This window comes from Enterocloster sp. 210928-DFI.2.20 (assembly GCF_020554465.1).
GTDB classification, from domain to species: Bacteria; Bacillota; Clostridia; order Lachnospirales; family Lachnospiraceae; genus Enterocloster; species Enterocloster bolteae.
In genome coordinates this window covers 57672-519044 of the sequence record NZ_JAJCHK010000001.1, presented here as the reverse complement: position 1 = coordinate 519044, position 461373 = coordinate 57672, and the positions used below count along the sequence as shown (strand labels likewise).

411 protein-coding genes, 6 tRNA genes, 1 pseudogene and 1 riboswitch (2 of these 419 running past the window's edge) are annotated in these 461373 nt (G+C 50.3%); of the genes and pseudogenes, 86 read left to right on the top strand and 332 right to left on the bottom strand.

All coding sequences use genetic code 11. The annotated features are described in order from the left end of the window. Window positions 1-677: the 5' portion of a LacI family DNA-binding transcriptional regulator gene (locus LI015_RS02365; RefSeq protein WP_002565425.1), read on the bottom strand. The gene continues 361 nt to the left of window position 1, outside the view; 677 of the gene's 1038 nt are visible here — the first part of the coding sequence; its start codon is at window positions 675-677; the stop codon falls past the left edge of the window. Between the two features lie 361 nt (window positions 678-1038). On the opposite strand from LI015_RS02365, the gene LI015_RS02360 reads away from it, so the two are divergent. The 3 genes from LI015_RS02360 to malQ all read left to right on the top strand — a co-directional run bounded on the left by LI015_RS02360 (window position 1039) and on the right by malQ (window position 5752). Continuing rightward, the gene (locus tag LI015_RS02360) at window positions 1039-3279 is read left to right on the top strand and encodes a PTS transporter subunit IIBC (RefSeq protein ID WP_227123970.1); all 2241 of its coding nucleotides are present in this window, start codon (window positions 1039-1041) and stop codon (window positions 3277-3279) included. A gap of 66 nt (window positions 3280-3345) precedes the next feature. Beyond that, window positions 3346-4218 carry an endonuclease/exonuclease/phosphatase family protein gene (locus tag LI015_RS02355; RefSeq protein ID WP_227123968.1) on the top strand — a complete coding sequence of 291 codons (873 nt, stop codon included), beginning with the start codon at window positions 3346-3348 and terminating at the stop codon, window positions 4216-4218. Further along, window positions 4106-5752 (top strand): 4-alpha-glucanotransferase, encoded by a 1647-nt coding sequence (malQ, locus tag LI015_RS02350; protein WP_302325042.1) that lies wholly within the window; start codon window positions 4106-4108, stop codon window positions 5750-5752. The genes LI015_RS02355 and malQ overlap by 113 nt, the downstream gene beginning before the upstream one ends. Before the next feature lie 90 nt (window positions 5753-5842). Here malQ and LI015_RS02345 read toward each other — a convergent pair whose 3' ends face one another. From LI015_RS02345 to dapF (LI015_RS02315), 7 genes are all read right to left on the bottom strand, one after another. Next, a complete protein-coding gene (locus tag LI015_RS02345; protein WP_227123964.1) occupies window positions 5843-6625 on the bottom strand; it encodes an N-acetylmuramoyl-L-alanine amidase in 783 nt (260 codons plus the stop codon). A 75-nt stretch (window positions 6626-6700) separates the two neighbouring features. Continuing rightward, window positions 6701-7141: an Lrp/AsnC family transcriptional regulator gene (locus tag LI015_RS02340; RefSeq protein WP_002565430.1), complete on the bottom strand. Its 441-nt coding sequence runs from the start codon at window positions 7139-7141 to the stop codon at window positions 6701-6703. A gap of 33 nt (window positions 7142-7174) precedes the next feature. Then, window positions 7175-8395 (bottom strand): LL-diaminopimelate aminotransferase, encoded by a 1221-nt coding sequence (locus LI015_RS02335; RefSeq protein WP_002565431.1) that lies wholly within the window; start codon window positions 8393-8395, stop codon window positions 7175-7177. Window positions 8396-8610: 215 nt separating this feature from the next. Next, on the bottom strand, window positions 8611-9441 hold the full coding sequence (gene dapF / locus LI015_RS02330; protein ID WP_002565432.1) for a diaminopimelate epimerase: 831 nt from the start codon (window positions 9439-9441) through the stop codon (window positions 8611-8613). A gap of 61 nt (window positions 9442-9502) precedes the next feature. After that, entirely contained in the window at window positions 9503-10051 is a 549-nt protein-coding gene (locus tag LI015_RS02325; RefSeq protein WP_002565433.1) for an ANTAR domain-containing response regulator, read from the bottom strand. A gap of 45 nt (window positions 10052-10096) precedes the next feature. Next, on the bottom strand, window positions 10097-11434 hold the full coding sequence (gene glnA / locus LI015_RS02320) for a type I glutamate--ammonia ligase (protein ID WP_002565434.1): 1338 nt from the start codon (window positions 11432-11434) through the stop codon (window positions 10097-10099). 210 nt (window positions 11435-11644) lie between these two features. Then, a complete protein-coding gene (gene dapF / locus LI015_RS02315) occupies window positions 11645-12505 on the bottom strand; it encodes a diaminopimelate epimerase (RefSeq protein ID WP_227123963.1) in 861 nt (286 codons plus the stop codon). Between the two features lie 235 nt (window positions 12506-12740). Here dapF (LI015_RS02315) and LI015_RS02310 point away from each other — a divergent pair, with 235 nt between their 5' ends. The 6 genes from LI015_RS02310 to LI015_RS02285 all read left to right on the top strand — a co-directional run bounded on the left by LI015_RS02310 (window position 12741) and on the right by LI015_RS02285 (window position 18641). Beyond that, the gene (locus LI015_RS02310; protein ID WP_227124057.1) at window positions 12741-13610 is read left to right on the top strand and encodes a helix-turn-helix domain-containing protein; all 870 of its coding nucleotides are present in this window, start codon (window positions 12741-12743) and stop codon (window positions 13608-13610) included. A 145-nt stretch (window positions 13611-13755) separates the two neighbouring features. Continuing rightward, window positions 13756-14919: an ABC transporter substrate-binding protein gene (locus LI015_RS02305; RefSeq protein WP_002565437.1), complete on the top strand. Its 1164-nt coding sequence runs from the start codon at window positions 13756-13758 to the stop codon at window positions 14917-14919. Window positions 14920-15073: 154 nt separating this feature from the next. Further along, a complete protein-coding gene (locus tag LI015_RS02300) occupies window positions 15074-15955 on the top strand; it encodes a branched-chain amino acid ABC transporter permease (RefSeq protein ID WP_002565438.1) in 882 nt (293 codons plus the stop codon). A gap of 10 nt (window positions 15956-15965) precedes the next feature. Continuing rightward, window positions 15966-17081: a branched-chain amino acid ABC transporter permease gene (locus LI015_RS02295; protein ID WP_002565439.1), complete on the top strand. Its 1116-nt coding sequence runs from the start codon at window positions 15966-15968 to the stop codon at window positions 17079-17081. Beyond that, on the top strand, window positions 17081-17947 hold the full coding sequence (locus tag LI015_RS02290; protein ID WP_227123962.1) for an ABC transporter ATP-binding protein: 867 nt from the start codon (window positions 17081-17083) through the stop codon (window positions 17945-17947). Before LI015_RS02295 ends, LI015_RS02290 begins: the two co-directional genes overlap by 1 nt. Continuing rightward, window positions 17934-18641 carry an ABC transporter ATP-binding protein gene (locus tag LI015_RS02285; RefSeq protein ID WP_002565441.1) on the top strand — a complete coding sequence of 236 codons (708 nt, stop codon included), beginning with the start codon at window positions 17934-17936 and terminating at the stop codon, window positions 18639-18641. The genes LI015_RS02290 and LI015_RS02285 overlap by 14 nt, the downstream gene beginning before the upstream one ends. 74 nt (window positions 18642-18715) lie before the next feature. Here the strand turns inward: LI015_RS02285 and LI015_RS02280 are convergent, their stop codons facing one another. Both LI015_RS02280 and ftsH read right to left on the bottom strand, forming a co-directional pair. Beyond that, window positions 18716-19354, bottom strand: a complete 639-nt coding sequence (locus tag LI015_RS02280) for a phosphoribosyltransferase (protein WP_002565450.1) — start codon at window positions 19352-19354, stop codon at window positions 18716-18718. A gap of 218 nt (window positions 19355-19572) precedes the next feature. Continuing rightward, a complete protein-coding gene (gene ftsH / locus LI015_RS02275) occupies window positions 19573-21726 on the bottom strand; it encodes an ATP-dependent zinc metalloprotease FtsH (RefSeq protein ID WP_002565451.1) in 2154 nt (717 codons plus the stop codon). Window positions 21727-21964: 238 nt separating this feature from the next. Between ftsH and LI015_RS02270 the strand changes: the two genes are divergently transcribed. Together LI015_RS02270 and LI015_RS02265 are read left to right on the top strand one after the other, a co-directional pair. Further along, a complete protein-coding gene (locus tag LI015_RS02270) occupies window positions 21965-23581 on the top strand; it encodes a CTP synthase (RefSeq protein ID WP_227123961.1) in 1617 nt (538 codons plus the stop codon). 106 nt (window positions 23582-23687) lie between these two features. Continuing rightward, on the top strand, window positions 23688-23852 hold the full coding sequence (locus tag LI015_RS02265) for a hypothetical protein (RefSeq protein WP_002571858.1): 165 nt from the start codon (window positions 23688-23690) through the stop codon (window positions 23850-23852). 199 nt (window positions 23853-24051) lie between these two features. On the opposite strand, the gene LI015_RS02260 is transcribed toward LI015_RS02265, so the two are convergent. The 5 genes from LI015_RS02260 to LI015_RS02240 all read right to left on the bottom strand — a co-directional run bounded on the left by LI015_RS02260 (window position 24052) and on the right by LI015_RS02240 (window position 28693). Then, window positions 24052-24795, bottom strand: coding sequence for an amino acid ABC transporter ATP-binding protein (locus LI015_RS02260; RefSeq protein WP_002565454.1), 744 nt, complete (start codon window positions 24793-24795; stop codon window positions 24052-24054). Continuing rightward, window positions 24792-25595 carry an amino acid ABC transporter permease gene (locus tag LI015_RS02255; protein ID WP_002565455.1) on the bottom strand — a complete coding sequence of 268 codons (804 nt, stop codon included), beginning with the start codon at window positions 25593-25595 and terminating at the stop codon, window positions 24792-24794. Before LI015_RS02255 ends, LI015_RS02260 begins: the two co-directional genes overlap by 4 nt. Before the next feature lie 44 nt (window positions 25596-25639). Next, a complete protein-coding gene (locus LI015_RS02250; RefSeq protein WP_002565456.1) occupies window positions 25640-26584 on the bottom strand; it encodes a transporter substrate-binding domain-containing protein in 945 nt (314 codons plus the stop codon). 313 nt (window positions 26585-26897) lie between these two features. Further along, window positions 26898-27806: a class B sortase gene (gene srtB, locus LI015_RS02245; protein ID WP_002571856.1), complete on the bottom strand. Its 909-nt coding sequence runs from the start codon at window positions 27804-27806 to the stop codon at window positions 26898-26900. Window positions 27807-27832: 26 nt separating this feature from the next. After that, entirely contained in the window at window positions 27833-28693 is an 861-nt protein-coding gene (locus LI015_RS02240) for a hypothetical protein (RefSeq protein WP_227123960.1), read from the bottom strand. A 194-nt stretch (window positions 28694-28887) separates the two neighbouring features. Between LI015_RS02240 and LI015_RS02235 the strand changes: the two genes are divergently transcribed. Further along, window positions 28888-30123, top strand: a complete 1236-nt coding sequence (locus LI015_RS02235) for a BTAD domain-containing putative transcriptional regulator (protein WP_002565460.1) — start codon at window positions 28888-28890, stop codon at window positions 30121-30123. A gap of 107 nt (window positions 30124-30230) precedes the next feature. Here LI015_RS02235 and LI015_RS02230 read toward each other — a convergent pair whose 3' ends face one another. The 3 genes from LI015_RS02230 to LI015_RS02220 form a co-directional block, all read right to left on the bottom strand. Next, the gene (locus LI015_RS02230; RefSeq protein ID WP_227124056.1) at window positions 30231-31616 is read right to left on the bottom strand and encodes an MATE family efflux transporter; all 1386 of its coding nucleotides are present in this window, start codon (window positions 31614-31616) and stop codon (window positions 30231-30233) included. Between the two features lie 151 nt (window positions 31617-31767). Beyond that, window positions 31768-33204: a L,D-transpeptidase family protein gene (locus LI015_RS02225; protein WP_227123959.1), complete on the bottom strand. Its 1437-nt coding sequence runs from the start codon at window positions 33202-33204 to the stop codon at window positions 31768-31770. A gap of 205 nt (window positions 33205-33409) precedes the next feature. Then, on the bottom strand, window positions 33410-34123 hold the full coding sequence (locus LI015_RS02220; protein WP_227123958.1) for a peptidylprolyl isomerase: 714 nt from the start codon (window positions 34121-34123) through the stop codon (window positions 33410-33412). Between the two features lie 271 nt (window positions 34124-34394). On the opposite strand from LI015_RS02220, the gene LI015_RS02215 reads away from it, so the two are divergent. Beyond that, complete coding sequence (locus tag LI015_RS02215; RefSeq protein ID WP_227123956.1) at window positions 34395-34643, top strand: DUF6061 family protein; 249 nt, start codon at window positions 34395-34397, stop codon at window positions 34641-34643. A 79-nt stretch (window positions 34644-34722) separates the two neighbouring features. Here the strand turns inward: LI015_RS02215 and LI015_RS02210 are convergent, their stop codons facing one another. The 10 genes from LI015_RS02210 to LI015_RS02165 form a co-directional block, all read right to left on the bottom strand. Next, the gene (locus LI015_RS02210; RefSeq protein ID WP_227123954.1) at window positions 34723-35601 is read right to left on the bottom strand and encodes a DUF6591 domain-containing protein; all 879 of its coding nucleotides are present in this window, start codon (window positions 35599-35601) and stop codon (window positions 34723-34725) included. A gap of 26 nt (window positions 35602-35627) precedes the next feature. Beyond that, window positions 35628-35837 carry a hypothetical protein gene (locus LI015_RS02205; protein ID WP_227123952.1) on the bottom strand — a complete coding sequence of 70 codons (210 nt, stop codon included), beginning with the start codon at window positions 35835-35837 and terminating at the stop codon, window positions 35628-35630. Window positions 35838-35854: 17 nt separating this feature from the next. Continuing rightward, window positions 35855-36073 (bottom strand): HNH endonuclease, encoded by a 219-nt coding sequence (locus tag LI015_RS02200; RefSeq protein WP_227123950.1) that lies wholly within the window; start codon window positions 36071-36073, stop codon window positions 35855-35857. 4 nt (window positions 36074-36077) lie between these two features. Further along, window positions 36078-36275 (bottom strand): hypothetical protein, encoded by a 198-nt coding sequence (locus LI015_RS02195; RefSeq protein ID WP_227123948.1) that lies wholly within the window; start codon window positions 36273-36275, stop codon window positions 36078-36080. Between the two features lie 14 nt (window positions 36276-36289). After that, window positions 36290-36505: a hypothetical protein gene (locus LI015_RS02190; RefSeq protein WP_227123946.1), complete on the bottom strand. Its 216-nt coding sequence runs from the start codon at window positions 36503-36505 to the stop codon at window positions 36290-36292. Between the two features lie 176 nt (window positions 36506-36681). After that, the gene (locus tag LI015_RS02185; RefSeq protein WP_227123944.1) at window positions 36682-37662 is read right to left on the bottom strand and encodes a nuclease-related domain-containing protein; all 981 of its coding nucleotides are present in this window, start codon (window positions 37660-37662) and stop codon (window positions 36682-36684) included. A 161-nt stretch (window positions 37663-37823) separates the two neighbouring features. Then, window positions 37824-40979, bottom strand: a complete 3156-nt coding sequence (locus tag LI015_RS02180) for a P-loop NTPase (RefSeq protein WP_227123942.1) — start codon at window positions 40977-40979, stop codon at window positions 37824-37826. Window positions 40980-41229: 250 nt separating this feature from the next. After that, on the bottom strand, window positions 41230-41895 hold the full coding sequence (locus LI015_RS02175) for a sigma-70 family RNA polymerase sigma factor (protein WP_227123940.1): 666 nt from the start codon (window positions 41893-41895) through the stop codon (window positions 41230-41232). Further along, window positions 41873-42721, bottom strand: coding sequence for a helix-turn-helix domain-containing protein (locus LI015_RS02170; protein ID WP_227123938.1), 849 nt, complete (start codon window positions 42719-42721; stop codon window positions 41873-41875). The genes LI015_RS02175 and LI015_RS02170 overlap by 23 nt, the downstream gene beginning before the upstream one ends. Before the next feature lie 7 nt (window positions 42722-42728). Beyond that, entirely contained in the window at window positions 42729-42920 is a 192-nt protein-coding gene (locus LI015_RS02165) for a helix-turn-helix domain-containing protein (protein WP_227123936.1), read from the bottom strand. A 227-nt stretch (window positions 42921-43147) separates the two neighbouring features. Between LI015_RS02165 and LI015_RS02160 the strand changes: the two genes are divergently transcribed. From LI015_RS02160 to LI015_RS02135, 6 genes are all read left to right on the top strand, one after another. Further along, window positions 43148-43762 (top strand): CHC2 zinc finger domain-containing protein, encoded by a 615-nt coding sequence (locus tag LI015_RS02160; protein ID WP_227123933.1) that lies wholly within the window; start codon window positions 43148-43150, stop codon window positions 43760-43762. After that, complete coding sequence (locus LI015_RS02155; RefSeq protein WP_227123931.1) at window positions 43737-45032, top strand: DNA primase family protein; 1296 nt, start codon at window positions 43737-43739, stop codon at window positions 45030-45032. The genes LI015_RS02160 and LI015_RS02155 overlap by 26 nt, the downstream gene beginning before the upstream one ends. A 422-nt stretch (window positions 45033-45454) precedes the next feature. Beyond that, window positions 45455-45676, top strand: a complete 222-nt coding sequence (locus tag LI015_RS02150) for an LLM class flavin-dependent oxidoreductase (RefSeq protein ID WP_227123928.1) — start codon at window positions 45455-45457, stop codon at window positions 45674-45676. A gap of 327 nt (window positions 45677-46003) precedes the next feature. Next, window positions 46004-47266: a plasmid recombination protein gene (locus LI015_RS02145; protein ID WP_227123926.1), complete on the top strand. Its 1263-nt coding sequence runs from the start codon at window positions 46004-46006 to the stop codon at window positions 47264-47266. Between the two features lie 19 nt (window positions 47267-47285). Further along, window positions 47286-47591 carry a hypothetical protein gene (locus LI015_RS02140; RefSeq protein ID WP_013379447.1) on the top strand — a complete coding sequence of 102 codons (306 nt, stop codon included), beginning with the start codon at window positions 47286-47288 and terminating at the stop codon, window positions 47589-47591. A gap of 77 nt (window positions 47592-47668) precedes the next feature. Beyond that, window positions 47669-49339, top strand: a complete 1671-nt coding sequence (locus LI015_RS02135; protein WP_330628578.1) for a recombinase family protein — start codon at window positions 47669-47671, stop codon at window positions 49337-49339. Window positions 49340-49429: 90 nt separating this feature from the next. Here the strand turns inward: LI015_RS02135 and cytX are convergent, their stop codons facing one another. The 4 genes from cytX to LI015_RS02115 form a co-directional block, all read right to left on the bottom strand. Further along, window positions 49430-50653, bottom strand: coding sequence for a putative hydroxymethylpyrimidine transporter CytX (cytX, locus tag LI015_RS02130; protein ID WP_002571853.1), 1224 nt, complete (start codon window positions 50651-50653; stop codon window positions 49430-49432). Between the two features lie 12 nt (window positions 50654-50665). Beyond that, entirely contained in the window at window positions 50666-51457 is a 792-nt protein-coding gene (thiD, locus tag LI015_RS02125) for a bifunctional hydroxymethylpyrimidine kinase/phosphomethylpyrimidine kinase (RefSeq protein ID WP_002565466.1), read from the bottom strand. A 149-nt stretch (window positions 51458-51606) separates the two neighbouring features. After that, a riboswitch (TPP riboswitch) is annotated at window positions 51607-51716 on the bottom strand. Between the two features lie 79 nt (window positions 51717-51795). Next, on the bottom strand, window positions 51796-53100 hold the full coding sequence (locus tag LI015_RS02120) for a sensor histidine kinase (RefSeq protein WP_227123923.1): 1305 nt from the start codon (window positions 53098-53100) through the stop codon (window positions 51796-51798). A gap of 7 nt (window positions 53101-53107) precedes the next feature. After that, complete coding sequence (locus LI015_RS02115) at window positions 53108-53815, bottom strand: LytR/AlgR family response regulator transcription factor (protein ID WP_002565468.1); 708 nt, start codon at window positions 53813-53815, stop codon at window positions 53108-53110. Between the two features lie 195 nt (window positions 53816-54010). On the opposite strand from LI015_RS02115, the gene LI015_RS02110 reads away from it, so the two are divergent. Then, the gene (locus LI015_RS02110) at window positions 54011-55468 is read left to right on the top strand and encodes a sodium:solute symporter family protein (protein ID WP_002565469.1); all 1458 of its coding nucleotides are present in this window, start codon (window positions 54011-54013) and stop codon (window positions 55466-55468) included. A gap of 92 nt (window positions 55469-55560) precedes the next feature. Here the strand turns inward: LI015_RS02110 and LI015_RS02105 are convergent, their stop codons facing one another. The 9 genes from LI015_RS02105 to udp form a co-directional block, all read right to left on the bottom strand. Beyond that, on the bottom strand, window positions 55561-56886 hold the full coding sequence (locus LI015_RS02105) for a hypothetical protein (protein ID WP_227123921.1): 1326 nt from the start codon (window positions 56884-56886) through the stop codon (window positions 55561-55563). A gap of 201 nt (window positions 56887-57087) precedes the next feature. Continuing rightward, complete coding sequence (locus LI015_RS02100; protein WP_054354017.1) at window positions 57088-57351, bottom strand: CD3324 family protein; 264 nt, start codon at window positions 57349-57351, stop codon at window positions 57088-57090. Window positions 57352-57561: 210 nt separating this feature from the next. Then, window positions 57562-58140, bottom strand: coding sequence for a L,D-transpeptidase family protein (locus LI015_RS02095; protein WP_002567756.1), 579 nt, complete (start codon window positions 58138-58140; stop codon window positions 57562-57564). Between the two features lie 96 nt (window positions 58141-58236). After that, window positions 58237-58989: an SIR2 family NAD-dependent protein deacylase gene (locus tag LI015_RS02090; protein WP_002567757.1), complete on the bottom strand. Its 753-nt coding sequence runs from the start codon at window positions 58987-58989 to the stop codon at window positions 58237-58239. 122 nt (window positions 58990-59111) lie between these two features. After that, the gene (locus LI015_RS02085; RefSeq protein ID WP_117626695.1) at window positions 59112-60014 is read right to left on the bottom strand and encodes a DMT family transporter; all 903 of its coding nucleotides are present in this window, start codon (window positions 60012-60014) and stop codon (window positions 59112-59114) included. 117 nt (window positions 60015-60131) lie between these two features. Next, window positions 60132-60767: a deoxyribose-phosphate aldolase gene (gene deoC, locus LI015_RS02080; RefSeq protein WP_002571845.1), complete on the bottom strand. Its 636-nt coding sequence runs from the start codon at window positions 60765-60767 to the stop codon at window positions 60132-60134. A gap of 68 nt (window positions 60768-60835) precedes the next feature. Beyond that, complete coding sequence (locus LI015_RS02075) at window positions 60836-62023, bottom strand: phosphopentomutase (RefSeq protein ID WP_002589746.1); 1188 nt, start codon at window positions 62021-62023, stop codon at window positions 60836-60838. Window positions 62024-62035: 12 nt separating this feature from the next. Further along, window positions 62036-63238, bottom strand: coding sequence for a NupC/NupG family nucleoside CNT transporter (locus LI015_RS02070; RefSeq protein ID WP_227123919.1), 1203 nt, complete (start codon window positions 63236-63238; stop codon window positions 62036-62038). A 25-nt stretch (window positions 63239-63263) separates the two neighbouring features. Next, window positions 63264-64043, bottom strand: coding sequence for a uridine phosphorylase (gene udp / locus LI015_RS02065; RefSeq protein WP_002567762.1), 780 nt, complete (start codon window positions 64041-64043; stop codon window positions 63264-63266). A gap of 402 nt (window positions 64044-64445) precedes the next feature. Here udp and LI015_RS02060 point away from each other — a divergent pair, with 402 nt between their 5' ends. Then, window positions 64446-65192 (top strand): GntR family transcriptional regulator, encoded by a 747-nt coding sequence (locus tag LI015_RS02060; protein WP_227123917.1) that lies wholly within the window; start codon window positions 64446-64448, stop codon window positions 65190-65192. Between the two features lie 10 nt (window positions 65193-65202). Here the strand turns inward: LI015_RS02060 and LI015_RS02055 are convergent, their stop codons facing one another. The 5 genes from LI015_RS02055 to LI015_RS02035 all read right to left on the bottom strand — a co-directional run bounded on the left by LI015_RS02055 (window position 65203) and on the right by LI015_RS02035 (window position 73012). After that, window positions 65203-65838, bottom strand: coding sequence for a response regulator (locus LI015_RS02055; RefSeq protein ID WP_227123914.1), 636 nt, complete (start codon window positions 65836-65838; stop codon window positions 65203-65205). A gap of 58 nt (window positions 65839-65896) precedes the next feature. Then, the gene (locus tag LI015_RS02050) at window positions 65897-67531 is read right to left on the bottom strand and encodes a histidine kinase N-terminal 7TM domain-containing protein (protein WP_227123912.1); all 1635 of its coding nucleotides are present in this window, start codon (window positions 67529-67531) and stop codon (window positions 65897-65899) included. A 210-nt stretch (window positions 67532-67741) separates the two neighbouring features. Beyond that, window positions 67742-70711, bottom strand: a complete 2970-nt coding sequence (locus tag LI015_RS02045) for a hypothetical protein (protein WP_227123910.1) — start codon at window positions 70709-70711, stop codon at window positions 67742-67744. Between the two features lie 239 nt (window positions 70712-70950). Further along, window positions 70951-71859, bottom strand: a complete 909-nt coding sequence (locus tag LI015_RS02040) for a PHP domain-containing protein (protein ID WP_227123908.1) — start codon at window positions 71857-71859, stop codon at window positions 70951-70953. Next, on the bottom strand, window positions 71816-73012 hold the full coding sequence (locus tag LI015_RS02035; protein WP_117626691.1) for an MFS transporter: 1197 nt from the start codon (window positions 73010-73012) through the stop codon (window positions 71816-71818). Before LI015_RS02035 ends, LI015_RS02040 begins: the two co-directional genes overlap by 44 nt. Before the next feature lie 167 nt (window positions 73013-73179). Between LI015_RS02035 and LI015_RS02030 the strand changes: the two genes are divergently transcribed. Beyond that, window positions 73180-74103 carry an AraC family transcriptional regulator gene (locus LI015_RS02030; protein WP_195633545.1) on the top strand — a complete coding sequence of 308 codons (924 nt, stop codon included), beginning with the start codon at window positions 73180-73182 and terminating at the stop codon, window positions 74101-74103. Here LI015_RS02030 and LI015_RS02025 read toward each other — a convergent pair. The 8 genes from LI015_RS02025 to LI015_RS01990 all read right to left on the bottom strand — a co-directional run bounded on the left by LI015_RS02025 (window position 74090) and on the right by LI015_RS01990 (window position 84775). Continuing rightward, entirely contained in the window at window positions 74090-74863 is a 774-nt protein-coding gene (locus LI015_RS02025) for an SDR family oxidoreductase (protein ID WP_227123906.1), read from the bottom strand. The genes LI015_RS02030 and LI015_RS02025 overlap by 14 nt on opposite strands. A 39-nt stretch (window positions 74864-74902) precedes the next feature. Then, on the bottom strand, window positions 74903-75661 hold the full coding sequence (locus tag LI015_RS02020; protein ID WP_002567771.1) for an IclR family transcriptional regulator: 759 nt from the start codon (window positions 75659-75661) through the stop codon (window positions 74903-74905). A gap of 12 nt (window positions 75662-75673) precedes the next feature. Beyond that, window positions 75674-76303, bottom strand: coding sequence for an RpiB/LacA/LacB family sugar-phosphate isomerase (locus LI015_RS02015; RefSeq protein WP_002571835.1), 630 nt, complete (start codon window positions 76301-76303; stop codon window positions 75674-75676). A gap of 44 nt (window positions 76304-76347) precedes the next feature. Beyond that, window positions 76348-77832 carry an SLC13 family permease gene (locus LI015_RS02010; protein WP_002567773.1) on the bottom strand — a complete coding sequence of 495 codons (1485 nt, stop codon included), beginning with the start codon at window positions 77830-77832 and terminating at the stop codon, window positions 76348-76350. Window positions 77833-77889: 57 nt separating this feature from the next. Next, window positions 77890-80748, bottom strand: coding sequence for a molybdopterin-dependent oxidoreductase (locus LI015_RS02005; RefSeq protein ID WP_227123904.1), 2859 nt, complete (start codon window positions 80746-80748; stop codon window positions 77890-77892). 46 nt (window positions 80749-80794) lie between these two features. Then, window positions 80795-81676 carry an FAD binding domain-containing protein gene (locus LI015_RS02000; protein ID WP_195634149.1) on the bottom strand — a complete coding sequence of 294 codons (882 nt, stop codon included), beginning with the start codon at window positions 81674-81676 and terminating at the stop codon, window positions 80795-80797. A gap of 12 nt (window positions 81677-81688) precedes the next feature. Further along, on the bottom strand, window positions 81689-82795 hold the full coding sequence (locus LI015_RS01995; RefSeq protein ID WP_002567776.1) for a zinc-dependent alcohol dehydrogenase: 1107 nt from the start codon (window positions 82793-82795) through the stop codon (window positions 81689-81691). A gap of 99 nt (window positions 82796-82894) precedes the next feature. Next, on the bottom strand, window positions 82895-84775 hold the full coding sequence (locus tag LI015_RS01990) for a thiamine pyrophosphate-dependent enzyme (protein ID WP_002571831.1): 1881 nt from the start codon (window positions 84773-84775) through the stop codon (window positions 82895-82897). A 408-nt stretch (window positions 84776-85183) separates the two neighbouring features. Between LI015_RS01990 and LI015_RS01985 the strand changes: the two genes are divergently transcribed. Continuing rightward, window positions 85184-85993, top strand: coding sequence for an IclR family transcriptional regulator (locus tag LI015_RS01985; protein WP_002567778.1), 810 nt, complete (start codon window positions 85184-85186; stop codon window positions 85991-85993). A gap of 296 nt (window positions 85994-86289) precedes the next feature. Here the strand turns inward: LI015_RS01985 and ppdK are convergent, their stop codons facing one another. The 3 genes from ppdK to LI015_RS01970 all read right to left on the bottom strand — a co-directional run bounded on the left by ppdK (window position 86290) and on the right by LI015_RS01970 (window position 92084). Next, entirely contained in the window at window positions 86290-88920 is a 2631-nt protein-coding gene (gene ppdK / locus LI015_RS01980; protein WP_002567779.1) for a pyruvate, phosphate dikinase, read from the bottom strand. A 982-nt stretch (window positions 88921-89902) separates the two neighbouring features. Further along, complete coding sequence (locus tag LI015_RS01975) at window positions 89903-90592, bottom strand: response regulator transcription factor (RefSeq protein ID WP_002567780.1); 690 nt, start codon at window positions 90590-90592, stop codon at window positions 89903-89905. Further along, a complete protein-coding gene (locus LI015_RS01970) occupies window positions 90564-92084 on the bottom strand; it encodes a sensor histidine kinase (protein WP_002567781.1) in 1521 nt (506 codons plus the stop codon). The genes LI015_RS01975 and LI015_RS01970 overlap by 29 nt, the downstream gene beginning before the upstream one ends. 266 nt (window positions 92085-92350) lie before the next feature. On the opposite strand from LI015_RS01970, the gene LI015_RS01965 reads away from it, so the two are divergent. Further along, window positions 92351-92980, top strand: a complete 630-nt coding sequence (locus LI015_RS01965) for a CDP-alcohol phosphatidyltransferase family protein (RefSeq protein WP_002567782.1) — start codon at window positions 92351-92353, stop codon at window positions 92978-92980. Between the two features lie 22 nt (window positions 92981-93002). Next, window positions 93003-93956 (top strand): phosphatidylserine decarboxylase, encoded by a 954-nt coding sequence (locus LI015_RS01960; RefSeq protein ID WP_227123901.1) that lies wholly within the window; start codon window positions 93003-93005, stop codon window positions 93954-93956. Window positions 93957-94067: 111 nt separating this feature from the next. Here LI015_RS01960 and LI015_RS01955 read toward each other — a convergent pair whose 3' ends face one another. The 14 genes from LI015_RS01955 to mtaB all read right to left on the bottom strand — a co-directional run bounded on the left by LI015_RS01955 (window position 94068) and on the right by mtaB (window position 109676). After that, complete coding sequence (locus tag LI015_RS01955) at window positions 94068-95456, bottom strand: glycine--tRNA ligase (RefSeq protein ID WP_002571828.1); 1389 nt, start codon at window positions 95454-95456, stop codon at window positions 94068-94070. Window positions 95457-95512: 56 nt separating this feature from the next. Further along, entirely contained in the window at window positions 95513-96166 is a 654-nt protein-coding gene (locus LI015_RS01950; RefSeq protein WP_227123900.1) for a hypothetical protein, read from the bottom strand. Between the two features lie 94 nt (window positions 96167-96260). Beyond that, window positions 96261-96911 carry a DNA repair protein RecO gene (gene recO, locus LI015_RS01945; RefSeq protein WP_227123899.1) on the bottom strand — a complete coding sequence of 217 codons (651 nt, stop codon included), beginning with the start codon at window positions 96909-96911 and terminating at the stop codon, window positions 96261-96263. A gap of 117 nt (window positions 96912-97028) precedes the next feature. After that, window positions 97029-97940, bottom strand: coding sequence for a GTPase Era (gene era / locus LI015_RS01940; protein ID WP_002567787.1), 912 nt, complete (start codon window positions 97938-97940; stop codon window positions 97029-97031). A 21-nt stretch (window positions 97941-97961) separates the two neighbouring features. After that, on the bottom strand, window positions 97962-100931 hold the full coding sequence (locus LI015_RS01935) for an insulinase family protein (protein WP_227123898.1): 2970 nt from the start codon (window positions 100929-100931) through the stop codon (window positions 97962-97964). 111 nt (window positions 100932-101042) lie between these two features. Continuing rightward, complete coding sequence (locus LI015_RS01930) at window positions 101043-101870, bottom strand: YdcF family protein (protein WP_002567789.1); 828 nt, start codon at window positions 101868-101870, stop codon at window positions 101043-101045. Window positions 101871-101976: 106 nt separating this feature from the next. Then, complete coding sequence (locus LI015_RS01925) at window positions 101977-103212, bottom strand: peptidase U32 family protein (protein WP_227123897.1); 1236 nt, start codon at window positions 103210-103212, stop codon at window positions 101977-101979. Next, window positions 103209-103868 (bottom strand): O-methyltransferase, encoded by a 660-nt coding sequence (locus LI015_RS01920; protein WP_227123896.1) that lies wholly within the window; start codon window positions 103866-103868, stop codon window positions 103209-103211. Before LI015_RS01920 ends, LI015_RS01925 begins: the two co-directional genes overlap by 4 nt. Then, the gene (locus LI015_RS01915; RefSeq protein WP_002571824.1) at window positions 103865-104575 is read right to left on the bottom strand and encodes an endolytic transglycosylase MltG; all 711 of its coding nucleotides are present in this window, start codon (window positions 104573-104575) and stop codon (window positions 103865-103867) included. Before LI015_RS01915 ends, LI015_RS01920 begins: the two co-directional genes overlap by 4 nt. A 93-nt stretch (window positions 104576-104668) precedes the next feature. After that, window positions 104669-106876, bottom strand: a complete 2208-nt coding sequence (locus tag LI015_RS01910) for a ribonuclease J (protein WP_002571823.1) — start codon at window positions 106874-106876, stop codon at window positions 104669-104671. A gap of 27 nt (window positions 106877-106903) precedes the next feature. Further along, window positions 106904-107188, bottom strand: a complete 285-nt coding sequence (locus LI015_RS01905; RefSeq protein WP_002567794.1) for a DUF1292 domain-containing protein — start codon at window positions 107186-107188, stop codon at window positions 106904-106906. A gap of 70 nt (window positions 107189-107258) precedes the next feature. After that, window positions 107259-107684 carry a Holliday junction resolvase RuvX gene (gene ruvX / locus LI015_RS01900; protein ID WP_002567795.1) on the bottom strand — a complete coding sequence of 142 codons (426 nt, stop codon included), beginning with the start codon at window positions 107682-107684 and terminating at the stop codon, window positions 107259-107261. Window positions 107685-107904: 220 nt separating this feature from the next. After that, on the bottom strand, window positions 107905-108165 hold the full coding sequence (locus tag LI015_RS01895) for an IreB family regulatory phosphoprotein (RefSeq protein WP_002567796.1): 261 nt from the start codon (window positions 108163-108165) through the stop codon (window positions 107905-107907). A 149-nt stretch (window positions 108166-108314) separates the two neighbouring features. Beyond that, entirely contained in the window at window positions 108315-109676 is a 1362-nt protein-coding gene (mtaB, locus tag LI015_RS01890) for a tRNA (N(6)-L-threonylcarbamoyladenosine(37)-C(2))-methylthiotransferase MtaB (protein ID WP_002567797.1), read from the bottom strand. Window positions 109677-109881: 205 nt separating this feature from the next. Between mtaB and LI015_RS01885 the strand changes: the two genes are divergently transcribed. Then, complete coding sequence (locus LI015_RS01885; protein WP_002567798.1) at window positions 109882-110115, top strand: HPr family phosphocarrier protein; 234 nt, start codon at window positions 109882-109884, stop codon at window positions 110113-110115. 172 nt (window positions 110116-110287) lie between these two features. Here the strand turns inward: LI015_RS01885 and thiI are convergent, their stop codons facing one another. The 9 genes from thiI to LI015_RS01840 all read right to left on the bottom strand — a co-directional run bounded on the left by thiI (window position 110288) and on the right by LI015_RS01840 (window position 119003). Then, window positions 110288-111472 carry a tRNA uracil 4-sulfurtransferase ThiI gene (gene thiI / locus LI015_RS01880; protein ID WP_227123894.1) on the bottom strand — a complete coding sequence of 395 codons (1185 nt, stop codon included), beginning with the start codon at window positions 111470-111472 and terminating at the stop codon, window positions 110288-110290. 67 nt (window positions 111473-111539) lie between these two features. Next, entirely contained in the window at window positions 111540-112694 is a 1155-nt protein-coding gene (locus LI015_RS01875) for a cysteine desulfurase family protein (protein ID WP_227123892.1), read from the bottom strand. Between the two features lie 13 nt (window positions 112695-112707). After that, window positions 112708-113457, bottom strand: coding sequence for a 16S rRNA (uracil(1498)-N(3))-methyltransferase (locus tag LI015_RS01870; protein WP_227123890.1), 750 nt, complete (start codon window positions 113455-113457; stop codon window positions 112708-112710). Window positions 113458-113487: 30 nt separating this feature from the next. Further along, the gene (gene prmA, locus LI015_RS01865) at window positions 113488-114444 is read right to left on the bottom strand and encodes a 50S ribosomal protein L11 methyltransferase (protein WP_227123888.1); all 957 of its coding nucleotides are present in this window, start codon (window positions 114442-114444) and stop codon (window positions 113488-113490) included. 40 nt (window positions 114445-114484) lie between these two features. Continuing rightward, a complete protein-coding gene (locus LI015_RS01860; protein ID WP_227123886.1) occupies window positions 114485-115240 on the bottom strand; it encodes a sulfite exporter TauE/SafE family protein in 756 nt (251 codons plus the stop codon). A gap of 451 nt (window positions 115241-115691) precedes the next feature. Further along, window positions 115692-116117, bottom strand: coding sequence for an HIT family protein (locus tag LI015_RS01855; protein WP_002571818.1), 426 nt, complete (start codon window positions 116115-116117; stop codon window positions 115692-115694). 59 nt (window positions 116118-116176) lie between these two features. Next, on the bottom strand, window positions 116177-117484 hold the full coding sequence (locus LI015_RS01850) for a TRAP transporter large permease (RefSeq protein WP_227123885.1): 1308 nt from the start codon (window positions 117482-117484) through the stop codon (window positions 116177-116179). Further along, window positions 117484-117981, bottom strand: a complete 498-nt coding sequence (locus tag LI015_RS01845) for a TRAP transporter small permease (RefSeq protein WP_002571816.1) — start codon at window positions 117979-117981, stop codon at window positions 117484-117486. The genes LI015_RS01850 and LI015_RS01845 overlap by 1 nt, the downstream gene beginning before the upstream one ends. Window positions 117982-118007: 26 nt before the next feature. Beyond that, window positions 118008-119003 (bottom strand): TRAP transporter substrate-binding protein, encoded by a 996-nt coding sequence (locus tag LI015_RS01840; protein ID WP_021895306.1) that lies wholly within the window; start codon window positions 119001-119003, stop codon window positions 118008-118010. 357 nt (window positions 119004-119360) lie between these two features. Between LI015_RS01840 and LI015_RS01835 the strand changes: the two genes are divergently transcribed. Together LI015_RS01835 and LI015_RS01830 are read left to right on the top strand one after the other, a co-directional pair. Then, window positions 119361-120509, top strand: a complete 1149-nt coding sequence (locus LI015_RS01835; protein ID WP_002571814.1) for an iron-containing alcohol dehydrogenase — start codon at window positions 119361-119363, stop codon at window positions 120507-120509. 128 nt (window positions 120510-120637) lie between these two features. Continuing rightward, window positions 120638-121762 carry a GntR family transcriptional regulator gene (locus LI015_RS01830; RefSeq protein WP_227123883.1) on the top strand — a complete coding sequence of 375 codons (1125 nt, stop codon included), beginning with the start codon at window positions 120638-120640 and terminating at the stop codon, window positions 121760-121762. Here the strand turns inward: LI015_RS01830 and LI015_RS01825 are convergent, their stop codons facing one another. After that, window positions 121763-122494, bottom strand: a complete 732-nt coding sequence (locus tag LI015_RS01825) for a hypothetical protein (RefSeq protein WP_002571812.1) — start codon at window positions 122492-122494, stop codon at window positions 121763-121765. It lies immediately after the preceding gene. A 214-nt stretch (window positions 122495-122708) separates the two neighbouring features. Between LI015_RS01825 and LI015_RS01820 the strand changes: the two genes are divergently transcribed. From LI015_RS01820 to LI015_RS01810, 3 genes are read left to right on the top strand one after another with little or no spacing between them, the layout of a single operon-like run. Continuing rightward, window positions 122709-124433: an ABC transporter ATP-binding protein gene (locus LI015_RS01820; RefSeq protein ID WP_002577921.1), complete on the top strand. Its 1725-nt coding sequence runs from the start codon at window positions 122709-122711 to the stop codon at window positions 124431-124433. Beyond that, window positions 124433-126328 carry an ABC transporter ATP-binding protein gene (locus tag LI015_RS01815; protein ID WP_118017704.1) on the top strand — a complete coding sequence of 632 codons (1896 nt, stop codon included), beginning with the start codon at window positions 124433-124435 and terminating at the stop codon, window positions 126326-126328. Before LI015_RS01820 ends, LI015_RS01815 begins: the two co-directional genes overlap by 1 nt. An 18-nt stretch (window positions 126329-126346) precedes the next feature. Continuing rightward, the gene (locus LI015_RS01810; RefSeq protein ID WP_002567807.1) at window positions 126347-126805 is read left to right on the top strand and encodes a MarR family winged helix-turn-helix transcriptional regulator; all 459 of its coding nucleotides are present in this window, start codon (window positions 126347-126349) and stop codon (window positions 126803-126805) included. Window positions 126806-126905: 100 nt separating this feature from the next. Here the strand turns inward: LI015_RS01810 and LI015_RS01805 are convergent, their stop codons facing one another. The 9 genes from LI015_RS01805 to LI015_RS01765 all read right to left on the bottom strand — a co-directional run bounded on the left by LI015_RS01805 (window position 126906) and on the right by LI015_RS01765 (window position 136287). Beyond that, window positions 126906-127805, bottom strand: a complete 900-nt coding sequence (locus LI015_RS01805) for a D-isomer specific 2-hydroxyacid dehydrogenase family protein (protein WP_002567808.1) — start codon at window positions 127803-127805, stop codon at window positions 126906-126908. A gap of 12 nt (window positions 127806-127817) precedes the next feature. Then, complete coding sequence (locus LI015_RS01800) at window positions 127818-128603, bottom strand: aspartate dehydrogenase domain-containing protein (protein ID WP_002567809.1); 786 nt, start codon at window positions 128601-128603, stop codon at window positions 127818-127820. Window positions 128604-128674: 71 nt separating this feature from the next. Next, window positions 128675-129865 carry a coenzyme F420-0:L-glutamate ligase gene (locus tag LI015_RS01795; protein WP_002567810.1) on the bottom strand — a complete coding sequence of 397 codons (1191 nt, stop codon included), beginning with the start codon at window positions 129863-129865 and terminating at the stop codon, window positions 128675-128677. Between the two features lie 219 nt (window positions 129866-130084). Beyond that, complete coding sequence (locus LI015_RS01790) at window positions 130085-130447, bottom strand: TfoX/Sxy family protein (RefSeq protein WP_227123880.1); 363 nt, start codon at window positions 130445-130447, stop codon at window positions 130085-130087. 31 nt (window positions 130448-130478) lie between these two features. Next, entirely contained in the window at window positions 130479-130769 is a 291-nt protein-coding gene (locus tag LI015_RS01785; protein ID WP_117626680.1) for a DUF3795 domain-containing protein, read from the bottom strand. 136 nt (window positions 130770-130905) lie between these two features. Continuing rightward, a complete protein-coding gene (locus LI015_RS01780; protein WP_002571808.1) occupies window positions 130906-131811 on the bottom strand; it encodes a helix-turn-helix transcriptional regulator in 906 nt (301 codons plus the stop codon). A gap of 47 nt (window positions 131812-131858) precedes the next feature. Further along, window positions 131859-132272 (bottom strand): YjdF family protein, encoded by a 414-nt coding sequence (locus LI015_RS01775; protein ID WP_117626679.1) that lies wholly within the window; start codon window positions 132270-132272, stop codon window positions 131859-131861. 247 nt (window positions 132273-132519) lie between these two features. Then, window positions 132520-134490: a methyl-accepting chemotaxis protein gene (locus LI015_RS01770; protein WP_118017698.1), complete on the bottom strand. Its 1971-nt coding sequence runs from the start codon at window positions 134488-134490 to the stop codon at window positions 132520-132522. 117 nt (window positions 134491-134607) lie between these two features. Continuing rightward, entirely contained in the window at window positions 134608-136287 is a 1680-nt protein-coding gene (locus LI015_RS01765) for a methyl-accepting chemotaxis protein (protein ID WP_117626677.1), read from the bottom strand. A 258-nt stretch (window positions 136288-136545) separates the two neighbouring features. On the opposite strand from LI015_RS01765, the gene LI015_RS01760 reads away from it, so the two are divergent. Further along, window positions 136546-137367 carry a chemotaxis protein CheW gene (locus LI015_RS01760; protein ID WP_117626676.1) on the top strand — a complete coding sequence of 274 codons (822 nt, stop codon included), beginning with the start codon at window positions 136546-136548 and terminating at the stop codon, window positions 137365-137367. 118 nt (window positions 137368-137485) lie between these two features. Here the strand turns inward: LI015_RS01760 and LI015_RS01755 are convergent, their stop codons facing one another. From LI015_RS01755 to LI015_RS01740, 4 genes are all read right to left on the bottom strand, one after another. Then, window positions 137486-139264, bottom strand: a complete 1779-nt coding sequence (locus tag LI015_RS01755) for a methyl-accepting chemotaxis protein (protein WP_117626675.1) — start codon at window positions 139262-139264, stop codon at window positions 137486-137488. A 268-nt stretch (window positions 139265-139532) separates the two neighbouring features. After that, complete coding sequence (locus LI015_RS01750) at window positions 139533-141314, bottom strand: methyl-accepting chemotaxis protein (protein WP_118017696.1); 1782 nt, start codon at window positions 141312-141314, stop codon at window positions 139533-139535. Window positions 141315-141447: 133 nt separating this feature from the next. Further along, the gene (locus LI015_RS01745; protein ID WP_227123878.1) at window positions 141448-141639 is read right to left on the bottom strand and encodes a YjfB family protein; all 192 of its coding nucleotides are present in this window, start codon (window positions 141637-141639) and stop codon (window positions 141448-141450) included. 70 nt (window positions 141640-141709) lie between these two features. Then, a complete protein-coding gene (locus LI015_RS01740) occupies window positions 141710-142594 on the bottom strand; it encodes a hypothetical protein (RefSeq protein WP_227123876.1) in 885 nt (294 codons plus the stop codon). A gap of 182 nt (window positions 142595-142776) precedes the next feature. Here LI015_RS01740 and LI015_RS01735 point away from each other — a divergent pair, with 182 nt between their 5' ends. From LI015_RS01735 to LI015_RS01715, 5 genes are read left to right on the top strand one after another with little or no spacing between them, the layout of a single operon-like run. Beyond that, window positions 142777-144873, top strand: a complete 2097-nt coding sequence (locus tag LI015_RS01735) for a chemotaxis protein CheA (RefSeq protein WP_118017692.1) — start codon at window positions 142777-142779, stop codon at window positions 144871-144873. Window positions 144874-144891: 18 nt separating this feature from the next. Continuing rightward, window positions 144892-145371 (top strand): chemotaxis protein CheW, encoded by a 480-nt coding sequence (locus LI015_RS01730; protein ID WP_024725857.1) that lies wholly within the window; start codon window positions 144892-144894, stop codon window positions 145369-145371. Window positions 145372-145400: 29 nt separating this feature from the next. Next, window positions 145401-146216, top strand: coding sequence for a CheR family methyltransferase (locus LI015_RS01725; protein WP_021895291.1), 816 nt, complete (start codon window positions 145401-145403; stop codon window positions 146214-146216). 39 nt (window positions 146217-146255) lie between these two features. Then, on the top strand, window positions 146256-147311 hold the full coding sequence (locus tag LI015_RS01720; RefSeq protein ID WP_118017690.1) for a protein-glutamate methylesterase/protein-glutamine glutaminase: 1056 nt from the start codon (window positions 146256-146258) through the stop codon (window positions 147309-147311). A 19-nt stretch (window positions 147312-147330) separates the two neighbouring features. Further along, window positions 147331-148293: a C39 family peptidase gene (locus LI015_RS01715; protein ID WP_227123874.1), complete on the top strand. Its 963-nt coding sequence runs from the start codon at window positions 147331-147333 to the stop codon at window positions 148291-148293. 48 nt (window positions 148294-148341) lie between these two features. On the opposite strand, the gene LI015_RS01710 is transcribed toward LI015_RS01715, so the two are convergent. The 11 genes from LI015_RS01710 to LI015_RS01660 form a co-directional block, all read right to left on the bottom strand. After that, window positions 148342-149721, bottom strand: coding sequence for a glycosyltransferase family 2 protein (locus LI015_RS01710; RefSeq protein WP_227123872.1), 1380 nt, complete (start codon window positions 149719-149721; stop codon window positions 148342-148344). Window positions 149722-149738: 17 nt separating this feature from the next. Then, the gene (locus LI015_RS01705; RefSeq protein WP_227123870.1) at window positions 149739-151100 is read right to left on the bottom strand and encodes a tetratricopeptide repeat-containing glycosyltransferase family 2 protein; all 1362 of its coding nucleotides are present in this window, start codon (window positions 151098-151100) and stop codon (window positions 149739-149741) included. A 128-nt stretch (window positions 151101-151228) separates the two neighbouring features. Further along, window positions 151229-152161, bottom strand: a complete 933-nt coding sequence (locus tag LI015_RS01700) for a flagellin N-terminal helical domain-containing protein (protein ID WP_117626722.1) — start codon at window positions 152159-152161, stop codon at window positions 151229-151231. A 220-nt stretch (window positions 152162-152381) separates the two neighbouring features. Next, the gene (locus tag LI015_RS01695; RefSeq protein WP_117626668.1) at window positions 152382-153236 is read right to left on the bottom strand and encodes a flagellin N-terminal helical domain-containing protein; all 855 of its coding nucleotides are present in this window, start codon (window positions 153234-153236) and stop codon (window positions 152382-152384) included. Window positions 153237-153400: 164 nt separating this feature from the next. Next, window positions 153401-154504 (bottom strand): glycosyltransferase family 2 protein, encoded by a 1104-nt coding sequence (locus LI015_RS01690; protein WP_227123868.1) that lies wholly within the window; start codon window positions 154502-154504, stop codon window positions 153401-153403. Beyond that, window positions 154501-155115: a PilZ domain-containing protein gene (locus LI015_RS01685; protein ID WP_117626666.1), complete on the bottom strand. Its 615-nt coding sequence runs from the start codon at window positions 155113-155115 to the stop codon at window positions 154501-154503. The genes LI015_RS01690 and LI015_RS01685 overlap by 4 nt, the downstream gene beginning before the upstream one ends. A 22-nt stretch (window positions 155116-155137) precedes the next feature. Beyond that, window positions 155138-156010 (bottom strand): lytic transglycosylase domain-containing protein, encoded by an 873-nt coding sequence (locus LI015_RS01680; RefSeq protein ID WP_227123867.1) that lies wholly within the window; start codon window positions 156008-156010, stop codon window positions 155138-155140. A 61-nt stretch (window positions 156011-156071) separates the two neighbouring features. Then, window positions 156072-157217 carry an N-acetylmuramoyl-L-alanine amidase family protein gene (locus LI015_RS01675; protein ID WP_227123865.1) on the bottom strand — a complete coding sequence of 382 codons (1146 nt, stop codon included), beginning with the start codon at window positions 157215-157217 and terminating at the stop codon, window positions 156072-156074. A gap of 16 nt (window positions 157218-157233) precedes the next feature. Further along, window positions 157234-158616, bottom strand: coding sequence for an N-acetylmuramoyl-L-alanine amidase family protein (locus LI015_RS01670; RefSeq protein ID WP_227123863.1), 1383 nt, complete (start codon window positions 158614-158616; stop codon window positions 157234-157236). A gap of 13 nt (window positions 158617-158629) precedes the next feature. Continuing rightward, a complete protein-coding gene (locus LI015_RS01665) occupies window positions 158630-158965 on the bottom strand; it encodes an EscU/YscU/HrcU family type III secretion system export apparatus switch protein (RefSeq protein WP_227123861.1) in 336 nt (111 codons plus the stop codon). Then, entirely contained in the window at window positions 158952-160379 is a 1428-nt protein-coding gene (locus LI015_RS01660; protein ID WP_227123859.1) for a hypothetical protein, read from the bottom strand. The genes LI015_RS01665 and LI015_RS01660 overlap by 14 nt, the downstream gene beginning before the upstream one ends. A 203-nt stretch (window positions 160380-160582) precedes the next feature. On the opposite strand from LI015_RS01660, the gene LI015_RS01655 reads away from it, so the two are divergent. The 8 genes from LI015_RS01655 to LI015_RS01620 are packed head-to-tail and all read left to right on the top strand — an operon-like array spanning window position 160583 to window position 167900. Continuing rightward, the gene (locus LI015_RS01655) at window positions 160583-160888 is read left to right on the top strand and encodes a flagellar biosynthesis anti-sigma factor FlgM (protein WP_002577888.1); all 306 of its coding nucleotides are present in this window, start codon (window positions 160583-160585) and stop codon (window positions 160886-160888) included. 16 nt (window positions 160889-160904) lie between these two features. Then, window positions 160905-161387, top strand: coding sequence for a flagellar export chaperone FlgN (flgN, locus tag LI015_RS01650; RefSeq protein WP_117626660.1), 483 nt, complete (start codon window positions 160905-160907; stop codon window positions 161385-161387). Window positions 161388-161431: 44 nt separating this feature from the next. Beyond that, entirely contained in the window at window positions 161432-163114 is a 1683-nt protein-coding gene (locus LI015_RS01645; RefSeq protein ID WP_227123857.1) for a flagellar hook-associated protein FlgK, read from the top strand. A gap of 31 nt (window positions 163115-163145) precedes the next feature. After that, window positions 163146-164297, top strand: a complete 1152-nt coding sequence (locus LI015_RS01640; RefSeq protein WP_227123855.1) for a flagellar hook-basal body protein — start codon at window positions 163146-163148, stop codon at window positions 164295-164297. A 51-nt stretch (window positions 164298-164348) separates the two neighbouring features. Continuing rightward, entirely contained in the window at window positions 164349-164990 is a 642-nt protein-coding gene (locus LI015_RS01635; protein WP_227123853.1) for a hypothetical protein, read from the top strand. A gap of 14 nt (window positions 164991-165004) precedes the next feature. Beyond that, window positions 165005-165505, top strand: coding sequence for a flagellar assembly protein FliW (fliW, locus tag LI015_RS01630; protein ID WP_227123851.1), 501 nt, complete (start codon window positions 165005-165007; stop codon window positions 165503-165505). After that, complete coding sequence (locus LI015_RS01625) at window positions 165477-165722, top strand: carbon storage regulator (RefSeq protein WP_117626655.1); 246 nt, start codon at window positions 165477-165479, stop codon at window positions 165720-165722. Before fliW ends, LI015_RS01625 begins: the two co-directional genes overlap by 29 nt. A gap of 30 nt (window positions 165723-165752) precedes the next feature. After that, the gene (locus LI015_RS01620; RefSeq protein WP_227123849.1) at window positions 165753-167900 is read left to right on the top strand and encodes a GGDEF domain-containing phosphodiesterase; all 2148 of its coding nucleotides are present in this window, start codon (window positions 165753-165755) and stop codon (window positions 167898-167900) included. On the opposite strand, the gene LI015_RS01615 is transcribed toward LI015_RS01620, so the two are convergent. The 40 genes from LI015_RS01615 to flgB form a co-directional block, all read right to left on the bottom strand. After that, complete coding sequence (locus tag LI015_RS01615) at window positions 167891-169090, bottom strand: nucleotidyltransferase family protein (RefSeq protein ID WP_002577880.1); 1200 nt, start codon at window positions 169088-169090, stop codon at window positions 167891-167893. The genes LI015_RS01620 and LI015_RS01615 overlap by 10 nt on opposite strands. A gap of 75 nt (window positions 169091-169165) precedes the next feature. Beyond that, on the bottom strand, window positions 169166-170482 hold the full coding sequence (fliD, locus tag LI015_RS01610; RefSeq protein WP_227123847.1) for a flagellar filament capping protein FliD: 1317 nt from the start codon (window positions 170480-170482) through the stop codon (window positions 169166-169168). Between the two features lie 17 nt (window positions 170483-170499). Further along, window positions 170500-170904: a hypothetical protein gene (locus LI015_RS01605; protein ID WP_117626652.1), complete on the bottom strand. Its 405-nt coding sequence runs from the start codon at window positions 170902-170904 to the stop codon at window positions 170500-170502. An 8-nt stretch (window positions 170905-170912) separates the two neighbouring features. Then, window positions 170913-171317: a flagellar export chaperone FliS gene (locus LI015_RS01600; protein WP_002577877.1), complete on the bottom strand. Its 405-nt coding sequence runs from the start codon at window positions 171315-171317 to the stop codon at window positions 170913-170915. Between the two features lie 36 nt (window positions 171318-171353). After that, a complete protein-coding gene (gene fliD, locus LI015_RS01595; protein ID WP_227123845.1) occupies window positions 171354-173924 on the bottom strand; it encodes a flagellar filament capping protein FliD in 2571 nt (856 codons plus the stop codon). Between the two features lie 202 nt (window positions 173925-174126). Continuing rightward, window positions 174127-174825 (bottom strand): late competence development ComFB family protein, encoded by a 699-nt coding sequence (locus tag LI015_RS01590; RefSeq protein WP_227123843.1) that lies wholly within the window; start codon window positions 174823-174825, stop codon window positions 174127-174129. Then, complete coding sequence (locus tag LI015_RS01585; protein WP_021895269.1) at window positions 174806-175603, bottom strand: ParA family protein; 798 nt, start codon at window positions 175601-175603, stop codon at window positions 174806-174808. The genes LI015_RS01590 and LI015_RS01585 overlap by 20 nt, the downstream gene beginning before the upstream one ends. Before the next feature lie 45 nt (window positions 175604-175648). Continuing rightward, a complete protein-coding gene (locus LI015_RS01580) occupies window positions 175649-176584 on the bottom strand; it encodes a hypothetical protein (protein ID WP_227123841.1) in 936 nt (311 codons plus the stop codon). Then, window positions 176553-177335, bottom strand: coding sequence for a PocR ligand-binding domain-containing protein (locus tag LI015_RS01575; RefSeq protein WP_227123839.1), 783 nt, complete (start codon window positions 177333-177335; stop codon window positions 176553-176555). The genes LI015_RS01580 and LI015_RS01575 overlap by 32 nt, the downstream gene beginning before the upstream one ends. A 54-nt stretch (window positions 177336-177389) precedes the next feature. Then, a complete protein-coding gene (locus tag LI015_RS01570) occupies window positions 177390-177788 on the bottom strand; it encodes a bacteriohemerythrin (protein ID WP_117626647.1) in 399 nt (132 codons plus the stop codon). A 12-nt stretch (window positions 177789-177800) separates the two neighbouring features. Continuing rightward, window positions 177801-178754 (bottom strand): chemotaxis protein, encoded by a 954-nt coding sequence (locus LI015_RS01565; RefSeq protein ID WP_117626646.1) that lies wholly within the window; start codon window positions 178752-178754, stop codon window positions 177801-177803. 15 nt (window positions 178755-178769) lie between these two features. Then, entirely contained in the window at window positions 178770-179255 is a 486-nt protein-coding gene (locus tag LI015_RS01560; RefSeq protein ID WP_002577869.1) for a chemotaxis protein CheD, read from the bottom strand. A gap of 2 nt (window positions 179256-179257) precedes the next feature. After that, on the bottom strand, window positions 179258-179875 hold the full coding sequence (locus LI015_RS01555; protein WP_002577868.1) for a chemotaxis protein CheC: 618 nt from the start codon (window positions 179873-179875) through the stop codon (window positions 179258-179260). Between the two features lie 39 nt (window positions 179876-179914). Continuing rightward, entirely contained in the window at window positions 179915-180706 is a 792-nt protein-coding gene (locus tag LI015_RS01550) for a flagellar hook-basal body protein (protein ID WP_227123837.1), read from the bottom strand. A gap of 11 nt (window positions 180707-180717) precedes the next feature. Further along, the gene (locus tag LI015_RS01545) at window positions 180718-181518 is read right to left on the bottom strand and encodes a flagellar hook-basal body protein (RefSeq protein ID WP_227123835.1); all 801 of its coding nucleotides are present in this window, start codon (window positions 181516-181518) and stop codon (window positions 180718-180720) included. A 19-nt stretch (window positions 181519-181537) separates the two neighbouring features. Further along, complete coding sequence (locus tag LI015_RS01540) at window positions 181538-182314, bottom strand: sigma-70 family RNA polymerase sigma factor (RefSeq protein ID WP_002577865.1); 777 nt, start codon at window positions 182312-182314, stop codon at window positions 181538-181540. 19 nt (window positions 182315-182333) lie between these two features. Continuing rightward, window positions 182334-184460 carry a flagellar biosynthesis protein FlhA gene (gene flhA, locus LI015_RS01535; protein ID WP_117626642.1) on the bottom strand — a complete coding sequence of 709 codons (2127 nt, stop codon included), beginning with the start codon at window positions 184458-184460 and terminating at the stop codon, window positions 182334-182336. Between the two features lie 21 nt (window positions 184461-184481). After that, entirely contained in the window at window positions 184482-185555 is a 1074-nt protein-coding gene (gene flhB, locus LI015_RS01530) for a flagellar biosynthesis protein FlhB (protein ID WP_117626641.1), read from the bottom strand. A 135-nt stretch (window positions 185556-185690) separates the two neighbouring features. Next, complete coding sequence (locus tag LI015_RS01525) at window positions 185691-186443, bottom strand: flagellar biosynthetic protein FliR (protein ID WP_002577862.1); 753 nt, start codon at window positions 186441-186443, stop codon at window positions 185691-185693. Window positions 186444-186449: 6 nt separating this feature from the next. Next, on the bottom strand, window positions 186450-186713 hold the full coding sequence (locus tag LI015_RS01520; RefSeq protein ID WP_002577861.1) for a flagellar biosynthetic protein FliQ: 264 nt from the start codon (window positions 186711-186713) through the stop codon (window positions 186450-186452). A gap of 23 nt (window positions 186714-186736) precedes the next feature. Continuing rightward, a complete protein-coding gene (gene fliP, locus LI015_RS01515) occupies window positions 186737-187393 on the bottom strand; it encodes a flagellar type III secretion system pore protein FliP (protein WP_002577860.1) in 657 nt (218 codons plus the stop codon). Further along, on the bottom strand, window positions 187386-187679 hold the full coding sequence (locus LI015_RS01510) for a flagellar biosynthetic protein FliO (protein WP_002577859.1): 294 nt from the start codon (window positions 187677-187679) through the stop codon (window positions 187386-187388). The genes fliP and LI015_RS01510 overlap by 8 nt, the downstream gene beginning before the upstream one ends. Further along, entirely contained in the window at window positions 187676-189271 is a 1596-nt protein-coding gene (fliN, locus tag LI015_RS01505; protein WP_227123833.1) for a flagellar motor switch protein FliN, read from the bottom strand. Before fliN ends, LI015_RS01510 begins: the two co-directional genes overlap by 4 nt. 40 nt (window positions 189272-189311) lie before the next feature. After that, complete coding sequence (gene flgC, locus LI015_RS01500) at window positions 189312-189761, bottom strand: flagellar basal body rod protein FlgC (RefSeq protein ID WP_117626639.1); 450 nt, start codon at window positions 189759-189761, stop codon at window positions 189312-189314. A gap of 12 nt (window positions 189762-189773) precedes the next feature. After that, window positions 189774-190136 carry a response regulator gene (locus LI015_RS01495; protein WP_002577856.1) on the bottom strand — a complete coding sequence of 121 codons (363 nt, stop codon included), beginning with the start codon at window positions 190134-190136 and terminating at the stop codon, window positions 189774-189776. 30 nt (window positions 190137-190166) lie between these two features. Continuing rightward, the gene (locus LI015_RS01490) at window positions 190167-191213 is read right to left on the bottom strand and encodes a flagellar motor switch protein FliM (RefSeq protein ID WP_021895260.1); all 1047 of its coding nucleotides are present in this window, start codon (window positions 191211-191213) and stop codon (window positions 190167-190169) included. A 23-nt stretch (window positions 191214-191236) separates the two neighbouring features. Continuing rightward, the gene (locus LI015_RS01485) at window positions 191237-192211 is read right to left on the bottom strand and encodes an OmpA/MotB family protein (protein ID WP_227123831.1); all 975 of its coding nucleotides are present in this window, start codon (window positions 192209-192211) and stop codon (window positions 191237-191239) included. Then, complete coding sequence (locus LI015_RS01480) at window positions 192201-193025, bottom strand: motility protein A (protein WP_117626637.1); 825 nt, start codon at window positions 193023-193025, stop codon at window positions 192201-192203. Before LI015_RS01480 ends, LI015_RS01485 begins: the two co-directional genes overlap by 11 nt. Before the next feature lie 27 nt (window positions 193026-193052). After that, on the bottom strand, window positions 193053-193253 hold the full coding sequence (locus LI015_RS01475) for a flagellar FlbD family protein (protein WP_117626636.1): 201 nt from the start codon (window positions 193251-193253) through the stop codon (window positions 193053-193055). 61 nt (window positions 193254-193314) lie between these two features. After that, window positions 193315-194313 (bottom strand): flagellar hook-basal body complex protein, encoded by a 999-nt coding sequence (locus LI015_RS01470; protein ID WP_117626635.1) that lies wholly within the window; start codon window positions 194311-194313, stop codon window positions 193315-193317. Window positions 194314-194382: 69 nt separating this feature from the next. Continuing rightward, on the bottom strand, window positions 194383-194766 hold the full coding sequence (locus LI015_RS01465; protein ID WP_117626634.1) for a TIGR02530 family flagellar biosynthesis protein: 384 nt from the start codon (window positions 194764-194766) through the stop codon (window positions 194383-194385). A 27-nt stretch (window positions 194767-194793) separates the two neighbouring features. Beyond that, window positions 194794-195366: a flagellar hook capping FlgD N-terminal domain-containing protein gene (locus LI015_RS01460; protein WP_118017646.1), complete on the bottom strand. Its 573-nt coding sequence runs from the start codon at window positions 195364-195366 to the stop codon at window positions 194794-194796. 18 nt (window positions 195367-195384) lie between these two features. Beyond that, window positions 195385-196620: a flagellar hook-length control protein FliK gene (locus tag LI015_RS01455; RefSeq protein ID WP_227124055.1), complete on the bottom strand. Its 1236-nt coding sequence runs from the start codon at window positions 196618-196620 to the stop codon at window positions 195385-195387. Window positions 196621-196872: 252 nt separating this feature from the next. Further along, window positions 196873-197319: a flagellar export protein FliJ gene (locus LI015_RS01450; RefSeq protein ID WP_117626632.1), complete on the bottom strand. Its 447-nt coding sequence runs from the start codon at window positions 197317-197319 to the stop codon at window positions 196873-196875. A gap of 14 nt (window positions 197320-197333) precedes the next feature. Continuing rightward, window positions 197334-198635 carry a FliI/YscN family ATPase gene (locus LI015_RS01445; RefSeq protein WP_002577846.1) on the bottom strand — a complete coding sequence of 434 codons (1302 nt, stop codon included), beginning with the start codon at window positions 198633-198635 and terminating at the stop codon, window positions 197334-197336. 8 nt (window positions 198636-198643) lie between these two features. Beyond that, window positions 198644-199474, bottom strand: a complete 831-nt coding sequence (locus tag LI015_RS01440) for a FliH/SctL family protein (RefSeq protein WP_117626631.1) — start codon at window positions 199472-199474, stop codon at window positions 198644-198646. Further along, window positions 199452-200450 carry a flagellar motor switch protein FliG gene (gene fliG / locus LI015_RS01435; protein WP_227124054.1) on the bottom strand — a complete coding sequence of 333 codons (999 nt, stop codon included), beginning with the start codon at window positions 200448-200450 and terminating at the stop codon, window positions 199452-199454. Before fliG ends, LI015_RS01440 begins: the two co-directional genes overlap by 23 nt. Before the next feature lie 37 nt (window positions 200451-200487). After that, window positions 200488-202194 carry a flagellar M-ring protein FliF C-terminal domain-containing protein gene (locus tag LI015_RS01430; RefSeq protein WP_227123829.1) on the bottom strand — a complete coding sequence of 569 codons (1707 nt, stop codon included), beginning with the start codon at window positions 202192-202194 and terminating at the stop codon, window positions 200488-200490. 35 nt (window positions 202195-202229) lie between these two features. Next, window positions 202230-202547, bottom strand: a complete 318-nt coding sequence (gene fliE, locus LI015_RS01425; protein ID WP_117626720.1) for a flagellar hook-basal body complex protein FliE — start codon at window positions 202545-202547, stop codon at window positions 202230-202232. Window positions 202548-202601: 54 nt separating this feature from the next. Beyond that, window positions 202602-202991, bottom strand: coding sequence for a flagellar basal body rod protein FlgB (flgB, locus tag LI015_RS01420; protein ID WP_117626629.1), 390 nt, complete (start codon window positions 202989-202991; stop codon window positions 202602-202604). A gap of 697 nt (window positions 202992-203688) precedes the next feature. On the opposite strand from flgB, the gene LI015_RS01415 reads away from it, so the two are divergent. Beyond that, complete coding sequence (locus LI015_RS01415; RefSeq protein ID WP_117626628.1) at window positions 203689-204060, top strand: helix-turn-helix domain-containing protein; 372 nt, start codon at window positions 203689-203691, stop codon at window positions 204058-204060. A gap of 178 nt (window positions 204061-204238) precedes the next feature. Here the strand turns inward: LI015_RS01415 and LI015_RS01410 are convergent, their stop codons facing one another. The 30 genes from LI015_RS01410 to LI015_RS01265 form a co-directional block, all read right to left on the bottom strand. Beyond that, window positions 204239-206803 (bottom strand): hypothetical protein, encoded by a 2565-nt coding sequence (locus LI015_RS01410; protein WP_227123827.1) that lies wholly within the window; start codon window positions 206801-206803, stop codon window positions 204239-204241. Window positions 206804-206972: 169 nt separating this feature from the next. Further along, window positions 206973-209369 carry an adenylyltransferase/cytidyltransferase family protein gene (locus LI015_RS01405; RefSeq protein ID WP_227123825.1) on the bottom strand — a complete coding sequence of 799 codons (2397 nt, stop codon included), beginning with the start codon at window positions 209367-209369 and terminating at the stop codon, window positions 206973-206975. Then, on the bottom strand, window positions 209369-210442 hold the full coding sequence (locus LI015_RS01400; RefSeq protein ID WP_227123822.1) for an NAD-dependent epimerase/dehydratase family protein: 1074 nt from the start codon (window positions 210440-210442) through the stop codon (window positions 209369-209371). Before LI015_RS01400 ends, LI015_RS01405 begins: the two co-directional genes overlap by 1 nt. 17 nt (window positions 210443-210459) lie before the next feature. Next, a complete protein-coding gene (locus tag LI015_RS01395; protein WP_264468287.1) occupies window positions 210460-211263 on the bottom strand; it encodes an IspD/TarI family cytidylyltransferase in 804 nt (267 codons plus the stop codon). Window positions 211264-211298: 35 nt separating this feature from the next. Next, window positions 211299-212591, bottom strand: a complete 1293-nt coding sequence (locus tag LI015_RS01390) for a glycosyltransferase family 2 protein (RefSeq protein ID WP_227123820.1) — start codon at window positions 212589-212591, stop codon at window positions 211299-211301. Between the two features lie 5 nt (window positions 212592-212596). Continuing rightward, window positions 212597-214072: a CDP-glycerol glycerophosphotransferase family protein gene (locus LI015_RS01385; protein WP_227123818.1), complete on the bottom strand. Its 1476-nt coding sequence runs from the start codon at window positions 214070-214072 to the stop codon at window positions 212597-212599. Between the two features lie 51 nt (window positions 214073-214123). Continuing rightward, window positions 214124-215380, bottom strand: coding sequence for a glycosyltransferase (locus LI015_RS01380; protein WP_021895246.1), 1257 nt, complete (start codon window positions 215378-215380; stop codon window positions 214124-214126). Beyond that, entirely contained in the window at window positions 215377-216990 is a 1614-nt protein-coding gene (locus LI015_RS01375; protein WP_227123816.1) for a glycosyltransferase family 2 protein, read from the bottom strand. The genes LI015_RS01380 and LI015_RS01375 overlap by 4 nt, the downstream gene beginning before the upstream one ends. Continuing rightward, window positions 216947-218038: a hypothetical protein gene (locus LI015_RS01370; protein ID WP_227123814.1), complete on the bottom strand. Its 1092-nt coding sequence runs from the start codon at window positions 218036-218038 to the stop codon at window positions 216947-216949. The genes LI015_RS01375 and LI015_RS01370 overlap by 44 nt, the downstream gene beginning before the upstream one ends. 6 nt (window positions 218039-218044) lie before the next feature. Beyond that, entirely contained in the window at window positions 218045-218953 is a 909-nt protein-coding gene (locus LI015_RS01365) for a class I SAM-dependent methyltransferase (protein WP_227123812.1), read from the bottom strand. A 17-nt stretch (window positions 218954-218970) separates the two neighbouring features. After that, the gene (locus tag LI015_RS01360) at window positions 218971-219915 is read right to left on the bottom strand and encodes a glycosyltransferase family 2 protein (protein ID WP_021895242.1); all 945 of its coding nucleotides are present in this window, start codon (window positions 219913-219915) and stop codon (window positions 218971-218973) included. Between the two features lie 17 nt (window positions 219916-219932). Then, a complete protein-coding gene (locus LI015_RS01355) occupies window positions 219933-221051 on the bottom strand; it encodes a radical SAM protein (RefSeq protein ID WP_195635590.1) in 1119 nt (372 codons plus the stop codon). A gap of 6 nt (window positions 221052-221057) precedes the next feature. Continuing rightward, entirely contained in the window at window positions 221058-222077 is a 1020-nt protein-coding gene (locus tag LI015_RS01350; RefSeq protein ID WP_021895240.1) for an FkbM family methyltransferase, read from the bottom strand. Continuing rightward, the gene (locus LI015_RS01345; RefSeq protein ID WP_227123810.1) at window positions 222061-223656 is read right to left on the bottom strand and encodes a glycosyltransferase; all 1596 of its coding nucleotides are present in this window, start codon (window positions 223654-223656) and stop codon (window positions 222061-222063) included. Before LI015_RS01345 ends, LI015_RS01350 begins: the two co-directional genes overlap by 17 nt. A gap of 10 nt (window positions 223657-223666) precedes the next feature. Then, entirely contained in the window at window positions 223667-225967 is a 2301-nt protein-coding gene (locus tag LI015_RS01340) for an NTP transferase domain-containing protein (RefSeq protein ID WP_227123808.1), read from the bottom strand. A gap of 12 nt (window positions 225968-225979) precedes the next feature. Beyond that, complete coding sequence (locus LI015_RS01335) at window positions 225980-226813, bottom strand: LicD family protein (RefSeq protein WP_021895237.1); 834 nt, start codon at window positions 226811-226813, stop codon at window positions 225980-225982. Window positions 226814-226992: 179 nt separating this feature from the next. Further along, entirely contained in the window at window positions 226993-227262 is a 270-nt protein-coding gene (locus LI015_RS28970) for a CDP-glycerol glycerophosphotransferase family protein (protein WP_227124052.1), read from the bottom strand. A gap of 12 nt (window positions 227263-227274) precedes the next feature. Further along, entirely contained in the window at window positions 227275-227484 is a 210-nt protein-coding gene (locus LI015_RS28965; protein WP_195635586.1) for a GT-D fold domain-containing glycosyltransferase, read from the bottom strand. Window positions 227485-227516: 32 nt separating this feature from the next. Continuing rightward, window positions 227517-227813, bottom strand: coding sequence for a hypothetical protein (locus LI015_RS01320; RefSeq protein ID WP_021895236.1), 297 nt, complete (start codon window positions 227811-227813; stop codon window positions 227517-227519). 71 nt (window positions 227814-227884) lie between these two features. Then, window positions 227885-228613, bottom strand: a complete 729-nt coding sequence (locus LI015_RS01315) for a glycerophosphodiester phosphodiesterase family protein (RefSeq protein ID WP_227123807.1) — start codon at window positions 228611-228613, stop codon at window positions 227885-227887. Further along, window positions 228610-229584, bottom strand: a complete 975-nt coding sequence (locus LI015_RS01310) for a Gfo/Idh/MocA family protein (protein WP_227123804.1) — start codon at window positions 229582-229584, stop codon at window positions 228610-228612. The genes LI015_RS01315 and LI015_RS01310 overlap by 4 nt, the downstream gene beginning before the upstream one ends. A 27-nt stretch (window positions 229585-229611) precedes the next feature. Then, on the bottom strand, window positions 229612-230583 hold the full coding sequence (locus LI015_RS01305; protein WP_227123803.1) for a sugar phosphate isomerase/epimerase family protein: 972 nt from the start codon (window positions 230581-230583) through the stop codon (window positions 229612-229614). Then, window positions 230577-231725, bottom strand: a complete 1149-nt coding sequence (locus LI015_RS01300) for a sugar phosphate isomerase/epimerase family protein (RefSeq protein WP_227123800.1) — start codon at window positions 231723-231725, stop codon at window positions 230577-230579. The genes LI015_RS01305 and LI015_RS01300 overlap by 7 nt, the downstream gene beginning before the upstream one ends. Continuing rightward, window positions 231722-233176: a Gfo/Idh/MocA family oxidoreductase gene (locus LI015_RS01295; protein WP_227123799.1), complete on the bottom strand. Its 1455-nt coding sequence runs from the start codon at window positions 233174-233176 to the stop codon at window positions 231722-231724. Before LI015_RS01295 ends, LI015_RS01300 begins: the two co-directional genes overlap by 4 nt. Window positions 233177-233256: 80 nt before the next feature. Beyond that, the gene (gene cas7c, locus LI015_RS01290) at window positions 233257-234087 is read right to left on the bottom strand and encodes a type I-C CRISPR-associated protein Cas7/Csd2 (protein ID WP_117626103.1); all 831 of its coding nucleotides are present in this window, start codon (window positions 234085-234087) and stop codon (window positions 233257-233259) included. A 4-nt stretch (window positions 234088-234091) separates the two neighbouring features. Continuing rightward, entirely contained in the window at window positions 234092-235972 is a 1881-nt protein-coding gene (gene cas8c, locus LI015_RS01285) for a type I-C CRISPR-associated protein Cas8c/Csd1 (protein ID WP_117626102.1), read from the bottom strand. A 3-nt stretch (window positions 235973-235975) separates the two neighbouring features. Further along, entirely contained in the window at window positions 235976-236632 is a 657-nt protein-coding gene (gene cas5c, locus LI015_RS01280; RefSeq protein ID WP_227123797.1) for a type I-C CRISPR-associated protein Cas5c, read from the bottom strand. Between the two features lie 629 nt (window positions 236633-237261). Further along, on the bottom strand, window positions 237262-238125 hold the full coding sequence (locus LI015_RS01275; protein WP_002567815.1) for a type II restriction endonuclease: 864 nt from the start codon (window positions 238123-238125) through the stop codon (window positions 237262-237264). Further along, complete coding sequence (locus tag LI015_RS01270; protein ID WP_002571806.1) at window positions 238119-238916, bottom strand: DNA-methyltransferase; 798 nt, start codon at window positions 238914-238916, stop codon at window positions 238119-238121. Before LI015_RS01270 ends, LI015_RS01275 begins: the two co-directional genes overlap by 7 nt. A gap of 10 nt (window positions 238917-238926) precedes the next feature. After that, window positions 238927-239754: a DNA adenine methylase gene (locus tag LI015_RS01265; protein WP_002571805.1), complete on the bottom strand. Its 828-nt coding sequence runs from the start codon at window positions 239752-239754 to the stop codon at window positions 238927-238929. 205 nt (window positions 239755-239959) lie between these two features. Between LI015_RS01265 and LI015_RS01260 the strand changes: the two genes are divergently transcribed. After that, window positions 239960-240781, top strand: a complete 822-nt coding sequence (locus tag LI015_RS01260; protein WP_227123795.1) for a DUF305 domain-containing protein — start codon at window positions 239960-239962, stop codon at window positions 240779-240781. A gap of 276 nt (window positions 240782-241057) precedes the next feature. After that, window positions 241058-242389 (top strand): MATE family efflux transporter, encoded by a 1332-nt coding sequence (locus LI015_RS01255; protein WP_002567819.1) that lies wholly within the window; start codon window positions 241058-241060, stop codon window positions 242387-242389. Here the strand turns inward: LI015_RS01255 and LI015_RS01250 are convergent. From LI015_RS01250 to LI015_RS01195, 12 genes are all read right to left on the bottom strand, one after another. Next, window positions 242359-243909, bottom strand: a complete 1551-nt coding sequence (locus LI015_RS01250; protein WP_227123793.1) for a polyamine aminopropyltransferase — start codon at window positions 243907-243909, stop codon at window positions 242359-242361. The genes LI015_RS01255 and LI015_RS01250 overlap by 31 nt on opposite strands. After that, window positions 243909-244331: a DUF350 domain-containing protein gene (locus LI015_RS01245; RefSeq protein ID WP_002571803.1), complete on the bottom strand. Its 423-nt coding sequence runs from the start codon at window positions 244329-244331 to the stop codon at window positions 243909-243911. The genes LI015_RS01250 and LI015_RS01245 overlap by 1 nt, the downstream gene beginning before the upstream one ends. Window positions 244332-244408: 77 nt before the next feature. Next, entirely contained in the window at window positions 244409-245518 is a 1110-nt protein-coding gene (locus LI015_RS01240) for a DUF4178 domain-containing protein (protein WP_002567822.1), read from the bottom strand. Further along, on the bottom strand, window positions 245511-245897 hold the full coding sequence (gene speD, locus LI015_RS01235; RefSeq protein WP_002571802.1) for an adenosylmethionine decarboxylase: 387 nt from the start codon (window positions 245895-245897) through the stop codon (window positions 245511-245513). The genes LI015_RS01240 and speD overlap by 8 nt, the downstream gene beginning before the upstream one ends. 241 nt (window positions 245898-246138) lie before the next feature. After that, the gene (locus tag LI015_RS01230) at window positions 246139-247134 is read right to left on the bottom strand and encodes an SPL family radical SAM protein (RefSeq protein WP_227123791.1); all 996 of its coding nucleotides are present in this window, start codon (window positions 247132-247134) and stop codon (window positions 246139-246141) included. A gap of 197 nt (window positions 247135-247331) precedes the next feature. Continuing rightward, the gene (recQ, locus tag LI015_RS01225; protein ID WP_227124051.1) at window positions 247332-249782 is read right to left on the bottom strand and encodes a DNA helicase RecQ; all 2451 of its coding nucleotides are present in this window, start codon (window positions 249780-249782) and stop codon (window positions 247332-247334) included. A 464-nt stretch (window positions 249783-250246) separates the two neighbouring features. Beyond that, the gene (locus LI015_RS01220) at window positions 250247-250915 is read right to left on the bottom strand and encodes an HAD family hydrolase (protein WP_227123789.1); all 669 of its coding nucleotides are present in this window, start codon (window positions 250913-250915) and stop codon (window positions 250247-250249) included. Window positions 250916-250927: 12 nt separating this feature from the next. Further along, window positions 250928-251746, bottom strand: coding sequence for a PTS system mannose/fructose/sorbose family transporter subunit IID (locus tag LI015_RS01215; protein WP_002567827.1), 819 nt, complete (start codon window positions 251744-251746; stop codon window positions 250928-250930). Continuing rightward, the gene (locus LI015_RS01210; RefSeq protein ID WP_002567828.1) at window positions 251747-252493 is read right to left on the bottom strand and encodes a PTS mannose/fructose/sorbose/N-acetylgalactosamine transporter subunit IIC; all 747 of its coding nucleotides are present in this window, start codon (window positions 252491-252493) and stop codon (window positions 251747-251749) included. It lies immediately after the preceding gene. A gap of 40 nt (window positions 252494-252533) precedes the next feature. After that, a complete protein-coding gene (locus tag LI015_RS01205; RefSeq protein WP_227123787.1) occupies window positions 252534-253004 on the bottom strand; it encodes a PTS sugar transporter subunit IIB in 471 nt (156 codons plus the stop codon). Then, window positions 253001-253429 carry a PTS sugar transporter subunit IIA gene (locus LI015_RS01200; protein ID WP_002567830.1) on the bottom strand — a complete coding sequence of 143 codons (429 nt, stop codon included), beginning with the start codon at window positions 253427-253429 and terminating at the stop codon, window positions 253001-253003. The genes LI015_RS01205 and LI015_RS01200 overlap by 4 nt, the downstream gene beginning before the upstream one ends. A 23-nt stretch (window positions 253430-253452) precedes the next feature. Continuing rightward, window positions 253453-254466: an SIS domain-containing protein gene (locus tag LI015_RS01195; RefSeq protein ID WP_319638717.1), complete on the bottom strand. Its 1014-nt coding sequence runs from the start codon at window positions 254464-254466 to the stop codon at window positions 253453-253455. Window positions 254467-254767: 301 nt separating this feature from the next. Here LI015_RS01195 and LI015_RS01190 point away from each other — a divergent pair, with 301 nt between their 5' ends. From LI015_RS01190 to LI015_RS01175, 4 genes are all read left to right on the top strand, one after another. Beyond that, window positions 254768-255589 carry a GntR family transcriptional regulator gene (locus LI015_RS01190; RefSeq protein ID WP_002567832.1) on the top strand — a complete coding sequence of 274 codons (822 nt, stop codon included), beginning with the start codon at window positions 254768-254770 and terminating at the stop codon, window positions 255587-255589. Between the two features lie 74 nt (window positions 255590-255663). Next, window positions 255664-256344, top strand: coding sequence for a FadR/GntR family transcriptional regulator (locus tag LI015_RS01185; protein ID WP_002571798.1), 681 nt, complete (start codon window positions 255664-255666; stop codon window positions 256342-256344). A gap of 80 nt (window positions 256345-256424) precedes the next feature. Next, window positions 256425-256994, top strand: coding sequence for a GNAT family N-acetyltransferase (locus LI015_RS01180; RefSeq protein ID WP_227123784.1), 570 nt, complete (start codon window positions 256425-256427; stop codon window positions 256992-256994). Between the two features lie 27 nt (window positions 256995-257021). After that, entirely contained in the window at window positions 257022-257858 is an 837-nt protein-coding gene (locus tag LI015_RS01175) for a polysaccharide deacetylase family protein (RefSeq protein WP_002567835.1), read from the top strand. A 144-nt stretch (window positions 257859-258002) separates the two neighbouring features. On the opposite strand, the gene LI015_RS01170 is transcribed toward LI015_RS01175, so the two are convergent. Beyond that, window positions 258003-258359, bottom strand: a complete 357-nt coding sequence (locus LI015_RS01170) for an arsenate reductase family protein (protein WP_002567836.1) — start codon at window positions 258357-258359, stop codon at window positions 258003-258005. Window positions 258360-258386: 27 nt separating this feature from the next. Continuing rightward, window positions 258387-259376, bottom strand: coding sequence for a hypothetical protein (locus tag LI015_RS01165; RefSeq protein ID WP_227123782.1), 990 nt, complete (start codon window positions 259374-259376; stop codon window positions 258387-258389). Window positions 259377-259512: 136 nt separating this feature from the next. On the opposite strand from LI015_RS01165, the gene LI015_RS01160 reads away from it, so the two are divergent. After that, window positions 259513-260148, top strand: a complete 636-nt coding sequence (locus tag LI015_RS01160; RefSeq protein WP_002567838.1) for an SGNH/GDSL hydrolase family protein — start codon at window positions 259513-259515, stop codon at window positions 260146-260148. An 86-nt stretch (window positions 260149-260234) separates the two neighbouring features. Here LI015_RS01160 and LI015_RS01155 read toward each other — a convergent pair whose 3' ends face one another. The 7 genes from LI015_RS01155 to LI015_RS01125 form a co-directional block, all read right to left on the bottom strand. Then, window positions 260235-261170, bottom strand: coding sequence for a ketopantoate reductase family protein (locus LI015_RS01155; RefSeq protein WP_002571795.1), 936 nt, complete (start codon window positions 261168-261170; stop codon window positions 260235-260237). Window positions 261171-261188: 18 nt separating this feature from the next. Continuing rightward, a complete protein-coding gene (locus LI015_RS01150; protein WP_002577790.1) occupies window positions 261189-261728 on the bottom strand; it encodes a nitroreductase family protein in 540 nt (179 codons plus the stop codon). A 44-nt stretch (window positions 261729-261772) separates the two neighbouring features. After that, a complete protein-coding gene (locus LI015_RS01145) occupies window positions 261773-262459 on the bottom strand; it encodes a YkgJ family cysteine cluster protein (RefSeq protein ID WP_002571793.1) in 687 nt (228 codons plus the stop codon). 128 nt (window positions 262460-262587) lie between these two features. After that, on the bottom strand, window positions 262588-263430 hold the full coding sequence (locus LI015_RS01140) for a MerR family transcriptional regulator (protein ID WP_002567849.1): 843 nt from the start codon (window positions 263428-263430) through the stop codon (window positions 262588-262590). A 161-nt stretch (window positions 263431-263591) separates the two neighbouring features. Continuing rightward, window positions 263592-263900, bottom strand: coding sequence for a transcriptional repressor (locus LI015_RS01135; protein WP_002567850.1), 309 nt, complete (start codon window positions 263898-263900; stop codon window positions 263592-263594). Between the two features lie 239 nt (window positions 263901-264139). Next, window positions 264140-266341, bottom strand: coding sequence for a DNA topoisomerase III (locus LI015_RS01130; protein ID WP_227123780.1), 2202 nt, complete (start codon window positions 266339-266341; stop codon window positions 264140-264142). A gap of 49 nt (window positions 266342-266390) precedes the next feature. Beyond that, window positions 266391-267125 (bottom strand): class I SAM-dependent methyltransferase, encoded by a 735-nt coding sequence (locus LI015_RS01125; protein WP_002567852.1) that lies wholly within the window; start codon window positions 267123-267125, stop codon window positions 266391-266393. Window positions 267126-267253: 128 nt separating this feature from the next. Between LI015_RS01125 and LI015_RS01120 the strand changes: the two genes are divergently transcribed. Next, window positions 267254-268270, top strand: a complete 1017-nt coding sequence (locus LI015_RS01120; RefSeq protein WP_227123778.1) for a GH25 family lysozyme — start codon at window positions 267254-267256, stop codon at window positions 268268-268270. A 68-nt stretch (window positions 268271-268338) separates the two neighbouring features. Here LI015_RS01120 and LI015_RS01115 read toward each other — a convergent pair whose 3' ends face one another. Together LI015_RS01115 and LI015_RS01110 are read right to left on the bottom strand one after the other, a co-directional pair. Continuing rightward, a complete protein-coding gene (locus LI015_RS01115) occupies window positions 268339-270123 on the bottom strand; it encodes a cobaltochelatase CobT-related protein (RefSeq protein WP_002571789.1) in 1785 nt (594 codons plus the stop codon). Continuing rightward, on the bottom strand, window positions 270113-271033 hold the full coding sequence (locus tag LI015_RS01110) for an AAA family ATPase (RefSeq protein ID WP_002567855.1): 921 nt from the start codon (window positions 271031-271033) through the stop codon (window positions 270113-270115). Before LI015_RS01110 ends, LI015_RS01115 begins: the two co-directional genes overlap by 11 nt. A 400-nt stretch (window positions 271034-271433) precedes the next feature. Here LI015_RS01110 and LI015_RS28500 point away from each other — a divergent pair. Further along, window positions 271434-272053: pseudogene (locus LI015_RS28500) on the top strand (hypothetical protein); the annotation flags it as partial. Window positions 272054-272187: 134 nt separating this feature from the next. Here LI015_RS28500 and LI015_RS01100 read toward each other — a convergent pair. Continuing rightward, the gene (locus LI015_RS01100) at window positions 272188-272586 is read right to left on the bottom strand and encodes a hypothetical protein (RefSeq protein ID WP_002567858.1); all 399 of its coding nucleotides are present in this window, start codon (window positions 272584-272586) and stop codon (window positions 272188-272190) included. A 113-nt stretch (window positions 272587-272699) separates the two neighbouring features. Here LI015_RS01100 and LI015_RS01095 point away from each other — a divergent pair, with 113 nt between their 5' ends. From LI015_RS01095 to LI015_RS01080, 4 genes are all read left to right on the top strand, one after another. Further along, the gene (locus LI015_RS01095; protein WP_002567859.1) at window positions 272700-272921 is read left to right on the top strand and encodes a helix-turn-helix domain-containing protein; all 222 of its coding nucleotides are present in this window, start codon (window positions 272700-272702) and stop codon (window positions 272919-272921) included. Between the two features lie 163 nt (window positions 272922-273084). After that, complete coding sequence (locus LI015_RS01090; protein ID WP_002567860.1) at window positions 273085-273945, top strand: AraC family ligand binding domain-containing protein; 861 nt, start codon at window positions 273085-273087, stop codon at window positions 273943-273945. Further along, window positions 273935-274864, top strand: coding sequence for a DMT family transporter (locus tag LI015_RS01085; RefSeq protein ID WP_227123776.1), 930 nt, complete (start codon window positions 273935-273937; stop codon window positions 274862-274864). The genes LI015_RS01090 and LI015_RS01085 overlap by 11 nt, the downstream gene beginning before the upstream one ends. Next, window positions 274837-275259, top strand: coding sequence for a DUF2000 domain-containing protein (locus LI015_RS01080; protein ID WP_002571786.1), 423 nt, complete (start codon window positions 274837-274839; stop codon window positions 275257-275259). The genes LI015_RS01085 and LI015_RS01080 overlap by 28 nt, the downstream gene beginning before the upstream one ends. Before the next feature lie 289 nt (window positions 275260-275548). On the opposite strand, the gene LI015_RS01075 is transcribed toward LI015_RS01080, so the two are convergent. Further along, entirely contained in the window at window positions 275549-277792 is a 2244-nt protein-coding gene (locus LI015_RS01075) for a glycoside hydrolase family 3 protein (RefSeq protein ID WP_227123774.1), read from the bottom strand. A gap of 43 nt (window positions 277793-277835) precedes the next feature. Further along, a complete protein-coding gene (locus LI015_RS01070) occupies window positions 277836-279338 on the bottom strand; it encodes an MFS transporter (protein WP_227123772.1) in 1503 nt (500 codons plus the stop codon). A gap of 210 nt (window positions 279339-279548) precedes the next feature. On the opposite strand from LI015_RS01070, the gene LI015_RS01065 reads away from it, so the two are divergent. After that, the gene (locus LI015_RS01065; protein ID WP_227123770.1) at window positions 279549-280769 is read left to right on the top strand and encodes a helix-turn-helix domain-containing protein; all 1221 of its coding nucleotides are present in this window, start codon (window positions 279549-279551) and stop codon (window positions 280767-280769) included. 6 nt (window positions 280770-280775) lie between these two features. Here the strand turns inward: LI015_RS01065 and LI015_RS01060 are convergent, their stop codons facing one another. After that, complete coding sequence (locus LI015_RS01060) at window positions 280776-282779, bottom strand: endonuclease MutS2 (protein ID WP_002567866.1); 2004 nt, start codon at window positions 282777-282779, stop codon at window positions 280776-280778. A gap of 418 nt (window positions 282780-283197) precedes the next feature. Here LI015_RS01060 and LI015_RS28345 point away from each other — a divergent pair, with 418 nt between their 5' ends. The 3 genes from LI015_RS28345 (at window position 283198) to LI015_RS01040 (ending at window position 285399) form a co-directional block, all read left to right on the top strand. Further along, window positions 283198-284553, top strand: a complete 1356-nt coding sequence (locus tag LI015_RS28345) for a DNA-deoxyinosine glycosylase (protein ID WP_002567867.1) — start codon at window positions 283198-283200, stop codon at window positions 284551-284553. Between the two features lie 148 nt (window positions 284554-284701). Continuing rightward, complete coding sequence (locus LI015_RS01045; RefSeq protein WP_002567868.1) at window positions 284702-285214, top strand: ferritin; 513 nt, start codon at window positions 284702-284704, stop codon at window positions 285212-285214. Continuing rightward, window positions 285214-285399, top strand: coding sequence for a (2Fe-2S)-binding protein (locus LI015_RS01040; RefSeq protein ID WP_002567869.1), 186 nt, complete (start codon window positions 285214-285216; stop codon window positions 285397-285399). Before LI015_RS01045 ends, LI015_RS01040 begins: the two co-directional genes overlap by 1 nt. A gap of 73 nt (window positions 285400-285472) precedes the next feature. Here the strand turns inward: LI015_RS01040 and LI015_RS01035 are convergent, their stop codons facing one another. From LI015_RS01035 to LI015_RS01000, 8 genes are all read right to left on the bottom strand, one after another. After that, window positions 285473-285925, bottom strand: a complete 453-nt coding sequence (locus tag LI015_RS01035; protein WP_002567870.1) for a hypothetical protein — start codon at window positions 285923-285925, stop codon at window positions 285473-285475. Window positions 285926-285957: 32 nt separating this feature from the next. Beyond that, window positions 285958-286623, bottom strand: a complete 666-nt coding sequence (locus tag LI015_RS01030; RefSeq protein WP_002567871.1) for a sugar O-acetyltransferase — start codon at window positions 286621-286623, stop codon at window positions 285958-285960. A gap of 157 nt (window positions 286624-286780) precedes the next feature. Then, window positions 286781-288208 (bottom strand): MATE family efflux transporter, encoded by a 1428-nt coding sequence (locus tag LI015_RS01025; RefSeq protein ID WP_002567872.1) that lies wholly within the window; start codon window positions 288206-288208, stop codon window positions 286781-286783. Between the two features lie 218 nt (window positions 288209-288426). Further along, window positions 288427-288861 carry a GNAT family N-acetyltransferase gene (locus tag LI015_RS01020; RefSeq protein WP_227123768.1) on the bottom strand — a complete coding sequence of 145 codons (435 nt, stop codon included), beginning with the start codon at window positions 288859-288861 and terminating at the stop codon, window positions 288427-288429. A gap of 69 nt (window positions 288862-288930) precedes the next feature. Continuing rightward, window positions 288931-289003, bottom strand: a tRNA-Lys gene (locus LI015_RS01015). A gap of 23 nt (window positions 289004-289026) precedes the next feature. Then, entirely contained in the window at window positions 289027-289275 is a 249-nt protein-coding gene (locus LI015_RS01010; RefSeq protein ID WP_002567874.1) for a helix-turn-helix transcriptional regulator, read from the bottom strand. Window positions 289276-289297: 22 nt separating this feature from the next. Beyond that, window positions 289298-289372 (bottom strand) — tRNA-His (locus LI015_RS01005). 299 nt (window positions 289373-289671) lie between these two features. Continuing rightward, a complete protein-coding gene (locus LI015_RS01000) occupies window positions 289672-290130 on the bottom strand; it encodes a GNAT family N-acetyltransferase (RefSeq protein WP_227123766.1) in 459 nt (152 codons plus the stop codon). A 379-nt stretch (window positions 290131-290509) separates the two neighbouring features. On the opposite strand from LI015_RS01000, the gene LI015_RS00995 reads away from it, so the two are divergent. Together LI015_RS00995 and LI015_RS00990 are read left to right on the top strand one after the other, a co-directional pair. Further along, window positions 290510-291124 carry a helix-turn-helix domain-containing protein gene (locus tag LI015_RS00995; RefSeq protein ID WP_002567876.1) on the top strand — a complete coding sequence of 205 codons (615 nt, stop codon included), beginning with the start codon at window positions 290510-290512 and terminating at the stop codon, window positions 291122-291124. Window positions 291125-291277: 153 nt separating this feature from the next. Further along, the gene (locus tag LI015_RS00990) at window positions 291278-291943 is read left to right on the top strand and encodes a phosphatase PAP2 family protein (RefSeq protein WP_227123764.1); all 666 of its coding nucleotides are present in this window, start codon (window positions 291278-291280) and stop codon (window positions 291941-291943) included. 85 nt (window positions 291944-292028) lie between these two features. On the opposite strand, the gene LI015_RS00985 is transcribed toward LI015_RS00990, so the two are convergent. The 9 genes from LI015_RS00985 to LI015_RS00945 form a co-directional block, all read right to left on the bottom strand. Then, window positions 292029-292232, bottom strand: coding sequence for a hypothetical protein (locus LI015_RS00985; RefSeq protein ID WP_002567878.1), 204 nt, complete (start codon window positions 292230-292232; stop codon window positions 292029-292031). Window positions 292233-292260: 28 nt separating this feature from the next. After that, a complete protein-coding gene (locus LI015_RS00980) occupies window positions 292261-295914 on the bottom strand; it encodes a glycosyl hydrolase (RefSeq protein WP_227123762.1) in 3654 nt (1217 codons plus the stop codon). A gap of 10 nt (window positions 295915-295924) precedes the next feature. Further along, window positions 295925-296758 carry a carbohydrate ABC transporter permease gene (locus LI015_RS00975; protein WP_117626073.1) on the bottom strand — a complete coding sequence of 278 codons (834 nt, stop codon included), beginning with the start codon at window positions 296756-296758 and terminating at the stop codon, window positions 295925-295927. Beyond that, entirely contained in the window at window positions 296755-297654 is a 900-nt protein-coding gene (locus LI015_RS00970; RefSeq protein WP_002571771.1) for a carbohydrate ABC transporter permease, read from the bottom strand. The genes LI015_RS00975 and LI015_RS00970 overlap by 4 nt, the downstream gene beginning before the upstream one ends. A 224-nt stretch (window positions 297655-297878) precedes the next feature. Next, entirely contained in the window at window positions 297879-299228 is a 1350-nt protein-coding gene (locus LI015_RS00965) for an ABC transporter substrate-binding protein (protein ID WP_227123760.1), read from the bottom strand. Window positions 299229-299547: 319 nt separating this feature from the next. Beyond that, a complete protein-coding gene (locus tag LI015_RS00960) occupies window positions 299548-300303 on the bottom strand; it encodes a peptidoglycan DD-metalloendopeptidase family protein (protein ID WP_002567883.1) in 756 nt (251 codons plus the stop codon). Between the two features lie 40 nt (window positions 300304-300343). Then, window positions 300344-301297, bottom strand: a complete 954-nt coding sequence (locus tag LI015_RS00955; RefSeq protein WP_002567884.1) for a SpoIID/LytB domain-containing protein — start codon at window positions 301295-301297, stop codon at window positions 300344-300346. 257 nt (window positions 301298-301554) lie between these two features. Further along, window positions 301555-302769 (bottom strand): FMN-binding protein, encoded by a 1215-nt coding sequence (locus LI015_RS00950; protein ID WP_227123758.1) that lies wholly within the window; start codon window positions 302767-302769, stop codon window positions 301555-301557. A 442-nt stretch (window positions 302770-303211) separates the two neighbouring features. Further along, complete coding sequence (locus LI015_RS00945) at window positions 303212-304252, bottom strand: M42 family metallopeptidase (RefSeq protein WP_002577758.1); 1041 nt, start codon at window positions 304250-304252, stop codon at window positions 303212-303214. A gap of 204 nt (window positions 304253-304456) precedes the next feature. Between LI015_RS00945 and LI015_RS00940 the strand changes: the two genes are divergently transcribed. After that, window positions 304457-306328 carry a KAP family P-loop NTPase fold protein gene (locus tag LI015_RS00940; protein WP_227123757.1) on the top strand — a complete coding sequence of 624 codons (1872 nt, stop codon included), beginning with the start codon at window positions 304457-304459 and terminating at the stop codon, window positions 306326-306328. Between the two features lie 101 nt (window positions 306329-306429). On the opposite strand, the gene LI015_RS00935 is transcribed toward LI015_RS00940, so the two are convergent. The 10 genes from LI015_RS00935 to LI015_RS00890 form a co-directional block, all read right to left on the bottom strand. After that, window positions 306430-307935, bottom strand: a complete 1506-nt coding sequence (locus LI015_RS00935; protein ID WP_227123755.1) for a carboxypeptidase M32 — start codon at window positions 307933-307935, stop codon at window positions 306430-306432. A 205-nt stretch (window positions 307936-308140) separates the two neighbouring features. After that, window positions 308141-309388: an NRAMP family divalent metal transporter gene (locus LI015_RS00930; RefSeq protein WP_227123753.1), complete on the bottom strand. Its 1248-nt coding sequence runs from the start codon at window positions 309386-309388 to the stop codon at window positions 308141-308143. Window positions 309389-309411: 23 nt separating this feature from the next. Further along, window positions 309412-310479, bottom strand: coding sequence for a dihydrodipicolinate synthase family protein (locus tag LI015_RS00925; RefSeq protein WP_227123752.1), 1068 nt, complete (start codon window positions 310477-310479; stop codon window positions 309412-309414). 1 nt (window position 310480) lies between these two features. After that, window positions 310481-311497, bottom strand: a complete 1017-nt coding sequence (locus LI015_RS00920; RefSeq protein ID WP_227123750.1) for an NAD-dependent epimerase/dehydratase family protein — start codon at window positions 311495-311497, stop codon at window positions 310481-310483. Window positions 311498-311695: 198 nt separating this feature from the next. Then, a complete protein-coding gene (locus LI015_RS00915) occupies window positions 311696-312397 on the bottom strand; it encodes a TetR/AcrR family transcriptional regulator (RefSeq protein ID WP_227123748.1) in 702 nt (233 codons plus the stop codon). A gap of 100 nt (window positions 312398-312497) precedes the next feature. After that, a complete protein-coding gene (locus LI015_RS00910) occupies window positions 312498-313817 on the bottom strand; it encodes an MFS transporter (RefSeq protein WP_227123746.1) in 1320 nt (439 codons plus the stop codon). Between the two features lie 15 nt (window positions 313818-313832). Continuing rightward, the gene (locus LI015_RS00905; protein ID WP_227123744.1) at window positions 313833-314738 is read right to left on the bottom strand and encodes a phosphate acyltransferase; all 906 of its coding nucleotides are present in this window, start codon (window positions 314736-314738) and stop codon (window positions 313833-313835) included. Between the two features lie 49 nt (window positions 314739-314787). Continuing rightward, window positions 314788-316239 (bottom strand): Na+/H+ antiporter NhaC, encoded by a 1452-nt coding sequence (nhaC, locus tag LI015_RS00900; RefSeq protein ID WP_021895186.1) that lies wholly within the window; start codon window positions 316237-316239, stop codon window positions 314788-314790. Between the two features lie 23 nt (window positions 316240-316262). Further along, window positions 316263-317324 carry a butyrate kinase gene (gene buk / locus LI015_RS00895; RefSeq protein WP_002567897.1) on the bottom strand — a complete coding sequence of 354 codons (1062 nt, stop codon included), beginning with the start codon at window positions 317322-317324 and terminating at the stop codon, window positions 316263-316265. Window positions 317325-317565: 241 nt separating this feature from the next. Continuing rightward, window positions 317566-318330, bottom strand: a complete 765-nt coding sequence (locus LI015_RS00890; protein ID WP_002571764.1) for an IclR family transcriptional regulator — start codon at window positions 318328-318330, stop codon at window positions 317566-317568. A 259-nt stretch (window positions 318331-318589) separates the two neighbouring features. On the opposite strand from LI015_RS00890, the gene LI015_RS00885 reads away from it, so the two are divergent. Genes LI015_RS00885 through LI015_RS00870 form a run of 4 tightly spaced genes read left to right on the top strand, consistent with a single transcriptional unit; the run spans window position 318590 to window position 321193 of the window. Next, window positions 318590-318808, top strand: coding sequence for a 4Fe-4S binding protein (locus LI015_RS00885; protein WP_002571763.1), 219 nt, complete (start codon window positions 318590-318592; stop codon window positions 318806-318808). 3 nt (window positions 318809-318811) lie between these two features. Continuing rightward, entirely contained in the window at window positions 318812-319873 is a 1062-nt protein-coding gene (locus tag LI015_RS00880) for a 3-methyl-2-oxobutanoate dehydrogenase subunit VorB (protein ID WP_002567900.1), read from the top strand. Window position 319874: 1 nt separating this feature from the next. After that, window positions 319875-320627, top strand: a complete 753-nt coding sequence (locus tag LI015_RS00875) for a thiamine pyrophosphate-dependent enzyme (protein ID WP_002567901.1) — start codon at window positions 319875-319877, stop codon at window positions 320625-320627. 2 nt (window positions 320628-320629) lie between these two features. Next, window positions 320630-321193 carry a 2-oxoacid:acceptor oxidoreductase family protein gene (locus LI015_RS00870; RefSeq protein ID WP_002567902.1) on the top strand — a complete coding sequence of 188 codons (564 nt, stop codon included), beginning with the start codon at window positions 320630-320632 and terminating at the stop codon, window positions 321191-321193. A gap of 212 nt (window positions 321194-321405) precedes the next feature. On the opposite strand, the gene LI015_RS00865 is transcribed toward LI015_RS00870, so the two are convergent. The 6 genes from LI015_RS00865 to LI015_RS00840 all read right to left on the bottom strand — a co-directional run bounded on the left by LI015_RS00865 (window position 321406) and on the right by LI015_RS00840 (window position 328383). After that, a complete protein-coding gene (locus LI015_RS00865; protein ID WP_227123742.1) occupies window positions 321406-322266 on the bottom strand; it encodes a CAP domain-containing protein in 861 nt (286 codons plus the stop codon). A 134-nt stretch (window positions 322267-322400) separates the two neighbouring features. Further along, a complete protein-coding gene (locus tag LI015_RS00860) occupies window positions 322401-323243 on the bottom strand; it encodes a carbohydrate ABC transporter permease (protein ID WP_002567910.1) in 843 nt (280 codons plus the stop codon). A gap of 15 nt (window positions 323244-323258) precedes the next feature. Beyond that, on the bottom strand, window positions 323259-324146 hold the full coding sequence (locus LI015_RS00855; protein WP_002567911.1) for a carbohydrate ABC transporter permease: 888 nt from the start codon (window positions 324144-324146) through the stop codon (window positions 323259-323261). Window positions 324147-324199: 53 nt separating this feature from the next. Continuing rightward, window positions 324200-325501 (bottom strand): ABC transporter substrate-binding protein, encoded by a 1302-nt coding sequence (locus tag LI015_RS00850; RefSeq protein WP_002567912.1) that lies wholly within the window; start codon window positions 325499-325501, stop codon window positions 324200-324202. Between the two features lie 17 nt (window positions 325502-325518). Beyond that, the gene (locus LI015_RS00845; RefSeq protein ID WP_195633102.1) at window positions 325519-327177 is read right to left on the bottom strand and encodes a glycoside hydrolase family 32 protein; all 1659 of its coding nucleotides are present in this window, start codon (window positions 327175-327177) and stop codon (window positions 325519-325521) included. Window positions 327178-327408: 231 nt separating this feature from the next. Beyond that, entirely contained in the window at window positions 327409-328383 is a 975-nt protein-coding gene (locus LI015_RS00840) for a LacI family DNA-binding transcriptional regulator (RefSeq protein WP_002567914.1), read from the bottom strand. A gap of 488 nt (window positions 328384-328871) precedes the next feature. On the opposite strand from LI015_RS00840, the gene LI015_RS00835 reads away from it, so the two are divergent. Continuing rightward, on the top strand, window positions 328872-330227 hold the full coding sequence (locus LI015_RS00835) for a uracil-xanthine permease family protein (protein WP_227123741.1): 1356 nt from the start codon (window positions 328872-328874) through the stop codon (window positions 330225-330227). Window positions 330228-330337: 110 nt separating this feature from the next. On the opposite strand, the gene LI015_RS00830 is transcribed toward LI015_RS00835, so the two are convergent. The 7 genes from LI015_RS00830 to speB form a co-directional block, all read right to left on the bottom strand. Beyond that, the gene (locus LI015_RS00830) at window positions 330338-332875 is read right to left on the bottom strand and encodes an FAD-dependent oxidoreductase (protein WP_227123738.1); all 2538 of its coding nucleotides are present in this window, start codon (window positions 332873-332875) and stop codon (window positions 330338-330340) included. Window positions 332876-333153: 278 nt separating this feature from the next. Then, the gene (locus tag LI015_RS00825; RefSeq protein WP_002567924.1) at window positions 333154-333606 is read right to left on the bottom strand and encodes an NUDIX hydrolase; all 453 of its coding nucleotides are present in this window, start codon (window positions 333604-333606) and stop codon (window positions 333154-333156) included. Window positions 333607-333866: 260 nt separating this feature from the next. Further along, window positions 333867-336305 (bottom strand): xanthine dehydrogenase family protein molybdopterin-binding subunit, encoded by a 2439-nt coding sequence (locus LI015_RS00820; RefSeq protein WP_002571752.1) that lies wholly within the window; start codon window positions 336303-336305, stop codon window positions 333867-333869. 4 nt (window positions 336306-336309) lie between these two features. Then, window positions 336310-336768, bottom strand: coding sequence for a (2Fe-2S)-binding protein (locus tag LI015_RS00815; RefSeq protein WP_002567926.1), 459 nt, complete (start codon window positions 336766-336768; stop codon window positions 336310-336312). Next, window positions 336765-337559, bottom strand: a complete 795-nt coding sequence (locus LI015_RS00810; protein WP_002589651.1) for an FAD binding domain-containing protein — start codon at window positions 337557-337559, stop codon at window positions 336765-336767. Before LI015_RS00810 ends, LI015_RS00815 begins: the two co-directional genes overlap by 4 nt. A gap of 106 nt (window positions 337560-337665) precedes the next feature. After that, entirely contained in the window at window positions 337666-339102 is a 1437-nt protein-coding gene (locus LI015_RS00805; protein ID WP_002567928.1) for a YjiH family protein, read from the bottom strand. Window positions 339103-339127: 25 nt separating this feature from the next. After that, window positions 339128-340078 (bottom strand): agmatinase, encoded by a 951-nt coding sequence (gene speB, locus LI015_RS00800; RefSeq protein ID WP_002567929.1) that lies wholly within the window; start codon window positions 340076-340078, stop codon window positions 339128-339130. Window positions 340079-340288: 210 nt separating this feature from the next. Here speB and LI015_RS00795 point away from each other — a divergent pair, with 210 nt between their 5' ends. Continuing rightward, window positions 340289-341203: a LysR family transcriptional regulator gene (locus LI015_RS00795; protein WP_002567930.1), complete on the top strand. Its 915-nt coding sequence runs from the start codon at window positions 340289-340291 to the stop codon at window positions 341201-341203. 4 nt (window positions 341204-341207) lie between these two features. On the opposite strand, the gene LI015_RS00790 is transcribed toward LI015_RS00795, so the two are convergent. From LI015_RS00790 to ruvA, 6 genes are all read right to left on the bottom strand, one after another. Continuing rightward, a complete protein-coding gene (locus LI015_RS00790) occupies window positions 341208-342662 on the bottom strand; it encodes a peptidoglycan D,D-transpeptidase FtsI family protein (protein WP_002571749.1) in 1455 nt (484 codons plus the stop codon). Then, entirely contained in the window at window positions 342662-344017 is a 1356-nt protein-coding gene (locus LI015_RS00785; protein ID WP_002567932.1) for an FtsW/RodA/SpoVE family cell cycle protein, read from the bottom strand. The genes LI015_RS00790 and LI015_RS00785 overlap by 1 nt, the downstream gene beginning before the upstream one ends. A 5-nt stretch (window positions 344018-344022) precedes the next feature. Next, window positions 344023-346383, bottom strand: coding sequence for a U32 family peptidase (locus tag LI015_RS00780; RefSeq protein ID WP_227123736.1), 2361 nt, complete (start codon window positions 346381-346383; stop codon window positions 344023-344025). Window positions 346384-346465: 82 nt separating this feature from the next. After that, window positions 346466-347338, bottom strand: coding sequence for a cell division protein ZapA (locus tag LI015_RS00775; RefSeq protein ID WP_227123734.1), 873 nt, complete (start codon window positions 347336-347338; stop codon window positions 346466-346468). Between the two features lie 336 nt (window positions 347339-347674). Then, window positions 347675-348682 carry a Holliday junction branch migration DNA helicase RuvB gene (ruvB, locus tag LI015_RS00770; protein ID WP_002567935.1) on the bottom strand — a complete coding sequence of 336 codons (1008 nt, stop codon included), beginning with the start codon at window positions 348680-348682 and terminating at the stop codon, window positions 347675-347677. A gap of 41 nt (window positions 348683-348723) precedes the next feature. Next, a complete protein-coding gene (gene ruvA / locus LI015_RS00765; RefSeq protein ID WP_002567936.1) occupies window positions 348724-349353 on the bottom strand; it encodes a Holliday junction branch migration protein RuvA in 630 nt (209 codons plus the stop codon). A gap of 218 nt (window positions 349354-349571) precedes the next feature. Between ruvA and LI015_RS00760 the strand changes: the two genes are divergently transcribed. Then, window positions 349572-350678, top strand: coding sequence for a ribonuclease H-like domain-containing protein (locus LI015_RS00760; protein ID WP_227123732.1), 1107 nt, complete (start codon window positions 349572-349574; stop codon window positions 350676-350678). 69 nt (window positions 350679-350747) lie between these two features. On the opposite strand, the gene LI015_RS00755 is transcribed toward LI015_RS00760, so the two are convergent. The 10 genes from LI015_RS00755 to LI015_RS00710 form a co-directional block, all read right to left on the bottom strand. Next, window positions 350748-351632 carry a site-specific tyrosine recombinase gene (locus LI015_RS00755; RefSeq protein ID WP_002567938.1) on the bottom strand — a complete coding sequence of 295 codons (885 nt, stop codon included), beginning with the start codon at window positions 351630-351632 and terminating at the stop codon, window positions 350748-350750. A 229-nt stretch (window positions 351633-351861) separates the two neighbouring features. Continuing rightward, entirely contained in the window at window positions 351862-353259 is a 1398-nt protein-coding gene (locus LI015_RS00750; protein WP_002571744.1) for a lipase family alpha/beta hydrolase, read from the bottom strand. A 22-nt stretch (window positions 353260-353281) separates the two neighbouring features. Continuing rightward, a complete protein-coding gene (locus LI015_RS00745) occupies window positions 353282-354145 on the bottom strand; it encodes an EamA family transporter (protein WP_118017528.1) in 864 nt (287 codons plus the stop codon). A 38-nt stretch (window positions 354146-354183) separates the two neighbouring features. Next, window positions 354184-354726 (bottom strand): hypothetical protein, encoded by a 543-nt coding sequence (locus LI015_RS00740; RefSeq protein ID WP_002567941.1) that lies wholly within the window; start codon window positions 354724-354726, stop codon window positions 354184-354186. Between the two features lie 92 nt (window positions 354727-354818). Continuing rightward, window positions 354819-355415: an NUDIX hydrolase gene (locus tag LI015_RS00735; RefSeq protein ID WP_002571742.1), complete on the bottom strand. Its 597-nt coding sequence runs from the start codon at window positions 355413-355415 to the stop codon at window positions 354819-354821. 40 nt (window positions 355416-355455) lie between these two features. Then, window positions 355456-356253, bottom strand: coding sequence for a pyrroline-5-carboxylate reductase (gene proC, locus LI015_RS00730; RefSeq protein ID WP_002567943.1), 798 nt, complete (start codon window positions 356251-356253; stop codon window positions 355456-355458). 105 nt (window positions 356254-356358) lie between these two features. Then, window positions 356359-357627, bottom strand: a complete 1269-nt coding sequence (locus LI015_RS00725) for a diaminopimelate decarboxylase (protein ID WP_002571740.1) — start codon at window positions 357625-357627, stop codon at window positions 356359-356361. Window positions 357628-357736: 109 nt separating this feature from the next. Next, window positions 357737-359173, bottom strand: a complete 1437-nt coding sequence (gene pyk / locus LI015_RS00720) for a pyruvate kinase (protein WP_002567945.1) — start codon at window positions 359171-359173, stop codon at window positions 357737-357739. 77 nt (window positions 359174-359250) lie between these two features. Next, the gene (locus LI015_RS00715) at window positions 359251-360081 is read right to left on the bottom strand and encodes a rhomboid family intramembrane serine protease (protein ID WP_002567946.1); all 831 of its coding nucleotides are present in this window, start codon (window positions 360079-360081) and stop codon (window positions 359251-359253) included. 35 nt (window positions 360082-360116) lie between these two features. Then, on the bottom strand, window positions 360117-361058 hold the full coding sequence (locus tag LI015_RS00710) for a magnesium transporter CorA family protein (protein WP_002567947.1): 942 nt from the start codon (window positions 361056-361058) through the stop codon (window positions 360117-360119). Window positions 361059-361481: 423 nt separating this feature from the next. On the opposite strand from LI015_RS00710, the gene LI015_RS00705 reads away from it, so the two are divergent. After that, window positions 361482-365813, top strand: coding sequence for an acyl-CoA dehydratase activase-related protein (locus LI015_RS00705; RefSeq protein WP_227123731.1), 4332 nt, complete (start codon window positions 361482-361484; stop codon window positions 365811-365813). Between the two features lie 158 nt (window positions 365814-365971). Here the strand turns inward: LI015_RS00705 and ade are convergent, their stop codons facing one another. Genes ade through LI015_RS00690 form a run of 3 tightly spaced genes read right to left on the bottom strand, consistent with a single transcriptional unit; the run spans window position 365972 to window position 370380 of the window. Beyond that, complete coding sequence (ade, locus tag LI015_RS00700; RefSeq protein WP_002567949.1) at window positions 365972-367750, bottom strand: adenine deaminase; 1779 nt, start codon at window positions 367748-367750, stop codon at window positions 365972-365974. 45 nt (window positions 367751-367795) lie between these two features. Next, entirely contained in the window at window positions 367796-369127 is a 1332-nt protein-coding gene (locus LI015_RS00695) for an NCS2 family permease (RefSeq protein WP_117626052.1), read from the bottom strand. 14 nt (window positions 369128-369141) lie between these two features. Continuing rightward, a complete protein-coding gene (locus LI015_RS00690) occupies window positions 369142-370380 on the bottom strand; it encodes a Zn-dependent hydrolase (protein WP_118017521.1) in 1239 nt (412 codons plus the stop codon). 250 nt (window positions 370381-370630) lie between these two features. On the opposite strand from LI015_RS00690, the gene LI015_RS00685 reads away from it, so the two are divergent. Continuing rightward, window positions 370631-371974, top strand: coding sequence for a glycoside hydrolase family 3 protein (locus tag LI015_RS00685; RefSeq protein WP_227123729.1), 1344 nt, complete (start codon window positions 370631-370633; stop codon window positions 371972-371974). A 140-nt stretch (window positions 371975-372114) separates the two neighbouring features. On the opposite strand, the gene LI015_RS00680 is transcribed toward LI015_RS00685, so the two are convergent. From LI015_RS00680 to LI015_RS00615, 14 genes are all read right to left on the bottom strand, one after another. Continuing rightward, window positions 372115-372756 carry an RpiB/LacA/LacB family sugar-phosphate isomerase gene (locus tag LI015_RS00680; protein ID WP_002567953.1) on the bottom strand — a complete coding sequence of 214 codons (642 nt, stop codon included), beginning with the start codon at window positions 372754-372756 and terminating at the stop codon, window positions 372115-372117. 93 nt (window positions 372757-372849) lie between these two features. Continuing rightward, window positions 372850-374751, bottom strand: coding sequence for a sigma 54-interacting transcriptional regulator (locus LI015_RS00675; RefSeq protein ID WP_002567954.1), 1902 nt, complete (start codon window positions 374749-374751; stop codon window positions 372850-372852). Window positions 374752-374894: 143 nt separating this feature from the next. Continuing rightward, entirely contained in the window at window positions 374895-375854 is a 960-nt protein-coding gene (locus tag LI015_RS00670; protein ID WP_002567955.1) for a D-2-hydroxyacid dehydrogenase, read from the bottom strand. Window positions 375855-375948: 94 nt separating this feature from the next. Further along, window positions 375949-376851 carry a sugar phosphate isomerase/epimerase family protein gene (locus tag LI015_RS00665; RefSeq protein ID WP_227123728.1) on the bottom strand — a complete coding sequence of 301 codons (903 nt, stop codon included), beginning with the start codon at window positions 376849-376851 and terminating at the stop codon, window positions 375949-375951. Between the two features lie 93 nt (window positions 376852-376944). After that, entirely contained in the window at window positions 376945-377856 is a 912-nt protein-coding gene (locus LI015_RS00660; protein WP_195633192.1) for a sugar phosphate isomerase/epimerase family protein, read from the bottom strand. A gap of 77 nt (window positions 377857-377933) precedes the next feature. Then, complete coding sequence (locus tag LI015_RS00655; RefSeq protein WP_002571733.1) at window positions 377934-378884, bottom strand: transketolase family protein; 951 nt, start codon at window positions 378882-378884, stop codon at window positions 377934-377936. Next, window positions 378884-379711: a transketolase gene (locus LI015_RS00650; RefSeq protein WP_195633191.1), complete on the bottom strand. Its 828-nt coding sequence runs from the start codon at window positions 379709-379711 to the stop codon at window positions 378884-378886. Before LI015_RS00650 ends, LI015_RS00655 begins: the two co-directional genes overlap by 1 nt. A 2-nt stretch (window positions 379712-379713) precedes the next feature. Then, complete coding sequence (locus LI015_RS00645) at window positions 379714-380373, bottom strand: aspartate/glutamate racemase family protein (protein ID WP_227123726.1); 660 nt, start codon at window positions 380371-380373, stop codon at window positions 379714-379716. Window positions 380374-380421: 48 nt separating this feature from the next. Continuing rightward, complete coding sequence (locus LI015_RS00640; protein WP_002567961.1) at window positions 380422-381258, bottom strand: sugar phosphate isomerase/epimerase family protein; 837 nt, start codon at window positions 381256-381258, stop codon at window positions 380422-380424. Between the two features lie 332 nt (window positions 381259-381590). Then, window positions 381591-382583, bottom strand: coding sequence for a Bug family tripartite tricarboxylate transporter substrate binding protein (locus tag LI015_RS00635; RefSeq protein ID WP_117626044.1), 993 nt, complete (start codon window positions 382581-382583; stop codon window positions 381591-381593). A 117-nt stretch (window positions 382584-382700) separates the two neighbouring features. Then, window positions 382701-384206, bottom strand: a complete 1506-nt coding sequence (locus LI015_RS00630) for a tripartite tricarboxylate transporter permease (RefSeq protein ID WP_002567963.1) — start codon at window positions 384204-384206, stop codon at window positions 382701-382703. A 15-nt stretch (window positions 384207-384221) separates the two neighbouring features. Continuing rightward, window positions 384222-384671 (bottom strand): tripartite tricarboxylate transporter TctB family protein, encoded by a 450-nt coding sequence (locus LI015_RS00625; RefSeq protein WP_002567964.1) that lies wholly within the window; start codon window positions 384669-384671, stop codon window positions 384222-384224. Window positions 384672-384689: 18 nt separating this feature from the next. Then, window positions 384690-385694: a PdxA family dehydrogenase gene (locus LI015_RS00620; protein ID WP_002567965.1), complete on the bottom strand. Its 1005-nt coding sequence runs from the start codon at window positions 385692-385694 to the stop codon at window positions 384690-384692. Window positions 385695-386004: 310 nt separating this feature from the next. After that, window positions 386005-388002: a sigma 54-interacting transcriptional regulator gene (locus tag LI015_RS00615; RefSeq protein WP_227123724.1), complete on the bottom strand. Its 1998-nt coding sequence runs from the start codon at window positions 388000-388002 to the stop codon at window positions 386005-386007. 315 nt (window positions 388003-388317) lie between these two features. Between LI015_RS00615 and LI015_RS00610 the strand changes: the two genes are divergently transcribed. Together LI015_RS00610 and LI015_RS00605 are read left to right on the top strand one after the other, a co-directional pair. Continuing rightward, a complete protein-coding gene (locus LI015_RS00610) occupies window positions 388318-389340 on the top strand; it encodes a 2-keto-3-deoxygluconate permease (protein WP_002567967.1) in 1023 nt (340 codons plus the stop codon). Window positions 389341-389381: 41 nt separating this feature from the next. After that, window positions 389382-390557, top strand: coding sequence for an amidohydrolase family protein (locus tag LI015_RS00605; protein ID WP_002567968.1), 1176 nt, complete (start codon window positions 389382-389384; stop codon window positions 390555-390557). Between the two features lie 349 nt (window positions 390558-390906). On the opposite strand, the gene LI015_RS00600 is transcribed toward LI015_RS00605, so the two are convergent. The 5 genes from LI015_RS00600 to glyA form a co-directional block, all read right to left on the bottom strand. After that, window positions 390907-391140 carry a hypothetical protein gene (locus LI015_RS00600; RefSeq protein WP_227123723.1) on the bottom strand — a complete coding sequence of 78 codons (234 nt, stop codon included), beginning with the start codon at window positions 391138-391140 and terminating at the stop codon, window positions 390907-390909. Beyond that, complete coding sequence (locus LI015_RS28160) at window positions 391125-391253, bottom strand: hypothetical protein (protein WP_264468304.1); 129 nt, start codon at window positions 391251-391253, stop codon at window positions 391125-391127. The genes LI015_RS00600 and LI015_RS28160 overlap by 16 nt, the downstream gene beginning before the upstream one ends. Window positions 391254-391566: 313 nt before the next feature. Further along, complete coding sequence (locus tag LI015_RS00595; protein WP_002567971.1) at window positions 391567-392712, bottom strand: glycerate kinase family protein; 1146 nt, start codon at window positions 392710-392712, stop codon at window positions 391567-391569. Window positions 392713-392873: 161 nt separating this feature from the next. Next, window positions 392874-394034, bottom strand: a complete 1161-nt coding sequence (locus LI015_RS00590) for a CdaR family transcriptional regulator (protein ID WP_002567972.1) — start codon at window positions 394032-394034, stop codon at window positions 392874-392876. 162 nt (window positions 394035-394196) lie between these two features. Continuing rightward, window positions 394197-395444, bottom strand: a complete 1248-nt coding sequence (gene glyA, locus LI015_RS00585; protein WP_118017511.1) for a serine hydroxymethyltransferase — start codon at window positions 395442-395444, stop codon at window positions 394197-394199. Window positions 395445-395713: 269 nt separating this feature from the next. Between glyA and LI015_RS00580 the strand changes: the two genes are divergently transcribed. Beyond that, window positions 395714-396085, top strand: coding sequence for a hypothetical protein (locus tag LI015_RS00580; RefSeq protein WP_227123721.1), 372 nt, complete (start codon window positions 395714-395716; stop codon window positions 396083-396085). 108 nt (window positions 396086-396193) lie between these two features. Here LI015_RS00580 and recJ read toward each other — a convergent pair whose 3' ends face one another. Together recJ and brnQ are read right to left on the bottom strand one after the other, a co-directional pair. Then, complete coding sequence (gene recJ / locus LI015_RS00575; protein ID WP_227123720.1) at window positions 396194-397924, bottom strand: single-stranded-DNA-specific exonuclease RecJ; 1731 nt, start codon at window positions 397922-397924, stop codon at window positions 396194-396196. A gap of 35 nt (window positions 397925-397959) precedes the next feature. Further along, a complete protein-coding gene (brnQ, locus tag LI015_RS00570) occupies window positions 397960-399318 on the bottom strand; it encodes a branched-chain amino acid transport system II carrier protein (protein ID WP_227123718.1) in 1359 nt (452 codons plus the stop codon). Between the two features lie 294 nt (window positions 399319-399612). Here brnQ and LI015_RS00565 point away from each other — a divergent pair. Together LI015_RS00565 and LI015_RS00560 are read left to right on the top strand one after the other, a co-directional pair. Next, a tRNA-Arg gene (locus tag LI015_RS00565) sits at window positions 399613-399686 on the top strand. 254 nt (window positions 399687-399940) lie between these two features. Beyond that, window positions 399941-400522 carry a DUF4489 domain-containing protein gene (locus LI015_RS00560; protein ID WP_002567977.1) on the top strand — a complete coding sequence of 194 codons (582 nt, stop codon included), beginning with the start codon at window positions 399941-399943 and terminating at the stop codon, window positions 400520-400522. Between the two features lie 115 nt (window positions 400523-400637). Here LI015_RS00560 and LI015_RS00555 read toward each other — a convergent pair whose 3' ends face one another. From LI015_RS00555 to LI015_RS00495, 13 genes are all read right to left on the bottom strand, one after another. After that, window positions 400638-400949, bottom strand: coding sequence for a hypothetical protein (locus tag LI015_RS00555; RefSeq protein ID WP_002567978.1), 312 nt, complete (start codon window positions 400947-400949; stop codon window positions 400638-400640). A 182-nt stretch (window positions 400950-401131) separates the two neighbouring features. Next, on the bottom strand, window positions 401132-402412 hold the full coding sequence (locus tag LI015_RS00550; protein ID WP_002567979.1) for a dicarboxylate/amino acid:cation symporter: 1281 nt from the start codon (window positions 402410-402412) through the stop codon (window positions 401132-401134). Continuing rightward, window positions 402402-403295: a dTDP-4-dehydrorhamnose reductase gene (gene rfbD, locus LI015_RS00545; protein ID WP_227123716.1), complete on the bottom strand. Its 894-nt coding sequence runs from the start codon at window positions 403293-403295 to the stop codon at window positions 402402-402404. Before rfbD ends, LI015_RS00550 begins: the two co-directional genes overlap by 11 nt. Window positions 403296-403564: 269 nt before the next feature. Then, window positions 403565-404485: an acetamidase/formamidase family protein gene (locus LI015_RS00540; protein WP_002571718.1), complete on the bottom strand. Its 921-nt coding sequence runs from the start codon at window positions 404483-404485 to the stop codon at window positions 403565-403567. Further along, a complete protein-coding gene (locus tag LI015_RS00535; RefSeq protein WP_002567982.1) occupies window positions 404475-405086 on the bottom strand; it encodes a GTP pyrophosphokinase in 612 nt (203 codons plus the stop codon). Before LI015_RS00535 ends, LI015_RS00540 begins: the two co-directional genes overlap by 11 nt. 110 nt (window positions 405087-405196) lie before the next feature. Further along, on the bottom strand, window positions 405197-405940 hold the full coding sequence (locus tag LI015_RS00530; protein WP_002571717.1) for a gamma-glutamyl-gamma-aminobutyrate hydrolase family protein: 744 nt from the start codon (window positions 405938-405940) through the stop codon (window positions 405197-405199). A gap of 13 nt (window positions 405941-405953) precedes the next feature. Beyond that, window positions 405954-407042: a M42 family metallopeptidase gene (locus tag LI015_RS00525; protein ID WP_227123714.1), complete on the bottom strand. Its 1089-nt coding sequence runs from the start codon at window positions 407040-407042 to the stop codon at window positions 405954-405956. A gap of 28 nt (window positions 407043-407070) precedes the next feature. After that, window positions 407071-407871 (bottom strand): M55 family metallopeptidase, encoded by an 801-nt coding sequence (locus LI015_RS00520; protein ID WP_227123713.1) that lies wholly within the window; start codon window positions 407869-407871, stop codon window positions 407071-407073. Further along, window positions 407868-408860, bottom strand: a complete 993-nt coding sequence (locus tag LI015_RS00515; protein ID WP_002571714.1) for an ABC transporter ATP-binding protein — start codon at window positions 408858-408860, stop codon at window positions 407868-407870. Before LI015_RS00515 ends, LI015_RS00520 begins: the two co-directional genes overlap by 4 nt. Beyond that, window positions 408860-409855, bottom strand: coding sequence for an ABC transporter ATP-binding protein (locus tag LI015_RS00510; RefSeq protein WP_002567987.1), 996 nt, complete (start codon window positions 409853-409855; stop codon window positions 408860-408862). Before LI015_RS00510 ends, LI015_RS00515 begins: the two co-directional genes overlap by 1 nt. 11 nt (window positions 409856-409866) lie before the next feature. Then, window positions 409867-410745: an ABC transporter permease subunit gene (locus LI015_RS00505; protein ID WP_002567988.1), complete on the bottom strand. Its 879-nt coding sequence runs from the start codon at window positions 410743-410745 to the stop codon at window positions 409867-409869. A 16-nt stretch (window positions 410746-410761) separates the two neighbouring features. Next, the gene (locus LI015_RS00500; protein WP_002567989.1) at window positions 410762-411682 is read right to left on the bottom strand and encodes an ABC transporter permease subunit; all 921 of its coding nucleotides are present in this window, start codon (window positions 411680-411682) and stop codon (window positions 410762-410764) included. Window positions 411683-411781: 99 nt separating this feature from the next. Continuing rightward, complete coding sequence (locus LI015_RS00495; protein WP_227123709.1) at window positions 411782-413467, bottom strand: glutathione ABC transporter substrate-binding protein; 1686 nt, start codon at window positions 413465-413467, stop codon at window positions 411782-411784. Window positions 413468-413702: 235 nt separating this feature from the next. On the opposite strand from LI015_RS00495, the gene LI015_RS00490 reads away from it, so the two are divergent. Beyond that, window positions 413703-415814 (top strand): sigma 54-interacting transcriptional regulator, encoded by a 2112-nt coding sequence (locus LI015_RS00490; RefSeq protein WP_002571713.1) that lies wholly within the window; start codon window positions 413703-413705, stop codon window positions 415812-415814. Here LI015_RS00490 and LI015_RS00485 read toward each other — a convergent pair. From LI015_RS00485 to LI015_RS00330, 32 genes are all read right to left on the bottom strand, one after another. Beyond that, on the bottom strand, window positions 415811-416878 hold the full coding sequence (locus LI015_RS00485; RefSeq protein ID WP_002567992.1) for a P1 family peptidase: 1068 nt from the start codon (window positions 416876-416878) through the stop codon (window positions 415811-415813). The genes LI015_RS00490 and LI015_RS00485 overlap by 4 nt on opposite strands. Before the next feature lie 140 nt (window positions 416879-417018). Next, window positions 417019-417090: transfer RNA gene (locus LI015_RS00480), tRNA-Gln, on the bottom strand. A gap of 104 nt (window positions 417091-417194) precedes the next feature. Further along, on the bottom strand, window positions 417195-418568 hold the full coding sequence (locus LI015_RS00475; protein WP_117626034.1) for an MATE family efflux transporter: 1374 nt from the start codon (window positions 418566-418568) through the stop codon (window positions 417195-417197). Window positions 418569-418579: 11 nt separating this feature from the next. Further along, window positions 418580-419218 (bottom strand): PduL/EutD family phosphate acyltransferase, encoded by a 639-nt coding sequence (locus LI015_RS00470; protein ID WP_002567994.1) that lies wholly within the window; start codon window positions 419216-419218, stop codon window positions 418580-418582. A gap of 20 nt (window positions 419219-419238) precedes the next feature. After that, entirely contained in the window at window positions 419239-420000 is a 762-nt protein-coding gene (locus tag LI015_RS00465) for an MBL fold metallo-hydrolase (protein ID WP_227123708.1), read from the bottom strand. Continuing rightward, window positions 420000-420347, bottom strand: a complete 348-nt coding sequence (locus LI015_RS00460; protein WP_227123707.1) for an antibiotic biosynthesis monooxygenase — start codon at window positions 420345-420347, stop codon at window positions 420000-420002. Before LI015_RS00460 ends, LI015_RS00465 begins: the two co-directional genes overlap by 1 nt. A 21-nt stretch (window positions 420348-420368) precedes the next feature. Continuing rightward, window positions 420369-421787, bottom strand: coding sequence for a dihydrolipoyl dehydrogenase (gene lpdA, locus LI015_RS00455; RefSeq protein WP_054354112.1), 1419 nt, complete (start codon window positions 421785-421787; stop codon window positions 420369-420371). A 17-nt stretch (window positions 421788-421804) separates the two neighbouring features. Further along, window positions 421805-422812: a dihydrofolate reductase family protein gene (locus LI015_RS00450; protein ID WP_002577675.1), complete on the bottom strand. Its 1008-nt coding sequence runs from the start codon at window positions 422810-422812 to the stop codon at window positions 421805-421807. Between the two features lie 10 nt (window positions 422813-422822). Then, the gene (locus LI015_RS00445) at window positions 422823-424223 is read right to left on the bottom strand and encodes an amidohydrolase family protein (RefSeq protein ID WP_227123706.1); all 1401 of its coding nucleotides are present in this window, start codon (window positions 424221-424223) and stop codon (window positions 422823-422825) included. Window positions 424224-424277: 54 nt separating this feature from the next. After that, on the bottom strand, window positions 424278-425666 hold the full coding sequence (locus LI015_RS00440; protein ID WP_227123705.1) for a dihydrolipoamide acetyltransferase family protein: 1389 nt from the start codon (window positions 425664-425666) through the stop codon (window positions 424278-424280). A gap of 35 nt (window positions 425667-425701) precedes the next feature. Next, window positions 425702-426679, bottom strand: a complete 978-nt coding sequence (locus tag LI015_RS00435) for an alpha-ketoacid dehydrogenase subunit beta (RefSeq protein ID WP_002568001.1) — start codon at window positions 426677-426679, stop codon at window positions 425702-425704. Beyond that, window positions 426679-427662 carry a thiamine pyrophosphate-dependent dehydrogenase E1 component subunit alpha gene (locus LI015_RS00430; RefSeq protein ID WP_002568002.1) on the bottom strand — a complete coding sequence of 328 codons (984 nt, stop codon included), beginning with the start codon at window positions 427660-427662 and terminating at the stop codon, window positions 426679-426681. Before LI015_RS00430 ends, LI015_RS00435 begins: the two co-directional genes overlap by 1 nt. 43 nt (window positions 427663-427705) lie before the next feature. Next, entirely contained in the window at window positions 427706-428665 is a 960-nt protein-coding gene (gene mch, locus LI015_RS00425) for a methenyltetrahydromethanopterin cyclohydrolase (protein ID WP_002568003.1), read from the bottom strand. A gap of 63 nt (window positions 428666-428728) precedes the next feature. Further along, window positions 428729-429457, bottom strand: coding sequence for an SDR family NAD(P)-dependent oxidoreductase (locus LI015_RS00420; RefSeq protein ID WP_002568004.1), 729 nt, complete (start codon window positions 429455-429457; stop codon window positions 428729-428731). Further along, the gene (locus LI015_RS00415; protein WP_227123704.1) at window positions 429454-431736 is read right to left on the bottom strand and encodes a xanthine dehydrogenase family protein molybdopterin-binding subunit; all 2283 of its coding nucleotides are present in this window, start codon (window positions 431734-431736) and stop codon (window positions 429454-429456) included. The genes LI015_RS00420 and LI015_RS00415 overlap by 4 nt, the downstream gene beginning before the upstream one ends. Then, window positions 431737-432237 (bottom strand): (2Fe-2S)-binding protein, encoded by a 501-nt coding sequence (locus LI015_RS00410; RefSeq protein ID WP_054354111.1) that lies wholly within the window; start codon window positions 432235-432237, stop codon window positions 431737-431739. 18 nt (window positions 432238-432255) lie between these two features. Continuing rightward, window positions 432256-433254, bottom strand: a complete 999-nt coding sequence (locus LI015_RS00405; protein ID WP_227123703.1) for a lipoate--protein ligase — start codon at window positions 433252-433254, stop codon at window positions 432256-432258. A gap of 99 nt (window positions 433255-433353) precedes the next feature. Beyond that, window positions 433354-434688, bottom strand: a complete 1335-nt coding sequence (locus tag LI015_RS00400) for a uracil-xanthine permease family protein (RefSeq protein ID WP_118017489.1) — start codon at window positions 434686-434688, stop codon at window positions 433354-433356. A 228-nt stretch (window positions 434689-434916) separates the two neighbouring features. Next, the gene (locus LI015_RS00395; RefSeq protein WP_002568009.1) at window positions 434917-435531 is read right to left on the bottom strand and encodes a flavodoxin family protein; all 615 of its coding nucleotides are present in this window, start codon (window positions 435529-435531) and stop codon (window positions 434917-434919) included. A gap of 232 nt (window positions 435532-435763) precedes the next feature. After that, a complete protein-coding gene (locus LI015_RS00390; RefSeq protein ID WP_002568010.1) occupies window positions 435764-436774 on the bottom strand; it encodes a LacI family DNA-binding transcriptional regulator in 1011 nt (336 codons plus the stop codon). A 128-nt stretch (window positions 436775-436902) separates the two neighbouring features. Then, window positions 436903-438195, bottom strand: coding sequence for a phosphopyruvate hydratase (gene eno, locus LI015_RS00385; RefSeq protein ID WP_002568011.1), 1293 nt, complete (start codon window positions 438193-438195; stop codon window positions 436903-436905). A gap of 14 nt (window positions 438196-438209) precedes the next feature. Then, a complete protein-coding gene (locus LI015_RS00380) occupies window positions 438210-439604 on the bottom strand; it encodes a glycerate kinase type-2 family protein (RefSeq protein ID WP_021892948.1) in 1395 nt (464 codons plus the stop codon). Then, a complete protein-coding gene (locus tag LI015_RS00375) occupies window positions 439591-440985 on the bottom strand; it encodes a Na+/H+ antiporter NhaC family protein (protein WP_002568013.1) in 1395 nt (464 codons plus the stop codon). Before LI015_RS00375 ends, LI015_RS00380 begins: the two co-directional genes overlap by 14 nt. 56 nt (window positions 440986-441041) lie before the next feature. Further along, on the bottom strand, window positions 441042-441893 hold the full coding sequence (locus tag LI015_RS00370) for a MurR/RpiR family transcriptional regulator (protein WP_002568014.1): 852 nt from the start codon (window positions 441891-441893) through the stop codon (window positions 441042-441044). Between the two features lie 289 nt (window positions 441894-442182). Next, a tRNA-His gene (locus LI015_RS00365) sits at window positions 442183-442256 on the bottom strand. 36 nt (window positions 442257-442292) lie between these two features. Further along, window positions 442293-442366, bottom strand: a tRNA-Arg gene (locus tag LI015_RS00360). Window positions 442367-442616: 250 nt separating this feature from the next. Then, a complete protein-coding gene (locus LI015_RS00355; RefSeq protein WP_002568015.1) occupies window positions 442617-443552 on the bottom strand; it encodes a S66 peptidase family protein in 936 nt (311 codons plus the stop codon). Window positions 443553-443729: 177 nt separating this feature from the next. After that, window positions 443730-445412, bottom strand: coding sequence for a peptide ABC transporter substrate-binding protein (locus tag LI015_RS00350; protein WP_002568016.1), 1683 nt, complete (start codon window positions 445410-445412; stop codon window positions 443730-443732). Between the two features lie 211 nt (window positions 445413-445623). Then, window positions 445624-446610, bottom strand: coding sequence for an ABC transporter ATP-binding protein (locus LI015_RS00345; RefSeq protein ID WP_002568017.1), 987 nt, complete (start codon window positions 446608-446610; stop codon window positions 445624-445626). Continuing rightward, window positions 446610-447608, bottom strand: a complete 999-nt coding sequence (locus LI015_RS00340; RefSeq protein WP_118017837.1) for an ABC transporter ATP-binding protein — start codon at window positions 447606-447608, stop codon at window positions 446610-446612. Before LI015_RS00340 ends, LI015_RS00345 begins: the two co-directional genes overlap by 1 nt. Window positions 447609-447618: 10 nt before the next feature. Next, entirely contained in the window at window positions 447619-448563 is a 945-nt protein-coding gene (locus tag LI015_RS00335) for an ABC transporter permease (RefSeq protein WP_002568019.1), read from the bottom strand. A 9-nt stretch (window positions 448564-448572) separates the two neighbouring features. Next, complete coding sequence (locus LI015_RS00330) at window positions 448573-449499, bottom strand: ABC transporter permease (protein ID WP_002568020.1); 927 nt, start codon at window positions 449497-449499, stop codon at window positions 448573-448575. Window positions 449500-449782: 283 nt separating this feature from the next. On the opposite strand from LI015_RS00330, the gene alr reads away from it, so the two are divergent. From alr to LI015_RS00315, 3 genes are read left to right on the top strand one after another with little or no spacing between them, the layout of a single operon-like run. Then, window positions 449783-450958 (top strand): alanine racemase, encoded by a 1176-nt coding sequence (gene alr / locus LI015_RS00325; protein WP_319638718.1) that lies wholly within the window; start codon window positions 449783-449785, stop codon window positions 450956-450958. Then, window positions 450955-452145, top strand: a complete 1191-nt coding sequence (locus LI015_RS00320; protein ID WP_227123701.1) for a M20 metallopeptidase family protein — start codon at window positions 450955-450957, stop codon at window positions 452143-452145. Before alr ends, LI015_RS00320 begins: the two co-directional genes overlap by 4 nt. Window positions 452146-452174: 29 nt before the next feature. Beyond that, window positions 452175-452969, top strand: coding sequence for a M55 family metallopeptidase (locus LI015_RS00315; protein ID WP_002571699.1), 795 nt, complete (start codon window positions 452175-452177; stop codon window positions 452967-452969). Between the two features lie 80 nt (window positions 452970-453049). On the opposite strand, the gene pdxA is transcribed toward LI015_RS00315, so the two are convergent. Genes pdxA through LI015_RS00290 form a run of 5 tightly spaced genes read right to left on the bottom strand, consistent with a single transcriptional unit; the run spans window position 453050 to window position 458711 of the window. Then, window positions 453050-454066: a 4-hydroxythreonine-4-phosphate dehydrogenase PdxA gene (pdxA, locus tag LI015_RS00310; protein WP_227124048.1), complete on the bottom strand. Its 1017-nt coding sequence runs from the start codon at window positions 454064-454066 to the stop codon at window positions 453050-453052. A 19-nt stretch (window positions 454067-454085) separates the two neighbouring features. Beyond that, window positions 454086-455039 (bottom strand): 2-keto-3-deoxygluconate permease, encoded by a 954-nt coding sequence (locus LI015_RS00305; RefSeq protein WP_002568025.1) that lies wholly within the window; start codon window positions 455037-455039, stop codon window positions 454086-454088. A gap of 2 nt (window positions 455040-455041) precedes the next feature. Further along, on the bottom strand, window positions 455042-456184 hold the full coding sequence (locus LI015_RS00300; protein WP_002577658.1) for a glycerate kinase family protein: 1143 nt from the start codon (window positions 456182-456184) through the stop codon (window positions 455042-455044). A gap of 16 nt (window positions 456185-456200) precedes the next feature. Beyond that, entirely contained in the window at window positions 456201-457478 is a 1278-nt protein-coding gene (larA, locus tag LI015_RS00295) for a nickel-dependent lactate racemase (protein ID WP_054354109.1), read from the bottom strand. Window positions 457479-457481: 3 nt separating this feature from the next. Continuing rightward, window positions 457482-458711: a four-carbon acid sugar kinase family protein gene (locus tag LI015_RS00290; RefSeq protein ID WP_227123700.1), complete on the bottom strand. Its 1230-nt coding sequence runs from the start codon at window positions 458709-458711 to the stop codon at window positions 457482-457484. Between the two features lie 164 nt (window positions 458712-458875). Between LI015_RS00290 and LI015_RS00285 the strand changes: the two genes are divergently transcribed. Both LI015_RS00285 and LI015_RS28675 read left to right on the top strand, forming a co-directional pair. Then, window positions 458876-460738, top strand: coding sequence for a sigma-54-dependent transcriptional regulator (locus tag LI015_RS00285; RefSeq protein WP_227123699.1), 1863 nt, complete (start codon window positions 458876-458878; stop codon window positions 460736-460738). A gap of 79 nt (window positions 460739-460817) precedes the next feature. After that, on the top strand, window positions 460818-461373 hold the 5' portion of the coding sequence (locus LI015_RS28675) for a sugar O-acetyltransferase (protein WP_002568030.1). Its footprint extends 29 nt past the window's final position; only the first 556 of its 585 coding nucleotides appear in the window; its start codon is at window positions 460818-460820; the stop codon falls past the right edge of the window.

Sequence of the window (461373 nt, the reverse complement as noted above, 5' to 3'; positions counted from 1 at the left end):
GAAGGCACTTCCACGCACAGCTGGCCGTCAAAAGGAATACCCCGCTCTGCCAGGGCCAGCATATACCCCATTTTCCTGTCGTGGTTATAAAGAAGAGAATGGTCCCCGGACAGGCAGGCAATCCTTACATGGCCCAGATTTAACAGGTACTCCGCCGCCTCCCTGCCCGCAAGCACATTGTCGTTATCCACATAGATGGTCTGGTTCACATTCCGGCACGCTTTTCCAATGAGCACATACAGCAGTCCCTCTTCATAGAGATAATCCAGAACCGGGTCCTGCTCCCTGGAGTAGAGCACGATAAATCCCTCTGCCAGGCCGGTTCTCGCCATGGTCTTTATGGCCTGGAGGATCTCATCCTCATTCTGTCCCGTAATCACGGTATTGATGTACTGCTTCTGGTTGCAGTACTGGCTGATTCCCCGTATCATCTCCAGGTAGAATGGATTCTGGTAAGCCTCCCACTCCGACGGGGGCAGAATGATTCCCACGGTGCGGGAATTCTGGGTCGCCAGACTGCTGGCCTGAAAATTCGGTTCATAGCCCAGCTTCGCCATGGCCTGCCTGACCTTTTCCTTGGTCTGGCGGCTGATAGAGGGATGGTCCTTGCAAGTACGGCTTACGGTGGATGGCGACACCCCTGCAAGGGCAGCCACGTCTTTGATTGTAACAGGCATAAACAGCCTCCTTAATATGCGTCTCATTTTCATCGTCACAGGGATATATATGAACCTATGGTCCGGATCCGCTCTCAGGCTCCTTCCACCAGTTCCATCACCGCAGTTCATACACGCCCTTCCTATATTGTAAAGTTTAATGCAATTTTTGTCAACTTGTTTGCGCTCTGTTTGCGCAATCTTCCCCTGCCTTTTTGCATTCCGCTCCGAAAAAATTGCACAAATACCTGAGGATATTTTTGTCAAAAACGTAGAAAACACAGGATTTTGAAAATATCTATTGCATTCTTCATGCAGCCAGACTATATTTAATGCAAGCGGTTGCGCAAACAGTGCAACAATTAAACTCAGGAGGTTACATATGAACAAGAACACTGACGGCTGTATTGGAATCAGGATTCTCTCCCCTTTAACCGGAACAGCGGTCCCTTTGGAGGAAGTGCCGGACCCTGTATTCTCACAGAAAATCATAGGAGACGGCGTTGCTATCCTGCCCCGGGACGGCAATCTGGTCAGTCCCATTGACGGGGAGGTGGTTTCCATAGCAGAGACCCTCCATGCCTATGGCCTGCGTTCCGAGGACGGCATCGAGGTCATGGTCCACTTCGGTCTGGAGACCGTGGCCTTAAAGGGAGAATGCTTCCAGTGCTGTGTAAAGATCGGAGATAAGGTGAAGACCGGCAGCCTTCTGGCAAAGGCCGACTTAAAAGCCCTTGAAGAAAAACAGGTCAACACCATCACGCCTGTCCTTATCTGCGGCGGAATGGAAGGCCGTTCCATGAATGCCTTCACAGGTCCTGTAAAGGCAGGAGCAGATACTGTGATAACGGTTTTAGACCATTGCCCGCCGGACGCAGCCGAAGAAGCTGATGCAGCCTCCCCCCATAATCCGGACACTGCCCCAGCTGCAAATACGTCTTCCCCCGCAGACGCTGCGGACAGGAAAGCCGGAAAGCCCAAAAAATCCCTGATCAATTTTGACTTTCTCCAAAAGCTGGGCAAGGTCCTGATGACAGTCATTGCCGTCATGCCCGCAGCCGGACTGATGATCAGCGTAGGAAAGCTCATACAGATGGCCGGCGGGGATATGGGAGCTGTCCTTACAATCGGAAGCACCATGGAGACCATAGGCTGGGCCGTAATCAACAACCTGCACATTCTGTTTGCTGTTGCCATCGGCGGCTCCTGGGCAAAGGAACGGGCCGGCGGCGCTTTTGCGGCTGTCATTGCCTTTATCCTCATCAATGTTATTACCGGCGCTCTCTTTGGTGTCAGCAGCGCCGACTTAAACGACCCTGCCGCCGTGACCCGGACCCTGCTGGGCCAGGAAATCCTGGTAAACGGATACTTCACCTCGGTCCTGGGAGCTCCCGCGCTGAACATGGGCGTGTTCGTGGGCATTATATCAGGCTTTGCAGGAGGAGTTATTTACAATAAATATTACAATTACAGGAAGCTGCCGGACGCCCTGGCCTTCTTTAACGGAAAACGCTTTGTTCCCATGGTAGTCATCCTCTGGTCCGTCATCATCTCACTGGTGCTGGCCATTGTCTGGCCTGTGGTTCAGACCGGCATCAACTCCTTCGGCGTGTGGATTGCCAACTCCTCCTCCACCTCGCCTGTGCTGGCCCCCTTTATCTACGGAACCCTGGAAAGGCTTCTCCTTCCCTTCGGCCTGCACCATATGCTGACCATACCCATGAATTACACCTCCTTCGGAGGCACGTACACCATCCTCACGGGCGTCAACGCAGGTTCCCAGGTTTTTGGTCAGGATCCGCTGTGGCTGGCCTGGGCAACAGACCTTATCAACCTTAAGGACGCGGGAGACATGGCCGGGTACCAGAACCTGCTGGCCACCATCACCCCTGCCCGTTTCAAGGTGGGACAGATGATTGGCGCCACTGGCCTTCTTCTGGGCATTGCCCTGGCCATGTACCGCCGCGTGGACCCGGATAAGCGCCGCAATTACCGCTCCATGTTCATCTCCACTGTACTGGTCGTATTTCTCACAGGTGTCACAGAGCCTCTGGAATTCATGTTTATGTTCTGCGCCCTTCCGCTGTATCTGGTATACGCAGTGCTGCAGGGATGCGCTTTTGCCATGGCCGGCCTCATCCACCTCAGGCTTCATTCCTTTGGCAACCTGGAATTCCTGACGCGTGTTCCCATGTCCATCCGCGCAGGACTTGGCGGAGACCTGGTAAACTTCATCCTCTGTGTGGCTGTATTCTTTGCCGCAGGATACGCAATCGCCTATTTTATGATAGGAAGGTTCCATTTTGCCACCCCGGGCAGACTGGGCAACTACACCGACGACTCTGTCTCAGAGAACAGCCAGGGCCGGGCCGGTTTTGCATCATCCGGTGACAGCCAGGCCGGACGCATCATCTCCCTTCTGGGCGGCAGGGATAACATTGTCCTGGTGGACGCCTGCATGACCCGTCTGCGCGTCACGGTAAAGGACGTGGATAAGGTTGCCGGACTGCCCCAATGGAAGGCAGAGGGCGCCATGGGTCTGATTAAAAAGGACGGCGGCATCCAGGCCATCTACGGACCGAAAGCAGATGTGCTCAAATCCGATATCAATGATATACTGTAAACAGGCCGCTGCCATCCACCCACCGCAGCTGCCTTCTGTAACTGAAAACCACCGGAGGCAGGTAGTATGAAAATAATGACGCTTAACACACACAGTCTGGCGGAGCCGGAATATGAATCCAAGCTCGCCGCCTTTGCCGGATCCCTTGTCCAAATCAAACCGGATATCATAGCCCTCCAGGAGGTCAACCAGTCCAGGAGCGCTCCGCCCGCAGCCTCCGGCTGGCTGCGGGAATCCGGCTATGTTCCCTGCTGTGCCAAAGACTTAAACACAGTCTCCCCCTGCGCCTCCCGGGCAGTCATACGCGCAGACAACCACGCCCTTAACCTGGCGTTGCTCCTGGCCCGGGCCGGTGTTTCCTACCAGTGGACCTGGACCCCGGCCAAGGTAGGGTACGGGATATACGACGAGGGCCTGGCCGTCCTCAGCCGTTCCCCCATACTGGGGACCAGCCAGTTTTACATCACCGTCATCCGGGATTATGAAAACTGGAAAACCCGAAAAATACTTGGAATCAACACCCGGACAGAATACGGAAATGAATATTTTTACAGTGTCCACATGGGTTGGTGGGATGACAGCGAAGAACCCTTTGAGGGACAATGGAACCGCATAAGCAGCGGCCTGTCCCCCTTAGCAGAAGAACATCTGTGGCTCATGGGGGATTTCAACTCACCGGCCCACATAACCGGCCAGGGACGGGACCTGATTCTGGCCTCAGGCTGGTTTGACGCATATGACCTGGCTGCTTCCAGGGATTCAGGCGTCACCGTGGCAAATGCCATTGACGGATGGCGGGAACAGGGAGAGATACCGGGAATGCGTATTGATTACATCTGGACCAGCCGCAGGGTGCCGGTTATTTCCTCCCGAACCATATACGACGGCACATCCTTTCCCGTTGTATCAGACCATTTTGGAATCATCACAGAATATTAAACAGGACAATGCCTGCAAAAAGGAGCATATAGATATGAAACGAGAAAGCGGAATCTTACTATCCATCACCAGCCTTCCCTCCAGATACGGAATCGGCTGCTTTTCAAAGGAGGCCTACGAATTCGTGGACCGTTTAAAGGAGGCCGGCCAGTCCTACTGGCAGATTCTCCCCCTGGGGCCCACCAGTTACGGGGATTCCCCCTACCAGTCCTTTTCCACCTTTGCAGGCAATCCCTATTTCATTAGTCTGGAGGACCTTATACAGGAAGGCGTCCTTACAGAGGAAGAATGCAGCCAGGCCGACTTCGGCAGCCGGCCGGATTTTGTGGACTATGCAAAGGTCTACGAAGAGCGGTACCCCCTGCTGAGAAAAGCCTATGAGAGGAGCAGCATAAGCCTGGACCCGGAGTTTCGGAAATTCAGGGATGAAAACAGATGGTGGCTGGAGGATTACGCCCTTTTCATGGCAGTAAAGGCCCGGTTCAAAGGAACTGCCTGGACCCGGTGGGCACAGGACATCCGCCTGCGCTGGCAGAACGCCCTGGATTACTACCGGAGGGAGCTATACTACGACATAGAATTCCACCAATACCTTCAGTTCAAATTCAGCCAGCAGTGGAAAAAACTAAAATCCTATGCCAATGCCAACGGAATCCGCATCATAGGGGACATTCCCATCTATGTGGCCATGGACAGCGCCGACACATGGGCCCATCCTGAACTCTTTGAGCTGGACCGGGACAATATACCGACCGCAGTTGCAGGCTGCCCTCCTGACGGCTTTTCCGCCACAGGACAGCTCTGGGGAAATCCCCTGTACCGCTGGGAATACCACCGCAGCACAGGCTATGAATGGTGGCTGGCCAGGCTGGCCTACTGCTATAAACTGTATGATGTGGTAAGGATTGACCATTTCCGCGGATTTGACCAGTACTATTCCATTCCGGCCGGCTCCGACACTGCCGTCGGAGGCCATTGGGAGCAGGGACCGGGAATCGGCTTCTTCCACACCGTGCGCAGCGCCCTGGGAGAAAAGGAAATCATTGCCGAGGATCTGGGATATGTGACAGACTCCGTCAGACAGCTTGTAAAGGACAGCGGATTCCCGGGCATGAAGGTACTGGAATTTGCCTTTGATTCCAGGGATTCCGGCTGCGCCAGCGATTATCTTCCCCATAACTACCCTGAAAACTGTGTGGCCTACACCGGCACCCATGACAATGAAACCATCAAAGGATGGTATGCCTCCATCACAGCCCAGGAACGGAAGCTGGCCAGGGATTATCTCTGTGACAGCTGTACCCCCGCCAGCCGTCTGCACATGTCCTTTATCAGCCTGATTATGCGCAGCCAGGCCAGAATGTGCATCATCCCCCTTCAGGATTATATGGGCCTGGACAATGACTGCCGCATCAACACCCCCTCCACTGTGGGCACCAACTGGAGATGGCGCCTTCTTCCCGGCCAGATGTCGGATCCGTTAGTGAAAACCATTTCCTCCGTCACACTGCGCTACGGGCGCTGGAACTGGTGATATGTAAAGCTGCCGCAGGCCAAATCCATGAGAATTTGGCCTGCGGCATTAACCTGTCTATATTTAGAAATTATTTACAATGTAAATACATCAGTATATGGCCCGTTCCCTCACCAGCACAGTGGGATATCCCATGTTTCTTAAGTTCCTCTCCATCTGTACCGCATAGTCCATATTGAGGAAAGCGCCAACCCTTACCTTGTACAGTCCGTCGTCGTAAACCAGGAAGGCCGGAAGGCCGCTGGCCTGGAGTTCATTCACCAGCCTGTCTGCCGGCATCCTGGTGCGGAAGGCTCCTACCTGGACCTGATAATATTCCGGTCTCTGCGCCTCCTGCTGCCGGATGGTTTCCAGCACACCGTCTGCTATGGCCTGGGCAATGGTATCGAAATTCTCATCAAAAAACCGGTTGTCATCCGGATTATCAATAAATCCCGCTTCCACCAGCACAGCAGGCATCTGTGTCTTTCGCAGCACGATAAGACCGGGGCGCTCCTGTACTCCCAGGTCCCTGAACCCTGTTTCCACCAGATTGCGCTGGATATTATCCGCCAGCATGGCCGGCACACCTGCATCCTCATACACCAGCGTCATGGCGCCGCTTGCAGTTCCCGGTACCGGGAATGCATTCCGGTGAATGGACACAAAATAATCGGCCCCTGACTGGTTTGCTATCCGGGCTTTCTCAAGAGGCGTGTCGTATACATCCGTGGTCCTTGTATATACCACATCCACCCCATTATTTTCCAATATCCGTCCTATGGCAAGAGCCAGCCGCAGGGTATCGTCTTTTTCCCGGCGCCCGTCGTACATGGCGCCCGGCTCTTCGCCGCCGTGGCCGGCATCAATTATGACTCTCTTAACATCTGTCATACCAGATTCTCCTTCATATATGACTCTACATTATACCATATGTGAAAGTAAGACAAATGTTGACTGAACCTGGAACTAAATTTCGTCCACATCCACTCCTCTGGGACCAACATGGGTGGAAAATACGATTTGTGTGCTTGTCCTGCCGAATTTCTGCAGCTGTCCTATGAACATATCCAGCTCCATGGTACTCTTAAAGGCTACCTTTAACAGCATGGAAAATCCTCCGGTAACACAGCTGCACTCCAGTATATGGGGCACCTCCCGGGCATAGGCATAGAACTGCTCCTTGTCCTCGGGTATCACCTCCAGGTTAATGTATGCCAGTATGTGATACCCCAGCTTCACCGGGTCCACAGAGGCATGGTAGCCTGTTATGATACCCTCCTTTTCCAGGCGTTCAATCCTGGCTGATACCGCCGGAGAGGATAGAAACGTATTCTCTGCGATGGTCTTTAGGGAAACCCTTGCATTGTCCTGTAAAAGCTTTAGTATCTTGCGGTCAATCTCATCCATATTACCCTTTTCCTCCCTGTTCTCCTGCCCCTGTTACCGCCTGAGGGCCTTTATCCGTTTTACAGCCTCCACCGTATTCTCGTAGGTTCCAAAGGCCGTCAGGCGGAAATAACCCTCGCCGCTGGGCCCGAAGCCGCTTCCCGGTGTTCCCACCACATTGGCCTGTTCCAGAAGATAGTCAAAAAACTCCCAGCTGTCCATCCCGTCCTCCACCTTAAGCCAGATGTAGGGCGAATTGATTCCCCCAAATACAGTGTAGCCCGCCTCCTTAAGCCCTTCATAGATAACCATGGCATTCCTCTTATAATACGCCACCTGCTCCATGACCTGCCGGCTGCCCTCTTCGGAATATACGGCCTCACCGGCTCTCTGCTCAATATAGGGGGCTCCGTTGAACTTGGTGCCGTGGCGTCTGGCCCACAGCGAATGCAGCATTACATCCCCGCACTTTAAATCCTTCGGAACCACGGTAAATCCCAGACGAACGCCTGTGAACCCGGCTTTTTTTGAGAAGGAACGGAACTCAATGGCACAGGTTCTGGCTCCCTCTATCTCAAATATGCTGTGAGGCACATCCTCCTCGGATATATAAGCCTCGTAAGCAGCATCATAGAGAATCACGGCCCCTGCCCTGTTTGCATAGTCCACCCACACCTTTAACTGGTCCCTGGTCAGCGTGGTGCCTGTGGGGTTATTGGGCACACACAGGTAAATAAGATCCGGCGTCTCCTGCGGAAGCTCCGGCACAAAATGATTCTGCGCCGTACAGGGCATGTAGATCACATTGCTCCACATGCCCGTGTCAGGGTCATAGCTGCCTGTACGGCCCGCCATGACATTGGAATCCACATACACGGGATACACAGGGTCGCACACCGCAATGCGGCTGTCCTCGCTGAATATCTCCTGGATATTGCCGCAGTCGCTTTTGGCTCCGTCCGATACAAATATCTCGTCTGCCTCCACATGGCAGCCCCATAACCTGTAATCCTTTTCCACAATGGTCTCCCGTAAAAAGGCATAACCCAAATCCGGCGCATAGCCGTGAAATGTCTTGGCCTGTCCCATCTCGTCCGCCGCCTTGTGAATGGCTTCCACAATGGCCGGGGCAATGGGAAGTGTCACATCCCCGATTCCCAGCCGTATAACCTGCCTGTCCGGGTTAGCCTCTTCATATGCAGCCACTTTTTTCGCAATGGCGGAAAAGAGATAGCTTCCCGGCAGCTTCAAATAATTCTCGTTGATCTTAAACATGTGTGCTTCCTCCTGGCCTCTGCCTGTCTGAAATATGAAAACACCCCCAAAAACCGGATACGCCCTTTGCCGCAGGATACAGCGCCATGTCTTTTCCATGTCCGCCGCCGTGCCGCAAAAGGTGTACCAGGACGCGCGCCGTCGCGCGTCTGGTTCCTGAGAGTGTATATTGAACATTTTTCGCTTTAAAGTATTAACTGATAAAATTCGCCTTATCAATCATAATATATTTCTTCGGGTATGTCAATAGAGCCCCGGAACACCTCCACGGCCGGCCCTGTCATAAACAGATGGCCCGACTCCCTTTCATACCGTATCACCAGTTTTCCTCCGCGCAGAGCCACCTCCGCCTCATCCTCCGTATATCCCATGAGGATGGAGGCCATGACGCTGGCCGTGGCGCCTGTGCCGCACGCCCAGGTTTCGCCGCTTCCCCGCTCCCACACCCGCATCTCAAGGTGCTTACGGTCCGCCACATGGATAAACTCCGTATTCACACGGTCAGGCGCGAACCGCTCATGGTTCTCAAAGGCCGGTCCAATCCGCTCCAAATCCAGACAGTCCACCTGGTCCACATAATAGATTGCATGGGGATTTCCCACGTTGATTCCTACAAACCGGTATTCCTTCCCGTCTACCGTGATATCCTCCGGCAGCCTGGATGTGAGGGCTGCTTCCCCCATGTCCACGGTAACGGACACTGCCTTTCCATCCTCAATTTCCAGCTCCAGCGTCTTGATCCCTGCCAGTGTCTCCACTGTGATGGTCCTTTTATCCCTATCCACCAGACCATGGTCGTAAACGTATTTACCCACGCAGCGCACACCGTTGCCGCACATGATTCCCTGGGACCCGTCCGCGTTGTACATCTCCATTCTGCAGTCCGCTGTCCGGGAGGGGCATATGAGAATCAATCCGTCGGACCCGATGCCGAAATGGCGGTCGCTCACATAGATGGCTGTCTTTGCCGGATCCCTCACCGTCTCCTTAAAACAGTCCACATACACATAATCATTACCTGTTCCCTGCATTTTTGTAAATTCCATATCCGTCTCCATCCTGCCGTATTACCGGCATTCTAATCATTCTTTCCCTTATCCGTCCCCGTCACACATGGATGAGGCTGATTACCATCTGTGCTGTCTCCACCAGATTGGTGCCGCTGTCCATGCTGCATTTCTGTATATATCTGTGGGCTTCCGACTCCGTCATATTGTTCCGTTCCATCAGCAGCGTCTTTGCCTCTGTTATGATATCCTGCTCCTCCCTGCTGCGCTCCTTTGGCCTGCTTCTTCTCCTTCTGCGGATCCTCTCCTGGGCCTGCACCATCATCTCCAGGGTATTTAAGAGGTCGTGGACCTTAAGGGGCATGGGCAGGCAGATAACCCTGTCCGGGCACTGTCCGCCCCACCTGGCAGGCGATGAAATCAGAAGCATGTCAAAATCTCCCGGCAGGCACTGGCGCAGCTCGTCGTACATCATATCCTCAAACCGGTAACCGCTCACCACGATTCCCCCGTTCAGACAGTCCGCAGCCGACAGGGCCTGACCGCCTGAGGTGCAGACTGCCACTACCTGGAAACCGTTTCGGACCAATATGCTCTTTATATTCTTCCCGTCCTCCGGCTTGGAAAACGCTACGATGATGTTAGTCACATGTCCCACCTCCAGGTAAAACCTTATTCACAACTGCCGGCGCCATCAGTATTTATACAGATACTGGCTCACTTCCCAATCCGTTACCTGAGCCCGGAAATCCCTCCATTCCTGCTCCTTGGCCTCCAGATATTTGGTGTAAATGTGCTCTCCCAGCACCTCCTTCATAAAAACATCCCCGCTGTATGCCTCGATGGCGTCCCCAAGGGTTTCGGGAATCCGCTCCACGTTGCGTTCCCTCAGTTCCTCCGGCTCCATGGTGAACATATTTCCCTCCACACATGCAGGAAGTCCGGTTTTCTTTTCAATTCCGTCCAGTCCCGCCGACAGGCAGGCCGCCAGGGCCAGATACGGATTCATGGCAGAATCCGGGCACCGCAGTTCAATGCGCGTACTCTCCCCTCTGGGGGATGGTATACGAATCAGGGAACTGCGGTTGGAGGTAGGTGACCAGGCAATATAAATGGGCGCATCGAATCCCGGAATCAGCCGTTTATAGGAATTCACAAGCGGATTTGTCAGGATGGTCATGGCCTTCATGTGCTTAAGAATGCCGGCCATGAAATAATAGGCGTCCCTGCTCAGCCTCAAAGCATCCTGGTCATCCGCAAACAGGTTCCTGCCCTCCTTGTCTGACAGCGACATATTGATATGCATGCCGGATCCGTTCATACCCTCTCTGGGCTTCGGCATAAAGGTGGCATGGAGTCCGTGGCGCTTTGCTATGGTCTTTGCCGCCATCTTAAAGGTCATGATATTGTCCGCAGCCCGAAGCGCGTCCGTGTACTGGAAATCAATCTCATGCTGGGCCGGCGCAATCTCATGATGGCTGGCCTCCACCTGAAATCCCATCTCCTCCAGGTTCAGCACAATATCCCTGCGGACATTTTCCGCCAGGTCAATGGGAGACACGTCAAAATATCCCGCCATCTCATGTGTGCTGGTAGTGGGCCTTCCCTCCTCGTCCGTGTGAAAGAGAAAGAATTCACATTCCGGGCCCACATTGAGCACATATCCCATGTCCTGCGCCCGCTTGACAGCCCGTTTGAGCACATACCTCGGATCGCCGGAAAACGGGGTCCCGTCCGGGTTATACACGTCGCAGATAAACCTGGCCACCTTGCCCTGCTGGGGCCTCCACGGAAAGACCTCAAAGGTATCCAAATCCGGATACAGGTACATATCCGACTCGTCAATCCTCACAAACCCTTCAATGGCAGATCCGTCGAACATGCAGCGGTTATCCAACGCCTTTTCAAGCTGGCTGGCGGTGATGGCCACATTCTTAAGCATTCCGAAGATATCCGTAAACTGGAGGCGGATAAACTCCACATCCTCCTCTTCCACCATACGCATGATGTCCTCTTTACTGTATTTGCTCATAATAATCTCCCTCTCTTGCAAACTGTGATACCCACAAACACGCAGAGGCGGGAACCTATTACCATGCTCCCGCCTCCTTAAAATCCACCGGGCAGGGACAGAGCCCCCTTAAGACGCCCTCGTCATCCTTCCCTTACCCCTGCTTTTTGTTATAAAAAATATATCAGCAGATATTTCATTTGTCAATGAATTTCCTCTATTTTTTTGATATCACTTTAACGCGCGAAGCTGTTCTGTGAAATGGCTTCCCAGTTTGACGGCACCCACATATCCCACATCTCCGGTCATGTGGACCACACCTTCCCCGTCAATCTCCAGCTCCAGGGTGCCTCCCGGCATCTGCACAAACATCTTGGGATCCGTAAGCCCCAGACGGTAGGCCGCAGCCGCAGCCGCACAGCAGCCGCTGCCGGAAGCCAGTGTGTAGCCCGCTCCCCGTTCGTACACTTCGGTCTGGATATGGGTCCGGTCCAGTACCTTCATGATTTGTGTGTTGATTTTCTCCGGGAACTGCCTGGCGCTCTCAGAATACCTTCCAATCCTGCACACCAAATCCTTTGAAATCTCATCCATAAGGATAACGCAGTGGGGATTGCCGATGGACAGGCAGGTAACAGGATAGGGAATCCGGCCAAACACCATGGTCTCGTTGATGATTTCCCTGCGGGGTCCCTCCACCGGCACATCGTCGCTCCAGAAGGATACCTTTCCCATGGATGCCTTTAACCGGGTGCCCTCCTCGTTCAGATAATGGATGGACGCCTCGCCGCCCTGGGAGGAAATGGTAAAATCTTTTTTCTGTACATACCCTGCGTCCTTTAAATATTTGGCAAAAATCCGGACCCCGTTTCCGCTCTTTTGCGCCACACTGCCGTCCGGATTCCATACCACCATGGAAATCCGCTCACCGTCCAGAACAGGTCCCTCCAGAATCCCGTCGGCACCCACCCCGAAATTGCGGTTGCACATAAGCTGTACATTGGAAGGGGTCAGCTTCAGTTTGTTTTTATTGGGGTCGTATACCAGATAATCATTTCCCAGTCCATGATATTTTTCCACTACAATCCTCATATAGATATCCTCCCTGTCTGCGGTCTGTTTTAGCGGTACTCATTGCCGGCTCCTGACTCACTCCGCCGGCTGTTAACTTTACCATTATTTTATCAAGCATTTTTTGATAATAATATAGATATATTGCTATTTTATATTGCAAATAATGCTGTATTTATTTTATACTTAAAATATCCCCACAAACAATGTTTCCATCACACGGAGACACGGCATGCAAAAAGGAGGTAACGGTTCCATGCCCATCACAGATGACGCCCCTGCGTTTGAGCGCCAGGGATTCCTGAAAGAGGACTTCCGGCTGTTCCATTTAAAAGATAAGGTAAGTCCCTGCTATGAATTCCACTATCACGATTTCCTGAAAATCATGGTGCTGCTGGAGGGAAAGGTCAACTATGTCATAGAAGGACGCTCCTATTCCCTTCACCCCTTTGATATTGTGCTGGTGGGGCGGGGGCAGATCCACCGGCCCGAGGTGGACCCGGGGCAGCCCTATGAGCGGCAGATCCTTTACCTGTCCCAGGATTTTCTGGACCGGCACAGAGAAAACGAAGATTCCCTGGACCGGTGTTTTGCCACGGCAGCCTACCGTCATTCTAATGTTCTCAGGCTGAAGGAGGAGGTCCGGGCGAACATGCTCTCCCTTTTAAAGCAGCTGGAACGCTCCCAGAACTGGCAGCAGGAAGAGTTTGCCGGTCCCCTCATGAGCCGCCTTTTATGCCTGGAATTTCTGGTGGAGCTGAACAGGGCCTCCATGGATGACAAGGCCCAGTACCTTCCCACGGGTGTCTTAAACTACCGGGTCTCCGGCCTTATATCCTATATAAATGAACATCTGGACGAGGACCTGAGCATCGGGACACTGTCCTCCTTAAGCTGCATCAGCCCGTACCATATGATGCGTATTTTCAAAGAAGAAACAGGATGTACCATAGGAAATTACATCACCGAAAAACGCCTGATTTACGCCAGGGACCTGCTGGGCGAGGGGGTAAATGCCACGGACGCCTGCTTCCGTTCCGGCTTCAGCCATTACTCCACCTTTCTAAGGGCCTACAAAAATCACTTCCACCATCTGCCAAAACGGAATCCTGGCACTAAAATATAAAGTATTTCCTGAATTTTCTTGAATTTTTTCTGATTTCTGTTATAATATACTCATTGTTTTCCTATTGAGGACAGTTGTCTTTGTGAGGTGAACACGCAAAACAAACTGGTCCGGGATAAATTCAATGAAACAGGAGGAATGTATTATGAGAATCAGAAAAGTAGCAGCAGTGACCATGGCGGCATGCCTGGCAGCCAGTGCCCTGGCAGGGTGCGGCAGCAAGAAATCAGACGAAAAAGTCATCAAAATCGGCGTGTTCGAGCCGACCACCGGTGAGAACGGAGGCGGAGGCTATCAGGAAGTACTGGGTATCCGCTATGCCAACGAGATGCACCCCACCGTCAACATAGGCGGCGAAGAATATGCTGTCAGGCTGGTGGAGGTAGATAACAAATCCGATAAGACCGAGGCTGTGAACGCGGCCCAGAAGCTGGTAAGCGAAAAGGTCAGCGTGGTGCTGGGAAGCTACGGCTCCGGCGTGTCCATTGCAGCCGGACAGATCTTCGCAGACGCCAAGATTCCGGCCATCGGCTGTTCCTGTACCAACCCACAGGTAACCGAGGGAAATGATTATTATTTCCGTGTATGCTTCATCGACCCCTTCCAGGGCACGGTCATGGCGAATTACGCATTCCAGAACGGTGCAAAGAGCGCTGCCGTGATTACCCAGCTGGGCGATGACTATTCCTCTGGTCTTGGATCCTATTTTAAGGAAGCCTTTGCAAAATTGGGCGGCAACATTGTCAGCGAGGAACAGTTCCAGACAAACCAGACTGATTTCAAGGCCATCCTGACCAACATAAAGGCGGCTGACCCCGACATCATCTTTGCTCCGTCCTCCATCACCACTGCCCCGTTAATCATCAAGCAGGCCAGGGAGCTGGGAATCACGGCTACCATTGCTGCCGGCGATACATGGGAGAACTCCACCATCATCGAGAACGCGGGCGCCGACTCTGAAGGAGTCGTAATCTCCACCTTCTTTGACGAGGCGGAACCGGCTAACGACGAGGCTGCGGCCTTCATCAAGGGCTTCAAGGAATATCTGGTAAAGGAAAAGCAGGAAGACATTATCCCGGCTGTCTCCGCCCTGGGTTACGATTCCTACCTGGCTGCCATCAAGGCCATAGAGGACGCAGGATCCACCGATACCACCGCCATCCGCGACGCCCTTAAGAATGTAGAGATTGACGGCGTAACAGGAAACATCACATTTAATGAGACCGGCGATGCCAACAAAGATATCGCGTTCATCAAGACCATCAAGGACGGCAGGTTCCAGTTCCTGACCACCACTACTGTGGAATAGGGCATCTGGCGAATTACATATGGATACAGGGCTGCAGGCGGCAAACGCTGCTGCCTTTAGTCTTAACCAGCCTTGGACGTTCCAGGGCTGGTTGCATGTTTTAACGGATTTCTGGATACGGACCTTACTATAAAAACACAGGAGGCAGACTCATATGAGTTTAACAACATTTCTTCAGCAATGCCTGACCGGCATCTCCCTTGGCGGGGCCTATGCGCTCATTGCCATAGGCTATACCCTGGTCTACGGCATCCTCCGCCTCATCAATTTCGCTCACGGCGATATCTTCATGATGGCCGGATACTTTATGATTTTTGCAATGGCAAGCCTGCCATGGTTCATTGCCATTCCCGTCACCCTGATTGTGACCATTCTTCTGGGCGTCACCATAGAGCGGGTGGCCTACCGCCCCTTGCGATCCGCACCCAGAATGTCTGTTATGATTTCAGCCATCGGCGTTTCCTACCTTTTGCAGAATCTGGCCACCTACCTCTTTACCGCCCTGCCCAAAGGGTATCCGGAGATTCCTTTCTTAAAGAAAATCTTCCGGATAGGCGGACTGTCCGCCTCCTTTGTCACCTTCCTGACCCCTGTCCTGACCCTGGTGCTGGTCTATCTTCTCATTCTGCTGATTAACCACACCAAAATAGGCATGGCCATGAGGGCGGTTTCCAAGGATTATGAGACAGCCTCCCTTATGGGCATTAAAATCAATAAGACCATCACCTTTACCTTCGCAGTGGGGTCCCTGCTGGCCGGTATCGGCTCCATTTTGTATTTTACGGACCGTATGACCGTATTCCCCTTCTCCGGCGCCCTTCCGGGCTTAAAATGCTTTGTGGCTGCCGTGTTCGGAGGAATCGGCAGCATTCCCGGAGCTGTCATCGGAGGCTTTATCCTGGGGCTTGGAGAGACAGCCCTGGTGGCCATGGGACAGTCTACCTTCAGCGATGCATTTACGTTTATCCTGTTGATTGTCATGCTTCTCATCCGTCCCACAGGACTCTTTGGTGAGAAGACGACCGATAAAGTGTGAGGTGGCGGACATGAAGAATATGACAAAGAACAAGAACAAACTATATACCCTCATTGCCCTGGTAATAATCATCGGTTTCCTGGCATTCCTGCAGTCTGACACTGCCGAATACAGCTACCAGATATCCATTCTGGAGAGAAGCGCCATCTATGCGGTGGTGGCTGTTTCCATGAACCTGCTGACCGGCTTTACGGGCCTGTTCTCCCTGGGCCAGGCAGGATTTATGGCCATCGGCGCCTACGTGGTTGCCATCTTTACCATCCCGGTGGGATCCAGGGCCAGCGTATACTATGTAAGCGGCATATCACCGGTCATTGCCAATATCCAGCTGCCCATCCCCGTGGCCCTGCTCCTTGGCGGACTGGCAGCAGCAGCCATGGCTGCCCTTATCGGAATCCCGGTACTGCGCTTAAAGAGCGATTATCTTGCCATCGCAACCCTTGGCTTTTCGGAAATTATCCGGGCGTTCATTGCAGCCCCCATGTTTGACACCATTACCAACGGTTCCTACGGTCTTAAGAGTATACCGGGCTTTCCCAATATCTTTGCGGTATTCGGCCTGGCCGCCCTGTGTATTGCCCTGATGGTTCTTCTCATTAACTCCTCCTACGGCAGGGCATTTAAATCCATCCGGGAGGACGAGGTAGCTGCCCAGTCCATGGGAATCAACCTCTTTCATTACAAGGAGCTTTCCTTTGTGATTTCCTCCTTCTTCACAGGAGTGGGAGGCGGAATGCTGGCCATGTTTATGCGATCCATTGACTCCAAAACCTTCCAGGTAGCCCTTACATATGATATCCTGCTGATTGTGGTCTTAGGCGGCATCGGCAGCGTTACAGGCAGCGTGGCAGGCGCATTCCTGGTCACCGCAGGCAGGGAGCTGCTGCGCTTCTTCGACGATCCACTGACCATTGCCGGGGTAAGTGTTCCCCTGTTCCGCTCGGGATTCCGTATGGTCATTTTCTCCATCCTTTTGATGGCGGTTGTGCTCTTCTACAGCCGCGGTATCATGGGAAACCACGAATTCTCCTGGGACGGACTGTTCCGGCTCATACGGGGCATTCCCGGCAAGTTTAAGAGAGGCAGGAAAAAGCCCTCTTCCGCCAAGAAGGGAGGCATCCACTGATGAACAACATGGAAAACAGCGTAAAAAATGTACTGCATATGGAGAGCATCACCATGCAGTTCGGCGGCGTCGTGGCAGTGAACGGACTGACCCTGGATGTAAATGAACACGAAATCGTGGCCCTCATCGGGCCCAACGGGGCAGGCAAAACCACTGCTTTCAACTGTGTCACAGGTATTTACCAGCCCACCTTTGGTTCCGTATCCTTTAACGGTGAGGTCATACTGGCCGATACGCCCCAGGGCAAAATGCGGCGCCTCTATGAGGGCGATATAACCCCCACGGACCTGACTCCCGTGCGCAAGACACCGGACCAGGTTACCAAGCTGGGCATTGCCAGGACCTTCCAGAACATCCGTCTCTTCGGCGCCCTGACTGTCTTTGAAAACGTCCTGATTGCCAAACATATGCGGGCAAAGCAGAATGTGTTTTCAGCCACACTGCGCCTCAACCATGCTGAGGAAAAACTCATGCGCGAAGAGTCCATGGAGCTTCTGGAAATGCAGGGACTGGCCCATTTAAAGAACGAAATCGCCTCCTCCCTGCCCTACGGACTCCAGCGCCGTCTGGAGATTGCCAGAGCCCTGGCCACCAGTCCCAGCCTGCTCCTTCTGGATGAACCGGCGGCCGGCATGAATCCACAGGAAACCCAGGACCTGACTGATTTTATCCACAAAATCAGGGACGATTACCACCTGACCATCTTCATGATAGAGCACCACATGGATTTGGTCATGCAGATATCAGACCGCATTTACGTGCTGGATTTTGGCAAGCTCATAGCCCACGGCACGCCCGACCAGGTCCAGAACAATCCAAAAGTAATAGAAGCATATCTGGGGGTGAGTGAAGATGCTGAAGATTAATGATTTAAGAGTAAATTACGGCGGTATCGAGGCTGTAAAGGGAATCAGCTTTGAGGTACCGGAGAAATCCATTGTCACCCTCATAGGCGCCAATGGAGCAGGCAAAAGCACCACCCTGCGGGCCATCGCAGGACTTGTAAAAGCCTCGGCAGGCTCCATCCAGTTTGACGGTACAGAGCTGTTAGGCATGGATACCCCTGATATTGTGTCAAAGGGCATCACCCTTGTCCCTGAGGGCAGGCGGGTGTTCCCGGACATGACCGTTATCGAGAACATAAAAATCGGAGCCTATTTGAGAACCGATTCCCTGGACCAGGATATAGAATGGGTCTACAGCCTGTTCCCCAGGTTAAAGGAGCGCAGCTGGCAGTTAGCCGGCACTCTGTCAGGAGGGGAGCAGCAGATGCTGGCCGTGGCCAGGGCCCTTATGAGCCATCCAAAGCTGATGATGATGGATGAGCCGTCCCTTGGCCTGGCCCCTCTCATTGTCCAGGATATATTCAACATCATAAAGGAAATCAACAAACAGGGCGTGACCATTCTTCTGATTGAGCAGAACGCCAACATGGCCCTGCGTATTGCTGACCAGGGTTATGTGCTGGAAACAGGCCGGATTTCCCTGTCAGGCACCGGCAGGGAGCTGCTGGCAGATGAGTCTGTGAAGGCGGCTTATCTGGGGAAAAAAAAGAAATAAGACGTGTAAAGGCCGGGAAGCGATGCTCCCCGGCCTTTGATCTATAGTTCTATCACTTATATCACAGAGTTTCACTACAAACTGGTATACCCATAAGCATTCACCAACGCATCCAGCTTCCGTCCCTGCTTACACAGAGGGCAGTCCCTGTAGTCATAATACGTATAATCCGGCAAATCCTTCCTTCCGAAAATAGATGTAATCCTGAATCCGTTGAGCTCCTCCAATGCGCTGAAAATAGCGGTAATGGCTCTCAGATTACCGCCGTAATACCGGATGGACTCGATTCCCTTGTTCAGTGCCAGGCCTGTGGTCACGGACGCGGTCAGGATGATGACATTCTTATCCCGAATCATGGGAAGTATGTTCTCCTTGAATATCATCTGGCTGTTGCTGTTGAACTCCGGAGTCACGATGTAGATAGTCTTATGGGCATTCATGGAGAGAACACCGGCGCTGGTCAGTTCCTCAGCCAGGAAACTGCCCACGACCTGGGTTCCCTCAAGACACACAATGGTATCTACCACCGTGTCATAGAGGAACAGCCCCGACAAGCTCCTTGCTATCTCCTGGGCCTCGCTGAGCCTGGTCTTTAAGGTGGTCATATCCAGATAATAATTGATATGGGCATGGTTGGTGGCAAAGTGTCCCGGTGTAACCTTAAGCGGTGCATTACAGCCGGTGGTATGTATCTTAACATACTTATTATCCATAAAAACGCCCCCTTTTACAATGGTACGGACATCGGTTTCTATATGTATTATTATACTAAATAATCCTCCCCGGTACAAGGGCTATCCGGCTGTCTTACCATTTTCTGCTAAAAATTACGAACATCCTGCGATGTTCCCGTCCTTCCCTCCATCCTATAAAACAGGCGCCGGGGCTGCTTCCCCGCAGCCCCGGCGCCTGTTGCTTTTATGATTCAATGCTACAGATTTCTGTCATTTCCAGGATGACTCCACACTGTATCCTCGGTTTTCTTCTCCGGCTCATTGCCTCTGTCTGAAACCTCCGGTCCTGACTGGTTTCCCGGATTTGACTGTGTCTGCGGATTGGCCTGTTCCTCTGGATTCACCTGCTCCTGCGGATTGGCCTGTTCCTCTGGGTTTACCTGCTCCTGCGGATTGGCCTGTTCTGCCTGATTCTCCCGCTCTCCCCGGTCAGCCTGGGTTTCCGGGTTTGCATGAAGCTCCTGCGAAGCCGTGCCTTTGTCATCATCCTCTTTTGGTTCCTCCGGCTCAGGAATACCCTTAACCCTGCGGAATATCTTCATGAATTCCTTGCCGGTAATTGTCTCCTTGTCAATGAGGAATGCGGCAATCTGGTCCATGGCATCCTTGTTATCGCTCAGGAGGCGAATGGCCTCATCGTAGGAATCCTTCAGTATCTTCATGACCTCCTGGTCAATCTCGGCTGCCGTTGCATCACCGCAGTTTAATACGGCCCGGCCTGTCAGGTACTGGTTCTCCTGGGATTCAAGTCCCATAAGGCCGAATTTATCAGACATACCGTACTGGGTAACCATGGCCCTGGCCAGGTTGGTGGCCTGCTGGATATCGTTGGCCGCTCCCGTGGTAACTGTCTCAAATACGATTTCCTCGGCGGCACGGCCGGCCATCAGCTCTACCAGCCTGGCCTCCAGCTCCTTCTTCGTGTTGAGGTACTTCTCCTCCTCAGGCACATTCATAACATATCCGAGAGCGCCCATGGTCCTCGGCACAATGGTAATCTTCTGCACCGGCTCCGAATGCTTCTGGAGCGCGCTTACAAGAGCGTGGCCCACCTCATGATAGGATACAATGCGGCGCTCTTCCTTGCTCATGATACGGTCCTTCTTTTCTTTACCCACAAGAACCACTTCCACCGCCTCAAACAAATCCTTCTGGGACACTGCGTTGCGCCCGTGCTTAACCGCATTGATGGCTGCCTCGTTCATCATGTTGGCAAGGTCGGCGCCCACTGCGCCTGATGTGGCCAGGGCTATCTCCTTAAAGTCTACGGATTCGTCCAAAAGCACATCCTTGGAATGTACCTTCAGTATATTGATACGGCCGTTCAGGTCCGGCTTATCCACCACCACGCGGCGGTCAAAGCGTCCAGGACGAAGAAGGGCCGGATCCAGGACCTCAGGACGGTTGGTGGCGCCCAGCACCAGAAGTCCCTTGGTGGAATCAAATCCGTCCATCTCGGAAAGAAGCTGGTTCAGGGTCTGTTCACGCTCGTCGTTGCCGCCCATACGGCTGTCACGGCTGCGTCCAATGGCGTCAATCTCATCAATAAAGATAATACATGGGGCATTCTCAGTGGCGTTCTTAAACAAATCACGGACACGGGACGCGCCCACGCCCACGAACATTTCCACAAAGTCAGAACCGGAAAGGGAATAAAAAGGCACATGGGCTTCGCCTGCCACTGCCTTGGCAAGCAGGGTCTTACCAGTTCCGGGAGGGCCCACTAGGAGGGCGCCCTTGGGCAGCTTGGCACCAATCTTTGTGTATTTGCCCGGATTGTGGAGGAAATCCACGATTTCTGTCAGCGACTCCTTGGCCTCGTCCTCACCGGCCACATCCTTGAAGGTGATGCCGGTTTCCTTCTGGACGTACATCTTGGCATTGGACTTGCCCACGCCCATGATTCCGCCGCCGCCCATGCGCTTCATGGTGAAGTTCATAAGGAACAGCAGGAACAGGAATGGGACAGCGTAATTCAGCAGGACCAGAAGAAGGGTGCTGCTGTCGCTCTTCTCACGGTTGGTAACCACGTTATTATCCAGTATCCTGTTGACGAAATCATAATCCCCTTCCAGTCTCACCACATAATAATCCAGATTCTGGGAATACTTAGTATTACCCTTCTTAGGGATGACCGTGATTTCCGTGCTGCCCACCTTGATGGAGTCCACCTCGCCGGCTTCCACCATCTGGACGAACTCATTATAGGACAACTCCTGACGTTTCTTGGAATTCAGATAGTTGTTCATACTGCTGACCACGATAAATGTAAGTATGGCAGCAACCACCAGCATGGTTATGGTCTGCCAGTTACTTTTCATATTCGGGTCCTGTTTGTTATTATTATCCATATTGTACAAATTCTCCCTCTGAATGGGTCATCTATCAATTTCCAGCAAAAACCCATTCTCTACCATTATAGTGTCAGTCTCCCCATAAATCAAGAAAAGAACAATTAATTTTCTTAAATTTTTACAAAAAGTCCTAGATTTATTCTCAATGAGGATGTATAATGTTTCAGTTATTTTTTTGATACTATATCAAACAAGTCACACACTATCCACAACAAGAAAAGGAGGTATCCCCATCATGCCAGTCAAATACGTATTCGTAACCGGCGGCGTAGTCTCCGGCCTGGGAAAAGGCATCACTGCAGCATCGCTCGGCCGCCTGTTAAAGGCCAGAGGCTACAAAGTGACCATGCAGAAGTTCGACCCCTACATCAACATCGACCCCGGCACCATGAACCCGGTCCAGCACGGAGAAGTCTTCGTGACGGATGACGGCGCCGAGACAGACCTGGACTTAGGCCACTATGAGCGTTTTATCGACGAAAGCCTTACCAGGAATTCCAACGTCACCACGGGCAAGGTCTACTGGACGGTCCTGCAGAAGGAACGCCGCGGAGACTTTGGCGGCGGAACCGTACAGGTAATCCCCCATATTACCAACGAAATCAAAAGCCGTTTCCACCGCAACTACACGGAAAACGAGACGGAAATCGCCATCATCGAGGTCGGCGGCACGGTCGGCGACATCGAAAGCCAGCCATTCTTAGAGGCCATCCGCCAGTTCCAGCATGAGGCAGGCCCAGGCAACACCTGCATCATCCATGTCACTCTCATACCTTACCTGAAAGCCTCAGAAGAGCTTAAGACCAAGCCGACTCAGGCCAGTGTAAAAGACCTTCAGGGAATGGGCATTCAGCCCGATATCCTAGTCTGCCGCAGCGAACTCCCCCTGGACGACGGCATCAAGACGAAAATCGCCCAATTCTGCAATGTTCCCAAACATCACGTACTCCAGAACCTGGATGTGGACGTGCTCTATGAAGTACCCCTTGTAATGGAGGAAGAGCATCTGGCCCAGTCCGCCTGTGAATGCCTGGATCTGCCCTGTCCGGAGCCTGAGCTGGCAGACTGGAGGGCCATGATAGAGGCCTGGAAGCATCCAAAGCAGGATGTGACCGTGGCCCTGGTAGGCAAATACATCCAGCTTCACGACGCCTACATTTCCGTGGTGGAAGCCCTGAAGCACGCCGGGGTGGCCAACCGTGCCGCGGTCCACATCAAATGGGTGGATTCCGAGACAGTCACGCCGGAAAATGCCCCCGAAATCTTCAAAGATGTGAGCGGTATCCTGGTTCCCGGCGGCTTTGGCGACCGCGGCATTGACGGAAAGATTCACGCCATCCAGTATGCCCGGGAACACCGCATACCATTCCTTGGACTTTGTCTGGGAATGCAGCTGTCCATTGTGGAGTTTGCCAGAAATGCGGCCGGATACGCGGATGCCCACAGCGTGGAGCTGAATCCTGCCACCACCCATCCTGTCATCCATCTGATGCCGGAACAAAACGGAGTGGAGGACATCGGCGGCACCTTAAGGCTGGGTTCCTACCCCTGCGTCCTGGACAAGACCTCCAAAGCTTATGGCCTGTACGGCGAAGCCACTATTTATGAGCGCCACAGGCACCGGTACGAGGTCAACAACGACTACCGCGCCGCGCTTGTAAAATGCGGCATGATGCTCTCCGGCCTGTCCCCCGACGGGCGGATTGTGGAAATGATAGAGCTCCCCGGTCATCCCTGGTTCATTGCCACCCAGGCCCACCCGGAGCTTAAATCCAGGCCCAATCGGCCCCATCCGCTGTTTAAAGGTTTCGTAGAAGCCGCTTTAAAAGAAAAAACAAAAAATAACGTATGACAAAAATGGCTGCCCTGCTTTTGATCTGCCAGTATGAATCATCCGCCTTTGCGCAAACTATGGTTAAGATTCAATCATAAGCGCATCACAAGGAGGTGAATCCCAAATGGATCACAAGGAAAAAGACGATTTTGACGTTGACATACAAGCCTGCTCCACCATGGACTGTACCGGCCTGATTCCTTCCCTGCCCCAGGACGAGGCAGAGAAGGAGGCCTATGAGGATCTCTACCCATATGTCACCAAGGCTGTTTCATCGGACAGGGAATAATGGCAGGGCAGCCCAAATGAAAAAAACGGAGCCGAGACCCCTAAGCCTTTGCTCCGTTTTATTTTATGCATCGTTTTATACATCGTTTTTTGCATCGTTCTATGCATCGTTCTATGCATCATCTTACACATTATCTTACTTTCCTGGTTCTGCGGTCCATATGGACTCCCTGCTGCCGGCCGCGGCCAGCCAGCCTCCGTCACCCATGCATAAATCTGCTTAAAAACTCCTGGGTCTGAAGCTGTTTCGGCGCACCAAATATCTGTGAGGGCTCTCCCTCCTCCACAATCACGCCGCCTGCCATAAATGCCACATGGCTGGACACATCCCTGGCAAAGGCCATTTCATGTGTGACGATAATCATGGTAAGGCCCTCTCCGGCCAGCTTGCGCATAACCTCCAGCACCTCTCCCACCATCTGCGGGTCCAGTGCCGATGTGGGCTCATCGAACAGCAGCACCTCAGGCTCCATGGCCAATGCCCTGGCAATGGCCACCCTCTGTTTTTGTCCGCCGGAAAGCTGTCTGGGCTTGGCGTTGATATAGGGAGCCATTCCCACCTTTTCCAGGTAATACATGGCATTCTTGTGGGCATCTGTCTTGTTCTTCTTAAGCACCTTGACCTGTCCGATCATACAGTTCTCCAAAACAGTCATGTTGTTAAACAGATTAAAGCTCTGGAACACCATTCCCACCTTGGAGCGGTACTGGGGCGCATTGACCTTCTTATCGGCAATATTGGTTCCATGGTACATAATTTCGCCTGTGGTAGGCGTTTCCAAAAGATTCAGACATCTGAGCAGTGTGGATTTTCCGGAACCCGACGCGCCGATGATGCAGGTCACATCCCCGCTGCTGACTGAAAAGTCAATATCCTTAAGCACAGGATTGGTACCGAAGGTTTTGCTCAAATGACGGATTTCTAATATCCTGTCTCCTTTCATCGCGCATCCTCCTTCTTCTTATCCTTTTCATCCGGGAACCGGTACATACCGCTGGTATGGGCCAGGGTGTCGGTGGTGGCCAGGTCGTAGCTGTCCGCGCCGTCCATCCTGTTTTCCCACCATCGAAGGATTCTGGAGCAGGTGAATGTCATGATGAAATATATAATCATGGTGATGGTATATGCCTCGAAATTCATGTACAGGGCTCCCGCAGCAGCCTTTGTCTTATACAGCAGCTCCGTAACGCCGATAACAGAGAGCACGCAGCTGTCCTTGATATTGATAATCAGGTTATTGCCAATCTGAGGCATGATATTCCTCAGAGCCTGGGGCAGAATCACATAGAGCATGGTCTGTACATGGGTCATGCCGATGGCCTTTGCTCCCTCTGTCTGGCCCGGGTCAATGGAAAGGATTCCGCCGCGGACTGTCTCAGCCATGTAAGCGCCTGTATTGATGGAAAGAATGAAATAGGCGGCGCCCCACATAGACATATTAATTCCTAACATGGGCAGAAGCCCGTAATAAATGAACATGGCCTGGGCCATCATGGGCGTTCCGCGGAAAAACTCCACATAGGCGTTCAGAATCAGTTTCACAGCCCAGAGCACGGCCCTTTTAACCGGGTTGTCCCCCCGCTCACTTGGTATGGTCTGGACAATACCCACGGCAAAGCCTATGATACAGCCCACCAGGGTACCTACCAGGGCAATCTTAAGGCTTACGCCTGCGCCCTGGAGCATCGACATACCGTATCGGTTGAATACGACCATAACACGGCCGAAAAAATCTGTTGGCATATCCCTTCTCCTTACTCTTTCACGTACTTTCGCCTGACGGCAGCTTAGTTTGCCAGAGGCTGAACAGAGATAGCTTCATCCATCATCTTGGAGAAGTCATCCTTTGTCATCTTTGTGAGAACGCTGTTAATGGCATCCTTTAACTCTGTATTCCCCTTCTTTAAGGAAATACCGATATTGATATCTTCATCCGTCACCTGGAAATCAGCATCGCCGCCGCCAAACTCAATCATCTTGAAATTAGGATAAGCGATGAGAGCGCCCTTGCCTGTAGGCTGGTCTGTAACAACCAGGTCGCACTTGTCAGCGTTTAAGGACATCAGCATATCGGGAGCGCTGGCAGTGGCCGCCAGGACATTGGCATCCTGAATCTGAGGCAGACAGGTGTTGTACCAGATGGTGCTCTGCTGGGAAGTACAGGTGGCTCCTGCAAGATCCGCCACGCTCTTGGCATCCGCGTACTTGCTGCCTTCCTTTACAAGGGTAACGATGGTTGCATAGTAATATGGCTCAGTGAAATCCACTGCCTGAAGACGCTCAGAAGTAATGGACTGTCCTGCGATAACACAGTCAACCTGACCTGTGGTAACAGCCGGAATCAGGGAATCCCAGTCCAGACGTACGATTTCCAGGTCATAGCCCAGTTCCTCGCAAATCTTCTTTGCCATCATGACATCATATCCGTAAGCAAATTCATTGCTGTCCGCAATGGCAACCGCGCCGTTGGAATCATCGGGCTGGGTCCAGTTGTAAGGCGCATATGCACACTCCATGGCCACGCGCAGCGTCTTTTTCTCTCCGCTGTCTGCTGCTGTGGTGTCTGCAGCGGCATCACTCTCTGCCTTGGCATCGCCGGCTGCGGTTGTTGCCTCTGCCTTTGTGTCTGCTGTTGTTGCCGCTGTGCCGCCTCCGCCGCATGCTGTCAAAGAACCGGCAGCAAGGACGCCGGCCAGAACCAGGCCTAAAACTTTCTTTGCACTCATTTTCATAATAATCTCTCCTCTTAAAAATATTCCAGGCTTTACTGTCTAAGAAAAAAGCCACACCCATCCTCACAGGTATGACTCCACTGTCATCTGATGACCGGCAATCCCAAACAGCTAAAACCTTGCCCTATTAAACATGGCGCACTTTACTTTCTTAAGCATATATGCGCCTAACGTGCTAAGTATAACATAACTCGTTCTGTTTTCCAATACCCAAATACGTTTTTTTATGCAGGAAAAAGGTATAAATAATTGTAAAAACAGCCATAAATCCTTTAACTGGGAATTCATGGCTGTCATATATAATCATTTCCTGCTATTGGCTTTCCTTTGCCCTGTCCGCTGTTTCCTGAACGGTTTCCCCGGCTGTCTCCTGTGCCTTGTCACCCATCAGATCATCCATGCGCTGTAAGAATACATCATCAGGCTGGATTTGGTTTCCGTCCTCATCCACCTCCACGGCAAACAGGAAGGTTCTGGCATCATTGATTTCGTAGCTGCATGTAACCAGGGTGTACAGGGTCCTGGCCGGATATGTAATCTCGACGCCGTAGCTGCACGGCTTCACCATCTCATGCACAAAGGCGTCAAAGGATTCCTGGGATTTGAACCTGGTCTTCCGCACAATAGGCTGGGCCTCCCCGTAGTAGGCGGCCACTGCCTTTAACCTGATTTCCCGGTCAGGGGTGTAGATGCTGAAAAACTGGTGCTCCTTAAAATACGCCTCGTCCTTGTACCGGTTCACGTCCTTGAACATGCTTCCGTTCTTCATATTATGGCCGTACAGCACATTATTGCGTCCCACAAAATCTCCCTGGCTCTCAAAATCCAGGTAAATGGCCCCCGCAATATTCTCCTTGCCGTAAAAATCATGATTCAGATAGAAATCGTTGTCCTCTCCCTGAACAATGGGGTAATCAATGTTGGTATCCGGCACCCGGATCCATCCGATGGTATCCGGATTCTCCTTCATCAGCTCTTCAAAATTGATGGGAGATACATAGGGCTCTGTCTCCGGTTCCTCTGTCCCGGGCTCTGTCACTGCTTCCGTGGACGGCTGCGCAGTAGTCTCCCTGGCCAGTTCGGCCAGCCGCTCATATTCCTCCCTGGTCCTCTTGTCCTCTATCCAGCTGTGGATGCTCATGGCACCGCTTACCAGCATCACGGCCAGTAAAACCAGGATGATGACGCCCCGTATCCTGCTTTTTCCTTTTTTCTGATCCATAAATGATTATGTGTCCTTTCCTGCTGTCATCCCATATGGCCGGAGGCCGCTTTGAGCTCTTCGTTCCATCCTTCGCTGTCAGCCACTGCCTCCTGCATCAGAAGCAGCATCTCCAGGAAGCTGCGGAAACTAATCTGTCTGCGCTTTTCCTTCCAGCAGATGGTTCCCTGCCAGGTAGCGTTCCTTCTGAACATGACCCTTATAACAAAGGTCATGGGGCCAAAGCCCCCTGCATTGACCAAAACGCTTCTGGGACTGATAATGGTTCCTTCCTCCCCGCCATCCGCAAGAGGTAGAAGAAAACGCTCCACTTCATCCCTGAGTTCAAACTCACTGGCAAATTCCCGGCGGTCCGCCACGGCCGGATGGGATACGTCCCCGCCCAGGACGAAATGGCTGGAATTGCGCACAGACACCTCGCACATCCGCTTGCCCAGGCCGTGCATAATATCACTTCCGTGTCCGAGAGAACGTTCCAGATACTCCATCAGATCCAAAAAGCTTTCAAAAGAATAGGTGCCGCCGTTTCTCAGGTCCATTATATCACCCTGCCACGTGGAATGAAACCTGTATTTCACATGAAGGCAGAACTCGGCCAGTTTTCCCTGAAGCCGCTTCTTTCCTGCCTCCACTCCACACCTTAAGGATGAACTGCCATGTTTTATTCCCACAAAGGACCTATGGTCCACACTCTTCATGGGATAGCGGAGCTCATCGAACAGTTTTTCCAGACAAATAGCCATCTCCGATATACAGCCAAAGGGGATTTCCTCCTCCAGACTGTCATGGTAGAGCCTTCCCTGTAACAGGCGGCCATCAAAGCTGTCAATGGCTATATTTACATATTTGTACGAATCCGGTAGGGTCCCTGTTTTTGCAATCGACATATATTCACCTGCATTTCTCTAATAAATTGACATAGTAATCCCATTAAACCTGTTACCATTATAACAGCCTCCGGTTACAATCCGGTTACAAAAGAACACCTGGCCGCTTTTTTATGTATTTTTTTTCTGGACAATTATGGCTCTGGTTAGTATACTTATCTTAGAATGACCCCGTTTTGCAAAGGAGAGCAGACATGAATGCATCCGTTATGGAAGATAAACCTACTATTTATATAAAAACCCTGGGCGGTTTTTCCCTCAGGGTTGGCGATAAAGAGATAACCGACAACAGCAACCAGTCAAAAAAACCCTGGTGCCTTCTGGAATATCTGGTGGTATTCCAAAAGAAATCCATCAGCCCCGGTGAACTTATCAACATCGTATGGGCTGACGACCCCGGCGTCAACCCGGGCGGTGCCCTTAAAACCCTGATGTTCCGCAGCCGCAAGCTGTTAGAGCCCCTGGGAATTCCTCCCCAGAAGCTGTTAGTCCAGCAGAGAGGTTCCTATTGCTGGACCCAGGACTATTTATCCGTCCTGGACATCGACCAGTTCGAGTCCATCTGTACCAGAGTCCTGAACCATGACATGGATGAGGACGAGGCCCTTAACCTTTGCCTTGAGGGACTGGAACTGTACAAAGGTGATTTCCTTCCCAAATCCGAATATGAATCCTGGGTTATCCCCATCAGTACATACTACCATTCCCTGTACCAGAAACTGGTTTATAAGACGGTAGAGCTGCTTACTAAAAAGGAGGATTTTTCCAGAATAACATCCATCTGCCAGACAGCAGTAGGGATAGAGCCTTTTGATGAAGAATTCCACTACCACCTGGTATACTCCCTCTACAGGGACGGTCACACCAGTCAGGCGATTGAAGAATACAACCATACCCTGGACCTGTTTTATAACGAATTCTCCATTTCTCCGTCGGACCATTTTAAGGATTTATACAAATCCATCCGCAGCAAGGAACAGGGTATCAATACAAACCTGGATTCCATCCAGGAGACGCTTAAGGAGGAAGCCTCAGGAGGGGCTTTTTACTGTGAATATCCTGTATTCCACGACCTGTTCCAGTTGGAACGCAGGGCCATCGAGCGTACAGGGGACTCCATCTATCTGTGTCTGCTCACCATCGGTGACCTGGACGGACATGCCCCGAAGACAACGGTCCTCAACAAGGCCATGGAGCATCTGAACCATGCCATCCGTGACTCCCTGCGCTGCAGCGATGTGTACACCCGTTACAGCATCAGCCAGTACATCGTCCTTCTTCCCACCGTGACCATGGAAAAGGGTGAGATGGTCATGAAGCGGATACTGAACAACTTCCGCAGGCTCTACAGCCGCAAGGACCTGATTGTGGACTACAAGCTTCAGCCAGTGCTCCCCTGGGAACGCTCTCCTGCAGGCCTTGGTGAATAAAGAGAGTTTTGGAAAATAACAAATTTGTGGTATTCATGAATCAGAAAAGCTGCGGCATTATCCTTCATTGGATTTTCTCCCGCAGCTTCTTTATTTTGCTTTCCCAATCATTCAGCAGTGTCTGTAGCTGTGGCCCTGCTCCTTCCATAAAAAAGATGGTTCAGGTTCTTCATCACATGGCGGTAAGCCGGTATGAGAAACAGATCCGCGGCAATCCAGGCCACCGGGCTGGCGATGCACACCGCTATATATCCAAACACAGGCACCAGGCAAAAGCCCACAAAGGAGCGCGCTGCCATCTCGCATACCCCGGCAATAATGGCCAGCCTGGAATACCCAAGTCCCTGTATCATGAACCGCACCGCATTGACAAAGACAAGCGGAATATAGAACAGGCTGTTGCCGATGAGGAACAGACGCGTGTTCCTCAGGATTTCCCCTTCCCCCTTATCCACAAACATGAGGGCAATCCACTGCCCGAAGATACAGAGCACTGCAAAGGCTATGACGGCATAGACGCAGCCCATGACAGCCCCAGCTTTCAGGCCCTGGTCAATACGGTCCAGCTTCCTGGCCCCCACATTCTGTCCGCCGAAGGTGGCCATGGTGGATCCCAGGGCGTCAAAGGGACAGCAGAAGAACATGCTGATTTTGCTGCCTGCCGTCACCGCGGCCACTGCCATGGAGCCCAGGGAATTGACTGCGGTCTGCAGGATTACACTTCCTATGGCGGTGATGGAATACTGCAGCCCCATGGGAATTCCCATGTTGCACAGAATCTTCATATAATGGGCATCCGGCCTCCACTCGTCATCATTCATCTTAAGAATGGCAAATTTCTTTTTCATGTACAGCAGGCACAGGATTCCTGACACAGCCTGGGCCGTGATGGTGGCCCAGGCAGCTCCTGACACGCCCATCTTAAGGACCAGAATCGTAAAGAAATCCAGAGCCACATTTACCACAGATGAGAACACCAGAAAAATAAGAGGGGTGGTGCTGTCGCCCAGGGAACGTATGGTACAGGACAGAAGGTTATAGAGATAGGTGGCCGGGATACCCAGGAAGATTACTAAGATATAGCTGTAGGCCCCATCAATAATATCCTCCGGCGTCTGCATCAGCTCCAGGATATTGCGGCATAACAGGCACACGGTCACAGTCATAACCGCTGAAAACAGGATTGCCAGCCACGCGCTGTTGGCCACAAACCGTCTGAGGGCCTTCTCGTTCTTTTCCCCAAATTTCTGGGCCACCGGAATGGCAAAACCGCTGCACACCCCCAGGCAGAAACCGATAATCATAAAGTTGACGGAGCCGGTGGATCCCACCGCTGCCAGGGCCTTAACCCCCAGGCACTTGCCCACGATGATGGTATCCGCCATATTGTACAGCTGCTGGAACAGCAGCCCGCACAGCATAGGGATAAAAAATCCCAGTATCAGTTTTACCGGGGAGCCTTCCGTCATATCCTTTGTCACATTTGCGGCCATGTATGTATTCCTCTCTGTTTCCATGAATTTCATCCCAATAATGTACTCTCTTAACCTGCAATTTGCAAGTAGAAAATATCACTGGAATCCGGGACCGGGACATACATTTTACACAATGGGCCGGGAACAGATTCCCGGCCCATCATGCCTGTTATTGGTAGCAGAGTACAGGCATTCCCTTATAAATCAAGTCATAGAGCACGCTGGCTTTTTCCGGCGGAAGGTTGATGCAGCCATGGCTTCCGCTGGTCTGGAAGATGGTGCCGCCGAATTTGCTTCTCCATGTGGCGTCATGGAAACCAATGCCTCCGTTAAAGGGCATCCAGTAATCCACATGGCTCTCGTACTCATAGGTTCCGTCCGCCTTCTTGGCTCCCCTCAGTATCCTGTCCTTTTCCTTGTAGGTCAGGCTGTAGATGCCTGGGGGCGTGTCGTAATTCTTGGATATGTTTCCCGTGACGCAGGGTGCATCCCACACCAGGTTTCCTTCCTGGAACATGTATACATGCTGTCCTGTCAGGTCCACCTCCGCATATGTGGTGCCCCAATCAGGAGCCGTGCGGCTGGCTGCCGTCATGGCGTATACGGGTTCCCGGTCCACAGGACCGGCTGCGGGGCCGGCCTGAATCAGGGCTGCCAGGGCCTGGACCTCGCCCGCCACATCTATCTTCCAGCCGTAGGGGCCTGTCAGCTCCACATCTTTGCCTGTGGCTGTATGGAATACGCGGGCAGTTCCGGCCGTATCCCTTCTGGACGCCATCTCTGTCACAAAGGCCGTGATTTTCTCCAGATCAACCGTCGGCACCCCGTCCTGGCTTCCTGTTATCCAGGTGGCTATGGTCTCACCACCAAGGGTCTCCTTCTCACTGCCAAACACATAATTAACGCTCATGTCCCGGTACTGGTTCATGCGGCTGCACAGAGCGATAAGATTCTCATCTGTCTCCCATATATTAACCTGGTAATAACAGCCTGCGCTGTCCACATCCACTGAGTTCTGCCCTGCTTTTACGGCGGCGGTAATCACCTCCGTTGTTTTGGCCTCGTCCACATTATTGCCCTGGACAGCCGGTATAATGGAAAAAGGCTGTCCCTCCTCATAGGAGGATATGCGGGCATCGGAAGTGACAGTGATGCCGGAGCCGCTTATCAGGGTCAGAGCCTTAATCCTTGCCCCCAGGGCCTCCTGGCTGTAGGTCACTGTCATGGCCATGGTATGGGAGTTATCCGCATCCGGTCCTGAGACACGTCCGGCTGCGTTCTGCGCATCCAGTATGGCCTTAAGTCCCTCGGGAACCTCCACCTTGTAACCGATGTCCGTACCTGCTATGGTTTCCTGGCGTCCGCCTCTCTCCCTGATGGTGAGATTGTATTCACCGGCATAAAAACCCTCGATTCTGGCCTTGGCCTCATCCACGGTCAGTCCGCCCACTCCCACGCCGTTGACTTTTGTACCGGATACAAAACGGGTTGTATCCCCGCTCTCATCCGCCAGGGACACAAACGCCCCTGCCAGCACAAGCACAGCCGCTGCCATTACCACTGCAGCCAGCCTTCCCATCCATGTCCTCTTCCTTAACTTCTGCATAAACAATCCTGCCCTGCCTTTTATTGATATTTACTGCATTTTTTTCCTCTCCTGCCTGAAAACGGCAGGACGCCTTCTTAACATAACAGCCCTTCACCATATTTTCAATATGAAAATCAAAAATGTAAGAATTCTTCATAAAAATATAAAATCCGGGGTCCCAAAAACAGGGAAACCCGGATTCTTTCGTATACCAGTACCTTTATCAGTCCACTACCTCTATGCTCTCAATGACAGGCTGGTTGTCCTTTGCCACGGAACCGTTGTTGTCTTCCACCTTTGTATCCTTGCAGATGGCATCCACTACCTCCATGCCCTCTGTCACATATCCGAAACAGGCGTAATCCCCGTCCAGGAATGTGCTGTCCTCATGTACAATGAAGAACTGGGAACTGGCGCTGTCCTTTATCTGGGAACGCGCCATGGAAATCGCTCCCCTGGTGTGGGACAGTGGGTTCTCCACTCCGTTGTTGGAAAACTCGCCTTTGATTTCCTGGTCAGAACCGCCCATGCCCGTGCCCAGGGGATCGCCGCCCTGAATCATGAAACCGCTTATGATGCGGTGGAAGGTAAGTCCGTCATAGAAACCGTCCTTTGCCAGCTTCAGGAAGTTAGCCACTGTGATGGGGGCCTCGTCCCCGTAAAGCTCCACGGAAATGGTGCCGTAGTCTTTTACGTTAATCTTTACATGGTGTTTGCCTGCCGCTGCCGCAATTTCCTCTGAGGCTGTATCCTGGCCTTTCTCCGGAGCCTCTGCTGTCTTGGCTGTCTCCTTTTTTTCCGTCTCCGCCTTGGCTGCATCTGTCGTGGCCGCCTCGGTCTGCGCCGCCGTTGTTGCGGCCCCTGCGCTGGTGCTGCACCCGGTCAGGGCTGAAACTGCCAGTACTGCTGCCGCACATATACACATCCATTTTTTCATTTATTCCGCTCCTCTTCTTATGGGAAAACCAGTCCGCCGTCTTTCTGTCCGGCCATTTTCCCGTAATAGACATCTGGGCGTTATGTCACCCGGACTGCCAGAGCATATTGTAACACCTGCAATGCCTTGGCTTAACAGTGATAAGGAACTAAATCACTTATCAACTGTTAGCTGACGGTTTTCGGGTGCATACGAAACTCCCGTCTGATTCCTAACAGGAATTAGTCGGGAGTTTTTCTTGTTAACAGAGCCTATATTGGAGGATAGCATTATGAAAACATTACTTTCCTGTGAATTTAACATGGACACAGGCTGCGTTGAACTTCGTTTGGTAGACGGTACACTAATTTTCATTAATGCCATCGCCGTGGAAAATGAGGTTGTCGAAAATATGTATGAACAATCTGAACTGGACTATCTAATTTATAACGCCCCAGCTGAGTATGCAGACTTGATACTAAACGGTGATCCCGTAAAATATCTGAAAGCTGTTACCAGATATAATCCAGTTGATGATTAACTGCATTACCGCCCGCTGGAAAATCCTGCGGGCGGTTTTATCTTTGCAAAATTCGAAAAAGTTATGAATTTACTATAGACTATTCGCTTTTTGTTTCGGGAGCTTTGATAGTACCACTCATTGAATGGTCTTTTTCATCGTAATATAAATAGACATTATATCCTTCTGTGTTATCAGCTGAATAGAATCCTTCAAAACTACCCGGATCAACCGTATATCCAAGGCCTTTGCATTCCTCGACATAAGCATTAAACTGCTCTAATGATAAGCCGTATGCATCAAACATAAAGATAACTTCATCATCTCTGCCGCTTTCCACCACTTTCACATCCGGCTTCGGAATTTTGCTACCGAGGTCTGTTTGTGACCATTGATATGCTATCTCTGTTTCTGCTTCGGCAGAATACTTTTTTGAACTGTAATCATAATATACGGTAAAAATTTTATCCGTATCGATGTATTTAATGGTCGCAATATCAGGCTCAACTAAGTTATAGTGGTTTATATCTTTCAGATAAAAGGAACCGCCGTAGTAATAACAGTTTACATTTGAAACGGACTCGCCCGGATTAACAATCCTTTCTGTTTCGGCGTGCATAGAAATTGCTTGCTCTTTCAGGTCTTCCATATCTTCATCGCTTGCTTCAAACTTTTTCTGAATATCCGAATAGAATTTTGATTTTTCTTCTTCAGTAACGCCGCTTTTTTCTTTGAATGTGATTCCAAAGCTTGCTATCGTATACTTGGTATTGTTCGTGTAGTTAAGAAGAACATACCGATCACCGTCAACGATGCCCTCGTTAACACTCCAAGCAATGTCCTCAATGTTGAGCTTTTCTTGTACGGTATCACTGCCATCGGGTTTATTGATTTTCTCGTTGCTACCGCATCCAACAAGACACATTGCCAAGCTAAGTATAACGGCAACAATCCCAAATATCTTTATTCTCTTATTCATAACCTTGTCCTCCTAAAAATGTTTGGTTAATCTTCATCGATTTCTACGATCTCGTAGTCCGGATCTTCGGAATTATCCTCATCATAGTCATAATCGCCGGGGTTAGACATATGTAGAATTTCCGTACCTTCACGGGTGCATGAACACAAGTACAGAGCGTATTCCTCTGCATCTTCTTCCGTATCAAAGATTTCATCCTCGTACTCACCGTCAAATAACACCTTGAATTTTGCCATTTTTTCTTCCTCCATTATTAAAATTTACAGATATCCAATTTACCACTATGAACTTTCTTGTGACAGTCGTGGCAGAGCGAAATGATATTTTCTGCTGTTGCCGCTCCTAAAAACTGATGATCGAATATGTGATGTCCTTGGACTTTCTGTTTTGAGCCGCAAGCTTGACAGGTTTCATAATCTCTTGCTCGGCCTGCTTTTTGCGCCTTAATGTGTGCTGATGAACGCTTTGCCATAATATTAACCTCCAATCATTTTTCTAATACCGCCCTGAATAAGCGAACCGACATTGCTCTTTTGACCTGAAGCTATAGTACCCCTGCCAAGAGGAGCATATTTTGCTTTTGACTTCATAATATCTTTTGAGATTTGTGCCGCCTGATTTTGTGTCAAATCTGAAATAACCGCTACAACGGCTCTATCTTTCTTACCAGCCATATATTTTATCCTCCTTAAAAATTCGTGATTTTTACACCGTTTTCAGTTTCGACTTCTACAACATTATCACCATAACCAATAGTAGTGATATGTTCTGTATCAACCCAAATACCCGATTCATCTTTGCCGAGAGGGATGATATCCACCTCACCGCTGATTCTCTCCACAGCTACGAAGTCGCTTGTTACGCCAATTACTTTGTCGCCATCTTGTAAAATTTTGATTCTCATATTTGACCTCCTTAATCATCGTAGGTGGAACTTAATGCGCCTCCACCTATGGCGCATAATAACAGGATAATGTCATCAACCGGTCCGGGACATAAATCCAGCGGTGAGACTATGTAAATAATAAGCAATATCACCAACATTCCTTTGAAAACTCCATTCATCTTACTCCTCCGAATTTAGTGACCGTTGACCGAACCAAAAGCTGAAAGAACTGCAATTGCAAGTGCGGCAGCCGTATGTGCATACTTTACTGTCTTCTGATATAAGAAAGCAATGACGGTTTTGAACCAGTTGTTTTGCTTAGCTTCCTTTGCTTCTTCCAGAGCAACAAGAATATTAGCGAAGTTCATTTTAAATGCGTCTACATCGAACTCAAATGGATAAGATTTCTCGATGTTAGCTTCAGACACTGCTTGGACAGCAAAATTCATCTCCGTGAAAGAGATAGCTGTGTCACGGCATTTGTCAATGATATAAGGCAGTTGACTGAGGAAACAAGTCTTCAAAGTTCTGCACTTATTCTGCACCTCAATTCTGTTATTGGTAAAAACAACGATTTCATAAATCGGAATATCTGCCAGCCCCTTTGCATTAAGCACCTCACGGAGAAGGCTTTCTTTGACCTGCATTTTCTCTCTAATGTGGGAGTCCCATCTGAGAAATTCACCGGTTCTGTAGTAATTTCCGTCTTCATCAATAAAGATATTTCGGCTTGTGTTCTTTACCTCTACAATAAAAGCACCGTTGCGAGTGATGACTACAGCGTCAAGTTCGCTACACATCTCATTATTGGAAAGCTCGATGTTCTTTAAGATGATATGTTCGCCGTGAATACGGGAAAGGCTGTCAAACGCCTTCATTTCTCCACGATTACCGGAAATCTCAGCTTTGATGAGATTGCAGATATATTTGCAATCCTTTTTGAAAGCTTCAAGCTGTTTGGTTACAATGCCACCACATTCAGCGTTCATTTCGTCCAAGCGTCTCTCGACATCCCAAATTTTGAGTTCTGCCGTTTCCGTGCCTTCAGCGAATGTTTTCTCCACAAGTTCGGCTTGAAGTGCAAAGAGTTCCGGAAGAACCTCCGTCTTGTGGTAAGCATCCTTGGTAAAAGATGTAAAACTGGCTACGATTTCATTTATTCTGTTAGTGTTCATTTTAATTCCCCCTAAAATTTTGTTGTTCCTTTGACTGTTTATATTGTAAGAATCCATCTTGGGGGCAACAATACAAGAAACTTGGGGATTTTTAGGAGAAACATGGGGAATAAAAAATCATAGCCTCAGCAACTATTTTGTTGCTGGGGCTATGATCCGGGTTATGATTTTTGATATCCTATTTCTTCCTTGAAATTGGCTAAATCGATCCATAATTGGTTGCTGAATGCAGTACATGTTCTTTGAGCATATTCAAGCACATATTCAGCAGTGATCAGCACTCCATATTCGTTGCATAAAGGGTGTTTATGTGCAAATCTTGCCCACTTAAGCCAACAGGTAGAGTTTCCTGTTGGGTTCTGATTTACACAGCTTTCTTGATAAAGCCATGCGGCTGAATATGCTGTAGAATAATCACCAATATTTCCTTTTGTTTCTTCAACAACTGCCCACGCAATCCAAGGAGATACGTCTTTTGTTCCCGAACAGCATTTGTTTCTTAGAACCGCATCAGGAGGATAATCCGACAACAACTCCACATTTTCTTTGTTACGATCTATAAAGTACGCCCATGCTACCCAAACTTGTTCATCTTCATCGATATTTCGCATACAGGCTTCCTTATGTATCCATGCAGAGCTATACGGAATATTATAGCTACCAACATTACCAATGGTTTCTTCTATAGTTGCCCATTTCATCCACACTTGAGAGTTTGGTATATTGTGGTCTATGCAAGCACATTTCAGAATTTTGGACGGAGTGAATTCATCAACAATAGGACAATGCATAGTCATGTTATTATTTACAGCAAAATCTGTCCACTTTAACCATATTGCCGCATCAGTTATTATTCCGTTTTGTGTACAAGCAGTGCGATAAATCCAAGCTGCGCTGCCTGCTGTTTCATAATCTCCGATATTACCTACGCTTTCCTCTAATTCCGCCCATTTAATCCAAATATGAGAGGCTTTAGGATATTTGTTAACTCCAGTGTATAAGATCCAACGAGCAGAACCTTCGGAAGAAATATCCCCTATATTGTCTGACACTATTTCAATTTCTGCACGTTTTATCCAGATATGGGTACTGGAAGTTTGTTCACATCCTTTCTTTGCGATCCATCGTGCAGTATATGGTGAGCTAATATCTCCGTAGTTCCCGATTTGGCACTCCAAGTCAATCCACTCCAGCCATAGCTGAGGATTGTGAGCATCACGGCTACAGCCTTCCTTGAAAATCCACCTTGCAGTATATTTCTTTTCAATATCGCCGTAATTACCGAGGCTGCGTTCAAATCGAGCCCATTTAAGCCACAAATGGGGATCACACCCCTTTTGTTCACATCCTTGGTCAAATATCCATCTGGCGGTATACACGTCACCAACATCGCCGATATTTCCATTTTGTGCTTCAAAAGATGCCCAATGTCCCCACCAACTCGAATTATCTGGCAAATATTCAGTACCTAAAAGATAAATTTCTCGTACAGTGTCCACTTCGTTAGTAGTTGCACAACTCTTTTGAGCATTCACCCATGTTATCCATAGATTAACCGGCGCACGCATCTCGACGCACAGTGTTCTAAGAAGCTCAAAGGTTGAGATATCATGTTCTGATATATTAAGAAGGTATCTTGTCCAATGGTTGTAAATTTCCCATACAGGAAGTTTGTGTTCAAAGCATTTCATTGCCAATTCGGATTTAACATTATCATTGTTTGAGTGATGATAAACTCTATCGATAATCGCATGTCCGTGTTGTTGACAAGATTCAAAAAGACGTTGACTTATGAATAGTTCTGTTTCTTCATAGTCGATAACCTCAAATGCTTTTATAGACAGATTAGCTATTTCAACCACTCGAGGATCTGTTGGCCTATAGTCTCGTACAGATTTTTCCACATCTCTAAAATAAATATCAAGAACGGCAATGATTACATCTTCTCGTTCTTCCACATTTAAGTAACTCCACCAATCACCATCCCTGAACAGATATTTATAGAACAGCTGAGAAATGGATTCGTGTCTTGTTTGATACACGGTCCCGTTCAACACGACTTCTTTTCGCAAGTAGTATTTTACATCCCTGTCATCTACAGAAAAGTGTTTACACAAAGTTCTATATGTACGTGTCCCGATGGCGGTTCCTGCTTGCTCTGCAAAAACAATGGCCGCCAAAATCCTTAAGGTTGTCGCTCCGTTTTCGAATTTGGAGATTCTTTCAATAATTTCCTCTGCAATCTTCTCCAAGGAATCGGAGTTGTATACTGCCATAAGCATCGAAGCATACAGAAAGCCATATGAATCCTTGAAGAAAAGTTTCTCAAGTTCAACAACACTTCGTTTTATCCAGTAGATATGTGTCTTGAGATATTGTGCAAACGCTTTGGATTCAGAGACTGAAATTTGGGGAAGTTCAATTTCTCTAATACTTCTCTTCGTGTCATCGAAAAGTGTTTCTTTTAATGTTACCCATTCATTACTTCTTGAAGCAATAACAACAGTAAGCCCTTCCTTTGTTATCCTTGTTAAGAAACTTTTGAACTCTGGTGTGTTGGCGGGATTGTCCACAAGAAAGATTCCATCAATTACATTGTCTGGGATATCGTATTTATGTGTGGGCGCATGATAAAGGACGTTCTTTCCTGCCCTATACAGTTCCGCACATAATTGCATCAGAATGGTGGTCTTTCCTTCGCCACCTGCTCCGGTTAAAACAATAGCACCGATTTCATTTTCGATCGCACCTATCAGTTCCTCAACAACATCTCTTTGTACTGGAGCATATCGAGAAGAGGCAAACACCAATGGCCAGCTGCATTGCTCCCCCTGCAAATACAGTTTGGTCTTTTTAGAAAGCCAATCTTGGTCAAAAGCATGAGCTTTCTTTTGTTGGCTTTCCCAATATTTCTTGGAATGCCAAATGTCTCGATATTCATCCCATAAACTTGCACGGTCAGCAATTATATTGATGATATTTTCGTCAGGAACAGAAATTTTGTATCCGCCACCAATTTGACTTTTAGACTTTTCAAAGAGGGGTTCTATTTCAGGCACTCGTATCAAGAGACCTTTTTCGGACGCCTTATTTCTTGTGAATTTGTTACTTAATGAAGCTTTCCAGTCACCGTATGGATTTTCATCACCGGTCATAACAAAATATAAAGTCTCATGGGAAACAAAATGCCTATTGCTGTTCAAGAGACACTCAAGTAGCTTTTTTTGTGAACTTGGTAAACGCACAGGAATTTCATTGCGGATAACTTCCTTTAATTCACTATCCCAATAACAATTATCTGTAAAATAATATTTCATAAATTATATCCTCGGTTCATTCTGGCATTAGAGTGTATTATACCTTTGCTTCCGGCTGACGCTGGAAAGGGGTTGGCTTCGCCATTTGCTGTGCGGGCAGATAGCGGGTGACAATCACGTTTCGGCGGCAGTTGGACAGGCAAATTTTGTGCGGCCACGGACGAAATCATGATTTGCCCAAAAGCAAAATCCGCCTGTCCGGAAAAGGAAGCAGAGGTATATCATCCCCGCCCCAACCCAGCGAAACCCACTAATACCACCACGGAAGTTCCAGCCAAAGGTTGTCCAGCGCCAACGCCTCAGTTGACCTTGCCCGGCTCTCACTGAGATGGAAATGCAGAGCCGTTCCCACCAGAGGATGCTCCATATCGTCCTCAAAACCAAAACGATAGAGCAGATAAACCTGTTCCCGTTTTGAGAGGCGCCGCAGACCCTCATACAATTCTTTCCGATTTTCTTCTTCCATCATCATCTGTTCCGGCTCTGACGCATAAGGATCAGCAATCAGGTCAGAACGCTGCACGGAATCCTCGCCGGGAAGCAGATCATCCAGATTGATTCTCTCCATAGGGATACCGTTTTTGTCAGACTGCATCCGCTGTTCAAAGGTCGCAAACGCAGAGGAAATCAAATCCATCATGGCATTTCGGACAGCTGGTCCCGCATAGGTCAGGAACTTTATTTTTTTCGCAGGATCATACAGGGAGATTGCCCGCAGCAAACCGATGCTCCCTTCCTGAATTAGATCATCATGGTCAATGCCCAGTTCACTGTTTCCAAGGCCAACACTGATGTACAATTCATTTGCAGTTTTTCTGATATATCTCAGATTATTGTGTATCAGCTGTTCCTGTGCCCGAATATCTCCCTGCTGTGCTAAGGCGCAGAGCCGTTCATTTGTCATCTTTTTCATCATTCTGGTTTTTCTGCATACTTTCCATCATGTGGAGTAGCGCTTCCTGTAGTTCTGACAAAGCTCCTTCTTCTGCCAGCCCCGTCTGGGAAATAGGCTGTACAATCATGGCAGCAAGTTGCTCAGGAGAAACTGACGGATGCCGGAGGTCTTGACCCTTTGTCAATTCTGAAAACATCTGCTCGGTAAGCTCTTTTGTCATATTCTGAGAAATCCCTTTCTCAGAGGCCATATCTTTTTTGATCTCCCGAAGAACCGCCATAAATTGATTTTGAATATTGGTCAGATCCGCCTGATAGACCGGAACTTTATTCAGGGAAACCGTCTGTGCCGCTTGCTGCGATGCTTTCCTGATGTCCGACTGTTCCTTTCCTGCTGCTAAAAGCATGGAACTTAAAGACTGTAAAATTTGATTCTGTGCCGTAAAACCGGAAGCCATCGTTTCGTCAAAATACAGGGAAATCATGTTCGTTAGCTGAGCAAAGCGGCGGTTTTCCAATAAACGGCTTACCACCGCTGGATTTACTCGTCCAATATAGAGGTTCCGCGCCGCTTCGGCGGAAAGTCCAAGCTCAGAAATCTCATAATTCTTCTTGTCCGGCACATCGGTCAGGCAAAGCAGAAAATCGGAGGACACATGAAAAATGCGGGCAATGCTGATAATCTGCTCAGTAGTCAGCTTATTTTTCGTTCCTTTCAGGAACCGGCTGATGGAACTTTCAGCAACACCAATTTTGGAAGCAAGCTCTGCCTGCGTGATTTTATGTTCCTTCATCAAATCTTGAAGTCTCTGCTGCGGGGTTTCACTGGGAAGATATTCCTGTCCCATAGGCAGATCACCTCGTTTCTTTTCTGTATTTCCCACTTTTAATGCGGGCATCGGTTGGTTTTTCTGCATCCTCCGGGATGATCCAGCGGCTTCCCACTCTTTGTGCGCCAGGAATCCGGTCCTGGTTGCAGAGGATGCCGACCCGTCGGGGAGAAATCTCCCATTTCTCTGCAATTTCAAACGTAGAAAGATATTTCATAACCAGCCCTCATTGTTTGCAATTCTATCTCCTATTATATTCCATAACAGGAATAATCTCAATGCATATTTTGAGAATCCTACCGCCTTCTATCTTGCAATTCTGCAAGTTTTGGAAGCGGTATTTTATTTTCTTGCAGAATTGACGGATTTTTTGAACTATGCCCTTTTTCTCCGTACATTGAGGTGACAGGAGAAACCTGTACAAAGATGAAGGAGGAACATGAGATGGATATTTTTACGATGGTAAAGGCAGCGGTTACTGTAAGACAAGCTGCTGAACACTATGGGCTGCAAGTCAGGCGAAACGGTATGACCTGTTGCCCGTTCCACAATGATCGTCATCCGAGTCTGTATGTATCGGATGACCACTACCACTGTTTTGCCTGTGGGGAACATGGAGACGTGATTGACCTGACTGCCAAGCTCTTTGACATTCGGCTGTATGATGCGGCCCGAAAACTGGCGTCGGACTTTCACCTTGCGCCGGACAAGCCCTTGCCGGAATCCATTCGTCAAAAATGGAAGCAGAAAACCAAAGCACAGCAGCTTCGTGAAAACGAGCAGCTGTGCTTTTCTGTTTTGAACGAATACCGGCGGCTGCTTCTGGATTGGAAAAAACGGTATGCGCCGCAAGCGCCGGAAGATGCGCTGGATAAGCGATTTGTGGAAGCCTGTCACCGTCTGCCCTGGGTGGAGTTTCAGCGGGACATCCTGCTGCAAGGCGATTCCTATGAACGAGGTGAAATTGTGGGCGAACTAACGGAAAACGGATACATCCGCAAATTACAGGCCCGCCTGAGAGAGGAGCGATACCATGAACAACCCTGTATGGATCAATGATAAGAGGAAAATCGTCGAGCCGGAATACTGCCGGGATTTTCTGTCCCGGCATCCCATGCACTGCATCAACGATCGCTTTTATACCGTGGATGGACAGCTGCCGGATGAGAACAAATTGAAGCGGACGATTTATGAGGAAATCTCGCCCTGGCTTCATGCCAAGGTTGCACAGACGGTGGAACAGGTGATCAAAGCGTTGAAGTTGGCGGCATACGCAGATCCTTTGCCCCTGCAATGTGACCGTATCCATGTGGCTAACGGCACGTATTTCCTGGACGGTACTTTCACGGAGGAAAAAGAGTATTGCAGCAACCGCCTGCCGGTGTCCTATCGGGCTGATGCTCCCGCACCGAAACACTGGCTGCGTTTTCTTTCGGAACTGTTGGAGCTGGAGGATATTCCCGCCTTGCAGGAATATCTGGGCTACTGCCTGATTCCGTCCACTAAAGGACAGAAAATGCTTATGCTGATCGGCAAGGGCGGCGAGGGCAAAAGCCGGATTGGTGTGGTGATGAACGCCATTTTCGGGCTAAACATGAACACCACTTCTATCCAGAAGGTAGAAAACAACCGTTTTGCCAGAGCCGACCTGGAAGGCAAGCTGCTGATGGTGGACGATGATCTGGACATGAACGCCTTGACCAAAACCAACTATGTAAAATCCATTGTGACAGCAGAACTGCGGATGGATTTGGAACGGAAGAAAGAACAGAGCTATCAGGGACAGCTTTATGTTCGTTTCCTCTGTTTCGGCAACGGGGCATTGACTGCACTTCACGACCGCAGCGACGGTTTCTTTCGCCGCCAGATTATTCTGACCACCAAGGACAAGCCTGCGGAGCGGTTCGATGATCCGTTTCTTGCCGAGAAACTGATTGCCGAAAAAGAGGGGATCTTCCTCTGGATGCTGGAGGGGCTGCGGCGGCTGATCGCCAATCACTATCACTTTACCATCAGCCAGAGAGCCAAGGACAATATCTCTTCCTCTGTTCGGGATGCCAACAACATTCTGGACTTCCTCGATTCTGAGGGTTATGTGGCATTCAAGGCCGATTATGAAGCCAGCACCAAAAATCTGTATGCTGCCTATAAGCGGTGGTGTGAGGATAACGCAGAAAACCCACTGTCCCCAAAGAGTTTCGCAAACCAGCTCAGCCAAAACGCAGAACGCTATCATTTGGAGCCGGTCAGCAATCTGCACATCGGCGGCGGAAAGCGGTGCCGGGGGTATATGGGCATTTATGTTCTGCTCTCGCCTATGGAGTTGTAAGGGAACTCAAAACCTTCTGTTCATGCGTTCATGCGTTCCGGATTAGGTGCAGTTTTTGGAACAGAGGAACGCACGAACGCAAAAATTCAAAGTTCATTTTTATATTGTTCAGCTCAGAGATTTCCTAAAATAGCCGCTTTCCGGTCAATGGTTGTGCAAAAAGTGAAAAAGATTACCGTAAGCAGAACACAAATCATCATTCGGTGATTTGCGGAACAGTGACGCTGGTATGCGGAAAGGCAGCTTTATTCACCGTTTCGGCGGCAAGCCCACCTAATCGTAAAGTCGATGGGGTGCTGTTGCAGACAGTTCTTCATGGACGCAATCCTGAGCAATTTTTTGAATGTTATCCGTGTTTACCGAACCGTGCAGCGAATATGCTTCACGGAAAACTGAGTTTACGAAAGAATGAGGTGTTTTCTATGAAATCCAATTTGAGAAATGAAATCAAGTCGTACATCGTGCGTTCCGGCTGCACGATGCAGGAGGTTGTTGACCAGCTTTCCGAGAATTACGGCTGGAGCGACAGCGTTTCCAACCTGTCCAACAAGCTCCAGCGGGAGTCTCTGCGGTATGTGGAAGCGGTTGAGCTTGCTGATGCTCTCGGCTATGACCTTATCTGGCAGAAACGGGCCAAACCGTAACCCCTGTTCCCATTAAAAGCAGCGAACCGCTTTTGATGGACAGTCAGCGAAAAAGCGGATGTTTTCGCTGACAACGAAGGACTGCGATCCGGTGTCGGAGAGCAGGCATTCGGGCTGGATATGGAAAAGGAGCGCAGACGGATTTTCCGTATCCAGCAGCGGTCATCGCAATGACCGCAATTCCCCCTCGGAGAGCCCCTCGGGAGAGCCCACGGCACTTTGCAGCCCTCTGGGATGAAAGTGTCATAGTGGGTTATTACACTTCCCGCAGGAAGTGCATCCCCATCCCCCAGTCGTCTGCCACACAGCAGAAAGGAGCTGATTTTTATGGCCAGAAACGACGGAATCGACCGTATCAGCGCCAGAAATGTGGATGTCCCGGACAAGGACATCGGCAACACCCAAAAGCACAATGAACGGGAAAAAGACAGCTACCGCAACCCGGATATTATCCCGGAACGCCTCAGCTATAACGTCCACTTCAAAAAGCCATCCGCCAGCTATACGGAACTGTTTGCACAGATGGAATCTTCTGGCACGATCTCCACCCGTGGACTGAAACCGGACGCCATCCACTATGGAGAACTGATTTTTGATGTGAACTCCGCCTATTTCCACAATCACGGCGGCTATGAGTTTGCCAAACAGTTTTATGCCGAAGCCTATCAAGCCGCCGTGAAGATTGTGGGCGGCGAACAGTATATCCTCTCTGCCGTCATGCACGCTGATGAGATCAACCGGGCCATGTCGGAAGCTCTGGGACAGGATGTGTACCACTACCACCTTCATGTGGTGTATGTCCCAGTGGTGGAAAAGCAGATTCTCTGGTCGAAGCGGTGCAAGGATAAGGCTTTGGTGGGCACGGTCAAGGAGACCATTATGCAGGTCAGCCGCAGCAAAAAGTGGCTGTCCCAACCGGCGCTGGACGAAGCCGGGAATCCCGTTTTACAGAAAAATGGAAAGCCCGTCCTAAAGAAATCCTACTCGATTTTACAGGATGATTTTTACCAGCATATGAAAGCTGCCGGATATACCGATGTGGAGCGTGGAGAGCGTGGCAGCACCGAGGAACATTTGACGGTGACCCAGTTCAAGGTGGCACAGGAGCAGCAGCGGCTGGAAGATGTGACCGTCCAAATCGCTCAGACAGAGCAGGCGCTGGACACCGCACAGGCTGCTGTTGAGAAAAAGCAAAAAGAGCTGCAATCCCTGCAAAGACAGACCAAAGAGCAGCGTACCACCGCCTTGACTGTACAGGAAATCCGTTCTATGGGGAAAAAGACGATCACCGGCAATGTCACTTTCACTCCATCTGAGTGCGATACGCTCAAAGACTATGCGGTCAATGGGATTCTTGCCAAGGCGGAAAACAGCCGTTTGGAAGAAAAACTGCAAAGCGCACAAAAAAGTGCCGCTGTCTGGAAACAGCGATATGAATCGCTAAAAGAACAGGCACGGCCTTATCTGGAAGCTGTCAAGCTCGCACCCGAAAAGGTGCGGGCTTTTCTTGACGCCATTTTGACCCGGACCCGGCAAATAAAGCAGCACGATCAACTTTCTCGCCGCAAATCGCAAGATATGGAACTTTAACAGAAAGGAATTTTTGCTTATGACCAATCTGACAACAAAACTCAATAAGCTGGTGCTCGATGATTCTCCTTCGGAAAAGCTGATTAACGCTTGTGCCGAAATCGACATCGAATCCTGCTTTGACCCAATTTTTGAGCCGCCGATTGATTTTCTGGAAGAATGCCGGAAACGCTGGGAAAACCGAATGAATCCTTTTACAGGTACGGTAGAGCGAAAAATCGGAAATACCTGGTATCTGCTGGAGACTGTATGTGACGGAAATGAGCCGCTTACCCACAAGGTAAAACGGCTCATTTTCTCGGATAAGGAGGCGCTTTGTTCATGACACAGACTCAAATTCATGCTACAATATCACCATGCACACCGATTCTGTCAGCTGACCCAACCGTAAAGGAGGACGCTATGTTGGATCAGCAGAAAATCACCATCCTGTACTGCCGCCTAAGCAATGAGGATGCACTGGATGGAGAATCAAATTCGATACAGAATCAAAAAGAGTTTTTAACCCGGTACGCAGCCGAGCATGGCTACACCAACCTGAAAATTCTGGTGGATGACGGATATACGGGAACCAATTTTGACCGTCCCGGCGTACAGGAAGGCTTTGCGCTGGTTAAGCAGGGTCTTGTCGGTTGCTGGCTGGTCAAAGATCTCAGCAGGTTTGGCCGAGATTATCTGACCGTTGGGCAGTACACGGACATTATTTTCCCCAGCTACGATGTACGTTTCATTGCCGTCAATGACGGTGTGGACAGCGAACGTGGTGACAGCGATGGTTTTGCCGCTATTCGCAATTTGTTCAACGAATGGTATCCACGGGACACCAGTAAAAAAGTGCGTGTCGTATTCCGCCAAAAAGGCACCAGCGGAAAGCATCTGGGAAAACCGCCCTATGGCTATCGCACTGACCCAGCCGATAAAGACCATTGGATCATTGACGAGGATGCCGCCCCAGTAGTCAAGCGCATCTTTGACTTTGCCATTGACGGCAAGGGGCCGGAACAGATTGCCCGTATACTGGAGCAGGATAAGGTGCTGACTACCAAGGCGCTGTATGCCAAACAGTCGGAAAACCATCCTGACCCGAAAAAGCGCAAGAAGATGCCGGAGCGCCCTTACCATTGGATTGGTCAATCGGTTGCGGGTATTCTGGAGCGGATGGAGTACACCGGCTGTACCTGCAATTTCAAGACCTATTCCAAGTCCTATAAGCTGAAGAAGCGAATTCCCAATGCCATCGAAGATATGTGTATCTTCCCTGATACGCAGGAAGCAATCGTTTCTCAGGCTCAGTGGGACAGAGTGCAGGAGCTGCGAAAAAACAAACGCCGTCCCACAAAAGCGGAACGGCAAGGATTGTTCTCCGGGCTTCTGTTCTGTCCCGATTGTGGGAACAAGCTGCACTTTGCTACCTGCAAGAGCTTTGACGGCAAGCAAGACCATTATGTATGCTCCAGCTACAAAAGCGGCCGAGGCACCTGTTCTGCCCACTATATCCGGGAAGATGTACTGCGGGAACTGGTGTTGGAACGCATCCGTGCGGTCAATGCCTATATCCGGCAGGACGTGGAGGGCTTTCAGGAGGAGTGGCTGCAATGCCGCCGTTCCGATCAGGAACGCAACATCCGTGAAGATCGGAAGCGAGTGGAACAGGCCAAGAAGCGGCTGGCTGACTTGGATGTTCTTCTGTCCCGACTCTATGAGGATTTTGTCCTGGGCGATCTGAACAAGGAGCGGTACAAGAAAATGACCGCCGATTACGAGGCAGAACAGGAACGGTTAAAGCTCGAAATCGAAGTGACGGAAGAATGGCTGGAAACGCGGGAAACCATGAGTGCAGATGTAGACGCCTTTGTCGCTCTGACCCAGAAGTATGTGGATGTGCCGGAATTGACACCTACGATAGTCAATGAGTATATCAAAAAAATCGAGGTGTTTGCACCGGACAAATCCAGTGGCAAGCGGGTACAGAAGGTAAAAATCTATTTCAACTTCGTGGATGATGTAGAGATTCCTGTGATTTCCGAGCCTGTTGTTGCGAAATCTACCCCTGGACGCAGAAAAACGGCGTGACCATTGCGGTCACACCGTTCTCTGTCCCTTGCAAAGCTAAATAGTACCTTATCACTATTAAGCCTTCCCGTAAAGGACTTTATAGAAATATCATACTTTTGTCACATTTTCCCGTCCGGGCAGTGCGCAGCAGGCAGACATCACCCTGCGGCACACCACGCACAGAACCACGGTGACCGCCATGTCGGGAAGGGTGCTTCCCACAGGTGTATCCACCCGCATCAGTATGCGGTAGATTACAAAACCAGCCAGCCAGATCAGCAGGTTCGGCAGATTGGCCTCCTCCGCCTCATGGTCCTGCCTGATGATAAAATAATCCGCAATCTGAATAGCAATCATAGGGGCAAACACAGATCCAATCAGATAAAGGAAATCCGTAATATTATCCATGGGGTATACCATGGCTGCGGCGGTGCCGGCAATGGTCACTGCCACTGCCGCCCATTTTTCCTTAATCCGGTGTGTGATGGACACGCTGGATACACCGGCAGAATAAGCGTCCAGGAATGTGGTGGTCACGGTGGACAGCACAATAATGAGAAGCCCTGCTGCTCCCAGTCCTGCCTTGACCATGATAACAGATATATCATATTCGCCCGTGTAGATGGCTGCTCCCATTCCGATGACATACATAAAGCAGCTCACCAGGCCGTAGACCAGGGCGCTGGCAGCCGTTGCCCTGAAGGGTTTCTCGGCCTCCCTTGTATAATCGCTTATTAAGGGCAGCCAGGACAGCGGCATGGCCACCGATAATTCAACTGCGGCCCCAAAGCTCAGGGAACTGTCTGCCTCCATGGACGGCTCCCCGCTGCCGGCAAATATAACCCTGCACAGGATGAGAGTCAGCACAAACAGCGCTGCCATGGCTGCCGTATTGATTTTTCCCAGGTTCCTGATTCCAATTAAAAGCCACACCAGAATCAGACCGCCAATCACCAGGCACCAGACCCACAGGCCTGCGTTAAAAATGCCGTTGGCAGCCAGCCCGCCGTCATAAATCATGATGGAGGTCCAGCCCACCAGCTGCAGGACATTAAGCCCGCAAAACAGCAGGCTTCCTTTCTGCCCAAAGCTCATCTTCACTGTTTCCATGGAGCTGCGCCTGGTATATCCGCCGATGAGTCCTGCCATGAACAGCAGGGCGCAGCCAATCACATGGCCCAGCACAATGGCTGCCAGCCCCTTTCCAAATCCCAGCGGCGCCAGATATGTGCCTGTCAGTATCTCAGCTATGGATACCCCTGCCCCAAACCATATAAGGCTGTTGGCAGACACGGAGGTCCCTTTTTCCTTTATACTTATCTTTTCCTTCATGCTCATTCCCCCTTAATACTCGCCCCGGATGGCAAATCCATGATTCATTGGTCCGCTTCCCTTTCCCAGGTCCAGCTGGGCTTCCAGCGCGCCTGAGAGATATACCTTGGCCCGCTCCACGGCCAGGTCCATATCCATGCCCTTGGCCAGGTTGGAGGCAATGGCGCTGGACAGGGTACAGCCTGTCCCATGGGTATTGGGATTGTCAATCCGCCTGCCTTTAAACCATTTCAGCTTCTTGTCCCGGTACAGCAGATCGTTGGCATCATTGAGCTGGTGGCCGCCCTTAAGAAGCACGGCGCATCCGTAGCCCTCCCCGATGGCCCTGGCCGCCGTCTCCATGTCGCCGGGATTATGTATCTCCATTCCTGACAGCACCTCTGCCTCCGGGATATTGGGAGTCAGCAGGTTTGCCATGGGAAGAAGGACTTCCTTCAGCGCCTCTATGGCTTCACTGCTGATCAGACGGGAACCGCTGGTGGATACCATAACCGGATCCACCACCACATTGGCAGCCCTGTAAAATGCCAGCCTGTCCCCGATGGCCTCTATCAGGCCGCCGGAGGAAACCATCCCGATTTTTACTGCATCCGGGAAGATATCCGTAAATATGTCGTCTAACTGTTCCTTTAAAAAAGATGGAGTTACCTCCATGATTCCTGTTACGCCGGTTGTATTCTGGGCAGTTAGTGCCGTTATGGCGCTCATGGCATATACCCCGTGAGCGGTCATGGTCTTGATGTCTGCCTGGATACCGGCGCCTCCGCTGGAATCGCTTCCAGCGATTGTTAATGCTGTTTTCATTGTCATTCTCCTTTTCGCATTAATTTTATAAAGCGGCGGAAGGTGGTGCCCCCAATCCGCCGCCGGGAAGCTCCGGCGCCCATGCCTGATACCACACAGAATCGTTCCGCATATCAAAAAAAGCGGAACACCAAAACAGGTGCTCCGCCGGCAATCGTCCGTTATGGTCCCTACGTTGGCATTATCCAAATCAGGTAATGGGTCTAAGCATGAACAGCTTACTCTCAGCCCACTTAAGTGAGCTCCCCGTTTATTTACAACTACCATTATACATGGTTTCAGGAAGATTGCAATGCTTTTATCTTGTCCTGAGCCGGAAAAGAGCCGGAAAGTACATCCTATCCCAGGGCCCTGTCCACGATTTTCACCATGGCCGTAAAGGTGGTGTCATTGTAATCCACATCAAACTCATCCCCCGGCTGGTTCAGTATGCGCTTTATGCTCAGTATGCCCAGACCGCCGTCCCGTTTGCTGGACAGTATCCTGCTTCCGTTCTTCTTAATCTGCCCGTTGTAGGAATTTTCCACCAGCATCATAAGGTGGTCGTCCAGCCACCTGGCCTGGACCAGGATGAAGCGCGGTCCTGTCAGGCGGCGGCATGCTTCCAGGGCATTTTCCAGCAGGTTGCCGGTGACAATGCACAAGGTCAAATCGTCCACCGGTACATGGGCGGTTAAATCCACCCTGGCAGTGAACTCCACCCCATCCTGCCTTGCCCTGGAGGCATACTCCTGCAAAAGCCCGTTTACGGCCTGGTTCTGGCAGAACACCATCTCAGCCGTCATGTCCAGCTCCCTCTTCAGATTCATCAGGTAATTGGTCCGCTCTCCCCTGTCCATGTTCAGAAGGGCATGGATGTGATGGCGGAAATCATGCTTGATGATGCGCACCTGTTCAATGTAATCCAGGGTCTGGTTATAATGCTCCCTCTGCTGGCTGATAAGCTGCCTGGCAAACTGCAGCTCCTCCTCTGTCCTGCGGCGGCACATGATTTCCAGGGTGCTGCTCAGAATAAGCACATAGAGCACCAGTATCATGATGCACAGCGCCAGATAGAACAGCACGTCCTCCAGTCCCCGCTCAGCCAGGGAACGCGATGAGAATATGGTGTTGTTCCCGATAAAAAGGATGAACAGGGAGACAGAAGGGTATGTCAGCAGCAGGGAACAGGATCGCCTGGATAACTGGTCAAAAAGCCGGTTTACCTTATCCCTCAGCCAAAACCGCACAAACACATAAAACCCGCAGGCCCACAGCAGGGATACCGCCACACAGATTTGTCCGTATGTCAGGGACACATGCCCCTTTAATATCCAGGCAGCAAACTCGTTCAGCGATGCGGACAGGACCGCGAACAGCCACGCGGATATGTACAGGAATCCTTTCTTAAGCAGGGTTCCTTTAAAAAAGACAAGGAGCACCAGAAAGTAAAGACAGGAAAATATGCCCCGGAACACAAAAAAGACCTGGGGGCTGATATGGAATATGGATTCCATGGATATCATGATGACCCACAGGTAGGCGGAAATGGCTGCTATGTTCTCCCTGTAACTGTGTTTTGGATCCAGGCATACAAAAATGGGCATCATACGCACAGCCAGGTTAATCAGATTCATAAAGACAGTACATGCCGCGTCGTTCATAGGTACCTCATTTCAGACGGTAATGGTAATAGGCATTCTTGCTCAGTTTATAAAAGTTCCTGGATATGGGAATCATCTGTCCGTCCCGCATGTAAAAACAGGAATCTTCCAGCTTGTCCACATAGTCCAGATTCACAAGGTAACTCTGATGGCAGCGCAGGAACTGGGCATGGGGTTCCAGAACCAGCTGCAGCTCAGACAGCTTCTGGTTGACGGACAGTACTTCCCCATCCGTCAGCTTCACAAAAACACGGTGAAGCCGGTTCTCAAACCAGGCCAGGCGCTCCAGGGGAAGCTCCACATTCACCCGGTTATGGACCACGGACAAAACAGCCTTCTTCACTCCCAGCCTGCGCCTCACCACACGCTCCATGGTGGACCAAAAGTTCTCTTCCTCCACAGGCTTTAAAATAAATCCCGCTGCCTCCACGCGGTATCCCTCCACAGCTGATTCCAGGGACGATGTGATAAATACCACCACCGGATGATCCTTGTCTTCCGCCAGGGCCTGTGCGGTGTCAATGCCGCTCATTCCGGGCATCAGCACATCCAGAAGATACAAATCATACTCCCTGCCCGACTCCAGAAGCTCCCTTCCGGCGGCATATGTATCTATACGCACCTCAATGCCTTCCCGTTCAAAAAAACGGCCGGCATATTCTGCTGCCTGAAGGCGTTCCTCTTCTGTATCGTCACAGACAGCCACATTATACATACCCGGGACCCCCTCTCTCATAAAACTGCTGTACGGCGCACAGCCTATCCTATATTTTATTGGCATTTATGCCATAAGTCAAGTTCCCCTGCAAAGTATCATAATCGGTATATTTTCTGCAGAAATGGTCCTTATTCCACCCAGGCTCCTATGGTAGAATAAAGGTAAGAAAAACATTTTAACAGGAGGGGTTTTATGGGTTCAAATGTAATTGTAACAATCATCGTAATCGTCTACCTGCTTTTCATGCTGTGGATTGGCTGGTACTCATCCACCAAGATATCCACCAACACCGACTTCATGGTGGCCGGACGCCGTCTGGGACCGCTTCTCATGGCCGGTACCCTGGCAGCCACGGAAATCGGCGGCGGCAGCTCCCTGGGCGTGGTACAGAACGGTATGTCAGGCTTCGGACTCAGCGCGTCCTGGTACATAACCACCATGGGTATCGCCTTTATCATCCTCAGCTTCGTGGCTCCCAAATTCAGGGCAGCCACGGTCAAGACGGTTCCTGAATATTTCCGCAGGCGTTACGGAAAATCCTGCGGAATTATAACAGCCGTCATCATGCTTCTTCCCCTGGTGGGGCTTACCGCCGGACAGTTCATTGCTTCTGCCGTCATCCTGTCCACCATGCTGAATATTGACTACCAGGTGGCTGTTATCATTGTAGCTGTTGTTGTTACGGTCTACTCCATCATGGGCGGTCTCTGGAGCGTTACACTGACAGACTTTGTCCAGGTATTCCTGATTGTCATCGGCATGATTATCGCAGTTCCCTTTGCCATGAATTACGCGGGGGGCTGGGACAATGTTGCATCCAACATACCAGAGGGCACATTGAGCCTGTTCCAGGGCTATGATCTGTTTGGAATTATCTCCCTTGTAATCATGTATACAGCCACTTTCTCCGTAGGGCAGGAGGCTGTGTCGCGATTCTACGCTGCCAGGGACGAAAAGGCAGCCAAGGGCGGCGCCTGGCTGGCAGCCCTGGTAAACTTTATCTACGCCTTTATTCCCACCATCCTGGGCATCATCACGCTGGCCCTAATCAATATGGGCAAATTCAGCTCCGCGCAGTTTGAGTCAGTGGGCGCGCGTTACGCCCTGCCGGTCCTTGCCATCAACACCATGCCGGCCCTTATATGCGGACTTCTGTTCGCAGGCATCATCTCCGCCACCATGTCCAGCTCTGACTCCGATCTCCTTGGCGCAGGCTCCATCTTTGCCAATGACATCTATAAGGCAGTGCTGAAGCCGGATGCATCCAGCCAGTCCGTCATGAAGGTTACAAAAATCGTCATGTGTCTGGTGGGCCTGGCCTCCATGTTCATCGCTCTCTTTAACACACAGAGCATTGTATCCATCCTGATGTTCTGCTTCACATTAAGAGCAGCCGGTTCCTTCTTCCCATATGTCATGGGACATTACTGGAAAAAGGCGTCCACGGCAGGCACCATCGCCTCCCTGATCGCCGGCACCATCGTGGTGGTATATCTGGAACACATTTCAAAGGGGATGCTTTTCGGCATCAAGTTCAGCCAGCCCATCATTCCGGGTCTGGCGGCTGCCTTCATCTGCTTTATTATCTTCTCACTGGCCATGCCGCCTGAGAAGGAGACCACGGAGCTGGCTCCTGAGGAAGATGATTAATTATTAACCATTACAGGGACTGTCTGCCACCGGTGTATGGCCGGCGAAAACAGTCCCTGTCTGCTATTGATACTCCTGGTTCTTAGGATGCTTTATGATCTGCTCTTCCTCCAATCCTCCACCACCTGCGCGGCCATTTTCCCGGCCGTGTCCCTGTTTAAAGGCATGACCCGGCCATGATAGGGAAAATATACCAGGTTGGACCACAGCACCTCGTATCCTCCCTTATCATACTCTTCTGCGGTGGGCAGATAGCTGCTGCATCCGTTGGTATAGCCGTTGAAAAACAGAAGCGGTGCCTCTGCCTCCTTCCAAATATCAATGGCGATCCGGCACATGGCCTCATTGGGAACACCGCAGAGACAGCCCTGGTTGACAAAAAGATACTGAATCTCTATGTCAGCATACTGCTTTTGTATGCCTTCATTCAGAAGGCGCTTCACCTCCTTCAGCCACATCCTCCCGTCAATTTCGCCTTCCCTCTCCGCCTCCTCTGCAATTTCCTCTGCCCTTTCCATGTCCGGCACATCAGCCGCAAACCGGCAAAAGGAAGAGCGGATTTCCACGCGCTCTAAGGGCATCAGCACCAATGAGGCATACACAGCGTCCACGGACCGGAACATATCTTCCGCCATCTGTTCCAGGGCCCGGCGGCTCTGGGGCACATATTTTTGCCTGTATTCCTGTGAAAATCCTTTCCGGGCCATCTCCCAGCAGTGAATCTCCACATATTCCATGTTGTCCTGATGATATCTGGGACGGATATCCCCGGCAGCTCCCTGTACCATCATCACTGGGCAGCCGTATGCTTCCTCCAGCCGTTTCCTTGCGGCCCCCATATAATCTGCGGAGATAAAATAATTATCCCCGGACAGTACATTTGCATGGGCTGTCACGCGAATAAGAAGGACCTCCGGTTCCTTTCCGTCCCGGGCCGCCAGCTTTAAAATGCCTAACCGCCCGTCCATCTGCTCCGGTTCATTCCTCCGGTTCACCCCCACAGTGTTTTCCCCAATCCCCCAGGCCGCCTCCATGGATTTCATTTTTCCCGCGGCCTTCCGGACAGCCGTATCTGCCTGCCGGCATACCATTTCAAAGTAATCCGGTTCCTCCGCTGCATTGGGCGCACTGTGAGTATGGGAAAAGCATACCATAATCCGCTCCCTTCCCGTGTGAAGCGCAGCAGCCGCCCTGTCCCGCAGGACATTGGACAGCTCCACTGTAAAGCCCAGGCTGTCAATGACAATAAGGCCGCTCATGACGCCGTCAGCCTCCCATACCAATGCCTGGAGCCTTAAAGAATCCCTCACGCCCCTGGAACGGTTATCCGGACGGTAAAATCCCACCATCTCAGACGGATTATCCGGCGTGATGTCCGCCTCTCCATATCCGGCCTGCACCATATTACATGTCTGCATGATAAAACACCTCTTTTCTTAATTTCTGTTTTCTTATTTCTGTTTCCTTATTTCCGGTGACTCTATCCTATCTCCCGGGAAACGGATATGCAATCTACTGTTTTCTTCTGTAGAATTCTGTATTATGGTTTCCGCATCAGCCTGATATACGCCACTCAAACCTGCCGAAAAAGGGAGCCGCGCACTGCGGCTCCCCATGGTTTACTTCTGATATACAATTTTTCGTATGGCGTGGACAGAAAGACAGTACTTATCCCCCAGCTCCTCCAGGGATACCCCCTGCCGGTAAGCATCCACGATTCCGGCGTTCCGCTCCGCCAGCTCCCTGCGGCAGCCGCTTTGCTCACCCCAGGCCCTGTGCCGGTCTTCCCTGGCCGGGATATAGATATATCCGGCCTGTATGTATTCCTGCAGTTCCTCCACCAGGTGATAGGGGAGGACTGCCTTTGCATTGACATATTTCATGTCGGCTCACTCCTTATCTTCATCACTCTTAAGGAAGCAAAGCCAGCATTCATCTCAGCGGCACATATTACTCCATGCAGGCGCCGCTGAGCTTACAGGCTTTGCATGGAGCCAGACATTGTTGTTTTTCTTTTTATTCCTGCACATGATTCTCTCCTTCCAAACCATCCTCATCCCTTAACCAGGCCTGATAACGGTATCTCTGAATCACTACGGCCCAACTGTTACCGGAACTCCCAGAGGACAGTATTCCCACAGAATATCCATCACATCATTTGTAACCGCGATACAGCCGGAGGTTCCTCCTCCCTGGTCCCCGTGTATCTCAATGGCCCCGCCTAAAGGAGTATTCCAGGGCGGCTGTATGCCTGCCTTGTTTGCCTCCACAATGGCATTATACTGTTCCTCATTAATCAGGCCGTCTCTCAGGCCCCGCTCTGCATCCTCGGCATTGGGATAGGATAATCCCAGAGCCAGATAGCATATGCTCTGGTCATTTCTTGTGCACACATAGAACGATCCGGAGGGCGTGATTTCGTCTCCCTCCTGCACCTTGTCCCCTGTCTCGGACCGCCGTCCCAGCTTTACGGGCCAGGTTCCTATGGTCTGGGCATACTGTTTCAGCGTCAGCGTATTTCCCATCTTGCTGACATAGATGTTCACCCCATTGACAGAAGGCTGGTAAGCTGCCCCCGGTCCTGCATTCTGCCCGGCCAGGGCGCTCAGAGGACCGGCCGCCGCCAGGCACAGTGCCAGCACTCCGGCAGCAGCACATTTTCTGAATTTCATCCTGTTCCATCTCCTTACGCTTATTTCTATTTGGTTTAGTATACCATATAATCCCAAATTCTAAACCAATGTAAGAAAATCGAAAGGAAAATATATCTATTCTTCCGTTTTCTCCTCCCCATACCCCAGCTGGGGCAGCACATTCATGGGATGGTCCAATATCACCAGATTGGCGTCCTTATCCAGATAGTGCTCCTGCTTATGTATGATTACCATGCTCCTCCCGGCAAAATACTGTATGTACTGGCAGAACACCTCGGAAGCCAGGGTAGTCCCCAACAGCAGCAGGGTATCTGCCTTTGTTATCTCCTCCGTGGTCTTAGTCATGTTCTGGCTGTCCACCATCTCTCCAATCAGGGAAATCATGGGCCGTATGGGAACATTGCAGTCCCTGCAGATTGGCACCCGCTTTGCACCCGCCATATATCCGATGGGATACTTTTTCTTACATCTGGGGCACTGGTTCTGGTAAATACTTCCGTGAAGGTTTATGACATGACGGCAGCCGCCCCTGCGGGCCTTGTCATAGATGTTGCTGTCTATGATGCATTGGAGCTTTCCGGCCCTCTCCATGGCAGCCAGGGCCGGGCCGGAAGCAGTGTCCCCTGGCGCGTTGTGAAGCATCTCCTTTTTGTAGAACTCGAAAAACTGCTCCGGACGGGTATTATAAAATGCACTGGTATACATTTCCTCAACACCGTAGCCATACCGGTTCTCAATGTCATAAGCCTTATCCTGCTTCTTAATACCGATGAAACCGCCCTCTTCCATCATACCGGAACCACAGAGAGCCACAGTATAGGTACTATCATCCAGAATCTTTCTTAACTGAGCTATTTTTTCATTCATAGTGATACCCCCTTCCAGTCCAACCCAGCAAATGCCTCCCGGGAGGTTACAACTGTTACTTATTATCACTATTATATAATTTTTTCCAGATAATTTCCACCTTTTTTGGCAGTTTTATCTTACTATTTTCCTTTTAAAACGTCATTTTCTTTCTTTTCCACCTGAGAATAAAGGAGAACGCCCCCGATTGTCACCACACCCCCCGCTATCTGCAGGGGCGCGGGTACTTCCCTGAACAGAAAAAGCGCAAAGACAGCAGCAGCCACAGGCTCGCACAGCTTGGAGGCAGATACAAAGGAAGGGGAAAAGAATTTCAGGCACCAGCTGAAAATACTGTGCCCCAAAAGAGTGGAGCACACGCTGAGAAGCAGGCCCACAACCACGGACCTCACTCCGTATCCCGTAAAGGCCAGTCCGCTAAAAGCAGTTGCCAGCCCCAGGGCCAGGGCGCAGAACACATAGACAATGTAGGTATAAATCGTGGTGGACATATAACCCCTGGCCTGACGCCCAATGAGGGTGTATACGGCGCAGAATACAGCCGCGGCAAGGGCCAGCACATCCCCGTACAAATGGTTTCCCCCGGCGGAGTAGTCAGAAAAGGCAATCAGAAGGCTTCCGCCCACCGTCACAAGGATACTTACGCCGGCAGGCACAGATATCTTCCCCTTCATGAACAGACAGTATCCCAGCGCCACCCATATAACCTCCGTGCACACAATGGCAGTGGAACTGGCCACTGAAGTCTGGTTCAGCGACTCGAACCATGCCGTAAAATGCAGGGCCAGGAACACTCCGCTGGCCCCGCACAGCAGGACTGTCTTTCTGTCCGTTTCCCTCAGTTCCCGCCTGCAGTCCTTCCGTCCCAAAACCACAGGCGTCATCAGCGCCACGGTCCACATCAGGCGGTAAAGGGCTGTGACCACAGACGGAGCCTGGGAATATTTAACAAAAATAGCCGATAATGATATACCGGCTATTCCTATGATTATCATGACCAATGGATGTTTTTCCATCAATTTCATCTTATGTATCCTCGCTTATGTGATTGGTAGCCAAACTGCTGTAGAAATTCTATCACACCAATGCTCCTGCGTCCAGATACTTTCTTGAATAACTCCCGCTGATTGCCCGGCTGCCGCCTATGGAATCAGCCTGCTGGTTCCCAGCCGGTCTGCGCCCAGCTCTATGAAACGCTGTGCATCTTCAATGGATGCGATTCCGCCGGCTGCCTTGACCTTGACCTCGGGGCCTGAGTACTTCCTCATAAGGGCCACGTCCTCCGGCGTTGCGCCGGCTGTGGAAAATCCGGTGGAAGTCTTGATGAAATCCGCCCCTGACTCCGTGACCACACGGCACATTTCCTTCTTCTCTTCCTCTGTCAGAAGGCAGGTCTCGATAATGACCTTCAGGCATCTGCCGCCGCAGGCAGCCTTAATCTGTCTGATTTCATCCAGGACCTGGTCGTAATGTCCCGCCTTTACAAGGCCGATGTTGATGACCATATCAATTTCGTCCGCACCGTTCTTCACCGCGTCCTCTGTCTCGAACACCTTCACCGCGGTGGTCATGTTGCCGTTGGGAAATCCGATTACGGTGCAGACAGCCAGCTTATCCCCCACAAAATCCTTTGCCTGCTTCACATAACAGGGAGGAATGCACACAGAGGCGGCGGCGTATTCCAAGCCTTCCCTGCACAGCTTTTCTATCTGCTCCCAGGTAGCTGTCTGCTTTAACAGCGTGTGGTCTACCCTGCTTAAAATGTCCTTCTTATCCATTATTTTCTATCCTTTCTATCCGTCAGTCAGCTGCCCCCGGGGAAAAATCCAAGAGGCATTCTTCCAAATTACAATTCGTTCAGAACCGAAGTCCCTATGGTGCCTTCCGGCATCTTCACCCCAAAGTTGTCAGCAACCGTGGCTCCGATGACTGCAAATGTATCTGCGCTGCCCAGGTCCTTTCCGCCCTCCATGGAGGGAGAATAGGCGATGAACGGCACCTGTTCCCTGGTGTGGTCCGTGCCTGTATAGGTGGGGTCGTTTCCATGGTCCGCGGTGAGAATCAGAAGATCGTCCTCCCCCAGAAGCGGAAGCAGCTCTCCCAGCTTTTCATCAAAGCGCTCCAGCTCCCTGCCGTACCCTTCCGGATTGCGGCGGTGTCCCCACAGGGCGTCAAAATCCACCAGGTTCACAAAACAAAGCCCGTTGAAATCCGTTTTAGCATACTGGATGGTCTGCTCCATGCCGTGGACAGACGAGTTGGAATGGTTGGACTGAGTCAGACCCTCGCCGTCAAAAATATCGTATATCTTGCCAATGGACACCACATCATATCCCGCGTCCTTAAGGGCGTTGAGGGCAGTCCTTCCATATGGCTTCAGCGCGTAATCATGGCGGTTGGAGGTGCGCCTGAACTCGCCCTTCTTCATGCCGGTATAGGGCCTGGCAATGACACGTCCCACCTTCCACTCATCCCGCAGGGTCAGTTCCCTGGCAATCTCGCAGTAGTGATACAGGTTGTCAAGTCCCATGGTCTCCTCGTTGCCGCATATCTGAAGCACGGAATCAGCGGAAGTATACACGATCAGATGGCCTTCCCGAATCTCCTCCTCCGCCAGTTCATCCAGGATTTCCGTTCCGCTGGCGCTCTTGTTGCCGATGATTTTACGTCCGGTCCGCTTCTCCAGCTCGTCTATCAGTTCCTTCGGAAAACCGTGGCTGGTAAATGTCTGGAAGGGCGTGGTCACAAGAAGCCCCATCATCTCCCAGTGTCCCGTCATGGTGTCCTTGCCACGGCTTCTCTCCTTCAGACGCATGTAACGTCCCAAGGGGTGTTCTGCCGGCTCCATACCCTCTAAGGGGTGCAGGTTGACCATGCCCAGCTTTTTCAGATTCGGAATCTTAAGCCCCGGAACCTCCCGGGCAATATGTCCCAGGGTGTCCACCCCCACGTCTCCATATTCCGGTGAATCCTCCACTGCCCCGATTCCAAGTGAATCCAGGACCACAACAAAGATACGTTTATATTTTCCCATCTTACGACCTCCTTAAAATAATGTGACCAGGCCCACCACCATGGCGCTGATCAGGCTTACCGCCACACCGCCTAACATGGCCTTGAACACCAGGCGGGCAAGGGTGCTTTTCTTTTCAGGGCACAGGACCGCGATGCCTGAAACGCAGATTCCAAGGCTGGAGAAATTGGCAAACCCGCACAGGGAAATGGCGCATATCATCCCTGTCCTGTAATCCATGGAAGATATCATGGAGCCCAGCTGCTGGAACGCCACGAATTCATTGAGGACCAGCTTGCTTCCCAGGAGATTTCCTTCCAGAAGTATTTCCGAAGGGTCCAGGCCCATAAAGAAGCCGAAGGGGGCAAATACATAGGAAAATACCTGCTGAAGGCTGATACCGCAGACGCCTAACAGCTTATTCACCGCTGCCACCAGCGCCACCATGGCCACCAGGGACGCGCCGATGGACAGCGCCATCTGCATGCCGGTGACAGCTCCCTCTGCAACTGCCTCTATCACGTTGGTATTATTCCCCTTATTGTCCATCTTAACGCTTCCCACTTCCCGGACCTCCTCTGTCTGGGGCAGAAGCATCTTGGCCACCATAATGCTGCCCACCGGCACCAGTGTGCTGGCAATCAGAAGATACTCCATGGGAATACCCAGGGCCGTATAACCGCCCAGTATGGACACGGACATACTGCCCATGCCGGAAACCAGGACCACCATAACCTCGCTGTCCGTCATCTGGCCCAGGTACTTGCTCACCAGAATGGGGCTGTCGGTCTGTCCCAGGAACATGTTGGCAATCGCCACAAAGCTTTCCACCTCGGAGGTGCCCATAAGCTTACCCACTGCTTTACCAATCCATTTTACCACAAATCCCAGAATTCCGATATAGTAAAGAAGACTTACCAGGGCAGACAGGAATACAATGTTGCCCAGGACCTGTATGGCAAAAACGGATCCGGTGGCAGCCGTGCTGTCTGCCAGTGAACCAAACACAAAGCTTAAACCATCCTGACCGCAGTTGATGACGCTGGTCACTGCATCCGATACCCTGGACACCACGTAACGGCCGGCCGGAACCTTTACCAGTATCACTGCAATCAGGAACTGGGCAATCACTGCCTTGACCAGCATTTTGACGGATATGTTTTTCTTCTTCCAGGAAATCAGATACATGATGGCCAGTACCAAAAGGATACCTGTAAGGTTTAATAATATCTTCATTTGTCCCCACCCCTTACCTTTCTCCTTAAGCCTGCTTATCTGCCTGAATCAGTCTGCGGACGGCTTCCACCGCCACCTTGATGGCTGCCTCTGTATCGTGGACAATGGGATTATCCAGTCCGGCCTCCTGGCGCTCCTGGTTACCCACCACCAGGAAATCAGAACCGCAGCGCACCCTTAGGTGGCTGGCTGCAATGAACAGGGCTGCGGATTCCATCTCAGACGCCTTGCAGCCCATGCGCTTCCATGCCTCCCACTTGTTTAACAGCTCATAGCTTACCGGCATGCGTTTGGGCTCATGCTGCCCGTAAAACGCATCCTTGCACTGCACCACTCCCGCGTGATACGTATATCCCAGCGCCTTTGCCGAGGAAACCAGGGCATTGGTCACATCCAGGTCAGCCACGGCCGGAAACTCGATGGGTGCGTATTCCCTGCTGGTGCCCTCCATTCGGATGGCGCCTGTGGCGACCACGATATCCCCGCCCTTCACGTCCATGTCCATACCGCCGCAGGTTCCCACGCGGATAAATGTATCAGCCCCGCACAGCACCAATTCCTCCATGGCAATGGATGCAGACGGTCCGCCGATGCCCGTGGAGGTCACGCTTACCTTTTCCCCGTCCAGATAACCGGTGTATGTAACATACTCCCTGCTGTCCGCCACCAGTACCGCGTTGTCAAAATGCTTTGCAATCTTTTCACAGCGCTTCGGGTCTCCGGGCATGATGACATACCGTCCCACGTCTCCCTTCCTGATCTGTAAATGATACTGTAATCCTTCTTCTCCTGAATAGTTCTGCATAATAATTACCCTCTCTTTTAATTGATTTTTTGTTTGCGCCTTTACCTGAATCTGCTTGCATTCCTGCCGGCATCTGCGCTTTTGTTTTTGTTTGTTTGTTTATTTGTTTGTTTATTTGTCTGTTTATTGCTTACTTGTATAATATCATTTAACTTGTATAATTTCTAGATGGAATATTTTACAATTATCATAGTCAATTTTTGTGTATATTGACAATAAATATGCGGTTTTTCATGGTGTTTTACTGGTTTTAGTCTGTTGTACAACTAGACATGTCTATTTTATTGACAAATCAGCCTTTGGGAATTATGATGTTGAATAAGGACTTGTATATTTTTGTGATACAGCCAGATTTGTGATACAGCCAGAATTGTGACACAGCCACACAGGAAGGGTGAACCTATGGACGCAGATGTATTATCTGAGAAAGCAAAGAAATTAAAACATGTAAAAGTATATAACCGCCTGTATTCCATGATACAGGACGGCGTGTATCCTCCGGGCAGCCAGCTTCCCTCCGAACCGGAGCTGGCCCTGCAGATGGATGTAAGCCGCATGACCCTGCGCAGGGCTCTGGCTCTGCTGCAGGAGGACAATCTGGTCATCAACATACGCGGTAAGGGAAACTTCATCAGCGAACGCAATCCCGGCGCCAGTATGCCGGGCCTGGAGGTCACACAGCACCCGGTCCGCTGTACTCTGTCCGGATCCATTGACGAGACAGAGATGGAATTTCGCATAGAACCTCCCACAGAATCCATCAGTCAGAACCTGAAGCGGAAAACTGCCGTGGTGGTGATCGCAGACCGCTGGTATAAAAGCGCCGGAAAGGCGTGCGCCTACAGCCTCAGCTTCATTCCCATCGAGGTTATATCCGGGAAACAGATAGATTTAAGGGAGAAAGAAGATTTATTCCAATACCTGGAGCATGGTGTATATGAGGATGCCGTCAGCAGCACCTGCCAGCTCTCCTACACCACCACGGGCAATTTCACAGCCGTCAAGTACATGCTCTCCCAGCACGCCTCCTTTATTCTGGTCCAGGAGACACTATATGATGAAAACAGCCGGATACTGGTATCCAGCAAGCACTATATACCGGTGGAATCCTTCAAAACCCAGGTCAATGCTGTGGCCGGACGCGCCTGAAGGGCCATTTTTATTCATCCAGATTATGCTTGACTGCAAATACAGCCAGCTGGGTCCGGTCCTTTAGCTTAAGCTTTTCCAGCAGACGGGAGATGTTGTTGCGCACCGTCCCCTCTGCCAGGAATAGCGCCCCCGCAATCTCCCTGTTGTCCATTCCCCGGGCAACCAGCCGCATGATATCCCGTTCCCTGGGCGTCAAATCCCCGGCCATGTCTGCCTTTATTTTGCCGGGCGCCATCTGACGGCGCATCCCCTCAAATACGCTTCCTCCAAAAACCCGTATCCCGGCGCATACAGCCTTGACGGACTGGATGACCTTGTCATCCTCCATCTCCTTTAAGATATACCCGTCAGCACCGCTTCCCACGGCTGCATCCACGGTTTCCCTGTCATCAAAGGTAGTGAGCACCAGCACCTTTATATCCGGATAGTCCTCCTTGATTCTGGTAATCCCATAGCTGCCATCGTATTCCGGCATGCGCATATCCATAAGCACCACGTCCGGTCTGTGCTTCCTGCACAGCTGCCACGCTTCCCGGCCGTCAGCGGCCAGCCCCACCACCTGTATGTCTTTGTCCTGCTCCAGTATGGCCCTTAGCCCCTGTCTCAATATCTGGATATCATCGGCAATCACTGCTTTTATCATATGGTTCTGCTCCTTTTTCCTCTATCCCTTATCTGCCGGCACACGGCACACGACGCCCTCAGTTTCCGTACGGCAGGCATATATATATCTGAAATCCTTCCCCGGATTCGGATATGAACCGGACTGTTCCCCCTGCCTGCTCTGTTCTCTGGCGTATACCGCGGATTCCGTTTCCCTCCTCTATATGGAGGCATCCCTTTCCGTTATCAAACATATACAGGCTCAGGCTGTCTGCGCCGAATTTAAGTATCACATCCATGTGGGTTGCATGGGCATACTTATGGCAGTTGGTAATGGCCTCCCTGAGGCAGTCATAAACCACCGGAGACAAATGGGAATATTCCTGCCTGTCCTCTCCCTGTATCTCCACCTCCACCTCAAATTCCTTCACACTGCCGGTTAGCTGGTATACTCCCTGGGAGATAAGTCCATAGGAGGCGGACTGCCTGAGATTATTGATGGAACACCGCAGCTCCCGGATCCCGCTGCCGGCCAGCTCCTGGGCCTGGATCAGGTACTCCTCTATGCGCTTGTCCTGTTCCTGTCCTCTCTCCTCCTTATATCCAATCCGTATGAGCCTGAGCAGCGAATTTATCATGGTCAGCGTATGTCCGGCGGTGTCATGCACCTCCTGGGCAATGCGGTTGCGCTCTTTTTCAATGGCAAGACTCTGATTGGTCACAGCCAGTTCCCTGCCCTGCTCCAAAAGCTGGTAATATCTTCCCACATCTGTGAGCATAATGGTTCCCGCAACCATATCCCCCTTCTTATCCCTGTGGATATACTGCCTGACCTCCAGCCTTCTCCTTTCACCATTGTCTTCCAGCGTAAATACAGGTGTCTGAGAATCCGCACAATCTGCTTTTGCGCCCTTTTCCCCCAGGATTCGCCTGAGCGGTTCCATATCATCTCCGGTTTGCAGCCCCAGCCAATGTACGGCAGCCCCGTTGCAGTAGGTAATCTTATCACGCCTGTTATACACCACCACACCCTCTGCAATGGAATCAAATATTTTATCAAAGGCCATGGTATTGACATCCAGGAAATCATACCGGAACACAGCCAGCAGCATGAGAACGCTGGTCAGGGAAAAAGCAGGAGGCGTCAGGTCAAAGCCTGTTCTCACAAGCCCCGTCATATAGAGCAGGTTAAAAGCCAGAGGCACTGCTGCAGCCAGCAATATGACGGCAATATGCGCCAGCGCCACACGGTTCTTTTTAAAAGCCGCCAGCACCACAGCCATGCCGGCCAGGACGCAGATATAGGTATAGGCCATATGAATGTAAAATACAGGCCCGTACACCACCTGAGCCACCTCGAAACTGGTATAGAATAAATGGTGGTATTCATTTGTCAGGAGAACCGAATAGTTAACAGCCGAAATACCGAATAAAAACAGTTCCGCCCCATGCCCCAGTTTTCTCCTGCTGTAGAGAAACGCAAACTCCAGCCATGCCGGTCCGATGAAGCTGATTCCTATGTAGGAAATACCATATGCCAGATACTTCATCCCCTTTGTCATGGGCAAAGCCGAAAACAGCTGTGGCATACACCAAATAATGATAAGGAGCTGACAGGCTGCCAAAGCTCCTGTGGTCCTGGTTTTATCTGCCTTCATCAGCAGCCAGCCTGATGTGTAAAGAGACAGGCCAATGGCGGATAGATAGGCAATCCTAAGCATGATATCAAGCATATCCCAAACCTCCTCCGGGCAGTTTTCCCGTTACTTTCACCTATAAGGCAAAACAGGGCGCAGGCATGGCCTGTACCCTTGATTATAGCCGCTCTGCCGCTGTGTGTCAAAAGAATTGCAGACGGTCACTTTCCCTACCGCCGCTTACCCTACCGCCGCTTCCTCTACCGCAGCTTCCTCTATCACCGCTTCCTCTATCACCGCTTCCCGTCAACGCTTCTTCATTTCGTTCACCGCTGCAAAGACAATGAGTCCCAGTCCGGCTGCCAGCAGATAGACCCACCATGACAAGCTGAGCCAGAAATCTTTTGTCATGTAAAGCGCCACCAGTATCATGATGATGCCGGAAATCCGAATCCATCTCATACATTTTCTCATATGCGCCAGGAGGAACACAGCCAGATTGACAGCCTCCAGTATCAGCGCATCCCATACGGCTCCTGTAGATAAGGCATCCGATGCCATGGCCCCCAGGCACAGGCAGTAGAGAACCGTCTGCAAATTTGTTATCTCTTTTCTGTCCCCCCATATGCGGCCCAGACTCCAGATAAAACCAGCAGCCGGAATCAGCTGTATCTCCAGGCTTAGCATCTCCGGCCACCGGATAAACGGCTGGCGCCAGAATGCCGCTGCTGCCAGAGCTGCTGCCAGCGTAAACGCCGCCCTTTTCCAGTGTTCCAGCACTGCAAACTGAAGTACATACAGAGCTGTCAAAAGAATATACGCGCACTGCCATCCGCGTCCTGCCTCCCATGCCATGGGTATCAGGACAAAGATGACCAGGATGTGGAACCAGTCCACGTCCCATCCTACGCTCTCCCCTTCACGGCGTACCATAACAGGTCTGAACCGCCGGAACAGAATCCCCGAAAGGATGAGCAGCGCCGCCGTGGCGCCATATACCTGGTTTTCGTTCAAACCATACCTTGCCGTTGCTATCATGGGAAGGGGGAGTACAGCGGCTGCGGCTGCCAGATGCAGCCAGCTGCAGCCGCTCCGGTAAAGCATCACATAGATGACTGCAAATACCGCCATGCAGAGAATCATATTCCAGAGCGCCAGAGATGGATCGCTGTAAAATGCCCCCATCATCATCAGGAATACTGTCATACCTGTACAATTCCAGAACCTATCCCTGATTTTGCTGCGGTCATGCAGGATAACCGATGCATATTCCAGACCGTATACCGCCGCTGTCCACACCATCCGGAGCACGCCGTTTGCGGTCGCACCTTCTGCAAGAAGATACACGCCTGCCAGGGAATACAGACAACTGCCCCTGATGAACCGTTCCCGCGCCGTCCCCTCCCTGCCAAAGGATTTCACCAGCAGGTAAACAGACAGAAGAAGGAAAAAAGAAAGAGTCTCCTGATTCTCCAGCCGGGCAAGCGCCTGCGCAGCCGTGCCAATGGCCAGTATGGGAATACAGAATCTGTCTTTCTTCATCATATCCCATATGGACACAATCAGCACATACCCCCATACAACCACATCGTATCCCACATCCATGCCCAATGTTCTATTAAAAACCTCCCATCCGGTCAGGGTAAGGGCAAAGAGCACTGCCGCAACGCTGCCGCGAAGTACCGGGTACCGTCTGCCCCACTCCGCCATGACCGCCGCCAGAAGAATTACCACTGCGGATGCTGCCAGCTGATTTCCCAGACTGTCCCTGGAAAACAGCATATCCAGCAGCAGTACCGCCATGTCAATTGCCAGAACAGCGGAAAAAACACATCCGCCCGCCAGATTATTAAGAGGATTTTTAAACCTTCTCTCAGCCAGAAACCATACCGCGGTCATGGCTGCCCCAAAAAATACCTGATATGTAAAATCCACGGGGATACAGAAGCCTGCATACTGAAAGAAAATCATCATGGTCAGACTGTGAAGCATCTTCATTTCCGGGCTCCTGCGCCGCAACGCCACAAGGGCGGTCCCGGCTGCCATCAGCCCAAATGCCAGGGTATCCCAGAATGTAACTTCCCAAATTCCCAGAAACAGTATTCCTATTATGAATCCAATCCCGCCTGCCACAGCTTTATAAGCCATCATTCCGCTTATTATCCAGAACTGGAGCGCTGCAAAAAGGCCGAATTCACCCATAAATTCGTCTATAAACCGATCCGCCGGGGCGTTCATGCTGCCTTGCAAACCTGATTTTCTCCTGTAAACCTCATTTCCCCCAATCAAAAGAAAGGAGTAATACATCATACCATTCATGCAATCCGGCCATTCAAGCTTTAACGCTCCCATCAAAAAGCACATGCTGACCGTCATTCCCCACAGGCAGGCCTGGGTATAGACCTTGTTATGAAATCTCCTGATTTTGGAAAAAAGAGCTATCTCCGTGGCTATACTGCCTGCCAGCAGGACACGGTAACGGTTTTCTCCCTTTAAAATAAACTCCGGACCCAGCAGCCCGAAATATCCAGCCGCCAATATGGTAAGAAATAAAAACACGCTGCCCAGAATATAAAAGGCCTGTCCTGTCCGCTCAATCTTAAAATATTTTTCAGCTGCCCAGCTTGCCCCGAAAAACAAACCGGATCCCCCCAGGACCATAATCACCTTGCAGACACTGGGCAGCACATGCCATGCCGTGGTGGCGAAAATCAATCCGGCCAGTACCACAAATATCACTCCGATCACCAGTGCTGCCGTCCCCTGGAAGAACCCCCCATCTATTTTCGGCGCCCTGACCAGAGCTGTCTGCTTGTGAGGTATTTCCGGCACCCGACAGGCAGACTCAGCTTTCTCAAAGTCCTCTGGTACTACAATTGCTTGCCCAGGCCCATACCATGCCGCTGACTTTTCATGCTGTGTCACTGCATCCGCCGGCCTCTCATGCTGTATCTCTGTATCCGCCGGTCCTTCATGCTGTATCTTTATATCCGCCGGCTTCTCACGCTGTATCTCTATATCCGCCAGTCTCTCATACTGTATCTCTGTATCCGCCGGCCTCTCACGCTGTATCCCTATATCCGCCGGTCTTTCATGCTGTATCTCTATATCCGCCGGCCCTTTATCCTGCATTCCCGTATCCGCCTTGTCAGTTCCCCTTGTCAGTTCCCATATCCTTCTCTTATACCGGCTGTTGGCAACAGCCAAAACTATTATGGCAGCCAGTTCAGCAAAAGGAGCCACCAGCCATATTAACAAAATGATAAACCACTCCATACCCATTCCCCTTTCTATCCGTCTTTCCGATACCGTCTATACATATTTTCTTTTCATGTTTTCATTATAAAATATAATCCAGTCCGGTTATAGATGCTGTCCGTCATTACAGCAGTGACATTTGTCACTGATATTTGATTCTGTATAGGGGTTCTCCCATAAACAAAAACAGCAGCCACCGGCAATCGTCCTTTTTAAAGACGCCAACTGCCAATGACTGCCATATATAAATTTTTCAGTTAACCATTCTCACCAAGAATACGCTCCAGCTGCCGGACCATTTCCTCATATGGAACCGTACATCCATGGCCGCCTATGGAGATAGACGGCTTTGTCTTTCCGTGATAATCACTTCCGCAGGTAATCATCCTGAATCTGCCGCGCGCAGCCTTATGATAAAACCCCGCCTGTTCCTCCGAGTGGTAGCTGCTGAATGCCTCTATTCCATCCACTCCTGTCTCCAGTATGGGATCCAGCAATTCCCCGCAGTCTTTTAAATTAACCCCCGGATGTGCCAGCACCGCATATCCCCCGTTCCTGTGTATGATATCAACCGCCTGCTCCAGTTTTGGATATTCCATTTTAACATAACAGCATTTTCCTTGAGAATAAAAATCCCAGTAAAAATTCACATAAGGGTTATCGCCTCTTGCCCCGCCTTCCCTGTAAGGAAGAAGCAGGGGATGGTCCTTGTATTCCTCCCGGCCAAGGAGCACCTCTGCAAACATTTCCCCGGTCCACCGGTCCTTCCAGTAGTAATCTCCGGCCAGTTCCTCCATATCCTCCTCTGTTACGTCAAATCCCATTTTCCTGGTTACGCAAAGCATCTGCCTGGATGCCGTCGCTGCCTGACTGCTTATATTGTCTTCGATGTCGGCAAAATCATCACTGGTATCGTCAAATCCATACCCCAGTACATGAAGGTTCACACCTCTGAACGTGCAGTCTATCTCTATGCCGGAAACATACCTGATTCCGGCCCTCCTGGCCGCCTGTCTGCCCGCGTCGTTTGCCCGCACACTGTTGTGGTCCGCAATGGACATGACGCGGATGCCGCTCATGGCGCACTGTCTCACCAGCTCCTCAGGACTGAATTCGCCGTCATCACTGTAATAGCTGTGCATGTGTAAGTCCATTAACTTTTCCATTCTGAACCCTCCCCATCCTTTCTGTCATCCCAATCATCAATACAACAAATATGACCAGACACACGGGATACAGCGTTACGCTGATACGCTCTGCCGCCACCCCAAACAGCGGAGGCATAAATGTGGATCCCACATAAGCGCAGGCCATCTGCATGCCCATCATGGACTGGGAATACTGCACCCCAAAGTTATCCGGCGTTTCATGAAGCAGGCTGGGATAGATGGGAGCACAGCCCAGTCCCACCATGATAAGTCCTGTTAGTACCGCTCCGTCACCGGCCGGAAGGAGCAGTATCACAGTTCCGGCAAAGGCAGTCAGCTGCCCGCAGCGCACCATGTTCCTGTCTCCCAGCCGGTCCGTGACAAAACCGCTGGCCAGTCTGCCCAGGGTAATCCCCAGATAAAAAAACGAAGCCCACTTGGCCGCTGTCTGGGGAGCAATCCCCTTATGCAGCACCATATAACTGCTGGCCCACAGACCGGCTGTAGCCTCAAGGGCGCAGTAACAGAAAAATGCAGTCAGCACCGCCTTCGCCCCCGGAAGCCGCAGCCCCTCTCTCAGGGTAATCTGCCTGTGGGTGGTATCCTGTCCGCTGTTTCCATCTTTCTTTACCTTCCACAGAGGAAGCGACAGCACAAGACAGGCCACCAGCGCAATCTGAATCACACCCACCACCATATAACCGGAATTCCACTTAAAGCCGCGTGTCAGACACAGGCCCATGATATAGGGTCCTGCCGTTGCGCCGATACCCCAGAAGCAGTGAAGCCAGCTCATGTGGCGGGATTTATAGTGGAGCGCCACAAAGTTATTCAGTCCCGCATCCACGCTGCCTGCTCCCAGGCCATAGGGAACGGCCCAAACACACAGCTGCAGGAAGGAATGGGAAGAGGAAAAGCCAAACAGGGCTGCTGCCGTCATTGCAACACTTACAACCGTTACCTTTCCTGTCCCAAAATTCCTGATAAGCCTGTCACTGAAAAGGCTGGAAATTATGGTGCCGCCGGCAATAATCATGCTGATAATGCCTGCATAGGACACCGAAGCTCCCAGCTCCCGGTACATGGACGGCCATGCTGAACCCAGAAGCGCGTCCGGAAGTCCCAGACTGATAAACGCCAGATAAATAATCACAAGTAATAATTGAAACATCTCATCCTCCTGTTACTGAGCACTCGGAACCCCCGATACGGCCTCCTGCGCGCAAAGCATATAAAACATATAATAAATACACACCAAAAGAATATCGTCTTTTCCTTCTTGATTCAACCCAAATCCCGACTTATAATATAAGAAAAACGACCAATCGGAGGACTGACATGGCATTACAGGACTGTACCCTGAATTTAAACCGCACAGGAAGGGAACTGCAGCCCCATGGGACGCCGGACTTTCCCTGTGCAGGATATTCTTCTGTATATACAGACAGTGCCGGGGATGTGGTTCCCTGGCACTGGCATGAGGATTTGGAAATTATTTATGTTGAGTCCGGACATCTGAGACTGCAGGTTCCGGGTAAGACCCTTCATCTAAAACAGGGGGAAGGCGCTGTCGTCAATTCCAATATACTGCATTTTGCCGCGGCTGAGCCCCTTTGCGAACTCCACTCTCTGGTCTTTCACCCTCTTTTGGTAACCGGAGAAAAGGATTCCGTGTTTTCCAGGAGGTACGTGGCACCGCTTCTTCAGTGCAGAAGTTTTGACATCTGTCCATTTGACTATCTTGCCGGAGACTTAAGAGCCGGAAATCCTGCGGCCGTGTTCACCGCTGCCTTTGATGCATTTTGCGGCGGACCATTGGGATACGAGTTTGTGGTCCGTGAAAAACTGTCTTGTATATGCTGCTGCCTGTATATGTACTATTCCCATGCCATGGATTCCAGCAAACCAATGCCGGATACGGATAATATACGTATCCAAAAAATGATAAGTTTTATCCATGAACATTTTCAAGAAAACCTGGACCTGGCCCAGATTGCCAGGGCTGCGGATATCGGAGAGCGTGAGTGCCTGCGGTGTTTCAAACGCGCCATCCAGACCTCTCCCCTGCAGTATCTGCTGAAATACAGAGTAACCCAGGGGGCTTCCATGCTCCTTCGCAGCCCCCACAGCAGCATATCCTCCATAGCAGGCATGTGCGGATTCAACAGTCCCAGTAATTTTTCCCAGATGTTTGTGCGCTTCTTCAAGTGTACGCCCAGGGAATACAGGAAAGCCAGCTGCCCGCCTTCTATTTTCCCATAAAGCCTCCGTCAACCGGAATCACCGCGCCGGAAATATAGGATGATGCATCGGATGCCAGAAAGACCGCCAATCCCTGCAGATCCTCCATCCTGCCCCAGCGCCCCGCGGGAATCCGGCTGGTGATTTCTTCATATTGCTTTGGATTTACTTCCTTTATATTGGCAGTTAGTTCAGTGGCCATATACCCCGGTGCAATTGCGTTAACATTCACGCCCTGACCGGCCCATTCATTGGACAGTGCCTTTGTTATTTGTGCCACCCCGCCTTTACTGGCACTGTATGCCGGAATCAACACACTGGCAAAAAATGCGGTCATGGAAGCTATATTGATTATCTTACCATATTTTTGCGCCAGCATTGTTTTGCCGGCCAGCTGCGACATATAAAATACCGCATTCATATTAAGGGCAATAATTTTCTCCCAGCGGTCATGCGGAAAATCAACAGCCGGAGCCCTAAACTGTATGCCAGCTCCATTCAGCAATATGTCCACCCTGCCTCCCAGCTTCTCCAAACATTCATTATATATATTCTCCAGCTCTTCTGTTTTGGTCAGGTCGCCCCTTACCGCATGTACCATGGGACCTTTTTTTGCCATCTCCCCGGCGGAATCTCCAACCATATCCAAAATATCCAGCAGAACCACCTCGGCCCCTGCATCATGGAGCGCCTGTGCCATTCCATTACACAGCCCCTTTGCACCGCCGGTCACAATTGCCTTCTTACCCGCCAAGCTAAATTTATCTATAAAATTACTCATATTAAATATCCTTTTCTGTTTTTGTTTCCACAGCATATCTTAACTGCGATACAATCCGTAACCTAATTCTTTGCTTATCTGGCTGCCATATTTTTTCATGCATAATGTATATTTCTTAATGGTTGCCTCAGTAATCTGCTCCTTGGGAGCAGAAATACCGATGCAGCAGCTGACATTGCCGCTGTAATTGAAAACCGGTACTGCCAGGCATCTCACCCCCAACGTGCGTTCCTCGTCATCCAGGGCATAGCCCTGCTCCCTAATCTTCTTTAACTCTTTTTCTAAATTCTGATAGGTTGTAATCGTATTGGATGTATAATGTTCAAAATCATAGTCGCGGAAGATGTCTTCAATAAATGACGGAGGTTTGTAAGCCAGAACACATTTTCCCACAGCGGAACAATGCCACGCTTCAATCATTCCGATCTGGGCCGAAAGATTGTATTCCCTCTGGCTCCGTACCTGATCCACAATATACATTTTGCGATTTCCCATTGCCGCCAGATGGACACTTTCTTTGGTATCATCACAAATTTTGTATAGGTAGGGCCGCGCTACAATAGCCACATTGAAATTTTTTTTAACTCCTTCGCTGAGGTACAGATTCCGAAATCCCAGCCGGTATTTCTTACTGACCGGGTCAATACTTACCATATCATAGTGCATCAGCGTTGCCATCAGGCGGGAAACCGTACTTTTGTCCACCCCAAGAACGGATGCCACCTCCACAATTGTCGCACTTCCTCTTTCTTGAATGATTGATAAAATCTCAATTCCTCTCGCCAGTGACTGTACCATATAATACCTCTCTTACCTGTTTTCCCCCAGTAATTCAAGGACTGCCTTTGCCTTTTCACCGCCATCCGCCAAGACCTTCATAAAATCTTTACTTCCCGCAATTGCTTTTAATATTTCCGGATCCGAAGCTTTAAGAATATCTGTAAAATCTTTGTGGGAAAGCTTTGAGATACCTGCTAATGTCTGGCGGCTCATTGCCTGACTCTCCGCTCTTTCCTTAGGATAACCTGCCCCGGCCGGGTCTGCAAACAATTTTTCAAAAATATACTCCAGATTTATGCTGCCCGCCCAGCCATATCCTTTATTAAGCGGCAGGGACACGCAGTTGCCTCCGTTTATTTGTGAAAAGAGCCAGGCGTCTAACGGTTCCACGATCAAACCGCACACCACCCCCGGGAATTGCAGTACACCATTTAAAAAACCCTGTCCGGTGCCGCATCCCCCAATAACGAAGTCGCAGCTGCCGGTATTTAAAAGAACAGCCGCCATATAACTGGTGTGAATATACGTTAAAGACGGGGTTTGTTCCGGATTCTTCATCCCCACATTCAGTACCTCTGCATTGGTGGTCTTATGTAATGCGTTGACAATATCTTCATTTCTGATTGAAGCACTTACTTCATTGATAACCGCGATTTTCATGTTCCCTTTCCTCCTTTCGCCATAACCAGATTGCCTTCTGCTTCTTAGTACAATCCTGTTAACAGTCCAACGCCGTACATAACGACAGCCACGATTACACAGGACACAATCGACATCAGGACTCCTGCCTTTGCAAAATCTTTGATTGAAAAATACCCCGCTGAATATGCAATTACGTTTGTCGGAGTAGATGTAATTAAAATAAACGCCAGTGAAGATGCCAATGCCGCCGGAAATGCTATGGCCAACGTGGATATCCCAAGATTAATAGACAGCTCTATAATAATAGGAATAACAATACTTGCAGATACCGTGGCGCTGGAAAGCGTAATATTCATCAGCGATACACTTAATACCACCACAAAAATCATCAGAATGGGGCTTAATCCGCCCAGATTTCCTAACAGCCCCAGCGCGATCCAGTTTGCAACTCCTGTCTGGTAGAGCACCATTCCCAGGGATACGCCGGAAAGTACTAAAATGATACTGCTCCAGGACATTTCCTTCTCTATTTCTTTATATTTCGTTTTGCTGACACCCGGGAAGAAAAACAGCATTGTGGTTAAAATAACCGGCAAAGCAATTGGAATATCAACGCCCAACAGATCTGAAAGCTGTGAGGAAAACACCCATAGCGCAACCGTTGCAACAAAAAGAATTAAAGTAACCTTTTCATCCCGGGATAGCCTGGGCTGATTTTTGAATTCATTCCTAATCTCCTGATTTGTCCTTTTAAGATACTTCATTTCAGGCTTGAATGCCAATAAGAGCAGCCCCCATGCAATGGGAATATGAATCAGTGAAATCGGAACCCCGTATATCATCCAGTCCAGAAATGAAACATCAATTCCGGCCATATCCTTCATAAAGCCAATGGCCAATGGATTTGGGCCGTTTCCTGCAGGAGTTCCAAATCCGCCGATTAAGCTGCCCCAGGCCACAGAAATGAGCAATGCCTTACCGAAGTTGCTTTCCAGCGGCTTTAATCCCTCCTCATCCAGAAGAGACTTGGCCAGCGGCATAAGCATGGCAGCAACAGCCATGTTGGAAATCCACATTGACAACAGCACGCCCACCACCAGGAAGCCTAATATAACATATTTAGTGCTGTTTCCGGTGATTGAAAGGCATACATTAACAAGCCTTTTTCCAAGCCCTGATTTATTGATGAACGCACTTAAGATAAATACGCCGATAAAGAATATAACATTAATGTTGCCAAAACCGGTTTTAACAATGCCTCCAAAGGAATCGACACCGAACAGGGCCAACAGCGCCATTGCCAGCAGACCTGTAAAGTGGAACGGAATCGCTTCTGTTATCCAGAGCAGAAGGGCAAAAATCAAAACAGCCAGTGCATTCTGTCCTTCCGGTGTCAGCGTTGCATCTTTTATCGTAGCAATTGATGCCGGAAAGCTGACATTCTTAATAAATACCAACACAATAAGGCTAATACATATATAAATCCATCTTTTTGCATTTACTGATAAACCACCCGATGTACCCGATACATTATTTATATTACTCATAATCAATTTTCTCCATTTTATCTGATAATCTGACTGCGCGGTGAGAAACGAAGATGATTATTCAGACATTTCATTTAAGATCTTTTCCGGTGTAGCCGGAAGTGAAGTGACCCGTACCCCCACGGCATCATAAATGGCATTCACAATTGCCGGTATTGTGGGCAGAGGAGCCGGCTCTCCAATTCCCTTTGCGCCAAGGGGACTAAAAGGATCCCTGTTTTCAACCAGACTGGTGCAAAACATCGGCACATCCACGCTGGTAGGCAGAATATATTTTGCAAAGTTCCTGTTTACTGGCACACCTTCAGATAATACAAAATTTTCCATAATAGCCTGTCCTATGCTCTGAACAGCGCCACCTTCGATCTGCCCTTCAATCCCCTGAGGATTGATTGCTCTTCCAACATCATGGGAAGCCCAGATGCCAAGAACATGAACCTCTCCTGTAAACGTATCAACGGCAACCTCCGCAATCTGGCTTCCAAACACATACGCCTGCCAGGGATTGCCTTCTCCGCTCACCGGCTCCAAGGCTTCATGATGAGCTGTATATGTGCCTGAACCCAAAGGAACATAGCCCCTAACCTTTTTACAAATATCAACGGCCTCTTTAAGAGAAAGATCATAACGGGAGTGGCCCTGCACAAAAATTCTTCTGTTCCTCATACAGATTGAGGAAGAATCAACATTCCAGTAGGCTGCAATTTCCCTTATAAATTTCCCTTTTACATCCCTGCATGCATTTAATACCGCATTGCCAATCATATACGACTGTCTGCTGGCACCGGCATGGGCGGCTTCAGGAGATCTTGCTGTATCGTTATCCCCGATGGTAATATCTTCCGGATACATTCCAAGTTCATCCGCCGCAATCTGTGTTAAAACGGTCAGAATACCTTCGCCAATCTCAGTAACACCGGTTAATATCATAGCAGTGCCGCCGTCGTCAATTTCGACAAATGCTCCGGCCTTATCAACCGTTGCGCAGCGTCCTATTCCGTACCACCCGGTTCCGACACCGCGCCCGTATTTAAATCTTGCTTTACAAAGTTCAACAGCAGCAGGTGCCTTGAACTCACTGCCTGGTATGTAAGGCTGTACAGTCTGGCTGCCCTTTACATCTTTTCTCACCCGGCCTCTTACATTAGACGGCCCCGGTTCCCATGCGGCCATCCGTGCACATTGGTTCAGTGTTTCACAATAGCTCACACTCCCCAGTACCTGCCCGGTATGGGTAACAGCTCCGTCCCTTACTCCGTTTATTAAACGCAGTTCAATTGGATCAATTCCCAAACGTTCAGAGCAGATATCCATCGTTGATTCGATTGCAAAGGTCGGCTGTAAGATTCCGAACGTTCTCATTGCCCCGGAAGGCGTATTGTTTGTATAGTAACCTTTTGAGATAACCCTGACGTTCTCTATTTCGTAAGGTCCCGCTCCCAATATGGCTGATTTAGCCACTGTTCCTTTTGTGGAAAAACAATAGGCTCCCCCATCTGATTTTAAATCTATTTCAACTGCTTGTATTTTGCCGTCTTTCCTCAATCCGATTTTATGGTGAATTAAAACAGGATGACGTTTACAGCTTCCAATCATGGAATCATTTCTGGAAAAGACCAGCTTTACAGGCCGTTTTGTTTTAAGCGCGGCAATGGCTAAAATACCCTGATAAATCATATCCTCCTTGCCGCCAAAGCCGCCGCCCACAGGCGTCATGATAACCCTGATTTTATTGATGGGCATGTCAAGAATTTTCGCCAAAAGCATGCGGTGATGAGTGATATCCTGATCACATGATTTTACCACCAATACTCCGTCAGGATCGCAATACGCAAGACCTGCTTCCGTTTCAAGATAGGCATGATCCACACATTGTGTAGAATAATCCTGTTCAACAATAATATCGCTGTTTCTAAAACCGTTTTCAACATCGCCTTTTATAACAGATGTGAAAGAAACCACGTTGTCCGGGTAATCATCATGAACCACTGATTTACAGCCAATTGCATCGGCAATACCAGAGACAACAGGAAGCTTCCTGTATGTAATCTCAATTAATTTTTCAGCTTCTTCCGCCTCTTCTAACGTTTCAGCTACAATAGCTGCAACCGGTTCTCCATAAAAGCGGATTTTACCCTTTGCCAGAACGGGCTGATCATGATAGTAGACACCAAACCCATCTTCGCCCGGCACATCTTTACTGGTAATAACCGTTTCAACCCCCGGCATCGTAAGTGCCTTTTCATAATCAATCTTCAGTATCTCAGCATGAACCTCCCGGCTTCTGACAAGGTGGACATGAAGCATTCTGGGCATCGTCATGTCGGCCGCATATTCCAGTGCGCCCGCAGCCTTCCCCTTGGCGTCCACTCTCTCTATCCGTGAACCGATGATTTTGCCTGTATCCGGAACAATGGAATCCAGACAATCAGCGCTTTGGTCATGATTCAGGATATCCCGTGCCAATTCTATGGCTTCAACTATTTTGACGTAGCCTGTGCATCTGCATATATTTCCGCCGAGACGTCTTCTAATTTCGACTTTATCAGGATGCCTGTTTTCTTTTAATATGGTTGTCGCTGCCATAATCATACCCGGAGTACAATAACCGCATTGAACAGCCCCGGCTTTTATGAAACATCTTTGTATAATACTCAACCCGTCAGTTCCAATGCCTTCTATGGTCAGAATCTCACAGTGATTGGCTTTGATAACCGGTATCATACAGCTCTTTTTCAGTACGCCGTTAATCAAAACAGAACAAGTTCCGCACTCTCCTGCATTGCAGCCCTTTTTTGTTCCAATCAAATGAAGCTCTTCTCTCAAAAAATCCGCAAGTCTCATTGACGGAGCAACATATTTACAAACTTTTTTGCCATTTACTTTTAATTCTATCTTTACAAGTTCTGCATTCATAATTTTCCACTCTTTTAAGATGCATTTTTGCGTCTTCGGCATTTGGTCAACACGGTACAATATTAATTTCTGCAAGTGATTCATAAAGACCGGCCAGCAAAAAGTTTCTGATGACTGTCTTTCTATACTCTCTTCTGCTTCTGGACTTAACAATATCTCCGGGAATACATTCGGCCATCTTCAGAATCATATCCTTTGAAATACGGTTTCCCTTCAAATTGTCCTCGATTTCATTTAATCTTACAGGAGCCGGTCCGATTCCTCCAAACGCAATTCTGACATCCTTAAAATATTGATTCGTTTCATCGGCCTTTACTAAAAAGGCAGAGTTCACGGTTGAAATACACAAAGAACGTCTAAGCCCGACTTTTTTAAAGGCACACCCGTAATCTTTCAATATGGGGCATGTAACTGACTGGATAACCTCTCCTTCCGACAACGAAGTTTTGCCAACCCCTTTAATAAAATCAGATAGCGGTACATCACTCATGCAAATATCGTTATCGTTTTGCCTAATCGTATGAACCGTTGCATCCATGGCCAATAAAGGCGGTATCAAATCAGCGCAGGGAGATGCGTTTGCCAGGTTGCCTCCAACTGTTGCAATCTCCCGTATCTGCTGATCTGCAAAGTAACTGGCTGCATGCCTCAAAACAGGCACAGTGTCAATTAATTCCGGTTCTTCTAAAAACTGTTGTATTCTGGTATTTGCCCCAATTGTTATAAACCCGCATTTAGATTCAATTATGGAAAAATCTTCAATGCTGCTGATATCAATTGCAGAGTCCTGACCGTTAAAAGGAGTCCTTTCTTCTGCAAGCAGATCGGTTCCTCCGGAAATAATATCAAAGGAATGAGCATTATGTTCCATCAAACGGAAAAGTTCTTCCTTTGATTTCGGCATATAATATTTTTTGTATTGAAGCATACAATTACTCTCCTAGCCCGGAATCTTCACAACTACTTTGATTGCGTCGTCTATTCTTTCTTTTGAATATTTCAGGGCTGTAAGCAGATCCCCAAAGCCAAATGTATGAGTATGAATCAAGGAGGCGTCAAAGCGCTTTTCGCTAATCAGGGAAGCCGCTCTGTGAACAGCGCTTCTGCCTTCGCCTCTGATGCCAAAGAGAGAAATGTTATTGCGGACCAAAGCTGCCACATCAACCTCAACAGGCTTTGACGGAAAAGCGGCCAGACAGATTCTTCCGCCCCTTTTGACCATATTGGCTGCTTCATTGACAGCATTTGGGGCGCCGGAGCATTCCATTACATAGTGAACACCTTCACCATTTGTAATTTCTTTAACCGCCTTGACAACATCCTGGTTTCTGACATTTACAGTGTAATCTGCCCCCAGTTTTTTACCAAGCTCAAGTCTGTTATCTCTTGTACCGGTCAAAATTACCGGATTGGCGCCCAAAGCCTTAGCGACCGCAACCGCCATCAGACCAATGGGGCCTGGTCCGGTTACAACCACCGACTGACCTGCAATCAAACCGCCAAGGGTATCTAAACCATACATTGCAGTTCCGGCCGTCACAATCAGGGTTGCCTCTTCATCAGTAACATTGTCGCCCACATGGCACAACGTATTTACATTGTTGATAGCGTATTCCGCAAAGCCTCCGTCCGTTGTAAAACCATTGGCTCTGTGGCCTTTATCGTTGCCTTCGTAGTTTTTGCCATAATTCAGGCACGAAGTATACATGCCCTCGCGGCAGCGCTCACAGCTGGAACAGCCGGCATGGATTTCCACTGCCACTCTGTCGCCAACTTTATACTCATCAACACCATCTCCCAGCTTAACAACGGTTCCCATATACTCATGTCCGGGCGTAAAGCCCTTATTAAAAGGCAGACCGCCTTGAATCATAGCGGGTGGTCCGTTTTCAATGATTTCCAAATCAGTGGCGCAAATAGCCACCGCATCAATTTTTACAAGTACCTCTGACTTTTTAGGCCGCGGAACCGGTTTCTCTTCCAACGTAAGTACTCCAGGATCTCCCAAGACCCATGCTTTCATTGTTTCTGGAATTTCATAATTCATAGAATATTTCCTCCTTTTTTATTGTACATTTTTTTAAGTCATCCGTTTTCACAACAACACATGACCGTTTCCTCAGATAATGCAGTGCTCTTAAAAGGCCTAAAAGCCAATCGTGTGTTTCAGTTTCTGGACCCTTTCACACCAATTTCCAACATTCCAGTCCCCAAAAGAACCAAGGCCGGACAGCTCGTCTCTGCCGTAATATACGGGGACATGCACCAGGGACAGACCATCATACTCATATGCCTGGCTTAATGCTTTTTCAAGTTCCTCGGCCGTAGCTCCGCCATAGAATCCCTTCACCCCTTTGACTGCTTCTGCCATTTGAACGTAATCTACTATAACTGAATCATCGGTTTTATACTCTACGTCATATTGAGAGTGCTGCAGACTGGTAATAGCCCCCATACGCCGGTTATCAAACAAAACAATCATGCCTCTGAGTCCATGCTGAACCCCGTCAATTAATATCTGGGGATTCATCATAAAGCTTCCGTCACCGGTAAAGGCCACAGGGTAATCTTTTCCTCCTGCCAGTGCAAAAGCAAGCATGGAGGATACTGCAAATCCCATATAGGATGAGCCTGTGTCTGTTATTGTTTGTCCCGGTTTTTCATCTGTTACAATCTGGAACCCGTTTGCCTGAACATCCCCCGCGTCAAATATTTTTACGCAGCCATGCATATCCGCAAAGTCCACTGCCTTTTTGATGGCTGCTGGCTCTGTCAGAATGGACTCTCCCCTCTTTTCATCCACCAAGACAGGATTGTCATATCTTAGCTGCTTATAGGTCTCCCACTCCATTCTCTTATCCGTACATTCTTTCAGCCACTCAGGGTCAGATGTTTTATTTTCAGTTTTTTTCAGCAGCTCAATTATTTTTAAGAGTACTTCTTCTGCATCACCCTGTATGCGCACAGAATTATTATATTGGGCCAGGTCATCGTAATCGCAATTGATATTTATAATTTTCTTAGCCTTACGAAACGAGGTTCCTGAACTGTCCCATTGACAAACGCCTCTTGCTCCAATGGCAATCATTAAATCACATTCGTTCATAGCGTAATTTCCGCATATTGAACCCTTGGAACCGCCAACACTCATATTGCGCTTTTTTGAATATGGATATAAGCCCGGTACCTGCGGTCCGTGTACATATACAGCATCTGTCAGTTCTAAAAATTCCTCCAGTACTTCGGCCGTGACATCTGCTGCTCCGCCTCCAACTTTGACTGTAATCCTGGACGAATCGAGGATAGCCTCCAGTGCGGCGTTGAAAACGCTCATATCTGTGCTTATAACTTTTGACTCCTCTGATTTTTCAGTAAACTCAAGCAGATTGCAGCTTTCCATTAATTTGGGCTGGATATTCATGGGAAGAAGCATGTAAAATGGTGTACGTTTTGCTCTACCATGGACTGCCGCATCTCCTCTTTTCAACGCTGTAAACACTGCTTCCGGCGTATGCAGCGAATATGCAGGCCCAAATGTTGACAGGAGCCGCAGAAACAGTTCCTGCTCTCTTTTGGGGATTTGCTGCATGTTAGGCCCTTCACTGTGGCTGGTTTCATCACCCATCAAATAATAGACGCCAAGGCCATTGGCCAACGGAACCAGCGATCCGGCAGCGGCCTGTAAGGCACCCGGTCCAATGGAAGTAAAAACCGCCGGAACCTCATTATATTTCCATCTGAGCATTGCCGCCACATGGGAAGCTTCTACTTCGTTCCGGACATTAACCGTCTTAACAGCACTTTCTTCTTCATATATACGCAGCACTTCACCGACATCAGTCATTCCATGACCGAAAATACCCACAAAGGTCTTCACACCCTGATTTATTAACCCTAACACAACTGCCTCGCTGAGGCTGATGTCCTGAAATTGTTCCAGGCTGCCCGCTTCCACAGCTTTACGAATTGTGCCGTGTGTTTTAATCTCTTTCGCACGTTTTCTTCTCTGTTCCATCATTTCATTCATAATTATTCCTCTATATCCTTCTTAATTTCATGTGCTTCCATCTTCCCCGCCTCTTTCTAGACATTTGCTTCCATTTAAACTTACTTCCTCCTTCTGGTAATCAGTTCGGTTAAAATTACCGCTTTCTTGGATTTGATTATATCATAACGAGAATATGTTACAATACACAATCGGGAACTCGATTGCGCATTATGCAACCATGGGTAATTTTGTCTTTTTTCAACAAATAAATAAGGTATTTATAGTCATATTTGCCAAAGTAGTGTTAATGTAAGATATATGTTATAATGAGAGAAATCCATATGGGGTGGGGGATTCGATCCAAAACTGTTGGGGAAATCGGTAGATAACATAAAAAATATTGATGCCGGAATTGATACCGGCAAGGATTCTTATAGGAGCGATAAAATGATACAATCTCTTGATCGAGCAATGACAATTCTGTCAATTCTTGAACAGAAAAACACGGCAAGCGTTACAGAAATTGCGGAAGAATTAGGTGTAAATAAAAGCACTGTCTCCCGGTTAATGGAGACTCTGAAAAAACATGATATGGTGCAGGCAGATCCTGCAACAAAAAAGTATGGCCTGGGCTTTAAAATCTTATATTTGGGAGAAGGCGTAAAACGTAATATTAATATCATAACAATTGCCCGTCCCTTTTTGACAAAACTTTATGATGAACTGGATGAAAGTGTACATTTATGTGCCTTCAATAACGATGCAGCCTATGTAGTAGATCAAGTCCAGTCAAATAAGGTATATAACCTGTCCGCTACTGTCGGCATGGCGGAGCCGCTGCATAGTTCCTCTGTCGGAAAATGCATCCTTGCTTTCCGCGCCCCTTTCGCTGCTGTGCGTTTGTTAAAGGACTACCCCCTGACAGCTTATACTCCGAAAACAATTACAGACATGGACATTCTGATGGAACAGCTGGCAATCATACGCAGCCAGGGCTATGCAGTGGACGACGAAGAGATAGCTTTAGGCGTCAGATGTATCGCCGCCCCTATTTATGATTATCGCGGCGAAGTAAATTACAGTCTGGGCGTCTCAGGAACAACCAACAATATAAAACCAGCTGCCATGGACCGGTATCTCTCAGCACTGCTGTCTGCCAGCAGCCAAATCAGTTCTGCGCTGGGTTATAAATGCGGCAGACAACGCCCGGAAGTTCAACCACCCGTTCCGTATGGAGATAGCGGCCGGGAAGAATAAAACGGCTGAGAGTACAGAAAAGCGGGCTCCGAAGAGTCCGCCATCCATGGTATGCCGCATTTATCAACTGTTTTTATCCCCTTTATTGTTTCTGTCATGGTAAATGTAATTGCCCGTTACATATGCAGGGGTTAGACAGAAATAAGGACGACAACTAACTCAAATGAAACCCTCAGGAATTGCAGTCCTGAGGGTTTCCCTTTGTGCTTCAAATAAATATAATCTCTTTTGCCTGTTTATATTATATCAAGCACTGATTACAAAATCACTTAATAGTTTTAGCGTAAACCACGATGTTACTTATTGTTCAACGCCGCCTGTGCTGCTGCCAGACGTGCAATCGGAACACGGAATGGTGAGCAGGATACATAGTTCAGTCCAATCTTATGGCAGAACTCTACGGATGAAGGATCGCCGCCGTGCTCGCCGCAGATACCGCACTTAAGGTCTGCCTTTGTGGAGCGTCCCTTCTCAACAGCCATCTTAACCAGCTGTCCAACGCCTTCCTGATCCAGCCTTGCAAATGGGTCAGACTCGTAAATCTTAGCCTTGTAGTAGGAATCCAGGAACTTGCCGGCATCGTCACGTGAGAAGCCGAAGGTCATCTGTGTAAGGTCATTGGTTCCGAATGAGAAGAAGTCTGCCTCTTCTGCAACCTTGTCAGCAGTCAGGGCTGCCCTCGGAATCTCAATCATGGTACCGATGTGGTACTGGATATCGGAGTTCTTCTCCTTCTTAACCAGTTCAGCAATCTCAACCACTACGTCCTTAACGTACTTAAGCTCTTTCTTCTCGCCAACCAATGGAATCATAATCTCAGGAACAATGTCATATCCGCACTCTTCCTTAATCTCGATTGCAGCTTCCATGACAGCCCTTGTCTGCATCTTGGCAATCTCCGGATAGGTAACAGCCAGACGGCATCCGCGGTGGCCCATCATTGGGTTGAACTCATGAAGTTCTGCACACTTGGCTTTAACATCCTCAACCGTCATTCCCATATCATCAGCCAGTGCCTTGATGTCATCCGGATCGGTAGGAACAAACTCATGCAGAGGCGGATCCAGGTAACGAACGGTCATAGGTCTTCCCTCCAGAGCCTTGTACATGGCCTTGAAGTCGCCCTTCTGGAATGGAATCAGCTCGTTTAATGCTTCTTCTCTCTGCGCAACTGTCTCGGACAGAATCATCTTACGAATCTTCGGAATTCTCTCTGCGTCAAAGAACATATGCTCTGTACGGCAGAGACCGATGCCCTCAGCACCCAGCTTAACTGCGTTCAGGGTGTCGGCAGGGGTATCAGCGTTGGTGCGTACACGCAGGGTCCTGAACTGGTCAGCCCACTCCATGATGCGCTCAAAGTTACCGCTTACAGTAGCTTCCTGTGTAGCGATGTCACCCTTGTAGATCTTTCCTGTAGAACCATCCAGGGAAATGTAATCTCCCTCATGGAATGTATGTCCGCCAAGTTCAAATACCTTAGCTTCTTCGTCAATCTTAATCTCGCCGCAGCCGGATACACAGCAGGTACCCATGCCGCGTGCAACAACTGCTGCATGGCTGGTCATACCGCCGCGGACAGTCAGGATACCCTGCGCAGCGTGCATACCCTCAATATCCTCTGGGGATGTCTCCAGACGAACCAGGATAACTCTCTCGCCTCTGCCGCCCTTGCCGGCATCCTTAGCCTCGTCAGCTGTAAAGTATACCTTACCAGCTGCAGCGCCAGGAGATGCAGGAAGCGCGCTTCCGATTACTTCGCCGGCCTTCAGTGCTTCCGGTACAAAGGTTGGATGCAGCAGCTGGTCTAAAGACTTAGCCTCGATTCTGCATACAGCCTCTTCTGGTGTAATCATGCCCTCATCTACTAAATCGCAGGCAATCTGGATGGCTGCCGGAGCAGTCCTCTTGCCGTTACGTGTCTGTAAGAAGTACAGCTTGCCTTCCTCAATGGTAAACTCCATATCCTGCATATCCCGGAAATGGTTCTCCAGCTTCATAGCCAGATCCATAAATTCCTTATAGCACTCCGGAAGGTCCTCTGCCAGCTTGGAGATTGGCTGTGGTGTACGTACACCTGCAACCACGTCTTCACCCTGTGCATTAATCAGGTACTCGCCGTAAATTCCCTTTGCGCCGGTGGATGGGTTACGTGTAAACGCAACACCTGTACCGGAGGTCTCGCCCTTATTTCCGAATACCATGGTCTGAACATTAACAGCAGTACCCCAGTCGCCGGGGATATCGTTCATACGGCGGTATACGATGGCACGTGGGTTGTCCCAGGAACGGAACACAGCCTTAACAGCGCCCATCAGCTGCTCGGTAGGATCCTGCGGGAAATCCTCGCCGTTCATAGCTTCTTTGTAAACAGCCTTGAATTTTGCTGCCAGCTCTTTCAAATCATCAGCAGTCAGATCTGTATCAAAATGTACGCCCTTTGCTTCTTTCATCTCGTCGATGATTTTCTCGAAGTAGGACTTTGGAACTTCCATAACAACGTCAGAATACATCTGGATGAATCTGCGGTAGGAATCGTAAGCAAATCTTGGGTTGCCGGTTTTCTTTGCAAATCCCTCAACTGCAACGTCGTTTAATCCCAGGTTCAGGATTGTATCCATCATACCAGGCATGGACGCCCGTGCGCCGGAACGTACGGAAACCAGTAACGGATCCTCTGTATCGCCGAACTTCTTGCCATTGATACCTTCCAGCCAGGTAATTGCCTCAAAAATCTGGTCCTGAATTTCCTGTGAAATCTGCTTGCCACAGTTATAATATTCGGTACAAGCCTCTGTTGTAACAGTAAATCCCTGTGGAATGGGCATTCCCAGGTTTGTCATTTCTGCTAAGTTGCAGCCCTTGCCGCCAAGAAGGTTTCTCATTGCCGCACTGCCTTCGTGGAACTTATAAACCCATTTTGCCATAAGTTAATTCCTCCTCATGTTCTTGTAGACTGGCATTCTACGCTCTGTTTTATGCCTTTCATTTCTGAACGGAACAAATATATATGTCTTGTCCGTCCACCTCGTTCATTATATCACAAAGATTTCGCGAGTAAAGAGTTTTTCCGTGAAAATTTGTTAAATTTTAAGGTAAAATCGCTGTAAGCACTTTCATTTTCTGTCATTTTCACATATGCGTTGTTCAATCGTATATGCGAACTTTCGGTGTTGTATGTACATAACTTTGCGAATAACCCTGAATCCGTCAAAAGCCCAGCCCGGTTCATTTCCGTCTCAATTATGTAAGCTCTTCCAATATTCGGGAGCAAATGGATGGACCGAAACCATATAGCCAAAGCAAAATCCCGTGTACTGGCATACACGGGATTTTGCTTTGTGTCCAAATGGACATACTTAACTTCCTGGCTAAGATTATTTTACACCAAATCAAGTGTCATGTTAATGTTATACCTTAAACCGGTAGCACATAAGCTGTCCCTGGTTTAACCGTGCCTAAAGTTTTATACCTCTTTATCCCTTGTTATCTCTAGGAACTTTCCACATCTTACCTTTTCTTTCCCTCTCACTTTTTTCTAGCCGTGTTGCTTTCGGTAGTATTTGTGGTAGTACAGGAGTTTCATACTACCATGAGGAAAAGTAATGTTATCATCCTTCTTGTTCCATAGACATCTCCATCTGTATAAGATATAATGAATATGCTGTCGACTCTTTCCAGCAGGAAGGAGGTGTCTGCATGGAACTCTTAACTACTTTCATATTTTCTGTCATGGCAAGTGTAGCTGGCTACTACATATGCAAATGGTTAGACAGAAAACATAAAGACAGCTAACCTAAAATGAAATCCCGTGTACTGGCATACACGGGATTTCGCTTTGTGTCCACATGGTCTTAGCTACTTTCTTAGCTATCTTTATATTACACTAAATTTAGTGTTATGTCAATATCACACCTTAAACCGGTACCCAACCCCCCATATCGTCTCAATATACTGCGGTTTGGCCGTGTTAAACTCTATCTTCTCGCGAATCTTCTTAATATGCACCGTTACAGTGGCAATGTCCCCAATGGACTCCATATCCCATATCTTGCTGAACAGCTCCTCTTTGGTAAACACATGGTTCGGGTTCTGGGCAAGGAAGGTCAGAAGGTCAAATTCCTTTGTGGTAAAGGTTTTCTCCTCCCCGTTGACCCACACGCGCCGGGCTGTCTTATCTATTTTCAGGCCGCGGATTTCAATCAGCTCATTGGCCGGCTGCCCGCTGCCAATAAGGCGCTCATACCTGGCCATGTGCGCCTTCACCCTGGCCACCATCTCGCTTGGGCTGAATGGCTTGGTGATATAATCGTCTGCTCCCAGTCCCAGACCGCGGATTTTGTCAATATCCTCTTTTTTGGCCGAAACCATAATGATGGGCGTGTTCTTTACTTCCCGTACTCTCTTACATATCTCAAATCCATCTGTACCGGGCAGCATCAGATCCAGAATCAAAAGATCATAGTCTTCCTTCAGCGCCTTATCCAGACCGGAACTTCCATCATTTTCAATCTCTACCTCAAAGCCGGACAGCTCCAGATAATCCTTCTCTAACTCTGCTATGCTCTCCTCATCTTCCACGATTAGAATCTTGCTCATCCTGTAAAACCTCCTGATATTTTCTTAGAACAAAATGTATCTCTGTTCCGATTCCTTCCTTGCTGGTGGCCCATATACGTCCCCCGTGGTCCTCCACAATCTTGCGCACGATGGATAAACCTATACCGCTTCCTCCCTGGGCTGAATTGCGGGAGGAATCCGTGCGGTAGAACCGGTCAAAAATATTGGGCAGGTCCTTTGCTGCTATGCCTTTTCCATTATCTTCTATTTCAACCTGGATAAAATCGCCTACGTCCTTTATCCTAATATTGATAATGCCCTTTTTCTTATCCAGATATTTTACGGAATTACTGATGATATTATTGATGACACGCTTCATCTGCTCTGCATCGGCAATGATGACCACGTCTTCATCCACATAATTGAAATATCCCAGCTCAATCCCCCTGGCTTCCATATCCAGGCCAACCTCCTCCACGCAGTCCCGGAAATACTGGGCCACGTTGATCTTGCTGAAGGTATAGGGAATCTTATTTGTATCAATTTTGGAATAAAAGGTCAGCTCGTCAATCAGCCTGTCCATATCATTAGACTTATTGTATATGGTACGGATGTATTTGTCCAGCTTTTCCGGCGAAGACGCCACACCGTCCAGTATGCCTTCCACGTATCCCTTGATAGCCGTAATCGGTGTTTTCAAATCGTGGGAAATATTGCTGATCAGTTCCTTATTATCCTTGTCATACTGTATCTTGTCCTCCGCGTTCTCCTTAAGCCGGATACGCATTTCCTCAAAATCCTGGCACAGCTGGCCTATCTCATCATCCGCGTCCACATCCAGTGTGAATTCCAGGTTTCCGTCGCGAATCTTCTTCGTGGCCTCCTGAAGCTTGTTCAGCGGGCTGAGAATGGAACGGTATACCCAGTATGTCAGCACAATGCCCGCAAACACCAGAATAGTGACACCCAGTATCAGCATCTCCCTTATCATGGATTTTACTTCCGGTATCAGGTCATCCACATTGGAAATAATAAAAGCGCTTCCTTCCTGGCCGTCCGGAAAGGTGAAATCCATCTGCTTGATCAGGTGCTGGCTCTCGCCGTCCAGATAAATGCCGCCCTGTAAGTCTCCCTTCATCATATCAAACCTGGGCAGCTGGGCGCATATGGCCTCCCCTGCGGCTTTATTGCTGTCACCGCAGTACAGAATGGTATCGCCTTTTCGCACAATCAGATATGCATAATGGCTTTTCAGTTCAGCGTTGACCTTATCCAGATATGATAAATCGTTGTAGAGCCCCGGATCGTTGTCCAGTGTATTCCTGATGTCCTCCTGGGAGCGCTTGGTAATACGGTTAAATATCTGCATGGAATTGCCTGAGAACAGATCCACCTGCTCCGTAAGTCCGTACTCCTTGGTGAAGGACCTGGTCTGATAATTGCTGAGTGCAAGAACCAGCAGATAAAACAGCAGCATGGGAACAATGGTTATGGTTAAAAACGCCACCGCAAGACGGGTCCTCAGTTTCATAAGCCCCATCCTCCTTTGTCATGATACGGTCTGACATTATGAGTACTGCATCGTATAAGCTTCCTATACAATGCAGTACTCGCTTCCGTCCGAAAACAAAGACAGTCTGTCATCCGTTATTGCTAGTATATCACAATAACTAATTTTCGTTTATAAAAGGTTTCTAAATTTTATGAACAAAAGTCCTGTTTTTCCTTGTTTCCTCCCGGATTTCTGATATAATGATAATATTGTCCTTATAAAGCAAGGACCAAAAGGACGAATGATTGGGGTTGTATTTTATGATAGGATTTTACAGCTACACGGTTGTATTGACATATTTGGGACTGGCTTCCGCAGCCATGGGCATGATTCTCACCTTCCAGGGGTTTGCAAAATACGCTTTGTTCTGTCTTGCGTTCTCCGGTCTGTGCGACATGTTTGACGGCAAGGTGGCCCGTCTGAAAAAAGACCGCACGGAAGATGAAAAGCGCTTCGGAATCCAGATTGATTCTCTCTGTGATGTGGTCTGTTTCGGGGCTTTTCCCATGATACTGTGCTATTCCATCGGTATGCGGGGACCGGCAGGCATCTCCATACTGGTATTCTATCTGATTGCAGGTGTCATCCGCCTGGCATTTTTTAATGTCATGGAAGAAAAACGGCAGGATGAGACAGATGAAGCCCGCAAGTACTACCAGGGACTTCCCATCACCTCCATAGCCATTATTCTGCCTCTGTTCTGCACCCTGCGCCCTCTGCTGGGCCACAGATTCCTGTCAGAGCTTCACATCTGCATCCTCACCGTGGGTCTGCTGTTCATCATTAATTTCCCGCTGCGCAAACCCGGCTGGAAAATGCTGACCCTTCTGGTCGCCATTGTATCCTGTGCACTGATTAAGATATATTTCTTCTGATAATAAAGAAAGGTGTGATTCCATGCAATATGCAGACAGAACCGGCCGTTCCCTGGGCGGCAGCACCCTCCAGGACCGTTTCCTGGAGAATCTATATGCCAGCTTTCTGGGACGTATGCTCATAAAACCGCTGGTCCATCCGGCTTTTTCCAAAATCTGCGGCGTTTTTCTGGACTCGCCACTGTCAGCGCCCATCATTCCCGGCTTTATGAAGTCTGCCGGTATCTGCGCCGAGGACTGCGAAACACCGGCCGGCGGAAGGTACCGCTCATTTAATGCCTTCTTTACCCGCAGAATGCTGCCGGAGGCAAGGCCTTTCGACGCCAGGGACCATATATTGTGCAGCCCCTGCGACGGGTTTGCAAGCGTTTATCCCATCCACAATAACATGCGTATCACCATCAAGCACACCCAATATACGCTGGAGCAGCTTTTAAGGGACTCCGGCCTGGCTGCCCGCTACGCCGGCGGCACCGCCCTTCTCTTAAGGCTCACTGTATCAGATTACCACCGCTATGCCTATGTGGACCGCGGACGGCGCTCCTCTTACCGCAGGATTCCCGGCGTGCTCCACACAGTCAATCCGGCAGCCGCCAGCCGCCGTCCTGTCTACAAAGAAAACTCCAGGGAGTATTCCCTGCTGCGCACCGGTACCTTCGGCACAGTGCTGATGATGGAGATAGGGGCTCTTATGGTGGGGAAAATTGTAAATCACCACAAAGCTTATACCAGCATTGATGTGTTCCGCGGTCAGGAAAAGGGCTACTTTGCCTTTGGCGGCTCCTCCATCCTGCTGCTCTTCCAGCCCGGCACCGTTGCCATTGACAGAGATATCATGCGCAACACTGCCCTGGATGTGGAAACCAGGGTACGGATGGGTGAAGCCATCGGCCAGGCAATGACAGCAAATGAAATGAATCCAAATGAAATGAATCCAAACGAAATGAATCCAAACGAAATGAACTCAATTAAATGATCCCAATTAAATGATCCCAATTTAAATGTTCCCAGCACAAAACCTCCGCAGTTCCTTCCCGGAACCGCGGAGGTTTTTCTTCTGCATTTCCATGCAGTGTCCTTTTATCTTCTAAAACATAAACTTCTCAGCAAAGTAGTCCTTAAGCTCAGCAATCGGAACCCTTACCTGCTCCATGGTATCCCTGTCGCGGACTGTTACTGCATGGTCTTCTTCTGAGTCAAAGTCATAGGTAATACAGAATGGAGTTCCGATTTCATCCTGTCTCCTGTATCTCTTACCGATATTGCCCCTGTCGTCAAACTCGCAGTTGAAATATTTGGAAAGCTCGGTGTAAATCTTTTCAGCACCTTCATTCAGTTTCTTGGACAAAGGAAGCACACCCACCTTTACAGGAGCAATGGCCGGATGGAAGTGAAGGACAGTCCTTACATCGCCTTCCCCGATTTCCTCTTCATCATAAGCAGCGCACAGGAATGCCAGCGTCACGCGGTCAGCTCCCAGTGAGGGCTCGATAACATAAGGAATGTATCTCTCCTTTGTCTCATCGTCAAAGTAGGACATATCCTGTCCGGACACCTTCTGGTGCTGGCTTAAGTCATAGTCAGTCCTGTCTGCAATGCCCCAAAGCTCGCCCCAGCCAAACGGGAACAGATACTCCAGGTCTGTGGTAGCCTTGCTGTAGAAGCTCAGCTCCTCAGGAGAGTGGTCCCTGGCCCTCAGCTCATCATCCTTGATTCCTAATGACCTTAACCAGTTGATGCAGAATTCCTTCCAGTAAGCAAACCACTCCAGGTCTGTGTCAGGCTTACAGAAGAATTCCAGCTCCATCTGCTCAAACTCCCTGGTACGGAATGTAAAGTTTCCGGGCGTAATCTCGTTGCGGAAGGACTTGCCGATCTGGCCGATGCCGAATGGCACCTTCTTCCTGGAAGTTCTCTGTACATTCTTAAAGTTAACGAAAATACCCTGGGCAGTCTCAGGACGCAGGTAAACCGTGCTCTTGGCATCCTCTGTTACACCCTGGAATGTCTTGAACATCAGGTTAAACTGGCGGATATCCGTGAAGTCATGGGCGCCGCAGCTTGGACAGCAGATATTGTTGTCATCAATGTACTGCTTCATCTGCTCCTGTGACCAGCCGTCAACAGAGCCTTCCATCTGGATTCCATGGGCGTCGTTATAATCCTCAATCAGTTTGTCTGCGCGGAATCTCTCTTTACACTGCTTACAGTCCATCAGAGGGTCAGAGAATCCGCCCAGATGTCCGCTGGCAATCCATGTCTGGGAATTCATCAAAATAGCACAGTCAACGCCTACGTTGTAGGGGCTCTCCATGATGAACTTCTGCCACCAGGCTCTCTTTACATTATTTTTCAGTTCCACACCCAGGTTGCCATAATCCCAGGTATTGGCCAGGCCGCCGTAAATCTCAGAACCTGGATACACAAAGCCCCTGTTCTTGGCCAATGCCACGATTTTCTCCATTGTCTTTTCCATATCTGCATCCTCTCTTCTTAATAATTATAGATTTAATATAAATTAAATTATAAGAATTACTTTAATATGATGTAACTGGTTCCCTCTCCGGAAGTCTGCACCCGGTTGGAATCCTTCAGGACGCAGCCCTCGCTTACAAACTGGATTTTTTTCTCCGTCACAATGACGCCCTGACCCGCAGCCTTGACCACCATGCTCTGTCCGTCCTTAAGAGCTGTCTCCTGGTCCACCGCCTTCCCCTTCTCATCCTGAAAGGAAACCTCCGCAAGTTCACCGGACATGGCTGCCACCCTGCCTGTATCCAGTTGGGTGAACGGCACATTATAATCTCCAATCTCCTGGGCAAATTCAATGAGACGGCCCGGAGCGTCGTATTCCGTAACCAATGTGGCTGTTCCGTTCCCCATGCTGGCTGAAACAATGGCCACCGGAAGTTTCTCAGAGCCTTCCGCATTCTCATAGGAAGCAGCCTTACCCAGTCCGCTGTTAAAATCAATGATTTTCTGTCCGGCCGAGTTCTTTAGTTCGTCCTCCGTATAACTGCCCTGCTGGTAAGTCTCCACCGAAGCCCACCTGACACTGCCGTCGCCTGCCACGTAGACGCTGTTCTCAGTGGGGGCTTCGGCTCCCCCCATGCCTATCCTGGAGCATCCCGTAACCACCGCAGCAGCCGCTGCCAGCAGCAGAATCCCCTTCACAATCTTCTTCATAAATATTCCTTCCTCATACTTCTTTGCCGCCGTACCGGGCATATGGACATATTATATCCTCTGAATGCCATAATTTCAAGCCTTATGACGGATTTTATGCTGTCAGGGTTTCCAAAATTTCCAGGGAACGGAACTCATGGCGCACAAAATACCGTCTGCTTTTTTCCACAACAAACTCAAATTCCTTCAGCACTTCTTCCTTCAGCGCAAATTGATAAAGGGATTCCGACGGTGAGCAGATAACATACTCCCAGGCATAATGACAGGAATCAGAGACCGGAACCGGAGGGTCCTGGGTATATTCCCCGTTGATTACCATACTCTTAAGCTCGAAAACCCTGCGCACCAGCCGGTTGGGAAGGGCCGGACGCAAAAGAGCTCTGAGGGACTGGTACAGGAGCTTTAACAGTTCTGTGCCGTCCAGATTTTCCTGGGCGAAATAAGCTGCGGTTTCCAGAAAATAGGAGCCATAGCAGGCTGCCTCCATGTCCGTGGACAGCCCGTCAAAATAATTGGTAATCTGGGCTGACTGGAGATTGTAGGCATTCCTGCCTTCATAAAGGTTAAAATTGCCAAAACAAAAAGGCCTGCTGGCCGCCATCAGAGGATTGCCCGGTTTTCTGGCGCCATGGGAGAAGGCCGTAATCTTCCCCCTCTCCCTTGTGAGCAGCACCAGACGCCGGTCAAAATCCCCGGAGGGAGCCGAAAGGAGAACCATCCCAGTTAATGTTACTGTCTCTCTCATTTCCAGTTTCTTCCTCCTCTCAGCATTTCCATCAGACCCTTGTCAAATCCCTGTGGTTTTTCCACCGTCAGCGTTGTAAAACCAACAGTTATCAACATTAATGTGTGAGATTTTTTCTCAAATTTCTTTTTGATTGTAGCCGTAGTTCTTCATATACAGCTCGCTGTCCCGCCATTCCTTTCTTACCTTAACCCACAGCTGCAGGTTCACCTGTGTGTCCATCATGCTTTCAATCTCTTTCCTGGCCTCTATGCCGATGCGTTTCAGCATGCTGCCGCCCTTTCCGATAATGATGCCCTTGTGAGATTCTCTCTCACATACAATACTGGCCTCAATATCAATCAGGCCGCCCTTGCGCTCCTTCATCTTCTCAATGGTCACCGCAATGCCATGGGGAATCTCGTCGTCCAGAAGGCGCAGCGCTTTCTCGCGGATAAGCTCAGCAGCAATCTGGCGCATAGGCTGATCCGTCACCGTGTCCTCATCATAGAACTGCGGGCCGTAAGGCAGGTATTTGAAAATCAGCTCAGTCAGCAGATCCGTATTCTTATCCTTCAATGCAGAGAGAGGTACGATTTCCGCAAAATCGCAGACATCCTTGTAGGCCGCAATAAAGGTAAGGATTTCATCCTGGTTCTTTACCGTATCAATCTTGTTGATTACCAGAATGATTGGGGTTTTTACATTCTTAAGCTGCTCCGCTATATGGCGCTCGCCTGCGCCGATGAAGGTGGCAGGCTCCACCAGCCAGAGAATCACATCCACTTCCTTCAGAGTGTGCTCAGCCACGTTCACCATATATTGGCCCAGCTTATTCTTGGCCTTATGGATGCCAGGGGTATCTAAGAAGATAATCTGGCCCCTGTCATCTGTGTACACGGTCTGTATCCTGTTTCTGGTTGTCTGGGGCTTATCAGAGGTAATTGCAATTTTCTGTCCAATCAAGTGGTTCATCAGAGTGGACTTTCCCACATTGGGACGTCCAATCAACGTAACAAAGCCCGATTTCTTCTGTATATTCTCTTCCATTTAATTCTCTCTTCCTTAAAATTAGTGGTAAAGGTTCTTCACCTCACCAAACATGCTCTCCTGGGCGCGAATCTGCTGGTCATTGCCAATCACGCACAGCGCCCTGGTGTCCAGCACAGCCTGTACAATATCAGCCAGTGCCTTTATATCCTCCTGGGTCACATCCAGAATCTGTTCCCGCTCCTTCTGCACCATCTCATCCGTCACACCGGAAAGGTATGCCGACAGATTCCTGGCTCCCCTCAGAGAAGGCGTAAGAGGCGTATCAACGTCGCTCATGGTGCCGATGACATATTTTGTCATGTCCCTCTCGTCAATGGAGAAGCTTCTCAGATAATCCGGAATTCCTTCATACACCTGGTTGGTGGCTTCCAGGTTGGGGTCCCTGTAGGATACCAGGCATCCGTCGCCCGTGCGGCTGAAGCTGCTCATGCATCCGTAAGCACCTCCCTTTACCCTCAGGTTCATCCACAGATATTCATAGTTCATGATGACCTTTAAGACTCTCAGCGCTCCTGTGTATTCCAGTTTTCTTCCTCCGGCTTCCTTTCCCGCAAAGCTGCCGCATCTGGCCACATAGTTAACCTGGGACGCTGTCTTAAAGCCCTCATTGCGGTTGTCCGGCCGGAATACAAACTCATACGTTCTCCCGTCTCCCTTTCCAAGGACTGACCGGAAGGTCTTAAGTTCTGCAGGCAGCCTGCTGTAGCCTTCTGTATCAGCCGTGTATGCCACCAGCAGATTATCTGATGTAAACAGCCGGGCGCAGACATCCTTAAGCCTGGCAATCAATTGTCCTCTGCCGGAAACATCCTCCGCGAACCTGCGGCTGACATCCTCCAGAAATTGATAATATCCAACGCCTCCGGTCATATCGTTGAAGGCCGCTGACGCAGAGAAATATGACGAAGCCCTGCCAACCGCCGCTCCATGGGAAGCATCCTCCATCTTCATCCTGGCCCTGGACCTGGTCTCGTCCAGAATTTCACCCAGGCGCTTTTCATCATCCAGTCTGGATCGGGTTAGAATCTCCGCCAGAATAGAGAAGGCAAAGTCCAGTTTATGGTACAGCACCTTTGCGCTGGCAACAAAGGCCCCTGTAAACTGTCCTGGATGCGCTGCATCCGGATAAGACGACACCGCAAAGCTCACGCCGCCGCTGTTGAGGTAAATCTCGCTGGTCAGATCCCCGTAGCTGTAGTGCTCCGTATCCACATATCCCAGCACTGCCTTAAGAAGCCCCACATAAGGCAGGTCCTCCACTGGCACCCGGCTGGTGTCAAACAGCACCTTCAGATATCCGATTCCGGAGGTGAACAGGTTGCTGTGGATAACGTTCACTCCGTCCTCCATCTTGACCTCATAAGAAAAACGGCCGCCTTCCCGTTCAATGTCCTCCCGCTGCAGCATGGGAATTTTTTCCAGGTCCTCCTGCTGTGACGGCTCCTCCTGGTACTCCTTTAACTGTCTGGTCCGGGCAGCCAAGGCCTCAAGCTCCTCCCTGCCAAGGGATTCCTTATAGGTCTTCAGCCTTTCAGCCAGATTGCGGTCCTCCTCAGCTGTCTGGTTCACCCTGGGGCGCACCGTGATAACCGCCTCATGAGGATTATCCAGCAGATACCGGTGTATCAGCTGTTCAAAATAGCCTTCCTCCACCGCCTTTTTCAGATAGTCAAAGGTTTTCTGGTATTCCAGATGGAGGGTGGGCTTCCCGTCATACAGCCAGCTGTCCAGAGACCAGAGTCCGTACATGAGGCCCTTGGGAGCGGAACCGTAGTCCGCCTCGCGGTAACGGAACTCATAGAGGTTTAGTCCGGCCAACAGGCTCTTTCTGTCAATCCCCTGGTCAGCCAGCCTTCGCAGCGTTCCCTTTACAACTGCAAGGAATTCACCCTTTTGCTCCGGATTGGCATTCTTGGCAATGACGGAAAAATACGGCTGCAGAATCCCGCAGTCATAGCCTCCCAGTATATCCTGACCGATCCCCGCATCAATCAATGCCTGCTTCAAGGGCGCTCCCGGCGCGTTAATCAGCGTATATTCCAAAATCTGGAAGGCCACATAAAGTACCGGATCCAAATCCGTACCCACCACGGTATTGATGGAAAGATAGGTCCTGTCCTTTGTCCCTTCCTCCTCTGTGACAGAGTAGGTGATTTCTCTCTGGACCGGCTGTTCAAAGGGCTGCTGCACAGCTATGGCCGAGTCTGCATGGCAGTCCTCTCTGTCATATTGTCCCAGATATTCCTGGTCCAGCCATGTAAGCTTCTGGGCCATATCCATGTCCCCGTAGAGATAGATATAGCTGTTGGCCGGATGGTAGTAATTGCGGTGGAACGCAATGAATTTTTCATAGGTAAGCTCCGGTATCACGGCAGGATCTCCGCCCGACTCATTGGAGTAGGTCGTATCCGGAAAGAGCACATTTCTGGTAAAACGGTCCAGAACACTTTCCGGTGAAGAAAAAGCGCCTTTCATCTCATTATAGACAACGCCGTTAATAGCCAGCTCATCCTCCGGCGACTCCAGTTCATAGTGCCATCCCTCCTGAAGGAATATCTTTGGCTCCCTGTAAATAGCCGGGTGGAGAACGCCGTCCAGATATACGTCCATCAGATTCTGAAAATCCTTGTCATTGCAGCTGGCAACAGGGTATACGGTCTTATCCGGATACGTCATGGCATTCAGAAACGTGTTCAGCGAACCTTTTACCAGTTCCACAAAGGGGTCCTTGACCGGAAACTTATCCGAGCCTTCCAGTACACTGTGTTCCAGTATATGGGGAAGTCCCGTACTGTCATCGGGCGGTGTACGAAAACCGATATAGAACACCTTGTTCTCATCCTCATTGGACATCAGAAAAATCCTGGCGCCGCTTTTTATGTGTTCCAGCACCATGGCCCTGGAGTCCATTTCCTCCACGTACATCTCTTCTGACACGCGGTAAGCGGCCAGCTCTTTTACCTTTTCCAGATTCCTTCCATCTGCCATTGCTTCAATCTCTCCATTCTATCGTTCATTCAGTCATATGGTGATAATAGCTATTCTGCCATTTTTCCCGCGGCCCATACACCGGCCATCTCATATGTTCCGTCCATACCGTCACATATTCCCCATGAGCCTGTCCTTCAAAATAGAAGCACATTCCCTCACGCACAGATGGATAAACAGAACCGGGTCGGATTCCGCAGATATGCCGTATACGTTGTCAAATCCCCATTTTTCCGCTGTAAGCCTGGCACGGTAAATATGGAAATTACTGGTGAGAACTCCTATTTCCAGCGGCTTGTCCGGTGCAATGGCATAAGGAACCGAGCCTGTCTTTCCGGGCATGGGGATGATTTCCTTCTTGTCCTTCATCCGGTCCTGCTCTATGACAATCTTGCTGTAAGCAATGTTCTCCACCGTGCTGGTGGAATCGGACTCCATAAGCAGCTGCCTGGGACTGACCCCGTTGTACACCAGATAATCATACATGACCTGGGCCTCGCTGTCTGCTTCCCCCGGCCCCTTGCCGCCGGAAAGCACCAGAATGGTGTACGGATTCTCCTCCGCATAGACAATGGCCCTGTCCAGACGCTTTTTCAGGGAATTGCTGACCGTATGTTCCTTGACCCTGGCCCCCAGCACAATCACATAATCCAGGTTGGCCTTTCCCGGCGTGGCTGCTCCCAGAAATACCAGGATACAGAGGATTCCCAGCACAGCCACTCCCGCAATACAGGTGGTAACCACCGACACCGGCACCCAGCGGGGGATCCGTTCCATATTTCTGGCATAATACCATTTTCCATATACCAGAAATACAAGCAGGGCCGCAAAAAACAGCCATATGAAGGCAAATGAGGTGCTTATGCCTGCATACACAACTATGATTATAAAATAAACAACGCAAAGCACTGCCAGCCCAATGAGTACTCCATCTAACATCCCAAGGCACCTCCTGTCTGCCGGAGCCAATAAAGCCCAGGCGCAGTTTCTTCCTCCCGAATTCCGGACAATCAAATTTCCAGTCTCTTCCAGTTCTCAGCTTTGTCTAATCCACGGCCTCTTCTTTTCTCCGCAGGATATCAAAAACAGACACATCCCCGGACAGCTTAACCCACAGAATCTGCTTTGGATGGGGAGCGCTCTCCTGCTCTTTGCCCTCATGGTCTGTTATGGACTCCACTGTAACTTCCAGGTTCTGTCCGTCGGGCTTCATCACCTCAATGGTCTCCCCCGCAGAAAATTTATTTTTCTGTTCAATCCTGCACCGGCCCAGGCTGTCCGTTTCTTCCACGGTCCCCAGGTAGGTGTAGCTCTTTACATAGGTGCTGCTGTCATATATGTGGTCATCCGCAGTGGGCTTGCCGAAGTAAAAGCCAGTGGTAAACCTGCGGTTGGTGCATTTTCCAATTTCTTCCCTGTACCACGCCAGATTCTTCCTGTACACAGACGGATCCTTCAGATAATCATCAATTGCCCTGCGGTAGGCCCTGGTGACAGTGGCCACATAGAGAGCTGTTTTCATCCTTCCCTCTATCTTGAAACTGTCGATTCCGGCATCCATCATCTCCGGAATATACTCCACCATGCACAGGTCCTTGGAGTTGAATATATAGGTGCCACGCTCATTCTCATATACAGGCATATATTCTCCCGGTCTGGTCTCCTCCACAAGGGAATATTTCCAGCGGCAGGGATGGGTGCAGGCGCCCTGGTTGGCATCCCTTCCCACAAAATAATTGCTCAGAAGGCATCTGCCGGAATAGGATATGCACATGGCGCCGTGGATAAAGCTCTCTATCTGCATATCCTGGGGTATGTGGTCCCGGATTTCCCGGATCTCCGCCAGGGACAGCTCCCTTGCAGACACCACCCGCCTTGCCCCCAGTCCATGCCAGAACAGATAGGTCCCGTAATTGGTGTTGTTGGCCTGGGTGCTTATATGGATTTCCATGTCAGGAAGAACTCTTCTGGCAATGGCGAACACACCCGGATCTGATATGATGAGCGCGTCCGGCGCCACATCCCTCATCTCTTCAAAATAAGCCTCCACCCCCGGCAGGTCTCCGTTATGGGCCAATATATTGGCCGTCACGTAGACTTTGACCCCGCGCGCATGGGCAAAGGCAATTCCCTGTTTCATCTCTTCATTGGAAAAATTATGGGCCTTGGCCCGCAGGCCAAAGGCCTCACCTCCGATATATACGGCATCTGCCCCGTAAACAACGGCTGTTTTCAGCACGTCCAGGCTTCCGGCCGGTATCAGTAATTCTGTCTTTCTCATTCCACTCTCTCCGTATATTTGGTGCTGACGGCAATTCCGTCCCCTATGGGGATGATGGCTGTCTCCAGTCCCTTTCTGTGCTTAAGCTCGTAGAGATACCGGCGCATCCTGCTGTGGATGGTCCTGTTCCTGCGCTCCACTGCAAATCTGGATTCCACGATATCTCCGTCCTGAAGTACATTGTCCGATATGAGGACTCCCCCTTCAGGCATCAGCTCCAGAATCATGGGCAGCCAGTGCAGGTACTGGCCTTTGGCGGCATCCATGAACACCAGGTCAAAGGTCTGGCCCTTAAGTCCGGCCAGCAGGTCATCTGCATCCCCTTCCAGAAGGGTGATACGCCCTTCCTCACCTGCGATTTTAAAATGTTCCCGGGCCGCCGGAATCCGTTTCTCATACTTCTCGATGGTGGTGATGCGGCAGTTTTCCGGCATCACACGGCACATGAGAAGAGAAGAGTATCCCACAGCGGTTCCTATCTCCAATATACGGGCCGGTCTCAGGGCTGCCACCAGGGTCCTTAAAAGGGCTGCGGTTTCCCTGCGTATGATGGGCACCCGGTCCCTTTCCGCTTCCTGTTCTATGGAATCCAGCAGGCTGCCCTGGCTGGATTCCAGGGAACGTATATAGTCCGTAATCCTGTCATTTACAATCATTGGGTTCCATCCTCTGCTGCATCCTCAATCCATCCGCCTTCCATCTCCTGGTCCTCGCCTTCATAGGTCTGCTCATTGGCCTGGGCCTCCTGGGAGTCAAGGGCATCCTCCCCTGACCGGGACCCAGGAGCCGCGTCAGCCGGTATTTCCCCGTCTGTCTCTGCCGCTGCGGCTGCACCGTCCTGGGACGCAGCTGCCGCAGCCGGAGATGTCTCCTGGCCCGAAGCACCGCTGTCCCCGTTTTCCTTCTCAGATGTCCTGCCCTGGGACGTCTTGGCTTCAGCTGCCTTGGCGCCGCCGGACTGGGCCGGTTTTGCACTGTCTTCGGTTTCCGGCTTTTCATTGAGAAGCTGGAGTATTTCCTTGGATGTCATGGACGTATTAAGGGTATAGGTGCCCGGATAGATGGTGTCGTAGTCATAGAACTTGCTCTGGAAAATAAAGGCAAACTCACTTTTAATAAGCCCCTTATGCGCAAGAAACTGCGCAGCGTCAGACACGGATTCCTTTGAATCAATCTGGACTACCATATCCTGTCCGGGGGCCTCGTCCACTGCCTCGGCAAAAAATATCTCATGGCCAAAGGCATAGCCCCTGGCAACCGCCTCATACAGCAGCAGGATAATCAAGGCATATACCATGAGCTTCACGGATATGCCGATTATGGTGGTGGTGATTTTGTTGATTTCCCTAGTTCTATTGCTCATAATCCATTCCTCTTATCCTGCCCGGCGTCTTCATGACCGCGGTATCCCGGACCGGTGTGCTGCCGCCCAGGCAGCACACCGGTCCGTTATCTGTTATACCTCCATGATAATTGGCAGAATCATGGGATTGCGCTTCATGCGCTTCCACAAAAAGTCACTTAAACTGTCTTTAATGATGTTCTTTATCTTACCCCAGTCGCTGACATGGCGGTCCAGGCAGTCCTGCACTGCGTCGTACACAATAGTGTGGGCCTCCTCCAGCAAATCCTCGGATTCCCGCACATACACAAAGCCTCTGGACACAATATCCGGCCCCGCAAGCAGCTGGTTGCTGTGCTTCTCTAACGTCAATACTACTACAATAATACCATTTTGTGCAAGGTTTTGTCTATCCCGTAATACAATATTGCCCACATCGCCCACGCCGAGGCCGTCCACGAAGATGCCTCCGCAGGTAACGTGGTCTATCACCTCGCAGCTGTCCTCGTCCAGGGCCACCACGTCGCCGGAGTTGACCATGACAGCATTTTCCTTTTGTACACCCATAAACTGGGCCAGTTCCCTCTGGGCCATACGGTGGCGGTACTCGCCATGGATGGGGATGGAGAACTTTGGATGCACCAGGGAATAAATCAGCTTCAGATCCTCCTGGCAGGCATGTCCTGATACGTGGGTATCCTGGCAGATTACCTCAGCGCCCTTCATGGACAGCTCGTTCACCACATTGGCCACTGCCTTTTCATTTCCGGGAATCGGCGTGGAGCTCAGCACCACCACATCTCCCGGCACAATGGATACCTTCTTATGGATGCTGGCAGCCATCCTGGAAAGGGCGGCCATGGACTCGCCCTGGCTTCCCGTGGTAATGAGCACCGTGGACTCCGGCGGGTAGTTCCTCAGGTGTTCAATGTCGATGAGGGTTCCCTCCGGCACATTGATATACCCCAGCTTGCTGGCAATATCCATGATAGTCACCATGCTGCGGCCTTCCACCACCACCTTGCGCCCGTATTTGTATGCCGTGTTCACCACCTGCTGAACCCGGTCCACATTGGAGGCAAAGGTGGCCACGATGATGCGCCTGTTCTGGTGCTCCGCGAATATGGCGTCAAATGTCTTTCCCACCGTACGCTCGGACATGGTGAATCCGGGACGGATGGCATTGGTACTGTCTGCCATCAGGGCCAGCACGCCCTTCTTGCCCAGCTCCGCAAAGCGCTGCAGGTCAATGGGATCCCCAAACACCGGCGTGTAGTCAATCTTAAAGTCTCCTGTGTGCAGCACGGTTCCCACCGGTGTAAATATGGCCAGGGCGGATGCGTCCTGGATGCTGTGGTTTGTCTTCACGAATTCCACTCTGAAGCATCCCAGGTTCACGGACTGTCCGTGCTTCATCACCTTGCGCTTGGTGTTCTTTAAGAGGCGGTGCTCCTCCAGCTTATGCTCAATCAGGGCAATGGTCAGCTTTGTGCCGTATACAGGCACATTGACCTGCTGCAGGATATAAGGCAGGGCGCCGATATGGTCCTCATGGCCATGGGTGATGACGAAGCCCTTCACCTTGTCAATGTTCTGCTTTAAGTAGGTCACGTCCGGTATAACCAGGTCAATGCCCAGCATGTCGTCCCCCGGGAAGGCCAGTCCGCAGTCCACCACAATGATGCTGTCCTCATACTCAAAGGCGGTGATGTTCATTCCAATCTGCTCAAGACCGCCTAATGGAATGATTTTCAGCTTGCCCTTTCCGTCCTTTTTTCCATCCCGTGCCTTCTGTCTGGCCGGTGCGGGAAGCGCCTTTGATTCACCGGAATTTCTGGAGTTCTTGGACTCCCCGGAATTCCTGGATGCCTTGGACTCTCCGGAATTTCTGGACTCTCCAGAATTCCTGGACTCCCCTGAACCTCTGGCCGCCTTGGACTCTCCGGAATTCCTGGACGCCTTTGCGCTGCCGGTTCCCTTGGAGGACCTTGCGCCGGCGCTGTCCTTGGACTCCCTGGCAGCAGTTCCGGTCTGGTTCTCTCCCTTTTGTCCGCTCCTGCTCTTTGCCTGACCCTGTCTGGAACCCGTATTTTTCTTTTTCTGGGCTTCCCCATTTCCTCCCTGTTCCTTGGAAGCGGTCTTTTTCTGGGCCGGTCTTCTGTTCTGGGACTTCTTCACAGGCTGCTCCTGTGGGGCCGCAGCTCCCGCTGTCTCCTGGACACCGGCTTCCTGGGCATTGTTTTCCTGTACGGCCTGATTCGTTGCCTGTGCAGCTGCCTCTGGCGCCACCTCTGCCGTATTCTCTTTTTCTTCTAAATTCAAATTGATTCCTCCAATCTTTCTTTCTATCTATTTCTCAAGGTCCACATCTGCATCGCTTAACAGTTCTTCAAACACTTTCATCAGTGCGTCCAGTTCGCTGTCGTCTTCCACAAACTCATACACGGCCTCAGCGTCCTGCTGTCCTGACATATCCTTAAGGATATAGCACTCTCCGTCCTCGCCTTCCGGCGCGTCTGTCACAAGCAGATAACTCCTTGCATTTATCCTTGTTTCTTCCAACACATAAAAATCCACGGATTCTCCGGAATCCGTCACCATGGTAATCATATCTTCTCTCGTCTTTTCTTCCATTTCTTCTCTCCTGGCGCCTGTCTGTCACGCCTGACGCGACCGGCCGCATTGTCCATGTCCCAATTGCATCCTAACTATACTGCAGGCTGTCCAGATACCCCTGCAGAATCATGGCTGCCGCAATTTGGTCCACGCTTTTCTTTCTGTTTTCCCTGCGAACACCGCTTTCAATCAGAACCCGTTCTGCCGCCACTGTGGTGAGACGCTCGTCCCAGAGGATAACCTCAAGACCGGTACGCCTTTCCAGGGCCGCTTTGAACTCCTGGGTCTTTTCCCCGCGCTCGCCCACTGTATTGTTCATATTCTTAGGATAACCAAGAACAATACGTTCAATCTCGTATTCACCAATTAATTGCTCAATCCTCGCAAGGGTCTGACGCATCTTATTCTCGCTGGCCCTGGTGATTGTTTCCACTGTCTGGGCAGTGATACCTAAAGGATCGCAGACTGCCACCCCAACTGTTTTCGAGCCAAAATCCAGACCCATTATCCTCATATTCAATTCCTCCGGTAAACGCAAAAAATCGGAATGCACCATAAAAGCAGCTGGCCTATGGCCAACTGAATGCATCCCACTCATATCCATCCGTACATTACTGTAAAGGCCCGTTTCCGGGCCTTCTGTTATTCACGCCGCATATCCTGCCTGCCCGTGGCGGGCCGGATGCCCCTGGAGCGCCTCTGTAAATTGCCCCGGAACCAGTCTGAAACAGTTCTTATTTCAGACGGGCATCAATATACACAGCCATCAGTTCCTCCAGAATCTCATCCCGCTCAACCTTCATGATAAGACTTCTGGCGCCCTTATGGCTGGTAATATAAGTCGGGTCCCCAGACATGATATAACCCACGATCTGGTTCACGGGATTATACCCCTTTTCAGTCAAGGCAATATATACCTGCTCCAGTACGTCGCTTACTTCTATCTTTTTGTCCTGAACAGCTTGAAAATATTGAGTATCTTTTATATTGCCCATGTCATCACGTCCTTTAAGTATTCTTCTCTATTCTACATTATATTTTGCTATTCGGCAATAGATTATTTTCTTAATTTTTTCTAATTATTGTCATGTTTCTGTAAAATGTCGCACAATCTTTCCGTCTTTTCGGAAATATGTTCCTTTTTTCAAGAAAATTCCACCTTTAACATCTCATCGTTCAGCAGCCCGGAAGCAAAAAGCTCCATAATACGCCCGCCAAACTCTTCCCGGTTCATTCCGTCCTCCAGCGGCAGGGCTGCTCTGACATACTGAGGAGTATGGCCCATCATATACCATTTTCCCCCAATCTCAGCTGCCTCCTCAAACAGGACCGATACCCGGCTGCCTGCAAAGCGCTCCCTGTACTCACGCGACATGGTCTTTTCCAGCTCCAGCAGCACGTCGCTGCGCCGGGCCTTTACCTGCTCCGAAACCTGGTCCTCCATGACAGCCGCCCTGGTGCCCTGGCGTTTGGAATATTTAAAGACATGCATCTCATAAAAACGCACTGTCTCCAGAAATCTTCTGGTCTCCTCAAACTCTTCCTCTGTCTCTCCCGGAAACCCTGCAATCACATCCGTTGTAATGGCCGGGTGGTCAAAGATCTCCCTGAGTATGCCGCAGCGCCTGAGATAATCCTCCGTGGTATAATGGCGGTTCATGCGTTTTAATGTGGCATCGCAGCCGCTTTGGAGGGAGAGGTGGAAATGAGGGCAGAATTCCGGAAGTCCGGCCAGCTTTTCGGCAAATTCCCTGGTGATGATTCTCGGCTCCAGGGAACCCAGACGGATGCGCTCCAGTCCCTCAACCCGGTGAATCCGCTCTATCAAATCCCACAGGGGACCGCTGTCCCAGTCTCCGCCCTTTACCGGGCTTCCTTCCATGTGCTCTGTTCCGTAGGAGCTTAAATGGATTCCCGTAAGCACCACTTCCCTGTACCCCCGGGCCACCAGCCCTTTAACCTCAGCCTCCACATCCTCCGGCTTCCGGCTTCTGACCCTGCCTCTGGCATAGGGGATAATGCAGTAGCTGCAGAACTGGTTGCAGCCGTCCTGGACCTTGATAAATGCCCTGGTATGTTCTCCCAGACGGCTCACATGAAGCTCCTCATACTCCCGGGCCCGGGCAATATCCAGCACATAGCCGCCTTCATCCCCCTGCCTGTCCTTCATGTATTCTTCCAGAATATCCGCCAGACGCGCCTTATTGTTATTGCCCACAATGATATCCACGCTGTCATCTTCCTTCAGGGCGTCGGATGCCACCTGGACATAACAGCCCGCCGCCACCACCACAGCCTCAGGATTTAACTTCTTTGCGCGGTGGAGCATCTGGCGGGATTTGCGGTCCGCGATATTGGTCACGGAACATGTATTGATAATATAGACGTCCGCCTTCTGGTCAAAGGGTACGATTTCATAACCGCGCTCCTCTAACTGCTGCTGCATGGCTTCTGTCTCATAAGCATTCACTTTGCATCCCAGGTTATGCAGGGCTGCTTTTGGCATTGTAAAACCTCCTGTTTACGGTCTGTTGCGACCCTTTATACATGGCTTGCGCCCTATGGAACTCTAACCAAATTACCATATTGTTACTGCGTTTTTCATGCAATCTCACTATTGACTTTTAGTCCCCCTGTCTGTAGTATTAAAGCAAAGCAGGATTCACTGCAAACATAATCCATACACACTTACCACAAGGAGGGTTTTTCTCATGAAAACAGTTCGTATTTCGTTAAATTCCATTGACAAGGTTAAGTCATTTGTAAATGATTTATCTAAGTTTGATGTTGATTTTGATCTGGTTTCCGGCAGATATGTGATTGATGCAAAGTCTATCATGGGCATCTTCAGCCTGGATTTATCCAAGCCAATCGACCTGAACATCCATGCCGAGAGCTGCGTTGATGACATTCTGGCTATCTTATCACCATACATCATCGCTTAATCTGCTGATTCTTCATCCGCTGCCCAGGCAGCGTGACAAAGCACATAGGTCATCAGAAACCATCAGAGTCTGCCGAGGCAGACTCTTTTTTGCGTTTGTTTTGACGTTTGCTCCCTGAGCGGACTGGTCTGTTTTTGTGTTTGCTTCCATGTCAGACCGGTCTTTTTTTCCCTTACCCCTGGCAGAGAATCTGTTCCGTGGTCTCCAGAGCAGTCTCCACCAGCTGGTCGATTTTCTCCTCCAGACGGCGCTCCGAACTGTGAATTACATTGATGTTGGGCTTTGTCACCGGATGCTTGGCCACAAAAATGGTGCAGCAGTCCTCGTAAGGCTGTATGGATGTCTCGTAGGTGCCGATTTTCTCAGACACATCCACGATTTCCTGTTTGTCAAATCCAATGACAGGCCTGAACACAGGCATGGTGCACACCTCATTGGTGGCTGCCAGGGACTGTAAGGTCTGGGAGGCCACCTGTCCGATGCTCTCGCCTGTAATGAGGCCGATGGAGCCGGTGCGCTCCGCGATGGTCTGGGCAATCCGCATCATATAGCGGCGCATGATGATGGTCAGCTCCTCATGAGGGCACTTATCATAAATGTAGAGCTGGATGTCCGTGAAATTCACCACATGGAGATTGATGGGGCCCGCGTATCTGGCCACCAGGTTTGCCAGGTCCACCACCTTCTGCTTTGCCCGTTCGCTGGTATAAGGCGGGGCATGGAAATACACTGCGTCTATCTTCACGCCTCTCTTGGCAATCATGTAGCCTGCCACCGGACTGTCGATGCCGCCGGACAGCAGCAGCATGGCCCTGCCGTTGGTTCCCACAGGCATGCCTCCGGGTCCGGGTATCATCAGTGAAAACAGGTTGATCCTCTGGCGCACCTCCACATGGAGAATCACATCCGGGTGATGGACGTCCACACGCATCTGGGGAAACGCTTCCAGAATCACCTCCCCCATGTCGCGGTTAATCTGCTCCGAAGTCACGGAATACTGCTTGTCCCCCCTGCGGGCATTTACCTTGAAGGTGATGTTCTTATCCGGATAAACCTGGTCCATGTACTCCACCACATGTTGTTTCAGGTTCTCGTAATCCTTGTCCTCAATCTGCACCATGGGGCAGATATCCGCGATACCGAATACACGCTTCAGCGCCTCCACCGCATCGTCGTAATCATAGTCTGTTTCCGCCTTCACATAGATGCGTCCTGACTCCTTGGTGACGTCAAACTGCCCCTCCACGCTTTTCAGCGCATAGCGGATCTGCTTTATGAGGGCATCCTCAAACATATATCGGTTTTTGCCCTTGGTGCCAATCTCTGCGTATTTAATTAAAAATGACTGGTACTGCATCTTTTACCTCTTTCTGTCGCTTAATCGTCCCCTTCATTGTCCTGCGGGGCCGAATCATTTACACGGTTCAGCCTCTGTGGTACCTTCTCAGCACCGGCAGAAGCTCTTCCAGGACTTCCATGCAATAGTCTATCTCTTCTCTTGTGTTGAACACGCCGAAGCTGAATCTCAGCGTGGAATCCAGCAGTTCCTGCCTGACCCCGATGGCCTTTAAGGTTCCGCTGATTGCCGGGTGATTGGAAGAACAGGCGGATCCGGAAGAAACATAGATTCCCTTGTCCTCCAGGGCGTGAAGAAGGACCTCGCTTCTCACACCCTGAAAGCTTGCGCTGACAATCTGGGGCGCGCTCTCCATTCCCTTGCGGCTGTTGACAGTAACGCCCGGCAGGGACGCCATGCGGTCTGTCATATAGTCTTTCAGGCCGGTAATATACTCCACCTTCTGCTGATGGTCTGTGTAGATTTCCCTGGCCGCCCGGCCCATGCCCGCGATGCCAGGAACATTTTCCGTGCCTGAACGCATGTCCTTTTGCTGGCCTCCTCCGTAGAGAAGGGGACGGAGCTTCACCTTCTCGTCTATATAGAGAAAACCCACTCCCTTGGGGCCGTGAATCTTATGGGCACTGACAGATAACAGGTCGATTCCCTGCTTCTTAGGGCGTATGGTAAGCTTGCCGTAAGCCTGGATGGCGTCCACATGGAAAAGGATGGCCGGATTCTTCCCATGGATAAGGGATGCTATCTGCTCCACCGGTTCAATGGCGCCCACCTCGTTGTTCACATACATGATGGATACCAGGATGGTATTTGGACGGATGGCTGCTTCCAGTTCCTCCAGGGAAATGTGGCCCTGGCTGTCCACAGACAGATATGTGACCTCAAATCCCTGCTGCTCCAGATAGGCCAGAGGGTTGTAAACCGAGGCATGTTCGATTCTGGTGCTGATGATGTGCTTTCCGGCCCTCTGGTTGGCCATGGCTGTGCCGATGAGAGCCATGTTGTTGGATTCCGTGCCGCCGGAGGTGAACAGGATTTCCTTATCCCTGACCTTTAATGTTTTAGCAATGTCCGCCGCTGCCTGGCGCACATACTGCTCTGCCTCCATTCCCTTTCTGTGCTTGGCGGAGGGATTGCCGTAATCCTCCGTCATGGTCTTTACCACAATATCCCTCACGCTGTCAAACACGCGGGTGGTGGCTGAATTGTCAAAATATGCTTCCATTATACAAACTCCTTTACAGCGCCCCTTCCAGCCGCATCATAAGCACCGACAGCAGGGCCAGCCCCGCTGTCTCCGTCCTCAGTATCCTGCGTCCCAGACTGATAGGCCGCACGCCTTTTGAAAGGGCCAATTCTATCTCCCGTTCATCAAAACCGCCCTCCGGGCCGATAAACACAGCAATGTCCTGTCCCGGCCCCGCGGCATCCAGCTCCGTCTTTGTGCCGTCCATCCCCGCCTCATGTTCATAAGGAATGAGACGCACGGAAAATCCCTGGCTTTCCACATAGTCAAAGGCTTCTTTTAAGGTCATAATGCCGGATACCCTGGGAACCAGGCTCCGTTTGGACTGCTTGGCAGCGCTTTCCGCAATGGCCTGCCACCGCTTGACCTTGGCCTCTTCCTTTTTGGGGTCCAGTTTAACCACCGTGTTCCTGGTGGACACAGGCACAATGCCTGCCGCCCCCAGCTCCACAGCCTTCTGTATGATGAACTCCATCTTATCAGATTTGGGCAGTCCCTGAAAGAGCCAGATTCTGGAAGGAAGCTCTCTCCCCTCCTCCTCTGTCTCAAGAATCCGTACCGTGACTTCCTGTCCGGCGATTTCCTCCGCCTGACACAGGTAGTCCCTGCCGGTGCCGTCGCTGACCAGCATTTCCTCCCCCTGCTTTATGCGCAGGACATTCTTTATGTGGTTCACGTCAGATCCGGTTATCCTTATCAGGCCGTCCTCCACCTGCTCAGGGTTCACAAAAAAATGATGCATGGCTTTCCCTCAGGTCCTTCCTTATTCATCCTATTTCCTTCTGGCGGTCACGCTCACCCATTCTCCCTGGTATGCGATTTCCACCACTTCCAGCTCCGGACAGCGCCCAAAGGCCTCCTTCACCGCCTCTTCCTTCATATCAATAATGCCGGAGGTGATGAAGATACCGCCTTTTTTCAGATGGGCCGGTATCTCATCCACCAGCAGAATAATAACATCCGCCAGTATGTTGGCCACTGCCACATCGTACTTACCGTATCCCGCCCATTCCTTGACGGAAACATCGTCTATGATATTACCCTGGAGTACATGGAACCTGTCTTCAGGAATGCTGTTGGCTTCCAGGTTCTCCCTTACGGCGTTGATGGCATTTTCATCCAGGTCCGTGCCCCACACCTCTTTTGCCCCCAGTTTCAGGGCTGTGATTCCCAGGATACCGCTGCCTGTTCCCACATCCAGCACCAAGGTGTCCCGGTTCACGTACTTTTTCAGCTGGCGGATGCACAGCTGGGTGGTCTCATGCATGCCTGTTCCAAAGGCCGTTCCCGGGTCAATCTGCACCAGAAGCTTGTCCTTGTGCTCCTCCGGTATGGTTTCCCAGGTAGGCTTAATCAGAATATCGTCCACTGTAAAGGGCTTAAAGTATTGTTTCCAGTTGTTAATCCAGTCCTTGTCCTCTGTCTCCGACGCGGTGATGGTCCTGGCTCCCAGATCCGCAAATGGGGACAGCTCGTCCAGGCCCTCTTCCACCCGTCTGAGGTAATCCGCCACATCCGCGTCATCATCCAGGTAAAAACTTATCCTGGCAACGCCTTCGTCCGGAGGAAGCTCAGGAAGAATGTCAATAAACATCCCCTTTGTCTCCTTCTCTGTCAGGGGCACATTGTCTTCGATTTCGATTCCTTCTATACCAATGTCGTCAAACATGCTGCTAATCAGGTCTACAGCCTGTGTCGTGGTAGTTAATGTAAATTTTTTCCATTTCATGTGATTCTCTCCTATTTCCTATGTGCTGTTTACGGGCCGCTTATGTGCCGCTTACTATTTTAATGAACAATACCCCAAGCACCGCCAGTACCACGGGACGGACCACCTTCTGGCCGTCGTGGGCCACCATGCCTGCCCCGATGTAGTGTCCCGCAATGGAACACACGCCTGCTGTAAGCCCCAGCGGGTAGTAAACATTTCCGGTGGCAATAAAGGTCACCAGGGCCGCTATATTAGAGGAAAGATTGATTACCTTTGTCTGGGCGGAGGCGCTGCGGGCGTCCATCCCGGCAGCCCCTGTGAGAATCAGAATAAGGAAGGTTCCTGTTCCGGGTCCGTAAAAGCCATCATATCCCCCCACACAAAAGGCCGCCGCCATGGAGATGGCAAATACCTTATTTCTGGAAATGTCTTCCGTCCTGTCCCTGGCTCCCATATCCTTGTTCCTGAGCACGTAAAACGCCACAACGGGCAGCACCACAATCATCATGTGCTTGATGACGGATTCCGGCACCATGAGGGCCAGATGGGCGCCCAGAGCCGAACCCATAAGGGCGGCCGCCGAGGAGCACACCGCCATAAGCACCTTTCCTTTGAGAAAACCGTGCTTTGCCAGCCGGGCCGTGGAAACAGTGGTGCCCATGGCTGAGCTGAGTTTATTGGTACCCAGGGCCACATGGGCGGGCACCCCTGCAATGAGATATGCGGGCAGAGCAATAAGCCCGCCGCCGCCTGCAATGGAATCCACCAGTCCGGCCAGGAACACCAACGGGCACACAATTAGATATTGTAACATGATTGTATCCTCTTTTCTGTAAAACAACCTTTATATTATCACATATTATGAACACTGGCAATAAGCGGCAATTTTTTTTTGCAATAAAAAAGCCCCGCCCTGCATTAACATTATGAACGGATGAAAGAAAGATGCCGGGGCAGGAACGGTCAGCCGCGAAAGCCCCAGGGGACAGGGATTCCGGAACATACAATCATAAACCTAAAGGGCGGCAAAAAGCCGCACGAAATTCCAATATTGCATTACACTCCATCACACACACATACCGGATGGAACGGCTCCCAGGCATTGAACCAAAATACAAAAGAAACGGATTACCATACAGTTACCATATAAATAAGGATACAAAAGAAAAAATTGCTTCTGGTCTTAAAGTTACCATACGACAAAAACAGAAAACCCCGGCGCCTGCTTGCCACAGGCGCCGGGGTTTTCTGTTTTTCACAGGGGATTATGCAGGCTTACAGATCTCTTCCCGCAGCGCTTTTGCCATCTCCTGATATTCCTCCTCCGAGAGAAGCACTTTCTCCACATCATCATGGAACGCCTCTCCCCACTGAAGTCCGCCCTTGTATTTGGGAACCACGTGTACATGTACATGGGGCACGCCGTCCCCAAAAGTGGCATAATTGATTTTATCAGGATGATACAGGTTCCAGACAGCCTGGGCTGTCTTTGCCAGCTCTGCAAAATATCCCCTGTTTTCCTCTTCGGTCAGCTGGAAATACTCTGTCTTGTGGTCCTTAAACATCACAATGCATCTTCCCTTATGCTTCTGGTCACGGTTCAGGTACACCGTGGAATAGTCCAGTTTGCACACCTCAATCATCAGGCTGTTTAATTTCTCTCCATTTTCACAGTAAAAACAATCGTTCATTTTTATTTATCCTCCATTTTATTGTGTCAATCCCATACCTGTTTCATAACAAATATCCGCTACTTCACCAGTCCCAGCATGGACGGAATCCACATGGACATGGCCGGCACATAGGTTACCAGCAGAAGCACCACTGCAATGGCCGCAAAAAAGGGAAGCAGTGTCTTAATTACGCCCTCAATGGATATTCCCACCACCTTGCACCCCGTAAACAGAATCACCCCAACCGGCGGTGTAATGGTGCCGATACACAGGTTAAATACAATCATGATGCCGAACTGCACCGGGTCCATGCCAAAGCTCTGGCAGATGGGCAGGAAAATAGGCGTAAAAATCAGCACGGCCGGCGTCGGGTCCATAAAGGTTCCCACCACCAGGAGAATCACGTTCATCAGCAGCAGAATCACATACTTATTGCTGCTGAGGGACAGCATGGCGTTGGCAATGGCAGTGGGAATCATGGTATAGGCCATGACCCATGACATGATGGATGACACGCCAATCATAAAAATAACAATACAGGTGGTCTTGCAGGAACTCAATATAATGGACGGCAGGTCTTTTATTTTCAGGGAGCGGTAGCAAAGGCTTAAAATCAGGGCATAAACCACCGCGATGGCAGAACCTTCCGTGGCAGTAAACACGCCTTTCAGAATACCGCCGATTACAATGATAATTAAGAGCAGGCTGGGCAGGGCATCCCACAGCACCTTGAGCGCTTCTTTGGGAGTCACGGAAAAGGTTGACACGTACCCCCTCCTTTTTGCCATGTATCCCGCAATAAACATCAGGGAAATACCCCAGGCAATGCCCGGTATGTAACCTGCCATGAACAGGGCTGCCACGGATACGCTTCCCGCCACAGTGGCGTACACAATCAGCGTGTTGCTTGGCGGAATCAGCTGTCCGGTGGGGGCTGACGCAATATTGACCGCAGCCACATAATCCTTGTCATATCCTTCTTCCAGTTCAATAGGAGCCATGGTGCCGCCGATGGCTGCGGCTGCGGCTGTTCCGCTTCCGCTGATGGCGCCGAACAGCATATTGGCCACAATATTGGTCTGAGCCAGGGAACCGGGCAGGCGTCCGCTGATAAGCCTTGCACAGTTAACCAGCCGTATGGCAATGCCGCCGTTGTTCATAATGTTGCCGGCCAGGATAAAGAAGGGGATGGCCAGCAGTGAAAATGAGTTTACACCGGTAAACATCTTCTGGGCGCAGGTCACGATGCCCGGACCAAAGGGAAGTATGGTAATCATGGCCAGCGCCGACGACATACCGATACTGATGCCGATGGGCACGCCCATTACCAGCATGACAACCACCGAAATAATCATTATAATTCCTGCTATAACAGCAACATCCATTACGCTTCCTCCTTACTGCACGCCGTGTTTTTAAATTCCTTCATAAGTGCCGTGACATTGTAGAAAAAATAAAACACAATGCTGATTCCGCTGAGCGGGATGGCTCCGTAAATAATTCCCATGGATACCTGGAGGGCGGAATCCATCTGGCCCATCTGGCGCACTGCGCCCATATAGCCTCCGGCTGCCATCACTCCCAGTCCGAACAGGGCAATGATGATTTCTCCTGCAATGTCGCACACGATTCTTCCCCGGGGCGGAAGCTTGTCCTTTACAAAGGGAATGTTCATATGCTCCCTTAATCCAAACACATAGGCAGCGCACAAAAGCACCATCCACACAAACATATACCTTGCCAGCACCTCGCTGACAGCACTGGGCTTATTGAAAATATAGCGGGTAATCACCTGATAAGTGACCAGAATGGTCATCACCGACATAAGGGCGATACAGCTCACTTCCAGGACCCGGTCAAACAGTTTCTTCATCTTCTCCATGTCATATCCTCCTGTTATATCCTCATCTATCTGGCCAGCGCCCGAATCCCGTCGTACAGTTCCTTCCCAAAGACAGAACCGCTGGTGGCCTCCTCATGAAGCTTTTTGCAGTTTTCCTGGAACGGTTTGATATCCACATCCACAAAGGTGACTCCATGTTCCCTGGCAGATTCCTTGGCCGTCTCAATCTGTTCATTCCAGAGATTAAACTCATCCTCCACAGAGTCTTCCAGGATCTGCGTCAGAAGCTCCCGATCCTCCGGCTTCATGCGCTCCAGATATGCGCTTTCCGCAATCACCAGGTCGGGTATCATCACATGCTGGGTTTTGGAAAATACAGGAGCAACCTCATAATGCTTCAGGTCCACATATGTAATCTCATTGTTCTCGCCGCCGTCCAGAACCCCCTGCTGAATGGCTGTGTACACCTCGCCCTGACTCATGGGGGTTCCCACACCACCCATGTATTTCATCATTGCAACCATGGTAGGCGATTCCATAACACGTATCTTCATGCCGTCCAGGTCTTTCGGCGTCTCAATGGGTTTGCCGGTATACACATTCCTGGATCCAGCGGTGTAGGCCGCCATGACCTCAAAGCCCTCTTCCTTGGTGGACTCAAACAGCGGATCCAGGATGCCGGAGGTAAATACTTCCTTCTGGTGTTCCTGGGAATCAAATATATAAGGAAGTCCCAGGATTGAAAAATCCTTGTTATAATTCTCCACCATGGCGTTATTGACAATGGCCATCTGGATTGCCCCGTTTTGTATCAGCTCCAGGGTGGCTCTCTGGTCCCCCAGCACCTCATTGGGATAAATCAAAAACTCATATCTCCCACCGGTGGCCTCCTTAAACCTCTCCCCTGCGCGTTCCAGCGCCTGGTAATGAGGATGGGTGGGCGCCTGATTGTAAGCGATTCTTATGATTCCCCCGTCCAGCTGTCCGCTGCTCTTGGAGCATCCGCTACAGGCCAGTCCCATGGCCAGCAAACCCATGGCCAGCAGATATCTCTTTCTCATGAAATATTCCTCCTGTCAGTTGTTTTGATACAACTTGTTGTATGTTTTACTTTTATACTATCCCCTCTTGCCTCAAATAATAGCACATGTTGTATGTTTTTACAAGGGTTTTTTCAGATTTTTTATAGAAACTGTATTGTTTCCTTAATAATGTAAATTGCTTTCATACTACCAGTTGTAGTTTTATTTGCTTTTTTTCGCAATTTACTATTGACTTTTCTCATTTGCAGGTTTATTATTAAGGCATAATCAAATACAACATGTTGTATTATTATCCCATAACATTTTTACATTCATTACCTACATGTATCTTTTAACCATGTAAACAACAAAACATACAGCAGGAGGATTCATATTATGTTTGAAATCGTGAACAATCGTCAGGTCATTTTTGGAGAAAACAAAATCAGTGAAATTCCCGGACTTTTAAAATGGTACGGGTGCAGGAAGGTATTTTTTGCCGCCTACAGCAGCAGCGCGGACAGTTACATAAGGATAGCCCGGGCATTGACTGAAGCGGGCATTGAGCATGTATGCTATGACAAGGTAGCAGGAGAGCCGGACCTGCACATGATTAACGGAGGCAGGGACATTTTCCTGGACCAGCACTGTGACTGCACCCTGGCTCTTGGAGGCGGCAGCGTTATTGACACGGCCAAGGCCATCGGCATGCTGGCCGTGAACGGCGGCAATGTGGAGGATTACCAGATGAACGGAAAGCAGGTAACCGCTGTTCCTCCCCTGTTCATCGCTGTTCCCACCACCTCCGGCACAGGAGCCGAGGCAACTAAGACAAGCGTTGTGCTCAACAACTACAACGGTCTGAAAAAGAGCCTTTACCACACCACCATGATTGCGGACATTGTAATCCTGGATCCCTCCCTCACCACAGGTCTTCCGGCAAAGATAACGGCCGCAACCGGCATGGATGCCCTGAGCCACGCCATTGAATCCTACGTTTCCCTCAATGCCAGCCCCCTGACCGAGATGTACGGCCTGAAGGCAATCGAGCTTATCAACCAAAGCCTGAAAGATGCATGCCAGAATCCCGGGGACCTGGAAGCAAGGGGCAATATGATGCTGGGCAGCTATCTGGGAGGGCTTGCCATAACTGCCGGAATCGGCATTGCCCATATCATGGCGCAGCCCCTGGGCGCAATGTACAAAATCCCTCACGGCGATGCCTGCTCCATCTTCCTTCCCGGCTCCATGGAACTGAACCTGGATTACGCCGAGTCCAGATACGCCAATGTGGCAAAGGCCCTGGGCGTTTCCAAAGCAGGCTGTACGGACCGCGAAAACGCCCTGAACGCCATCCGCCGCGTCAGGGAAATACGCAGGGAAATCAACGCCCCTGTTTCCCTGGCTCCCTACATCACAGAAACTCCTGATATGGATTTCATCATTGAGACAGTGAAAAAGACCACAGGCCATATTACCTGCAACCCCTGCCCTCTGACGGAGCAGCTCATGAGAGATGCCTTTGAAAAGGCCATGGCTGAATAACCGGCAGACAGCAGGTTCCGGCTTACGGCAGGCTACGGCTTATGGCAGGTTCCGGCTTGTGATTTCATGGGTTCCGTGATAATATAAAAAATACAACATGAGGTATGTAAAAGAACGGAGGAACCATTGTGAGCCAGAAAACAAGCCAGAAAGAAAGCAAGACTTTTTTATATAAAAAGGTGTATCAGGATTTAAAAGACAGAATACAGAACGGTGAGTATTTAAGGGACGCCCTGCTTCCCTCGGAACGCGAGATTGGAGAGACATACCAGGTGGACCGGACAACGGTCCGCAAGGCGCTCCAGCTTTTGGTGGATGACGGGCTGGTTGAAAAGAGGGCCGGTAAGGGGACCGTGGTGGTGTGGAGGCCGGACCAGGAACAGACTCAGTCTCGTCCCGTGCTGCGCCCGGAGCGGAGGAACGGCCCCATTGCCTTCCTTCTTCCAAGAGGGGATAACAACAGTTCCCGCATTACCCAGCCCTTTTATTCCCAGCTGTTCTACCGTGCGGAAAAGGAATGCCAGAAGCTGGGGTATACCCTGGTTTACTCCACCCTGGACGAGACGGATCATTTCGACGAACTGGTGCAGGCCAATGGATTTTCCGGCATCTTCTTTGTAAGCAACGTGTCCCACCGCCATCTGGACCGGGCCCTGGAGTTAAGGATTCCTTCCATACTGATAAACAGTTACTATGAGCGCATGCCGTCCATTCTGTCCGACAACTTCAGCGGGACCTACACCGCATGCCGGTATCTCATTGAACGGGGACACAAATCCATCGGCATCATCAACGGCAACAGCCGCTACACCACCAACAACGAGCGCTGGCGGGGCTGCGTGACAGCCCTGCGGGAGGCCGGGCTATCCTTAAAAAATGAATTCTGCCTGGGCGGCACTTCCTGGGAATTTGAGGCAGGGCTGGCTGCCGTGGAGCAGATGCTGGCCAAAAACACCGTCTATCCCACTGCCCTGGTGGCCTTTAACGACCGTCTGGCCCTGGGGGCCATCCAGGCCATCCACCAGGCCGGCCTCAGGGTTCCGGATGACATCAGCGTCATCGGATACGACAACTCGGACCAGGCAAAATACTCCATGCCCAAGATTACCACCGTGGAAATCCATGCGCCCCTTATGGCCCAGACAGCGTCCAGACTGCTGTTTCAGCAGATTGACGACTATGAGGTGCTGACCGTCAAGGTACTGACCCCTGTGGAACTGATCGAGCAGGACAGTGTCCGGCCCCTGGAATAGCTACCGGACCAAAGCCCCGTCCGCTCCCACCACATAGCCGTCCGGGGTTGTGGTATTCACAAACAGCCGTCCCATGGTACCGTCGGACTGGGTATTGAAATAATAAAGCTGTCCGTCTATCATCTGCCAGCCCGTGCGCATCATGCCCAGAGTGCCGTCATCCAGAGGATTCAGATAATACCGGTTTCCGTCGCTGTCCGTGAACCATCCCGTCAGCATATATCCGTTCTGGTCAAAGCGGTACCAGCGGTTATGTATCAGCTGCCAGCCCCCGGACAGCCAGCTGCCGCCGCAGAGCTGGAACCACCAGCCCCCCGGACTGTATCTCCAGCCCTGGCCGTACTGGACCCCGGGCCCTCCATTGTAATACCACCAGTCGTCATCATCCCAGTCGTCCCAGTCATCCCAGTCATCATCATTGGGATCCCACCAGTATCCGGGATCAAACTGGGCCGTGGACGTATCCGGCACATTGGTATTAAAGCCGGGGTAAGCCCTGACCGTATTATCTGTGGTAACCTGGGCATTGCCCTGAGGCGCTGATGGGCCGCCGTAATCATAGGTCCCTGACGGCGCAGTCCCATAATCATACTCCACACCGGGGCCGCCCCTGCGGTAATGGTCATAATACCAGCTGTCTCCCGGCCCATAGGCCAGGCAGTCCTGTACCGGCAGGAAAGACAGAGCTGCGGCAGCCGCCAGTATAAGCGGCACAGAAATCATCCTTCTCATGTTTTTCTCCTCTTTTTCTTAGGTCTGTATTACATTTCCCATTACATTCTCAAATACATTCTCAACTACCTTCTTACGCATATCTAAAAGTATATCACAACACAATTGACATTTTCAACACATGAGCATACAATAGTTGTATGTGCAATTGTTGCGAATGCATTTATTTGACTTATGTAACTTATGTTACAGTTCAATGAAGGAGGATTCCGGAATGAAGGAATTTTTATCTTATCTGAAGCCTTACAAAAGGGACGCGGTCCTGGCTGTTTTCTGTATTGAAGCCGAGACCGTGTTTGAATTAATCATCCCGCTGGTCATGGCTTCCATTGTGGATGTGGGCGTAGCCACCGGGGACCGCCATTATATCCTGATGAAGGGGCTGCAGATGGTTCTCTTTGCCCTTATCTCCCTTGTGCTGGGCCAGGGCTCCGCCATGTTCTCGGCCCGTTGCGGCCAGGGACTGGGGGCCGAAATCCGCAAGGCGGAGTTTGCAAAGCTGCAGCAGTTTTCCTTTGCCAACACAGACCATTTCAGCAGTTCTTCCCTGGTGACCCGCCTTACCAGCGACGTTACCACCATACAAAACTCTGTTGCCACAGGCATGCGGCCCGCTTTCCGCTCACCGGTCATGATGCTCACCGCCATGGCCGCTTCCTTTTACATCAATCCGCAGCTGGCACTGGTGTTTCTGGTGGCTGCCCCTGTTCTGGGTGTGCTGCTGTTTTTCATCATCAGCCATGTGCGCCCCCTGTACAGTGTGATGCAGGGCGCCATCGACATGGTAAACCGCATCATTCAGGAAAACCTGACCGCCATCCGTGTGGTGAAATCCTATGTCCGGGGCGATTATGAAATTCAGAAATTCGAGGAGGTCAATTACAATCTGCAGTTCACAGCGGAAAAAGCCTTCCGCCTGGCAGTCCTCAATATGCCGGCCATGCAGTTAGTCATGTACTCCACCATCCTGTGCATCCTGTGGTTCGGAGGCAGGCTGGTCACCATAGGTGGCGTGAAGGTGGGCGAGCTCACCGGTTTCCTGAGCTATGTGATGCAGGTTTTAAATTCCCTGATGATGTTCTCCAATGTGTTCCTTATGACCACCAGGGCCCTGGCTTCCTGGAAGCGTATCTCGCAGGTCATGGATGAGGAAATCGACATCAGGGAGGATGCGTCCAGCACCCTGGAAGTAAAGCACGGTGATATCCGGTTTGAGAATGTGTACTTTAAATACAATCAGGAGGCTGCCGAATATGTGCTCTCAGACATTTCCTTCCATATAAAGCCGGGACAGACCGTGGGCATCATTGGCCAGACAGGCGCTGCCAAGAGTACGCTGGTGCAGCTGATTCCCAGGCTCTATGATGTCACCAAGGGCACTGTTTATATAGACGGCCGCCCGGTCCGGGAATACTCCCTTAAAGGACTGAGGGATTCCATCGCCATGGTGCTCCAGAAAAACACCCTGTTTTCCGGGACAGTAAAGGATAACCTGCGCTGGGGCAGGGAAACAGCCACGGACCAGGAAATCGAGGAGGCCTGCCGCATTGCCTGCGTGGATGAATTCATCGACCGCCTGGAGCGGGGATATGAAACAGAGCTGGGCCAGGGAGGCGTCAATGTGTCGGGCGGACAGAAGCAGAGACTCTGCATTGCCAGGGCCATCCTAAAGTCTCCCAGGGTGCTGATTCTGGATGATTCCACCAGCGCCGTGGATACGGCCACAGAGGCCAAAATCCGGGATGGACTGGCAAAGAGCATGCCGGATACAACTAAAATCATCATTGCCCAGCGCATATCCTCCGTTGCCCACGCAGACCAAATCATCATACTGGAGGACGGACGGGTGAACGCGGTCGGCAGCCACGAAACCTTGCTGGCTTCCAACCAGATTTATCAGGACATCTATCATTCTCAGCAGGAAGGGGCGAATCTGTAATGGCAAGAATAGCAAATTATAACCGTCCCAAGGATACCGGACGGACCTTAAAGCAGATGTTCGGCTACCTGGGCCGGCACAAGTGGTATATGCTGGTCATCGCCCTCCTGGTGGCAGTCAGCGCCCTGTCCAGCATTTCAGGAACATACATGTTAAAACCAGTCATCAACCGTTTCATTCTCCCGGGTGACATACCGGGGCTTGTAAACATGCTGCTGGTCATGGGAGGGCTGTACCTGTGCGGCGCACTCTCCTGTTATGCCTACAATCAGATGATGGTCCATATTTCCCAGAAGGTGGTGAGCGAAATCCGCTCCGACCTGTTCCGGCACACCCAGCGCCTTCCCCTGACCTACTTTGACGCCCATACCCACGGGGAGCTGATGAGCCGTTTTACCAACGATGTGGATACCATCAGCGAAGCCCTTAACAACAGCTTTGCCATGATGATACAGAGCTTCATAACCATAACAGGGACCATCACCATGCTGCTGGTGCTGGACTGGCGTCTTTCCCTCATTGTCATGGTTTTTCTGCTTCTCATGGTTTTGTTCATCCGTTATAATGGAAAAAGGAGCAGGAAGTATTTTATCCAGCAGCAGAAGTACCTGGGAAGCATCAACGGCTTTGTGGAGGAGATGGTGGCCGGACAGAAGGTGGAAAAGGTGTTTAACCATGAGGCGCAGGACTACGAGGAATTCTGCCGCCGCAACGAGGCGTTCCGGACAGCGGCCACCAGGGCCCTGACCTATTCCGGCATGACGGTTCCCACCATTGTGGCCCTGTCTTATGTAAACTATGCCCTGTCAGCCTGTGTGGGCGGCCTGTTCGTCCTGTCAGGGTTAACGGATTTGGGGACCCTGGCGTCCTATCTGGTGTATGTGCGCCAGAGCGCCATGCCCATGAACCAGTTTACCCAGCAGATTAACTTTCTTTTGGCTGCCCTGTCCGGAGCCGAACGTATTTTTGATATGATGAACGAGATCCAGGAACTGGACGAAGGCACTGTGACGCTGTGTAATGTGCGCAGGAACGACCAGGGCGGCTGGGAAGAATGCAGGGAATTCACCCACTGTTTCGCCTGGAAGGTGCCGCACGAAGGTCCGGCTGATATGGCAGAGCCCCATACCGGCTCCCAGTCCGGCTTCCGTCTCATTCCCCTTAAGGGGGATGTGCGTTTCGACCAGGTTGTGTTCGGATACACGCCGGAGAAAACCATTCTGAACGGCATCAGCCTTTATGCGAAACCGGGGCAGAAAATCGCGTTTGTGGGTTCCACCGGCGCCGGAAAGACCACCATCATCAATCTGGTAAACCGTTTCTACGAAATACAGCAGGGAACCATAACCTATGACGGCATTGACATAAGAACCATTAAAAAGGACGATTTGCGCCGTTCCCTTTCCATGGTAATCCAGGATACCCACCTGTTCACCGGAACCATAGCGGACAATATACGTTACGGACGGCTGGATGCCACAGACGAGGACGTGGTAAACGCGGCCAAGGTAGCCAATGCCCACTCCTTTATCCGGCGGCTGCCCCAGGGATATGACACGCCCCTTCACAGCGACGGCGCCAACCTGTCCCAGGGCCAGCGCCAGCTCCTGGCCATTGCAAGGGCAGCCATCTCCCGCCCGCCTGTGCTGATTCTGGATGAGGCCACCAGCTCCATTGACACCCGGACGGAAAAACTCATTGAAAAGGGTATGGATGCGCTGATGGACGGGCGCACTGTCTTCGTCATCGCCCACAGGCTGTCCACGGTCCGCAACTCCAAGGCCATTATGGTGCTGGAAAAGGGAGAAATCATAGAGCGCGGTAGCCACGAAGAACTGATTGACCAGAGAGGACGGTATTATAAACTGTACACAGGCCAGTTTGAACTGGAATAGAGAAAGGAAACATGAACCATGATGAAACAAGAGCAAGTGCGCCGCCTTCTGGTGAGGGCGGAAAGGGCAAGGAAACATCTGATGCAGCCCCATTTCACCCGGATCGGCCTTACCTTCGGCCAGGGCCACGCCCGCATCCTGGATGTACTGCTGGCCCGGGACCATATCACCCAGAAAGAACTGTCAGATCTCTGCCATATGGATGTAACCACCATGTCCCGCTCCCTGGACCGTCTGGAGGAATCCGGCTACCTGGTAAGGGAAAAGGATCCGGGATGCCGCAGATCCTATCTGATATGCCTCACCGGCGATGGTGCCGCAGAGGCCCGCAGGGTACGCAAGGTGCTGGAGATGGTGGATGAGGTTATATGGAACGGACTGGATCAGGATGAGATGGAAGCATTCTGCGGCACTATGGAAAAAATATGCAGAAACCTGGAGGAATGCGATTTTAAATTTGATGAGCAGGAAACGTAAGGGAAAACCGCCCGGTCAGAATAGAACTATTCCGGCAGGGCGGTTTTCCTGTTTATATGTTTATTTTATTCATACCATTTCATCCGTCTGCCGGTTCCATCTACTGCTGGTTCAGATATGTACGGATATTATCCAGCACCTTTTTGCTGAGCAAATCAAAGGCCTGCTTTGTTCTTCCGGCAGAGATATGGGCGCAGAATACGCCCGGATGGCGAATCAGTTCGCCGGTGCTGTCTCCCAGCGCGCCCTCTGTATCACAGATAAAATAATTATTTCCCTGATCCAGCCATGTTTTCAGGGCAGGAAGGTCGAATGCAGGTCCGATGGAGGTATTGAACAGGATTTTTCCCTGTCCCAGCTGTGTGAATTCTTCCTCATGAAGCAGAATCACATTCTTATTCAGACAGGCAAAGACCACCTCGCTGCGGGCCAGCAGTTCCTTTAAAGGCCTGTAAACCAGCCCCTGGTCTTCCCTGTCCTGCTTCCTGGAACGGCTGTAATAGGACACATCCGCTCCCATGAATTTCATGGCATCCGCTATCATTCCTCCCGACACGCCCATTCCGATGATACCCACCTTTAAATCCGTGATTTCAACCGGCATATCCCGAAACATGGGCCGGTCGAAGCCGTGAAGGAAACGCACCAGCTCGCAGAGCACGTATTCCACCACTCCCCTGTCTCCGTAATCCCTGATTCCAAGCACTGTAATGCCCCGTTCCCTGGCGCAGGCAATGTCCACATTGGCGCTTTCCTCCGAATAGAGGCTGCAGCACATGCCAATGTACCGGATAGAGGGACAGCTCTCAATTACATAGCGGCTGATTCTGGATGTGTAGCTTACCAGCACTGCGTCCGCATCCCCGATGCGCCGGATGATTTCCTCATCACCGGACGGAACATCTTCATACAATGTTATCTCCCCTGCATACCCGCGCAGCTCCTCCTCTGCCTGTGAAACCAGGTTCACAGGCTCTATTGCCACTAATTTTTTAAACATGTCCATTTCCTCCTAAAATACAATGGGTGATACAATATTCTGCAAAACCGCCACCACGCTCCAGCCGGCAATGGCGCTGGTACTGGAGTAAATATCCACAACAGCCTTCACGCCTTCTATCTCGGATGTAATCTTATGGTCATCCCCAACCATGCCCGGAACGCTGTATATATCCACACGGGTATCCTCCGGACCCACGGTCGCAAGGGATGAGGCCACAGCCACATTCACCTTGGTGGGAAGGAGTGAAATGGCTTCCTTTGCATTACCATGGAATACGTGGCTCTCCTGTGTGTCCTCCATCAGGCGCTCTTCAAAAAGCGGGGTTCCCTTCAAGGATGCTGGTCCCTTTTTGGTCCTGATGCCTGCCTCTGCCTGTCCCATAAGGGATATGGTCCGCAGCACATCAAAACCTCCCACTGCACCGGATGCAATGTACACCCTGGTTCCATGGACGGCAGCTGTTTCCTTTACCTGTCCATAAAATTCCTTATCTGCAAACGCTCCGATGGACAGCACAATCATACTGGCACCGGATGCCAGAATCTTCACTCCGCAGTCCTTGACCGACTGGACCGAAGCTGCCTCCGCAACATAGTCAGGGGCCAGCGCCAGAAGCTCGTCTATGGTGCTGCATGCCCGGCACCCGCCTTTTTTTGCCAGAAGCTCTGTCTTTTCCCTGGTTCTGCCCAAAACTCCCACCAGCTCATATTCATCCAGCATTCCCTTCAGGCCGGCTTCCACTATAATATCGGCCAGATAGCCATTGCCCAGGATTCCAAGTTTTAATTTTCCCATTGTAACCTCCTAAAACGAGGGCTGAACGCTCAATAAAAGCCTTCAGCCCTCCATGTCTCTTTTTTTATGGCTTAGTTTGTATAGTTGTCAAAATATCCCTGAACCAGGATAACCGGTGTTCCCTTATCGCCGGAACCGCTGGTAAGGTCGCACAGAGAGCCTATAAGGTCGGTAAGCCTTCTGGGCGTGGTTCCCTGGGATGCCATGTCGCCCACCAGATCGGATTTCTTTTCCTTGATTCTCTGGGAAACTGCATTCTTTAAGGCTTCTCCGGACAGATCCTTAAAATCATTGTCAGCCAGATATTTTAATTTTACTTCGTTTGGCGTGCCTTCCAGTCCCTCTGTATTGGCAACAGATACCACCGGGTCAGCCAACTCCCAGATTTTCCCAACCGGATCCTTGAACGCGCCGTCGCCGTATACCATAACTTCCACATGCTTTCCTGTGCGGTCCAGGACTTTTTTCTGGATATCGTTCACCAAATCCATACAATCCCGCGGGAACAGCTTAATGGTGTCCTCGGTTGACTTGTTGGAGCCCAGAAGGCCGTATTTTTCATTGCAGCCGCTTCCGTCCACCGGGGCATTCAGGATATCATCCATGCCGCATACCACCTCGGCTCCTGCCTCCTTTAAGATGCGCTTGGTGCGCATACGTGAATGGATGTCACAGGTCAGCACCTTCCTGGTATGATTTAAGATTTCTCTGGGATTATTTGCAAATACCACCTGGGCCTCTGCGCCCTGCTCTTCAATCAGCTGGCAGTAATAGGACACATAGTCCACTCCGGTAAACGGGTGCTTATTCTCCCCGAACAGTTCCCTGTAGCGCTTCAAATCCAGCACATCGCTGTAAGGGTTGATGCCGGCCTCGTCTACCTGGTCTAAGGATACCAGGGAATTCCCCACCTCGTCGCTGGGATAACTGAGCATCAGCACCACCTTCTTTGCTCCTCTGGCAATTCCCTTTAAGCAGATGGAAAAACGGTTTCTGGACAGAATCGGGAAAATGACCCCGATGGTCTCTCCGCCCAGCTTTGCCCTCACGTCCTCTGCAATGGCATCAATGGAAGCATAATTGCCCTGAGCCCTGGCAACCACGGACTCTGTCACGGAAATGACATCTTTGTCCCTGATCTCAAAGCCTTCGCTTTCCGCTGCGTCCAAAACGCTGTCCACCACGATTTCAGCAAGATTGTCCCCTTCACGGATAATCGGGCAGCGGATTCCTCTCGAGATTGTTCCTACTTTTCTTTCCATATGTATCTTCTCCTAATATATTATAATTTTCGTCATACTATTTTATTATAGTATAAAATACGGGATTGTGGAAGTATTTATTTTCGCGGAAACCATACGCGGGAACCATAAACCTGCAGGGACGCTGCGGGAACCATAAACAGCAGCCCGGTATCACTTTCCTTCGGTGACATGGGCTGCTGTTTTTTCCGGATATTTTTTACATTCCCGGCTCTGGTTTTAAGATTTTCGTTTCCCTGATTTTGGTTGGGATGGCTTTGACACAGATTGCTTTGGCTGGGGCGGTTCCGGAAGCTGACTGCAGGTATCCAGGACCAGGGCGGTCAGAAACTCTCTGTCATCCAGCTCCTCCACCAGATACATTCCCGGACGGCCGCCATGAGGTGCCACCGGTTCTGCTTCCGGGAGATGCTTATGTCCTGCTTCTGTCACCTTTATATAAAACTGGTTGTTCTCTACCGTTCCAAAGAACGTTCCCCCGCACCACAGGCCATACTCGCCAAATAATTTTTTATAGGAAATGGCACCTGCGCCGCTTAACTGCGCAGCTACATACTGAACATATTCCAGGCTGGAAGCCATATTGGGTCCTCCTTGTTTGATATGTAATCTGTCAATCCAGGGACCGGAGTACTTCCAGCATCTTTTTTAAGCCTGCCGCGTTTTCCTCCGGCGTCCTGGCGGGGTCCTGCTGGTCATACCGGCTGCACGGGAGTTCACTGCATCTGCCGCAGTGGGGCAGTTTCTTTTCCTCCACGCAGCACCGGTATATACTGCACCGCTCCTCCCCTGTGTATTCCAGCCAGAATGGTTTTCCCTGTATCTTTGGGCACCCCCCGCATTCCTTTTGGTAATAAGGACATTCATTGCAGATACATCCGCAGCATGCCACAATATTCTCCATCATCCTTCCTCCTTGCTATGAGCACTTAGATGCTGTGTTTCAGCACTTTACACACGGCGTACGTCATGTTTTATGAACTCATTTTACCGCAGGAAACAGGACATCTGTTTGTCATGTTTACAGACTGCTCTGGTATCTATCTGTAAATTTCATAGACACGGCGTCCCAGCTCTGCAAGCTCCCCGCGGAATTCGCAGGGCTCCAAAAGCTCAATCTGGTCTCCCAGGCTCAGTATCCAGCAGAACAGGTTTTCCTTGTCCGAGTATCCGGCTGTAAACATAAAATCACCGTCCGGCAGTTCCTCCAGAGTCTCCGGGCCAAATTCATCTACAATCCTCCATTTAATGGAAGGCTTGCACCGGGCTTTTACCAGAAAACGGATGGGGAAAGGACGGTCCGCCTCATTTTCATAAGGCGGCAGGATACGTTTATCAAAGACCTCCTGGCAGCATTCCAAATCCACCATACGGTTCAGCTTAAACAGCCGGTAATCCTGGCGCATCAGGCAGAATCCCCACACATACCAGGAGGACCACTGGAATACCAGCAGATACGGCTCTATTGTACGGCTGGTTTCCCCCATGGGCGAATAGTAAGTAAAACGTATGTGACGACGTGTTTCTGCGGCCTCCTGAATCAGGTGTATTTTAGGCGCCAGTGACTGCCGGTACCAGGACGAGAGATTAATGAGAATACTGCTGTCACTGCTTATCAAATCCTGCTTTCCAAGGGCCAGCTTGTCCATCAGCAGACGGTATCTGGCTGACCCTGATACGCTGTCAAGGCTTCTGAGGCCTGCCAGGATTGCATCCATTTCCCCGGACGTAATCAGGGTACGGTCCATGCTGTATCCCTCCATAATGGAAATCCCTCCACCGGGTCCCCGGCTGGTAACAAGAGGGATTCCGGCCTTGCAGATATCCTCTATATCCCGGTTGATGGTCCTCCGGGACACCTCGAATTTTTCCGCCAGATAGGGGGCGGTTACCTTTTCCCGCTGGAGCAGGATAGACAGGATACCGATGAGTCGGTCTATTTTCATGGATGGCAACCCTCACTTTCTTGGTTTTTAAAAACACAGAGGCAGTGTTACCTGCCCCTGTGCTTTTCTTTCTTTTTTTGCTGTTTCAGTTCAAACTGGCGTCTGGCCTCCGCTTCCTTTTTCTCTCTGCTGACCGCCTTCCTGCCTGTCTTTATCTGCTCATGCTGCAATTTCAGGGCCTGCTGGGATTTGGTACCGGTTCCCTTTGATTCAAGCTGTTTTTTGATCATGCGCTGCATTCGTTTTGGATTAATCTTACTCTCCGTCTTTTTCTCAATATCTACAGGCGGGCTAAACCGGAGTTTATTCCAGTTCTGCAACAGAAATTGACAGACCTCATAATCTTTGGGCTCCGCTCCAAATAAGATCTTACATGCCTCCAACCGGCCATCCGAAATACGTTCATACACTCCAATCCACAGGGTACCATTGAAATAAACTGTCAGTCTGCTTTTTTGCATAAAAAACACTCCTCGCTTTTTACAGCAAAGAACGGACAACCGAGGAGGCAGGTTACTGACAGATTATTACTGCGCCCGGACTACCGGCCGGGACTGTGTTTTTTTCTTTGCGTCATTTAGTTTTCTTTCTTATTTTAACTCACCCTCTTTTGTTTTGCAAGTATAACCGGAAAGCCAGCCGGAAGAACCGGCTGGCTTTCTGTAAGATGTCCTGTATTCCTGCTTATATCTGTCATGGCCCAGACAACTACCTGGTTTTAAACTGCCCCACCAGTTCCTTAAGTATCACTGCCTGCCCTGACAATTCCTCACTGGCAGCCGCGCTTTCTTCCGCTGTTGCAGAATTGGTCTGGACCACGCTGGATATCTGATCCACCCCCTGCGTCACCTGGGAGACGGCCTGGGACTGCTCTGCCGTGGCCTCTGTTATCTTATCCACCGCCTTTACCGTATTTTCAGTGGAAATCACTGCTTTTTGTAAGGATGCTGCTGTCTCGTCCGCGATTTTCATACCCTTTTCCACGGAACGGGCAGAACCTTCGATTAAAACAGATGTACTTTTGGATGCTTCCGCACTTTTGCTTGCCAGATTCCGCACCTCATCCGCCACCACCGCAAAGCCTTTGCCTGCAGTACCGGCCCGCGCAGCTTCAACCGCTGCGTTCAGGGCCAGGATATTGGTCTGGAACGCAATATCCTCAATGGTTTTTATAATCTTTCCGATCTGTGAAGAGCTCTCGCCTATGTCCCTGACCGCATTTACCAATTCAAGCATCTGTTCATTGCACTGCTCCACTTCCCTTCCGGTCTCGCTGCTCTGACTGTGGACATCCCCGGCTCTGTCGGCAGTTGCTATGATTTTCCCGGATATATCGTTAATCGTAGCAGCCAGTTCCTCAATGGCGCTGGCCTGTTCCGTCGCTCCCTGGGACAGGGCCTGGGCGCCGGCTGATACCTGCTCTGCCCCGGCTGACACCTGATCCGCTGACTGGTTAATCTGGCGCAGGGTGTCGCTCAGCTGTGCACTCAGTTTTCTGGCAGAATCCAGAAGTCCCCTGTAGCCCCCCACATATGCTTCTTCACATTTAGAATCCGCAGTCAGGTTGCCTCTTGACATCTCTGCCAGCATTTCATCCATATCCTGAATCATAAGCCGGAAACCCTGGACAAGGGTTCTGGCCGAATCAGCCAGTATCTGTGTCTCATCCCCGGTATGTATCTCATGAACAGGTGTATCCAAATCCCCCTCTGCCAACAGCCTTAACCGCTGGGCGCAGTCCTTTACCGGCTCTCCGATCTGTCTGGCCAGCCTGTAGGCCATATAGGAGGATATTGCCAGGAATACCACCATGAGTATGATTGTAATTATAATACCGTTAACCGTGGACTGGGTAAAATCTTTTGTGGGCGCATTGATTGCAAGGCTCCAGCCCTCCGTGCCTTCGATCGGTGAGAAGGCCAGGAACTTCCTGCTTCCCCCGTATTCATAACGCCCGAAACCAGATTCTCCCAATGTCATGCGGACTTCCAGGGCAGCCAGGTCCTTCAGTTTTTTATCTGTTTTTGCATCTTCCTGCGTGTTTTCCCTGTTTTTTACATTGTCCATATTCTTATGGGCAATTGTGTAGCCGGCATTATTAAGGATATAGGCGCTGCCGTTGGGACTAACCTGAAGAGAGGCCACTATATCATTTAAAAATGTCTCATTCGGTACAAAATACACCACCCCTGCAACCTTTTTTCCAGGAACTCCGCCCTCCCAGATTGGAGCTGATACCATGATGCTCAGCTGGCCCGTTATCTTACTGACTAACGGCTCCGACACCGCAGTCTCCCCCTTCATGGCAGATTTTACATAGGCCCGGTCAGAGTAGTCATTGCCGTCCAGGATACTGATTCCGTCCAAACCGATTATATTACCTCTTTGAAGTCCGTGGGAAAGGGCCTGGTTCTCAACAACAGCCCGCTTTTCCTCCACTGTGGCTGTCCGGTCAGAAAGCGTTGGGATACAGCCTGTGACATATGCAATGTTTTTATATGCATTCAGTTCCTCTTCAATACGTTCCGCAGCCGTGTCAGCCATCTCGGTCATGGTCTGCCCCAGTGTGTCAATTGTACTGGTGTAGTTGAGCCACGCGCTTATTCCGCCCACTATAACCAAAGAGGTCAGTATGGCAATAAGCATGCATGCAACGATTTTCATACGTATACTTTTCATAATCCCCACTCCTTTAAACTGTCATATTTTCACACCCAAAAAAGCTTATAGTAATTTTATCGGCATTTTTATGAAAATAATAAGGTTCATAAATACAACGGATACCGGAGAATTATGCTACTGCCGGAGTTTAAACTGATTAATGGCGCTTTCAAGGCTCCTGGCATGCTCCCGCAGTTCCTCGGAAGCGGTTGAGGTAGTTTCAGCAGTATTCATATTCGACTGTATTACTTCTGAAATCTGATGAATGCTTTCGGTGAACTGAGACAGGATTTCCTGCTGCCTTGCAGACGCGGCTGCAATTTCATCCACCATGTCCGTTGATTCCATCGCTCCCTTGCCTACCTGTTTCAGAGTGGCCATGGTATTACCTGTTAATGTGACACCCTTCTCAACCAATTTCAACGTATTTTCAATGAGCACAGTTGTATTTTGGGCGGCTTCCGAGCTCTTGGCGGCCAGGTTGCGCACTTCATCTGCAACGACTGCAAAGCCTTTTCCGGCAGCCCCGGCCCTGGCAGCCTCCACGGCAGCGTTAAGAGCCAGTATATTGGTCTGGAACGCGATATCTTCAATCGTCTTGATAATTCCGCTGATTTGATTGGAAGAGCCGGATATTACACCCATTGCTTCCGAAAGTTCTTCCATTTGCCGGGTTCCTATCATCAGCTGCCGGGCGGCCTCAGTGGAACAGGATTTTGCAGATTCAGCTTTATTTACAATGCGGTCTAAGTGAGAGGAAATTTCTTCTGCATTAGCGGACAGCTCTTCCACTGCCGCAGCCTGCTCGGAGGCGCCCTGTGATACGATGCTGGAACTGGCGGCCACATTGTCAGAGCCCAAGGACACTTCGTTTGCTGTCATATGTATCTTTTGAAGAGAATCGTTCAGGGAATCCAGGATTCTGATGAGTGATTTCTGAATAGGAAGGAACTCACCCAGGTATTGGATATCTATGGTCTGGTTCATATCTCCTTCAGCAATCAGCGACAGCTTGTTGGCAATATCCTCTATGTATTTTTTCAACTCAGTCTTGGTGCTGTGAATGGAGTTAACAAGCATACCAATTTCAGATGTATCCGGTTCCAGATTAAACGGGTGGGACAGGTTGCCGGATGCGATTTCATACATCTGGTCTTTAATCTCCACAACGGGCTTCAAAAGCCTGCTTTTTAATAACCGGAAGGTTATAATCTGAAGAACGACTATCATAAAAACCACAGCTACAAAACAACAGAATATGATATAACTGACACCGGTAAGCCGGTTCACCTCGTTTAAAGTTCTATCGTCCAGAGTTGCAAGGAAATCCGACTTTATCTGGTTAATCTTCGCCACGGAGGATTCATATTCTTTCCCATATACATAGTCTATGGCAGCAGCTTCATTGCCGGCCATTACATTCTTCATGGCGTTTTCTTCCAGAGGAACAAGGGTGTTGGAAAGATTGGACATCTCGTCAATCATGGACTGCTCGATTGCAGTAATACCAATTTCCTTCATCTTTTCTACGCCTATATCACGGTTTTTAAGGTGATTAATTTCATTCCAGTAGTTATCATAATGCTCCTGATTGCCGGTGGCAGCATAGGCCCTTACTTCATTGGTGAGATAAGATGAGCCGTTCATAAAACGATTGGCATTGTAGGTGAGTTCATAGCGGTATTTGTTTGCGGTGTTAAGTTTCGTGGTTATCCGGCTGTAACACACAAGGCAGAATACCATAAAGAACAAAGCCAGAATTGTTACGCCGTTTAACAACAGTATCAAGGTAGATTGTTTCATTTTTTTACACATAATGATCCTCCTCGGATTTATAATATTATCCCGGAATCTCTGAGCCAGTAAAATCCAGGCTTTCAGGCTCCCTTTTTATCAGCATGAACCATCAAGATTCTGAGAGATCATTTATAATGATTCCCGCTTATTTATATATCGGCAAAACATGGTGGTTACATTAGCACTTTTTGTAATTATATTTTTAATATAATTGTAGTTTGCAGCAAGAAGTGCTACAATAAAATAAAAGTGAATGGGGGGGCGACAAAAAACATTATGAGTAAAGAAATCAAGTATCCTTATATTGTATTTAAATTAGTGGACACGTACTATTGTGTAAGCAGCGAATGCATATCCACGATAGTTCAGCTTCCGCAATATGATAAGATACCTGAGAGTCCGGAAACTGTGACAGGGATGTTTCGTTATCGCAATCAGGTGATTCAGATGTTAGATTTACGCACTACATTTGGATTCAAGTCTTTGGCAGAAGAATGCAGGGACTTTGAGAAGATGATAGATGCCCGTAAGCAGGACCACATTAAATGGGTAAATGAACTGGAGACGGCTGTCACGGCAGGGACTCCCTTTTTACTTGGAAGAGACCCGCACCAGTGCGCCCTTGGAAGATGGTATGACAGTTTTACATCGGAGAACAATGTGGTCAATTTCCATTTGCGAAAGATTGACGATCCTCATAAGAGGCTGCACATGGCAGCGGATAATATAGAACATTGCGCAGAAACCAGTGAGAACACATGTGAGCTTGATAAGTGCCGGAACCATATCCTTGAGGATGTGAAGCAGAATTATATGCCTGCCATACTGAAGCTGCTGGATGAGACAAAGGATGTCTTCCGTTCTTCGGTGTATAAGGAAATGGTGCTGCTGCTGGACGGGACAAAGTGGGGAATTGTTGTGGACGAAATTATATCCGTGGAGAATCTGACTGTCATAGAGCAAAAGGAAAATCATGTGGTTGGACAGACTTCTTTTATACGCAACGTGCTGGAACGTGAGAAACAGGATGGTTTGATTTTTGAACTGAACATAGACGCACTGACCAATCATATGATGGGCTATAAGAAAGCATTATAGAGAAACCACATAATAAGCCCGCCTTTTGGCGGGCTTATTCCTATCCCCTATGCTGAACCGGTACAGATCAGCATGGGGTTTATTTTTTACTTTATTTTTTATGTTCCAATTTCATACTTTAATATTTATCCCCGCCTGCCGATACAGGAGAGGACGGCCTGCTGACTGATGCATGGGCCTCAGCCTGTGTCCCGAAGCTGCTTCCTCCAGTGGTCTTAAGGCGGAACTGGCTGACCAGGTTTTTAAGGATCTGGGCCTGGCCTGATAATTCCTCACTGGCAGCAGCGCTTTCCTCTGCCGTTGCGGAATTGGTCTGGATTACGCTGGATATCTGGTCAATGCCCTGGGTCACCTGGGAGATGGACCTGGCCTGTGCCTCTGACGCGCTTGATATCTCATTGATGGTTCCCGTCACATCCTGCACACCGGTCACCACCTCATTTAAGGACATGGCCGTCTCGTCCGCAATCTTCGTTCCATTCTCCACTGCCTTAAGGGAGCTTTCAATCAGTGCCGCCGTATTCTTGGATGCTTCCGCGCTTTTGCTGGCCAGGTTCCTGACCTCATCCGCCACAACCGCAAATCCCTTCCCTGCCTCGCCTGCCCTGGCAGCCTCCACCGCAGCGTTCAGCGCCAGGATGTTGGTCTGGAATGCAATGTCCTCAATGGTCTTAATGATTTTTCCAATCTCGCTGGAACGTTCGCTGATTTCCCCCATGGCAGACAGCATATCCTGCATCCTCCGGTTGCTCTCCGCTGCCTCATTTCCCACTTCATTGGCCCGGTCGCTGGCATTCTGTGCATTATCCGCATTCTGCTTTACCTGGGAAGATATCTCGTTGACAGTGGCTGCCAGCTCTTCAATGGAGGAAGCCTGTTCCGTGGCTCCCTGGGACAGGGCCTGGGCTCCGTCGGATACCTGCTCGCTGCCGCTTGCCACCTGGTCAGAAGACTGGCTGATCTGGGCCATGGTATTATTAAGGGAATCCGATATATTGGTTAAGGCTGTTTTTACCTTGGCAAATTCCCCTGCATAATCATAGGTCAGCTGGAACACCAGATTCCCCTCTGCCACCTGGTCCAGAACCTTGGAAATCTCATCAATATAATTCACATAATCCCGCAGCCTGCTCACCGTTGAATTAAAGTTGACTGCAAGGGTTCCCAGTTCGTCCCTGGAGCTGTAACGGATTTCCTCGTCCAGGTTCCCGGCCGCTATGTTCTTTGCCACCTGGTCAATCTCCTTAACCGGGGAAGTGATGCTCCTGACCACATAGACGGAACACAGAACTCCTGCCGCAACAAGCAGGATAATGACTGCTGTCATGATGAGCCGCGCCCCGGAATAAAGCTCGTCGCCATCCAGACTGGCCTGGGTCCCGCCCTCCGTATTAAAGTTCACCACCTTAAGCAGAGTTGCCGATGCCTGGTCAAAGAGGGTTTTGGCCTCTCCGTTTACCAATCTCATGGCTTCCTGGGTCTGATTCTCACGGCTGAGTGTAATCATCCTGTCATGGATGGAAAGATATTCCTGCCAGGCAGCCCTGGCATCCTCCATCATGCTCCTGTCTGTATCATCTGTCGCCAGATTGGACGTATAGTTATTGAATGTCGCATCAATTTCCCCCTTAATACGCTCCATCTCCGTCTCATAGGACGCCATGCTTTTCTGGTCCTGGGCCACGATATGGGCAAATTCATTGATACGGTAATCCGATGTCAGGGTATTTAACTCTTCCGCTGCTATGGTGGACGGCAGCCAGTTCTCCGCCAGTATGGTACTGCTGCCGTTAATCTTAGACATGAAGCTGAGGGAAGTCATTCCCAACGCTATCAGCCCCACTATCAGCATCCCCACAAGAATAAACAGTTTTGAACGAATCTTTAAATTTTTCATTTGTATTTACCTCCTTACATCATATATCGGCATTATTTTGACACAAATAATAAAATCTTAACAAAATCTTTACACCAACACGAAAAAAAGGCTGTAAAACCAACCTGTTGATGCTGGTTTTACAGCCTTTTATATACCAGTTCCATTTACCGGCGGCTATTTATATATGTAAATACCCCGATAACCACCGCCCCAATAAGAAAATATTTTACAAATAATATGTTCATACTAACCTTCCCATGAAAACCGGCTTAAGGGCAGCACCCTTTTAGTATTTTTCCCCGCTTTCATATCCGAAACCGGACATATCCGTATGTGCATGTACCGGTGCAGGCGCGGACTGCGGACCACGCGCTCCTGTTCCATCTGTCTTTAACTGGAACTGCCCCACCAGGTTCTTAAGGATCTGGGCCTGGCCTGAAAGCTCCTCACTGGCAGCAGCACTCTCCTCAGCTGTGGCTGAATTCGTCTGGACCACACTGGATATCTGGTCAATGCCCTGGGTAACCTGGCCAATGGAAACAGCCTGGTCATCACTGGCGCGGGAAATATTATCTATGGTTACGGTTACGCTCTGGACCCCGTCCACCACCTGGTTCAGGGCATCCGCTGTCTCGTTGGCAATCCTGGTGCCCCGGTCCACTGCGTGAAGGGAACCTTCAATCAAGGCAGATGTATTCTTGGAAGCGTCCGCAGACTTGCCGGCAAGATTGCGCACCTCATCAGCAACCACGGCAAAACCTTTTCCTGCCGCTCCTGCCCTGGCAGCTTCCACTGCTGCGTTTAACGCCAATATATTGGTCTGAAAGGCAATATCCTCAATGGTTTTGATGATTTTCCCGATTTCGCCCGAACTGCTGCTGATATCCGTCATTGCAGAAAGCATCTCCTGCATGCGCCGGCTGCTTTCCCCTGCCTGGTCCTTGACCTGAGCCGCTTTACGGCTGGCCTCCCTGGCATTTTCCGCATTGGCCTTTACATTGCCGGATATTTCATTAATGGTAGCCGCCAGCTCCTCCACAGAAGAAGCCTGTTCCGTGGCTCCCTGGGACAGGGCCTGGGCGCCGGATGAGACCTGGTCAGAACCGGCTGAGACCTGGTCCGCGGACTGGTTGATCTGCATGAGTGTGCTGTTGAGATTATCTCTCAGTTTAATAATGGAGGTAAGTATGGAGGTAAAATCGCCCACATATTTATCCGCATTACGGGTCTGGACGTCAAAATTCCCATTTCCCAGCTCTGCAAACAGGTAATCTTCATCATGGATAATGGCTTTCAGGGAATCCACCATGCCCCGGACACTGTCTGAAAGCTGTCCCAGCTCATCCCTGGATTCATATTTGAGCTGGACATCCAGGTTTCCGGCTTCTATCTCCTCCATTCCCTTTTGTATTTCCCGAATCGGCGGCACAATGGCACGAATCAGCATAAGAGCCAGGATTACCGCAATCACAATGGCTGCCACGGAAAGCAGGATAGCCACAATTAAAAGCATATTCCGTACACGGGTGGAGGTATCAAAATCCTTTTGTCCCAGGACATCAACGGAATCCGCAAAACTTCTGAGGTCTTCAATTGCGTCATTGACCTTCGGGTTATATTCGTCTGTTAAGAGCTGCTGGGCGGATGCATTTGACGCTGCCGTATTCTCCAGCGCCAGGGTTGATATCTTGTTCCTTAAATCCTTAACCGCATTCATTTTGGACTCAAACTGGTTAAGAAGGCTTAAATCCCCATCATAATTGTTCCGGAACCACTCCAGTTCTGTTGTTACCATGTTCATGGCCTCTTCTGTTTCTGACACATAAGAATTCGTATTGGATGAATCAGAATCCACTGTGGCCAGGGATACGCTCTTAATGGCTGTCTGAAGCTGAATCCGGATGTTGGAGGAACGTACGATGGCTTCATGACTATTTACATAAAAGCTTTCATAACTGTTTCCCACGTTATTCATTCCCAGAATTGTGGCAACCACGGCAATACAGAAACACGCGATAATGATTGCAAATACGGCTGTCAGTTTTTTAGCAATTTTAAGGTCTCTCATATTTATTCGTGTCCTTTCCTTTTTCTTCCTTATATCTTATATATCGACACCCTTTTTATTTTCTTAACTTCTTTTCCCGGGGAACATGTTAAAATCTTGTTAAGCCTGCTTCCTGCCCGTATGCTTCAACCGGCTAAGCATATACATCCAGCAGATGCGGGTTTCCCGCTGTGGGTACTGCTGACTCCATCATCTGCTGCAGCGCCTGCCCCTGTTCCCGTGCCGTATCCAGGGTCTTGCCCAGCATTGCCACATTCATATCTGTCATCAGACGCGTACTCTTAAGGTCCATACTGGCTGATGCGATTCCTGTCAATAAATCCATACTTTCATATCTCCTTTCTGATTCCCTGCACTTCTGTTTATTTATAAATCTGTTTACTTAGTTACCGCTTTTACCGCTTTTCCTTCCATACATCCGCCAGCGCCCCGTACCCGTCCGGACCATCTAATACATAAATCTTCTTTATCATGTCCCTTCCGTTATCCAGGCGGCTCATGGCGTTCACGTATATTTCATTGACCTTCCCGGACGGGACCAGGATGATATCGGAATATAGGGCCTGCGGTATACGGCAGTGGTCCTCCTCTGCCAGTTCCTCATCCTCATAAAAGGGCATGTAAAACACCATCCCCGCGTTCTCCCTGACTTCCATGAAATCATAATCCGGCCGGATTCCCCCCTGGCCCGGACAGGCATAAGGGCCGTCGGTAAAGACCATGTCCGGCTTCCTTTCCCGGATGTCATACTGTCCGAATCCAAACGGCTTTACCGACTCTGGTATGAGTGCTGATTCATCATGCATCACGGCTTCTTCCCCTGATGCATCTTCTTCCTTATAAGATGCGGTAAGCACATAACAGTCTGCCTTATCCTTCATGAGATGGTAGAAACGTTCCATCTGCTTCCAGGCCCGGCTTCTGCACACAAGGAAAACGATTTCCAGCCGCACTTCAAACTCAGCCTCCAGGCTGGAACCGATTTCCCCACGCTTGCCTGCCAGCTGCCTGCCCTTGCAGAAACGCTCCTTTAAATCCTCCTCCACCATATACTGCCAGAGCAGTTCGCAGTAATCCTCCAGAAGCTTTACCGTCTGCGTGCCGTCTCCCTCCACCTGTTCTATGGCTGTGCCGATTGCCATGGCCGATGCCTGCATATCCTCAAGGAGCCGGGCAATCTCCTCTGTTTCCCGCTTCTTTGTCCTGGAATCCAGGATTGCTTCCGCCCTTCCCAGGGTAGACAGCATATCCCTCATCTGCTGTTTCATGTTTTCCCGCATGTTTTTTCCCGCCTTTCTCATAATTCCACAATATGTATATCGGCATTTTGCGCCATAATATAACAAAATTTTAATATATTCCAAGCTGTCCTCACTTTTCCCTTATGCTTTTATTTTTTGTGCCGATAAAATAATTATGGTTTTACTATGATTAAAATTTTAAAGAAGGCGGTGTAAGCACAATGGATAATGGTATGGAAAGTATGCTTGATACGTATCTGTATGAAACCAATTCCCTTTTAGACCAGTTAGACGAGATGCTTGTTGCAGACGAAAAAAGCGGGGAGTTTTCATCTGATGATGTAAATGAAATTTTCCGGATTATGCATACCATCAAAGGGTCATCTGCCATGATGGAATTCGGTTCCCTTTCTATAATCGCACATCATATCGAGGATTTATTCTTCTATATCCGTGACAAAGGGATTGAATCCCTGAACCAGGAACATAAAAAAGAGCTGTTCAACCTTATGTTCCGGTCAGAGGACTTTCTGAGAAGTGAAGTGGAAAAGGTGGAGCAGGGCGCTCCCCTGTCAGATAATCTGGATTCCTTTGCCCTGGAAATTAACGGTTTCCTAAAAAAAATCAGCAGCCCGGAAGGCAGCGCCCCAGACCCCTGCGGCTCTAAAAACGGGGCGGACAAGGCAGATAACAGGTCCCTCCCTTCGGACCCTGAGGCAGTGTGCTGTCTCCACATTTTCCTTGAGGAGGGAGTGGGCATGGAAAACCTCCGCGCCTATATGATAGCCAATTCCTTAAAAGAATGTGAACTGGATTTCAACTATTATCCCGCGGACATGGAAAGCAACCCGGATTCCTGCCAGACCATTGTTGAAAACGGATTCTTCCTGACCTTCAGCAACCGGGAGACTGCTGCCCAGGCCGAGGATATCATCAAATCACAGAACCATATCCGGTCCTATGAACTGCTGGATATGTCTGTTTCCCCTGATACGGAACCAAAACAGGACGCGCCCGACCAGGGGCAGGATAATAAAAAGGCGGCGTCCCCGTCCGCTCCCGCCCAGACACCGGGTTCCTTTGCCCAGGGCAGCACACCGCAGCCAAACTACGCGCCTGTGAAGCAGAACCTGATCAGTGTGAACCTGATGAAGCTGGACAGCCTGATGGATATTGTGGGAGAGATTGTCATAACTGAATCCATGGTCACCTCCTCCCCTGAACTGAAGCTTCTTCCCAGGGACAGCTTTGACAACTTCATGAAATCCGGACGGCAGCTGCGCAAGCTTACGGACGATCTGCAGGATATTGCCATGTCCCTGCGCATGGTCCCCATATCAGGCGTGTTCCAGAAAATGAACCGGATTGTCCGGGACATGAACCAGAAACTGGGCAAGGATGTGCGCCTTAAAATCATCGGCGAGGACACGGAAGTGGATAAAACCATTGTGGACAGTATCCAGGACCCCATCATGCACATTGTCCGCAACAGTATGGACCACGGCATAGAAGAAACAAAAGAAGAGCGTATTGCCGCGGGCAAGGACCCCCAGGGTGAAATCATCCTGTCCGCCTCCCATACCAGCAGCGAGGTGGTCATCTCCGTGTCAGACGACGGATACGGCATGGACCCCCACAAGCTCTTAGCCAAGGCCAAGGAAAAGGGACTGCTGACCAAACCGGAAAGCGAATATACCCGGAAGGAAGCCTTAAGCCTTATTATGGTTCCCGGCTTTTCCACCAACCAGGCTGTGACGGAATACTCGGGCCGCGGCGTGGGCATGGACGTGGTTAAGAAAAATGTGGAATCCGTGGGCGGCACTGTCTCCATCGCAAGCGAGGACGGAGCCGGCACCACAATGACCATGAAGATTCCTCTTACCCTTGCCATTGTGGACGGGATGAAGGTAACGGTGGGAAATTCCATTTTCACCATTCCCATATCCAATATCCGCCAGTCCTTCAAGGTAAAAGACAATCAGATCATCCTTGATGAATACGGCAATGAGATGGTGGAGCGCATGGGAAGCTTTTACCCCATTATCCGGCTCCATAACTTCTACCGTCTGGATACAGAGGTCACTTCCGTGGACGACGGCATCCTTCTCTGGGTGGAGGCCAGCGACCGCTCCTACTGTCTGTTCGTGGATGACCTGATCGGCGAACAGCAGGTGGTTGTCAAACCGCTGCCCACTTACTTAAACAGCTTTGAACTTAAAAATTACGGCATAACCGGATGCACCATCCTGGGGGACGGTAATATCAGCATTATACTTGATATACTCAGCCTGCATGCTGCTGCCATTGAAAATATATAACACGCGGAGGGATGAATGATGTCAGAACAAATCGAAATCCAGAATGGACAGGAACCGGAAAACGAGGATATGAACAATTCAGTGGAGCGCTGCCTTACCTTTGAATCAGGAGGTCTTGTCCTGTTCCTCAGTACAAAATATGTAATTGAAATCATAAACGCCTATGCCATCACCCCCCTTCCGTTGGTCCCGTCCTTCATTAAGGGAATCATTAACCTCAGGGGACAGATCCTTCCGGTGGTGGACATCCGTCTGTGCATGGGCAAGCCGGAGGTGGAATACACCAACAAGACATGTATTGTTGTGCTCAACGTTGATTCCATTTCCCTGGGTATTGTAGTGGATTCGGTCCGCCAGGTCATGGACATCAATTTCCAGGACGTACGGCCCATTCCTGTTAAGCGTCAGCAGAAGTTGCTGGACGGCATGGTAAACATAGAAGACGGCGGTGTGCTGATGTCCTTTGACTGCCACGCCCTTGCCAACTACCAGTATTAATTGCCAGGATATTCCACAGGAGTCACGATATGCTAACTTTAACAGATGAAGATTTTCACAGGCTTTACACCTATATCAAAAAAAATTACGGCATTGACCTTGGAAAAAAGAGGCAGCTCATCGTGAGCCGCCTCTCAAACATGCTTACGGCCAATGGCTACACCAGCTTCAAACCTTATGTGGATGAGATTATTTCCGGTCAGAACCGGGATATGGTAACCAGCATGCTCAATAAGCTGACCACCAATTATACATACTTCATGCGGGAAGAGGCTCATTTTAATTATCTGAAGGATACGGTCCTTCCCAACCTGGCCAGGGCCCATGAGCGGGACCGTGTGCTCTCCATCTGGAGCGCGGGCTGCTCCTCCGGCGAGGAACCTTACACAATCTCCATGTATCTCAAGGAATTTTTCGGTTCCCAGGCCTCATGCTGGGATACCCGGGTCCTGGCCACCGACATATCCCAGCAGATACTGAACACGGCCCAGAATCCCACCTATCAGGAGGAAAGCCTGGGCCGTGTGCCGGAATCCTGGAAACAGAAGTATTTTGTCAAAACCGGCGGCGGCTCCTACTGCATCGCGCCTGCCATCAAACAGAACGTCATATTCAGGACCTTTAACCTGATGGAGCCCATCCGTTTCAGGAGGCCCTTTGACCTGATTTTCTGCCGGAATGTGATGATATATTTTGACCAGCCCACAAAGGTGGACCTGGTACGGCGTTTTTACAACGCAACCGTACCGGGCGGTTATCTTTTTATCGGGCACTCAGAAAGCCTTAACAAGACAGAATGCCCTTACCATTACCTAATGCCTGCCATTTACCGCAAGGTACGGTAATGGTTATTTACACTGATTTACCAGAAAGAAGGATATGATATGGAACGTAAAATCCGGCTGATGATCATTGATGATTCAGCAGTATACAGAAATTGGCTGATTACCCAGCTCTCAAAGGATGAACATCTTGAAATCATAGGATATGCAACAGACGCCTTTGATGCGAGAAAGAAAATACCCGCCCTTAAGCCTGACGTCCTGACCTTGGATATTGAAATGCCGGGGATGTCAGGTCTTGATTTTTTAAAAGAACTGCTGCCCAGGCATCCTCTCCCTGTCATATTGGTATCCTCCCTCAACATAAAAGTGTTTGACGCCCTGGCTGCCGGGGCGGTGGACTTTGTGAGAAAACCGGATATGAACAGCCATATGAGTAAGGATGCTTTCCTGTCCATGCTTATTTCCAAACTGATTGTGGCTTCCCAGTCCAAAATCCGCGTCCCCGCATCCCAGGCAGCGCCGGTCACCTCCGCCCGCCGTATATCCGGTAAGGTAATATCACAGTTTAAACCGGAATCAGATAATGGGACCGTCATAGCCATCGGCGCGTCAACAGGAGGCACCGAGGCAATCCTGGAGGTCTTAAAACAGTTTCCCGTCAACATGCCGGGCATTGTCATAACCCAGCACATGCCTGCCGGATTCACAGCCATGTACGCAGAGCGGCTGAACCGGCTGTGTAAACTTGAGGTCCGGGAAGCCAGGGGCGGGGACAGGCTGCGCCCCGGACTGGCCCTTCTGGCGCCGGGAGGCCAGCAGATGCGCCTGGTACGTATGGGGGCTGGTTATGCGGTCCAGTGCAGCCCCGGCGAAAAAGTGAACGGCCACTGTCCTTCCGTGGACGTGCTGTTTGATTCCGTGGCCCACACGGTCAGGGAAAAGGCCATCGGCATCCTTCTGACCGGCATGGGGGCAGACGGGGCGGCCGGGCTTCTGCGCATGCGCAAAAACGGGGCCTATACCATCGGCCAGGACCGGGAGACCTGTGTCGTATACGGTATGCCCATGGAAGCCTATAAAATCGGGGCTGTCTGTGTCCAGTCCCCCCTGCAGTCCATCCCGCAGGCAGTTGTAAACCGGCTCTCCAAGTCCTGATACGGACCGGAAAAAGGATATGAAGAAAAAGAAAGATGTGAAAAAAAGAAAGCAGCCCCCTTCTTATCCGGCTTTAATCAGAGGGGGCATCCTGATATCGGCCCTGATTATGACGGCCAGCCTTTCCTTTTACATGGGTCCCTCTGTCCTGGAAAAGGCGGACCGTTTATACCGCAGCATGTCCGGCCGGACATCTGAGCCTGCGCCTGATTCCTTTATTTCCGGCGCCGCAGGTCCCATCCAGGAAGCCGGTGCCGGCGGACCGGAACAAGAACCGCAGCAGGACCAGGGACAGCCTGGAGCAGACTCCCCGTCTGTCCCCTACCTGGAAGTGTCACAGGAACTTGGACGCCTGGATGACCTGACCCTTGATAAGGAACCGGAACAGGTTGGGGCCTCCTACGCCGTCATGCTCAACACTGCCATGGGACCCATGCTTTATTACAACCAGGCTGACCAAAGATGGGGCGACTATCTGTACGGAGGACAGGACCCCATGAAGAAATATGGCTGCGGTCCCACTGCCGTTGCCATGATAATCAACAGCTTTTCAACCACCTCCGCCACTCCTGTGTCCGCTGCGGACTGGGCTGCCGCCAATGGCTGCTACGCTCCCCAGGGAGGTTCCTACCATAACCTGATACAGGATTCCTTATCAGCCCACGGAATCCAGGTAGAGAGCGTAAACCAAAGGACGGCCGGGAATGCGGCATCACTGCTGGACAGCGGACATATCCTGATTGCCCTCATGGGAAAGGGCGCCCTTACGGATAACGGACATTTTATCCTGATTACAGAGTATCTGGACAACGGGAATGTCCATATCGCAGACCCCAACAGTTATGAGAACAGCACAAAAGAATGGGAACTGGGCCAGCTTATGGCGGAGCTGAAACAAAGCCATGACAACGGGGCGCCGCTGTGGGCGGTTGGGCCGGAGAAGGTAGGGGAGGCGGCGGAAGGGGCGGCGGATAATGGATGATTTCATGCATTTTTGTAATGATATGGAAAACAGATAACCGGCGCCTTTCTAAGGCTGCCGGCCTCTCTGTTCCATGGATTGGTCAAAGCACTGCAGTTCCTCCTGGGAACAAGTGCCCCTGACCACCTTCACCAGATTCCCGTAATCCGCCTTCATGGCAGCCCGCAGGATGAAGATACGGTCCTTTAAGCGGTTCATGTCATAGAGGGTTCCAAGGAACATGGCCACATCCGCGGCATCGGCGGCCTTAGCGGCTTTGGCTGCATTAGCTGCCTTGGCTGCATCCCTTTCTTCATCCCATTTAAAGGCGCAAAGCATCATGACCAGGGTTGACATAAGATAACGGTCCGCCTTCAATAGGGCGGTACAGCATTTCACGCATTGATCCAGGTCCCCGTTCTGATAATGGCACATGGCAAGAAGTTCCCAGGTTCCCTGGAGATTGCCGGTGAGAAGCTCCCCTCTGTTAACACTCCCATGCTTATCCAGGATCTGCAGTGCCCTGGCCAGGTGATATGCGCCTTTTTTGAAATCCTGCTTTGCCACATAGAATTTTCCTGCAACATAATCATAATCACATTCTTTCGGAATCAGACGGATTGCCTTGTCATAAATTTCCATCATGGCCTGCTCATCATTCTTTTTATATAAAATAGTCATGAGCTTCCAGAAGGTAACCGCGCTTCTCACGTCGTACTCATCAATATGTGCCGGCATCCGGTCAATGGATTTCCTGTACCACTCCTCTGCCCTCTCGTTATTATCCCTGATTGAATAATAGGCATCTCCCAAATACCCCATCATATCATAATCGTCCGGGTGTTCTTCTAATTCCATAAGAATCAGCCTGGCATTGCGTTCCCCCTTCTGCTTATCCTCGCTGGAACTAAGATCATACCCGCTGTGGAAGATGGCTAATTCATTGCTGGCATCCACGGTGCATTCAACAATACTGCCTCCGTTCAGTTCCAGTTCCTCATGAATCCTTTTTTTATACCGCAGGCCTTCCATCCGCTTAAAGATACGGGTCTGTACGCCGCCTGCAAAGATTTTCTCATCCCGGCTCACATGCATCCAGGATGTGAGCATGACATAATACCGTGTCCTTGCCAGTTTGTTTAGCAGCGGCATCAGCTTTTCTGCCTCTTCCGGAGGAAAATACTCATCTGCATCCAAAAAGGCAATCCATTCCCCGGACGCCTTGCTGATTGCATAATTCTTAGCAGCCGCAAAGTCGTCAATCCACTCAAAATCATACACCTTTGCCCCCATGGCCCGGGCAAGCTCAACGGTCCGGTCCGTGCTGCCCGTATCCACCACAATCTGCTCATACACAATGTCCTTTCCCCAGGACAATGCCCGCTCAATGTTTGTTTCCTCATTCTTGACAATCATGCATTGTGATAGCCGCACATCTGCGCATCCCATCTTACGTTCCTCCCTCTCTATGAGTTTATTTCTTCAGGACCGGCAGATATGACGCCGGGCCATGCTGAACGGATGTATGACAGCTCCTCCGCTGTAAACCGCCTTTTTATATATGCCTCAAGCTCCGGCCATCCCAGTTTAGAGCACGCTTTCAGGACAAACAGCCTGTCTTTCATCGAATGGAGACTATACAGCTGTTCCAGTATACCCATGGCTTTTTCAGGAGCCACGGACGGGCGGAAATCATTTCCCCTGAATGCCTCCAACAGAAGGTACAATGCCTCCATGGAATAGGGAGCAGACTTGAGTACGGCGATACACAGACTGACCGCCCGTTCATCCTTTCCGGTCTTCCGGCAGCAAAGAGCCAGGTTTTCATATGTTTCCCGTAAATGGCTGCCTATGAGCATGGCCCGGTTATTGCTTCCATATCTTTGAAGCTTGTCCAGCGCCCGTTCCAGGTACAATACTCCTTCCGCATAATCCCTGTCCGCTGCAAGATATGTCCCAATTAAATAATCAAAGTCAGCTTCCTTGGGAAGAAGTCCCGCAGCCTTCCCATAAATAAGCTTCATCTCATCTATGTCATTCCCATTCTCCTCCATAATCTGCAGAAGATATGTAAAAGTAGCCGCGCTTCTCTGGTCCCTTTCATCCAGCACGGAAGGCATGGATGCAATGGACTCCCTGTACCAGGACTCCGCCTTATCCAAATCCCCGGCCGCATAATATTCATCTCCCAGATACCCCATCATCTCATAGTCCCCGGGATGGTCCTCCAGCTCCTTAAGGATCAGGTTCAGGTTCCTTCCATTTACCTTTTTTTCCTCCCACGCAGCCCCTCTGTAACCGCTGTGCAGAATGGAAAGCTCCCCTGTGGCGTCAGCAATATGCATGGGGGTTCCGTCCATCCGTCCAAGCTGTTCATGAATCCTCCTCCGGTAGCCCAGATTAGCCCGGTTGCGGAAGATGCGGATCTGGGTTCCTGCGGCGCTGACCCTGCCCTCTTCATCCAGCTGCATCCATCCAGCCGCTATCCCCTCTGCCTTGGTAGATTCCAGCTGTCTTAAAATCCCCGGAAGCTTTTCCCCGTCTCCCGGAGCAAATGTCTCGTCCGCGTCCAGGAATGCAATCCACTCCCCCCGGGCCTTGCTGATTGCATAGTTCTTAGCCGCGGAAAAATCATCGCTCCAGGTGTAATGATAAACCTTGGCGCCCATGGATTCTGCAATCTGAACCGTACGGTCCCTGCTTCCTGTGTCCACCACAATCTGCTCCCAGACAATCCCTTTTCCCCATGAAAGGGCTTTCCTTATATTCTCTTCTTCATCTTTTACAATCATGCACTGGGAAATGCGCACCTCTCCCTGTCTCTCCAAAATAATGCCTCCATGCCTTCTGTCTGTAAAGGAAAAAGCCATTTCTCAGCTTCTTGCTTTTGAAATGGCTTTTTCTTAAGGCGGTCCCGCCTGAAAGGGCGGAACCAGTACCAATTGCTGTTAAAGAATTACTGTAACAGGCTCAATACGCCCTGAGGAGCTGCGTTTGCCTGGGAAAGCATGGACTGGGCAGCCTGCAGAAGGATATTGTTCTTGGTGTAGTTTGTAATCTCATCAGCCATGTCTGTATCGCGGATACGGCTCTCAGCTGCTGTGATATTCTCAGAAGTAACTTCCAGGTTGCTGATGGTGTGCTCCAGACGGTTCTGGGCAGCACCCAGCTTAGCACGGTAGGAAGATACGGTGTCGATAGCTGATTTGATGGCTGTGATGGCTCTGTTGGCGTAGGTTGTGGTGGTGGTACCAACATACAGGATGTGGCCCGTACCCATGGTACCACTGGCCATTCCGCTGTAGGAAGACCTGGTAGCATTAAATATACCAGAAACCGTCATGGACTGTCCGCTGACCAGAATTGTTTCACCGGCTGTCGGACCGATCTGGAAGGTCATCTTGTGGGTACTGCCAGGTCTGTCAGCGCTGATCGCGCCTCCAACTGCACTCGGATTTGCGCCATAACCATTCTTGCTCTCCAGCGGCTTAATACCGTTGAAGTCCGTGTTGTTTGCAACACGGTCAATCTCTGCAATCAGCTCGTTCATCTCGGACTGGATGTTGCCGCGGGCAACAGAGTTGTATGTACCGTTTGCTGCCTGGGTTGCCAGGGTTGTCATACGTTGAAGCATGGAGTGAACCTCTGTCAGGGCGCCTTCTGCTGTCTGAATCAGACCGATGGCATCGTTGGCATTGGCTGCTGCCTGGTTCAAGCCGTTAATCTGGGATCTCATGCTCTCAGAAATAGCAAGTCCTGCAGCGTTGTCGCCTGCACGGTTAATCTTGTAACCGGATGACAGTTTCTCCAGGTTCTTGTTCAATGCGCTCTGGTTGGTACCTAAGTTTCTGTAAGAATTGATTGCCGCTATATTATGCTGAATTACCATAAATATTTCCTCCTTGATTTTAAATATATCCGGCAGGAACCTCCCTGTCCCCGCCCATACGTCCATAAGGGCCCTTTATGTAACGTATCTGCAAAGCTCTGTTTATATTAAGCTGCCTTACATTCTGAATATCGTCAAATTCCAAATATATATAAGGGTTTCTATGATTTTTCTTTCAAAACTTCCTGCTGTAAATCCAGATTAATCCCTGCAGCCTGATTTATCCCTGGAGCAGCTGAATCACCAGGTCCGGCAGGCTGTTGGCATGAACCATCATGGAATTGGAGGACTGGAGTATGATATTCTCCGTGGTATAGGCTGTAATCTGCTCCGCCATGTCGGTGTCCCGGATACGGCTCTCAGCCACAGTCATATTTTCCTTTGTCACCCCAAGGTTGCTGCTGGTATGTTCCAGATGGTTTAAGGACGCGCCAAAGGATGCCCTCACATCTGCCACCGCCTCAATGGCGTCCTCAATGGTATCCACTGCCTGGTTGGCGTTGTCCACCGTGGTGAAATCCATATCCTTTAAAAGAAGCTCCCTGCTTCCCATATAATACCGTTCCACATCCAGGGTCTCGGCTTCGGAGTGCCCTATCTGGAGGGTTATTTCGCCTTCCTTTTCCGGGGGTACATATCCGGGGGGCAGGTTTCCGGGATACTCCTTAAACAAAGGAATACCGTCAAAATCCGTGGTCTGGCTGATCCGGTCAATCTCGTCCAGCAGCTGCAGCCGCTCCGACTCGATATTTTCCCTGGCCACGGAGCTATAGGTCCCGTTGGCGGACTGCACGGCCAGCGTCTTCATCCGCTGGAGCATGGAGTGGATTTCCGTCAGGGCGCCTTCCCCTGTATTGGTCATGCTTACGCCGTCATTTACATTGCGCATGGCCTGGTCAAGCCCCCTGATCTGGCTGCGCATCAGTTCAGAAATGGCCAATCCGGCCGCATCGTCCCCGGCCCGGTTAATCCGGAATCCGGAGGATAGTTTTTCTAAGGATTTATCCAGTTTGCCCTTAATGATTTTCTGATTTCTGGATGAATTCACGGATGCTATGTTGTTCTGTATCTGCACCTGTCCATTCCACCTTTCCGTATCTATTTCGGCATATATCTTAGTATCTATAGAGAATCACCGATATGCTTCATCATTTCATTTCCTTTACTTTGTTTATCGGCGTTTCTTCCCGGTTTATAAGAAGAAATTGATGGTTTGGACAAAAAACCATACCGGATGCATCACCGGCTCATTTTCACAGACATTTCCTTAAGCTGCCTTGCAGCCGGTTCAAATCCTGCAAGGGCTGACTGTCTGTAATACTCCGCTGCCTTTTCCCCGTTACCCGATACCTCATACCAGAGCCCCAGATTATAGGCCGCCTTAAAGGAACCCGCGCCAACCACGCCTCCCTGTTCCGGGTGTTCCCCTATCCTCAGGCACTCCAGATAGCTGTTTTCTATTTCAGGCAGCAGATGCCGGTATTGTCCCACATCCGACAGCACCAGCTTCATATAAAAAAGACCGCATAAAAAACAAAAATCAGCCCGTTTTCCCAGTACCGGCTTCTCCCGCCGGATAATGTCCCCTGCTTCATGAAGACAGGCCGGGCCGTCCAGGTCCAGCAGGGTATAAAGGTATAAAAGTATGCCCTCGGTCCGGTATCCTGCCTGTCCGGGCACCTTTTCATAAAAACAGCGGAACCAGTCAAGGCTGTCCTTCAGCCGTTTCATATTCCGCAGGGTGGCTGCCATCTGGAACCTGTAATACGGGTCCTGGGGGTACATACGGGCCGCTTTCTCAAGGTAAGGCAGGTTCCTCTCCCCTTTATCACCGCTGAGATACCCGTCGTGGTCCGCCTCCAGCAGAAGGGGATAACACTCAATCCCTGTGTCCGGCTGTTCATGTATAATTCCCCCATACCTTACGCCCCGGGGAAGAAGCCTTGGAATCAGGGATGTGCTGACACTGATTCCGTCACCGTCATGGTAGGAATCATATCTTGTAATGGCTCCCATCCACGCCTGTCCGTATGCAGCCCGCAGCCTGGATATGCGTTCCTCCAGACCTTTCCTGGTATAAGGACGCAGGGTTTCATCCGCGTCCAGGACCAGGTTCCAGTCCCCATCCGAATGGTCCAGGGCAAAGTTGCGGGCAGCGGAAAAATCATCGGTCCACTCATATTCCAGGACCAGGGCCCCTGCGTTTCGTGCAATTTCCTTTGTCCTGTCCGCGGAACCGGTGTCGGCTATGATTATATCATCCACAAGATGTTCTGCGCTTTTCAGGCAGCGCTCTAAGGACCGCTCCTCGTTCCTGACAATCATCACCAGATTTATCTTCATGTAATGCCCTTTCTCTTATCAAGAAGCCTTTTATATACAAAGGATCGTATGGCTGCCTCGGCCCCGTCCGTCAGCCTTAAAAATTTACAGCCATATCCGTATCTTCCGCCTTCCGCGCGTTTGGCCCACAGGATAAGCACATGGAACCTGCGCTCCAGGGTGCGGAAACAATAGGAGAAGGATATGGCATCCCCCCTCTTAAGGGGCTGGACCGTGGTCATATACAGCCCTCCCGCACTGAGGTTGCGGATGGTTCCGTAAAAATGTCTGCCATTGCCCAGCTCAAACTCCACCTCCAGATAAACCTTGGCCCGTATATCCCGCTGGCGCTGGACCACATTCTTCACATCCAGGATACGGCAGTCAGCCGTCCACGGTTCCCCTGTTTCCAGATACGCGGGATTCCTCCGTATGGTGACCTCGCACTTGGCCACGATCAGGCCGCACTGGTCGTCGTAAAAATCCACCCTGGCCTGAAACCGGGAATCCTGAAACTTATAATCAGAAAAGAACAGTGTGACACTGTCCTTTGCATGAACGACCCTTGCTTCCGACAGGCGCTGTCCCTTTGGGGTGTAAACCATACACCTGCTGCAATCTTTTAATACCATATTCCTGTTACTCCTCCTGCCCTTATACCAGCACTCCCACTTCCCGGTCCGCATTCATCATCATCTGAATCCGCATCATCTGCACCAGGCTGGAAAAACTTTCCTTGTCCATGACTATATTGTCCCCTTCCTGGCGGATGGACAGGTTATCCATCCATGCAGATGAGGCCAGGGGGCCGCTGCCGGTGATATTTCCTCCATACAGGGAACTGAGGGCCAGGTTTCCTCCCCCGTCAAGGGAACTGAGGGCCAGGCCTCCTCCCCCGCCAAAGGAACTGTTGCCGGACCCCGATGACAGGATACGGCTGCCTGTCCCCATATTCATGGCATAAAGCATGGCAGGGTACTGGCTGCTGTCACTTGAAGCCGTGACGGTCCTGCCCGCCTTCAAACCAGGCTCCCCCATATAAGCCATGACCTTTTTGACATAATTCTGGGTCTCCTTATAGGGAGGGATGCCTCCGTATTTCTGAACGCTTCCCGGTCCTGCGTTGTATGCGGCCAGGGCCAGACTTACATCCCCGAACCGGTCCAGGTTTTCCTTCAGATACCTGGCGCCGCCCATGATGTTCTGCCTGGCGTCATAGGGGTCCGACACCCCCAGGCTCCTGGCTGTTCCCGGCATTAACTGCATCACCCCCATGGCTCCTGCATGTGATACGGCTCTGGGGTTAAAATCAGATTCCGCCTTTGCCACTGCCCGTATCAGCTTGGACGGCAGGCTGTATCTGGCCGCCGCCTCCTCAAATATGGCATCCATGTCCTGGGCAGCGCCGGAAATCCCATTCTTCAGCACATTCCGGAAGGCATTGTCCCGGGAAGAAACCCGGCTGTCAGCTCCTTCCCCCTGCTGCCTGACGGCCTGAGCCTGGGCAGCCGATGTGATTAAACCCATTTTATCCTGCTCCTTTCATCCTGGGGCGTGTTTCAATATTTATTTCCGCCCCCTGTACACCTTATCTTGAGGCCTTTCCGTCCTGGCCTATGTTCCATCCGTCCACGGTACGGTTTAAAGCCATGCTTCCATCGCCGTCCAGATAGTACCAGCTTCCGTTGTCATTGAACCATCCGGTCTTCATACGCCCGTCCGGTTCCAGATAATACCACTTTCCAGGGCTTGGCTGTATCCAGCCCGTTAGCATGTCCCCATTTTCTCCCAGATAATACCAGAAGCCGTCCCCGGGGCTGAGCCAGCCCGTGCACATGGCGCCGCCCTGGTCCATGTAGTACCATCTGCCGCCTGTTTGGAGCCAGCCCTTTACCCGGCTGCCGCTGCCGTCAAAGTAGTACCATTTGCCGGAAACAAGCTTCCATGTGTCAGCTGCCTTTGAACCGTCCGGCATCACATAATTATCCCCTTTAAAGGAGCCGCCGTCCCCAGGTCCCTGGCTGCGCTTTTCTTCCTTCTCGTAATCCTCCCAGTCAAACTCCTGGTCTGTGGAGGTCACATACTGGCCTTCCTTCAGATACTTTTTCTCATCCGAGGTAACAGGCACTGCCTTCACTTCATAATAATAGGTTTTGTCCATGTCCGTCATATAGTCGGCCAGATTGACGCTGTTGCTTTCCACGGTTATCCTTTTAACCACCTTATTATCACCGTACAGGGTCAGGGTATAACCCGGCGCGTATTCCACGGACTTCCACACGGCCTTTTTCTTGGAGGTACTGCTCCAGCCTGCTTGCTGTGTATCGCCCAGCACCGTGACCGGCCGGTAATCCGCCTTCACCTGAAGGCTGGAATCATCCAGGGCCTTGGCTGACACAAAGTCAGCGCCCGTGACCTTGCATTTGGAGCGGTTCAGGGTGGCGGGAAAGTATTTTCCATCCTCTGCCACCACCGTAACCTCCACCCGGACCTTGCGCCCCGGTTTCCAGCTGTCATAATCCGTGCGGTACTGCACATCCCCAAGGGAGCAGCTTTTGCCGCTGACCGTAACCTCCGGTTCAGGTATCTCCTCCGGCTCCCCGTATACTGTCTTAAAGCTTACGTTCACGCTTTCTATCACACTGGACTGGGCGCCGTAGGCACTAAGCCCCAGCCAAAGCGACATGGCTGCCCCCAGTCCCAGGGCCGCCTTCAGCATTCTGTTTTTCTTCAATTAAAGCCACCTCCTGCTACTGTGTCCATATTCCATCCTGATTCACATAAAATCCGCTGATGCGGGTATCCCTTGCCATCTCGTATGAACCCGGATGAAAATAATACCAGTTCCCGTCTATCTGGCACCAGCCTTCCACCAACTCCCCGTTGGAATCCGCATAAAAGGTCTGGCCGTCCCTTATGATCCATCCGGTGAACATGGCGCCCTGTAGGCTGTTGTCCACCGTGTTCAGATAATACCGTTTTCCATTGAACGAAAGCCAGCCCGTATACAGGGAGCCGTCATCATTAAAATAGTAATAGTAAGGCCCAATCACCTTCCAGCCCGGCCCGGCCATGGAACCCACGGGTTCCCCGGCCTCTTCCTCCGGGCGGAAATAATACCATTGCTGACCGACCCTGGCCCATCCCACAGCCATCTGCCCGTCGGGCTGGAGATAATAATACCGCCCGTCCACATTCTGCCAGCCGGTAAGCATAAGGCCGTCCATGTTAAAATAGTACCACAGGCCATCAATCAGCTCCCAGCCGCCCCTGCCCAGGCTGCCGTCCGGATAACGGTAATTCCAGCCGTCTTCTTCCTTTACCCAGCCAACCGTATCCGCGGTTCCCCGGATTACGGAGCCGTCCTTTTTCTGCTGCCCCTTGCCATCCGATACATACCGGTCCGTAATCTGCAGCTCCCCGGATTCAATCCATTCGCTTTTTTTTCCGTATTTCACCTGTACATCCGTTGACGGTATGGTCCTTACCTTGAAGGTATAATCCCCTTCCTTTGTCATGTACGGGTAAAAATTGTACCTGTTTGACGAGGTTTTGGACACCTTGTGGACAGACTTCCCGTCCCGGAACAGCTGAAGCTCATAATACCCGGAGGTATTCTCCGGCTTGTCCCATCTGGCCTCGCCCAGGTTTTTTTCATTCCAGAAGGCATCCCCCGGAGGGTCGTACTCCCCCTTTACCCCGTTTACCCTGAGGGTCACCACCAGGTTGTCCCCGTCCCGCCTTGCGGACACAAAGGTACCCCCGCTGATTTTAACTTCCGATGACTTATAGCTTGCAAGGAAATAATCCTCCCCCACATCCTCTGGTTCCAATGTGACCTTCATCCTTGGCTCGTCTGCCGACTTAAGCTCCTCCCCGGCCTTGTCCACCCATTCCGCCCTGGATACGTGATACTTGCTGTTGCCTCCGGACACCATCACCTTGCCTTTTTCCGGGGTTCCTGTCCCGACGTCTATGCCGGGCAGGGTGCTTCCGGCCTCCAGCTTGGAATTCACCCGCACGCTCACTGATTTGATGGGCTTGGTGGCTGCCATGGATGTGATGCAGCCCCCCTGTGCCAGACAGCAGGCCAGTATGACGGCTGCTGTCCTCTTAATCCACCTGTTCGGCATCCGCTGTTCCTCCTTATATCCTTTCCTTGCTATCATCCTGTTTTGGGATACCGGACCTTTCCTGTGCCTCCGGAACCCCCTCCGGTACAAATCCCAGGAAATATATGTATATGTCTACCACAGCCTGATATAATTCCTGGGGGATGGCCGCCCCCAGCTTCATCTGGCTTAAGAGCGTGGCAAGGGAATCATCCTCGTATACAGGGACCCCTGCCTCCATGGCGGCTTCCGTGATTTTCTCCGCCATATACCCCATACCGGAAGCCACAATGACAGGCGCCCCGTTTTTCTGGGCGTCATATTTAAGGGCAACGGCTTTCTTTTTCATCAGTTCCTCAAATCCTGACATTGATGGTCCTCTCCTTTTCCCTTATTTCCGGAAATACATCCTCAATCCTCAGGCTGCCTGCTCTTTCCCTTACCAGCATGCGGCCTAGGCCTAGGCCGTTTTTCTTCATGATTCCGGCCACATGTTCCTCTATATCCCCGGACTGGCCTGCAAGGACAGGCGGCACCCCAAGCTGCATGTCCACCACCCTGTCCTTAAATATCATGAGCATTTCAAACCTGCCTAACCCCTGGACGTCAAAGTGGAACAGCATCTTTATCTTCCGGCCCTCATCCCCGGCTTCCCCGCCGGCGTCCGGGTCCGCCCAGATTTCAGACATCACATTCTTTCCCTGGTACTGGAAGGGGAACAGGATATGCAGAAGGGGAAGGTATACGCTTTCATTCAAAAGCATGCCGTTCATGATCTGATAAAACTGCTGGATATTCTCCAGTCCCGCCTCCCCGTTGGCTCCCTTTAACAAAAGGGAGGAGAATGCATCTGCAAAACCGCCCTCTTTCGGCTGTCCGTGGGCATCCAGTATGCTGTCCAGGGAAGGCATGGCATTGTCCTTAAAATAAGCTTCCACGCCGCGGCTTCCCGCTACACGGTCAAACAGCTGCTGAAGCCGGTCCATGCTTCCGTTCTCATAGCGCACCGCATGGAAGATGAGATGCATGACAGCGTCCCGCACAGCCCCGTAATCATGGGTCCTGGATACGTAATTGGACAGGAAGGGAATCAGCCTGCTGTTAAGGAAGCTTGTATTGGCTGCCGTATTCCCATTGGCCGCCCCCCAGTCCATCCCCCCTATAAGCTGCCGGAAATCATCCCTGAAGGGTCTCATCAGGAGATGGCTTATATCATCTGTCAGGGTATGCATCTGCTGAAGGAAATGGCCTCCGGATGAGTAATCGTTATATGTCTTTAAAAAGGCCAGGACCGCTTCCTTCATATTCCCGGAGGCATCCTGATACAGGATGTTCCTCAGGCCGTCAAAAAAAGGACCTGAAAATTTGGCCTGGGAAAGCTGCTGCCCCTTAAGGAAGGAAAGCAGTTCTTCCGGGGAATCCACCCTGACCGAGGAGAGCAGCCTCTCTACCAGCTCCCCTACCTCCGCCTGGTCCCCGAACAGCAGTCCGGCCGTTTCCCTGGAAAAGAGCTGTTCCAAAAGCCTGGGAAGTCCCATGCCCTCCCCCAGTTTTTTGATGAAAGCCCCGTAATTGCTTTCATAGTCAATTATGCTATAGCTTTTTTCCCCTGTGGCATCCCCGCTTTTTCCTTCCTCCTGCCCGTCCGCCCTGACAACACGGGACGGGTCCACCGGATTCTGGATTTTCTGGCTGTTCCCCTGCTCCGCAATCCTCTGGCTGTCTGATATGTTCCGGTTGTCCGGATTCAGGGAAGGACCGGTCACCTGTAAGATATTAGCCATAATACCTCCGTACTGAACTATACTTAGAAAATGAGTCTATATCTTTATATATATCGGCGCAGTCCTCCATAACCATTAGGGTTATTTCTAAAAATTTTATCTCTTTTTTTTCGAAACTGCCTTATCCCCGGTCAAAAAGCGCCGATAAATTACGTATAGCAGCAATGGGAATCCATCAGAGCACTGAATGAAAGGAGGGTGTCATGAACATCAAATTTTTTACCGGCAGCACGGATTTTCCGGATTACCGGTCCATTACCTCCGCCACCAACACACAAAAGACGTCTGCCGGCAGGGAAGCCGGTGATTACGATAAGATATCACTTAACAAGTCCCCTTATCCTGAGGATGATATGTCCTTTGCCCGTGTACTTGCCAGGGAGGCCGCGGCCAGACTGGAGGCCGGCGTAAGCAGCGAACGGGTGCTGAGTTTAAAGCAGCAGGTGGAGTCAGGAACCTATCGTCCCGACGCCAGGCGCATAGCCGAGAAATTACTGGGCTACCGTTAATGAAGGAGAATGAACCATGGATAATCAGAACGGCACAACGGATTTGCTGGAGGAATTTGCCGCCTCCATTGAACAGCTGGCCCATACCATTGAGGGCATTGCCAGGCTTGAGGAGGAAAAGGCAGAAACCGCTTCCCTGGGATATCATGACAGGATGGACGGAATCCTTAAGCGTGAGCAGGTATATATATTAAAGCTCAGGGGACTGGAGCAGAAGCGTCTGCGGCTGGCTGAAGCCATGGGCTGGAAAGGACTTACCTTCCGCCAGATTCTCAGTCAGTCCACCTCAGAACAGGCCGGCCGCCTCTCCCCCCTGTTCACCCGGCTGGACAGCCAGATTAAGCATCTTCGTGAGGTAAAGGATACCGCGGAGCGGATGATTCAGGTCAGGCTCAGGGAATTTAACATGATCCTCTCCAGCACAACAGGCGGGGGCTGCGATGAGAACGGCGTTCCTGTCAAAGGACCTTCTTCTTTTTTTCACGACCGATACGTATAAGCGGGCACATACCGCCACCACAACAATCCGGAGGATGATACCATATGATACGAGCCACATTTTCCGGCTTTTCCACTGCTTTCTCGGCCCTTCAGGCCAGCCAGAAGCGTCTGGACATAGTCGGACAGAATCTTTCCAATATGAACACGCAGGGATATACTCGGCAGCAGCTTGAAACCTCCAGCCTGAATTACAGCAATCCCATTTCCCGTTATATGAACGGTTCCCAGATTGCAGTGGGCTTTGGTGTGAGCATGGATAAAGTCAGCCAAATCCGGGACCCCTATCTGGATGCCCAGTACAGGGCCCAGATTAACAAGTCCGGTTATTCCGATACCCTTCAGTCAGCCCTGGACACATTGTCCAAGGCCCTGGACGAGAGCAGCATTGACGGAATCCGCACCGCCTTTGACGACGTCCAGTCCACCCTTACCAATTTACAGGATAAGGGCAATGACTCTGTGTATGAAAGCGAACTCCGTTCCCGCATGCAGTCCCTCACCAACCTGCTCAACGACGCGGCCCGCCAGATAGAGGCAGCCGAAAAGGCAGAGCTGAGCAAGCTGGACGGAACAGGCACCAGCGAACAGGGCGCCGTGGATAAAGTCAATGACATCTTGCGCCAGATCGGGAATCTGAACCACCAGATCAAACAGAATCAGGTCCTTGGACAGCAGAGCCTGGAACTGTTGGATGAGCGCAACAGCCTGTTGGATGAGCTGGCCAGCTACATCCCCATCGAGGTGACTTATTTTAAAGATGCGGAGCATGACGGCAAGATGACAGACCCGGTTTCGGGCAATATTGTCGATGCTCCTAAAGAATTATACAACTATGATTCCAAGGGCAATATCATCAGCAGGAAGGAATGGCCCGATGACCTTAAAGTAGAGCTTGTATACAGGGATACCACGGACCCGGAGGGCACCACCCACAGGCTAACCCTTATCAACGGCACCGAAGGCACCCTGGGCAGCAACTATGGCAAGCTTACCCCTGTGGACAGCAACCCGGCAGACCCCACGGCTGTTTCCATCCAGTTCACCCCTGCTTCTTCCAGCGGCGAGACTTCAAAAAAAGCCTCTGCCACCGGTATCCAGCTGGCCTCAGGCTCCATACAGGCCAGCCTGGATATGCTTGGCAAGAAAGGTACCGGGGACCCGGTTGCCACTGGTTCTTCGGTCCAGGATGACGTAAGGGGCTATCAGTACTATATGAAACGCCTGGATGAGCTGGCCTCCCATTTCGCCAAAATCATGAACGATGCAAATGCGGAAGGCGGTCAGGGAAAGCTGCTCACCAACAGGACCGACCCGGCTGCGGATATCACTGCCCTGACCATCGGCATCAGCAAAGAATGGGTCAATGGAACCGTGCAGCTGGGAAAAAAGGACGGCAGTTCCAAGGACACGGTCCTGTCCATGCTGAATAACATGAAAAAGACCCATGCCGAATTGGGGAATAAGTCCTTTGCTGATTATATGAATAATGTATCCACCATACTGGCCAATGACTCCAGCAGCAACATCAACGCCCTGAAAACCAATGTAACGGTTTTGAACAGCATACAGGATTCCAGGGACTCCATATCAGGAGTCAGCCTGGATGAGGAGGCGTCCAATATGATGACCTATCTTTCAGCTTATAATGCTGCTTCACGTCTCATGACGGCTTTGGACGAAGCACTTAACACCCTGATCAGCGGCACCGGCCTTGTGGGAAGATAAACAGAACCTGATGATGGAGGTATAAAACAATATGCGCGTCACTAACTCATCATACTACCGGAATTTCACCAATTCCATCAATGATGTACACGGCAGGCTGAATAAAAGCATGAATAAGGTATCCAGCGGGAAAGCTTACGAAAAAGCGTCCGACAATCCCCTGGCCTACTATGAGGGCAAGAAAATAGACAACCAGTACCAGGACACCCTGAGCAAGCTTGGGCTTATCACCAATGTGAAGAACCGGCTTTATCAGCAGGAGCTGGGGGCCCGTTCCATTCAGAACAGGCTGTCCGAGGCCAAGAAAAAGATTGAGTATGTCCGCTCCGACAGCAATAACAGCGATATGCAGATTGTGCAGACAGTCCGGGACGACCTGCTCCAGAAGCAGCAGTCCATGGTCAATGATTTAAACGCACAGTATCAGAACAATTACATTTTTGGCGGCAGCGACACCACCACTCCGCCCTTCACCCTGAGCGCGGATGGCCGGGAGTTAACATTTTCCCACACGTTTGCAGGGGATGATTACGTCACCACCATGAAGATGACACTTGAGGAATCTGGCGGAACCTATCAATATTCATTCAGCGGCTTTACAGATGATCCACGCAGGCCAATGGATGCAGATGAAACCCTGGACAATATCGTCAAAGCCATGCGCGAGACCGGTTACATGGATGTGGGTTACGGCAATATCTCGGAACCCGATACCCTTTTGGACACCAATACAGGCGGGCTTAACCTTATCACCGGACTTTCCGCCGGCGCCATGAATGCAATGTCGGACAGCCAGGCAAAGGATGAGGTCATAAAAAGGCTGAACAACAGTCCCGTTGCACTGGTGGGCAAGGCTGTCATTGCTTCCGATAACTATATTGGCGGAGGCAGCAGGGAGGATTTCTCCTCCGCCCTGGGGACGGTTATGGATACAATGACTGACACGGAGCATTCGGTCAGCACCGTATACAGCGACCTGGGCAATAAGTATTCCCTTCTGGAATCAACCGAGGAAAAACTGACCACCATCAAGCTTGCCCTGACTGAGCAGTATAAAGAGAAATTGGGGGCAGACCCCTATGAGGCCATAACCGAGATGTTTTCTTACCAGCAGTCCTATAACGCGGCGCTTCGGGTGGGTTCTAATATGATGTCTTCGTCCTTATTTGATTTTGTGAAATAATTTTCGTAACTGATTTCCTGATTATGTTCCATACCCGGGAAGGAGGTGTCCATGATGGAACAGCTTATAAAAGTCTCTTCCGTTCCCTTCCAGGCCATCCGGTTCACCCAGAACGCGCGCCTGGTTCCGGCGGACAATATGGCATTGGAGCGCCATAAAGCCCTGGTGCGCCATCATGCCTTCCTGTCGCGGTTCCGGGCCGCCTCTGGCTGTGTGGACTATGATTTCCTTAATCAGGTGAACGCTGCCTTTTCAAAAGAAACCAAGGCCAGCCAGCCCCCGGCATCCTTTTCAGGACTGCCCCCAACCGGTGTACCTGCTGCGGGCAGGGACGCGTCCGGTTTGGTGTCCCGGTCAGTCCCGGGAAACCAGTCAGCTCCGCTCCGCCCGCAGCCTGTTTCCGGGGCATCCCCTGCCTCCCCTGCTTCTTTTAACTCATCCGTATCCGGCAATACGGACCCGCCGGTCCATGCATCTTCTGTCCAGGTTCCGGCAGAAGCCGCTGCCGCTTACATAGTCCAGCGCGGTTCTTTTGAGCTGCGTGTGGCAAAAGGCGAGCTTTCCTATGTGCCGCCCCTTGTCATGACCATTGTCACACAATACCCTGATATACAGTTTGAGTATACCGGGGGTTTTCATTACATTCCTCCCCGCGAGGATTCTTCTGGAACCAATATGAACGTATCAATATAGGAGTCATGAAACTTATGAAAATACAGACTGATTATTTTGGAGAGGTGGAATATGACCAGGAAGACCTGGTTACCATAAGCGGAGGCTTTTTCGGCTTTTCCGATTTGACGTACTATCTTCCCATCTGTCTCAGTGAAGATGAGGGCTCCCTGCTTCTGATGCAGTCCACAGAGCAGCCGGATATTGCCTTTGTGGTCATCAACCCCGCCTTCCTGTCACCAGACTATTCCCCCATACTCTCCCAGGAAGAGCTCGCCTGTCTGGATGTGTCAGACAGTGGGGAGCTCTCTTACTATGCACTATGCGTTATCCGGAATAACTACCTTGAAAACACGGTCAATATGAAATGCCCCCTTGCCATTAACCCCGAAACCCGGAAGGGAAAACAGGTCATACTCGAGAACCCGGACTACGGGTACCGCCATAAGATAAGTTCCTTTCCGGGCATGCTGGAGCCGCCAAATACAGATGACAGGAGTGATGGATATGCTGATACTGCGGAGAAAAAAGAATGAGAGTATCCTCATTGGTGATAACATCCGGGTCACGATTACGGAATGCGCTTCCAACGGGGTGCGCCTTGCCATTGAGGCTCCAAAACAGATTTCCGTTATCCGTGAGGAACTGTTTGAAGCTGAGAAGATGAATAAGGCCTCACTTGCTCCTGAGAGCAGTTCGGTCCGGTCCCTTCAGGCCGCCCTGCGAAGGCATCTTTTCAATAATGAAGCATGATACCTGACATGCTGTACCGGAGGGGGATTTATGGACACAAATGATAAAACCATGAAAAATGAAATCCATCGCCTGCAGGAGCGCATCCTGCTTCTGGAACAGAATGACAAGCTCACAGGCCTGATGCATAATACGGTCTATCTAAAAAAAATAGATGAACTTCTAGCCGAACATCCTGATTGGGAATTCTCACTGATTTACTTCAGCATCAAGAACCTAAAGCTTATGAATATCCAGCAGGGAACCCACTATGGAGACCGTTTTCTCTGCCATATAGCCAGTTACCTGCGGCTTCCGCAGGAAAAGGACGTACCCATTCTGGTATCGCGCGTGTATGCCGACGCATTCTCCGTATTTCTTCCAAGTTCAGAAGAAAAATCCATGACAACGCAGATTTTCCTGGCATATTCTGATTTTTCCACGACCATGACGCCGCCCTCCATCGGTATACGTCATGTAAAGGGGACAGAAACAGCTGCCCATTCCCTGTTAAACCAGGCCTATATGGCCGCGTCCTCCATTTATGACATAGATGACAGGCATGTGGTGGTATATGGTGATTCTATGTACAAAAATTTCGTGCTGGAACAGATTATATTATCCGACTTTAAAACCGCCCTGGAACACCATGATTTCCAGCTTTATTTCCAACCGAAATATAACATTGCCTCCGGCAAGATAATCGGCGCCGAAGCCCTTGTCCGATGGGACCATCCAACAGCCGGATTCATCTCCCCCGGCCAGTTCATACCCATACTGGAACAGTATAACCTGATTCAGGAACTGGACTGCTACATCTGGGAATCCTTGTGCTTCCATCTTCATCAGTGGAACGAAAAAGGATATCCCCCCATTCCGGTCTCGGTAAATGCTTCCAGAATCAGTATCGGGAGCCTGGATGTGGCTGCAATCCTGGAAAGTCTGGTGAAAAAGTACCAACTCTCTCCATCCCAGCTGGAAGTGGAGATAACGGAAAGCGTTTATGCAGAACATCCGGACTCTATAAAAAATACCATTGACCGATTACATCAGGCCGGTTTTGTTGTCCTTATGGACGACTTTGGAAGCGGATACTCTTCCCTCAGCTTTCTGGCCGACACAAATGTGGACGTAATAAAGCTGGATATGCGTTTTCTGAATTGTGACACACCGAAAAGCAACTATATCCTTTCCTCTGTTATCCGCATCAGCTATTGGCTGAACCTGCGCATCATTGCCGAGGGCGTGGAAAACCAGAAGCAGGCAGACACCCTTCTTAAAATCGGCTGTTTCTACGCCCAGGGCTTCCTGTTCTGCAAGCCAATTCCCTCCTGTGAATATGAAAAGCTGCTGCCCGGCAATTATTTGGATGTTACGGACATGGGCGCACAGAAGGGGAATCTCAACGGACTTGTATCCACCCTTGACCTGTTCTCCCAGAATATGATTAACGAACAGGTAACGGAACTGCTGTTAGGCGCTGTTGTGGTATTCTGCCTGAAGGGCTCCAGTCTGAGCATATTAAATGTAAATAAAGCCTTCTGCGCCCTGTTCCAGAGCCAGGACGTGCCCTGCCCCGGCGATGACCTGCTATCCATCCTGAAGCTCAGGCATCCGGATGTTTTTCTTTCCGTATGCCGCCGCACGGCAAGGCTGAACCCGTCCGGCGGCCGGACCACATACATCCAGTCAGGAAAGAATCCACACCTCTATAAGACAGAGCTTTATTGTCTGTCCGTAAAACCAGACTCAGCCATCCTCTACGCAAAGATTTCCGATGCATCTGAACTGTACCACAGCCTGAATAACGCCCGCCTTTACAAACAGCGGCTGCAGGTTATCATGGATTCCCCCGGATTCCCGTTCTTTGAACTGGATATAAAATCCCACATTGCCGCGTGTTCATCCCTTGCCTGCAGGCTTCTGGGCTTAACAGCCAGGTCACTGCGCGCGCCGGAAGGATTTCTGGAGCAGGGAATCATTTGTGACGATTATAAAGCCGCATTCTGCCGGTTCTTCCTGACGGTTTACATCAAAAAACAGGACAGCTCCTGCAGGCTGGCCATCTGCCTTGCAGACGGCGCCCGTGTCAATGCCCGTCTTTCCGTTTTCACGCTTCGGGACTCAGGTGGGATTCAGACCGCAGTCGGGACATTGGAACTGGAGAAAGACAGGGCTGGGGACAGTTTTCATTCATAGGTATCCTTATCCTTCACACTCCCTGCCAGCAGGCCCGCCATAAGCCGTACGCCCCGCCGGACCCAGTAAACCGGCAGCAGCACCGGCAATTTTTCCAGGAAAGGATATATGGCGCACATATATCGGAATTCAGGGAAAAGCCAGCGAAGCTTCCTCATGAACGCCGCCCTGTAACCCTCCAGCCGCTCCATGAATATGGCCTGCCTGTCCCTGCGTCTCTCCTTCCCAATATCCTGCTTTATCAGAGAAGCCAGTCGCAGGGCCTGGTGGTCTGTCTCCCGGCTGATTGCGCCCCGGCTCAGGATCCGGTTCTCCAGCACATCATAGACCCCCATGTCCTCGGGACGGCTGTCCTCCAGGATATCCTCCTTTGAACCAAACCACATATAGGAAATATGCAGTATTTTTTCAGCCAGTCCGTCAATCTGGAATTCTTTCAGCCGGTTGGCAATATATTCCCGGTTCATTTCCTCCCGCCACGCCTTGTGATATAAATACAGGTCCAGGACTTCCCTGATTAAAAGTTCATCCTCCGTATAGTGGTAAGCTGCCTGGGCCGCCATGAAAATATAGCGGTTTTCAATGGAAATGGTCCTCACATAATTGGAGGAGTTTCTAATGAAGGCAGTTTCCATCATACGCTGCATGCCCTTACCGTAAGGACGTGTGCGGAAGGGCAGTTTATGGTACAGCTCCACGCAGAAGCCGGAAGCGCGAATCATGCGTTCCCCATATCCCTTGTAAATCCGTTCCGTCTCATATCCCAAATCCACCAGATACCCTTTGGCCAGGGAATAGCTTCCCTCGTCAAGCTTCAGCCTGAGGGGGTTATTGGCCGACATTTCCTGTATCTGGTACAGGAGACGTATCCTGCTTGTGCTCAGGATGATACATGGAACCTCCATCATATCTAAAAGCGTCAGTATCTCCCGCTCCCCATCCTCCGATGTATCGCTGTATGACAGCGACTCCTGATACCGCCCGAAAAACCGTTCCATCCAGCGCTCCGGTACCTTCTCTCCATTTCCAAGTATCCCCAAATATACCACATTGGCAATCTTGTGGTAATCAGCTGTCCGGTACATATGCTCCCAGTCAATCCTGCTGTGTATGGCCTTAAGGTCATCCTGACGCACGATACCGCCTACCAGATTCACAAGAAAACGTCCTTCAAATATTAACCGATCCATATATCTCTCCCATCGCAGTGACATAATCCAAAGAAAGCTGCACATAAAGTATGTACAGCTTTGCTAACACATCCCTTATGCCAGGGTGTTGAACAGCAGGCCAACCGTATAGAAGTTGGTCATGTTGTACGGTCCGCTTCTGGCAAAATTGGATAAATACCGGAAGTTGGCAGAAGATGTTTCCTGCTCCCTTTTGCTGACAACAGCGGCAAGGTCACTGTCCACAATTCTCTGGACCGGGTCGGACAGGGCTGACTCCGCCCGCCTGGCCGCCTTTTCCGCCATTCCAAACTGCCCGCCCAAAAGGGATTTCGTACCTTCCAAATCCGTTTCCAGGGCATTCTTTAAGGTATCTTTGTCTAATTCCAGTTTACCGTCCTTATTGTAGGTAATCCCCACCGCCTTCAGGGTCTTGGCGTCCGCCATCCCCCGTCCAAAGGACGCCAGGTGCGATGCTGCTCCGGTTCCCCTGTCTCCATTGTCTTTCAAAAGACCGGATACCTCATTGTAGCTTTTCACCAGGTCTTCCACCGCAAAAACCACGGTATCCTCATCAATGCCGGTGTAGACCCTGGCCTCTCCTGTTCCTTTCAGCTCCGCCTCAATCCTGCCGTAATCCAGACTGATTTTGTTGGAATCCGAACGCAGGGTCCGGGCACTCCCGTTCCCGGTCACCGTGTACACAGCATCCTGGGCCCGGACAGCAGCATCCTCAATACCGGATGCAGCCCCTGTGGCTCCGCTGACCGTAAAGCCGCCGGCTTCCCCTTCCCTGGCTGATGTAAGCACCAGGGACACCCTTCCGTCCACATTGGACACGGATGCCCTGACGCCTGCGCCGGACTGGGCGTTGATGGTTCCTGCCGCTTCCTGGTACATCTGGTGATAGGTCTTGGCTGTCCCGTTTTCATTGACACTGCTCACGGCCACAGATATGGTACCGCCTTCAGGGCCGGTAATCTCAAATTCCATATCCGCCCCCGGGTCCACCTGTTCCTGGGCATGGTGTGACGCGCTGGCATTCTGCTGCGTCTGGGCCAGGGACTGGACATTCAGGGTGATATCCGTATCCCCTTTCAGCCGGTAGGACGCAGAAGCCACGGCCACAGAGCTGTCCGTGGTGGTTACCTGATAGTCATTCCATACATTTTTACTGCTGCTCTCCGTAAGCTTTAAAGCCGCTGTCTCCAGTCCGGTCAGCTTTGACTGATAGTCCTTCAGGAAATTCTGGATATCCTCATAGGCCGCCTTGGATGATGACGTGGCTGAGGACACCCGCTTAACGGGACTTACGGCCTGATAACCGGAAGAACGTCCGGTACCTGAGAGCCGGATTAGATTGAGCATATTCTGATACTGATAGCTGCTCCCGGATATGCCGTTAACCGTCATGGCAACTCCTCCTTTCCTTATTTATTAGATGCATAGTAGGACCGCCTGCCGCCAATGTGTTGGTTCAGGCGCTGGTCCGCCTCCCGGACCTCTTTTAACAGTGAGGCGGTCTTACTGCGTATCTCAAGAATCTTTCTCTCCTCAAATCCCTTTGGCTCACCTGTCCTTAAGAACTCCTGTGACATCAGCCAGCGGACCTGCCCTGCTTCCTCCGGCCCCTGTTCGGCCATCAGCCATATCTGTTCCCCGGCAGCTTCAATCCTGGCCATCTCGTCGGCCCGCATCTGAAGAATCAGTCCAAGGGATACCTGGTCATTTCTTGAAGCTGACTCCAGCAGTTCGCCTGTAAGCCGTTTCATTTCCTGCATCCCGTTTAAACGTTTCTGCAACAGGAGCATGATTCGTTCCAAATCCAATGCCATATCCTCTCCTACCCCAGGATTCCCCTGTTCTGGACCACATGTGTATCCTTGACCTTCAAGCTGGCCTGGTCAAACGCATCCTTCAGTTCAGAAAGGATGCGTCGGACCCTTCCTATCTCCTCTTTCTCCCGCTCCCGTCCGGCCTTAATCCTGCTGATATCATAAATCAGATATTGATAAATACGCCTTAAGTCCCGGCTGATTGGCTGCTGCATGTCCAATATATCAATCAGATACCGGACAATACGTGAGGTACGCAAAAGGGAATCCTCAAACATCCCGTATTCCTTGTCTTCCAGCGCGTATTCTGCCTTTGACAGGCGCCGGATTGCCTCCTCGTACAGCAGCAGCAGTAATTCCGGACCGCTCATGGAGTATATGCTGTTTTCTTTATACTTCTGGTAACCGTTCATTCCATTCCCTTCCTGACAGATACAACATGCCTTCCATCACGCCTGGAACTGGGCCAGATAGCTGGCCTGGCTATTCATCTGGTTAATCAATGTCTCCATGGTGGTAAACTGGCTGATGTAACGGTCCTGTTCACTGGCAAGCCTTGCATTCAGCGTATCCAGGACACTCTGCATTTCTTTCAGATCCTTATAAATCTGGTTATTCATGATAGAAAGCGGTATCTTTTCAGAACCAGCCTCCTCAATCAGACGGCCGTAGGAGTTTCCGTTCCTGTTGGCATATTTGGTGGCATATGGCGTCAGGGTATCTTCTATGATGCTGGCAAGCCCTTTCTTTATGTCACCGCCTCCGGTAAATACATTCGACACCTTTTCAGGGTCGCTGGTCATGGCTGCCTTGAACTTTGCCTCGTCAAAGGTAATGGTGCCGCCGTCCAGGTAATCATCGGAAATGGTAATCCCCATCTCCTCCAGATCCTTATAGTTGGCGCCGTTAGCCATCAGGTTTGTGAGCACGCCCTGCATGTCCAGGCTCAGGGCCCGCATGGTGGCGTCATTGTAGAGCAGCCCCTGCTTGGCCTTTTTCTCCCAGTTCTCAATGGACTTATCCGACATCTCATCCTTCTGTTCTTCGGTAAGAGGCCCGTAGGCTTTATCCGGCCTGGTTGTAACCTGGGTATTGATTTCCTTAATCATTTCATTGTATTCTTCAATGAATTTTTTGACCGTCTCGGTCACTCCGTCCACATCGGCTTTGGCGCTGAAGGTGACGGCCTTGGACCGGTCGGAATTCCAAACCCCGCTGGCATCCTGGGTCACATTGCCGAATTCCTGGGACACCGTGACCCTCAGTCCCTCAAGGTCAAAGGTATTGGATGAACTCTCAATCATTGTGCTGATACCGTTGCCGTAGCTTACCAGGACCTGGGCATTTTTTCCCATTTCAAAGTTTCCGTCTGTGTAGTTGCCAGCTGCATCCTTTACGGCCCCGAATATATCCGCAGAGGCCCCTTCCAGCTGAATCTCCCTGCCGCTGCCTGTCTCAGATGATATCAGTACGAACTGGTTGGTGCTGCTAAGGTAGGAAGCCTTGACCCCCACGTCTTTGTTGGTGTTTATCTTATCAATCATACCCTGGATGCTGGTATCAGCCGTGACGCCTCTAATCGTCTCACCGTTAATCTTCAAACCACCTGTCTCCAGGGAGTTAAGGAACTGCGCCCGCTTCGCCTCTGCGTCAGGCCCATCTGGTATCAGCTTGTCTATATTATCCCTGATGCTGCCTTCCAGGTTCAGCTTATTGCTGGCTCCCTTCTGTATTCCCAGGACATTCCTGATTTCCGCGTTGTCAGAGGTAACTGTAAGTGTTTGATTCGACGAGGCATTGCTTCCCAGTTCAAAGGAAAGCGGGTCAATGACCGGATTACCGTCAGTCCCGATGACTGGATTACCATCCGCGCCATAGTGGGTGCCTCCGGCCACTTTAATATTATCCGTACCAAACGCCTGGTTCAGCCTGCCCTGTATGATGTCCTTTAAATCGTCCAGGTCCGCAAACGTATCGCCGCTTTTCACCAACTCTATCTCCTTGGTCTGGCCTCCGAAACTGATTGTAAGCTTTTTCCCGGTAAGATACTGTGTCATGGTCTGTCTGTTTACATACGTGTCGTTTAACTGCTTCTGGTTTTCGTTAAACTCACTGAGGCTGATTCCGTCTGAAACCGTCTTATCTGTTCCGTCCGCATTCTGGGGATTGTATCCCAGGGCGGTGAGGGCGCTTGAACTGGAGTTAATCACCAGGTTGGTGGTCTTTCCTGCCTTGGTCTGCAGGTTCATCTTGCCATCTGCGTATACGAATTCCATTACATCCGAAATAGAATCCTCCCCTGATTTGATGCCGGACTGGGACAATGCCTTGTTCAGCTGCATGGCCAGCTTTTCTCCGCCCGTCATGGTTACCCCGTCCACCTCCACGGCAGCATCCAGGTCTATGGTATAGTCAATCGGCACGGTTATATCCTTGCCGTCCCCATCCTTATCCTTATAGGAGGAAGGGAAGGTAAATATCCCCGCCGACTGGTACTGGTCCCCGCTGTATGTCCCGAACCTCAGCTGTCTTCCCTGCAGCAGGGAGCTTTTATACACGGGATTAGTAAGGCTGTCCTGGGTTATGCCTGTATGGATGGATGAGGTACCTTTGGAAGCAGACTGGAGCGTTGATGAGCTGGCCAGCTGCTTCACCCCTAAAATTGACAAATAGTCCAGCATATTGGAAGACCCTGTGGCCGACACGAACTTGGTGATATCCGAATCCCCCATTGCCGTAATCTGATTCTTGGCAAACATGCTGGGATACTTAAGATTAGTGCCTGATGCAAAGGAAAAATAGTTATCCTGCAAAGCCAGCATCTTATCGCTGACCGCCTGAAATGCCTCCTGCTTCCAGCCAAGGCTTGTCATCTTATTCTTTTGGTTTGTTATCTTAGACTGGGTTCCGGCCGTCATCTGCTCGATAATGGAATCCCGGTCAATTCCGGAACCAAAACCGCCATACCCTCTTAAACTGGTATTTCCAAGGCTGCTTGCTGCTCCTGATACACTTGCCATCTGTATTCTCCTCTCACATCCGCTGCTAAATGATTTTCAATCTCCTGCGTTTCCCCCGGTGCACAGGGAACATGCTGCCGGTAACGCATAGTCCTGCTATCTATAATTTATTTATCGGCGGGTTTTGAAGAAAAATAATAAAAAGTGCCCAAGTTTATCAACCTGTGCACTTTTTTATTTTAAACGCTTCATTCATCATTCTTTACTTGTCATAGGGACCGGAACGGTCGTGTCTTGGGTTTTCTTTTACATCCATGCATGCCTTGATGATTTCCGTGAGGATCCTTACCTTGAATTTGCTTTCATAGAATCCGATGATGGGAGCCGTGGAACTCTCGTCCACCACAACATACTTTGCAGGGAGCCTGGTGAGGATAAGGGCCATCACATCCGCCTGGCAGCGGCTGCACATACATACGTCATACTGTTTCAGGTATTGCTTCAGGTTCATCCGCTTAAGAATCTGCTCCATCACATTGACCATATGGTAATGATCCAGTTTTCCCTGAATCTCTTCCTCCAGCTGGTCTGTGAGCCGGTCCAGGATCTTATTGGAAATATTGTCATTCCGGCTGGTCTCATCTACCACAATCACAGTCTTATCGCCATTGGCCGTGATCCTTGATACGGGTTCTTTTGGATTGACCGCTTCCTGGGCTGTTTCTTTTGGCGCCCCGCCCTGGACCGTCTCTTTGGACGCCTCGCCCTGAGCCGTCTCTTTTGGCGCCCCACCCTGAGCCGCCTCTTTTGGCGCCCCACCCTGGGCTGCTTCGGTCACCGCATCCTTTTTCTCCTGTTGGGCCTCTTCCTTTTTTTCAGCAGCAGCAGCCTCTTGTTCCGGGGCGCTTCCATTGGTAATCAGGTTCAGTACATGGGATGTCTTATTGGTCTTCCTTGGCACGCTCCATCACCTCCTTTATGTGGATGGCCTCCCCAACTTCCTGGATTAAATCCTGGTAATCCTTTACGGCTGACGACCGCGGATTATAGTCAAATATGCTTTCGCCGTGGGCAGGCGCTTCCGCTATGGCCACCCCGGTACGGATTTTGGTCCTAAACACAACTGTATTAATCTGCAACGCCAGCTGCTGGGCCATTTCCATCACATCCCTGGAGAGAAGGGTCCGCTTATTAAAGCGGGTCAGCAGGATTCCCATGACCTTAAGGCCCGGGTTAAAGCTCTCCCTGACAGACTCTATGGTCTCCTTAAGCTGGGCCAGCCCCACAAGGCTTAAGATGTCGGATGCCAGTGGAATGATCAGGTAGTCGGAAACCGCATAGGCGTTCACTGTCAGAAGGTTAAGGGCCGGCGGTGTGTCGATGATGATGTAATCGTACTGCTCCATCACCGGCGCCAGCGTTTCCTTCAGTATGCATTCCCCTGGACCGGAGGACGTCCGCTCCACCCCGCTGCTGAGGGTGATGTCCGCGGTCAGTATATCGCAGTATTCTGTCCGGCAGATGGCTTCCTGTACCGGAAGCGTGCCCTTTAACGCGTCCAGCACCGTGGGCCCATTGGCCGTCTCCACGCCCAGACAGAAGCCCAGATTTCCCTGGGGGTCCAGGTCCACTCCCAATACCCTCAGTCCTTTTGCCGCAATCCCGGCAGCCAATGCAGCGGAAGTGGTGGTTTTCCCCACTCCGCCCTTCTGATTGGAAACAGTTATGATAGTAGCCAAAGCGTTACCTCCGAATTCAATCTTATTTTATATATGATATTGGTTTTACGGCTGCCACAGAGGCAGCTCTTCCCCGGGACTGCAGTCCACTGCCTGTTTCACCGTCTCCGGGTCCAGGGGAAGCAGCCCTTCCGTCACCGGAGAGCCTGCCTCCTGGCCAGCCTGGGCAAGGGCGAGAGTCCATTCCTCCAAATCACACTTAAGCCCATTCACATAATATAAAGGGTCTCCCCAATCATCATACTCCAGTTCAAAATGCCACAGGCTCTCAAACCGGAAGCCGTTGTCCTCCATCTGGAAGCAGTCCCTCTCACCGCTGTCCTTTGCAATGGTAAGCCACACAGACTGGCTGTCCTGGTTATAGGAAAGATAGGATTTCTCCGGGCCGTCCAGGTCTGCCTCCGAGGCAGGGACCAGTTCTTCCTCCGCAGGATCCCAGACAGCGGTCAGTACCACCCGTCCGGGTGACTGCACCTGGTCCGTCACCACCACATCCCGGTATCCGTCGCCGTTTATGTCCCACAGCATGAAACCAGGGCGCAGGGCGCCCTCCCTTTCTTTATATGCCTTATCCTTCATCTGCCTTTCCAGCTGCTTTTTAACAGCCTTCCGGTAGGTGTCAAAGGACTCCAGGATAAGACCGTCCGGTCCCACATAGTGGTCATCCGGTGTGAACATGTTAAAGCATTTGGCCCCGTCATCTCCCATATAATACTTGTTTTTATCGCGTTTGTCCGTCACCCATCCCGTCTTCATGCGGCCTTTGGAATCCACATAGTATTCCTTCCCCTGGTCCTCAATCCATTCATCCTCTGCCGGACTGCCGGGGGAATAAAAATACATCCAGTATTTTCCATCCTCCGACTGGTCCCAGGTGCCCTCCTGGGCCCCGTGTGCGCAAAGGGGAACCGCCAGGACAAGAGCCGCAGTAATGAGGACTGCACTGCCTCTAATCAAAATCAACCTTTCCCATCTTCTCAATGGAATCCTCCACACTGTCCACCAGCTCATGGATTGCTTCATACACAGCAGATGATTCATTGGCCATCCGGCCGATTTCCTCTGCCACCACGCTGAACCCCACTCCGGCCCGGCCCGCGCGGCCTGCTTCAATGGACGCGTTCAGGGACAGCATTTTCTCCATGGTGGCGGTCTGTTCCAGTTCCCTTGTCTTGGTCTTAATCTGTCCCACCGCGTCCTGGACCTTCTGGGATTCCTGGTTAAACACCTGCATTTTTGACTGGTTTATTTTCTGGTAATAGCTGAGGTTAATCCACTGGTTCATGACCGTGGAAAACAACTCTGCCGACGAACGTATCATTTTCTCAGACCGGACAGGCACCTTACCCAGGGCCTTCAGGTACTCCTCCTCGTCAATGCCCAGCTCCCTGGCAATCCTCCGGAATTTTTCAGGGTCCGGCTTCTGTGGAAGGACCTGTCCGCCAATCACAGCGCCCACCTTCTCCCCGTTAATCATGAGGTCCGCGGCAAAATCCATAAGCCCTGCATGGCAGAAATAGGAACCCTTTCCCTCCCTGTCGCATTTCTCACAGCGCTTAAGGCCTTCGGCATTTCCCCTTGTATATTTCATGCAGAAATCTGTAAAATTGCTTCCCCTGGAAATATACTCCCCCTGGGAATCCACGGCAATGGCGGCCAGCCCCGTTGCATCGGAAAACAGGTCCTGTATCCGCTGGAATTCATTCAAATCCACGATTTTCCTTATATCCATACTGTTTTCATCTTCTTTCCATCAATATGCGCTGTTTTTTGTCCGCCCCGCGGGTCAGGACTGCCTTACATGCTGGGCAACCTTCCTGTCATCCGTCCTGATATGCATTAACAGCTTTCCAACCATCTGGTTCAGACTGTTTAATGCGGTGATGGAAGCGCCCTGGTTCTTTATATCCCTGGCAGTCACGGCCAGTTCACCTTTATACCATTCATGGAACTGCCTGTGGGCAGCATAACCGGGATATGAGGCCTGCACCTGAAGCTTTTCCTCATCCCCAAAATGCTTGGCCACATAGGACACAAGGAAATCCAGGGTGGACTCCACCTGGCTTCGTCCTTTTCCCTGGGAACAGGCGTCCAGCAGGTCGTTCACCGCCTTGAAAAGCTGCCGGTGCTCACTGTCAATCAGGGCGTTGCCTGTTTCCAGGTCCTTTGTCATCTCATATCTCATGTCCTTTTCCTCCTATGCCTTTTTCTGTCCCTGGAATTTTCCCATATCCTGGCCGTACTTCTTAAGCAGTTCGTCCAGAATGGATACAAGATGGCCGATTTCCGGTTTGGCCAGCTGTTCGTCTGCTCCCAGTTCCCTGCCCTTCCTGCGCATCTGCTCGTCAATCAGGGATGAGAAGATGACCACGGGCAGCTTTTTAAGTCTTGGGTCATCCTTAATCAGCTTTGTCAGCCTGTGTCCGTCCATCTCCGGCATCTCAATGTCTGTGATGACCAGGTTCACCTTCTCGTACAGGTCATTGTCATCCCGGATGGATAAAAGGTAATCCCAGGCCTCCTGTCCGTTATTAAAATTCATGATGTTGGTAAATCCGGCCCGCTCCAGGGAATCGTCAATCATACGTCTAAGCAGGATGGAGTCCTCCGCAATCAGGATAGGGGATTCACACAGGGGCCTGTCGCCCATGGCCTCAATCTCCGAGACCTGGATACTGGTCTCCGGCGCTATCTCCGCAACAATTTTCTCAAAATCCAGGATGGTGACCAGCTGGCCCTCACACTGGGCAATGCCGGTAGCAACGCTTTCATCCCCATTGGCAATGGTCTTATCCGGCTTCTGTATGTCCTTCCAGGAAATGCGGCTGATTCCCTCGATTCCCTGTACCCGGAAGGCCACTGTCATTTTGTTGAAATTAGTCACGATGAATAAATCCCTGGCCCCGTTTTCCGGCCGTGTCCCGGACAGGTAGTACGCAAGGTTGATGACGGTGATCAGGGATTCCCTGGGCTTGAAGATTCCCTCCACAGCCGGGTGGGCGTGAGGCATGGGCTTTACCTTCTCACTCATGATGATTTCCCTTACCTTTGCCACGTTAATTCCATAGAACTCCCCCAGGACAGTGAATTTCATGATTTCAATTTCATTTGTCCCGGATTCCAGCAGGATGCCTTCCTTCTCTTTCTGCATAACAAAAACTCCTTTCTATAAATGCTTTTCAGGTTTCCCAAATGTCCGGATTATGACATCCCCGCTTTCCAGCTGCAGCAGCATGGTCCTGGCATATGTACCGCCTGTGTCCTCAGCCACAATCCTCATGTTTTCATCTGTCAGGATTTTCTTTACCATGGCGGCGTTCCTCTGGCCGATATTGCCGAAATCCGCGTTTCCGCTGATTTCAAACATCTTTGCGCCGCCTGCGATTTTAACCGTTGTCCTGGCTTTAACCATTCCAAAGGCCATAAGCTTCCTGATTGTCTCACGGATGCCGGAATCCGCGTATTTATAAATATTGGGGTCGGAAACCCCGTTATGGGCCGGCAGCATGATATGGAGCAGGGCGCCCAGCCGCAAAAACGGGTCATAGAATGATATGCCGATGCAGGAGCCCAGGGCATATGTGATGATCCTGCCCTCGTCCCTGGTGAACTTCATGTCCCCGATTCCCACCTTAAGTTCCTTTTCTGCCATCTCTAAACACCCAGCTTCCCTAATATATCATTCAGTGAACGGATATCAGGAAGCATCAGCAGCCAGTCTGAAAGCCGTTTTCCTTCCATGACAAAATCTGCATTGAAATACATCAGCTTATCGGTCTCATAACCGTATTCGGCAATGGGCACTGTCAGTATGCCGCCCAGCATGTTTACCGTGGAGCTGGGAACGGACAGATGGATGTTCATGTCCACCAGCTGTGAAAAAGCGTTGATATAAGAGCAGATAATGATGTTTCCCACTTCCTCCAGAGCCGAATAGGCCAATGCATCCATTTCCTCAAAGGATGTATAATTTTTGTCCAGCAGCTTTCCCAAAACCGTGTTGGCAAAATCCATGTTGAAAAGAAACAGCATTAACCCGTCCACATCCCCGTCCATCTTCACCAGTGTGGCCGCCACCACTTCCTCAATGTTGCCGATGCGGTCCACCGCATCCTCATATCCCAGGATACTGACCTGGGGAAGGGTGATGCGTATCTCCTTCTGGAGGAACTTGGAAAGGGCCGTGGCTGCATGGCTGGTGCCGATGCTGCTGATTTCCCTCATTGTATCCACTTCCTGAAGGTTCAGATCCTCAAAATTCCTGATTTTCATGTGTGCCTCGCTTTCTTCCGTTCAATTTCCCCGCTGTCATTAACCGCGCAGGGTATTAATGGTACCCTCTATCTCATCCGAGGTGGTCACCATGCGCAGGGCATAGGTAAATGCGCGCTGGCACTCAATCAGCCGGACCAGTTCTTTGGCCATGTCCGTGCCGGATACCTCCAGGGCCCCTGATGTGACGGAGGCCTTCTCCAGGAGGATGGGCTGCGCCCCCTGGTCTGTGGGCACGTATTCGTTATTCCCCACACTGGTCAGACGGCTTGGATTGGCAAAGGTGTAGAGGCTGACCCTGGGTTTATCTTCCTCGTCTTCCTCATCCTCCTCGTCCTCAATCTCCTCATCCTCCTCGTCCCCCATTTCTGCCTGGATTTTATCCACATCCGTGACCTCCGCCTTAAGAGGCTCCTGGTTCTGGTCCAGTACCAGCTTGCCTGAGTCTGTCATGAGATAGAATCCATCTTCCCGCTCCGCCCGGTGGAAATGTCCGTCCCGCGTATAACTGACAGCCCCTGTGGCCGGATCCTGCACCATGAAGAACGCATTGGGCTCCAGGATAGCATAATCCATGGGGCTTCCTGTCTGGGTCAGCCCTGACGTGTCAAAGCCGGTATAGGTCCTCTGGACCTTCATGCCCGCCCCTGCCTGCAGCTCTGTCACCGCGCCCTCACTGTCATTAAGGTTATAATTGATCAGCTGTGAAAACACGGTGGTCTTGGGCTTAAAGCCATTGGTGTTCACATTGGCCAGGTTATTGGAAATCACGCTGAGCTTTTCCGTGCAGTTCCCGGCCCCCAGCGCCCCTACGTAAAATGACTGGTTCATATGTATCCTCCTTACAATCTTCCTACATCTGTCACGGATTTGCTCATGATCTGGTCATACATCTTAAGTACCTGGGCCGCGCTTTGAAGGGCCCTCTGGGATGTCATCATGGCGGTCATCTCGTCCACCATATCCACGTTGGACTTCTCCACACTCTTCCAGATAAGCTGGGGCCGTTCCTCCTGGGCCGCCGCAGGCGCCTGGGCCGTGGAGTACAGTCCGTTGTCCTCCTTGTGCAGCTGCTCATAGTCCCCGAAGTCCACAATCCTTATGGTGCCTAACTGCCTGAGCTTGGGCTCCTCCTCTGAATCCGCTTCTGACTCTGTCTGTCTTTCATACACCGTAATGCTGCCCCTGGCATCCACGCTGAAGTTCTCATCATCAATCCGTATGGGCTGGCCGTCTTCCGAAAGCACCCGGCCCGCCTCCGGCAGGGTGAGGTACCCTTCCTCATCCACTGCAAAGGACCCGTTCCTTGTATAGCGCTCCCCGTCCGGTGTCTGTATGCAGAAAAAGCCGCTGCCCCCAATGGCGAAATCATAGATTCCGTCTGTCTGTTCAAAGCTTCCCTGGTCATAGTCCACATAGGTCCTGGACGCGGTCTTTATCTTGGATGTAACGGAAAGAGGCGTGGGGTTTGCCTTGTTATGCCGTCCGGTCCGGTACAGCATTTCTTCCTGGAATGTGCTGGTGACCATGGTATCCCGCTTATAGCCCGATGTCTGGACATTTACCATGTTATTACTGATGACATTCAGATTCCGGCTCTGGGTCAGCATTCCGGATGTAAGATTGTAAAATCCCTGGTACATATGGCGTTTCCTCCTGTTCCTATTCGTAAATATAGGTATTCATGTAAGTCTTGAGTTTCCGGATGGCGCTGCTGTGGATCTGGGAAATACGCGGTTCACTGACATTGAGCACCTGGGCTATCTGTGTCATGTTTAAATCCTCCACATAATAGAGTGAAATCACCATCCGCTCCTTTTCCTTCAGTTTGTTCACCGCCTCTGTCAGGGTCCTGACCGCTTCCTCCCTCATATACGCTGTTTCAGGCTGCAGGTCCGTGTCGTTGCTGGGTATCTGGACCGACTGCCCTTCCTCCTCCCTGTTTGTCACCATGTCCAGCGAAAGCACGTTTACCATGGTGCTCATCCGCTGTAGCCTCTGGCATTTCCGGATGTCCATTTTCAGATGGCCTGCGATTTCGTCATCCGTGGGCGGACGCCCCAACCGGTCCGAAAGCTCTGTCCTGGCGTCCTCAATGGACCTGTGTTGTTTATGGTAATTCCTTGGCATCCAGTCATTCTTGCGGATGATGTCGATGATCATCCCCCTGATGCGCCTGGAAATAAATGTCTCGAATTTGTTATCCCGTTCCGGGTCATACCGCTCGATTCCCTTCATGATGGCAATTGCGCCCTCGTTGATGATATCCTCCATCTGCATGAAATCCGCATACAGGTTATGCATCTGGATTGCAACTGCCTTGGCTATGTAGAGATACCGGAGCGTAAGCTCCTGCTTTACTTCCAGCTGCCTGTCCCTGTCATACATGGCCAGCAGCTCTTCATTTGTCTTTTCCTTCAATCCATCCAACTGCCGCATATCAAATCATCCTTCACTGTCAGCCATCCTGCAGCCCCGGTCCCTCCAACTTCAGGCTGCCGATTGACTGTATCTGGACATTATTTGCCACTTCATTAAATGAAAGCACCCGCACCTTTGGATAAAACTGCTCTATCAGGCGGTAGAAATGTACCCGCATGATCTGGGAAGTCAATATGACCGGATTCTGGGTAAAGCCGCTGAACTTCCTGAGCTGTTCTGCCATCTGCCGTATCAGGCTCTGAAGTATGTCCGGGTTCAGGGCCAGATAATACCCTCCCTCTCCTTTTGTAATGGAGCCCACCATGGTGCGTTCCAGTTCTGAATCAAGGGTAAGCACCTTCATGCTTCCGTCCTCGCAGTACATCCGTGTAATGGTGCGCTTAAGTGCCGTCCTTATGCGTTCCACTATGGTGTCAATGTCTTTTACAGGCAGGCCTGTCTCAGATACAACCTCTATCATTGTCTCAATGATGGTTTCCAGGTCCTTTACCGGAACCCCCTCTTTTAACAGGCTGGTGAGTATACGCTGGAACAGGCCGTAAGGGATAAGTCCGGGAAATGCCTCCTCCACCAGTTCCGGGGCGGTCTTCTTCACATTCTCCACCAGATGGATCACTTCCTGTCTGGTAATCAGTTCAAAGGCATGCTGACGTATGACCTCCGACAGGTGGGTGACCATGACCGACAGCGGGTCAATTACCGTGTACCCGTATACCTCGGCCCGTTCCCTGTCCTCCGGCCGGATCCACCGGCTGGGGATTCCATAGGCCGGCTCCACGGTCTCTATGCCGTCCACTTCCTTTTCAGGATGCTCCGGCTCCAGGGCCAGGTAATAGTCCATAAGGATTTCACCCCTGGCCACCTCCTCGCCTTTTATCCTGATGCAGTACTGGTTGGTGCTTAAGGCGGAACTGTCCCTTAAACGGATGGAGGGGATGACAAATCCCATGTCCTGGGCATACTGCCTGCGGAATATGACAATCCGGCTGATCAGCCTGCCTCCCACGGATTCGTCCGCCAGAGGAATCAGGCTGTATCCGAATTCCATTTCCACCGGCTCCACGCTTAAAAGGTTATATACGTTATTCACATCCTTGTAATACTCATCCTCTGTCACGGGCCTGGCTGCCGCCGCTTCCTCCAGGGCCGCCTGTTCCCCTTCCGCCTCCTGGTACACGGCCGCGCCTAAAAGGGCCGGCTCAGCCTGGATTTTCCTGGAAAGGTAGTATCCGCTGGCTAAAAGCCCCACGGAAACCATTCCCAGCTGGACCACAGGCATGCCCGGAATCATGGTCATGACAGCCATGGCCACGCCGCTTATCATGATGGAATAGGGCTGGGCCATGAACTGCTTGGATATATCCTCGTTCAGGCTTCCCTCGGACACGGCCCTGGTTACGATCATGCCCGTGGCCGTGGATATGAGCAGAGCCGGTATCTGGGACACCAGGCCGTCGCCCACGGTTGCGATGGAATAGGTGTTCAGCACATTGCCTATGGAATCCCCGGACTGGACGATTCCGATGATGCTTCCTCCTATCAGGTTCACAGCCGTTGTAATCAGGGACATGACGGCATCGCCTTTGACGATTTTGGTGGCGCCGTCCATTGCGCCGTAGAAATCCGCTTCCCGCTGGATCTTCTGCCTGCGCTCCTTGGCCTGCTGCTCGCTTATGAGTCCGGAGCTTAAGTCGGCGTCAATGGCCATCTGCTTGCCCGGCATGGCGTCCAGGTTGAACCTTGCGGCAACCTCAGCCACACGCTCGGCGCCCTTTGTGATTACAATGAACTGCATCAGTACAATGATGAGGAAGATGATGAAACCCACCACCACATTTCCCCTGAGCACAAAGTCCCCGAAGGCCCTGATGACCTGGCCCGATGACCCCATATTGGTCAGGATGTTCCTGGTTGTGGAAACATTGATTCCCAGCCTGAACAGGGTGGTCACCAGCAGCAGGGACGGGAAAATGGAAAACTCCAGGGGTTCCCGTATGGTCATGGTCGTTACCAGGATCATCATGGAAAGGGACATATTCAATATAATCGCCACATCCACCAGACCGGCCGGCAGCGGTATGATTAACAGCAGTATGATAATCAGTACAAAAAGTACCACCGAATAACTCAGTATCTTCTTCATCCGTAACTCCATCCGATTCGTTTATCTGAACATATCTTCCCTGCGCCCGGTCCGGTAGAGATAGAGAAGAATTTCTGCCACTGCCCCATAAAACTCGGCAGGTATCTCCCGGTCCAGCTCACAGGAGGCGTATAAGGCCCTTGCAAGAGGTTTGTTCTCCGTGATATAAACCCCGTTTTCCTCCCCAACCCTTACAATCCTGAGGGCCAGTTCATCCTGGCCCTTGGCCAGCACCACCGGCGCGCCGTGATGGCTGGGGTCGTATTTAAGGGCCACCGCGTAATGGGTGGGGTTTCTGACAATCACATCTGCCTGGGGAACCTTCTGCATCATCCTGCTGAGGGCCATCTGGCGCTGGATCCTCCGTATCCGTCCCTTAATCTCCGGATTGCCCTCTGTCTGCTTGAATTCATCCTTCACTTCCTGTTTGGTCATCTTAAGGTCCCGCTCATACTCCCAGCGCTGGTAAAGGAAATCAAAGAAGGCCACGATACCGAAAGCCATGCTGACCTTGACCACCAGGTCAAAGGCCATGTTTAACATATAGGCAGCCGAGACCTGGGGCTGCATGTCAATCATCCTGGCCACCGGCACAAGGTCACCCTTTATCAGGTTATAGAGCAGGATTAACAGCAGGGTGGTCTTAAACAGGTTCTTCACAAGCTCTATGACATTTTTCAGGGCAAACAGTTTTTTTATGCCTGTAAATGGATTCAGCTTGCCAAATTTTGGTTTTACCACCTGAAAGGACACGTTGAAACGGGTCTGCGCCCCATGGGCCAGGATGCCCAAAACCAGGGCGGCCAGAAGCAGGGGCAGCGCACATTTGAGGAAAGTGACCACGGTCACCGAAAACAGCTGGGAAGACAGAAGTTCCTGGGGATCTCTTCCCACGCCTTCCAGCATCCATTCCATGTACGACCTTATATTCCTGTAAATGTAGGGCATCATGAGCCGTATCATCCAGAATACGCCTAAGAGGAGGATGACCGTGGTTATATCCTTGCTCTGGAATACATTGCCTTCCTTCCTGGCATCATTGCGGCGCTTACTGGTTGGTTTTTCTGTCTTTTCCTGTCCGCTGCTCCCGGCCACTGTCCCTCACTCCCTTTCTGTGCCCTGTTCCGTTCTGCGCCTTGTTCCGCTCTATGCCCCGTTCCTTTCCTGGCCCCGTTACCTTCATCCGCCCCTTTGCGGGCCTTCTGGGAAACGGTGTTCCCTGGGCCTGTCTCAGGCCATCAGCCTGACCATATGGTCCAGCCACTGGAACATATAATCCAGGACACCATATAATTTGTCCGACATGGGCGAAAACAGGAACAGGAGCATCAGCATGCCCACGATGATTTTTACCTGGAAGTTGACCACAAACACATTTATCTGCGGTATGATCCGCATGAGGATGCCCACCGCGGTCTCCGCAACCAGTTCCATTCCCACCACAGGCAGGGCAAACTGAAGCCCCATGACAATGCTCTGCCTGAACATGTCCAGGACAGCCATTGCCAGCCCCGGGCTTATGCGCACCGCCCCAAAGGGAATGAGACGGGCCGAGCCGTAGAATATCTCAAGAAGCCTGAGATGGCCGTCCATTGCAAAAAACAGCAGCATCAGGAAGGCGTAATACATTCCCGACGTAATTGTCATCTGGGTATTGTACTGGGGGTCATATATCTGGGCCATGTTAAGGCCCATCACATAGTCCATTGCGGACGACGCGAAACGCACCACCATGACCGACAGCTCCATTGCAAACCCAAGGGTAAAGCCAACAAACAGCTCCAGCAGCAGCATGACGCCGTACTCCAGCATGGTGGCAGGTTCACGGTACAGACCCGCTCCTCCGGTGGTATAGAGTAACAGGGACAAAAGGAACACGAAGCCTGCCTTTGCAGCGGAGGGCAGGTTGGTCCTTCCGAACATGGGATTTAAGGCAATGGCCCCGCTCATGCGCATGACAATCAGGGAGAATAAGATGAGCATTCCCTGTTAACCTCCCGCTATCATGGCGCACACCTGCCGGGTAAAGTCCTGAAGCATCACAAGCATGGAACTGCCCAGGATCCCCATCATGGCCAGGATGGCCAGAAGCTTTGGGACAAAGGTCATGGTCTGCTCATTAATCTGGGTGGCGGCCTGGAATATGGCAATCAGGACGCCCACGGCCATGCTCACCAGCAGGAAAGGCATGGAAAGTCTCAGGGCCAGCTGGAATGCCTGGTACATGATGTCAAGCACCTGTAAATTACTCATAATTACCTCCTGACTCAGGATTCCTAACGGAAACTCCTGACAATGCTGGAAAACAGCAGTTCCCAGCCATTAACAGTCACAAACAGCAGCAGCTTGAAGGGAAGTGAAACCATGGTGGGTGGAAGCATTACCATACCCATGGACATCAGGGTGGTGGCTACCACGATATCAATCAGCAGGAAGGGGAGGTAGATAAGAAATCCCGCCACAAACCCCCGCTTCAGCTCGCTGGTCATGAAAGCAGGGGTCACCACGGTAAAGGGATAGTCCTCCACACGTTCCTCTGTCTGGGTTCCGGACATTTCCACAAAATGGTCCAGGGTCTCCTTTTCCGTGTTCCTTAGCATGAACTCCTTTATTGGAACCCCCATCCTCTGCACTGCTTCCATCTGGGTTATCTCGCCACGGGTATAGGGTTCATACGCCTCGGCATTGACCCTGCCGATGACCGGACTCATGATATAGAGGGTCAGGAACAGTGAAATCCCTACCAGGACCGTATTGGGAGGGGTCTGCTGGATTCCCATGGCGTTCCTTGTAAATGACAGTATGATGATGGTCCTGGTAAAGGAGGTCATCATCACCGCAATGGACGGCAGCAAAGCCACCAGGGTAATCATGAATATCAAATCAAGCGCCGGGACATTGCCTCCGTTCAGGCCGGCAAGAAGATCATTCATCTGTCTCCTCCCTTTCTTCTGGTTCCTTGTATTCCTCTTCCAGCTTTTCCAAAAGCTGGATTCCGGCCTGGCTGACGCCGATAAGGTACATGTGGGACTGCAGCTTCACAAGAAGGATTTGTTTATCAGCACTGATCCGGACCTGTTCCAGAATCTTAAGGTTCCGTCCGGATGTGGCTTTCATGTATGTCTTTCCCATGAGCCGGCTGCACCAGTATGCCAGAAACAGGATGCATCCCACGGTAAGCACTGCGCCTGCCAATGAAAAAAAGCTGTCGTTCATCATAAAATCTCCGGGTTCAGGTCCCTGGCCACAATCTCTGTGATACGGATGCCGAAATTATCTTCCACCACCACGATATCCCCCTTTGCGACACACTGACCGTTTACGAACAGGTCGGCCTGCTCGCCTGCCATCTTGTCCAATACCACCAGGGAACCCTGGGTCAGTTCCAATATGTCCTTAACCAGTTTCTTGGTCCTTCCCACTTCCACAGAAAGTTCCAGCGGGACCTTCATCAGCATTTCCTGGTTGGCCCGCTCCTCTGCCCCTTCTTCCACCCCGGTCTCCATCTGCGGGGAGTTAACCGGATGGATCAGGATGTTGTCCCTTGGGGGCTGCTGCTTTTCCTTTGCCTTCATGTCCTTCATGAATTCCATCATCTGGGCCTGGGACTGCTGCATCTGGTTCAGAAGCTGAAGCATGACAGGGTCCGGGGCGGACTGGTATATCACAGACTGGCCCATGGCCGGGGCATATTGAGGCTGGGCCTGTCCTGCCTGTGTAACATACTGAGGCTGCTCCGGAATCTGTCCGGAAGCCGTCTGCGCCCCGGTCCGGACAGCGCTGTCAGAGGACTGGGACTGGCTGGGCGTCTGTGGGGGCGCGGCCTGCATCTGCTGCTCTGGTGTTGCCTGCATCTGCTGTGGGGGCGCCGGCTGCATCTCCTGCGTGGGCGCTAGCTGTGCCTCCTGCATGGGTGGTGCCTGCATCTCCTGCATGGGCGCTGGCTGCATCTGCTGCTCTGGCGCGGCCTGCATCTGCTGTGGGGGCGCCGGCTGCATCCCCTGCATGGGCGCTGGCTGCATCTCCTGCTCTGGTGCCGGCTGCTCCTCCTGCATGGATGGTGTCTGCTCCTGCTGCGGTTCCTCCCGCACTTCCCCGTCCTGCTTTTCTGCTTCCGCCTGCTTTTCTGCTTCCGCCTGCTTTTCTGCCTCAGCCTGCTTTTCTGCCTCAGCCTGCTTTCTCGCATCCTCCTCCATCTGGTACTGTTCCGCTTGCTGGAAACTGATTTCAAAGGGCTCCAGCAGGTGTTTTGCCAGCTTGGACGACATGATATTCAGGAATTCGCTTTCCAGTTTTCCCTCTATCTCCAGGGAAAAACGGACCACCACCATCTTCACGCCGGAGGTGAAATATTTTTCTTTAAAACCATTCTCACTTTCAATCGGAAAAGAAACAGGCGTAGATATGTTTACGGGATTCCCAAGAAATTCCGAGAGCGCGGTGGCCGAAGACCCCATCATCTGGTTCATGACCTCGCAAATTGCGCTCACATTAATTTCATTCATTTCAAATTCTTCATCTGGTATATCGGCCCCCATGAGCATTCCCACGATAATCCGCACGTCGTTGCGGCGGAACATCATGATATTGCTGCCCTCAAGGCCCTCCGTATAAGCTATCTCCACGCCTACCGCCGGCTCCAGGCTCTTGAACTCAAATTCATCGCTTGTCAGTACCCGTACCACAGGTGTGGTAATGTTCACCTTTGTGCCCAGCATGGTGGAAACCGCTGTGGCGGACGCACCAAGGCTGATATTCATTATTTCGCCTATGGCGTCCAGTTCCATATCATTAAAGTCGCTAACGCCCATTTTTATCTCCTTCTTGTATCATCAGTCTTAACCTGTGCCTTTACTTTCCAATCTCCAGTGCTTTCTGTACCATCAGCTTCATCGCGTTCAGGGCTGTTACATTTGCTTCGTATGACCTGGTGGCCGACATGCTGTCAACTGTCTCTTTCAGTAAATCCACATTGGGCAGGCTGACATATCCATCCGCGTCCGCGTCCGGATGGCCGGGGTTGTATACCCTCTTCATCTCCCTGTCATCTTCAACAATGCCGGATACCCTTACTCCCGCGTTCCTGCTGGCAAAGCCCTTTCCCTGGGAGGCGCTTAACAGGGCTTCCTGAAAGGAGCCGGCGCCGTAGCTTTCAAACATCACGTCCTTCCTCCGGTACGGTCCTCCTGCCTCTGTCCTGGTCGTGTCAATATTGGCTATATTTTCAGCAGCGATATCCATCCTTACACGCTGCGCGCTCATGCCGGAGGCGCAGATATCAAATGAGCTTAAAAATGCCATCTTCCTTCCTCCTTATTTGCCTAAAATTGAATTAACGGTCTGGACAATCCTCTCGGCATTAAAGGGCTTTACAATGAAATCCTTAGCGCCTGATTTGATGGCGTCCACAACCATGCTCTCCTGGCCCATGGCCGTGCACATGACAATCTTGGCGGAGGTATCTGATTCCCTGATTTTCTTAAGGGCCTGAAGTCCGTCCATGTTGGGCATGGTAATATCCATGATGACCAGGTCCGGTTTTTCCTCATCATACTTTTTCACGGCTTCCGCCCCATCCTGGGCTTCCACAAAATTGCTGTAGCCCTTCTGTGTCAATGCATTCTTAATCATCATCCTCATAAATGCAGCGTCATCTACCAACATAATCTTTTCCATTGTGCTTTCCCTCACTTTATATTTGTATTTTTACTCATCCAGGATTTCCTTATCCCGCTCTTTCTCCGGCCCGGCATAGATTCTGTCTTCTATACGGATTGCCACATTTTTCTTGTAAACTCCCATCTTTCCGGTAAACCAGGGCTGTCTCCCCACAAATACCTTCAGATGGCTGTCCTTGGGTTTATTGAGGCTGATCACATCGCCCACCTGAAGCTGCGCCAGATCCCGAAGGCCCAGCTCCACGGTTCCCAGCTGCCCGGTTATGGGAAGCGGGGAGAAACGGATATGATCCAGGAGCGCTTCCTTGTTGTCCTCATAGGCAAAGCCCCTGGCTATGTGCTTGCGGCTGTCTATCAGATGGAAAATGAACTCAAGCAGGGTTCCCGGTATACAGAGCTTTATCTTTTCAACCGCCAATCCCGCCACATCCACATTCAGGTGCACAATGGCCACTGTTTCATCCAGGCCCACCTCCTGGACCATGCTGGGATTTTCCTCCACCCTCTGGATCTTAAAGCTGACATTGATGTAATTGGAAAATCCGTCCTTTAAGGCCAGGACAAAATATTCCACTATCCGCCGGTATAAGGCCACCTCCACATCCGAATAGCGGTACTTTTGCTCTACCCTGACAATCTCGTCACCGCCGCCCAGCATATGGTTGATAAGCGTAATCACAAGCCCAGGGGTGACGTGGAGCATAAGCGGGACACTATTCTTGATCTTGTCCTGGATTTCCGCATTTGCCATGGTGATGCTGTCATTCTCATGCAGCGAATTCACAAACTCATAATATCTGCGCTCCTGGACCTCCAGAACCGTAATATCGGTCAGCACCCTGAATATGCCGTTCACCTGGGAAGTCAGTATCCTGGCATAATTCTCAAAGACACTGTTGAGTATTTTCATCTTGTCCTTGGTGAACTTCCTTGGACTGTAAAAATCATATTTACTGTATTTTGTTTCTTCTGCTTCTGTCTTCTGTTCAACCGCCTGCACCTCTTCTTCAGGCCCGCTGCCCTGCATGGACTTAAGAAGCGCGTCTATCTGACTTTGGGATAATACATCTGCCATTGCTAAAGCCACCTTTACTAAATTTATTCAGCCGCTGTTCCTCCGGTCTCTTTTGCCGTATCCCCGGAAGGAAAACCAGGTTCAGCAGACGCGCTCTCCGGAATGTCCGCCGCAGGAGACATGGTAGTGGACACGCCGTCAGCGCTGGGAGCTGCAGGCGCAAACCCATGACCGGACCCATCGTCATCCTGGCCCTGGCCCGTGACCACGGTCCTGTCCGCATTCACACCGCTGTTGTATTCATCGTAATACCGGTTCATGGAATGAAGGTCCGCGCCCTCGTCAATCATCAGTATCTCCACACGGCGGTTCTTGGTCCGGCCCTCCCGTGTGCTGTTATCCGCGACCGGGCGGAACTGCCCATAGCTTATGTTCACCAGCTTTTCAGGCTTGATGACGCCCTTTTCCTGTATGAATATGCATACCTCCGCGGCGCGCATGGCAGACAGCATGCGGTCCGTCCTGGGATTATTTGGCCTGTCCGGGTCCCCCTGGGCCGTATGCGCCATAATGTTGATCTGCGACACCCCATCCTGAGCAGGGCCTATGACATCACAGAATACATCCAGTGTAGTCTTGCCCTGGTCTGTCAGGATGGAACTGTCACCGTCAAAAAAAGTCTTGTCCTCAAAAACAATGAAGGTATAATCCTCACCTCTGGATACGGTCACACCGTCAATCCCAATCTCATTCATCCGTTCAGCCAGGGTCAGATAGAGCTTGTCAATGTCGACCGGGGTTTCAGTCTCAGGAACATCCAGCGTCCCCTCCATCTCGCTCTCGGCATTACCAACAGGTGAATTAATGGACACCTGTTCCTGCACTTCCTGGGTGGACCGGGGATATATGCTCCGCACAAATACCTCCCACTTCTGCTCATTCAGATTGGACATGGCAAACAGCATGATAAAAAAAGTAAGGAGCAGGGTGACCATATCCCCATATGTATCCATCCAGTTCCCGCCGCCGTCGGTGGGCCGTTTTCTTTTATTCCTCACTGTCGCCACCTCCGCCCTTGGCGCTGCCGGCTTCTGCCTTTGACAAAAGCTTTCTCTGCTGGGACTGCTTGATGGAGGCCAGAAGATGCTCCCTTAAGTACTTGGGATTCTCTCCTGACTGGATTGCAATGATTCCTTCTATGATGGTGGAACAATATAGTTCCTCCTCGTCCTGGCGTATGCGCAGTTTCTTTGCAATGGGATGGAAAATCAGGTTGGAAAGCACGCTTCCGTAGAAGGTGGTAATCAGGGCCACTGACATATCCTGTCCCAAATTTGTGGCTCCTCCCCCGTCATCCAGATTCAGCCCCTTTAACATATTGATCAGTCCTACCAGGGTCCCTATCATGCCGAAGGCGGGGGCATAGGCCGACGCCTTTTCATACAATCCCGCCACTTCGTCATGGCGGGTCATCATGTTCTCCAGTTCCCGCTCCAGCACAAAACGGACTTTATCCGGGTCATTGGCATCCACAATCATAAGCACGCTCTGCCTGAAAAAAGGATCTTTGATTTCATCCGCCTTTTCTTCCAGGGCCAGAAGGCCGCTCTGACGCGCAATCATGGCCAGATCCACCAGCTGCTCAACAAGTTTCGGAATGTTATATTGTTTCCCCCTGAAAAGGACCATGATATGTTTGGGGATATCCATCAGGATGGACAGGGGATAGCTTGCAACCGTAGCTGCAAGGGTCCCTCCCACAACAATCAGGATACTGGACTTATCCACGAAATTCCCCAATTTGTCGGTTCCGATTCCGTTTACTATCAGGAAAGTGCCAACTACAATTCCAATCAGTGTTGTTATGTCCATGTTACGATGCCTCCTGTGCCCACAGCTTTACTTTGATTTGTCCTCAAAGCTGATACAGTTGTTCAGGAATCCCGCTTCCTGTTTTATGATTGAATCAACCGTATCTTTTACCAGGTAATAATTACCGTTCATCATTTTTATCTTTGTCTCCGGAATCGACTCCATATATTCAATCTGGAATAAATTGAGGTAGAGTATTTCTCCGTTCAGGCGGATGACTTTAATCATATAGCCCCTCTTTCCAAGGCTTTCCCCGGTCCTTTTAAGAACCAGGGAAAGCAGTTGTCTTTTAACGCTTCATATTAACCAGTTCCGATAATATCTCATCACTGACCGTGATGATTTTTGAATTGGCCTGGAACCCCCTCTGGGTTGTGATCATCTCCGAAAACTCCTTTGCCAGGTCTACGTTTGACGCCTCCAGATAACCGCTCATAAGGGAGGAGGTGGCCCCTCCCGGCACAGTGGCTGAGCAGGCGCCTGAGTTGTCGCCTGTGGAAGCCACATAGTAGCTGCCGCCTGCCTTCATAAGGCCTTCCTGGTTCTGGAACGTGGCCACCGCAACCTTGCCGATGGATACCTGACGGTCCTCGGTTACCGTGGCGCCGCCCTTGGTCACCTCCACCGGGATTGTCACCGTAACCTCACCCAGGCTGTTAATCTGTATACTGGAAGTCAGCAGTGATTCCGCGTCATCATCAAACTCCAGGTCCCATGTGGATGTACCGTCCGCCGCGATTGACAGTTTTGCGGCAGTGGGAACCCGCAGGGATACCAGGTTGTCGGTTTCCACATCGGTTGCATCGTCTTTTGTCCGGAAACCGTAGACAAAGTTTTTCCCATCCGTAAGGTGTCCCCGGCTGTCCAGCTGGAACTGACCCACACGGGTATATTCATAACCGGCTCCCTTGATATTGGCCGTGATTTCAGCTGTGTCAGTTCCCGTCATGGAGGTGGACTTGTCCGGAACCGATGCCGTGATGAAAAATCCCTGGGCATTAAGACATGCGTTCAGACCGCCTACCTGGGACGGTGTGCTGGCCGTCATGTCCGTGATGATGGAACCCATCAATGTTCCGTATCCGTACTGGGCGCCGTTGGTTCCTGCCGCCGTTCCCAGCACCCCTCCTGTGGAATTGACCGCGCTCTGGTACATGGCCTCCTTAAAGGTAAAGGTCTGGGCCTTGAATCCAAAAGTGTTTACATTTGCTATGTTATTACCTATAACGTCTAATTTGCTCTGATGCGCCCGCAAACCTGCGACCGCTGAGTCCATTGCTCTTAACATGATTGAATCCTTTCCGCTGTCCCTGCCGGTGCGCTTCGGGCATCCGGCCAGGCACTCTCTCAGTCCTGCCTACATCAGGACAGCACTATCAATATTTGTGAAAACTCTGTCTTTCATATCGTCCTGCGTCATGGTGGTGACCACCACGTTATTGGGTACATTGACAATGAATACGCCCTGGCTTCCAATCACCGCAACATCCCTGGCGCCTTTTCTGCGCGCCTCTTCCACGGCATGTTCAAGCCTGCCCAAAAGCTGGCTGTCCACCGCGATGCCTCTTTCCTCCAAACGTCTGGAAGCATGTTTGGAAAAATTCAGGCTTTCATCCATACGGGCCTTCAGTAGTTCGCCAAAGCTGGCGCTGCTTCCATTCCCGTCCCGGACAGACACGGATTTACTGCTTCCGTCCGTCTGGGCAAAACCCGGATTATATATTCCATTTATTCCCATCATCTTATTCCTTCCTGACATGCATGAAAATCAGACATACAGGTTCTCATCAAGGAGGGGGTTTTCCGTCTTGCCTTTTTCCGTTACCTTATCGCCTTCTCCTCCCTCATTTCCCCCTTCTTCATCCTCATCTTCCGCATAGGGGTTATCAATGCGGCCGATGCCAAGGACATAGGAAAGAGGATATTCCTCATCGTCGCCTTCCAGCTTAAGCATAGGCACTCCGCCGGTCAGGTTCACTGATTCCACTTTTCCATATTTAACATCCACCGGCACCGGCAGGCCGTTGGGCCCTTCCTTGGTCACCGCCACCGTAAGCTCCTGTCCCACAAGACCTGCCGCGTAAGTCTGGCTGGTAACTGCCGTTGACGTGGTGATGGAATCCGTCATGGCGCCCATGGACTGGACCATGGCCATCTGTGTCATCTGACCCATCATCTCACTGTTGGACATGGGATTGGTCATATCCTGATTGGCCAGCTGCGCTGCCAGAAGCTTGATGAAGCTGGTAACTGTCAGCGTATTCTTTTCCGTGGACCCTGCTGAATAATATTGCTGGGTATAAGGGTCTGTGGTCCCGCTTACCGAAACATTATCTGCCATCGTTTTAAATCCTCCTGTCTATATAAGGCCCAGCCGGAGCTGCTGGGCAAAAGAATCCCGCTGCCCCCTCCTTCTGTCGTCCTTTTGTTCACCGGGCTCCCTGCGGCCTTCCCTGCCGCCTTCCCTTGAATCCCCAAACTGCTGCTGGGACTGATAGGTGTAAATCACCGTCTCCCTGCCCGTCTTATCCTCCAGGATTCCTGCTATCTGACCTGCGTTCTGGCTGAGGATTTCCAGGGTCTTGGGGTTGTCCGACATCAGGGATACCGATGTGCGCCCGGCTTCATAGATGACCCTCAGTGTCACCTTCCCCAAAGAAGCAGGCTCAAACTCAATGGTCAGCGTACCGTCACGCTCCGGCAGCCTGTCTGCCAGGGTCTTGGCAAATGCCTCCGGCAGTTCCTCCATGTTTGTCCTTACCGGACTTTGGGTCCCTGCCTGTCCCGCAATTCCATAGTCCTTGGGCTGCACAGCCTGCTGGGAATCCGCTGCATGGGCCAAAGGCAGTTCCTCCTCTGGCTGACCATTGCCGGCCGCGCTGTCCCGGGTCTGTGCCTTAACAGGAATCTCGGGAACGGTCTGTTCCGGGCCGGCCGCCTGCTGCTCCGGTTTCGTAAATCCTTCTGCCGGCCGGACCATTGCAGGTTCCTCCTGATTACGGTCTTCTGCCATGAGCACAGGAAACGCCTCTTCTTTTCCTAATGCCTTGAATAAACCGTCCGTCTGTCCTGCGGGACTTACATCTGCATCCAAAACCGTCTGCACCATATCCCCAAGGATTCCCGGACCAAAATTCCCATCCTCCGGCAGCCCCTGGCCTGCCTCCTGTCCTAACGCATCTGCCGCGTCCTCCCGGACAGCCGACGCCTGTACCTGCACCCAAAGGCCCGAACCCTGTGCGTCTGAAACAGCGGCATCCCACTGCTCCGGCAGCTGACCCGGATCCATGCGGAATTGAAAGGTGAAATCCTTCAGGACACCGCCTGTGTCTGCCTTAACAGCCTCCAGCGGAATCCGCCCGGACACCGGTTCCCCGGCATCATTATCCTTTTTATCCGCCGGGCCTGGCTTGTCCCTGGTTTCCCCCTTCTTTGACAGCCGTTCTTCTGTTTCCCGGCGGTCCAGGGCCTGCTGCCTGCCTCTTAGCATCCGCAGGAAATCCGTCCCGCTCCTGTCATCCCCTTTATCCCGGTTAACAGATACATCCGGACCAGCGGTATCCACGGCCTGCCGCACCATCTGCGTCATATCCATCCTTATCAAACCTGTCCCTCCTTTCTATGTGATATTTATAATCAACAGCCTGACAGCTGTGACTACCTTAACAGCCCTATATACGGCCCCGGTGTGCTGACCTGTTGATTTCTGGTAAAACTCCGCAGGATATTTTTCTGAGAGTGCAGGTCAAAAAACGGAGGCGTAGCGGTGGCTACGCTGAGTATTTTTGACCCGTGCTATCAGGAAAATAGACAAGGAGGTTTGCCTGAATATCAACAGGTCGGCACACTAGTTCCGGCTCCTGGTAATGTCCCTGATGATGAATTCTTCCACAAACCCCTCTTCTTCCTTCATCTCAGCCCTCTGGTAAGCCTGCATCCTTTTATCCTTCAGTTTTTCAAACTTGGAAGTGTCCACCTTGGCGGAAATCACCTCTTTCTTCTTGCTCTCTTCCCGCTTTCTTAAAAAAGACAGCTCTTCCTTTTCCTGGCTGATGATTTCTTCCATCCTGCCAATACACATGTCGTAAAGACGGAAGTTCTCAATGGAAGCGCCCGTGGATTTTGTCTGGTCAAATCCCTCCTGGAATCCGTTTAATTTTTCCTTCAGCCGGACAATCTGCTCCTGTTTCGTCATAACATTCCTGGCAATGACCGCATGCTCTGACCTGAGCTCATCCAGCACCTGGGTCTTATAATCCAGTACGGTATCAAGGCTGTATTTAAACCGCTTCAACGGCCTTCCCTCCTTTAACCTGCAATGTTCTGTATCAGCCTCAGGGTTTCATCGTAAGTAAATGACTCGTCTATACCCTGCTGTAAAAATGAATTCATGCTGTTAATTTTGGCAACCGCCTCGTCCAGGGCCGTGTTGGTCCCCTTCTTATAGGCGCCGATGGAAATAAGGTCCGAATTCTTCTGGTACAGGCCCAGCATATTGCGGAAACGCGAGGCAGCCCTCCTGTGTTCCTCCCCCACCACCTCCACCATAAGCCTGGATATACTGGCCCCAATATCAATGGCAGGGAAATGGTTCTCATTGGCAAGCTGGCGGCTCAGTACAATATGCCCGTCCAGGATACCCCGGACCGTGTCCGCTATGGGTTCATTGGTGTCATCCCCTTCCACCAGTACGGTGTACACACCGGTTATGGAGCCCTTGTTAAAATTGCCGCTCCGCTCTAAAAGCCGGGGGAATTCAGCGTATATGGAAGGCGTGTAGCCTCTGGCTATGGGCGGTTCCCCGATGGCCAGGCCGATTTCCCTCTGGGCCATGGCATACCGGGTAAGGGAGTCCATCATGAGCAGTACATCATTGCCCTGGTCCCTGAAGTATTCCGCTATGGTGGTGGCAACCAGAGGACACTTCATCCTCAGCATGGCCGGCTGGTCCGAGGTGGCCACCACCAAAATGGAGCGGCGCATCCCCTCCTCCCCCAGATCCTTTTCCACAAACTCCAGCACTTCCCTTCCACGCTCCCCCACCAGAGCGATGACATTAATATCCGCCTTCACATTCTTTGCTATCATGCCCATCAGGGTACTCTTGCCCACGCCAGAGCCGGCAAATATCCCTATCCTCTGGCCCTTTCCAATGGTATTCAGCCCGTCAATGGCCTTGACCCCAAATTCCAGGCGCTCCCTGATGGGGGGACGGTTTAAGGGGTTGGTATAGGGACTGCTGACCGTGTAGAAGCGGTTTGCCTTAAACCCCTCCTTGCCGTCTATGGGCTCCCCCAGGGCGTCAATGATCCTGCCTATGAGGAAGTCCCCCACAGGCACCTTCAGGCGGCGTTTGGTATTGCGCACAAAGCTTCCTGAGGTGATTCCGCTTGTGGCCTCGTACGTCATGATCTGTATCTTTCCATCCTTAAAGCCCACCACCTCGGCCGGCATCTGGCAGTTCTGCTCCTCGTTATAGATCATCACGATATCGCCGATACTGGACCGGCCGCCGGAAGCCTCCATCAGCATACCCACCACATTTTCAATTTTCCCAATATGGCTGACTGTTTCTGACTTGGCAATCAGCTTGGGGATTTTCTCAAACATAAGCACTCCTAAAACCTGATATTTCCCAGTATCTCCCGGATGTTGTCCATTTGGGTGTCAACGCTGATATCCACAATCTCATCCGGCATCTCAATGATGCAGTTTCCGCTGGACTCCTTGTCCATGACCACGAATTTTATATTGTCCGACAGCTTGGCCAATTCGCTGACCACATCCGCGTCCGCCTCCGCCATCATGTCATAATCCGTCTTTTCCATGTATATCTTGACCCAGGCCGTCTTTCTCAGCTTTTCCGTCTCAGCTACAAGCATCCTCTTGATGACTTCCCCGCTGGACCTGAGGCTGATGTGTATGACCTTTTCAGCAATGGCAACCGAACAGTCCTTTAGTTCCTCCAGGTAGTTCCTAAGGCTTTTTTCCTTTGCCTGGCCAATGGATGCCATGGCCTGTTCCATATCACGCCTGAATTCTTCTTCCTGGCGCCTGAAAAATTCAGCCTGTTCCATGGCAGCCTGTTCGGTTCCTGACTTGTATCCTGCTTCAAACCCTTCCCTGCAGCCTTCTTCTATGGCGGTTTTCTTAAGCTGCTCCGCCTGTTTCCCTGCTTCCCTGAGGATATCCCCGGCCATCTGGTTGGCCTTTAACAGGATCTGCCGGGCCTGCTCCCTGGCATCCTCCACCATATCCGCGGTTCCCGCTCCCGCCGTCCCCCGGGCGGGTTCGGGACTATTTTTCCCAGCAGGGGTATGCTCCGCCCCCTTTCCCCCGCTTTTCTGCATTTGGGGCGGGATATCGGTCTGGGCAGGAGGGACAAACTGCACTATCTCTATTCCTGTTCCCGGTTTTATGATGCAGCTAGACGATGATGTTGTCATCATCTCCCCCCTTCTTGATAATCACTTCACCGGCATCCTCCAGATTCCGGATGATATTAACAATGCGCTGCTGCGCTTCCTCCACATCCTTCATCCTGACATTGGTGGTAATCTCCAGGTCGGCCTGTACGGTTTCAGCCATACGTTTTGACATGTTGGAGAAAAATACCTGCTTCATCTCATCCGATGCGCTCTTAAGCGCATACACAATATCCCTTGCATCACAGTCACGGACAAAACGCTGTACGGAACGGTCGTCCATATCCATGATATTTTCAAATACAAACATTTTGTCACGGATGCTCTGGGCCAGCTCAGGATTGGTCTTATCCATCTCATCAAAAATGCGTTTTTCATTGGTGCGGTCCACATGGTTCATGATATCCGCCACATAATCCACGCCGCCCAGGTTCATATTGTCCTCGCTGGTAATGATGGTGGCGAACTTGCGCTTCATCTCCTCCTCCACAATGGCAATGGCTTCCGGTGATACCCGGTCCATCTTGGCCATACCTTCCAGGGTCGGTATCCGCTTGGCCTCAGGCAGCTGTTCCAGCACCTGCGCCGCCTGCTCCGGGTCCATATAGGACATGATGAGCGCGATTACCTGAGGACGCTCATGCTGCAGAAGGGACAAAAGGGCTTTGGGATCCCCTTTCATAAAGAAGTTGAAGGGCTTGGACTGAAGGGTTTTGGACACCTTCTCCAAAAGGCTTCTGGCCGTTGTCTCCCCAAAGGCCTTTTCCAGGACATTCCTGGCATAATCAAGCCCGCCGTCCGTCATCATCTTATGGGTAAGGCAGAGCTTATAAAACTCGTCCAGCGCGCCTTCCACCTGGCTGTTGGTGGTCCTTCCCATCTTTGCCACCTCATACGTCAGGTCCTCAATGTCCTGCTCATTCAGATATTTATAAATCTGGGAAGCCCGGTCGGCTCCAAGGGAGACAACCACAATAGCTGCTTTCTGCTTTGTATCCATGTTTTTAATATCCACAGGCCCCTTGGCTGCTTCTGTCTTATCTTTCTTTTCTTCTGCGGTTTCCGGCAATATCCCCTACCTCCCCTCTGAGCCAGCTCTGTACCAGCTTGGCCGCTATCTGTGGATTCTGGTCCACGAATTCCCCTATGTTCTGTTTCAGCTTCAGGCTGTGCTGCATCCTGAGATTGAGGATTTCCTCATTGCGCTCCATCTCAGCGTTCTCCGCCTGCATCTGAAGCCCTGCCTCGGTATTAAGTACATTGACAGGCGGAGCTTCTGTCTCAGGCGCCCTGGCTTCTTCCTCCACAACGTACATATTGGGGGCGTCCACATACTCGTCCGCCTTCCTGCGTCTGCGCCTCTTCTCCATAAGCAGCAGTAAAAGGAGCAGGAGAATCAGGATTCCGCCCGCTATCATGGCTATCACGATAGGAAGAGGCAGACCGTCCTCCTTCGTCTGAGGCTGTTCAGGCGGGGTAATTACCGGTACTGTTTCCTGGGACGGCGCCCTCACAATGGTAATGCTCTGATTGGCCAGGTCCCGGGGGATGCCCGCAGAATCAGCCACCAGGTTAATCAGCTGGTTATTGGTCACCGTGGTGGTATCATCTGTGTTGATCACAATACCCACGGTTGCGTTTTCCAGCACGCCCGGGTCCACCTGGCGCTGTTCTTTTACCGAATTGTAAAGCCATTCCCTGGTGGCGCTGCTGTTGCTGTAGCTGTCCGCTATGGCCTGGGTGTTATCCTGGTTGGTATAGCGCGGGGTGTCCGCATTGGCGTCAGCTCCCGCCACGCCCCCGGCCCCCTGGTCCGATGCCGCCGAATTCTCATTGACGGTATCTTCCCTGTTAAGGAGTCCTGTCTTATCCTGCTCATTAATCTTTTCCGGCGTGCTGTACTGCGTGTTCTCCTGTATCAGCCGTTCCATGTTCAGGGTTCCCTTTACCGATACAGCCACATTGCCCGGTCCGTACAGCTTTTCCAGCACGCGGCGCACATTCACGCTGATATTGTTCTCAATCAGGCTGGTAAGGGCTGTCAGGTCCTTGGCGCTGCCAAAGGCGTCCTCGCCCGCAGCGCTGCCCCCTACCTCCATCATTGTGTCCGCGTCAAAAACAGCCACATTAGTGAAATTCAGTCCTCTCACCGACCTGGCTATCAGGTTCTTGATTGCCGCTGCCTTACTGTCATTCAGGCTCTGCCCCGCCTCCATGGTAACAACCACGGATGCAGACGCATCCGTATTGGTGTTATCCTGAAGGGCATACTTCTGCTCCGCCGCTTCTGCGATGGTCACCTTGGCGTCCTGTACGCCTTCAAACAGGCGTATCTGCGCTCCCAGCCTGTCCTGTAAGTCATACAGGGTATATTGTTTCTTATCTGACTCCGTTGTCATAAGCCCCGCGTTGTTGCGGTACATATCATAGGTAAAGCCGCTTTTGGGATACCCCTTGCTGAGAAGCTCGGCCCTGGTCTGATCCGCCTTTACCGCAGGAACGCGGATTGCCCCATCCTTGTCATTAAAGCGGTAGTCAACCCCTTCTTCCTGCAAAAGGGCCACCACCTCCTGGGCTTCCTCCTGGTTAAGGCCCGTAAACAGGGTACTATAATCCGTGTTCGTCCCCAGTTTCAGAACCAACACCGCAATAATGGCAATTGCAGCAGTCCCTCCTGCAATTGCCATAAGCATTTTTCTTGACTTGTCTGATAGATTCTGCCAGTGTTCTTTTAATCTTTGCATGTTAATCCAGCCTTTTGCTTTTGTTTATGTAAAAATCAGACATTCATCTTCATCAGCTCGCTGTATGATTCCATGGCCTTATTCCGCAGGGAAATCATCACCTCAAGGCTCAGCGCCGCCTTTGCCTCCGCTATGGGAAGCGAATGCGCGTCGTCCAGCTGGCCTGTAGCCAGCAGGTACTGTTTCTTTTCCACATCCTTTTGTGTGGTATAAACCTGACCGACCACATTCTTAAGCACATCCTTAAATACAGGTGCCTCTGATGAATCATTTGTATTTCCCTTTGAAGAGGACAACTCCCGAATGGGTTCCCACTCTTTCATTAACGTTATAAACGATGTTCCTGTTTCCATATTCATTTCCCTTCCCTGTCCCTGGGCCTGTTTGTAAATCCATTCCCCGTGCCGTTAAAATGCCTTCGCAGCACTGCGCAGGCGTGTGATATCATTACTGATGGAACTGACCATATACTGATACTCGTAAGCGGCGCGTACCAATTCCACCTGCTCCTGGTCCATGTCCACGTTGTTGCCGTCCAGACGGCTGGACTCCGTCCAGGTCGTCCGCAGCCTGGCCTGTACCCCGTCAATGGCCCTGGAAACCTCCAGCGGATTATCCATTTCCTTCCCCGCGCCCTGGAGTTTACGTATCAGTTCGTCTTCAAAGGTCACTTGCTGTGACTTGAATCCGGGCGTGTCATCATTAGCTATATTATTAAGCGTTATATTCTGTCTGCCCCACAGATAATCCAGCACCTTTTCCGTAAGCGCGATTCCATTTCCATAAAATCCTGACATCTTTTGTACTCCTTTTTTCATGACAAACAGGCAGGGAAACCTAAACCTCCCGATTCCCCTGCCCGGGTTCCATTTGAGTCCAGTTCTTTCTTCCGGCATTTTTTTCCGCAACATCTGCCACTTGAACCATCATTAGAAAGTATCGCTGATTAATAGGTGAAAGCTGCCTGAAAATCATAGCCATCTCTTCAGACCTTGACTTTTCCATACTTTTCATATCACTCCTTTATATGGTAAGAAACAGATGTATTTTTATTATCTTTGTGATATTACAATATCACTAAATTAATAAAAAATCAATTAAAATATGACTTAACTATCAAAAAAATCCTATTTTTCGTCAATCTACGCGAAATTTGTTACCGGAGAAGTACGGTAGGAAATTGTATATTTTTAGAATTATGAGGAATGATGAGAATTTATAAACCTTGTATTTTATTAATCCTGTGATATGATAAAATAAAAAAATCGTATAGATTCTATTACATTGCGGCAGAACAGGCTGTATAATCAGCCAATCGGGATTAAAATACTATAAATGTGTATTTTAAAATCATGTTTGGTATGTTCAAATCTGCTTTTTTGGTTTATCATAGGGATATACTCCCCCTACTTGACAAAAAAATTATCCGCACAAATGAGAATGGTAGGCGGCCAGGCAGAATCAGCTACATGTAAACAGAAATGAGGTAAACTCGTGCTTCAGCGTTTAAAGCAGGTAAGAAAGGCCCTTGGGTACACACAGACAGAATTCGCTAAATTTTTAGGAATAACACAGACCTCTTATTCCATGATTGAAAACGGCATACGCCCTTTATCCGACAAATATGTCCGCATCATCTGTATCACATTCAATGTATCAGAACAATATCTGGTAAGCGGACAAGGAGAAATGTTTGTATCGTCTCCTCATAAAAAAGAGCTTTTGGATTTGTTTTCCCAACTGCTGCCGGACACACAGGACTATCTCCTGATCATGGCAAAAGAGCTTCTGAAAATGCAGCAGAAAATATTTGAATGTACAAGTCCCCTTGAGGATAACACCGACGGAAAAAATCATAAGATTTAATTCAAATGATATTTGCGTATATTCAGGATAAATATGGTTTTAACATATTACAATATCGTTTCAAAACAATAACTTTCTATACCTTGTCAACATGCTGAGGAGAGCTGTTCCATTCATTCTACACACAGTAAAAGGCCGCAACTTCATAAGCTGCGGCCTGGATACTTCTCATCATTTCTTAAATTGTTTCCCCTTGTAAAATCCTCATCATATGCGCGTGTACCTTTTTTCCGCAGGTACCGTCCAGATTAGCGGCCATTGTCTCCAGTTCCTTCATCTGACGGGACCTTACCGCCTTAAGTTTTCCCTCTGCCAATGCATCCATGAAGCCCCCAAGGGAGAATATACGGCTTTCATAACAGAAAAATCCATACTTCTTTTCTATCTTTTCAAATCCATCCTCCCCTTTGGTCAGTTTTCCGTAATCTTCATCCGACAGGGTTGGGTAAAAGGCGGTGCAGGTATTATCCTCCACATTGATGGCGGCTGTTTTTCCATCACGGCTACGCTGCACCAGAATTGTGGTATCGTCCATTTTCTTGGCAAAGGAACAGGTAGCGTGATATTGCGGGCAGTAACCGTTGGCTTCCAGGTCAGCCTGCCCGAAGAATTCCGCCGTCAGGACCGTCATGCCGCCGGCCGCCTTGTCAAACCGAATGACTCCGTTGGAAAACGAGGGAATGATGACCAGGTATTGTCCCATATTGAGCAGGCCGGTGGCGTATGGCAATTCATCATACCGCCATTTTCTGGCGGACAGTCTGCCAGACACGCGGAATCTGCGCGTCTCTCCTGTCCGGATATCCCACCTGACAACGTCACGGGTTTTGACTTCGGCCAGCCATATACAATCCCGGTCAACCGCCATTCCTGAATATCCGGTGTCCTCCTCTCCTGCCGTGAAAAAGGCGTATGTGCTGTCTGCCATGGAAAAGCGGAGGAGCTGATTGGTATAGGGGGCTGAAATCCACAGATATTCGCCGGATTCACATGCGCCGGAAGTAATGCCCAACTCCCTGTTGGCTGCTTTCTGCGCCCACTCCTTAGCCCCGGCCCCTTTTAACAGCCCATCCATCCATGCTTCATGGAATTTCCATTGTTTTGTATCACAATCATACTCCATGATTGGATTCCTGTAAGAGGGGACGTAGAATATCCGGTTCCCGTAACAAAAAATCCTCTGGAAGCACAGATTCACGTCCTGCTGCTGTTCAAACAGCGGCATCTGCTCCCCTGTTTTCATATCATAAGCCATGGGCATACCCGATGCTGAAGGCGAGAGATACAGAACATTCCCCCTGGCTGCCATAAATAGATAGGCCGGTTTCCATTTAGGCTGTCCCTTCAGCCGGTCCGCCAGGTCGATTCTTCCGTCCTGTGGCTCCATACATACAAGGGCATTATATTCCGCGCCGGTCATCCAGAGCTTCCCTTCATGGCTGACCGCGTCCGCTATCTTAAACCGCTGCTTTTCCTCCTGCGTAAAACTGCCTGTAATGAAATTATTAAGAATAAAAACAGGCTTTCCCGCAGCCATGAACAGATTCACCACCGAGGTGGCGTCTTCCCCGATATATCCGTCAGCAAGGGCCACGGTATTCGTAATGTCCTGCGTATCATCCCATATGCCAATATGGCTGTCCATAAAATCCGCCGTCAGACTCCGGTACTCTTCTAAAAGGTCCGGGCGGATGGATCGTATGGTGGCCTCCAGCAGGGGATGGGGACGCCATATCAGGGCAACACGGTTCTGATACTTAAACGTGTCAAACACAAGCTTCAGCTTCTTAAGCATATGTTCCCCGTCACTGAGGAAGCGGTTAATACTGGTGTTAAGCATCAGGGACTTCCTGCCTTCCAGAACCTGCCTCCACGATTCGGGCATCTGCGCCCCTGACCTGCATGTCTGTATCACTTTATCCAGCTTGGGGGAGCCAAGGGGAAGCACCTTGTGGTAATAATGCATCTCCCTCATACTCTCCTTAACAAACTCTGACTGTATGATCATATAGTCCACATTGCGGTAGGCCGGAAGTTCCCATTGGGAGAAAAAGCCGGAGGTTACATAATATGGAACGTAGACCAGCTTCCCCACATATTTCTTAAGCTCTGAAGAATAATACGCCGGGTCAATGCTTGTAACATAATTACAGTCATCATATGGATTATGGATATAGGCCAGATCCGGGCAGGCGGATTCCAGGGAATACTGCCTGTAGTCTGTCACCGGTACCTCTTTCGGGAACCGCTCCCCGTCATAGCACTGCCTCCAGCCTCCCCGGGCCTTATCATACTCATAATACGGCAGGGGCATTACCCGGCATTCGCATGCAGGGTCCTCCCGGCAGGCCAGCCATATGCTCTCCATGCTGTCCCACATCTCCGCCTTGTAGGGCATGAATACCACAAGGAAGGTGTCGGGTAGTCCGGTGATAAGCGATGCCGCCTGGTCCAGTATATCATCCAGGCCGGACAGAACGGAGGCCCGGAGCATACCGGAGGCAGCGCAGGTGTGTAAGGACGACAGATTGCTGCGGTAGGCAGCCAGCAGGTTGGAGATAGCTTCATCCTCTGCTATTTTCTCCATATTGCTTATACTTTTCTTCACTGTCTCATCAATTGCCGCAGCGGCCTGACAGCAATCCTCCACATATCCTGACATGCATTGCATATCGGCGGCGGCTATTACCCTATGCATGGACTGCATGGTATCCAGGAGCCTTAAAAGCTTTCTTTTATTCATAACACGCATGTTTTTCTCCCCATCCTTTGTTTTGCCTGACGCTGATTTGATCCATCTGACCTGCCAGACGAATATAGTCTACACCCGAACATTTGCCATTTACCTAAACCGGTCAGAAGCTCATAGAGTTCAGCATCCGATGCACTGTTAAACATAACTCAAGGCTATATTACAACAACTTTCTATTAATCATCTCTTTTATCTTAGTGGAGCTTGTACTCTCCGTATAGGAAAGAAACACAAGTTCAGCTCCATGTTCCCGCAGAAACTCCCGCTTCTTCAGCCAGGCAGGATCCCGGGCATAATCGCTGCCGGAAAACTGGGCATCAAACTGGTATTTCAAATAGGCATCCTTTGTATCGCAAAATTCAAATGGTATTTCAACCGCCTCATCCACATATCTGCATGCCTGAACCATAGCAAGACGTTCCTCAAAAGGGATTACACTGTCCGTCTGTTTATTTCTGCGTACTCCCTCATCCGTCACCACCCCCACAATCAGATAATCGCACTGCTCTTTGGCACGCCGGAGTAAATTGAGATGTCCTACGTGAAACAGGTCAAATACCCCTGCCGCATACCCGATATGATACTTTTTCTTTACCTGTGTACCAGATAACGGCCCGTTAAAGACCTTTCCCTGTCTCCGCGGATATTCTGTATTAGGGTCATAAATGCCTATGTTTATGGCGCCCAGGTCTCTTACCTGTCTGAAAGCTCCCACATAATTCTTAATGCAGATAATGACCTTGTATGTACCGGCGTCAAGTCCTTCTAACACAGACGGTGCTGCAATTTCAATCCCCTCTATTGCAGTACCCCATTTTGTTTCATTATTATCAATCACTCCCGCTATCTCATACTCATCCCTATACAGCGCAAGAAATTTCCGGGCAAAGTTGCCGGATCCGAACAGATACAGCTTTTTATTATCCAGATTCTTAAATATATCTACAAACAGCCGCTGGTACTCTTGTGCTGAATAATTCATACGCTGGCGGTTGGAATGGACAATCTCATGATTTCTCCTGTGCGCCAGATGATAGGAATACAAAATGTCGTCATTCCGGAGTTTGTTTAAAAAGTGTCCGATATGTGCGTAATAAATCTCTATGCAGCTGTCAAGTTTATATCGTTCCAGCAATTCCTTCCTGGGCAGTATAACCTCCATTCTGGTGTCCCCATGATATAAAAGGTCTATATTACGCAGCATGATTGCTTTCGCCGGAAGATTCTCCACATATAATTCCTGATCAAAAAAAACATATTCCCCGTTGACCACAAATCCATTCAGCAATACCAGGTCAATGTATCCCCGCTCCAATACTGCCCCAAGGGCTTCCCTGTCCTCATCTGAACCAAAGGCAACCTTTTTCCATCTACTTCTGTCAATCTTCTTTTGTTTTAATTCATTCTTTTCCTCATCCCATCGCGGATTAAAATGATCCCAATCCACAGCATCATAGGCCACATGCTCCGAGGAATGAAGAATCAGGTTCCACAAGCAATCGAACTGGCGGAGAAATTCATTTTTATTCTCTGCCATCAGCTGACGGAAATGCTTTACCATGGACATCCCATCCACAAATGGCATAACAAAGGTTCCGTCCACCAGGCTGCCTTCTATCATCCTTACGCCATGCCGCTGCAGATAGCAGTTATTCTCCCAAAGCTTTCCCAGCTTCCTTCTGCCTTCTGCATACAACGGTTTTTTTATAACCATTCCGTCCCGCACAATGATAGTACACAGCGCATTCTCTTTTCCCCGTTCCGTTGAAACCGTAATCTGGGATGCATTGGAACATATCGCCTCCAAAGAGCATTCAATCAGAAAACCATTGGCCATCTTGTGAAACAGCCCGTTTTGTATCATGGATGTATATAGATTTTCTTCCTCTAAAAACACGGTATCCGGGCTATGGTACTGGGGAAATATACGGATATCCAACTCCTCATCCGGTGTATAATCCTCTGCAAACAGAATCTGCGGACTGGTGATATCCGGAAAAACAGAATAGAATCTGTGGTATGGGAAACCAGCCTGTTCCAGTATGCCTGTAAGTTCTGCTTTTGAGTACAGCCTTCCTGCAAGGCGTTTTTTGTCAAATGCACTTACCCGTTTATAGTTTTCTATCCCATCAAAATTGCGTCCGGTAAAGGGATCCTTGTCCCCGCAAAAATAACGGACAGCCATTCTGTTTTCCGTTACCAGGAACAGTTTCCCGTCCGCCTTAAGCAGTGTGCGTACTTTCTTCAACAGCTTGATGAGCCCTGCTTCCGGTTCAGCCTGTTCAACAGCCGACGACATCAGAATATATTCATAGCCGGACAAGGTCCTGTCATAAAACCCATCAACTGTACGGCCCTCCATCTCATCCGCAGCCCAGCCATCCACCTCATCCATGGCCGCGCATTCCACATATAATCCACATTCCATGAGAGACTCTTTCAGGGATTGCTCCAGATTCCCATGACCCATTATATACAGCGCCCTGGTACCTTTCTTAAATTCATACCATTTAATCAGCCCTTTGGGCAGCTCCTTTATGATTTCCTGTGCAGTCATCACTCTTTGCTCCTCATTATGTCAATGGTTCGTTCTATGCCTGTCCTGATGTCGTATTTCATGCTCCAGCCCAATCCCTTCAGCCTGCTTCCGTCCAGCCTTGCTTTAGTGGCGGTGCTGTACCCTGCTTTTTCAACAGCATCCGGAATCTCGAAAATCACTTCCGTATTGCATAAACCGGCTATAATATGGGATAAATCCCTTAATGTAATATCTGATTTACTGTCAGCTATATTATATGCCTCCCCGCATTTCCCGCAAAGCATTACCGCAAGAAGCCCAGCCGCAGCGTCTGCCGCGTAGGTATAGGAATAATACTGGTTTCCCTCACTTTTAAGCACGATATCCTGTCCCCTTATTCCATTGCGTATGAACTGGGAGACTGCCTTTGTATCAGACATGAGCATAGTCGGCCCATAAGAGCGGGTAAAACGCGGAATCACCACATCAATTCCAAGCTCCTTGTGGTAGGCCTGGCATAAAGCTTCCCCGCACCGCTTACTTTCCGGATATCCTGCGCGGAGGGTATTGGAATCAATATAGCCGCAGTATGTTTCATTAAAAAACTCAACATCCCCCCTGTTTTCCCCGTAGACCTCATTGGAGGATGCGAAAACAAACCGCTTGACATTATGGCTTACAGCATATCTCAGCAGATGGTCCGTTCCCAAAACATTGGTGGTTATGGTAGCAACCGGATTCGTGGCATAAGCCACCGGATGGGTATTGCTTGCCAGGTGCAGGATATAATCAAAGGCTTCATCCATTTTGCCTTCCAGCGAATCATTTATATCATGAGGCACAAAATGGAACCAGGGACTGTCCAGATACCTGAAAAACCGCTTCCTTGCAGCCTCCTCATTACGCCCCAGCGCCCATATACTGCAGCCCATGGAATGGGCCCGGTTCCGTTCCATCAACACGTCAACGAAAAAGCTGCCAATCAATCCGCTTGCCCCGGTAATCAGAACCCTCTTATCCTGAAGACTGTCCCAGGAAAGATCCAGGTCCGCCACATACCTTACATCCTCCAAATATAATGGATTATCCAATATATCCGTTTTATCTGCCATATTCATCATCTATACTCCTACTTCAGCCAGTTATCCTTTTCCATCTTAAGATACGCCTTAAACAGCTCAAAGTCATCCCTGGTGGTTATTTTTATATTCTTCTCAGACCCATTGGCAAAATACAGCCGCTCCCCCAGTTCAACCATCATGGTATTTGTGTAGGAAGATCCATATATGCCGATTCCCTTTTCAAACGCTTCATGGTAAGCCCTGTCAAGCATTCCATACCTGTATGCCTGGGGCGTTGAAACCCTCCGCAGAGCCTCCCTTGGGATGTACCTGACTGTAGACACCTCATCATCCGCCACAAAAATCTGCTCATTATACGGAAGGGCGGTTACCGCGTTTCCATACTGCCTGCACTTTAAGATTACATCTGACAAAACCGAATCCTCAACCAGCGGACGGATTCCATCATGTATAATAATGATGTCCTCCTCACCACATGTACCTTCCAGTTGAAAAACACCGTTCCGGATGGATTCCTGGGTAGTCCTGCCGCCGGATATAATCCATTGAAGCTTATCTATATTAAACTGCTTCGCATAAGCCCTTACCACATCATGCCAGCCGTCAATGCACACCAGCCCGATGGCGTCAATCTGGGGATGTTTCTGGAATCCCTCAAGGGTATAAATCAATATGGGCTTATCATACACATGGATAAACTGCTTGGGAATATCCTGGCCTGACCGCTGGCCGGAGCCACCGGCAATTACAATCGCTACATTCACTCCTAATCCCTCCACTATCGGCCGCCTGTCTGCTGCCTGTCTGCTGTTTGTTACCTGTCTGCCGTCTGTTGCCTGTCTGTTACTCAACCGTGTTTTCTATACCCTGCATCCATACCCCGAATCTACACTATGTAAAAATAATCCACGATTGTATCCGCAGCCATATAATTCTTTATTCCCTCTGCCAGCAGACGTTTCTCTATTTCAGTATAAAATGTTCCCTTTCTGTTCACTGCGATGATAAAAAGGGCATCGGCTCTGTTCCGGATTCTATCAAAGGGTAGTACTTCCCTCCCCCAGAGATATGGCTTGGACGGCACTCCTGAGACGCAGATGGCTTCCACTTTATCATAGTATCCGTTATTGTACAGTCTCAGGCAGACATTTTCAGCCCAGGCTCCTGCGCCGTATATGATAATCCGGCCGCACCTGTCTATTTCTTTTTTTACTGACAGGATTTCGGAGATTATCTGTCCTACCCGTCCCTCCTCCTTTAAATCACGAATCCAATGGAACAGTTCTTCCTTTGACCCGATATTTAAATCTTTGATTTGGTTATAATATAAATCCCAATCCCGGACGATTAGCTGTGCATATTCCTGTTTGTATTCCTCGCTTATTCTGATAAAAGTCCCTCTGTGGCGCATCATCCGGTAGTACCGGCAGATACCCAGCTCCTGGGTGAGGTGCTTTTGTTCCAAAAAGGTTTCCACATCGCAGTACTCACGGTACATAGCCAGTACCTTGTTCTTGCTCTTGACCGACGCTGCGGGATTATCCTGGCGGTACATATAGAACGCACTGTCAAGCCACATGGCCCTGTTACACAGGGACATGGTCTGAATCCAGAAACCATTGTCCTGGTAAGAAGCTCCCGGAGTTTCATTATGCCTGATTCCATTTTCCGCGAGAAAGCTTCGTCTATATATCCCGGACCAGGTATTCATATAAAACTGGAAAAAAAGAATCCGGTCCTCTTTCTGAAGAACCTTTCCAAAATACCCGTCCATGGCGCTTACATGGATTCTCTTTGAATAATGGAGCGTATCCCAGAACTGGATACACTCTGATTTGATTAAATCCAAATCATTGGAAACAGCATAATCGTACAGCGTCCCATACATGTCCGGAAGGATGTAATCATCGCTTTCAACAATTCCTATGTATTCGCCAGTGGCTGCCTCATACCCCACATTCATTGAATGCCCGTATCCCCGGTTGGGCTTATGTATAACTTTGACCCGGCTGTCTTTGCTTGCATAATCATCCAGGATGGCCGGACTGCTGTCTGTTGAACCGTCATCGACGCAGATGATTTCCAAATCTTTCAGGGATTGGGCGAGGACGCTGTCTATGCAGGTTCTGATATATGATTCGACATTGTAGACTGGGATTATAATGGAAACTTTTGGCATAGGTATCACCTGCTTTTCATGTACTTTTGGGGATTATGAATTACATCCATTATCCTTTCAACCGCCCGTGCTGATGCATGTCCATCATCAAACGAGGTCCATTTCTGAAAAAATCTCTCCAAATCACTAATATATTCCTCTTCCTCAAACTCTGCTATTTTCCTATAAAGATTTTCTAAATTATGAGCTCTTGGATACGGCCACTCACATAGAGGACTGTAAAACCCTCTGTCATCAAGATACTCCTGCTCATCATTCTGGTACAAAAACACCGGTTTCTTTTGAAGAGAAAAATCCCATAATATAGAGGAATAATCTGTTATAAGGACATCTGAAATAATCAATAATTCCTGTACATCAGCGTAATCCGTAACATGTATACAGTCCGAATATAAGGCAGCCAACTGTTCATTGCCACACAGATTAGAATGGAATCTGACCAGCATTACAAAGCTACCGCCAAACTTTTTTTCCAGTTCCTTTTTAACTCTTTTTGCCTCTAAATCATAGGCCCTCACTGAATTTTCTATCGTTCTTCGGAACGTGGGGGCATATAACACGATTCTGGCATTTCTATTTTCCACCCCCAAAGAATGCCTGATTTTGTCTTTATCAACACTTCTACTGTTAAACATCAAATCATTTCTTGGGCTTCCGCACTCCAGTATATCGCCATGACTGTAGAAGGAATTTCTATACATATTACTATTTGCAGATGAACTGGATAAAAAAAGGTCAATCATTTCTCCGTCATTCTTCGCACTGCGTATATACTCTAAGTTTAATGTATTCTCTATATCCTTCTCTACTTTTTTTAAAGGACCCGATCCGTGCCACGTCTGAATGTAATATTGGTTCTTCCTCTTATGGGTATAAATATCCTTCCTGCAATTATCTATCCAGATTTTTGAAGTTGCCATTTCATAATAATATTCCGGGGAGTCCACCTCAACCTTTCTTACCGGGGCAGGCACCTCCGCTCCCATATTCCTGACAGCCCACACGATATCAACATCCTGATTCTGCCTGATTAGTTCTTCTGTTATATATTTTCCATTACACATATAACCCTGTCCATAGTTACTCTGGAAGAACAATTTATTATTCTTTATGGGATAATCCCATAATTTTATAAACATATTATGACACAGAATGCATAGTTCCTCCTTTTGACAAAAGTACACTGCTCCCTTATGAATCCGTTTTACTCTTTCAAAAAGTTCCTCTGCGCCTTTAACGGCAACAAGTATTGCAGCCTCTGGATACTGTTGCTCTGCATTTTCGAACGTAATTACTGGTATGCCCATGGTATTGTCTACTCGAGTTGCTCCATCGCTTACTACAAAACACGCAACTTTATGTCCCAGTTTACAAATTGTCAGCAACTGGTATATCTTTCTGCCATATACACCAGCTCCGTAAATCAGGCTCACCTGACCGGCCTTTACTATTGACATAATATCCACTGTATTCTCTACCAAACCTGCTCCCTCTATGGTTCTTGACGTAGAAGAAATCTACATCTTATCTTATTAATCCATTCTTGTGTTATTATCAGGCAATATTAAAATGTTCTCAAACCCTTCATCAAGCAAGATATTTCTAACCTCATTAGCAATACGGTTACTAACCGTGATAATGACAAGCGCCGATTTTTTATATTGCCTCCACTCACCTATTTCCATAACAGGATGCCCCATTACAAAACCTGAATGATTCTTTATGTCAGATACCGCATATCCCAGAATACCAATATTATTAGAATCCAGTATTCTTAATACTTCCCGCCCAATCTTTCCTGCACCGAATAATATAATGTGATTAAACCGTTTAATCTTATCTAACTGCGATTCATTTATCTCCGTTATACTTCCTAAGAATCGTTCACCATCTATAATTAAGTTTAGCAATTGGTATTCCATGACAGTTCTTTGCTTACAAATTTCATACAAATTGAATTCACTCTCAGTCTTAATCATGCTTTTAATAGATGCTGCGATTTGAAACAAACGTCTGTTAATTCTTTTTAGAACCTCCGTATTCCAAACAAATTTGTCACAAAACTTCTGCATCTCCAGATAAGCTATGATTACCCCCTTAATTCGTTCCTTCGTGACCGGTGACGACATAATAGAGTTCTCTCTATGTCTGTATTCATAATATACATCATTTAAGCACATCGCTCTTTTTGCCAATAACATAGTTTGAAAAGTAAATAACACATCTTCATGTAAGATGCCTTCATAGCACTTCAAACTATTTCTTTTAAGAAACTCAAAGTTAATAAACTGTAATTGAACCGGGGAGACCCATTCATTATTATCTACAATTTTGATAAAAAGCTCCTTCCCATTCCATACCCCTGGATACCTTTCTTTATATGCTATTTTAGCATCATGTTGATATTTAAAATTTTTTTCACAAAATGACTCCGCACTAAAAAAAATACAATCCGTCTGTTCTCGTTCTGCTATTTCATAAAGGTTTTTTAATGCATACGGCTTCAGTTTATCATCTGAATCTAAAAAATAAATATATTTTCCTTGTGCATATTTTAATCCATAATTTCTCGTATAAGAAAGTCCTTTATTCAAGCTATTATGAAAAACCCTAATACGTCCATCTTTCTTTGCATACTCTTCTAATATAACCAATGAATTATCAGTTGAATTATCATCAATGCATAAAATCTCAATGTCACATAATCCCTGTTCACATACACTTGACAAGCATTCTTCTAAATAGGATTCAACATTATATACCGGAATAATTATTGATATATTTTTCACCTTATCTCTCCTTCATTTAGTATTTCGACTAACAATTCGGAAATCAGTATGACCTTCTTTGCTGAAACCCCGGCCTTTAATAATTCAGCTTTCATTTTCAACTGTATCTCCTCCTTCTCACTGGCGATCACACAGAAGTCGAACTCTATACGATTTATTGATTCTACCGGCTTAACCGGAACAAAATACTGTTCCCCAATATGTCTGTAATTTTTATCTATCCATGAAACAATCCTGCACTTGCGATACAATTGTAAAAAAATAATCTCCCCTAAATTACCTGCGCCATATAAAACAACCTTTTTTTCTGACAGAAATGAACAATCCTTTAGTTGTTTTTCATTTTCTATATAAATCCCACATCCTAAAAATAATGGAATATATAATTCTTTTATCCTATCATTATTCCATAATAATAACTCTTCAGAGGATGTAAAAACATCTTCCTCTTTTTTTATTTGATGATACTGTCCATGCCAGCCACGCTCCTGTCTTTCTTTTTCAAATCGTGATTTTCTATCTAAAAAAACCTTTTTAACCGCCTGCTCCTCACTCCTTAGTGGATAATGTCTGTTCAGTATTTTAAGGGGAAACGTCTTATGATATGGTACTTTTACCATATGCCCCCCCGAAGATTTGAGTTCAACCGTGTCACACTTTTTCCATGATTTGCGTTGCTTAAAATGTGAATTACGGTGTCCAAAGTCAAAATATACATCTTTTCCAAATATATTACTGTCTCTAAATTCCTGTGTGAGTTTAAAATCAATAACCGTATTTTCAATCGTGTTATATCCCAGACGGTCAATTTGATAGATTGCATTCTTCAATGTAACACCTTCCCACGGTGCTACTCGTATCTCATCAGCGTCATAGTGGATAAACCACTCATAATTCAGTGTTTTAGCAAGTTCTTCTGTCCAAGCCATTTGGTGATATAAATCAAAATAGTCTTTTTTTCCAGAAGCCGGAAATCGGTCTATCTTAACTTTGTCTGGGTACCTGCCCGCATAATCCTCTAAAAGTTCATACGTTCCATCATCAGACCAATTGTCCATAACATATACATCAATCTGTTGGCTAAAAAGATACTCAAGGGTTTGAGCAATAATATCCACCTCATTAAAACAGTGAATAATTGCTAATACCTTAAATTCATCCGGTGTTTTCCAATTGTGATATGAAAAAGTTCTTCCGGATAAACACACGCCTCCATATATGTCCCCAGAAAACGTCAGGGGACATATACGTTTTGAAAAGGACCAGGTCTCTTGAATATCCAATTCTTTACAATATATAACAAAATCCGAATGCACAGATGCGATATCCACTATCTCAAATATCTCATTCATTTCAGAGTAACAATTGAATTCTATAAAACATAAGCTCTCTTGCGGCAATTTTTCCAAACTGTCAATTGCTATCAATTGAATTCCGGGATATAATCCCGGTAAATGATTCATGACAGAGGGATAAACATATATTGTCTTTTGCTTCATACAAAGAGCTGCCCTATTTAAAATATCTTCAATTATAAATCCATCTTCTTTGAAAATCCCATCTCTATTAAAGCAATTCTGGTTTACACCAATACATTCGTTCCTGCTCAATTCCCGCCACCATTAATTCTTTTTCTATTTCTTTTGCAACGCTTTGATTCGCGACAGCAATAAGAATAACATCATATTTCAAATGCTGCAGCTCATCCGGCATTCCAATATCCATACCCTGATTCCGATACAAAGCTGCTCTCTTATCAACCCAGCCAGCTAAATGTAAATCTTCGGATTTCCCTATATAGGATGCAAAATCCTGTCCTACTTTACCCGCACCATAAACAACAATACTATTGTAATTTTCATTTATTTTTTCTGGAAATTTATATAGATTTTTCTTCTGGCCAACACTTGTCTCTATGATTGGATTTTTAAATGTCCTGCCAAATGTTCCGTACCTTATATTTCTTTCCATGTCATAATTAACAACTGTATAAAAGGCTTCTATACCTTTTTCATAAGCATCTATATACTTTTTATTGATTTTTGATAAGTCAAGCAATTCATTCCAAATGCATATATCGCTATTTTGTATATAAAATCCTTTCACTACCCTATACATATTAAAATCAACAGGAACAGGCATATCAAACACCCACTCCAAATCAATACACTTTATGGTTCCGTCATCCATTATAATAACATTATCATTAGTACAGTCAAAATTAGAAATTCTTGTTGACAATACTCCCTCCGGAATATTAAGCGCTCCAAAAACACTCGCAAATTCCTTTGTTTTCCGATATTTACATATGTTGCTCTTCTCTCCAATAAGCACACTTCTCCATTGTTCCAAAAGCTGGCATACAAGATTTTGATCCTGTTCTATAAAGGCTCTTCTTAATTTTTCTCCTAACGTGGTTCCCTTTATATATGGTGTAATCAAAACATCATCCCTTAACTCACTTTTTACTAAATATGATGGATGACTTAATTCATACAAGCATTCATTTTGATACGTCTGTCTGATATGCGGCACAGCTAAGCCGTCGGCAGGTTTCTTTAATATTACCATCTCATTGGTATCATTTACTAAAATCATGGTAATTACCTGATATTTTCTTTTTCTATCCAAAGAACCTTTACTATATACCACCTGCATGTACATCTACCTCTTCAATTCTACCAAAAATGAGTTAGCAAACATTCTGAATTCTTCTTTGCCTGACAAGCTGTTTAGAAACTTCAATTCATCAAAACACTCTATTCTTGGAGAAACATAATTGCTTCCCTTCATTACCAGGCTCCCCTTTGGAGGCAGATATTTATCAGAAAAAATCTGCAGCGGAAATTTATAATCCGGATAAGGATAGTAAAAACGAAGTTTTTTAAATCCGCTGTTGAAGCATAGATTTCTTAATTCATAATAAGAAAACGTTCTTGCCTTAATACTTTTTTGATATCCTTCAATTCCGCTGAAAGCCTCTCCATTGTGATCTTCCTTACATCCCGAAAAATATTTTGCGCCTAACCGGTTTTCAATGGCTATATAAATCCGGCCGTCATCCTTTAAATTTTTATTTAAACCGCTTAAAAAATCTATGTATGGACTGTTTGAATGTATATAATAATTTGCATATTCCAACACTCCAATGAGTGTAATGACATCATATTTTCGTTCCAGCTCAATATCTTCATAATTACCCACGTACAACGTCAGATTGTCACAATCTTTATGTCTATATGCATTAATAAGAGAACGTCTTCTTGACAGGTCAATACAATCAACCTTTTGCGCGTACCTGCAAAGAGCGCCAGTAACCGCGCCACATCCGGCGCCTATTTCAAGCACACTTTCTGACTTATCAATTAGCATTGGCTCTATAATGAGTTCCCTTTCTTTTGACAGATGATAGTAAACCGGAAAATCATCTGTTTTATAACATTCTATTTCTATGTCATGTGAATCCCGGACTATCCTCAGCATCTTCTCTTCAATATCCCCATCTGAATACTCATCCAATCCAGAATAAAACTGCATATCGAGTTTTATATTTCCAATATATATGTCTTCCAAAATAAAACGTTCCTCCGTTAATCAAATATCCTCATTCGTTCCAATTGCTGTCCAAGCTTTCGCTTACACAATAATTCCAAGGCTTCCAGATTATCTGCCTGCATGATTCTGGCTTGTCTTACAATCTCTTTAAAAGTCATAAACAGATTTTTCAATTCCTCTAAAGAGTCACAAGGTGAGGAGAGTCCTTCTGCCAAAACTTTATTAATGAGAGCCAGCTGCTCTTCCTGCAATACAAAGCCACTCATCTGAAGCGAGTCTCGTTGGAACCGGGCATATGTCCTGGCCCGCTCTTCTGCATACAGCATTTTACTTCGAACCGTTTCATTCTTCTTATGCAATCTGTGATACAGCAAAAGATTACCAATGGTTGTGATTTTAGCAACTTTAGAACTTTCAATGAAAAAGCGAAAATCCTGCATTCCATAACAATTTTCCTTATATCTCAAGTGATTTTTGTCAATAAAATTTTTTCTGATCATACTTGTTCCATTATAAAAGTCCAAACAATTAAACAGCAGTACCGCTTTTATATATTCAGGGTTATAACGGGGAATATCACAAAAGCGGATGATTTTTCCATTTTCATCAATTTCCGCTGTTGCCCCTCCGAGAATATCAACATCTTCGTTCCTTTCCATAAATTCCACCTGGAGTTGAAGACGTTCCGCTGTTGCCATATCATCATCATCTAAAAGTGCAATGTACTTTCCCGAAGCAGCTTCAATCCCTCGATTTGTTGAATACGCTATGCCTCTGTTACAAGTGTTTCTTTTCAATATAATTCTGGAATCTTTTATTCCGTTTACTATTTCTAGCGAACCGTCCACAGACGCATCATCTACAAGAATAAGCTCTAAATTAGAATATGTTTGTTGTAATATAGATTTAATGGCTTCAAATAAATACTTTTCCGCATTAAATATTGGCATAATCACACTGACCAATGGTTCTGTACTCATGTCATCCTCCGCATCAATTATTCCCATACCGCAAAGTCTTCTAATTTAACTTCCGTGCATGTTTGCCATTCCATTTCATTGCTCACACAATGTCCACATAAGGGTACCTCTTTCTTTAATAATGTAAGCAATTCCTGACCTGATGGGCAATCCTTCAGTTCTAATATCCCCTCTTCCGGCAGTTTGGTTCCGAATTTTTTATTAAATTCCTGAATATACATTAATGTGGGACATCTGGAAATTTTTCCATGCCAAATATTAACACAGCCATTAGAAATACACTCTCGTTCCAATCGGCTGTTAGCACTCATGGATAGTGGCCTATTAAACCTTTGTTTCTTATCATATGGGCGTAAATCGTAATTAACATTAAATTGTTCCAAACGTTCTACAATCTTACCTATCCTTTTATGTGTTGGCTGATACTCTGATATACTCACTACAATCCGATTCTCTGCCATTGTCATTAACGTATGATCTGGCAAATTTGGTATTAACAGTCCATTCGTTACAAGCCATATATTTGTCTTTGGCAATTCACCCCGAATCCCTGTCACATATCTTTCCAGCTCAGGATTTAAAAGCGGCTCCCCACCCAAAATATAAAATCTGATAATATGGGATACCTTTTCTTTCATAATCCGGATATCATTCATACATTCTTCATACACAGGCAATGACTGGTTAAAAATAGGGCTAAAGTGGGCACATCCTTTACACTTTAGGTTGCATGAATCGGCAATGTGCATCTCCAGATGAGGCAGTACACATTCGCCCTCCCACTCTGATGTATTATTACAGGAATTTTCTAAAAAAGACCTGTCACCTTTGCACCAGTTAAAAGAATATATATGATGAAAGCCTTTCTCTCTCAGGCTCCTGTTAATTTCATCGATTCCCCACGGACTTCTGGCTGTGATTACTATGTTGGAATCCAAATCAATAACCTCATTAGGGGAAAGAATTGGAAATCCATTCCAGACTCCCCTTTTACGTGTATCAATTATTCCCTGAAACGCTCCATGTTCCCCTGTTGCCTGTAAAAAAGAATACGCTATATCAGCTCCTAGCCCAGCTCCAAAAAAAAACATTTCATACGTCCTTCCTAACCTTTTAAGTTTTTCAAAATAAATCATGGAATACTATGCCTTTGCATAAAGAACTGTTTCAGAAGCAAGGACAGAGTAATGCCGAATATAAAATGTATATTTCGGGTATAGCTCTAATAGTAACTTTGGAATGGTCCAAATATCTTCTGCTTTATGATAAAGGCTGATTGCTAAATTAGGATGATATTTCATCAAATACCCCCTCCCCCCAAGTAACGCCTGATACTCCGCACCTTCAAGATCCATTTTAATAAATGTGCCCGGCACATTACCCAGCAAGTTATCCAATGAATCCACCTTAATCCGTTCCAATCCACTATTAGAGATCTGGGAGGAACCGGTAGACACTGCCTCAAACATCAGCTCCGTCTGCTTCTCCCACAACCCTGTCTGATACAGATGGACTCTATCCACAGAATGTTTTTGGAAGTTTTCCTTACATTTTATATAGTTATCCGGATCCGGCTCAAATGCAATTATAGAATCATATTTTTCATGACACCACTTTATAAAATTTAAGCTGGTTGTCCCATCAAAGCATCCACAATCCACAAAAATTTCATGTTCTGAATGCGGAAAAACTTCCAGATCAAAATATTGTCTCCGGCTCATATCGTCAATCATTTTCCCCATATTAATAATTTGACCTTCCGGAAATCCTTCCCCTAACAGCTGTTGAAATATCTCCTTGTAATATAGTCTGGTGGCAATCACGATGACTGCATTGCGGTGCTCCCGGCACAGGCTTTCAAAAGACAAAACAGGAATATTACAGCATACTTCCTGTTGTTTATGATTATCCGCAAAATAATCCCACTTAATCTGTAATGTATCTGCCAGCTCCTTTCCCCAGGCCCCTGTTCCAAATATGATTTTTTCTGAATCCTTATTCTCATACAGTCTGGTAAGAAATTCTCTTCCTTCGCTGGTTGTGTTAATGATTTTTTTAAGCCACATATCATCCTGTGTGGCATTATAAAAAACACGGTAACCATACAGCTCCTTTGATAGAGAATCTCCCATATGTTGATAGATTTTATTCATCTCTTTCATTAAACAGCACCTCCGCAAGCTGGTTTGCGATTTTTCGATTAACGATATCATTTAAATGCCATGGATGTACACCATATTCAAACCACTCATCTGTAAAATAATAGGGATTCTTCCATGCCTCAATACAAACAATTTTGTCAAATCCTGTCCTCAAAAAATCATAGCACCTTTTTAATATCAAATTGGTTTCTTTTATCTTACTTTTATTTTCATAATCAGTTAATTCTTTCACTGTACCATGGGTTTCCGCCAAATAGTTTTCAACCATTACCAGCTTAACAGTCTTTGATTCATTCGATATTTTGTTCATAAACAAAACTGCGCATTCTTTCCACTGCTTCCACCAATTATCTGTTCCAAATGACAAAATACAATTATCACACTCCAAATCATCAGCATCCGCATAGGCATCACTATATGTTATCACTCCATCATTGTCTATGATTAAATCATGTCTCTCTTCCAATAAATCAAAAATCAAAAATTGAGGTCTTTCTCTCTCCATAATTTCAAAAAAAGAGGATATTATATCTCTTTGAATCATTTTTTCCCGAAATGGATTAGAATGACATACATTCATTTTTTTTCTATATGGGTGAACAATACTAATCAGACTTGAAAATTGAAAACTTAGTTCTACATCTTGAATGACCGGCATATATCTTATCATCTGCATAAGATTATAACTGCCTAATTGGGCCACTTTCCTTAATTTATCACCCATAAAAAAATTTTCATAACAATCTGAATACGAGTTTCGGAGGATAATATAATCCTCCCTTCTCATCTTCGTCCACCCAGCCGTCAAGACTAATGAAAAATTTTTTAGCAAATACCGTCTTAGTGCTTCCTTGTTTTCCTCAAAAATCCCACATCTCTTAAATCCTGAAATCATATATTCAGTTCCGGGTACCAGTTCCTGCCTGTTCAAGCGTGCCATTGTGCTAACTGACCCTGTTCTGCCCTTCCGATAAAAGTAAAGGCACTCATCTAAACTAACTATCTTTTTAGCAACAGCTAAAATCCACATTGTGACAACAAAGTCTTCACCATATAAATTGGGCATCTTTATGTTATTATCCACCCATAGCGAGCGCAGAGAAAATTTTGTTACTACTCCCATACGGTCGTCCTCTAATTTTTCCTGCCTGGTAAGGGGAATTCCTATCACAGACGAGCAGCGCATATAACTTGTCTCTTTTGTCACCATATTGTATCTGGATATATTACATGTCACCATATCACCATCATACTGGTTTGCGGCATAAAGCATTTTTTCAACAAACTGCAAATCATACCAGTCATCCGCATCTAAAAACGCAATCCATTTGCCAGTTGCCTTTTCAATACCAAAATTTCTCGCTGGCCCCAGGCCTTCATTATCTTTTGAATAGAACCGGATCCTGTTATCCCTTTCCTGCCATTCCCTGCATTTGAGAGCAGAATTATCTGTTGAGCCATCATTCACCACTACGATTTCCAGCTTTTTATATGTCTGGCTGACCACCGATTCCAGACATTCATCTAGGTAATCTTCCACATTATAAACAGGTATTACCACGCTAACCAAATCACACATTTTATTTCCCCTATAAATACTTGCCAAAAGACCTGCGCACACCTTCGTCAAAAGTAAACTGAATTTTCTTTTGAGGCAGACCATTTAACATTGCCATCAGTTTACGCACATTTACCGTTTCCTCTGAAATCAATTGAATAATCTGTGCCACATCTTTCATAGATTCCACCGGCCAGTTATATCGTGCTATTTCCTGCGTGCCCAATCGGATTCCACTGCCAGAGAAAAGCTCTTTATTCTTTTTATTCAAAGTAATACCATATTTTAAACTGTTTTCAAATATCCGGTTCATCGTATTCTTATCTGTCCTGATAAAGACCTGATGCGTCTTTGAATATGTCCCTTCTTTCATGGCAATATCCATACCAAGCTCTTTTAAATTTTTACCTAATTCATTGGCCAATGTAACAATATGCTCTTGATATGCCTGTCCAAAATTTTCAAACTCTATTAATGTAAATAACAGACTCACCTTTTGATGCATCTGGGTATGCCTGATATAAATCGGATTGATGGTTGTTTCCAGTTTTGCATGAAGTTCGTCATTATTTGTCATAATCAGTCCGCATGCCGGACCTGGAAAGGTCTTATGTGTTCCGCCAAACATAACGATATTTTTGATGCCCGCCAATGGATTCTCAATAACTCCTGCGCCTATTAAGCCCAGCATCTGACTTACATCATATAAAAGCACCGTATTCCCCAATTCAATTCTATTGACTTCCAGCGGACTTATAATATCGGAAGGAGCCAGAAGTATATAATCAATCTGTCCTTCCTTTAACCTGTGATTCAGCTTTTCATAATCCAAATCAAAGTTTTGAAAATCATAAGGCACATCACTCACCTTAAGCCCCAGCCGTTCACATATTGGCTTAACAGAAGCATGCCCGCCGCTTTGACTGCTCAAAATCATAATGCTGTCACCAATTTTTGCAAGTGACATCAACACGACCATCAAACAGTTCATACCTGTCAATGTCCTTGCATCTGTATACTTTGCATTAAATATTTCTCGGCATTCTTCTGAAATCATCTCATAAAAAGGCAGTAAATAGTTGCTTCCAATAAAATTATTATCCTCCAGATAAGAATAGGTATTACCAACAATATATCTTTCTTGAAATCCCATTGACAACGGCATATTCCCAAAATCAGAAATGACATTCTCGGCTGCACACAACGGAAGGGTTCTATTATAATATGTTGTAAAACTCTCCGTAATATTAACTAATTCCTGCAACTTGTCATCATATCTTCTGACTTCTAAAATTTCCAATTCCGAATTAATTTTGCAAATATATTTTTTCTGTTGAAAAGTAAAGGTAAAGCCTTTACTTAAGTCCTCTTTTGTGATTGGTGCAAATTTTGATAATTCCCCTTCTGTTGTGTTCAATTCCGATGCTATCATTTTCATTAATTTAGAGCCGGAATCCACAAAATATGTATTATCAAATTCTCTTAATTCTTCCAGACAATCAAACTCATAAATAACGTTGCTGTCTACTCTCTTGGCATACATATAAAGCTCAGATAAATGTTCATCCTGAATATCTGCCCAAAACTTACAGATTGTCTGCGGCTTATCAAATTCCCATGAAAGAATTTCTATGAATTTTTCAGTGAAACGTCTATTAAAATAAGCATACCCCAATGTCACCCAGGTATCCGCCGCATCATAAAAAGTAGCTAAAATCTTATCATACCCATCCGTTTGTATGCCTCTCTCCTCAGTTGCTCCTTCTTTATAGACAGAGCAATAAAACGCATCATAAGCATAGCTTTGGAAAATATTTTCATTAAAGTAGAGATCGGAAGAGGTAATAATCGTATTGCCCAGCTTTTTCCTTGCCGCCCATATACTGGCATGATTATTCCTAATACGATAGTCCCCGGTCTCGATAATATTCACACCATATTTTTCTTGCAGATAGTAAAATTTATCTTTCATAAATCCTACAACAATCGTGATATCAGTAATACCCTTTTCATGCAGCTGCCGTATCTGTCTCTCAATCAATACTTCTCCGTTTACAGGAAGTAATCCCTTAGGCCTTTCAAAACACAGAGGCACAAACCTGGAAGATACACCCGCTGCCAGTATAATGGCATTGTCCACCTTATGCCTCTCCAAATACTGCACGCCTTTTTCGGTAATTATCCCTCCTTTTGCATACCCCTCCTCATTCAGCCGTTCGAACTCTGCATCAATTACAGAATAAGGCTTATACAGTTTTCGTGCAGCCGCCCGGCTGTCCCATCCGGTGTTGTCATTTAAATACATTAGAATATCAAACATTATCTTATTCATTCCACTCTCTCCTCATGAATCCGGAAACTCAATTTTAGAGACCGGATGGCATTTTCTCTTTTCAACAGGCGGTAACGCCATATAATTGCCATACAAAAAACGTAAGTACTCATCGGCATGTCTGCTTCCCTTTAATATCACATGTTCAAATTGAATATCAACCGTATCCTCGTACCATTCCCGCTTATATCCAAAACATCTGTTACATGCCGGGAATGTCAGGCACTTTACCCATTTTGAATATTTTTTATTGCGATGTTTAAAGTAGCTGCGATAACTTGTTTTCAGTATATTTTCTGGTATCATTGACAATCCACAGAACAAAAGCCCTTTTAACCCTTTTTCCGTTTTTTTCCCCACAACAGACCAAAATACTTTTCTATATAAAAAACTCACAAAATTGCATATGCTTCTAAAAAAATAGTTTTCAGGAACATTATCACATATGAATACATCTAAAAAAATACCTTGATCATATTGCATGTGCTCCTGATTCAAACGGATAAATTGGGAATCTTTGCGGCGCAGTTTCGCATATCCCCATCTGTATCCCTTAGTATTATCCATATCCTGAAGATAAAATCTCTCCTGATCCAGTTCCTCATTACATTTTTCTTTGAATTTCTCATATTCAGAACGTACCATAATGACATCCGCGTCATCATCCCACGGAATAAATCCCCCATGCCTGACAGCCCCCAGCAACGTTCCTCCATCAATACTATATTTAATCCCGGATGCCCGGCAAATTTTATCTAATTCCACCAATAACTCTAATTCTACTGACTGTAATTTTTTTAGTTCCTCCTCAGATAATACATGCCAGGCCGGCATTCTCTGCTTCAAGATATTTCACCTCTTTACCCGAAGGATGCTGTTGTAAACACATCCAGTCCATTGTATATTATCCCCTGCTATCTCCATGTTTTTTCACAACGCATTCCGATGCATGTCCATTATCGCAGGAGCCGTATTTTTTCAGAAAAATGTCAAGTTCTTTTATATAATTTTCTTTATCAAAGTTTTTAATAGCTTCCAGCAATTCCTAATTGTGTATGGGTCTGTAGATACAGCCACTCTGAAACAGAGACATAGAAACCTCCGTTGCTTTCATATTCTTTTTCACCACTTTGGTATAGAAATACCGGTTTTCTTTGCAGGGAACAATTCCGCATCCGAGAAGAATAGTCGGTTATGACAACATCGGATGCCGCCAGAAATTCCTGAACTACTTGTTTCTTGTTTTGTATTGACTGACAAACGGTGAAAGCGATACAAAAGTATATTTTCACCATCAAATTTATGGTTCAATGTATTGATGACCAACTCCATGTTATCCCAGATTCTTTTTTATATCCGCAATTCTTTGCCATGTACACCCCTGTCTCGAAAATGGGTAATAGGTTTAAAACATTTAAAATCTCTTTTAACGTTTTTGATAAGTCAAGATGATAGGCTTGATATACCAGCATCTCCTTTCCACCCATAATTTCAAATTCACCATCGCCATATCGCACAAAAGAACACTTTTCCTCAATTATTTTCCATGTTACCTCTTGTTTATTTCCAATTTTAGGATATTGGTATCTATCTTTATTTTATAAACTATCTCATAACCAATATTATGAAAGCGGACATTTACGATTGATTCCAGCTGATATATAATTGCATCATATTTAATTACAGAAATTACGATATAGTCATAGTCGCTGCATATTTCATCCGGAGAGAATATTGTCTTATTCTCAAAAACCTTACCCTTTTTATCCGGAGCATTATCAATGAAACCCAGGACAGTACATTCTTTCGGATTGATTGTATTCAATACCTTTTTACTTTTTTCCATTCCTCCATATGTATATCTTCACTTACTGTATACCTCCCCGACAAAATCAATTTCTTCTTTTCTGGTACCGTTCATCCTACATACGCTTCCGGTTCATTCAAAATAATGTCCGTTATCCCCAGTTTATTAAGCCGCTCCAGATCCAGTCTTGTCCCTGTAGGCTTTTCCGGAAACAGGTGTCCCCCCATCCAGGCCCGCACCGTATACCCCTGCAGCTGTTCTGCCGACAGATCCATCGCCTTCCAGAAGGGATGCAGTCCTGCCGCACCACACCCGCCCTTTAGCTTATACATGCAGTCCGAAACCTTTACATCCAATATCCCCAGTTCTGCCTCTGGGTCAAGATACTTTATTTTCTCCAATGACCGCGCATAAAAGGTTGAATATACGACCGAACCTTCCACCCCCCGGTTATGGACCATATCTATGATCTTTTCCTCCATCCCCTCATATGGAAGGATGCTGTTCTTCAATTCAATATTAAGCTTCATCCCTGCCTTTAGTCTTTTCTCCAGCCGTTCAAAAACTTCTTCCATGGTCGGAATCCCCTGACATGGATGATTTCCTGCATCTATTTTCAACCGTTTTAATTCAGCCAATGTATAATCCTGGACACATCCGGTTCCGTCTGTGGTACGGTCCACCCTCTCATCATGGATGACCACAATCTGTCCGTCTTTCGTCATCTGGATATCCAGCTCGATTCCCGCAAGTCCCTGTAACTGTGCCGCCTTTTCAAAAGCAGACATGGTATTCTCCGGATATCGCTGGCTGCAGCCTCTGTGCGCCCATATTTTCATTCTCTGCTCTCCATTTCCATGAATCTCCCCATGATATCTGCCAGAGTGATGGAATCCTCTGATGTCAGTTCCAATCCAGGGCAGCCCTTTTCATTTACCATATTTAAAAATGCCCGAATCTCATAACGCAGCCCGTCTCCCTGAAAGGATTCCGAAATCTTTTCCACTTCCAGCGGATTTTCATAATGCACTTCCATATTCGCGGTTTTCCACCATGGCGCTTCCGCTACCACATATCCCTTGGTACCAGCTATCATCAGCCGTCCCTCCGCCTTTACCCCCAGACCGCAGACCGCTGCTGCCAGTCCTCCGGGATACCGGAAGGATGCCTTTGTAAACACATCCAATCCGTTTTCGCCTTTTATGGATTCAAACCGTATGTCTTCAAAACCATTTCCCAATAGCTTGACAACCGGTAGCAGACAATAGCTGCCAAGTTCCGTAAAGCTTCCTCCGTAAAGCCTGTCATTCAGTTCCCTGCTGTCTGTGGATTCCAGCTTGGTAAAACACGCATCCACATAACGTATGTTCCCAATGGCGCCGCTGCGGGCTATCTCCAGAAGTTTCCCAAATCCAGGGCAATAAGCTGTCTTTATTCCTTCAAATAATACCAGTTTATGTGCCACGGCATAAGCAAACAGTTCTTCCGCCTGCTCCCGCTTAAGTACAAGAGGCTTTTCACACAACACATGTTTTCCCTGCTTGAGGGCTGCCTTGATATAGGAATAATGTGTTTCATGAGGGGACGCCACATATACAAGGTCAATCTCCCGGAAAAATTCTGTTAGATCTCCATATGCCTCAATCCCCCATCTGGCCGCAAACTGCTCCGCGCTTTCCTGGTGGGGATTATAAACTCCCTTCACACAGATACCGCTTACCAGACGTACTTCCGGCATAAACCGGTTAGCAATCCTTCCCGTACCGATCACTCCTGCCCTCTGCATCCCTTTACCTTGTCCCTCATGCATGGAGCATACCGCCTATCATCCCTTCTGTCATATCTTCCACTCATGTTTTCCATTTACACCTTTCCCGAAAAACTCAATTCTTCCGGCAAAATATCTCCCAATCCCCGCAATCGTCCGAAGCACTTCTTCTTTCACACTTTCCGGAAAACTGTTCATGGAGGGGAACGTCTCAAAGTTAAGCACCCCGTCATATCCTGTCTCCCGAAGCCCCGCAAGCATCCCCTCCCAGTCAAATCCGTCCCCTGCCTTTCTTCCGAATGTGTAGGGAATCTGATGCAGGTCCTCTATTCCGTCATTTTCGTGAAGATGCAGGATCTTAATCCTGCGCCCCAGCCGCAGGACCGTTTCATAGGGCGGCCGCTTCACCAGGTTTAAATGACCGGTGTCCAGGCAGAATCCAAACCGTTCCTCACCCGCTTCCTCGTTCAGGCTGTCAATATACCGCACAGCCTCCTCCGGCGCGGAGCATACCCCTTCCACCAGCCTGCCGCCCACGGATTCATACAGGTTCTCCAGGCATATGGTCACGTTATGTTCCCTGGCCGGTTGGATCAGATTCTTAAAAAACGTCAGGTTCTGCCTTCTCTCTTCCCGGCAGGTTTGTCTGTACTGCATTTTAAAGGGATGAATGACCACATAGGGAATCCCCAGAAATCCCGCGATTGCCAGGCATTTGGGAGTCACTGTTTCTATCATAATCCGGTTCTGCTCCTCCCTTCCCAGCACCCATACCGGGTACGGGGCATGCATCTGGGACCAGGAAAGGCTGTATTGTTCGGCTCCTTCCTGATAGGAGGTAAAATATTGCCGCAGCTCTTCCATACTCTGTTCAAAAAAGCGGTTCATCTCCCCCTGGTAAAGCTCTGAATTTTTCAGAAACACATCCAGATTCAGGTCAATGCAGTCAAATCCGGCTTTCTTAATCCGTTCAAATCCGGTTTCCAAATCCAATAACTCACTGTCCAGGATTCCTTTGGACTGCACTCCTATCTTCAACATACGCCTGCTCCCTTTTTTTCAACGAGATTCTGATATCTGAAAAAATATTTATCGTCATATCTTCGCCATCTTATGCCCATAGCATCCAGCTGCTTTTCAATGCTTGCATGATACATGTTGCAGATTAAGACAAATGGCGGATGTTCTTTGTCTTCCAAAAGCACAGACGGAGGCCGTATGCCCACGTTCTCCCGCATACCGCCCCACAGCATTTCATTGTTATCAACAATAAAGGACGGCGGATATGCATCTCCCCACACTTCCATATAGTTATGGAACATTCTCCCTGCGCCGAACAGCACCAGGCCACCCGCCTTCCCCTCTTCTTCTGAATCTGCTTCCGGCCGCTCCGCCTTTGGCGTTTTCTTTAAATATTCCTCCAGCTCCAGAATCCCTTCCCATTCCAGGGCCACAGCGGATAACAGACGGTACCAGCCCGGCCGCAGACAGGCGGGGGTTACTTCAAAAAGACCGGCAATATCATAAACAACCGGACCCTTAAACCCACACATGGCCAGGGCACCTATGATACCGTACCAGTCTGTTGACAGTTCTCCTCTTCCTCTTGTAAATGTATACGGCATCTGGCACTGTCTGGTTCTTCCGTCGTTATCGCCCGCGTGCAGCAGACCGATCCGATGCCCCAGGTGTTCAATCATGCCGCACAGATTCTTACCCAGCAGGTTCCCGCTGCCCGTGTTGAGACAGGCGCCGACGCATTCGGTTCCGGCTTCCCGGTTCAGCCGGTCAATTGTTTCTGCCAGGAAAGATACTTCGGAATACGCATTGTCAATATATATCTTTAGACCGGTGGATTTTATCTGTTCCAGGCATTTTCCCAATATGCCGTACAGGCCCACCCCGTCATTGGTTCCATCGGCTCCAACAGCTTCAACAACTTCAATTACCAGATACGAAGCGTTTAACTTAGATGCCAGGTCCATGGCCTCTGAAAGTTGACCGCATTCCACGGCATCCGATGATATGGACAGCCCTGTCATCTGACCGTCAGCCCACGGAGCTCCCGGCCGCGCGCCTTCTGTCTCCGTTTCCCGCCCAAACACATATTCCACCAGCCCAAACCCCATATCCCCAAGCTGGCAGGAATCCATTCCATCCTGATACCGTATTCCTCTTATCATCCCTCTGCTCCCTGCCTTACTGATGTCATTTCAGATACCGCCTTAGACGCAATCTCCGGCCCAGCCCCCGATGCCGCCTTTGGCGCAGTCTCCGCTCTTCCCCGCTTCTCCCGCTGTCCTCTCCTCTGCTCCATAAACTTCTCAGTCACCCTGGCCATGGCCGTGCACTCCTCCGGCGTCAGCTTAAAATGGCATAAATCCGGATTGTTAATCTTGGACACAAATTCACTGATTTCATAGCGCAGTCCATCTCCCTGGAAGTTTGGCTCAAACCGTTCTATCACACTGGGATCCTCATAGCGTATCTCAAACCTTCTGGTCAGCCACCACGGGGACTGGGCCAGGATGTATCCCTTTGTGCCGGCCACCACCAGCTGGCCCTCGGACTTGACGCCCACGCCGGCCTTGGCAAGCCCCAGGCCGTTTTTGTATCTGAACTGGATCTTGGTATAAAGGTCAATGCCGTTTTCCGCCGGTATACTGTCTATCCTTATATCCTCAAAATCCGTTCCCAGAAGCTTGATCACCGGAAGCAGGGCGTAACCGCCAAATTCCAGGAACGCGCCTCCGTATCTCTCATCCGTCATCTCCCTGGCAAATGTGTCCGCTATCCTGGAAAAGCAGGCTTCCACATCCCGTATCTCCCCAATCTTCCCGCTTTTAGCCACATTAACTAACTGCTGGAAGCCAGGGCAGTAGGCTGCCTTGATGCCTTCCATCAGAACGCAGTGCTTCTCCCTGGCCAGCTGGTATAGCTCCACGGTCTCCGCCTCGGTAAAGGTCATGGGTTTCTCACACAGCACATGGACCCCGTGCTCCAGGGCCCGCCTGGCGTAGTCGTAGTGAGTCTCATGGGGCGATGCGATATACACCGCGTCCACCTTGCCGAGAAATGTCTCATAGTCCTTTGTGTAGCATCTTATCCTGCATTTCCTTGAAAAAGCCTGGGCGCTCTCCTTCTCCGGGTTATATGCGCATATGATGTTGATTCCGCTGACGAACTTGGCTTCGCCCACAAACCTGGGTGCAATGCGCCCCGTGCCGATGATACCTGTCTTCACAATCCGGAAACGGTTCTTGCGCAGCTGGGTGGACGAAATATCCGGGGTCCGGTCCAGATATACCACATTGCAAAAGACCTTAAGATAATCAAAGGTCCCCACCCAGTCCGAACCCACCGTGAAGGTATCCACTCCGTAGCGCTGGATATCTTCAATTTTCTGTCCTTCATGGTCCTCTATGATGATTTCATCCGCAAATCCGGTCTGTCTCACATTGTCAATGCGCTCCAAGATGGGGTCAATCACATTGACCTTACCTCTTATCTCATCAAAATGCTCCGTGGTCACGCCTACAATCAGGTAATCCCCCAACGCCCTGGCGCGCTCCAATAATTTGTAATGCCCTTCATGGAACAGGTCGAACGTGCCATATGTAATCACCTTTTTCATACGTAATCAATCCCTTTCCGCTTACCTATGTACTCATATCGGCGCGTTTCGGCAAAATATAATATTTCATCTGCATAAACCTAAATTAACTCCGTCACCCGCACCCCATCAGGCAGTTCCTTTAAGCAGCAGACATACCCGCTGCCCTGGTTTTGTATGTCCAGCAAGTCAAAAATATTGTGAACCGGCACACAGGCATGGTTCTCCGGCTGTTCAAACCAGTACAGCCTGCATACCGCCATGGAACCGGCCGGCCTGGCGCAGGACTCATCATTTTCAAATATGGTGGCAAGGGCCTTCTTAAGTACCTCCACATCCTCATGGCTCACCCCATTCTTATCCGCATAAAACGGATTGACCGAGCCCTTTACCACATACAGGCCCTGCTCCACAATGCTCTTTGAGCCCATGGTATCGGAGGATTTGCCTTTGGCGCTGCCTTTGTCCTCACCGTTTGTGCTCTTGGTGATATGGATATCCTTAATCACCACCGGCTCCACGGATGTGCCATGGCATACGGTCACGGCCCCATGGACAGAAGCGCTGGCAGCGGCCTTGACCCCGGAAAAAGCGAATATCTGTCCGAACAGCCGCACATCCAGCCAGGTCCCGCAAGCCATGCGCAGACCTTCTTTCTGCGACCTTCCATCCTTAAGGGCATTAAAAATGTCCTTCCTGGCAGCCAGGCGTTCCGCCAGGGAACTGTACCCGTCCACACAAAGGCTGTCAGACTGGACAAATACAGGCAGACCCATGTGGATGAACCGGTTGCGTATTTTTCGGCGGATACATTCTCCTGTTACTTCCCCGTATCCGTTGTCGTTGGTCCTTGGGCGGTTTCCCTCCAGCGGATCCCCGTTTGGGTTTGCATTGTCCACCCTGAATACCATGATGAAATCCTGTCTGTTCATAAATCTATCCCATTTCCTTCCTGATCGCATAATCATACTGTATAAAATATAGCTGCTGGGAGCTGAACCCTGTCAGGTAAGCACTTCCCAACGGTTCATCGGCATCAGCCTGCCCTGCGGCCATGGCTTCCACTTGCTCCATAAGCCTGCACGCATGCTGTCCCCTCCTCATTCTGTTGGCTTTGTAAAGGTATGGAGTAAGCCGTCTCCGGATTATACCCCAATATCTTCCCGGAGACCGGGAAAACATCTGCATGTATCCGCACACGCCTGATATGCACCCTTCTCTGGCCTCCTGGAAATATAGCCTCTCGATGTAATCGGCAATGGCCAGCAGACGGCCCCAAAGATAACTGCGGTCCGTATTTAATTTATCCAGCATGATGCTTTCCCCTGCCGCGTCCCGGTTAAGAAGGGCGCACGTAACCTGTAAGACCATCATCCAATGGCTGCGTTCACGGAACATACAGGGATTTCCCGCCCTGCGGATAAGATTGGCCATAATGTCTGACGGCATGGGCTGAGCAGATAATATAACGGAAACCACACGGTTGACCTGACGGGCAAATACTGTTTTATCCACAACCGTAAGTACACCTCCATATTCGGTTCCATAAGCAGCAATCACCACGTCCGGCGCCGAGGGTGCGCCTGTAAATGCTCTTTTTCCCGTCGTAAACTGCCAGCAGGCAGTCCGGTGCCATTGTTTAAGCCGCCGGCAGATAACATCTGCGGGCATTTCCGCGTAATCGAGAATTGCCAGCCTGCCTTTATAGTTCTGCTTGTTGGGTGCGTCTAACACCAGCATATGGAACATTCTGTGATCCATAAGGACTTCTGAAAAACACACATCCAGATGTCTCTGGTATGCATCCCTTCCGGCAAAAAACCTGTATTCATGTTTCCCCTGAATATCAGGTGTATTTGCAAACAAATCAAAGGCCAGGGGATTGCCGTCCGCATCCCAGCACACGCGGATATTGCTCCCGAACACACGTCCCTGGCGTTTGATTATCCAGCTTAAAGCGCAGTGAGCCTTAAAGCTTGTGACTAGGCCGATGGACACCGCATCAATCCCTTCCCGGAACCAGTCTCTGGAATAGACAATGCTTCCATTTTCATTGGAGGAAATAAGCTTAGCCCAGTCTGAACTCCCCCGTATACCATTCGTATGTTTTCCGGTACAAACCGTATATTCTCCTGTTACATAGCAGATATCCTTCTTTCCCTGCTCCATCACAAAGGCAGTGTAGTACGAGATCCAGCTTTGAAACAGTTCCCTGTTTTTCCATGTCTCTGCCGCATACCCTTCCTCTGCCTCCTGATCCATCACCCTGAATCTGACCACGCAGGACAAAATATCCCTGCCTGCCACTTTCTTCTCCTCGTCAATGGTACCGTCCTCCTCTGGTATGATGACATTGGCCGCGATCAAGTCAGAGGCTGTCCGTTTCCGGTTCAGGTATTGCCTTACCGCTTTTAACTGGGGAACCGCGTAAGTGCTTAGGCTCCAGGCAGCAAGCAGCTGCTCATGTGCCCTGCACCGCTTCTGTATATCCAGAACCATCTGTTTGTCCTGTATATAGGAACCTGCATCGCTCATAAGATACACCAGTTTGTCATTTAGCGGATTAGGCGGCGGTTCCGGACCGGACCGGCTGGCAGATTCCACCGTGGAGGGAACAATTGTATATACCTCATCCTTCCTGATATCCAATACACATGCATCCAGAAAGTTCCCCTGCATATCAATTGTCACGGTTATATGCGCCGTCAGATATGTATGGAACAACGGCAGAAGCACTGCATCCGTATCCTCCCTCTTTGCACCAGCCCGGGAAGACTGGCTGTCATATACCCCGGCCAGGCTCTGCAATAAATTCATCTGCTAATCCCCTCCTGCCCTGCATGTTCTGGTAATGCACTCTTCCTGATCCGGAAAACAGATTACACCCTGATGCATCCTGTAAGGCGCCAGACGGATTACGCCCTTTTCAAAATCCCTGCTGTGGACCATAACTCCAAAGTCCATATCCACAGCGTCATAATATCCTTCCCCATCCCCGAAGAGACATGGCCTGACATATGCGAAGCATTCTGTGATTCCCAGGTGGACCGGCAGCTTCCCTCCCCGTCTGAGCCACCGCAGCATGGATTCATAGTGCTTTGCAACGTTGCGGTCCGAGGCATACCGTTCACTTCCCCAGGCCAGCTCAACCTCAATCTGGTAACATACATCCCTCAGGTAACTGTAATACCCCAAATCCTTCCCTCCTGTCTTATAAACAGGCAGAAGCTTGCTCCTTGACTGGTACCGGATGGGATTCAGGATCCTAATCCGCAGCGGTTTCCACTTTATGGACGGTTTCCAGTAAATGCTTTCCGTCAATCCCGTAACAGCTGAACAGGTAGGAACCGGATATGAATGCAAATCCCCGCCAGTTTTGGTCATTGGATTGGTAAACAGCGCATATTCTCCTCTTACCTCGTAGCATATTTTTGGCATGCCCCTTCCCTGGGAAGGGATTATTTTTTTATCGCTCAAAAAATCACCTCGTCAGCCATCGTGTGTTCATCACCATGGTTTTATCTATCATATATACTAGGATTCATCTGCAGGCAGGGTCCCGGTTATGGTGTGGTTATGGTTCTGGTATGATAAGGCACCGTTCCAGAAAGCAGGAACACAAAAAACCGGAACCCTATGCAATGCGGGACAGCTCATATATCTGGTGTAAGCTGGGTAGTCCTTCAATCCTCATATGCCGTCAAGGCTATGTAAAATTCATTATCCGTGTATTGGTATATCTCTCATATATGCTAACTTCAATCCTCACAGCCGTTAAAGGCTGTGTTTCCGTAATTGCTTACTGCTTTTATGGTTTACGATTTGTCATATATCAGCTTTATCTCTGCATTATATTCTTCTTCCTGCTTTCCATAGGTCTGCCTTTAAATAGAACCTATTTATTTTTATCGGCGGAAATGGTTAAAATATAATAGTTTAATTGTACAAGGTTTTTTTACTTCCAGCCGGTCCAAGAAGGTATGTTCCAAACAATCGGATTAAAAAAACTGACCCTCGGAATCTATGTTCCGCGAGTCAGTCATCGCAACTATATATACAACTAAAACCATCCCCCCTGCTGTCTCCGAAGGGTTTCATCCTGCGTGTCACACCAATAATGCAGTCATAACCGAATGTTCCATATCGTCAATATTATAAACATGCTCCATCACTTCAAAGGTTTCCCGCAGATTCCCTCTGGCACTTTTCCAGCCAATGCCATCTGTAAACCACACAAAGGAAAATCCTTCGATTGTGTCCGCCTCCTGGGAAAGCATTTTATAGCTTCTGGCGGTTTCATTCAGCTTCGAGCCCCCGCTGCTGTAAAAATTCGTTTCAACCGCATAAATCATGGACTCTGTTTTTACCACGAAGTCAAACCGCTTTGCGGCCTTGCCCTCGTTGGATAAAGCGGACAAATCAATATCCCATTTATTCTCAATATCTTTCAGGTACATCTCTTTAAAATAATTCTCATCCTTCGTAAATCCTGCGGCAATGATATATTGCTCCACCAGATCTTCCATCTGGTGCCCGCCCCGGTTCTTACGGCCATTGGAGTCAAGTCCTGTCTCAATCCCCAGCGCATAGTCAACCAGATTGTTTACCAGATGCTTCTGCAGCAGGTCAAACAATCCTGTTTTTCTCATGAATATCTTATATTGATCCATATCATAATTCATTGTTTTAAAATTATACTTAAACGCGCCGTTCTCATCCTGGGCATAGATTTCGTTGCTCCGCACAGCCAGAAGCAGGGGAATACAGGACAGGGTTTCCGGATATTTTGTTATTATTTTTTCAAAATCATCTTCTATATTCACAGAACCTATCAGTGAATTTAGTATGTTTAACTCGATTTTTATATCCTCCACATTACGGACTACCTTGTCAAAATCTATGTAATACCGGTACCCTGAAATACTTGCCCGGAATTTACTAAGCCATGCGTCAAAATCTCTTTTTACCACTCCAGTGCCTCCTGTATCTGATCCAAACGTCTCTTCGCTATATCCAGATATTCTTCGTTATTGTCAATTCCGATAAACTGCCTTCCGTACTTTCCGGACACCACCCCGGTTGTCCCGGAACCGCAAAACGGATCCAGTACCACGTCCCCCTTTTTTGTGGACGCCAAAATAATCCGTTCCAGTAAATACTCCGGTTTTTGCGTGGGATGCCTGCCGGCCCACTTTTCCGACGGCCTGGTGAGGCTTCCCTCCCACACATCCTTCATCTGTTTCCCGCCGTTCATTTGCTTCATCTGCTCATAGTTAAACAAGTGCCTGGCCTTCTTTTCATCCTTCCTGGCCCACAAAATCGTCTCTGTGGAATGAGTGAAGCAGCGGCAGGCCAAATTGGGCGGCGGGTTTGTTTTCTTCCAGGTAATATTATTGATTATCTTATACCGCTCCTGCTGAAGCGCCATTCCGATTGAATAAATATTGTGCAGGGTACCGGATATCCATATGGTTCCGCCGGGCTTCAGCACCCTTCTGCACATGCGGATCCACCTGCGGTTGAAAGCATGGTTTTCCTTAAAATCCCCGCCCTCATCCCAGGACGCCTTATTGACTGATACCATTCTTCCCCCTTGGCAGGTTATGCCGTTATTGCTCAGAAAATATGGCGGATCTGCAAATATCATATCAACACTTTCCGGCTTCATTTTCCGCAGCAGCTCAAGACAGTCTCCCAGATAAAGCTTTTTTGTATCAGTCCCATAATATGCCTGGATTTTTCCCCGCATCAGCTCTTCCATAGATATACCTCTAATAATTCGTAATGATGATCTCCTGACCCACCCGGTTCTTTGCGTCAGAATTTATCATACGCTTTACATCCACCACCACTTTGTTGAAATCTGCATATAACTGATTGATAAAATCTGTGTTGTGATTGGTCAGCATACAGTAGCATCCCCGTTCTGTAAGCTCTCTGAACACGTCAGCCAGACGTCTGTGGCTTTCAATGTCAAATCCCTCCTTTGTATAAGACTCAAAGGACGTTGGATTCAAGGGGGCGTAGGGACTGTCTATAAAAACAAAATCACCCTTCTCTGCCAAATCACAGGCATTCTGAAAATCGCCTTTCATAATCTTCACCTTCTGAAGGCTTTGTGATACAGCCATGATACTTTCTTTGCTGCAGGATTCCCTCACACTGTTATTATACGGTACATTAAACAGGCCTCTTCCGTTTACTCTGTAAAGACCGTTAAAGCAGTGTTTGTTGAGGAACACGAATAAAACAGCTAATTCCATATCGTATTCCGCCCGCATCATTTTATCATTATAGTTTTCCCGGACTTTATAATAATACTCTTTTCCTCCATCTGCTATTCTTTTATCATACTCTGAAATAGCATCGGCAAATTCTTCTGGTGAAATTTTTATCTGCAGGTAGGCATTGATCAATGATTCATTTATATCATTAATAATGGATTTTTCCGGCTGCAAATCAAAATATACTGCACCGCCGCCCACAAATGGTTCCATATATCCATTAAAATGTTTTGGCAGTCTCGCTTTTATCTGTTCAAGTAATTGTCTTTTGCCGCCCGCCCATTTCACAAATGGCTGTGCACTGATTTCCGTCATCGTGTTTCCTTTCACCCATAAAATCATAACATTTATGATTCATTATAAGTGAAAGTTAAATAAAACACAACCTGCAACTGCCTTCTTTCGGAAAACAAAAATACCCGGGCAAAAATGCACCGGAGAATATTTCCCTGAATTTAGCAAATACTATTTTATGTCAGATTAAATCCAACCGATTGAAGGATAAAAGGAGAAAGAGATTATGAACAAAAATATGCGTACATGGGTCATCGGAATCTGCGTGGCCCTGGTCATCATCGTGGCCGTGGCGGCTGCGTTTGCCAACAGCCGCAGCGGCTCTGATGACGGACAGACCTCTCAAAGCCAGACAGAAAGCACCTCTGCGTCCGCAGCGTCACAGACGGAAACAGAAACAGGTTCCAGGGAACAGGCATCCTCAAATTCCGGCAATGCTGCCGACCACAGCGGACATAACGGACATATGAACGCTTCCGGAGACGACCTGAGCCGTTACCTGACCGAACAGGATTCTATCATGATGAATATGATGGAGGATATGGTCATCCGCGAAAAATCAGGAAATGCTTCCCTGGACTTTCTAAGGGGCATGATTCCCCACCACGAGGCAGCTATCAAGATGTCTGAGAGCTATCTGAACTACCAGGGAAAAAGCGATGAGCTAAAAACCATTGCACAGGATATCATAACCGCCCAAAAGGATGAACTAAAACAGATGAACGAGCTGGTTAAAACGTATGAAACGGACGGAAAAAAGGATCAGACAAAGGAGGACGCTTATCTGGAGCAGTACAGCAAAATGTTTGCCGATGACTCCATGTCCCACCACATGGATACCTCAGATGTTGACAGTCTGGACCAGGCCTTTGCAGAGGGCATGATTATGCATCATCAGATGGCTGTGGATATGGCCAGGGATATCCTGGAGTATACAGACTATGAAGAGATACGCACCATGGCCCAGAATATTATAGATGTGCAGGAGAAGGAAATTGCCCAGATGGAAAAGATCCTGAACGATCAGCAGGAATCCCAGCCGGAATAAACAGGAATAAAACATCGTAAACAGGATTCTCCAATTGACACCCGCCCTCCCCCATGCTATAATCTCCCCATAAAAATCCCACCCATCCGCAGTCCGGACACAGGCTGGATTTTTGCCGCCGGGTAAAAATATCAGCGTCAGGCTTTCTATCGTCAGGCCCAGGAGCAATACGAATCAGGAATCCCATTCCTCATCCGCTCCAGAAGATAGAAGGTACTGGCGCTTTTTGTGTTTCGGAAGATGCCGGAAGGTATGGGAACCGTTCAGGAGGTCACCATGCAGAACAACTATGCAGAACAAACATCGTGCTTAAAAGAATTTGCCAGATACACCTCGTTAAACGTACTGGGAATGATTGGTCTTTCCTGCTATATACTGGCAGACACCTTCTTTGTCGCCAAAGGTCTGGGAACCAGCGGTCTTGCAGCCCTGAACCTGGCCATTCCCGTCTACAGCTTTATCCACGGAAGCGGACTCATGTTCGGAATCGGCGGCGCCACCAAATTCTCCATCAGCCGCAAATCAGGGCTTTCGGATCTGATTTTTACAAACACCCTGTTTTTCGCCGGAATTACGGCCCTTTTGTTCTTCCTGGCCGGACTGTTCCTGTCCCCGCAGATTACAGCGCTTTTGGGCGCTGACAGCCAGGTGGCCGCAATGACCCAGACCTACCTGAAAATGATACTGCTCTTTGCCCCGGCCTTTATTCTCAATGATATCCTGGTCTGTTTCGTGAGGAATGACGGAAATCCCAGGCTTTCCATGCTTGCCATGCTGGGAGGAAGCATGGCCAATATCCTGTTGGACTATGTCTTTATTTTTCCTCTGGGCATGGGCATATTCGGCGCCGTACTGGCTACCGGGCTGGCGCCCCTTATCAGCATAGCCATCATGTCCGGCCACTGGATGGGTAAGAACAAGGGATTCCATCTCGCCAAAACAGAAATCCAGGGACAGACCGCCCTCCTTATCCTGTCCCTGGGATTCCCCTCCCTGATCACAGAAGTATCCTCCGGCATTGTCATCATTGTGTTCAATGTGATTATCCTTGGACTAAAGGGAAATGTGGGCGTGGCTGCCTACGGCGTCATAGCCAACCTGTCCCTGGTGGTCATATCCATTTTCACCGGCATCGCCCAGGGAATGCAGCCGTTAATCAGCAGCGCTTACGGCCGGGGTGATTCCGCCAGAATCAGGGGGATACTGCGGTACGGGCTCGCCACCGCGGTTTTCATCTCCCTGACACTGTATGCCGGAATTTGTTGGGGAGCAGCTCCCATAACAGCCGTATTCAACAGCGAGAACAACCTTAAGCTGCAGGAAATAGCGGAGTATGGGCTAAGGCTGTATTTTACAGGCATACCGGCTGCGGGGCTCAATATCATCCTGTCCATCTTTTTCACCTCCACGGAGCAGGCTGTGCCGGCCCACATCATTTCCCTGTTAAGGGGCATGGTGCTCATCATTCCCATAGCGTTTTTCCTGTCCGGCCTTTGGGGAATGACCGGTGTCTGGCTGGCCTTTCCTGCGACAGAGCTAGTTTGTGCACTGACAGGCGCTGCCATCTGTAAGCGCTTCTACTCCCAATCCTTCTCTGCTTCCAGGTAATAATGCAGCAGCCTGGGCTCCGACAGTGTGTTGGCCGTCAGCCTGTCCCTGCGGGGCTTCTCATCCTCCGCAAATAAAAACAGTCCCCTAAGGCCGGACTGATTTAAGAATTTTCCCTCTGCCTGAAGCTCCAGGCCGTCCACAGACACCTTATCCTTGGAAGCCAGCTGGAATCCCCAGTCGCCGAAAGAGGGCACCTGTACATGGTAGGGATATACATATGGAAATTCCTGTCCCACAGTTTTATTGATGCACCAATAGGCATCTGCTGCATAGTAAGGACTGGTGGACTGGACCGACATAACCCCATGTTCCGTGAGATTATTGCTGCACAGCCGGTAGAACAGGTCCGTGTACAGCTTGTTCAGCGATTCGCTGTTGGGATCAGGGAGATCTGTGATGATTACATCGAATTCCCCATCATATCCCTCCCCGCCCTCATTGCGGTAATTGTTTTCCAGGTACCCGTAGGCGTCCTCACTGCGGATTTCAAGCTTGGGACTGTCAAGAGAGCCCTGGTTCAGGGCAGCTATGTCCTGATTGGTTCTGCACAAGTCCACCACCCTGGCATCCAGGTCCACCAGCACGATCTTCTCCACCTCCGGATATTTTAATATCTCCCTTACAGCCAGGCCGTCCCCTCCTCCCAGCACCAGGACATTCCTGCGGCTTTTAGCCGCTGACATGGGTATATGCACCAGGGCCTCATGGTATCTGTACTCGTCCTTGGAGGAAAACTGGATATTTCCATTGATAAACAGGCGGATATCGTCCTTATGTTTGGTGACCACCAGCTTCTGGTACGGTGTCTGTTCCCGCAGGATTACCTTGTCCCTGTAAAGCCCCTGTTCAATTCCTGATGCCACATTTTCCGAAAACAGCATTCCCAGCACCATGAATGCACACGCCAGTGCGCTCACCAGTCTCCACATGGAAAACATTCTGATATATCCGCGGTAGGATACAAGAATAAACAGGGATATGCCCAGGTTCAGACTGCCCACCAGAAAGGCAGTGGAAAAATATCCCAGCTGAGGCAGCAGGAGCAGCGGAAACGCAATGGATCCTGCCAGCCCTCCGATATAATCAAAGCTGAAAATACTGGAAAGGGTAATGCGCAGATTGCCCGCATTTTCCTCAATGATTCTTGTGAGAAGGGGGATCTCCAGGCCTACCAGCATTCCAATCAGTATGATTTCCAGGTACATCACAAGCTGGTAGGACTGCACATAGATGTTTGCCAAAAACAAAAGCAGGGAGCTGGTCCCTCCCAGTATACCCACGCCGATTTCCACAAAGACAAACCAGTCAAACAGCTCTGTCCTCACATATTTGGAAAGGTAGGACCCCATTCCCATGGCGCACATATAAAGGCCGATGGTGATGGAAAACTGGGCTATGCTGTCCCCCAGCAGATAGGAGCTGACGGAGCTGATTAAAAGTTCGTATATGATGGAGCAGCCGGATATGATGAAGGTGGTGAACATCAGCCGGCGGTAAGAAAATGTCCCTTCCTTCATCACATAATCACTCCGCTTATAATGATGGACAGCCCAATAAACATTCCTGCAACCATAATGCCGGCAGCCGGGTTCCCGCCGCTGATTTCCTTATTGAGATCATATTTCCGGTTGATCAGGTTCAGCGCCAGGTAGCCCAGAACGCAGAACACCAGCCCCACCACATAGTAATATATGGTTGAGGCAATACCGGTCAGCAGTGATTCGTGAACCGCTGTGCCGGCAGGGGACATAACAGCTGCCCGGATAATGATTCCGATTCCAACGGAGATACCCGCCATAACGCTTCCCACCGCCACATTCCCCTTCTTGATTTCCGCCGGGAACTCACAGGGAATCACCAAATCCACCACAAATGTACCAAAGAGCATGAGGGCTGTGCCCAAAACGCAATAAACCATAATTGTAATAAATTCTGCCATAATCTTCTCCTTTTTGATTTGGTTTTGTCCGAATACATACTGCCGGTTTACTTTCTCGCCTTTTTCTCCTTTTTCGCCTATTTGCCGGAGCTGATTCCGCCTCCGGATGACCGCCTGGAATTGATGCTGCTCTGGCGGACGCTGTCTGAATAGCTTTTGTAAGGATCCACGGGATTGGTGTCAACGGTTTCGCCGCTGTAGTTTTCGTATCCGCTGGTCCGCTGTCTGTATCTGTCCCTGTCGCCGAAAAACCCCCTGGAATAATAGAATCCGCGGTAATAAGAATGGGTATGGCCGGTCGCATGGTAAGGCGTGTTTGTGCTTTGATATACATAGGCGCGGGAACTGATCTGAACCATGGTGGTCTGGTCCGTGCTGGTGTATACCAGACAATACTCACTCTTTGTCAGGATAGCCACCGAATCATCTTCCCCATTCTTCTGCACATCCTCGGTCCCGCCGTCAATGGCCTGGATAATTGCCTTAGCCGCGTCATCCACGGACAGGTCAGTGGAGTACACATCCGCCCTCTCCTTCTCGTTCAAATCAGATGTAATTGACGTCTGATAGGAGAAATTAATATTACCTTCCAGATATTTATGTATGGTCTTCTTATTTGACTGTATGTACGTATAGGATAACACTCCAAGAACCGCCAGTATCACTGCCGCCACAGCCAGGTTCTTCATATTGACAAAACCAAGGGTCCTGTTGCTCTCCACCTGTCCGGAACAACCGCTGTCCAGGAGTACGATTTCATCCATATCCAGATAACAGCCTTTGGAATACTCTGTTTCATCCTCCCATTGCTCCACCGCAATGATGAGCTCTTCGGTACCGTCCTCGTACTCCGTATAACGGACCGTGTCTCCCGGCGATGTATCCACCTGGCCAAAGCAGGACGTGACAACTGCCTGCCCCGCATCCGCCTGGCGGTAACCATCCCGGAATATATTCATCTCATCAAACTCACTGCCATAGGGACACTGGGTATAAATGGCGTATTCTTCATAAATATTGTCAATGCTGAGCCATTTTATACCCCTGGTCCGGGTTTCCAACAGGCAGTATTCCCACCAGCGGGAACCGTCTGAACGGTTGTGGAACTCAATTCCCCCTGTGACCCGGTATTCCGCCCCTTCTATGGACAGGTTCTGGTCCTTATTAAACTGTAATGTCTTACCCATGGACGTCCTCCTTTGCCCTGTTTAACGCCCTCTTAATCAGCCTTGTTTCTGCCTGCTCTGCCTTTAAGGACTCTGTGAGAAGGCGGCATATCTCTCCCGGTATATCCTCCTGGCAGGAAAATATATCCACTGCCGCATACCCATACTCAGGCCAGGTGTGGATTGAAATGTGGGAGGTGGTTATGACTGCCACCGCGCTGATGCCCATGGGCGAGAATTTATGGTAGCATTCCTCCACAATTCCTGCGCCTATGCATTGGCAGACCATGTGAATCACATTTTTTATGGAATCCACATCATCAATACAGGACGTCCGGCATCCATAGAGGTCCACAATCAGCTGCCTGGCCTCTGCAATATCTGTTTCCTTTCCTGTCATGGCAATTTCCCTTCATCGTTTAAGTGATTCCGGGGCTCTGCTGCCATGGAAATACGGCAGCAGCAGCCTCTTTCTGATTATATCAGACTGACTATATGGATACAATTGCCAAATTCTTACGATAATACAAACCGATAATACAAACCCATAATACAAACCCATAATACAAAACGCGCATTCCGGTTCCCATCACAATGGATATCGGAACGGCACGGCACATTCAAACTGCGGCAAGGCCATGTCAGCTTATATAAAGTATGGGCACATTTCCCAGTACACGTCCTATCTCCTGCCGCAGATACAGCTGTGCCTCTTCCCTGGATTCGGCCCGGTAGCAGTACCTCCCCCGTCCCCTGCCCGTCATCTGCTCCCTGTCATACAGGTCCGGCGCATTGGGAAATGCTTCGCTGTTAATGGCCCGGTGGACATAGGAATAGGTCATCAAAATAATCTCCAAAAACATCTGGCTTTTCATTTTATCTGAAAGTCCGTCCCTCAGTTCTTCCAAGAGGCCGGTATACATTTCCTTCCAGCCCTCCACTAATATGACGGGAGCTATCAGGAGTCCGCAGGGATATCCCGCCTCACACATCTGATTTACAGCCTTGATTCTCTGTCTTAAGCCGGATGTGCCCAGCTCTATCTTCTGGATAATGGGCTGAGGATTGACGCTCATGCGGAAAATCACCTTGCCTCTGTGGTCCAGGTCCAGCAGAGGTTCCACCATATGAAATTTGGTGGGAAATGTAAGTTTTCCCTCCCCCTCCTCTGCAAAACGCGGAATTGTATAAAGAAGATTTCCCGTAATTGTGTTCTCCAGCACCAAATCGCTGTTGCTTCCAATCTCAAAGGTAAGGGGGGTGCCGCTGTTCTTTCCCTTTTTGATGATGCGGTCCAGCATCTGCTCCCGGTTCACAAACAGTCTGAGATAAGCGCATTTATTATAGTTGCAAACCAGATAGCAGTACAGGCACATGGCCGTACAGCCGGATGAGGTGTATGGGACCAGATAATCGGATACCTTGTGGTTTTCCACGTATTTGTGGGTCTTTCGTATGCCCGCAATCAGATTGCGTTTCATGTGTCCGAACTGGTCATTGGGTTTTTCCTGCATTTCCCGGATGGAATTATGGCTCTCAATGGGAATCCACGGCAGGTCCCTGTATTCCTCCCTGAGCTGCCGGCCCAGAGGGTAGTCAAAGATAGCCGGTTCATAGTAAACTGCGTCAAATTTCATGGATGCGCCTTCCTCCTGATAAATTCATGGACAATATGGGAATTGGGTTCAATTTCTTATTTTTACTATTTAACATTCCCCAAATCTGTGAAGTTATCAATGGAAAAGCCGCTGTCCCTTTAATGGGCGGCAGCGGCTTTGTTTGAACAGTATCACCGGACGCTTCTGTTTTTCTCCTTCTCCCAATCACATAACAATCATATTTTTTCCCATAACCACTCTACAATCCCCCGCTGCGCTCTCTCGCCATAAAAGAACACCTCATATTCATTCCCCTTCTCACTCAACCGTTTCTCTGCCTCAATTCCAAATTCCCGGCCCTTGTCCGTCAGTCGTTTGCGGGGTATTCCATTTACGTAATATTCCTCAAAATTCCCATCCTCCATCAATTTCTGTTCAACGGATTTTATGGTCAGCCGCTTCATTGAATCCTCATCCCGCAGGCTGTTAATCTGAGATACAAAATCACTGAGACTGGACTGTTGTGAGTATCGGACTCTGGCGGCCAGTTCCCCGGTCATGACAAAATCCGTTTTGCCTTTACCTGTTTTTTTCTTTCTGTCCGTGTTTAGCTCTGCCGGTGCTTCCCTGGTTCTTTCATCCTCCCGGCTGTCATTTCCTTGGCTGCCATTTTCCTGCCTGTCATTTTCCCGGCCTCCGTATTCCCAGGCGGTCAGGGCTGTCTCCAGGGACCAGTCGTCGAACGCATCGCTGTCGCTGGTAAAATACAAATCATCACCCTCAAAAGACATCTCAGCAGGACTGTCATTCATTTCCGCCTGCACGCAGGCCAGAAAACGCTCCCCGTATTTCTCATACTTAAACTCTCCCACCCCTGAAACATTCAGCATCTCCCCTTTCGTAACCGGCTTCACGATGCACATATGCGTCAGCGTCTTATCTGAAAAAACCATATAAGGCGGCACCTTTTCTTCCTTTGCAATCTCCGTCCTGACAGCGCGCAGCTTCTCAAACAGCGTTTCGTCTGCTTCCGTAAACTCTGCTCCGCCCGGTCCGGACAAACCTGCTGCCAGCCCCTTCCTGCCTTTTCTTCCCTTTCCGGCACTTGCGCCGGACGCTTTGGCAGGATGCTCCGCTTCCCTGGCCATCTTCATGGTCACCGGCTCTCCCTCTTCCAGGATTCCCTTTGACTTTCCTGTCAATTTTACAATGGCATATTCATCGTTTGTCACTGCCAGATATCCGTTCAGCATCAGATGGTTCATCACCTGCCGCAGCTTGTAGGCCGGTACCTTTGCCAGTTCCCCATAATGCGGGTTCTCATCCATCCTGTAATTGCGTATCTTCGCTGTATTGGCACCGTGGACCGTATCAATCATCACATTGGTTCCGTACCTCTGCCGGCTGCTCTCCACACATCCAATGAGTATCCGGGAAATATCCGTCACGTCCACTGTCTCAAACTGGCTCAGGCAGTTGGAGCAATTGCCGCAGTAATTGCTTCCGTACTCCCCAAAATATCTCAGTATGTAATCTCTCAGACATTCATTTGTAAAGCAGTAAAATGTCATCTTGCGCAGGCGTTCCCTGTCCCGCTCCATGACGATTTCCCGGGTTATGGGATCCAATGCCTCGTTGTCCTGGTTATGGTCAATAAAGAACTGGTTTGTCACCACATCCTGGCCGCCGTACAAAAGGATGCACTCTGAGGGTTCACCATCCCTTCCTGCCCTGCCGGCCTCCTGGTAATAGGATTCCATATTCTTCGGCATGTTATAATGCACCACAAACCTGACATTGGACTTGTCAATCCCCATGCCGAAGGCATTGGTGGCAACCATAATCTGGGCCCTGTCATATATAAAATCCTCCTGGTTATGCCTGCGCTCGCTGTCGCTTAAGCCAGCATGATACCGGGTGACGGAGAAACCTTCCCGGATCAGCTGGCCGCAAACTTCCTCCACCACTTTCCTGGTCAGGCAATAGATGATACCGCTTTCCCCCTTATGGCGTTCCAGGTAATTTACCATGGTGGCATATTTATCCTTGGGAGACTGTACGCCGAAGTAGAGATTCGGCCGGTTAAAACCAGTGGTCATGACCTGGGGATTTCTGAGCATAAGTATGTCGATGATATCATCCCGCACTTCTGCTGTGGCGGTGGCTGTAAAAGCACTTACAACGGGCCGTTCCGGAAGCTGGTTGATAAAATCCACTATTTTCAGATAACTGGGCCTGAAATCCTGGCCCCACTGTGATACACAATGGGCCTCGTCCACAGCTACCATGGATATCTTCACCTGGCTGCTCAGCGCAAACCGCAGAAAGTCCTCAGACATCAGGCGCTCCGGCGCAACATAGATAATCGGATATCTGCCGGCTCTGGCCAGGTCCAATACCTTATAATACTGGGCCGCTGTCAGGGAACTGTTAATGTAGGCAGCCAAAATACCCACCTGGTTTAAGTTGCTTACCTGGTCCTTCATCAGGGAAATAAGCGGGGAAATGACCAGGGTGATTCCGTCCATCATAAGGGCAGGGATTTGATAACACAGGGATTTCCCGGCCCCGGTGGGCATGACTCCCAGCACGTCCCTTCCTTCCAGAATGCTCTGGATCAGCACATCCTGCCCATCCCTGAATGTGTCATAACCAAAATAATGTTTTAATATTTCATATTGTGTCATCATCAAACTCCTCTGTATTGCTCCGGCATAAAAGAACCCAATCGTCCCTGTTCCCGGCGTTTAGCGCCAGACTTATCTTCAGCTGTGCTTCAAAACCATGGAAAAATGGCGAATACGCCCCGCAGCGGACCTGCTGCCTAAAGCAGACTAAACCGATTAAACATATAGATGTAATTCATTATAACAAATCCGAAATGATAAAACAATGGTGATTTATGTGCCCGATGGTGGTTTCTTTGGCCTATTCTTTGGCCCTTTCTCCGGCCTTTCTCCGGCCTTTCTCCGGTCTATTCTTTAGTCTATTCTCTGGCTTATGTTCTGTCAAAAAAACAGCCGGACATCTCTGTCCGGCCGCAGCGCATATTTCATCATCCTATCACAGGCAGTGTCCTCTCCTTTTTTAACAAATTTATGGAATCCCGGAATCTGCCGCAGTCTCCGGTAATCCCTGCCCCCTGGCCTCCCTATGGCCTCTGCCATGGTTTCAGCCAGGGTGTGGAGGAAACCAGCCGTTTCAGCAGCCCGGGTATCTCCACGCAGTCCTCTGCCAGCAAATCCCCGTCCCCAAACTCATCCGCACCTCCATATCCGTACCTGCATCCGATAAACGCTGTCTCATTGGCCTTTGCCGCCTCCCTGTCATAGAAACGATCCCCCACCATACAGCACCAGTCCGCACCGGCCCGCTCTATCAGCACACCCAGGCTGTCTGCCTTGTCCTGTCTGGAGGTCAGGCCCTGTATATAGTCAAAATACTCCCTTATGGACAGTACACCCAGCACATCCTCCAGTTCCTCTTCCTTTGCATTGGAACAGACCGCCAGGACGTACCCCTGTTCCTTTAGCTCCCCAAGCATTTCCGGGACCCCGGGATAGGTCTGCGCCTTCTCACGCATAAGAGGTGCCCAGTGCCTCTCCACCGCCCGGTAAAAGCGCCTAAAGGCTTCCTCGCTGTCATCACCCAGAAAGAACAGGCTGTCATCCCTAAAGGGAGCACCGAACCTGGTGCGTATCACGCTCTCTGCAACAGGCCCGGCCCCCAGCTCCTTAAGGGCTTCCTGATAGGCTGCCACTGCGTATGTATGAGTCATGTTCAGTGTCCCGTCCAAATCGAACGCCACCAGCTTTGTCATTTTCCATCCCTCCTAGAAAATTCCAATCCAACACCCCGCAATGCAGATTACAAAAATGCCCAGAATGATGGCAATGGTTTTTACATTCCGGTTAAACAGCCATACACAAAGAAATGTGGCTCCCAGAGGAAGCAGTCCCGGGAAAATCTGGTCAAAGATGGACTGCAAAGTGGTCTCTGTTCCTGAAAATTGAAAGGTCAGGGATGTCTTAAGCGTCACCATGGTTCCAATCATGGCTCCTATGACCGTAAGTCCCAGTATGGATGCCCCGTAGGACATTTTTTCGATAAGATGGTTCTCCGCAGAGTTCTCCAGGAACCTGGTTCCCATCTTGTAACCGGCATTTCCGGTAATATACTTGGTAAGAAAATGGATTGCCGTGTACAGGAAGAAATACAAAAGGGCTCCCAGTATGCTGCCCTGCTGGGCAAAGGCAATACCGATTCCCGCCGTGATGACGCGGAATGTACCCCAGAAGAAGGAATCGCCAATACCGGATAACGGGCCCATAAGCCCCACCTTCAGGTTATTGATGGATTCCTTATTAAAATTGTCTGCTTTGGCGCATTCCTGTTCCATTGCAACAGAAAGGTCAATGACAAAGGGAGAGACATGGGGCGTGATATTAAATGTCTCTGTATGCCGGTGCAGCGCTTCAAAATAATCATCGTCTTTTGGGTAAATCTTTCTCAGAGGCTTTTCAATGGAATACATAAATCCATAGGCCATCATTTTATCAAAGGACCAGGAGGACTGCATGGTAAAGCTTCTCCAGAACACACTGCGCAAATCCTTCTTTGTTATAAGGGAAGTTTCCTTTGTCTCCTGCATCTAAAAATCCTCCTCTTCTTCAAATTTCATATTTCCCACGGCAATAAGCGCCATGCACAGTCCGGCCACTGCGACTCCAATCACATCCATATTGATATACATGACTGCTATGAATCCCAGGAACAGGTAGGGCATCAGTTTTTTGTTGCCCATCATTTTAATCAGAAGCGCAAGTCCCACACAGGACAGCACGCCGGCCGCTACGTCAAATCCGTCCAGCACGACCTGGGGGATCAGCTTGATAACCGCATTGATGCTGCCTGCGCCAAAATACATGGCAAAGAACACCAGGAGCATGGATGGAACGCCCACCATCAGCGGCAGTGTGATGAGATGCCACATGTTTGCCCTTCTTAAATTTCTCTGGGCCAGGGCCTTCTCGATCTGTTTGCCTCCCCAGCTGGCGCCTATGGCGTAACAGCCGTTTCTCCACATCTGCAGGAATATGGACAGAGGCAGAGCCAATGCAACGGCTGTCCCCACTCCCTCCCCGCTTTGGATGGCAATGGCTGTTCCCAGCACGCTGGAGGCATACACCTCCGGCGGTGTAGCGCTCCCTACCATAATAGATCCCATAAACATCAGTTCCAGCGTGGCGCCTATCATGATTCCGGCCTGGAAATCCCCCAGAATCAGCCCCACAATGGGCGCGGTAAATAACGGCCTCCCCATCATGGACGCCCCAAATGTATATTCGTCAATGGCAGCCAGAAAGGCCACAATTGACACCAGTATTGCCTGAAGCATAATCCTTCTCCCTTCTCTATCCTCTGACTGATTCGTCTTATTATATCAATGTCATTGCATCCGTCTCTTTATCTGTAGGCACTGCCCGGCACTCAACCACTGCACCGGCCTGAGCCATGGCGCGGATATTCCGGACATCATGGTCGTCAACAGCCAGGGAATTGGTGATGATCCTGCGGCCCTCTGTCTTTTTCATATTGCCAAGATTGATGTGGTCCATACCCTTCACATGCTCTACCAGTTTCAGCGCGTCATCCGTATTGCCCACTATAACAAACACCTTGTACTTGTCCGTCTTTGTCCCGTTTAAAAGGACAATGGCATCCGCCACGGACTTTATGGAAAATTTGATTCCTGCCGGCGCGGCCAGCTTAAGGGTAGTGGCCCGTATCTTATCTGCCGCAGCCTCATCATTTACGACCAGTATGCAGTCAGCTCCCAATGAATTGGTCCAGGCAAAGGCCACCTGTCCATGTACCAGTCTCTCATCCACTCTTGTAATCTTAATCATACGAAATCCTCCTCACTCTCTTCAAAAGCCTGCTTCATCAGACCGTTGATAAACACACACCCTTCCCTGGCTGCCTGTATTCCCTGTGTAATCAGCTCCTGGGTATCCATGGCGCTCTCCAGCATCGGCACCATGGCCAGCAGCATGGGCGCATTGACGCCGGCCAGTACGTAAACCCCCGGATGGGAGATATGCCCTGAGAAAGCATTGGCCACGCTGCCGCCCAGCACATCTGTCATGACAATCAGCTCGTCCCCGTCCTCCAGCTCATCCACCACAGCGGCCGCTTCCCTGTCCATATCAAAATCCGGTGTGGTATACGCGCTCAGGACACCTACCTTTTCATTTCCTCCCAGGACAAAATCCATGGTCTGCTTCAGTCCTCCGGCAAATTCACCGTGGGTCGCAATCAATATCTTTCTCATGGGGCAATCTCCTTTTCTATTCCTTAATACTCCACCGTCCTGTAGTATCTGCGTATATCCAGGCTGTGGTCCTTCACATGTTCAAAATGAGCGCTGACACGCTCTAACTGGGTGGACATGACCATGGGGGAGACATACTTCCTCATATCGGCGTCAATCCCCTCCAGAGGATAATCCCTGGTATCCCATACCTGCACCACATCCGAATACTTCCTGACAAAGTTCTCCACCCTGTCAACCAGTGGGCGCGTCTCGTCCTCTCCTTTAAAAAGCATAAAGCTCATGTTCTTATCCGTCATCTCCACAGTGCCGTGGAAAAATTCTGCCGCATGAATGGATTTGGTAGGAATCCAGAGCATTTCCTCCAACACGCACATGGCAAAGCAATATGTCTCCCCCCAGGTATTACCGGCTCCCACACACATATGGAAGCCTGTATCCTTATGCTTTTCTGCAAAAGCAAGTGCTCGTTCGTCGTTCTGCTCCCGCACCTTTAACAGTACCTCCGGCATCTTCCGAAGTGTTTCCACAAACCGTTCGTACTGAGGAAACTCTCCGTTTTTCAGCATCAGTCTGGCTCCCAGGGCAAAAAACTGTATATGCAGCTCCTCCACCAGATTGTCATTGCAGGCAGCATTCTCAACCACATAATCCGAGACAGCAGCCAGAGGAGCTGTCCTGTCCCCCACAAAAGAAATCACTGTGGCTCCCATGCTTCTGGCATACTCTGCCGCCGCAATGGTTTCCTTGGTGGTTCCTGATAAGGAGGCCGTGATAAAGAGAGAATCTCTGGTCAGTGATCTGGGCTTTGCGGCCAGCAGCTCGGCGGCAATTTCATGATACCATACCAGAGCGGAGTTTGTCTTTAGCATGTATGCCAGCGGGCTGATGATGGCATAGGTGCCTCCCGTTCCAACCAAATAGATGTTTTTATATCCCAAATCACTCACCTTATCCGCAATCCTATTAATCTCACTGATCTGGGCCACTGCTCCATTTAAAGTTTTTAAGAAATCCTCATTCTGAAAACCGTACATCATAATCCTCCTCTTGATTAGACAAATTGAATTTTATGTATTTAACCGGATAGCGTTTGTACAAACCATCTTGTGTTTTTAATATACCAACACCATCCACCTTTGTCAATACCATTTTCGTACCAATTATATTTTATTTTATACAACATTACATTTTCCTGTTTCTTTTTTTCCAAAACATGATATAATGAGGCAAGGGAATTAAATCGTGCCTGTCCGGAATGCGGACGGTTTCTGCCATGGCAAAAGACGGTTTCAGACCCGATAAAGAATAAATGGATACCCGGCATGGAGGAAACGGATGCAGAGGAAACAGATACAGGGAGAACAGATACAGGATAAACAGATACAGGGAAAACAGAGGCAGAGTACGCAGACACAGAGACTGACAAAATCAGAGATATTTACCCAGACGCTGAAACGCAATATACAGGAGGGGACCTATCCCTATGGCACCGCCCTGCCCGCTGAGCGGGAGCTGGCCGAGAGCTTTGGACTTAACCGTTCAACCGTAAGGGCCGCCATCCAGACCCTGGTGGAGGAAGGATTGTTAAAAAAGGTCCAGGGCAAGGGAACGTTTGTGATGCGCCATGCCAGGGATAACGCATACACCCATTTCCGGGGCATGAGCGAGCTGCTTAAAAATCATGGATATGTTCCTTCCTCCAGGATTTTATATACCGGTCCCACACCAGCCGGTTACAAGCTCTCCCATCTGCTGCAGGTGGGCGAAGATACGGTGTTGTACCGTATCATGCGTCTGCGTCTTGGCAACGGACTGCCTGTATCCATTGAAAATACCTTTGTTCCCTATGAACTGATTCCTGATATAGAGGATATTGATTTCCAGATATACTCTCTGTATGATGCATTTGCCATGAATTCTCTTCGTATTGCCGGCATACAGCAGGTTTTCTCCACCACCCGTGTGCGCAACTCCGAAGCCAAATACCTGAACGCAGAAAACGGGAGCCCGGTGGTATCCATTGCCATCACCTCCGCCAGCGAGGAAAACGGAATCATTGAGTACACCAACGCCCTGGTGCTTCCGGAATTCTGTAAGTTCTACTCCGACGGCGTTATCCAGGACAGCAAACTCAATGTTTATGCGCAATCCATATAGACCACTGATAGGTTTTAAGATACCAGAATAACCTTTATTCCATCGTGACACCTATCACCAGAAAGGGTAACAGTATGCCAAAAGTTTTCAATCTTCTAAGTTACGACATTGCAGAATATATAGAAAAATACATCCACGAACATGGACTGCAGCCAGGAGACCGCCTGCCCACGGAACGGGAACTGGCGGCCCAGTTAGATATAACCCGTGTCAGCGTGCGCCAGGGATACAAACGTCTGTTAGACCAGGGCGTCATCCGGTCTGAAAACGGCTATTATGTGAATCCGCCCAGAACAGACCGTTCCCTGACCGCCTATTGTTTTCCCTATGCGGATACTTATTTGCATCCGGACACATTTTCCGTAAAATCAACCGAATATATGCCGGAGGCCATCCGCAATATATGCAATAACATGCTGAATGCCGACCACAGTTCCCATCTCAACATGAACCGTTTTATCGAATATCTGTCCGATATTCCCGTGGGAATCACTTATACGGCCCAGACCAGCTCGTCCATGCCGTCCTTCCCAGGACTATTCTATCTGCGCTCTCTGCCGGAGGGACTGAAACAGACCCAGTATATGCGGGTCCATCAGCCCAGCCGTGAAGAATATGAACTGCTGGAGCTGAGCGAACACGACAGTATGCTGATGCTGGTAAATGGTTTCCAGTACGAAGGCACCCCCATTGCTGTCAGCGTTTCTCTCTGTGTGGGGACCAGGATGAATTTAATTGCCCCCATAACCATATGATTCCCTATGGCCAAAAGGACTTCCCTCACCAGGTCCGTCCCCAGGCCGATCCGTATGATACCCATAAGGAGTTGACCGCTATGAACATCCAAACTGCATGCGCCGCCGACACAGCAAAAATATACCGCATCATGACCGAGGCCCGCTCCCTGGCGCCGGACCCCGGCTGGTACTGTACCGACTCAGAGGAATATATACGGTCCCACATCGTAAATCCTGATGCGGGAATCGTCTTTAAGGCAGTGGAACATGATTGTCTGGCTGCCTTTTTCATCATTCATTTTCCGGGTAACACCCCTGACAGCCTGGGGCACTACATGAACCTGGATCCCGAGGCCCTTGACAGGGTGGCCCACATGGACTCCCTGGCAGTCCGGCCCGGCTTCAGGGGGAGAGGACTTCAATATCAGCTCATGGCCAGCGCAGAGCAGTATCTGATGACTACCTCCTATTGCCACCTGATGGGGACGGTCCATCCTGACAACCGGTACAGCCTGGGCAATTTTCTCAAACTGGGATACCGGATTGTGACTACCACAAAAAAGTACGGCGGGCTTCCCCGCCATGTCCTGTATAAATCCATAAGCAATCCCCCTTCTTTTGCGGGTTCCGGGAATAATACTGCCTCTGTTTCTATATATTTAAAGTAATTACTTCTGAAACAGGACCTATCCTTTATGAAAAACAGACTCAGAAGACTTCCCATGAAGAAGCTGTTACAGACCACCCTGCTGTTCGCCCTGGCCTTTTGTGCCGGACGGCTGGCTGCCCAGGTAGTGGAATACAACCGTCCTCCCGAAGCAGTGACCACCTCAGCCGACGGCAACTGGGGACTTAGTTTCCCGGGCGAGGGCCAGATGCCTGTGGGAAATGCCACCGCAGATTATCTGAAGCAGTTCAATGCCTACTATGCCCAGAATACCCAGGATAAGGTCATCTACCTGACCTTTGACGCGGGTTATGAAAACGGAAACACAGCCGCCATCCTGGACGCCCTGAAAAAACACAATGTGCACGCCACCTTTTTCCTGGTTGGAAATTATTTACAGACCAGTCCGGACCTGGTAAAGCGAATGGTTGCCGAGGGCCACAATGTGGGAAACCATACCTTCCACCATCCGGATATGTCGAAAATCTCCACCAAGGAAGCCTTTGAGAAGGAACTGAATGACCTGGAAACCCTATACCAGCAGACCACGGGACAGCCAATGAAAAAGTATTACCGTCCCCCCCAGGGCAAATACAGTGAAAGCAACCTGAAAATGGCCAATGACATGGGCTATAAGACTTTTTTCTGGAGTCTGGCCTATGTGGACTGGTATGAAGATAAGCAGCCAACCAAAGAGGAAGCCTTTAAAAAGCTGCTGACCCGCATTCATCCCGGCGCCATTGTCCTGCTTCACAGCACCTCCAAAACAAATGGGCAGATTCTGGATGAACTTCTGACCAAGTGGGAGGAAATGGGATATCATTTTGGAACCCTGGATGATTTGGTGGCGGCAGACCAGACATAGAGAATGGCTGTTTCGTACTCCATGTTCCACAATTATTATGAAAAAACAATATCACTTAAAAATGCCGGAAGAACGCACTGTTTATAAGGTGCATCTTCCGGCATATCATATTTCATGTCAGGTTGATTATATGTGTGTTAAAATCTACAGCAGCTTTTCCTTCCACTCCGCCTCCTTAAATCCAGTGAGCACAAAGCCATCCCCCACCACCAGCGGTCTTTTCACCAGCATCCCGTCCGTGGCCAGAAGCGCCAGCTGCTCGTCCTCACTCATGGACGGCAGTTTATCTTTCAGAGACATTTCCTTGTAGATATTTCCGCTGGTATTAAAGAAACGCTTTAGAGAAAGCCCGCTCATCCCGTACCATTCCTTTAATTCCTCCAGGGTGGGATTCTCCTCCCTGACAGGCCTTTCCACATAGGAAATCCCATTGGCATCCAGCCACTTTAAAGCCTTCTGGCAGGTAGAGCATTTTTTGTAGCATAATACGGTAAGATTCATTTTCATTCCTCCATCTGTTCTATTTCCTTATTCTGCGGCAAACCTGAGGGTCCTGGCTGAACCGTCAAAACAGGATGTATCTTCATTATAAGTAACCATATCCTCCGTCGAATATGTAAGCAGGGCAGAATGAGTTCCCCCCATCCATCCCCCGATTTCTTCCTCATGGCCTGCCATGTGTTCTGGCCGGGCAGCGTCAAACTCCACAACCCGGACATCGCCAGGTCCTGCCGTCACTTTTCCATCTGACTTTATGGATGGCTTCATCTCCCCGCTGCCGCCTGCCAGCACCGCTGCACCGCTGCCCTCTGCCGTCATCTCCCCTTCTGATTCTTCCACTTTGATTCTGCATGAATAAATGCCGATTCCACCTTGGCCCAAAGCTGAAACCGTACCGGTTCCACCGGCAATATCCACCTCCGGACACGATATTCCCGCATACGTTCCCTTTATATCCAGCTGTCCGCCCTCCAGGCGCAGGGCTGCCTGGCCGTTTTCCGTCCGGTTCCCCAATATGCCTGCTGTTTTGGCTTCAATGTCCAGGCTTCCCTTTCCCCGGATGACCAGGGTACCTGAATGTATGCGTATACCTGCACCTTCTGACCGGATCCAGCTGCCGCTGCCCTCCTTTAACTCGATGGTTAAATCCCCTGTTATATCAATTGCCGGGCGGGAGGACTCCGCGTTTTCCATGACTGTGTTTTCCATGGATATATTTTTCATGACTGTGTTTTCTATAACCGCATTATCCAATGTCAGCGTATAGCTGTCCCTGGAATTTCTCAGTCTCCATCCGTTTCCCTCCGCCATCTTTCCCCTTCCCGGAAGTTCCACCTTTCCTTCATTTCCCAGGTAAAGAGCTGTCAGCGGCACCTGCTCCCTGGACTGGGTCAGCCCATATCTGGATGCCAGATATATGCCTGCGCTGGATATGGCAGTGCAGAATACGATGATAAGAATAATGAACAGAACAGCGCGTACTGTCCTGCCCACAAATCCCTTTGAAATCTTATCCATATAGATGTTTCCTCCTGTTACAGTTTCGTTTATTTTATCATAAAGTAATCCATTTTTCCATTACTTGTGATATCATAGGAGAAAAGTGTGGTTACTGATTGGAACAGCTCAACCATGCAATAAGGAGGTTCTGTCTATGATAAATATTCTCTGCTTCGGCGACTCCAACACATTCGGGACCAATCCCAAAGGAGGACGCCATTCCTGGAATACCCGCTGGCCCGGACGGCTTCAGGTTCTGCTGGGGCCTGAGTATTATGTGATTGAGGAAGGCATGGGCGGACGCACCACGGTATGGGATGACCCGCTGGAGCCCGGACGATGCGGCATCCAGGCCCTTCCAATGGCACTCCAGAGCCACAAACCGCTGGACCTGGTCATTCTGTTCCTGGGCACCAATGACTGCAAGGCCCACTTTCATGCCTCGCCCAGGGTTATAACAAAGGGAATGGAAAACCTGTGTCACACGGTACAGGGATTTGATTACGGGGAAGGCTATAAGAAGCCTAAGATTCTGGTGATATCCCCTATCCATATAGGAAATGACATGGAACACTGTCCCTATGTCAGTTTTGATGAAACCGCACCCGGTAAATCAATGGCCCTTGCGCCCCTCTATCAGGAGCTGGCAAAAGCTGAGGGCTGTCTTTTCCTGGATGCCGCATCCCTGGCCGGTCCCAGCAGCATTGACCAGCTCCACATGGACGCAAAGAACCATGGGGCATTGGCTGAGGGGATCGCTGAGGTGGTGAAGGGGTATTTTGAACCCTAGGGGTGAAAAAATGGCCGGAAAACGAATTTCGCTTTCCGGCTTTTCTTGTTTCCATGCACACATTTCCTCTGATGGAGCAGCGCAAATCACACTGGGTATCCGCTCTCCATCCCCTTAATCCTCCGGTACAGCTCCCTGTTCACCGGCACATCCAGGCCGGCCGCCTCTGCCCGGCGAATCACGGTGCCCGCAAAAAATTCCACTTCCGAGGGCCTGCGGGCCAATCCATCCTGCCGCATAGAGGGCATACCATCAGGGTTCAGACTGTCAATCAGGTCAACATAGGCGTCCAAATCCTCCATGGTCACCCGGATTCCCTCTCTTCCGGCCAGCTCCACTACTTCAGCCATGGCTGCCTTCATCATCTGTCTGGCCGGTCCCGGCCTTTGTACGGTTCCATAAGTCCCTTCCTCCACCATGACAGCCTGGTTCACCCCCACATTCAGCATCCATTTGCACCAGAGCCTGCGCAGGATATCCGGCTCCCTGGTATAGGGAAGTCCTGTCCGCTCAAACAGCTCTGTGACCGCCTCCAGCATTGCCTCTTTCTGCGGTTCATGTTGGGGAATCCCTATACATATCTGTCCCATATGGGAATAGGTCAGCTCATTTCCCATCTTCACTGCATCCATTCCCTGGGCCACGCAGTACAGCACGTGCTCCATTCCCAGTATGTTTCCTATGACGGCTTCACTGGTAATTCCATTGAGTACGGAAAGAATCACGGTATCCTTTCCCACCTGATTCCTGACCATGGGGACAGACGCCTCAAGCGCAGTGGCTTTCACGGCAAATATAAGAAGCTGGGCCGGTCCTCCGGGGTCCGCTTCATCTCCCGGACAGACCGCGAATTTCCATCCTCTTCCGTTACAGTATACCGTGGTATCCCGGTAACGTTCCACCCGGTCCCTGTCTGCCAGGAATGTCACCTGCTCCAGCCCCAGGGTCCTTGCAAAGAAATCCCCGTACAATACACCCAACGCACCCATTCCTACTATGGATACTCTCGTAATCCTGTCCATGCCTTACCTCCGCGCTGATTAATAGAATCTGGCAATCTCCCGGACCGTACAGCGCTTTGGCATCTGAGGGTCGGCCGCGCCATATCCAAGGGCAATGACCGCCGCCACATCCTGGTCCTCCCCAATGGAGAGCAGTTCCCTCAGCTTACCAGCATCCCTGATTCCCATGACCAGGGTGTCCAGGCCCAAATCCTTTGCCTTCAGCAGAAGGTTCTGGTTATGCATCCCCAAATCGTAGCAGCCCCATCCGTTTCCCAGCTCATTGGAAGGGGTTCCGTCATTTTCATATCCTGAGCGGTTCTTAACAAAGGCGGCCACAATCAGTACAGGCGCATCCTTGCTGTTTGTCTGGTTAAAGGCCGGAAGGCAGGTTTCCTTTACCTTTTTGAGCATGTCATCTGACATAACCACATAGTATCTGGCTGTCTGGGAATTCTTCCAGGACGGCGCAAGGGTGGCTGCCTTAAGGATCTCCTCCACCTGTTCACGGCTCACTTTCCTGTCCGGCTGGTACTTTCTCATGCTTCTTCTTTCCCTCAATACTGCATCTAATTCCATATGAATCTTCCTCCTGTCCATTGGTTGATATCCGAAAACTGCTTTTAAAGGCTGGTTTTGATTCCGGAACGTGCCGCAAACTCAGAAGCCTCTGTAATCCTCCTGTAAAACTGCGGATAGAACTCTTCCCCGCTGTTATAAGGAGTTATGTAAAACTGATTCAGCACATACATAACCACCGTTCTCCTGATGTCCAGGCTTCCATTTTCTTCCAGTCCATGTTCCAGATCCTTGAGAAAATAATGCCAGTCATTTACAAATTTCTCATACAGCTTTACATCCGGGGTATCAATCCACTTGCGGACCTTTACCTTGCTTCTGTTATCCTTAGGACACTCATGGACCTGAAGGAAGTAGCTGAAGGACCGGTTCTCATACAGTCTTCCCAGCGGGAAGAGACGGCAGAACCCAGGCCTGTAAGAATGGATACCGCACCTGCCCTCTCCGTTCAGGAAGGAACAGGCCTCATCCCGGCCTGTCATCCGGATATTGGGCAGGATAATGCCGTCCACCATATTCACCTCAAGTGGGCCAGACAGAAGCTGTTCTGGTGTCATCCCAAGGTTCCCCGAAAGGCGGAACATATCCAGAGGGTCCAGTATGATGGATGACCCCATACCGCGGCAGCAGGCAGAACAGCCTTCACATCCGCCGCTGTCAGCCCTCACCATATCATTGATACCATATAATTTCCCGTCGGATATATCCTCCAGACTGACTTCTCGTTCCATAGCTCCCAGTACTCCCTTTCCAGCAGTTTCCATAAATAGTTCTAACAGACAGTATACCACCCTTTTCCGGTTTCACGCAACCATGCTTTTATGGGGCAAAGCCATCTGAAAAGCCGTCCTGTTTCACCCTACCCTCTGTTTTTAAGCACCATAACAGCTATGGCCAGACCTGCTATCACAGCCATCCATCCACATGTCACCCACAAGGGCAGCTGAATACCCAGCGCCTTATTCAAGGGAATTAGTACCAGAGAGGTGAGCCCGATCTGGTTCAGAAAGCAGACTCTTTCATACAGCTTCCCCCTGTCCCTCTCCTTTTTCATAAACGGCTTTCCGCTGTCCGGCAGAATCCGGTTCAAATCAGGCACCTGCCAGCGCGCCTTTCCCGCTGCGGCAGCTCCCAGGAGCAGAGCCGGAAACGGTGAAATGGTTATGACAAGGCGCCAGATCTGAATGAATTTCTCCGGCAGTCTTATTCCCAAAACCTGGTTAATTGGAAACATAATCATGGATACAATGCACAGAAAACAAAATAAGTATGCCATATCCCTTGCCTTGCACAGCCTGTCAATCCTGTCCTTTTTCATGATATCCTTTCCTTTCTTTTCCCATTCCAATTTCATTTCCAGCAGTTGCGGGTCCAGTGTGTCAAACCTCCACCCTGAATCCCTGACCTCCAGACACACTTGTCTGACGCGCTCCAGCTCCTTAACTTCCTTTTGTATCTGTCCTGCCCGCGCTTCCATGAGAACCGCTGCCCTCTGAGGCTGGTCTGCCAGCTGGCGAATCTGGGCCACTGAAAATCCCATGATGCGGAAAATTCGTATCTTTCTCAGATGTTCCACATCATCCTCACTGTACTCCCTGTAATTATTGGAACTCCGGCCCGGAGCTAAAAGACCTTCCTTCTCGTAAAACCTGATATTGGCTTTTGTGATTCCAGTCAGGGTCTCTACCTCTTTGATTGTCATATACACACCTCCTTACAGGTTTATTGTAGGGGTTGAATAAGGTTGAATGTCAAGCCATTCCCGTCTTTTTATATATTTCTTCATTTATGTCGGACAAAAAAGACAGAGGAATCATGCGCCTGACCGTGCATGTCTCCTCTGCCATATGTATTGTTCTGTATCTAATCCATCCAATCCCCGGCCTGTTCCTCCACGCAGGGACGGTCCGGCAGGCTGTAGCGGTAGCATCTGCTGAATACGCCGATTTCTTCCAGAGTAGATACCATGCGGTACACGGTTGCCATACCAATGGCCGCATCGCGCTTAGCCGCCTCGTAATATATTTCTTTACAGCAGTTCCACTTTCCGCTCAGTATGACATCCAGAAGGATCATACGCTGTTTTGTCATACGTTTCCCCTGGCTCCTCAGTTCCTGGATGACCCGCTCCTTCTGCCACGTGCCGGACTCCTCTCTTTGTTTCCACGGCATATCACTCAGCTCCTTTACTTTGCTGTCAGGCATTGCTTCTGCCCTTTAGACGTTGCTTCAGCTCTATTTCTTAAGTAAGTTAAAGCTAACCCACATTTTCTAAAATATGCAGCCAGGCGCCTCTGTTTCCTGTTCCCCACAGGAATTAGATATCCCTAACTGCATATATAGATTAGCATCAGCTAACTTTCTTGTCAAGAATTTTTTTATTTTACAATCATTTTACCGTCGCTTTTCCATCAGCCCTTATCCTTCAGATTGAGCCCTGCCAGCGCCTTGGCAAATGCATTGTTGACAGGCTCCTCTGCTTCCTTTTTCTGCTGGTTCAGGTATCGGGCCACGTCCTTTTTGGTCACTCCGGCGCCTTCCTTTTTCCTGCGCTCCTCAAAGGCCTTCAGCTTCTCCTTATGACCGCACCTGCACACAAATATCTGGGCATCCCCCTTGCCCTTAAGCTCCATCTTTTTATGGCAGACAGGGCATCTGGCATTGGAGGTGCGTGAAATGACCTCCCGGTGGCCGCATTCCCGGTCCTGGCACACCAGCATCTCCGTATTCTTTCCCTTTACAGCCAGCATCCGCTTTCCGCACACCGGGCACTTTGTGTTGGTCAGGTTGTCATGGCGGAACGAACCCTCACCTGTCTTAATCTGGCGGATCAGTTCCTGGGAATATCCTCTGATGTCCTTCATGAACGCGCCTCTTTTCAGGCTTCCCTTTGCAATGCCCGACAGCTTCATCTCCCAGTCCGCTGTCAGCTCCGGCTTCTTCAGGTCCTCAGGCACCAGCTCCAGGAGCTGTCTGGCCTTGGACGTGAGGCAGATATCCTTGCCCCGCTTTTCAAGCAGAAAGCTGGAAAACAGTTTTTCTATTATATCCGCCCTGGTGGCAACGGTTCCCAGACCGCCGGTCTCCCCCAGGGTCTTTGCCATGGCCTTATCCTTTGTTTCCATGTACGCCACAGGATTTTCCATGGCGGAGAGCAGGGTTGCTTCATTAAACGGGGCAGGCGGTTTTGTCTTACCCTCTGTCATCTTAAGGGACAGGCCATGTAACACATCCCCCTTTTTCAGATCCGGCAGCTGCTGGTCCTTTACCTCCGGCTCATCCTCCTCTTCCCCGTCATCCACAGCCGTGTCATAAGCAGCCTTCCAGCCCTGGCCCTTTACTATCCTTCCCTTTGCAATGAACCGCTGGCCCCGGATATTTGCTTCCAGGCTGGTCTCGTCATATTCAAAGGGTGGATACAAAACAGCCAGGAACCTGCGCACCACCAAATCATAAATCCGGCGTTCATCAATGGTCATATGGTCCATCTGCACATATTGTTCCGTGGGAATGATGGCATGATGGTCGGAAACTTTGCTGTTGTCCACAAAGAATGGTTTCGCCGGCAGGGGCTGGTTCACCAGCCTTCCGGCCAGCATCTTATAGGGGCCGACGGAACACGCCTTCAGACGCTCCTTAAGGGTGGGGACAATATCCGCGCTCAGATACCTGGAATCGGTTCTGGGATAGGTCAGGACTTTATGGTTCTCATAGAGGCGCTGCATAATGTTCAGCGTATCCTTGGCAGAATAATTAAACCGCTTATTGGCATCCCGCTGCAGCTCCGTCAGGTCATAGAGAAGGGGCGGCTGCGTCTTTTTAGGCGTCCGCTTTACCTCAGCCACAACAGCTGTCTCCCCCTTAAGCTCCTGAGCCAGTCCCTCCATCCGGCCGCGGTCAAAGGAACGGTGGCTGCCTGTCCCTGCATCCTGCCATGTAAGGACCAGCCCCTCCTTTCTGGCCTGAAGCCCAAAGTATGACTGGAGCACAAACGCGCGTATCTGCGCCTCCCGTTTTGCTATCATGGCCAGAGTCGGGGTCTGGACACGGCCGCAGGAAAGCTGGGCATTGTATTTGCAGGTCAGGGCCCTGGTGGCGTTGATGCCCACCAGCCAGTCCGCCTCTGCCCTGCACATGGCTGCGTCATACAGGTTATTGTATTCCCTTCCGTCCTTCAGGTTGGCAAATCCCTCCCTGATAGCCTTATCAGTCACGGATGATATCCACAGACGCCGGATAGGTTTATTGCACCCTGTCTTTTTCAGAATCAGCCGGGCCACCAGCTCTCCTTCCCTTCCTGCATCCGTGGCAATGATAATGTCCCCCACATCCCCCCGGTAAATCTGGGTTTTCACAGCCTGGTACTGCTTTGAGGTCTGCTTGATGACCTCAAGTTTAAATACCTCAGGCATCATGGGAAGGTCCTCCATCTTCCATTCCTTATACTTCTTATCGTAATCCTCGGGGTCAGCCAGGGTCACCAGATGGCCCAGCCCCCAGGTTACCACGTAACGATCCCCTTCAATGGCGCCGTTTATATTTTTCCCGCACTTAAGAACCCGGGCAATGTCCCGGGCAACAGAAGGCTTTTCTGCTATTACAAGTGATTTCATTGATATACTCCTTATCTCAGTTTTAAACCGGAGGCCCCTGACGTCCCTGTCAGGAACGTTTCCTGGCCGACACAATCAGCATCATGGGTCTTCGCATTTCATCCAGCATACCGGGAATATGAAGCATACTATCCGGCGGCTGCGGCTCCACCACCTGGCTGAGTTCAAAGCCATGGGTCAGAAGGGTATTGAGGTAAGTGGTCAGGGTTCTGTGGTACTTAACCACTTCTTCTCCCAGGAACACAGCCTTGCGCTTCCCCTCATAGTAATAATTATCCACAGGAAAATGGAGGATGTTTCCATTTTCATCGTAGTACCAATCCTGGCTTCCGTAGGCAGTAAATACGGGATGCTCCACGGAAAACACGAAATATCCACCGGGAGCCAGCGAATCCCTCACTTTATCCACCACCTGGCTGAAGCTTTCCACATAGTGAAATGCCAGGGAGCTGAGCACCACGTCAAAGGATTCATCCGGGAAATCAATGTCCTCCATGGCACACTCCACATACCGTACCCTGGAATCCTCGGTCTTTTCCCTGGCCACCTCCAGCATCTTACCGGAAATATCCACACCCACGGCAGAAACCGCTCCGTGTTCCATGGCATAGATACAGTGCCAGCCATAACCGCAGCCCAGATCCAGAAGGCGCTGTCCCTGAAAATCAGGCAGCAGCGCCTTAAGCGTCTCCCACTCTCCTGCTCCGGACAGTCCTTTTTTAGAACGCTCCATCTGGCTGTACTTTTCAAAAAATATATCATTGTCATATTTATTTTCTTTCATTATTATCTTCCTTTCCACGTATTGCTGCCTTCATTCTAGCACATTCCCCCTGGCCTGTCACCGCTGTTTTCATTTCTTCATATAGTATATTGTACCGATTAACACTCTACCTTTAAGGAGGATTGACAATGAAACATTTACGGGGCGCAGCAGGTATCATCCTGTCCCTTATCTTTGCCGTGTGCTTCATGTGCTCTCCTGCATTTGCGGCTTCCCGCCTGTACCAGGGCATGGATGTCAGCAGCTGGCAGGGCGATATTGATTTCCAGGCAGTCCGGGCTGCCGGTATCCAGGTGGTCTATATACGGGCCGGTGTGGGATTGGAATATGTGGATCCCTATTTCCAGTCCAACTATGAGAAAGCCCTGGATGCAGGCCTGAACATCGGATACTATCACTATGTGACTGCCGCCGACACCTTCCAGGCCAGGCAGCAGGCAGAATTTTTCTATTCCCTGATACGGGACAAGCAGATTGACTGCTGCCCGGCCATGGATTTTGAATCGTTCCCAGGTCTGAGCACCCAGGAAATCAATGCCATCGGACTGTCTTTCATGGAAACCCTGGGCAGCCTCCTGGGATATGATCCAGCCCTATATACAGACTCCTACAACGCCGCCTACCTGTGGAGCAGTGACTTTTCCTCCTACCCCCTGTGGGTGGCTGACTACGATGTAAACCAGCCGGAGAGCACGGGCCCATGGGATTCCTGGGACGGTTTCCAGTACTCGGACAGGGGACGGGTACCGGGAGTAAACGGCGATGTGGACATGGATTTCTTTAAGGATTCCATGTTTATTATCTCCCGGACACCCCAGCCTGAACCAAATCCCGGCGATATAGGAGTCCTTCTCACCTATAAAGTGCAGGGCGGCGATACCCTATGGAGCATCTCCAAACGATTCGGCACCACCGTTGACCGGCTGGCTGCATTAAACCATATCTCCAATCCGAATATAATTTACAGGGGACAGATTCTGGAGATTCCGGATATTCCCGGCGCCATCATATACCGGGTGAAAAGCGGCGACACCCTCTGGGCCATTGCAGACCGTTTTGGCACCAGCGTATCAGATCTGGTATTTACCAACGCAATAGCAAACCCCAACCTGATTTACGTGGGGCAGGTTCTTGTCATACCATAATGGAGAAAAACAGGGATATCCTGAAAGCCTGTCCGGCTCCGGGATATCCCCTCCTTATGATTCTGCTGCTACCGGCCGGACCGCAGCTGGCTGGTCAGCAAATTTCCAACCGTATCCGCAAGCTGCCCCATCTCCTTGATCCTGACAAAACCGCTTCCGTAAATCTTCCTGGCGCCTTCCAGGTCGCTGTCCAGGCCGTAGAATACAGCCATGACCCTGATTCCCTGCTTTTTAAGCTGCCGCACCTCCATGGCCGCGTCCTCAATGCCTGCATCCCCCGAATACTCCTTCCCCCGCACAGCACCCGAAACAGGAGCCATCCTTTGTTCGTCATTGGGGCTGGCATCTGTCAGCACAATGAGCAGGCGTTTCTCGCAGGAGGACTGTCCTGCCAGATGGCCCGCTGCCCTGAGGGCCAGACCATCCCGGTTCCATCCGGCTGCCACATAGTCAAGAATTCCTCTGTTTTTCTCCTTCTCCTCATATCCGCGAAACAGGCGCATCACCGTGTAATTCTGAATGGTGGAAAAGGAATACACCTGGACCGGTATCCCGCAGCGGGTAAGGCTCTCGGCAATCACATATCCCTGCGCCGCTATAACGGCTTCATGCCCCATCCGTGACGCAGACGCGTCCAGCATCAAATCCACGGAAACATTCTGCCGTTCTTCCTCTGAATTTTTCAAAAACACACGGTCATCTTCCAGATACACAGCCCGCCAGACTGCCTCCCCCATCATTTTTCCCTGCCGGCTTTTTTCGGGTACAGGCTGCAAATCCACCAGAAGGGTATTCTGAATCCGTTCCATCAGGCGCCGTATGCTGTTCTCATACTCCGGCCTGTTGGCTTCAAACTGTTCCCTGTTCTTTTTTCTCTGCTGCCGCGCCTCCCACAGCTGTCTGGCCGATTCCCCGCGGTCCGGGACCTGCAGGAATTTCTCTCCCCTTGTAAAATGGAGGCTGCATGTGCTGTGGCATCCCGTGCAGAGCATATGGCAGATAGCCTGATTCTGCTGCTCTGCATACATGGAAATACCATAGCAGGCGTCTATATAGGAGCGGACCGCCTCCTCCCTCCGTTTCGAGGATGCCTCCAGCCAGAAGCAAAAGCCCTTGGCTGCATCAGAAGGCTTTTTATGGGCCTTTCCGGATTTTTCACATTGGTCATCACCGGATTCAGTGGAATCCTGTCCATGCTCATTCAGTGTATTCCTGACAATCACGCCGTGGGCAGGCCGGACAAAGCGGAAGGGCCTAATTATGCTTTTAATCCGTTTTCTGTTTTCTTTTCTCTTTTGTTCTGAACGGCAGTCAAACCGGAAATATTCCCACAGTATGCCGGAAACGCGCTCCATGATTTCATCGGTGTCGGCAGACCCGTCAAAGGACAGGCCGGACAAAATCCCCCGCTCCCAGGGCGTCACCCCGGGCTTCTCTCCCAGAACCATCCTGCCCCAGCCCGTCTGAAGGGACTGGACCAGCTTTTCCTGAGCCGACCATTTGGATTCCTCCAATACCTGGGCCCAGTATTCCCTGCGCAGCTCCTCCAACCCAGGCCGCCCTTCCCGCTCCTTCTCATAGGCGCCGCACTCCAGGCCAAGCCAGAATATGGTATCATAGATATCCTGGAGCGCCGTGCCCTGAAATGCCCCGAACATTTCCGACACTTTCCCGCCGTCATACCATCTGTGGACATAACCGATAATACTGTTGAGATAAAGGTCTGCCCTTCCGTACCGGTCAAAAGCCATGAATTCCGGCCGGAAGGAGTGGTCCTTTGCCGCAGTCCATATCATGTTGAGGGCCCGCCGCTCCTCCCCGTCATATTCCTGCATTTTAATATCAGTCTGCAAACAGCTTCTCCCTTTCCAGTTTTTTAGGAATCCTTGCCCTGATTAAATCCCGGACCAGGGTCTGTTCATAGGGGTCAAAGGACTTGTTGGTAAGTCCCATATCCAGGGCGGCTCCCGCATCCAGCCCCCGCTCCATGAGCCGGACAGCATCCAACAGTCCCCTGAGGTCCAGGGGGCGGGTGGAGAGCTGGGCGCTTTGGCATTTTCTCTCTATATCCAGGAACAGCTGGACAAACTGCCTGGCATATGTCCTCTTAAGGCCGGGATACTCCCGGTCTATGAGCTTTTCCAGGTTTTCCCCGGTTATAGCCGGCATCTGCAGACAGGAAAATCTGGAGGTCAGGGCCTCATTTAACTCCCTGGTGCCTGCATACCCGTAGTTCATGGTGGCGATGAACCGGGTTCCCTCGTCCATACGCACCACATCGTAGCCCGGCACATCTATGGTCCGCCTGAAATCCAGAATTCCATGGAGCACGGCCAGTGCCTCATTTCTGGCCATGTTGATTTCATCCAGTACGCCAAAACCCCCGCTGATTCCGCAGCGGTACACCGGTCCCGGACGGAACACAACGGCTCCGTTTTCAAATGTATCTGTTCCTATCAGGCCGGACGCATCCATGTTAACGTGAAGGGAGATGTCCCAAACCGGCCTGCCAAACGCTGCCGCCAGATTCTGGGCCAGTATGTTCTTTCCCGTTGCCTTCGGCCCTGTGAGAAGCAGATTCTGTCCGCACAAAAGAGCTGCAACGGCCTGCTCCCATACGTCCCTTCCATAATACAGGTACCTGGGCACGGGTATCCTGCCCCGGTCCTCCTCCCTGACAGGATGGGAAGCCCTGAATTCCATAATTCCTTCAATTAAGCTGCTGTTTATCTTTTCCTCTTTTAAGAATTCAATCACCGTCATGCCCTCTTCCTCTTTTTTACAGTCTGATTGTAGCACAGAATCCTTTGATGGTGCAGATTTTCTGCGGGTTTGAGAAAATATTTTTTTGCAGGGTTTGTAAAAATGTTTTTATACCTGCTTCTCCCGGTCACGGATGCTATATTAGAACTACCAGACAATAGCAGACTCACCAACCAGGTACATTAGGAATACATTCCGTTATACCCTTTGTCTGTTTCCCACCACTTCATTGGTGTTATCTTAACATCTGAACATCTTACCATTTATTTTTATATTCAAACGCTTATCCTAATTATTTCATTTTCATTATCCACACAACCTATACATGGCTATTGTCCGGCATATAAAAAGGGATTATAATAGGAATAGCTTCCTTAATGTTTACCGGAAAAGGAGGCTCATGCAGCAACACACGTTACCCCCTAACCATCAAATACAGGATACCCCCAATCAGCTGGAGGATAAAGTCCTAAAAACAGCTGCCATGTTTTTTGGTCAGGATCTTCTTCCATACCTGGGTGTCAGGGGTCGGATTACCGGCCTTGTTCCCACAGAACAGATTCACCTTGAACTTCGCAGGATGGAAGAAGATTTTAACTATATGATGGAAGACGGCTCCCTGCGGCATCTGGAGTTTGAAAGTGACAGCATTACTTCCAGGGATCTGCGGCGTTTCAGGGAATACGAAGCTTACTTAAGCCTGATATATAACTGCCCTGTTATTACCACAGTTCTATGTACTTCCCATGTCAGGCGAATTAAACAGGAACTCGTCACCGGCATCAATGTATACCGCATCCAGGTAATCCGTATCAAGGACCGGAACGCGGATAAAAATTAATTGATATTCTTCAATCAGACCATGTAGCTGTATCAAAGGAAAACCTTCGCCGCATGGAAGCCATGTTTTATGCCCTGGCCATCAAATTTCTCGACAAAACAGAATTAAGGAAAGTAAAGGAGAAGATTAATATGACCCTGCTCGGACAGATGCTTATGGAGGATGGAATTGAAAAGGGAGAAATGACCAAGCTCGTATCTCTGGTCATGAAGAAAATGAAAAAAGGACTTTCCCCGGAGGAGACAGCAGAGTTGCTGGAGGAAAGCCCGGGTATTTTATCTCTTATAATAATCCGGGCTTTTTATTTCTCCTTTCACTTCACCGTCATCACAAACCGTTCCCTGTCATCCTTCACATTATACCGGTACCGGTCCTCTTCCGCCTGGGCATACCGTACCTCACAGCATCTGAGTCCCAGCCGCCTGGCCGTATCATTGGTATAGATATCCATAGTGATTTCCACCGGATATCCCATGTCATAGCTGAACCGCACATCACGGAATTCATTGTTGATACACGTCTCAATCATATCCCCGGCAAATGCCTCCTTATCTCCTATGTACAGCTTATTCGCAACAATGGTTATGTGTTCTGTCCTCTTTCCATCCCGGGAGGAGGATATGGTATTCCTCACCGACACGCCCCTTCCCCACTGCAGATATATACAAAGAGCCATCAGAATCAGTGATGCATGCATCCGTCTTTTTCTCATTCCGCTTCGTCCCCTACCTGTATTATTATACATATTGTACTTTAATACAGCTTATATTTCAATACATCCGGAGATATACTTATCTGGAGCTTATACAGAAAGGCGGGGACGGAATGCATATTGAGATTGATTTGGAGCGTCTGCTAAAAGAAAAACATAAAAGTAAAAACTTTGTGTGTGAAGAATGCGGCCTGCAGCGGACTCAGTTCAATAATTACTGCAAGAACAAGGTTTCCCGCGTTGACCTTACCATTCTTGCCAAAATGTGCGCTTGTCTGGACTGCACGCCCAATGATATTTTGAAAATAGTAAAAGAGACGGCAAAAGATGAATAGAACACATGACGCCATGTGAAGCTGTTCATCTTTTTTTGCGCCTGTATTTCCAAAAAACAAAATGCAGCGGCTAAATTCAATCCATTCTGGTGTCATATCTTGCAAGATTTTCCCTTCTCATTGTGTTAAAATAGCAGAAAAGCAGTTTAAAAGGAGCAGCAAAATGATACAGGAGCAGGAACAGCGCCGGGTCTATTATGATAAAGACCTTAAAATAGAAGCCTACAATCTGAGCGGGGTTGTACAGAAATTCCCCAATCATTTCCATGAATATTACGTCATAGGCTTTGTGGAGGGCGGAAAAAGACATCTCTGGAGCCGTAACAAAGAGTATGATGTCAGCGCCGGGGATTTGATTCTCTTTAATCCCAGGGACAACCATTACTGCGCGCCCATAGACGGGGAACCGTTGGACTACCGTGCGGTCAACATCGATCCCTCTGTCATGGAGCAGGCGGTAAGGGAAATCACAGGCCGGGAATTTACGCCCCGCTTTACCCGGAATGTGGTGTACCGCAGCGACATAACCCAGTCCGTATCCGCCCTGTACGGAGCCATATTGCGGCGGGCCACAAGGCTTGAAAAAGAAGAAGCCCTGTTCTTTCTTCTGGAGCAGGTGCTCCAGGAATATGCCGCCCCATTTAAGGAAGAGGATATATCCAGGCCCGATGACCGGATCCAAAACCTGTGCACCTACATGGAGGACCATTTTTCAGAAAATATAAGCCTGGATGAGCTGCTGTCCATGACCACCTTTGGAAAATCCTATCTGCTGCGCTCTTTTACAAAGCAGGTGGGCGTTTCTCCCTACCGATACCTCCAGACGATCCGCCTGGACAAGGCCAAAAAATTCCTTGAACAGGGCATGCCTCCTGTGGAAGCAGCGGCCATGGCCGGATTTTCAGATCAGAGCCATTTCACCAACTTCTTTAAGGAGTTTATCGGGCTCACCCCCAGACAGTATCAGAAAATATTCCTATCAGAACCTGATGAAGAACAAAAGGAGCATTATCATGAATCATAACCGTACCGCCGCAGGCCATCTGGCCGCATTTGTCACCATCCTCATATGGGGAACCACCTTCATATCCACCAAAGTCCTGCTTCGGACATTCAGCCCTGTGGAAATCCTGTTCATCCGGTTTGTCATGGGATATCTGGCGCTGTGGCTGGCCTGCCCCCGTTCCCTGCGCCTTACATCCGCCCGGCAGGAGGGACTCTATGCAGCGGCGGGGTTCTGCGGTGTTACCATGTACTATCTCCTGGAAAACATCGCCCTCACCTATACCCTGGCATCCAACGTGGGCGTCATCATCTCCATTGCACCTTTCTTTACTGCCATCTTGGGCTGGATGTTCCTGGGAGGAGAGAGACCACGCTTCCGGTTCTTTGCCGGATTTCTGCTGGCCATGGCAGGCATCAGCCTGATTAGCTTTGGCAATGAGGCCGCTTTATCCCTTAACCCCACAGGAGATTTATTGGCCGTGGCTGCCGCAGTCATATGGGCCGTGTATTCCACCCTCACAAAAAAAATCAGCGCATTGGGCCACGGCACTGTCCAGAGTACCAGAAGGACCTTTTTTTACGGAATTCTATTTATGGTGCCGGCTCTGGCCTTCATGGACTTTTACGTGACACCGGCTCAGTTTACTGACATGAAAAATATCCTGAATCTTTTATTCCTGGGGCTGGGCGCATCTGCACTGTGCTTCGTGACCTGGAACACAGGCGTAAAGATACTGGGCCCCGTAAAGACCAGCGTATACATCTATATGGTGCCGGTCATCACCACCCTGACTTCGGCCCTTATATTAAAAGAACCGGTAACAATACCGGCTGCATTGGGAATTATCATGACACTGGCCGGATTGTTTTTATCCGAACAGAAAACCACGAAAAAAGGAGAACCAAAGATATGGACCACCAAAATGAAAAATGTGTAATGGTAATCGACGAGGAGCTGCCCACCGGCATCATAGCCAATACAGCCGGGATCATGGGAATCACCCTGGGAAAAAAACTCCCCGAAACAGTGGGGCCGGATGTATCCGACCGGAACGGAAGGTCCCATCTGGGCATTATCGCGATTCCGGTTCCCATTCTGAAGGCAAGTAAGGAAAAATTAAAAGAGCTGAGGCTTAAGCTTTATGAACCCAGCTTTTCAGAGCTGACAGTAGTGGATTTTTCCAATGTGGCGCAGAGCTGCAATGACTACGACGAATTCACATCAAAAGCCGCCCAGACAGACGGCGACAGCTTCCAGTACTTTGGGGTGGGCATCTGCGGCGCCAAAAAATTGGTTAATAAACTGACCGGAAACCTGCCGCTGTTGCGATAGGAAGGAAAGCACAATGGGCTGTAATACCGGTCAGCGCTGCGATGGGAAGCCGTGAAGCTGCGTCCCCCTCTCTGAAGAACACCAAAAATCCTGTCTTTCATGTTCCTTCTCTCTTGTCTTTTTCGTCCTACCGCACCCCCTGGCTGTCCAGACACAAATAAGGCACTAACTGTTAAGAACACTGTCTCCAATGTCCTCTCTCAGTTAATGCCTGCATCACCAGTGACACGCGCTTAATTGTGCACTAATTTTATTTTCCTTTTTGTGCAAATATGCCAATTCACCTTTTCTATTCCAGCGTCAGTCCAAAGTCCAGCTCATAGTAATTCCCCTCGCTGTCCCGGTAGGCATAAGCCTTTCCATTTTCATCCTTCATGGACTCCGGCATGTATTTGTCCTTGTGGTACCCAGGCACGTCGTTGCGGGATATGCATATGCCGTCCCGGTCCACCCGGATAACGCTGTCGTTCCTTGGAAGGGTAATGGGCATCCTGCCCGTGGGCACACACCTTCCCATGATGACGTCCAAAACCGCGTCCGTATAGGTGTCAAATCCTGCCAGAAGGGCGTCCGCACAGGGTTCCACGTTCCCCACTTCCCAGGCCAGGGTGAAATTAATATTGGAAATCACCTTTCCCCCCCTGCTGTGAAGGGACTCGTAAATTTCCCGGATTCTCCCTGCCCCCGGCAGAGTGGTCTCCTGGTGGAAGGAATCAGCCGGGCGGCCCTGGCTGTCCACATCCCGCACCTGCTTGTTCTCACAGATATCCAGTTCCAGATACCCCTTGGTGGAATGGAAGTATTCGCCTGAGCTTGGACGGATAAACAGAATAGCGAAATCAGCTTCCCTGTAATCCTCTGTCAGCTCCGCCTGAAACCTTCCTGCAAAGGACGTTCTGACCGCGTCCGTTTCCCTGGCTGCAGCCTCCGCTTCGCAGCCAAAGCATTCCACATATACCTTCCTGCCTGCTGTCTTCTCCCTATCCAGGGGAATCAGGCCCTCTTTGTTTTTTAAGAGCACCACGGACTGCTGATGCACCCGGTAAGCGTCCTCCCAGTGTTTCTTTGTGGCTACCACCTGCTTTGCTGTCTCAGGGTCACGGTATGGGTTGTCGAACATGCCCAGTTCAAACTTTTCCTTCAGGGTCCTGGTCACCGCCCTTGTCAGAGCCTCATCGGTCAGCACCAGATCACCGGCCCGGTACCCCTGGGGCACCGGATGGCCCTGGGCCGTGTAATATCCGTTCCTGCCGCGCTCATATGCTTCCCTGGCGGAAAATACATCCAAGGACCCGCTGATGATATCCACTCCGGTATTGACAGCCAGCGCGATTCTGGAAGGCACATCCAGCTCCTCCACCCCCCAGGCCATCTTGTTGGAGATGCCGGAGTCGCTGTTCACATATCCCTCAAATCCCATCTGTTCCCGCAGAAGCCCCTGTATGAAAGACCTGTTAAACGCAAATCCTACCGGCTCCATCTCCATGACCTCTCCGCCCGGACCATACTGGGGCCTGCTCTTGGCAGCTGACGGTTTAGCGTAATATGGCATAATGGAGGAAGCCTTTTTCTCTATAGCTGTGCGGAAAGCGGGCAGATGGTATGTGCGCAGGCTGTCCTCTGTCTGGTACACATTCCACTGTCCCTGGACATAGTGGGGGTCGAATCCGTTTTCCCTGGCTCCGCCTCCCGGGAAATGCTTGATGGTGACAGCGACTCCGTCTCTTGTCACGCCCCGGCTGCTCCCCTGTATGCCGGGAATCAGACGCTCCATGATGGTGCACACAAGCCCCGGATCCTCACCAAAGGTTCCATAGGACCTCTGCCATCTGGGGTCTGTCATGACATCGGCCATATACATATACCCCTTTTTCATTCCCACTGCATCCCATTCCCTCCGGATACACTCTGCAAAGCTGTCTATGAGTTCCGGTCCGCTGCCCCTGACAGCTGCCGCGATTCCCAAGGTCCCGGGCCAGGCGGCAAACACGCCTGCCGCATCGTTCATGCCGAACACAATTTCCCCGTGCTCATTCCTGGAATTGGAAAGGACCATCACAGGCAGGGCATGGCCGGTTCCCTCTGCCACCATGTTAAGCTGGTTAATCCAGTCCGCCAGCTCTCCCGGCCCCGGATTCTGACGCAGGATGAAATGACGTATACCCATTTCTTTTAATGTGTATGTGGTTCCGTAAGTCTTTTCCACATTAAAGATAGACTCGTCCTGCTCCACAATTTCCTCGTTGAGAAGACCGCTTTCATCTACCTTTGTCCTGTCCTCCTGGTAAATTCCCATTTTCCAGGAATTGACAAACAGCATGCCGATTTTTTCGTCAGCAGATAACTCTGCCGCCAGGGAAGCCGCCCTCACGGCGGGAGTGTTGCGCCAATCCTTATAGGGAGCCAGCCTCCCATCCCCTGTCAGGTCCCTGAAATACAGCCCGTCTTTTTCAATTACCGGCCTTACGGTAACTCCGATGACAGGACCGTTTTCATTTTTATAAAAACGAATGTTAGCTGATGCCTTGTTCATATCGTTCCGTTCCTTCCTGCGTTTACGCTCTTTCTCAGTTTTATTACACTGCTCCTGCAGCTGCTTCCTCAGCGCCGTCCGGGCGGGTTCCCTTTCCGGCCAGTGCTTCCTTCCTGTTTTCCAGCTCTTCCTGGATTTCAGCCATTTTCACCTTATCCAGATTGTACCAGCGCATGGCTATGATTGTGGCGATATGGCCCAGGATAGGCACGATGCAGAAACATACCATAATGGCCATGTTAAAGGTGGAGTTTACAGGTTCATTGGGCTTTATCACCACATTTCCCACCCCTGCCAACGTCAGGGCAAATCCCTGAATCATGGCGGAAAAGGAGGATATGATTTTATCAATAAAGGAGAACATAGTCCCCATCATTCCGGGTACAAAACGGCCGCTGCGGTACATTTCATAATCCGTACAATCGGCAATCATGGGAATGATACCTGAGTTTCCCATGCTGGCCAGACATTTCTGCACCAGGAACATTCCCAGGAATACGGCCGGCACTTTGGGGTCAGGTCCAACCACAAACATAATGGCCAGCATAATCATGGATCCCCATGTTCCCACAAGGAAGGTGCGCTTAAGGCCAAACCTCCTGGACACAAACACACCGCCGATGGAAATGGCTACTAACGGCGCGATGAGGATACTTGAAAATACACCCTGAAGACTGGAATTCAGCAGCATATTGGCAAACAGGTATGTCATGGTGCCGCTCATGAGCAGCTGCCCCAGTTTATCCGTTGCAGCAGAGATAATCAGCATCTGAATGGGACGGTTGTGCATGACGATATCCTTGTAATCCCTGAACTTTACCTTTGGCTGGGAACCTGCCTGGCCAAAGAATTCAGGCCGGTCCTTTGCGCTGATTCCGATGATGGCAAGAATGGTAAACACAAAGGATATCACCGCAAGAATGACAGCCGCTTCCTTCCACATGGCAGGATTTATCATACCCAGGCCCTTTCCGTTCTCACCCGCAAATTCCCCCACCGAATATTTTTCAGCCAGTATGGTGGTGATGAGCATGGGCACAAGAGCGCTGGCCATCTGGGTCAGTACACTGTCAAACCCGGCAAATATGGGACGCTGTTTGGGATTATTGGTAAGCACGGCCTGGCCTGCCTTGGTGACAACGGTCTGACAGGTATAGCCGATAATATAGATAACATAAAATACCGTGGTAAACATATATTTCCTGGAAATTCCCCAACCGGACGGCGTATTGAAAATCACAATCAGGCTGCACCAGATAATGATATTGCCCACAAGCATGTAAGGCCTGAACTTGCCGAAGCGGCCGTTGGTCCGGTCCACTAAAAATCCCACCAGCGGGTCCGTAACAGCGTCAAAAATACGGGTTCCCGTGGCAATCAGACCCACAATGGCAGCAGCCAGCCCAAGAACATTCTGGGTAAAGTACGAATACTGCATCATCAGGAACATGGCGATATTGGTGGCGCAGTTATTCAGTGAAAAGAACCCAATCTGCCATAATTTCGCGTTGTTATACTGTTTTACAACACTTTTATTCTTCTCCATTATATATAGTCTCCCTATGTTCACACATTTTCATTTTTTGTTTGCCGGCTTTATGTTTGTAACAATATTCTAACACACTTGATTTTAAAGAGTTAGGATTATATGATATTATTTAGTAATATCTTGTCATAGTTATTTAGCCGATTCGTACAATATTTTATTATTTTTTTGTGCAAATCCTATAGAATATATCATTCAGGGAGAAATATAATGGAAGAACATGAAAAAGCGCTCATATCCAGGCAATTTATAGAGGTCATGCTGAAGGTCCCTGTCATCCTGTGTCCCGGGCGAATAGAAGCCATCGAAACCAGCATCAAAGAATACTTTCCGGATTTCATCAAAAACAGCTTCCCCTTTTTCATAACCCGTTCCATGGCGGAGTCCTTACAGACGGGAACCCTGTATCACATAACGGATTTTATAAATCTTCATTTTAACCTGTTCCTGTATGGCGGGGGGACTCAGCTTCTCATCGCCGGTCCCTATCTCTCCCATCCGGCAGATACTGCCTTTTGCGAGCAAATTCTCCAGGATAACGGGAAAAATCTGTCCCTGCTTGTCCCCTTCAGCCAGTTCTGCCTTAGCCTGCCCGTAGTAGGCAGCTCTCAGATGCTGGAAGTGATGCGGACCGCCATGAGGGTCATTACCGGCACGGACCGGGAAATTCCCTATCTCCACTATGAACCGCAGAGACATTACACCCAGGAGATATCAAACCTGTCGGCCGAGGGTGTGGACGAGGCATCCATGGAACTTCTGGAACACCGGTACTATTATGAAAAGCTGCTCTTGCAGGAGGTCGCCCAGGGCAGCCAGGATCTGGCTCTTAAGTATTACAGGCAGTTCTCACAGGAGAGCCGGTCCATTGTCCGTACAGAGGACCCGCTGCGCACGGCAAAGAACCTGGGTTTTTCCCTGAATACCATGCTCCGCAAAAGCGCTGAGACCACCGGCATCCATCCTGTGTATCTGGACATCATCTCATCCAACTTTGCCATGCTCATTGAAAATGCCAACAGCATACGGGAAACAGAGGAATGTAAATCCCAGATGATAAGCGCCTACTGCCGCTTTGTCCGTAAAAACCGTCTGGACCAGTACTCTCCCCTGGTCCGCAAGGCCGTCACCTACATCCGCATCCACCTGGCTGACCAGCTCACCCTTGCAGGGATTGCAAAGGGCATCCGTGTAAGCCCCTCCTATCTCTCCCGCCTGTTTAACCGGGAGACGGGGGACTCTGTATCCAACTTTATCACTAAAGCCAGGGTGGAAAAGGCTGCCGGACTTCTCTCATTTTCCGGCATGTCTATCCAGAACATTGCGTTTTATGTGGGGTTTGGGGATTTGAATTACTTCAGCAGATGCTTTAAGAAATATAAAAAGATGACGCCCACTGAGTACAGGGCGTCATCCTCCATCGGGGTGTAGGGCCGGCTATTCTTCCGCCCGCACCTCCATGTTTCCCACATATTTTCGCTCCATCTGATGTCTGGCTTTGCGGTTTTCCACGCTGTCAAACACGATGGAAAAATCATAATCCTCAGGGTACAGCTCACTGGCTCTCACCTTTAGTTTCAGACGTTTCTGGTTTACCAGGCGTTTTTCGCGCTTTACCTGGACAAGGACATTTCCGGTCTGATCCGCCGGCCTCACAACAATGCCAATCTCCCCCTTTGGAAGGACCTCTACACTGTCGCCTCTGGTATACCCCTCCTCCGGGCCTGCGGCAGCCGGTTTTCTCTTTATGGGGACAATGCAGGGAACCAAAATCCGCTCCAGCCCTCCCGGCCATTGTCTTCCCGGTGATTTTTCCAGCGGTTTTTCCTGAGACCTTTCCTGCGGTTTTTCTCTGGTCTTATACAGTGTTTTCTCCCTGGTCTTTTCCAGCGGCTTCTCCAGCTCTCCCCCGTCTCCGTAAGCCTCAGAGGCGGCTGTCCGAATCATATCCTCCGGCATGCCCAGCCTCTTTGCAATATAGAGAGCGCAGCTGTCCCCGGTCTTTCCCATCTCCAGTCTGTATAGGGGACGCAGGTTTTCCCGGTCAAAGGCCATTCTGGCGCTGATGAGTTCTGCATGGCGGCCCGCATATGTCTTAACCTCCGGATAATGGGTGGTGACCAGGTAAAGGCATCCCCGAAGCCTCAGCTGCTCCAGTATGGCAATGGCAATCCCCATTCCCTCAGCCGGATCCGTGCCGGATCCCAGTTCATCCAGAATCACCAGACTCTCCCCGGTGGCCCGCTTTAATATCTCCAGCACATTGGTGATATGGGCTGAAAATGTAGAAAGGTTATCCAGAATATCCTGACCGTCCCCAATATCGCATAATACCAGGTTGCGCATGGCGATGTCCGCCTCCCGGCAGGGCAGGTGCAGGCCGGAACATGCCATGAGCACAAACAGTCCCACGGTTTTGATGGCAACGGTTTTCCCTCCTGTATTGGGGCCTGTGATTACCATTCCCCGTGTTTCTCCCCCCAGCTTAAAATCCAGGGGCACATTGGAATCCCCCGGCAGCAGGGGATGCCTGGCTTCCTTCAGGCATATGATGCCCTGGGTATTGACGGCCGGTTCCCTGGCGTCCATCTGCGCGCTGAGCTTTCCCTTGGCAAACACAAAATCCAGTTTTGCCAGCAGAGCCAGGTTCTCCTTAAATCCGTCCTCCTCCATGGCAATCCTGTCCATAAGCGTGTACAGGATACGCCTCTCCTCGCAGTCCTCCTCAATCCTGAGTCCCTCTATCTCATCCTGCATCCTGGCAATGGTTTCCGGCTCTATAAATACCGTAGAGCCGCTGGAGGACCGGTCTATGGTACTGCCCGGTATTTTAGATTTATACTCCTTTTTAACCGGCAGGCACAGCCGTCCGTTCCTGGTAACCAGAAAGGATTCCGCCATAAACTTTTTCTGTGATTTTAAAAGGGCTTCCGCCTTATCCTTGATTTTTTCTTCCAGAAGCTGCAGGTCCCGGCGGATATCCCGGAGTGTATTGGACGCGCGGTCGTCCACCCTGCCATGGCGGATAGCTCCCTCGATTTCCTCCTTCAGCTCCGTCATAAGCCTGAGGTTTTCCCCATAGCAGGACAGCGGAATGCCATAGGACATTCCCTTGTCCAGATATGACCTGACCCGCCTGACCGCAGCCAGGAACATGCCGATTTCCTCCATCTCCTCCGGCGTAAGCAGCTCGCCGCGGACAGACCGGGCCACAAACTCCGCCGTATGTTCCATGGCCGGCATAGGAGGCGTGCCCGCCAGCTCTAGCATCTGCCTGGCCTGGGTGGTGTCTCTCATGCTTCTTCGCAGTTCCCCCTCTTCCATGCAGGGCACAAGCCCCCTGGCCATCTCCCTGGCCTCTGCTGAATTGGCAAGGTCTGCCAGCTGTTCTCTTATGATATCAAATGCAACTGTCTTATATGCTTCAAATGTTCCGTTCATTGTTCTGTCTGTTTCCTCTCTGTTTCCTTGTTCATCCATGTTCCCTGTAGGGAATATCTCACAATATCGAATCGGTTTCAAACATAAAAATGGAAGACAAAAAAAACCTACGGACATCCACTACAGGCAATGTCGCATAGGTTCCAAACGATACCATATGATTCATCTGTCATGGATTCCGGAGTACACAAAACCAGGCCCGCCGGGCGGACAATCATTTCATGTACACAATCGGTTTATTTATCTTCCACAAACAGACACAATTAACAAAAAGACACCTCGCTTAAATATTACTGCATTTGATAATAGCAGATTTAAAGGCTCCAGTCAACATTTTTATTTCAAATTGTGCTATACTAAATTGTGGCTGAATTGTGCCATACGAAAAGGACAACAACAATCCGGAGGAATGACTGACATGCCTTTTGTTTCACTTATCATACCTGTCTACAATGCGGAAAAATATCTGCGGCGCTGTCTGAACAGCGCCATGGAACAGACCTTCCAGGACATGGAAATAATCGTAGTAAATGACGGAAGCCAGGATACCAGCCTGGAAATCTGCCGGGAATATGAAAAAATGGACCGCCGCTTCCGCGTCATCAACAAAGAAAATACCGGGGTATCGGACAGCCGCAACCAGGCCATAGAGACAGCCAGAGGCGAATACCTGCAGTTCATGGACAGTGACGACTGGCTGACCCCGGATGCCACGGAAAGCTTTGTCCATGCGGCCAGGAAATTCGACTGCGACCTGGTGGTTTCAGACTTTTACCGTGTAGACGGGGCTGTGTTTACGGAAAAGCAGCACATACGTGAACGGGGTCTTCTTACCAGGGCCCAGTATGCGGAATATATGATGCGGGAACCGGCTGACTTTTATTACGGCGTACTGTGGAATAAACTGTACCGCCGCAGCATTGTGCAGGAGCATCAGCTAAAGATGGATGAGGATCTGCGCTGGTGCGAGGATTTTTTATTTAACCTGAACTTCATCCGGTACGCCGGGCGGTTCACGGCCATCCAGACTCCTGTTTACTACTATATGAAACGGAAGGGCAGCCTGGTGAGCACGGACTGGAAAAAGGCCAATACGGTAAAGCTGAAGCTCCGTCTCCTTAAGGATTATAAAGAATTGTACCAGAGCATGGACCTTTATGAAGAAAACAAGCTGAAGATCAACGCCTTTGCCGTATCCATTGCTAAAGACGGTGGAATCGGAGCCCCCATGAGCCGGCTCAGGAAAAAGCTGAGCGAGGAGGATTACATTGAAGATGAGCTTCCGGCAGGCTACACCCGGGTATGCCACACGCTGGGTCCCATTTACGATGAGGCATCCCGCATACTGATACTTGGAAGCTTCCCCTCGGTAAAATCCAGGGAACAGAATTTTTACTACGGCCATCCCCAGAACCGCTTCTGGAAACTGATGGCCCGCCTGTTTGAAGAACCTGTGCCGGAGACCACGGAGGATAAAAAGGGACTGCTGATGCGCCATCATATCGCGCTCTGGGACGTGGTGGCTGCCTGTGACATCAAGGGCTCCAGCGACCGGAGCATCCGCAATGTGATACCCACGGACCTAAACCGGATTCTCCGCACAGCCCGCATCGAAACAATCCTTGCCAACGGCGACACGGCCTTTCAGCTCTACCGCAAATACTGCCGGGAAACAACAGGAAGGGAAGCCGTCAAATGTCCATCCACCAGCCCTGCCAATGCATTTTTCACCCTGGACCGCCTGGCCGAGGCGTGGGGCCGGGAGCTGTTCTGACAAAGCAGGTGCAAAACCCGGATCCAAATTCCCCCAAAACGTCCCAAATACTCAGATTTTTCTTGCCAAAGGCATATAAAACAAGTATGATGGAGATACACCTGAACATAATTATTCAATTATAATTATATATTGAAGGAGGCTGTACATGTTAGATAAAAAGGTAGCAGAACTGATCAACACACAGGTAAACAAAGAATTTTACTCCGCTTATCTGTATCTGGATTTTGCCAACTACTACAAGGACGCGGAGCTGAACGGCTTTTCCAACTGGTACCAGGTCCAGGCCCAGGAGGAACGTGACCACGCCATGCTGTTCATCCAGTACCTGCAGAACAACGGAGAGAAAATAACTCTGGAGGCCATCGCCAAGCCGGACAAGGTGTTTGAGGACTTCAGGGGACCTCTCACTGCCGGGCTGGAGCATGAAAACTATGTGACCGGGCTTATCCATGATATTTATGACGCCGCGTACTCTGTCAAGGATTTCCGCACCATGCAGTTTTTGGACTGGTTCGTAAAGGAGCAGGGCGAGGAGGAGAAGAACGCCAGCGAACTGGTAAAACGCTTTGACCTCTTCGGCCATGATCCCAAGGGACTCTATATGCTGGATTCCGAATTGGCGGCAAGGGTTTACGCCGCTCCCTCACTGGTGCTGTGATGGGGAAGGATAAGTACATATGTCCCTGCTTTAAGGTGACAAAGGACGATATCAAGAAAGCAATTGAAGAAGGTGCTGATTCCTTTAAGAAAGTAAAAAAAGCCACGCATCTGGCCGCGGGATGCGGCCACTGTAAATGCAGGGCTAAGAAGTATACGAAAAAGCGGCTGGGTAAGATCAAATAACATTCAGTTTAAAAGCGTGTCCTCACACCGGAATATCTCATGGGGGACACGCTTTTTTACGTATCAGACCCTCTCAGATGCAGGCCGAAATCATCCTGAAAAAGTGGACATTCCCAAAGCATTTCCCCATTTCGTGTAATTCAACAACGGACGGCATCTCCTGCGGGTTCCATATCTCAATCACAAATGTGGCGAATCCGCACGGTTTCACATAGATGAGTTCCTCAAGCGAGGACGGCTGGTGACAGCAGGGCATCCGGATTCCCAGGTATTTAAATGCACTGCCGTCATATGCGGTGTCCATGGCCTTCTGCCAAAACTCCCTATCCACTTCACGTCCGCACCAGGGACAAAATATGTGCTCCAATTCTCCTGCGCAGTCAATGAACTGCACGCTTTTATAGTTGGTAAATGTAATTCTGCCGTTGGATGTCAACTTAAGCATTCCGGCAGCACGTTTTATCTGATCATCCGTATATTTAGGATAATAGTATCTGGGAAATATTTTATATATGATATCTGACATCACGTTACCTCCTGCCAGGACCTGCCGCAATCTTACATATCAATCTTCCGGTCCTTATAATAATATATCCGGTCCCGTTCCCCTATCTCCCTGAGTACGCGGCATGGGTTTCCCACTGCCACCACATTGGCGGGGATATCCCTGGTGACCACGCTTCCCGCTCCTATGACAGAATTATCCCCAATGGTAACGCCCGGCACCACCACGGCTCCCGCCCCTATCCACACATTCTCGCCGATATGCACCGGCATGTTGAACTGGATTCCTTTCCTGCGAAGCCCCGGTTCCACCGGATGGCCTGCCGTGGCAATGGTCACATTGGGCCCAATCATACAATGGGAGCCAATGTAAATCTCCCCGTCATCCACCAGTGTCAGGTTAAAGTTGGCATAGACAAAATCCCCCATATATACGTGTCTGCCTCCCCAGTTGCTGTGAAGAGGCGGTTCAATATAGCAGTCCCGGCCAATGGAGCCAAACATCTGCTCCAGAAGGCTGGTGCGCCTGGCGCTTTCCCTTGGCCTGGTTGCGTTGTAATCATAGAGCAGCTCCATACATTCCATCTGTTCCTTCAGAATATCTTCGTCGCCCGGAAAATACAGGCGTCCCTCCTCCATGCGTTTTGCTGCGCTGTCACCGTCTCTTACCCCGTCTGTTCTCCCGTCCTGGTTCCTTTGTTGGTTTCTCTCCGTCTCCATCCAAACGCGCCTCCCTTTCCACCTATTTCCCAGCTATGGGAATCATTGTACTATATTACCGCTGGAATGAAAAGCAAAAAAGTGCACTGCTTCACGTCCGCCTCACTTTCCTTGCGGCAGCTGCGCGTGGGGCCCGCCGGGTGGCGGAAGGGGGATTTTAACATATCTTTCGTTCCACAGCCAGTCCCCCCTGGGATGCGCCGGACAGGGCCACTTCCCCGTCTTCCAGACGGTTTAATTTTCTGAATACCGCTGCCATGCACAGCACTGCCGCCCCAAAGGAGATTACATCCGCCGCCGGGCCGGAGTACAGGGCGCCTGTCACCCCAAAAAATCGCGGCAGCACCAGAGTCAGAGGCACGCTTAACACAAAGTCCCTGAGAAGGGACAGCAGCATGGAGAGGGCGGGCTTTCCCATGGACTGGAGGAAAATGCTGCATGATTTCTGGATGCAGCAGAGCACAATCCCCCCCAGGAAAACGCGGAAAGCCAGCACTGCGAATTCATTGTACAAACCGTCCTCGCTGCCGAATACGCTGATAATCTGCACCGGAAATACCTCAAAACATATCAGGGACACCAGGCCCACACTGAACTCAGCTGCCATCATGGTTCTGAAAATCAGCTTCACCCTGCGCCATAATCCTGCTCCGTAGTTATACCCCACAATGGGCTGGGCCCCGGCCGCAATCCCCACCACAACAGAAATCACGATCTGGAATACCTTCATAACAATCCCCACCACAGTCATTGGAATATCCGCCCCATATTTTGACCCGGCCCCGTAAATTACCAGCACATTGTTCATAACCGCCATGATGACCACAATAGACACCTGGGTCAGGAAACTGCTGATTCCCAAAGGCAGGACATGCTTCAGTATCTCTGCGTCCGGTTTAAAGCTTACGCGCTTCAGGCGGAAAGATTTGGGCCTAAACAGATAATAAACTGCCAGCAGGGCGGATACAATCTGACCGGTGATGGTAGCCAGGGCAGCTCCCTTCATTCCCCATCCCAGCACAAAGATGGCCACAGGGTCCAGAACCACGTTGAGCGCGCAGCCTATAAGGGTGGAAAACATGGCAAACTGCGGGCTGCCGTCTGCGCGGATAACGGAATTCATGGCATTGGCAAACATGAAAAAGGGGATTCCCGGAATGAGATATAAGAAATATTCCCTGGCATATCCTATGTTGTTCTCTGTTGCGCCGAACCCCCACAAGATACTGTCTCTGAAAAAGGCGTACAGCAGGGTAAGAACGATTCCGGAAGCAGTGATAAAGACCACTGCATTGCCCACGCTTCTGTGTGCATGTTCCCCGTCCCTGCGTCCCTGGCAGATACTCAGATAGGCAGCGCATCCGTCGCCCACCAAAAGAGACAGGGACAGGGCGATGACGGTCACAGGGAATACCACGTTGGTGGCGCCGTTTCCCAAAAAACCAATGCCCCGTCCAATAAATATCTGGTCTACAATATTATAGAGGGCGGACACCAGCAGCGACATGATGCAGGGTATGGAAAATCTCAGCATCAGCTTTCCGATGGATTCTTCCGCCATATATTGGTTTGTATTTTGATTCATATTAACCTCCGTTTTTTTATTTGCGCAAATAAAAAAGCCGCAACCTTCCGTGAATGGCCTTCACGGAAAAAGTTACAGCCATATTGCAGCTATTACTATACCATTTTTTTCAGAACACTGTAATACCCAAATATACACAAACTTTGGAGTCATATACATTGTGCAATTTTTATACAACGTGGGTTTTTTATACACGCTTCACTTCATTTAAATACAATTCACTTTTCTATCGGAAAATACCGGATGAACCGGTAATGACTCCGTTCCATTCCCTCTCTCTCATAAAAGCGGTGGGCGCCCAGCCTTGTCCGGTTGGTGCTGACCTCAAAACGGACGCAGCCGGCTTCCCGGGCAATGTGGTACGCCTCCTGAAAAAGCCCATGGCCAATCCCCTGGGAGCGCATGCTGTTTCTCACTGCCAGCTCTACGATTTCCCCAATTTTACCGCATCTGCACAGCATGGTGCTTATGCGCAGATTTAAGACTCCCGCCACCTCTTTATCCATCTCCGCCACCAGGCAGTGCATTTTGTCATCTTTCATATAATCCCTGTATGCCTCATGGAATCCCTCCTTGTCCAGGCTCATTCCCTCCAGCTCACAGAGCAGTTCATATATAGCATTCTCATCCTTTTGCGTTGCATAACGTATCACAGATATACCACATCCTTTCTGTGAACCATTGTATCACAAAATGAGTCATTCCGGTACCGGTTTACGCAGTGCGCCTGCTGGGGTTTGAACCCAGGACCTGCCGGTTAAAAGCCGGTTGCTCTTCCATCTGAGCTACAGACACATTCTTTCCTTTTTTCTCTTTTCTCAACCAGCCGTCCTTTCATCACCGCACTCAGCCACCAGTATGTCATTCACCGATTCTCCCAGAAGCAGACTCAGCGCAAACATATTGTCCAGGCTGGGCAGTGTGTCTCCCCGCAGCCACTTGTATATGGCGTTGGTGGTGGAAAATCCGAAATAGTCCCTGAGGTACGGGACGCTCAGTCCCTTTGACTTTCTCAATCTATTAATCCTCCGGCCTGTTTCCACCGGATTTATGACTGGATAATTCATCTTCGTCCTCCTTTTTTGCAGAGGGCGGCCGACGGGATTTGAACCCGCATCATCCGGAACCACAATCCGGTGCATTTCCATATCTGCCACAGCTGCCATTTTCCTTATATGGAACTAAAAAACCGCCTGCCCATACGGACAAGCGGCTAAAGGAATTCAGAAGATGATTCATCTAAATGAACGGTTCCTGAATATGCGCATACCATAAGGGCATCCAAACAAAACGCTGTTTGTGAGCGTCTTTCTGTACGTGATGTTTATGGCTTTTCTGCGCGTCTAAACGGAACATATCATTTCCTCCCTTTCTCATTTTATGCCTTGATTCTAGCATGGATTTTACCGGATGTCTATATACCTGTGGTATACAGACAGGCTTGCAGACGGGCTTACGGCAGGTTATTCCGGCAGATACATCTCGTCCTCCATCCGGCAGAAGCCGTACCGCTCATACAGCGGCCATCCCATGCTAGTGGCCTCCAGTGCAATGAAACGGATGCCGCGTCCCCAGGCTTCCTGTACCAGCAAATCCAGTGTTCTCATGGCAATGCCTTTTCTCCTGTACTCCGGGTCCGTATACATGTTCATGATATAGGCCTTCATTCCCGTTGGATTATGGTATGTGGGCATGACCTGATAGAAGCTGATTCCTCCGGTTCCGATAATCAGGTCCCCGTCGTATACAAGATAGGCCACATGGCTTCCATCCTCCAGACTTTTTTCATAATAAGTCCGGGATTCCTGTTCCGTCTGTCCCATATCCGCCGAACCATCCAGTTTGTTTGCCGCCCTCAGGACCTGGATTCTCGTCTTAACCAGGTCCTCCAGCTTTTCCATTCCCACTTTTTCAAAACGCATCCTACTCTGCCTTCCTTTGGTTTCTTCCTGTTTTTTTGATTTAAAGCCCCTGAATCGTCACAGAAGCATTTATAAGTGTCTATATGAAGTGCTTGCTTTTAACTAAGGGAATTATACTACAATCCGGCGAAGTCAACAAGAACAAGGTAAACCTTGCAGCCGGAGCAGCCACACTGCCTGTCTCTGATATAGCGGATATAGTAATACGTCCTTATTGTAATTGTGGTGGTCTGCAAAATTGATTGGATATGAGCATATGCGGCATAGTATTGATTGTAACAGAGCATATTATTTACAAAATTTTGTTGCTATTATTCGTATGTCCGTATATAACTAGAGATAATACGTATGAAAGTAAAAAACAGGCAGGAGGGCAGACATGGAGTTCAACGAAAAACTGCAACAGCTTAGAATCGGGAAAAATTTAACGCAGCAACAACTTGCAGAGCAATTATATGTATCACGAACAGCAATTTCAAAATGGGAAAGCGGCAAAGGCTATCCTAACATTGAGTCACTCAAATGTATTTCCAGATTTTTTTCTATAACCATAGATGAGCTGCTATCGAGTGAAGAACTAATTACCCTTGCAGAAGCCGAAAACCACTCTAATGTTAATAGGATTCATAACATTATCAGCGGAATAATAGATGTACTGGCAATTGCACTTATTGTATTACCAATCTATGGAGAACCCCAAGGCAGCCATTTTTATCATGTAAATCTTCTGTCAATCACTCATTTATCAAATATAGATATTGGAATATATTGGGCTATTTATTTACTCATAATTGGGTTTGGAATTGCCAGACTTGCTTTTATCTTTTTGGGTAAAGAACGCTTGTGTGGCATTATCTCAAAAGCTTCTGCTGCAACAGGGGCTGCGGCAATCTGTTTATTTGCTGCGGCAAGAGAACCATATGTAACCATACTGCTATTTTTGTTTTTTGCAGTAAAAATATTTTTATTGCTGCAGCAAAGCAGGACAAAATAGTCATACATCCTTTAAAAACAAGCTCTGACACGATTGGTGTCGGAGCTTTTTCTCTATTGTGACGGTAGGTTTCTTGTGCTCCGGGCTACATGGATAGATAATCAAGGGGAGCCGGCAAGTAATTTATCACAGCAAAAGAAAGGAATGTATACTATGCAAAAGAAATCAAAGAGATGTATTATCACAACAGGAATTCTGTTTCTGATTTTTATGCTTTTTACTGTTATAATCAAGACCATTGATGTACAGCCTGTCGGACCGGAGCAGTCTACGATAGGACTGGCTTCTCTGAATCAGTTTGTATTTAACCTTTTTGGAGTGAACCTGCTTTGGTATAACATTACTGACTGGTTAGGTATTGTTGCCATAGTAATTGCTCTGGTTTTTGCAATCCTGGGACTAATCCAGCTCATACAGCGTAAAAGCATTTGGAACGTTGATCCACGCATTCTATTGCTTGGTGCATTTTATTTTATCGTCATTATAATTTATGTTTTCTTTGAAATTGTAATCATCAATTATAGACCCATAATTCTCTCCCAAAGTTTAGAAGCATCATTTCCGTCCTCTCATACAATGATTGTAATTTGTATTATGTCCACAGCAATGCTGCAGTTTCATTATTATTTACGTGACAAAAAAGTTTGTCTGTGGACAATAGATATAGCTTCTGTTTTGATGATTGCAGTAACAGTAATAGGACGGCTTATATCGGGAGTTCATTGGTTTACAGACATCGTGGCAGGCATTTTACTCTCATCAGCGTTAGTTGCTCTCTATTATTCCACCCTAAAATATATAGAGGAAAAGAAAGGCTGAGAATAAATAAGCCCGTATACTGCCGCACGACGCAGAACCGATATACAGGCTCTGTCTGCCTCCCAGGGTGCCATTCTGTCCTGTCTCACTGACAGCAGGTAGTATCTTCACGGTATTCCTGAGCCTGGCCGGACTGGCGGCCCGTTCTCCCCTGCTCCGTCTGATACATCCACCGGACCAGGCGGCCGGACCTGCCCGTCCTTATCTTACCATTATCTTCCCGGGCTTTGCCAACTCCTTTGTAGGCCACGGCAGGATGCTCATACCGGTCATAGGAGCCACGGGCCATATCACCCTGCGTGGCGTTCTGGTGGATATTATGGTTTTGGGGATATCACATGAAGAAGCCTTACCGGTCCCAGAAGGCCTGACACATAATTCCGGCTGTCCCGGTCCATGTTGTCCTCGTTCCAGTACCGGTTCCATCCCAGGGCCATTCCCTCGTCCACCAGCATGTGGCGCCGTTCATTGGAGGCCAGGTTGGATACCAATATGGTAATCTCATTTTCCCCGGGCCTGAGCAGGGAGGTGATGTCCGCCCTATAGGGACGCCACAGCCTTGTATCTGCCAGCCTGCCGTTGATCCAGATTTGGGCACAGTGGTTTACCCCGCCAAGCTCCAGCATGTACGTGCCCTCCAGTTGCTCCACGGACCATGTGTTTGTATACCTGCACCTTCCGGAGAACCACGGAAGTCCGAGCATACGCCAGTCCGAAAGATTGACAGCAACTGCCTTCATGGTTACGCGGATTGGCTGTTTCAGACCGTCGCTGCATCCGCCTGCCGTTATCTGTATGGTGAGTATGTGAATGCGCTCATTGTCCGGGAGTATGTGTACGCCATTTTCCCAATGCACCTCTTTGCCGTCCAGCATACAGACCGCTGCTCCGGCTGTAACAGGCTCATATAGAACTGACGCTCCGGCAGGTATTGTGACTGTATACCAGAGCTTTCTGGGATAGGTCAGGGTCTGCCCAAATAACGGAAGGTCCCCCCACGGCTTCAAAGGCGGTTTTCCCCTCTCCCAGGCTTTCAGCCACACATGCTCCAGACCTGTATAATTGAAATTCAGGACCTTCCGGACATCAAAGCCGGCTGCCGTAAACCGCCCGTCCGAATCCGGCTGTTCCCACCCTTTAATCAGACTGTCATTTACAATCCAGGTGCTGTCACTTTTCACAACTTCCACGTTTGTTCCCTGAACGATGATTCCTTCCATAAGAAGGGAAATAAACCGGTCTGGGGGCAGCTCCTCTGCGGAGCAGACATATACATCATGAAGCGGGTTGCGGTTTGTTACATGGAATGCCAGAATATTCTCCCCCTGGGTCAGCTGGCCCTTATCACCAAATACCACCGGCTCTCCGTTGCTGATTCCTTTGTAAACCATTGTCCCGTTGATAAAGCACTCAAAGGAATCCACCGCTGCCACGCAGAACTCCGCCTTTTCAGGCGCATGTTCCAGGAATACCGTCTTTCTGAAATACAGATCCGATGCATCCAGCTGGTCATTCCAGCTTCGTCTGCGTGTAATCCACCGTCCATTCCAAAGGCTCATATGGCGGCCGCAGCTCCCATCCTCCCCGGATTGGTTGCAGATCCGGATGGTCTCTGTTCCGGAGGATACATCAGAGGTGAATTCTGCGATTGGGATTACCAGATCCGTACTCTCTTCATTGTGTGCGTTATCTCCATGATTCGGGCCGGACGGGGAAAGGGGAAGAAAATCCCATTTTCCTGTAATCCACTCTTCCTCCCACCGGATATCCCCCGTAAGGGCCGGTTTTGCCTGTCTGATTGTATCTTCCTCCAAACCAAACAGTACGTAGACAGCTTCTCCCGGTTCCAAATCCATGTATATCAGGACACCGCTGCCTGCCTGACGGCCTCCGCACATTTGGGCGGTGCCCGCCTGAGTGTATACAGCCTGCACCATATCCCCTTTTTCAATATCCAAAAGGACCGGTGTAGAAGCATGGCTGAAAGACAGCACCAGATTACGCCTCTCATCGCTGCTGTTGGCCACCAGATAATAGTCAACATTCCCTGCCGTTCTATGATTCAAAAAGATGTTTCCGGTATTTCCGTAAATCACGGATGCGGACGGCGCAGCCAGTCCGGCTGCTGCTTCCGGAATACGGCTGATGCTGTGTACATTTCCCCTGAGGACCGTGTCCCAGTATCCGTTTACGCTGCATCCGTTCGCCCTGTCCCCGCCAGCCCTGTTTTCGCCGGACCGTTTTTCGCCGGACCGGTTTTCGTGAGCCAGACCGGTCCTGTAAAACAGGACGCTGCCTCCGGCCTTTGTCCATGCTTCCAGCTTTGCCACGGTTTCTTCCATCAGGCTTCCCCCTTCCGGAAGGAGGAGCACTTTAAAACGCTGCTGCCCCAGGCACAGCTTTCCGTCACATATATGAGCATTTAAAATGGATTCCTCGTCCACCATATCCGTGTCCAGCTGGTGCTCAATCATACAGTTGAGGGCCTGGTGGAATCCGTTGTTTATGGCCTGACCTGCGGGATTTTCCTCTCCGTTCTCCATATTTTCATCCATGTCCCCTATGGGATACAGGATGGCGTAATCTACCACAGGATTTCCCTGGCTGTTCATGAAGGATAGACGCCTTATGTAGTCGGCAAATATTTTAAAATAGTCCCAGTAAGGATTCTGATAGAAAAAACTGGTGGGCCAGTCACTCTGGGAACCCTGGTGCTCACACTCGTAGTAGAATCCATGGAGGATGAACATTCCGGTTCCCATGGCGGCCAGAGTATTGATTCCCTTTTTGAATTCCTCCATGGTGCAGTTCCATCCCGCGCCTCCCAGGGCTTCCGACATAGCCCTCTCTTTTCCATATATTCTGGCCACGGACACAGAATACTTGGGCTCGCAGTATGTAATCCTTCTGGGATACCGGTACCGGTAATCGTGGCAGTCAGAGCCCGGCACCATGAGATGGCGCATGGTCTTAAAATAATCACCCTGCCTTCTGGGATGTTCCCACAAAAACTCCTCTGTGTGGCCTGTCAGCTTAAGACCGTATTTCCCGCACCAGTCTGATATCTGCCTGAAAAACGCTTCCTCATACATGGCGGTTACGAGGGAGAAATAATCCTTTCGCACCTGTTTGTCCCGCTCAGACACGCCGTCCACAAGAGAAGGAAGCTCGTCCAGTATGTCATAACCGTATGTCTCCCGGAACCGTCCAGGCAGCCGGTCCGTCCAGGGCAGGGGATTTCCCATCATGTAGATTTCGTCAAAAAAGATACCCGGTATCAGTTTCCCAAAATCCTCCCCCCACCGCTTTCTGTATTCCTCATGGGTCAGTTTTATGAAGGAGGCAATGGTTTCGGGATTCAGATAGTCCACGGCCTTTTCAAATACTTTTTCATAAAACTCATAGATAAAACCATCTCTTTTAACCACGCGGTACGGCATTGAGGACGGATTGGCGCCGCTTTGTCCCTTATCCTCCGGGTTGGCGGCATCCGGGTTGGCGCCGCCCTGATTTCCGCCGCCCTGATTTCCGCCGCCCTGACTTCCGCCGCCCTCATTTCCGGCGCCTTCATTCCCGCAGCCCCTATTCCCGGCATCTTTTTTCACCGCCCAGAGTCCCTTTGCCATGTTGTCCCTTCCCCGGGACAGTATCCTGGAAGGCTTTTGGAATCCATATTCAAAGGTACTACCTGCGGTGCCGCTGGGCCAGGCATACTCGTCGTAGAGCCAGGGAGCAAATCCCTGTTTCCTGGACTCCTCCACACAGACCCCGACAGCGTCCCACCACTCATCCTCCAGATAAGGAGTCTTAAGGTAGGCCCTGGGGTGCATAAAGCCCCCGTACACGCCTTTTTCCACCATCTGGCCAATCTGCCAGGCCAGGCGTTCCTTTTTCAGTTCCCCGTTTAAGAACCAGAAGGCCAGCACGCTGTATTCCCTTCCCGGGTCCTTAAAATCACGAATCAAATCCATACCCTTCCTCCTATCCCTTCACCGCACCGGCGGCAATGGACTTAACAAAATTCTTCTGCATACACAGGTATACCACCACAATCACAAGAGCGCTGATGGACAGGGCTGCAAACACAGGAGTATAACCCACTGTCTCCGTTTTCTTATTGAACAGGGCCACACCCACAGAAAGCGTATATTTGCTCTCGTCCGTAATGGAGGTCAGAGCCCACAGGTATTCATTCCACACCTGCATGGCCGAGAGAATGGCCATGGTGGCCAGGATGGGCTTTGCCAGGGGCAGCATGATTTTGCGGAACACCTGCATGTTGCTGCATCCGTCCAGCTTCCCCGCCTCCATTAACTCATCGGGCAGATCCTCAAAATAGTTCCGGCAGATAATCAGTCCCATGGGAGCAAACCCCTGGAAATAAGGAAATACCAGGGCCGGAAGGGTATTGACCAGATGCATCCGGTTCACCATGGTAAACATGGGGAGCAGAATAATAGCCGTGGGTATCAGCAGATTGAAGATGATCATGTAATAAAAGAAGGTCTTGCCCGGAAATGTAAGCTTTGCAAAGGCATATCCGGCGCAGGTGACAAACACCAGGTTCACGGCAGTGGTTACCAGGGTAACCACCACGCTGTTCATGAAATACCGGGACATGCCGGCATCGTTCCAGGCCGTGGCATAGTTTTGGAAATTGAGCCTGGCCGGCAGGGTCCAGATACTCTCCAAAAACTCAGTCTCTGTCTTAAGGGACTGGATGACCACCCACAAAAGAGGGTATACGGATATAAAAAATGCCAGCAGCATAAAAAGAAACAGAAATAATTTATATACATTTTTCTTATTCATCATGAAGTCCTCCCTGCCCTTTTCTTCTGGACAATGGTTTTAACCGCCATAATCGCCACCATAATAAGCATCAGTATGACGGAGGCAGCCGTACCAGCGCCGAAGTCCCTGTTTGTAAATGCTTTTGTGTAAATATAGGATGTCATGACGTCGGAGGCGCCTCCCGGTCCGCCCTGGGTCATGACCCATATCAGGTCAAAGAGCCTGAGTCCGTTGGTTACGGTCAGCATGGCCAGCACCGCGAAGGTGGGCTTTAAATAGGGGATGATAATGTAAAACAGCTTCTGCCGGAAATTAGCGCCGTCAATCTGGGCCGCCTCCAGGAAATCCTCAGGCATTTTTGTGATATTGGCATACATAATCAGCATATTAAATGGCTGGGATCGCCATATCCAGGTAACCGCAATGGCCCATAGGGCTGTCTCAGGACGGCTGAGCCAGGCCTTTGCATACTTTCCCAGTCCTGCCATCTTAAGGAACTGGTCCACCGGTCCGATGGTTGGGTCATAGATGATTCTCCATATACATCCCACCACCACCATGGATATCAGATAGGGGATAAACAGACCCGCATTGAAGATTTTCTTGCCCGGTACGCCCACATACAGGATATAGGCAAACACAAACCCGATGGGAATGGCAAGAAAGCTGACCATGATAAGGTAAAATGTGTTCCACAGGGAACGGACAAACTTGGGGTCCGCCAGTACCTTGGCATAATTCTTAAGCCCCACAAAATGTTCCAGGGCTCCCAGACCATTGTACTTGTAAAAACTGGTCTGCAGCGCGTTAACAAAGGGTATGTAAAGGAAAATGACCATGACAATGATGGTGGGGGCAATCAGGGCCAGCGCTGTCATCATTTCCTTTCTTTCTTTTAATGTTTGGGATGATTTCATTGTTATATCTCCTCCTATTGGGACGGGCATTGCCAGATACGGCGCAGGAACCTGTGCCTGTTCCTGCGCCGCCTTGCCTTACAGCCTGATTTCCGGGCTATGTCTGGTGAAACTGCCTGTGATGATGCTGCCTGCGGTTATACTTCCTGCGGTTATACGGCCTGCAGTTATATCGCCTGCAGTTATATCGCCTATGGTTATACTGCCTGCGGTTATGCCCTGTGTCAGTTCAGGTTGGACAGATAGGTCTCCTCATAGAGCTGGTTCAGCTGATCCGTCACATAATCTATGTCATAGGTGCCTAATAGGTAATTGGGCTCCAGATCCGTCAGGAACGTGTTCTGGATTTCCGTGGTTATGTTCACAGGCACATAGATGTCGGGGATGAAACCGTTTTTGCCTGCATCAATATATCCCTGCATGGCCTCGTTGTCGCTGGTCAGCTCAAAATTGGTAAGTCCGGGGTTGATGAACTTTGCGTAATCTTCCGAAAACGCAGTCTTGGATGTCATGAACTTCACGAACTCGATGGCCTCCTCCTGGTGCTTAGAGGAATTGGTCACTGCCCAGATACTGCTGGATCCGCCCAGACATCTGGCTGGCTTTCCCTCCACGCCCGGCAGGGCATAGGAAGCCAGCTCCACTCCCTCAGGCACATTTTCCGTCAGGTAGGAAAGGTAGTTCGGCTGCAGCATAACCTGCACCAGTTCCTTCTGCACAAAGAGCTGCTGCATGGTCTCCCTGTTGCCGGTAAGGCCTGACTCCGGGAACCATCCCTGGTCCCACATATATTTGAACTTTTCAAGGCCTTTTTTCACGCTCTCAGAAGAAAAGGTCATGGAACCGTCCTCAAAGGCGTTGGGATTGGCGTCCAGCTCCTCACGGCAGTACTGGTCCCAGAAGATTCTCGGCCACCAGTCCATGTTCTGCTGCTGCATGGATACAGGAATCTTGCCTGCTGCCTTTATGGCCTCGCAGTTTTTCTCAAACTCTTCCCATGTGGACGGCACATTCAGTCCCAATTCCTTATATACATTCTTATCGTAGATAACAGCCACCGTAGTCATGGTAAAGGGCACGCCGTACAGCTTGTCCGCATAGTCGGAACCAATTGCCTTAAGGGTAGCCTTACAGTTGCTTAACAGAGTGGGGTTGAGCGTCTCTCCCCAGTTTGCATCCTTCTCATAATTCTGTCCGTTTTCCACTGCGTCAGTCAGGTCCACCAGCAGGCCGCTCTGCACCTGGTCCCCGATGAACTGGGAGTTGGTCATGACCACATCCGGCAGTTCGTTTGCCACATTCAGCGCCGTAAATTTAGAATAGTAGGAGTCCGATGGAACATACTCATACTCAATGTTTACTTCCGGGTTGAGTTTTTCATATACGGAAATCATCTCCTCCACCATTCCTCCGTAATTGTCCAGTACCTTTATGGTAACCTTTCCGCTGCCGTCCCCTGCTGCCGCTGTATTTCCCTCACCGGATGCTCCTGCATTTGAAGAAGCGCATCCTGTCATGGCTGACGCGGACATGGCCGCACAGGTTAAAAGCGCAATCATTTTCTTATTCATCATAATCCTCCTATACACTATGTTTTCTCTCTGTTTATCCTGCTTTTCTACCATTTCACATATGCTGCAAGCTTGCATGTTCAATTTGTACAGCCCAATCATACAATACCGCAGTGTTTTTAGTCAATTTGCAATCAATGCCGGAGGAATACTTTCGTGTTTTTCTGAGTTGTACTTTCATTCCGGGATGGTACTTTCTTGTTATGAGGCGGTTTTTCCCTTATTTTACGTGCAAAAAGGAAGAACAGAAAACATCTGTCTGCTTTCTGCTCTTCCCGGATTACTTTCCGCTATTTACGTTTTCCCGATAATGTTCCGGACCCTATTCCATATAATCTAAGGGGTCCACCGTCTTATCCTGATGCTTCAGCTCAAAGAATACATTGACGCCTTCCACGGAATAATACTTTGTAGGCTCTGACACATAGCCCAGGGTCTGTCCCTTTTTCAGATACTCGCCCTCTGCCGCGCAGACTTCCTTTAACTGGCCGCAGGTGGCTGTGTACTCATTGCCAAGGTCCATGACAACGTAATTTCCGATTTCCTCATTGGAGCCCACTTCCAGTATCCTGGCATTGGCCGGGGCACCCACCGGAGTACTCACATCAGACTGGATTACAAGGCCGGGATTGCATTTGTACTGGTCCAGGGTAGGGAAATAAATGGTCTGGTCCATGCTGTAGTCCAGAAGCACATTTCCCTTAACGGGCCATTCCATTTTGCTGGTATCTGTAAAATTCAGCACCAGCGCATCAGCTGCATCCTTTCCCGCTCCAGCTTCCGCCGCCAGATCATTTCCCTGGTTGGCGTTCTGGGCCACGGCTGCCTTGGTAGGAGCCGGCTCGCTCTTTTGTGTCTCTTTTGCCGCGTCGGAGGCACCTGCCACCTGCGGCATTTCCGGTGCGGTCTCCTGGGCAATCATTTCTGGCTGGGGCACTTCAAGGTATGGATTCGTCTCATTACCTTTTCCTCTTTGTACGGTAATCACTCCTGCTGCGGCTACTATAGTCAGCAGGCCTAACACTAGCATGACAAGAAACAGCTTATCCTTGAACATCTGGTTTACTTTCTCTTTCACGTTTATCACCTCGGTACTATTCTTACCAAACCAAGGCTACTTATTCAGAAATGAAAGCAATATTTTTATAAAAATATCCAAGGATATCTTCGGCCTTCCATCCCTCCTTTGCTTTCTCGTTGGCAGTGGCCTGACTCAGCCCGTAGCCGTGCCCGATACCCTTCACCACTGCCCTGATTCCGTCCTCATAGGGCTCCAGCACAAAGCAGGAGGAAGCCAGGCCCAGGGCATACTGTACCTCCTCGCCTGTATAGCCCGCGCTGCCAATCTGCACGGTATCCACATACCCGGCATCGTCCCTGGACACAATCTGTATGGTGTCCGGTACCTGGGATGCCTCAATGGTCCTGGAGCCGGATTCCCCGGCCGGTATGCTGTTGATATCCGACACAAACGACTCCCTGGAAAAGGAAAGCATCTGCATGTATCCCTCTGCCTCCACGTCCCCGGGACAGTCCACGGTCTGGAGATAGGGATGAGTAAAATCCCCCTGCCTGGTCATGCCCGCTGTGGCCCTGCAATACATGGGGTCAATGCATTTTCCCTCGTAGGTCATGACAATGCCGGAGGTGGCCTTGACCGCGTCCTCCAGTTTTTTGTAATATTCCGGGAACCGGCTGGAACCCCACAGCTTTTTTAACTGGTCCGCCTCCAGATAATCCATATCCAGGGCGGATTCCGCTATCTCCTCCCCATCCCCGGTGCCCTCCATCTGCCTGCATATGTATGTCCTGGCAATAATGGCCTGGGCTTTCAGTGCTTCCGGCTCGTACTCCACCGGTATCTGCCTGGCAATAACTCCGGGCAGGTATTCCTCCATATCCATATAGTAGGAGCCGCTGGTCCGGTCCAAAAGAATCCGCCGTCTGCCGGATATTTCCTTCTGCTGCTCATAGCGCAGCTCCTCTCCCCGGATTGTGCCTGTCCATGCAAGGGTCCCTACATAAGGCACCATGAGCCCGGTAAGGGCCGCCCATATGATGCGTTTATTCACAAAATCCAATCCCCTCCTTCCTGTATGCTGACATGGGAAGCTTACCTGTGTCACGGCACTCCCCTATCATTAATATATGAACAGAAGGACGTACCTATGTGCCATGCCTTTTACAGCACAAAAAATATCGCCGCACCGTGCTCGCGCCGGCAGGCGATATTTAGGTTATTATATAATATTCAGGAGATTTTTATTGGACTCCTGCATGCAGGCGGATGCGCAAATGCAGCCGTTCAGCCGGTGCGGGTGCAAAACGGTTACAAGGCCTGCTCTCCTGCTTCTGTGTAATGATGTACATAGTACATGGCCCCATTGACTGCGTTTGTGACCGCATTGGACGTAATGGTTGCCCCGCTGATGGCGTCTATCTGCGAATCCCCGGGATTCCCGGAATCCGTCACAGTCAAAGCCTCTCCGCCCTTTCCTTCAAACTGTTCCTTAAAGACATCCTCACTGGCTCTCATGCCCAGTCCGGGCGTATCCTCCAGCACCAGGAACTCCAGGCCGCGGATGGTGCCGCCGCTCTCAAACGCCACGGAGACAGCCACATTTCCCATGTAACTGTCCTTTGAATGGGCATTCACCACCCAGCCCATCAATGCGCCGTCCCTGTCCTTTGCAGCTGCCGCCGCGTCCACACCCACATCGCCGAAGTCTGAGGAAGCCAGCTCCTTATTGCAGTCCTGTATAAGTTCAAAATCCATGACCTCGAAGCTGTCTGCCTCTGGAAATGACTTTCTGAATCCCTCCTGCAGCTCATTGGCCCGTTCCTCATCCGTGGTATTCAGCTCCTTTTCCACACGCTTTAGCTCATCAATGGTCACCACCCACCGCAAATCATTGTAGCCGTAAAAACCGCCCAGCAAATCAATGGCCGCCTCCCCCTTGAAGTTACCCCCCAAAAGGTTGTCGGATTCAAGATAGAGTCTGGCGGTCCACTGTCCGCCAGGCAGGTTGGTCCTCCCACTCTCATCCTTCAGATTCGTGCCGCCGGACAAGATATCCACTGTAAAATGAATACCCGTGGGATGATCCGGCTCCCCGGTCTCAAAGGTATTTGGACCGGTTTTGATGAAAGTCTCCGTGTATTCGTACACAGGATCATTTTCCAGCTTCCAGCGGTACTTGGTGAGATCCATTTCCTGGGTTACGTCCTCTGTGCGGCGCTCCACATTCCAGCTGCCCTCAGAGGGGTTATATTCACAGGTCTGGATCAGCTTTCCGGACACAGTGTAGGGAATCACCGCCCTGTCCATGGCCAGAACAAAATCATAGACCTCCTCATAGACATGGCCGTCCTCATCCTTCATGCCTCCCTCCAGCCACTCCGCTTCAAAGCTGCTGTGGGGAATCTCAAAAAATGCCTCTTCAGGTTCAAACACCCGCTCAGGAGCCTTCACACGGCTCCCGGAACATCCGGTGGACACCAGCACACCGGCAATCAGTACACATATCAAAATACCTTTTTTCATAACCCTCCTGCGCTCCATGCTTATTTGATGATTTCATTTTACCATAGTCTGTCCCCTTCCGGGTAACATGTTCCAAAATCTGTTCTGCCAAGCTTTCCCCATTCCCCGGTTTTCCGCTAATTCAGCGGCCGGATGCTGCTGATTTTCATTTATGGATAGATAAACCTCCAACTACTGCTGTTAAGTTGGAAATCTAAGTAAAGCATCCCCTGGCTGCCATGAAAATTTTGCATGTTTATTGATAAAAGGCATACGGCTCAGGAAGCATCCGCTTACATACAGGAGCCTAATAAGAATCTTGTTATAAGTTCTCCCCAGGAGAAAAAAGACTATCTATTAAAACGAAGCAACACCGCTGAGAAAGCCTTACAGAATGAGGCTTCCAGCGGTGTTTGCTTCCTTTTCACTGTCAAGGCTGGGATTCCATAATATTTTCCCAGACTTACCCGATATATGCCTGAATCAGCCTGAACGTATTCTCAGCACCATCCCTGTGGCTTCTCTCATATCCATGGGATGCGTAGACGCCCGGCCCAATCAAAGCATGGCGCACGTCATGGCCTGCTTTCAGGGTTGTTTCAACATCAGAGCCGTAATGTGGATACACGTCCACGGCATAGCCGATTCCATGCTCCTTGGCCAGCTCCACCAGGCGGCACAGGATATCGTAGTTATAGGGTCCGCCGCTGTCCTTTGCACAGATGGATACCTCACGCTCCGTACACTGAAGGCCCTCTCCCACACAGCCCATGTCCACGGACCAGGCTTCGGTTACGCCCTCCGGAACAGAGGCAGAACCGCCGTGCCCCACTTCCTCATAGATGGTAAAGTGAGCATACACCCGGCGCTCAGGTGTCACGGACTCATCCTTAAGATACTTGGCATACCCCATCAAAATAGCTGCAGACAGCTTATCATCCAGGAAACGGCTCTTGATGTATCCGGATGGGGTAATCCTTGTCCTGGGTTCAAAGCACACATAGTCGCCGGGCATGATGCCAAGTTTCACTGCATCCTCCCTGCACGTAACGTCCTCGTCCACCAGCACTTCCACCGTATCCCATGTGCGCTCGGTCTTTTCATAGCTGCCGTTTACATGTACGGAGGCATCCACCAGCTGGCAGGTTCCCTCATAGATTCCGTCCGCTTTGGTAATAATACGCACATTCTCAGCCTCGGCATTGGCCGGCTTCATGCCTCCTATGTTAGTCAGCTTCAGCCTGCCGTTTTCCTTAATCTGGGCAACCATGCCTCCCAGGGTGTCGCAGTGGGCCTCCAGCAGGATCCCGTCTTCCTTATTCCTGCCGCCAAAATCAGCGATGACGCCTCCCTTAACCGTGCGCCGGGCCTGCACCCCCAATGCCTCCAATTCCTTTAACAGGTACTCCGTCACTTCCCTGCCGTATCCGGAAGGACTGTCAATGGCTAACAGGTTCTTGGCCTGCTCCATTATATAATCCACATACTTCCTACAGTCAGACATATCCGTTCTCCTTTGTTGTTGGTATTTCTTACTCAGAGTCATTCTACCATACAGGGACGGTTTAATACAAGGGACAACCTGCTTCTATCTAAATTATTCCATACTTATAAGATGGTTCTATCCACACATGGCATGTTATGATATAATTTTACAAAACCCATAATTTCATATGGCATCAATTAATACATACTGGAGGACCTGCTGGTGAGAGCAAATGATACAAAGATAATTTCCGTTACGGATTTACCTGCATACGAAGATGAATTTGATATCAAGCATTATATAAACGGACTTGCCAACTTTATAAAAAGTTGTGAAACCCCATTGACAATTGCCATCCAGGGAGAATGGGGCAGCGGCAAAACGAGTATCATGAACATGGTACGGGAGCAGCTTGACCATACCAAAAATTTTAAATATAAATCCATATGGTTTAACACCTGGCAATACGCCCAGTTTGATTCCGCCTCACGCTTAAACATAATGTTCATTACAGATTTAATAGAACAGGTTTTTGAAGGAGAGGATGTATGCAGCAGTCAATCTCTCAATAAAGCGGACCCGGTAAAAGACATATATAAGTTATTAAAGGTAATATCTTCCAATTATATGGACAGAGTGTTCCAAGAAAAAACAGGAGTTAATAATATCACAAATATAATTGCAAATACACTCAGCAAAGACAATGAATGGGATTACCAAAAATATTTGAATACGGAATCTCAATCCATCCGAAAATTTAAGGATACGTTCGAATCATTTGTTGATTACAGCTGTTATCAAAATAAATATGACAGAATTGTCTTTTTCATTGATGATCTGGACCGGATCGATCCCTGCCGGGCAGTTGAACTAATGGAAATCATAAAAAATTATCTGGATTGTAAGAAATGTATCTTCGTTCTTGCCATTGATTACGACGTGGTAATCAGGGGGGTAAAGGCTAAATTTGGAGAGACCCGGGAAAGTAAGGCCCGAAGCTTTTTTGAAAAAATAATACAATTGCCTTTCATGGTGCCCACTAATTATTATAATGTGGAAAAATATGTAACAAACATGCTGGGGAGATTTGGCATCACTGTGAATGATTCTGAATTAAGTGATAATTTATTTAAACTAATGAAAACATGTACTACAAACAATCCGCGCGCAATAAAAAGGCTCCTTAATGTTTACGCTTTAAACAGCATGGTTAATTGTACGCAGGGCATCAACAGCACACCTGATTTTAAAAACATTTTACTTTTAGGTGTATTGGGAATTCAACTTTCATATCCAAAACTTTACCAATTTGTTTTGATAAATGCCAAATATCTTTCTATGACCGTTGAAGGTAAACAAGTCTGCCTTTTGGAATATATAACCAATCCAGAGTATCAGGATGAGCTGGCGAATACAGATGCAGATATTTACCTATATAAAGCCCCAAAAAATATACCTGAATTATATTCATTAAAAGAACAATTAGAGGAAGCCGGTATATCCGATGAGTGGGATGAATTATGGGGAGTACTGGAAACCTATACAAAACTTCTGAAAGACAGCAAAAATTCTATTCCCACAGGCACATTAGAGATATTTATAAATATATTGAATTTATCAGAGCTTTCTTCTTATGGCTCACAAAAAAAGGACGTTTTCAAGAGAAGCATTCCCTTGGACTATGAAATATACGGCGAAAAGAGACATGCTGATTCCGCTATTGAAATGTATCTGTATGTCATGGAAAAAATTCTGACGAAAAATGCCGCCCCTTTAGATAGACAGCAAATACGGGACTTATATACTACTGTAGACTGCTTTTACGATTGCAGCAAATTAATCGCCAATGGTAACTTTGACGGTAATACTGAGGAAATGGTTCAGTTCATCAAAAAAAAGGCAAAAGACGGCAGTCTTCCTCCCAGTTTGGAAGGACAAACCGTCTCAAAATTCCGCCAGGGAAAATTTGTAGAAATCGGAAATATAAGTGCCTTTATAGGTGCTTCACTGAGCCTGCCGCTTATGCGCAACTATATTAAATCACTTTTGGAATACTTTGGCGATAGCGATCTTTTTGAGTGTCGCTACTCATAGGACTCTAATACAAATAAATAGCGCTGATTTATTTAATACTAATTTTAAATAGACCAGCGCTTTCTTATATATTGATTATTCCCGGTTTATATTCTTTATATTTAGCCCTTGCTCTCCAGCCCGTATAACCTGGAGTACTTCTCCTTCAAATACCTGACATAATATTCCGGATTAAAATCCTCCCCGGTCACATCCTTCAGTATCTGACGGCTGTCTTTTAACTTACCATACTGATGAATGTGTTCCCTGAGGTAATCCCGTATCACATCCACCCTGCCATCCTTAAGCAGGCCGTCAAAATCCATGATTTCCTTCATATGATAATATAACTGGGCTCCAAAAGCGCTGCCCAGGGCATAGGACGGAAAATATCCAAAGGATCCCTGGGACCAGTGGATGTCCTGGAGCACTCCCTCCGCCGGATTCTCTGGACGCACGCCCAGATACTCCTCATATTTGTCAGCCCAGAGCTGGGGCAGCTTCTCCACGTCCAAATCTTCCTCTATCAGCATCTTCTCAATCTCATATCGAATCAGCACATGGAGACTGTAGCTCAGTTCATCGGCCTCTGTGCGGATTAGGCCCGGAGTCACTTTGTTGACCGCCTCCACGAACTGGTCCAGGTTCACCTTGCCCAACTGTTCCGGAAACATGGCCTGCACCCTGTCATATATGGGAACCCAGAAGGAACGGCTGCGCCCGATAATATTCTCAAAAAACCGTGACTGGGACTCATGCATCCCCATGCTGGCCCCCTGGCCCACAGGCGTGAGCGTCAGGTCATCCCCTATGCCCAGCTCATAGATGGCATGCCCGGCCTCATGGATCACAGAAAACAGGGAACTGTCCACACAGTCCGTGTAATGGGTGGTGATGCGCACATCCTTGTTGTGAAGGTTGGTGGTAAAAGGATGGGCGCTGACCGCCATAACGCCCCGGTCAAAGTCAAATCCCACATATTCCGCCAGGAACCGCCCCAGCTCCTCCTGCTTTTCCTCCGGGTAATCGCCCTTTAGGAAGGAATCCTCAATCATCTTTCCCTCTTCCATCACCTTTTTGAGAAACGGCACCAGCTCTTTTTTCAGCACACTGAAAAACCGGTCCAGGTTCTCCATGGAAAAACCCTTTTCATAGTCATCTAGCATCACATCGTACAGCTTCTTTCCATCCTTTGCCCTGTAACCCGCAAACTTTTTCTGGAATCCGATGACCTTTTCAAGGGTTGGGGCAAACGCTTCAAAATCCTGGTCCTTTTTGGCCCTGGCCCAAACGCTGGTAGCCCTGGCTGTGAGACGGGCGAATTCCTGGTATTCATCCTGGGGAATGGGGCAGATCTGTTCCCTCTCTTCCAGCAGCTCCCTTACATTGGCAGCCTCTGCCGTGGTCAGGCTTTTATCACCCCGGCATTTCTCCAGCAGTTTTTTCATCTCATCGCAGGTCACTGCCTGAAAATATTCCCCTGACAGAACCCCGATCACCTTGGAGGTAAGCTCTCCCGCTTCCCTGGGGGCCAGTGTCTCATTATCCCACTCAAACAGTGTCATGGCTGTCTTGATGGCCATGGCCTTATCCATATATGTCTGTAACTCATCGTACGCTTTGCTCATTGTTTCGCTCCTCTCGCATTTTGTATTCTCCGGATGATTCATTTGACTCGTTCGCCCAGTACAGGTGTAAAGCACTCTAAACAAGTTTCTCCTGTATTTTTATTATTACTCACAGCAGAAAAAAATTACCGTTGACCTGTCATGAATCTATTTAATTATAGTGCGGTTCCGGTTGGTATTCAATGGGAAAAGTCATGCGGGACTGCTACAAAGCGATTCCATTCCACAATAATATCTGGTTGACGGACAGGAATACCACCCATAAAACCGCTACCCATCCAATTACTGTGGTCACCTTACTATTTTTATGTTTTCCCAATACACTCTCTTTACTGCTCAAAAGCATCAACATCACGGTTACCAGAGGCGCTCCGATAATGGTAGCTCCCTGAGCCATGATTGTCAGCTGAATGGGATTGGAGCCAAATATCAGTCCCACGCATGCTCCCAGGGCAATGATGATGCTTGAGAACATCTTTACCCAGAAATCATTGATGGTTTTTCCTAATTTCAGTGAGTCTGCAAGGAACGTTCCCCCAATAACCGCATTTGCTATCACAGAAGAGAATACGGCCGCAAAAAATCCAAGCAGAAAGAGCCCGTTTGCAAATTCTCCCAGTAAAGGTTTCAGCAGTGCCGCGATGGATAGAACACTGGTAATCTCCGCTCCTTTTGGCAGGATGGTGGCTGCGGTTATCAGTATGATAGCTGTAATACATGACAAAATGATAATTCCGGCCGTGGAATCCCGTCCTGCCTTATCATAATTATCCATGGTCCACCCCTTCCCCTGAACCAGATAACTTTGGCAGGCAGCTCCCGCTATACTGAAGGTAGTTGCAGACATTGACACGATAATCTGCCATCCGCTTACCTTGCCCGGGATAAATCCCAAGGCCAATTCACCGTAATGAATCCGGCCAAAAAAGAATACAATATTACCGGCAAAGCAAACAAGCATGATGAGTACCATCACTGTCATTATTTTTTCCAGGAGCTGATAAAAACTGCTGGATCTCCAAATCAATACCATGATTATCAAAAAGCTGACAATAATCCACACTTTTATTCCCATAAACGGAAACAATGCGTTTAACGCAACCCCTGTGTTAATGTTATTCCCGGCTTGAAATCCTGTACAAATCAAGGAACAGCACAGTCCAAACAAAACTGCCATGCCTCTTGAATAATTGTCCTCAATATGTCCCAGCATACTCTTCTCGCTCACACAGCCGATTTTAGCCGCTATCTTTGTAAAAGTTATCATAAATACAGCCGCCAGCGCCAATACCCACAGATATGAATATCCAGCCGATGCCCCTGCCTTGGATGCTGTTATGATGCTTCCCGCGCCAAATACCGTTGCTGCTATGATGAGCCCTGGACCCAGGGATGATATCAGCTGCCTCAGCCAGCCCCCTTCTCGGTCCGTTTTCTTATCTCTGTTCCCCATACCATATTCTCCCTTCTGCCTGCTTATATATCAAGGCCCCATCTATCCAAATTGCCTGCAACAAATATATCATCATTCCATTGGGGGTACATCCTGTATATCCGGTTGATTTCCTCTATCTGTTCCTGAGATATGGTCTCCTTTGGATCCAGACACAATGTGTTTTTAAAGATCCCTTGTCTCCTAAGTATCTCATGGAGTCCGGGGATACATCCTCCAAACTCATGAGCCGCATCAAAAAATGCTCCGTTAATATCCGTTAGCTCCGCTGCCTGCGTTAATAAATCTGCGGGGATGCAGTCCTGTCCCTGTATATGCTTAACCTTTTCAAACAGCTCAACTGCTTTTTTCGTCCATACGCACCAGTGTCCCAGCAATCCTCCCCTAAAACCAATGTTCCGTTCAACTCCATCCACGGTAAAGCGGTAGGGCGTTAAGAGGTCCACAAGCAGATTATCGTCATTACCGGTGTAAAGCGCGATTTTCTCTTCCCGTCCTGAGAAAGCAACGGCGCGCATCACATCAACCGTAGAATACCGGTTAAAGGAAGCACACTTTATGGCTACTACATTGGGAATCCTGCAAATGTTTTCCCAATACCTGTATGTAAACCGCCTGCCCCCCACTGCTGTTTGAAGATAAAAACCAATGACGGGCATGATTTCAGCCACAGCCTTTGTGCGTTCCAGAAGTTCCTCCTCTGTCAAATGCCCTAAGCCGCCAGGGCTTAAGAGTACTGCATCGTAACCCATCCTTTTTGCCAGAACAGCCTCGCTCACAGCCTGGTCTGTCTCACCGCATACCCCGCTTATTTTTACAATGGTCTTTTTATGCTTCTCTTCAAAACGTCCTATTTCCTCTGAGACAAGCTGGAGTATACGCTCCAGGAACCGGTGCTCCGGATTTCTGATTGCAAACTGGGTGCTGTGCACTGCTGTTGCGATGCCGCCCACTCCTGCGTCCAGATAATAGTGAATCAGAATCTTCTGGGTTTTTTCATCCATGCTGCGGTCCTCCTTCAAGGCCAGAGGCGTGGCTGGTATGAATGTTCCTTTTGAAAGAATCTTTAATGCTTCTTCATGTCTGTTCAATTTAATAGCTCCCCCCTCTCTCCTCAAAATGCGTGGGCAGTCCAAGGTTTCTGCCTCCATCCGCCACCCATTCTGCCTGCCAGCGTATCAACGTGTCTGCCGGAACAGCAGGATATCCGAATTGTTCCATTGCCTGCGATGCGTTGTTCAGATAAGCGTCATTGCCTTCTTCCCCCTCAAATATTGGTTCCCTGCCCAAAAATCCACCTATTTTCTCAGCCGCTTTTCTTACAGAAATCACCTCTGGACCCGTGACATTCATTATCTTTGGGGGATTGGATGCATGAAGAAGGCCTCTCACCCCAATCTCAGCAGCACTACCCTGCCAGATGCAGTTAAAGCAAGGGGTAGTTACAGAAATGGGAGTTTGGTTCATAATCTTATCAGCAATATCAGCCAGTACCCCATATCTTAAATCCACCGCAAAATTTAATCTGTACATAAATACCTTGGTACCGTAACGGCTGGAGTAATATTCAAAAGTACGCTCTCTTGCAAGACAGCTCTGGGCATATTCCCCCACCGGAGCCACCTTATCCTTTTCCGTACATCCGCCGGATGCCAATGGCACCATAGGATAAATATTACCGGATGAAAATACCACAATCCTTGATTTTTTATATTTCTCCCCTACAAATGCAGGCAATACGGAATTAACTCCCCAGGTCATCCATTCCTGTCCGTCCGTACCGAATTTTCTCCCTGCCATGTAAATAACATTCGGGACTTCCGGAAGATTTTCTAATTGTTTCAAATCCTGTAAATCCGCCTGGATCATTTCCACATGATTTTCTTCCAGATATTTTCTTACCTCAGGATCATGGAAACGTGATACGGCGATCACCTTCTTATGAATGCCTGCCCTCTCCATGGCCTTGCTGGCCAAAACACAGATTGTGTGTCCCATTTTCCCGCCAGCTCCCAAAACCAAAATATCGCCATCAATCCGTTTCATATCCTCCACCATTGCCAGTGTTGGTTCTGTCAATACATCATTCAGCTTTTTCTCTGTCCACATATGCTTGCTCCTTTCCATCCGGATATTCCTATACCCGCTTCTGTCACAATGACAGCATCCTTTTGCCTGTATTTTGCTTATATTTAATACAGGTGCTATGCCATACCCCTTCAAACCTTAGTTTACATTTTTTCGCCCCCTCCTTTTATATATAACTAGTTAGTTAGTTTTTATATAAAAACATAAGCCGAAACCGGCTCAGTCTTTTTTTATATAAGAAACAACCATCTTGGTTACCTGCTTGATTCGTCTTTCAATCTCATCATTCTTATCCAAATCTTTTTTTAAAATCTGTTTTAAGGTCCAGCGGTTGGAAAAATAGTTAAAGCTGCATGCAATCAATGTCTGGAATATATCTTCTTCACATACCTGTTCCGAAATTTCCCCTGCTTTTTTCCCTTCCTCCATTATCTTTCCCAATTCCAATCGGATGGGGTTTTTTACATCCCCCAGCTCCTTTTCCTGGAAATAATATCCGTAATTCAGGTTTTCCCACATGACCATCCTGACATAGGAAGGATTATCGCGAAGGAAATAAAAATAAGTCCTCACCAGATCCGTTATCTCAGATATACAGTTCTTCTGATTACATATGACCAAATCTTCACTGTCTCCCAACCTGTCGTAAACATTTTTAAGAACTGTTTTATACAGTTCCTCTTTATTTCCAAAATACTGGTAAATCATACCTTTATTAATCTTTGCCTTGGCAGCAATCTCGTCTACCCGCGCTCCATATATTCCCTTTTCGGAAAATTCCTCTTCTGCTGCCTTTAATATGGCCTGCTTTGTCTGGGTGGATTTTATCTCTTGTTTCGTCATGAATTCCTCTTTCTCAAAAACTAACTGGTTGGTTATATTATATAAAAGAATGGCAGCAATGTCAATACATTGATTCAAACATATTACGCAACCTCCCCCGCTTCCCATCCCCCACATAAAAATGAGCCGCCCACAATCCCTCGGCAGCTCATCCTTTCTTTTCTTTCTAACAATTCCCTCACTGCGCCTGAGCAGCCTCAGTTCCGCCTTCCACCGGAACCAGGCCCGTAGCCACATATTTCTTCTTATATACAACAGTAGCCACGCCATTGATGACTCCGACCACCATAATCGCGATGATGTAAATAAAAATCCTTGTATATCCGGCGTTGCCGCAGGTGTCCAGCCAATGGCCGTACATGGCTGCCTGAAACAGATCCGGGCAGAATCCGATGGCGCAGACAACGCCGGCAGTGGACGCCGCATAGCGCCTGGGTATTTTCACCTCAGACGGCACCGCAAACATGGCGCCTCTTGCAATATGTACCATAAAACCAATCACCAATGTCATAACAGTCAGAAGGACTGACGGCACCCCTGCGGGCATGAACATGAAAATCAGGGTGATGACGGCGCCGCAGGCCAGAACAGTGGCTATGACCGATGACACGGAATGAATACGGTCCCCCATATATCCGCCCAGAGGCGCTCCCACAATACGGATTCCATACGTCCTGATGATGGCGATGGCCCCGGATCCCACCACGGTTGCCCCCAGCACATTTGTGAAATACGGGGTAAAGTATGACAGTGTCTGGTATGTGGAATATGTGGCAAATACCGCTATGCCCGCAAACCATGTTCGGGGATCCTTAAACACTCCCGCCCATTCCTTTATGGACAGCTTGGTCTCCTGACCGCTGTCCCCTCCGTCCTGGCCTTTCCCTGCCTTTTCAGGGTCAGGCAGCAGGAACACCAGGGCAATGGTTGCAATAAGCCCGACTGCCCCGTAGCTTATGATAACCGCCTTTAATCCTGCCACGCCTCCCATGGCTCCCACTGCCACCTTGGCATAGAGGCCCAGGGCAATAAAATTGATAATAACGCTTGCCAGGCCGCAGGCTGACTCCGTAAATCCGAATATGGTGCCCTGGCTTTCCTCATCTCCCACCAGACGCACCAGCTTTGTATGTGCCGGAAAATAAAGGATTAATCCCGCAACAGCCAGGCCCGCCCAGATAAAGATGGCAAAGGTGTAGCTCATATTCATGGCCAGGAGAAAATTCAAGGCGCAGGTGATGAACATTCCCAGAAGATAGACCTTTTTTGTGTTAAATTTATCGCTTAACGCGCCTCCAAAGGGCGCCAGCAGATTTCCGATTCCGAAAATGGCAATCAGGAAGCCCAGCTGCGTATTGGTGGCGTGAAGGGCGCCTGCAAGATCATCATAAAATACATACTGTACAAAGGGTGTGGCATACACAACCGCAAATGCCAGACCCATAAAAAATACGATTAAAAGCTGTTTACCGGTGATTGAGACCTTTGAATTAGACATAATAACCCCTCCTGTTTATTTACCTGATTGGGCTGCCAGGCAGGCCAATGCAATGGAATTCAGTTTGATTTCTGCTGTGTCGGAACGCGACCCCAGGATAACGGGGTTGGAAGCTCCCAGCACGATACCGCCCCATGGGCTGCGGCAGAGATGTATCCATGACTTGCCCATGATATTGCCCGCCTCTATGTTGGGGAATATGACCAGATCCACATCCCCTGTAATCCTGCTGTTGATTTTCTTGTGGGCCGCTGCCTTTGGGTCAAATGCAACGTCAAATGCAATGGGACCTTCTATGATGCATGGAAGAAATCCCTCTTCCTTTTTAACCGCCTCTACCAGACCGGCCGCATCCGTGGTGGAAACCACCTTGGGGTCCACCATCTCGTTGGCCGTGAGCACCGCCACCTTGGGATTCTGTATTCCCATATTTCGGACCGCGTACAGAAGGTTCTTAAGTATATCCTTCTTCTGCTCCAGGTTCGGGGCCACATTGATACCGCTGTCAGAACAGAACAGCAGCTTGTGATAGCCCGGCGCCTCGTAGACAGCCATCATGGACAGCAGCCGTCCGGTACGAAGCCCCCATTCCCTGTTGAGGATTCCCCTCATATAGACGCTGGTATTGACAAGCCCCTTCATCAGTACCTGGGCGCTGCCGTCGTGCACGGCCCTGACCGCCCGCTCCACTGCCTCCTCCTCCGTGCCGGCCTGAAGGATTTCCAGAGGCTTAAGCCCTATGCGGCCGCAGAGTTCCTCTATCCTTTCCCGGTCTCCTGTCAGCACGGGTTTTATAAATCCCTGGTCCGCTGCTGCTTTTACCGATAAAAGCACTTCCTGGTCAGCCGCCTGGGCCACGCTTACCACCAAAGGCTCTGATGACCTGACCCGCTCCTGTAATTCTGCAAAATTCTTTATCATGGTTTATTTCTCCTCAATATATATTATCTTAATTGGCCGGCCCTAATCATCAGCTTAATTTATGGCTGTGAATCAATCTATGGCACAGGCTCTTTTTCTCTTCCGCGCCAACCTTCAGCACATAGATGCCGAACATGGCCAGGACAATGGATAAAACAGGGTTTACATAATTCAATACTGCATATTTCCAGTACTGGGACACGCCCACCCCAAGGGTGGAGAGGATAAATACGCCGCTGGTGGACCAGGGAATAAATACCTGGGTCAATGTGCCACCTTCTTCCAGCAGCCGCGAGAGCATTTCCGGACGCAGTCCCCTTTCCCTGAATGCTTCCTTATATAAACTGCCGTTTACCACGATGGAGAGGAATACCTCCCCCATGGTAAGGGTGCCGAAGGTCGTGCTGGCTATGACCACCGGCACCATCATCCTGTCGCTCCTGACCCGTTTAATAATAACCTTCACGATTTGGGGAAGATACCCCACATGCTCCATAACACCCCCGAATGATATGGCGATACAGGACAGGGAAAATGTATACATCATACTCTGTATTCCGCCCCTCAGCAGCAGCTTATCCACCAGCTCCACACCGGTGGATTCCGCATAACCGTAATTGAGTCCGGCCACCACCTCCCTCATGGGACAGCCCTGATAGAACACTGCCACCAATACAGCCAGGACCGTGCCGATGGCCATACTGGGAACTGCGGGATATTTCATCAGGTTCAGAATCAGAAGCACCGCCATAGGCATCAGCACCAGGGGGCTTATGTGAAACCGGCCGCCGATGGTATCCAGAAACAGGTTTACAGTATCCATGCTGAAATTCCCTCCGTGATAGGATAATCCCAATACTGTAAATACTGCCAGAGTAATGATATAGGAAGGAAAGGTAGTCTTCCACATAGCCCCAATATGGGCATACAGCGTGGTTCCCGCTGCTGCGGGGGCCAGGTTGGTGCTGTCTGATATGGATGACATCTTATCCCCGAAAAATGCCCCTGATATAACCATGCCTGCGGTGAGAGGCGCAGGTATCCCCATACCTGCCCCAATTCCCATCATAGCCAGTCCCATGGTGCCCACGGTTCCCCAGGACGTGCCGATGGATATGGACGTAAGACTGCACAAAAGCAGGCCTATGGGAAGGAAATAATCAGGGATAATATATTGCAGTCCGTAGTAAATAAGGGCCGGCACGGTTCCTGAAAATATCAGCGAACTGATTATGATACCGATAAATATAAATATGATCATGGCTGCCAGGGCCTGGCCCAGGGATTTCTTCATACAGTCCACCAGGTCCATGAAGCTGTAGCCCAAAGGCACCGAAGCAATGCACACCACGGCCAGGGCGCAAAGCAGCACAATATGTATGTCATAATCAAGCAGCACAACCCCCAGCAGTAAAACCGCAATGGCTGCCCCAAACACCAGGAAGGACATGACGGCCCCCGGCTGTCTCTTTTCTTTGTGGTCCTCGCTCAATGAATCCACCCTCTTCCTCTCATATGGCCAAATCACTCATATTCCCTGGGTTCTTCTTCCCCCTTAAGCACCCTCAGCGCCCCAAGGGCCAGGGCTGTCATTTCGAATTCCCCTGCCACCACTTCCACCGGCGCAAGGAATCCCACCATACGCCTGATTTCATCTGTCACATACCGGGAATGGGCTATGCCTCCTGTCAGTACAATGCAGTCCACCTTTCCTTCAAAGACAGCCGCATACGAACATATCTCCTTTGCCACCATGTACACAAACGCTTCATAGACCAGCTTTGCCGTCTCGTCCCCAAGTCCCATCCGGCGTTCCACCTCACCGGCATCTTTTGTGCCCAGGTAGTCATACATGCCGCCGGTGCTGCTGATTTTGGCCACCATCTCTTCACGGGTGTATTTTCCGGAATAGCACAGCTCCACCAGGGGGTAGGTAGGAAGTCCGCCGCTCCGCTCCGGAGAAAAGGGACCGTTGGTCCTTCCTCCGCTTCCGTCTATCATCTGGCCGTTTTTGTGGGCCACCACGGAGTTTCCGGAACCCAGATGGGCTATGATCAGACTGCTCTCCTCATACTTCTTTCCGATACGCTCCGCTGCCCATCTGGCCACAGCTTTATGGTTCAGCGCATGAAACCAGCTGGGACGCTCCAGGTCGGAAATGCCTGATATCCTGGCCTTCGGCATCAGCTCATCCACCGAAACAGGGTCCACCACAAAAGACGGCACCCCAATCTGGTCTCCGATGCTTCTGGCCAGGGCCGCTCCCAGGTTAGAAGGATGCTCTCCGTGGACCGCATGTTCCAAATCCTCCAGCATCCTCTCATTCACCCGGTAGGTGCCGCCCGGTATGGGATTCATAAGCCCTCCCCGCCCAGCCACTCCGGACAGCTCATGTATATCCACGCCTTCTTCCTCAAGCGTTTTAAGGATCAGCCCCTTCCTGTAACCGAACTGGTCAAATACATGGCTGAACCCGCTTAACTCCTCCTGGGTGTGAATAATGTTCTTTTTGAGCACCTGTTCCTCATCCTCAAATACAGCGATTTTTGTGGATGTCCCTCCAGGATTGATGATTAATAGTTTCATTGAAAATTACCCCTCTTTCCGTCTGGTGGTTTAAATGTTGTTCTATTGTACGGAACACCGTTCTGTAAAAGAGGTAAAAAAGAAAGGAAACTCAATCCGTTCCTTTCCCCTTCCTGTATCAAATCACATACAGCAATGGTTATAGACAGCATAATAGCATAGCTTTCATGTGTTGTCAAATATTTTTTGTGCAATTTATCTTTTCCCCTCTGCCGCGCCTGGCAGGCAGACGTAAATATCCCTAAAAATTCCCAGATATATCCCTGGCGGTATTGCAGACAGCCTCAATCCTGTCCTCTAAATCCGAGGAGTTCATACGGCTGGTGGGGCCGGAAAGACTGATGGCCGCAACAGCCTTTTTATTGCGGTCAAGGATAGGGGCTCCTATGCAGGTAAGGCCCATCTCCTGCTCCTCATGGTCCATGGCGTAACCCCTGCGCCGCACCTTGTCGATTTCCTCCTTCAAATCCTCATAGGAAAGAATGGTGTTTACCGTATATCGGGTCAGCTCCCGTTCCTCATAGGGTGCCCAGTCTATATTATCGCTAAAGGCCAGAAGGCATTTTCCAACCGCAGAGCAATGGCACTCACTGAGGGAGCCTACCGGCGGGTTCACGGTCAAAAGCTGCTGGTCGCTCATCTCCTTCAGTATAATGACACTGTGGTATACATCGCCGGGATTATGCTCTAATATGGACACGTTCACCACCTCATGGTATTTCTGGTGCAGCCTGCGGGCATAAGGCCGTATAACCTCCTGGATTCCCATTTTATTCTCCACGCTCTTTCCCAGCACAAACAGCTGGCTTCCCAGCCAGTACTTCTCTGTCTCCGGGTTCCTGCTCACAAATCCTCTGGCTTCCAGAGTGGATAAGGTGCGGAACACCGTACTCTTGTAAACCCCCATATCAGAAGCAATCTGGGTTATACCCACTTCCCTGCCCTGCTTATTTAAATAAATTAACAGTTCCAATGCCCGGTCCAATGCCTGGATCGTATCAGCCATCCTTTGTTTCCTCCTATATTCCAGTTACATTCCGTATCCTGTATGTATCCAAACCATCTGATAATAATTAAAAACCATTTTTTTAACGATGTCAAGGATAAACGGTGTTTGTGCACTATTCATATATTTGGGCTTTTATTTTTGTCTAAATAGCAAATAGTCTCCTACTTGACAATTAAAATGCAGCAGATGTATAATTCCATTTAACGGAACAACGTTCTATACAGCAGAACACAAAATATTGACAGGAGGATTAATTATGAAGGTCACGGTAAATAAAGACCGCTGCAAGGAATGTGGATTATGCATCCACCACTGTCCGAGAAAGGCTATCAGCAAATGTGATGTCCTGAATGCCAACGGTTACTATCCGGTCCAGGTGGACGACGAGGCGTGTATTGCCTGCGGAATGTGCTACATCACATGTCCGGACGGCGTATTCCACGTATCAGCAAATATAGAAGGGGAGGTTAAATGATTCATGGCAGAGATGATGAAAGGCAATGAAGCCATTGCAGAGGCAGCCGTCAGGGCTGGAGTTAAATTCTATGCAGGTTATCCCATTACACCGTCCAGCGAGATTATGGAATATTTATCCTGGCGTCTCCCGGAAGTGGGCGGCAGTTTTGTGCAGGCGGAAAGCGAGCTGGCAGGCATCAACATGGTAATCGGCGCAGCCGCGTCCGGAGTCAGGGCCCTGACCGCTTCCTCCGGCCCAGGCATATCCCTGAAACAGGAAGGCGTATCCACCCTGTCCGACGAGGGCCTGTCCGCGGTGGTCATAACCCAGGTCAGATACGGCAACGGGCTGGGCACCCTGCTGTCCGCCCAGTGTGATTACAACCGTGAGACAAGAGGCGGCGGCCACGGCGATTACCGCTGTCTGGTATTTGCCCCTGCTTCGGTCCAGGAATTCGTGGACCTGATGCGCCCGGCTTATGAGCTGGCTGAAAAGTACCGCGTGGTATCCGTCATGATGGGCGAAGCCACCCTGGGCCAGATGATGGAGCCGGTAACCCTTCCCGATTTCGTGGAGGCAGAGCGCACCCCATGGGCGTTAAACGGCCATTATACATACAAAAAAATCGGTATCTTTGAGCGGGACTCCATGAAGGAAGCCGTGGAGCTGGTAGACAAATATAACACTATCAGGGAAAATGAGCAGCGGTGGGAAGATGAGGGACTGGAGGATGCGGACTATGTATTCGTGTCATACGGAGTTCCGGGCCGCAGCACCCTTGGCGCTGTCCGCGAGCTGAGGGCCCAGGGAGAAAAAGTGGGAATCATCCGCCCCATCACGGTCTGGCCTTTCCCGGAAAAAGCATTTTACAAAATCAATCCCAACGTAAAGGGAATCATCACCGTGGAGGCCAATGCTACGGGCCAGCTGGTGGATGACGCTGCCCTCTACACGAAAAAGGCGTTAAAGGAGCGCAATGTGCCGGCCTACGCCCTTACCTATGTGTTTGGCACGCCAACCATCCGCAATATCAAAAAAGACTATTTTGAAGTAAAATCAGGCAGCAAAAAGGAGGTATATTAAAATGTCAGCTTCCAATAAAGAAAGAAAAGTCCCTGTTCTGGTAGATAAGCCAATGGACTTCTGCCCGGGATGCGGCCACGGAATCATAAGCCGCCTCATCATGGAGTGTCTGGATGAACTGGAGCAGAGTGATAACATCATCTTCCCCATTGGAGTGGGATGTTCCTCCAATCTGGGTGCAGGCCTGGAATGCGACCGCCTCCACTGTTCCCATGGACGGGCAGGCGCAGTGGCCACCGGCATGAAGCGGGTCAATCCGGATGTCCTCATCGTATCCTACCAGGGCGACGGCGACGCCTACAACATAGGAATCGCGGAAACCTTCAACGCGGCATACCGCAATGAAAACATAACTGTTATCGTTGTGAACAACACCAACTTCGGCATGACCGGCGGTCAGATGAGCCTTACCACCATGGAAGGCCAGAAGACCTCCACCAGCGTGCATGGACGTGACTGCAGCGTCACCGGTTATCCCCTGCGTTTTCCTGAGATGGTGGCCAGGGAATTCCCCGGCGCTGCCTACGCGGCCAGGGGCACAGTGACCAGTCCTTCCAAAATCAACCAGCTGAAGGGTTATATCAAAAACGGCCTCCAGGCGCAGATGAATCATGAGGGATACTCTGTCATCGAAGTGCTCTCCCCCTGTCCGGTAAACTGGGGACTTACCCCGGTAAAGGCCATGGAGCGTATTGAAAGCGAACTGGTCCCCTACTATCCATTAGGTGAATTCAAGAAAAGAGAGGTGCGTTAATCATGAAGGAAATCGTATTTGCAGGTTCCGGCGGACAGGGTGTATTGACAGCCGGGCTAATCATCTCTGATATTGCGGCCACAGAGGGCATCAATGTGACCTGGGTCCCCTCCTACGGCTCCGCCATGCGCGGCGGCACTGCCAACTGCACGGTGAAATACTGTGAGAATACCATTTATAACCCATCCCAGGAACAGCCTGACCTGCTTCTGGCCATGAACAGCCCATCCTTTCACAAATTCCTCCCCCTGGTAGCGCCCGGCGGGGTGGTGGTAATCGGCGACCTGGTGGAGATACCGGAGGATGCCCGGAAGGACGTGACCTATGTGCGTGTGCCGGCCACCAGGATTTCCACTGAATTAAACAATCCCAAGGGCGCCAATATTGTCATGACAGGCGCCATCGTAAAGCTCATGGGCGACTTTACCAAGGAGGCAGCCATCGCAGCCATGATCCATATGTTTGAGAAAAAGGGAAAATCCCGTTTTAATGAAGCCAATGAAAAGGCATTCAACGCCGGGTATGACGCGGTGGAAACACTGGCTTTGGATTCCTGCGTAAGATAAATGATTTTGAGGCATCCGGGAGGAATACCAACGGTATCCCTCCCGAATGCCCCTCTATTCATACAAATAGTGATATGTAATACGGCCTTTGCAATCCCTGTTCCATCAGACCGCCATTTCTGATGGGGCAGGGTTTTGCAATTGGCAAAGCCTACAAAAAAACACCAGCCGGCCGGATCTGCTTCCGGCCTGGCTGGCTATCTTCTTCTATCTTACTTTATGAACAGCTGTGTCCAATAATCGGTTCCGCTGGCATCCTGATAATGTCCTACCCCAATAGAAGTAAAATCACGATTCAGGATATTGGCCCTGTGGCCTGAGCTGTTCATCCAGCTCTGCATCACTGCCTCAGGCGAGTTCTGTCCGTAAGCAATATTCTCACCCACACTCCGGTAGCTGATTCCCGCCTGTGTCAGGACTGTACTGAAATTGCTGCCATCAGGCCTGGTGTGTGAAAATGTGCCCTTGATTTCCTGCGCTCTCTTGTTGGCTGCCTCTGCCACGCCTTCGTGAACAGACAGCGGACTAAGACCCACCTTGGCCCTCTCTGCATTTACCAGTTCAACCACTGCGTCCGCAAATGCGTCCTGGCTGCCGCCGTTATCCGGGTCGCCGGGAACCGTATCCCCCGGAGCCTCGGGAGCCGTACCTGGGTTATCCGGCTCACCCGGCAGTGAATTGTCTGGCAGTGAGCTGTCCGGGCTGTCAGGCAGTGAGTTGTCCGGCAGTGAGCTGTCCGGCAGCTCAGGTCCCGGCAGTTCCGGTGTGGGGAAGATGAAGTCGGGCGGTGTAACCTGCGGCAGACTGTTGTCCGGCAGCACAGGTCCTGCTCCCCATCCGTTATTCTGGTTCCCGTTGTTATTCTGGCCCCAGCCGCCATTCTGGCCCCAGTTCCCATTCTGGCCTATATTACCAGGAAGACAATTCTGTCCTCCCACTCCAATCACGTATGCGCTTCCATTAGCAAAAGGAATCTGATATGTAGATACGGCTGCCAGTGATGTCACCGGTATGGCTGCGGATACAAGCATGGCTGCGGCTGCGGACAATGTGTACATGGATATCTTTCTCATGGTTACCTCCTTATGTGTTACATAATTATTACATTTCTGTTACAAAACTATAATAGCACATAATATTTGGAAAACCATTAGGGAAAGAATGGAAATAATGTATGCCGCAGCCCCTCTCCGGCGCCAGCTCTCTGCTATCCCTTTATGCCAGTGGATGCAATACCTTCCACGTAATATTTCTGAAGAAATACGAACATCAGCAGCATGGGGATTGCCGATATGGTCAGGGATGCCATGATAGCGCCATAGTGTATTGGCTTTGATCCAAAAAACGTCTGGATGGCCAGCTGGATTGTCCTCATATCCTCCCCTGTAACCACCAGCATGGGCCACATGAAATCATTCCAGTGGGCCACGAAGTCCAGGATGAAGATGGTGGCGTACACCGTGCCTGAGATGGGCATTACAATGGTAAAAAATGTCTTGATGGGGCCGCAGCCGTCTATGGCTGCCGCTTCCAGCAGATCATCGGGAATGTCTAAGAAGAACTGGCGGAACATGTAGATGGAGAAGCATTTCCCCACAAAGGGAACAATCAGCCCGGCCCAGGTATTCACCCACCCAAGGCTGGCAACCTCCTTGTAAAGGGGCAGCATGATAGCCTCCATGGGAAGCACCATAAGGCTGATGACCACTGTCAGCAGCAGCTCCTTTCCGGGGAAATTGAATTTTGCCAGGGCATATCCGCAGACGGAATTGACCGCCAGGTCCAGGATTACAATTACAAACACATAGAACAGGCTGTTGAGGATGAATTTCATCATATTTACCCTGGTAAACACCTCAACATAGTTCCCAAGGGTGGCCGCTGTGGGCCAGAACGTCCTGATATTGCTCATGTCGGAGAATATCTGCGCCTCCGGTTTCAGGGACGCGGCAATCATCCACAGGAGCGGCGATACAAAAATCAGGGCGACAATTGCATTTCCGCCATAGAACAAAACGCGTTTCAGGATATCTTTTTCCTTTAATCCCATGATTCTCCCTCCTCCTTAATCTGCCTTGATGACCCGCTTCAGCATCAGCGACATGGTGACCACTATGACAAAGAATACGGTTGCCACGCTGCAGGCGTACCCGAAATTTCTGCTCTGGAAGCCCTGTTCATAGATATAATACACAAGGGTCCTGGTGGAGTTCTGGGGACCGCCCTGGGTCATGACATAGGGCTGCGTGAACAGCTTCATGGCCTGGATCATTGTAATCATCACAACGTATTTAATCACATTCTTAAGTCCCGGCAGGGTCACATACAGAAACTTCTGAAAGGCTCCCGCACCGTCAATGGACGCCGCTTCATACTGGTCTCCCGGTATGGCCTGAAGTCCTGCCAGGAAAATCATCATCTGATACCCTGCCGCCTGCCAGGCCGACATAAAGATAATGGAATTCATGGACGTCTTGGGGTCTGTCAGGAAACCGCAGGGGGCAAAACCCAGCTTTGTGAGAAACGCGTTCAGAAGGCCTGTGCTGGGGTTGGGATTGTACAGCACGCTCCAGAGGATGGCAACCACCACCATGGATGTGATGTTGGGGCTGAAATAGGCTGCCCGGAATATGGATACTCCCTTTCTTCTGGATGAAATCAGCATGGCTAAAAGCAGGGCCAGAATGCACTGGAAGGGAACTACCACCACCGTAAAGTAAATGGTATTAACCAGGGATTTCTTAAAGTCCCTGTCCCCAAACAGCTCCACGAAATTATCCAGTCCGCAGAATTTAATCTTATCCGGCCTGAGGATATTGTAATCAGTAAATGCATAGCGGACCGTGGAAACAGCAGGCAGTATGAGGAACGCTGCCAGCAGCACCACTGCCGGAAGGATGAACAGGAACGCCGCCCGTCTTTCATGGACCTTATTCTTTGTACCATACTTCATGATATACCTCCTTTCCCTGTTAAAGGGAAGGGGGACCATTGTCCCCCTCACCATTACTCCGCGTAGTTCTTCTGGTAGTTGGAATCAAAATCAGCTGCCAGCTGGTCTAAGGACTCTTTTACATCCGCGCCTGTGAACATATTCATCATGGCCTCTGAAAATCCGGGCGACAGCACGGTATAGCCGGGTGTTCTTGGTCTTGGATGGCCTGTATTCAGTGACTGCTCCTTAAAGAGGGAGCGGGGATATTCATTGTACTCTGTCAGCGTGTCATAGCTGGATGCCCTGGTGGGAAGTTTTGCTATGGCCTGGGCGTAAGAGGTCACATTTTCCTTATTCATCAGGTAGGAGATAACAACGCCTGCTGCTTCCGCGTCCGCGTTCCTGGTGATGCAGGCAGCCCAGTCCCCTGTGGGAGATGTGTTGATGCCGCCATTGTCAGCCACCGGAAAGTATGTAACGCCCCAGTTCAGATCCGGGAAGGACTGCTCCAGAGTGGCCACTTCCCAGGAACCGCCCAGCATGGTGGCGCATTTTCCATTGTGGAACTCCTGCTTCATGGGGTCAATATTGGCATAACCATCCTGAATCAGACTGTTGAGGAAATTGGCTGCTTCAATGCCCTTTTCACTGTTCACATAGCCGTCGGCCTTGGAACCGTCTTCACTTACAAAGTCAGTGCCGTTGGAAATCCAGAACTGCTCCAGCACATAGGGAAGTCCCTCGCCCTTATCCATGATGATGTTGGTTCCGGCCACATCGCTGGTGGTCAGCTTCCCGGCAATGTCAGCAAACTCAGACCAGGTCAGGGCGTCCTCCATCTTATCCGGCATGGTGATGCCGGCCGCGTCAGTCATATCTTTATTGTAGTACAATGCAACGGAACTCTCTGTTGCTCCCAGGGCGTACAGCTTGCCGTCATAGGTTCCCTGCACTTTGATGGATTCCACGAAATCACTTAAATCCTCCTCTGTAAAATAGGAGTCAATGGGTACGATGATTCCGTCCGCCGCGTAATTGGATATGTTGGGACCGTCCACAAACAGAATGTCAGGCAGATCATTGCTTGTCACGGCCGCATTGATTTTATCCTCGTAAGCATAGGAATCCGCCCGCACGATAGCTTCCCTCTTAAGCTCGATTTCTCCCTTGTGTTCTTCATTGAAGGCATTGATTTTCTCAACCCACCACTCTTCAATAGCCGGTTCATCCGTGGGACTCCAGATAGTCACCAGTTTAGCCCCGTCGCTGCCTGTCTTTCCTCCCCCTGATTTGGAACTGCCGCCGCAGCCGCTCAGTGCACACGCCGCCAATACAGCTGCCAGTGTCATACATGCCAATCTCTTATTCTTCATAATCCTTCTCCCTCTCTTCATGATTTATGGTTCCAGATGGACTCCATGGTCCATACCTCCAAACGCTTCAGACTTCCGGCAGCAAAATCCGCCTCCAGATGCCCCCTGGTGCTTTCCTGGTAGAAAAGCTTGGTGCCTGCGGCCTCGCCGTGGTTTAAGTAAACCTCTGCCACCCTCCGGTCCATAAAAATCTCCACATAGCGGACCGCGCTGACATCAGACGGAAAACGGACCTCACTCACTTCCTTCCTGGTGGATACCAGGCTAGTCACACCATTTTTCCGTTCCAGATACAGGGCGTCATCTCCTTCCCTAGCAAGGGTCACAAGGAAATCCCGGTCGTCTCCAAGCTTGATTTTCACAAAAAATGAGTTGCCCGGAACAATCACAGGCGGGACATCCTGTCCTGACACTGCGAAAATACGCTCCTTCAGCAGTCCGTAACATTCCTTTACCGGCTCCGTGAACAGCCTTCCTTGTTCCATGTGCAGTTCCCTTGGAAGGGAAAAACTGCCGCAGGCGCCTGTGGGCTTAACCCGGTGTTCACCGTAAAAATCAGATATCCACCCTATGGCAATCCTTCTGCCGCCGTGTTCAAAGCTCTGCACCGCATAGAAGTTGCTTCCAAAATCATACCACTGCTGATGTTCTGTCTTAAACCTGCCCCCGTCAAAGGTCCCGGTATAACACCGTGTCATCTGATACCGGCCGGCCTCATCGCGGTGGCACATCCATGCACCTGCGGCCACATATTTCCCATCCAGTTCAAAAAAGTCCGGACACTCAAAGGTCCTGATTCCCGGTTCGTGCTCCTGCAGGAGAGGACCTTTAAAGCTCCACGCTCCATTCTCCCGGACATACAGCAGGATAGACGGCACACCGTCCAGGCTGGATCCCAATACCATATAGTCCATGCCTTCTATCCGCTGTACCTTGGGGTCCCTGAAATCAAAGGACGCTCCCTCCGGTCTTTCAGTAATGCACGGGCGCTCCTTCTCCACATGGATGCCGTCCCAGCAAACAGCCTCTGTCTGCCATTCCCTGGTTTCCTCACCGTCCTCCTGGGGACCGTGGTGACGGGTCAGATACAGATGCATCTGTTCTCCCTCCACCTGGGCGCTTCCCGAAAAGGCTCCTCCTTTGTGTTCTTTATCCCTCCACAAATCCGGCTGCGGTTCCAGAACATAGGGCATATGGGTCCAGTGAATTAAATCCCGGCTCACCGCATGGCCCCAGTACATATCATTCCATTCCTGCCCAAAGGGATTGGACTGGTAAAACAGATGGTAATATCCCTTAAACCAGCAGAGTCCATTCGGATCATTTACCCAGTTCATAAAGGGATTGAAATGATACTGTTCCCTTACAGAAGTATCATACCATTTTCCCAGTTCCATTTCATCACCGCTGTCCGGATCCAGGAATCTTATTCCCCTGTCCATCAAATCCGGTCCCCCGCTCAGATACATCTGGGTGAAAGAGACCCCTTTACGGCTGATGCGGTATATCCCCTTCTCAGGAAGGGCCAGCTGTACCAGACGGTACCAGTCGTCATTCATGTGAACCTGCTGTTCCTTTCCTCCGGGTCCTTCCAGACAAATCCAGCCATCCCTGTCATCTGTTTTTTCAGCAAATATACAGACGGACTCATATTCCCCGTTGTCAAATTCCAACATCCACATCACCTCCTTTTATCCTGTCTGTGTCTATTTTTCCTATATGGAACCCGTTCCATATCCACACTATAGTACTATTAGATTGATATGTCAATATGCTTTTGTAAAAAAGCGTAAAAATAGTGCACATTATACAGCTTTTCGCCTCGTATATTGTGCACTATTTTCATTCTATTTCCAGTTTTTGTATCTATCGTATTCAGCCCTTCTCCGTGTTCCACATGGAACACATTATATCGTTCCACCTTTTTGTATGGAAACAGGCAGAATTTGTTCCATCTTTACCTTCTTACCATCTAACAGGTCCATCATGGTATCCACACAGGCTGTTGCCAGTCCCGGTATATCCTGCGCTATGCTGGTAAGCTTGGGTGTAAACAGCCGGGTCATGTCAACTGCGTCATAGCCAACAATATGGAGTTCCTCCGGAACCTTCACACCTCTTTGGTTTGCTATGTTAAGGCAGTAAAGGGCTCCTATATCCGTAGTGAACACCCCGTCAATATCCCGGTAAATATCCATGTACTGTTCCATGATACGGCAATAGTAATCATATTCCATCATATTCCACGCCATTTCAATGGTTTTGACAGATGCCCCATTTTCCTCCATAACCCGATTAAATTCCTGATGCCTGTCATTGGAGGGCGTATGGACGCGGAAGGAACCGCCAAAGTTCAGCACATTCCTGCAGCCTGCATCCAATAGAAGCCGGGCCGCCATCCTGCCTCCTGCCTTGTGATCTGAATGTATTATGGGAATGTCCGGTCCCAGGTTCCGGTCCATGGCGACCACCGGCTTATTCAGGTTCAGGTACGCGTAATCCTGGAGGGAATGGGCACCGGTGATGATGCCGTCCATTACGTTCTGGCGCAGCATGTCAATAAAGTCCTGCTCACGGTTGCTTATCTCAATGGTATTGCAGATCATGGCCTTATAACCGTTCTTATAGAGCTGGATCTCCATGTGCTTCAGCAGCTTGCTGAAAAATGGATTTTCCATATCAGGCACCACAATTCCAATGATTCCTGTCCTGTTCCGGAACAGGTTCCTGGCCAGCTCATTTGGCTGATAGTCCAGTTCCGCAGCCATTGCAAGGATTTTTGCCTTTGTATCCTCCGCCACATAGCCAGTTCCGTTAAGCGCGCGGGAAACAGTCCCCACCCCTACACCTGCTTTTTTTGCCACATCCCTGATACTTGCCATTTGCCCAGACAACCTCCATCGCATAAAACTTCATTACATTGCACTAATTACATAGTACTAATATCTTAGCAGGAGGAAGGTAAAAACGCAAGCGGGTCCCGGAAAGGTTTCGGCAGGTTCTGGCGGGTTTTGGCGGGCATCTGTTTTAATATTTCGTCAATATTCACAATTTTTTCTGACTAATTCAGTCAAACACGATATTCTTTCAAAAGAATATTGATTTATATATTATATATGATAGACTAAATACCGTTATAAGACAAATATTTAACAGCTGATATTATCAGGTGATTTTGTTACAATTTTATATTTCACAGACTTGGAACGAGAGTTTGGCAGCCTTTTACAAAGAGCTGCGGCTCTCGTTTTTTTATTTGTGCAGACATCAGAGCATTAAATCTCCAGGAGTTTGGCAACCTTTCACAAAGTGTTGAAGCTTTCATGAAAGCGTTTTTAAATATCAAAGAAAATCAGGAGGGAAAACAACAATGTCACAAAAGAACACAGCAACCAGCACTTCAAAATTCCAGCTTGACGGCAGGCCCAGTATGAAGGAGGCAGTGCCTTTAGGCCTGCAGCATGTACTGGCCATGTTTGTAGGGAACATCGTTCCTATGATTTTAGTCGCGTCAGTAGCCAACCTGTCTGTTCAGGACGCCAACATGCTGCTCCAGTGCTGCATGCTGGGAGCTGCCATCTCAACCGCAATCCAGCTCTATCCCATACGAATCGGAAGCATACAGATTGGCTCCGGTCTTCCCTGCATGATGGGACTTACATACGTATTCCTGCCGGCCTGTCTTTCCATTGCCGGCAGCAAAGGAATTCCCTATATCTTCGGCGCCCAGATTGCGGCGGGTGTCATTGCCATCAGCTACGGAACACTCCTTAAAAAAATGTCATCCTTCTTCCCTCCTGTGGTAACGGGGACCATTGTCATGACTGTGGGCGTTTCCATCTTTAATCTTGCCATCGGCAATATTGCGGGCGGTACATCATCACCTGATTTCGGTGCCCCCATCAACTGGGCAGTCGGCGTATTCGTGGTGCTGGTCGTACTGGGATTCAATGTGTTCGGCAAAGGCCTTCCCAAGGTAGCAGCCATCCTTATCGGTATGACGGCAGGCTACATTTTATCGGTCATTCTGGGACTGGTAAGTTTCTCAGGCATTGGAGAGGCTGCCTGGTTTGCTGTTCCAAAGCCTTTTGCATTTGGCGTAAAATTTGATTTAGGATATATTCTGATGTTTGTACTGCTTTACTTCATTGTTGCCGTACAGATGATAGGCGATTTCAACGTATCATGCATGGGCGGACTGGACCGCGAGCCCACCCCGGATGAAATCGGAGGAGGAGCCACCGCAAACGGAATCACTTCCATTATATCAGCCGTACTTAACAGCTTCCCCACCGCCACCTACAGCCAGAACTCCGGTATCGTGGCTCTGACCAAAGTGTGCTCCCGTTTTGTAATTCTGGTTGGCTGCGGAATCCTTTTCCTGGCCGGTCTCTGTCCCAAGGTAGGAGCCGTGCTGTCCACCATCCCCAACTGTGTGATTGGCGGCGGTACCGTGGTTGTATTTGCAATGATTGCCACCTCAGGCATGAAGCTTCTTGCCAAGGCCGGATACTCCAACCGGAACTGCCTGATTATAGGCGTATCCCTGGCATTCGGCCTGGGCACCCAGTTCTGCAAAGGCGCCAGCGCCCAGTTCCCTGCCGGAATCGCTGCAATGCTGGAGGAGAACAGCGTTATTCTCACATCTTTGCTTGCGATTATTCTCAATCTGGTGTTTCCAAAGGATCCGGTTGCGGCGGCAGAGAAGGAGGGCAAGGCGCAATAATTGTTTTTATATAGAAAATAGCACTGGAAAACTCCCAGTGCTATTTTTATATAACTGTTATTCCCTTTTCTGGTGGTTCTCATATTGCTCTGTGTCCAACATACATCTGCCTAATTCTCCATCACCTCCTGATACGTGGCATGGTTCTCCAGCGCCTCAGTCATGGCCGCCATCCGGGATAAATCCCCCATTAGAATCACACCGCTCATCCGGTTATTCAGGAAATAGTATTTCCGGTACTGTTCCTTACCCATATCCCTGAATTCCACTGTCTTATAATAGAGGTTCGGGTTTCTTCCGTTGTCGCCCGCGGCAAACAGGGCGGTATTCATGCCGTGGAAGGTCAGGGCCGCAGGTACAGGCGTGTATTCCAGACTGTCCCCGGCCGCGTTGGCGCCCGCAGTCTTGCCCTGTTCCACCGCTTCGGGCCAGATGCCGTAATTCCCATCATGGTACTGTGCACAGTCGCCGCAGGCATAGATGCCGGAAACCGAGGTCTCCATGCGCTCGTTGACAACTACTCCCTTCTTTGTCTCCAATCCCATCTTCTTTGCCAGCTCTATGTTGGCGCGGATGCCTGCGGACACAATCACCATCCCGCCTTCCACCACTTCCCCTGTTTTCAGGCGGACACCGCTCACATAGCCGTCTCCCTCGATGGCTTCCACATTGACGCCGGTGCGGATCACCACCCCGGCTTTGGATGCTATTATCTTCAACTGCTCCCCGGAGCTCTCATCCATCTGACGTCCCATCAGGGATGGAGCCATTTCAAGCACCGTCACCTCAAGGCCTGCCTTCTTAAGCTCCCATGCTGCTTCCAGTCCCAGAACACCGCCTCCGATGACCACGGCCTTCTCCGTGCTCTTCATCAGAGCCTCCACCCTTCTGACATCAGAAAGCCGTCTGATTGCCGCCACCTCCGGTAACCCGCTTCCTTCCATCGGCGGAATAAAGCATTCACTTCCCAGCGCGTATATCAGCTTCGTGAAACGCAGCTTTGTTCCGTCGTCAAGAAGCGCTTGCCTGGCATCCGTATCCACGCTCTCCACCCGTTTTCCCAGCATCTGGCGCACCTGATTTTCCTCATACCATGGGGCATCCACCATAGCTATCTGCTCCGGCTCCAGGCCTGCGACCAGGGATTTGGTCAGCATGGGACGGTTGTAGGACGGATAGGGCTCCTCGGATACCATAGTAATCCGTCCTGTGGCATCCCTCTCCCGGATGGCCTTGGCGGCATTAAATCCGGCTGCGCCGTTACCGAGAATCAGATAGTCGTTTGCCGTGTTATTGGTAAAATCATTTGCCGCATCCTCCACCGGCACAAAGTTCTCCCGGCCCACGCCGCAGACAGGACAAATCTCGATGGAGGAATCAAAAATCTCCCCGCAAACCAGGCATTTAACCAGCCTCCTGCCGCCCTTTGCCGCCGCTGTCCCCGGCTTCTTGGACTGCACCAGACACCCGAACTGATATCCGAACTCATAGGCACCCACCAAATCTGCATCCGAGGGTTTAAACCTCACCTTAAATCCGTCTACCACCTTCATTTTCAACTGTTTCAGGCGCTCCGTGATATGGGGTACGCCCTCGCCGCTCCAGCCGTAGCTGCCGAACGCTCCCGCATATTTTCCGCCGTGGGTCACGCTGAACATGCCCAGCGTCAAATCCCATATAGGACGCAGCGCCTCGGCAATGATGGTGGGCGTGCCAAACAGCATTCCGTCTGCAAACTGCAACTCCTCCTGCACCTTCGCCGCGTCGGCCGTCACCATATCGTAGCTGCGCACGTCAATATCACCGCTGTCGGCAATTCCCTGTGCAATCTTCTCCGCCAGCATTCCCGTATACCCGTAGGCGCTTACGTAGGGGATGATAACGGTCTTCTTCCTGTTCGGATTCACCACTGTGGACCATTCCCGGTAAAGGGCCATCACCTGCTTAATTCTGTCCCCCACCAGCACCGGGCCGTGGCCCGTGCACACCATGCTGATATCCAGGGATTCCACCCGGTCCAGGGCCTTTAGCATAAAGGGTTTATACGGCCCTATAATACAGTCAAAATAGTAGCGCAGCGCCTTTAAATAATCGTCCTCATTCTGAATCTTATCCGACACCACTTCTTTCAGGCAGTAGTGGGAGCCGAAGGAATCACAGGTCACCAGAATCTGCTCCTCCTCGATAAATGTGTACATGGTATCCGGCCAGTGCAGATTGGGAACCAGCATAAAATGCAGTGTCCGCTTGCCAATGGTCATCCGCTGGTCGTCCTTCACCGCAATGCTGACAAAGTCCCGGTTCACGATTTCTTTTAAGAAACTAATGGCACAGGGAGTGGCCAGTATCTTCATCTGGGGACTATAATCCAGCAGCCGCTCCACACTCCCCGCATGGTCCGGCTCCGTGTGGCTGGTCACCAGATAATCAATCTTCGTGACATCTATGACCTCTTTTAATTTTTCCAGATAATCGTCAAAAAACCTGGCCTTTGCCGTCTCAAACAACACCACCTTATCCCCTGTTTTCATCACATAGGAATTATAGGTGGTGCCAAACTCCGTATACATCACAATATCAAACACACGCAGCTTGTCGTCAATAATACCCGTCCAGCAGAACCCGTCTCTCAATTTAATCGCTTCCATGGTCAGCACCTCTCCTTTACATACATTTATTATAGGGCATATGTTATTTTATGATTCCACTTTAACGCAAATCCCACCCTGTGTCTATTGCATTTGCCACATATTGGCAAACAATTGTCAATCTTTTTTCCGGAATCTGCCCAGCTATTTTTTGAGAGTTCTGCCTCTCACAATATCATGAAATCATTATAATTTCGTGTCATAAATGATGTTTCTGTTTTTGAACTCAAAAGGCGCCCCAGCCAAGCCGGAGCGCCCTTACATGCGTCACTATTCAATTAAAAATACTTCTTGCTTCCCCAAAGATTACTCTTCTTCAAATCCAGATACTCATTATAAGCCTTTTCCAGTATCTGCTTCTCATTGGAAAACTTCAGCAGATGGTATGCCTCGTAGAACTTATAATACCCGGAATCCAGAAAGTACTCTTCCCGCTGTGGTTTGCTGTAATAGCTGTCGGCCATCATCAGATACCAGTGTACGTCCTTTTCCACCACATCCTGGGGTGTGTTAAAGGAGTATTGGCTCTTGCCGATATACTTGATAATGGATGCACTGACACCGGTCTCCTCCTTCACTTCACGGAGGGCCGTTTCTTTATACTCTTCGCCAGCTTCTACTGTTCCCTTAGGCAAAACCCATCCCTCATACTTGTTCTTGTAATTCTTATAAAGGACGAGGATTTTCCCTCGAAATATAACCACACCGCCGCAGCTCGTTGCTTCAATCATTGCAATTCCTCCTGGTGTTGGTGTGAACCTGATCTGCGTCTGTACCGGACGAGTCCTTTACAGGGCCCGCGTGCGTCCCGCTAATTAATGTATGCAGCACTGCATCTGTTGTCCCGGTTACGCAATCATAACTGGTCTTAGTATACAACTTTTGGAAAGGATATGCAAGGCTTATCTGCTATTTCAGGGCTGGCAGGTATTGGGAGACAGGGTTGGGCAAACGCCGGACAGCCATGCTGATACCGGTATCCGGCCAGGCTTTAATCCAGGCCGTTCATCCCTTTAAATACTTTCTCCGCGGTTATGGGAAGCTCCCGTATTCTCACGCCCACTGCATTGTAAACCGCATTGGCAATGGCCGGGGACGGGGTGTTGATAACCACCTCGCCGATGGATTTAGCGCCGAATGGGCCGGTGGGCTCGAAGCTGCTCTCAAACTCCACCTGCACCCTGCCCACATCCAGACGGCTGGGCACCTTGTACTGCATAAAGGAATTCTCATGGACCTTTCCGTCCTTTGAGTAGCTTACATCCTCATACAGGGCCATGCCGATTCCCTGGACCAGACCGCCCTCTGTCTGAACCCTTGCCAGGTTTTCATTGAGAGGTGTTCCGCAGTCCACAGCGGCAGCAAATTTGATTAATTCCACCTGGCCTGTCTCCAGATCCACCTCCACCTCGGCGGCTCCTGCCATAAAGGGCGGCGGGGATATGGGCGAGGAATGGGACTGGGTCACCTGAAGGGCGTCCTCATTGGCGCACTGGACCCTGTTCGCCAGGTCCTTTATGGTGATTTCCTTCCTGGTGCCGTCCGCCTCGCAGGCCAGCTTATATACCCGCTTTCCGTCAAACTCCAGCTCATCCGCTCCGGTTTCCAGGTATTTGGCTGCCTTGTGGAGAATTTTTTCCTTCAGGGCTTCACATGTCTTTACCACTGCTGTTCCGGTCAGATAGGCAGTGCTGGAAGCATAGGAGCCGGAATCATAGGGTGAAATGTCCGTATCAGCCCCAAATACCACAATATCGTCCAGCTCGCAGCCCAGGCACTCGGCAGCCACCTGGGCCAGCGTGGTGTCGCAGCCTGTTCCCATGTCGGCGGCACCGATTATCAGGTTGTAAAAGCCGTCGTCGTTTATCTTAATGGTGGCGCCTGCCACATCCACCCCGGATATGGAGGAACCCTGCATGGCCATGGCAAGTCCCACACCGCGCACCTTTGAACCGCTTACCTGGCGTCTGGGGTATTTTCCGTCCCATCCTATCATGTCCTTAACCCTGGCCACACAGCGGTCCAGAGCGCAGCTGTCCGCTGTCTCACCGTAATAGGCCGGCATCACGTCCCCTTCTTTGACCATATTAAGTTCCCTGAATTTCACCGGGTCCATGCCCAGCTCTGCCGCCAGCTCGCTGACCGCTGATTCCACGGCAAAGATTCCCTGGGTTGCCCCGTATCCGCGGTATGCCCCGGCCGACATCCGGTTGGTGTAGACCACGTCATAACTGAACCGGAACGCCTCAGGCGTGTGGTACAGCGGAATGGATTTATGGCCGGACAGGCCCACTGTGGTGGGTCCATGTTCCCCGTATGCCCCTGTATTTGACAATGTATATACATCCATGGCTTTCAGTATACCGTTGTCATCGCATCCCAGCTTCACCCGTACCTCCATCTCATGGCGGGGTGAGGACGCAATCTGAGACTCATAACGGCTGTAAATGATTTTGGCTGGCTTTCCTGTTTTCCAGGTCACGATGGCAGGGTACACCTCTGCCACAACCGTCTGTTTTGCCCCGAATCCCCCTCCGATTCTGGGCTTGATGACGCGAATCCTGGATTTGGGTATATCCAGGGCATGGGCCAGGATTCTTCTGGTATGGAACGGAATCTGAGTGGATGCCACCACATTTAACCTTCCATACACATCCAGATGGGTGTAGGCCCGGAAGGTTTCCATCATGGCCTGCTGGTTGGCCTTGGTGTGGTACACCCGCTCTATCACATGGGTACAGCCTGCAAATGCCTGTTCCAGATCCCCATGACCCTCAATGCCTGAGGCGCAGAGATTGCGTCTGTTGTCAGCTCCCACATCGCAGAGACTCTTCCAGTCCTCCTCCGGGTGCACTAGTATCTTTGCGTCCTTGGCATCGTGCATGTCCAGCACAGGCTCCAGGACTTCATATTTTACACGTATGAGACGCATGGCATGGTCCACCACAGCCTCATCCCTGCCTGCCACGATTGCCACCGCGTCTCCGGCAAACCGCAGCCTGCGGTCCAGTATGAGCCGGTCATAGGGACTGGGCTCCGGATAGGTCTGCCCCGCCATGGTAAAACGGCTCTGGGGCACATCCTTCCATGTGAGAATGCACTCAATACCCGGTATCTTGGCGGCAACGCCGCAGTCTATCTCCTTAACCATGGCATGGGCGTAAGGGCTTCTGAGCACCTTTACCACCAGGCAGTCCTTTAATGCCAGGTCGTCCGTAAACACCGGCTTGCCTGTCACCAGGGCCCTGGCATCCTTCTTGATGAAGGGAGCGCCTACCACACGGTAATTTCTTCCGGCATATGCACCGCCTGCGCTGCCGCATGTGCCGCATGTGCTGCCGCATGTACCGCATATGCTACCGCATGTACCATCCGTACCGGCGCATGTGCCGCATGTCCTGTCAGATGTCTTATTGTCTGTATATCCCATCTGCTCACACCTCCTGTTTCGATTCCAGATATTTCTTAACTGCCCGCAGCTGGGACATATATCCGCTGCAGCGGCACAGGTTGCCGGCCAGATACTCCTTGATGGCCTCCTCATCCGGGTTTTTAAGCTCCCGCTCCATGGCCAGCACATTCATGATGAAACCGGGGCTGCAGAATCCGCACTGCTCCCCGCCTTCCGCTGCCAGAAACATGCCGAATTCCTCTGCTTCCTTCTGAAGTCCTTCCAGAGTGGTGACATGGCGCCCGTCTGCCCTGACAGCCAGGATGGAACATGACAGCACAGGCTTTCCGTCCAGCCATACGGTGCACAGGCCGCAGTTGGCTGTCTCGCAGCCGCGTTTCACGCTGTAGCAGCCCAGGCTTCTCACTAAATCCAGAAGAAGGTCATCCGGCTCAGCCTCTGCCTGCACATTTTTTCCATTTAACCGAAACTCTATATTCATCCTTTGCTTACGCTCCTTCCTGTCAGTCTCTCCATAAGGCGTCTTGTATACACAGCAGCCAGCTGGCGGCGGTACTGTCCGCTTGCCCTCGTATTGCTGCCATAGGTAAAGGAATCAGCCGCCTCCCCGGCAAGCTGCGCCAGACTGTCATACCCGTCGTCCTTGATTTTCACGACCTGGGCCCGTCCCGGCCTGGCTCCCACAGCCACATACCAGTCATTGCCCCACCGGGATACACAGCAGGCTATGACCGGGAAATCCGTTTCCGAATTCCTCTGGGTGGTATAGGCTGCTTTTCTTCCGTCTTTTTTTATAATGATGCGCACCAGAATATCCCTGTCATCCCGGCGCACAGGCCGTTTGGCAAATTCCTCCAGAGGCACTATGCCTCCGTGATAAAGCTCCACATATGTATCCAGGGCCATCAGGCAGGTCAGGATGTCGGAAAATCCAAAGCGGCTGTAAATACTGCCTCCCACTGTAGCCAGGTTGCGCATCTGAACGCCCACGATATGGCGTGTACATTCCTTAAAAACGCCTCCGAAATACTGGTCAAGCCCCTGGTCTGTCTCCAACTGGCGCAGGGTGCACATGGCGCCAATCCTGAATTCTTCCTTGGTTTCCTCGATTTTATCAAGTCCCAGGCCGGACAGGTCCACGATGGTACGTTTGGTCACACTGGTCATCTTAAGCCACACCATGCCTCCCACAACCAGGCTGCTGCGCTTCTGGCATAGTTCATACGCCTCGGACAGACTGTCCACTTTTACATAATCCTCTGCTCGGAACACGTAGATTCTCCTCTCTTGTCAAATGCGTGAATACACGCCCTAAAATAAAGCAAACAGGGAGATTATATCATGAAATCTCCCTGTTTTCTACATATACCGTTATTCTTTAAAATAATAAATGCATGAACAATGCGCTGATTGGTATGGCCACAATGGTCCGCTCAAAGAAGCAGACAATCAGTTCCTTCAGAGATACAGGTATCTTCGTTGACATCATGACCACGATGGTCTCAGAAAAGAAGATAATCTGCACCATGGACACGGTGACTACCATGTACCTGGCCCCCACGGCCAGGGTGCCGACCTTATCGGCAATCATCAGCACGGGTAAAAACATTTCCGCGATTCCAACCGGAAGGGAAGGCGCAATCTCAGCCGCATTGGGAACCTGTAACAGGACAAGCAAGGGTTCAAATAATTTGCCAATCCAGTTAAATACCGGGGTATAGGTGGCGATGAGCATTGCTATGATTCCCACGGCCGTCAGAAGTGATATTACCTTTGGCAGCACATAACAGCTGTCTAAAAGGCTGGACCGGATTTCTTTCAGAAGATTGGGCGCAGTGGCCGCTTTCTTGACCGCCCTGGAGGCTCCTGTCTTAAGCACTGCCCTGGCAGGTACACGCTCCGCCAAAATCTCTTCCTTTGTCTGCTGCCGTCCGTCTGCAAACACAGACGCCTTGCGGGACAGCGGGGGAATTCTGGCCATAAAGAAGCTGACTATAAGAGTCACCAGCAGCGCAATAAAATAAATAGGCAGAAAATATTCCGAAAGGTCTGCTGTCTCTATCACCTTATAGGCAAATCCCACGCTGACCGCGCTGAATCCCGTGGCGATGAGAGCCGCTTCCTTTTTCGTATAAATCCCCTTCTGATACAGCTTGCTGGTAATCAGAACCCCCACAGAGGCAGAACTGACAAAGGACGCAATGGCATTGACAGCACTTCTTCCGGGAATCTTAAACACAGGCCGCATAAGCGGCTCCATCAGGCTACCGATAAAATCCACGATTCCGTAATTCAGTAAAAACGGCATGAACACAGCACTGACCGGAATAATCCAGGCCACGTCCGTGGCAATGGAGTATACGGTTTCTCCTATGTCGGGACTGACGATGGCAGCCGGTCCCTCAAAGGAGGGAAAGGTGTAGTGCAGCATCAGAATCAGGGCGAATATACTGCCCAGCAGGTAAAACAGCGGATGCAGCACCGAATCCTCCTGATAATACCTGTAAACAGCTGAATCCTTGTTTTTGCAGAAATATTTTCCGTATACGCTGGCCAGGCCGTTTCCCATGATGATAATTCCTCCCATCCAGAGTCCCGCAAGTCCCAGGCCGGCTTTGATATTCTTATATATGATGCCGAAGGTGACATCCGTGCTTCCCCTTACAGTGACCGGGACAAAAAAGATGATGACTGCAATCAGGGTGAAAATGACTGCCTTTACTATCCCGCTTCTCCACTGTTCCCTGGTAAGCACCAGTGCATCTAATACCGAGTTGTCATTTAGGTTCCCGTTCACATTATTGTCATTTTCCATGCCTTATCCTCCATTGCAGCTGCCGCTATTTTGCCTTTTTCTTCACTGCCAGGATGGACAGATATTCAAATACAATGTTGGCTGCCAGATAAGCGGTTATCTCACCGTGGTCATATGCGGGCAATACCTCCACCAGGTCAAATCCCACAAAATTCAGGTCCTTTATTTTTCTTACCAGATCCAGGGCTTCCAGGGAAGTAAAGCCTCCCACCTCCGGGGTGCCTGTTCCGGGCGCATAAGCGGGATCTACGAAATCAATGTCAAAGGTCAGGAAGCAGGGCTTATCCCCCACGCGCTCCAAAATCGTCTTAATCAGGGTCTCTAAGCCCATCTCCCTTACCTTGTGGGCCGGAATCAGCTTCATTCCCAGCTCTGCCGCCATCTTATGCTCATCCGGGTCATACAGGGAGCCGCGCATTCCCACCTGAATGGAATGGGACGCATCTATCAGATTTTCTTCCAAAGCCCTGCGGAACGGCGTGCCATGGTTATATTTCTGGCCAAATACCTCATCACATAAATCGGAATGGGAATCAAAGTGCACCAGGGCAACCGGACCGTACTTTTTCGCAACCGCGCGAAGCTCTGCCAATGTGATGGAATGGTCGCCGCCCAGTACGATGGGACATGCATTTTCCTTAAGAATATTGGCAACCCCTTCTTCAATTGCCTGATAGGTGGGATGTATGTAGCCAGGAGTCACATTGAAATCGCCTATGTCCCCGCCCTTTAACCCGTCCATAATGTTTACCTGCATGATTACATTGTTAGGCTTCATCATGGCTGAGATATTCCTGATTGCATTAGGGCCAAAGCGTGAGCCGGAACGGAAGGAGCTGGCGGTGTCAAAGGGAGCCCCTGCAATAGCGAAATCCAGACCTTCTGCCGAGTCCACCTTCTGCATTCTCATAAATGTTCCCATATTACAAAATCTTGGTGATGATAAGGCACTTGCCGGTTGTTTAATATCTGTCATTATATAACCCTCCATATTATTTAACTGTATTTAATTTGATTCGTGCGCACTTTTAGTTTTATTGGACTTATTGTCGGCAATTTTCCGTTAACAACAGCATACCATCTGGAAGGCCTTCTGTGTTATATTAATACTTGATATGTTATATGGAAAATCATATAATTAGGTAGGGACTATATAAAAGCTGCATATATGACAGAGGGGTTATCTATGGATATCAAATATTTTGAATATGTAATTGAAATCGTGGAATGCGGTTCCATCAACAAGGCGGCCCAGAATCTGCAGATGCTGCAGCCGAACCTTAGCGTATGCATCAAGAATCTGGAGCAGGAACTGGGATTTCCCATCTTCCGCCGGCAGCACAGCGGTATACGCCTCACCAATGAAGGTGAACTGTTTCTTAAATCCGCCAGGAAGATTGCCACGGAACTGGAAACCATCCACAACATTCCGTCCATGTTCAGCCACAAGGACAACCTTTCCATTTCCTGCACCTATTCATTTGACTTCATGAACCATTTTCTTAAATTCAAGAAGAAAAAACCGCCCACAGCCTGCGAGGACTCATTTAAGGAAACCGGCCTGATCCAGACCATCCGCGATGTGGTGGAACAGCGGTACCGGATGTCCCTGTTTTACTGCTTTGACACGGTCAGCGATACCTATTACGCCCTTGCCAAAAAGCATAATCTGAAGCTGATTCCCATTGCCCGCAACCGTCCCCTGATCCTTCTGGCATCAAAAAAGAACCCCCTTTCACGTAAGAAGGAGATTCCTTTTGACAGTATAACCGATTATAAGTTCATCATGTATGAAAATTTTAAGTTTGACGAATGGCTGAAAATTCTGAACTTTAAAAATGACAATAATATCTTATATGTGTTCGACCGGGGCGGCCTCATCGACGCCATCCGCCAGAGCCGGTATGTCACTGTGATGATGAAACGCTTTACCGATACATACAGCGAGGACTGCGTGGAGATTTCCATTGTGGACGCTCCCTTTGGCATGGACGCCTACTGCCTGTATCACGCCTCCTACACCATGAATTCCAGGGAGAAGCAGTTTATCCGGGAATTAAAGGAGCTGTTTGCGGATCATCCTGCCGATCGGCCCATATAGATATTCAACGGCTCATATAGATATCAAAGAGCTGTCTGGCTATGGGGGCGGCCGCCTTCCCCCCGCTGCCGCCTTCCTCCACCAGAACCGTCACCACCAGCCGCGGGGACTCAGCCGGCGCAAAACCGGTGAACCAGGCGTGGGTTTCCTTTCCTGTCTCAAACTCCGCAGACCCTGTCTTGGCTGCCACCGTATAAGCATCCGTGCGCACAGCCGACCCTGTTCCCTCTGTGACAACCGCCCTCATAAGCTCCGTAAGTCCTGCCGCCTCCTTTGCGCTCATAAGGCTTCCGTACGCGGCGGGCATGAACTTTTTGATGGTTTCATCCCCTGCGCTGACAACAGAGTCCAGAAAATAGGGCTTCATCAGAGTGCCGCCGTTGGCTATGGCAGCCGTAATCATGGCATTGTGAAGGGGAGTAATCTGGGTCGTCCCCTGTCCGATGGAGGTCTGCAGAATTTCCCAGGTTCCGGCTCCGGGTTTCATGTTGTAGGCGCTCTCCTTATAGGGAATCCCGCTCAGGGGAAGCGGTCCGTTAAAGAGAAGGTCCCCGGCGGTGCTGTTCCACTTTCCCAGGTCCATTGTAAGGCCCAGGCTGGCAAATGCGCCGTTGCAGGAATTGGCAAAGGCCAGGGTGAAATCCTGATGGCCGTGAGCCGTACTGTGATAGCACTTAATCCGGTATTCCCCGTTCTCGTACACACCGCCGCAGTCAAACTGGTAATTCTTATAATCCGCGGGATGTTCCCGCATATATTCCAGCGCAGTCACTATCTTAAAAGTGGAGCCGGGTGGGTAAAGACCCTGGGTGGCCCTGTTTAAAAGCTGGCCCTCCTTATTATCCTGGGCGGTCAGGGCTTCCCAGTCCCCCAGCAGGCTGTTGGGGTCGTAACCGGGCTTGGATACCATGGCAAGTATCTTGCCGGTATCCGGCTCCATGGCAATGACCACGCCCTTCCTGGCTCCCAGCGCGGCATAGGCAGCCTGCTGGAGTTCCGTATCCAGGGTGGTGTATACATCATCCCCCGGATTCTTATTGCCGGTCAGTTCATTTCCCACCTGCTCCATCAGATTCACATGGGAGGTCAGCAGATAGAAATTGGCCAGGGCCTCGATTCCTGTCTTGCCTTTGGTGGAATAGCCCACCGCATGGTCAAAGATATCCCCGAAGGGATACACCCTTGTCTCGTTTCCCCCGCCGTCCATCTGGGTCTGGGCCAGCACCGTGCCGTCCGATGCCAGAATCCTGCCCCTCACGATGCGGTCCGAAAAGCTGTCCAGCCTTGCGTTGTAGGAGTTGTTGATTACATCCTCGCTCTTTACCTGGAGGAAATATCCCAGATAGGCTGCCAGCCCCAGGAACAGGGCCACCACCACATAGGTGATGCCCAGAATGCTGCGGTTGGATTTTGAGTTGGGCTTTGGATTGGGCTTTGGCCCGGCATCCGCCTTCTTCATCACGGCATCACCTCCTCTCCGGTTTCTTCCTCATCGTTGCGTTTCAGAATGTAAAGCCCCTGGATAATGCCAAACAGCAGGAAGGTTCCCAGGATGGAGCTTCCTCCGTAGCTGACAAAGGGCAGCGTCACTCCTGTGGACGGTATGAATTTGGTCACCCCGCCAACCGTCAGGAATACCTGCACAATATACTCCACCCCCAGGCCAAATGCAATCAGCTTGTAGAACACGGCCTGCATTCTGGCTGCAATCATCATGAACTGGATAAAACAGCCCAGGCAGATAAGAAGTACGCAGATGGCAAAAATGGCTCCCATCTCCTCTGACACCGCTGAAAAGATAAAATCCTTCTCCACCACCGGTATCTTTCCCGGCATTCCCTGGCAGAGTCCCATGCCAAACCATCCCCCTGTGCCAATGGCAAAAAGGGACTGGGTAATCTGGTATCCCTTGTTCTCTATATCGGCCCACGGATTGCTCCAGGCCGCCACCCTGCGGCGCACATGGTCAAACAGCTGGTAGGCTGCCAGGGCGGCTCCTGTTCCCAGGGCGCTTCCCGTTATCAGATACACCCAGCTTCCTGTGGCAACAAACAGCATCAGCAGGTAAGTGACAAAGAAAATCAGGGCGCTTCCCAGATCCTTTGACAGCACCAGAACCAGAACATGAGCGCCGGCCACGGCCGTTGTCAGGAAAATGGTTTTGAAATCCGTGGACTGATAGAACATGGACGCCACAAAAAACACAAAGGTCAGCTTCACAAATTCCGACGGCTGGATGGATACTCCTGCTATGGTAAGGGACAACTGGGCGCCGAAGCTCTCGTTTCCGGCAGCCCATACCACCAGAAGAATCAGGAGCCCTGCCCCCGCATATACCCACTGAAGCTTATAAAGCTGCCATACCCGCTCCATGATATAGGGCACCAGCCAGGCCAGGGCCGCGGATATGACCACAATGGCAAACTGGCGCAGGGCCTTGTCCAGGCCCTTTGCCATGGACAGCCGGGTAAGCATGATAAAGCCCACGCATAACAGCATACAGGCGTTGTTTACCAGCAGTCTGGACACATTCCGGTACAACAGGCGGTACAGGTAAATATAACACAGGAAAAAGACCACCTGCGCCCCGTAAAATGCCAGAAGCATGGCCTGCATTCCCTCGTCCTCTGTCTTCAGGAACATGACCAGGTATGCCAGAAAATGTATGGCGAACATGGCCCGGTTCTGTCTGGCACATACCCTGCGCTTGCGTTCCATATCCGGGAAGGAAAAGAAGCGGAAATTCGCATAGGTATAGACTGCCATCAGCAGTATCATCAGGTATTTGGATATTTCTACAATCAGATTGGTCATAAGCCTCACTCCACTCCGCGCTTAAAGTGTCCCCTGGTAAAGTCTCTGAAGGGGGCTTCCACATCCCTGCCATATACAAAGGAACCGATGAATGCATCCAGTACCTTTTCTGTCTGCTCTGTTCCTTCTACCGTAAACTGAAGGCGGAGGCGATCCGGCATGAGCCGGCCCACCAGCTTTTCGCTGCCCAGCAGGGACAGGGGCGCTGGATTGTAAATGGTATTATAGCAGAAGGAACAGTGATTCTTTACCGGAAGTAAGGCGCCTGTCCTGTCCTTCATCATAAGTGTTCCCCGTTTATGGGTACATCCTTTCACCGTATTGGTAATGCACTGGGCCGATACCATCATGGGCGCGTTTCCATAGATAATAAGCTCGCTGGCCATCCCCAGGCCGCGGCAGGCCCCAAGAACAGGCTCTATCTCACGGCTGTTCAGCTCCCAGGGCATGGTGAGCAGGGATGTCCCCATAGAGGCCAGCACCTCTGCGGACCGGCTGTTCCAGCCATATACCGAGGCGTCCATGCCAAAGGGAAGGGACGTCTTTTGATTTTCCTGTTCCATAAGATCCTTCAGCCATACGGCCTCCTCCAGCGCTCTGATCAACACGCCGTCAAAGCCTGCCTGGCACAGCAGGCGGCGGTTCGCTCCCAGGTACCTCTGGGCATGGGAACGGAATATCTGCGGAAGGGCCAGCCAGCACTGTTTTCCCCTGTCGTGGCAGCGGTCTGCAATATCCCTCCACTGGTCCGGATTAAAACCGTCCGCATCCAGATAGACCACCGATATCTCACCGCGGGCCAGCACAGGAGAAAGCTGGGCTGTTTCTTCCAGGAAGGCGGTGAGGACAGACTGGGATTGCGGGGCCGCGGTTTTGGTGGGAACAGGCCGGAATTGCGCTCCTATGCCCCCTTCACCTGTCAGCACCCTGGCGCCGGTGAGCTTTTTCTCCAGCTCCTGAAAGCCGGTGCGGCGCAGCTCATTGAGGGCCTGGACCGGAAGGAATAAATCTCCTTCTATTTGGGCTGTAAGTGTCTCGAAGCTAAAGGGGCTCCCGCCCGTCTTATTCAGCTGTTTTAATACCTTCTCCCGGGTCATGGGCTGATGTTCGGCAGCCTGGGGCGCCTGGCCCAGAACCTGAACCTTTTCCCCGCGGCTCTCCAGCGTCAGGCGGCTGGGTTCTCCCTCTGCCAGCTCCACATGCCCCCGCACCTTCTCCTTCAGTTCGGCCACCACATAGGTCTTATCCAGATATTCAAAGAGTTTCTGGTTTCCCTCCCTGAACTCCGGTTTTTCCTTCAGCGCAACCATGCCCCGTCCATTGTGCCGGGCATAGTAGCCGTCTGTGAACCCGCCTCTGTCAAAGAGATCCAGGAGCATTTTCCTGTCCTCGGGCTCCACGAAATATCCGTCCCTCCCCTGCTCCAAATACCGGTCCACGTACTTGCGGTAAATGCTCACCACACCCGCCGTATATCTGGGGCTTTTCATCCTGCCCTCTATCTTTAGGGAGTACACGCCTGCCTCTATGATATCCGGCAGGATGTCCAGGGTGCATAAATCCTTCAGGCTCAGCACGTATCTCTCGCTGCTTTTATTGAGAGGGGATGGGCCTGTCCGGCCGGAGGCGGCCGGCTTTTGGTTCCGGTTCTTTTTTCCGGTCTGTTCTATGATTCGGGACCTGGCTCCTGACTGGCCGGCCTGCTCAGGCGCGCAATGTTTGTCTTTCTGCCGGCTTAAATTTCCAGGCTCATACACTGTATAGGGAAGACGGCAGGGCTGGGCGCAGCGTCCCCTGTTTCCGCTTCTGCCGCCGATAAGGCTGCTCATAAGGCATTGCCCTGAATAGCAGTAGCAAAGGGCTCCGTGTACAAAGCTCTCTATCTCTATGTCTGTCTCATCATGGATCCGCCGTATTTCCTCCAGCGACATTTCCCTGGCGGTGACTACCCGGCTGCATCCCATTTCCTTCATCATCCTGGCCCCGTATACGCTGGTCACTGTCATCTGGGTGCTGGAATGAAGCTCCAGCCCCGGAAAATGCCGGCGCATGAAAGCCAGGGCTCCCAGATCCTGGACGATGACACCGTCCAATCCTCTGTCGCAGTAGGGACGCATGTAGTTTTCCAGCTCCTCCAGCTCATCTTCCTTGAACAAGGTATTGACTGTCATATACAGACGGCGTCCGTGCAGATGCACATAGTCGATTGCCTCCAAAAGCCCCTTTTCATCCGGGTTATCCGCGTAGGCCCTGGCTCCGAACCGGCTGCCCCCCATATAGACCGCGTCAGCTCCTGCTGCCACTGCTGCCTTCATACTGTCAAATGACCCTGCCGGTGCCAGTATCTCTACCTGTCTCTTCTCCATTTTGTCCAACCTTTCCTGAACTGTTTCCCTGAAATAAAAGATGCCTCACGTATCCCCATGAGACATCCCCCTCGTAATCTTCTTATCTTCTTCCACCTTTGTGGGAACCGGCTTTTCTGGCTGCCTGCAGTGCTTTTCTGGCAAGCTCCTCATCCGTCATTCCCCCTGCGGGCGCCGCCGCAATGGGTTCCGCAACAGGCGCAGCAGGCGGTGCCGCGGTTGCCGCTGCCTGAGCGGAAGCTGCCGTCATTCCCCTGCCTGCTTCTGACGCCGGGTTTAACACCCGCAGTGACGGAGCCGGCTGCTTCTGTGCAGTCTGGACTGCCGGCGTGTCCGGCTGCTGCGCGGATGCGTCTGCTTCCGGTGTCTGCGGCACGGCCTCCGGCTGGGATGATTCCCGGGCACCGGAACCGGAAACATATTCCGTCCGGGAGGCATTCAGTGTGATGCCCGCCTCCACTTCCACGGTTTCTTTTATCTCCTCCACTGCCTGAACTACGGCATTATTTTCCGTATCAGCGGATGGGTTATTTCTGAGATTCTGAAGGTTTTCCCTGGCTTCCTTTAATTCGCCTTCCAGCTGGGCGGTCCGGCGGTTCAGACGATCCATCTCCCTCTGGCGCTCCTCCAAGTCCTTAAGCACTGCCTCCAGCTTCATCTGTGTGCTGACCAGCTCATGCTTTAAGCTGTAGGTCTCCTTCTCCATATCGTTCTTCTGACGCTCCATTCCCTCGCCCCATTCCACGGCTTTGAAATAATCGTCTGCTATATTTAACTCCGTCATGACCATCTGGTAATCCGCGCTCTGTTTAGTGAATCCCGGTACCTTCCTCATGGCGCTGTTTTTCTCGTTTACGTAGCTGGCAGCTTTCTGGAGATAGCTCTCATCCTCGCTGCCGCCCAGTGTGTATACTTTTCCGTCTATTAAAACTTGGGTGTAATTTTTTGTATCCATTCTGCTCCCCTGCTTTCCTGCTTTGCTGGTTTGTGGCCTGATGATTTGTGTGGCTGGTTTCCGCGGGCCTGCTGATGCGCCGGCTGGTACGCGGTGCGTCTGCCGGTTTCTTAGTGCGCGGCTGATTCCAGAGGGCGTCTGCCTGGTCCGCTGATGCGTCTGCCTGGTCCGCTGTGCGCGTTCGATTCCGCTGCGCTCCATCTCACTCACGGGCTTCGCCCTATGAAAAAAGACATGGGCAGATTTCCTTATGTGCCGGCACAACGGCAATCTGCCCATGCCTTTTTTCGCACTGCTCATTGCCTACGTGGACATTATACCACACCCCCAGCCTTCTTAACAAGGCGGTTTCTGCATTTCTAGCCCCAGGTGGCGGCAGGCTGTCTCGGTGGCCATGCGGCCCCTTGGGGTGCGGTTGATTAGACCGTTCATAAGGAGGTATGGTTCGTATACCTCCTCCAGGGTTCCTGAGTCTTCTCCCAGGGCCGCTGCCAGAGTATCTAATCCCACGGGGCCGCCGGAGAATTTTTCTATAATCATCAGCAGGATATTCCTGTCGTTCTGGTCCAGTCCCAGCTTGTCTACATCCATGATGTCCAGGGCAAAATCAGTTACCTCCCGGGTAATAACGCCGTCATATTTGACCTGGGCAAAATCCCTGACCCGCTTTAACAGCCGGTTGGCCAGCCTTGGGGTTCCCCTGGAACGTCTGGCCAGCTCCATGGCTCCCCCTGCTTCGATTTCAACGCCCAGGACCCTGGCGGAGTGGAGGATAATGATTTTCAGTTCCTCCGGCGTATAGAATTCCAGGCGCTGGATCACACCAAACCGGTCCCTTAGGGGCGCGGTGAGAAGTCCTGCCCTGGTGGTGGCTCCCACCAATGTGAAATGGGGCAGGTCCAGACGTATGGACCTGGCAGTGGAATCCTTTCCCAGCATGATGTCAATGGCAAAATCCTCCATGGCCGGGTACAGCACCTCCTCCACCTGACGGTTCAGACGGTGTATCTCGTCCACAAAAAGCACATCCCCCTCCTGGAGGTTATTCAAAATGGCCGCCATCTCCCCGGGCTTTTCAATGGCCGGGCCGCTGGTGACCTTCATATTGGTTCCCATCTCATTGGCAATGATGCCGGCCAGCGTGGTTTTGCCCAGACCCGGCGGGCCGTAAAACAGCACATGGTCCAGGGGCTCCCCCCTGGTCTTGGCTGCTTCTATATAGATGTTCAGGGTGGATTTAATCTTCTCCTGCCCCACATAATCCCTGAGACATTGGGGTCGGAGCGTGGTCTCTATGCGCTCGTCTTCCGCCGTCACTTCTGTTGTTATAATCCTGCGTTCCATTTACACCTCTGCATATCCCAATTTGACGTTTGCCAGAATCCCTACAGGAAGGACAAATGCTTCAGGGACGCCTTCAGCACATCCTCCGAAGTCATTCCGTCCGTAACCTCCACCTGCTTCACTGCCCTGGATGCCTCTGTGTTGGTGTAGCCAAGAGCTACCAGTGCCTGGACCGCCTCCTTGGCCGCTTCCACCAGGCCTGCCACGGATGCGCCTGTATCCGCGGCACCCATGCCGGCCCCGCCGGCCATGTTCCCCAGCACGTCGTCCATGGATATCTTGTCCTTCAAATCCAGAATCAGGCGCTGCGCCGTCTTGTTGCCAATGCCCGGCGCTTTTGCCAGAGCCTTCACATCCTCGCTGACAATGGCAAGGCGCAGGTCGTCGGGACGGAGCACGGAGAGAATTCCCAATGCTCCCTTTGGTCCGATGCCGTTTACTCCCAGCAGCTGCCTGAACATGTCCCTGTCCTGGCTGTGCAGGAAGCCATAGAGCGTCATGGCATCCTCCCTTACCTGAAAATATGTATAAACCGTCACCTCTTTCCCCATTCCCGGAAGCTCCGGGAGCAGGGAGACAGGTACGTGGATGGCCAGGCCCACATGGCCTGCCTCCACCACGATAACGTCTTCCTCAATGGCCATGAGAGGCCCTTTTACGTAAGAAATCATGTATTCTTCCTGTTCTTTCTCTCTCTAATGTCCTGCCCTTCATCATATCATACCCATGAATTCAATGCAAGTCTGCCGAACAAATATTCTGTTTTGGACCAAACTCCGGGCATCAGACACTTGCGTTCCCGGATTTTTTAGTATACACTAACCCATAGGGGCTATCCGGAACTGACCGCTGCTCATATCCGGTTCCCTCTAAAAAGGAGTGACTACACATGATAACCATTAAACATCCTGTTGATTTACCTGACACATATCCTCTGGACCGCATCGGCCCCCTTAAGGACCTGCTTTTTTTCGATATAGAAACCACTGGCTTTTCCGGCGACACATCCCAGCTGTATCTGATCGGCTGCACATACCACGACGGCTTTGGCTGGAAGCTCATACAGTGGTTTGCCGACTCGCGCGAATCCGAAAGGGAGCTTCTGACAGCCTTCTTCACCTTCATGGAGCGCTTTAAGATACTGGTACATTTTAACGGAGACGGCTTTGATATCCCCTATCTCCTAAAATGCTGCCGCCGGCTGGAGCTGCCCTATAATTTTGACTGCATAAAAAGCGTGGATATCTACAAAAAAATAAAGCCCTACCGCAAGCTGCTGGGCCTTGAGAACATGAAGCAGAAATCCATAGAACAGTTCCTGGGCCTTGCCCGGGAAGACAAATACAATGGAGGGCAGCTCATAGAGGTTTACCGTGAATACCTGATGACCCATGAATCCTTCCTGTACGACCTGCTGATTCTCCACAATGAGGACGATTTAAAGGGCATGCCCTCCATACTGCCTATCCTGAGCTATGCGGATATGATGGAAGCCCCTTTTTCACTGGAATCCCAGCAGCTTTTCACCTATGACGACATGGCAGGAAATGCCTGCCCCTTCCTCAGCCTTACCTGGAAAAGCCGCTGCGCCATCCCGGTGCCCCTGGCATACGACAGCGCCCCGGTGAGCCTGGAGCTGAACCGGGACACTCTTATATGTAATATTGCCCTCTACCAGGGAGAGCTCAAGTACTTTTATTCCAACTATAAGGACTATTACTACCTGCCCCTGGAAGACACGGCCATTCATAAAAGCGTAGGCGAATATGTGGACAGGGATGCGCGCACAAAAGCCACGGCCCGGACCTGCTACACAAAAAAGCAGGGGCTCTTCCTCCCCCAGTTCGGCGCTCTCTGGTCTCCGGCTCTCATGCAGGAATATAAAGCATCCCTCACCTACGCGGAATATGAACCGGAAATGCTGACCCCGGACAGCATGGCTGACGCCTATGCCAGGCAGATTCTCTCCTATGTGAGCCAGGCAAAGGAACTTTAATATCCTGCACCACACAAAAAAGCCCTGTCAAAAAGACAGGACTCATTTAAACATCATTACCGCATTTTCCTATTTTCTGGGCAAAGCCGCCCGGTAGGTTTCTCCCACCGTATTGCCGGAATAGGCAGCGTACATATGGGTGGTGGTGGAATCGGAATGGCCCAGCATGGCCTGGACCGCATGGATATCGGCGCCGCCCCGAATCAGATGGGCCGCAAAGGAATGGCGCAGGGTATGAGGGGTTATATCGGCCTGGATACCGGCCTTTTCCCCGTAGTACTTGATAATCTTCCAGAAGCCCTGGCGGCTCATGGCCTTGCCGCTGCAATTGGTGAACAGCCACTGGGATTCCTTACCCTTAAGCAGCTGTGAGCGTCCCTTTTCCAGATACACGCTCAAAGCCTGCTTGGCCGGCTTCCCAAAAGGAACCATGCGCTCCTTCTGTCCATCCCTGCAGGTGATATAGCCCACCTGCATGTTAAGATCCGAAAGCTCCAGCCCGATTAGCTCTGACACACGTATTCCCGTGGCGTACAACAGCTCCAGCATTGCCTTGTCCCGTATTTCCTTGGATGTTGTCATGCCCGGCTGGTCCAGCAGAGCGTTGACCTCATTCACGCTCAGTATCACAGGGGCCTTTTTCTCAATCTTGGGCGCTTTCAGGAGCTCCGCCGGGTCCTTGCGGATTCGTCCTTCTTTGAACATGAAATTGAAAAAAGCCTTCATGGATGCCAGCTCCCTGGATATGGTGGTCGTGGCCTTCCCCTCTTTTTCCAAAAAAAGGATATATGAATTCAGACTGGTCTTAGTCACCTTTTCAACTTCTGTTATTCCTTTATCCTCCAGAAAAGACTTAAGCTGCATCAAATCTCTCTGGTAGGAAATTTCCGTGTTCCTGGAGGTCTTTTTCACATCCCTCAGGTAGCTCACAAAGCTTTTTATATCGGACGTCATATCGCTATTTTCCCCTAACCCGTTTCTCACAAAAAGTAGCCCAAAATCGTATGCTGACTATCATTATATCTGCATTTTTCCATAAAATCAAACACATTTTTCCCACTTTGGGCCCCATTTTCAGGTGATTAACATAAAACATACAACATGTTGGAAGGGGGTATTTTTGCATGTCAATATGTTGTAAAGCAATGGTAAAATATTTTTCTCACATAACCCCTGAAAAACATCAGAATCCCTTTTCTTTCAGTGTTTTTACCAGCTCCACATAAAACTCCGTCACATCAAATCCCTTGTAATCCTCACGCTTTAAATCAATCATATCACCGTGGGATATACCTCTGTGCTTACGGTTGGCAATGGTACCTTTAAACTCGCCCCACATGGCGGACTCCGGTGTCACCAGCCCGTCATTTTTCCCATCCACAGCCCGGATGATCAGGTAAGGAAACCATAAAAGGGGATCGCTGAGGAAATCCCTCATAACCGATGCGTAACTCTGGTAATAAACCCCCGGCGCATCCGCCACCTCTTCGTTGAAACAGATGCTGGCTCTTGTGCTGAACTGGTGGGTGGCCGTGTAGAAGTCCGGGTGCGAGTCACCGAACCTGCTGAACCACAAATCAAATACACCTGCAATGGCGCGGTACAGGCCTTCGGGCAGCCTGCACGCGTAGTCCACGAACCGGCAGCCCCGGTGAGGCGTATTGATGGTGGTCAGGGACGCTACCATGGGTGCCGCTCCCAGCCTGGATATGGCATAGCGGGAATCCAGGCCGCCCTTGGAGTGGGCAATGATATTCACCTTTTCACATCCCGTCTCCCTGCATATCTCCTGTATTTTTCTGTAAATATCGCCTGCATTGTACGCAACCGTTGCAAATGCCTCCTGGTTGCCGTAGTAGATATCCGCCCCATACCGGGCCAGCTCCCTTGGAATCCTGCCCCAATAGTTAAAATACCGCAGGTCCCTGAACCCCACCCCGTGAACCAGAAGCAGCGGATACCTGGTGCTGCATATCTGCGACTGGGCGCGTACCTGGCGCACGGATTCCTTGTAGCAGGCAAAATCATATTCCCCGTGTACAATTCTCATGGCATAGAGCAGAACCCCCAGGTTAAGACCCGGAATCCACATGGCTAAGAGCATCAGGATGCGGTATTTGAGCCGCAGCCGGACAGAGGTGAAAAATATGCGCAGGATTCCGTTCCACAACAGGATAAACAGCATGATTGCGCTGTAGATGCCGTTTATCCACAGAACCCTCTGGTCATGTACGGCCCGGTACGCCTTGGGATACAGCCATAAAAGGACGGCTGCCTGGGCAGCGAACCCATACAGGGCGCTGTAGCACAGACTCCGGCCGCCTTCCATGATGGTCACCCGCCATGAGGCAAAGAAATCTTTTTTTCTGGGCATGATATTGTAAGCCATCCAGACCAGCCAGGTACAGGCCAGCCCCACAGCCAGAAGCCCTGTCCGCACAGCCGGGCTAACGGCTCCCTCCGGCGGCCAAATCCCTCCTGCCCATACATAGGCTGCCAGGGGTATATTCACTGCATATGGTATGTACAAAGCCAGGAACAGCCGCTTTAAGCAGATTCGTCCCGTTTTTTTCTTCTTCACGTACATCTCTCCTTTTGGATTCCTATAATAACAGCAGAAGCGTACCTGCGGTCAGAAGAACCAGACCTGCAAAGGATTTGCGGTCCAGCCTCTCCCCCAGGAATATTCGGGAAAACAGTATGGTCACCAGAATGCTTAACTTGTCAATGGGTACAACGACACTGGCAGGCCCCTCCTGCAGGGCCCTGTAATAACACAGCCAGGAGGCCCCTGTGGCAAATCCCGAAATAACGAGGAAACACCAGCTCTTTGGCGCGATTCTACCCAGATGCTTCTGCTTTCCCTGAAGGAATACCAGGAGCCAGGCCATTGCCAGCACCACGCAGGTACGGATGGCTGTTCCCAGGTTGGATTCCACTCCCTGTATTCCAATTTTTCCCAAAATAGCTGTAAGGCTGGCAAATGCAGCCGATAAAAGGGCAGCCCCAAGCCATCTTCTGCTTCCTGTCTTTTCCACTCCTTGCTTCCGCTTCTGAATCATCATCAGGGTGCCTGTCCCAATCAGGGCCATGCACAGGATTTTCATACCCCCAAGTCCTTCCCCCAGTATCAGGGCGGCCAGAAACATGGTCAGTATGGTACTGGATTTATCAATGGGGGCCACCTTGTTCACATCCCCCAGCTGAAGGGCCCTGAAATAAAACAGCCAGGAAGCCCCTGTGGCCACGCCGGACAGTACCAGAAACAGACAGGTTTTGGCGCTTATGGTTCCTATGGAACCAGCTGAACCGGTAAGGAACACCATAATCCACGAAAACACAAGAACCACTGCGGTACGGACCGCGGTGGCCAAATCCGAGTCCGTATCCCTGACGCCGATTTTCGATAAGACGGCAGTCAGGCCGGCGAACACAGCTGAACCGAACGCATACAACAGCCATTCCATATTTGCTTCCCCTTTTATCCTTTGTATCCTCTGCTCCCCTATGGAAAAAGCCCCCACAGGAAGGGTGAAACGAAAACCTCCAGGAACGCCCCTGCGCCGGTGATAATTAACAGCAGAAGTCCCGGCAGGATATGGAGCTTTTTCTGAATCTGGCCTGACCAGCCTGACAGCACGTACCACACCAGGAGATAGACCAGACCATGGGGCAGGACCGTACATAAAAATGCAGCGATTCCCAACAGTCCCTTGCGGATGGTCAGCACAGACAGAACCACTGCCAGGCTCATCCCTGCGTAAAAGGTCAGGAACCCAAACAGCATCTGGCTGCACACAGTAACTCCGGCCAGCCACCCGCCGCAGGTCTCCAGGGCCCTCTGCCTGAATACAGTTATATATTCCTTTACTCCCCTGTTTCCGCTTCCGAAGGAGCCCGCTGCTCCCAGGATACACCCCTGCACCGTGGGACCGCCAAATGCCAGCGCGGCTGCCGTACCGCAAAAAATCCCTGCCGTAAAACAGAACAGCAGCCAGTCCTCATAGGTGAGCGTCCCCAGACGCAGCCTTAACCACCTCATTCCCATGCATTATCCTCCTGTCCCAGTTTACAGGTAAGAAACATATCAGCTGCAGCTTCTCCCCCACTACTGTATGACAGAAATACATGGTTTATGACTTAGCCCTTGACCATGGTGTCCTTCTTATCCTCAGAACGGTATTTTCTGGCATAGGCCATAATGGCGGCAATGGTCTTGCCGTCCGTAATCTTTCCTGTGTATATCATGTCCTCCAGCTCTCCCAGGCTGCATGGAACCACATTGATCACCTCATCCTCATCCAGATTCTGATGGGAGGGAATCAGGTTGTGGGCCACGAATATGTCAATGGCCTCATCGCAGAAGGCAACGGTTGTGGTAAGGCTCATAAGGTACTCCAGGTTCTCCGGTGATTCCACCCTGTATCCTGTCTCCTCCTCCAGCTCCCGGAACGCGCACTCCACCTTGGGCTCCCCCGGCGCATCCAGCTTGCCTGCCGGAATCTCCAGGGTGTAGCGGTCCAGGGCATTGCGGTACTGGCGCACCATAAGGATTTTTCCATCGTCGGCAACAGGCAGGACAGCCGCCGCACCATCGTGATGGATGAAATCCCACCTGGCCTCATGGCCGTTAGCCAGGACCTTGTCCTCGTATATCTTAAGAATGTTTCCCTCATATTTAAGCTGGCGGTCCAGCCGTATCACCGGTATCTGCGTATTCTTTTCCTTATCTTCCATGTCTGTTCCTTCCTCTCTGTTTTGGTTTGATATTATTGTCCTACTTCATGCTCTGGGTCTTCTCATAGCAGGCGTCCGCCGCCTTGATGAGCGCATTTCTCAGTCCGTGCTCCTCCAGGGCTGATACGCCCGCAATGGTGGTGCCGCCCGGGGAACACACCTCGTCCTTTAACTGGCCCGGATGCTTTCCTGTCTCCAGAATCATTTTTGCGCTGCCCAGGACAGTCTGGGCTGCCATGGCATAGGCAGTCTTTCTGGGAAGGCCGTATTTGACCCCTCCGTCAGCCAGGGCCTCAATAAACATGTACACAAAAGCAGGCGAACTGCCGCTGACACAGCCAACTGCGTCCATAAGCCGTTCTTCCACCATCTCCACCCGTCCGCAGGAGGAAAATATGTCCCGTACGGTTTCCTTTTCCTCCTCTGTGCAGGAGCCTTCCCTGCAGGAAATGCCGGTCATGCCTTCTCCCAGCATGGCAGGCGTGTTGGGCATGGCTCTTACCACCCGCACATTCCCGCCCAGGCGCTCTGTGATATTGGAAATCGTGACGCCGGGAGCCAGGGATATCACCACCTGCTCCGGCGTTACCACATCCCTTATCTCCGAAAACACCGCGTCAAAATACTGGGGCTTTACCGCCAGTATCAGATACTTCACCGCCTTTGCGCATTCCCTGTTGGAACCGGCATGGGGCACCTTTGTCCTGGCTGTCACTGCCTCCATCTTATCCTGATGGGCCGCTGAAAATATCATATCCTCCGGTCTGTGCGTCTTGAGAAGCCCGTTTAAAATGGCATTTCCCATGTTTCCCATTCCTATAAAACCAATCTTTACCATCCTCATACCTCCTTGTCATGAACATTCAAACCGCAGCAAAGCCCCGGCAGACTGCCTTCTGCAGTGCGCCAGGGCTCCCGGGCATACATGATGCCTCTTCATTCATCAGTCAATATTCCTCAGTATATCACAAAAATCAAAGGTAGCAAAGTAATCCTCAGGAGTTTCTGCCCTGCGTATCATCTCCACAGTGCCGTCCTCCTTTAACAGAAGCTCTGCTGACTTCAGCTTTCCGTTATAATTATATCCCATGGCGAATCCGTGGGCGCCCGCATCGTGGATAAACAGAAGATCTCCCTTTTTAATTTCCGGAAGCATGCGGTCAATGGCAAACTTATCGTTGTTCTCGCACAGGGAACCTACCACATCGTACATGCGGGTACATGGCTCATCCTCCCGGCCCATGACCGTGATGTGATGGTAAGCGCCGTACATGGCCGGCCGCATCAGGTTCACGGCGCAGGCGTCCACGCCCACATACTCCTTATAAGTGTGCTTCTCATGGATGGCCTTTGTCACCAGGGCGCCGTAAGGCCCCATCATGAAACGTCCCAGCTCCGTGCACAGAGCCACATCATCCATACCGGCGGGAACCAGAATCTCTTCATAGACCCTTCTTACGCCGTCACCAATTGCCAGGATGTCATTGGGCTCCTGGTCCGGACGGTAGGGGATTCCGATGCCGCCGGACAGATTGATGAACGCGATATGGACGCCTGTCTCCTCTTTCAGTTTAACAGCCAGCTCAAACAGAATCTTTGCCAGCATGGGATAGTATTCATTGGTCACCGTATTGCTGGCCAGGAACGCATGTATGCCGAAATGCTTTGCGCCCTTTTCCTTCAGAATCTTAAATGCCTGGCCAATCTGCTCTGCGGTCATGCCGTATTTGGAATCGCCGGGATTGTCCATGATGTCATTGCTGATTTTAAACAGACCGCCCGGGTTAAAACGGCAGCTGATGGTCTCCGGAATATGTCCCAGGGTTTCCTCCAGACACTGGATATGAGTGATATCATCCAGGTTGATGATGGCTCCCAGCTTTTCCGCATAGGCAAATTCCTCAGGAGGCGTATCGTTGGAGGAAAACATGATGTCAGAACCGGAAAAACCGCATGCCCTGGACATCATAAGCTCTGTCATGGATGAGCAGTCCGTGCCGCATCCCATGTCTTTCAGTATATTTAACAGGAAAGGATTGGGCGTGGCCTTGACCGCAAAATATTCCTTATATCCCCTGTTCCAGGAAAACGCCTGCTTAAGCCTGGCGGCATTCTCCCTGATTCCCTTTTCATCGTAAAGATAAAAGGGCGTAGGGTATGTCCTCTCAATCTCCCTTAATTGTTCCAGTGTTACAAATGGCTTCTTATCCATTATCTATGTGTCTCCTTTCCCTTTTTGCGCAAAAAGCCTGTCAGGAAGTACAATATGTTCAATTGTACTCCCGGGCAGACTTCCTTGTCCAGTGTTTTTTAGTTATGCTCTACTCGATATTAATAACTCTCATAATATTGGTCTGGGTGGCTGCCTCATGGCGTCTTGCGTAGGTTACGACTCCGGCTGTGATGACGGCCAGCTCGCCTTCCTCCACAAGACCTCTGTTCTTAAGCTCCTCCACCGAGTTCTCAATCAGTTCGTCCGTGGACTCTGCGCGGCGGGACCATACCGGTACCACGCCCCACTGAAGCTGCATCTGGCGGACCGTAGCCATGCTGGGGGACATGCCGATGATTCTGGCGCCAGGTCTCCATTTAGAGAGCATCTGGGTGGTAAAGCCTGTAATACTGGGAGCGATGATGACATCCGCATCCAGGTCATGAGCGGTTGATACAGAGGCAAAACACACTGCATTGGAAACATTCTTCATGTTCTGCTCCGTCACCTTCCTCTGGCGGTACCCTGCATAGTCCAGATGCATCTCTGTCTCCAGTGCAATGGAAACCATCATCTTAAGGGCGTCCACAGGATACTTGCCCATGGCTGTCTCACCGGAAAGCATCACCGCGTCCGTGCCGTCATACACTGCATTGGCAACGTCCGTCACCTCGGCCCTGGTTGGCCTTGGGTTGCGGATCATGGAATCCAGCATCTGGGTGGCTGTGATAACAATTTTACAAGCCTCGTTGCACTTGCGGATAATTTTCTTCTGGATGTGGGGAACCTTCTCTGCCGGTATCTCCACGCCCATGTCGCCTCTGGCTACCATGATGCCGTCCGCTGCCTCGATGATGGCGTCCAGATTCTCGATGCCCTCCGCGTTCTCAATCTTTGCAATAACCTTCATACTGGAACCCTGCTCATCCAGCATGGCCTTGATTTCCTTAATACAGTCAGCTGTACGTACAAAGGATGCCGCGATGAAGTCAAAGCCCTGCCTGATTCCAAAACGGATATCCTCTTTGTCCTTATCCGTCAGGGCCGGAAGCTTAATCTTTACATTGGGCACATTGACGCCCTTCTTCTCTCCCAGCTCTCCTCCGTTGATGACCTCACAGACAATGTCTGTATCCTTCACCTGGCGCACTTCCAGCTCAATCAGTCCGTCGTCAATGAGAATCCGGTTGCCCGCGGCAACATCCTCATTCAGTCCGCTGTAATTGATATAGCCGATGGTATCGTCACCTACCAGCTCCCTGGTGGTCAGGGTATAGGTCTGGCCTTCCTTCAAAGTCACCTTTTTGCCGTCCTTAAGCTGCCCTGTACGGATCTCCGGTCCCTTGGTATCCAAGAGCGCTGCGACCGGAATATCCAGCTCCTTGCGCACTTCCTTTAACAGCTCCAGGCGTCCCTGATGCTCGTTGTAGTCCCCGTGTGAAAAGTTAAAACGGGCCACATCCATACCATTCCTGGCAAGCTCCATCATAATGTTTTTGTCGCTGGTATTGGGGCCCATGGTACAGATAATCTTGGTTTTTTTCATGTTTCTTCCTCCATAAAATTGTGAGAGTTAATTGAAAGTTAATAGTGTAACGGCAGATTCAGACGTGAAAGACGGAATCATGATTTGGGGGAATCCGATTTTTTCACGTGCTGGTGTGTATATAAATGATCCATGCAGTACTCATAGCTGCCTTCACATTTTGAACAATAGCGGAACTCCATGCCGGGACTTTCCTCGTCGGTCCTGCCGCAGACCGCGCACTTGTGGTGGGTGCGGTTTACGGGCCGCATGGTCTTTACCTTGAAATCCTGCTTGCGCTTTACTTCCTTTGGGCTGTATTTCTTAAAGTCCTTTGTCATCAGGAAGAAAATGATGAAGTTGGCAAGGGACAGGAAAATGGCGATTCGCTGGGGTAAGCTGCCGTATACGAACCCGAACACCAGGAAAAAGGCATCAAACAGCGCCAGCCATTTGGCCTTGATGGCAAGTATAAAGTAAATATAAAAGTATTCCTCCGGGAACATCACTGCGTAAGCCAGGAATATGGACATACTCAGGTAAGAGGTGTTAAGGTGCATATCCCATCCCCAGATAAAGTATACAATAAACTCGGCAAGTATGATGCCGATGGCTCCCATAAAAAAGAACACGTTAAAGCGGAACGCTCCCCACACCGCCTCCAGGGACCGGCCCAGTGAATAGTACATGAGCGCCGCAAAAATAATCCAGAAGGGGCTCAGTGTGGGCGGGTACAGCAAAAATGTCACCAGCCTCCAGACCTGTCCGTGAAGAATAGCCTCCGCGTCCAGACTCAGGTACCGGGTAAAGAACATGGGGTCCATGTACATCATGACAAAACCCATGACATACATAATGATAATGTAATACATCAGGTTGTGAATGGCATATCTGCCAAACCGGCGCTCAAGCTTATTAAAAAATCTCATCCTATCATCCTTTTCATTTGCCTGTGTGGCTTTATTTAAAACAGGTCTTTCTTATTAAATATATACGCAACAAACAGTGACAGCAGAAGGGTCAGGCCCAGTACTATGGCAAATCCGTAGGGACTGTCCGCAAAAGGCATGCCATGAGAGTTTACGTTCATGCCGTAGAAGCTGGCAATCATGGTTGGTATGGACAGAACAATGGTAACGGTAGCCAGAAACTTCATGACAATATTCAGGTTGTTGGAGATAACCGATGCAAACGCATCCATGGTGCCGCTCAGGATGCCGCTGTATATGTTGGCCATCTCAATGGCCTGCTTGTTCTCCACGATTACATCCTCCAGCAGGTCCGTGTCCTCCGGGTACTTCTTTATCTTCTCAATGCGCAGCAGCTTTTCCAGCACCACCTCGTTGGAACGAAGGGAGGTGGTAAAGTATACCAGCGACTTCTCCAGCTCCAAAAGCTCAATCAGCTCCTCGTTCTTCTGGGACTGGTGGAGCTTGCGCTCAATGACTTCACTCTTTTTATCAATGATTCGGAGGTATTGCAGGAACTGGGTGGCATTTTTATAGAGAATCTGCAGGATAAACCTGGTTTTCATGAAGGTGTGGAAATCCCTCACCCTTCCGTCCATAAAGGAAGTGAGCACAGGCGTCTCCTCCAGGCAGACCGTAATCAGCACATCCTTGGTGGTGATGATAGCCAGAGGGATGGTGACAAACCAGTCCTTGCCGTTGCGCTCCTCTATGGAAGGAATGTCCACCAGAATCAGGGTGTATTCATCCTCCACCTCTATACGGGACCGCTCTTCCTCATCCAGAGGCGCCCGCAAATGGTCCGGATCAATCTGATAGGTATCTGCGATGTCAATGATTTCTGAGGCTGTAGGGTTTGTTAACGCAATCCAGCAGCCAGGCTGCATCTCTTCCTTTTCGTGCATAGCACCGTCTTCGGTCTTAAAAATCCGTATCATGCGAACTCTCCCCCATTCTGAAATTATACGTTCTCATTATAGTGACTGCCCCCGCTTTTGTCAAATGAAATAGCCTTCCATTTTATATTATACCGAATATTTTTCAGGGAGAATACATAAATTTTACCTGAACAGTAAAAAGGGAACCTTAGAAACATGCACAATTTTCGCCATTTCTTCACGATTTTTTAACGCCTGTCCCCAATTGTATTTATACTTATTTTATGTTAAACTCTACTATGAATGTCCAGCGTCTTATCGCCGGAATTTGTTGCATAAGTCACAGTATTCCCCATAAAACTGTATTATGATACATGTAAAACAGCTTTACGGTCCCCCAGTACTGCCGGACATGGTTTTCCCCCATGGAGCGGCGGAACAGCCGTCAAGTTACAAAGGAGGTCAGGGTAAAACCCCGCATATATGAAATTACATACAAATACCCTTACGCTTGGAATCGACATTGGTTCCACAACCGTCAAAGTTGCACTGTTAAATCAGGCTTCCCATATAGTATTCTCCGATTATGAACGCCATTATGCCAATATACAGGAAACTCTGGCGGGACTTTTAAAAAAGGCCCGTGAGATAACCGGACCCATTCAGGTAATCCCTGTTATAACCGGTTCCGGAGGGCTCACCCTCTCCTCCCATCTGGAGGTTCCCTTTGTCCAGGAGGTAGTGGCCGTGGCCTCTGCGCTTCAGGACTTCGCGCCTCAGACCGATGTGGCCATCGAGCTGGGCGGTGAGGACGCAAAAATTATTTATTTCACCGGAGGCATCGACCAGAGAATGAACGGAATCTGTGCGGGAGGCACCGGTTCTTTTATTGACCAGATGGCGGCCCTGCTCCAGACGGACGCTTCCGGCCTCAATGATTATGCAGAACATTATAAGGCCATATACCCCATTGCGGCCCGCTGCGGTGTGTTTGCAAAATCCGACATACAGCCCCTGATTAATGAGGGCGCCACCAGGGAAGACCTGGCTGCCTCTATTTTCCAGGCCGTGGTCAATCAGACCATCAGCGGTCTGGCCTGCGGCAAGCCTATCCGGGGAAATGTGGCGTTCTTAGGCGGTCCCCTCCACTTCCTGCCTCAGCTTCGGGAAAGCTTCATCCGCACCCTGCGCCTGACGCCGGAGCAGGTTATTGCGCCGGATCACTCCCACCTGTTCGCTGCTGTGGGGGCAGCCATGAATCCCCAGGATAACCAGGAGGCTATTCCCCTGGAGACCCTGATTCAGAGACTGTCCTCAGGCATTAAGATGGATTTTGAGGTCAAGCGCATGGAGCCCCTCTTTAAGGACCAGGAAGACTATGACCGGTTCTGTGCCCGCCATGCCAGCAACCATGTAAAGAGCGGGGACCTGTCCTCCTATGAGGGGTGCTGCTACCTGGGCATTGACGCCGGTTCCACCACCACCAAGGCTGCCCTGGTAGGCGAGGACGGCACACTGCTGTACCGTTTCTATGACAATAACAACGGAAGCCCTCTGGCCACTGCCATCCGGGCTATCCGGGAGATAAAGGAACAGCTGCCTGAAACCGCCCGTATTGCCTACTCCTGTTCCACCGGTTACGGCGAAGCCTTGTTAAAGGCAGCCCTGATGCTGGATGAGGGAGAGGTGGAGACCATATCCCACTACTATGCGGCTGCTTTCTTTGAGCCGGATGTGGACTGTATTCTGGACATCGGCGGACAGGATATGAAGTGCATCAAGATTAAGGACGGCACAGTGGACAGCGTACAGCTCAACGAGGCATGCTCCTCCGGCTGCGGTTCTTTTATCGAGACCTTTGCCAGGAGCCTGAACTACAGTGTGGAGGATTTTGCCAGGGAAGCCCTGTTTGCCAAAAATCCCACGGACCTGGGCACCCGCTGCACGGTATTCATGAATTCCAATGTAAAGCAGGCCCAGAAGGAAGGAGCCACCGTGGCCGACATTTCCGCGGGTCTGGCTTATTCCGTTATTAAGAACGCATTATTTAAAGTAATTAAGATAACAAATGCTTCCGACCTCGGAGAACACGTGGTAGTCCAGGGAGGCACTTTCTACAACGATGCCGTGCTCAGAAGCTTTGAAAAAATATCAGGATGCCCGGCAGTACGCCCGGACATCGCAGGCATCATGGGCGCCTTTGGCGCTGCCCTCATTGCCAGGGAACGCTATCACATGGCCAGTGAACCGGAGACCTCCATGCTCTCCCTTGAAAAGATCATCGGCCTTAAGTACAGCACCTCCATGACCCGCTGCAAGGGCTGCAACAACCACTGTGTGCTGACCATCAACCAGTTTGGAAGCGGACGCCGCTTTATCTCAGGCAACCGCTGCGAGAGGGGTCTTGGCCTTGAAAAGGCCAAGAAAGAGATTCCCAACCTGTTTGATTACAAGTACCACCGGATGTTTGACTACGAATCCCTGCCCATGGACCAGGCGGACCGCGGTACGGTAGGCATTCCCAGGGTGCTCAACATGTATGAAAACTTCCCCTTCTGGGCTGTGTTCTTTAAGAAGCTGCGCTACCATGTGGTGCTGTCTCCCCAGTCCACCAGGCAGCTCTATGAGCTGGGAATCGAATCCATCCCCAGCGAATCCGAGTGTTATCCTGCCAAGCTGGTACACGGACATGTGACCTGGCTCATCAAGCAGGGCGTAAAGTTCATCTTCTACCCCTGCATCCCCTATGAGCGCAATGAAAGCCCGGACGCAGGCAACCACTACAACTGCCCCATGGTCACCTCCTATGCGGAAAACATTAAAAATAACGTGGAGGCGCTGGCCGAGGAAAACGTGCATTTTATGAATCCCTTTATGGCGTTTACCAACGAGGAGATTCTCACCGATACCCTTGTAAAGGAATTTTCCAGGACATTCCAGATTCCGGCTGCCGAAGTCAGGATGGCTGCCCATGCCGCCTGGCAGGAGCTGACTGCCTCCCGCGATGATTTGATGAAAAAAGGCGAGGAGACTCTGGCCTGGCTGAAGGAACACGGAAAGAGGGGCATAGTCCTGGCCGGCAGGCCCTATCATGTGGACCCTGAGATTCACCACGGTATACCGGAGCTGATTACCTCTTATGGATTTGCCGTCCTCACCGAGGATTCCATATCCCATCTGGGCAGGGTGGAACGGCCTCTGGTGGTGACGGACCAGTGGATGTACCACTCCCGCCTTTACGCTGCTGCCAGCTTTGTAAAGACCCAGGATAATCTGGATCTGATTCAGCTCAATTCCTTTGGCTGCGGGCTGGATGCAGTGACCACGGACCAGGTTGCCGATATCCTGACCCATTCCGGCAAGATTTATACGGTGTTAAAGATTGACGAGGTCAATAACCTGGGAGCTGCCAGAATACGTATCCGCTCCCTCATCGCAGCCTTAAAGGTAAGGGACCAGAGACATTTTGAGCGCAGGGTGGTGTCCAGCGCCTATCACCGGGTGGTGTTCACCAAGGAGATGAAGAAGGATTACACCCTTCTCTGCCCCCAGATGTCGCCCATTCATTTTGACCTTCTGGAGCCGGCTATCCGCTCCTTTGGATATAAGATTGAGGTATTGCAGAACCACAACAGAAACGCAGTGGACGTGGGACTCCAATATGTAAATAACGACGCCTGCTACCCGTCCCTCATTGTCATCGGACAAATCATGGACGCCCTGCTGTCGGGCAAATATGACCTGGACCACACGGCTGTCCTCATGAGCCAGACCGGCGGCGGCTGCCGCGCATCCAACTACATCGGCTTCATCCGCAGGGCCCTGGAAAAGGCGGGAATGCCCCAGATACCGGTCATCTCCGTCAACGCCAACGGCATGGAGACAAATCCCGGCTTCACCTTCACCGTGCCTCTGCTGACAAAGGCCATGCAGGCCATTGTGTACGGGGATATCTTCATGCGGGTGCTCTATGCCACCCGGCCCTATGAGGCAGAACCAGGCAGTGCCAATGCCCTTCACATGAAATGGAAGGCCCGCTGCATTGCCTCCCTGTCCAAGAAAAACGCGGCCATGATAGAATTCGGACGCAATATAAAGGGGATTATCCGGGATTTTGACGCTCTCCCAAGGCTGGATGTAAAGAAGCCAAAGGTGGGCATTGTAGGGGAAATCCTGGTGAAATTCTCACCTCTGGCCAACAACCACATTGTGGAGCTGCTGGAATCCGAGGGTGCCGAGGCAGTGATGCCGGATTTGATGGATTTCCTGCTGTATTCCTTCTACAACAGCAACTTTAAGGCCGAGCACCTGGGCTCCAAAAAATCCACCGCCAGACTGTGCAACGCAGGCATTGCCTTGTTGGAGTATTTCCGCAGGACAGCCAGGAAGGAACTGACGGCCAGTATGCATTTTACGCCCCCGTCAGCCATCAACGAGCTGGCCCAGATGGCCAAAGGCTTCGTATCCCTGGGCAACCAGACCGGCGAGGGATGGTTCCTGACCGGCGAAATGCTGGAGCTGATTCACAGCGGCGTAAACAACATCATCTGTACCCAGCCCTTCGGATGCCTGCCCAACCACATCGTCGGCAAAGGTGTCATCAAGGAACTGCGCCGGAATTACCCCCTGTCCAATATCATTGCCGTGGACTACGACCCTGGCGCCAGCGAAGTGAACCAGTTAAACAGAATCAAGCTCATGCTGGCCACAGCCCAGAAGAACCTGAAAACAGAGAGTTCCCGGGAGGACCGCGGAAACGGAAGGCGTCCCGTGGCTGCCTACAGCCCCTGCCTGGGAACCATGTCGCATACATAAAACGGTGTACGGAAACTACAAGCTGTATCCCGCCATATACGGAATAATGTATATAATCAAACTATAACAAAACCCCTCCGTCCAATAAGGTTATCAACTGATTGATACTTATTGGCGGAGGGGTTTTGTTTATTGCTTTTTAATATATATCCTGCGTCTTACTCCGGAAACAGAGGCACAATCCGTTTTGCGGTCACCTGCACCAGCCCCATATCCGACATCTTGGCATCAGGTATAACCGGAAGGGCAAGGGTTACAATGCGGAGCAAAGGATTTTCCATATTGGTAAGGCCCAGGGCCCTGTTGGCATCCTTCATCACAGCGCTGTCCTCTGCCAGCTCCTCTGCGGGCTTAAGGGACATAAGGCCTGCCAGTGGCAAAGCCAATGTGTGAAGAATCTTTCCCTCCTTCACGGCGCACATACCGCCGCCTGTGCGCGCCAGCTCCTCTGCCGCCATAAGGGCTTCCTCCGGGTTGTCGTACACAATGGTAAGATTGTGGCTGTCATGGGATACCGTGGATGCCAGGGCGCCTGTCTTTGTGCCAAAGCCCCTGACCAGACCCAGGGCTATGTTGTCATTGCCCTCATAGCGGTTGACCACTGCCACAAATTTCAGGTCCTGGTCCCCGCTTATATCTATTCTGCCGTCCTTTACCCAAACCTCCTCGCACACGATATCCGTGGTGGAGAGATTCATGTCATAGTATTTCATCAGATTGACCTTTACTTTTCCCTGGGATACAGGCGGATGGATGGTAAAGTCCTCCGCGGCCAGCTTCCTTACGTGGACTGAGTTGGCTGACTCCAGAGGATAGGATTTGTCCTCAATTTCTGCCAGCAGCCTGCCCTCCTGTGCCACCAGCTTACCTGCGTAGAACACATGGCTGGGCGTCAGCTCCCTCAAATCATCTACCAGAAGCATATCGGCCGCATATCCCGGCGCCACAGCGCCCAGGTTCTGCAATCCCGCCTCTCTGGCGGAATTCAGGGTGGCGCTCTTGATGGCTGCCACCGGCTCCATGCCGTATCTTATGGCTGCCCTGACCACATCATTGATGTGGCCGTTGTGAAGGATATCATCGGCCTCTCTGTCATCGGTGCAGAGACAGAAGTTGTCAAAGAAACGGAAATCCTTAACTCCGCTCCATATGGCCTCCACATTCTTGGTGATGGAGCTGTCCCTGGCATCCACCCGCATGCCGCTTCTCATCTTCTCCAGGGCTTCCTCCGCCGTCCTGGATTCGTGGCAGGTGTTAGGACCGCCGCACAGATAGGCGGACAGCATCCTTCCCTCCACAAAGGGGGCGTGGCCCTGGAGGTACAAGCCGTGCTCCTCGGCTGTTCTGATAATATCCATCATGCGGTCGCCGCCATGAATCACATCCAGATAATCCATGACTTCCGCCAGCCCCACCACCCGCTCCAGCTTAGCCAGCTCCTCTATCTGGGCCGGCCCAAACTCGGCGCCTGCATGCTCCAGTCCGGGCACAGCCGGCACGCAGCTGGGTATGTCAATCAGCTGGCGCATGGGAAGGCCCTCCGAAGCCTCATGCATATACCGAACTCCCTCAATGCCCCATACATTTCCAATCTCATGGGGATCTGTGATGACCGTGGTGGTTCCCTTGGGAATCACCGCCTTTGCAAAATTCCTGGGTGTCATCATGGAACTCTCAATATGCTCATGGGCGTCTATCAGACCCGGAATCAGGTATTTTCCCTGTCCGTCCACCACTTCTTTCGCAAACTGTTCCTCCCGGCCCGGCTCCTTATACTCCACATGGCTAATGAAGCCGTCATATACATAAACGCTGGCCGGGTAAATTTCCCCGGTAATCACATTGACCAGCTGTACATTCTTTATGGCCAAATCACTTTTTATCTCTCCCAGAGCTGCCCTGAGAAGTGCTCTTTTATCTCTTGGCTGTATCTTCATCTCTATCTTTCCCTTCTTTCAACTATCATTTTGTCTGCAATTCTACTATTTAAACACAAAATACATGACCAGCGGAACAGCCAGCACGTACATGACCGGATGCAGCTCCTTAAACTTACCCGTGGCAGTCTTGATGATGATATATGCCAGAATGCCTGCCGCGATTCCCGCCGCAATGCTTCCGCAGAAAATAACAAACATAATCATGACAAACGGGCCGAAGGCTTCCGTGAAATCGCTGAAATCAATGTTCCTGATGCCTGATACCATCAAAAATCCCACAAAGATAAGGGCAGGGCCAGTGGCTGCGTCCGGTATCATCAGAATCAGGGGCGAAAAGAACACCATGACAGCAAAGAGAACGGCTACCACAATACTGGTCAGGCCGGTTCTGCCGCCCGCCTCCACGCCTGATGTGGATTCCACAAAGGTGGTGATGGTGGTATTGCCGGTACAGGCTCCCACACAGGTGCCGATGGCATCTACCAGGAAAGGTTTCTGGATTCCCGGCATGTTTCCGTCCTCATCCAGCATGCCTGCCTTGCCGGCCACTCCCAGCACAGTTCCCAGCGTGGAGAAAAAGTCCCCGCAAAAGGCAATGAATACGTATATGATGGCCTGGAAGGACAACAGTCCTTTGAAATCAAAGCAGAATACAATATTTCCCCAGGATGAAACATCCGGTATCTTGGCAAAGGTATCCGGCAGGGTGGTCACACCCAGAGGAATTCCCATCACAGTGACAGCAACAATTCCGATGAGGATGGCCCCGTTTACCCTGTATGCCGTCAGAACGGCAATGATAACCAGACCCAGCAGGGCGATAAATACAGCCGGTTCCTTGAAATTCCCCATTCCGATTCCATTTGTAAAGGTTCCGATGCCCGAATTCTTAAAGCCCAGGTAGGCAATGTAGAAACCGATTGCCGACCCAATGGCCACCTTTATGTTTTTGGGTATGGCCTTGACAATCAAATCCCTTACCCCGAATATGGTCAGAACCACAAAAATCAGGCCGGAAATCAGGGTTATGGCCATGATGGCGCCAAAGGACAGGGTGTTGGACTGGAGCAGGGAGCCGAACATGAAATTCGTTCCCATACCCGTTGCCAGCGCAAAGGGCAGGTTGGCGTAAAAGCCCATAAGCAGGGTAATAAGCGCGCTGATGACAGCACATGTAACCGCAATTGCCTCCTTGGTGATAACCAGCCCGTTTATATCTGTAAAGGATACCGCATCCCCGAAACCAATGATGGCGCCGGGCTGCACCACCAGCACATAGGCCATGGTCATGAACGTGGTAATACCTGCCAGAACCTCTATCTTGACACTGGTTCCCCTTTCTTTTAACTTAAAAAATTCTTCTAATTTTTCCATAGCAATCTCCTTTGTCAGTCAATCTTATCTGAAACGCCTGCCGTCTCAAGCAGAAGCCCCAGCAGCACCCCGGCCCCGCGGGCGCAGTCCTCCCTGGAAGTAAACTCCTCCTTCCTGTGGGACACTCCTCCCTCTGACGGCACGAAAATCATGGCAGTGGGGCACACATCCTTAAAATTCATACAGTCATGGCCTGCCCCGCTCATCAGTTCCATAAAAGAATACCCCTCTGACCGGCAGATATTCTTTATGGCTTCCCGGAGAGGTTCATGACAGCGGCATGGTGGAAGCGCCTGGTCAGGCCTTAGGCTCACCTCCACGCCGTGGAGTGAGGACAGCTCTGCCCCGTACCGCTCCATCTCCTCCGCGATTTCCCTCAGGTCCTCCTGGCGGATGGAACGCAGATCCAGTGAAAACACCACACGCTCACAGATTACATTCCGCGCTCCTGGGTATGCTGTAATGGAGCCCACAGTGGCCACACATGACTCCCGTGCCCCTGCCAGCTCCGTTACCCTGTCAATCCACCGGCACATGGCTGGAACCGGATCCTTTCTGGCCTTCATGGGCGTGGCGCCTGCGTGTCCGCTTTCTCCCCGTATCTCCACCGTATACCGCACCAGCCCGGCTATGCCGCTTACAACGCCAATGGACGCCCCATGGTCCTCCAGCACCTTTCCCTGCTCGATGTGAAGCTCCAGATACGTCCCCACGTCCTCCATCTTACAGGAAGCCAGCTGGCCGGGCCTGCACCCGTAATCAGCCATGGCCTGTTCCAGGGAGATTCCATCCTTATCCACGGACGTAAGTCCCTCAGGGTCCAGTATGCCGCAGATAGATTTACTGCCCACCATCCCATATCCAAAGCGGCTTCCCTCCTCGTCCTTAAAGGCTGCCAGGCGTATGGTCCGCTCTGTGACGGTTCCCTGCTCCCGGATCCTGCGCACTGCCTCCAGGGCCGAGAGGATTCCAAGAGTCCCGTCAAACTGCCCGCCGCCCGGCACGGTGTCGTAATGGGATCCGCACATGACGCATGGCTTTTCAGGCCGGCTGCCGCAAAGCTCCCCGATCAGATTGCCGGCCGCGTCCTCCCTTACGGCAAGTCCGGCGTCTCTCATCCTGGCTTCCAGCCAGTCCTGTGCCTGCCGGTCCTGGGGCGTAAAAGCCAGACGGGTAATGCCGCCGTCCGGGCTGCGCCCAATCCTTCCCAACTCCTGGATATCCGACCACAACCTGTCCTGGTTAATATCCATACTCACACCTCCTCTGCTGCGCAGTATGGGCCGTACCGGAATCTGTTTAAAAATTCAGTTTCTAGTATTCCACGATTTCGCCATACAATGCTATAATATCACTATTACTCATATTGTTATCTTTGTCAATACAGTTTTTCAGGATTCCCGGGCAGGCGCTCTGTCATGAACCGTATGGAGGAGCTGTCAGCGCATCAGGACGCGGAAGGCTGACACGCTGAGGCTGACACACATTTAAAGGAGGACGAACTTGACAACCAGAGGACATTCCAGAAAGAAAAGAAAACAAACAGGCATCAAATGGCTCTATATAACGGCGGCAGGACTGGTATGTGCCGTAATCCTTGCCGCCATCCTATTTAAAATCAAGGCCGGCAGCATGGATTCCCGGCGTCCGGCCGGGACAGACGCCTCACAGGAGATTGGGGCTGCCGGAGACAGGGCAGGTGACGGGACAGGTGATCCCCCAAATTCTGAGAACCGGCCGGATCCTGTAAGTCTATCGGATAAAACCAATGCAGACAACACAGATAACGCAGATATCCGGGCCGTCATCAGCCAGATGTCCCTGGAGCAGAAGGCGGCCCAGCTCTTTATCATTACCCCGGAAGCCCTTACCGGCTTTAAGACCGTAACCCAGGCAGGGGATGCCACATACAAGGCATTGCAGGAATACCCGGTGGGCGGGCTTATCTATTTTCCCCAAAACCTGCAAAACCCAGGCCAGCTTAAAACCATGACAGCCAAAACCCAGGAATTTGCGTCCGGCCTGAACCAGCCCCCACTGTTCCTCTCCATTGACGAGGAAGGCGGTAAAGTGGCCCGTATCGCAAACCACCAGGGCTTTGATCTGCCCAAGGTGGATACCATGGCTGAAATAGGAAAGACCGGGGATACTTCCAGGGCATACGAGGCAGGTTCTGTTATCGGAGGATATTTGGAAGAATTTGGAATTAATTTGGACTTTGCGCCGGATGCAGACGTACTGACCAACCCGGACAATACCGTTGTGCTGGACCGCTCCTTTGGTTCGGATCCGGTTCTGGTAACACAGATGGTAAAGGCCTACATGAAGGGGCTGGAAGAACACCATGTCTATGGGACTCCCAAACACTTTCCGGGCCACGGGGCCACAGAGGGGGACAGCCATAAGGGATTTGCTTATACCTATAAGACATGGGACGAACTGGAGCAGGCAGAGCTGGTTCCCTTTGCCGGCCTGATTCAGGACAACACGCCCTTCATTATGGCAGGCCATATCTCTCTGCCTCAGGTTACAGGAGACGACACCCCATCCTCCCTGTCCTCCCAAGTGCTCACAGATTACCTGCGGGAGACTATGGGGTATAATGGAATCATCATCACCGACGCCCTTAACATGGGAGCCATACAGGACAATTATCCCCCGGACCGGGCCGCTGTCATGGCCCTGCAGGCAGGCGCTGACCTGTTGCTCATGCCCGCTGACTTTAAGGAAGCTTATAACGGGGTACTGGATGCAGTAAAAACAGGAGAATTGACAGAGGAGCGCATCGACCAGTCTCTGACCCGCATTCTGGGCCTAAAACTGACCCTTCCCCGTCACAAACGCTGAGAATCACACCTGAACATTTCCTCCCATCTATACAAGGGGACAGGTATAAATAGAACAAGTATAATAGAACAAGCCGCCCTGCCTTCGCAAAGCGGCTTGTCCTGCCTTCTTCTACAGATCGTTCTCTTCCAAAACGTTCCTTATCCAATCAGTTCCCTGATATAAGCGGCCAGCTTCTCATCTTTACATTTTCCAAAGAACAGTTCCCCGAACTTTTCTCCTGAAAACGCGCCTTTCACCAGTTCCTGGTCCAGTCCCTTAAAGATTTCCACCAGATCCTCCCTGAAGGAAGCCTTTCTCACATCATCCAGAATCCGCTTGTTTCTCTGCTCCGGAACAGCCCTCTCCCTGGGATATCCCTGGCCGGAAGGCTCGCAGAACAGCTTCTCAAATATATATTCCAGGTTCAGATCGCCGCCCCAGCCAAATCCCTTGGCAAATGGAATGGCAATGGCGTTCCCGTCGTTAATCTGGGCAAATGTATAGGCGTCCAGCGCATCCTCCACATGGCCGCAAATCACGCCCGGGAATGAGTTGCAGGCCAGCATGGCTCCCTCGCCCGTGCCGCAGCCTGTAATCACATAATCCGCCGCCTTTGCGTTCAGCAGGGCTGCTGCCAGAATTCCCACCTGTACATAGGTAAGCTGCGCCTCATCCTCTGCTGTGTACATGCCGTAGTTGTCCACCTCAAAGCCGTACTGGTCAGCCACTTTCTTTAAGGAATTGTAGATCATGCCATTCTTGGCGCCCTGGCTGTTCTCATTAATCAGTGCTATCCTCATGTCTCCACCTCTCAACTTTATTCTTTTGGTTTTTCCTGATATTGTAAGCATATCTCCCAAAAGATTTTCTGTCAATAGATATATAACCAGGCATCATTGCTTCTTCTGTTCCCGCGCCATTTTCTCCATGCGCCACAGGGTCGTCCTGCTGACCCCCAGCTCCTTCGCTATATCCTGTTTTTTCTTCCTGGGCTTCAAATTGGCATACACAATCCCGGTTTCCGGCTGGTCCGTTTCCTTGTCCGGTGTCTGAGTGCCGGGCAGAGGGCCTTCCTTTTTCCTGAATATCTTCAGCATCTGTATTTCCCTGAGTCCGATTTCCGTGGTGTCGCTCAGCACAATCAGGCGCTCGCAGATATTGCGCAGCTCCCTGACATTGCCGGGCCAGCCGTAATGGGTCATCAAATCCACTGCCTCCTTTGACAGTCTGGGGATGGGCTTTCCCATCTCACAGGCAAAGCGGGTCAGGTAGAAATCCACCATTTCCCGGATATCGTCTCCCCTTTCCCTGAGCGGCGGTATAGTGATGTCCAACAGATTAAGACGGTAATACAGGTCGGCGCGGAACTGCCCTTCCTGGATTTTTTCCTCAATATTTATATTGGTAGCAGAAATAACGCGCACATCCACCGGCTGTACCCGGTTGCTGCCGATGCGGCGGATTTCCCGCTCCTGAAGCACCCTCAGAAGCTTTGCCTGGAGCGATATGGGAATCTCCCCGATTTCATCCAGGAAAATGGTCCCCTTATGGGCCAGTTCAAACAAGCCCGTCTTGCCGTTTTTAGACGCCCCGGAAAATGCTCCCGGCTCATATCCAAAAAGCTCGCTCTCCAGAAGGTTTTCCGGCAGGGCCGCACAGTTTAACGCCACAAAGGGCTCTGCGCTGCGCCTGCTCTCCCGGTGGATGCTGTGGGCAAAAAGTTCTTTTCCGGTTCCTGTCTCTCCCACAATCAGCACATTGGAATCCACCCGGCTGTAACGCTTTGCCATGAGAATATTCTCCCGGATGGCAGGGCTGCTTCCAATGATGTCGTCAAAGGAATACTTTGCCGTAAGACCCTGCTTCGCAAGGCTCTGCCGGATTTTAGTCTCTGCCTCAATAATCTGCTCGGTGTAGCGGGCAACAATGATGGCGCCCTTTCCCATCTTGTCCACCAGCACGGGCCTGTATTCCGTATACAGTTTCCTGTCCTTCCACTGGATAACCTCCTCCCGTTCCCGTCCGGTCTCCACCACATCCTTCCATTTAAGGGCAGGACAGACCTCCTCCACGGGACGGCCCGTGTAGTCAGCCTGGGAGGAGAGCTGAAAGGTACGGTACGCCTGGTTATTCAATGCCTGAATCAGCCCGCTGCCGCTGACGGCAATCAGGGCATCGGAACTGGTGTTGAGGATGGTGCTGGTCATCTTGGACCTGGCCCGCTCCATATTGATGGTCCTGGCCGCATCCATGGCCTGCTTCAGGGCCTGCTCTATGGCGATATCCTTTGTGTGGATGTGGACCCGGTTCAATGCCTCTTTATCGCACAGTCCGCACATGGTACCGGCTCCCACAAACACATCGGCGCCATTGGCCCTGGCACTGTGGATGGCTTCCAGGGTGGAGGCCTCGTCATGGACCGTATAATACGCAATCTCCGCCTGGCACAGCTTTTCCAGCTCGGACACAGCGCTCTCATCCATATACCGCACACAGAGGGCTATCTTCTTGGGATGGAACTCCTGTCTGGCGCAAATCAGGGCTTTCAGTATATCAAAGCTGGAGAGCTGTATCTCCACCACATGCTTTTCCGGAAACAGATACCTGAGGCGGTCATAAGTCATGCCCCTGGCCACTAATATGTCGGCGTCCCCGTACCGCGACAGGGATTCCGGTGTGCCGAATACGTGAAGCAGCTCCACCCTCACATCGTCCTGAGGCTCCAGACGGCTCACCGCCGCCTCGAACCTGCTTTTCATATTCATATATGGAATAAACATCCGCACTGTTACCATGAATTCACGCCCTCTTTCCCTCTGTGTCTGCCCCATTTGCGCCAATACGGAAATACGCCGGGAGGAATCAAAGCATTCTCATGCCCTCTTCTGCCGCCCGGCGTCTGTCATGGGCCTGCGCTGCAGGCTGTCTGATTTTCCTACTATTTATTTACCACATTCTGTGGTGCTCCGTCTACAAAATGTTTCAGATTATCCACTGCAATGTCCATAAGTCTCTGTCTGGATTCCCTGGGAGCCCAGGCAATATGGGGGGTAATAATCATATTCTTGGCGCCCAGAAGAGGATTGTCCTCGCGGATAGGCTCTGTGGATACCACGTCCACTGCTGCCCCGCTGACTTTTCCACTGTCCAGCGCTTCCCTTAAGTCTTTTTCCACAATCAGGGGACCTCTGGAGGTATTGATGATTTTTACTCCATCCTTCATCTTTGCAATGGAATCCCTGTTGATGATTCCCTCTGTGGATGGGAACAGCGGGCAGTGCAGGCTGATGACATCGGCCTGAGCCAGAAGCTGGTCCAGGGAAGCATATTTGCAGTTATCTGTCTCCAAAGCCTTGTTGGGATACTCGTCATACGCCAATACCTTCATGCCCAGAGCCTCCGCAATTTTGGCCGTACCCTGTCCAATCCTTCCAAAGCCGATGACGCCGAATGTCTTTCCGGCCAGCTCCACCAGGGGATGCTTCCAGAAGCACCAGTCAGCATTGTGGGTCCACTCCCCTGCCTTTACACAGTCAGAATGCTCCCCGATGTGGTGGCACAGCTCCAGCAAAAGGGCAATTGCATACTGGGCCACTGCGTCCGTACCATAGGTTGGGATGTTGGACACGATCACGCCTGCCGCCTTGGCTGCCGCTGTATCAATCACATTGTAGCCAGTGGCCAGCACTCCGATGAACTTTAAATTCGGACACTGTCCGATGGTCTGCGCACTGATCGGGGTTTTATTGGTATAAACCGCCTCTGCGTCCCCAATCCGCTCTGCAATCTTGTCAGCAGGAGTCCTGTCATATACGGTTAACTCCCCTAATCTTTCAAGTCCCTCCCAGCTTAAATCACCTGGATTTTCTGTATATCCGTCTAACACTACGATTTTCATGACTTATTCCTCCTTTTTCCAATTATTCAATTCTATCCTATCTTATGCGCCACTGTCAAGCACACCTCCGGCACAATGATACTGCAGACGCTGTTTAATCCTCTACCAGCGCCCAGGCCCTGTTGATGACTCTCTTGGTGTTGGCCAGTATGATATCTCCGTCCTCGTCTGCCCACGGCTTTACCTCCAGGGACAATACATAGGGATTTTCCTTATTAAAGAAGCCCTCTTCCTTCAGGACAGTGAAGAAATCCACAAGCTGCTCTGTGTCGTTGGCGCTGTCAGGGAACCCGAACCTTGGGTGCTGGTCGCCGTACGCCTCAAAACCTTCCTTCACCACCGCATTACCGATGTGCAGGTGGGTGATATAGGGACGCAGCGTCTGAATCACGAACCTGGAAGTCTCATAGGTGGTGGGGAAATGGGAAAGGTCCACCAGCAGGCCGAAATTGTTGTGGGTGGTGCGCATATCCGCGGCAAACCTGGCCGCATAAGGAGCCGGCCCGATGAGGGCTGCCTTATCCATGTCAAAGTCAAACACTTCCAGCTCCACCATCATTCCCTTGGTTACAGCATAGCTGCACACAGCCCTGGTGGTCTTAAGCAGCTGGGCATATGCCTGGTCCTTTGTCTCCGGTTCCCATTTTCCTGCCAGGAAGGCAATTCCCTTTGCACCCATGTACCGGGCCTCATCAATGGAATCCATCAGGACAGCCTCGGCCTTCTTCCTGCCTTCCTCGTCCAGATCATTGGGGTTAAGCTTTGGTCCCAGCAGGCGGGGCTGTGCGCCGTAGCACACCTTCATGTGGCTCTGGGCCAGCATATCCCTTACCTTGTCCTTTGTCTCCTGGTCCTCGATATGGGTTATCTCCAGGGCATTAAAGTATTCGTCGCAGCAGATGGTCTTAACGGAATCCAGTATGGGATAATTCACCGGAGGATGGGTCATCCACTGTATGGTTCCTACCTGAAAATATTTCTGAATTGGGTCTTTCATAATTAAATACCTCCTTATTTCTGTTTACAAATCTTGTTTGATTCAATTGCATTAGCTCAATATGTATTTATATATATCAAATGCAGGTACTTGTCACACCAGCTCCCATGCCAGGTTCAACGTACGTTTTGCATTTGCTATAATCACTTCGGGGGATTCATCCTTCCAGGGCTTCACCTCAAAGCTTACAATAGGCCGTTTCTTCTCACCCAGAAATCCGATTTCCATAAGCGTCCTCAGATAATGGGCCAGCTCCTCCACATCATTTTCACTGTCCGGGAATCCGAATCTGGGATGGTTGTCCCCGTATGCCTCACAGTCCGGGCTTTTAATTACCGTGTTTCCCATATGGGCATGAATGATGTAATCCTTCACCGGCAAGATGCTTTCTTCGATGGTCTCATGAATCATGGGGATATGGCTCAAATCCACCAGCAGGCCGAAATTCCCATAGTCCCTCCGGATTTCCCCTGCATAGCGGGCAGCCAGGGCTGCCGGACCGATGAGAGCCCTCTTGTCAATATCATAGTCAAAGACCTCGCAGCAGATGGGCATATTTCCCTTCTCCCCTGCATACCTGCACAGCTGCCTGGTAGATTTAAGAAGCTGTTCAAAGGCCTGTTCCTTTCGTCCCTCGTCATACCGGCCGGACAGGAAGGAAAAACCTGCGCAGCCCATCTCATAGGCTTCATCAATTCCTTCCTTCAGTGTGTCCACTGCCATGGCCCTTCTGGTTTCATCCAGGTCATTGATGTTGAGTCCCGCAGACAAGGTCCTGGACTGGCCGCCGTAAGCAGACACCATATGGGCCGCGCGGATCATCTCCGCCGCCTTTTTCCGGACCTGCCCGTCCTTCATTCTGGCCACCTCCACGGCTTCAAAATAATCATCCCCGCAGATCCGCTCCAGGCATTCCAGGATAGGTCCCTCGCCTCCTCCCAGCTGCGGGTAGGATACGTGGAGAATGATTCCCACCTTCATAAACCTTCTCATGGATTGTTCCATAGGCGCGCCTTCCCTCCTGACTTTTTATACTGGTTTTTAACTTTTTTGTACTGGTTTTCTGCACTGATTTTCCTGTATTACTTTTTCTGTACCTGCTTGCGCTTCATCACTTTTTCACATTTTTCTGCGATGGATTCCGGGCCATAGCCGTATTTCACCAAAAGCTGTTCATAATCCCCGGATTCTGCAAAGTCAGTGGCCCCGATGCGGGTCATGGGTACCGGCATATGCTCTGCCAGGACTTCCGCCACAGCGCTTCCCAGTCCGCCGCAGACAGAGTGTTCCTCCACGGTCACGATGGCGCCCGTCTCCCTGGCGCATTCTATAATCAGTTCCTCATCAATAGGTTTGATGGTATGCATATCCACCACTCTTGCCTGGATTCCCTTTTCTTCCAGAAGCTCTGCCGCTGCCAGGGCCTTGTGAAGCACGGTTCCCGTGGTGATAATGGTCACATCCCCGCCTTCCCTGACCGTAATGCCCCTGCCGATCTCAAATTTCATATCCTCAGGATAAAACACAGGAGCTGCCGCGCGGCTGAGCCTTAAATAGACAGGGCCCTGATGTTCTGCAATGGCAAATACCGCTTTTTTTGTCTCCACTGCGTCCGCCACTGTAATCACCGTCATATTGGGGATGGCTCTCACAAATGCCAGGTCGGTAATGGCCTGGTGGCTGGCTCCGTCATAGGAGTCCGAAAGCCCGCAGTAGGTTCCGCAGAGCTTCACGTTCAGCTTGTCATAGGCAATCAGGCTCTGTATAGGATCTGCCCCTCTGGTGGTCAGGAACACTGCGAATGTATTTACATAAGGAATCAGTCCCTCCCTGGCAAATCCGGCTGACATGGATACCATATCCAGCTCGCTGATGCCCACATTAAAGTAACGTTCCGGAAATGCCTTTCCAAAAATTCCGCTCTTTGTGGAGGAAGCCACATCCGCCTCCAGGCCCACGATCTTCTCATTCTGTTCTCCTAATTCCTTAAGCGCTGCGCCGTAAGCGTCACGGATTGCTATGTTTTCTCCCATTATCTGGCACCTCCTAATTCTGCTTTCGCTTGTGCGTATTCATTATCATTGATGGCCTTGCCGTGCCAGGTGTTCTTTCCTTCCATAAAGGAAACCCCCTTGCCCTTCACGGTGGCGGCAAGAATCAGGGAAGGACGGCCTTTGGTCTTCTTAGCCTCCTCCACGGCCCGGCAGAAATCCTCCACATCATGACCGTCGCATGGTATCACATTCCACCCAAAAGCCTTCCATTTTGCCCCGATGTCTCCCATGGGCATGATTTCCTCCAGGGTGCCGTCCAGCTGTACTCCGTTGTTGTCCAGAATGCCGATGAGATGGTCAGCCCCGAATTTGGAGGCGGACATGGCAGCCTCCCAGATACAGCCCTCCTCAATCTCACCGTCGCCCATGACCACATAGGTATAGGAATCCAGTCCCTTAATTCTGTCTGCCATGGCCATGCCCAGGCCGGCGGAAAGTCCCAGCCCCAAAGGACCTGTGGACAGCTCCACACCCGGAGTTTTATGTACGCAGGGATGGCCCTGAAGCATGCTGTCCATCTGGCGCAGGGTCTTTAACTCCTCCTTGGGGAAAAAGCATTTCTCCGCCAGCACCAGGTACAGCATGGGGGCCGCGTGGCCTTTTGACAGAATCAGGTGGTCCCTTCCCTCCATCTCCGGATCTTCAGGATTCACATTCATGATTTCAAAATAAAGGGACGTCAGTATCTCCGTGCATGACAGGGATCCGCCGGGATGGCCGGTCTGGATGCTGTAAAGCAGGTCAATCAGGTCGTTCCGGAATTTGCTGCATTGTCTCTGTAACTCCTCTTTTCTCTCATTCGTCATCTCTATATCTCCTCCAATTTTTTCTTGATTTCTTCCATACACAGCCTGGGACTGGTAAGGACAGGGCAGCCTGTAATGGAAGCTGTCTCGTCCTCCAGATGGGCCATGGACGCCTGGGCAAGGACAATGCAGTCATAGCCCTTCAGTTCCCCGGCCTTTTCCTTGAGAATCATGTCGTGCTTCTTCATGTCCATGGCTTTCATGGCAAAGAATGCATCCATGCACACGCAGGTGGATATGTCTGCTTCCCTTCCCGCCTTATCCGCCTCAGCCTTAATCTTTGAGACAGTGGGCCCCACCGTGCTCTCTGCCGTGGCCATAACCATGATGCGCTTTCCGTAGAGAACGCTCCTTCTGGCCATGGCATCGTCGATGGCAATGACGGGAACCTGGATAAAAGGCCGGATCAGTTCCACCGCCGGGGTCAGGGTGGAGCAGGTGGTGACAATGATATCTGCTCCTGTCAGCTCCTGGGCCTTCATATCGCAGAACAGACGGTTTCGGTTCTGTATGGTAAACTCCCCAATCTCGTTGGGATTATTGGCCAGAAAATCGTCCCACAGGTTATGTATCTTCACTTCATATCCCAGATAGTTTCTCAGGCTGTCATCAAAGCCCGATGCCACGCTCTTTACCGTATGAATCAACGCAATGCTTTTCATTGTTTCCTCCCGTTTTCTTCCATGTGTGTTATTCACCTGTTTTCTGCATCAGACAGTCCGTCCGTAAACCCGGTCCGCGATGGGCCGCAAATGCCGGATGGCGCCCGCTGCCGCCTCCTCCATGGAAGGAATCTGGAAGATTTCGGTACAGAAATTGCCGTCATATCCGCATTCTTTAAAGGTGGTGAGAATCTTCTCAAAGTCCAGACCGCAGTGGCCCGGATACCGTCTGTTGTTATCTGCCAGGTGTACGTGGATATTGTAGGAGCTGTACCTGCGGATGGCCTCATAGATGTTCTTCTCCTCCAGATTCAGATGGAAAATATCCATCATCAGCCGGAAATTGGGGCGGTCCACACGGTCCACCATGGCAGCCCCCTCTGCCAGGGTATTGATGAAATTCGTCTGCATAATAGTCACTGTCTCCAGGGCAATGTTCACGTTCCTGGGTGCCCCGTAGTCAGCCAGCTCCCGGAAGGCCTCCACTGCCAGGTTTTCGGTTTCTTCTCTGGAAAGTTCTCCGCAGTACTGGCCTCTCACACGTCCGATGTTGATATTGGCTCCCAGAAAGCCTGCAAAATCAATGATTTCCCTGCTCCTGCGGATAGCCTCCTTCCGGATCTCCTCCCTGGGGTTTGTATAGCTTAATCCCAGCTGCCCGAAGATTTCCCCTGTACATACCAGTATAACAGACAATCCGTTCTTTTCAGCTGTTTCTTTCACTTCATTCCAGTCCAGTTTTTCCGGATTCAGGGTCATCAGCTCCACCCCGTCGTATCCCAGCCTTCCCAGGTCCCCGAAGCTTTTCTCCAGGCTTCCCTGGTATGCTGTCACTGAATCAGCGATTGCCACATCTGGTGTGGCCACCTGATAACATAGTTTCATCTCCAAACCTCCTTCAGTGCTTTGCCTTATTAACAAGCAAAAATCGTGCCAATTTCAAAACACGTTGAAACCGTTAAAATCCGTTCCATTTGTCCCAAATATTTGAAACATTCCTTACTGATTCGTCGCATTTGTTTCTTAATGTTTCAATTCGTTTTTTATGTTTCAATTTTTTCCGGCATCAGTGTTTCATTTTGTTGCGTTCCCTGTTTTCCCTGCCTGTTTCAGGGTACAAAAAGGGAGAGGATGCGGCTCCGGTACCCATATGTCCCGTTCCGGTCCTCTCCCGTGTTGATTGGTTTTCTAATGCATCAGCCGTGTTTCAGCCGTGTTTACTGGATTCCGTTGGCAGCCATGAAGTCCTTTTCATAGGCTGTCACATATTCCGTTGCCGTGGCAGCATCCATATAGTTGCCAATCAGTTTGTTCTTTTCCAGATAATCATTCTTCCATGTATCGGTCTCAGCAACCTTGCCCAACTGTTCACTCCAGTAAGCGGCCGCTGCATCGCTCATGGCTGCAGGGGCTGCCACGCCGCGCCATACAGGGACTTCCACATTTTCATAGTCTCCGATTTCGCTCAGTGTGGGGGCATCTGCCAGGTTGCCGGTGTAGCGTTCCGTGGACAGGGCCAGCACAGGAATCAGGGAACCGGCTGTCACATACTCAGAAGCAGCCGCAGGCTTGGAGATAACAAATTCCACATGGCCTCCCAGGGCTGCGGTGATGGCGTCGCCGGTGGAGTCATAGGTGATATAGGACATCACGTCCTTGCTGATTCCGATTTCCTCCAGCATAGCATCATAGGTGGCGATATCATCTCCCTTGGATCCGCCGATGACGATCTTTGTACCATTTTTGGCAGCCTCGATTGCCTCCTTGAAATCAGCATACTTGGTCTGCTCTCCCTTGAAAATAAGCTGTTTGTCAACCGCCATAATGGCCAGGATACGGAAATTGGACGAGCGGTTCTTTGTATTCTGGACCATGGGCATTAAATCGCCGCTGTTAAAGGTGAGAAGGGTATAGTCAGCCTTGCTCCCCTTGGTGGTAGCCACCTCGTTTCTGCCGATTTCACCGCTTCCGTCCGTCTTATTGGTAACAATGATAGGCTGTCCGTTGACCAGGTTTTCCTTGGTCATGATATCGGATATCATTCTTGTGTAGATGTCGCTGCCGCCGCCGGGACTGGATGTAACGGTCCAGTTAATGGTTTCCTTTGGTGTGAATGTGCCGTCGCTGCTGACGGCCTTGCTTGTACATCCGGTTACTGCTGATACCATCATAAGTGCTGCCATTGCCATTACAATACTTCTTTTCTTCATTATTAAATACCTCCTCAAACCATGTTCTTAAATATATGAACAAACCTGCAAGTTACCTTTGTTATGCTACTTTGGGAATATTACATTTGCTGTACCAGCTGCCGAATCATTACAGCCCTATTTGGATGCCCTTGCCTTTTTAAGGACGGCCTTTACCACAGGTGTGCAGATAAATGCCAGGAAAATCAGCATCAGCACGCAGGTAATGGGTCTTGTAAAGAAAATGCCCAGGCTTCCCCCCGATATGATAAATGCCTTTCGCATATTGGACTCCAGCAGCTTAGCCAGCACAAAGGACAAAAGCATGGGAGCCGTGGGATAGTCGTTCTTGACCAGCAGATATCCCAGTATGCCTGACAGAAACATAATCAGCACGCCATACATGGAATAGCTGGAGCTGTAGGATCCCACTACGCACACAATGGTGATAATGGGAATCATGTACTTTACAGGCACGGACAATATCTGAATCAGGAACGGAATGACACCGATTGCCACAACCAGCGCAAATATGTTGGAGAGGAACAGGGATGCAATCAGTCCCCATGTAAATTCCGGTTCATTGGTAAACAGAAGCGGTCCCGGATTGAGCCCCCACATCATCAGGCCTCCTAAAAGCACTGCGCCAGTGCCGCTTCCCGGTATGCCCAGGGCCAGAAGCGGCGCAAATGCACCTGCCGCGGCCGCATTGTTTGCAGCTTCGCTGGCCGCAATGCCCTCTATGGCGCCGGTTCCCAGTTCTTCCTCGTTCTTGAATTTCTTCTGGGCTGCGTATCCCATGAAAGCGCCGGTGGTTGCCCCTGCTCCCGGAAGCACGCCCACAAAGGTTCCCATGACGCCGGAGCGCAGGGCAGGCGGAAGCAGACGCTTGAAATCATGCTTTGTCAGGATACTTCCGCGGATGGTAAGCTTCATGTGGGGCTCTGATTTCACCTCATTGCTGCGCTCCATCACCAGTTTAATAACCTGTGAAAATCCCACTGTGCCGATAATGAAGGGCGTAAAGGGAATGCCTCCCAGCAGGTACATACTGCCAAAATCATATCTGGGAGAGCCTGAGAGAGTGTCCATGCCAATGCTTGCCAGCAGAATACCCAGCATGGTTATCACCACGCCCTTGATGGGATTCTCACCCACCAGCCAGCTGATGGACGTCATGGCGATAAGAAGCAGAGCCGTCATCTCGGACGGGCCGAACTTAAGGCCGATATCCGCCAGGGCAGGTCCTGTAAAGGTCAGGATGATGATGCCGATGGTTCCTCCGATAAAGGAGGCCATATTGGCTGTAAACAGCGCCTGTCCGGGACGCTTCTTTTTGGATGCCATTGGGTAGCCGTCCATGGCTGTGCAGATGGCCGGTGAGTCTCCCGGAATATTTAACAGGATTGCGCTGAAGGCGCCGCCGTACATATTGGAGTAATACAAAGCTCCCAGCATAATGATGGCAGTGGTGGGATTAAACTTGTAGGTCAGCGGAAGCAGCAGGGCCACACCGGCCAGACTTCCGATACCGGGCATTGCCCCCACCACAAGGCCCAGAACCGCTCCCAAAAGGGCGGCTCCCACATTGCTGAAGGTGAACAGCGTGGAGAAGCCATGCATTAACAGTTGTATATTTTCCATTTTGTTTACCCCCTTCTACAAGAATGCTTCAAAAAGCCCCATTGGAAAATGGACCCCCAGCCACATACGGAACACACCGATGGAAATGGCCATACAGACAGCAAGGACAATGAGAGTTTCCTTCCATCCGGTCTTCTCAAACACTTTCAGCCACAGTATCACAAACAAATAGCAGCTGGGCAGCAGACCTATAATAAAGGAACCCGCTATGATTCCAGCTCCCCCTGCTATGACCATCATCTCATCCCGCTCATACCTGGCAGCCTTCTCTTCCTTCAGGGACTGAAAGAAAGAAGCAATACTTGCCAGGAACATGACGATAGCCATGATGGCCGGGAAGAAACCAGGCTGAGGACCGTCCACATCCTCCCAGAACCCCAGCTGTGTAAAACCAACCACTGCAAATACCACTGCAAATACTGCTAACACCAAGGGTACAATCTGCTTTGTACCTATTTTTTTCATGTAAACCCCTCCCTTTTATCAGCAGCCTTTCAGATGGGCCGCCATCTTGGCAGCCATCTTGACCGCATTCTCAAATGCCGAAGTCTTAACAATTCCCTTTCCGGCAATATCGTAAGCCGTGCCATGGGCGCATGTGACGATTGGCGCCGGAAGTCCTCCCGCAATGGTGATGCCCTGGTCAAATCCCTTCAGCTTAAGGGCGATCTGGCCCTGGTCGTGATACATGGTCACCACTCCGTCAAAATCCCCGTTAAAGGCCTTGATGAACAGAATGTCGGATGGGAACGGTCCGTTGGCGTCAATCCCCATCTCCCTTGCCTTTTCAATGGCCGGCGCGATTACATCAATCTCTTCCCGGCCGCACTTTCCGCCCTCGCCGCAGTGAGGATTCAGGGCTGCCAGGGCAAGCCTGGGCTTCTCAATACCGGAATTCTTAAGGGAAACATTGGCCAGTCTTATGGCTCTCATGATGGTATCCACGGTCAGGCTGTCGCTGACCTTGCTAATGGGAATATGGCTGGTTGTCCTTGTGGTCCACAGATCTCCCAGCACATTGATTTCCCCAAACGGCTCCGTGTGTCCAAAGAGATGGGCCATGTAATGGTGCTCGCTCTCAAAAGGACACCCGGCCTGAATCATTGCCTGCTTATTTAACGGGGCAAAGCAGAATCCGTCAATCCTGCCGGCCTGGTAAAGCTCAATGGCTGTTTTCAGCATGTTCAGGCAGGCGCGTCCGCTTTCAATGCTGATGTTGGCAAATGGAACCTGCTCAGGGTCCACATCCCTTTGATCCAGGACAGGCATTCCCTTGGTCCAGTCTGCTTCCTCCACCTTGTCAATGACCTGTACCGGGATTTCCAGACCGCATATCCTGGCACCTCTCTCAAACACCCTGACGTCCCCTATTACCACGGGACGGCAGTATTCATCGTAAAATCTGGAAGCTGCCAGCTTGACAATAATTTCCGGCCCCACGCCGGCTGCATCTCCTAATAAGATTCCTAAAATCGGTTTACCGCTCATAAAAAAATCATCCTTCCTTCTATTTTGGTTTTTATTTCTGCTCTTGACTTATGCCTGTATTAAAAGCAAAAAGCATGCCAAACTTTTCAGGAAGAACGATTTTTTCTGTTTTACCTCCGGGAACCCTTTATTTACGTTATGCATTTTGCATATATCACCATCATTTATCCCCCAATGTATTCATACTTTTCACGGCATAAATGTTTCATCATCCCTATTACGTTTTATTTTTGTTTCATAATGTATTTTTGTTTCATAATGTTTCTCCGTTTCAGCGCAACCCCTGTGCCCGGTGTTTCTTGTCAGCCGTCTAACCCTCAATGCCGTATTTTTTCATTTTTCTCCACAGAGTACTCTTATCAATTCCCAGATATGCGGCTGTCCTGCCCCTGTGATAACCGCACAGCTCTAGGGCGTCCTTCACGGCCTGCCTCTGGGCTTCCTCCAGGCGGGGCCCGCGGCCCGCGGCCTCCGCCGGTACATGACTGCCGGACGCCGGAAAATCCGCGCTGCCGGAACCGCTGTCTGCATGCCGGCTTTCTGCATACTGGCTGTCTGCCCCCTCCCCGTGCTCCCACTCTCCCGGAAGGGCCTGGAGTACATCCTCTGCCCCTGCCCTTGTTTTCTCGCAGAGAATACAGATACGCTCACAGAAATTGCGCATTTCCCTCACATTCCCCGGCCAGTTGTAACGCATCAGAAGTTCCCTGCCCTCCTGGGTTATTGCCTCCAGCCTGCTCCCTGTGCGCTCATGTTCAAACCGCACCATCCGGTCCGCCAGATAAAGGATGTCCTGCTTCCGTTTTCTGAGGGGCGGAAGATTGAGTTCAAGCACATCCAGGCGATACAGCAGATCCTCCCTGAAATTCCCCCGGGCCACCTCCTTCTTTAAATCCCTGTTGGTGGCGCAGATAACGCGGACATCAATGGGAATCACGGTGTCATTGCCCAGCCGGATGATTTCCCTTTCCTGTATGACCCTCAGGAGGCGGCTCTGCAGCTTTGGTGATATATCGCCTATCTCATCCAAAAAAATGGTCCCCTTGTGGGCAATCTCAAAAAATCCCATTTTCCCGCCCCTGGACGCTCCGGTAAAGGCCCCTTCCACATAGCCAAAGAGCTCGCTCTCCAGCAGGTTCTCCGGCAATGCCGCGCAGTTAATCGCCACGAAAGGCCCCTTCCTTCTGCGGCTGGAGTTGTGAATGCTCTGGGCAAACAGCTCCTTTCCCGTCCCCGTCTCCCCATGAATCAGTATATTGGAATCCGAATAGCTGAATTTCACGGCCTGGCTGATAACCGCCTCCATGCAGCTGTCCCTGTAAAGTATGTGGGAAAAGTCGTACCTGGCCGTAAAGCCGTCCGAATGCATACGCTTGCGCAGTTTGCCCTCCTCTGCCTGTATCTGTTCCGTTCCCTGGAAGGTGAGCACGCAGCCGAACTCCTCCGAGTCACCGGCCACAGGCACACAATTGACCAGCACCTGTTTTCCTCCGAACCTGCACACCTCCGACAGGATCTTTTGTTTGTCCCTGATCACACTGTCAAAATCAATATCCGGAAAGAAGTCCTTTATATGCTCTCCTGCCAGCGAAGTCTTTCTGTCCTTCATATACGTATGGCAGCATGTATTGGCCAGGGTTATGATTCCCTTCCTGTTGACGGAAATAATCCCCTGGAAGGAGTAGTTCATGATATTTGCTATCTCATCCCTTTTCTGCCTCTCATACCGGGTGAGATGGGCCACCGCTATGGCCTCTGAAATGGCATGGTTTACCGCCTCGATTCCTGAATGAATCATGGCAGCCGGCATACCCAGACGCTCCGCGATCTGGACCGTGGAATATCCCCCCACAATGGCCTGGTTCCCGTCCTTCATAGCCTGGTGCACCGCCATCTCCAGCTTGGTCTCATCGTCCTCCGCATAGCAGCCCAGCCCCAGGTTCGGATACAGGTGGCACATCTGCTCCGCCCCATACACCATATTGAAGGCGCCCACCACGGCAATCCTTTCAATATTCCCCTTCTGCATACATTCATTGACTGCCTTCATCACATCGTATCCCGTGGATTTAAGCTCTGCACACGGAATGTTTTTGCGCTTTAAGGTATGGGCCGTAAAGCCCCTGGCTATAACCACGTCCGCCTCCACCTGTTCCAGTCTGTTATTGTAGAAATCCTGGACAACCTCATACTGAATGGCTTCCGATTCAGGCCGTTCCCGGAACACCTGCTCAATGACAGGAAGAATGTCCGGATATGGTGCAAAAAATACAATTTTAATCACACTCTTCCACCTCCCATTGTCCATATTATCCTATATATTGTATTTTCGCAATCATTAAATTGCATTTTATTGCCAAATAGCAATCTTTGTGCAATTTTATATATCCTAACTTTTTATTTGTTTTTCCTTTTTTATTGTGCAAATAGCACATATTTTCTCATGCAACTTTAGCTGTTTTAAATAAAATTTGAATCTGTTTCACCCTCAAATAGTTTTTTGGCACGACAATTGCTTTTTTAATCAGTCAGCAGCATTGCAATGGCATGTAAAATCAACCAGCGGCTGACGCATCTCACATGGCCGGTGAGCATGGAAGCCCACGTAAAGGAGAAGAGATTTATGAGGATATTAGCGACAATGAAGCGTTTTCCGGCAGGAGTGATGGTGATTCCCCTGCTCCTTGGATGTGCAATGAATACCTTTTTCCCCAACGCCCTCACCATCGGAGGTTTTACCTCAGGCCTGTTCAAGAACGGGGTCCCCACCCTGATTGGCCTGTTTCTGTTCTGCAGCGGCGCCACCATTGATGTAAAGATGGCCGGCAGCACGGTATGGAAAGGCGTTGTCCTCACCGCCCTTAAGTTCTTTATCGGTTTCGGCCTGGGGCTTCTGCTCAATGCACTGTTCGGCGAAGCAGGGTTCCTGGGACTGGCGCCCCTGGCTGTCATCGGAGCCGTAACCAATTCCAACGGCGTCATCTATGCCACCCTGGCAGGCGAATTTGGTGATGAAACAGATGTGGGAGCCACCTCTATCCTTGCCCTCAATGACGGGCCCTTTTTTACCATGATTGCATTGGGCGCCTCCGGCATGGGCAACTTCCCCATAACAGATATCATTGCCAGCATCATCCCCATGGTTATCGGGTTCATCATCGGCAATCTGGACCATGAGTGGAGAAAAATTCTGGCCACCGGCATGATTCTTCTCCCGCCCTTTAACGGCTTTGCCCTAGGTGCCGGCATGAACTTCAACAATATCCTGAGAGCGGGTATTTCCGGTATTGTGCTGGGCCTTCTTACCGTGCTGGCCACCGGACTTCTTACCTTTTTCCTCTACAGCGCCCTCCGCAGAAAGGCGGATCCCATGGGCGCTGCCATCGGAACCACGGCCGGGGTGGCCACCACCACGCCCACTGCCGTAGCCATGGCCGATCCTTCCTTCCAGCCTCAGGTGGAAACAGCCACTGCCCAGACAGCTGCCGCCGTGGTAATCACAGCCGTGCTTTGCCCGCTGCTGGTATCCTGGCTGTCCAAGGTATCCCGCAAATGGAATGAAGCTCACGGCATAGCTGCAGACATTCCTGTCCCTGAACAGGAGGGCTGCGAAACCCAGCCAGCGGCAACTGCTGATTTAGACTAAACCGGACAAATGATATTGACAGACGGAGGAAACAGACAGACATGAAGCGAACCATATTAAATGCAGGAATGATTTTGTGCGGGGAACAGCTTACTCCCTTGGAGAACGGCTCCCTTATCATCGAAGACGGGATAATCCGGGAAATCCTGCCCCGGAAAGCCAGGGAGGCCTTGTACTTGGAAGATGCAAAAGAAATCAGCCTTCCGCACATGACCCTGATGCCGGGCATGATAGAGTGCCACAACCACCTGTGCATTGATGCAGCCCTTCCGGAACATCTGGAGCTGCTGGCCTGGAGCAACGAATGCCAGCTGACCCTGCTGGCATTAAAGGGACTTAAGGAAGACCTGATGAGCGGTGTAACCACAGCCCGGTGCATGGGGGATAAATTCTATATAGACGTGACCCTGAAGAAGCTGATTGAGGACAAAAAAGTGGACGGCCCCCGTCTCCTGGCCGCAGGCATCGGCATGAAGGGAAGCCACGGAGCAGGCCACATCGGAATGCCCCACTGCGGAGCCGGAGAAATCCGCCATACCTGCCGCGAGAACCTGAAAAAAGGCGCAGACCTGCTGAAACTCTTCATAACCCCTGGTGTTCCGGATCCCGCCAGCACCTTTGTGCCCAGCTTCCTCAGCCTGGAAGAAATCTCCGCTGCGGTCAGCGAAGGCGCTCGCCTGGGCATCCCCACTGCTGCCCACTGTATTGGCGGCCAGGGCCTGAAAGACTGCATTGACGGCGGGGTGGATGTGATTGAGCACATGTATATGGCTTCGGAACAGGACGTGGAGCGTCTGGCCGCTTCCCGCTGTGTGGTGGATCTGACCTCCGGCATTTTCTTAGACCCCAGCCGGGAGGAATTCCTCTCGCCCGCCAATGCCCTGAAGGTTAGGCTGAACCGCAGCCGGGTCCGCGAAAATGTGGCCCGCATCATCAAGGCCCGTCTCCCCTTTGTCCTGGGAACAGATGCTTATCACGGCTTTCTGTACCGGGAGGTGGGATATGCCGTGGAGCTGGGAGCCGACCCTGTAACCGCCATCCAGGGCGTCACCTCCCGCGCGGCCAGGGTCTGCCGCCTGGAAGACAGAATCGGAAAGCTGGAAAACGGTATGGAAGCAGATATCATTGCCGTGGAGGGAAACCCGCTGGAGGATGTGTCCCGTCTTTCACAGGTAGGACTGGTGATGAAGGGCGGAGTGGTGTATAGACAGCCTTAGAGACGGCCCGGATATACAGAATGTATTGACTGCAGTTTTAGATGTACAGTATTGAATGTGCAGTACTGAATGTACAATATTGAATGCACAGTATTGGATACACAATTTCAAAAGCGCAGTTTCAAGTGATACTTTGCTGTCACAAAAACTGCGCTTTCCGTCATAATACACTTCACTATAAGACGGGATGAAAAAGGGCCGCCGCCCGGATATACGGCTCAGGGAGTCCCCTTATAGCGCTTCAGATACTCTCCGGCCGTGTCCCGGCTCAGAGAGAACATCCGCACCAGTTTATCCAATATCTGTCCTTCTGTTTTCCCTTCCTCCAGATTATCCAAAACAAAGGCCCTTATACCTTCCTCAAGTCCAGCCTTCCTTCCGCCTTAGCATCCTGAAGCTGATACATCCGTTCTTCCCATTCCTGCATATATCTCACTCCAATCTCTTCACTGGCTTTAACCTGGCTGACCCGCCGGTGCAGTTCCTTAATCCTCGGACTGCTGCTTCCGGCCGCCTCTGTTTCAGAGGTGTGTTCTATGTAATGAAGCAGCTCTATCAGCTCCCCGCTTACTCCCTCCGGCACAGTTCCATGGTCCTGCGGTCCTCCATAACACATGCAAATAAAAAACGGTCCAGCAGGGTCAGCTCTGCCAGCGGCTTCATGACAGGCCCGCCAGGGTCATTCATTTTCTTCATCCTATTCTCCTTTTATTATACAAAAGCTTTGCCTCCGTTGCAAGAATATACACGAATCACATATCCTGAATCACATATCCATAGAACCACCGCCTGACATTTTTAAAACATTCAACCACACAACACAGGGATACAGGGGAGAAACTCCCTTACGAATATCTCGGACAGAACGCCCGCAAGATTTATATATACATTAATAATATAAAAAGGCTGCCCGAAATGAATCCATATGATAATGAATCCATCCCAGACAGCAGCACAAAGCCATGCCTGCTTCAGCCAATTTCACGCCATTTCCACTTTTCTTCCCGGCCTATTTCCGGCCCAGGCTCATTCCGGCCTTCAGCATCCTGAATGTACGGTCCGCGGCACTGATATACAGCTCTTCGGCCCGCTTAAGGGCCTCCTCGATATCCATGGCGCCATTTATCGTGGTTATAATACTGTCAATGCCGTAATCAAATATCGTCTCAGCCTTGTCGCCCATACCTCCCACAATCGCTGCCACCGGGATGCCTCTCTCCCTGCAGCGCTTTCCGATTCCGCTGGGCACCTTTCCAAAAGCAGACTGCCAGTCCATTCTTCCCTCTCCGGTAATTACCAGGTCCACCCCCTCTAAGAGGCTGTCAAAATGAACCAAATCCAGCACCGTGTCAATACCTGATTTAAGATTGGCCTTCAGGAACACGCAGAATGCCGCCCCTAATCCACCGGCAGCTCCTGCTCCGGGAATCTTATCCACATCCACGCCCAGCTTTTCCTTCAACAGAGCCGCATAACGAATCATTCCGCCCTCTAACACATCCAGAATTTCCGGTGTGCCGCCCTTCTGCTTTCCAAATGTATAGGTCGCTCCATCCGGTCCTGTAAGGGGATTGGTCACATCGCACATGACAGTGAACCGGGACTGTGACACCGCAGGGTGAATCCGGCTCACGTCAATATCAGCCACCCTGGTTAAATCCCGGCCTCTGCCCTCCAGCTCATTTCCCTGGTCATCCAGGAATCTTACACCCAGAGCACGCATGGCCCCCATACCTCCGTCATTGGTAGCGCTGCCTCCAATGGCTATTGAAATCTTCCGGTATCCCCGGTCCAGGGCATCCTTTATCAATTCTCCTGTGCCATAGGTGGTGGTGTTCAGAGGATTGCGCCTGTCCGCCGGCACCATGGGAAGCCCGGAAGCAGCTGCCATCTCAATGATGGCGGAGTCCCCTTCAAATTCCCCGTAAAAAGACTGTGCCTCCTCCATCAGAGGTCCATGGACCGTCAGTCTGCGGTATGTGCCGTTCAGCGCCGAAATCACCGCGTCAATGGTTCCCTCCCCGCCGTCAGCCACAGGCACGCCAGCTGTCTCACAGCCAGGAAATGTCTGCTCCGCTGCCGCCTCCAGAAGCTGTGTGATGCGCTCTGACGACAGGGTCCCCTTAAATGAATCTGATGCAAATAAAAATTTCATGGTTCCGCCTCCCAAATGTGATTGAATTTCTTAAGTCTATTGTACTGTTTCCAGGCCCCTGCGTCAATGTTCCACAAAACACATATTCCGCATATTATTTATTCCTCAGCACAACGAACTTCACGGCAGGCCGCGGCCCGTTCTGCTGCCCGCACATCCGCCTAATCCTGCATCATTTCCTTCACATCCCGGAAAAACACCATAGCCATGTAAAACACTGCCGACTGGCTCAGTACACGCACGTCATATCCCGTCAGCTCCTCCAGCTTCCTGAGCTTATAGGTCAATGTATTTTTATGGATGTGCATGGCATCCGAGGCAGCCTTCAGAGAACCTTCCGCACTGAAATATGCCTCCAGCAATCCCATCCACTGACAAAGCTCCTCATAACCGCAGTTCTTAAAGACCTTGCGCAGGTACTCCGCCTTCACGCTTTCAGCCACATCCTCCGTAAACAGCTCCAGGGTAACGCTGTCATACGTCATGACGTCCCGTTTAGACATGCTGGCAGAGCGCCATGCCTTGTTGGCCTGTCCATATGCCACATGGATGTCCCTGGCCCTGCCGCCGATTCCCATGACCAGCCCTATGCCGAATTTCTTTTTCACACAGGAGCGGATGCGGCCGGCCAGCTGTTCCATATGGCGGTCGGACGCACCCTGAACCAGAAAAATCTGCCGGCCGGCATTACGAAACACCAGACATCCCGCTCCTGCTAAAGAAGCAGCTTCCCCTTCTGCCTGTTCCAGCAGTTTCTGGCCCGAAGCAGTGGATGCATATTCCTGGAAGTTCCTGACGCCGGACACCATGACCCTTCTGGGAACCGAAATGTCGATTCCCAGCGCAAAGCCTCTCTCCTCCAGTATTCTGGGCTGAAGGAGTCCGCTTCCAAGGACCCAGTCCTCCAGAAACCGGTTCAGCACCCGCTGTCCCATACGGCGTTCATCCTGTTCCGCATTTTCGCGAATCAGTATTTCCACCATCTTCTTCACAATCTGGCCATAGCCAGCCACATCTTCATACCGTCCCGTAATACCGATTACGCCGGCAATACTTCCAGCCTGGTACACAGGCAGGTTCAGCCCCGGGCGTGAGGTAAGCGTCGCTTCCTCATCCCTCACATACAGCTCATCCAGATGCTCCCTGATGATTTTCCTGGCCCCCTCATGCAGCGTACCGATACGCTCCGGGTCCGTACTGGCTATGACATAGCCTTCCGGGTCCATCATATTGATATGCTGGCCCACAATGGCCCCCACTTCCTCCACAATGGCCTGGGCTCCCTGCCGCGAAAGCCTCAGCGCCTGACCTGTCAGTTCCATCCATTCCACCTGCCTCTATTCAGCCTGCGCCTCTATCCTACCTGCGCCGCAGCCGGCTATATGCCAAAAGGGGGCTGAGGCGCCGGGGACACCCCCAGAGCCGCAGCTCCCCCATATTCATTCCTGTTCCCTCTTGCTTCTGTTTATTACATTTTCCCGGATTTACTGATAAATGGGGTATCTCTCACAGAGCTTTGTCACTTCGCTCCTGATATAATCCGCTTTATTCTCAAAATCCGTGGCAGCCAGCCAAATGCACCGGGCAATCTTGGGCATGTCCTCTTCCTTAAGGCCCCTGGTAGTAATGGCCGGTGTCCCGATGCGCACGCCTGAAGTGACAAAGGGGCTTCTGGGGTCATTGGGAACCGTGTTCTTGTTCAGGGTGATATAAACCTCATCACAGCGGTTCTGCAGTTCCTTGCCCGACACCTCCATGCCGCGCAGGTCAACCAGCATCAGATGGTTGTCCGTGCCGTCCGTAAGGAGCTTGAATCCCTCATCTTTAAGGGCCTGGGCAAGAGCCTTTGCATTGGCTGCCACCTGGTGCTGGTATGCCTTGAATTCAGGCTTTAATGCCTCTCCGAAGCACACTGCCTTTCCCGCAATCACATGCTCCAGCGGACCGCCCTGGGTTCCCGGGAAAATGGCCTTATTGAAATTAAATTTCTCAGCCGCCTCCTTATTTGCCAGAATCATACCGCCCCTTGGGCCTCTCAATGTCTTGTGGGTGGTGGTGGTCACCACATCTGCATAAGGAATGGGACTGGGGTGTTCGCCCGCTGCCACCAGGCCGGCGATATGGGCCATATCAACCATGAGATAAGCGCCAACTTCGTCAGCGATTTCACGAAACCGCTTGAAATCAATGGTCCGGGCATAGGCGCTGGCCCCTGCTATGATAAGCTTTGGCCTGGCTTCCTTTGCAATCCGCTCCAGCTCATCGTAGTCGATGAACCCCTGGTCATTGACTCCATAAGGTACGATATTAAAGTAAAGACCGGAAAAATTCACAGGGCTTCCGTGGGTCAGGTGGCCGCCATGGTCCAGGTTCATGCCCATGACCGTGTCCCCTGCTTTCAGCATGGCAACAAACACCGCCATATTGGCCTGGGCTCCTGAATGAGGCTGCACATTGGCATAATCACAGCCAAACAGCTTCTTAGCCCGCTCAATGGCAAGTGTTTCCACCACATCCACGCACTGGCATCCTCCGTAATAACGTTTTCCCGAATATCCTTCCGCATACTTATTGGTGAGAACTGTCCCCATAGCCATCATGACAGGCTCAGACACGATATTCTCTGATGCGATTAGTTCCAGGTTGCGTCTCTGGCGCGCGCATTCCGCCTGAATGGCCTCGCCCACTTCCTTGTCATATCCGGTAATAAAATCCATTACTTCATTAACCATTATCTTACCTCTTCCTTTCGCAATGACAGCCTTTTTCTGCTGATTATAACCTATATAATAGTAAATTGCAAGACATATGGCAGAGCTGCTTTCTCTTTATCTGTTAATTTTTTATCACTGTTTTTCTTAAGAATTTCATAATAATTGTAGTACTTTCTTTAAACTTTAGACACAATTCGGACACAATTATAGGATATTATCAAACTCGTTCCATAAAAATTTGTGTTTAGAAAGTCTCACTGGGAGGCTTTCAGAGGAGGAAAACTATTATGAAGAAGACAATCGCAAAATCCATGACAGCTATTATGGCAGCAGCTATGATCGCAGGAAGCCTGACCGCTTGCGGCGGCAGCGACAACAAGGCCGAGTCCACTACTGCCGTAGAGACCACAGTAGAGGCTTCTGAGTCTGTTGAGGAGACCACTGCTGAGGCTGCTGACGCTGAGGAGACCACCGAGTCTGCTGATGCTGAGGAGTCCACCGAGGCTGCTGACGCTGAGGAGTCCACTGAGGCTGCTGACGCTGAGGAATCTACCGAGGCTGCTGACGCTGAGGAGTCTACCGAGGCTTCCAAGGAAGAGGCTGCCAGCGAGGCTAATGCTGAGGTTGCAGAGGAGACAACTGAGGCTGCTCAGAACTAATCTTCTTTGCCAAAAAGGGTGCTGTCCGCTGCGGCAGCACCCTCTTTTTATTCCGGAGCAATGAAGCTTCTGTAAAAACTTTCTAACGAAACTTCCGACTTCCGATTTCTAATGAAACTTCCAATTCTTTACCACAATCTGCAGATTCCTGTTTCCGTTATACTCATTTATACCCGGATAGTAGATAATATCCATAACACGGCAATCACCCTTTTCCTCCATGAACAAATCCCCATCCGTAAAAATCACGCCGTCCATGGCTGTTCCCCTGTCATTTACAAGGCTTATGCGCACCACGTTCCTGTTGCGCCCCATAACTCTGGCGCTGCGTATAAACAGTCCCTTCTGGGCAAACTGGGGCTTCTCATTTCCCTGTCCATATGGTTCCAGCAGCTCCAATTCCTCTATGAACGGCTCTGTTATGTATTCAAATGGCATGGCCACATCGATCCACACCTTGGGTATGAAATCTTCTTCGGTCAGGCGCTCCCGTGCATTTTCATTGAGACGGCGCCGGAATTCGTCCACATCCTTTTCCTCCAGAGAAAATCCGGCCGCCATGGGATGGCCCCCAAACTTCAGCAGAAGGTCCTGCACCTCCACCAGGGACTGGAACATATGATATGCCTCTATGGAACGTCCCGACCCCTTGACGCAGCCCTCAGCCCGTGTAAGCACATAGGAGGGCTTATTGTACCGCTCCCTGAGACGTCCCGCCACAATGCCGGCCAGGGATTCGTGGCAGTCCGGCAGAAACACCACCAGCACCTTATCCTCCCGGTACAGCTCATCCACCATGGCTGCCGCCTGTTCAATCCCCTCCTGGGTCATGTCCTTGCGCTGGTCATTGAGAGCCTTTAATTCCTCTGCCATCCTGTCCGCCTCACCCTCATCCTCACACAGAAGGAGCCCAAGGGCTATCTTGGCTGTCTGGAGCCGTCCGCTGGCATTGAGGCAAGGCCCAATAACAAAGCCGATATGATAGGCTGTGATGGTTCCGGCCTGAAGATTATTTTTCTCTATCAGTTTCCGAAGTCCCAGATTAGACGTATGTCCCAGTCTGGAAAGCCCTTCCTTTACAAGGATGCGGTTCTCTCCCTGAAGCTTCATCACATCCCCCACCGTTGCAATGGCTGCGATTTCCAGCAGGCTGAGCCATTCCTCCCGTGGAACCCTATGGACCTCATAGAGCACCTGCACCAGCTTATAGGCCACCATGCCTCCGCATATATCGGGAAACGGATACAGGCTGTCCCTGCGCTTGGGATTGACCACAGCGTCCGCAGGCGGCAGTATCTCCCTGCCCTCCAGCGTTTCCCCGGCCTCAGTCAGTATGTCGTGATGGTCCGTCACGACCACGGTCATGCCCAGCTCCTTCGCCCTTGCTATCTGGCTGATAGCGGCAATACCATTGTCGCAGGTAAGGATGGTGTCAATGCCGTCCTCTGCCGCTGCCTCTATAATCAACTCATTGATGCCATATCCGTCCTTAATACGGTCCGGAATCTCATAATCCACCTCAGCGCCAATCCTCTTTAACGCACGGTAGAGCAGATACGTGGAGCACACACCGTCTATATCGTAGTCCCCCACAATCCGTATACGCCTGCCTTCAGCCGCCTTCTCTCCCAGTATCTCCACTGCCCGGTCCATGTCCGGCAGCAGGCGGGGATCGTGAAGCTGCTCCACAGAGCCGTAGAGATACCGTCCTATATCCTCCATATCCTCCAGACCGCGGTTGCGTATGATTCTGGCCGTAACCGGGCTGATATGGTATTGTTCCGCAATTCTATCAAAATCTGCCTTCTTGGCGTATAACATCCATCTTGCTTCTGTCATTCTTTTGTCCTGTCCTTGTCTTGTCCTGTCCTTGTCTATTCTTCCTGGTCCCCCATGACCGAGGAGTAAATGATACCGGCCGCCATCCCCGCAAATGCCGGAACAATCCACCCCAATCCCGCCCCGTATCCAGGCAGGAACGTAGTTGCCTGTGTGAGGAAGGGAATCACGAATTTACTCTGTTCCAGAGCATATACCACACTGACCGCGCCTGTAAACAGGATAGCAGCGGGATACATGGCCGGCCACCTCTTTGTCAGCGGCCCTAAAAACGCCAGTACAATCAGCACAATGGCGATTGGATAAATGGCGTTCAGAACCGGCACTGACACGGCCAGTATCTTATTAAGGCCTGCGCTGGATATAATCAGGCTGATCAGGGCAAACAAAAACACCCAGACTCTGTAGCCGATTACAGGTATGATAGAATTGAAATACTGGCTGCAGCAGCTGAGAAGCCCAACACATGTATTAAAGCAGGCAATCAGGAAAATAAGCCCCAGTATCATCATACCGGCATTTCCAAATAGGTTTCCCGCAACGTAGGTGAGTATCCTTGCCCCATTGTCCATGCCGCGGGCCGCAGCTCCCGCAGGCGCACCGATGTGGGCCAGGGCCGCATAAATAAGGGCCAGCAAAATGCCTGCTATAATTCCCGCCTTGATGGTTTCCCTGACGATCGCACCCTCCTGCTCCACTCCCTTGGCCCGAATATTGATAGCAATGATAATTCCAAAATTCAGGGCCGCAATGGTATCCATGGTCTGATATCCTTCCAGGAAACCTGCCACAGCCGGGCCTGACTTATAGACAGACCCCGGATCTCCGTAATGCCCCATGGGCCACACCAGGCATCCGATAAAAATAACGCTGATAAGCACCAGCAAGGTGGGACACAGTATCTTTCCCAGTCTGTCCGTCAGCTTCTCCGGCCTGAATGCCACTGCCATGGCAGCCGTAAAAAACACCACCGAATACCCGAACTGCGCCATGGTCTGGACCGTAAAGCCAGTCCCACTAACTGTACTGTTCAGGGAAACGCCCATCTGCTCAAGAACCGGGAACACCGTCATCTCAAAGGAAGTGCTGGAGGTCCTGGGAATGGCCAGGCACGGGCCTATGGAGAGATAAATAAGAAGGGTAAACAGAAATGCAAAGGCAGGGTGCACCCTGCCTGCCAGCTTGCCGATGCCGCCTGAGAGGGCAACCGCAGCTACTCCCAGAACCGGAAGTCCCACCGCGCTGAGCAGAAAACCTGACATAGCCTTCCAGGTCATCACCCCTGCCTGAGCGCCAAGAAAAGGCGGGAAAATCAAGTTTCCCGCACCAAAAAACATGGAAAATAAAGTGAATCCAACAAGCAGAAGATTCTGCTTCGACAATTTCTGCTTCATATTTTTATCCCCGCTTAATACAAAATAAGAGATAAGAATCAAACTTTCCCCGCTCTTTCTTACCTCTGCTCGTAACATAATACCACAAATTACGACATCTTTCAAGAAGGTTACATATTTGTTGCAGCTATGCGGTCAGCACTGCGCGGTCAGCCATTCCAACTGTTTTCTTTCAATTGCCTTCTCTCTCCTTCCAATTAATTTTAATTATTTTTTTAAAAACCATTGACATTTCCATCCAGACAAGCTATAATAGCTCTTGCGCTGTTAGAGATACAAATCAGACAGCAGCATGCGTCAGTAGCTCAGCTGGATAGAGCATACGGCTACGGACCGTAGTGTCGGGAGTTCGAATCTTCTCTGGCGCATGAAGAAAACCTCGCAGGTGTAAGCCTTGCGGGGTTTTTTGTTATTCATAGAATTCCGTCAAAAGGTCATTTATGTACAATCTGCGGACTGCTTTCTTCTATTAAATTAATAGACAGGCTTGTTCAGATGTAGCATGACAGCCTAAACGAAAAAACAACTTGTCACATTTAATAAGAATCAAGAATACTATGTATTAAGGTGACTGCAGCAAAAGCTGAGCCTGAATAATTATAACGGAGGTTATTTGATCAATATGTATAAAGGTAATTTCGAAAATAATTTTAATTTTGAAAATAAGGATAATAACGATACGTTCGAACATAGAAATAATCTGGAAAATATAGAATGCCAGGAACCGCCCAGATACTGCTGCGAAGAAAAAAAGTGTGTGTTAAGGCCAAACCGCACTTTTATGAAATGCAGCGTACCTGTTACAACCAACATTCCTATGACCACAGCTTCAGGTACCACATTCAACCTGGCAAATTTAAACATTGATACGAGTAAATTCCACAAACCATGCATCAAATTCGAATTTACAAGTAATATCTTAACCGCAGCCGGGTCTCTTACCTTTAATTTCCAGATTAATAAACAGTGTAAATATCAGCCAACCTCTTTCCCAATTGGCCCCGTATGGACCTTTTCCAGGCTGGCTTCGTCTGTCGGAGAAAATGATACGTTTAACTTCTCGGTATGTGACTGCGATATCTGCGATGATGAGTGCTGCAACTTCAGCGTAGTGGTAACCATTGAAAGCCTTGAAACCCAGGGCGGCATCACAGTCAACAACGCTACCTTGTCGGCAATTGTTGTAGATAATCCTTTCTGCTGATTTTTTACAGTCAATGTGGGCCAAGCATAAAACGACGGTCTGTTTTTGGAACGTTTCAATTACATACCGTCGTTCTATCCAGCCCATCTTTTGCAGTCACTGGTCCAACTCCCCATTACTGATTGTCCTCCATCACCTCTCTCACTTTTTCCAGCATCACCGGCGTCAGCTTAAGAATCCGCTGCTTTTTAGACACCTTCCCCACGGCCTCCTCAAAGCTCATGCCATTACCAGCCGTCATCGCATCCTTCACCAGGATATAGTAAAGCATAACCGCCTTTTTATCTTCCTTTGGAAGCTTTTCCTTAAGCTGCTGCTCCACAGCCGCCTTCTGGGCTGTGCCTCCCGGAAAAATACGGTGCAGATATTCCCGCTCCTCCTGCTCCCGCTCCTCCTTGCTCTTAATCTCAAATCCGAATATATTCATATTCCCCTCCTGCTCCGGCACCAATAGCTAAATATAGTACAAGTATAAAATCCAGAGGGAAGTACGTCAAGAAGTTTCTCAGTGTTATCTGTCACCTATTATCCGTTACTTGTCATCCGCTGCCTGTCATCCGCTGCCTGTCATCCGCTGCCTGTCATCCGCTGCCTGTCATCCGCTGTCCGTCATCCACCCCGTCCCGCTTCCATATCATCAAACACGGCCTTATCCACTGCGCCGTCCTGAAATGCCACTACAGTGGTGCACACTGCGTCCCCGGTGATATTGACAGCCGTCCTGCTCATATCCAATATACGGTCAATTCCCATAATCAGGGCTATGGCCTCCACAGGCAGGCCCACTGAGGCAAATACCATGGAAAGGGTAATCAGCCCCACCCCCGGCACACCGGCTGTTCCCACGGAAGCCAGGGTGGCAGTCAGTATCACGGTCAGATAATCTGCTACGGACAGGTGGATTCCAAATGCCTGGGACGCGAACACCACCGCCACGCCCTGCATAATGGCTGTGCCGTCCATGTTGATCGTGGCCCCCAGGGGTATGGTAAAGGAAGAAATGCGCCGGGACACCCCCATCTTCCTGTGCAGGGTATCAATGGACATGGGAATGGTGGCATTGGAGGTTGCGGTGGAAAATGCAAAGCCCATCACAGGCAGGAATTTTTTCAGGAACCTGACAGGGCTCAGCCCTGTAAAACCCTTAAGTATGGCCATGTAGACCACCAGCCCCTGTATGGCCAGCGCGGTCATAACTCCTGCCATATACTTAAGAAGGGGCAGGAACGCGTCAAAACCAATGCCGGAAAATGTTCTGGCTGTCAGGCAGAACACGCCGTAAGGAGCCAGCTTCATGACCATAACCGTCATCTGCATCATCACATCATTAAACTGGCTGAATAAATTCCCCACGGTCTGAACCGCTTCCCCCAGGCCGGCCAGAATGATTCCCACAATCAGCGCAAAGAGAATGATGGACAGCATATCCCCGTCTGCCAGCGCCCTCACCGGATTCACCGGAATGATGGCCAGAAGCGTGTCTGCCAGTCCCTCCTTCTCACCGATTTCAACCTGGGCTGTCTCTAAGGAAGAAAGGTCCAGTCCTGCCCCCGGGTTAATGACATGGGCAGTCAGTATGGCTGCGGTGATGGCCAGTGCAGTGGTTGCCAGATAAAAGCCCAGCGTCTTTATGCCTATTTTCCCAAGTTTTTTTGTATCCCCCATGGACATACTGCCGCACACCAGGGAACAGAATACCAAAGGTACCACTAACATCTGCATCAGCCGCAGAAATCCATTTCCAATCAGATAAAATAAACCGTCTATCAGCAGTTTATCCCGGATATCTCCCTCAGGAACAGCATAATGAAGAAGGATGCCCGCAGCGGCCCCCAGCGCAAGCCCGATAAAGATAGCGGTGGTAAGCCCCGGCCGTTTCCTATTTTCCATAGCCGATACCGTCCTTTCCCTCAGCCCGCCTGCGGCTTCCTGCCCGCCGCTCCTTCATGTATTCCTCCAGCATCACCTTCCAATGGGGCAGGAGACGCATATTAGATATGCGCAGCATCATATTGTCCAGCACGCTGTAGGAAGGCCTCATGGAGCTTAAGGTGTCCTCAGAGGCATTCACAGGTTCCACCGGGACCTGATAACCCGCCAGCCTAACAGCCTCCTTTGCCAGCTCATACCGGCTGCAGCAGCCCTGTCCCGTTACATGGTACAATCCGTCCTCACCGTGCTCCATCAGCTCTATGACCTTGGCGGCCAGTCCGTCAGCCCCTGTGGGAGATGCCATCTGGTCTGAGGCAACCCTGATGGTCTTGCCCTGGCCCGCCATCTCCAGAATACGCTCCAGGTAAGGGCTGCCGTCCCCGAATATCCAGGAACTGCGCACAATAATATGGCGGTTGCAGAACTCCCTTACAAAATTTTCTCCTGCCATCTTGGACTTGCCGTACACAGTCCTAGGTGAGACCGGGTCAAATTCCGTGTAAGGAACCAGGCTCCTGCCGTCAAACACATCGTCTGTGGACATCTGGACCAGCCTGGACTTACCCATTCTGGCGGCAACGCTCAGATTCCTGGCCCCCAGGGCATTTACCCGGTATGCCTCCTCCGGACAGTCCTCGCAGGCAGCCACATCAGTCAGCCCGGCACAGTTTACAATATAATGGGGCCGGTTGATATGGGCGTATTCCATCACAGCCTCCGAATCCGTGATATCCACCGAATCCGCATCCGTCAAAAGCAGCTCCACCGGCCTGGACGCCAGAATATCTGTCATCTTCCTGCCAACCCGTCCTCCAGCCCCGCATATCCATATTTTCAGCATCCTGCTCCATCCTTCCATATATAAATGAATTGCTCTGCTCTTTCCATAAATACATCAGGTAGTATCTGCAATTGCACGTTCTTCATACACCCTCCAAAACAGAAGGCAGGAATGAAACACAGAAATGAAACACAGAAATGAAACACAGAAAGTGAATCCTGCACAGAAGAATTTTCCTTACAAACAAAAAAGCCCGGACAGTAAACGCCCGGACCTCTTCGCAGCCCAAATCAAAAAACCATATAAAAGGCCGGTATGGGCGGCCAATATCAAAATAACTTCTTAAGCACTGTCTTTTTCATCTCCATACGTACCGTGCGTTTTGGATCCACCACCTGGCAGAACTGGAGATTGCCCATGGCGGAGAGAAGCATACCGGCATCCTCCAGGCTCATGCCCAGTTCCCTCATGAGAATATCCGTCATGGCCTTAACCGCCGTATATACGGCAGTCTCCACGTTCTCATGGGACGCAATGGTATAGCAGGCTTCGCCGTCCTCCAGCATGGGGTTATCTATGGAAATGCCCTTTAAAACCTCCAGGGTCACGGTTACCTCTGCCGGAATCTCCAGCCCGGTCACCATGATTTCCCCATCCCCCATGCAGGCGTGGACATCTCCCATGGCCAGAAGAGCTCCCTCATGGAACACCGGCAGGTACAGGGTGGCGCCGGCCTTTATTTTGGTGTTGTCCATGTTTCCTCCGTGGCTCCCCGGCTCCCCGCAGGGAATCTCCCCTTTCTCTGGAGCCACGCCAATCACTCCAATCATGGGAGCACATGGTATGCCGATGTCCTGGTTAAACCAGGCCACGCCGTCCCTGACGGGAATCCGCTTCACCGTTCCCCGGGATACGCAGTCCCCCAGGACCCCGTTGTCAGGTATGGCGGCCATGGTGCCCCAGGATGCCACCCGGATATCTTCAATCTTTACCTTCAGCACATCCCCGGGCATGGCGCCTTCCACATAGACCGGCCCGGTGGCAGGATTGATGCAGTCCCAGTTCAGGCTGTCCAGGACGTCTCCCTCCTCTGTGAACTGATTGTCAAAGCAATCCTTTGTGACAAAGGTGACTGTCTCATAGCTGCCCGCCCTGCATACCGGAACAGCTGAGGAGGACATGGCGAATATGGTTTTTCCCTCAACCCGCTTCCCCTCTGTCCTTCTTGTCTCTGCCTGCTTAACCTCCATCTGACCCTCTCCTCTCATTATGTGTCTCAAATTCCCCTTCAATCTCCTCCAGTATCCTGGCATAGCGGCAGAAATCCTGTTCCAGCCGCTCCCGGTTTCTGGGTTGTTTCTTATAGCATACCCGGTGTTCCATGCTGGCCCAGAAATCCATGGCCATGGTCCGAAGCTGCACCTCCACCGGAAAATATTCCATGGTGTCCAGAAAATACACCGGTATACCCAGCACAATGTGATAGCTCCTGTATCCGTTGGGCTTGGCATTGCGGATATAATCCTTTTCCTTGATTATCACCAGGTCCGACTGTTTTTTCAGCGCCGCTGTCAGATTATAGATATCCTCCACAAAGTAACAAATAATCCGCAGCCCCGCTATGTCCTGCAGATGGTTCCTTGCATTGGTCACTCCCGCCGTAAATCCCAGCCGGACCAGTTTTGATTCCATGCTCTTCTTTTCCTTTATTCGGCCCTGGATATTATGGATGGGACCGGCGTCAGACCTGTCCCCGTAAAGACTGTGGTTGAGGATTTCCAGCCGGGTACTAAGTACCCGGCTGGCATCCTCGTAGGGCTTTATCAATTCATAATACTGCTCATTTGTCATCACACGGACCCCCGCATTCTGTCTCAGTCAGACTGCCGCTTTGGGCAGCTTCCACTTCTATCCAGCATACCGATAAATTGTGAGCATTCTGTGATGGTTTTCTATAGAAATTATAAACTCCCTGCTTTTCTCTCCAAGGCCCTGCCGCACAGATCCGAAAACAGATGATTCATGGCCGGGGCTGACTCCAGAAGACTTTCGGGATGCCACTGTACGCCTACAATCAACCCCTCCTGGTCCTCGATGGCCTCTATGATCCCGTCATTTGCATATGCCGAGGCCCTGAGCCCCTTTCCCAGCTCCTTCACCGACTGGTGGTGCATGGAATTGGTCATGCAGACGCCGCTGCCTAAAAGTTTTGACAGCCTGGTTCCCTCTTCCACCCGTATCTGGTGGGTAAGGTAATCCCGCCTGCCAAGCTGCAGGTGCCTGATGCAGTCAGGCCCCTTAAGGGAAAGGTCCTGATACAGGGAACCACCCATGAGCACGTTGAGCAGCTGGTTTCCTTTGCAGATGCCCAGCATGGGCTTTTTGTGCTCCAGGGCATAACGGCCCGCCCTCATCAGGGCTTCGTCAATTTCAGGCTTGTATACCTGGATAGCGGGATGCGGATCCTCCCCATAGTAGGAAGGAGTCATATCCTCCCCGCCGGGGAACAGGATTCCGTCGCAGATTCCCATGATTTCCTCTGTCTGCTCCATAACGGCAGATGCCGGTAAAATCACAGGGATACCCCCGTTTTTCATGACCGCATCCACATAATAGCTGTTCTGATATGCCCTTTCCATGCTGTCAAACATGCCTGGCTGGGTCATATATGTATTTCCCATAATGCCGATAACCGGACGTTCCATTTTCTCCACCTCCCTACAGTATATCCTGGCGCAGGATATGGCGGATGCGTTCTCCATCCAGCCCCTTGATTACCTGGGCTGCCAGCTCCGTAGCTGCCTCCAGGTCATCCTTTGCACAGAAATTATAATGGGAATGCACGTATCTGGAAGGCACGCCCAGCACAAGGACCGGAACCGCCTTTCCGATAAGGCTGATCCTGCCCGCATTGGTGCTGCCTCCCCGCCTTACCGCCTCCTGGTAGCGGATACCGAATTTGCCGGCCAGCTCCATGGCGTATTCCATGAACACCGGATTGGATATATAGCTCTTGTCCATGCGGCGGATCTGAACGCCGTTTTTCATTCTTCCCTGGGCCTGGGTGGCGGAAAAGAAGAAGTCATCCGAAGGGGAACCCTCAAACAGGATAGCCAGGTCCGGCTTCACCACCTGGGTGGTTACGGTGGCCCCTCTCATTCCCACTTCCTCCTGGGCCGCAAAAGCGCCCACCACATCCACGGCCAGCTCATTCCTGCTGTCATATACCTTATCCATGGTATCCACGATGCAGGCGCAGCCGGCCCTGTTGTCAAATGCCTTGCCGAAGCAGAGACCGTGTTCCTCATCATAGGAAAAGGACACCTCCGGGACCATGGGATCTCCAATGGATACGCCAAAGTCCTCCTCCACTTCCCTGCGGCTTGTGGCGCCGATGTCCACGTACAGGTTTTCAATGCAAAGCTCCAGGGAAGCCCTCTCCTTATCATTCATGAAATGCACGGGCTTTGACATGATGATGCCCCTGATTTTCCTGCCGGCCCTTGTTTTTATGATGACCGTGTGGGCGGGTAGGTTGGTCAGGTGAAATCCCCCCAGCATAAGGATTCCCAGGCAGCCGTCGTCATGGATGCACTGCACCATAAAACCGCACTCGTCCAGATGGGCGTCCAGCTGCACCACCGGTTTATCCCCGGCCCTGCCCGGCATACGCACATACAGGTTGTTCATGGCGTCATTTTCCACCTGGTACTTACCGCAGTAACCCGCCACGGTGCGCACCACCTCTTCCTCAAACCCGCTGGGGCCAAATGCATCTGATATCTTTCCAAACATCTCTATATCCATTGCTGTTATCTCCTTATTCAAACGCGCTCTAATATACCACAAAGCAATGGGCCGTCACCACATCCATCCATCTGGCTGTCTCCAGCCTGTTGGTAAATGTGTCCACTGCCCTCATTCCCGGGTAAAAGGACATCTGGTATGCCTTCTTCCAGTCTTTATAGGTCACTTCATATGTAAATGTCTCCGGAAGCTCCACTCTGCACCGGGAGAGATTCCCGGCCAGCGCTTTCTTCACTCCCTGGCGGATGGATTCCTCCACCTGCCCCGGCGCCTTGCAGTAAGTGGATGCCCCCAGACCGGTCTTTGTCACGGCCGTGGTAATATCCGGCACCATTTCCCCGGCCAGGCCGCAGATGGTGCTGTCCCCGGACAGGAACAGCACCGGAACCTTGTGCGAAGCAGCTGTGTAGCTGTTCAGCATGAATTCGCTCATACAGCTGCCGTTTAAACGGATGTACAGACTGTTGCCCGTGGAGGTGTGGCTGATGGCAAATCCGGGATTTCCTGCCGGGGCATGGTACCCTATGTACATGACCCCGTCAAAGGAATCGTCCAGACCGGACATCATGTTATAAGGGTGACCGCTTTTGCCCCGAATCAGGGTCACGTAGTCCGGCATGCAGAGAGGGTCAATGTTCGTTGCGTCCCCGTGGCCGTCCTTTACCACTATCTCGTCGGCTCCCGCCTCATGGGCTGCCTCACAGGCAGCCACCACTTCCTTTGTCATCTGCTTTGCAAATTCACCGTATGCAGCTTCATTCTTATGAGTCTCATACGCCAGGGCCACCCCTGCGCACCCTTCTATATCTGCACTGATAAAGAGTTTCATCCCTTGTTCTCCTTGATTTTGTCATCATAGAGATGGCAGTATACATAATGGTCGTCGGATACCTGGTAGCGCTCCGGCGCCTTTTGCTTACAGATGTCCATGCACCGGGGGCATCTGGTGTGGAACTTGCAGCCGCTTGGCGGATTTAATGCCGACGGGATGCTTCCCTCCAGTATGATGCGGTCCTTCTTTGCCGTTGGATCCGGTACCGGTACGGCTGACAGAAGGGCCTGGGTGTAAGGATGAAGGGGATTGCTGTACAGCTTGCGCTTGTCCCCCACCTCCACAAAGTTACCCAGATACATGACGCCCACCCGGTCGCTGATGTGCTCCACCACGCTCAGGTCATGGGCCACGAATATATAGGTCAGGTTAAACTCCTTCTGAAGCTGGTGCAGCAGGTTTAACACCTGGGCCTGGATGGACACGTCCAGGGCCGACACGGGCTCGTCCGCTATGATCAGCTCCGGCTCAACTGCCAGGGCCCTGGCGATTCCGATACGCTGGCGCTGGCCGCCGGAAAATTCATGGGGATAACGGTTGGCATGGTAATCATCCAGTCCAACCTTTCTCAGAAGCTCCATGACGCGGTCTTCCAGTTCCTTCTTGCTCTTTGTCAGACCGTGTATGATTAACGGCTCCGCGATGATGTCAAATATAGACATCCTGGGATTCAGGGACGCATATGGGTCCTGGAATACCATCTGGACCTTTTTGCGCACGGAGCGCATCTGCTTTCTGCCATAGGAGGAGATATCTTCACCGGACAGGACGATCTTACCTGCCGTGGGAGTCTCCAGCTTGCAGATTCCCCTTCCCAATGTGGACTTGCCGCAGCCGGATTCACCTACGATGCCGAACACCTCGCCCTTTCGCACCTCGAAGGAAACGCCGTCCACCGCCTTGACGAATTCACGCCCTTTGCCAAAATCCCCCTTCACAGGATAATACACTTTCATACCTTCAACATTCAGCAGGATATCTGCCATCACGCGTCACCGCCTTTCTTTTCACAGAGCCAGCAGCGGCTCATATGGCCTTCTCCCACGTCGTAGAAGCCGGGTTCTTCCTCCCTGCACTTATCAAAGGCGCAGGAACATCTGGGAGCGAATTTACATCCCTGGGGCATGTACTTTGGATTGGGGACATTGCCCGGTATGGATTCCAGCTCCTCGGCGCACTCTCCCAGCTTGGGAATAGATGCCAGAAGACCCTTGGTATACGGATGGGACGGACTGGCAAAAATGGACCTTACGTCGCCCTTCTCCACCACACGGCCGCTGTACATGACCACCACGTCGTCGCAAACCTCTGCCACCACACCAAGGTCATGGGTGATAAACAGAATGGAGGTTCCTGTTTTCTGCTTCAGATTCTCCATCAAATCCAGAATCTGGGCCTGGATGGTAACGTCCAACGCCGTGGTAGGCTCATCCGCTATGAGGATTTTCGGCTTGCACACCAGCGCCATGGCTATCATGACTCTCTGGCGCTGGCCGCCGGAGAGCTGGAAGGGATATTCCTTCATCATGCGCTCCACCCTGGGAACGCCTGTCAGCTTCAGCATCTCCACTGCCTTGTCCCAGGCTTCCTGCTTGCTTATGTTATTGTGCATCAGGATACATTCCGTTATCTGGTCCCCAATCTTCATGACAGGGTTCAGGCTGGTCATTGGTTCCTGGAAAATCATGGAAATCTTTTCCCCGCGCATCTTCCTGCGCTCCTCATCATCCAGCTTTGTCAAATCGCGGCCTTCAAACAGGATTTCCCCTTCCGCCACCTTTCCTGTGGTTCCCATCAGAAGTCCCATGACGGACAGGGCGGTCACGCTCTTGCCGCTGCCTGATTCTCCCACGATTCCAAGGGTTGTGCCCTCTCTCAGTTCAATATCCACGCCATCTACTGATTTAATCACACCGCTGTCCGTGTAGAAGTAGGTGTGCAGATTCTTAATCTCTAAAATATTATTATTCGTATTCTCCATAAGTCCCACTCCTAATCAGTCAGTTTTGGATCCAGCGCGTCTCTCAGGCCGTCGCCCAGCAGATTGAAGCAGAGCACGGTAAAGAAGATTGCAAGACCCGGAAACAGGGTGATATGCCAGCTTGTCAGCATGTAGTTACGTCCATTGCTCAGAAGCAGTCCCCACTCAGGTGTGGGAGGCTGGGCGCCCATGCCTAAAAAGCTAAGGCTGGAAGCAGTGATGATGGAGGTTCCGATGGACATGGTGTACTGTACGATGATATTGGGAATGGCGCTGGGCAGGATATGCTTGAACAGGATGCGCATGTCGCCGGCTCCGATGTTGCGGGCGGCCTGTACAAACACGCTGTTCTTTGTCTCCAGTGTATTGCCTCTCACCAGACGGGCAAACTTGGGGATATTGAATACCGCAACCGCGATTACCACGTTATACAGTCCGCTTCCCAGGATGGCCACAATGGCAATAGCCAGGATAAGTCCCGGGAAGGCCAGCAGCACGTCGCAGATACGCATGATGATGGAATCAACGATGCCGCCGTAGTATCCGGCCAAAAGTCCCATAATGGTTCCCACAAGCATTCCCACGGTCACTGCAAACAGACCCACGCTGAGGGAAATCCTGGTTCCGCAGATTACCCTGGAAAACAAATCCCTGCCGAACTCATCGGTGCCGAAAAGATGGGCGGCCGTAGGCGGCTGCATAATGGCAGAGTAATCATATTCATTGATGCCGTAAGGGGCAATCTTATAGCTGATAAATGCCAGCACCACAAGAAACACCAGAAATACCATGGCAACCATGGCTGTTTTCTGTTTTTTAAACTTTCTTACAAACTCTGAAAACGGGGTATTGATGTCCGTCTTTTCAGTTAACACTTTATTCTTAGCCATCTTTTGTCGCCCCCTTTTAGCTCAATTGGATTTCCGGATTCAGCACTGCGTACAGTACGTCCACAACCAGGTTAATCAGTACGAAATGCAGGGAAAATATAAGAATCAGCGACTGGATTGCGGGATAATCCCTGTAGTTTACGGATTCAATCAGAAGGGAACCAAGTCCCGGAAACGCGAATACAGTTTCCGTCACAACGGAACCGCCCAGAAGAAAACCGAACTGAAGCCCCACAACCGTCACCACGGATATCATACAGTTACGGAACACATGCTTCCAGATAACCGTCTTTTCCCGCAGGCCTTTGGCCCTGGCCGTACGCACATAATCCTCCTTCAGCACCTCGATGACAGAGGAACGGGTAAAACGGGCAATAATGGCCGCAATGCTGACTCCCAGCGTGATGGACGGCAGAATCAGGTTCTTGAAGGAGCCGGCCCCGGTGGTGGGCAGCAGCCTGTACTTGACCGCAAAAACCATGATAAGCATGAACCCAATCCAGAAGGAGGGCATGGATATACCTGAGACAGCCACGGTCATTCCTGTATAGTCCTGCCACTTGCTTCTGTTCCTTCCTGACCATACGCCGATAAGGACGCCTGCAATCACGCTCCAGGTCAGGCTTAAAAGGGTGAGCTGCACCGTATTCATGTAGCGGCCCTGGACCTCAGTCAGCACCGGGCGCTTGGTTCTCAGCGATGTGCCCAAATCCCCCTTTACAAGTCCTGTCACGTAGCTGATATACTGCTGGGGAAGGGGCTTGTTAAGGCCCAGCTGCTCCCTTACCAGTTCCACGTCCTCTTTGGTTGCCTGCGGTCCTGCCACCTGTCTGGCCGGATCTCCGGGAATCAGGCGCACAAAGAAGAATACAAACGTAACTACGATAATCAGGGTTGGTATAACTCCAACAACTCTTTTACATATGTATCTCAGCATATAAACTCTCACCTCTCATATCATTATTGGGTATACACCCTGTATTTTATCTTAAAAAGGTCTGGCAGAGAATCCCCCTCCGCCAGACCCTTAAGCCTTTTATTTCGTCATCTTACCATTTCTGATATTAAGGCAGTTATCTGGGAACATCTTTACATTTACCATCTTATTGGAAGTTGCCCAGGAGTTGAAGTCAGTTGCCAGACATACCAGAGGACTCTCTTCCCAAATCAGGTCCTGAGCCTTGGCATATGCTTCTGCTCTCTTATCACGGTCAGCTGTGTTCAGGCCGTCCTTCAGATATCCGTCTAATTCCTCGTTCTCGAAATAGCAGATATTGTAGCTCATAGGAGGCTCAGACTCTTTTGCCAGCAGAGGACGGATTCCCCAGTCCGCGTCGCCGGTAGAGGATGACCAGCCGATGATGTACATATCAACTTCTGCCTCTGCGCCGGGAGCGTCCGTATCCTGGACCTTCTCGTTTACAATTGCGCTCTCCAGGCTGATAAGCTCAACATCAATACCCACCTCGGCAAGCTGCTGCTTTAAGAACTCGCCCTGCTTCATGTTGGCGGAAGTGTTGGCAAATATCAGGGTTGTCTTAAAGCCTTCCGGATAGCCTGCCTCTGCAAGCAGTGATTTTGCCTTCTCGATGTCGTATGGATAAGGATCATTTCCCTTGTAGTACTGAAGCTTGGGAGCAATGACAGAGGTTCCCGGCTCAGAGTTGCCATTCTTGACAACTGCCACATATGCCTCTTTATTGATAGCATAGTTGATAGCCTGACGGACTTTCTTGTCATTGAATGGTTTCTTCTGGTTGTTCATCATCAGGTAACGGACTACCAGGCCCTGGTCCTGTCCCACAATCACGTTTGGATCGGATTTAAGTCCTGCCAGGTTTTCATCCGGTACAGGCCAGATAAGCTGGGCATCGCCGGACTGAATCATGGCAACCCTGGTGGCGGACTCAGGTACAGGCTTTAAGGTGATGCTCTTGAAGCCGGCGTCCTTGTCAGCCAGAGCCGTGCCGCCGCAGATGTCAGCGTCATAGCCCCACCAGTCCTTGTTCAGCTCAACCGTAAGGTGGTCTCCCTGAATCCACTCTTTAAATGTATACTGTCCTGTGCCAATGGGGGCCTCTGCGCATGCCGTGGAGCCCTGCTCGATTACCTTGGGGCTCATGACCACGCAGGCCGGATGGGCCAGTGTCTCAATGAACGCGCCAAAGGGTGAGGACAGTTTTACTACGATTGTATAATCATCCTGAACCGTAGTGGTATCCAGTATATTACATAACAATGTGGTTCTCTTAAGTCCTAAGGACTTGTCCGCCCAACGGTCAAAGTTGGCTTTGGCAGCCTCTGCGTTCCATGGGGTTCCGTCAGAGAATGTGATTCCCTCTCTCAGCTTGATGGTGAACTCCGTGGCGCTGTCATTGGCCGTATACTCCGTTGCCAGCATGGGAATGATTTTCATTTCGTCGTCAAACCCAAACAATCCGTCCATGATAAGACGCTGAACGCCTCCTGAGAGGGTGTCGCTGGTATCTAACGGATCCAGTGTGGTAAAGTCCACATTGACTGCTCCTATAATATCTGTTTCCTGTGAAACAGACTCTCCCTCCGCAACAGCTGCCGCTGCTGTCGTTTCTTCTGTAGCTGCCGCCCCGCCTGCAGCTGCCGTGGTCGTATCAGTGGTGCCTGATGATGAACCGCATGCTGTCAATCCCAGCATGGCAGCAGCCAGTGCCAGGGCGCACAGCTTCTTTCCGCTTTTCTTCATAGAATATCCTCCTTTTTATGATGATACAAAAAAAGCCTGGAAACCTACAGCTCTCACGCTCATTTCGTAAGCATCCTTGCTTACAATAATTTTACACGTTTCTGTGCTGCCTTGTCAAATAAATCATTCTTTTTTCCGTAAAGCATTCGTTACAATTTAAAATTTAAAGTCATTAGGTTGTTGTATCCTAATTTTTTTGTTATAATTAACCTAATAAGACACAGGAGGATAAAACATGGACAGAAGCCAGCCAAAATACCATGTGCTCATCGTCAGCATCAATTCCAGCATACGCCTTGAATTCCAGAGCTATCTCCACAAGATATTGGGAGCCCATATTGCCTTTGATACAATTGGGCTGGACCAGGTCCAGCGGCCGGAGCAAATCAAGGGATACCAGTGCATCCTTTTTTCCAGCCCCCTGGTCCAGTCAGAATTTCCCATATCCATCCCAAAGGAGGTCATGCAGATTATCTGTACCAGGACCTTCAACCATGCCTGTCTGGACCAAATCATCCGCATACCGCCCGGTGAGCGAGTCTACATAGTAAACGATACCTATGACTCCATTGTCACCATCATGGACCAGCTCAAGGAGGCAGGGGTGGTGCAGTACCGGTTTGAACCCTTTTATCCCGGATGCATCCAGGCCGACGAGTCCATCCACTATGCCATCACCGTGGGCGAGCCCCAGCTGGTTCCCAGCCATATCACCAATGTCATTGATATCGGCAACCGCATCATTGACATCTCCACTGTCAATGAGCTGTGCGAGTACTTTCATCTTCCCGCCAGCCTGTCCAACCAGATTACCAAATCCTATGTGAACAGCATCATGCAGATTGCCAAGCTGACCAGCGCCTATTACCAGGACTACATCTATTCCAGGCAGCTTCTCCAGACCGTTATCAGCAATCTTCCCATAGGCCTGTGCCTTCTGTCGGTCCGCGGGGAAATCAATATGGTCAACCGCAGATTCTCCATGGACCTGGAGCTGCCTGAGACAGGCACCACGGGCCGGAACCTGTCACAGTTTCTGCCCCAGCCCTGCAAAGGCATGGATTTCTGTCACAGTGCGGATTACAAGGTGATGAACCGCAGCGGAAAGCATCTCCTGCTCAGCTCCCTTGAACTGCTGCTGCCCAACCATGAGCCCCTTTACCTGCTCAACAGCACGCCGTGTCCTGTGCTGGCTGACGGGACCGGGGATTACCCGCCTCTCCCTGACCCTGTATTCTCCGACTCCAGATATGCGGACAGCATGTTCACCAGCTTTACCACTGCCTCGGAGCCCATGAAGAATATCCTGGAATATGCCAGAAGGCTCTCCCTCTATGACTTCCCTGTGCTGATTCAGGGAGAGAGCGGCACCCAGAAAAAACTCCTGGCCAGAGCCATACATAAGACATCCTCCAGGAGGCAGCATCCCTTTGTCTGCCTGAATATGCCCATGGGGCTTAATGCGGCCGCAAGGATAAACGGGGTCTCCGGCCCAAATGAAGTTTCCGGACCGGACAGCGCTCCCGGCCCAGGCGTGTTATCCGATCCGGGCGGGACCTCCTGTCTGTCAGGCGCAGCCCTGACTGTCTCGGATCCTCTCTCCCAGATGTTAGGACTGTTCAAAGAGGCCAACCACGGAACCCTGCTCATTGACAGCGCCGAGTACCTGTCTCCTGAGATTCAGGGACTCCTGATTCACATTCTTCAGGACAACCGGACCGGAAATGTCTTCGGAACCCGCTTCTCCCCCTTTGACGTGCGCATCATCGCCACAGCCGGTCAGGACCTGTACGGGATGGTAAAGCAGGGTACCTTCCGGGAAGAGCTGTTCTTCCTGCTGAATGCGGCTTCCATCGACACCCTGCCCCTCAGGAAACGCAGGGAGGACATTCCCCTGCTCATGGACCAGTTCTTCCGTGAACTGTTCCACAATAAAAGCCTTATGGCCCGCGACCTTTTGTCCCCCAGTCTCTTTGACTTCATGATGGACTACGATTATCCCGGCAATGTCCAGGAGCTATACAACCTGACCCGTTATTTCTTCTCCCACTACGCCGCCCATCCCCTGATACTGGCACAGCTTCCCTCCTATATCAGGAACCAGATGCGAAAGTCCGACCAGGACCACAGTCCGGTCCGCCTCAGGGTGCTGGCTGCCATAGCTGCCTCCCCCCGCATCGGCCGGGGAGCCATAAAAAATGCCCTGGCAGTGGCCGGCGTGGAATTAAGCGACGGCCGCCTGCGGGGGCTGCTGAAAGAATTATCCGAAGAAGGACTTATCCGCATCAACCGCACCAGGGGAGGATGCGAGATAACAGAACAGGGGCTGATGTCCCTTCGCCATTAATGTTTAAGAATCTGCGGAAGGAACTCCGACAGGCTGTAATACACCTCCCCTGCCAGTCCCCCGGTACGTCCGGCTGCTGTCATGGAATTCAGGATGGCTTCATTGACAGCTTCCGCGGCTGCCTTAAAGGCCACGTTAATCAGGTCCTCTCTGATGCAGGTGCTTGTCATGATTTCCGGACTGTCCTTTCCCTGCAGGCGGCCTGCGGTGGTGAACCCAATCATGACCTCACCGCTGCCGTGTCCGGTGTAGGCGCCTGTCCTGGCAATGCCCACACCGGCCCTGCGGATGATGCGCTTTAGCTGACGGTCACTGACAGGCAGATCCGTGGCGATAATGGTCATGATGGACCCCTGGTCCTGTTCTGCGGTGGCCATCTTCCTGCGCCTTTCCTTTTCCTCCAGAATCCGTTGGCCGGCCCGGATGCCGTCTATGACCAGGTCCTCTGTCGCCCCGAAATTGGACTGCACCAGAACCCCCAGCGTGTAATTTACCCCGCCGATTCTCATAACTCTGGAGGCGGATCCGATTCCCCCCTTCAGGCCGTAGCACACAGTTCCCGTGCCTGCGCCCACATCACCCTCCTCAAAATCCTCACCAGCACCGGAAAATGCCTCCATCACATCCTCCATGGACACAGCTCTGTGCTGGATACGGTTAATTCTGCAGTCATTGCACTCACCCACAACCGGGCTTACGGATGTGACCTCCACCTGGTCCTTTTCGCACTGCCTGATGGTATACTCCACCAGGGCGTCGGCTGCCAGCCCCACGTTCAGGGTATTGGTCAGGGCAATGGGCGTCTCCAGGGTTCCCAGTTCCTCCACCTGGACCAGGCCGCAGGTCTTGCCGAATCCATTGTGCACATATCCCGCAGCGATGAACTTGCGTTCAAATACATTTCCCGGTCCCGGCACAATGACCGTGACGCCGGTTTTGTTGTCCCCATTTCTCACTGTCTTATGGCCTACCAGCACGCCAGGCACGTCTGTAATCTTATTTTTAGGCCCGGTTTTCATGACGCCCGGCACAATGCCAAAATCCCTGATTCTTTTTCTCTCCATCTTCTTTCCTCCTCCCACAGCCTCCGGCCTCCATGTGGATTATAGTATTGAATTATAGTATTATGTGCTATACATTATTTATAGAAGAAAAGCCCGCAGAAACGCCTTGTAACTTGCGTCTCTGCGGACTTTCCCATGTACTGGGCCGGCGGGATTCGAACCCTCGAGTGCAGGAGTCAAAGTCCTGTGCCTTACCGCTTGGCGACGGCCCAACAAGCCATATAGTAATCCGGCATGCCAAATTATAATACCATAGAATTTACCGGTTTGCAAGTTTTTGAAACCCACTTTTACAGAATTCCTGTGTTCCGGACCCTTACACCTGCCCCGCCATCTGCCTGCGGATATGTTTCCACCATACCCATGCCAGCAATGCCGCCATTGTCTCCGAAATGGGAAAGGACCACCACAGCGCATCCAGCCCAAACATTGCTGCCAGTATGCAGGCGGCCGGCAGCAGTACAATCAGCTGCCGGAAAAAGGAGATAACCAGGCTTTCCATCCCTCTTCCCAGCGCCTGGAATACGGCGCTGTAAATAACGGAAACAGAGGCGGACAGGTAGCCGAAGCTAATCACCCTCAGCGCCGTCACCCCAATGGACATCATGTGCTCAGAGGCATTAAACATTGCCATTATCTCCACCGCAAAAACCTGGGACAGTACAAAGCCTGCCGCCATGATGGCTGTGGCATATCCCAGGCTGTAATGGATGGCCTTTCGTATTCGCTCAGGTCTTCCCGCCCCCAGATTATATCCGATAATAGGTATCATGCCGTTATTGAGGCCGAATACGGGCATGAAGATAAAACTCTGGATTTTAAAATAGACTCCCATCACTGCCGCGGCTGTGGCCGTGTAGGAAATCAGTATCTGGTTCAGTCCAAAGGTCATGACAGACGCGATGGACTGCATTACAATGGCCGGGATTCCCACCCTGTATATCTGCTTTATGATTCCCATATCCGGCCTGAACCCCCGGAAAACAAACTGCACCTCATGGTTGACCCGCTTGTTAAAATAGACGTTCATCCCCATGCCGGCCAGCTGCCCTGTCACAGTGGCTATGGCTGCCCCGCTGATACCCATTCTGGGAAATCCCAATAATCCGAAAATCAGAATAGGGTCGAGAATTATATTAATAACAGCTCCCGCCCCCTGTGTAATCATGGTATAAATTGTTTTTCCGGTTCCCTGCAATATCCGTTCCAGCACAACCTGCTCCAGCACGCCCACTGAAAAAATCAGGCAAATGGACAGGTACTGTACTCCCAGCTCTATGATTTCTTCTGAATCTGTCTGTAATTTGAAAAACGTCCTGGTGAAAAACAACCCAAACACCAGGAAGAACAGATAGGTAACCAGCATAATGAAAATCCCGTTTACAGCTGTCTTGTTGACGCCTTCCCGGTTTTGTTCCCCCAGATACCGGGACAGCAGGGAATTCACACCCACACCTGTCCCCACTGCCACTCCAATCAGAAGATTCTGCACCGAATATGCCAGCGAAACCGCGGTCAGCGCCTGTTCGCTGATTCTGGCAACGAACAGGCTGTCCACTATATTGTACATGGCCTGGATAATCATGGATATCATAATCGGCAGCGCCATGGTCACCAGCAGACGGTTGACCGGCATGACCCCCATCTTATTCTCCCCGTCTGTCCGGGTCTGTTTTTCTATTTGCCTCATGTTCTCCTCGTTTAAGCGATTGATGAATCCGCCAAATCAGAATCTGTCAAACCGGAATCCGCCAATCCATTTCCCCTCAGTTTTACTATGGTTCCATAGACCGTGCCCGACATGGCCACCGCGTTTGCCTCATCCGTGTCAATATGGGCAGCCGTGGAATAGTGTTCGCTGACCCGAACCACCATGTCCTTAAAAATCAACGACCGGTCATTGATATTTACCTCAAAAGCAACTGTTTCACGGTCAGTCACCCCCAGTCTTTCGGCATCCTCCGGCGTGGTGTGTATGTGGCGTTTTGCCGCAATAACCCCTTCCTTCAGAATAACCGTTCCCCTGGGGCCTTCCAGTACACAGCTGCCGCTTCCCTCCACATCGCCGGATTCCCGTATGGGCGCGCTGACCCCTATGGTCCTGGCATCTGTCAGTGAAATTTCCACCTGGGTGCGCTCTCTCACAGGTCCCAGCACAGACATGGAGAACTTACCCTTAGGTCCAATGACGCTCACCCGTTCCTCGCATGCAAATTGTCCTGGCTGGCTTAACATTTTCTTCACTGTCAGTTCATAGCCTTCCCCAAAAAGTATCTCTAAATGCTCTTTTGATAAATGAATGTGTCTTGCTGATATTTCAATCAATATATTCTGCCCCACAATTATATCCTCCTGACATACTAAATGCTCACTTTTTGAAGCGGATCCGTAAGCGCCTTCATGGGTGGCAGTATTGTTTCATATTGTCTCATGTCTTCTGACATCATATTCCGGAAATGAATCTGGTCATCCTCCGCAAACGGAAGGTGACAAAAAATAATCTCTTTTGTCCGTATGGACTGTGTAAACACCCTGCGTCCCCTGGGAAGATGCAGAAAAAGCGGATTGGCAATCACAGCGTCAAATTCCATTGCTCCTGCCATTTGTTTAAAAAACACGCTGTCATAATCCGAGTCTCCCAGGATCAATACCTTTTTTCCGTCAGCCTCCAGCACATAGCAAAGGTGGCTGACCGTCTCATACTCCCTGCCCGCATGCCTTGAGGGAAAAGCTGTCAGGCTTCCCGTCTCCCACAGACGTATGCTCCGGCACTGGCCCATCGGCAGCTCAATGGCCTCTGTGCTGCATACGCCTGCCTTAAGTTTTGAGGATACGCCATACGGTGTATCCTCCGGCATCACCAGCATCTCAGGTGCTGCCTCCTGCAAATACCGGTTTACCAGGTCCAAATCAAAATGATCCTCATGAAAATGGGTAAAAGCCACCCATCTGATTCCGTCAAAGGGAGGAATCCTTTTCATGATCTGCTCCCGTATACAGGGAGGCACAGGACTGAACATCCCGTTCTCCTGGCTGTGCAGACCGTCCAGCAGCAGCTTCCGCCCCCCAGACTCCAATAACAAGCCCGCATTGGCCACCAGGGTGATATGGATCGTTCCCATCAGGCGAGACTGCGCATCTGGTACCTTCGGTCTGTTTCATGACCCGCCCTCACAAACGTCATGTTTTCAGCCCCAAACGCCCTGGTTATCTCATCCTTTTTCCCGGAAAGCCATTCCTGGTCAAGATGCCGGTAGGATGCATGGTCCTTCCAGAAATAAAGAGACGTCACACGGCCGGGATTGGTTTCGCTCACCCAAATCTGCCACCCGCAAAAGCCATCCAGCCCAGCCAGCTCTTTTGCCATGATTTCATATTCTAATTCCACATAACGTTTTACCTGTTCCGGCCTGATTTGGAATACCAGTTCCTCGATAAAAAGGCCGGGTTCGTTTACTCTCAGTTCCATGTGCGCGCCTCCTTTTCCTGATTACCTGTTTTTTACCGGCGGCATGTGAATGGCTTTTCCCAGGAGATTGGATACCGCCTCGTCAAAGGCCTCTGAAAGCGTGGGGTGCCCGTGCATGACACCGGCTGCCTCCTCCACCGTAAACATTCCGTTCATTGCAATAGCTGCCTCCGCAATCAGATCGCTTGCATTGGGGCCGATGATATGTACCCCTAACAGCCTGGATTTGTCTTTTGCGGCAATCACCTTCACCATACCCTCGGCGTCCCCCATGGTAAGGGCCTTGCCGTTGCCGGAGAACTGGTATTTGCTGGTAATATATTCGATTCCCTGCTCCTTTGCCTGTTCTTCCGATAACCCGATGCTGGACACATCCGGAAAGGTAAAAATGGAATTGGGAATCAGGCTGTAATCCACCTCTGTCTTCTCTCCTGCCATGCGCTCAACAGCTGTCTTGCCCTCCTCCGATGCCACATGGGCCAGCATGACGCGTCCTGTCACGTCTCCGATTGCGTAGATTCCCGGCACATTGGTCTCATAATTTTCGTCTACCTTTATTCCTTTGCGGTCATACCGCACTCCCGCGCCATCCAGGTTCAGGCCATCCGCGTCCATTTCACGTCCGGTTGACACAAGAACCTGCCCGCAGGAAAGAACCTGCTTTTTGCCGCCTGCATCCACCTGCACAGACAGATTGTTTCCTTTTTTCTCAATCTTCTCAACCTTAGATCCTGTCATGATTGAAATACCGCGCTTTTCCAGCAGACTCTTTAATCTGGCTGTGATTTCCACGTCCACATTCGGAATGATGTGGGGCATAAACTCCACCACGGTTACCTTTGCGCCAAAGGACTGGTAAATGCCGGCAAATTCAATGCCAATCACTCCTCCGCCGATGATCACGATCTCCTCCGGCACCGTCTTCATATCCAGAGCCTCTTTGCTGGTAATAACGCCCTCCAGGTCCATCCCCTCAATGGGAAGCCTGGATGATTTGGAACCGGATGCAATGAGAATCCGCTTTGTCTCCAGCCGCTTTACAGTGCCGTCCTTGCCGGTCACTTCCACCAGACCGGCTTTTATGATTTTAGCGCAGCCCTTCTCAATGGCCACCTTATTGGACTTCAGCAGATATTCCACTCCGCCGGTCAGCGTCTTTACAATCTTGTTCTTGCGGGCCTGCACCTGCTCCATATCCAGCCTGTATCCGTCAATCTCAATTCCAAATTCCCTGCTGTGGTCCATATAGCCCATTACCTGGGCATTTTTATAAAGCGCTTTTGTGGGAATGCACCCATAATTCAGACAGGTCCCGCCGCATGCGTCCTTTTCTGCAATCACTACCTTCATCCCCAGCTGCGCAGCCCTGATTGCGGCCACATATCCGCCCGGTCCTGCGCCGATTACCACCAAATCCGTACCTGCCATAGTTCCTCCCATCTGACACTCACTCCGTATCAGTACTTATATCCCGACAAATCCGTCTCATTTGTAACACCGTAACGAATTTTCTGACGGGTAAATATGAAATTGCTTTCATGGATTCCCAGTGTCAGAAAATCTGCGTGGGGATGATCCATGTGCCCGAATTCCGATGCATAGCCCGGCGATTTTTGGCCGCCCGCAAATACCATGGAATAATTGATAAAGTATTCATCCAGCATTCCCTGCTGCAGCAAATGGGTGCAGTAGGACGGCGCCTCGATACAGAGCTTTTCCAGCCCCCATTTCTTAAGGGCATACATGAGCACCTTTGTATCGGGGTTCTCTCCCTGGCCCGTCACTATAACCGGGAACGCGTTAAAATCTGTGTAAAGCTCACCCAAATCCGCATGATCCACATCCTCAATTGTCTTAAAGGGCCCAATTACAGGATGCTTCAGCGGGGAATTGGCCATTATGTATTCGGCGCCCCTGGGGGACGTGGCTATCACCAGTTTATACTCTTCCTTTGGGTCTACATCGAAAATATAATGGTCAAAGGGAATATCCGTACCGTCTAACGATACAATCACGCCGCAGGGCTGGTACTTCTTCCCAAGCACTTCCCTGCGCTGCCTGGTCAGACGTTCCTCATATACATGGCAGGTGATGCCCGGTTCACTGAGCAGGGTGCGGGCGCCTATGATGATTCCGTCCGCATAGGCCCGCAGTACATTCAGCACCCAGAAATCCCCCAGGGAGCCGTCCGGGTCCAGAAAGTTATTTTTTGCTATGAGCGGTCCGGAGGGATTATCCCCATAGGCCATTTTGCCGTCCGAAGAAAGCACGATGGAGGAAAATGTATAGGGCCTGTCTGAAGGTGCTTTTGGAAAATAAATATCCGTGTAGTACTGAGCCACATCCGGCATCACCGCTGTCTCGGCAGATTCTTTCCTTATCTGTTCCAAAATCTCATCACTTTTTTTGACAATTTGAATCTTTAAATTCTGTTTTGGTATTTCAAAGAACACTAATTCGTTCATTCATTTCCTCCTATAGCCCCAGGTTTCCAATCTTCCTGCCCCACTGCGTGTTGCCCAGCCCCACTTCGTTTATCAGCTTTTCAGCCGCCTTCTGGGTGGCATATAATACTTTTTCTTCATCAATCATGGTCATGCGCTTGTGCTCCATTACAAACACGCCGTCCACCATGACAGACTCAATATTTGCCTGACTGGAAGAATATACAATTGCGCTGACCGGGTCATGTACCGGTATGGAACGGCCGTGGAAGGGGTCGTAGATTACCAGGTCCGCCTTCATTCCCGCCGCGATTGCCCCCAGATCCCCTTCCCGCATAACTGCCTTTGCGCCTCCCAGGGTTGCCAGTTCCAGAACCCTGGAGGCCGGCATGGCGGCCGCGTCTCTTAAATGTACCTTTTGGAGCAGGGCGGTTGTCTTTAACACCTCCATCATATCCTGGGTATCGTTGCTGGCTGAGCCGTCGCAGGCAAGGCTGACTGTCAGCCCTTCCTTTACCATCCTCTCAACCGAAGCCACGCCGGAGGCAAGAATCATGTTGGACACCGGATTGTGGCTGACCTTCACATCATACTGTTTGAAGATGTCAAAGTCCTCCTCTTCCATGCAGACACAGTGCACCGCGATAAAATCAGGTCCGATAAATCCCAGGCGTTCCAGATGGGGTATGGTCCTTCCTCCCCTTACTTCCCTGCAGTACTTATCGTCATCCTCTGATTCCAGCACATGCATGGTAAGGGGAATATGCATCTCATCGGCCATTTTGCGCATCTCCCGGTAGCCGTCGTCCGTGTTGTCCCAGATGATGCCCGGCGCCAGGGCAACGCTCATTCTGCTGTGCCCTTCATACTTTTTGTACAGACGCCTCACATCGTCAAACATATCCTGTTCCGTATCGTGATGGGCCACCTTAAATTCCGGCGGGAAATTTGCGGTATTGGTGAAGCCCCGGCCGTATATGCCGCGTATTCCGATATCCTCCATGGCCTGGGTCACATAATCGCTGAGACCCGGGCTGGTATGGCAGTACATATAGTCCAATAGGGTGGTGGTGCCTGACTGAATGGCTTCCATACATCCAGTCAGGGCAGCGTAGTAACACATTTCCCCGTCAAACCGGTACAGGGCCGTACGCACGGAGCTGTCCAGCCAGTCAAACAAAAGTTTATCCCTGCCCAGGCCTTTTAACATGGTCTGGAACAAATGGGAGTGGGTGCTTATCATGCCCGGAAATACGAACTTTCCCTTTGCGTCAACCACCCTGGAGGCTTCGTAGCAGGATGCCAGTTCCCCGCCTCCAACCGCTGTAATCTTGTCTTTATCAATCACAATGCATCCATTGCTGATTATGTTTCTGTCATGATCCATTGTTATGATATATGCATTTTTAATCATAACGTCTGCTTTTTTCATATGGCTTTCCTCCTGTTGGCGCGCAGATAGCGGGAATGAATATTTAAGGACTTTTTAAACCCATTTAAAATCCTGCAGGCTGGCTGTCACTTCTTTCAGGAATCTTGCCGCCGGCGCTCCGTTGACAATGCGGTGGTCATGGGTAAGGCTGAAGTTCATGACGGATGCGGGATAGAAGCCTCCGTCCTTTACCATCAGCTTCTCGATAATGGCTCCAACGCCTAAAATTGCTGATTCCGGAACATTTAATACAGGGGTAAAATAGGTGATTCCAAACATGCCCAGGTTGGTGATGGTAATGGTCGCGCCGCCCAGCTGGTCGGATGTAAGCTTATTGTCCTTAGCCCGCTGGGTAAGGTCTGATAATTCCAGGCAGATTGTGCGCAGATCCTTCATATTTGCATCGCGGATCACAGGCACAATCAGACCGCCCGGGATATCCACCGCAACGCCGATGTGAATACGGCTGCTGATTTTAATATGGGTCTCGTCTGCCATGGTGCTTCTCAGAGCCTTGTGGTTCTCCAATGCCATGGCCACTGCCTTTATCAGCATGGCGGTATAGCTCAGCTTCACTCCTGCATTGGTATATTTTCCCTTTAACTGTTTGTATACCCTGACCAGTTCCGTTATTTCCGCCTCTGTGGCTATGGTGGCCTGGGCGGTTGTCAGCAGACTGTTCTGCATGGCTTTTGCGATCGCGGTCTCCATGGTGCTCATCTTGACAATGACATCCTCGCCTTCACAGGGCCGTGTGTCAAAGACTGCCTTAGGCGCTGCGGCCGGGGCAGATGCGGTTGACGGACCGGATGCCGGGGCGGACGCTGATGCCGGGGCGGATGCAGATGACGGACCGGATGCAGATGATGGACCGGATGCAGATGACGAACCGGATGCAGATGACGGGACTGACGCCGATGCCGGAGCAGCGGATACAGAGGCGGCGCCTGCCGGGTCCTTCCTGGGAATTCCATGTTTCTTCAAATCTGAAATTGTGATTGCGCCTAACAGGCCGGTTCCCTGGATGTGGGAATATTCAAGCCCCTGCTCCTCTGCTACCTTTTTGGCCCGCGGCGTGATTTTAATATCGGCCGGGGCGGCCTTTTCCGGGACAGGGGATGCTGCAGCCGCCTGCTCTGCGCTGTCCGCAAAAGCGCCCCCTTCACTCTGGCCTCCCCCGCACTCCGCCGATATATCCTCGTCCGCCGTGTCCGCCAGAACCGCTATGGCCTCCCCGCAGGCAGCCTCCTCCCCTTCGGGAAGCAGGATTTTGCGGAGAATCCCGTCTTTGGGTGCTTCGCACGTATTGGTGATTTTATCTGTTGTTATTTCTGCCAGGGCGCTGCCTTTTGTGACAGAAGCCCCTTCTTCCACCAGCCAGGAGCCCAGGACTCCTGTCTCCATTGACAATCCGAATTTGGGCATAATTACTTTTGTAACCATATGTATTTCCTCTCAATCTCCACTTGTGGCTATATTTAATATTCCATCAATTCCCGGCAGGTTTTTACCAGATCATCCAGCTGCGGCAGTACGTAATCCTCCAGCACCGGCGCGTACGGTACCGGGGAATCCAGGGAGGTAACCCGTTTAATGGGCGCGCATAAATACTCAAACACATCCTCGCTTATCATGGCGGAAAGTTCGGCTCCCCAGCCCCCGCATTTGGGACCTTCCTGCGCCAGAATGATGCGGCCTGTTTTTGCCACGGATTTCTGGATCGTGTCCTTGTCATAAGGATAAATGGTTCTCGGATCAATGATTTCCACGCTGACCCCTTCTTTTGCCATGATGTCCGCCGCCTTATGGGCTTTGTCAAGCATGATTTGGGTTGCTACGATTGTGATGTCGCTTCCCTCTCTCTCCACCTCAGCCTCGTACAGAGGAATCTCATACATCTCTTGAGGCACCTCTCCCTTTACATTATAAAGGGTCTTATGCTCTAAAAAGAGAACCGGGTTATCACTTTTAATTGCGGAGATCAGCATTCCCTTTGCCTCATAAGGGGTGGTGGGGCATACGACCACAAGTCCGGGGGTGTTCATGAACCAGGATTCCACACATGCGGAGTGATGGTAAGCACACCGGATTCCTCCGCCCTGTACGGCACGCACCGTTATACCGCAGTGTGCCTTTCCCTGATACATGAAGTTTAACTTTGCGGCGTTGTTTGTCAGCTGGTCAAAGCAAACCCCTAAAAAGTCCGCAAACATGATTTCCGGTACTGGCTTTAACCCGCACACAGCTGCCCCGCAGGATAAACCCAGAATTGCGGACTCCGATAATGCCGTATCCTTGATGCGGTTCGGCCATTTCTCCCAGATTCCCTTTGTGATTCCGAAATCTCCGCCCATCTTTGCCACATCTTCGCCTAATATAAATACTCTTTCATCTGCTCCCATCATCTGATGCAGCGCTTCATTGATTGCCATTCCATAAGAAAGTTTTCTGCCCATTATCTTAATTCCACCTCTCTATCAGCATATGTATATGTTGTTGCAGTCTCAATTCCCGGATACTCACTCTCCAGAGAGAATTTAAGCATCTCCTGCACATGTTTTTCTTCTTCCTCTTCAACCGCCTGGAGCACAGCCGGCTCAACCTGCTCCCTCTCAAGGAGGATTGCCTTGGTAAGCTTCAGGGGATCCCTGTCATTGACCCAGTAAGATACCTCGTCCTCCGGGCGGTAAGCGGCGGGATCGCCTGCGAAATGTCCCTGCCAGCGGTATGTCATAAATTCCAGTACAGTGGGGCCCTCGCCCTTTCTGGCGCGGTCCGCAGCCTTTTCCACTGCCTCGATGACTGCCTCGATGTCATTTCCGTCCAGGCGGAAGCTGGGCACTTCGTATCCCTCGCCCCATGTTTTTAACTCCTTCTGGGGATGGGCTTCCTCGTAGCGTGTGGATATGGCGTATCCGTTGTTTACCAGACAGTAGATAATGGGAAGCTTCCAGGTGGCCGCCATATTCATGCTCTCATGGCAGGTTCCCTCTCCCAGTGTTCCGTCTCCGAGGAATACTGCCGTCACGTCATCCGTCCCATTGTACACAGAGGCAAATGCGGTTCCCAGACAGGTCACCATGGTGGAGCCCTGGATTCCGTTAAATCCCATGTTCCTGCACTCCAGGTCATTGACATGCATGGAGCCGCCCCGTCCGTGGTTGATTCCTGTCTCCTTTGCAAATATCTCAGCCATCACTAATTTGGGGTCTGTTCCGCACAGAGCAATGGCTCCGTGTCCCCTGTGATCCGGGAACTTATAATCTGTCTTTTTCAGGGCGTCCACCACACCTGCCTGACACGCTTCCTGGCCAATGGACAGATGTACGAATCCGGGAATCGTTCCGTTTGCTGCATACTCCTCAATTACCTCCTCAAATCTGCGGATCATTACCATGTCCCGGTATACCTTCAGAAGCCGTTCTTTACTTAGTGCCATTTTATTTCCTCCTAATCCTCTTCTTCGCCATTGCGTATTTAAATTAATATAAAAATGACTTTTCCAATACCTTGTAATTTATTTCTCCCCCGCAGAATGCCTTTCCCGTATTAATATTGTGAATCTGCACCCTTCCCAGGGAATGCACATCGTGATCAACATAGAAGAAGTCTCTTCCCGCTTTCTCAAACACATCCTCAAATAATTGCCCGTAGCAGGGAGACGAAGTCTTGCCTACCAGTCCCGGAATCACCTTCTCAATGGCCTCGTCTGATGCATCCACCCAGATTTCCACGCTGCTGCCGTAGATAAGGGCGTCATTGATACGGCCCATTGACTTCATTTCATCCTTAACAATAGGGGCTATGGGGGCAGTTCCCCGGATCATCACAATCTGTCCCGCGTCAAATCCCTTCTCAAACATTTTGTGGCAGGTCTGTTCCAGCATCCTGCCCGACACCTGGATGGAGGCAACCACGCAGGTACTGTCGGAAATAAGGATATACGTATCCTCCGGCTTAACGTTACAGGCCTTTGCCACCTCCATGGCCATCTGGTCCGTGGGATACTTCACATCCTGCAGGCACAGCACTGCCTCGTTATTTTCTTCCCTGTAATCCGTCATCTCAAAGTACCAGTCTGAGTCCACATGGGCGATGGACCTGGCAGGGCCGGAACCAATGGTTGCGAATTCCCCGTCACCCAGTTTCCATCCTGCTATCTGGGATGCCATGCAGGCAATGAGAGGCTTGTTGACCAGCACTTCCACCGAAGCAAAGGTATAATCCTCGTTAAGCCTGAATTCCCCAAGGGTAACCGTGCTCATATCTCCCATGGAGGCCCTTGTGAACAGAACCCCTGCCTTCCAGCTTCCCTCACAGTTAATTCCCATGTCAATGAGGGTTGCCCCGCAGTCCATTTTGATCACCTTACACCCAAGGGCGTCCGCGTCCTCTATAATCTCCCGTACTACTTTCATTGCTTTTGCGTTAATATTCAGCATGTATGATCCTCCGTGTTTTATTTCATCCTGCTTATAGTTCAACCTGCTTATAACTCAACCTGCTTATGATTTCTTTCCAAACACATCAATGGCCGCACCCATAATCGGGGCCGCTGCGTCCGATGCCAGAAATGTCACCACTTCCGCCACATCCTCCACCTGGAGCATGGAATCCAAATCAATGGTCACTGCCTGGTCGCTGTCCATCCGTTCTCTTGTATGCTCCGTATTGGTCATTCCCAGGTATATGGCATTCACATTGATTCCGTATTGCTTGACTTCCTCGGACAGCGTATGGGTGAAGCTTACGATTCCGCCTTTTGACGCTGCGTACGCGCCAAATCCGGGAAAGAAGTGTTTGGCGGCCGAGGAACTGATGTTGATGATTTTTCCGTACCGGTTCCGTATCATGGCCGGCAGGACTGCCTTTGTGCAGAAAAAGGTTCCGTTGAGATTAATGGAAATCTGGCTCAGCCATTCCTCGTTTGATGTCTCAACCACGGGAACCGACTTGTGATAGGCCGCATTATTGACAAGCACATCCACACTTCCCGCTTCCTGTTCAATTTCCCTGAAGCACTGCTCCACCTGTTCGGGCACCGCGATGTCGCAGACTTTCACAAGGGCCCGGCCGCCCTCTTTCCTGATTTCCTCTGCAACCGCCTGCAGCTTGCCTCCGGTCCTTCCTATCAGGACTGCGACAGCGCCCTCTTTGGCAAATGCCTTTGCAAAACCCGCGCCCAGCCCCTGGCCCGCGCCTGTGATTGCCGCTACTTTATCTTCAAATCTCATAAGGTGATTCCATCCCTTCTTTCAACTGTCTCATTTTCCCGGGCCAGGAGTTCAAGCACTGTATCCGGTTTTAATGGCAGACGGTGCACCTCACATCCGATTGCATTGGCCACAGCATTTGCAATTGCCCCGGCTGAGGGTACCACCGAACACTCCCCGATGCTCTTTGCCCCATATGGCCCGGTGGGTTCTGTCTCCTCCACCAGTCCCACCTTGATAGGCGGCATCTCACCGGCATTCATAATATGGTACTGCTTAAAGGTAGTGTTTTTTACCTTTCCCCCGCTGTCAATTATGATTCCCTCTGAGAGTGCGTATCCAAGTCCCATCTGCACCGCGCCTTCGATCTGGCCTTCCACAGACATGGGATTGAGCGCCTTCCCCACATCGTGCACCGCCGTATATTCCAGGACCTTTACCCCGCCGGTCCGGGTATCCACCGATACCTTTACATAATGTGCGCCGTAAGACATGGCCAGGGCATAGGAGGCAAATGTGTCCGCACAGCATATATCCCTCTGGTTCACTTTCCTTGCGTGCGTGATGACTTCCTCCAGGGAGGCCTTCTTTTCAGGATTGTTCCTCACACAAACCCCGTTGTCCTTCAGTTCCAGGTTCTGCTGTTCCTCTTCCAGCAGCTGGGCCGCCTCTTTCAGCAATTCCTGCCTGATTTTTCCTGCCGCCTTCACAGCAGCATTGCAGCTCACATACGTACCTCTGCTGGAATAATTTCCCAAATCATACATGGTGGTATCTGTATCTGCCTGTATACACTCTATCCGGTCCATGCTAATTCCCAGCTCCTGGGCCACTGCCTGGACCTGGGTTGTCACGGAGCCATTGCCCATGTCGCTGACCCCGGTGAACATGACAACCGAACCATCTTCATTCATTTTAAGTATCACGCCGGTTGTGTCCGGACACACGCCGTACACTCCGTTTCCGTGGGTGGCCGCTGCCATTCCCACTCCAATCCGGTACCTGCCCTTTGCCGCCCCGGATTCTTCCTGTTCCTTCACCGCCTCCTCCCAGCCGAACAGCTCCATCCCCTTTTTCACACAGTCAATGGGTCTTGCATTTCCATGCCTCTGCCCGTTCCTCTGGTCAAACCCATCCGGTTCAACCAGGTTTTTTAACTGCATGTCAATGATGCTTATATGTAAGTCTCTGGCAATCTTATTCATCTGGCACTGCTGGGCAAAGAACTCCTGTGGAGATCCAAAGCCCCTCATGGCACCTGCAATGGGAGTGTTGGTATAAACCGGAGTGGCCCTGAACCGGATATTAGGCGTCTTGTGGTTTTTAAAAAACTTACCGCTCATGGCCCACACAATGCTCATGGTCCCGCCCGCATATGCCCCGGCATTGATTATGACCTGCATATCCTGGGATAGAATGGTCCCGTCTTTTTTAACACCGGTTTTAATCTTTATTTCCATTCCGTGTCTGGTCCTGGACGACACAATATCCTCCCGCCTGTTGTAAACCAGCTTTACCGGGCGCCCTGTTTTCATGGCCAGCAGGGCTGTCACAGGCTCTGTTATTGTATCTATTTTTCCTCCGAACCCGCCGCCCATGCCGGGATTTACCACGCGCACCCTGCTCATGGGAAGTCCGAAAATCCTGCTGAGGTTCTTCCTGTATCCGAACACATCCTGGCTGGGCGTATAGACCGTCAGCTTGCCGCTGCTGTCATAAACCGCAATGGATGCATGTGTCTCAATGGCGCTGTGGTGGATGGCAGGCGTGGAATAGGTATCTTCATATATATAATCCGCTGCCTTAAAGCCCGCTTCCACATCGCCGGCCCCCATATCCACCGGAAAAATAATATTACTTTCACCGTGAATGGGATACGCGCCTTCCTTCAGGGCCTCTCCGGGGTCAGTATAAAAGGGAAGTTCCTCATATTCCACCTGGATTAACTTCACTGCCTGCTCGGCAATCTTTACCGTATCCGCCGCCACGGCCGCCACCTTATCTCCCACATACCGAACCGTATCATCAAATACCCGTTCCGTTTTGTGACCGTCAATCTCTTCCCCGCAGCTGTTATACTTTGTGTCCGGGGCGTTTAAATAGCACACCACTCCGCGGACGCCCTCCAGTGCCTCTGCCCTGCTTGTATCAATCTTCTTTATTCTGGCATGGGGCACAGGGCTGAACAATATTTTAGCGTGGAGCATTCCGGGGAACTCCAGGTCAGCCGTATATTTAAACTGCCCGGTTACCTTCATGGCCGCGTCGCGGACCGGTATGCTCTGTCCTATGATTCCCATTCAGCGCTCCTCCTTCTTTCCCCCGGCCTTTGCCTCCATCATCCGCCTTGCGGCCAGTCTGATTGCCTCCACAATCTTCACGTATCCCGTGCATCTGCACAGGTTATTGGAGATGCCGTTGTTCCTGATTTCCTCCTCTGTCGGATTCTCAATCCGGTCCAGAAGCGCCTTGGCTGACATCACCATTCCCGGCGTGCAGTATCCGCATTGTACTGCCCCGGCGTCGATAAACGCCTGCTGAATGGGGTGCAGCTCCGTGCCGTTTGAAAGGCCTTCTATGGTCTCAATCTTCTTTCCTTCCAGGTTCCGTGCAAGCACCAGACAGGAATTCACCGCTTCTCCGTCAATGATGACTTTGCAGGCCCCGCAGTCTCCGGTGCTGCATCCGCACTTTGCGCCTGTCAATCCCAAAACCTCCCGCAGCACGAATAGCAGGGTCCAGTTTTTTTCTATGCTGACTTGTGTTTTCTTTCCGTTTATATCCAGACTTACCTGTTCCATTGTCTCACTCCCATGTGTTTATATTCTGTCATCTCCCATAATGCAGCCGACCACTTCTTCCTTTGTTATGGTTCCGAAATATGGTCTTATATCTAATTCTTCAAAAACGCGGCTGACGGCGTCCCTCTCATAAACCACCCCGTTCAGCAGCTGTTCTATATCTTTCATCTCCATACATCCCAGAAAGTCACCCTCAAACCGGATTTGTTCAATCCGCGAATTCTTTAAAGATGCCTTAACCGTTATGCTGCCTCCCCCAAACCGTTTTCCGTGTGTCAGGTCTGCCGGCGGGTTCTTTCCATACGTCCAGAGGAAGGATTCATATTTGTCACGGGCCAGGCACATAATCTCCCTGCGCTCGTTCCGGGATATTTCATATTCCTTTCCCCCTGATTCCCCAAAAAGGGCCTGCAGCAGTCTTTCCCTGAATTCCAGAACATCCATGTCATAGGAAAGATGTTCCGCTATGGTGGTTACCCTTGAACGCACCGACTTAATACCCTTTGATACCAGCTTATCCTGTTTTACCCGCAATGCCCTGCTCAGTATTTCTAAATCTGAACTGAATAACAGTGTTCCGTGAAACAGTACCCGGTTCTTATAGATTCTTACCGCGCTTCCTGATATCTTGGCGTCTCCCAGAACCAGGTCATTGCGCCCGTTAATCCCAGCCTGGATTCCCATTCCCCGAAGCGCTTCTACAACCGGTTTTAAAAAAGCAGAGTAGTCTGTGTTTGTAAAATCCCCATGCTCCATGATAAAGCTGAAACACAAGTTTCCCAAGTCATGGTAGACAGCGCCGCCCCCGCTGGTTCTTCTCACCACATCAATTTTGTTGGCCTTGACGAACTCCTCACATATCTCTTCATGGGTATTCTGAAAAGCGCCTACCACAATGGTGGGACGGTTCCTCCACAGCATGAGTACGGGCTCACTGATGTCCTCTTTCTTTAAAAAATATTCCTCAAAAGCCAGATTTTCCGAACCGATAATACTGTTCGTCTCCACGTATATCATAGTAAAGGCCCTCTCATTTCCCGCTGTATTCCTAAAAATATCCACATGGTGCAAGGCGCTCCATGTGGATATCCTCTTAAAATAATAAGTATGCTCTTTTTACTGCACGGCCGGTATTTCCCCTTCAAGCTTTACGTCGGTCACTTCATCCTCTGCTGCCTTTGGAAGAATCATGTTTAGCACAAGGGCAACCAGGGCCGTACCGGGAATGCCGGTAAAAATGGTTGTAACGGTTGACGGCAGAAATGCCAGGTTAGCCACTCCGAAATTGCCGCCGATGCCAATGGCCAGCGCAATGGCCAGGATGGTTGTGTTTCTCTCCGTAAAATCGCCCATGCTGATAACCCGGAGCCCGGACGCCGATATCTGACCGCACATTACAAGGACAGCTCCTGCCATAACACAGTTGGGAATCAGCGCAAGCAGCTGGGCCAGCTTTGGAAATACCGCAAAAGCAAGGAAAATGATTCCTCCCAAACCGGTAACAAAGCGGCTTCCCACGCCGGTCATTGCAACAATACCCACATTCGCGCTTCCCGTAATAACCGGAGCACCGTTAAAGGCAGATGCAAACATTCCCGTGATACCGCCGCCTCGGATGGTCCTGGATAATTCCTCCGAGGTGGGAAGCCGGTTGGATACCGCCGTCACAAGCCCCGTGGTGTCCCCCACCATTTCCATCAGGGTGCCGATGTGAACCGCGCAGATTGTCAGGATTGCTCCCACATTGAAGTTGACTCCCCATGCAAAGGGTTTAACCATGGAAAACCAGGAAGCCTCTCCGATGCTTGAAAAATCCACCATGCCAAGGGCCGCGGCAACAACGTATCCTATTACCATGCCGATTAATATACAACATTGTTTGATAAGGCCTTTTCCAAAAAAGTTCAGAAGAACAATCACCACAACGACCATTACAGCAATCGCCAATTCAGTCATCGCGGTTTCACTTTCCACATTAAAGTTTCCGAATGCCGTTGCGCCGATACAGATACCCACGGTCAGCACCACTGCCCCTGTGACGGTAGGGCTGAAATACTTATGTAAGTACCTGATTGCAATGGGACCCAGAATAAACAATACACCGCTTCCAACCAGGGCCGCCCCAAAAGCTCCGCCGATTCCGATATTGGGGTTATTGGCCGCCACCACCATTGGTGTAATCAGCGTAAAGCTGCCTCCTGATACAATGGGGAGTCTGGCTCCAATATGCTTTCCGATTCCAAAGGACTGGATAATGGTAGCTATACCGGTGATAAATAACGCACACTGAATTAATAAAGCAGTTTCTTTGACACTGAGCCCAAATCCCATCGCAAGCAGCATACCTACCGCAATCTGTCCTGTAAATGCCGATAGTACATGCTGGAATGCCAATGGAAACGCTACTGCCAATCGGGGTTTGTCTTCGATACCATAACTCATCATTCTCATAACTAACTCCTGTTTCTGATACTCCCGCCATTTCTGCCTAATGTATGAAGTTCTCCTTTTATTTTTTATATTCAAAACTTTTACCTGACGAATCGGCGCCATGTTTTGTCAGGAATTGGCAGGGCTTCCACAAAATACCTGTCTGTTTATTTGAAAAAGACAAACACAAGGGCAAATAAACATTATGCGGTATCCTTATGGAAACCGGTAGTTTGAATCCGTTCCGGCTTAGTTATCCAAATTGAGTCGTTTTGTCAAATCAGCCATCTTTGCACCCAGTGCCCTGGCTCTCTTTAATCCTTCCGGGTCGTCCATTTCCCCTGACCCGTCCCCCGGATTCCAGAGACTGGCTCCTGCGTAAGTTCCCGCTCCCCCGTTGCAGACAACCATACCCTGTGTATGGTAAAATCCAAGGATTGCGTTCAGTGCCCCTTCCTGTCCTCCGTTTCTTGTTCCTCCTACTGCAATCGCAGCGCCCACCTTCCGGTTAAAAAATGTGGGATCCTTTTTTATAATATTCCAGGTAGGGCGGAACCGGTTGAAAAAGGCCGCCAGCTGTGCCGTAATATTCATCTCATAGACCGGTGATGCTATTATCATCCCGTCAGCCTGATATACCTTTTCATAGAGAGGGGTCATATCGTCCTCATATACTGTACAACGGACCGCGTCCTCTCTCAGACACTTATTGCAGTGAATGCAGAAGTTCAGCTTCCTTGCACGCAGTTCGATGAGCTCCACTTCCACGTCCCCTGTTTCCAGTGCGCCGTCCAGCGCTTCCCGCAATGCGGCATAGGATGATTTCCTTCTTGGGCTTCCACATATTCCGATAATTTTTACCATGCCGTGTACTCCTTCCGGGGCAGAACATCATTTTATTTTATACTCTATTTTTACATGTATCTTTTTTAACGCGCAAAATTCTCTTGTGCAATATACACAATTTTGTTATATGTTTTTGTTTATTATTATGCGTTTTTCTTAATTATATCAAAAAAAAACGGATTGTCAACGAATCCAAACCAGTTTCCGGATGAAACTGGTTACATCAGACTTTCTATGCCGTGGGCGGAATCTATAGCTTGTCTCTATACTCTTTTACATTATTTCTGGTGGTTTCCCTCAGCTTTAATTCCACCGGAAACAACACACTTTTACTCTCTGTATTGCCCCTCAGTTTTTCCAGCAGCAGCCTGGCCGCACTTTCCCCAAGCTGGTAATTGGGTGCAACCACGGTTGACAGCGAGGGGAGCACAAAGCTGGCCACCGGATTGTCGTCGAATCCCATTATCTCCATATCCTCCGGCACACGTATGCCGTGAAGCACCAGATATCTCATTGCCGCAATTGCCATCATATCGTTAAAGGCAAAAATAGCGGTGGGCCTCTCCTCCAGCCGCATCAAATGCCCGCACGCGTCATATGCATCCTGCAAATCTGCATAATGGGCTTTCACCATGCACAGACGGCAGTCCTTTTTTTCCATGAAAAAGTCATATACCGCCTTACGGCGCCTCTCCGTCACCAAATAAGTGTCAGAAGTGCTGATTACCCCGAATACGCGGTTGCCTTCCCGGTACAGATATTCTAACGCCATCTGGACCCCTTTGTAATCATCACTGTAAACGTATGTCACATCCTTGGGTGATTCCGACTGCTCCATATTTTCAATCAATACATAGGGCACCTGAATCTTGGCCATGCGCAGCTCCTCGCTGTTAATAAAACCGGAGCCGGATATAATCATTCCGTCAACACTTCTCTGGTCCACCCTGCGCCAGAAATCCTCTATGCTGTCTGTTGAAAATACAAGGACCTTATAATCCGCTTCCCTCAATACAGCCTGGCTTCCTTCCACCAGCTGGTTGAAAAATTCATTGCAAAGGGTCGGGATTACACATAAGATGGTCTTTGTATAACCGGTTGACAGGCTTTTGGCGGAGGGGTTGGGTATGTAGTCCACCCGCTTCATGACCCCTATGATATGATTGCGTGTTTCCTCCGACACCTTCTCCGGCTGATTAATGCATCTGGAAACCGTTGCAACCGAAACCCCCGCCAGGTACGCAATTTGTCTGATATTCAAAATATAACCTCCTTTTTATGCATTATCTATACAGTATTATACTATATAAAGGAGTAAAACAGATAAAAAAACGGAGAAACCTGTTTTACAGGATTCCCCGTTTTTTATCTGTGAAAGTATCCGATATATCATCCCAGCCGTTCAAATCCCGGAACCTTAAGTACATCCGCCATTGTCTTTCCCGGCTTCAACTGTTCCTCTACCCTGAGTCCGGTATTGGTGAATATAGTGCGTTCCCCGCTTCTTGGCGCCCCTGTTTTCATGATTGGCAGGCCTAACGCAATTGCCAATTCAGCGTTTGGGTCGTCAATGACTCCTCCCGCCCTTCCGGACGCCACAACCAGCAAATCATGTTGTTTCATGAAACGGACCGTTTCAATTGCCTCTGTCAGTGTACCAATCTGGTTGGGCTTTAATATCATTCCCTGTATCGCGTCCATGTCGATTGCTTTCTTGGCCCTGTCAATGCTGGAGCATATAAAATCATCTCCGATCAATACAGCCTGTATCTCTTTCCTGGCTTTTTTGAATCCCTCAAAGTCCTCTTCCTGCAGAGCATCCTCAATAAACCCGATTGGATATTTATGCGCGATCCTGGAAAGCAGTGAGATCATTTCGTCCCTGTCTATATACGTTCCCTTATACAGATATGCGTCCCTTGCCTCATCATAGATTTCACTGGCAGCGCAATCCATGGAGAATATAATTTTATCTTCATACCCCAATGATGAGGCTGCTTCCATAAGCATATCAAACAATACAAACGGGTCATCCGATGGGGCGCCATATCCGCTGTAATTACCCATCACGGGCGGTTTTCCATTGTTGTATTTCTTAATGATATCTCCCATCTTCTGGAATATCTCCACCCCAATTCTGGACCCCTCATAGAATGTACTTACATTTTTAGGAATCACAATAAACTCCTGAAATGCAAGGGTATAATTCCCATATGTACCGCCGTTAATCATATTATATGCCGGCGCAAATACCCTCTCCGGCTCTTCCTCTGCCAGGTACCTCCATAATGGCTTTCCCACGCTGGCCGCCGCTGCTCTGGCGGCCGCACAGGAAACAGAATAGATTGCATTTCCTCCCAGATTCGTCTTATATCTGGTCCCGTCCAGCTCTATCATCCTATGGTCAACTGCCTGCTGGTCTGTCACATCCATACCAACCAAAGCCGGACCAATGATTTCCTCGATATTTTTTACTGCTTTAAAAACGCTGAGGCCGCCAAATAACTCTTTATCGTTATCCCTTAATACATACGATTCATTCTTCCCAACAGACGTGCCAGTGGATGCTCCCGCCCTTCCCATCTTACCATTTTCCGTATATATTTCAGTCTCTACCACAGGCCTTCCCTTAGAGTCCAGTACCTGTCTTGCCTTTACTTCCTTTATTCTGTTTCCATTCATCCTATTTTCCTCCCTTATTCCGCTTCCGGTACATACATCACGTTAAAATCGCACAGATTGGTCCCTGTATTTCCTGTAAGTATGGAATCCTGGGTACACTCCAGCGCCCCGCCGCAATCGTGGGTTCTGAATACGTCAAAAATATTAATACCCTTTTCAGAAAGCATCCGCAATGTCTGTGAATCCGTCAGTGCTCCCGCATACCTGGTTGTCCCATCTGTGCCCTCTGTATCCACCGATGCAAGGGCTGCGCCCGCAGTGTATCTGGCACCATGGGCAAATCCCAATGCAAGCTCATGGGAAGGACCTCCCGTTCCCCTGCATCCGTCCTCCACTTTCGTCGTGGTCTCCCCTGAACAGAATACAAAGCAGGGCGCCTTAATCGGTCTGTGATTAGCCTGTATCTCCCTTGCCATGGAGGCAAAGAAGTATCCTGCCTCCCGGCTTTCACCTTCGATAAAGGTGGAAAATACCATGGAGCTGATTCCCATTTCCCTGGCAGCTTCCACTGCAGCTTCACATGAATCCGGTACATTGTTAAGGCAGAAGTGCGTCACACCCTCTCCAAATGCTTTTGGGGTCTCATGCTCCGGATTATCTTCATACAGATATTTTAAAATAGACTCTGGCAGCTTGTCCTCCAGCTGATAATTCCTGATACAGTCCCGCGCATCCTGTATCGTAGTCTTATCCGGAGCCACCGGTGTGCCGAAAAACTGGAACGGTGCCTTGAAATCTACAGTAGGCTTTACCCCCACACCGTCTCCCACAATTATATTTACAATCTCAGCGCCATTTTTAAGTACCTGCTCCGCAAGGCGCCCGCCGTTGGTTCTGGAAATATGGCGTCTGACCGCATTGATTTCCTCAATCTTCGCGCCGGAGCGCAGCAGCATATCCTGGGCCTGTATCTCCTCCTGCAATGTGATGCCCTCTTTGGGGCATGTCAGTAAAGCGGAACTGCCTCCGCTGATGACAGAGATGAACAGGTCACCCGGCTTTCCCTTATCAATCATTTGTATTATATCTTCAGCGGCCCGGTACCCCTCTTCATTTGGAAGGGGGTGTCCTCCCACATAGACCCTGGTATTGATATAGGTATCGTTATCCTCTGCTATCTTCACGGATATAACACCTTCTGTCAGCTTCTCCTTCAATACATCACATACGGCCATGGCCATGGCATTACACGCTTTTCCCGCGCCAAAAAGATAGATATTGCCCAGTTTATCCATATCCCAGCGCTTTGTACCAATGGTCAGACGATTACCGTCCACAGACATAAGTTCCTTAATCAGATGGTATGCGTCCACCTTTGCCCACATGCGCTCCAGCAGTTCTGTAATCTTTTTCCTGGATTCCCTGTCTCCATGATTTAGAAGACTCTCTGTATTCTTAATTTTCCCCATTTTGCTGTCCTCCCCTTTTATTAAATAGCAGATAATTGACGATTAACAGAACCGGCATGACATATGCCTGGAAACAGTAGGGCGCATATTGGAAACAGGATACCCCCAAAAGATCCAGAGCAATGACAGCGTTCATGTTCCATGGAATCAACGGCCCTAAAGGGGTTACAGAGCAGGCCAGATTTCTGGTTAAATCCAAATCGCTTACATTCATTTTCTTGTAGAGCGGTTTCATGAGGTTTCCCGCAAAAAGATAGGCAAAAGAACCGGAACACCCCACTGCATCTCCTAAGAAACCTGTAATAATGGTTGTTATGAGAAGCTGGAAACCCGTCTTTACTTTATTAACAATCGGCGCCACCACAGCATCCAGAACACCGGCCTGGGTCAATATACCGATAAGGCCGAATGTGATGAGATACAGGGACGCACTGGAAAACAGGCTGGTGACTCCGCCTCTTGACAGCAATGTATCCACAAGTTCCATCCCGGTATCGCTCTTTACACCTGACCAGAAGCATGTCAGCACATAAGCCAATGATTTTCCCTGGTAAATGACAGCTACGCCAATACCGGTGGCAGCACTTATCAGGATTGAGATGATCGCCGACTTCTTAAGCAGGAGCAGTATGATTACGATAAGCGCCGGCAGGAAGGCAATCAATCCCACATTATAGTTATCACCTAATGTTTTGATTATCATTAGCGTGGTCTCATTTTGGACCTCTCCGCCTGCGTATACAAATCCTAAAATGGTATATAATACAGCGCTTATGATGAAGGCCGGAAACTGTATTTTTGCCAGATGCCTGACATGGTCCATCAATTTTACCCCTGTGACCGCGGATGCCAAATTAGGGCTGTCCGACATCGGAGAAAAGCCATCTCCCAGGAACGCGGCACTGACCACTGCTCCGGCTGTCATGGCCGGGGGAACTCCTAGCCCCAGTCCCACGGCAGACATCGCAATACCAATGGTACCTAATGTCCCCCAAGAAGTACCGCACGCCATTGCGTACAACGCTCCGACAATAAACGTAACCAGAAGAAAAATTTTGGGTGTTATCATCCGAAGTCCCACATCTACAATCGCAGACACTGTTCCTGCGGCAATCCATGCGCCAATCATACCTCCCACAGACAACAGGATAAATACAGATGTAATGATCTTCCCGCAGTAAGACACTGCCGCCTTTTCAAGTTCCTCGTATGTAAATCCCAGGGACATGCAGGCCGGAATGACAAACAGCCACGATAAAAAGAAGGTGGCGGCCATAGATACCCCCCATTTCATATAAGGGACAATAACCACAACACAAACAGCGGCCATGATCAGTAACGCAAACAAAAAGCTTGGTTTCTTTCGTTCATTTGAACTCATAGATTATCTCCTTTCTTTTTGCTTTCAATCAACAGCGCGCTTTGTGATTAAAAGTATTAAAAGCCAATGAAATAATTTTGGCTTAATATCTCTTCAATTTTTGAAACTACCTCTATTCCCTCATCCTTATTTTTTGCAGCTATGCTTGAAATAATATAGTCAATGAGAAAATGGACTGCCACGTAGGAATCCTTAAAGGAGGGGCCTACGGCGGAACACGGAATGATAATATCTCCATATGGTTTGACAGGTCTTATATCCTTGCCTGTAATGATTATAACTTTAGCTCCCCTTCTTCTCATGAAATGGGCTATATTTACCGTTTCCTTATAAAATCTCGGAAAGGAGAATACAGTGCACACATCCCCCTCTTCCACATCTGTTATTTCCTCAGGATATGTGCTGGCAATCCCCTGAATCAGCCGGACCTTCTTCTTTATCTGAGACAGCACCACAGCCAGGTAAAAAGCAGGAGAAAAGCATGTCCTAAGTCCCAACACATAATTATGATTTGCACTGCTAATCCAGTCTACCGCCAAATCCAGCTTTTCTGTGTCCTGAAGCCTTAATGTGGCCTCGATATTATTCACGGCAATGTCCCTGCACCGAAGAAGCAAATCATTGGGAGTCCCTCCCTGTTCAGATAACTCGCCAAACCTGGAAGGAAGGCTTACCTTTACTTTTATCAAATCCTGTATGTTTTTCTTCAGATCCGTATAGTCCTTATACCCCATCGTCCTGGAGAAACGGATTAAGGACGTGGTGCTGAGTCCGATTCTATGTGCTATTTCATTTAATGTTTCAAATGGTACAAGAGCATAATTCTCCAGCAGAAAATCAGCAATTATTTTCTGTGATTTAGTAAGATTTTCATATCTTTTGTTGATTTCATCAATAATATTTTTCATCTCTCATCTCCTGATTTTGAGTATATCATAGTACATTTTTTCTTCAATACCGCACATATTTTCTGGTTAGTTTATCTAATTTCCCTCATATTTTTTAACTCCAAAACAGCTCCCCCTCGTATTTTTCAACAATTTATCAATTCATTTTAAAAACCGTACACAGCTGCCAGAGAAATTTGACATAAAAATGTATATTTATATACATTTTTAAAAAATAAAATATCCCGGCATCATACCGGGATATCAAACACAAAAAAAATCCCCTCTCCGTACCCGGAAAGGGGAAAAGGGTGAGTAGAGGGATTCGAACCCTCGGCCTCCAGAGCCACAATCTGGCGCGATAACCAACTTCGCCATACCCACCATATTAAGTTATGAAACATCAGAGCTTACGCTCAATGAGCCTGAAGGGATTCGAACCCCCGACCCACGGCTTAGAAGGCCGTTGCTCTATCCAACTGAGCTACAGACTCACAACTTCTGACAGCCTTGATGTGACTCTGCACTTTCATGCCGACTGCTGTCAACGAGCTATAGTTTATCATATGTCTCTGGAGATTGCAAGCACTTTTTTTAAATTTCTTGTCCTTTTTTGCACTTTTTTTGCAGCCTTTTCCAAATTCCTTATTCCGGAGCCTGAAAAAGGCTGCGCCAAGGCTGTGACAAAGCCATCGTCTGCCGCAGAATCTGCCGTTGAATGTACCGTTGAATCTTCCGTTGAATCTACCGCAGCTGCCGGTAAAACCGGAGCCGTTTATTGTCCCCGTCCATACGGCACATGGTGCCAAAGGGCAGGGTACCCATGGGCTTGTCGTGGCCTGACCTGATATGATACATCACAGGCAAATCAAAGGTTCCAAAGCGGTCATGAAGGAATTCCTCTATCTGATAGGTGCCGTCATACCGGTCATTGGTACAGTCCGTAAAATCTCCCAGGAGAATTCCCGCAGCGTGTTCAAACATCCCCGCATACTCCATCTGGGTAATATACATGTCAAGGGAGGCAATGCCTTCCTCCACATCCTCCAGAAACAGAATCTTATCCCTGGTGTCCAGCTGATAGAAGGTGCCGCAGGCCCTGGCCAGCACAGATATATTTCCGCCTGCCAGAATGCCCTCTGCCTCCCCTCCCCGGATGGTCTTAAAGCCCTCCTCACCGGGCGGGTTACGAAACTCCAGCTCCTCCTCCATATTGAGGGCCGCAAACAGACCGGACCTGGTGTAGGCGTCAAAGTCCTTCAGCATGTTGGAGCACACCATGGGACCATGGAAGGTAACCAGATTCCCAAACATCTGGAATGCTGAGTGAAGGTTTGTTATGTCGCTGTATCCAACAAAAATCTTGGGATTTTGCTTCACCAGGTCAAAATCCAGGTATTTCATGATTTGGGAACTGCCATATCCTCCCCGCACACAGAAAACCGCCTTCACCTGCGGATCCGCAAACATACGGTTTATGTCCTCTCCCCGGGCCCCGGCATCCCCTGCCAGATAATTGTGGAAATTATACATGTTCTCAAGACATGTGCCCAGCTTTACCCGGTACCCCATGCCCTCCAGCAGCTTTACGCAGCCGTCCCTCTCCTCTTCCTTTACAGGAAACGCTGGAGACACCAGCCCCACTGTGTCCCCTTCCCTAAGTCTCTCCGGAAATACCATCTGTCTCAATCCGTCCTTTCATCCTTAATCCGGAATATACCGGAAAACTGTTTTCCGGCGCGCTCCGGCCAAAAAGCTGCCCACTCCTGATTCCCAGGCGTGGGCACCTCTTACTCTGCTTACTTACTCTGCTTACTTCCTTTGCTTACTCACTATGGCCTGGCTCTCTCACCATGCCTACTGCTTATCAGCATATTTAAATATCGTATGTCCAATATAAGTCTTGATAACGCCCTCGCATCCCGGCTTCACCAGAAGCTGTGCATTGCGGTAGTACAGAGGCAGTATGGGCATCTCCTCCATCAGAAGCTTCTCGCCTGCCTCAAACAGCTCCATGCGCTTCTTGTTGTCCGTAAGGCTCCTGGCCTCTTTCATCATGCTGTCGTATTCCTTGGCCTGGTCGTTGAGCCAGCGGCACTGGGTTTCATTTCTCTGGAGAAGGAAGCAGTCCAGATTGGTGCTGGGGTCAGGATAATCGCCGGTCCAGCCGTCATAGCAGATATCAAAATTGCCGGCTGTCTGCTCATCCCAGTATACCTTTGGCTCAAAGGTAACAATCTCCACATTCACTCCCAGATTTTCCTTCCACATAGCCTGCATGGCCTGGGCCACGTCTTTTTTCTCCTGGTCGTTCTGGGTAATCAGAGTCAGAGTAGGGTATCCCTCTCCGCCCGGGTATCCTGCTTCTTCCATAAGCGCCTTTGCAGCCTCCACATCCTCTGTGAACAGGTTGCCCACCGTGGTGCGGTAATCTTCGCTGGAGCCCTCATAGGGAATGCCGTGAGGCACAAAAGCATAGGATGATTCCGGCCTGGAGGCAACGATGGACTGGTTGATGACGTCCCTGTTAAGAGACATTGCCAGCGCCTTCCTCACCCGCGCGTCCGACAAGTAGTCTTTCTCGCAGTTAAAGTCATAATAGCAGGTACCTATCAGATCATAGGACTTAAGCTCGTCGCTTCCGCCGTACTGTGACTGTGCCTGGGTCTGGATGATGGTATTGTCCACTACATCCACCTCTCCTGCATTGTAAGCGGACAGCGCTGCCTCTGCGGATTCGATAAACACAATATTCACGCCGTCCAGCTTCACTGTATCTGCGTCAATGTATTCCGGATTCTTCTCCAGCACATAGCTGGCCTGGGGATTGATTTCCTTCAGCCGGAATGCTCCGTTGCTTACATAGGTGTCCGCTGACTTGGTCCAGGCCTCCGGCCCTTCCACCGCATCCTTCTTCACCGGGAAATAAGCGGTGACAGCTGTAAGGTCGATAAAGTAGGCGGTGGGGTTCTCCAAAGTGACCTTCAGTGTCTTGTCGTCCTCAGCCTTGACGCCCACATCCTCGGCAGATGCCTTTCCCTCATTATATGCCTCGCCGTTCTTCAGATAGAACAGATACCAGGCGCCGGGAGAGGCCGTATCCTGGGCCAGGGTACGCTTCCAGGCGTACTCAAAGTCACCGGCCGTCAGAGGGGAGCCGTCTGACCATTTAAGGCCGTCCCTCAGGGTAAAGGTGTATTCCAGTCCGTCCCCGCTCACCTCGTACTTTTCAGCACATCCATTGATCAGGCCGCCGTCCGGGCCAATCTGCATCAGGCCGGTAAACAGATTCTGAAGAACAATGGATGATGTGGCATAATTGTTCATGGTGGGGTCCAGTGTCTCAGGCTCCTTCTGCATGGCGTAGGTCATGACCTTTCCGCCCTCGCTGCCGGCTCCGTCTTCCTTCCCGGCCGAAGCCTGGGTGGTCTGCCCCGAAGCACCGTTCTCAGCCGGTTTCTCAGAACTCTGTCCGCCGCACCCTGCCAGCATGGCAGCAGCCATGACAAGACTCAGTAATACTTTTACATTCTTTCTCATTTCACTCCTCCTTCTTATGAGCACCCAGCAGGCGTTTTCCGGCCCCTAAGCGCGATATATGCCACCGGCGCCCAGTCAACTGAATACCTGACCGCCGGAACCGTCACATGATTCTGTACCCGTGATTCTGTACCCGTGATTCTGTACCTGTGATTCTGTACCCGTGATTCTGGCCCTGTGATTCTGCTCTTGTGAATCCGGCCCCATCCGGCTAATCAAAAAGATGGCAGGCCACCTTATGCTTGTCATTGACCGCCTTTAACTCCGGCTTAACCTGGCCGCAGATATCCTTTGCGTAGCGGCACCTGCTTCGGAAGGGACAGCCGGGAGCCGGATTAATGGGCGAGGGAACATCTCCTTCCAGGATGATTCTCTGGTTTTCCTTAGCCAGCTTTGGGTCCGCCACAGGCACTGCGGAAATCAGGGACTGGGTATAGGGGTGGAGCATGTTGTCATACAGCTCATCCACCTGGGCGTACTCAATGAGATTGCCCAGGTACATGACCCCCACCTCTGACGAGATATGGCGCACCATGGACAAATCATGGGAAATGAACAGATAGGTAAAATGAAACTTATCCTGCAGCTCCTCCAGTATATTGATAACCTGGGCCTGGATGGATACATCCAGGGCCGATATGGGCTCATCGCAGACAATAAATTCCGGCTCCGCGGCCAAAGCCCTGGCTATGCCGATTCTCTGCCTCTGTCCGCCTGAAAACTCATGGGGATACCGGTTGATATGGTCCGGTTTCAGGCCGACCATCTCGATCAGCTCCCTGACACGGTCATTCTTATCCTTCCCCGTGTGCAGCTTCATGGCCCATATGGGCTCGGCTATAATGTCGCCTATGTTCTTCCTTGGGTCCAGGGAGGTATAAGGGTCCTGGAATATCATCTGCATTTTCTTCCTGTAGGGAACCATCTGGCTGTCGCTCAGTCCGGTGATGTCCGTTCCCTGATACAGAATCCGTCCCGCAGTTGCCTGGTACAGCTTAAGGATGGTGCGGCCCACCGTGGTTTTGCCGCAGCCTGATTCCCCCACCAATCCCATGGTACGGCCCTTCTCAATGGAGAAAGTTACGCCGTCCACTGCCTTTAACACCTTTGGCTTGGAAAAAAGGCCGCTTTTCAGCATAAAATGCATCTTCAAATCATTTACTTCAATACAGTTATTGGTATCAGTACATTGAGCCATCACAGCTTCACCTCCCCTATCCGGGCTTTCACCGATTCATTGTGAAGCCAGCAGGCGCTGACATGTCCGTTTCCCAGGTCGCAAAAGGGCGGCTGATGGACGGCGCAGAGCTTCATGGCCCGGGAACACCGGGCCGCAAAGGGACATCCCTTTGGAGGATTCAAAAGGTCGGGCGGCGTGCCGAAGATTGGCACCAGCTTTTCCTTTGTCCTCTTTGGTATGGAGGCCAGAAGTCCTGCCGTGTAGGGGTGACCGGTCCGGTAGAAGATATCCTCGATCTTCCCCTCCTCCATGATTAATCCCCCATACATGACAATAACCCTGGTGCACAGACTGGATATAACCCCCAGGTCATGTGTAATCAATATGACGGAGGTGTTAAACTCATTCTTCATATGGGCCATCAGTTCCAGAATCTGGGCCTGTATGGTCACATCCAGTGCAGTGGTAGGCTCGTCTGCTATTAGAAGCTCCGGCTTACAGCACATGGCTATGGCTATCATAACCCTCTGGCGCATACCGCCTGAGAGCTCATGGGGATACTGCTTCAGCCTGCGCTCCGGGCTGGGAAGGCCCACTGCCTCCAGCATAACCAGGGCCTTTTTCTCTGCTTCCTTCCTGGAAAGCTTCTGGTGGCGCATCAGGGGACCGCGAATCTGTTCCCCTACTGTAAACAGGGGATTCAGACTGGTCATGGGATCCTGGAATATCATGCCAATCCGGTTACCCTGTATCTTCCTCATTTCCCTGGGAGACTTTTTAAGCAAGTCCTCACCGTCAAAGAGCAGGGCGTCCGCCTGCCGGGAAGCATTGTCCTCCAGCAGCCCCATAATTGACAGCATGGTCACACTTTTTCCGCAGCCGGATTCCCCCACGATTCCCAGGCTCTCTCCCTTCCCCACATGGAAGGTGATGCCCCTTACGGACTGCACGCTGCCTGCGTCTGTGGCAAAACTGGTGCGCAGGTTCTCTACCTCTAATATTGTATCTTCCATCATGTTCATCCACCTACTTCTTAAGTCTTGGGTCCAGAGCATCCCGCAGCCCGTCACCGATAAAGTTCAGGGCAAATATGGTGATGCTGATTGCCAGCGCCGGAAACAGCATCTGGTAAGGATATGAAAACAGATATTCTATGGCGTCATTGGCCAGGGTTCCCCAGCTGGCCTTGGGCACCTGGATACCGATGCCTAAAAAGCTTAAAAACGCCTCCTGGAATATGGCTGAAGGAATCAGAAACGTAACCGTCACGATGATGGAACCCATGCTGTTGGGTATCAGATGGTGTATCAGAATCTGCCATTTGCTCAGCCCGCAGACCTTGGCTGCCAGGGCAAAATCCTGTTCCCTCAGGGTCAGTATCTGGGCACGGACCATTCTGGCCGTGGTAATCCAGTACGTGAGGCACATGGCAATCAGAATACTCTGTATGGTGTTACCCAGAAACATCATAATCAAAATCATATAAATCAGGCTGGGAATACCGGTCAGGATATCCACCACACGCATCATGATAATATCCGTGGTTCCTCCCACATAACCTGATATTCCCCCGTAGAGCACGCCTATGACCATGTTGATGGCCGCTGCCGCAAATCCGATGGACAGGCTGATACGGGCCCCGTACATGGTCCTGACAAAAATATCACGTCCCATCTTGTCTGTCCCGAACAAGTGGGCGCTGTTGGGCCACTGAAGGGCATTTCCAAAGTCTGTCTGGTCATATGTATAAGGGGAAAACATAGGTACAAATATGGCTGCCAATGTCATAAGCACCACAATGGCAATGCCCAGCATGGCCAGCTTATCCTTCTTAAGCCGTATCCAGCAGTTCCTCCAGTAGGAGATGCTGGGGCGGTTAATGGATTCCATCTCCCGGTCTGTGTCGGAAAGTCCCGCCAGGAGTTCCTCGGGAATCACATCCGACATGGTAAATTCAACTCTCTCTTCCATCCTCTTCACCTACTCCGTTATCTTTACTCTTGGGTCAATCACTGCGTACATGATGTCAACAATCAGATTACAGCCAATAATCATCACGCCTAAGAACACGGTAAGTCCCAGTGTAACAGAATAGTCCCTGTCCGTGATGGCGGATATGAAATAGCGTCCCAGTCCCGGGATGCTGAACAGCTTTTCAATGATGAACGTGCCGGTGAGCAGCGTGGCCACCAGCGGGCCCACATAGGTTACCACCGGAAGAATGGAGTTCTTAAGGGCATACTTGCTGATGACCTCCCATTCCGGCACGCCCTTGGAGCGCTCTGTCCTTATGTAATCCTGGCGCATGGTTTCCAGCATGCTGGAACGCATGAGACGGGTGATATAGGCCACCTGGGAAAATGCCATACAGAACACCGGCAGCACATAGTGCTTCCACGAAGTCAGGCCATAAGAGGGAAATATCTTCCACTTCTCACAGAATACGTACATCATCAGCACACAGAGCACAAAGCTGGGCACTGACACGCCGATGGTGGCCAGCACCATGGAGGCGCCGTCCGCCAGCTTTCCCCGCTTCACGGCTGCCACGATTCCCAGGGGGATTCCCGCCGCAAGGGCCACCGCAATTCCCAGCGCCCCCACCTTTGCCGATACCGGAAAGCCGTTGGCTATAAGTTCATTGACCGTGGTATCCTGTTTTTTAAAGGAAGTCCCCATATCCCCATGAAGGAGATTGCCGAGATATCTGACATACTGGGCCGGAAGCGGGTCGTTGAGACCATATTTTTCGGAAATCTGCTCCAGGATTTTTTCCGGCACGTTCCTCTGCTCAGACGGACTGAAAGGACCTCCCGGAATGACATGCATCAGAAAGAATGTAATGGTAATAAGAATAAATAGAGATAACACGCCTGCTACCAACCGCTTGATTATGTACTTTGCCATTGCCATACCACCTTTATCTTAGATAAGCTGAAATCGGGCTGAACCGCCCTGTGTATAAAAAAAAGGCGACTTAAAGAACAGTAAGTTCACTGCACCTTCGCCCGACGTACTTAATTAAAAATTATACCTACTGGCCGGTTAAAAGTCAATAAAAAGGACACAGTTTCACATTGCATTTTCTGGCAGAAATACCTATAATTAAATTTGCGGCTGCCGGCCTGCGGGACCGGATGAGATTTTACCCCTGTTTTCAGCCGCAAGATGGAAAGAAGGTATGAATCACATGGAAATCCCTGTTCTGAATGAGATAATGAGAGATACGGTGGTGGAGGTGGATCTGGACCGCATCGCCTTTAATGTGAGGCAGATTAAGGCTATGGCCGGTCCGGGCATCCAGGTGGCGGCAGTGGTGAAGGCGGACGGCTACGGCCACGGCGCCCTGGGCATTGCGCCTGCCATCATGGAAAACGGAGCCAGCCTGCTGGCAGTGGCCACCCTGTCCGAGGCAGTGGAGTTAAAACAGGCCTATCCAGGCTATCCCGTGTTAATCATGGGACTGACACCGGACCGTCTGCTGCCCTATGTGCTGGAATACGGCATCATCCAGACCATTGATACCCTGGCCCAGGCCAGGCTCCTTAACCGCCTGGCTTCCGAAAAAAAGCAGCAGGCTGTCATACATATCAAATACGACACCGGTTTTCACCGCATCGGATTCCCGGACTGTCCGGAAAGCCTGGATGAAATACGGCAAATCTGCTCCATGCCCTGGCTGAAACCGGAGGGCATCTACTCCCATCTGGCCCTGAAGGACGACCAGTCCAACCAGGTCCAGTTCCGGTGTTTCATGGATGCTGTCAATGAACTGGAGAGCGAAGGCTGCCATTTCCGCTATAAACATATTGCGGACAGCATTGCCGCTGTTGATTTTCCGGAATACAGGCTGGACATGATACGGGCCGGAGCCATTGTATACGGGTTAAAGGGCTTTCACAAGGGACAGCTTGACATCCGCCAGGCCCTGACCTTTAAAACCCGTATCAGCCACATCACTCCTGTTCTGAAAGGCCAGGGGGTAAGCTACGATTACCTGTGGACCGCGCCGCAGGACACCAGGGTGGCTGCCCTGCCCTTTGGCTACGCGGACGGCTATCCCCGGAACCTGCGTGGCAAGGCCATGGTCACCCTCAGGGGAAAACAGGTCCCGGTGATCGGAGTCATATGCATGGACCAGTGCATGATTGACCTGACCGATGTGCCGGAGGCACAGATAGGGGACCAGGTCATCATATACGGGGACGGCAGCGGAAACACGCTGGACATCGACGCGGTCAGCCGTCTGGCAGGCACCAATAAAAACGAAATCGTGGCCCGGCTCACCAGACGGCCCCCCAGGATCTATGTGAGGGGAAATGATTCCGGGACCGGATACAGCTCTGCAGAAAGGATGACACCATGAATATAAAACAACGGACAGAAGAATTATTTCCCCAGCTGGTACGGATCCGCAGGGAACTGCACCAGCATCCCGAACCGGGTTTTAAGGAGCACTGGACCAGCGCCTATATCTGCGGCCTTCTGGATGAGTGGGGCATTTCCTACGAATTCCCTGTGGCGGGCACGGGAATCGTGGCCATGATCCAGGGAGATAAGCCCGGCTCCGGCAATACGGTGGCGCTTCGGGCCGACATGGACGCCCTGCCTCTGACAGAGGATATTGCCCGTCCCTTCTGCTCCCTGCATCCCGGCCATATGCATGCCTGCGGCCATGACGCCCATGTGGCCATTGCCCTTGGCACGGCCCGCATATTGATGGAATCCCGGAGTGAATGGTCCGGGTGTGTAAAGTTCTTTTTCCAGCCCGCGGAGGAGACCACGGGAGGCGCCCTTCCCATGGTGGAGGCAGGCTGCATGGAATCCCCCCATGTGGACTACGTAACCGGCCTCCATGTAATGCCTACCCACGAAACAGGAGAAATTGAAATCCGCTACGGGGATTTAAATGCCTCCTCCGATGAGATTCACATAAAGGTCCACGGAAAGAGCTGCCACGGCGCCTATCCTGATACGGGAGTGGATGCCATTGTCATGGCTGCTGCTGTCATAAACAGCCTGCAGACCCTGGTAAGCCGCTGCATCTCACCCCTGGACAGCGCAGTCCTCACCCTGGGGACCATACACGGCGGAACCGCGGGCAACATCGTGGCAGCCGAGACAGAGATGACCGGCACCCTGCGCACCACGGACCCTGCCGTGAGAGAGAAAATCATTGACGCCATGACCCGTCAGGTAAGCTGTACCTGCCAGGCCATGGGAGGCAGCGGGGAGGTTGTCATTGTCCCGGGATATGCCGCCCTCATAAACTCAGACGAAATCGTGGATGTGCTGGTGGAGACAGCCGAAGAGGTCCTTGGAAGCCAACACATCCATCCAAAGAAATTCCCCAGTCTGGGGGTGGAAGACTTTTCATTTTTCCTGGAAAAGGCAAAGGGAGTTTTCTATCATCTGGGATGCGCCAACAGGGAAAAAGGCATTACAGCCCCCCTTCACAGCCAGGACTTCGATATCGACGAAGAATGTCTTAAGCTGGGAGTACAGCTGCAGGCCCAACTGGCCCTGAAACTTTTAAAACGTGATATTGCTTAGAAAAACCAGAATACAGGAGGAATAAAATTATGAAGGTTTATATCAGTGTGGACTTTGAGGGGGTGGCTGGCTCCACTTCCTGGAGCTCCACCAACTTAGGTGATTTGGAACACGGTCCCATGGCCAGGGAAATGACCCTGGAGGCAGCCGCGGCATGCAGGGGAGCCCTGGCAGCCGGAGCAACAGAAATCTACATAAAGGATGCCCATGAATCCGGCAGAAACATGGATATCTCCCTTCTTCCAAAGGAAGCAAAAATCATATTGGGCTGGAAATACTCCCCTGATTCCATGGTCTGCGGTCTGGACCAGAGCTTTGACGCCCTCATGTTCGTGGGATACCACTCTCCTGCCGGTACCAACGGCAGCCCCCTGGCCCACACCATGAACCGCAAGACCAATTACATTAAATTCAACGGCAAACTGGCTTCGGAATTCCTCATGCACGCCTATGTGGGCGCATCCCTGGGCGTTCCCTCGGTATTCATCAGCGGCGACAAAAATCTTTGCAGCCATGTCCATGAATACGATCCCGGCATCACGGCGGTGGCAGTGAAGGAAGGCATGGGCGCAGCCACCGTCAACCTGGCGCCGGAGATGGCCCAGGAGCTTATTGAGGAAGGCGCGAAGAATGCCCTTCTCACAAAGGATGCCTGCCATCTGGAGGTGCCTGAAACCATTGTCATGGAAATCAACTTCAAAGACCATTTCCAGGCCCTGAGGGCTTCCTATTATCCTGGAATGGTGATGACCGATGATTTTACGGTTTCCTATACCGCCCGTTCCATCAATGAATTGATGACAGCCAGGATGTTTGTGCTGTAAGCGGGAAAGGACTGTTCATAGTAATAAGGACACCAGATAGCTTACATTATCTGGTGTCCTGTATTTTTATACACGTATTTTTATACACTCTTCTGCTTCCGGTTCCTGGCAAACATGACTGCGTACTCCAGGGAATTCTTCAGGCTCAGCTCGCTGGCTGTTCCGGTTCCCGCCTGGTCAAAGGCCGTTCCATGGTCCACAGACACACGGATAATGGGAAGCCCCAGGGTGATGTTGACGCCGGCCACCGCGTCCCAGGCCTGCTTTTCCTGGTCATAGACAAAGCCCACCACCTTAAGGGGGATGTGTCCCTGGTCATGATACATGGCCACCACGATGTCATACCAGCCGCCCCTGGCTTTGGAGAACACGGTATCCGGGGGCACAGGGCCCTCTGCCCGGATTCCCTCTGCCCTGGCAGCCTCAATGGCCGGGATGATCTCCTGGATTTCCTCCTGCCCGAACAGACCGTGCTCACCGCTGTGGGGATTCAGCCCTGCAACTGCAATCCTGGGATTCTCAATTCCCATCTCCCTGCACGCCTTATCCCCAATGCGGATTACATCCAGCACCCGCTGCTTCTTAACCCGGTCGCAGGCCTCCCGCAGGGACACATGGGTGGACACATGGACCACCCGCATGTTCTCATGGGCCAGCATCATGGTATAGTTTTTTGTTCCGGTCAAATCAGCATAAATCTCCGTGTGGCCGGAATAGTGATGGCCTGCCAGGTTCACGGCCTCCTTATTAAAGGCATTGGTGACCGTGGCATCCACCTGTCCGTCCATGGCAAGTTCAATTACCTTCTCCACATACCGGAACGCAGCGTCCCCGCACATGGCGGACACCTGCCCCCGTACCAGCTCATCCATGGAAACCAGACCCATGTCCAGCACGTCTATGGTCCCGTGGGTAAAGGCAGCATCCCTCACATCCTTTACGGACCGGACCTTCATCTCCTCATGGCCCGCGATTTTCAGCGCGGCTTCCAGGACACAAGCATCTCCCACAACAATGGGCCTGCATGCTTCATATATGGATTGGTCGGCCAGAGCCTTCACGGTAATCTCAGGTCCTATACTGGCCGGATCACCCATGGTAATACCTATTATTTTTCTATCTTCCACGCTTACGCACCTCTACTTTATGCAGATAAGAAACAAATATGGGACAAAGGATAGCTGTCACAATGATGGCAGCGGTAATCTGTGCAGTGGCTGCTTCCGCTACCGCTAAAAGGGTGGCGTCCACAGCTGCAACCGATGCCGGTGTGGCGGCAGCATTGCCGGCTGTGGTTCCAATGGCTCCGCCCACTTCCGGATACTCCATGCGCAGCAGCTTATAAATCAGATAGCCGCCCAAACCGGTAATCAGGGTACAGGCAACGCCCAGAAGGATTCCGGGGCCTCCTGCTTTTAACAGGTTCATGATGTTCAGTCCCGCTCCCAGAGGAAATGCAAAGAAAGGAATCAGCATAGTGGCTCCGGGCTCACAGAACTTGCGGATATCTTCGTCCAGGTTGCCCAGTATGCATCCCACGATAACAGGGACAATACAGCCTATCAGAATAGACATGGGAATCTTGGCAACACCGGCCGCTCCCAGGGCAACCATGGTAAAGAAGGGGCCGTCATTGATGGAAAGAATGGATACCGCGCCTACGTCGGTCGCATCGCCGTACTCTCCGGCCAGGGCAGCGTACAGTCCGCCGTTGGAGTTGGCCAGAGCGCCTACAATGGCCAGGGTGGAAAGTCCCAAAAATCCCTTTTCCCCAAAAAGAGTACCGCAAATCAGTCCGATAATAATGCCGATTCCAACCTTTACCGCCGTGATGACCACGCCTTTATATATCGTAACGCCGGCCTTCTTAAAATTAATGGTAGTGGCGTTGCAGAAAATAAAAACAGCCAGGATGGGCATGGCCCCTGATTTCCACAGATATGTGGTGAAGGTTCCGTCAAACGCGCTCCACAAAACATTTCCGAAAAAGGTGTTGACAATTGCTCCCAGAAGCAGCGGCACTACCATCAAACCTCCCGGAATCTTCTTAACTGCCTGTAAAATCTTCATACTTAATGTTCCCCCTGTCCGGCTTTTATAAGCCTGATAATATTGTCTGCCGTATAAGCCAGGTTCTCCTGGCTGCGGTGTCTGCTGACGGAAAAATCCTGAGGAAGCCTGTTAATGGGGAACACCGCTGTCACACCCATATCGTAAGCCTTTCCAATCTCGTCGTCATCTGCTCCGCCTACCACCGCAATCACGGATTTGGCCTGTTTTTTAGCCCTCTCTGCAATTCCAATCACTACCTTGCCCCGCAGGCTCTGGGAATCCAGCTTACCCTCGCCTGTAAGAATGTAGTCCGCGTCGCCTATGATTTCATCAAACCGCACCGTATCCAGCACGGTCTGAATCCCCATCTGAAGTCTGGATCCAAAGAACGCAATCATGCCTGCGCCCATGGCTCCGGCCGCCCCTGTTCCCGGCACCTGGCTAATATCGGTTCCCGTTGCCTGGGCAATGACCCTGCTCAGATTCCTGATTCCCTCATCCAGCTGAAGGACCATGGCCTCATCCGCTCCCTTTTGGGGTCCGAAGATAAAGGACGCTCCTACAGGTCCGTACATGGGATTGTCGATATCGCACATGGTGACGATCTCCACCTGCTCCAGAAGGCTGTCCCTTCCGGACAGGTCGATTCTGTCAATATCGGCAGTTGTTCCGCCGGTGGGAATAAACTGCCTGCCGTCCCTGTCATAAAACCTAATGCCAACCGCGGCCGCAGCGCCGCAGCCTCCGTCGTTGGTGGATGATCCCCCCAGGCCCACAATGATTTTCTTCACACCTTTACGGGCTGCGGCCAGAATCAGCTGTCCCACCCCATAGGTGGTGGTAAGCCTTGGATCCTTCCTGTCCTCCACCAGGGGAAGCCCGGCGCAGGAAGCCATCTCGATAACAGCTGTCTGTCCTGCGTCTATCAGTCCGAAATAAGATTCCATGTCCTCAAAATAGGGATTCTTAACCGTGACATACTCCTTAACACCGCCCACTGCCGTGATAAAGGCATCCACGGATCCCTCGCCTCCGTCTGCCACCGGTATGGAGACGGTCAGGCTGTCAGGAAAATGCTTTTTTATCTTCTCATCCATCACTGCGCAAATCTGGCTGGAGCTTAAGGTCCCCTTGAATGAATCAGGTATTAAAATAAACTTCAAATCCGTATCCCCCCTCTTATCCTCTTACGATAACAGACACACCGTCCGGTATTACCGTTACTTTGTAATCTTCCTTATTCACCATTGCCTTTGCCTTGTTAAGGGCCTCCTCCATGGTGTGGGCCGGAATCATGTGAAGCTCCTCCACCAGTTTATCATCGCAGGAAGATACAAACACAATCCTGGCTTTTAACATGACCCTTGCAAAAATCTGCGACTGCCACTGGTCTATGATGGTTTCCTCCGGTTTCCGGTCCATAAAGGTCTTCATCATACGGTTTAAATCCTTTTCATCCCGGAAGGTCTCATGGAAATATTTGCCGCCGTGGCCGTCCGCTGCCTTGGAAAGCATAATGATAACGCCGCCCTCCTTCACCGTCACCTCTGCTGCCGTCATGCCCTTTACGGACTGGTAAATGTTCTGGTCCAGAGGATAGCCCCCGTTTGTGGATATTACGATATCTGCGGGAACAGCATCCACCTGACACTTGGAAGCCAGGAAATCCCTGCCCGCACGATGGGCCAGATCACAGTCCCCTGCCACTGCAAAGATGGGGTCATGGGCGGAATCAATCACCACATTGACGATAAAGTCCAGACCCGCCACCCTGGCTGCGTACAGCATGTCATTGTGGATGGGGTTGCCCTCGATGATACCGGTCCTTGAATGCAGATCGTCAATAAAAGCTGAGTTGTGGTTATACATAACCGTCTCACGGCTGGCCACGCCCGGAAGCACGCTTTTTCTGCCGCCTGAGAATCCGGCAAAGAAATGAGGCTCAATAAACCCTTCCGCAACCAGCAGGTCCGCTTCCACTGCCAGCCTGTTAATGTACATATTTCCGCCTGAAGGCAGCTTGCCCAGATAAACCATGTTGTCCGTGTCATCACAGTCATGGACTATAATGGTTTCATGTTCCGTAATCTCAGGGCCGAACTTTGACTCCAGTTCCTCCCTGGTCGTCTCCCTGTGAAGTCCTGTGGAAATAAGAATGGTAATATCAGCATCCGGATTGCCCCTGCGGATTTCCTTCAGAATGAGAGGCATGATAATGCGGCTGGGCACAGGCCTTGTGTGGTCAGACGAAATCACCACAACCTTTTTCTTGTCAATGGCCATATCACATAGCCTGGGAGTCCCGATGGGATGCTCCAGCGCCTCCTGCACCAGCTGGGTTCCCTCCATGGGTGCCTTGTAATCATGGAGTTCTGATACAAGCACACCGGCCAGGTGCTCCTCTTCAATTTCCGCTTTCAGTGTTTCCTTTCCATAAGGCAGTAAAAATTCTCTCATGGGTTATATTCCTCCTCTTTCTTTTATTTTCCTCATGGCAAACGCCGCAGCATCCTCTGTGCCGAAAGCTCCTGCCTTTGTTACCAGTTTAAGTCCCTCACAGGCCCCGCCCTTAACCCTTACCAGCGGGACGCCCACCAGGATTTCAGCCAGTATCTCGGAACCGTCCGCCCCGATGTTCATGAGCATACCCAGGGCCGTATCCCCGCCGGTGAGATATACCCCCGATACCTCAACCGAGTCCAGCACCTCTTTGGCCATCCTGCCTATGAGTGAGCGCACATAATCCCCCACCTCAGTCAAATCCATCCCGCTTTTCTCTCCCACTTCCTGGGAAAGCTCAATCAGTTCCCGGTCATAAGCCGTATCTGTAAGAAGGATGGTATCTCTCCCGCTCTTTAAATATTCCACAGCCATGTCGCGGTATTCCTCAGGCCGGGCTGTTCCCGTCATGAGCTGGGCCACAGGTACCTTGACCATGGCGTATCCGGCCCTTTCACAGTAATGCATCTGTTCATTGGCCACCGAACTGATGCTGGCCACCACGCCAAAGGACGGAAGGGTGGGCTTTTCCAGTTCCATCATGTTGTCTGCCATTCCCGCCGTCCCCACATACAGGGTCCGCCGCCCGTCCTGCCTGACTGCCGCAATGATCCGTTTCAGGTCATCATCCGACTCAGCGTCGCATACAAAGATCCGGCCCCCGTCAAGGGAAAAGGACTGGCTTCTTACGTCCGGCAGGTATTTTAACAGCACCGGTTCCTCATAAACCTGCCCCAGCAGCTTTACCAGGTTATCTTCCATTACCGGATTCTTGGGGTCCTTGGATAATTCTGTCTTACAGATTTCCACACCGTTTAAACACTGCACCCCGTCCATAGTGGTCCTGCCCAAGGCGGGAAGGGCCGGGGCAAACACCACAAGCTCCGGGCAAAAAGCATCATCCACTGCCTTTATTTCCTGGGCAATATTTCCTCTCATAGTGGAATCCACTTTCTTTATTATGTAGCGGAACTGTCCGAAATCCACCTGTTCTAATGAATGACGCACGATTTCATAGGCATGGCCGGGCAAGGCATTCCTGCTCTCCGTATCAATCACAATTGATTTTTGTGAATCCACCGGTTTTCCCGCAAACAGGACTTCCGTCGGATATCCTCTCCTCTTTAACTGCACTCCCGTATCATTTGCCCCTGTAAAATCATCCGCAATAATCAGATATCTCTCTTCCATTGGCTCCCAACTTTCCTTTATTGTTCACTTTTGAAACATATTAGTTTCCTCTATCAGCTCCATAGTTTATTGTAATATAGGGGGGCTTTTCAATTCAAGGAAAATGTTGTATAATATGTTTAAAATTGCAACATTCGGAAGCTGTATTTTCCAGAGGAGGCAGAATGGGTGAAAAAGTCAGGATACTTGGAATTGCTCCCTATAAGGGATTGGTAACATTAATGAAACGGTACGCAGGCCAAAGGGATGATATCCAGCTGACAGCCATGCTGGGCAATGTGGAAACAGGACTTTCCCTGGCAAAGGAACATTACAGGAACTATGATATCATCATCTCAAGGGCCAATACCGCCAGCCGCATTGCGAAAGGCGTACCCATCCCTGTGATTGACATTGGAATTGATTATTATGACGTTCTTCTCTGCCTGAAAACAGCGGAGAATACAAAAACAAAATTTGCAGTCCTGGGATTCCGTTCCCTGACCACCATTGCAAAAAGCATATGTAATGTTCTTAAGATACCTACAGATATATTTTCCATCAACACCACGTCCGAAGCCAGCTCCCTTCTGGACAAACTAAAGGAGCAGGGTTACAAGACCGTCATTTGCGATACGGTGCCCTACAACTATGCCAAGCTGATCGGCATAACCCCTATCCTTCTCACCTCCAGCATGGAAAGCCTGAAAGCCGCTGTTGACCAGGCAGTCTATACCTGGCAGACCCACAGGGATTTATACCACTCCCTGTCCCTTATGCACCAGCTCTTAGACAGCAGCGCCAACCGCTTCCTGGTGCTGTCCCGGACAGGCGAATGCATCTACACCACGCTGGAGGATGAGATCGCGGTCCCCATACAGGCAAAGCTCCAGAATGAACTGGAGCAATGCTGCACCGGACGGAAGCGTTCCTTCTTTATTACAGTAAACAACCAGATGTACTCCATCACCTCCCATCTGGTGGATGAGACCCTGAGCCCCTACATCATCTTCCATATCATGCGCTCCGAGATTCCCCTGGCCTACTCAAAATACGGGGTGACCATCATGGACAAGCAGGCTGCGGAGAACAGCTTTATGGACAGCTTTTACAGCAATACGGAGCTGGCCAGAGAAATCCTTACCAATACCGAGGATGCGGCTCCGTCTCCGTCCCCTCTGAGCCTTATGATAACAGGGGAAACCGGCACAGGAAAGGACCGGGTGGCTCATATCTACTATGCAAAGAGCCCCTTGTGTGACAACCCGCTCTACGTCATCAACTGCTCTCTTATCAGCGATAAAAGCTGGGACTTCATCACCAAACATTATAACTCGCCCTTTACGGACAACGGAAATACCATCTACATTTCCAACCTGGACTCATTGCAAAAGCCCAAGCAGAAGCAGCTGCTCTCCATCATACTGGACACCAACATGCATGTGCGCAACCATCTGATATTTTCCTGCACCCAGACCGCGGGAAGCGCCACCCCCCACGTGGTCTTTGAATACACCAATGCCCTGGGGTGCATTCTGGTGCCTATCAAACCACTGAGGGAACAAAAGGAGGACATCATCTCATCTGCCGGTCTCTATATCAATACCCTGAACCAGGAACTGGGGCGGCAGGTGGTGGGGGTTGACGATGAAGCGGCTGCGCTCTTGGAGCAATACGAGTACCCTTACAACAGAACCCAGTTCAAGCGGATATTAAAGGAGGCCGTCATACGGACAGACGGCCCCTACATCTGCGCAAAAACCATACAGGAAGTAATCCAGAGGGAAAATGTTCTGTTTTCCGGATTTCCGTTCCCGGTCCATGCATGCTCCGGCTCCACCAAAGAGGACGCGGATGCCGTTCCGGGAAACTCCAGGCTGGCGGTTTCCCATCCCTCCCCATTCTGCCTGGATACCAGCCAGTCTCTGGATGAGATGAACCGGGATATCGTGCACTATGTCCTGAATGCCTGCAAAGGCAACCAGACCGCAGCAGCAAAAAAGCTGGGTATCAGCAGGACTACCTTGTGGCGGTATCTGAACCGGTAAAACTGCACCATTACAGAGCTTCCTTTTTATTTTATCTCTGTTATAATAAAACCAGATATAAAGACAGGAGTAAGGAGCCATGACGGAAAGAGAAAAAATGCTGGCAGGACAGCTCTATGACTGCGGCGATGCAGAATTATTAACACAGTGGCACAGAGCAAAGGATTTGGTAAGGGATTATAACAGCACGGATTCCGCGGATACACTGAAAAAGAATCAGATCTTAAATGAGCTGTTAGGCGGAAGGGGGGAAGCCCTTTGGATCACCGCGCCGTTCTTTGCGGACTACGGCAACAATATTTATTTTGGAAACAACTGTGAAGTCAATATGAACTGCACATTTTTAGATGATAATGTGATACGTATCGGGAACAATGCGCTCATTGCCCCTAATGTGCAGATATATACGGCCTTTCATCCCACAAATGCAATGGACCGGTTTGGAGTACCGCAGCAGGACGGTTCCTTTGCGTTCTGCAGGACACAGACAGCTCCTGTTGTGATTGGGGACAATGTTTGGATTGGCGGAGGCGCCATTATTATGCCGGGTGTCACCATTGGCGACAACGTGGTGATCGGGGCAGGGAGTGTGGTTACAAAAGATATTCCCAGCAATACCGTTGCATACGGAAATC

Excerpts from the sequence above, each read along its gene's own strand:
- LI015_RS02360 (WP_227123970.1), top strand. The coding sequence starts at position 1,039 with ATGAACAAGAACACTGACGGCTGTATTGGAATCAGGATTCTCTCCCCT.
- LI015_RS02355 (WP_227123968.1), top strand. The coding sequence starts at position 3,346 with ATGAAAATAATGACGCTTAACACACACAGTCTGGCGGAGCCGGAATAT.
- LI015_RS02345 (WP_227123964.1), bottom strand. The coding sequence starts at position 6,625 with ATGACAGATGTTAAGAGAGTCATAATTGATGCCGGCCACGGCGGCGAA.
- LI015_RS02340 (WP_002565430.1), bottom strand. The coding sequence starts at position 7,141 with ATGGATGAGATTGACCGCAAGATACTAAAGCTTTTACAGGACAATGCA.
- LI015_RS02335 (WP_002565431.1), bottom strand. The coding sequence starts at position 8,395 with ATGTTTAAGATCAACGAGAATTATTTGAAGCTGCCGGGAAGCTATCTC.
- dapF (WP_002565432.1), bottom strand. The coding sequence starts at position 9,441 with ATGGAATTTACAAAAATGCAGGGAACAGGTAATGATTATGTGTATGTG.
- glnA (WP_002565434.1), bottom strand. The coding sequence starts at position 11,434 with ATGAGCAAATACAGTAAAGAGGACATCATGCGTATGGTGGAAGAGGAG.
- dapF (WP_227123963.1), bottom strand. The coding sequence starts at position 12,505 with ATGAGGATTGTAGTGGAAAAATATCATGGACTGGGAAATGATTATCTG.
- LI015_RS02310 (WP_227124057.1), top strand. The coding sequence starts at position 12,741 with ATGCCCATCACAGATGACGCCCCTGCGTTTGAGCGCCAGGGATTCCTG.
- LI015_RS02305 (WP_002565437.1), top strand. The coding sequence starts at position 13,756 with ATGAGAATCAGAAAAGTAGCAGCAGTGACCATGGCGGCATGCCTGGCA.
- LI015_RS02300 (WP_002565438.1), top strand. The coding sequence starts at position 15,074 with ATGAGTTTAACAACATTTCTTCAGCAATGCCTGACCGGCATCTCCCTT.
- LI015_RS02295 (WP_002565439.1), top strand. The coding sequence starts at position 15,966 with ATGAAGAATATGACAAAGAACAAGAACAAACTATATACCCTCATTGCC.
- LI015_RS02290 (WP_227123962.1), top strand. The coding sequence starts at position 17,081 with ATGAACAACATGGAAAACAGCGTAAAAAATGTACTGCATATGGAGAGC.
- LI015_RS02285 (WP_002565441.1), top strand. The coding sequence starts at position 17,934 with ATGCTGAAGATTAATGATTTAAGAGTAAATTACGGCGGTATCGAGGCT.
- LI015_RS02280 (WP_002565450.1), bottom strand. The coding sequence starts at position 19,354 with ATGGATAATAAGTATGTTAAGATACATACCACCGGCTGTAATGCACCG.
- ftsH (WP_002565451.1), bottom strand. The coding sequence starts at position 21,726 with ATGGATAATAATAACAAACAGGACCCGAATATGAAAAGTAACTGGCAG.
- LI015_RS02270 (WP_227123961.1), top strand. The coding sequence starts at position 21,965 with ATGCCAGTCAAATACGTATTCGTAACCGGCGGCGTAGTCTCCGGCCTG.
- LI015_RS02265 (WP_002571858.1), top strand. The coding sequence starts at position 23,688 with ATGGATCACAAGGAAAAAGACGATTTTGACGTTGACATACAAGCCTGC.
- LI015_RS02260 (WP_002565454.1), bottom strand. The coding sequence starts at position 24,795 with ATGAAAGGAGACAGGATATTAGAAATCCGTCATTTGAGCAAAACCTTC.
- LI015_RS02255 (WP_002565455.1), bottom strand. The coding sequence starts at position 25,595 with ATGCCAACAGATTTTTTCGGCCGTGTTATGGTCGTATTCAACCGATAC.
- LI015_RS02250 (WP_002565456.1), bottom strand. The coding sequence starts at position 26,584 with ATGAAAATGAGTGCAAAGAAAGTTTTAGGCCTGGTTCTGGCCGGCGTC.
- srtB (WP_002571856.1), bottom strand. The coding sequence starts at position 27,806 with ATGGATCAGAAAAAAGGAAAAAGCAGGATACGGGGCGTCATCATCCTG.
- LI015_RS02240 (WP_227123960.1), bottom strand. The coding sequence starts at position 28,693 with ATGTCGATTGCAAAAACAGGGACCCTACCGGATTCGTACAAATATGTA.
- LI015_RS02235 (WP_002565460.1), top strand. The coding sequence starts at position 28,888 with ATGAATGCATCCGTTATGGAAGATAAACCTACTATTTATATAAAAACC.
- LI015_RS02230 (WP_227124056.1), bottom strand. The coding sequence starts at position 31,616 with ATGGCCGCAAATGTGACAAAGGATATGACGGAAGGCTCCCCGGTAAAA.
- LI015_RS02225 (WP_227123959.1), bottom strand. The coding sequence starts at position 33,204 with ATGCAGAAGTTAAGGAAGAGGACATGGATGGGAAGGCTGGCTGCAGTG.
- LI015_RS02220 (WP_227123958.1), bottom strand. The coding sequence starts at position 34,123 with ATGAAAAAATGGATGTGTATATGTGCGGCAGCAGTACTGGCAGTTTCA.
- LI015_RS02215 (WP_227123956.1), top strand. The coding sequence starts at position 34,395 with ATGAAAACATTACTTTCCTGTGAATTTAACATGGACACAGGCTGCGTT.
- LI015_RS02210 (WP_227123954.1), bottom strand. The coding sequence starts at position 35,601 with ATGAATAAGAGAATAAAGATATTTGGGATTGTTGCCGTTATACTTAGC.
- LI015_RS02205 (WP_227123952.1), bottom strand. The coding sequence starts at position 35,837 with ATGGCAAAATTCAAGGTGTTATTTGACGGTGAGTACGAGGATGAAATC.
- LI015_RS02200 (WP_227123950.1), bottom strand. The coding sequence starts at position 36,073 with ATGGCAAAGCGTTCATCAGCACACATTAAGGCGCAAAAAGCAGGCCGA.
- LI015_RS02195 (WP_227123948.1), bottom strand. The coding sequence starts at position 36,275 with ATGGCTGGTAAGAAAGATAGAGCCGTTGTAGCGGTTATTTCAGATTTG.
- LI015_RS02190 (WP_227123946.1), bottom strand. The coding sequence starts at position 36,505 with ATGAGAATCAAAATTTTACAAGATGGCGACAAAGTAATTGGCGTAACA.
- LI015_RS02185 (WP_227123944.1), bottom strand. The coding sequence starts at position 37,662 with ATGAACACTAACAGAATAAATGAAATCGTAGCCAGTTTTACATCTTTT.
- LI015_RS02180 (WP_227123942.1), bottom strand. The coding sequence starts at position 40,979 with ATGAAATATTATTTTACAGATAATTGTTATTGGGATAGTGAATTAAAG.
- LI015_RS02175 (WP_227123940.1), bottom strand. The coding sequence starts at position 41,895 with ATGATGAAAAAGATGACAAATGAACGGCTCTGCGCCTTAGCACAGCAG.
- LI015_RS02170 (WP_227123938.1), bottom strand. The coding sequence starts at position 42,721 with ATGGGACAGGAATATCTTCCCAGTGAAACCCCGCAGCAGAGACTTCAA.
- LI015_RS02165 (WP_227123936.1), bottom strand. The coding sequence starts at position 42,920 with ATGAAATATCTTTCTACGTTTGAAATTGCAGAGAAATGGGAGATTTCT.
- LI015_RS02160 (WP_227123933.1), top strand. The coding sequence starts at position 43,148 with ATGGATATTTTTACGATGGTAAAGGCAGCGGTTACTGTAAGACAAGCT.
- LI015_RS02155 (WP_227123931.1), top strand. The coding sequence starts at position 43,737 with ATGAACAACCCTGTATGGATCAATGATAAGAGGAAAATCGTCGAGCCG.
- LI015_RS02150 (WP_227123928.1), top strand. The coding sequence starts at position 45,455 with ATGAAATCCAATTTGAGAAATGAAATCAAGTCGTACATCGTGCGTTCC.
- LI015_RS02145 (WP_227123926.1), top strand. The coding sequence starts at position 46,004 with ATGGCCAGAAACGACGGAATCGACCGTATCAGCGCCAGAAATGTGGAT.
- LI015_RS02140 (WP_013379447.1), top strand. The coding sequence starts at position 47,286 with ATGACCAATCTGACAACAAAACTCAATAAGCTGGTGCTCGATGATTCT.
- LI015_RS02135 (WP_330628578.1), top strand. The coding sequence starts at position 47,669 with ATGTTGGATCAGCAGAAAATCACCATCCTGTACTGCCGCCTAAGCAAT.
- cytX (WP_002571853.1), bottom strand. The coding sequence starts at position 50,653 with ATGAAGGAAAAGATAAGTATAAAGGAAAAAGGGACCTCCGTGTCTGCC.
- thiD (WP_002565466.1), bottom strand. The coding sequence starts at position 51,457 with ATGAAAACAGCATTAACAATCGCTGGAAGCGATTCCAGCGGAGGCGCC.
- LI015_RS02120 (WP_227123923.1), bottom strand. The coding sequence starts at position 53,100 with ATGAACGACGCGGCATGTACTGTCTTTATGAATCTGATTAACCTGGCT.
- LI015_RS02115 (WP_002565468.1), bottom strand. The coding sequence starts at position 53,815 with ATGTATAATGTGGCTGTCTGTGACGATACAGAAGAGGAACGCCTTCAG.
- LI015_RS02110 (WP_002565469.1), top strand. The coding sequence starts at position 54,011 with ATGGGTTCAAATGTAATTGTAACAATCATCGTAATCGTCTACCTGCTT.
- LI015_RS02105 (WP_227123921.1), bottom strand. The coding sequence starts at position 56,886 with ATGCAGACATGTAATATGGTGCAGGCCGGATATGGAGAGGCGGACATC.
- LI015_RS02100 (WP_054354017.1), bottom strand. The coding sequence starts at position 57,351 with ATGAAATATGTCAATGCAAAGGCAGTCCTCCCCTATCACCTGGTGGAG.
- LI015_RS02095 (WP_002567756.1), bottom strand. The coding sequence starts at position 58,140 with ATGAAATTCAGAAAATGTGCTGCTGCCGGAGTGCTGGCACTGTGCCTG.
- LI015_RS02090 (WP_002567757.1), bottom strand. The coding sequence starts at position 58,989 with ATGAATGAAAAAATAGCTCAGTTAAGAAAGATTCTGGATGATAGTACC.
- LI015_RS02085 (WP_117626695.1), bottom strand. The coding sequence starts at position 60,014 with ATGAAATTGATGGAAAAACATCCATTGGTCATGATAATCATAGGAATA.
- deoC (WP_002571845.1), bottom strand. The coding sequence starts at position 60,767 with ATGGATAAGAAGGACATTTTAAGCAGGGTAGACCACACGCTGTTAAAG.
- LI015_RS02075 (WP_002589746.1), bottom strand. The coding sequence starts at position 62,023 with ATGGGAAAATATAAACGTATCTTTGTTGTGGTCCTGGATTCACTTGGA.
- LI015_RS02070 (WP_227123919.1), bottom strand. The coding sequence starts at position 63,238 with ATGAAGATATTATTAAACCTTACAGGTATCCTTTTGGTACTGGCCATC.
- udp (WP_002567762.1), bottom strand. The coding sequence starts at position 64,043 with ATGCAGAACTATTCAGGAGAAGAAGGATTACAGTATCATTTACAGATC.
- LI015_RS02060 (WP_227123917.1), top strand. The coding sequence starts at position 64,446 with ATGGACGCAGATGTATTATCTGAGAAAGCAAAGAAATTAAAACATGTA.
- LI015_RS02055 (WP_227123914.1), bottom strand. The coding sequence starts at position 65,838 with ATGATAAAAGCAGTGATTGCCGATGATATCCAGATATTGAGACAGGGG.
- LI015_RS02050 (WP_227123912.1), bottom strand. The coding sequence starts at position 67,531 with ATGCTTGATATCATGCTTAGGATTGCCTATCTATCCGCCATTGGCCTG.
- LI015_RS02045 (WP_227123910.1), bottom strand. The coding sequence starts at position 70,711 with ATGGAGTGGTTTATCATTTTGTTAATATGGCTGGTGGCTCCTTTTGCT.
- LI015_RS02040 (WP_227123908.1), bottom strand. The coding sequence starts at position 71,859 with ATGGAAAAGTTAATGGACTTACACATGCACAGCTATTACAGTGATGAC.
- LI015_RS02035 (WP_117626691.1), bottom strand. The coding sequence starts at position 73,012 with ATGTTTCAATTATTACTTGTGATTATTTATCTGGCGTTTATCAGTCTG.
- LI015_RS02030 (WP_195633545.1), top strand. The coding sequence starts at position 73,180 with ATGGCATTACAGGACTGTACCCTGAATTTAAACCGCACAGGAAGGGAA.
- LI015_RS02025 (WP_227123906.1), bottom strand. The coding sequence starts at position 74,863 with ATGAGTAATTTTATAGATAAATTTAGCTTGGCGGGTAAGAAGGCAATT.
- LI015_RS02020 (WP_002567771.1), bottom strand. The coding sequence starts at position 75,661 with ATGGTACAGTCACTGGCGAGAGGAATTGAGATTTTATCAATCATTCAA.
- LI015_RS02015 (WP_002571835.1), bottom strand. The coding sequence starts at position 76,303 with ATGAAAATCGCGGTTATCAATGAAGTAAGTGCTTCAATCAGAAATGAA.
- LI015_RS02010 (WP_002567773.1), bottom strand. The coding sequence starts at position 77,832 with ATGAGTAATATAAATAATGTATCGGGTACATCGGGTGGTTTATCAGTA.
- LI015_RS02005 (WP_227123904.1), bottom strand. The coding sequence starts at position 80,748 with ATGAATGCAGAACTTGTAAAGATAGAATTAAAAGTAAATGGCAAAAAA.
- LI015_RS02000 (WP_195634149.1), bottom strand. The coding sequence starts at position 81,676 with ATGCTTCAATACAAAAAATATTATATGCCGAAATCAAAGGAAGAACTT.
- LI015_RS01995 (WP_002567776.1), bottom strand. The coding sequence starts at position 82,795 with ATGAATTATGAAATTCCAGAAACAATGAAAGCATGGGTCTTGGGAGAT.
- LI015_RS01990 (WP_002571831.1), bottom strand. The coding sequence starts at position 84,775 with ATGAATGAAATGATGGAACAGAGAAGAAAACGTGCGAAAGAGATTAAA.
- LI015_RS01985 (WP_002567778.1), top strand. The coding sequence starts at position 85,184 with ATGATACAATCTCTTGATCGAGCAATGACAATTCTGTCAATTCTTGAA.
- ppdK (WP_002567779.1), bottom strand. The coding sequence starts at position 88,920 with ATGGCAAAATGGGTTTATAAGTTCCACGAAGGCAGTGCGGCAATGAGA.
- LI015_RS01975 (WP_002567780.1), bottom strand. The coding sequence starts at position 90,592 with ATGAGCAAGATTCTAATCGTGGAAGATGAGGAGAGCATAGCAGAGTTA.
- LI015_RS01970 (WP_002567781.1), bottom strand. The coding sequence starts at position 92,084 with ATGAAACTGAGGACCCGTCTTGCGGTGGCGTTTTTAACCATAACCATT.
- LI015_RS01960 (WP_227123901.1), top strand. The coding sequence starts at position 93,003 with ATGCAATATGCAGACAGAACCGGCCGTTCCCTGGGCGGCAGCACCCTC.
- LI015_RS01955 (WP_002571828.1), bottom strand. The coding sequence starts at position 95,456 with ATGGAAAAGACAATGGAGAAAATCGTGGCATTGGCCAAGAACAGGGGC.
- LI015_RS01950 (WP_227123900.1), bottom strand. The coding sequence starts at position 96,166 with ATGAAGAAGATTGTGAAGGGGATTCTGCTGCTGGCAGCGGCTGCTGCG.
- recO (WP_227123899.1), bottom strand. The coding sequence starts at position 96,911 with ATGAGAGAGACAGTAACATTAACTGGGATGGTTCTCCTTTCGGCTCCC.
- era (WP_002567787.1), bottom strand. The coding sequence starts at position 97,940 with ATGGAAGAGAATATACAGAAGAAATCGGGCTTTGTTACGTTGATTGGA.
- LI015_RS01935 (WP_227123898.1), bottom strand. The coding sequence starts at position 100,931 with ATGGCAGATGGAAGGAATCTGGAAAAGGTAAAAGAGCTGGCCGCTTAC.
- LI015_RS01930 (WP_002567789.1), bottom strand. The coding sequence starts at position 101,870 with ATGTTAGATGGAGTACTCATTGGGCTGGCAGTGCTTTGCGTTGTTTAT.
- LI015_RS01925 (WP_227123897.1), bottom strand. The coding sequence starts at position 103,212 with ATGAGAAAGACAGAATTACTGATACCGGCCGGAAGCCTGGACGTGCTG.
- LI015_RS01920 (WP_227123896.1), bottom strand. The coding sequence starts at position 103,868 with ATGATTGTAAATGACAGGATTACGGACTATATACGTTCCCTGGAATCC.
- LI015_RS01915 (WP_002571824.1), bottom strand. The coding sequence starts at position 104,575 with ATGAGCAATAGAACTAGGGAAATCAACAAAATCACCACCACCATAATC.
- LI015_RS01905 (WP_002567794.1), bottom strand. The coding sequence starts at position 107,188 with ATGGAAGAAAAGACGAGAGAAGATATGATTACCATGGTGACGGATTCC.
- ruvX (WP_002567795.1), bottom strand. The coding sequence starts at position 107,684 with ATGAGGATAATGGGTCTGGATTTTGGCTCGAAAACAGTTGGGGTGGCA.
- LI015_RS01895 (WP_002567796.1), bottom strand. The coding sequence starts at position 108,165 with ATGGGCAATATAAAAGATACTCAATATTTTCAAGCTGTTCAGGACAAA.
- mtaB (WP_002567797.1), bottom strand. The coding sequence starts at position 109,676 with ATGCCAAAAGCAGCCCTGCATAACCTGGGATGCAAAGTGAATGCTTAT.
- LI015_RS01885 (WP_002567798.1), top strand. The coding sequence starts at position 109,882 with ATGAAAACAGTTCGTATTTCGTTAAATTCCATTGACAAGGTTAAGTCA.
- thiI (WP_227123894.1), bottom strand. The coding sequence starts at position 111,472 with ATGCAGTACCAGTCATTTTTAATTAAATACGCAGAGATTGGCACCAAG.
- LI015_RS01875 (WP_227123892.1), bottom strand. The coding sequence starts at position 112,694 with ATGGAAGCATATTTTGACAATTCAGCCACCACCCGCGTGTTTGACAGC.
- LI015_RS01870 (WP_227123890.1), bottom strand. The coding sequence starts at position 113,457 with ATGCATCATTTTTTTGTGAACCCTGAGCAGGTGGAGGACGGCCTGATA.
- prmA (WP_227123888.1), bottom strand. The coding sequence starts at position 114,444 with ATGAAATGGAAAAAATTTACATTAACTACCACGACACAGGCTGTAGAC.
- LI015_RS01860 (WP_227123886.1), bottom strand. The coding sequence starts at position 115,240 with ATGTTACAATATCTAATTGTGTGCCCGTTGGTGTTCCTGGCCGGACTG.
- LI015_RS01855 (WP_002571818.1), bottom strand. The coding sequence starts at position 116,117 with ATGAACGATTGTTTTTACTGTGAAAATGGAGAGAAATTAAACAGCCTG.
- LI015_RS01850 (WP_227123885.1), bottom strand. The coding sequence starts at position 117,484 with ATGGATGTTGCTGTTATAGCAGGAATTATAATGATTATTTCGGTGGTT.
- LI015_RS01845 (WP_002571816.1), bottom strand. The coding sequence starts at position 117,981 with ATGGAGAAGATGAAGAAACTGTTTGACCGGGTCCTGGAAGTGAGCTGT.
- LI015_RS01840 (WP_021895306.1), bottom strand. The coding sequence starts at position 119,003 with ATGAGAAAGAGATATCTGCTGGCCATGGGTTTGCTGGCCATGGGACTG.
- LI015_RS01835 (WP_002571814.1), top strand. The coding sequence starts at position 119,361 with ATGTTTGAAATCGTGAACAATCGTCAGGTCATTTTTGGAGAAAACAAA.
- LI015_RS01825 (WP_002571812.1), bottom strand. The coding sequence starts at position 122,494 with ATGAGAAGGATGATTTCTGTGCCGCTTATACTGGCGGCTGCCGCAGCT.
- LI015_RS01820 (WP_002577921.1), top strand. The coding sequence starts at position 122,709 with ATGAAGGAATTTTTATCTTATCTGAAGCCTTACAAAAGGGACGCGGTC.
- LI015_RS01815 (WP_118017704.1), top strand. The coding sequence starts at position 124,433 with ATGGCAAGAATAGCAAATTATAACCGTCCCAAGGATACCGGACGGACC.
- LI015_RS01810 (WP_002567807.1), top strand. The coding sequence starts at position 126,347 with ATGATGAAACAAGAGCAAGTGCGCCGCCTTCTGGTGAGGGCGGAAAGG.
- LI015_RS01805 (WP_002567808.1), bottom strand. The coding sequence starts at position 127,805 with ATGTTTAAAAAATTAGTGGCAATAGAGCCTGTGAACCTGGTTTCACAG.
- LI015_RS01800 (WP_002567809.1), bottom strand. The coding sequence starts at position 128,603 with ATGGGAAAATTAAAACTTGGAATCCTGGGCAATGGCTATCTGGCCGAT.
- LI015_RS01795 (WP_002567810.1), bottom strand. The coding sequence starts at position 129,865 with ATGGAAAGAAAAGTAGGAACAATCTCGAGAGGAATCCGCTGCCCGATT.
- LI015_RS01790 (WP_227123880.1), bottom strand. The coding sequence starts at position 130,447 with ATGGCTTCCAGCCTGGAATATGTTCAGTATGTAGCTGCGCAGTTAAGC.
- LI015_RS01785 (WP_117626680.1), bottom strand. The coding sequence starts at position 130,769 with ATGGAGAATATTGTGGCATGCTGCGGATGTATCTGCAATGAATGTCCT.
- LI015_RS01780 (WP_002571808.1), bottom strand. The coding sequence starts at position 131,811 with ATGAAAATAGACCGACTCATCGGTATCCTGTCTATCCTGCTCCAGCGG.
- LI015_RS01775 (WP_117626679.1), bottom strand. The coding sequence starts at position 132,272 with ATGCAAAAAAGCAGACTGACAGTTTATTTCAATGGTACCCTGTGGATT.
- LI015_RS01770 (WP_118017698.1), bottom strand. The coding sequence starts at position 134,490 with ATGAAAAGTATACGTATGAAAATCGTTGCATGCATGCTTATTGCCATA.
- LI015_RS01765 (WP_117626677.1), bottom strand. The coding sequence starts at position 136,287 with ATGTGTAAAAAAATGAAACAATCTACCTTGATACTGTTGTTAAACGGC.
- LI015_RS01760 (WP_117626676.1), top strand. The coding sequence starts at position 136,546 with ATGAGTAAAGAAATCAAGTATCCTTATATTGTATTTAAATTAGTGGAC.
- LI015_RS01755 (WP_117626675.1), bottom strand. The coding sequence starts at position 139,264 with ATGAAAAATTTAAAGATTCGTTCAAAACTGTTTATTCTTGTGGGGATG.
- LI015_RS01750 (WP_118017696.1), bottom strand. The coding sequence starts at position 141,314 with ATGAGAGACCTTAAAATTGCTAAAAAACTGACAGCCGTATTTGCAATC.
- LI015_RS01745 (WP_227123878.1), bottom strand. The coding sequence starts at position 141,639 with ATGGATTTATTGACAGGAATCGCATCAGCCAGTATGGACCTTAAGAGT.
- LI015_RS01740 (WP_227123876.1), bottom strand. The coding sequence starts at position 142,594 with ATGCGGGAAAACATGAAACAGCAGATGAGGGATATGCTGTCTACCCTG.
- LI015_RS01735 (WP_118017692.1), top strand. The coding sequence starts at position 142,777 with ATGGATAATGGTATGGAAAGTATGCTTGATACGTATCTGTATGAAACC.
- LI015_RS01730 (WP_024725857.1), top strand. The coding sequence starts at position 144,892 with ATGTCAGAACAAATCGAAATCCAGAATGGACAGGAACCGGAAAACGAG.
- LI015_RS01725 (WP_021895291.1), top strand. The coding sequence starts at position 145,401 with ATGCTAACTTTAACAGATGAAGATTTTCACAGGCTTTACACCTATATC.
- LI015_RS01720 (WP_118017690.1), top strand. The coding sequence starts at position 146,256 with ATGGAACGTAAAATCCGGCTGATGATCATTGATGATTCAGCAGTATAC.
- LI015_RS01715 (WP_227123874.1), top strand. The coding sequence starts at position 147,331 with ATGAAGAAAAAGAAAGATGTGAAAAAAAGAAAGCAGCCCCCTTCTTAT.
- LI015_RS01710 (WP_227123872.1), bottom strand. The coding sequence starts at position 149,721 with ATGGGATGCGCAGATGTGCGGCTATCACAATGCATGATTGTCAAGAAT.
- LI015_RS01700 (WP_117626722.1), bottom strand. The coding sequence starts at position 152,161 with ATGGTAATTCAGCATAATATAGCGGCAATCAATTCTTACAGAAACTTA.
- LI015_RS01690 (WP_227123868.1), bottom strand. The coding sequence starts at position 154,504 with ATGAAGATAAATCTGGTGATGATTGTCAGGAACGAGGAGCGGTCCTTA.
- LI015_RS01685 (WP_117626666.1), bottom strand. The coding sequence starts at position 155,115 with ATGGTATTAAAAGATTGCAGCAGGTGTATGGTTTACACCCCAAAGGGA.
- LI015_RS01680 (WP_227123867.1), bottom strand. The coding sequence starts at position 156,010 with ATGGGTTTAATCACATCGGCTGCCCAGGCTCAGGCCGTCAGGCAGCAG.
- LI015_RS01670 (WP_227123863.1), bottom strand. The coding sequence starts at position 158,616 with ATGCCGAACAGGTGGATTAAGAGGACAGCAGCCGTCATACTGGCCTGC.
- LI015_RS01665 (WP_227123861.1), bottom strand. The coding sequence starts at position 158,965 with ATGTCAGGATTTGAGGAACTGATGAAAAAGAAAGCCGTTGCCCTTAAA.
- LI015_RS01660 (WP_227123859.1), bottom strand. The coding sequence starts at position 160,379 with ATGGCTAATATCTTACAGGTGACCGGTCCTTCCCTGAATCCGGACAAC.
- LI015_RS01655 (WP_002577888.1), top strand. The coding sequence starts at position 160,583 with ATGAACATCAAATTTTTTACCGGCAGCACGGATTTTCCGGATTACCGG.
- flgN (WP_117626660.1), top strand. The coding sequence starts at position 160,905 with ATGGATAATCAGAACGGCACAACGGATTTGCTGGAGGAATTTGCCGCC.
- LI015_RS01645 (WP_227123857.1), top strand. The coding sequence starts at position 161,432 with ATGATACGAGCCACATTTTCCGGCTTTTCCACTGCTTTCTCGGCCCTT.
- LI015_RS01640 (WP_227123855.1), top strand. The coding sequence starts at position 163,146 with ATGCGCGTCACTAACTCATCATACTACCGGAATTTCACCAATTCCATC.
- LI015_RS01635 (WP_227123853.1), top strand. The coding sequence starts at position 164,349 with ATGATGGAACAGCTTATAAAAGTCTCTTCCGTTCCCTTCCAGGCCATC.
- fliW (WP_227123851.1), top strand. The coding sequence starts at position 165,005 with ATGAAAATACAGACTGATTATTTTGGAGAGGTGGAATATGACCAGGAA.
- LI015_RS01625 (WP_117626655.1), top strand. The coding sequence starts at position 165,477 with ATGCTGATACTGCGGAGAAAAAAGAATGAGAGTATCCTCATTGGTGAT.
- LI015_RS01620 (WP_227123849.1), top strand. The coding sequence starts at position 165,753 with ATGGACACAAATGATAAAACCATGAAAAATGAAATCCATCGCCTGCAG.
- LI015_RS01615 (WP_002577880.1), bottom strand. The coding sequence starts at position 169,090 with ATGGATCGGTTAATATTTGAAGGACGTTTTCTTGTGAATCTGGTAGGC.
- fliD (WP_227123847.1), bottom strand. The coding sequence starts at position 170,482 with ATGACGGTTAACGGCATATCCGGGAGCAGCTATCAGTATCAGAATATG.
- LI015_RS01605 (WP_117626652.1), bottom strand. The coding sequence starts at position 170,904 with ATGGCATTGGATTTGGAACGAATCATGCTCCTGTTGCAGAAACGTTTA.
- LI015_RS01600 (WP_002577877.1), bottom strand. The coding sequence starts at position 171,317 with ATGAACGGTTACCAGAAGTATAAAGAAAACAGCATATACTCCATGAGC.
- fliD (WP_227123845.1), bottom strand. The coding sequence starts at position 173,924 with ATGGCAAGTGTATCAGGAGCAGCAAGCAGCCTTGGAAATACCAGTTTA.
- LI015_RS01575 (WP_227123839.1), bottom strand. The coding sequence starts at position 177,335 with ATGGATATAAGGAAAATCGTGGATTTGAATGAATTCCAGCGGATACAG.
- LI015_RS01570 (WP_117626647.1), bottom strand. The coding sequence starts at position 177,788 with ATGAGATATGAGATGACAAAGGACCTGGAAACAGGCAACGCCCTGATT.
- LI015_RS01565 (WP_117626646.1), bottom strand. The coding sequence starts at position 178,754 with ATGCAGAAAGAGAAGGAAGGCATCCTGCTGGAATCCGGGACAAATGAA.
- LI015_RS01560 (WP_002577869.1), bottom strand. The coding sequence starts at position 179,255 with ATGGCAGAAAAGGAACTTAAGGTGGGAATCGGGGACATGAAGTTCACC.
- LI015_RS01555 (WP_002577868.1), bottom strand. The coding sequence starts at position 179,875 with ATGAAAATCAGGAATTTTGAGGATCTGAACCTTCAGGAAGTGGATACA.
- LI015_RS01550 (WP_227123837.1), bottom strand. The coding sequence starts at position 180,706 with ATGAACCAGTCATTTTACGTAGGGGCGCTGGGGGCCGGGAACTGCACG.
- LI015_RS01545 (WP_227123835.1), bottom strand. The coding sequence starts at position 181,518 with ATGTACCAGGGATTTTACAATCTTACATCCGGAATGCTGACCCAGAGC.
- LI015_RS01540 (WP_002577865.1), bottom strand. The coding sequence starts at position 182,314 with ATGCGGCAGTTGGATGGATTGAAGGAAAAGACAAATGAAGAGCTGCTG.
- flhA (WP_117626642.1), bottom strand. The coding sequence starts at position 184,460 with ATGAAGAAGATACTGAGTTATTCGGTGGTACTTTTTGTACTGATTATC.
- LI015_RS01525 (WP_002577862.1), bottom strand. The coding sequence starts at position 186,443 with ATGCTCATCTTATTCTCCCTGATTGTCATGCGCATGAGCGGGGCCATT.
- LI015_RS01520 (WP_002577861.1), bottom strand. The coding sequence starts at position 186,713 with ATGAGTAATTTACAGGTGCTTGACATCATGTACCAGGCATTCCAGCTG.
- fliP (WP_002577860.1), bottom strand. The coding sequence starts at position 187,393 with ATGAATGATCTTCTTGCCGGCCTGAACGGAGGCAATGTCCCGGCGCTT.
- LI015_RS01510 (WP_002577859.1), bottom strand. The coding sequence starts at position 187,679 with ATGATGAACGACAGCTTTTTTTCATTGGCAGGCGCAGTGCTTACCGTG.
- fliN (WP_227123833.1), bottom strand. The coding sequence starts at position 189,271 with ATGGGCGTTAGCGACTTTAATGATATGGAACTGGACGCCATAGGCGAA.
- flgC (WP_117626639.1), bottom strand. The coding sequence starts at position 189,761 with ATGGCATTTTTAAGCTCATTTGATATCTGCGCCTCCGGCATGAGCGCG.
- LI015_RS01495 (WP_002577856.1), bottom strand. The coding sequence starts at position 190,136 with ATGGAAAAGATTATGTTGGTAGATGACGCTGCATTTATGAGGATGATG.
- LI015_RS01490 (WP_021895260.1), bottom strand. The coding sequence starts at position 191,213 with ATGGCAGATGTATTATCCCAAAGTCAGATAGACGCGCTTCTTAAGTCC.
- LI015_RS01480 (WP_117626637.1), bottom strand. The coding sequence starts at position 193,025 with ATGGACATAACAACACTGATTGGAATTGTAGTTGGCACTTTCCTGATA.
- LI015_RS01475 (WP_117626636.1), bottom strand. The coding sequence starts at position 193,253 with ATGATTAAAGTCATCCGCCTGAACGGAGAAATACTCTACCTCAATTTA.
- LI015_RS01470 (WP_117626635.1), bottom strand. The coding sequence starts at position 194,313 with ATGTTAAGAGCAATGGACTCAGCGGTCGCAGGTTTGCGGGCGCATCAG.
- LI015_RS01465 (WP_117626634.1), bottom strand. The coding sequence starts at position 194,766 with ATGATGGGAATAAATGGAATATATAATCCGGGTTTTGCCCAGACGGAC.
- LI015_RS01460 (WP_118017646.1), bottom strand. The coding sequence starts at position 195,366 with ATGGCAGATAATGTTTCGGTAAGCGGGACCACAGACCCTTATACCCAG.
- LI015_RS01455 (WP_227124055.1), bottom strand. The coding sequence starts at position 196,620 with ATGGATATGACGCAGATGGTGCGGCAGGCCGTGGATACCGCTGGTCCG.
- LI015_RS01445 (WP_002577846.1), bottom strand. The coding sequence starts at position 198,635 with ATGTTTGAGAAAATCCCCAAGCTGATTGCCAAGTCAGAAACAGTCAGC.
- LI015_RS01440 (WP_117626631.1), bottom strand. The coding sequence starts at position 199,474 with ATGATGACAACATCATCGTCTAGCTGCATCATAAAACCGGGAACAGGA.
- fliG (WP_227124054.1), bottom strand. The coding sequence starts at position 200,450 with ATGGATACAAAGCAGAAAGCAGCTATTGTGGTTGTCTCCCTTGGAGCC.
- LI015_RS01430 (WP_227123829.1), bottom strand. The coding sequence starts at position 202,194 with ATGCAAAGATTAAAAGAACACTGGCAGAATCTATCAGACAAGTCAAGA.
- fliE (WP_117626720.1), bottom strand. The coding sequence starts at position 202,547 with ATGGAAACAGGAACATCGTTTATAACGTTAATGAAAGAGTGGGAACCC.
- flgB (WP_117626629.1), bottom strand. The coding sequence starts at position 202,991 with ATGTCAGGATTTTATGGAAATGGAATCGCGCTTACGGAAAAGGTGCTG.
- LI015_RS01410 (WP_227123827.1), bottom strand. The coding sequence starts at position 206,803 with ATGAATAAAAGAAAGCTTTTAAGGCTCCTGGATACCATGCAGTCCATG.
- LI015_RS01405 (WP_227123825.1), bottom strand. The coding sequence starts at position 209,369 with ATGACTGCACAGGAAATCATAAAGGAGCTGCCCAAAGGGCTGATTAAA.
- LI015_RS01400 (WP_227123822.1), bottom strand. The coding sequence starts at position 210,442 with ATGGCAGATAAAACGGATATATTGGATAATCCATTATATTTGGAGGAT.
- LI015_RS01390 (WP_227123820.1), bottom strand. The coding sequence starts at position 212,591 with ATGCCAAAAGTTTCCATTATAATCCCAGTCTACAATGTCGAATCATAT.
- LI015_RS01370 (WP_227123814.1), bottom strand. The coding sequence starts at position 218,038 with ATGCAGGTGGTATATAGTAAAGGTTCTTTGGATAGAAAAAGAAAATAT.
- LI015_RS01360 (WP_021895242.1), bottom strand. The coding sequence starts at position 219,915 with ATGAGTACAGAACCATTGGTCAGTGTGATTATGCCAATATTTAATGCG.
- LI015_RS01355 (WP_195635590.1), bottom strand. The coding sequence starts at position 221,051 with ATGATTTATTTTGAAAAACTTAAAAGGTTAGGAAGGACGTATGAAATG.
- LI015_RS01350 (WP_021895240.1), bottom strand. The coding sequence starts at position 222,077 with ATGAAAGAGATGAATAAAATCTATCAACATATGGGAGATTCTCTATCA.
- LI015_RS01345 (WP_227123810.1), bottom strand. The coding sequence starts at position 223,656 with ATGTGTGATTTGGTTAGCGTGGTAATACCTGTTTATAATGTGGAAGAT.
- LI015_RS01340 (WP_227123808.1), bottom strand. The coding sequence starts at position 225,967 with ATGAATAAGATAATGTTTGATATTCTAATGTATTTAAATGACAACACC.
- LI015_RS28970 (WP_227124052.1), bottom strand. The coding sequence starts at position 227,262 with ATGGTGAAAATATACTTTTGTATCGCTTTCACCGTTTGTCAGTCAATA.
- LI015_RS01320 (WP_021895236.1), bottom strand. The coding sequence starts at position 227,813 with ATGGAAAAAAGTAAAAAGGTATTGAATACAATCAATCCGAAAGAATGT.
- LI015_RS01315 (WP_227123807.1), bottom strand. The coding sequence starts at position 228,613 with ATGAAAATATGGGCGCACAGAGGCTGCAGCCAGCGATATCCGGAGAAT.
- LI015_RS01310 (WP_227123804.1), bottom strand. The coding sequence starts at position 229,584 with ATGCATGAGGGACAAGGTAAAGGGATGCAGAGGGCAGGAGTGATCGGT.
- LI015_RS01305 (WP_227123803.1), bottom strand. The coding sequence starts at position 230,583 with ATGTTGAAGATAGGAGTGCAGTCCAAAGGAATCCTGGACAGTGAGTTA.
- LI015_RS01300 (WP_227123800.1), bottom strand. The coding sequence starts at position 231,725 with ATGATAAGAGGAATACGGTATCAGGATGGAATGGATTCCTGCCAGCTT.
- LI015_RS01295 (WP_227123799.1), bottom strand. The coding sequence starts at position 233,176 with ATGAAAAAGGTGATTACATATGGCACGTTCGACCTGTTCCATGAAGGG.
- cas7c (WP_117626103.1), bottom strand. The coding sequence starts at position 234,087 with ATGAACAGACAGGATTTCATCATGGTATTCAGGGTGGACAATGCAAAC.
- cas8c (WP_117626102.1), bottom strand. The coding sequence starts at position 235,972 with ATGAATTTATTGCAGAGCCTGGCCGGGGTATATGACAGCCAGTCTTCC.
- LI015_RS01270 (WP_002571806.1), bottom strand. The coding sequence starts at position 238,916 with ATGGAAGAGCTGATGCGGGGAAAAATCCAGGCATATTATGGGACTGAT.
- LI015_RS01265 (WP_002571805.1), bottom strand. The coding sequence starts at position 239,754 with ATGACGGAAATCAGTGCACAGCCATTTGTGAAATGGGCGGGCGGCAAA.
- LI015_RS01260 (WP_227123795.1), top strand. The coding sequence starts at position 239,960 with ATGAACAAAAATATGCGTACATGGGTCATCGGAATCTGCGTGGCCCTG.
- LI015_RS01255 (WP_002567819.1), top strand. The coding sequence starts at position 241,058 with ATGCAGAACAACTATGCAGAACAAACATCGTGCTTAAAAGAATTTGCC.
- LI015_RS01250 (WP_227123793.1), bottom strand. The coding sequence starts at position 243,909 with ATGAAGGAAGGGACATTTTCTTACCGCCGGCTGATGTTCACCACCTTC.
- LI015_RS01245 (WP_002571803.1), bottom strand. The coding sequence starts at position 244,331 with ATGGCAGAATTTATTACAATTATGGTTTATTGCGTTTTGGGCACAGCC.
- LI015_RS01240 (WP_002567822.1), bottom strand. The coding sequence starts at position 245,518 with ATGGGTAAGACATTACAGTTTAATAAGGACCAGAACCTGTCCATAGAA.
- speD (WP_002571802.1), bottom strand. The coding sequence starts at position 245,897 with ATGACAGGAAAGGAAACAGATATTGCAGAGGCCAGGCAGCTGATTGTG.
- LI015_RS01230 (WP_227123791.1), bottom strand. The coding sequence starts at position 247,134 with ATGAAATTTGACGCAGTTTACTATGAACCGGCTATCTTTGACTACCCT.
- recQ (WP_227124051.1), bottom strand. The coding sequence starts at position 249,782 with ATGACACAATATGAAATATTAAAACATTATTTTGGTTATGACACATTC.
- LI015_RS01220 (WP_227123789.1), bottom strand. The coding sequence starts at position 250,915 with ATGACAAAGCTGGTGGCGTTCGATTTGGACGGGACACTGAACATGACT.
- LI015_RS01215 (WP_002567827.1), bottom strand. The coding sequence starts at position 251,746 with ATGCAGGAGACAAAGGAAACTTCCCTTATAACAAAGAAGGATTTGCGC.
- LI015_RS01210 (WP_002567828.1), bottom strand. The coding sequence starts at position 252,493 with ATGCTTCAGGCAATACTGGTGTCAATTGTGGCCTTTCTGGCTGCCATT.
- LI015_RS01205 (WP_227123787.1), bottom strand. The coding sequence starts at position 253,004 with ATGATTAAGATTACAAGAGTGGATGAGAGACTGGTACATGGACAGGTG.
- LI015_RS01200 (WP_002567830.1), bottom strand. The coding sequence starts at position 253,429 with ATGAGAAAGATATTGATTGCGACCCACGGTGAATTTGCCGGAGGACTG.
- LI015_RS01195 (WP_319638717.1), bottom strand. The coding sequence starts at position 254,466 with ATGTACGGTTTTCAGAATGAGGATTTCTTAAAAACTTTAAATGGAGCA.
- LI015_RS01190 (WP_002567832.1), top strand. The coding sequence starts at position 254,768 with ATGCAGAGGAAACAGATACAGGGAGAACAGATACAGGATAAACAGATA.
- LI015_RS01185 (WP_002571798.1), top strand. The coding sequence starts at position 255,664 with ATGCCAAAAGTTTTCAATCTTCTAAGTTACGACATTGCAGAATATATA.
- LI015_RS01180 (WP_227123784.1), top strand. The coding sequence starts at position 256,425 with ATGAACATCCAAACTGCATGCGCCGCCGACACAGCAAAAATATACCGC.
- LI015_RS01175 (WP_002567835.1), top strand. The coding sequence starts at position 257,022 with ATGAAAAACAGACTCAGAAGACTTCCCATGAAGAAGCTGTTACAGACC.
- LI015_RS01170 (WP_002567836.1), bottom strand. The coding sequence starts at position 258,359 with ATGAATCTTACCGTATTATGCTACAAAAAATGCTCTACCTGCCAGAAG.
- LI015_RS01165 (WP_227123782.1), bottom strand. The coding sequence starts at position 259,376 with ATGGATAAGATTTCAAAGGGATTTGTGGGCAGGACAGTACGCGCTGTT.
- LI015_RS01160 (WP_002567838.1), top strand. The coding sequence starts at position 259,513 with ATGATAAATATTCTCTGCTTCGGCGACTCCAACACATTCGGGACCAAT.
- LI015_RS01155 (WP_002571795.1), bottom strand. The coding sequence starts at position 261,170 with ATGGACAGGATTACGAGAGTATCCATAGTAGGAATGGGTGCGTTGGGT.
- LI015_RS01150 (WP_002577790.1), bottom strand. The coding sequence starts at position 261,728 with ATGGAATTAGATGCAGTATTGAGGGAAAGAAGAAGCATGAGAAAGTAC.
- LI015_RS01145 (WP_002571793.1), bottom strand. The coding sequence starts at position 262,459 with ATGGAACGAGAAGTCAGTCTGGAGGATATATCCGACGGGAAATTATAT.
- LI015_RS01140 (WP_002567849.1), bottom strand. The coding sequence starts at position 263,430 with ATGACAATCAAAGAGGTAGAGACCCTGACTGGAATCACAAAAGCCAAT.
- LI015_RS01135 (WP_002567850.1), bottom strand. The coding sequence starts at position 263,900 with ATGCCGTGGAAACAAAGAGAGGAGTCCGGCACGTGGCAGAAGGAGCGG.
- LI015_RS01130 (WP_227123780.1), bottom strand. The coding sequence starts at position 266,341 with ATGAAATCACTTGTAATAGCAGAAAAGCCTTCTGTTGCCCGGGACATT.
- LI015_RS01125 (WP_002567852.1), bottom strand. The coding sequence starts at position 267,125 with ATGAAAGAAAATAAATATGACAATGATATATTTTTTGAAAAGTACAGC.
- LI015_RS01120 (WP_227123778.1), top strand. The coding sequence starts at position 267,254 with ATGAAACATTTACGGGGCGCAGCAGGTATCATCCTGTCCCTTATCTTT.
- LI015_RS01110 (WP_002567855.1), bottom strand. The coding sequence starts at position 271,033 with ATGACGGTGATTGAATTCTTAAAAGAGGAAAAGATAAACAGCAGCTTA.
- LI015_RS01100 (WP_002567858.1), bottom strand. The coding sequence starts at position 272,586 with ATGAGAAAAAGACGGATGCATGCATCACTGATTCTGATGGCTCTTTGT.
- LI015_RS01095 (WP_002567859.1), top strand. The coding sequence starts at position 272,700 with ATGCATATTGAGATTGATTTGGAGCGTCTGCTAAAAGAAAAACATAAA.
- LI015_RS01090 (WP_002567860.1), top strand. The coding sequence starts at position 273,085 with ATGATACAGGAGCAGGAACAGCGCCGGGTCTATTATGATAAAGACCTT.
- LI015_RS01085 (WP_227123776.1), top strand. The coding sequence starts at position 273,935 with ATGAATCATAACCGTACCGCCGCAGGCCATCTGGCCGCATTTGTCACC.
- LI015_RS01080 (WP_002571786.1), top strand. The coding sequence starts at position 274,837 with ATGGACCACCAAAATGAAAAATGTGTAATGGTAATCGACGAGGAGCTG.
- LI015_RS01075 (WP_227123774.1), bottom strand. The coding sequence starts at position 277,792 with ATGAACAAGGCATCAGCTAACATTCGTTTTTATAAAAATGAAAACGGT.
- LI015_RS01070 (WP_227123772.1), bottom strand. The coding sequence starts at position 279,338 with ATGGAGAAGAATAAAAGTGTTGTAAAACAGTATAACAACGCGAAATTA.
- LI015_RS01065 (WP_227123770.1), top strand. The coding sequence starts at position 279,549 with ATGGAAGAACATGAAAAAGCGCTCATATCCAGGCAATTTATAGAGGTC.
- LI015_RS01060 (WP_002567866.1), bottom strand. The coding sequence starts at position 282,779 with ATGAACGGAACATTTGAAGCATATAAGACAGTTGCATTTGATATCATA.
- LI015_RS28345 (WP_002567867.1), top strand. The coding sequence starts at position 283,198 with ATGCCTTTTGTTTCACTTATCATACCTGTCTACAATGCGGAAAAATAT.
- LI015_RS01045 (WP_002567868.1), top strand. The coding sequence starts at position 284,702 with ATGTTAGATAAAAAGGTAGCAGAACTGATCAACACACAGGTAAACAAA.
- LI015_RS01040 (WP_002567869.1), top strand. The coding sequence starts at position 285,214 with ATGGGGAAGGATAAGTACATATGTCCCTGCTTTAAGGTGACAAAGGAC.
- LI015_RS01035 (WP_002567870.1), bottom strand. The coding sequence starts at position 285,925 with ATGTCAGATATCATATATAAAATATTTCCCAGATACTATTATCCTAAA.
- LI015_RS01030 (WP_002567871.1), bottom strand. The coding sequence starts at position 286,623 with ATGGAGACGGAGAGAAACCAACAAAGGAACCAGGACGGGAGAACAGAC.
- LI015_RS01025 (WP_002567872.1), bottom strand. The coding sequence starts at position 288,208 with ATGAATCAAAATACAAACCAATATATGGCGGAAGAATCCATCGGAAAG.
- LI015_RS01010 (WP_002567874.1), bottom strand. The coding sequence starts at position 289,275 with ATGAATTATCCAGTCATAAATCCGGTGGAAACAGGCCGGAGGATTAAT.
- LI015_RS01000 (WP_227123766.1), bottom strand. The coding sequence starts at position 290,130 with ATGCGTTTTGAAAAAGTGGGAATGGAAAAGCTGGAGGACCTGGTTAAG.
- LI015_RS00995 (WP_002567876.1), top strand. The coding sequence starts at position 290,510 with ATGGAGTTCAACGAAAAACTGCAACAGCTTAGAATCGGGAAAAATTTA.
- LI015_RS00990 (WP_227123764.1), top strand. The coding sequence starts at position 291,278 with ATGCAAAAGAAATCAAAGAGATGTATTATCACAACAGGAATTCTGTTT.
- LI015_RS00985 (WP_002567878.1), bottom strand. The coding sequence starts at position 292,232 with ATGGCCCGTGGCTCCTATGACCGGTATGAGCATCCTGCCGTGGCCTAC.
- LI015_RS00980 (WP_227123762.1), bottom strand. The coding sequence starts at position 295,914 with ATGGATTTGATTCGTGATTTTAAGGACCCGGGAAGGGAATACAGCGTG.
- LI015_RS00975 (WP_117626073.1), bottom strand. The coding sequence starts at position 296,758 with ATGATGAATAAGAAAAATGTATATAAATTATTTCTGTTTCTTTTTATG.
- LI015_RS00970 (WP_002571771.1), bottom strand. The coding sequence starts at position 297,654 with ATGAAATCATCCCAAACATTAAAAGAAAGAAAGGAAATGATGACAGCG.
- LI015_RS00965 (WP_227123760.1), bottom strand. The coding sequence starts at position 299,228 with ATGATGAATAAGAAAATGATTGCGCTTTTAACCTGTGCGGCCATGTCC.
- LI015_RS00950 (WP_227123758.1), bottom strand. The coding sequence starts at position 302,769 with ATGAAAAAAGGTATTTTGATATGTGTACTGATTGCCGGTGTGCTGGTG.
- LI015_RS00945 (WP_002577758.1), bottom strand. The coding sequence starts at position 304,252 with ATGTCTGACTGTAGGAAGTATGTGGATTATATAATGGAGCAGGCCAAG.
- LI015_RS00935 (WP_227123755.1), bottom strand. The coding sequence starts at position 307,935 with ATGAGCAAAGCGTACGATGAGTTACAGACATATATGGATAAGGCCATG.
- LI015_RS00930 (WP_227123753.1), bottom strand. The coding sequence starts at position 309,388 with ATGGGGAACAGAGATAAGAAAACGGACCGAGAAGGGGGCTGGCTGAGG.
- LI015_RS00920 (WP_227123750.1), bottom strand. The coding sequence starts at position 311,497 with ATGTGGACAGAGAAAAAGCTGAATGATGTATTGACAGAACCAACACTG.
- LI015_RS00910 (WP_227123746.1), bottom strand. The coding sequence starts at position 313,817 with ATGTCTAATTCAAAGGTCTCAATCACCGGTAAACAGCTTTTAATCGTA.
- LI015_RS00905 (WP_227123744.1), bottom strand. The coding sequence starts at position 314,738 with ATGATAAAGAATTTTGCAGAATTACAGGAGCGGGTCAGGTCATCAGAG.
- buk (WP_002567897.1), bottom strand. The coding sequence starts at position 317,324 with ATGAAACTATTAATCATCAATCCTGGAGGGACATCCACAAAAATCGCT.
- LI015_RS00890 (WP_002571764.1), bottom strand. The coding sequence starts at position 318,330 with ATGGCTGATACGATCCAGGCATTGGACCGGGCATTGGAACTGTTAATT.
- LI015_RS00885 (WP_002571763.1), top strand. The coding sequence starts at position 318,590 with ATGAAGGTCACGGTAAATAAAGACCGCTGCAAGGAATGTGGATTATGC.
- LI015_RS00880 (WP_002567900.1), top strand. The coding sequence starts at position 318,812 with ATGGCAGAGATGATGAAAGGCAATGAAGCCATTGCAGAGGCAGCCGTC.
- LI015_RS00875 (WP_002567901.1), top strand. The coding sequence starts at position 319,875 with ATGTCAGCTTCCAATAAAGAAAGAAAAGTCCCTGTTCTGGTAGATAAG.
- LI015_RS00870 (WP_002567902.1), top strand. The coding sequence starts at position 320,630 with ATGAAGGAAATCGTATTTGCAGGTTCCGGCGGACAGGGTGTATTGACA.
- LI015_RS00865 (WP_227123742.1), bottom strand. The coding sequence starts at position 322,266 with ATGAGAAAGATATCCATGTACACATTGTCCGCAGCCGCAGCCATGCTT.
- LI015_RS00860 (WP_002567910.1), bottom strand. The coding sequence starts at position 323,243 with ATGGGATTAAAGGAAAAAGATATCCTGAAACGCGTTTTGTTCTATGGC.
- LI015_RS00855 (WP_002567911.1), bottom strand. The coding sequence starts at position 324,146 with ATGAAGTATGGTACAAAGAATAAGGTCCATGAAAGACGGGCGGCGTTC.
- LI015_RS00850 (WP_002567912.1), bottom strand. The coding sequence starts at position 325,501 with ATGAAGAATAAGAGATTGGCATGTATGACACTGGCAGCTGTATTGGCG.
- LI015_RS00845 (WP_195633102.1), bottom strand. The coding sequence starts at position 327,177 with ATGTTGGAATTTGACAACGGGGAATATGAGTCCGTCTGTATATTTGCT.
- LI015_RS00840 (WP_002567914.1), bottom strand. The coding sequence starts at position 328,383 with ATGGCAAGTATCAGGGATGTGGCAAAAAAAGCAGGTGTAGGGGTGGGG.
- LI015_RS00835 (WP_227123741.1), top strand. The coding sequence starts at position 328,872 with ATGTCACAAAAGAACACAGCAACCAGCACTTCAAAATTCCAGCTTGAC.
- LI015_RS00830 (WP_227123738.1), bottom strand. The coding sequence starts at position 332,875 with ATGGAAGCGATTAAATTGAGAGACGGGTTCTGCTGGACGGGTATTATT.
- LI015_RS00825 (WP_002567924.1), bottom strand. The coding sequence starts at position 333,606 with ATGATTGAAGCAACGAGCTGCGGCGGTGTGGTTATATTTCGAGGGAAA.
- LI015_RS00820 (WP_002571752.1), bottom strand. The coding sequence starts at position 336,305 with ATGGGATATACAGACAATAAGACATCTGACAGGACATGCGGCACATGC.
- LI015_RS00815 (WP_002567926.1), bottom strand. The coding sequence starts at position 336,768 with ATGAATATAGAGTTTCGGTTAAATGGAAAAAATGTGCAGGCAGAGGCT.
- LI015_RS00805 (WP_002567928.1), bottom strand. The coding sequence starts at position 339,102 with ATGGAAAATGACAATAATGTGAACGGGAACCTAAATGACAACTCGGTA.
- speB (WP_002567929.1), bottom strand. The coding sequence starts at position 340,078 with ATGACAGATATTAAACAACCGGCAAGTGCCTTATCATCACCAAGATTT.
- LI015_RS00795 (WP_002567930.1), top strand. The coding sequence starts at position 340,289 with ATGGATATCAAATATTTTGAATATGTAATTGAAATCGTGGAATGCGGT.
- LI015_RS00790 (WP_002571749.1), bottom strand. The coding sequence starts at position 342,662 with ATGAAGAAGGCGGATGCCGGGCCAAAGCCCAATCCAAAGCCCAACTCA.
- LI015_RS00785 (WP_002567932.1), bottom strand. The coding sequence starts at position 344,017 with ATGACCAATCTGATTGTAGAAATATCCAAATACCTGATGATACTGCTG.
- LI015_RS00780 (WP_227123736.1), bottom strand. The coding sequence starts at position 346,383 with ATGGAGAAGAGACAGGTAGAGATACTGGCACCGGCAGGGTCATTTGAC.
- LI015_RS00775 (WP_227123734.1), bottom strand. The coding sequence starts at position 347,338 with ATGGATACAAAAAATTACACCCAAGTTTTAATAGACGGAAAAGTATAC.
- ruvB (WP_002567935.1), bottom strand. The coding sequence starts at position 348,682 with ATGGAACGCAGGATTATAACAACAGAAGTGACGGCGGAAGACGAGCGC.
- ruvA (WP_002567936.1), bottom strand. The coding sequence starts at position 349,353 with ATGATTTCTTACGTAAAAGGGCCTCTCATGGCCATTGAGGAAGACGTT.
- LI015_RS00760 (WP_227123732.1), top strand. The coding sequence starts at position 349,572 with ATGATAACCATTAAACATCCTGTTGATTTACCTGACACATATCCTCTG.
- LI015_RS00755 (WP_002567938.1), bottom strand. The coding sequence starts at position 351,632 with ATGACGTCCGATATAAAAAGCTTTGTGAGCTACCTGAGGGATGTGAAA.
- LI015_RS00745 (WP_118017528.1), bottom strand. The coding sequence starts at position 354,145 with ATGGAATGGCTGTTGTATGCGTTCGGTTCAGCTGTGTTCGCCGGCCTG.
- LI015_RS00740 (WP_002567941.1), bottom strand. The coding sequence starts at position 354,726 with ATGGGAATGAGGTGGTTAAGGCTGCGTCTGGGGACGCTCACCTATGAG.
- LI015_RS00735 (WP_002571742.1), bottom strand. The coding sequence starts at position 355,415 with ATGGAAGATAAGGAAAAGAATACGCAGATACCGGTGATACGGCTGGAC.
- proC (WP_002567943.1), bottom strand. The coding sequence starts at position 356,253 with ATGGTAAAGATTGGTTTTATAGGAATGGGAAACATGGGAAATGCCATT.
- LI015_RS00725 (WP_002571740.1), bottom strand. The coding sequence starts at position 357,627 with ATGGATAAGAAGCCATTTGTAACACTGGAACAATTAAGGGAGATTGAG.
- pyk (WP_002567945.1), bottom strand. The coding sequence starts at position 359,173 with ATGAAAAAAACCAAGATTATCTGTACCATGGGCCCCAATACCAGCGAC.
- LI015_RS00715 (WP_002567946.1), bottom strand. The coding sequence starts at position 360,081 with ATGAGATTTTTTAATAAGCTTGAGCGCCGGTTTGGCAGATATGCCATT.
- LI015_RS00710 (WP_002567947.1), bottom strand. The coding sequence starts at position 361,058 with ATGATACGGATTTTTAAGACCGAAGACGGTGCTATGCACGAAAAGGAA.
- LI015_RS00705 (WP_227123731.1), top strand. The coding sequence starts at position 361,482 with ATGAAATTACATACAAATACCCTTACGCTTGGAATCGACATTGGTTCC.
- ade (WP_002567949.1), bottom strand. The coding sequence starts at position 367,750 with ATGAAGATACAGCCAAGAGATAAAAGAGCACTTCTCAGGGCAGCTCTG.
- LI015_RS00695 (WP_117626052.1), bottom strand. The coding sequence starts at position 369,127 with ATGGAAAAATTAGAAGAATTTTTTAAGTTAAAAGAAAGGGGAACCAGT.
- LI015_RS00690 (WP_118017521.1), bottom strand. The coding sequence starts at position 370,380 with ATGGATATTAACCAGGACAGGTTGTGGTCGGATATCCAGGAGTTGGGA.
- LI015_RS00680 (WP_002567953.1), bottom strand. The coding sequence starts at position 372,756 with ATGAGGATAGCACTGATTAATGAGAACAGCCAGGGCGCCAAGAATGGC.
- LI015_RS00675 (WP_002567954.1), bottom strand. The coding sequence starts at position 374,751 with ATGGTAACAGTGCGGATGTTTATTCCATATATGAATATGAAAAGCAGG.
- LI015_RS00670 (WP_002567955.1), bottom strand. The coding sequence starts at position 375,854 with ATGAAAATCGTAGTGTTAGACGGATATACAGAAAATCCAGGTGATTTA.
- LI015_RS00665 (WP_227123728.1), bottom strand. The coding sequence starts at position 376,851 with ATGAAAGACCCAATTCAGAAATATTTTCAGGTAGGAACCATACAGTGG.
- LI015_RS00660 (WP_195633192.1), bottom strand. The coding sequence starts at position 377,856 with ATGGAACAATCCATGAGAAGGTTTATGAAGGTGGGAATCATTCTCCAC.
- LI015_RS00655 (WP_002571733.1), bottom strand. The coding sequence starts at position 378,884 with ATGGGAGAAAACATAGCAATCCGTGACGCTTACGGCGCAGCGCTTAAG.
- LI015_RS00650 (WP_195633191.1), bottom strand. The coding sequence starts at position 379,711 with ATGACGAATGAGAGAAAAGAGGAGTTACAGAGACAATGCAGCAAATTC.
- LI015_RS00645 (WP_227123726.1), bottom strand. The coding sequence starts at position 380,373 with ATGAAAAGCATTGCGTTGATTCATACGGTAAAGAGCGTGGCATCGGGC.
- LI015_RS00640 (WP_002567961.1), bottom strand. The coding sequence starts at position 381,258 with ATGAAACTATGTTATCAGGTGGCCACACCAGATGTGGCAATCGCTGAT.
- LI015_RS00635 (WP_117626044.1), bottom strand. The coding sequence starts at position 382,583 with ATGAAGAAAAGAAGTATTGTAATGGCAATGGCAGCACTTATGATGGTA.
- LI015_RS00630 (WP_002567963.1), bottom strand. The coding sequence starts at position 384,206 with ATGGAAAATATACAACTGTTAATGCATGGCTTCTCCACGCTGTTCACC.
- LI015_RS00625 (WP_002567964.1), bottom strand. The coding sequence starts at position 384,671 with ATGAAAAAAATAGGTACAAAGCAGATTGTACCCTTGGTGTTAGCAGTA.
- LI015_RS00620 (WP_002567965.1), bottom strand. The coding sequence starts at position 385,694 with ATGAGCGGTAAACCGATTTTAGGAATCTTATTAGGAGATGCAGCCGGC.
- LI015_RS00615 (WP_227123724.1), bottom strand. The coding sequence starts at position 388,002 with ATGGACAATGGGAGGTGGAAGAGTGTGATTAAAATTGTATTTTTTGCA.
- LI015_RS00610 (WP_002567967.1), top strand. The coding sequence starts at position 388,318 with ATGAGGATATTAGCGACAATGAAGCGTTTTCCGGCAGGAGTGATGGTG.
- LI015_RS00605 (WP_002567968.1), top strand. The coding sequence starts at position 389,382 with ATGAAGCGAACCATATTAAATGCAGGAATGATTTTGTGCGGGGAACAG.
- LI015_RS28160 (WP_264468304.1), bottom strand. The coding sequence starts at position 391,253 with ATGAAGAAAATGAATGACCCTGGCGGGCCTGTCATGAAGCCGCTGGCA.
- LI015_RS00595 (WP_002567971.1), bottom strand. The coding sequence starts at position 392,712 with ATGAAATTTTTATTTGCATCAGATTCATTTAAGGGGACCCTGTCGTCA.
- LI015_RS00590 (WP_002567972.1), bottom strand. The coding sequence starts at position 394,034 with ATGGAACTGACAGGTCAGGCGCTGAGGCTTTCGCGGCAGGGAGCCCAG.
- glyA (WP_118017511.1), bottom strand. The coding sequence starts at position 395,444 with ATGGTTAATGAAGTAATGGATTTTATTACCGGATATGACAAGGAAGTG.
- LI015_RS00580 (WP_227123721.1), top strand. The coding sequence starts at position 395,714 with ATGAAGAAGACAATCGCAAAATCCATGACAGCTATTATGGCAGCAGCT.
- recJ (WP_227123720.1), bottom strand. The coding sequence starts at position 397,924 with ATGACAGAAGCAAGATGGATGTTATACGCCAAGAAGGCAGATTTTGAT.
- brnQ (WP_227123718.1), bottom strand. The coding sequence starts at position 399,318 with ATGAAGCAGAAATTGTCGAAGCAGAATCTTCTGCTTGTTGGATTCACT.
- LI015_RS00560 (WP_002567977.1), top strand. The coding sequence starts at position 399,941 with ATGTATAAAGGTAATTTCGAAAATAATTTTAATTTTGAAAATAAGGAT.
- LI015_RS00555 (WP_002567978.1), bottom strand. The coding sequence starts at position 400,949 with ATGAATATATTCGGATTTGAGATTAAGAGCAAGGAGGAGCGGGAGCAG.
- LI015_RS00550 (WP_002567979.1), bottom strand. The coding sequence starts at position 402,412 with ATGGAAAATAGGAAACGGCCGGGGCTTACCACCGCTATCTTTATCGGG.
- rfbD (WP_227123716.1), bottom strand. The coding sequence starts at position 403,295 with ATGCTGAAAATATGGATATGCGGGGCTGGAGGACGGGTTGGCAGGAAG.
- LI015_RS00540 (WP_002571718.1), bottom strand. The coding sequence starts at position 404,485 with ATGGAGGTTAAGCAGGCAGAGACAAGAAGGACAGAGGGGAAGCGGGTT.
- LI015_RS00535 (WP_002567982.1), bottom strand. The coding sequence starts at position 405,086 with ATGACAAATGAGCAGTATTATGAATTGATAAAGCCCTACGAGGATGCC.
- LI015_RS00530 (WP_002571717.1), bottom strand. The coding sequence starts at position 405,940 with ATGGAACGTCCGGTTATCGGCATTATGGGAAATACATATATGACCCAG.
- LI015_RS00525 (WP_227123714.1), bottom strand. The coding sequence starts at position 407,042 with ATGGATATAGAGATGTTTGGAAAGATATCAGATGCATTTGGCCCCAGC.
- LI015_RS00520 (WP_227123713.1), bottom strand. The coding sequence starts at position 407,871 with ATGAAACTCTTTATCAGTGCAGATATAGAAGGGTGCGCAGGGGTGGCC.
- LI015_RS00515 (WP_002571714.1), bottom strand. The coding sequence starts at position 408,860 with ATGGCAGATATCCTGCTGAATGTTGAAGGTATGAAAGTGTATTATCCT.
- LI015_RS00510 (WP_002567987.1), bottom strand. The coding sequence starts at position 409,855 with ATGGAGAATACGAATAATAATATTTTAGAGATTAAGAATCTGCACACC.
- LI015_RS00505 (WP_002567988.1), bottom strand. The coding sequence starts at position 410,745 with ATGGCTAAGAATAAAGTGTTAACTGAAAAGACGGACATCAATACCCCG.
- LI015_RS00500 (WP_002567989.1), bottom strand. The coding sequence starts at position 411,682 with ATGCTGAGATACATATGTAAAAGAGTTGTTGGAGTTATACCAACCCTG.
- LI015_RS00495 (WP_227123709.1), bottom strand. The coding sequence starts at position 413,467 with ATGAAGAAAAGCGGAAAGAAGCTGTGCGCCCTGGCACTGGCTGCTGCC.
- LI015_RS00490 (WP_002571713.1), top strand. The coding sequence starts at position 413,703 with ATGGACAGAAGCCAGCCAAAATACCATGTGCTCATCGTCAGCATCAAT.
- LI015_RS00485 (WP_002567992.1), bottom strand. The coding sequence starts at position 416,878 with ATGGAGAGAAAAAGAATCAGGGATTTTGGCATTGTGCCGGGCGTCATG.
- LI015_RS00475 (WP_117626034.1), bottom strand. The coding sequence starts at position 418,568 with ATGAGGCAAATAGAAAAACAGACCCGGACAGACGGGGAGAATAAGATG.
- LI015_RS00465 (WP_227123708.1), bottom strand. The coding sequence starts at position 420,000 with ATGGGAACGATCCATATCACCCTGGTGGCCAATGCGGGCTTGTTATTG.
- LI015_RS00460 (WP_227123707.1), bottom strand. The coding sequence starts at position 420,347 with ATGGAACTGAGAGTAAACGAACCCGGCCTTTTTATCGAGGAACTGGTA.
- lpdA (WP_054354112.1), bottom strand. The coding sequence starts at position 421,787 with ATGGGAGGAACTATGGCAGGTACGGATTTGGTGGTAATCGGCGCAGGA.
- LI015_RS00450 (WP_002577675.1), bottom strand. The coding sequence starts at position 422,812 with ATGAACGAATTAGTGTTCTTTGAAATACCAAAACAGAATTTAAAGATT.
- LI015_RS00445 (WP_227123706.1), bottom strand. The coding sequence starts at position 424,223 with ATGAAAAAAGCAGACGTTATGATTAAAAATGCATATATCATAACAATG.
- LI015_RS00440 (WP_227123705.1), bottom strand. The coding sequence starts at position 425,666 with ATGGTTACAAAAGTAATTATGCCCAAATTCGGATTGTCAATGGAGACA.
- LI015_RS00435 (WP_002568001.1), bottom strand. The coding sequence starts at position 426,679 with ATGGGCAGAAAACTTTCTTATGGAATGGCAATCAATGAAGCGCTGCAT.
- LI015_RS00430 (WP_002568002.1), bottom strand. The coding sequence starts at position 427,662 with ATGGCACTAAGTAAAGAACGGCTTCTGAAGGTATACCGGGACATGGTA.
- mch (WP_002568003.1), bottom strand. The coding sequence starts at position 428,665 with ATGCTGAATATTAACGCAAAAGCAATGAAAGTAGTACGGGAGATTATA.
- LI015_RS00420 (WP_002568004.1), bottom strand. The coding sequence starts at position 429,457 with ATGAGATTTGAAGATAAAGTAGCGGCAATCACAGGCGCGGGCCAGGGG.
- LI015_RS00415 (WP_227123704.1), bottom strand. The coding sequence starts at position 431,736 with ATGGGAATCATAGGACAGAGCATACCGGTCCGCGACGCGGCCATGAAG.
- LI015_RS00410 (WP_054354111.1), bottom strand. The coding sequence starts at position 432,237 with ATGGAACAGGTAAGTCTGGATATAAACGGAAAGAAAACACAAGTCAGC.
- LI015_RS00405 (WP_227123703.1), bottom strand. The coding sequence starts at position 433,254 with ATGATATACGTGGAGACGAACAGTATTATCGGTTCGGAAAATCTGGCT.
- LI015_RS00400 (WP_118017489.1), bottom strand. The coding sequence starts at position 434,688 with ATGAGAATGATGAGTTATGGTATCGAAGACAAACCCCGATTGGCAGTA.
- LI015_RS00395 (WP_002568009.1), bottom strand. The coding sequence starts at position 435,531 with ATGGTAAAAATTATCGGAATATGTGGAAGCCCAAGAAGGAAATCATCC.
- eno (WP_002568011.1), bottom strand. The coding sequence starts at position 438,195 with ATGAATGGAAACAGAATAAAGGAAGTAAAGGCAAGACAGGTACTGGAC.
- LI015_RS00380 (WP_021892948.1), bottom strand. The coding sequence starts at position 439,604 with ATGGGGAAAATTAAGAATACAGAGAGTCTTCTAAATCATGGAGACAGG.
- LI015_RS00375 (WP_002568013.1), bottom strand. The coding sequence starts at position 440,985 with ATGAGTTCAAATGAACGAAAGAAACCAAGCTTTTTGTTTGCGTTACTG.
- LI015_RS00370 (WP_002568014.1), bottom strand. The coding sequence starts at position 441,893 with ATGAAAAATATTATTGATGAAATCAACAAAAGATATGAAAATCTTACT.
- LI015_RS00355 (WP_002568015.1), bottom strand. The coding sequence starts at position 443,552 with ATGGTATTTCCGGAGAGACTTAGGGAAGGGGACACAGTGGGGCTGGTG.
- LI015_RS00350 (WP_002568016.1), bottom strand. The coding sequence starts at position 445,412 with ATGAGAAAGAATGTAAAAGTATTACTGAGTCTTGTCATGGCTGCTGCC.
- LI015_RS00345 (WP_002568017.1), bottom strand. The coding sequence starts at position 446,610 with ATGGCTCAATGTACTGATACCAATAACTGTATTGAAGTAAATGATTTG.
- LI015_RS00340 (WP_118017837.1), bottom strand. The coding sequence starts at position 447,608 with ATGATGGAAGATACAATATTAGAGGTAGAGAACCTGCGCACCAGTTTT.
- LI015_RS00335 (WP_002568019.1), bottom strand. The coding sequence starts at position 448,563 with ATGGAAGAGAGAGTTGAATTTACCATGTCGGATGTGATTCCCGAGGAA.
- LI015_RS00330 (WP_002568020.1), bottom strand. The coding sequence starts at position 449,499 with ATGGCAAAGTACATAATCAAGCGGTTGGTAGCAGGCGTGTTATCTCTA.
- alr (WP_319638718.1), top strand. The coding sequence starts at position 449,783 with ATGGAAATCCCTGTTCTGAATGAGATAATGAGAGATACGGTGGTGGAG.
- LI015_RS00320 (WP_227123701.1), top strand. The coding sequence starts at position 450,955 with ATGAATATAAAACAACGGACAGAAGAATTATTTCCCCAGCTGGTACGG.
- LI015_RS00315 (WP_002571699.1), top strand. The coding sequence starts at position 452,175 with ATGAAGGTTTATATCAGTGTGGACTTTGAGGGGGTGGCTGGCTCCACT.
- pdxA (WP_227124048.1), bottom strand. The coding sequence starts at position 454,066 with ATGGGTGATCCGGCCAGTATAGGACCTGAGATTACCGTGAAGGCTCTG.
- LI015_RS00305 (WP_002568025.1), bottom strand. The coding sequence starts at position 455,039 with ATGAAGATTTTACAGGCAGTTAAGAAGATTCCGGGAGGTTTGATGGTA.
- larA (WP_054354109.1), bottom strand. The coding sequence starts at position 457,478 with ATGAGAGAATTTTTACTGCCTTATGGAAAGGAAACACTGAAAGCGGAA.
- LI015_RS00290 (WP_227123700.1), bottom strand. The coding sequence starts at position 458,711 with ATGGAAGAGAGATATCTGATTATTGCGGATGATTTTACAGGGGCAAAT.
- LI015_RS00285 (WP_227123699.1), top strand. The coding sequence starts at position 458,876 with ATGGGTGAAAAAGTCAGGATACTTGGAATTGCTCCCTATAAGGGATTG.